Source organism: Mycobacterium sp. 050128, from assembly GCF_036409155.1.
Taxonomy (GTDB): domain Bacteria; phylum Actinomycetota; class Actinomycetes; order Mycobacteriales; family Mycobacteriaceae; genus Mycobacterium.
The window spans coordinates 2739981-3196463 of sequence record NZ_JAZGLW010000001.1 but is presented as its reverse complement, the minus strand read 5'-3'; the positions used below and the strand labels follow the sequence as shown (position 1 = coordinate 3196463).

The window sequence follows — 456483 nt, the reverse complement described above, 5'->3', positions numbered from 1 at the left end:
ACTGTAGGGACCGCCACGGTGTCGACCGCCGAATCACGCAGGCCCCGTTCGGATCACGGAGATCTGTCCGACCGAATCCTGGACGCGGCCGAGCGGCTGATCTTCCGGACCGGCGCCCGCAAATTGTCGCTGTCGAACGTGGCAACGCTGGCCGGAGTGTCGCGGCCCACCATCTACCGCTACTTCGTGTCCAAAGAAGACCTGATCGACGCGATGGGAAAGCGCGAACGCCGTCGGTTCAGCACGGCGATGGACGACGCGATGTCCGGAGTCGTCGGTGTCGCACGCTTGGCGGCGGCGGTCGACGTCGTCGCGGGGTTCCTCGAGGCTCAGCCCCCGGGGCGGCTGCTCGACCTCGAGCCGGGCTTCGCGCACGACCAGATGGCCGCGGCACTACCCATGATCACCGAAGGGCTGGTAGGGGTTTTGCAGCGCTGTGCCCGCGAGGGGGCGCTGGCCGCGGCGGTGGATCCCCGCGACCTTGCCGGCGCCATCGCACGGACTGCGTTGAGCCACTACATATTTCCCGAGACTGATCGCGCCGCGGCTCGTCGACAGATCCGGGCCGCCGCCGGTCTCGCCGGATACCCATGATGGCCAAGGTTGTCGGAGCTCAACGGCTATCCCGACTTTCTTTGTTCTTCATACATGTGGCGCACAATGACTCCATGTCCATATCTTCCTGGCTGGTCAGAATTACCGCCCCCGCAATGGTTGGTGCCGCCCTGGTTGCGAGCGCACCGATGGCGACTGCCGATCCCGTCAATGACGGATACCTTGCTCAACTGCGCGCCGCCGGCCTGTCCTGGCCGCCGGGACACGAGGCCTCCCTGATCGGGATGGCCCAGCTCATTTGTGACGATCTCGGTTGGGGCTGGACTGCAGACCAGATATCCCGGGACGTGCACGCCAACTTGGACCCGAGAGGCATCGCGGTCGGTGACGTGGCATCGATGGTCGGCATCGCGCACGCCACCTATTGCCCTAACCAGAGGTGTTGGGCGCCGCACTGCTGAGTGCTGCGACACGCATGTCGATTTCATAGGACTTTTCGGTACACCCGACCAATTTGTCTTTCAATTCGATATGCGTTCCAGAGCAGAGGGATCCTCCCTATTAGTTAGCAGATACGTTCTCGTCAGGTGGCCCGCGCGGCGGTAAATCCACGACATGAGGGCGGAAAAGATGAGGATCAACACATTCATCGCGGCAACTGCATTATTTGCTGGCGCGGCTACGTTGCCGGCACCCCCGGCCTCGGCCGAGCCATTGGCCGCGGCCGACGACACGAAATTGAACGGTGTCTACCGCTACGCCGACGAGGACGGCGACACCGGAACGTGGACCATCAACACCACGTGCAAGCAGGTCTGCGTCGCTCACGTGACGACCGCGCCGGGTTTCGGGTTCAATGCCCCGTTCATTGACGGCCTGTACAGCGTGACGCGCACCATCCCGGAGGCCGCCATCTGTTCGAACGACAACAGCTTGCATCCGGTCACCGTGCACCAATCATGGGACCCGTTGACGCTCACCGGCCTCGCCGTCTTCATGGACAGCACCGCGCCCTGCGGCCTCACCGACCCGCACGACACCTTTACCCTGACGAAAATCGGCTAGCGATTCAAAATCGTTCCACCGCAAGCCTTTTGGTCGCCAGCGCGGCGGCCGGTTGGACGCCGATCACACCTTGGAGCCCAGCCCCGCGATCAAATTGATCGTGACCGCCAGGACCACCGCGCCCAGCAGGTAGGACACCAGGGCTTGTCGCAATACCGTCGCCCGGATGGACGCCAGGTTGATCTCGGTGTCCGACACCTGGTACGTCATGCCGACGGTGAAGGCGACATACGCGAAGTCCTGAAACCGCGGCGGCTCCGGATCATGGAAGTCGATGCCGCCGGGAACGCCGGAATAGTAGAGCCGCGCGTAGTGCACGGTGAACAGCGTGTGCACCGCGAACCAGGACCCCGCCACGCTCAAGACGCCGACGATGGCCGCTTGGAGGGCCTCGGCGCCGGAGCGCGACCCGGCGGCCACCACATACCCGACGCCGCCCAGGCTTGCCACGCTTGCGGTCAGGATGATCGCGTCGGCGAGCCAGCGGGTCGGGTCCTCTCGCGTCGCCCACACGCGGGTTTGGTCAGCGTCCATTCCGCGCAGGATGAGCTGCGTCCACACCACATACACTCCGGCGGCGGTGATCCAGCCGACCAACGCATACCGCGACCCGAGGGCATCTCCCACCAGGAAAGCGACGACAACACCGAGCACCACGACAACGGCCATCCGAACCGCGACGGTGTCGCGGAGCAACTTCACCAGGGACGTCACAGTCCCGACCTAACCATCATCGGGTAGCGACGCTCCGGAGAAACTCCGAAAAAGACATGATTGCCGCCGGTCACTATTTCGCGAGTATTGGAAAGTTCCGGCATTTCATGTCGTAGCCTGGCCATTTGCTGAGAACCAGCGTCGCGCGTCGCCAATCGCCGCGCCGGCTTCGGTTCCGGACGGCCCGCAGCCACCGCGCCCAGCGAAGTATCCGTCACGAACATGGGAAGCCGGTTGGCGCCCGCGCAGCGACCAGCACGGCGCGAGTCTTTGCCCGCTTCGTCAATTCGCCGAGCAGACCCGCCTCGAGAACCGCATAATGATGCCGTTGCACCGCCCCTCCCAAACAAGGAGCCGACCATGATTTCTGCTCGCAAACTGTGCCTATTGACGGTCCCCGCAATTGCTGCCGCCGCGTTGACCGTCGGCACCGGAATTGCGGTCGCCGACGATGACGCCTACCTCGCACAGATCAAGAAGATCGGCCTCACCGGGGACCCCACCGGGTTGATCCAGCTCGGGCACTTGATCTGCGTCGACCGCGCCGCCGGCGAGACCCCAGATCAGCTGGCCCAAGTGGTGCAGAGCAAGAACCCGGGGATCAGCCTCAGCGACGCGACCGGCGTCGTGAGCGCCGCGGAATCCAACTACTGCCCGTAATAATGTGAGCGGGCCTCGGTCATTGCGGGACTGCTGAAAACGCCGCCACCGGCATCTCCACCGTTCCACGACACGGGCCGCTGGAGATGTCGGTGTGCCAGGTGCCACGCAGCGACCCGTCTGGTTGCGGCGTGTAGAACGCCCACGACTTCGCGGGTGCCCAGACCCTCGGAACCCCTTCGCCCATATAGCAATCCCACTGAAAATCGAAGTGCTCCACCCAGCGGGCGCCATCCCATATGTAGTGAGATGGCTGAGGCAACGTCGGGTTTTTCGGGACAGGCCCGTTCGTCGCGGTCGCGACACACCTGCCGGACGCGCACGACGTGACGAAGACGTAGTCAGCGCTGAAGGTCGATTCGGCTTGACCGGCCGCCACGCTGGTGCCGGTTTTGTTCACGGCGTACCTCACCAACGAGTACTTGCCATTCCAGACCGGTGTCGCTGCGTGCGCCGAGATCGCGGGAACGCCAAGAACCGCGACGATGCCGAGCACCACGGCCAGGTAACGCGAACACACCGTGCCCATGGTGCGGACTCGACGACGCGACGCGGTATCGGCACGGACACGATCCGGCGGTGATGCCTCAGTCCAGGCGAAACTTCGTGGCGCCGAACGGTTCCGACGTGCCCATCGCGAACACGGCCGACGGCTGCGCGCGATAGACATGCCAGGGCGCCGGACCCGCCGACGGCGCACTGTACTCGGCCGTGAGCGCATCGCCGTCGACCTGGGCGGGCCATCCGGAACGGACGAAAGCCCCTGCAGCGGCGGCTAATTCGTCACCATCGGTGATCTTTTCGGCAGTGCCCTCGAGGACGAGGTCGAACTGATCGGTGGCGACGCTGACCACACATCTGTGGTCGCGGGCCAGGTTACGAGACTTGCGGGTCGCGGATCCGGACGTGAAATACCAGCTGCCGTCGTGCGTGATCACCCCCACCGGCCGTACGTGCGGACTGCCGTCGGGATTGATGGTGGTGAGCCACGCCGTATGGCGTTGCGGACCGCCGCTACCCGGGGCCTGCGTCAGCTGGGCGTCCAGCACCGCCCGCACCCGGGCCCACTCAATCGTCGGCGCTCCGTACCCGTCGAGATTGTGCGCTCTGATCGTCATAAACGGGTTGACCGCTACCGGCACCGAAACTCATCGCCCGTGCAGCAGGAACAGCCCGTAGGCCGCCACGGACTGCGAGTCGGCGACCACTCCCGAGCGGATCATCTCCTCGACGTCTGCGCGGGAGAACCATGCGCTGCGCATGTCCTGCTCCTCGTGCTCGAGGGCTGCTTGCCCCTCGGAGATCCCCGTGGCCAGGAACACCCAGCCGCGCTGACTGGTCATACCGGGAGCGACGTCGAGCAGGCCGAGCGCCTCGAACGACGTCGCGCTCAACCCGGTTTCCTCGCGCAGCTCGCGCGCGGCCAGCTCGGCGGGCTCGGTGTCGGCCAGATCGGGCGCCGTGCCCTGCGGGAACTCCCAGCGGCGCGCGCCCACCGGATAGCGGAACTGCTCGACCAGCCGGAATCGGTGTCCGTCATAGGGCATCACCAGCGCATACGTCGGCTTGTCCACCACGGCGTAGATGCCGGGGCTGCCATCGGGGCGGCGGATGTCGTCCTCGCGGAAGACCAGCCACGGATTCCGATAGATCTCGCGCGATGCGATGCGTTCGATGAAAGGCACGTTGCAAGTATCACCAACCCGAAGCGACCGCCATGGCGAACAGGTAGCGTCCGAAGCCATGCCTTCCCGAGAAGCCATCACCGAGACCGTCAACAGCTACCTCGCACACGTCGCCGGCGGCGCCACCGACGAGATTGTGAACCTCTACTCCGCCGACGCCACCATCGAGGATCCCGCCGGATCGGAAGTCCGGCGCGGCCAGGACGCGGTACGCGAGTTCTACACGGCGTTCCAAGATGCCAAGAAAGACACCGAACTCGCCGAAATACGCGTCGGCGGCAACGAAGCGGCGTTCTACTGGCACCTGACGCTCGACGCCGGCGACACCCGCACCCGAATCTCGCCCATCTCGCTGATGACGTTCGACGACGACGCGAAGATCACGTCGATGCGCGCGTTCTGGGGGCCTTCCGACGTTCGTGTCCTTTAGCGCAAACCCATTACAGCCCAAGAAAATACGCACCCAGCGCCGGGCCGGCCGTCACCGTGGCGGGTGTTCTGCTGGCAGAAATCGGCACAGTAGCCGATAGTCATAGCAACGCGACGTTCCGGGAGGCGGGGTGAACATGCACGGCCACATCATCGTCGGCGGTGACGACGCGCTGGCGACGACGATCGCCGAGGAGCTGGAGAGCGCCGGCGCCACCGTCGTCAAGCTCATCGATGACACCGTCGCCGACACCAAGGACGACCTCGTCGAGGCCGGGATCGTGCGGGCAGCCGCCGTGGTCTGCGCCGGAGATGACGACGCGATAAATCTCGAAATCGCGTTATTGGCAAGGAAAGCCAACCCGAATGTGCGCGTGGTCGCCCGGTTGGCCAACGACGTACTGCGCGAAGCGGTCGCCGGCGACAACGGTCCGGGAGCGATCCTCGATGTGGCCGAGTTGGCGGCGCCGTCGGTCGTCGAGGCAGCTCTGGCGCACACCGCGCACCCGTTCGAGGCGGCCGGCATCAAGTTCCTCGTCGCGGGCGCGCAGGCCCCCTACGACGCGACGCTGCGCGAGATCTACGCCGACCTGGCCCCGGTCGCGGTGATTCACGGCGAGAACTCGCCCGCGCCAGGCTTGCTGGAGACCTGTCCGGGCCGCGACCTGAAGGTGCGCGCCGGCGACTGGACCGCGATGATCGGCACCGTCGAGGAACTGGCCGTCCGCGGCATCAAGGCCCCGCGGCCGAACACGACACGCATCCGTCGGCGCCGCGTGCGTCTGGCCATGGACATCGCGCGCGGGCTGCGCAACGACGTCAACCCGATGTTCATGCGGGCGGTGGCCGCGGTGCTGACCGTGCTGATCGGCTCGACGGTGTTGTTGCGCTATTGCTACCAACCCCAGGCGAAGATGACCTGGGTCGACGCGCTGTACTTCAGCACCGAGACGATCGCGACGGTCGGCTACGGCGACTTCAGCTTCCTCTCGCAACCCACCTGGCTGCGACTGTTCAGCATTGGTTTGATGTTCGGCGGCTTGATGACCACCGCGGTCCTCGTCGCGTTCATCGCCGACCTGCTGATCTCACAGCGCTTCGCCCATACGGCCGGCCGCCGGCGGGCGCGTCATCTGCGCAACCACATCGTCGTCGTCGGGATGGGCTCGTTCGGCAGCCGCGTCGTCGCCGACCTGACCGCCGCCGGGTACGAGGTCGCGGTGATCGAGATCGACGAGAACAACCGTTACCTGTCAACCGCCGCCGAACTCAAGGTGCCGGTGATCTTCGGGGACGCGACGCTGCGCCAGACGCTGGAAGCGGCCCGCGTCGACACCGCGCGCGCGATCGCGGTGCTGACCCCCGACGACATGACCAACATCGAGACCGGGATCGTGCTGCGCGAGATGTTGGGTCCGCGGGTGATGCCGAAGGTCATCCGGCCCGACGTTCCGATCGTGCTGCGGATCTTTGACCATGTACTGGGCAGCGCGGTGGCCGAGCGGTTCGGTTTTGACACCGTTCGTTCGACCGTCGCGCTGGCCGCGCCGTGGTTCGTCGGCGCCGCGATGGGCCTGCAGGTGCTGGGGACGTTTTCGGTCGGCCAGCGCTACTTCATGGTCGGCGGTATGCACGTGGCCGCGGGCAGCGAGCTCGACGGGCTGCGGATGTTCGAACTGTCCACGCAGACCCGCGTCATCGCGATTACCCGAGACGACGCCCCGGTCCAGCTGCACCCGCGGCGCGACGCGCGGCTGCGCGGCGGCGACACCGTCTACCTCGTGGGGCCCTACCGCGAGTTGGTGGAGACGCTGCAAAAGGGCCAACCCCCGCAGCCGGAGGTCGGCCGCGAGCGGCTACCGGCCTAGAGCCGCGGCCACGTCGGCGGCCCGGCGCACCTGGTCGAGGTCGGAACTGGTCGGAATCAGCTGAACCTCGTCGGTGCCGATCTGTTCGAACTTGCGCAGCAGTGCGCCCAGCTCGTCTTCGCTGCCGGCCCAGCCGGTCATCGGGGCCATGGCGTCGACGTACTCCGCCGGGATCCAATTCATGTAGCGGCGCAGGTGCCGATGCACCTGGGCGCGCGACTGCTCGGGCGTGCCGAAGGCGAACCAGAACGACGTCACCAGATGGGGCTTGGGCTTGCCGGCGCGCGCCCACGCTTCCCGCGTGACATCGAAGAGCTCATTTTGCTTGTCGACGTCCAGGTCCAGGGTGGTGCCGGCCAGCCCGTCGGCCCAGGCGGCCGCGCTGCGGATGGTCTTCGGCCCGATGCTGCCGACGAGCAGCCGCGGCCCACCGGGCGCAACGGGTGCGGGCCCGACCGGCAGCACCGACTCGGTGATCTTTTCGCCCGCCCATACCCGCTTCATCACCGCGACCCGCTCGGCCATGTCGCGCATGGTCTGCGACGCCGGGTCGGCGCCCACCGCGTGGTAGTCCTCCTGCCTGCCGCCCACACCGATGCCGACGGTCAACCGCCCGCCGGACAGCATGTCGCCGGTCGCCAGGCCCTTCGCCAACATCACCGGATCGTGCAGCTGCGGCACGATCACCGTCGTCATCAGCCGCACCCGCTTCGTCCAGGCCGCGAGCGCACCGAGCAGCGTGAGGCTGTCCGGGTTGTCGAACGCGATGCGCTCGCCCCAGCACAGCGACGAGAAGGGGCCCTCGTCGATCGCGCGCGCCCAGGTCTCGAGCACCGTGGCGTCCAAATCCGGCTCCATCACCGGCATCGTCATTGCTATCCGCACGACGCGATTCTGGCACGCCCTCAACATGTGGTCGCTCAAGTGGCAGCATGGGGTAAGTGTCCCTAGCCAGTACCTCTATCGCGCATGTTCGACTGACCGTCACCGATATCGAGCGATCACGGCAGTTCTACGAGAGCGTGTTCGACTGGCCGGTGCTGCTGGAGGTTCCCGAAAACGCCGACGAGGCAACCCGCAACCAGTTCTCCTTCTTGTACGGCGGCGTCATCTACGACCTCGGCGGCACGCTGCTCGGGCTGCGGCCGGTCGCGTCGGACCGCTTTCACGAAGACCGTTGCGGCCTTGACCACATCGCTTTCCGGCTCGCCAGTCTGGACGAATTAGACACCGCGGCAGCACATCTCGACGAAGTGGGGGTCGAGCACGAGCCGATCAAAGATATCGGGCCGGCCTACATTCTGGAATTCCGCGACCCGGACAACATCGCGCTGGAGCTGACCGCGCCCAAGTAGGTGAATACTGGAAAGAACTATGTCCATCAGTTTCAACCACACCATCGTCGCCGCACGCGACAAACACGAATCCGCGGAATTTCTCGCCGAGCTCTTCGACCTGCCGAGCCCGAAGTCATTCGGACACTTCATGGTCGTCACACTCGAGCACGGGGTGAGCCTCGATTACGCGGACGCCCCCGAGGGCGAGGAGATCCGGCGCCAGCACTACGCCTTCCTCGTCTCCGAGCCGGAGTTCGACACGATCTACGGCAAGATCCAATCGCGCGGCCTGCAGCATTGGGCCGATCCACGGCAAAGCCGGCCGGGCGAGATCAACCACAGCGACGGCGGGCGCGGGGTCTACTTCCTGGATCCCTCCGGGCACGCCATGGAGATCTTGACTCGGCCCTACGGATCGGGCGGCTGAGCCAACCGGGCTAGTCGGCGCGTGGAGCGCCATGCCGCAGGCTCTCCTGGCTGCGATAGTCGTCGGCGAGCTTCGCGACGTGCTTGGGCAGGGTGCCGGACGCCACGTCGGCCAGCGTTGTCTCCTCCAGGACCGAGCGCATGCTGGCGCGCAGCGCACGCCACACATCGGCCAGGGGTGCCGTCGGCCCCGAGTACGGCAGGTCACCCAGGCCGATGTCACGGACACTGGCCAGCGGCCCGTCGATGCAGCGCAGCACGTCGGCAATGCTGATCTCGTTACCCGGACGGGCCAGCTGGTAGCCGCCGTCGCGGCCGCGGTGGCTGCGCACTAAGCGATCGGTACGCAGGTTGGTGAGGATGTCGACCAGAAACTGCGGCGGTATGCCCTGCGCTTGCGCCAAATCGTCGGTCTTGACCAGCGTGCCGCCGTCCACGGTGGCGAGCTGAATCATCGCCCGCACCGCGTACTCCGCTTTTGCCGACATCCGCACGTTGAGGATTGTGCCACCATCGGCCCAATACGATGCGCACGCTTGGGTCCGCGGGCTAGGCGCGCAACTCCAGCATGTCGATGACGCGCTGGGCCATTTCCTCGAGCGAACAGTCCGGGATCAGCCGCAGATCCGGATTCTTGGGCCGCTGATACGGACTGTCGATACCGGTGAAATGCGTGATTTCGCCCGCGCGGGCTTTGGCGTACAGCCCCTTGGGATCACGCGCTTCACACTCCGAGAGCGGGGTATCGCAGAACACTTCGAAGAACTCAAATCCGGCGTCGTCGTGCACTTTACGAGCCATCTCGCGATGCTCGGCCAGCGGACTGATCGCGGGCACCAGCACGGTCTGGCCGGAATCGGCGAGCAGCGTCGCGACATGAGCCAGCCGGCGCAGGTTCTCCGCACGGTCGGCCATCGAAAAGCCCAGGTCGGCGTTCAGGCCGTGGCGCAGGTTGTCGCCGTCGAGAACATAAGCCGGAGTGCCTTTTTCGAGCAGCTTCTGCTCGACCAGCATCGCCACCGACGACTTACCCGCACCCGACAGGCCGGTGAGCCACACCGTCCGGCCGCGAGCTGCCCGATCTTCGGCGGTGACCAGCGACTTGTGCCGCACGGTGTTCGGGCTGGCCTTCTGCGCCGCGACGTCGCGCAACACCATGCCCGCCGCCACCGTGCCGTTGGTGTTCGGGTCGATCAGGATGAACGAACCTGTGCTCGCGTTGCGGGTGTACTCGTCGAGCAGCAATGGCACCTGCGTACGCAGCGTTATACGGCCAAGTTCGTTGAGCTTCAACGCCGTAGCGCTCTTGTCCCGATGCAGGGTGTTGACATCGAGCCGGTAGTCCAGCGCGGTGACCCGCGCGCGTGTGGTGCGGGTGGTGTGTTTGATGACGTAATCGCGGCCCGGCTCGAGCGCCGCACCGTCGGCCATCCAGCACACGGTCGCGTCGAATTCCTGCGTGACCCTGGGCTGATTGTTGGTGCGCGCGAGCATGTCGCCACGCGAAATGTCGATGTCGTCGGCCAGGCTCACCGAGACAGCCATCGGTGGAAATGCCTCTCCCACAGGACCATTCGGGCCTTCGATCGCGGTGATCCGGCTGGTCTTGCCGATCGGCAGCACCACCACCTCGTCACCGGGACGCATCACGCCGCTGGCCACCGTTCCGGCGTAGCTGCGGTGGTCGCGATGCTCGTGGGTCTGCGGCCGGATCACGTACTGGACCGGGAAGCGCACGTCGACCAGATTGCGGTCACCGGCGACGTACACCTCCTCCAGGTGCGAGAGCAACGCGGGACCCTCGTACCAGGGCGTCTTGTCCGATTTGGTCACCACGTTGTCGCCGTGTAGCGCCGACATCGGGATGGTCGCCACGTCCTGCACGTCCAAACGTGCGGCGAAGGCGTGGAACTCATCCTTGATCGCTTCGAATCTCTCTCTGTCCCAGTCGATCAGGTCCATCTTGTTGACCGCCAGCACGATGTGCTGGATGCCCAGCAGCGAGGCCAGGAAGGCGTGCCGACGGGACTGCTCGAGCAGGCCCTGCCGGGCGTCGACGAGCACGATCACCAATGCGGCGGTCGACGCACCGGTGACCATGTTGCGGGTGTACTGAATGTGGCCCGGGGTGTCGGCGATGATGAATTTGCGCCTGGGAGTGGCGAAGTAGCGGTAGGCGACGTCGATCGTGATGCCCTGTTCCCGCTCGGCCCGCAGGCCGTCGGTGACCAGCGCCAGATCGGTGTAGTCGTGGCCGCGCTCTTTCGAGGTCTTTTCGACCGCGGCCCACTGGTCTTCCATCACGGCCTTGGAGTCGTACAGCAGCCGCCCGATCAGGGTGGACTTGCCGTCGTCGACCGAGCCGGCAGTTGCGATGCGGAGCAGCGTCGTTGGTGCAGCCATCAGAAGTAGCCCTGCCGTTTCCGGTCTTCCATTCCAGCCTCCGAAATGCGGTCGTCCGCCCTGGTGGCGCCGCGTTCGGTCAGTCGGGACACCGCGGTCTCGGCGATGACCTCCGACACCGTCGCGGCCTCCGATTCGACGCACCCGGTGCAGGTGACATCGCCGACCGTGCGGAACCGCACCGTCTTCTCCACCACCTGCTCGTCGGCGCGCGGCTGCATGTGGCGATGGACGGCCAGCAGCATCCCGTCGCGCTCGAAAACCTTGCGCCGGTGGGCGTAATAGATCGGCGGCAGTTTCACTTTCTCGGCGCCGATGTAGGACCAGATGTCGAACTCGGTCCAGTTCGACAGCGGGAAGACGCGGATGTGCTCGCCCTTGTGGTGTCGGCCGTTGTAGAGGTTCCACAGCTCGGGGCGCTGCGCCTTGGGGTCCCACTGGCCGAATTCGTCGCGGAAGCTGAACACCCGCTCCTTGGCGCGAGCCTTCTCCTCGTCGCGCCGGGCCCCACCGAACGCGGCGTCGAACTTGTTCTCACGAATGGCACGCAGCAGCGTCACGGTCTGAATCGGGTTGCGCGACGGGATGGTCTCGACGACCCGGCCGGCGTCGATGTCTTCTTGCACCGACGCCACCACCAGGCGCACCCCGAACTCGTCGACGAGTTCGTCGCGGGTCGAGATCACTTCGTCGAAGTTGTGGCCGGTGTCGACATGCATGACCGGGAACGGCAGCCGCCCGGGGCGGAACGCCTTGAGCGCCAGGTAGAGCATCACGATGGAGTCCTTGCCACCGGAGAACAGCAGCACCGGCCGCTCGAACTCCGCGGCCACCTCGCGGATTATGTGGATGGCCTCCGCCTCCAACGAGCGCAGATGGCTCAATTCGTACTGACCGGCCGCGGGGCCCGCCGTCACACCACTGGTCATGGCTTCCTTGTCCCAACCGATTATCCGGAAAATCTTGGTAGAACTGACCATGTTTACGGTCATTGACGTTCATAGAACCAGCCCGGCCCGGCCGTGTCAATGTGCGGACCGCCCGCGTGGCGCATCGGCCGAGCACCGGACACATCGCGCCAGGTTGCGGCCGCGGCCCTGTCGCGGGGCTCGTGGGTGCGACAGCATGAACGAATGACCACCTCCTCCGCTCCCCCCAGCGGGCGCGACGTGATCGCGCAGTTTCTGCCCCAATCGCCGTTCGTCGCTAAGCTGGGCATCGTCGCCGACGAGCTCGGCGACGAGGAAGTACGGCTACGGCTGCCGTGGGATCCGTCCAACGTCACCCTCGGCGACATGGTGCACGGCGGTGCCATCGCCACGCTCGCCGATCTCACCGTGATGGCGGCGGCCTGGTGCGGTCGGGAAGCACCGCCGGAATTCCGCGGCGTCACTGTTTCGATGGCGCTGGACTTCATGGCGCCGGCCCGGGCAACCGACGTTATCGGAGTGGGCCGGGTACTGCGGCGGGGCCGATCGCTGACCAACTGCGAGGCCGAGATCGTCGATCCGGAGGGCCGGCTGATCGCCAAGGCCCTCGCTACCTACAAAGTCGGTTAGCCGCGCCCGACGCGCACTCGACGGGGCCGATGGTGGCTACAGGTCGTTGCCCGCGTAGGACTGGTTGAAGCTCTTGTTGGCCAGCGGGAAGTCGGGGACGATCGTGTCGGCCATCGCCACGGGCAGCGCGGGCCAGTTGAACCAGGACGGGTCGACGATTTTGGACCGGGTGATGCGGTTAGTCGCGTCGATTTCGACGCGGTGCACGATGGTTCCGCGCCAACCCTCGACTATGCCGACACCGCTACTGGGCGTGCCCACTGGCTCGGTGCCGACAGTGTATTCGATTGGGCCGCTGTGTGACTCGACAATGTGCCGGGCGAGGGTAGCAGCCGCGGCGAACTCGTCGCGCCGCACGGTGTAGCGGGCCAGGACATCGCCTGCCGTCGCGGCAATCTCGACCACGGGCAGATCGACGGTGGGGTGCTCGACCCGGGCGTCCGTGCGAAGGCCGCTGGCACGGGCGACGTACCCCAGACAGCCCAGGGCGGAAGCGTCTTCGCAGCGCAGAATCGCGGTGCCGGCGAATCGGTCGTAGGCGACCGCGTTCGTCAGTGTCAGCGACGCGACCTCGGCCACGTCCGCGGCGAGTCGGTGAAGTTCCTCGGTGTCGGGAAGGCCTTGCAGCACAACACCTCCCGGGCGAATGGCACCACGTAGCAGCCGGTGGCCGGTGACCGAGGCGTTGAGCCGCAGCAGTCTTTCCCGGATGCGTTGGGCGTGCGCGTTGGCGATGGAGTAGCCGATGTCGTTGGCCAGGGCGCCGAGATCGGCGGCGTGGTTATAGAGCCGCTCGAGTTCAACGATCAGCGCACGCAACCGGTGCACGTCGTCGGGTAGCTCGATGCCGAGGGCGTCTTCGACGGCGAGGCTGTGGGCCAGGGCGTGGGCGGCCGACGTATCGCCGCTGATGCGTTCGGCGAGATCGACTGCCCCATCGGCGGTACGGCCGTGGAACAACTTCTCGATGCCGCGGTGGACGAACCACAGCCGGACTTTCAACCGCACGACGGTCTCGCCCGCCACCGAGAAGCGGAAGTGGCCGGGTTCGATCAGGCCGGCATGGACCGGGCCGACCGGAATCTCGTACACCCCGGGTCCTTCGACGTTGAGGAACGGGAACGCGCCGGTGTCGGCGAACTCGGGCGGGGGCCCCGGGTCGGTGCGCATCGGATGCCAGTCGGGCCAGTGCGCGTGACTGACCAGCCGGCGAAGCTTGGGGTGACCGACGGGGCGGACTCCGTACAGATCCGCCATCTCGCGCTCGAATCGACTCGCCGGAAACGATACATAGGCCAACGATTGGACCACTGGATTGTGCACGGGAACAACGCATTCAAGCTCAACACGACGATCGGGGCTGCCGGCCAGGAACAGGTAGACGACACGCAGACTATCTCCATCGTCGTGTGCGGCGACCAAAGCCAGCCTGAAGGAATCGTCTAGCAGTTGTTCGGCCATTTCGGTGAGCCCGGGCTGAGACAACCTGTGCCGCAACCAGCTTCGGCTCACCGCGAGGCTCCGACGTTGGTGCCGGCGGCGACCGCGAAAAGGTCGGTGAGCGGGCCGGCCGTGACGCCAAGGGCGGCGGAGGCGGCGATGCCGAGGACCAAGACCGTTGCGGCCGTGGCCGGCACGGCAAGCGATGGCGCACCCACCGCGGGCGCACCGAGCAGTATTCGCCCGGCATTGCGGGCCAGAGCGGCGAAGGCGATCGCGATCAATAGGATCGCGACGCCCAGCACCCAGGCCAGCCGCGCGCCGGCCAGCGACCGCGCGATCGCCAGCTCGCTGGCGAACATCGCGAATGGTGGCAGACCCAGCAGCGCGATCAGGCCGATGGCGAACGACAGGCCGATCAGTCGTGACCGGTGCATGACGCCGGTGATATCGGCGATCGCCGTCGAGTTGTGCGCGGCCTGCAGCTGGCCACCCGCCAGGAACAACACCGTCTTGGCGATCCCGTGCGCGAGCACATGCAGCAGCAGTGCGGAGATCGCCAAGGTGGTGCCGGCGGCCGCTGCGATCGCGATCAGGCCCATGTTCTCCATCGAGGAGTACGCCAGCATGCGCTTGATATCGCCGGTGACGGTTAGCATCAGGGCGGCGACCAGCAGCGTCGTCAACCCGACCACCAGCAGTCCGGTGCGCAGAAATGCGGGCCCGGTGGCCGCGTCGATGATCGGCCGCAGTCGGATGAGCACGGAGAACGCGACCGACAACAGCACGCCACTCATCAGCGCGGACACCGGCGCGGGGGCTTGGCTGTGGGCGTCGGCCAGCCAGGTGTGGAACGGAAAGAGTCCGGCCTTGGCGCCGTAACCGATGAGCAATAGTCCCCCGGCCAGCCGCGCGACGGCGGGATTAAGGCCGCGGGCGTGCGCAGCTAGAACATCGAGGTTCAACGCGTGGGCGGCGGGCAACCCGGCGTAGCGTGCGGCGAAGTACAGCAGGACGGTTCCCAGGAACGCGACGGCGATACCGACCGAGCAGATCACGACGTACTTCCAGGTCGCTTCCAGCGCGGTGCGCGTGCGCCGATGCCCCACCAGGAAGGCAGTGATCACGGTGGTGGCCTCGATCGCCACCCACACCACGCCAATATTGTTGGCGCACACCGCAAGAACCATCGCCGCCAAGAACGCCGGTGTCAGTACCCCGAACAAGCGGGCGCCCCGCTCATCGGTGTGGGCACCCGCCAGCTCGCCGTCGATGTAGGAAACGCTCGCCCAGGTGGCCAGCGTGCCGACGATCCCGATGACGATGAGCATCGTCACCGTGAGCGCGTCGGTGCGCAGCAGCCCGCCGAGCGCGAACTGGGTACCGGATCCGACCCGAAATCCCATTGCGGCGCCGCACACCAGCACGGTGACAGCGGACAGGACAGTCAGTGCCGCGGTCACATGCCGCCATCCGCCGACCAGGGTGGCGATTGATGCGGCAAGTGGCGCAAGGATCGCGGTGAGGAGCAAGGTGGTCATCAGTCGTGCAGTTCCTGCAGCTTGTCCAGGTCGGCGTCGCCAAAGGTGTGTCGCAGCCGGCCGGTCAGCACGCCGATCACGATGACGGCCAAGAGCACATCCAATGAGGCTCCGAGTTCGACGATCAACGGCACTCCCGCTGTAAGCAGGAAGGCCGTCGCGGCAATCCCGTTGTCTAACATCAGGAATCCGACGGCTTGCGAGACCGCGTGCAGCCGGGTGGTCAACACGAACAGTGCGATCAGCACCACCGCGAACGCGGCGGGAACGGCGTTGGTGCTCGGACCCGGTGCCAGGTCCACCACCGGTTGAGTGATCGCAAAAGCGGCGATGGTCAGTCCGCCGGTGATCAGCAGCGAACTGGTGGTGTTGATCAGCGGGGTGGCCTCGCGTCGCGAGGCGACCTCGGCACCCACCACGCGGGCGAGCAACCACGGCAACACCACCACGCGCAGCACCAGTACGACGACGGCGACCGCGATCAGTGCGACATCGTGGTCGTGGATGCCGCGCAACGCCGGGATCGCGGTCAGTGCCAGGCCCTGCCAGGCCAGCAGATGCACGATGCCGGGCAAATCGCGGCGCCAGACGATCAAGACCGCCGCCAGTACGAGCCCGCCCGCGGCGAAGTCAACCAAGGTCGAGAAGTTCGCGTCGGTCATCGCCGGGCCCTCATGTGCGCACCGTGAAGAAGTTGGCGGCGGTGACCGCGAGCAAGGCCAGCAGGAACGAACCCGCCAACAGTTCGGGCACCCGGAACAATCGGAGCTTGGCGATGAACACCTCAAATGTCGCGAGCAACGCGGCCAGCACCGCCACCTTGATCGCGATTGCAGCCACGGCCGCCAGCACCTGAAGCGCGGTGGGCGCGGCGCCGGCAATCCCCCACGGCAAGAACAGGTTTGCCAGCAGCGCCAGCAGCACCGTGAGTCGCATCCCCGACGCCCACTCGACGAGCGCCAACCGAGGTCCGGCATACTCGAGCACCATCGCCTCGTGCACCATCGTCAATTCCAAATGGGTCGCTGGGTTGTCGACCGGCAGCCGCCCGGTCTCGGCGACGATGACGATCACCAGCGCGACAAAGGCGAGCACGGCGGTCAAGGACATGACATGGTCGGGATGCGCGATCGTATTTGTCACCAGCGCACCGAGATTGGACGATCCGGCCGGGATGGACAGCGCGAACACGGCCAGCAGGATCGTCGGCTCGACCAGGGCGGCGATGGTGATCTCGCGGCTTGCGCCCATACCGCCGAACGAGGTGCCGGTGTCGATGCCGGCAAGGGCGAGCGCCACAGTGCCCAGAAAAAGCAAGCCGACCACGGCGAACAAATCGGCGCTGGAGTCCAGGGGCGACCCTGTAGCGACGATCGGTGCGATCGCCGCGATCAAAAGCGTGGTCCCGGCGACGATCGCCGGCGCGGCAATGAACACGATCGTCGTTCCCGCCGGCGTGATTTGTTGCTTACCAAGCTGTTTGACCAGATCTCGCCATGGCTGCAACAATCCACCGCCTGCTCGGCCCTCCCAGCGGGCCCGCACTTGACGCGTCACCCCGACCACCAGCGGCGCACCGAGGGTGACCAGGCCGAGCTGAGCTGCACCCGCGACGTAGGACATCGTGTTCACTTGGCGGCCACCAGCACGATCAGCACGCCCAGCGCCCCGTAGGCCAAGTAGAGGTGCACGCTGCCGGTGTGGGCACGGCGCATCAGCCCGGCCGCGGCGGCGACGGCCGCGACTATCGGGGTGTACAAACGCTGTTCAACCGCGTCGGTGATCGCGGTCCGGTAGGTGATCCTGTCGGCCATGAACCGTGACTCGGCCGTGTGGGTGACCTCGATGTCGGTATCGGGGCGCAGCACCTCACCGAAGACTCGCTGCAGCGGCTCGGCGAACGACGTTGCCGTGTATTGCATGCGCTCGGTGAGATCGTCTGCGCCACAGGCCCATAACGGCAGCACGACGGGCGCGGGGCGGCGCCGGAAACGCAACCGGGCCAGCCCGGAGGCCACCAGCGCGGTGACGAGCACACTGGCGGCGATCACACCGGGTGCGATCGAACCGGGCACCCCTGGCAGTCGCACGACGGTGCCGAAGTCGGTGAACCCCCCGTGGGCGAACGGCAGCGTCGCGACGATCCGCCGCACTATCGGGGCGACGAGCCCCGGCGCGACCGCAAGGATCAGGCAGGCGCCCGCCGCGGTCGTCATGCCCGCACGCATGCTGGCCGGCGCCTCACGCGCGCCGGCGGCCTGGCTGGAGCGGGGACGGGCGAAGAACCCGATTCCGAACGCTTTGACCATCGCGGCCACACTCAGGCCGGTAGCCAGTGCGACCACGCCGACCGCCAGCGGAGTGGTCAGTGCCACCGTCGGATCGTGTCCGGGAGCGGCGTGGATCAGGGACTGGACCAGCAGCCACTCACCGACAAAACCGGCTCCGAGCGGGAGCCCACACGCGCCCAGCGCGGCCAACCCGAAGAACACGGTGGTGGCCGGCATTCGGCGGGCCAGTCCGCCGAGCAGGTCGAGATCTCGCACACCGGTGGCGACCAGGACCGATCCGGCCGACAGGAACCCGAGGCTCTTGAACGCCGCGTGCGCCATCAGATGCACTACCGCGGCGGCCGCGGCGATGGTCGCCGGACCGTAGGCACCGGTGTCCACGAAAAGCGCGGCTGCACCGAGTGCCAACGTGACCAGGCCCATGTTCTCAGTCGTCGAATATGCCAACAGCCGTTTGATGTCGGTCGCCACCGAGGCCTGCAGCACACCGTAGAGCGCGGAAACGGCGCCAACGGCCATCAGTGTCAGACCCCACCAGCGGGGACCCGGCCCGAGCAACTGCAGGTCGAAGCGAACGATGCCGTAGATGCCCAGGTTGACCATCGCCGCGCTCATCAACGCCGACACCGGACTGGGCGCCTCGGGATGGGCGCGCGGTAACCACGCGTGCAGCGGCACCAATCCCGCCTTCGACCCGAAGCCGACGAATGTCAGCACGAACACCACCGTGCGGACGCCGCCGGACACCCCCTTGAGGTCGGCGAGCCGGTCGGATGCGCCGGCTGCCGACAACACCATGAGCCCGACCAGGAGCGCGGCGAACCCGAGCTGGGTCATCACCGCGTACGACAACCCCGCCGCGCGGACCTGAGGGCGGGTGTCGTCGGACAGCACCAGCATCAGCGACGTGATCGCCATCAACTCCCACGCCAGCAGAAAGGTCGTCACCGACCCCGCGGCCGGCACCAGCGCCATCGTCGCGACGAACATCGGCAGCAGCGCAACGGTGGCATTGCTAAGCTGCTCACGACGCGCGTACCCGATCGCATAACAACCCACTGGCACCGCAACCGCGCCCGTGAGCGCCATGAAGAATCCGCCCAGCGGGTCAAGCTCGAGCCGTACGCCCGACAGCGGAAGAAGCCAGTCGACAGCTACCGCGCGTACCGATCCGAACATGCCGTGCAAGCCCAGCCATACCCCGACGATGCCCACACCAGACGTGAGAATCCCACCGACTACCGGACCAAAACTGTTGCGTGGCAATACCTTTGGTGTCCCCGTCGGGGCAAGGGTCGACGTGGCCGTCATTTCCCGGTCACCGACCGCAGGGCCGCTACGATTTCGGCGGGTGTCGGGGGGCATCCCGCAATCTCGATATCGACTCCCACCACGTCACTGACCGCACCAGCGACGCCATAGGCATCCTTGAACACCCCTTTGTTCAAGGCGCAATCTCCGCACGCGATCACCACCCGCGGGCGTGGCGTCGCCTCAAGGGTGTTGCGCAGCGGGTCGGCCATGTTGCGCGTCACCACCCCGGTCACCAGCAGCGCATCGGCATGCCGGGGCGAGGCGACCAGGCGTGCCCCGAACCGCTCGGCGTCGTACACCGGCCCGAACGCACCCGATATCTCCACCTCGCATCCGTTGCACGAACCCGCGTCGACATGCCGGATCTGCAGCGAACCTCGTACTCCCGCCGGTGGTTCTATTGCCGACGGCGGCGGCGCGCCCGCGGGCTCGACGACCCGGCCGACGTGAAGGATTTTGGCGAACCAACCCATGGCGCTAATTCGCCGAGCGGTCGGCGCGCAGATCCTCCAGCACCGCGACCCGGTCGGTAAGCACCCGGGCAAGTACCGTGCGAGCAACCTCGAGTAGCTCGGCGATATCGGGCGAGGCGATCGAATAGGTCACGACATTGCCATCGCGGTCGGCGACGACGACTCCTGCCCGACGCAACACCGCCAGCTGCTGGGACAGGTTCGACGCCTCCAGTCCGACGTCGGACACCAACAACTCCCCAACGGAGCGGTCCCGCTCCACCAGCAGCTCGAGAATCCTGATGCGCGCGGGGTGGCCAAGCGTCTTGAAGAAATCGGCTTTGAGCTTGTAGAGGGGCTTTGCTTCCACCCTTGCTCCTGAAGGCTTTGCTAATGCTGCAGTTCATCAATTGAAGAATTCATCATACGCATGAGCGCAGGCGCCGTTGAACGGTGGTCACCGCGCAGGACGAGCGGGCAGCCGCGTCGCCGGGTGCCTCAACTCCGGGCGAACCACTTCGCGCCACCGGCGCCCCCGCGAGCCAAGCCGGGTCGCGCTCCTGTCGCTAACCTGTCCCAATGCGATGCAGGCAGGCCCGCGGGACATGATCCGCTACCTCGCCCGGCGATTCCTCAACTACGTCGTCCTGCTCGCGCTGGCGTCTTTCCTGACCTTCCTGCTGACCTCGCAGACGTTTCATCCGCTCGACAGCTTTGTGCAGCGCCACCCGACGCCGCCGCCGGAGGCCATTCACGCCAAGGCCGTTTCGCTGGGCTTGGACAAACCGGTGGCCATCCGCTACGCGAAATGGGTTTCCGGTGTCGTCCACGGTGACTTCGGGGTGACGGTGAGCGGTCACCCCGTCTCCCAGGAACTGTGGCGCCGGGTCGGGGTGAGCCTGCGACTCGTGGTGACCGGTTCGGTGCTGGGCACGTTGATCGGCGTCATCGTGGGCGCCTGGGGCGCGGTCCGGCAGTACCGGCTCAGCGATCGGGTGATCACCGTGCTGTCCCTGATCATCTTGAGCATCCCGTCGTTCGTCCTGGCAAGCCTGCTGATTCTGGGCGCACTGCGGATCAACATGCTCGCCGGCGTGGGAATCTTTCAGTACACCGGGGAGACGTCGCCGCTCGCGCCCAATGGAACCGTCGACGCGGTCATCGAACGCTTGCAACACATCGTGCTGCCCACCCTGACCCTGGCCCTGGGCGCAATCGCGGGTTTCAGCCGCTACCAACGCAATGCGATGCTCGACGTGCTCGGCGAGGACTTCATCCGAACCGCGCGGGCGAAGGGTCTGACCCGTCGGCGGGCGCTGTTCAAACACGGGCTGCGCACCGCACTCATTCCGATGGCCACCCTGTTCGCCTACGGCGTGAGCGGGCTGGTTGTCGGCGCGGTGTTCGTCGAGAAGATCTTCGGCTGGCACGGCATGGGCGAATGGGTGGTGTCCGGAATCGCGACCCAGGACGCCAACGTCGTCGCGGCGATCACGCTTTTCTCCGGCGCGGCCGTCCTGCTGGCGGGGCTGTTGTCCGACGTCATCTACGCGGCACTCGATCCGAGGGTGCGGGTGTCATGACCCAACAGACCGATCACAGCGTTCCGGGGCGCTCCGGCGTCCACCCGGTCGCCACCTTTACCTCGCGCCGAAACCTGTTGATTCGACGGTTTTTCCGCAACAAGCCTGCGGCGGTGGCGCTGGTTCTGCTGGCGCTGGCATTCATCGGTTGCTACGCATTGCCGCCGCTGTTGCCCTACAGCTATACCGATCTCGATCTGCACTCGCTGCTGCAGCCGCCGTCGCCGCGACACTGGTTGGGCACCAACGCGCTGGGCCAGGACCTACTGGCAAGGACCCTGACCGGCATGCAGAAGTCGCTATTGATCGGTGTTTGTGTGGCGGTGATCTCGACCACCATCGCCGCCACCGTCGGATCGATCGCCGGCTATTTCGGCGGCTGGCGCGACCGCGCACTGATGTGGCTGGTGGACCTGCTGTTGGTGGTGCCCAGCTTCCTGCTCATTGCCATCGTCACGCCGCGCACCAAGCATTCAAACAGCGTTCTGTGGCTCATCGTGCTGCTTGCGGCGTTCGGCTGGATGGTCAGTTCACGGATGGTGCGCGGCCTGACTATGAGCCTGCGGGAACGCGAATTCGTCCGTGCGGCAAGGTATATGGGAGTGTCGAGCCGACGGGTGATCATGCATCACATCGTGCCGAACGTCGCCTCGATCCTGATCATCGACGCGACGCTCAACGTGGGTTTCGCGATCCTGGCCGAAACCGGGTTGAGCTTCTTGGGATTCGGTGTGCAGCCACCGGACGTATCGCTGGGTACTCTGATTGCCGAAGGCACTCCGTCGGCGACCACCTTCCCCTGGGTCTTCCTGGTCCCGGGCTCGGCGTTGATATTGATTGTGTTGTGCGCGAACCTCGCCGGTGACGGTCTGCGCGACGCGATCGATCCGGGCGCGAAGCGCCGCAGGAAGCACAAGCCAATCGCGCGGCCGCAATGACGGCACTGCTGGAGGTCACCGATCTCGGCGTCACCTTCGACACCGGTGATGCGCGGGTGCCCGCGGTGCGCGGTGCGACCTACCACATCGATCCGCGCGAAGTGCTCGCGATCGTCGGCGAATCGGGCTCGGGCAAAAGCACCGCCGCCATGGCAGTCGTCGGGCTGCTGCCCGAATACGCCGAGGTATCGGGTTCGGTCCGGTTGCACGGCCAGGAGTTGCTCGGGCTACCCGACCAGGCGATGTCACGGATCCGCGGCAAGACGATCGGCACGGTGTTCCAAGACCCGATGTCGGCTCTGACTCCCGTCTACACCGTCGGAGACCAGATCGCCGAAGCCATCCGGGTTCATCATCGTGACGTCAACCGGGCAACTGCGCGGACCCGGGCCGTAGAGCTGCTCGAGCTGGTGGGTATCGCCCAGCCAGATCGCCGGGCAAAAGCGTTCCCGCACGAGCTATCCGGCGGTGAGCGCCAGCGGGTGGTGATCGCGATCGCGATCGCCAACGATCCGGACCTGCTCATCTGTGACGAGCCGACCACCGCGCTGGACGTCACCGTGCAGGCTCAAATCCTCGATGTGCTGCGGACTGCCCGCGATGTCACCGGCGCGGCAGTGTTGATCATCACCCACGACCTGGGGGTGGTATCGGAGTTCGCCGACCGGGCAATGGTCATGTACGCCGGACGTGAGGTCGAGATCGCCGACGTCGACGATCTCTACCGGGACCGCCGCATGCCTTACACGGTCGGGCTGCTCGGTTCGGTGCCGCGGCTGGACGCCGCGCAGGGCACTCGGCTGGTTCCGATTCCCGGGGCGCCGCCCGACTTGGCCGCGCTTGTCCCCGATGCCTGTCCGTTCACGCCCCGCTGTCCGCTGGTCATCGACGAATGTCGTTCGGCCGAGCCAGCTCTGGTCACGGTGTCCGAAGGCCACCGGGCGGCCTGCGTCCGCACCGACGACGTCGCCGGCCGCACTGCCTCCGAGATCTTCGACGTGACAACTGCGCCGCCCGCCGTCGATACCGCGACAGACCAGGGCACAACCGTGCTGCGGGTCGCCGACCTCAGCAAGACCTACCCGCTCACCAAGGGCGTGGTATTTCGCCGGCGGGTGGGTGAGGTGCGAGCGCTCGCCGGCGTCAGCTTCACCCTGCAACAGGGCCGTACGCTGGCGATCGTCGGAGAGTCCGGTTCGGGCAAATCGACTACTCTGCAACAGATCTTGGAATTGAACGCGCCACAATCGGGTTCGATTGAGGTTCTCGGCGCCGACGTAGCCGGGTTGAACCCGGAGAGCCGACGCGCGCTGCGGCACGACATTCAGGTGGTGTTCCAAGATCCGGTGGCGTCGCTGGACCCCCGGCTCCCCGTTTCCGAAGTCATAGCCGAACCTTTGCAGGCCAATGGATTTCGGAAGGTGGACGCCGATGCACGCGTAGCCGAACTGCTCGACATCGTGGGTCTGCGTTACGAGGACGCCGCTCGCTACCCGGCCGAGTTCTCCGGTGGACAAAAGCAGCGCATCGGCATCGCGCGAGCGCTGGCGTTGCAGCCGAAGATATTGGCGCTCGACGAGCCGGTGTCGGCGCTCGACGTCTCGATCCAAGCTGGGATCATCAACCTGCTGCTCGACCTGCAGGAACGCTTCGGTCTGTCGTATCTGTTTGTCTCACATGATCTTTCCGTCGTCAAACATCTGGCGCACCAGGTGGTGGTGCTGTACCGAGGCGCCATCGTCGAGCAGGGTGATGGCGATGAGGTTTTCACCCACCCACAGCACGAATACACCCGGCGACTGCTGGCCGCCGTTCCACGGGCGCATCCCGATGCCGCAGCCGGTTAGCATCTTGCGCGTGACACACCTACCGAGAGCCCGCAGGCTCGCGGCGCTGGCGTTGGCGTTCATGGTGATGGTCACCGGCTGCTCGAGTGGCTACGAGGACCTGCCGGCGACCCGGGCGGCCCAGGTCGGCGCTACCAGCGACATGAATCCGCAGGACCCGGCAACGCTGCAAGACGGTGGCGACCTGCGACTACCGCTGACGGAGTTCCCGGACAACTTCAATCAGTTGAACATCGACGGCAATACGTCTGACACCGGTGCGGTGCTGGCGGCCACGCTGCCGGGGGCGTTCATGACCCAGGCGGACGGCAGGCTGGAGCTCAACGCCGACTACTTCACCGGTGCCGAGCTGACCGGCACCAATCCCCAAACCGTCACGTACACAATCAATCCCAAGGCAACGTGGAGCGACGGTACGCCGATCACGTGGGAAGACCTCAAGTCGGAGGTCGACGCGTGCAACGGCCGCGACAAGAAGTACTTGATCGCCAGCCGGGCCGGGTTCGAACGGGTGAAGTCGGTGACCAGAGGTGTGAACGACCGGCAGGCGGTGGTCACCTTCTCCGATCCGTACGCCGAATGGCGCGGAATGTTCGCCGGAGGGATACAGCCGCGCAGCATGACGGCCAACCCGGAGGTCTTCAACAAGGGCCAGCTCGAAGCTCCGGGCCCGTCGGCCGGTCCCTTCATCGTGTCCACGATCGACCGGACCGCGCAGCGCATCGTGCTGACCCGTAATCCTCGATGGTGGGGCCGCAAGCCGCGGCTGGATTCGATCACCTTCCTGGTGCTCGACGTCTCGGCCATCATCCCTGCCCTGCAGAACAAGGCGATCGATGCCGCCGGCATCACGACGCTCGACGATATGGTGACCGCCCAGCGCACACCCGGCATCGTGATCCGGCGCGCGCCGGCACCGACTTGGTTCCACTTCACGTTCAATGGCGCCGAGGGGTCGATCATGGCCGACGAGCGGCTGCGACTGGCGATCTGCCAGGGTATCGACCGCCAAGCCATCGTCGATGTCGTCCAGCACGGGCTGAGCGCCCATCCCGTGCCGCTGAACAACCACGTCTACGTGGCCGGACAGGTTGGCTACCAAGACAACAGCGCTCCCGGCGCTTACAACCCGGATAAGGCCCGACGCGACCTCGATGCCATGGGGTGGAAACTCAACGGCGCGGTGCGGGAGAAGGACGGCAAGCAGCTCGTCGTTCGCGACGTACTCTTCGACGCGGCATCCAACCGCCAGATTGCCATGGTTGCGCAGAACAGCCTGGCGCAGATCGGTGTGAAGCTGGTACTTGACCTCAAAGCCGGTAGCGGATTTTTCAGCCAGTACGTCGGCGTCGGCGATTTCGATATCGCCCAATTCGGTTGGGAAGGCAATGCTTTCCCGTTGTCGGCGCTTGCGCAGATTTACACCTCGGACGGTGACAGCAACTTCGGCAGGATCGGCAACGCCGCGATCGATGCGAAGATCACCGAGACGTTGTCGGAGCTGGACCAGAACAAGGCGCGTGCTCTCGCCAACCAGGTTGACCAGATGATCTGGCGGGAGGGCTTCAACCTGCCGCTGTTCCAGTCGCCCGGGAACCGAGCGGTACGAAAGGATTTGGCCAATTACGGCGCGGCCGGACTGGCCGATGTGGACTACACCGCGGTCGGGTTCATGCGGACCTGAGCCGCCGCCACGGCGGCGTCACCACCGGCAGCGCACCCTCCGCGATCGCGGCCACCTCGACGGCCTTCCACAGCAGGCGTATCGCGGGACGGGCCGGCAACGTGTCCAGCGCCGGTCCCCGGCCGGCGAGCTGGTCGACTTCGCCGCGGCACACCGCCTCGGCGATGATCAGTGCGGCGGGCTCACGAAAGTCCACGGCGCTGTGTGCCATCGTCGGCAACGCCAATAGCAGAGCATTCGGCACCAGCGATGCCACCTGCTCTGCCACCGCCCGCGGTGTCACCAGATCACGCCCGCCGGAGACCACGACAGTGGGCCAGGTGAACTTGGGCATCTGCGCCACCAGATCGTACGGCTCTGCCTCGAAAGCATCTGTGCCGTTGATGATTTCACGCAGCGCGACGGCCGGATCGAGCGGCAGGCCGTCGGGCTGGGCCCCGTAGTCGAGTTCGCGGAACGCGATGCGGCTCACCAGATCGATTTCATGACGGTACGCGACATTGAGACTCACGACGGCGGAGAAGCGAGACAGCATCCGCCACAACGTCATTCGGCCGCTGAGCAACAGGTCGAGTTCGCGATCCAGCAGCCCTGCCCCGCCGTAGGCGTAGATGGTGGCGGCAATCTCGCCCGCCGTCCCGGCCATTACCCCGGCGTCGATCAGCTTGCGGACCTTGGGGGCCAATGCGGCGGTTTCGGGGGTATCGCCGTCGAACAGCAGTCCGCGGACGGCGCGGCGGACGACCGCGATGTCGTGTCGTGACAGCAGGGGCGAATCCAGAATCATCGCGTGCACCCGGCCCGGATGGCGTACGCCGAAGCCCGCCGAGATATAGCTGCCGTACGAAGTGCCGTACATGACGGCGGAGTCCACGTGGGCGTCGTCGAGCACGGCGGCGATGTCGTCGACTACCTGGTCGACGGTGATCGCTTCCGGCGGCAGGTCCGTGCCGGAGTCGTCGTGCCGCGACATGCCGATCCCCCGGTGCTCGATCATGATGACGTCGAGACCGGCGAGCGCGGCGCGACGCCGTAGCCCCTTGTAGACCTGCAGCGACGCCACGCCCGGGCCGCCCGGGATGATGACCAGCGGGTGGGCGGACTTGCGGCCGGTGCGCACGTAGTACAGATCGAATTCGTCCGCGCTGCCTGGGGATATCGGCCTGCGCACCGGTCGCACGCCGGGCATTCCCGCAAGCCTTTCGTGCACTCGGCGCCGTTTCGCGTTCATGGTCATCGCCGCCCATTCTGCCGGGGTCACTCGCGATCAGCAGCGCGGCAGCGTTCCTGCGGGAAAGGGTCCGCTTAGGTTAGACGGTTCCTGACGTGGAAGAGGGCCAGGTCGACGCCCTGCTTCTTCCCGACGTCACCCTCCACTCGCAGCCGGGTGGAGACCCGTTCCAGCTCGTCGAGCAATCCTTCGACTTTGCCGCGTTGCACCCGTTCGCTGCGAGTGGCGCCGCCGAGGAGGGTGGTCAGCGACCGCCAACCCCGCTCAGTGGTTACTACGGTGATGATGTAGGCGGCGATCCCGGCCAGTATCGCGTACCTCATTGTGCGGCTTCTCGTGCGAGCCGCAGGTACCGGTGGAGCAGCGTATGAGAAGCGTCGAGACTCTTCCACGCCTCGAATAAATGTTCACTCTCGGGATGCCGACCAGCAAGATCGCGAGCCTGCGTGGCGGCCGGTGTGACCTTATCCAGCAGGCAGCGAACCTCAACCTCAACTTCAGTCACGTGTTTCCTCCCCCAGATGGTGCTCACTGACTCCCCGTACCCGATTCTTGAGGCCGAATCCAACATCCCAAGGGCCGACCGGGAAACTCTCAGGTAACTGACAGCGGAGCCACGTCGGCGATCAACCGGTGATCAGGTCGGTGGCCTTCTCCCCGATCAGCACCGCGACAGAGCCCGCCGAGCCAGTAGTTTCGGGGTGAGTGTCACGCGGGACGACCCCCCGGGTGCTACACAGTGAGGTCGATGCGGTGCGCACCTTTCACGCTGTCGTAACGATCGGGACTACATGTCAACACGATCAGTTGACCCTGCGCGCCGACGGTATCGAACACCGCGCCCATCTTGGCCAGCCGCTCGGGGTCGGTGAACCCAAGTGCGTCGTCGACGACGACTGGAACGGCGTCCTCCTTGGCGACCAGCGCGGCACCGGCCAACCGCGCCAGGATCCCGAGTTGCTCCTTGGCCCCGCCGGATAGGGAGTCGTACGGCACCGTGATGCCATCGAGTGTTCGGCTGCGGATACACAAGTCGGTATCGACGTCGACCTCGAAGCTGGGCCCGAACACCGGGCGGCCGAGTCGCTGCAATTCGGTGCGGTAGGGCTCGACGTAGCCCAGCCGGGTGGTGTCGCGATGGCGGGCCATCACCGAACGCAACAGCTGCGCGGCGCGGGCCCGGGCGCCGATCCGGGTGTGCTGATTGGCGGCATGCTCACGCTCGATCTCCGCGGCGTCGAGCTTGCCCTGGCGGCCCTCGCTGCCGAATACCGAGAGTTCGATGGTGAGCTCGCGCAACGAGCGGGCCGCATCTTCGTAGCTCGCCCCGAGCGACGTCGCCGCCTCGTTGGCCGCCGCCAATTCGGCTGTCACCGCATCGGGCGCCGCGGCGGCCAATTCTTCGGCAAGTTCGGCGGCCCGACGCTCCGCGGCTGCCGCAGCCTTCTGTCCGGCATCCGCCGAAGAAGCCAGGTCCTCGTCGGCCACCGAGATCCGCTCGGCCGCCAGCTGATCGGTCGCCCTAGCCAGTTCGGCTCGTTGGATTGTCACTTCGTTGAGCAAAAGTGTTGCCCGGGTTGAGCTTTCAGCGAGTTTTGCATCGACGGCCGCGGCGGTCCGGCGACTGGACTCGGACGCGGTTTCCGCGGCCAGGCGAGCGGCCTGCGCGGCGTCGAGTTCGGCGCGCGCAGAGCCGATATCGGTGGCGAACAGATCGGGCTCGGCCGGCTGGCCGGCGCGCAGCTGCGCCAGCCGCTCCCGGAGCACATCGATATCGTCGTCACCGCACAGTCCGGACAGTGTCGCGCTCAATTGGTCGTGGCTGCTCTGCAATTCGCGGCGGTGCTGGTCGGCCAGTCTCGCCGCGGCGAGATCGGCCACCTTGCCTTCGGCCAGCGCTTCCGTCAGCTGTTGTTGCGCCGCAGCATATTTCGCCTGTACGTCAAGCGCGGTCGCACCGGGAGTGATCCGCGCGGTGAGGACACCGGGAACCTCGACTTCGGTCGGGCCGGTGAGCGTCGTCGACCAGGCGTGCCCCGCCGACAGCGTGACGGGTTCTCCCCCGACCGCGAGTTGGATGTCGGCCACGGCGGTGAATTCGACCGCCGCCGAGATCAACGTCAGCTGGTCCCCCGCACGATCGACCGCCGCTGCTGCGCTTTCGATTCGGCGCAGCAGTTGCTCGGTGAGTACGACCTCGGAGAGCTCCGCACCGACCCGGTCACGGTCACGGTGGATGGCGTCGATCTTGGCCAGCCGGGTGCTCAACCGGTCGATCTCTTCGCGCTCGGCGAGCTGATCGACGGCGCGGCGGGCCGATTCGACGCGGCTCTGCAGATCGGCCAGAACCTGCGTGGCCTCTTGCAACGCGGTACCGGCCGCCTCGGCGTCGACCTGCGCGGCCGTCAGCGCATCGGCGGCTTGTTGGGCTTGCGCCTCGACGGCCGCGACCGCCGCGGTGCGCGTTTCGATCTCAGCGACCAGGCGCAACCGGCCGTTGTGCGCGGCGTCGGCTGCGGCGCTGTTCGCCGCGGCGGCGGCCGCGACCAGCTTGGCTTCCCGCGCTTGGCGGGTGAGTTCCGCGGCCTTGTCAGCGGCGGCCTGTGCGACGGCCAACCGCGGACCGGCCGCAAGCCGCAGTTGCGAGAGTTCGGCCACTTGTTCGGTCAGCACGGCGTGGCGGCGCACCCGGTCGTCGACTTCCGCGACCGCCGCCGTGCACTCCGCAACCACAGCGTCGGCGTCGGACAGTCGAGCGATGGCCGCGGCCCACTCGCCGGTGGGCCGTCCGGTGGGGGTGAAATAGCGCGCGTACTCGGCGTCGATCCGTTCGATCAGCAGCGGCTCGTTGCCGGATAGGGCGGCCTCGTCACCGGCCGCGACATCGAGTGCACGCGAAAGTGCATCGCAGCCGGAAAGATCCACCGCGGCCGTCGATGTGGACTGCAGCACGCGCTGGGCGTGCCACAGGTCGTTGTCCACCGTCTCGGCGAGCATGCTGCGGACCCTTTCATGGGCTTCGTCGCCGGTGAGCTGCTCGCGGCGCGGCTCCAAGACGGTCAACTCCGTCTCGGGCTTCTTGTGAAAGCGCTTGCGATAGATGAATCGGTAAGCGCCGCTGCTGATTTCGGCGGTCACCTCGGAGCCGACGTCGCTGTTGGTGGGCTTGACCTGCTTGACTTCCTTCTTCGTCGAGCGGTCCCTGGACTCCAGTAGCAGATCAAGCGCCTCGATCATCGAGGACTTGCCAATCTCGTTGGCACCGCTGACCACAACCACGCCGTGGTCGGGAAACTCGATCTCGCGGTGGCGGATTCCGCGATAATTCGTCAGGATCAACCGGTGTAACTTCATGCCGACCTCCGGTCGGCAGGCCGCACTTCTGTCGATCCGGTGAGGCGCAGCAACAGCGCCAGTGCGGCCTGGGCGTCGGTCGCGGAGTCGGTGTCGTCTCTGCGGGCCGTGGCCACCAGCTCTTCGACGGCCGCAGCGGCGAATCCGCCGATGCCGAGATCGGTGAACTCGCCGTCGGCGGGTATCACCGCGAGGTCGGTGTGGCGTTCCCACGTGCGCAAGTCGGCGAACAGCCGCGCGAATCTGTCCAGGCAGCCGTCCAACTCGGCGCGGTCGGTGACCGTCAACGAACCCGTCAGTGCCAGGCGCACCACGGTGCGGTCCTTGTCGGTCATCAGATCGAGATTCATGTCGAGGTCGGCGATGTCGCGGCTGCTGTCGACCTGACGGTGCAGGGTGACAAACCGCCAATGGCCCACGTGCCGCGGCGTCACCGATACCTCGTTGCTTTCGTCGATGTCGACTACCAGGACGTGTCCCGGATTCGATTCGACATCATCGAAATTCGTGACCTCCGGCGAGCCGGAGTACCAGACCCGGCCGGTCGCACCGACCTGCGTGAGGGAGTGCTTATCCCCCAGCGCCGCATAGTGGATCGCGCCGCGGGTCAACGCCTCTTCGAGCCCGGCCAGCCGGATCAGCGACGGCTTCTCGCGATCGGGGTCGAGCACGTCGACGCCGCCGTGGGCCACGAGCACCCGGGTGACGGGGCCCGCGTCGAGTCCCTCAAGGACTTCGGCGACCAGATCGGTGGTCGGGGCCTTGGACCGCCATGGCGCGGCGACGATCTCGAGGCCCGGCCTCACTTGATGCGTGCCCGCCCGATCAAGCACGATCACGTTGTCCGGGCATTCCCGGGTGAACAACGCGCTGGTGAATACCGACGACGCATCCAGCGGATCGTGATTGCCGGGCAACAGGTAGACCGGAATACCGATGGCGCGCATGGCTTCCAGCGATTGCCCGATCACCTTCGGGTCGAGCTGGTTGTGTTCGAAGACGTCACCCGCGACCACGACGAACTCGGCGCCCACCTCGGTCGCGAGGGCACCCAGGCCGGCCACCGCGTCGCGTCGCGCCGCGGAATACCGGGGCTGGGCGTCGCCGGCCAGGAAGTGGCGGGTCATGCCCAGCTGCCAGTCGGCGGTGTGCAGAAATCGCATCCCGGCTCCCCCTTTGGAAGTGACGTGGCTATCAAGGCACCGCGAGTCTAAGTGGGTTCACCGACAACTTCGGGGACGCTGACCGGCATGCCTTGGTCCGGGTGACTTTGTGCCCGCCTCGCAGCGGGCGGGCTGGCCGCGGCGACGCTGCCTCGTTCTGGGCCCGTGTGACTTTTTGCCTGCCTTTGAGGGGCAGTCGCCGTGCGTGCACACGGGCGAATTCTCTTGCGCCACTGTGGTTTCTGTAGTCACATGGTGGCGTTTTTTGTCGGTGGGTGGGTTTAGTTTCAGGGTATGAGTTCAGCGGTGGTCGTCGATGGGGACGTCGTCACGGCGGCCTTCGACGCGCTCGACACCGCCCTGGACGGCGTCCTGGGCCTGGATACCGAGATGCTGTGCACCCGCGAGCGGCTGGTGCTGCTGGGCCGCTACGAGAAGATACGACGGCGCCTACCCGCCGGCGAGCATCCCCTGATCAACCAACTCCAGCAGGAGGCCACCCCGGCGGAGTTGGGCGGCAAACTGTCCCACGCGATCGCGGACTGGACATTGATCAGCCGCGCCGAAGCCGGCAGGCGGGTGCGGGAGGCGGCTGATCTCGGTGAGCGCCGCGCCCTGACCGGTGAACCCTTAAAACCGGTGCTGGCCGCCACCGCCGAAGCCCAACGCGCCGGGCAGCTCGGGGTCGAGCATGTGGCGGTGATCCGCCGCTTCTACCACCAGCTGCCCGGGTGGGTCGATGTCGAGACCCGCACCCGCGCCGAAGCCGACCTGACCCGGCTGGCCACCCACTACCGGCCTGACCAGTTGACCGGGTTCGCCGAGCACCTCACCGACCTGCTCAACCCCGACGGCAACTTTTCCGACGACGACCGCGCCCGGCGGCGCGGGGTGACCCTGGGCAGCCAGCAACCCGACGGCATGTCAGCCCTACATGGCTGGATCACCCCCGAACTACGTGCCACCCTGGAAGCGGTGCTGGCCAAACTCGCCGCCCCCGGCATGTGCAACCCCGACGACCACACCCCCTGCGTCGACGGCACCCCCAGCCAAGACGCCATCGATCACGACCCCCGCTCAGCAGCCCAACGCCACCACGACGGCCTCAACGCCGCCCTGCGCGCGGTCCTGGCCTCCGGAGAGCTCGGTCAGCACAATGGGCTGCCCGCCGCCATCATCGTCTCCACCACCCTGGCCGAGTTGGAAGCCGCCACCGGCCACGGGATCACCGGCGGAGGCACCCGGCTGCCCATCAGCGACGTCATCCGCCTGGCCCGCCACGCCCACCACTACCTGGCCATCTTCGACAAGGGCAAAGCTGTTTCCCTGCATCACACCAAACGCCTCGCCTCACCCGGACAACGAATCGTGTTGTACGCCAAGGATCGCGGCTGTTCAGCGCCCGGATGCAACCTGCCCGGCTTCTACTGCGAAGTTCACCATGTCACCGACTACGCCCAGTGCCACACCACCGACGTCGACGACCTCACTTTCGCTTGCGGCCCCCACCACCGAATGCTGCGACCGACGGGCTGGACCACCAGAAAACGCGCCAACGGCGATACCGAATGGATCCCGCCCCCGCACCTTGATCGAGGCCAACCCCGCACCAACTCCTACCACCACCCCAACAAACTGCTACGCAATGACGACGACGACCCCGACCACGACGTAGCGTGAGCCGCGTGAACGGCGAGCGCACCCTGCTGCTGATGCGGCATGCGAAATCTGGATACCCACCCGGTGTCGGGGACCACGAGCGACCGTTGGCGCCCCGCGGCATTAGGGAAGCGGGACTGGGCGGTGACTGGCTGCGCGCCCATCAACCCAGCATCGACGCCGTGCTGTGCTCCACGGCCACCCGTGCCCGTGAGACGCTGGCCAACACCGGCATCGACGCTCCAGTGCAATACCGCGAGCGCCTCTACGACACCACCGCGGGCACGATGATCGACGAGATCAACAAGGTTCCCGACTCCGTCGACACCCTGCTGGTCGTCGGACACGAGCCGACAATGTCGTCGCTGGCGCTCGGCCTGGCGAGCGACGATGGCACGAATGAGGCTGCGGTGCAACGTATTTCAGAGAAATACGCGACATCAGGGATCGCGGTGCTCAAGGTCACCGGCGACTGGAAAGACCTGCAACGGGGCGGAGCCACGTTGATCGACTTCCACATCCCGCGCTGATGCCCGGGCCCGCGCCGACGAGCTAGGAGTTCGTCGAGAGCGTCAGCTCCATCAGCTTGAGGGCCTGGCCGCAGGCATCGATGCCGGGTGCTTGCGGGTTGACCCACCAGCCCACGACACCGGCGGCGTCGCTGGCCACGCCGCAGGCACCATTCGGGTCGTCCGGGCGCATCACGATGGAACTCACACCCGCGATCGTCCGGGTCTCCACCTTGTACTTGAGGAAGTCGGCGACCTTACGCTCTTCGCTCAGGCTGCCCTGCTCGAACCAGAACCGGGTGATGTCGATCAGGCCGGCCGGGTTGGCCGCCTGCCACCGGCAGATCGCGCCGACGAACGTGCTCTGAATGTCGAGCGGGTCGGCACCCACGGTCTTGGCCAGGATGTCGCTGGTCAGAACCTCACATTCCTTGAGCAGGTTCGGGTACTGCTGCTGGGAATTGTTGTTGCGCGGTACGCCGCCGGCGCCCGCCTTGACGGCGTTACCGCCGATCGACCTCGAGCAGCCGGTCAGGATCATCAGCGCGGTGGTCAAGATGACCACCGCCGTCCGGACACGTCTTGTCATCATTTCGAGTTCGCAATCGATTGACGAGTCAGTTCTTTGGCGATGTCACACGGCGGCGGGAAGGGCTTTTGACTAAAGCTGATCGACCATTCGATGAAGTCGTCCTGGAACTGAATGCCGACCTCGCACAGCGAGTCGCCCAGGTTCGGCTCATTACCGACAGCGATGAAGCCGCTGTGACCGTTGATGTTGATGTCGTCGACGCTGGCGCGCGACAGCTCCTCGGTCTTGCGCTCACGCCCGATCGGGCTGCCGCGGTACCAGGAGAAAGAGAAGTGCGGACCGAGGATGCCGCCGCCGGCCAGCCACTGGCAGCCCACGGAATTGCGCGCCGTGTTGATCAGCCCGCTGACTTTGGTCAGCTCGGCCACCTGCTGGTCGTTGATGCCTCCGCACTGCGGAAACATCGGTCCGTGGTGGCCCTCGGCGTTGCCCGGCGTCGACGAGGACGTCCCGCCCGGCTTGTTGTCGCCGGAACCCGAGCAGCCCGCAATCGCCGGGACAAAGATGGTGATCGCCGCAAGGGCTAGCGCCGTGAGGTTACGACGCACCGCTACCCTGCTTCTGCTCAGCCTGCTGGTCCACACGATGCACTGTAGCGGCAGCCCGGCGGGTCAACCACCGACGCGCCACCTGAGCAGGCATTTCGAAGTGTTTGCCGGAGGTGGCTCGCGCACCCAGCCGCCCGGCGGTGCTGCGCCCCACGACGCGCGCCGTATGCGACAGTTACCAAATGCTTCTGGCACTGCTGCGCCAGTACATCCGGCCGTACCGCCGGCTGGTGGCGGTGCTGCTGGTGCTCCAACTGATCAGCACGCTGGCGACGCTGTACCTGCCGACGGTCAACGCCGCGATCATCGATGACGGCGTCGCCAAGGGCGACACCGCGACGATCGTCCGGCTCGGCATGGTGATGCTGGCCGTCACCGGGCTGCAAGTGCTGTGCTCGGTCGGGGCCACCTATTTCGGCTCACGGACCGGGATGGGGTTTGGCCGCGACCTGCGCCTGGCGATGTTCGACCAGGTCACCACCTTCTCCGAGCCCGAGACTGCCCGATTCGGCGCGCCGACTTTGCTGACCCGCAGCACCAACGACGTCCGGCAGATCCAGTACCTGGTTCAGATGACGGGCACGGTACTGATCACCGCGCCGATCATGTGCATCGGCGGAATCTTCATGGCCATCCACCAAGAGGCCGCGCTGACCTGGCTGTTGCTGGTCAGCGTCCCGGTCCTGGCCGTGGCCAACTACTGGATCATGTCGCACATGCTGCCGCTGTTCCGCAGCATGCAGGCCCTGATCGACGGCATCAACCGGGTACTGCGCGACCAACTGTCCGGCGTGCGGGTTGTCCGGGCCTTCACCCGCGAAAGCTTTGAGCGCGAACGGTTTTCCCGCGCCAACACCGCGTTGTCGAATGCATCCCTGACCGCCGGCAACTGGCAAGCGCTGATGCTGCCGGTGACCACGCTGACCATCAACGTGTCCAGCGTCGCGCTGATCTGGTTCGGCGGGCTGCGCATCGATCACGGCCAGATGCAGGTCGGCTCGCTAACCGCGTTTCTTGCCTACTTCACGCAGATCCTGATGGCCGTGTTGATGGCGACGATGACGCTGGTGGTGCTGCCGCGAGCGTCGGTCTGCGCCGAGCGGATCACCGAGGTGCTGTCCACCCGTCCCGCCATCGCCAGCCCGCAACACCCCCGGCTTCCGAACGCGGGGATGATCAGCGGCGTTGTCCGCCTAGACGGTGCTACGTTCACCTATCCGGGCGCCGACCGCCCTGTGCTGCAAGATATCTCGTTGACCGCGTTACCCGGCACCACCACCGCGGTCGTCGGCAGCACCGGCTCGGGTAAGTCGACGCTGGTGTCGCTGATCTGTCGGCTCTACGACGCGACCGACGGCGCGGTCCTGCTCGACGGCCTCGACGTCCGCGACTACGACACCGAGCGGCTCTGGTCGGCGATCGGCCTGGTCCCGCAGCGCGGCTATCTCTTCTCCGGCACGATCGCGGCGAACCTCCGACTCGGAAAGGCCGACGCCACCGACGAGGAGATGTGGGAAGCATTGCGGGTCGCGGCGGCCGACGAATTCGTGCGGGAGCACGCCGACGGGCTGCGGATGCGCGTCGCCCAGGCCGGGATGAATTTCTCCGGCGGACAACGGCAACGGCTGGCGATCGCCCGGGCAGTCATCCGCCGCCCGGCCATCTACTTGTTCGACGACGCGTTCTCCGCGCTCGACGTGCACACCGACGCGCAGGTCCGGTCCGCACTGCGGGAGATCTCCGGCGACGCCACCATCATCGTTGTTACACAGCGCATTTCGACCGCGTCGCAGGCCGACCAGATCGTCGTCGTCGACGACGGGAAAATTGTCGGCTCGGGCACCCACGAGTCGCTGCTCGACGATTGCGCCACCTACGCGGAATTCGCCGACTCGCAGTCGGTCGGCGCCGGAGTAGGAGGAACGCAGTGACCACGGCGACGAACCGGGTCGCCCGGGAAACCGCTCCCCGCACGCGATCCCGCGACTTCTGGGGCACCGCGGCCCGGCTGGTGAAACGGCTTGCGCCCCAACGAACGCTGAGCATCGCGGTGATCGCTTTGGGCCTGACCGGCACGGTGATCGGCGTCATTGTTCCCCGAATCCTCGGTCACGCCACCGATTTGCTCTTCAACGGCGTGATCGGGCGTGGGCTGCCCGCGGGAATCAGCAAGGCACAGGCCATCGCCCAAGCGCGAGCGCGCGGTGACGGGATGTTCGCCGACCTGCTGTCGGGAATGAACGTGGTGCCCGGCCGCGGCGTGGACTTCGGCGCAGTGGCACACACGCTGGCAGTTGCCCTGGCCCTGTACGTCGTTGCCGCGCTCTTGATTTGGGCACAAGCCCGGCTGCTCAACCTCATCCTGCAGCGCACCATGGTCGCGCTGCGCCGCGAGGTCGAGGACAAGGTCCACCGACTGCCACTGTCCTACTTCGACGGACGGCTGCGCGGCGAGCTGCTGAGCCGGGTGACCAACGACATCGACAACGTTCAATCCTCGCTGTCGATGACGATCAGCCAGCTGCTGACGTCGATCCTGACCGTGGTCACCGTGCTGGTCATGATGCTGTCGATTTCACCGCTGTTGACGCTGATCACCGTGCTGACCGTGCCGCTGTCGCTGCTGGTGTCCCGGGCGATCGCACGTCGCTCACACCGGCTGTTCGTGGCGCAGTGGACCAGCATCGGAGCGCTCAACGCCCATATCGAGGAGACCTACAGCGGGTTCACGGTGGTCAAGACCTTCGGTCACCGGGATGCGGCGCGCGAGCAATTCCGCAGCCTCAACGACGACGTCTACCACGCCAGCTTCGGCTCCCAGTTCTTCTCCGGTTTGGTGGCGCCGGCGACGACGTTCATCGGCAACCTTGGCTACGTCGCGGTCGCGGTGATCGGCGGCCTGCAGGTGGCCACCGGGCACATCACCCTCGGCAACATCCAGGCGTTCATCCAATACGTCCGGCAGTTCAACACGCCGCTGAGCCAGGTGGCCGGGATGTACAACACCCTGCAATCCGGGGTGGCCAGCGCCGAGCGGGTGTTCGAGCTGCTCGACGAGCCCGAGGAAGCGCCGGATCCCACGCCGACGCCGCCCAACGGCCAGGCCCCGCAGCCGCGCGGACGTGTCGAGTTCCAGCACGTGAACTTTGCCTACCGCGCCGGCACGCCGGTGATCGAAGACCTGTCGATGACGGCCGAGCCGGGCAGCACCGTGGCGATCGTCGGACCGACCGGAGCGGGCAAGACCACGCTGGTGAACCTGCTGATGCGGTTCTACGACGTCGATTCTGGCCGCATCCTGGTCGACGGCGTCGACATCACCACGATGAGCAGGCAAGCCCTGCGATCGCGAATCGGCATGGTGCTGCAAGACACCTGGCTGTTCGACGGGACCATCGCGGAGAACATCGCCTATGGACGCCCCGGGGCCGGCGCGCACGAGGTGGTCGAAGCCGCCCGAGCGGCCTATGTCGACCGCTTTGTCCAGACCCTGCCGGCCGGCTACCAGACCCGGGTCACCGGCGACGGCGCCAACATCAGCGCCGGCGAGAAGCAGCTCATCACGATCGCCCGCGCATTCCTGGCCCGTCCACAGCTGCTGATCCTGGACGAGGCAACCAGCTCGGTGGACACCCGCACCGAGGCGCTTATTGCGCGTGCCATGCACGAGCTTCGTCGCGACCGAACGAGTTTCGTTATCGCACATCGTCTTTCGACGATCCGTGGTGCCGATCGCATCGTGGTGGTCGAGTCCGGGCGCGTCGTCGAACAGGGCAATCACGCCGAACTGATGGCCCGCCGCGGCGCCTATTACGCGATGACCAGGGCCTGAGTTGTCGGCCGCAGCGCGAACCTGAGACGTGACTGAAACGACGCCAAGAAGTTATAGAGGATCCATTTAGAAGTGCGGCTGACGCTAGTCCCATCAGCACCCCAACCGCACACCTGAAAAGGATCAGAACAATGTTCACTCGCCGTATCAACACCATCGCCAGCACCATCATCGGCGCCGCCGCCATCGGGATGGTCGCGGTCGGTACCGCCGGTACCGCCGGAGCCACCACCGCAGACGACGCGTTCCTCGCTCAGATGGACAAGCTCGGCATCTCCTTCAGCTCGCCGGCGGACGCCATCAAGGACGGCCACAAGGTCTGCCAGGAACTCGCCGCCGGGAAAACCGGGACCGACGTCGCCGCCGAGATCCTGCGGCAGACGGACCTGACCAGCCACCAGGCGGCCTACTTCGTCGTCGACGCGACCCACGCCTTCTGCCCGGCACTCGCCCCGCAGCTCACCTGATCGCACCCACCCACTGGATGGGGGGTCCCGGGTCACCCGGGATCCCCCATTCGCTGTTTACCGTCTCGGCCGGGGCCGACCAAGCCATTGAGAATCCTTTTAGGCGTGGGCGCAACGCTGTGTTCATCAGCAGCCAGACCGCCCACCCGAAAGGACCACAGCAATGTTCGCTCACCGTATCCGCACAATTGCCAGCACCGCGATCGGCGCCGCCGCCATCGGGATCGCTGCACTCGCCAGCGCCGGCGTTGCGGGCGCCACCACAGTCGACGATGCCTTCATCACGCAGATGAACAAGGTGGGCGTCACCTTCACCTCACCCGCGCAGGCTGTCAACAACGGCCAGAAGGTGTGCCAGGCGCTGGCCTCCGGCGAAAGCGGCGTCGACATCGCCAACGAGGTCGTCGGCCAGACGAACCTGACCAGCAGCCAGGCGGCCCACTTCGTCGTCAACGCGGCCACCGCGTACTGCCCGCAATTCGGCGGCGCGCTCAGCTGATCGCACCACCCGCTAGCGGGGGGATCTCGGTAACCGGGATCCCCCCATTCGCCATTTGCAGGCCGCCCCGGCGGGCGCTCTTGCGCGCCGGGACCGCGCCGCACTCGACGACACCGTCGCGTCCACAACACCGAAGCCACACTGGAAAACTCTGTCAATCACGGTAATTCACCCCCTCGGCTGCCCATGTCCGGCAGTCGGCCGACTCATGCAGCCGCGAGATCCGATGTAAACCTTCCGGCTGTTGATTTGCTGCGCGGCGGTTGCTATGCAGTAAGCAGCTGTGGCCAACACTTCAAGGAGATGTCGATGAAGCTCTCGCCTCACACCGTTACGGCCGCCGCTGCCGCCGCGCTCGCCCTCGTCCTCGCTGTCGGTGGCTGCTCGAGCAACTCGAGCACCGGCAAATCGCCCGGGACCACCGCCACCACCTCCAGCGGCGAGGCGGCCACCCTGCTCAAGCAGGCCTCCGACGCGATGACCAAGGTCACCGGGATGCATGTCAGCGTGGCGGTCCAGGGCGACGTGCCCAACCTGCGGGTGACCAAGCTCGACGGCGACATCTCCAACACCCCGCAGACGGTTGCCACCGGTAGCGCGACGCTGCTGGTCGGCAAATCCCCGCAGGACGCGAAATTCGTCTACGTCGACGGCCATCTTTACTCCGATCTCGGGCAGCCCGGCGTCTACACCGACTTCGGTAACGGCGCCTCGATCTACAACGTGTCGGTGCTGCTGGACCCCAGCAAGGGGTTGGCCAACCTGCTGTCGAAGCTGCAGGGTGGCGCGGTGGCCGGCACCGAGCAGGTCAACGGTGTCGCGACCACCAAGATCACCGGCAGCTCGTCGGCTGACGACGTCGCCACGCTGGCCGGCTCCAAGCTGACCGCCCAGAGCGTGACGACGGTGCCCACCACGGTCTGGATCGCCTCGGACGGCTCCTCACACCTGGTCCAGCTTCAGGTCCATCCCACCAACGACACCTCGGTGACGCTGACGATGTCCGACTGGGGCAAGACGGTCACCGCCACCAAGCCCGTTTAGGCGCAGCCGGCCAAAAGCGTGGAATCGCAACCCCTGGAAAACGTGGAAACCGCCGGACCGCCGGCATTCGGAAAGGAATCACCAATGAGGATGATTACTCGTCGTCGGCGGTTCACGGTGGCCGGCACGGCCGCTGCCGCCGCAATCAGCGTCGCGCTGGCTCCCGCGGTCGGTGCCGCCGATCAATACGGCGCGATTGCCTACTCCAGCAACGGTTCCTGGGGCCGCAGCTGGGACTACCCAACCCGGCCGGCCGCGGAGGCCACCGCGGTCAAAAACTGCGCCTACACGGACTGCAAGGTGCTCACCAGCTTCACCGATTGCGGCGCCGTCGCGACCAACGGCAAGGCATTCCAGGGCGGGGTCGGCTCCACCCTGGCCGCCGCGATGAAGGACGCGCTGACCAAACTCGGTGGCGGCTCCATCGACACGTGGGCCTGCAACTAGCCCTCCACACCGTCTGAGCACGGTCTTCATCGCTGCGCGTACGCCGTTCGGCGCGGCGCGAGGTCACTCCAAGAATTCGTGGAGATAACAAATAGGCCACAACCAGAGCCTTTTCTCAACCACCCCGCACTAGCGCGGGACGAGAAAGGGGACTCCCATGAAGACCGCAAAGACCGCCAAGACCGCAAAGACCGCCAAGATCGCCACGATCGCCAAGACCGCCACCCTGGCAGTCATCGCCGGTGCCGTCGCGCTGGGATTGGCCGGCCCCGCCGACGCGGCCGCGGGCACGATGTACGGCGATCCGGTAGCCGCCGCCAAGTACTGGCGCTACCAGAAATACGACGACTGCGTCCTGATGTCGAGCGCCGACGTGATCGGCCAGATCACCGGCAAGGAGCCCTCGGAGCGGGCCATCATCACGGTGGCGCAAGCCACGCCGAGCGTCGTGCACCCCGGCTCGATCTACACCACGCCGGCCAACACCAAAAACCCGAATTCCGGTATGGGCACCAGCTTTGCGGACATCCCGACATTGCTGGCGCTTTACAAGATCAACGCCACGATCACCAATAAGGAGCACGCCGCCAAAGACGGCATCCTCGGTGGCATCGAAGGACTCGAGGAGCAACTCGGCGAGGGCCACCAGGTCATCGTCAGCGTCAACGGAGAGCTCATCTGGGGCCAACCCGTCGAAAACAAGGACGACAACGGCAACCCCCGGGGCGACCACGCGGTGGTGGTCACCGGTATCGACACCGCCAACAACGTGGTGCACCTCAACGACAGCGGCACCAAGGACGGCCGCGACGAGCAGATCCCGATGGCGCTCTTCATGAAAGCCTGGGAGGCCGGCAAGCAGCTGATGGTATTCACCACCTAGCCGGACACCGACGTCAAACCGGCGGGCAGCCACCCGAAGCACACGCCTCGGGTCGGCTGCTCGCCTCATGCGTTTTCGAGGAATCCCAACCGGATTCGGGCGAGCGGTCGATGATCATGCTGGCAGGGAACGCATTTCAGCCGATGGCGAAGCCGAAGCCCGCGGCACACCAATCTCCACCGGTATTACCGAATTCCGGGGTGTTCGTATCACAATGTCAAGGAATGACACCGTATGGGCAGGTGACGCCGCGCAGGGAACCCGGAAGGGCTGGTTAGCGACGATGGTAGACAAAAGTCTCGAATTCGGCCTGCTCGGGCCGTTGGAGATGACTGTTGACGGCACCATGGTGCCGCTGGGCACACCCAAACAACGCGCGGTGCTGGCCATGCTGCTGATGAACCGGAACAGCCCGGTCGGCGTCGAACGGCTGATCAACGCCCTGTGGGAGGACGAGCCCCCGTCCGGTGCGCGGGCCAGCATCCACTCGTATGTGTCCAATCTGCGCAAACTGCTCACCGGCGCCGGTATCGATCCCCGGGCGGTGCTGGCCGCCGCGCCGCCGGGTTACCGGCTGGCCGTCGACGAAAACAGTTGCGATCTGGGACGGTTCATCACCGAGAAGACCGCGGGCGTGCAGGCGGCCGCGCTCAGCAGGTTCGAGCAGGCGAGCCAGCACCTGTCGACGGCGTTGGCGCAATGGCGGGGACCGGTGCTCGAGGACCTGCGCGACTTTCAGTTCGTCGACACCTTCGCCACCTCGCTCATGGAGGAAAAAATTCTCGTCCACACCGCGAAGGCAGAGGCCGAAATCGCTTGCGGACGTGGCGCCTCCGTGGTCAGCGACCTCGAAGTCCTGATCACCGAGCACCCCTATCGCGAGCCGCTGTGGGCCCAGTTGATCACCGCCTACTATCTGACCGACCGCCAATCCGACGCGCTGGCCGCGTACCGCCGGGTGAAGACGACACTCGCCGACGAGCTCGGGATCGACCCCGGCCCGACGTTGCGCGAGCTGAACGAGAAGATCCTGCGCCAGGAGCCGCTGGACGCCAAGAAATCGGCCAGGACCACGGCGGTCGGCACCATCACCCTGCTGGACCAGCGCACCAAGGTCCCCGCCGGCAAGCCCGCCGCCTACCTGCACGAGGCGTCGGGTCGCAGTTACCCACTGCGCATGGCAGAGACCCGGATCGGGCGTCTCAGTGACAACGACATCATCCTGGCCAGCGCCAATGTGAGCCGCCATCACGCCGTCATCGTCGACACCGGCACCAGCTACGTCATCAACGACCTGCGGTCGTCCAATGGCGTCCACGTTCAACACCAGCGCATCCGCTCGGCGGCCACGCTGAAGGACGGCGATCACGTCCGAATTTGCGACCACGAATTCACGTTCGAGATCCCTCGGGGCTACAACAGCGACGCGGCAGGCTGAATATTGTTGTTGCACAAGGCTCTTCGTAGTAAAAGTCAGCATGGTCAATCACCACAAGGCTTTTCGCCGGACCCCGTCGGTATCGGTGCGCGACCCGCCCGCGCGGGGATCTCGCGATTTGTCGCGCGTTGGAGTTCGCCACGGCCTACCGTGATGGTTGCTAGTCGCGGTGGTTACGAGCGAGGATCTGCGCGTACTTGTTGATATCGTCGGCGGGTCTGCGGTCGGTTTGGAGGATCAGCGATGAGCGAGGAGCAGAACTCGCGGGTCGGGACGATGTTCGGGCCCTACCGCCTCAAGCGGCTGCTGGGCCGTGGTGGGATGGGCGAGGTCTACGAAGCCGAGCACACCGTCAAAGAATGGACGGTCGCGGTCAAGGTAATGACCGCGGAGTTCAGCCGGGACCCCGTCTTTCGTGAGCGGATGCGGCGCGAGGCGCGCACCGCGGGCCGTTTGCAGGAACCGCACGTCGTACCCATCCACGACTACGGCGAAATCGACGGCCAGATGTTCATGGAGATGCACCTCATCGAGGGCATCGACCTGGACGACCTGCTCAAGCGATTCGGCCCCTTGACCCCACCGCGCGCGGTCGCGATCATCACTCAAATCGCCTCGGCCCTCGACGCGGCCCACGCGGCCGGCGTCATGCACCGCGACATCAAGCCGCCCAACATCCTGATCACCCGCGACGATTTCGCCTACCTGGTCGACTTCGGCATCGCCAGCGCCACCACCGACGAGAAGCTCACCCAGCTCGGCACCGCGGTGGGCACCTGGAAATACATGGCGCCCGAACGGTTTTCCAACGGCGAGGTAACTTACCGCGCCGACATTTACGCATTGGCCTGCGTACTGTACGAATGCCTGACGGGCACGCCGCCGTATCGCGCGGCCACCGCGGGCGAGCTGGTCCGGGCTCACACCACCGACGCCATCCCGCTGGCCAGCGCGGTGCGCGCGGGCATCCCCAAGTCCTTCGACGCGGTGATCGCGCGCGGCATGGCCAAAAAGCCCGAGGACCGCTACGCCAGCGCCGGTGATCTGGCGCTGGCCGCGCACGAGGCGCTCAGCAACCCCGATCAAGACCACGCCGACGACATCCTGCGCCGCAGCGTCGAGGCCACCCTGGCCGCCGAGATCAAGAGCGACCCGCCCCCGACCGCTCCCGCCACGGCAGCACCCCCGCTGAGCACGCCGCCGGCGCCGTATCCAGGCCGGAACTCCGGGCCGGTGCCGCCACACCACGCTCCCAGCCCGCGCCCCTGGGCGCCCGAGAGCGGCCAGGTCCCGACTCCGAGCCAGCACGCCTCCGGCGCGCAGTATTACCAAGGAACCAGCGGCAACTGGGGTCCAACGCCGCCGGGCGCACCCCCGCCAGCCGGCCCCACGGCCTGGGCGCTGGGACAGCAACCCCCGCCCAAGCCCAAACGCAACCCCTGGCCGATCGTCATCGGAGCGGTTGCCCTGGTCGTGGTCCTGGTGGTCGCGGCGATCGGCGTCTACATCGCCACGAAGGACGACGAAAACCCCGCGCCGCACCCCACCCCTCCCAGCACCACGACCCCGCCGAGGACCACGACGTCGACAACCACCACCACCACGACCACCCCGGCCGGCGACGTCGAAAGCCAGCTGCTCACCATGGTGCCCCCGGGCTACCCGAGCGGAGTGTGCACACCGGCCACTCCGAAACCCAACACCGTGTGGTCGGATGCGCTGGCGGTAGTCGACTGCGACCAGAACACCAACCCGGGCGGCCCGTCCAAAGCGCGCTACGCACTCTTCCCGAATCCGGGTGTCCTCAAAAATGCAACAGACGCCGACATCAAGCTCCTGACGCTGGCGACCTGTCCCGGAGAAACCAACAACCCGGAAACCTGGCAGCACCCGAATGACCCGAAGGTCGACGTCGGCGTGGTCGCCTGCGGCACCTACAACAACCACCCCAACATGGTGTGGAGCAACCAGGTCAAGCTGCTGCTGTGCGATGTCTTCGGCGACCCTCCGACCATCGAGGAGCTGCACACCTGGTGGACCAAATACGGTGGCTGACCCGCGGCAGCTAAAGATCAACCAGCCCAACGGCATTGCCAGCAAACCGCGCCCGAGGACGGAATAACGCGAGGACAACCCCTGGATCAGCTATACAAGTGGTGGACGTGAGGACCGTTCTCGAGGCGGCTAGCTAACACAGCGGAGGCAGTGCGTGGACGACAGGACCGACATGGTCGCCACCATTCCCGGGCTGGAGCTGCGGGCGGGTGGGCGTACCTGGCAGGCCACCGGTGGCCGGTCCTGGAGCATTGGCCGCGCGCACGAGGCCGACATCCAGCTGGAGAACCCGAGGGTGTCGCGCCAGCACGCGGTGCTGCAGCCGACGCCCGCGGGTTGGGTTCTGGTCAACCGCAGCAACAACGGAATGTTCGTCAACGGGCGGCGAGTCGAGAGCCTGCCGATAACCCAACCGATCACCGTCGTGCTGGGGTCGGCGTCGTCCGGGCAGGCGCTCGAGCTCTGCCCGGTCGCCCCGCCGCCTAGCCCCGCTCGGACGCAAACCGTTGCGCCGACGACGGGGTCGGTCGGCGAGACCACGGTGGCCCGGCCGCCGACCGCGGTCTACACGATGGATCAGGTAACGATCGGGATTGGCCGCGGAACCGACAACGACGTCGTGCTCGACGACTTGCTGGTCTCGCGCCACCATGCGGTGTTGCGCCGCTCCGGAAATCAGTGGGAGCTCGTAGATAGCAACAGCGCCAACGGAACCTACGTCAACGGCAACCGGATCGCACGCGCGATCATCGGGCCCCACGACATCGTCGGCATCGGCCATCGGCTGCTGCACCTGTCCGGCGACCAACTCGTCGAATACACCGACACCGGCGACGTGTCCTACGAGGCGTCGAACCTGCGGGTGGTCTCCAACAAGGGCAAGGTGTTGTTGGCCAACGTCAGTTTCGCGCTACCGCAACGCTGCTTCATGGCGGTGGTAGGGCCAAGCGGGGCAGGCAAATCCACGTTGTTGAGCGCGTTGACCGGATTCCGCCCGGCCGGTAGCGGCGAGGTCCGATACGACAATCGCGATCTCTACCAGAACTACGCCGAGCTGCGGCACCGGATCGGCTTCGTGCCGCAGGACGACATCCTGCATACTCAGTTGACTGTGCGACGAGCGCTGAATTACGCTGCGCAGCTTCGCTTTCCGCAGGACGTCTCCGCCCGGGAACGAAAGCAGCGCATCGACGAGGTGCTGAGTGAGCTCGGGCTGGCCGCGCATGCCAATCAACGGATCGACAGCTTGTCGGGCGGTCAGCGCAAGCGCACCAGCGTCGCGCTGGAACTGCTGACCAAGCCGTCCCTGCTGTTCCTCGACGAGCCCACCTCGGGCCTCGATCCGGGCTACGAGAAATCCGTCATGCAGACGCTGCGCGCCCTGGCCGACGACGGCCGATCCGTCGTGGTGGTCACCCACAACACCGCGCAGCTGAATCTGTGCGACCGGCTCCTCATCCTGGCGCCCGGCGGCCGGCTGGCGTACTTCGGTCCGCCGCGACAGGCTCTGAATTACTTCGGTTGCAACGACTTCGCCGATCTGTTCAACCTCCTCGAACACGACACCACGACCGACTGGACCGGACGCTATGTCGCATCGCCCATTCATGGAGCCCTGACCGGGCCGCACGCCACGCTGAGGGCCCCGGCACCGGCCGCCCGTCCCGCGAAGCCGCTCGCTCAGCAAAGTGCCGTCGCCCAGTTCGCCACGCTGTGCCGTAGGTATCTGGCGGTCATCGCCGCCGACCGCCAGTACGCGGTGACGCTTCTGGTCCTGCCGCTGCTGCTGAGTCTTTTCGCGCACGCCGTCCCCGGCGAGGCCGGGCTGTCGCTGACCAAGGCCATCGAGACGAAGTCCACCCAGCCCTCGCAATTGTTGGTGCTGCTGATCATCGGCGGCGCCCTGATGGGTTGCGCGGCCTCCATCCGCGAGATCGTCAAGGAACGGGCCATCTATCAACGCGAGCACGGCATCGGGTTGTCGCGCGGTGCCTATCTGGCCTCCAAGGTGGTGGTCCTGACCACGTTGACCACCCTGCAAGGGCTGATTCTGGGCTTCCTCGGGGTGGCCGGCCTGCCTCCGCCGGACCAGGCCGTCGTGCTGCCTTGGCCCAGAGTCGAAGTGGCGCTGGCGGTCGTCGCCGTCACCGTGGTCTCGATGCTGATCGGTCTGCTGATTTCGGCGATGATCGGCAACGCCGACCGCGGCATGCCGCTCCTGGTGCTCGTCGTCATGGCCGAACTCGTGCTGTGCGGCGGCATGTTTGGGGTGAAGGGCCGCATCCCGCTGGAGCAACTGGCGTGGCTATCGCCGTCGCGTTGGGCCTACGCGATGGCCGCCTCGACCATCGATCTCGACGATCTGCGCCGCACCGCGGCCGGCGACGAAGACCCGCTGTGGGAGTACGACCCCGGCATTTGGTGGATGGCCGTGGCTGCCTGCGCCATCCAGGCGATCGTGTTGATCGTCCTGATCGCGCTGCGCCTCAGACAGCTTGACCCCCAACGCAAAGCGGCCAAGTGAGGCTTGGTCTACCGGTGTTTGGCCACCAGTCCCGGTGGTGCTGAGCATCGACCTCCCCTTCCCTGTAACCCGCGTTAGCGCAACCCACATCTGGGGGCCGGGATCGAGCCGACGGCAGTCCGCCGGCGTTTGCCGTCGTCGAGGGCCACGCCTACCGTCATCGGTGCTTGCCGGGCGTTGCGACCGACGGGTCTGCGGGGATTTTGTTGATATGGTCGGCGGGTCTGCGGTTGGTTTGGAGGATCAGCGATGAGCGAGGGGCAGGCCTCACGGGAGGGCTCGACGTTTGGGCCCTACCACCTGAAACGGCTGCTGGGCCGGGGCGGGATGGGCGAGGTCTACGAGGCCGAGCACACCGTCAAAGAGTGGACGGTCGCGGTCAAGCTGATGTCGGACCAGTTCAGCTCGGACCCCGTCTTTCGCGAGCGGATGAAACGCGAGGCACGCACCGCGGGCCGTTTGCAGGAACCGCACGTCGTGCCGATCCACGACTACGGCGAGATCGACGGAAAAATGTTCATGGAGATGCGCCTCGTCGAGGGCACCGACCTGGACAGCCTGCTCAAACGGTACGGTCCGCTGACCCCGCCGCGCGCGGTCGCGATCATCACCCAGATCGCGTCGGCTCTGGATGCCGCCCACGCCGCCGGCGTCATGCACCGCGACGTGAAACCGCCCAACATCCTGGTCACCCGAGATGACTTCGCCTACCTGGTCGACTTCGGTATCGCCAGCGCCACCACCGACGAGAAGCTCACCCAGCTCGGCACCGCGGTCGGCACCTGGAAATACATGGCCCCGGAGCGATTCACCAACGACGAGGTGACCTACCGCGCCGACATCTACGCGTTGGCCTGTGTGCTGCACGAATGCCTGACCGGAGCCCCGCCGTACCGCGCCGACAGCGCCGGTGTGCTGGTCAAGGCCCACATGAGCGATCCGGTTCCGCTGCCCAGCGCGGTGCGCGCGGGCATCCCCAAGGCTTTCGACGCGGTGATCGCACGCGGGATGGCCAAGAAGCCCGAGGACCGCTACGCCAGCGCGGGCGATCTGGCGCTGGCCGCGCACGAGGCACTGAGCAACCCCGATCAAGACCAGGCGTCGGACATCCTGCGCCGCAGCCAGGAAGCGACGCTGCCCGGCAAGGAGAAGCTCGAGCAGCCACCGACGATCGCGGGCACCGTGGCCGCGCCGCCCGTGCAGCGGCCCACCACACCCCCGCCGCCGGCGCCGACGCCGTATCCGCGACCGAGTTCTACTCCGGTGCCACCGCACCACGCTCCGAGCCCGCGGCCCTGGGCTCCCGAGAGCGGGCCCGTCCCCGCCCAGGGTCCGCCCGTCTCAGGCCCGCAGTATTACCAAGGGAGCAGCGGCAACTGGGGCGGCCCGCCGTCGGGCGCCCACCCGCACACGCAGCCCGTCGGCCCCACCCAGTGGAACCTGGGCCAGCAGCCGCCCAGACCCAAGCGCAACCCGTGGCCGATCATCGCCGCGGCCGCCGTGGTGCTCGTGGTCGTGGTCAGCGCGGTGGCTATTTGGCTGATCATCCCCGATCCCAAGCCGCCACCGGAACCGATCGCGTCCACCCGGCTCAACTCGCTGCTGCTCAGCTCCTCGGATATCAACACCATCATGGGCGCGACGAACATCCAACCCGGCAAGCCCATTACGACGATGGGCACTTCGTCGATGACGGTGTCGATACCGGATTGTGAGGGCGCGCTCTACACGACTCAGGATCCGGTATACGCCGGCAGCGGTTGGACGGGTATCTACGGACTGGTGTCCGCCGAGCCCGGGGACAACAACGACCACTGGGTCAACCAGGCGGTGGTCGCGTTTCCGACGGCCGACAAGGCCAAGGCATTCCTGCAGAGCTCGCTGGACAAGTGGAAGAAGTGTGTCGGCCAGACGGTGACGGTGGACAATTCGGGCAAGACCTATCGGTGGACTTTCGCCCCCGTCCAAGGCAATTCGCCGAAGATATCCGTGCTGCAGACCCAGGAGGGGGCCGAGGGCTGGCAGTGCGAGCACGCGATGAGCGCGGCGAACAACGTGATCGTCGACGTCAACGCCTGCGGATACCACATCAACGATCAGTCCAGCCAGATCGCCGAAAAGATCGTCGACAAGGTGAACAACGCCTAGCAGCCCCAATACCTAAGTGGGACAGCGGTATTGGCCTAAGCGGGTAGGTCTGGTCCCTCGGCGCGCAGGTCGTCGACCGCCGACATCGCGTCACGTAGCTTGGCCAGCCATTCCTCGGTGTGTTCGCCGACGAGCTTGACCGACCACGCCAGCGCGTCGGCACGCGACCTGGCGACACCGGCGTCCACCAACGTGTCAAGCACCTGGCGTTCCGGTTGCTTCAAGCGCGTCATCACCGGAACTGCGATGTGGGTGAACAGGATTCGTTCGCCGCCGATCTCGAGGCCCCAGGAAACCTTGCGGCCGTAGCGATCCTGCGCCTCGTCGGCGATGCGCATCCGCTCGGAGCGGGTCTCCTCGCGGAAGCGGGAGGCCCGGCCCTCGGCGCGCGCCTCGCTCTCTTCCGCCGTGTCCGCGAGCTTGCCGATGACGGTGATCTCTTCGCGGTCGACGACGACCGTCGGGTCGCCGTCGAACCAGGCTTCGGGCAGGCGTCCGGCGAACCATTCCGCCGCGCCGGTGGCATCGGGTTGCTGGGCTTGCTGCCAGCCTCCGGGGCGGCCGTACCGCCTTGAACTGTGGGAGTGCGATTTCATAATTACATGATTACACCGTTACATATGTAATAGACAGTGGTTCGCTCGCGGCGAACGCCATCCGGCCGCGGAAGTCGGGTGGCTGCGGACCGGAAAACCGTTGATATGGCCCGCTCACAGGCGTATTTTTGAGGACGAAGCAGGCCCGGAAGCGGCCGAGTCAAAGCGCCGGCACAGGGGAAGGAGCCGGCCGCGTCGGACCGTGTCAGACGCCCCCCAGCGCCGCCCGGGCCTGCCTAAACGTTTAGGGGATTCAGTCGTTGTCGCGGGCGTCGCCGCGGCGCACCCGGAACAGCTTGACCTCGTTCTTGACGCCCTTGAGGCGGCGCGCGCCCGCGAAAGACGCGGAGAACTCCAGGGTTTCGCCGACGGCCTCCCACACCGAATCGGCGACCAGCACCGTGCCGGGCCGGGCCACGCCGGTGACCCGGCTCGCGACGTTGACCGGGCGGCCGAACCAGTCGCCGGCCCGGCTCACCGCCATCCCGGCGGCCACCCCCGCTCGCAGTCGGGGAAAGTCGTCGTCGGTATCGACGGTTTCGACAAGCTTCAGCACAACGTCGAGCAGCGGCGCGGGCTCGGGACTGACGAACATCACCGCGTCCCCGATCGTCTTGATGAACCGCACCGGGGGGGCCGTCGTGTCGCGGGCCAGCCCGGCCAGCCGGCTGGCGAGTTGACTCAGCTCCTCGGGCGAGACCACCTCGCCGAGCCGGGTGAACCCGACCAGGTCGGCGAACGCGACGGTGACCTCGCGGGCGCCGGGCAACGGCTTGCCCGCGGCCCGCTCGGCGGCGTTGATCGCCTCGGTCTCCATCATGTGGCGCAGCTGCATGAACAGCATCTGCTCGATCATCGGGCCGAGCTGCGGCCCAATCTGACTCACCAGTGCCTGGGACGCCTTGGCGATCTCCAGCTCGCTGGACCCCGGGCGCATGATCGCGGCCAGCGCGGCATAGCGCATGACCTCGGCTGCGTGGGACAGGCCTTCGGCGAGCACCCGAACCACCAGCACCACCTGGTCGGGGTTGAGCCCCAGCTCCACGAAGCGCTGAGCGTAGGCCGCCGCTTCGCCGTCGGCGCGCATGTGGACGGCCGCGTCCGGATCGTCCACCCGGGCCAGCCCGATCGCCCGCTGCACGCGCTGCAGCAGCGTCAGGTCGATGTTGTATTGGTCGCTGATCTCGCGCGCGGACACATAGGTGCCGTCGTCGCCGATCAGGCGACGGCTGGCCAGCAGCAGCGGCGGATTGGTGGCTCGAATCTCCTGGGTGGTGACGCCCTGTTCCAGTAGCCAGGCCACCAACTCGGCACGTTCCGTGCGCGCGTCGCCGTCGAGTCCGTCGAGCAGATCGTCAATGTTCGCATCGACCTCGTCGTCCACGTGGCCAACGTACAACGCCCACGGGCGATGATGGCAGTGATGACCCCGCCGCTGCTGCATGGTTTCCCGCCCGTCGTCGACGAGCGCGCCCGGATGCTGATCCTGGGCTCGTTTCCCAGTGCCCAGTCGCTGGTTGCACAGCAGTACTACGCCAATCCGCGAAATGCGTTCTGGCCCATCGCCGGTGAGCTTTTCGGATTCGACGCGGACGCGCCGTACGAATCCCGCCTGGCCGCGTTGCGATCCCACGCGGTGGCACTGTGGGATGTGCTGCGCAGCTGCCGCCGAGTCGGTAGCGCCGACTCCGCGATCGATCCGAAAAGCTTGGTGGTCAACGATTTTGCCGGGTTGTTCGCCAACTACCCGGGGATCAACCGGGTTTACTTCAACGGAGCCAAGGCGGCCGAGATGTACCGCAGGCTGGCGCAGCCCGACGAGCGGCTCGAGTTCCAGCGACTGCCGTCGAGCAGCCCGGCCCATGCCACGCGGCCGGGCGTCAAGCTGGCGGCGTGGCGAGAATTGCTCGCGCCGATCGGGAGCACGGCGCCGCCGGACGAACCGGGTCGGCGCCATTAAACCCGGTCATGACACCGGCGGTCGGCGGTGCGCCCACGGTCGCGCCGCTTCGATCTGCGCGGACAGCGACAGCAGCGTCGCCTCGTCGAACGGCCGGCCGACCAGCTGGACCGACAACGGCAGGCCGTCGCCGTCGAAGTCCCACGGCACCACCGCGGCGGGCTGACCGGTCGCATTCCACGGCGCGAAGTACGGCACCTGCTGAGCGACCAGCAGCAGCGTCGACACGGCGCCGCGGCGCCGATACGCACCGATGCGCGACGGACCGTTCGCGGTGCCAGGCGTGATCACGACGTCGACATCGTCGAAGATCGACTGAATCTTGGCGTTCATGCCTTCCTCGGCGGCCCGCACGGCTTCCATTCTGCGGTCCGAGAAGAACGACCCCATCCGCGCCAGCGTGCGGGTGCGGGCCTCGAGCCGTTCCGGATGAGCCTGCGCGTCGGCGTCGTCGCAGATGCCGCGCAGATAGCGCGGCAGGAAGTTCGCATAGAGCTGGGCCATCGGATAGTCGGGATCGGCGGTGATGACCTCGTGCCCGAGATCGCGAAGCAGCGCACCGGCCTGGTCGACCGCCGCCAGCTCTTCGCGCCCGACGCGCTGCGGGAATGTGGGGATTTTGGTGCTCAACGCAATTCGCAGTTTGCCGGGATCACGCGACGCGGCGGCGACGAACTCGCCCTCGGGTCCCGGGATCGTCGAGGTGGCATCGAGAAACAGCGCCGCATCGGCCACCGAGCGTGCGATCGGGCCGTTGACGGAGAGGCCGTACCAGGCGTTGTCGTGCGGTTCCAGCGAGACGCGATCGCGCTGCGGCTTCAGACCGAACAAGCCACACCAGGACGACGGGACCCGAATCGAGCCGCCGCCATCGGATCCCAACGCCATCGGGGCCAGCCCGGCGGCGACCGCGGCGCCGCTACCGCCGCTGCTACCGCCCGGGCTGCGCCCGAGGTTCCACGGGTTGCGGGTCGCGCCGAACGTCAGCGACTCGGTGAACGGAAAGATCATCAGCTCGGGCACATTGGTCTTTCCGATGATGATCGCGCCGGCCGCGCGCAACCGACGGACCGCTTCCGCGTCGGAGGTCGCCGGCGGACCGTGGCCGCCGCTGCCGCACGCCGTCACCTCGCCGGCGACATCGACGTCGTCCTTGATCGCGACCGGCACGCCCAGCAGCGGCAGCCGCTCGCCGGCATCGAGGAGCTCCTGGGCGGCATAGGCGTCCTCGCGGGCGCTGTCGGCCAGCACCACGCGGTAACAGCGCAGGTCGCTGTCCAGACGAGCGATCCGTTCCAGGTAGACCTCGAGCAGGTCGACAGCGCTGACTTCACCGTCGGCGAGCATCCGAGCCAGTGCGCCCGCACCGGCGAATGCGACATCGCGAGCGTCCACTGCGGCAGCGTAACTCCCGGGTCGAGGCAGCCAGTACCGTGGCCACATGTCCTGCGTGTTCTGTGCGATCGTCGCCGGGGAAGCTCCGGCCATCCGGGTCTACGAAGACGACGACTACCTGGCGATCCTCGACATCCGCCCGTTCACGCGCGGCCATACCCTGGTGATCCCGAAGCAGCACAGCGTCGATTTGACCGATACCCCGCCGCAGACGCTGGCCGAGATGATCACCATCGGTCAGCGGATCGCGCGCGCCGCCAGGGCCACCGAATTGGCCGACGCGACGAACATCGGGATCAACGACGGCAGCGCGGCCTTCCAGACGGTGTTCCACATCCACCTGCACGTGCTGCCCCGCCGCAACGGCGACAAGCTCTCGGTGGCCAAAGGGATGCTGCTGCGCCGGGACCCGGACCGGGAAGCCACCGGGCAGATCCTGCGCGACGCGCTGGCACGCATCGACGCCAGTCAGTAGAACTGAATTCATGAGCAACCTCACCACGCTAGAGCGGCTGTTTCTCGCCCCGCTGCTGCGTATTCACGACTCGCTATACCGGAAGACCGACGGCCGGATCGGCCACCACGTACCCGGGATGCCGGACAGCCTGCTGCTGCACACGGTCGGCGCCAAGACCGGTCAGCAGCGCTCCTCCACCCTGACCTACGCCAAGGACGGCGACTCGTACCTGGTCGTCGCGTCCTACGGCGGTAGCGACAGCGCCCCCGGCTGGTATCACAACCTGCGCAAACGTCCGGAGTGCGAGATCAACCTCGGCTCCAAACGATTCGGAGTCACCGCACGCAGCATCGGTCCGGACGACCCCGACTACGCGCGGCTGTGGAAGATCGTCAACAAGAACAACGCCAACCGCTACGACGGCTACCAGAGCCGGACGTCGCGGCCGATCCCGATCGTCGCGCTGACGCCTGCCTAGCGGTACCAAGCTGCAGAAAAGCACGAGGTAACGCACCTGGGACGTTTATTCTGCCCTAGCAGTGGTGAAGCCTTCATGCGTTCACCGCCGGGGGACAGATCGGCTGGAGCAGCAATGAAGCGCTGGACGGGGATCCCGTGGCAGCGATTCGGGCTGTCCGCACGCGTGGGTCGGGTCGTCGTTGCCGGATACGGCGTCGCCGGGGTGATGATCATCGTCGCCTCCATCCGGGACTGGGAAGGCGTTTACGCGACTCGACCGGTCGACGAAATAGCGTTGGCGGTGAGTCTGCTTTTCGGTGCGGCGTGTGGCCTGCGCGCGGCGCGCTTCGCCGACGGGCGCCGCAAATTCGGCTGGCTGGCCATGGTGACGGCCCAGTTGGGGTGGGCGGTCGGCGAACTCATCTGGGCGTTCTACGACGTGCGCCCACAACTCGAGCACGCCGCGCATCCGGCCGCGGCCGAGATTGTGTTGCTGTTGTGGCCATTCGGCGCCATGACGGCTCTGGTGCTGTTGTCCAACCTCTCTCCACACAGTTCGCGACGCGTGGTGCTCGACGGGCTGATCCTGGTTACCTCGCTGCTCGTCGTGTCGTGGGTATTCGTCCTGGAAAAGCAGCTGCGCGACACCACGGGCTCGCGGACCGCGACGGTCGCGCAGGTGGTCAACGACGGCATCCTCTTGACGACCGCGATCCTGATGCTGTCGCGGGGTCGCCCCGGCGAGCGACCGAGCCGCAGCCTGGTGGCCTGCGGAGTCGCGACGATCAGCGTTGCCGACATCACGATGGTGTTCGACACCGGGATAGGCAGCTACCACGTCAGTGATCTGGGTGACCTGGGCCGAGTGGCCGGCTTGTGCATGATCGCGCTGGCCGCGTTGGCCAGTGTGAATGAATCCTCCCCCGCCGAAGCGAAGCGCAGCGAGGTGTTGTCGCGCGCCCTGCTGTGGTTGCCGTACCTGCCGCTGTCGCTGGCCACCGTCGTCGGATTTGGCGCAATAGTCCGTGCGCAACACGGAGTGTTGACCGCCCTGCTGGGAATTCTCGTGGGCGCGGTGCTCGTTCGGCAATTCATTGCGCTCACCGAGAACCAGGACCTGTTGGCCGAAGTCGCGCGGGAAGCGTTTCGGGACAGCCTGACCGGTCTGGCGAATCGGGCTCATTTCCTGCATCGACTGGAAGACGCCATCGCCGCCCGGCAAAGCGACAGCGCGCCGATCGCGGTGTTATGCCTCGATCTCGACAACTTCAAAGCGGTCAACGACGGCTTGGGACACCCCGCCGGCGACGAACTTCTTATCCGGGTGGCCGGACGGCTCACCGCCGCGCTGCACGAAGACGGCTTCATTGCCCGCCTCGGCGGTGACGAATTCGCGGTGCTGCTCGAGAGTTCAGTCGAGGAGACGGACGCGGCCGCGCACGATGTGCTCGAGGCGTTCAGCGCGCCGATCGTGATCGACGGCGTTCCCGTCGCGGTTCGACCGAGCATCGGGTTCACGGTGGCCACCGCCGCATCGACGTGCACCGTCGATCAGCTCCTCCGGCACGCCGACCTGGCCATGTATACCGCCAAACGCGAGGGCGGCCAATGCGTCCGTAGCTTTGTGCCCGATATTCCGTTCTCCTATACGTTCCCGCGGTCGACCGACTCGCCGGTGTCGGACTTGCCGGCCAAACTTGTGGAATGGCTGCCTATTTCGGCGGCCGCCTCGGGCTACCCGGCCACCGCGGGGGCATCCGGCTCGCCACGCGGCGCGCGGAACGCGCCAAAATCCGCCAAGACGACACCAGACCCAGCGCAGGATTCGGACGACGACCTCCGATGGCCACCGAATCCGATCCGGATTGCATTGGCGCTGTTGGCAATTGGCGTGATTATTTTCACCGCGACGAGTATTTCCGGCCTCAATGCCAAAGACGTATCAGTCGCCAACTCGCTGTATGCTGGGTTGAACCTGTTGGCGGCCGGGCTGATTGCCGTACGCGCTTTCCGCGTCGCCGCCGATCGATTGGCCTGGTCGCTGATCGCGGCCGGCATGGCGTGTTCGGCCATCGGTGACGTCGTCTATGCCCTGCGGGTGCCCGACGGACACTCCCCCTCGGTGGCCGACCCGGAGTACCTCGCGTTCTATCCGCTTGTCTATGTCGGGCTGCTGCTGCTGATGCGGGCACGCATGCTCTCGATACCGCTACCGATCCGGCTCGATCCCCTGGTGTGCGGTTTGGCCATGGCCGCGCTGGCCGTGTCGCTGCGGGCAGGAGCCTTGGACGCGGCCGCGACTCGCGCACCCCAAACCGTGCTGGTTGACCTGCTCTATCCGTGGGGCGATCTGGTGCTGTTGACGCTGGCCGCGAGCATGTTGCCAATAGTCGGCTGGCGCAACGAATTCCGCTGGGTTCTACTTAGTGCGGGCTTGATCGGGTTTGCCCTCGCAGACGCGGTCTATCTCTTCGAGACCGCAGCGGGCTCGTATCGGGTCGGCACCACACTCGACGCCGTCTGGCCCGCATCGTCGCTACTGCTGGCACTGGCGAGCTGGGCGCCCGGGTCATCGGTGACAACCGCGATGAAACGCGGACTTCGCACCTACGCCGTGCCGGTAGCGTGCGCGCTGGTGGCGCTGGTGGTTACCGTCTGGGATCAAAACTCGCGATTCGCCGCGGCTCTGGCCGGGTTAAGTCTGATCACGGTCGCCGTGCGATTCTCGTTGACCTTCCGTGATGTCAGCATGAAGGCCGACAGTTATCAGCACGCTATGACCGACGAATTGACCACGCTGCCCAACCGGCGGTCACTTGCGACGGCCCTGACCGCGTTGCCCGGCGTTGCGTTTGCGGCGTCGGACTCGATACCCAGGACACCGTCACAGACCGCACTGTTGTTGGTGAATATCTACGGGCTTCGCGAGATCAACGACTCAATCGATCGCCATCTCAGCGATGAGCTGTTGTGCCACATCGCGAATCGGCTTGCGAACAGCCTCCGACGTGAGGACCTGCTAGCCCGAGTGGGTGACGACGAATTCGCGATCCTGCTGACCAAGGGGGCAAACCTCGCCGGCGCACGCGCCCAGGCGGGCCTGGTGCTCGAGGCCCTGCGTGAACCATTCGAGCTGGGTCCGATCACTCTGGGAGTGGACGCATGTGTCGCTATTGCGTTGTGCCCCGAGCATTGTGAGCTTCCGCAAGAATTGCTCAGTCGCGCCGAGGCGGCTGTGCCGAACGCCAAATCCGCCCTGAGCAGGATCGCCTTCTATGAGGCGACGTTGGATGTATATCGCGAAAACGAGCCCAACCTCATCGAGGAGTTGCGCACCGCGCTACTAGAGGGCGACGAGCCGACGTTGTACTACCAGCCCAAGATCAACGCAGACGGCAGTGTGCACAGCGTTGAGGCGCTGCTGCGGTGGAACCACCCCAGCCGCGGAATGTTGCAGCCCGAGGAGTTTCTGCCCGCCGCGGAACGCGCCGGGCTGATGCGCAAGGTGGCAAATCGGGCACTCGCGCTCGCCCTCAAACAGATCGGACCCTGGCGCGACGAGGGCGTCGCCTCAGCCGTCGCGGTGAACCTGGCGACGTCGAATCTGCTTGACCTAGAACTGGTCGGCACGATCGGATGGCTACTGCAGACTCACAACTTGCCCGCGGAAGCCCTGATCGTCGAGATCACCGAAGGCGCCCTGGTCGACTCGGTGCGATCCCGCGATACGGTGGCCGAACTGCAGCGCCTCGGCGTTCGCATCTCGCTGGACGACTACGGCACCGGGTGGTCGTCGCTGGCCCGCTTGCAGGATGTCACGGTCGATGAGCTGAAACTCGACCGAATATTCGTCTCGCGGTTGGCTCAGGACGCTCGATCGGTCGCCATCGTGCGGTCCACGGTGGCGCTGGCGGACAGTTTGGGCGCCGACCTGGTGGCCGAGGGAGTCGAAGACGAGGTCACGTTGAGCGCACTGCAGCGATTCGGCTGCACCATCACCCAGGGGTTCGTGCACACTCCGCCATTGCCACCGGCCGAGCTCGAGGAGTGGATCAGCAGCCATGTGCCGCAACAAAATCCGAAAGCGTCCGAGCAGGCCGGCGTGGCGGACTGAGCGCTAGAACAATTCCTTAGCCAGCAGCTCCAGCGTCGCTACCCGCCCCGGTGCAGTGGCGGGGTCGGTGCCGCGGTGGGCCGACGCGACCGGGTTCACCATCACCTCGTCGACCCCGAACTGCTCGGCCAGCGCGCGCAACTGGCCGGCAGCCTCGGCCGCCGTACCGAGGACGGCGCGCTCTAGCCCGCTGTCGACGATGTGCTGTTGGGCCGCCGTCAGTTCCGCCACTTGGGCTTCCTCCACCAGCGGGACCGGGCCCAGCGGCTGCCCGGTTCGCAGCCGTGCCATCATCTGCAAGTTGGGCAGCATCAATGCCGTTGCCTCGTCCCGTGTTTCGGCCACCGCGGCGTTCACCGTCAGGAACGTCACGGGCTCGGCGGTCAACGTGCTCGGCACAAATCGCGTGCGGTAGACCTCGAGCGCCTCTTCGGTTCCGTTGCCGGAGAAGTGATGTGCGAATACATAGGGCAGCCCCTTGGCCGCCGCCAAATGCGCCGAGTACATCGACGAGCCCAGCAGCCATAGCCGTGGTTCGCTCGCTGCGGCGGGCGTGGCCTTGAGGCGGTAATCGCCCGAGCGCAGCGGAACCAGCACCCCGCGCGCACTCATCAATGCCGCCACGTCGTCGAGGTATTCGGGGAAGTTCTCGATATCGCGATCGTCGCGGGCGCCACGCAATGCGTAGGACGTCACCGGGTCGGAGCCGGGCGCCCGGCCGATGCCCAGGTCGATTCGGCCCGGGGCGGCGGCTTCCAAGAGGGCGAACTGCTCGGCGACGGCCAGCGGCGCGTGGTTGGGCAGCATGACCCCCCCGGATCCCAGTCGCACGCGCGACGTCTGCGCGGCCAGATAGGCGAGCAGCACCGGCGGGCTGGTCGCGCCCACCGAGGGCATGTTGTGGTGTTCGGCGACCCAGTAGCGGGTAAAGCCCAGCTGGTCGGCGGTCTGCGCCAGCGCCACGGTGGCCGCCAGCGCGTCGCCGGTCGACTGGTCGGTGCGGACCGGGACGAGATCGAGGACAGATAGACGCACGGTGACCTCAACGCATTCGGCGCGGTGTTCGTTCCCGGTCAGTAGTTGCTCGGCGTTATCGAATTCACGACCGCCTCGAACTGCTCCTGCGATATCGGGGCACCACCGGGAATGTTGTCGGTGGCCAGAAATTGGGTGCGTTCGGTGTAGCCGTGAAAGCGCTTGAAGTAGTTGGTAAAGCCGACCCCGTGGTCGACCCAGTTGCCTTGGGTGACTCGCTTGAGCTCGCCGGCCAGGATGTAGGCGCCGAGCAGCGCGACACTGGTCCCCTGGCCCGACAGCGGCGAGCAACAGTAGGCGGCGTCGCCCACCAGCGCCACCCGGCCGATCGACCAGTGATCCATCACGATCTGCGCCATCTCGTCGAAGTAGAAGTCCGGCGCGTCGCGCATGAACTTCAGCAGTTGCGGGCGCACCCAGCCGTCGCCGGACATCCGCTGCTCCACCTCGGCGAATTGGGCTTCGATGTCGCGGTAGTCGATACGCAACTCGGTGTCCATGAAGCCCAACATGGCGCGCGCCTCGGTGTTGTTGCGGGCGCTGTAGACCCCGGCCATCGTGGCGTCCCCGTAATGCCACATCTGCCAGAAGTCCAGATCCAGGAAGTTGGGCACGGTGAAGATCGCGGCGTGTGTCCCCAGCCGCTTGATGAACCGCTCCTCGGGGCCGAAAACCAGTCGGCGCACGTTGGAGTGCAGGCCGTCGGCGCCGATCAGCAGGTCGAAGCTGCGCGCGGGCGAACGTTCAAAGGTCACATCGACGGCGGTGCCGCGGTTCACCACCGTGGCGACGCTGTCGTTGAAGAGGTATTCGGTCGCGGGCAGGGTTGCCTGGTAAAGCAACTCGACCAAGTCGTCGCGCAGCAGCTCGATGTCGGGGTTGTCGATCGGACCGCCGGTGGGCGTCGATTCGGTGTCGCGGGACAGCTCGTTGCCGTCGCGGTCGACGACCGAAGAGCCGCGAATGCCCGTCTTGCGGTCCGCGGCGGCGGCCAGCAGACCCATGCGGTCCAGCACCGTCAGCGCCGGACCCCGCACATCGATCGCCTGCCCGCCCGGGCGCAGCCCTTGGTGCGTCTCCACGACCGTCACCGAATAGCCATGCTGTCCAAGCCAATACGCCAACGTTGTACCGGCGACGCTGGCCCCGGAAATCAATACCTCGGTCACTTAATCCCTGCCAGCTTCTTGGCTTCAATAAAGATGTCGTCAAGCATTGCCGGAGTGAGCCTACCGGTGAACATGTTTTGCTGGCTGGGGTGGTAGCACCCCAGCAGTCGCACGCCCGACGGCAACTCCGCGACCGCGCCATGGCCGAACCGCGGCTTGGGCGTTCCTCGCAACGCGGTAGCGCCCGGCAGCCGCAGCGCGATCTGCCAGCCGAACCCGCCCAAGGCCACGACTGTGCGGACATGCTCGGACACCAACCGCCATTCGGCTTCCAGCCAGGGCCAGCAGGTGTCCCGCTCGAGCGGGGTCGGGGCGTTGGCCGGCGGCGCACAGCGCACCGGCGCGGAGATCCGAATCTGCTTGGTCTGCAACCCGTCTGCGGCATCCACGCTGATCGGCTGGTTCACCAGTCCGGCCCGGTACAGGGCGGCGTACAGCTGGTCGCCGGACCGGTCGCCGGTGAACATCCGCCCGGTCCGGTTGGCGCCGTGCGCGGCCGGCGCCAACCCGACGATGAAGATTCGCGGCCGCTGCGATCCCCAGCCCGGCACCGGCCGCCCCCAATACGGCTGGTCGGCAAATGCCCGCCGTTTGGCCACCGCAACATCCTCACGCCAGGTGACCAGCCGCGGGCAGGCGCGACAAACGCTGACCGCGGCGTCCAATTCCGGAATCGAGCCGACCGCACCGGCCAGCGCCCGAACCCGCGCCGCGTCGGCGGCCTGCGGCGTGAGCGGTGTGGCCGGATCGCCGGGCCATCCGGAGCCGGGCTCGACCGGCGAATCGAATGCCAATCCGGTATTCGGATGAACAAGCACATGAACATCCTGCATTCAGCCGCTAGTGACCACGAAATTCGGTGGCTCCCGCGAAAGCTTTGCGGTTAGATTCTCCCGGCGATATTTATGACACATTCCAGCCGCGGTCCGGCAATTCTGATCCTGTTCGCCACGCTGGTGGCGACCGCGGGTACCGGCATTTCATTGGTCGCTTTCCCCTGGCTGGCGTTGCAGCACCGGGGCAGCGCCGGCGACGCGTCGATCGTCGCCGCAGCCATGACGCTGCCGCTGGTGGGATCCACGCTGGTCGCCGGCACCGCGGTCGACTTCTTCGGGCGCCGCCTTGTTTCGTTGGTGTCCGATTCGCTGTCCGGCACGGCAGTGGCGGCGGTGCCGCTGATCGCCTGGGTATTCGGCGCCAACGCGATCAACGTCGCCGAGCTGGCCGCGCTGGCATTCTTTTCGGCCGCTTTCGACCCGGCCGGGACGACGGCACGCCAGTCGATGCTGCCCGAGGCCGCCGCCCGCGCCGGCTGGTCGCTGGACCGCACCAACAGCGTTTACGAAGCGATTCTCAACCTCGCGTACATCGTGGGCCCGGGTATCGGCGGTTTGATGATCGCCACGGTCGGCGGCGTCAACACCATGTGGATCACCGCGGGTTGTTTTGGGTTGTCGTTCATCGCAATTGGCGCGCTGCGACTCGAGGGCACCGGCAAGCCGCACCACACGGCCCGCCCCGACGGGCTGGTGTCCGGGGTCGCCGAGGGCCTGCGATTTGTCTGGAACCTGCGGGTGCTGCGGACGCTCGGCTTGATCGACCTGGTGGTCACCGCGCTGTATCTGCCGATGGAAAGCGTGCTGTTTCCCAAATACTTCAGCGACCGTCAGCAACCCGCGCAGCTGGGCTGGGCGTTGGCGGCGCTCGGGGTCGGCGGTGTCGTGGGCGCGCTCGGCTATGCCGTGCTGTCGAAATACGTGCGACGGCGCACGGCCTTGCTGATCGCGACCCTGACCTTCGGTGCCGCGTCGGTCGGCATCGCGTTCCTACCGCCGTTGCCGGTGATCCTGGTGCTGTGCGCGGTGACCGGCTTGGTCTACGGGCCCATTCAGCCGATCTACAACTACGTGATGCAGACCCGGGCCCCGCACCAGCTGCGCGGCCGAGTGGTCGGGGTGATGACGGGGTTGATGTACGCCGCGGGCCCGTTGGGCTTGCTGGTGGCCGGTCCCCTGGCCGATACCGCCGGGCTGCGGGTGACGTTTTTGACGTTGGCGGTGCCCATCATTGTTGTCGGCCTGATCGCGTGCGCGCTGCCGTCGCTGCGCGAACTCGATCGCGCGCCGGAGTTTGCTGAGGATTCCGCGCCGTAAAATCGGCACGTGAGCGCCACAGTCAATGCAGACATGCTGGCCGGCCTGATCGCCGACCTGCCGGACGGGATGGTGGTCACCGACCCGACCATCACCGACGGCTACCGACACGACCGCGCCTTCGACCCGTCGGCGGGCACACCGCTGGCCGTGGTCCGGCCGCGCTGCACCGAAGACGTGCAGAAGGTGCTGCGCTGGGCCACCGCCCACCGGGTGCCCGTCGTGCCCCGGGGGGCCGGCACCGGCTTATCGGGCGGGGCGACGGCGCTGGCCGACGGGATCGTGTTGTCGACGGAGAAGATGCGCGACATCATCGTCGACCCGGTCACCCGGACCGCGGTATGCCAGCCCGGCCTGCTCAACGCCGAGGTGAAGAAGGCCGTCGCCGGATACGGCCTGTGGTACCCGCCGGACCCGTCGTCGTACGAAATCTGCAGCATCGGCGGCAATATCGCCACCAACGCCGGAGGCTTGTGCTGTGTGAAGTATGGCGTCACCACCGATTACGTGCTGGGCATGCAAGTGGTGCTGGCCGACGGCACCGCGGTGCGGCTGGGCGGTCCTCGGCTGAAGGACGTGGCGGGGCTTTCGCTGACCAAGCTGTTCGTCGGCAGCGAAGGCACGCTGGGCGTCGTGACGGAGGTGACGCTGCGGCTGCTGCCCGCGCAGAACACGTCGAGCGTCGTGGTGGCCAGCTTCGCCTCGGTCGAGTCGGCTGTCGACGCGGTGCTGGGGGTCGCGTCACGGCTGCGGCCCGCAATGCTGGAGTTCATGGATTCGGTGGCGATCAACGCCGTCGAGGACATCCTGCGCATGGACCTCGATCGCGGGGCCGCCGCGATGCTGGTGGCCGGCTCCGATGAACGCGGCCGCGCCAGCGGTGAGGACGCCGAACTGATCGCGGCGATATTCGCCGAAAATAATGCAACGGACGTTTTCACCACCGATGACCCGGACGAGGGCGAGGCGTTCGTCGCCGCGCGCCGGTTCTGCATCCCGGCCGTCGAGGCCAAGGGATCGCTGCTGCTCGAAGACGTCGGGGTGCCGCTTCCGGCGCTGGGCAAGCTGGTGACCGGGATTGCGCGCATCGCCGCGGAACGCGACCTGATGATCTCGGTGATCGCCCACGCCGGCGACGGCAACACGCATCCGCTGATCGTGTACGACCCTGCGGATCCCGCGATGGCGAAGCGCGCCCAGGTCGCGTTCGGCGAAATCATGGATCTGGCCGTCGGATTGGGCGGCACGATCACCGGCGAGCACGGGGTGGGCCGGCTGAAGCGGCCCTGGCTGGACGGCTACCTCGGGCCGGAGGTGATGGCGCTGAACCACCGCATCAAGCAGGCACTGGACCCGTTAGGCATCCTCAACCCCGGCGCGGCGATCTAGTGCTTGTTCCGCCCGAGTGCGCGGCCGGGCTTGCACTCGGCTACAGGTTCTCATTCCCAGTGTCATATGCCGCCGGCTCAAACTGCGGCGATACCACGCGTCTGACCTGTTTTCTATCTCGTCTCACATCGCTGCGGGGCAAGGTTTGCCTCACGAATCACCGCTATTCAGCACGCAGTCGCGTGGGGCCTATATGACATCGACATGACACGGCAGATGGGCGTATGACACCGGGTTTGGGACCCTACAACTGCTGTAGGTTCACACGCTGCGTGGCGGTTGGAGACGTCTCTAGCTGCGGGTTTGCAGAATTCTCATCGAAATGGCGGGGAGGGGTTTTCTTATCTTTGTGGCGGATCCTAGAACCAGACGGTTCCACTGGTTGCCGAAAATAGCCTCAGTAGTAGGTACCGGGCGCGGCTACGCCGGCTGGCGGTTGGTAACCAGCGGCTGACTTCCGCAGCTGCCATATCAGCTCAGGACACAGCAAGTCGACCGCATATGAGACCAAGTAATTAGCCGCAAACTCGTCGTTGGGGGTGACGTCACCCTTGACGTCACCCATAACCTGCGCGTAGGCATCGCCGCGGCCGACCTTCTCGCAGATCCCGTGACCGTAGGCAAGCGCGTCGTTGTTCGGAAAGCCGTAATGCCGCCGTACCACCACGTTGTAGACATACTCGACCTCAGGCGCCGGTACGGCGCGCGCCGCCGGTGCCAGAGTCAGCGCGACTCCGCTGACGGCAGTTGCGGCGACGACCACCGCGATGAGCATGTTCGTACTCTTCATGGCTGGCAACTCGAACAAACGACGGCAACCCTGTGTCGACCTGCTGATGCGACCGGGCTTCGCGCGGCTATCGGCATACACCGAGACGTTAAACTATATAACGGATAAGATCTAGAAATTCCCGCGATCTCCGCGGCGCCGACCGAAGACAGCGGACGTGAGTGAGTGAGTAGGTCTCCGACGGTTGCGTGTGCACAAAATTCAAGTTGACCCACTGTGCCGACGCGCCAGGTGTGATTTCCGAAGTTGGTCGCGAACGACCTTGCCTGCGCTGTTCAGCGGCAGTTCGGCGACCGCGTACCAGTACCGCGGAATCTTGAAGCCGGCGAGCGTGACGCGCGTGAAGGAAGCCAGTTGCTCGGGCTGTGGCGGATGAGCCGGGTCCGACGGAACTATGAACGCGGCCAAGGTTTCTCCGAGTCGCGGATCCGGCACGCCCACTACCCCGACCGCGGCGACGGCGGGGTGGGCACTGAGCACATTCTCGACTTCAACGGGATATATGTTCTCCCCGCCGCGAACCACCATGTCGTGCCGACGACCACAGAGACGGAGATATCCGTGGGCATCCAGCACGCCCAGATCCCCCGTGTGCAACCAGCCGTCGGCGTCCTGAACGGGAAGGTGCGCTGCGGCGGCGAGCACTTCACCGATTCCTGCCCGGTCCGGCTGATCGATCTGCAGCCGAAGACCGCTCACCGGTCGGCCGACGGTGGATAGAACGCCGGGGTTGTTGACTGCGGCCAATCGATGATCGTCTGGGCCCAAGCTAGTGATTGGGCTGCCCTCGGTCTGGCCGTAAAGGCTGACCATCGCGACGTCCGGAACGACGTCGAGTACGCGTCGCAACGTCTCGACGGTGATCGGCGATGCACCATAGATCAAAGTCTTCAGCGGAAGCGCACCGAGAAGTCCTTCGCTGAGCAGCATTTCGATCATCGTCGGCACAAGTAGACAATGGGTGGCGTTGAGTGGCTTCAAGTTTCGCCACCAGTCGAACGAGAATCTGGTGGTGGGGATAACCGCGGCACCGGCGGTGAGAGCCACCAAGACGTTGCCCAGCCCGCCGATGTGATGTAGCGGTGAGCCGGTCGCGTAACGGTCGTCGGGCCCGATGCCGATCAAGTGCCGCAGCAACTCCGCGCGGGCGTCCAGCACTCGCTCGGTGAGCGGAACTCGCTTGGGAACTCCGGTCGTCCCCGCGGTGTGCAGGTAGATCGCTGTGGGACCGGGCGCCGGATGCAGCGAACGACTCGACACCGGCAAGCAGGGTATTGTCGCCGCCGCTATCCCGACGCTGTCGGCGACCTGGCGAGCCGTCTCAGCGAACGCGGCCTCGGTGAGCAGGACCGACGAGCCGCTCCGACGCACCATCTCGGCCAGCTCCGCTGGAGTCTGTCGCGGCCCGAGTAGAGCCAGCGGTCTGTTGGCTGCCACACCACCTAACAGAAGTGCCAGCGCGCGTGCGTTTGTGGTGAGCAACGCGGGTATCGACTGACCTGCCGGCACGTCGAGGTCGACGAGCAGGTCCGCGGCCGCCACGGCTTGTCCGATCAGTTCGCGGCCACTGACCGAACCCTCATCGCCGATGACCGCGGAACGTTCACTGCGCTCGTGGACGGCGCAAATCCGCTCGAGCCACGTCATAGCAGCGGCCGAACCGAACTGGTGGAAAAGGAAATACTCAACGCCCTCCTCGCCGTTTTCCCAAAACGATAAATAGTTTACTGTTTACGTGGATTAACGCGAAGGAGGGCACGGGCGACGTGCGGATCATCGTCACGGGCGGAAACAGTGGCGTCGGGAAAGCGACCGCGCACGCAATGGCCGCTGCCGGCCACGAAGTGATCATCGCGTGCCGAACCCCGGCAAAGGCGTACGAGGCCGCGGCGTCGATGCCCGGTGACGTCGAGGTGCGCGAGCTGGACTTGGCCGACCTCACCAGCGTGCGCAAGTTCGCCGATACCGTCGACCACGTCGACGTATTGGTGAACAACGCCGGCGTGCTGGGCTTGCCGCTGACGCGAACAGCGGACGGCTTCGAGGCTCACATGGGCACCAACCACCTTGGCCACTTCGCGTTGACCTGCCTGCTCGGCGACCGGATCCGCGACCGTGTCGTGGCAGTGGCCAGCACCAACTACAACACCGCCCGAATGCACTTCGACGACCTCAACTACCACCATCGCCGTTACAACCCGTGGTCGGCCTACGGAGAATCCAAACTGGCGAACCTGCTCTTCGTGCGGGAATTGGTCGCCCGCGGCAAGACCGCCTACGCCTCCGATCCCGGCATGACGGACACCGGGATCACTCGCAACGGCTCGGGTGCACTGCGGTGGGCCGGCCGAGTGCTCTCGCCGCGCATCGCACAGAGCCCGGCTGACGGTGCCCGGTCGACCATTCAGGCGATCACCACAACCTTGCCCAACGGCACCTACATCGCGCCGCGCGGCTTGATGCACCAGTGGGGCACACCGAAGCCGACCACGCTCAAAGACAAGGCGCGCGATGCGGACAGCGCGCGACGACTCTGGGAGATCTCGGCAGAATTGACCGGTTGCCAGTGGCAAGATGGGCGTTCATGACCGTCGAGCGTCTGCTGCCGACACCCGAAGCACGCGAACTGGTTCGCCTCGCGGCCGATGTCGCCGACAAGGTGCTCGATCCGATCGTCGACGTGCACGAGAAGAACGAGACCTACCCCGAAGGAGTCTTCGCGACGCTGGGTGAGACCGGTCTGCTGACACTGCCGCACCCGCAGGAATGGGGCGGTGGCGGACAACCCTACGAGGTATACCTGCAGGTTCTCGAGGAATTGGCCGCCCGGTGGGCGGCAGTTGCCGTAGCCGTCAGCGTCCACGTACTGGCCTGCCATCCGTTGATCTCTTTCGGCACCGACGAGCAACAACAGCAGTGGCTGCCGACCATGCTGAGTGGTCACACGATCGGCGCCTACAGCTTGTCCGAGCCGCAGGCCGGTTCCGACGCCGCCGCCCTGACCTGCAAGGCTGCGGCAGTCGATGGCGGTTACCGCGTCAGCGGCGCGAAGGCCTGGATCACCCACGGCGGCATCGCAGATTTCTACAGCCTCTTCGCCCGCACTGGCGAAGGGGCACAAGGTATTTCATGCTTCCTGGTAGACAAGGACACCGACGGACTGACGTTCGGCAGACCCGAGGAGAAGATGGGCTTGCATGCCGTTCCGACCACCACAGCGCACTACGACAATGCGTTCGTGGCTGCCCAACGCCGAATCGGCGCCCAGGGCCAGGGCCTCCAGATCGCCTTCAGCGCACTCGATTCCGGACGTCTCGGCATCGCCGCGGTCGCCGTCGGGCTTGCGCAGGCGGCACTCGACGAGGCGATTTCCTATGCGCAGCAACGGACGACCTTCGGCCGCAAGATCATCGATCATCAAGGTCTGGCGTTCCTGCTGGCCGATATGGCCGCCGCGGTCGAATCCGCGCGCGCCACATACCTGGACGCCGCCCGCCGCCGCGACGCGGGCCTCCCCTACTCGCGCAACGCTTCAGTGGCGAAGCTCATTGCCACCGACGCCGCAATGAAGGTCACCACCGACGCCGTCCAGGTTTTCGGCGGTTACGGCTACACGAGGGACTATCGCGTCGAGCGCTACATGCGCGAAGCCAAGATCACGCAGATCTTCGAGGGCACCAACCAGATTCAGCGACTGGTCATCGGCAGATCATTGGCCGGATCATGACAGCCGAGATCGGTTCACCGAACGGCGCCTACCAACGTCCACAGTTCCGATTGGCGCCCAGCCCTACCGCGGAGTCGCGTGCATTCTGGACCGGTGGTCGCAATGGCCAGTTACTGATCACCCGCTGCCACGGCTGCGGCCACTTCTTTCACCCGCCGGGCCCAGCCTGCTGGCGTTGCCGAAGTACTGACGTTGCACCCGAACCCGTCTCCGGGCAGGCCACCGTCGCGGCGTTTACGGTCAACCGCCAGAACTGGATTCCGGGTTTCGAACCGCCCTATATCGTCGCGATGGTCGAACTTGCCGAGGATCCCGACGTCCGCCTCATTACCAATGTGGTCGACGTCGCCCCGGACGAGATCAGCGTCGGTATGCGGGTAGAAGCCTTCTTCGAAGACTGGACCGCGCTGTCGGGTGCCGAGGATAGCCGGATGTGGTTGCCGCTATTCCGTCCCGCCAAGGCGACCTAGGTAGAGGCGCGAAACCTCCTCATTCCCATGGCCTTGGTGATAACATGACAGCCAACTGTCATAATTGAATCTCAACGATGAGGATTGCGATGACCGGCCAAGCTCTGCACGTCACGCTTCAGTCCGCAGACGACATCAAGCCCGAGGTTCTGACGTCGCTATTACGCCGACACGATCCCGACACGACGGTTACCGGCGTCACGATTGGACACACCTGGCAGGGCACCACATCGCACCTGCATCTCGATGTGACGTACGCCGATCCACACACCCGACTTCCGAAGCGCCTCTTCATCAAAACGCAACTCAGGACAGTGCACGACCTGCCGGAGGCGTTCGACCAATCGCTTTCCGAAGGCGGAGGCGGGACGGTCCTTTACGACGACGAGACACGGTTCTACCGAGACCTCCGTCCAGATCTGAACGTCGAGACGATGACGACCTTCTTCGCCGACCACCTCGACGGCCCGTCGCAGTTTCTGATCCTCGGAGAGGACATCACCTTGCGCGGCGCGCAGGTCCCTGATGCGGTGACGGGCCTCAGCGTCGAGCAGGCCGACGCGCTGCTCGCAACGTTGAGCCAACTGCACGCTCCGTTCTGGGGCAGCCAACGGCTGGCTGAGGGCGGCGACCTGTCCTGGTTACAGGATTCCGTCACCGGCGGATTCGCACACTTTCTGCGCGACAACGGGTTCGCGATAATCCGCGCCCTCATTGACGCCCCGTACAAGACGGCGCTTCTTGATGCCGCCGGCACCGACATGAATGGTATGGAAGCCGCCTTCTGGAGACTCCAGGAGCGGGTGGCCCGCGACCCGATCACCGTGCTGCACGGCGACCCGCACCTACGCAACACCTATGCGCTGCCCGACGGCCGAATGGGTTTGCTTGACTGGCAACTGATTCGGCGCGGCTCGTGGTCCCACGACGTCGGCTATGCGTTGATCGCCGCACTGCCTCCTGAGCTTCGACGGGCCCATGAGCGCGAGCTGCTGGACAACTATCGCGGCCGGCTGGTCGACGCCGGCGTCACCTCGCTGACCGACCGCGAGTCGATGTGGACCGCGTATCGAGAGAGCCCCGCTTGGGGTTTCTGCATGTGGGCGATCGCGCCCGACCAGATGTATTCGGTCGAGGTCGTCGGCGCGGTGCTCGGCCGCTTCGCCGAGGCCTACTCGGACCTGGGCACCGGCACGTTGCTGAGCTGACTCCGTGCGGCAACAGCCGTCTAGGTCATGTTCATGCCGGCGTCGAGCATTAGCGTTGTGCCGGTGTAGTACCGGCCACTGTCGGCGACCAGGAACAGTACTGTTTCCGAGACGTCGGCCGGTTCGATCACCGTGACCGGCAGGGCATTTGTCATCGCCTTGGCGAGATGCTCGTTCTGGGCGATCACCTCGAACAGCGCCGGGTTCTCCACGATCATGGCGGTATTGACACCGGTCGGTGCGATCGCCATGACACGAATGTTCTTGGCCGCCATGCGCTGTGCGTAGGCCCGTACCAGTCCGGTCACACCGATTTTCGCCGCGGCGTACGCGTCCGCGCCGCCGCTGCCGTCCGTCAGCGCCTTCAGACCAGCCATCGAGCTGGTGGCGACAATGGCACCGCCGCGATCGGACTTCATCATGTGGGCGCTCGCGATCTGCAGGGTGTTCCACACACCGGTGAGCAGCACGCCGATGCCGAGTTCCCACGCCGCCTCGGGATCGGGCTCGTCGACCCGGTTCAGTACGATCCCCGCGTTCGCCACCACCGTATCGATGTAGCCGAATTCTGCGACGCCATCGTCGAAAGCGGCCTGAAGTGTTTTACGGTCGCGGACATCAGCCTGCCGGGCAATCATCCGCTGACCGGTCTTCTCCACCAAATTGACGGTCTCGTCGAGGTCTTCCGGCGTGGCCATCGCATACAGCACGCCGTCGAGTTGGCGACAAATGTCGACACCAACAATATCGGCGCCCTCCTCGGCCAACCGGACAGCGTGTGACCGCCCCTGGCCCTTGCCGGCTCCGGTGATGAAGGCGACGCGACCGTCCATTCTGCCCATCTGTTGCTCCCAGCCTTACTTGATGACGAATTCTGGTATGCGGTAGCCGCTTTCGCCGAGGTCGACGATGCGCATCCGCACCGGCTGTCCAATCCGGACATCGGCGGGATCGGCATCGATGACCGCGTTGATCCGCAATCCCGGCTGCTCGGCCAGTTCGACGAGCCCGACGACATAGGGGGGCACGCGGCCGGGCACGAGGGCCTGGCGGATCACGATGTAGCTGAAGATCGTGCCATCGCCGCTGACCTCCTCGAAGTGCACAGGGCCACCGGTGTACCGGCTGCGCTCCAACGGCGGATGAATCCACTTCCCGGTGTCGTCGCAGCGGCACAGCATCAACTTGCCGTCCTTCAGGCCCTGCCAGTACGGTGCCGAATCGGGGTCGGGCACCGGAACCGGTGCCGCCAGTGCAGGATTCGTCACGGGTGCTCCTTGCTGTAGACATTCGCGCCGCCGAAGGGCCCGCCGCCCGCGGTGACCAGGGCCAGCTTGGCGTCCTTGACCTGACGTACACCCGCCGCATGGCGCAACTGCAGCGCAGCCTCGTAGTGATGATTGAGACCATGGATGTATCCCTCGGACAGCAACCCACCGTGCGGGTTGACCACCACGTCGCCGCCGTAGGTGGCGCGTCCGGTCGAAAAGAACTTGCCCACTTCGCCTTTCTCGCAGAAGCCGAAGCCCTCCATGGTGGCCATCACCGTGTAGGTGAAGCAGTCGTACATGCAGGCCACGTCCATATCCGACGGACTCAGTCCCGTCTTCTCCCAGATCTTGGGACCTGCTGTGCGCGAGTACATCTCGGTGGGATCGTCCCACTCGCTCCAGCCGGCACCGCCCTGCGAATTCGACGATCCGACCAACCACATCGGCGGCTGCTTGGTGTTACGAGCGATATCCTCACCGACGATCAGCACGGCTACCGCGCCGTCGACCTCCGACGTGCAGTCCAGTACCCGGAACGGCTCGTTGATCCAGCGCGCCGCAAGATAGTCATCCATAGTGAGCGGTTCGCGTCGCAGAGCGTGCTCGTTGGGCCCCGCGTGATTGCGCTGAATGATCGCGATATGCCCCAGATCCTCGCTGGTCGAACCGTACTCGTGCTGATGACGGCGAGCCCACATCGCGAACCACTGCGGCGGCACCATGAATCCGGACGCTGTATCGAACTGATCGTGGTGCTGTACCTGCATCGGTCCCTCGACATGGCCGAACCGGTAGCCCGAGCGGCCGTTGAGCGACCGGTACACCAGCACGGCCTTGCACATACCGGCCTCGATGACAGCGGCGGCGGTGGCGATTTGGTCAGCCACGAGATTGCCGCCGCCATACATGGCGTTGGCCCAGGCCAGTTCGTCGATACCCAGCGCCCACCCAACGTAGATCGGCTGCTCGGAGTCGTTGGCCATGAAAGTGCAGATACCGTCGATATCGGTCGGCGTGAGGCCCGCATCGGCGATAGCATCACGGCAAGCAGCCACGGCCATCCCGCGGGTGGTGCGGCCGGAGTTACGGGAGTACTCGGTACGCCCGATCCCGACGACGGCACAGGTCATGCGACGCTCCGATCTACTTAGGAGCCGGATCGCGCGGCAGGCCCAGAATGCGCTCGGCGATCAAGTTTCTGACGATTTCCGACGTGCCGCCGGCGATCGTCAGGCAACGGCTGAACAGATAGTCGTGCACGACGTTGGGCTCTTCACCGACCAGGATTGCCGGGCCGGCAATACGCAGTGCCAGTTCGGCCACGCGCTGGGCGTGCTCGACCCCGAAGAGCTTGGCGATGTTGCCTTCGATTCCAGGCCCGGAGTCAAAGACGGCCCGCGCCGCCTGCCGCAGGTTCAGCGTGGCCAGGGTGTAAGCCTCGATCAGCAGTTCACCGACGTCGCGTGCCGAGCCGGTGTCGTCGGGCCGGTGCCGGGCCAATAGACCGATCAATGCGTCGGCGGTCATAGTGACCGAGCCACCGCCGATCGATACCCGCTCGTTGCCGAAGGCCGCCATCGCCACGGTCCACCCGTCGTTCACACCGCCGACCACATCACGATCGGGGACGAAGACGTCGTCGAAGAAGACCTCGTTGAACAGTGTCTCGCCGGTGATCTCGGTGAGTGGTCGTATTCGTACCGCCGGATCGGCGAGATCAATGATCATCGCCGTAATGCCTTTGTGCTTGCGCACGTTCGGATCGGTGCGCACGGTGGCCAGCCCACGCTGACAATTCACCGCGTCACTGGTCCACACTTTCTGTCCGGTGACCACCCAGCCGTCGTCGACTCTTCTTGCTTTGGTGGCTACTGCCGCCGCATCCGAGCCGGCGCCGGGCTCGCTGAATAGCTGGCACCACCGCAGCTCACCCTCGAGGCTAGGCCAGATCAATCGGTCGACCTGTTCGGCGCTTCCGTGCTGCAGCAGCGTCGGCACCACCCATTCGCCGAGCCCGAGGCTGGGTTTGTCCAACCCGTCCAGGGCATCCTCGATGATCAACTGCTCGACGCTGTTCGCGGCCCGTCCGTACGGCGCCGGCCAGTGTGGTTGCAGGTATCCGCTGCGCGCCCAAAGCCTTTGGTGATCGTCGGCGTCGGACGCCTCTAGTTCGGCGCGGAATTCCAGCGCGGCCTGGCGATATTGTTCGGCGCCCTCGGGCAGGTCCACCGACTGGCGCCGGCGCACACCATCGCGTTGCAGCGCGATCACCTTGTCCCGCAGTGCATCCCGATCGCCGGCGAGCGCCTGCAGCACGGTGGCCCGCCTGATGTAGAGGTGGGCATCGTGCTCCCAGGTATAGCCGATGCCGCCGTGCACCTGCACGTTCTGCAGCGCCACCCGCTGATATGCCGTCAACGCGTGTCCGGCGGCCATCGTCGCCGCCAGTTCGGCCTCGACGCCGACAGCGCGCGCGGCATCCCATGTTGCGGCGGTGGCAAGCTCGGTATCGACCAGCATGTTCGCGCAGTGATGTTTGACCGCCTGAAACGAGCCGATAGGTCTGCCGAATTGCTCGCGTGTGGCTGCGTAGGTCGTCGCCATCTCGGTGCACGCGCCCAGCCCGCCAACGGCTTCGGCCGCGGCCAGCAGCCGAAGAATGCGTGTCGCTGTCCCGGCAGCGCCTGGGAAGATCTCACAAACCGGCGCGGAGCTCAGGTTGACCACGATCACCGGTGCGAACAGCTGATCCACTGAGCCAATGGTTCGGATGCTGACCCCGTCACCGGCCTGCACCAGGACGAGGTCGTCGCCGGATGCAAGCAAGAAAAGGTCGGCGGCCGCCTCGGCCAGGGCGGGCACCGCAGCGGCTGAGACCATCGAATCGCGAAGGACGACAGCGCTGTTCGTGCCGATACCCGCGACCACGTCACCGGATACCAGCCGCGGCAACCACCGTTCACGCTGCTCGTCGGTCCCTACCTCGGCGATCACCGCGGACACCGCGACCGTGGGCAGGAAGGGTCCGCCCAGCGCGGCGCGACCGAGCTGCTCCAGCACAACCGTCAGTTCAGGCAGTCCGTAACCCTGACCGTCGAACCGTTCGTCGAGATGCAGGCCAAGCCATCCGGTAGAGACCATTTCCTTCCAGAGTCCGTCGGTGGACCACCACCGATCAGTCTTGTCGCGGTCGAGCAGAACACGGCGCGCACCCGCGGTGCCCGCGCGCCCGGCTACCATCGCGGCCGCGACTTCGGCGAGCGCGCGGTGGTCCTCCGTTATCGCCAATGGCATTGGCAACTCTCCATTCTCGTCACCACGGGTTACCGAAACCCTCACGGTAGGTCACCGACGTCGCCGGGCGGCGGCGCGGTGGTGAAAGCTTGAGCGCGGGCACGCCCACGTAGACCGCGGCCATCGGTATCAGGTTCTGCGGCAGCTGCAGCAGTTCCCGCACCCGATCGACACCAAAGGTGGTCAGACCGGTGGTCAGACACGAGCCATATCCCAGGTCGGCGGCGGCAAGCAGCATGTTCTGCACGGCAGGGTAGATCGACGACGGTGCATAGATCTCCGGCACGCGATCCGTGTCGGCGCACACCACTATGACAACCGGTGCCGCGGCGAAGCCGCCTTTGCTAAAACCGAATTCGAGGTCGGCGACCAGCACCTTGTCTTCGACGCTTTGCCTGACGAAGTCGCCGCCGCCGGCATTCCACGTCTCCGTCCACCACGCGGCCAGCAGCGCGCGGTTGCTGTCATCGCGGACCACGATGAACGTCCAAGGCTGGGTATTCTCCGCGCTCGGCGCGTGCACCGCGGCTGCCAGTATCTGCTCGACGTCGGAATCGGGCACCTTGCCGTCCGGATCGAAGCGCCGACACGCGCGCTGGGCGTGAATGCGGGCGAGCAACTCGCCCACTAGCGCTCCGCCAGCACGCGTTCGCCCCGCGGTGCCCACCCGGTAAGGGACACCGTGGTCAGATCTAGCCACTCCCCCAACGAAAGTGTGCCGGCTACGACGCGCTTCAGGAACTCCGCCATCACGACCTCGGGCTCGTTGTCCAGCTCGTAGATCACCATGTAGCGATGCGTCGGCGGCGGCAACTGAGCCGGCAGGTCGGGGTCGTCGGGAACCTTCAGCTCGGTAATGTCATACCGTTGCGCCGCAACGACTCCGGGAACTTCGAGAACCTCTGGCACGTGCTGAGCGTCATACCACTTGTTGAAGGCATCATCTTCGCCCTCGATCGGATTGGTGAGCGCAATGAACAGGTTCGGATCCACGCAACACGCCTTTCGCAACAGCCAGGGGTCACAGTCACATTATGACAGTCCACTGCCATAGTCAATGCCAGGCGCATCCGTCTTGACGTGTGACAGTAGACTGCCATAATGAGACCGTCGCGATCGGCGTGCCCCCGGAACCTCCTGTCAGCGCTCCGCCACCCGGCCATGAAATCGGAAGGCGCCAAATGAGATTCACCGTGTACCTACCCAACTGCATGCACGTCGCGGCGATCACGCAGCCCTGGGAACACCAGCTCACCGGTTCCCACATCGCGCGCGTTGCCCAACATGCCGAGCAGCTGGGCTATTCGATGGTGTTCCTGCCCGAACACTTTCTCACCCCGAGTGGTCACGTCGCGTTGTCCGGCGACCACTACTTCGACGCCACCACCGCCCAAGCCTTCGTCGCGGGCGCCACCTCGACGATCACCATCGGGTCGATGGTGATCATCCTGCCGCTGCACAATCCGATCGTCGCCGCGAAGCAGATCGCGACATTCGATTGGCTCAGTGGCGGTCGCGCCCAGACTACCGTCGGCGTCGGCTGGCTCAAGGAGGAGTACGACGCGATCGGCGTCCCCTTCAACAAGCGGGGCCGCATGACCGACGAGTATCTCGAGGCGATGTTCGAGTTGTGGCACAGCGATTCGCCAAGCTTCGACGGCGATTTCGTTAAGTTCGACGACATCGCGTTCGGGCCCAAGCCGATCTCGCAGCCCCACCCGACGATATGGATGGGCGGAGACGCCGATGCGGTGCTGCGCCGCGCGGCCCGGTTCGGCGACGGCTGGGCGCCATGGCTGACCAAACCCGAGGAACTGCCGGCCAAAATGGACTACCTGCGCTCGCAACCCGGGTTCGACGACCGGCCGTTCTCGCTGTTCTACAGCCTGGCGGTGCTCTCCATCGGTCAAGAGCACGCGATTGTCGACGACCCGAATGCACAATTCGGCCAAAACGCCCAACAGGTCATCGACAACTGCAACATGCTGGCCGAACGCGGCGTCACCGACACCTGGGTCAACCCGCCTGCGCTGGACGGTTTCAATGCCTACCTCGACCACATGCAGTGGGTGGCCGAGGAAATCATCCCGAAAGTCGGGTGAGACTCGCGCAACCGTCAGAACGACTGATCCCGCGACGGCGGTTTGATGTTCAGCGGTACCGATTGCAGCGACATCGTCCCGGTAGGCCACGGCATTTTCGGCGGCTTGTCTTGAGCCAGAGTGTATTCGGGTATGCGGGAGTGCCACTCCTCGAGGATGAGTCGAAGTTCGAGGCGCGCCAGATGTGAACCCAGACAACGATGCGGCCCGCGCCCGAAGGCGAAGTGCACGACCTTGCTGTCCAGATGGACCTCGTCGGCGTCGGAGTACCGCCGCGGATCACGGTCGGCGCTTCCATAACTGAGCATGACCGTGGTGCCTTTGGGCACGACCCTGCCCGCGACTTCGATCTCCTCGGTGGTGACGCGGGGCGCGAACGGGACGGGTCCGTCGACGCGCAAAATGTCCTCGATGAATGCCGGGATGAGGGTGAAGTCGTTCGCGACACGGCGGCGCAGCTCGGCGTCGGCCGCCAGCCTGGCCAACGAGAATCCGACGGCAGAAGTGACGGTGTCCAGCCCGGCCAGCACGAACATGAAGCACAGGCCGAGGATTTCGTTGTCCGACATTCCCCCCTCGTCGGTGTCTTGGATCAATTGGGTGAGCATGTCGCTGCCTGTTGAATCGGCGCGCCGCTCGGCGATGTGCTCGCTCAGATAGGTGAACAACTCGAGCGCGTGCGCCATCACCTCCGGGGTGGCTTCGGAGCTGCTCGGATCGGTGAACTGCAGAATCGCGTCTTTCCAGCGCACCAACCGGTCGCGGTCGGCCATGGGCAGTCCGAATAGCGTCAGAAAAACCTGGGACGGAAACGGTGTGGCGAGGTCATTCACCACGTCGCACTCGCCCCTCGCGACGATGGCGTGGATCAATTCTCCAGCCTGCCTGCGCAATTCGGGCTCACGCTCGGCCATCTTCTTGGGGCTGAAGAACGGATCGAGCAGTCGGCGGAACCGGGTGTGATCCGGCGGATCGATCGCGATCGGTATCAGCGGGACGGGGCTCCCAAGGCGGTCGAAAGCTTGTGCCGACGAGAAGATCTCGGGTCTTTTGGCCGCAAACTCCACGGCCTCTGCGCTAGTGAGCACGATCTCTTCGCCAGAACTCACCGCTTCGCCCGCCTCCCGCAGTTCCCGCCACGCGCGCGTGCGGTCTTCGGCGAAGGGCAGGTCGTTGATATTCAGCGTTGCGGTGACGCCGAGCTCGGTCATAGAGACGGAAACCCCTCTTCCCGCGCCGGCCGGCGCTTAAGTATCACTCTGACAGTTGACTGTCATATATTGGGAAGTATCGTTGGTATCACGACGAGTGTCAACGATGTGTCGGCACCCGTGGTCGTTGTACTGTCGGGACACCCAGACGTAGGAGGAGGTTGGCGGATGGCCCGGGGCGACCGATCACCGCGGGATGAGCATGCGAACCGGATCCGTAGTGCTCTGCTGAATGCGGCCCTGGACCTGTTCAGCACCAACGGGTACGACGAGACCACCACAGACCAGATCGCCGAGAGTGTCGGGGTTTCGCCGAGGACGTTCTTCCGCTACTTCCCAACCAAGGAGTCGGTGCTCTTCTTCGGCGAGTACGACTTCATCGACGCAGTCAGCGGGGTCTACCTGGCCCAACCGGACAAGGTCTCGGATTTCGAGGCCCTGGCGAATTCATTCGCATTGCTTGCGCCAGGCCTCAAACGCATCCGTAAAAGGATCGCGCAGTACCACGAGGCGGTCGCATCGTCGCTCGTCTTGCTGGGCCGCGAACGGCGAAACCACGAGGCCAACGCGGAGACCGTCGCCAAGGTGATCGCCGAACGACGCCGATTGCCGGCGCCCAACAGCGAATGCCGGCTGTTAGCGGCAGTCGGCATGCTGCTCGTCGAGCGCGCCCTCAACCAATGGTTGTCGGCGCCGGGCCGGTCGCTCGACGACCTGATCCGTCAGGAGTTCGCCGCCCTGCCCGCGGTCCTGAAGTAGCGCCACCTAGCGATCATCGAAGCGGGTGCCATCCGGACAGTGTCGGGGCGTGTCCGGTCCGCAGTACTGCGTGCGCAAGTAGCTGGGGTAGTTCTGGGTCGGCCCGGCGTAGAAGCCGGCAAGGTTCACCGGTAGGTCGTACACGCCGATCGCCACCACGTGTAGAAAGCCGGTCACGGCCAGCACCCTGAGCACCCCTCGGACCCAAGGGCCGGCCCACCGCAGAGTTTCCACACCCGCCTCCACCCGGATCTGGCCGTCACCGTTGCAGAAAAACATGAGCGCACCGCTCGAACTGAGCACCAGCGACCACAGGACGGGGCCGTAAAGCGGTATCTGAACAGTCCGCCCGGCCCACAGCGTGACGCTGGGAATCGATGCCGGATAGCCGAGCAGGCCATGGCGCACCGCAAAGATCTCGAGTGGAAACTCGATGACATATACCGCGAGCCAACCGGCGCAGAAGGTGCGGACGGGTCCCAGAGCCGGCCACCGTTGGCGGGCGCGACCCATGGCCCAGCGGGCGAGCGTCCCCATGGCCAGGGGCATCCAGATGTAGATCATTCCGATCATGAGCACCGGTTCGGCCATCAATCGGCCGTCGGGGCTCAACCAGCCGGGAATGTTCTGCGTCCAGTTGCCGAAGTTGACCAGTCCGGCGTTATAGAACAGAACTGGCTGAAACCAGTTGATCAGCGGATCGTGCCACCAGGCGATCGCCGATCCGATCACGATCGCTGCTTCGACGCAGAGTTGGCGCTCGCGCAGGCTCTTGCGGACCACGTAAACGATCGCGACCAGAGCTAGTAGCGGGCAAGCGATTTGGAAGGCGGTCATTGCCCACCGGGTGGCTCCGGGGATCGGGTCGGGTCCGGGATTTACCGGAGTCGCGTTGCCGGAACCAATCCACGAGATGTAGACGTAGGCGGCGATGACGATGCACACCGCGCCGAGGCTCGACCAGAACAGCACTGGCCGAAGGGTCTTGATCCGCCCGGGCTCGACTGGCAACGGCTCGGTATGCCGAGGCGACTTCAGATCCGTCACTGTGCAGCTCCTTTGACACGACCTATCCCAAGATGACAGTTCACTGTCATAGTGTCAACGTCCGAATCGGATTGCGCTCGCAACCTCGCGAAGGCGTCGATCAGCCTCTTTCGCGTGGCATTCGAGCCGTCATTCAGCGGCGCCCTCATCGCGGATTCAGGTGACAAACGTTATATAGCGAACTAGGTTAGACATGTTGAAAGAAGGTGCTGGAGTCCGTTCCATCACTTGCCCATTGAAAGGCAACGATGCTTTTCGCCACGTCGCAATTGGCGCCACCAGCAACCCTCAATCCATCTGGGGTCTGGTTCTTCAACTGGGTGATACCGATCGCCGGCAGCATCTTCATGGTTCTGGCGGTAGCCGATGTCATCCGGCGACGCCGCCTGACCTGGGGCTTCCTCTTCCTGTTCAACAGCCTTGCGGTGTACTGGATGGAGACCGTCGGGGACTGGGGCCAGATGTTGTTCTACAGTCCGGCGTTTGCGCAACACCATCTGCTCGAGTGGCTACCGATCAAGACTCCCAACGATCCCTTGTTCATGCCGTTCGCCTACGCGGTGTATTGGGGAGTACACGCGATCCTGGTGTTGTGGCTGAGCCAATGGGTGTCCGCGCGGTTTGGTTGGAGCATGCTCAAATCAATGCTGGTGCTTGCGATTCCCGTCAACTATGTCTGGGACTTCGCCGTCGAAGGCACCGCCACGGCAATGGGATGGTGGACCTACGATCCCGGCATCGGGCCAGTTCTGGAGTGGGGCAACGGTGGTCGCATCACGTTGCTCTGGACCATCGGCATCATGTGCGTATGGCCCAACCTGATCGCCTACTGGGCCGGTAAGCCACCGATTCGCGGGCTCAACCATTTCGAGCGTTTTTGCCGCTTGGATCGTTTCACCGTCCCACGGACCGCGTTGCATTCGCCTGGCGACACCGAAAGTGGGGGCGGGACCGCCGTCGCCACCAAGCGACTGGTCTTGACCAAGCAGCAAGAATTCGACGACGGCCTCAACTACGAGGTGGCGATTCCGCGATGGCGATTCGAACTTATGCGACTGGGCGCCTGGTTCATCGTCTTCCAGATCACCTTCTTTGTTTTTCTGATTGTTCCGCTCGTGGTGTTGCGCACGGTCACCGGCGCCGACAGCCCGTACATTCCGTGATCCGAAAGGAGTCGTGGTGGCATCCGACCGTGTGACAAAGCTGCCCGCCGAATTCTTTCTTCCTCCGCAGACCGATGCCGGTCTGCGGAAAGAAACCGTCCGTCTTATCGCGGCATGCGTGGCGTTTATCGTCATCCTGGGCGTCATCGCGGCGCTCACGCAGGGCGTCGTGCTGAAGGTGTGAAGCGGGGGCTTTCGCCGTGGCAGCCGAACTCATCTAACATGAGTGTCACTTCTACCGGAGGTGATGAATGACGCCGGATCGACTGGTCGTCTGCGCGAGCCACAGCCCGGGTAAGGAACGCGATGTCGAACACGCCTTCGGTCGCCGGTTCCGCTCGGCACTGACGTCGGCGGCCGAGCGCGCGCAAGTGTTCGATCCCGACGTGGTTGTCGTGTTCGGCGGTGACCACCGTCGCGCGTTTCGCCACGTGGTGCCGGCCTTCGGGGTTGCGCTGTCCGCGTCAATTCTGGCCGAGGGCGGCCATCCGGCCGGTGACCTGGACGTCCCGTCCGCGCTGGCACGCGGATTGTGTGAACACTTGCTGTCGGCGGGATTCGATGTCGCCGCATGCCGTGACATCGGGCTGGATCACGCGTTCGCTCAACCTGTTCGGGACCTTCTCGGGGAGTTGGCGGTCAAGCCGGTCATCCCGGTGCCGGTGAACTGTGCCACGGCTCCGCTGCCGACGGGCCGTCGGGTCGCAGAATTCGGCGCGGAAGTTGGCCGGTTCCTCGACGGGATCGCTAAGCGGGTGCTGGTGATCGGCACCGGCGGGTTGTCACACTCCCCGCCGAGTCTGGAGGTCGACACCTACGACCTCAGCGACGAAGACCGGGCACGGATCATCGCCGAGGGCATGGCGGACGCGCGTACCAAGATCCGTCCCGATTGGGACGCCGAAGTGTTGGATGCCATGTCGAATTGGGATGTCGCCGCGCTGATTCGACTCGTCGACACCGCCCACGTCCGTGCGGGCGCGGGCGCCAACGAGGTCAGGACCTGGCTTGCCGCTGGCGCCGCGGGCGGTGGCCGGCCGGTGACTCCGATGGTCTATGAGCCTGTGCCGGAATGGATCACCGGGATGGCCGTAGCTACGTCAGCGTGACCGAGGCGCCATGCGCGGGTCGCGGTTGCGCGGCCTGGGTTCGGGAGAAGCGCGGCGCGGGCGCCGGTTGACGGATCCCGTCGACGTCGACGAATACGTTGCGGGCCCGCATATGCGGATCGTCGATCGCCTCGGTCGCGGTCAGAACCGGCGTAACACACGCGTCGCTATCCGAGAAGACCCGCGCCCAGTGGTCCCGAGTTTCCTCCCGGAATTTGTCCGACAGGGCATCCCGCATCGCGGGCCAGCCGGCACGCTCCCGTTGCGGGCCCAGAGTGTCCGGGTCGATCTCCAGCAGACGCAGCAACTCGGCGAAGAAGGCCGGTTCCAGCGCACCCACGGCGACGTAGCCACCGTCCGCGCATTCGTAGGTGCGGTAGAACGGCGCCGATCCATCAAAGATGTTGTCACCCCGCCCGCCTGACCACCGGCCGTCGCCGAGCATCGCCCACAGCACGTGGCCTAGCAGCGGGACGCCGTTGACTATCGCCGCATCGATCACCTGACCCCGCCCCGAGGCGTGCCGCTCGAGCAAGGCGGCAAGCACGCCCACGACCGCGAATAGCGAGCCACCACCGTAGTCGCCGAGCAGATTCAGAGGTGGTGCCGGGGGACGATCGGGGTCACCCATGGCATGAAGCAGTCCGGTGAGGCCGATGTAGTTGATGTCGTGGCCGGCCTGGTGGGCCCGGGGACCGGTCTGTCCCCACCCGGTGATGCGGGTGTAGACCAATCCCGGGTTGCGACCGCAACATTCGGCGGGTCCGATGCCGAGGCGTTCGGTGACGCCGGGGCGGAAACCCTCGATGAGAACGTCTGCCTCGTCGATGAAGCGACGCACGGCGTCGAGGTCGGCAGGGTCTTTGAGATCGGCGACGACAGTTCGCCGCCCGCGCAGCTGAGCGCCCCCACCGTCGCTCCCGGGTCGCTGGATCCGCGTCACGTCAGCACCGAGGTCCGCGAGCAGCATCGCGGCGTGCGGCCCGGGCCCCATGCCCGCGAGTTCGACCACTTTGACGCCGCTCAGGGGACCCGTCGGTGACTGCGGGAAGCTGACTGCCACCTGGCTAGCCTAGCCGTATCTGACACTTCGTACATTACTTGTTTTGCTTGCTGAAGGGCATTCGAGTTGAATACCGGCAACTGTTATCCTCCTTCTGACATCTGCGTCATCTCAGCCCCGGGGGTACGACATGGCGAACGCTCCGTTGGCGGGCATCACGGTGGTGAGCCTCGAGCAGGCGGTCGCAGCGCCATATGCGACCCGGCAGCTCGCCGATCTTGGCGCCCGGGTGGTGAAGGTCGAGCGCCCGCAGGGGGGTGACTTCGCCCGCGGCTATGACCGCTCGGTGCACGGCGAGTCGAGCTACTTCGTCTGGCTGAATCGCGGCAAAGAGTCGTTGACCGTGGACTTCAAGCAACCCGAGGGCAGACGCATCGTCGACCGTCTGCTCGACGGCGCCGACGTGCTGGTGCAGAACCTGGCGCCGGGGGCGGCGGCCCGGATGGGATTGGATGCCGAATCGGTGGCCTGCACGCACCCGCGGACCATTACGGCGACCATCAGCGGCTACGGTCAGGACGGCCCTTGGAGCGACCGCAAGGCGTATGACCTGTTGGTACAAGCCGAGGCTGGACTGTTGTCGGTGACCGGCTCGCCGGCCGAGGTGGCGCGCACCGGTGTGTCGATCGCCGATATCGCCGCGGGCATGTTCACCTTCTCCGGAATCCTCACCGCGCTCTACACTCGCGCCACGACCGGGGCGGTCCATCCGGTGTCGGTGTCGTTGTTCGATGCGCTGGTCGAGTGGATGTCCCAGCCGCTCTACTACGGCCGCTATGGCGGAGCGGCACCGCCACGCACAGGTGCGCGGCATCCGACAATCGCCCCCTATGGCCCATTCACCGCGGGCGACGGCGGAACCGTCCTGCTCGCCGTGCAGAACCCAACCGAATGGCAACGGTTCTGCCAGAACGTTTTGGACAGAACTGATCTCGTCACCGACCCGCGGTTCGCCACGAATCCCGATCGGGTGGCCAACCGCGACGAGTTGGAGGCGGTCATCGCCGCCGCGGCCGCGCGGCTGAGCGCCGAGGAATTAGAGGAGCGGCTGCAAGTCGCAGGCGTGGCACACGCCCGGATGAACGACGTCGGACAGTTGTGGCTGCATCCGGTGCTCGTCGGCCGGGACCGGTGGCAGGAAATTCAGACATCGGGCGGTCCGGCGGCCGCATTGCCGCCGCCCGCTGCCTTGGCCGGCGTCGACCCGGTGCTGGGTGACGTGCCCGCGCTGGGTGAGCACAGCCGAAAAATATTGTGCGAGTTGGGATATTCGATGAAGGCGATCGATGGGCTTGTCGCCGAAGGTGTTACGACGGTATAGGCGGGGAGCCCGTTTTACCTCTTGCGTCCGAAGAACCCGCGGCGGATGCAGGTGATCAACACGTCGATGAGTTCGTCGTCGTCGATGGGCTCGGGCAGATCGAGGGCCGCCTGCGGCACGCGGGTGACCAGCGCGCGCAGGATCAGCGCCGAGATCACCGGATCGAATTGGTACCGCTCCGAGCCGCGGATCAGCATCCTGGCCGCACCGATGTCCATCTGCACCTGTCCGTTCTCGCCGATGCTGACGATGGTGGGATCGTCGGTGGCGCCTTCGGCCCAGGCCTCGATGCAGCCCGAATACCTGTCGTAGAACTCGACGTAGGTGCCCAGCCAATGCCGCAGCGTCGACTTCTTGCCCACCGGATCGACCTCGGCGATCCGGTCGGCGAATGCCATTCCGGCGCTGTAGATTTCGGCGGCCACGGCAGCCAGCAGATCTTGCTTGTCGTTGAAGTACTTGTAGAACGTACCGCGCGCCACGCTGGCCGACTCGACGATGTCGTCGACACTGGTGCTGCGGTAGCCGCGCGCACGGAATTGAGCGGCGCCGGCATCGGCCAGAGCATTCACCGTGGTGACGGCGCGCCTACTGAGTGTCGCGGTGCGATCGCTGACGGACAGCCCCGCAACGTCTGGCGCGGGCGGCACTTCGAGCGCGTCCACATCGGCCGCCGGGTCTGCGCTGGCGTGCAGACCCAACGACGTCAACACCGACGGCGGGGTGTCAGGGAACAACATCAGCTGCAGGAACACCGACAGCGTGTCAACCGCGTCCTTGGCGCTGCGACCGTAGGCGCGGTCGGTATGCACGAACAAATTGATGCGATGCACCAGCGCGGTCATCGTCATGGCCGCGACCTCCGGGTCCAGCCCCGTCAGCCCGGAGGCCGCGAGCCGCTCGGCGATGCGATGGTTGTAACCGCGCACAAACCGGGTGATTTCGGGCCGCACCTTGGTATCCGACGAGGCGATCGCGGTCCACTGCACGAACATGGTGGAGTACTTGTCGAATACCCAGCTCCATTCGCCCAGCCACCAGTTCAGATTGTCGAAACCGACCTCGTCGGGCCCGAGCGCGCCGATGCGGCGCGCCACCCGGAACAACGCGCCGCCGCATTCATTGAGCAGCTCCAGGAAGATCTCGTCCTTGCCCTTGAAGTACTGGTACAAGGTGGCCCGGGACACCCCCGCTGCCTTGGCGATCGCGTCGACCGACGTGTCGAAGTACCCCAGCCGGCCGAACAGCTCCAGCGAGACCTCGGCGATCCGGCCTCGGGTGCTGGCACCGCGAGCGCCCACAGCGGGGCTGGACGGACCGTAACTGGCCCTGCGGACGATCGAGGCTTCGGACATGGCGGTTTTCAGCTTATGGCCGTCGCGGGCTTCCCGCGGTGCGCCCAGGGGCGTTTCGCGGGACCAGGAACTCCGCGGTTCCGGTGATCGCCACCCCGCCCGTCTGCCGGGTGGCGGATAACTCCACGCTCACCCGGTCGGCGTCGGCTTCTGCCGACACCGCGGTCACCGTGCCGGAACAGGTCAGCACGTCGCCGGGCCAGACCTGCTCGCGGAAGCGGACACCGAAGCGCCGCACGCAGCCCGCGCCCAGCCAGTCGGTGGCGAACCCGGCCAGCAACGCCGCAGAGAACATGCCCTGCGCGAATACCGAAGGGTAGCCCGCGGAGTGCGCGAGGTGATCGTCGTAATGCATGGGGTTGAAGTCACCGGACGCCCCGGCGTAGCGAACGAACATCTGCCGCGTCAGTGGCCCGAATTCACGGGCGGGAGCCTGCGCGCCGACACTCACCGAGGTGGTGGTCACCGTCATTGCTTCGCCGCCGTTTCGATGAAGGTGGCTTTGGCCTCGGCGACGAGTGCTCCCTGCTCGTTGCGGTATTCGGTCACCACAGTCGCGAAACGCATTGTGCCCCCGCGCTTGCCGGGTTTCGAATAGCGGTCGACGATCCGCTCCTGCGCGATCAGCACGTCGCCGGCGGCGGGCGGAGCGGCATGGAAGGTGTATTCCTGCTCTCCGTGCAGCAAGCGCTTGCGCTCGAAACCCACGTCGACCCTGGCACCGGCCGGCGCCCAGCGCCCGCCGGTGGTCAGAAACGTCGGCGGGATGATTGCTTCCGGACCGCGATAGGCCGGATCGTCACACAACATGGCTTCGGCGAACTCGGCGATCTTGCCGCGCTCCACGGTCAGCTCCCATGGCCGTCCAGCGCAGTCGTCCGAAAGACTGTCAGGCGAAGCGTTCATAGTGACCAATAGTGTCAGAAAAAATGCAGAACCGGAACCAGATGGTCGCTTCACAGCCAATGAACCGCTTGTCCAAAGATGACATAGCTGCCAGAATCGGTGGCCATGGTCGAGTTGGCGGCGAGCTATGTCGCAGGCAAATGGGTGTCGGAAGCGCACGCCGGGACGCTGGATGTGATGTCGCCGAGCACTGGCGAGCTGCTCGGCACAGTGGGTCTTGCCGGCCGGGCGGAAGTGGATTCCGCGGTCGCGGCCGCCCGCGGTGCCCTGCCGGCCTGGGGGCGGGTGCCCGCCGCCGATCGGGGCGCGGCGCTGGGCCGACTCGCCGACGCGCTGAACGCCCGCAAAAGCGAACTGGCTGACCTGACCACTGCGGAGATCGGCTCGCCGCGATCCTGGAGCACGTTCGGTCAGGTCATCACCGCGGTCGGGGTGCTGCGCGCCTACGCGGCGATCACGCCGGACTATCCCTTCTCGTCGCGGCGGGCTTCCATGACGGGCGGCACGGTCGAAGTGCGTCAACTACCCGTCGGTGTGGTCGGCGCCATCGTGCCCTGGAACACGCCGCTATTCATCGCCGCGTTGAAGCTCGGTCCGGCGTTGGCCGCGGGGTGCACGGTAGTGCTCAAGCCATCGCCCGACGCTCCACTCGAATTCGGCGTGCTGATGGAGGCGATCGAGGAAGCCGGCCTGCCCGACGGCGTGGTCAACGTCGTCAACGGCGGCGCCGAGACCGGCGAGCTGCTGACCGATCATCCAGGCGTCGACAAGATCAGCTTCACCGGATCGACGGCCGTCGGCGCGCGGATCGCGGCATCGTGCGGCTCCCGCATCCGCCGCTGCAGCACCGAGCTGGGTGGGAAGTCCGCCGCCATCGTGCTGCGCGACGCGCCGCTCGAGACGACGGTGCCCGGCTTGGTCGCCGGCGTGATGGGCAACAACGGTCAGCTGTGTGCCGCGCTGACGCGTATCTTGTTGCCGCGCAGCCGGTATGACGAGTTCGTGACCGCGCTGACCGCCGCGGTCGCCGGTCTGGTCGTCGGAGATCCCGCCGACCGGGCCACCGACATCGGTCCGCTGATCAACGAGGCCGCGCGCGACAGGGTCGAGGGGTTCCTGTATCGCGCGCGGCACGACGGCGCTACCGTGCTGGTCGGCGGCGAACGGCCCGACCGCCCAGGGTGGTACGTCTCGCCCGCACTGGTCGAGGCCACCAATGACATGGAGATCGCCCGCGAGGAGGTCTTCGGTCCGGTCGCGGTCGTCATCGCCTACGACGACACCGGCGACGCCGATGGAGCCGAGGCAGTGGCCATCGCCAACGACTCCCGCTATGGCCTGGTCGGGGCGGTGTGGTCCGCCGACGAGGAAAGGGCGGCCGCAGTGGCGGCCCAACTGCTCGTCGGTTCGGTGGCCGTCAACTCGACCGCAGTGCTCGATTTCGCCAGCCCGTTCGGTGGATTCAAGCAGTCCGGCATCGGCCGCGAAGGCGGCCCCGAGGGCATCGCCGGGTTTGTCGAACATCAAGCCATCATTCGTTGACCCGGAAGGGATTCCAGTGCTCACCCAGGCAGCGGTCCTATTCGAACGCAACACGCCATGGTCCGTCGAGACCATCGAACTCGATGCGCCGAAGGCGACCGAGGTACTGATCGAACTACACGCTTCGGGCATGTGCCACTCCGATGACCACCTCGTCACCGGCGACATGCCGATCCGGCTGCCCTGCATCGGCGGCCACGAAGGTGCGGGTGTGGTCAAGTCCGTCGGTGAACATGTGTCGTGGCTGTCGCCGGGTGACCATGTCGTGTTCAGCTTCATTCCGTCGTGCGGCCGGTGTCCCTCATGCTCGACAGGGCATCAGAGCCTGTGTGACCTCGGCGCAAAGATTTACTCGGGCATGCAGATTCACGATGGAACCGCCCGCCACCATCTCGGTGGCGAAGACCTCGCGCTGGCCTGCGGCATCGGTTCTTTTGCGTACCACACCGTGGTCCACGAGGCAAGTTGCGTGAAGATCCCAGACCACTATCGCCTCGACCTGGCCTGCCTTCTTGGCTGCGGCTTCATTACCGGGTGGGGATCCTCGGTGTACGCCGCCGAGGTCCGGCCGGGCGACACGGTCGCCGTGGCCGGCGTCGGAGGCATCGGCGCCGCGGCGGTACAGGGTGCCCGGCTCGCGGGTGCCCGCACGATCACGGTCATCGACCCGTCGGAGTACAAGCGGGCCGAAGCCGTGAAGATGGGAGCCACGCATACCGCGGCGGACTGGGACGAGGCCAAAGATGTTGTCGCCGAGGCTACTTGGAACCGCGGCGTGGACAAGTTCATCTGCGCCATGGGAGTCGGTGATGGCCAACTGGTCGCCAAGGCACTGGCCATGACGGCCAAGCGGGGCCGGCTGGTGGTCACCAACATCCACCCGATGCTGGAGCGCGAGATCCGGGCCAACCTGATGGACCTCACCCTGACAGAAAAGCAGATCATCGGAACCCTCTATGGCTCGGGCAATCCGCGTGCAGACATCCCGAAGATCCTCGAGCTGTACAGTGCCGGCCAGGTCGACCTCGAATCGATGGTGACCCGCACCTACCCGTTGGAGAAGGTCAACGACGGCTACGCCGACATGCACGCCGGCGCCAATATCCGCGGCGTGCTGCTCTATCCGCCCGCCGAGGGACTTCTCGCCGGAGAAGGTCGTGACTAGTCGACGTCTCGCGGGCAAGGTGGCGCTCGTGACCGGCGCGGCCAGGGGTCGCGGTCGAAGCCACGCGCTGCGTTTGGCCTGGGAAGGCGCAGACGTCATGTTGGTGGATCTGTGCGACAACATTCCGTCGTGCGAGTATCCACTCGCGACGAGCGAAGACCTCGACCGCACCGCTTCCATGATCGAGAAGCTCGAGCGAAGAGCGGCGGTGTATCGGTGCGATGTCTGCGATCGCACCGAAATGGAGATCGCCGTCGACACCGCGGTGCGGCAACTCGGCGCGCTCGATGTCGTCGTCGCCAACGCCGCCATTGCCCCGACTCGGCCGGACGCCCCGATCGCGGCCTTCATAGACACCTTCGACGTCGACTTCATCGGCGTGGTCAATACTTTCAGCGCCGCGATGCCGCGGTTGGTCGAAGGATCGTCCCTCATCGCTTCTGGTCCCAGACTCTCCCCGCACGCACCTCATCTCGATCGACCGCAGGGACACGGTGAGGCAGCATACGAGCTCGCTCAGTCGATGGTCTCGCAGTACGTGAAGACGCTGGCCAAACAATTGGCGCCACAAGGCATCCGGGTGAACACCGTCAGCGGCGCGGAGGATCGCGGCGACGTGCGGCGTGCCGGACGGTTGCATCGGCCCGTCATGCTCGACGTAGATTGCAGAGGGAATCAGGCTGGTGCGGCGTCGCTTTCGACGATGTTATGGCCAGCTGCGGCCTGGGCTGACACCGACGCATCCGCTGCGGTGGCGTTCCTGGCAGCGGACGAATCGCGAGCGATAACCGGCCGGCACGTCACGGTCGACGCCGGCTCGTCCCTCAACTAGCTCCGACGACGAGCACGACACCCGAGCGGCTCAGGTCGACGCCGTCCAGTTGGTGGTCGACGAGGTGAATGGCACTCCTAGTTTGGCAAGTATCCACGGCGGCAAGCGTTTTGGCATCGGCAAGGCCACAGATCGGGCGCCGCGCGCCTCGAGCAACGCTTCGTAGGCGGTGGTGTCGCCACCGAACGGTTGTCCCTCACCGGCGATGAACCCGTATAGTTCGCATCCCTGCGGGCCTGCCTCCCAGGGTCCGAACACGTCCCCCCACTCGAGCATGATGTGCGTACCGGCGCGGGCGACTACGTCTCCGCAACGGATCTCGCCGGCCAGAATGAAGTTGCTGTGATCGCCGGTGTGACCGTGCTGCGGGGAGATGGCGCCCGGGTCCCATTTGTTCCAGAACGCGAAGTAACGAGGAGACAGCTCGATCCACTTCTCCCAGATCGACGCCGTGCGACCATCAGCGAACTCGTAACGCAGCATTTCCTCTGCCGGTACATCGTCGAGATGCTTGATCGACGGTCCACCTCTCATTGGGCAGTTCCCTTCTTTTGCCGCTGAGATTGGCTACTTGAAGTGCGCCTCAAACCAGCACCTGCTCCCAGCCGCCGCCTTCGGATGAGCGGTGCGCGGCGTCGATCACCGCGAGCGACAACAACCCGTCCTCGAAGGTGGCCGCGCCGCTCGGGCCGCCGTCGAAGGCGGGCAGCCAGTCCTGCAGCATCAGCGCCATCGCCCTGCTGGCGTGACCCGCCAGGCCGCCGGGCAACCGCTCGGGGTGCGCGGGCTCGCGTTCGTCTACCGTCAGAGGACTCAATCCCGCGTCGGTCGCTGCGCCGAGGCTGTATGCCGCGGAACGTAAGTCGCCGTCGCCGATGATGGTGCCGTCGGAACCGAACAATTCGAGGCGATAGTGGTCGGCGTGGGCGCCCATCACAGAAAGACTCAAAATGACGGTCACCCCGGACTCCATGCGCATCAGCAGCGCCGCGGTGTCGTCGGCGGTGACGGATAGGGTCCCTCCGTCGGGCAGTTCACGGACCGGGTCGCTGGTGCGGACTTCGGCGCACACCGATACCGGGCGGCCCAGCAGGCTGCACAAGAAGTCCAGATCGTGCACGAGCATGCCGGCCAGATAGCCGCCGCCCTGCTCGCGGTCGTACATCCAATGGGCCTGCAGCGGATGACTCGGATGCCAGTAGGACGCGCTGCGACTTACCCGCGCGAGGTACGGCGAACCGAGGAAGCCCGAGCGCGCCCGGTCCGCGACGGCCAACCAGTCGGGGTTCCAACGGTTCTCGAAGCAACAGGCAGTGGGCAGCTCGGCATCCGCCGCTGCGCGCACCATGTCGCGGGCAGCCGGCAGGTCACCGGCCAGTGGCTTCTCGCACAGCACGGGCTTGCCGGCCGCCAGCGCGGCGATCGTCATCTCATGGTGCAGCACAGTGGGCGTCGCGACCGAGATGACGTCCAGATCGTCGCGGGTCACGAACGACCGCCAATCGGTGGAGGTCTGTTCGATGCCCAGCTTGGTCGCCACCCGTTCCAGCCGATCAGGTGTGCGGGCACAGAGCGCGACGGGATCGAAGCCCTTCGCCGCCCGGAAACCGGGCACCTGCACATGCGCGCCCCAACCGACGCCGATGATGCCGACCCGTAAGGTCATGTGCTCTCCTCCGCTCCTCCGACTGCAGTGACACTAATGTTAGATAACTCGCGCCTGCTGTGAACAACTATCGTGTCATTGCCCCGTTTGGTACAGCACCCCGGCATTGCCTATAAGTGACATGGGTGCCAGAATCGGGTGCTGTGAGCGCAATCGACACCGACGAGCAGCAGTTCGCGCCGCTGATCGACTTGCGGTGGTGGCAGGAGCGTCCAGCTGATCGCAGCGAGCTCTACCGGCGCCTTCGCGAGGCCGGCGGCCCGGTGTTCGTCCGCACCAACCGACCCGACTCACCACGGCCCCGCGGATTCTGGGCGGTCGGCTCCCACCGCGACGTCGTCGACATCAGCCGCCGGCCCGGCGACTTCAGCTCCGGCCAAGGCACGCAGATCTTCGACCAGACCGCCGAGATGCGCGAATACCGCGGCTCGATCATCGACATGGACGATCCCGAACACATGCGGCTGCGCAAGATCGTCTCGCGCGGCTTCACTCCCCGCATACTTGCCGAGCTGCGTGGCCTGGCTCAAGAGACCACCGCCGAAATCCTCGAGGAGATGCCGCGTTCGGGTAGGTGCGACTTCGTCTCCTCGTTCGCCACCCTTCTTCCACTGCGCATCATCGACAACATGCTGGGCGTCCCGCGAGAACATGAACAATTCATCGTGCGGGCGACGAACGTCGTGCTGGGCGCCTCCGACCCCGAGTATGTACCCGACCAGACCATCGCAGGCATCGAAGCAGCCGTCACCGACACCAGCGAGCAACTCATCGAGCTGCTCAAGCAGATCGCCGAGGACCGCATCGCCCATCCCCGCGACGACGTGATCAGCAAGCTGGTCACCTCAGACGAGGAGAACCTGACCCCCCAGGAGTTGGCGAAGTTCTTCATCTTGCTGATCGGCGCCGGCAACGAGACGACGCGCAATGCGCTGACCCACGGGCTGCTCATTCTCAGCGCCGACCCCGAGCAGCGTGACCGGCTACTGGCGAACTACGACGAGATGGCGCCCACCGCGGTCGAGGAAATCTTGCGGTACGCCAGCCCGGTGATCCACATGCGCCGCACGGTAACCCGCGACGGCGTGACGCTGACCGACGCGCAGGGCAAAGTCACCCACACCTTCAACGCCGGCGACAAGGTCGTGGTCTGGTATCCCGCCGCCAACCGCGACCCCGCGGTGTTCGACCAGCCGGAGCGCTTCGACATCGCTCGCAAACCCAACAATCACATCGCATTCGGTGGCCCAGGACCGCACTTTTGCCTGGGCGCACACCTGGCCCGCCTGGAGCTGAACGTGGCGTTCGAGATGCTCTATGCGCGCTACCCGGACATCACCGCGGCGGGCGAACCGGTCATGCTGAGATCGAACTTCGTCAACGGCGTCAAACACCTCGAGGCCACCTACACACCATGAACGCGCAGGCAGCGATCCTCTCCGACGTCGCGGGCGGCGTCATGACGATCACCTTGAACCGGCCCGACGCGGCCAACGCAGTACGCCCCGACGACCGTGACGCGCTCATCGGGTTACTGGCTGCCGCCGACGCCGACGAGAAGGTACGCGTGGTGGTGCTGCGCGCCAACGGCAAGCACTTCTGCAGCGGAGCCGACGTGGGATCGCTGGCCGAACGGCGCGCGACGGGCGAGAAGCGAGTGCTGGAGCCGACGAAGCGCATCATGAACGGGGCCCAGAAGTTGGTGGCCAGCGTGCTGGACTGCAACAAACCGGTGATCGCCGCGGTGCACGGTGCGGCGACCGGCCTGGGGGCGCACGTCGTGTACGCCTCCGACCTGGTGATCGCCACCGAAAACGCTTACTTTGCAGAGTCTTTCGTCAAGCGCGGCCTGGTGGTCGACGGTGGCGGCTGCTACCTTCTGCCGCGCCGCATCGGCATGCAGAAGGCCAAGGAGATGGCGTTCTTTGGCGAAAAGCTCTCGGCAGCAGAAGCATTCACGCTGGGGTTGGTGAACCGGGTGGTCAGCGCCGCCGACTTCGATGCCACGGTCGCCGACTTCGCCAGCCGGCTCGCCGGAGCGCCGACGTCCGCGATCGCGTTCACCAAACGGCTGCTCAACGACTCCCCCGACACCGATCGGTCCGGTGCGTTCGTCGCCGAGGCGATGGCGCAGGAGATCCAATCGTATTCACACGACGCAGGCGAAGGTGTGCAGGCGTTCATGGAAAAACGGCCGACCGAATTCACCGGGTGGTAAAGGTGGCCCGCGCTGATATACCAACGATCGACGCGGCCAGCGCTCCCTACTGGGAGGCGGCCCGACAAGGTCGATTGCTGATCGCCGAATGCGCGGCATGCGGCCAGGTCCATCACTATCCCCGCCCGTTCTGCCCACACTGCTGGAGCGAGGACGTGCATCCCGTCCAGGCCGGCGGGAACGGGACGCTCTACACGTATTCGACTGTCCACGTGAATGATCTGGCGCCGTTCAAGGAGCGACTGCCGTATGTGGCCGCGATCGTCGAGTTGGCCGAGGGCCCGCGGCTGATGACGACGATCGAAGGCGCGGACCCTGAAGACCTTCGAGTCGGCATACCGGTCACCGCCGTCTTCCGCCCGGTGGATGCCGACGATCCCGACAGCCCCTATCTGACGGTCTTCACACCCAGCGAGGAGAACCCATGACCGGACTACTCGACGGCAAGGTCGCCCTGGTGACCGGGGCGGGGCACGGCATCGGCCGCGGCCACGCACTCGAGCTGGCCAAGCACGGCGCCACCGTGATCGTCAACGACCTGGGCACCAGCTTGTCCGGCGAGGGCACCGGCAAGGTGGCCGACGAGGTGGTGGCGATTATCGAAAGCCGCGACGGCACGGCTGTTTCCGACTTCAGCGACGTCGGCGACGAGGAGCAGGTCGACCTCGCCGTCGAGCGCGCCTACTCGCAGCTGGGGCGCCTTGACATCGTCGTCAACAATGCGGGAATCGTTCGCGACAAGGCAATCTGGAACATGACCGCCGACGACTTCGACCTGGTGATGCGGGTACACGTCCGCGGTAGCTGGCTCACCAGCCGCGCGGTCGCCCGCAAGTGGCGCGCGGAATCCAAGGAATCCGGCGGAAAGGTTTACGGCCGCATCATCAATACCACCTCAGGCGCCGGACTGCACGGCCACTTCGGGCAGACCAATTACAGCGCCGCGAAGGCCGCGATCGTCGGTCTGACCCAGACCCTGAGCCTGGAGTTGGCGTCGATCGGCGCCACGGTGAATGCGATCAGCCCGGGTGGACGCACCCGGATGTCGGCATCGATGCCCGGCGCGCAGGCGCCGATCGAGCCCGACGAGCGCGCCGAGGACGAGTTCGACCCCAAAGACCCCTCACTGGGCTCGCCGGTGGTGGCCTGGTTGGCCAGCCCGGAGGCCGGTCACGTCAGCGGGCAGGTCATCCGCGCGATGGGCGAACATCTCCAACTTCTCAAGGGCTGGCATCCGGTCGCGTCTGTCTCCAACGGCCAGACACGCTGGGACGCAGAGAAACTCGGCGCGATCATGGCTACCGACGTATTCGGCACCCGCAACACCGGCCTTCGACTCGGCGGCTGAGCGCGATGGCAGACATCGCGGAAGTCGAGCGGGAGTTCCGGCGGTATTTCATGACCGGGCCGGTACTTGAGGACTGGAACGCGTGGGCACACCTATTCACCGACGACGCGACGTACTTCGACCACTTCTACGGAACGTTCACCGGCCCGGCCGAAATCACCAAGTTCCTCGAGGGGACGATGGGCGCCGCACCGCAGGTCTACAGCCCGCTGGTCTGGTACGTCGTCGACGACACGCGGGTGGCATACAAGGTGCTCAATCGCGCCGATAATCCGCAGCCGGGCGGCCAGCCCATCGACTTTCCCTCGTACCAATTCGTCGAGTACGCCGGCGGCGGCCAATGGTGCTCCGAGGAGGACGTCTGGCTGCTGCCCGAGATGAAGCAGTTCGCGAAGCGCTACGCGGCCGCCGAAGCCGCACACCCGCAAACATTGCAGCAGAAGCTCCGTCGCGAGGACTGGGGGCCCTGGGTGGACTGGGCACGCCCGGAACCCGGACACGACGCGGCCCCGTCGTGGCTGGACAAGCCCGGCTTCACACCGTTCGCCGGCGTTGCGGACATCGACTTCGGGGTGCGGTCACATTGACCGCTGCCTGAAGGCAGCGCCGTCTTGCCTATGCTCGGCGGTCGCCGAACCTGCGTCCAGGCGCAATGGCCCCTCCTGGACGACGACACCCAACAGACCCAGCTCCACACCCGCCTCGGCCGCTGCTTCGCCGCAGGCCGCAATGTCCTTACGTAGAAACGGACCCGCTAATTCGGCAAACCGGTCCATCCCGCCGATGCGTTGGGCCTGCTCGGCCGCATGGCTCCTTGCGCTGCACACCTGCAGCGTGGACAGCAAGACGCTCGGCTCGATGCCTAACTGAGTACCCAGTTGCGTTGCCGCACTGAGAACTTGAGCGTTCGCGGCGAACACCAGGTTGTTGATCAACTTGAGTGCCAACGCGCTACCCAGTGCACCGGTCGCCACCACCGGGTCGGCATAGGCGGCCAGGATCGGCGTTACCGTGGCGACGGCATCACTCGCGCCACCGATCAGCACGGTCAGCGTGCCCGCATCGACGTTCTCGACGGTGCCACTGACCGGCGCATCGAGGATGACCGGTGCCGAAGCAGAACTATCCCGCAGGGCCTCAAGGGTGGACAGTGTGCCCGTGGTGTGCGAGACGAAAACGGCACCCGGCTTCGCGTTGGCAATGAAACCACCCGCGCCGAGCCCGGTTTCGCGTAGCTGTGCATCGGAGAACAGGCACGAGATGAGGACGTCGCTGCTGCGCGCCAAGTCAGCGACCGAACCTGCTACCGCCGCGCCGTTCGCCTCTAGTCGGCGGCGAACCTCCTCGCGGCGGGCATACACCACGACCTCGTGGGCGGCGCCGAGCAGCCGCTCGACCATCGGTTCGCCGAGTTGTCCGGCGCCGAGGAATCCGACCGTGTTGGGCACTGCGCTCTCCTAAGCGTCGACGGCCGAGTCGACGGCGAGTGGGACGGGCACGACCGTCGGCAACCACCTTGCGATGCGGTCCCATAGCTGGGTGCGGTGACTCGCGAAGTTATGGCAATGCCCCGAATTCGGAACGAGGTAAAGCGTCACGTCCGAGGAACCAATGTAGTTGGCGGGTTCTGAATGGGGGTTCGGCGAAACATCCAGCGCCGCACCGAACCCGAGGAAGACGGGCACATCCACTTGACCCGCGTAGCGCTCGACTATTCCCGGGGTGGTGACTTCGGCGGCCGCCCGCAGGGGAGTCCGGCTCTGCACGGCAGTGTCCGCGTCGATCACGTCCTGTGGAACTTCGCCTGCGTAGAACAGGTCGGCGAGGTAGGCGCGAGGCGCGTAGAAGTGGGCATCGGTCGGCTTAACCCCTGCCAGCTGGCTGGACGCCTCTATGGTCTGCTCGATTCGCTGCTCGAGTTCGGCCGCGTCGGGGGTGTCCTGGTACACATTGGTGATCTGCACCCCGTAGCCCAGCAGCACGACAGCGTCGTAGGGGCGCGTAGTCGCCTGCACCATCGTCGTCAAGCACGCGCCCATCGAGTGGCCGACGCCAACCAGCGGCGCACTAATCGGGGGCAGGTCCTTGTGTAACTCGCCGCGACGCAGGCGTTCTCGAACCTGGCGTGCGACTTCGGCATCGCCCTTTGCGAGCAATTCCAACCCTACGGGGCCCAACTCCTTGGGGTCCGCGCTCTCGCCGATTGCGAGGTGGTCGACTGCGATGACGACGAATCCACGTTGGGCCAGGTGCTCGGCGAAGCTGTACCCGGGATAGCCGTCAATGTCGATGTGCCAGTAGTGCTTGTCGTAGGTACCCCCGGCCAGGCAAAGCAGCACGCCGCGCGCGTCGGCGGGCAGCTCGGGCAGAAACAGCCATGCGGCCTGTGTCAGCTGTTGATCGGATCCAACGGTCCGGGTTACGTCGAACGTCAAAGAATTTCGCATGTTCCAACCCGCGCCACACGCACCCAGTCAGCTATCCGACGTCACGCCACATTCCGTACTGCTGCGAGGCACACTCACATCAGCGCCAGGTCAGGTTCAATGAATCAACGCCGAACACCTGACCGCCGTGCTCGATCGGCTGCCCGGAGACCCCGTAGTCCGGAATGCGCTTGTGCCACTCCTCTAGCACCACCGCCAGCTCCTGTCGGGCCAGGTGCGAACCCAGGCACCGGTGCGGGCCACCGCCGAAGGACAGGTGACGTGTGACGCCGCGGTCGAAGTCGACCGTGCGGGCGTTGTTATAGGCCGATTCATCCCGGCCTGCGAATGCCAGAGAGAACGACGCCATGTCGCCCGCCTTGACCGGACAGCCGTGGAAGTCCATGTCTTGGGTCGCCTTTCGTGCGGTCTGCACGATCGGATAAACCCGAAGCAGTTCCTCCACCGCACGCGGAATGAGCTTGGGTTCGGCGACGATCCGGGCGCGGTCGGCCGGGTGGGTGGCCAGATGCAGCATCGCGTACGACAGCTGGTTGGAGACCGTGTCGAGCCCGGCCATGAACAGCAGCAACAAGCAGTTGAGCAGCTCCAGGTCGTTAATCGGTTCGCCGTCGATGGTCCAGTCGATGGCCTTGCTGACAATGTCGTCGGCATCCGGGTCGCGGTTCTCGCGTCGCTGTTGAATCAGGCTCGAGAAGTAGCCCATCACATGCGTCATGCCTTCGAGTCGCGCCGCGTTGACTTCGTCGCCCACCCCGCTCTGATGCAGGATCATGTCCTCCCAGGCCAGGAACTTGTCGAGATCGTCGACGGGCATGCCCATGATGGTCAGGAAGACCGTCGACGGAAAAACCCGCGAGATCCGCGCCACGAAGTCGCACCCGCCCTCGCCGGCGACCCCGTCGACGAGTTCCGCGGCCAGCTTCTGCTGCGCATCGCGCAAGCCCTTGACCCGGCCAGGTGAGAAGTACTCGGCCAGCACATGCCGCCATTTCGCGTGGTCGGGCGGGTCGATCATGATCGGGATCCACTGGTACGGCGGCTCCGGCTCGGTCGGCACGATGACGCTGCTGGACCAGAGCTCCGGGTGCTGGAGTCCGTCCAGGATCACGGAGTTCTCGGTGAACACCCAATAGTCCATGCCAGCCTCCGTGTTACGGAAGACCGGCCCGGCCTCGTCCTGGCACTCGTCGAGCAGGCGGAAATGGGTCAGCGCAGGCGAGTCCGGGGTGTTCATATCGATACTCTTCACGGGACATGTTGCCGTGGGCTGGTTCTGGATCATGACATCCTTCCGTACCGCCGAGAGCGAGCACGAATTCCAGGCACGCTCGGCTCGCATACTACGACAGTCCACTGTCAATCTGGCGGAAAGCTAAGCACAGATCGACAGAGACACATCGAACTAGGTTAACTATGTAAAGAGACGGACGCAATACTCCTCGACATCCGCCCGGACTGTCAACGGACGGCGAAGCCGGCGTCGAGTGGCCAGGCGGTGCCGGTGATGAACTTCGCCTCTTCGGACACCAGGAACGCCACCGCGTTGGCGATGTCCTCGGGCATCAGGATCTGGATCGGCAGCGCGTTCTGCATCGCCGCGACCGCGGTGTCGTTGGCCTCCAGCAGCTTGCCCATGGTCTCGTTCATTACCATTCCGGTGGCGACACCGGTGGGATGGATGGTGTTGACGCGGATGGAGTACTGCGCGAACTCGTTCGCCCACACCTGCATCAGTCCGACTAGCCCGCGCTTGGCCGCGGTGTATGCCTGGCCGCCAGCCCGATCCGTGCCGGTGCCCTTGAGTCCCGCACTCGACGACGTCAGCACGATCGATCCGCCGCGGCCTCCGTCGATCAGGGCAGGGACTGCGGCCTCCACCGTGTTCCACACGCCGACGAGGTTGACGTCGATGATGTCGCGAAAGGTCTGCCGGCGATCGCCACCAGGACCCAGCCGAATGACACCGGCATTCGCGATCACGATGTCGAGGCGGCCGAACTCGGCGAGTCCGTCGGCCACTACCTGTTCGACGGCGTCGGCGTCGCGGACGTCGGCCTGACGGGCGACGACGCGCCTGCCCTCCTTCTCGACGAGCTTGACCGTCTCGTCGAGGTCCTCGGGGCTGGCGTTGGGGTAGTCGATGGAGTCGATATCGCGGCAGATGTCGAGCGCGACGATGTCCGCGCCGTCCGCCGCGAGCCGGACCGCATGCGCGCGACCCTGGCCTCGGGCGGCTCCGGTGATGAAGGCGACTTTGCCATTCAGATTTCCCACGGGTTCGGCTCCTCTTGTGTCAGTCGGCAATGCTGCCGGTGTGAATCCTCGCTTGCCGCAAGCCTTCCTGGGGGTCGTCGACCTCGATGTCCCAGTCGCCGCACGAGCACGTGCAACGGAAGTGACCATTGACGGGCAAGATGGCCTGACCGTCACAGGATCCGCCGGTGTTGGCGATGCTGGTCAGAAACTCCAGCGGCTTCTCGTGCAGAGCGCTGTCGTCAGGCACGGCGTTACTCTTCGCCCTGAGCGCCAACGCGGAAGACGGGCAGCAGCCAGCCGTCGGCGATCGGTGAGAAGTCAACGTGGACGGGCATTCCGATCGTGACGTCGGCGGGTGCAATGTCGACGACGTTCGAGACAAGTCGCGCACCGGGCGCGTCGGGCAGGTCGAGGACCGCCGGCACCAACACGAGATCCGGCATGCCGGGGAAACCATGCACTACGGCGAAACTGTAAACGACGGCATCACCGCTGAGGTCCACCCAATTTACTTGTTTAGATTGACAATTGGGGCAGAACGGCGTCGGGGGCAGCCGGAAGGTCCGGCAGTCGCCGCACTGCGGCGCCACCAGCCGCCGCTCCTTCGCGGCCTGCCAGAACGGCTCGGTGTCCTTATTGACCGCGATCCGGACGTGCTCGCCGGGGATCACCGTGGCCAACGTGGCGGCGGCGGCGGTACTCATGCGGCGCACCCCAGGATCAGCCCGCTCACGGGCAGGCTCGCCGGCCCCCCGGTGACCAAGGCGAGTTCGGCGTCGGCGACCTGGTTGATGGCGGTTCCGCGCATCTGCTCAACCCCTTCCATGATGTGGGTCATGCCGATGATGTAAGCCTCGGAGAGCTGACCGCCGTGGGTATTGACCGGGATCGAGCCGCCGTCATACCGGATCGCTCCGCTTTCGACGAACGCGCCACCCTCCCCCTTGCCGCAGAACCCGTAGTCCTCGAGCTGCATGAGCACCATCGGGCTGAAGTGGTCGTAGAGCAGCGCGACGTCGATGTCGGCGGCGCCGATACCGGCCTGCTCGTAAAGCCGCTTGGCGATGGGCGCATTGCCCGAGGAGGCGAAGTATTCGTCGGGCATGCCCATCCAGGCGAAGGCCCTGCCCCAGTCACGCACGCCACCGTGAGCCGCGGCGACCACCGGCACCGGTGGCTGCTGCAGATCCTTGGCCCGGTCCATACTGGTGGTGATCACCGCGACGGCACCGTCGGTCTCCTGGCAGAAGTCGTAGAGGCACAACGGTTCTGCGATCATCCGCGCATTGAAATAGTCATCCAACGTCAGCGGTTGGCGGTGCATGGCCTTCGGTCTGTTGATCGCGTTGGCCCGCGTCGAGAGGGCGATCTCGGCGAACGCCTCGCGGCGGGTGCCGTAGAGGTGCATGTGCCGACGAGCCATCACCGACATCAGCTGGCCGGGACCGAACAGTCCGGACGGTTGCAGGAACGAGTTGATCGGATCGGGTTCCAGCGCCGAGAACACCGAGCCCAGGCGTTGTTTGGATTGCTGCAGCGCCATCACCGTGACCACCACCGAGGCGTCCCCGGCGACGATGGCGGCCCGCGCCAGCCCGATCGCGCCCGCGGAGCCACCCCCACCGGAGGTCAGTGCGGCGGTGAACCGAACCTCGGGAATGCCAAGCGTTTCCACGAAGTCGGCGGTGTCCATCTTCTCGGTGTAGCCCGCGCTGGCTCCCGAATAGTAGGCGAACCCGTCAACATCGGTGACGGGCAGACCCGCGTCCTCGCACGCCGCCAGGATCGCCTCACCGGCCAGCTCGGTGATCGACTTCGGCAACGACCCGCCGCGCTTGTAGTAGGGCGTGGCACCGACGCCCACAATGGCGACGTCGCGTAGTCCTGTTGTATTGGGCACGCGCTCAGACGTATTCGGCTGGTATGGGCGGGACATCGGGGAACAGTTCATAGAACGTGCCCTGGGTGATCCGCAGCCGGGTCTCGTCGCTGACGCCGTCGAACAGCCCCTTCAGGGTGTCTTGGGTGTGACCGAAGGTGCCCTCCATATGCGGGTAGTCGCTGCCAAACATCACGTTCTGGTAGCCCATGTGCTCGAACGCCGCGACCGCGGTCTCGTCGTGCTGGAATGAGGCATACACCTGCGTGTAGAGGATCTCCTTGGGGCTGCGAGTCAGTTTGGGCCGCACCGCCATATGATGTTGGCGATATCCCTCGACCATTCGGTCACCGAGGAACGGCACCCAGGTCGCTCCGCCTTCGGAGATCAGCACCCGAAGGTCAGGGTGGCGGTCCAAAGCGCCGGAGGCGACCATCTTCATCGCCGCCCGTTGACCTGAGAACGTGGTCTCGGCGTAGTTCATCACCGCTCCGCCCGGCCCCCGGTAGACCTGGCCCGCTCCGCCCGATGCACCGCCCACCGTCATGTCGACCGGGTCGGTGCCGATATGGAATGCGATCACCATGCCGGCTTCTTCGGCCGCCGCCCAGAACGGTTCCCACTCCTTGCGGTGCCAGTCCGGGGCGCTCGGATGGGGCGTCGTCGGCAAGAACACCGCCTTGAAGCCTTTGCCTGCCGCCCAATGCAGTTCCTCGACGGCATCCTCCACGACCAGAGTCGACACCTGGGCGGTCACCACATAACGCGGCGACACCGCGCAAATCTCCTCGAGCGCCCACTCGTTGCTGGCGCGCATGCACGCCTTGAGCAATTCGGGGGTGCGGAAAGTCGAGGCCCACATGCCGAGCGACGGGAAAATGACCTCGCCCCAGACGCCTTCCTTGTCCAAGTCCCCAAGCCGTGCCTTCGCATCGCGGATGCCCTGCGGCTTCATGCTCTCCTCGATGAAGGCGGTCATCGCCGACGACGGCAGCTTGCGCCGGAAGATCTGTCCGTCGACCGAGACCGTCTCGTACTCGCCGTCGGGATCCTTCTCGGCGTGCGGCGTCAGGTCGGCGAGCGCCTTGGGTAAACGGGACTGCCACAGGTCGTCGGGTTCCAGGAAGTGCGAATCACCCGAATTCGTCCAGATCATGCTCATTGGTCCTCCACGGATCCGTCGCTCATTCGAATGATGCCAGCCACCCAGGCGCAAGTCCAGCATTTCTAATGACTAGACATTACTATTTTGCTGAAGGGGTGACGACGGTAAAACTGAGGCGGACTAGAGGAGGCCCATGCCGGAGCTGGGAGCGGAGTCGCCCCCGAGCGAGCGGAGGCGGAACGCCTCGGGCGAATCGACTCGGGTGATGTTGATGGAGGTCGCCGAGCGGCTGTTCGCCACGCGCGGCATCGAAGCGGTGACACTGAAGGAGATTCAGCAAGCGGCCGGGCAGTCCAACACCTCGGTGATCCGCTACCACTTCGGCTCCCGCGAGGGCCTGATCCGTGCGCTGATCGCGTACCGCCAGGCCTCACTTGGGGCCGATCGTCAGGAAATGCTCGCGACCATGCGCGAGCAGGGCAAGGAAGCGGACCCCCGAGCCGTGGTTTGGCTGCTGGTGCGGCCGCTGGCCAACAGCATCGCCGCGGGTGAGATGTTCGCGCCTTTCCTCGCCCGGCTCATGGAGGATCCGCGGGCGCGCAGCGATTACTGGCCGGATCACGTCGACGATGAATGGACCCAGGAGAAGCTGGAAGAGCTGGTCGACGCCGCGCTGCAGGATCTGCCCGAGCGGATCCGGCGCGGCCGGACCTTCCAGCTGTACGTCAGCCTGATCAATGTCCTTGCTGCGGCAGCTCGTTCGGGCCACGGGCTCAGCGAGGCGCAGCTGCATAATTACGTGGACACCTGGGTCGGAATGTTAACGGCGCCGGTGTCGTACGAAACTCGCGCGCTGATGGCCGAAAACGACGTCTGAGCCGTCAGCTGCCGCCGACGATCTCCTTGGCTCTCAGGTCAGCGATCGCCGCCTCGTCCAGTCCGATCTCGCGCAGGACCCTATCGGTGTGCTGTCCGATGGTGCATCCCGCGTCGGCCTGTGTCCGTGATCGCGAGAACCGGCACAGCGGGGCGAGCCGCCGGTGCTCCTCGAAGATCGGGCTGTAGGCGTCCACGGCATAGCCCGCCTCGTAGTACGGGTCGGTCTGCAGCACCAACTCGGAATTGGCCTCCATCACCTCGACGCACCCAACGTCTTGAGCGGACAGTTCCTCTTCCCACTCCAGTTTGGTCTTGGTCGCGAAAACCGTTGTCAGTGCGGCGATTAGCTCCTCGTCGTACTGTGAGCGGGATTCGGCGTCGGCAAAGCGCTCGTCGGCATGCAAGTCGACGTACGGCGACATCGCTTTAGCCAGTGCCGGCCATTCGCGCGGCAAGGGAGCAGCGAGGAAGACATAGCCGTCGGCCGCTCGGTACATCCGATACAGAGCGTTCATGCCGAAAAACTGTTCGTCGGCGGGCGTCTCGGCGGGTCGGGACGCATAGCACGCGTTGTAGGCGATCATTGCCTGCTGCACGGTGCCGAGCATCGTTGTCACCACGTTAGTCAGCGTCTTCCCACGGCGCTTGGCGTACAAAGCGACCAGGAGCGCCGAACCGACACCATGCGCCGCGATGCCGTCGGATTGCACCGCGGGGACGGCTCCGCCCGCGTGGAGTTTGACAGCCCGCCGGTGCAAGTCATCCAGATCGGCGGGAGGCTCACCCGTGTCGTGGCTGTCGACGAGCGCCAGGCCCGACGCCGCACCGACCGACGGTGCGTAGGCCGCGCGATGGGCGAACGGTCCGTCGACCCCGTAACCCGAGGTCGTCACGAACGCCAAGTCCGGATTGACCGCCCGCAGCGAGGCCTCATCGATCTTCGCCCGCTCCGCAGCCTTCCCGCGGAAGCACTGCAGTACGATGTCGGACCGCTTGGCTAGTTCGTAGACCAGCTCGAGGCCCTCGGGCTTGGTGAAGTCGATCGCGACGCTTTCCTTGCCCTGCAACACCTTTGCGCCGCCCGCCTCGGGGAACGCGACCAGGCTGCGGATGTTGTCGCCGTCGAGCGGTTCGACCTTGATGACACGGGCACCCAGGTCGGCCAGCAGGGTCGCGCCGTATGGTCCGGCGAACATACTGCCGAACTCCAGCACCGTCACACCCTGCAGCGGCGGATCGTCGTGGTCTGCCTGCGGGGCGGCCGGAGAGGCGCCGCCCACTTGGTCGAAGGTGACCGAGTCGTTGTGCTCGCCGACTCGTGGGGCCGGCCGAAGCCGGGTCAGCGGTTTGCCGTCGGCATGAATGAGGGTCGACGGCTGTCGTACGGCTCCCAGGTCGGGGTCGATGACGGTGGCGGCGCGCCCTTCGTGCGCGGTCTGCGGATGGTTCAGCGAGTCCTCGGGACTCCGGAACAGTTCCCCACTCAGGTCGGGGTTTCCCGCCATGGCCTGCTGCCATTCGGCGAGCGTGCGGGCACCGACCCGTTCGATCATCATGTCCCACCACTGCATGCGAAGTTCGGGGGTCGGCAACATGGGAAAGCCCTGCCACTTCGGGTCGGCGAGCTCCCCCAGCAGGTCCAGCTCGGCCAGCCAGGCGCCGATCAACTTCGGCGATACCTGTGCGAACTGCAGCCATCGCCCGTCCTTGGTCGCGCACACCAGCAACGCGTAAATGAGGTAGGCCTGGGGCCGGCCCCGATCGTCGTATGCGGCATCCATCGGTTCGAAGGCGCCCGGATACCGTTGCAGCACCATCTCGTAGAACCAGTTGTAGGGATCCATCGATCCCATGCCCGTTACCAAGTTGGTCTCGACCGTTTGGCCCAGCCCGCTGCTGTCTCGCTCGAGGAGCGCGGCCAGCACACCCTGAACGGCGGCGTGGGCGGCTCCCCACGAGGCGTAGGTGAACGTGGTGAACGCCGGGCCGGGACGTGGCGCGAGTCCGCGCTTCTCGTGCATGACGCCCGTCTTGGCCATCACCAGCGCTTCCCAGCCCTTGTAGTTGCGGAACGGGCCCGACGAGCCCCAGCCGGTGATCGTCGCCACGACGAGTCGTGGGTAGGCCTTCGACACCGCGTCGTGAGCAAGGCCAATGCGCTCGGCGGTGGTCGGCCGCATGGTGCTCACCATGACGTCGGCACGCCGCAACAGGGCACGCAGCCGCTCGAGGTCCGCGTCGTCGTGCAGGTTCAATGTCACGCTGCGCTTGCCACGCAGCAGCGCTGGCCAGCCAGCGAGATCACGTAGCGGACTGCCGTCGGGCGGCTCGACCATGATCACCTCGGCGCCGCAGTCGGCGAGAAACTGCGTCGCCTGCGCGCCGGGCAGCGTCGTCGACAGATCGACCACCACGAGGCCGGCCAGCGGCCCGTCCGACGCGACTTCCGGCATGTTCGCTCCCTAGCGCCTGCGGGCGGATCTCATGAAGACGTGAAGTGACGCACGCCACGTCAGCATCGCAGCGATCAATATTAATGTCAATGTATTAGTCTTGCGGGATGACGGAGACCCACGAAGCGGAGTCACGGGGCGGGTTCCCGCCGATGCGTACCTGGCAGGAGCCGACGGTACGGAGCCCGGGCGGGGGCGCCGAATACGGCGACATGATCGCGGCGCTGCGCGATTTCCTTGACCACGTGGCCGCGGCGGCGCCGGACGCGGCGACGATAGTCGCGCTAACGCAGGACTTGCGGCGATGGGCCGACCGCTTGGCCCAATCCGCAGTCACCGAGCGACGGCAGATCTTCGCCCGTCGGCTCGATCTGCCAGGACGCGGACAAACTATGTCCCCCAACTTCATTCCGACCGCGGGCGACCAGGAGAAAGTCGAGGGGTCGGTAACGTTCGGCCGATACTTCCTAGGCGGCGGAGGGGCCGTCCACGGCGGTGCCATCCCACTGCTATTCGATGAAGTGCTCGGGCGGCTCGCCAGTAGCGGCGAGCGTGCTCCTGCGCGGACCGCGTATTTGCACACCGACTTCCGGTCCATCACACCAGTCGGCGAGGAACTGACGGTGCGGGCGTGGTTCGTCAGCGAGCGGGGGCGCAAACGGGTGCTCCGCGCTCAACTCACCCACGGTGACACGCTGTGCGCCGAAGCCGAGGGCCTATTTATCGAGCTGCGCCCGGATCAGCCGTGAGTCAACGCTCGACTTCTCACCTTGTCGGTTGCCGGCGTTGAATATCTTTGTCATGCAAGGTGATCAGTTCGTGCAGGGCGAGCCGGTCCGGCTTGAGCATCGCCGTCAGCGGTAACTCGTCGACGATCAGCAATTCGTCGGGAGCCTTGTAATCGGCCAGTTCGGCCACCACGTGAGTTCGCAACTCGGCCAGCGTCGGCGGCGCGGCGGCGTCCGCCGGCACCACGCACGCAACGCCGATCTCTCCGATCACCGGGGCCGAGCGCCCCACTACGGCAGCATGTTTCACACCGGGGTGTCCGGTGAGCGTCCGCTCCACCTCGCCGGGATGGACGTTGTAGCCACCCCGGATGTACATGTCACCGCGGCGCCCAACCAGGGTGATATTGCCGTCGGCGCCGAGGGTGCCGACGTCGCCAGTGCGCAGCCAGCCATCGCGCAACACCTCTGCGGTGAGTTCCGGGTTACGCCAATAGCCGCTCATCACGCAGGGGCCGCTCACCTCGAGTACACCGTCCGATCCGATGCGCACGTCCATTCCCGCGGCAGGCCGCCCCACGGTGCGGAACTGAACCTCGGGGGCGTCGTCCGGTTCGGTGCCGCAGATGGTCGGACACTCGGTCATCGCATACCGCGCCACCAGCGGAACCCCGATATCCTCGGCGACCCGCCGTACCAGTTCGGGTGGCGCCGGCGCTGTGGCCACCACCCCGATCCGCAAGTGCGGCAACGCCTTCGAGCTCACTCCATCGACATCGAGCAGCTTGGCCCACTGGGTCGGGACCGCACCCGCCACGGTGACGCGCTCGTCTCGAAGGACGTCGAACATGCCCCTTGCCGACCACGGTGTCGGTGGTACCACCAGCGTGCTGCCCCACACCAATTGATCCCAGAGCTTGAACATGTAGCCGGCGTGCGAAAACGGCGTCGACGTGAGTCGCCTGTCGTAGGGCGCGCTCATCACGCCTGATGCTGCCGCGCCCGCGGCCAGTCGGTCGGCATCGAAGGCCGCGCCCTTCGGCGTCCCCGTCGTGCCGCTGGTGAAGATCAACGCAACCAGGTTCCGCCGGTTGAGCTGCACGGCAGGTGGTGCCGATCGCGACCTGTCGCTGCACAGCGCATCCCGCGACAGCAGCCGGTGCCCGGTATCGGGTAGCGCGCCGAGACGGTCGTCGGCGACGATCAACGCTGGATCAGCCTGCTGCAGAATCGATTCGATCTCTCGTCGACCGAGCCGGGGGTTCAGGCCGGCGGTGATGGCGCCGATCATCGCCGCGGCGGCGTAACACGTCGCATAGTCGATGCCCGACGGCAGCCACAGCGTGACGACGTCACCCTTGCCGACGCCGACGTCGGCGAACTGCGCTGCCACACCACGGGCCCGGCCGATCCAGTCCGCGAACGTGATTCGGGCGCCGGGCTCGACGTAGGCCTCACGGTCGCCGTGCGCCCTAGCAGCGCGCTCCAGCATCGACCGTGTGTCGCTGACATCAGAATTCAACGGTGCGTGAGCCACCTACGGTTCCTCGGCGCCGAGAATCATCGTGCCGCTGGAGCAGAACCAGCCGCCGGTGCCGCTGACACAGGCGATCTTGGCATCGGACACTTGGCGCGGGCCGCATTCCCCGCGTAGCTGACGGGCCGCCTCGACCAGCAGGAACAAGCCCCGCTGACCCGGGTGGCACGCCGACAGACCGCCGCCGTCGGTGTTGGTGGGAAGTTCGCCGCCCAACCGCAACGAACCCTTCTCGACGAATCCGCCGCCCTCACCCTTCGGGCAGAAGCCGAGGTCTTCGAGGGTGAGCAGCAACATGTAGGTGAACGCGTCGTAGATTTCGGCGACGTCGACGTCGGACGGAGAGACACCGGCGCGAGCGAAGGCCAGCGGCCCGCTCACCGCGGCCGGGCCGATGGTGAGGTCGTCCCACTGAGAGGTGAGCATGTGCGAGGTCGTTTCCCCCGAGCCGAGCACCCACACCGGCTTACTACGAAGATCCTTTGCGCGTTCCGCGCTGACAAGCACGGCGGCCGCACCACCGTCGCTGCGAATGCAGCAGTGCAGCTTGGTGAATGGATCCGCGATCATCGGTCCGCCGAGCACGTCGTCGATGCTGATCGGGTCGCGGTAGTAGGCCTCGGGGTTGTCGGCCGCGTTGAACCGCGCGGACACAGCGACCTCGGCAAGCTGCTCGATCGTGGTGCCGTAGGTGTACATGTGCCGGCGCGCCGCCATGGCGTACTTGGAGATCAGGGTGTGGCCGTAGGGCGCCTCCCACTGCAGCGGACCGCGCGCGCCCCAATTGATGTTGGCCCCCCGCAACCCTTTTCGGATATCCGAGCGCGCGGTCGAGCCGTAGGTCAGCAGCACCACGTCGGCGTGCCCGGCGGCGATCGCGTCGGCCGCGTGGGCTGCCATCACCTCCCACGACGCTCCCCCGACGGCGGTGGAGTCGATCCAGCGGGGCCGCAGCCCCAGATACTCGCCCACGTCGACCGGGGGCAGCGTGCCCTGACCGGTAGAGGCCAACCCGTCGACGTCGGCGGGCGTCAGCCCGGCATCCGCCAGGGCGCGGCGACTGGCCTGGGCGATCAGGTCGTACGGCCCCTTATCGTCGACCCGGCCGACGTCGGACAAGGCAACGCCCGCGATAGCGACAGAGCCGCTCATTGGGCGCGGTCCTGGGCCAGCAGTTCGGCCAGCACGTCGGTAGGCTCACCGAACAAGTGCCGAAACACGTGCGCGCGCTTCAGATACAGGTGCATGTCGTTCTCGAACGTGTAGCCCATCCCGCCGAACACGTGGATGCCTGCGGCGGCATTGTCGACCGCCGCCGAGCCGGCCACCGTGACGGCCGACAACACCTGCAGCAGTGCGTCGGTGCGGCCACCCGCCAACGCGATCGCAGCGAAGAATGTCTGCGCCTGAGCGGCCTCGGCGGCGATCTCCATGTTGACGCAGGCGTGCTTGATCGCCTGATGCACGCCGATCGGTTTGCCGAACTGCACCCGGGTCTTGGCGTGTTCGGTCGCCAACGCTGCCGCGGCCGCCGCCAAGCCGGTGAGATAGCCCGCCGCAAGCACCATGGCGCGGGCCCAGATCCATTCGTCCGGCAACCAATGCACGGGTTCAGCGGATTCTACTGTGGCCGAGGATATCCGGGTGCCCGGGTCGGCGGCGGTCACTGCGGCCAGCGGGCCGAAGGAGTCGATGTCGACGAGCGCGGCACCGCTGCGTACCACCAGCAGGGCGTGCGAGGCACCCGCCGGTTCGAACAGTTCGAAGGTGCCTTTGAGGGGTCGCGCGGGGCGCACGTCGCCGTCGCCGCGCAGTACCGCGAGGGCCACCGACGCCGCCCCGGAACCGATCCGCTGCGCCAGCGCGTCGTCGCCACAGCGGGCGGCCACCCGTGCGCCCAACGTGCATGCCAGGAAGGGCCCCGGCGCGAGCCGCTTTCCGAGCTCGACGAACAGCAGTGCCTCGTCATCGAGAGGCCGGCCCGACCCTCCGGACTCCTCGTCAAGTCCCAGCGTGAGCAGGCCCAATTCGGCACATTCGCGCCACAGCGCCTCGGGAACCGGCGCTTGTGCGTGGCGATTAGCGCGGATCCGTTCCACGGGCATCCGATCGGCGAGGAATTCACCGGCCGCCGTGACGATTTCGAGCTGATCAACTCCGGGTAGTAGATCCACCGTTTGGTCCTCTCATCGCGGCAGTCCCAGCACCCGCTCGCCGACGATATTGCGCTGAATCTCCGACGTTCCGCCGCCGATGGCTTGGGAGAAGCTGTAGTAGTAGTAACCGACCCAGCCGTCGACATCCCAGCGCGACGAATACCGGACCGAGGCGGGACCGACAATATCCATCGCCAATTTGCCGATCTCCTTGGCTAATTCGGCGTACATCAGCTTGACGATCGATCCCCGCGGGCCCGGCGTCTCGGTCTTCATGGCCTCGCAAATGTTGGTGTAGGTGAGCGCCCGCAGCGACGCCACCGAGGCGCGGGCCCGCGCCAGCCGTCGCGCGATGTCGTCGTCGGCGATGGCGGGCCTGCGGCCATCCGGCCCGACGTGGTCGCGGGCATAGTCGATGAGGTCCTCGATGATCTTCGACAGCCGCACCTGGTTGGCGGTGAACGCGGTGCCGCGTTCGAAGGACAGCGTCGCCATCGCGACCGACCAGCCTTCCCCGACATCGCCGACCACATTGCTCAGCGGAATGCGCACATCGTCGTAGAACACTTCGCAGAATTCTGAGCCGCCTTCGATGGTCTCGATCGGGCGGACGTCGATGCCCGGGGTATTCATGTCACAGATCACCCAGGTGATGCCCTTGTGCTTGCCGCCGGTGTTGTCCGTGCGCACCAGCAGTTCCTGGTAGTCCGCGACGGTGGCGAAGCTGGTCCACAGCTTCTGTCCCGACACCACCAGGTCCTCACCGTCGATCACCGCCTTGGTGCGCAAGGCTGCCAGATCCGATCCAGCATCGGGCTCTGAGAAGCCCTGACACCAAATCACTTCGCCGCCAAGAATTTTTGGGAGGTGGAAGGACTTCTGTTCGTCGGTGGCCCTGGTGATCAGGGTGGGCCCGGCGTGCGAGTTACCCACGAAGCACGCGTCGATGCCGGGGAACCCCCGCGCGGCGTACTCCTCATACCAGATCAACTGCTGAAGCAGCGTCAGCCCTTTACCGCCGTACTCGGTGGGCCAGGCGATGCCGGCCCAGCCGCCTTCGGCCTGAGTGCGCTGCCAGGCAAGGTCGTATTCGCGGATACCCGCGTCGTCGCGGGGGCGCGACTCGGTCGGCTTGTTCTCGTCGAGCCACGTGCGGACCTGGTTGCGAAACTCCAGCTGGTCAGGCGTGAAGTCGAGGTCCATGATCCGGAATTCTAGGTGACACGATAGTCAGAAACAATGCGGTAGTCATCGTCGGCGATACTTCGCGGCCAGCTCTTCGGTACCCCGGGCCAGCAGAGCGACGTCCGCTCCGACGAGCACGAAGCTCGCACCGGCCGTCATGTAACGGCGCGCCAGCGGCTCGCTGAACGCATTAACCCCGGCGCGCTTGCCGTGTTCCACGATGGTCGCTAGCGCGGTCTCTATGGTGTTCACAATGTCCGGATGCTCGGGCTGCCCAAGTTTGCCCATCGACGCTGCCAGGTCGGCCGGTCCGATGAAGACCGCGTCCACTCCGTCGACGTCGACGATCTCCTCGAGCTGAGCCAGACCTGCCACACTCTCCACCTGGACGGTCAACGACACGGCCGTGTCAGCGGTGACAAGATAGTCAGAAATGCGGTTCCAACGGGACGCTCGGGCCAACGCGCTGCCGACGCCGCGGATGCCGTTAGGCGGATACCGCGTGGCGGAAACCGCCGCGACCGCCTCACCGGGGCCATCGATCATCGGGACGATGATGTTCTGGGCCCCGATGTCGAGCAACTGCTTGATGAACACCGGGTCAGCCGAGGGCGGACGCACCAGCACGTCGACATCGGGGTAGCCGGCCAACACCTGCAGTTGTTCGAGCGTGGTGCGCACATCGTTGGGCGCATGTTCCTGATCCAACAGCAGCCAGTCGATTCCGGACCCTGCACAGATTTCGGTGACGTAACCGCTGCCCGAGGCCACCCACATGCCGATGCGCGGGTCGCCGTCCCCGATGCGCTGTGTCCACCGATTTGTCACGACGCCTCCGATTCAAACGTCACCGAGACCGTGCCCAGGGGGCCGTAGTCGGCGACGAAGCTGTCCCCCGGTTCGGCGAACACCGGCTTGGTGAACGATCCGGACAGGATGACCTCCCCGCGCTTGAGCGAAACCCCATGCGGAGCAAGACGATTAGCCAACCAGGCCACGCCGTTGCCGGGATGGTTGAGCACCGCGGCGGCCACCCCCGACTCCTCGATCGTGCCGTTGCGCAACAGCAGGGCCGCCACCCAGCGCAGGTCGACGTCCAGTGGGCGGAACACCCGCCCACCCAGGACCAGACCCGCGTCCGCGGCGTTGTCGGCGATGGTGTCGACGATGGTGCGCAGATGGCCGGTCTCGGGGTCCGACATCTGCACCCTGGCATCGAGGATCTCGAGTGCAGGGGTGACGAACTCGGTGGCCCGCAACACGTCGAACAATGTGACGCCCGGACCGCACAGCTGCTCGCCCAGCACGAACGCCAGCTCGACCTCGACGCGTGGACGGATGTAACGACCCACCGGAACGCGGCCGCCATCCTCGATGAACATGTCGTCGAACAGCGCGCCGTAATCCGGTTCGTCGATCGATACCGCGCGCTGCATCACCTTCGACGTCAGGCCGATCTTGCGGCCCTTGACTTTTCGCCCGTCGGCGACCTTCAGCGCGACGAGTGCCCGCTGCACCGCGTACGCGTCCTCGATGGTCATGGCGGGATAATCGAGCGACAACTGCCGGATCGGTGTGCGGGTCTTCTCGGCCTCATACAGCCGCCGCGCTATGTCCGCGAGGTCGTCCTCGGCGGGTCTGCTCATCTCGTGAGGAACTCGATCGCCGCGGCGTTGAACGCCTCGGGATCCTCGAAATGCGGCCAGTGCCGCACCGAGGGCATCTCGAACACCTCCGAGTTCGGGATCAGGTCGGCGATGGTGCGGGCGGTGTCCTGGTATACACCGTGATCCTTACCCGAGGCCACGATCATCACCGGGGCGGTGATGCCGCGCCACTTGTCGTCGGGAATCAGGTTGCGGTGGCGCACTTTCTCGTCCTGCAGGATCAGCAGCCGGTCAATGGTGTTGCGGGTGTCCTCGCGCCGATAGATAGCCTGGCGTAGGCCGATGAGATCAGGCAGCCGATTGGCTTCGTCGGCGATCAGGTGGGCGAAAACGGCGTGCAACGATTCCCACGTCGGCTCGTTGACCGCCTTGGTTCGCTCCGCCCGGATGCGCGCCATATTCGACGCCGACGCCTCCCGGCCGGCCGGCGACATCAGGATCACCTTGTCCACCCGGTCAGGGTGGCCCACGGACATCGCGGAAGCCACGAACGCCCCCAGCGACATGGCAATGAAATTGGCCGACGCCATGCCGAAGTGGTCCATCACCCCCAATACGTGCTCGACGTAAACCGCGATCTCGTAGTCGTAGTCCGGCTTGGCGGAGAACCCGTTGCCTACCATGTCGATCGCCACGCAGTGGAAGTGCTGCGACAGTGCGGCGAGGTTGGGCGCGAACGTCTCCCAGTGCCCGCCGGTGCCGTGCAGCAGGATGGCGTGCGGCTTGTCCGGGTCGCCCGCCTCGGCGTAACGAGTTCGGACGGGCACTCCGTTGACTCCGATGTCGACAAACCCCTGCCGGAACTCGAGCTCCTTGAGATACATCCAGATGCTGCGGTAGTTCTCGGTGTCGACTCGGCTCACGTCGACCGCCGGTGCTTGTAGTTGGCTCATCCCACCTTCTCGCATCACCATATCTGACATCAATGTCATCTCGTGCCGATGTCGCCCCACGCGTTCACCATCGTCGCACAAGCTCTATGTTCCCATGTGGAGAACGGCTCACGCCAGTCCATCTACGTGTGGGACGCAAAGCATCGTGGCGTGCTGCTCCATTGATTCTGACACTTGTATGCGGTAATACTGGGCAGGTGAACACTCCGGCCGGACGCCGCGTCCTCGCCGACCTGGTCAACGAGTTCGCGGCCGTGCGGTTGTCGTTAGACGTCAACGGCAACGGCCCCCGCCTGCTCGTCGAGGATCTCGAGGGCGGTGAGCAGGTCTTCTTGTGTCCGTTGGAGCTGGCCAGCTTCACGTTGGCCACCCCCGAAGACCGCGAGGAGTGGGTGCGGGTGGGCAACTACCGCGGCGAACGCCGGCCAACGGAGCGGCCGTGAGCACGGCCGATGCCGACCTGGTCGGCCTGGGCATGACCGCGATGTCACTGCGGCCGGGCTCGACACCGCTCGAGCTCGCCGTCAAGGCGAGCGACGCCGCGCTGTCCGACGCCGGACTCGGATGCGCTGATGTCGACGGGATCCTGGTCGGGTCATCACAAGGCGTTCGACCCGACCGGTTGGGCGTCGGCTTCGCCGCCGCGGCGGGCTTTTCGGACCTGCGCCTGCTCGAACATGTCGAGATCAAAGGTGCCACGACGATCGCCATGATCCAGCGCGCCCGCCACGCGATCGTCACCGGTGAGGCGGCAACCGTGCTGTGCGTATTCGCCGACGCACCCTTGGTCGCCGGCCGCGGCGCAGGGTCGACCTATGCACACAGTGGCGGCAACGTCGGGGTTCGCGGGCTGGAGCGGGCCTCAGGGCTGCTCGGCTCCGTGCCGACGTATGCGCTGCTGACCCAACGCTGGCTGCACGTCTCCGGCACCAGTCCGGAGGCACTGCGCTCGGTGGCCGTCACGGCAAGGGGTTGGGCGCGCGGCAATCCCGACGCGGTCAACCGGGAACCGCTGGACGACGCCGACTATGACGCTTCTCCGATGATCGCCGAACCGCTTCGGCTGTTGGACTGCGCTCGACCGGTGAACGGCGCGGTCGCCGTCGTGCTCACCGGGCGGCCCTCGATTGGCGCGAGCCGTGTGCGGGTTCGCGGCGCCGGGCGAGAACACCCGGTGCGGCGCCGACGCGCGGGCGCCGAGTCGTGGTTCGGCGGCGGTGGCCGCGCGGTGCAGGATGCACTCGACCAGGCCGGCATGGTCCGGTCGGACCTGCACGTCGCCGAACTCTACGACCCGTTCTCGATTGTGACCCTGGCGCTGCTCGACGAATACCGGCTCACCGGTGACATTCCCGCGGGCGCATTCGTGCGCGACGGCCACACCGGGCCGGGCGGTTCGCTACCGACCAACACCGGCGGTGGCCAGCTGTCCGGGTTTTATCTGCAGGGCATGACACCGTTGGCGGAGGCCGTGATTCAGCTACGCGGCACCGGTGGGGAACGGCAGGTTCCCGGGGCCACGGTGGCACTGGTCGGCGGTATCGGCGGCCGGATGGACCACCACGCCGCGTTAGTGCTGGAGCGCGCCGCATGACCGCCACTGCGGTCGAGGACTGGCTGTTGGACAGCGCGCTGGCCCCGACATCCGATGGCGACTTGCTGGCGCCGTTGTACCGGGCGGCTGCACGCAAGGAGCTCGCGATGCCATTCTGCGCGGCGTGCGCTCTACCACTCGAGCTCGACCAACAGGTCTGCGACGGCTGCGGGCACGGCGAACACGATTGGCGCACAGTCGATCCGAGTGGAACCGTACACACCGCGACGCTCATGCACCGGCGCGAGCCCGGCCTGGTACACGGTACGGCGCCCTACCCCATCGTCGACGTGGAGCTGTCGAGTGGGCACCGGATGGTGATGACCACCGTGCAACCCGCGGACACCGCACCGACCATCGGCACCGCGGTCCGCATCGGTTTCCGCCGCCTCGGCAATGTCGCCATCCCGGCCATCGACATCCTGGAGTACCAGTGACTACGATCGAATCTTTGTCTGCGACAAGTGACTTCGACGTCACCAGCGTTATACGCAGCGACCGCGTGCACGGCAGCGTGTACACCTCCGCCGAGATCTTCCGCCGTGAAATGGACACCATCTTCAAGACCGGATGGGTCTACGTCGCGCACGAGAGCGAGGTCAGCGAGCCGGGCGACTACCTCACCCGGATGATCGGCCATGACCCGGTCGTCGTGGCGCGCGGCAAGGACGGCGTGGTGCGGGTGGTGCTCAACCGCTGCACCCACCGGGCGAACAAGCTCTGCAACGCCGAAAAAGGCAACGCCAACTCGTTCCGGTGCCCATATCACGGCTGGACGTTCAGCAATACCGGTGCACTGCAGGGTGTTCCCATGCGTGAAGGTTACGGTGAGGCGTTCAACCAGGTGCGGTCCGAACTGGGTCTCGCCCAGGCGCCCCGGGTGGACAGCTACGGTGGATTCGTCTTCGCGTCATTGGCGCCCGAGGGCATCTCGCTGTCCGAGCATCTCGGCAAGGCGACGCACGCCATCGACCGCCTGTTGAATCTGTCCCCCGCCCGCACGATCGACTTGCGGGCCAACTGGATGAAGCACCTGCACCACGCCAACTGGAAAATGGTGGTGGAGAACAACGTCGACGGCTACCACGCACTGTTCACCCATGCCTCGGTGTACGACGCGATTAAGCCCGCCAAGGTGTCGCACGTCCCGACCAAGGTCGACGTGCTGGTCCGCGACCTCGGCAACGGCCATTCGGAGATCGACTACAGCGACGAATACCGAAAGCTCGATGAGGAATTCGTCTGGTATGGCCGGATCCCGCGGGCCAAGCTCACCGACTATGTCGACGCACTCGAGGGTGCGTACGGTCCCGAGCAGGCGCACGACGCACTGGTAGTCGGTCCCCCGCACACGTTGATATGGCCCAACCTTTTCCTCGCCGAGATGAACGTCATGTTCGTCGAGCCGCAGGCACCCGACCGCACCGTCGCCTACACCACCGCGGTCCTGATACCCGGTCAGGATGCGTTGAACGAGCGCACGCTGCGTCGTTCGGAGGGGGCGATGGGTCCGGCGGGGTTCCTGATCGCCGACGACGGGGAGATCGGCATGCGCAACCAGGCCGGCCTGGCCGCCGAACTGCCCGAGTGGCTGATGCTGGCCCGCGGCCTAGAAAGCGACATCGACGATACGACTGGAATCATCAACCGAGACAAGAGCGCCGAGACGCCTCAGCGCGGTTTCTACTCGCACTGGGCCTCGGTCGTCGGTGGGAGGGCCGGCGCATGACCGTCAACTCCGAGACCCAGGCCCGTCCCGCGCTGCGTCCCCTGCCGGACCCCGAGATCCTGTCGTTTCTGTATCTGGAAGCGCGCCTGGCCGACGAGGGCCGCTACTCGGAGTGGGAGGCGCTGTGGGCCGATGACGACGACACGGTCGAGTATCGCGTCCCGATGCACCCCGACGACGACCCGCGAACCACGCTGGCCTACATCAATGACAATCGGCGACGGATCAAGAGTCGGGTGGCCCAGCTCAACACCGGCAACCGGCACTCGCAGACCCCGCCTTCGGTGATGCGGCGCGTGGTCTCCAACAGCGAGGTGGTGGACACCGGTGCCGACACCGTCACGGTCGAGTCCAACTTCGCGTTGTTCGAATACCGTCTGCGTCAACGCTTCTGGGCCGGCCGCGTTCTCCACACGATTCGGTTGTCGCCGAATGGCCCTCGGCTGATTCGCAAGATCGTGCACCTGATCGACGCAAGCGGTCCGGTCGAGACACTCGCTTTCCTGATTTGAAGGGCCCCCTGATCTGATGCTCATCGGTGACATCGCAACCAACAACGCCCGCCGCTACCCCCACAAGCGTGCGCTGGTCGACGCCGACCGGTCGCTCACCTGGTCGCAGGTCGATGAACGAGCCGGCAGGCTCGCCAGCTTCCTGATCGGCCGGGGACTGGTGCCCGGTGACCGGGTGATGGTGATCGCCCGCAACTGCATCGAATGGCCGGAGATCTCGTTCGGCCTGGCCAAAGCCGGGCTGATCACGGTCCCGGTGAACATCCGACTGGCTCCCGACGAGGTGGCCCACGTCCGCGACGACTCGAGCGCGCGGGCGGTGATCATCCACGCCGACCACCTGGACAAGTTCCTCGGCGAATTGACCGACCTGGCATTGATATTGGGTGTGGGTACGCGATCAGCCCTCGGTACGGGTGAGTTGGTCACCGACTACGAGACGGCGCTGGCGCAATCACAGCCCGGCACCGGGCGTCGTGACGTCACACCGGACGACGTCGCCGTCATCCTGTACACGAGTGGCACCACCGGTCGCGCCAAAGGTGTGATGCACACTCATCGCGGCCTGCTCTACCAGGCGGCCGACACGAACCTGGTCACCGAGGCCAACCGCTCCGACGTGATGCTCGCGACGACGCCGTTCTTTACTGCAGGCGGCATGGTCCGCACGGTGTCTTGGCTCTATCTCGGTCAGACCATGGTGATCCATCAGAGATTCGACCCGCAGGCGGTGATCGACGACATCGAACGCAGTGCGATCACGTTCACGACCTTCATCCCGACGATGCTGCACCGGACGCTGGCGATCCTCGAAGACGGCCCACCGCGGGATATGTCGAGCCTGCGGCGCATCTCCTACGGCTCGGCCCCCGTGCCGCCGGGCCTGGCACGTAAGGCGATGGACCTGCTCGGCTGCGACCTGCAACAGCGCTACGGGCTCACCGAATGCGGCGGCCAGGCAACGATTCTCACCCCGCAGGATCATCGCGACATCGTTGCCGGCAAGACCTCGATCGCTACCTCATGCGGGCGGGAAACCCCGATGTGCGTGATCCGCGTGATCGACGTCGACGGCAAAGACGCCCGGACCGGCGATGTCGGTGAAATCGTGATCAGCAGCCCCGCCAATGCGATCGGCTACTGGAACCGGCCCGAGCAGACCGCCGAGACGTTCCGGCCCGACGGGTTGCGTAGCGGCGATCTGGGCTACCTTGACGAGGAGGGTTACCTACATATCACCGGCCGCAAAACCGATCTCATCATCTCCGGTGGGTTCAACGTCTACCCAGCGGAGATCGAGCGAGTGCTCGGCCAGCACCAGGACGTGGACATGGTGGCGGTGGTCGGGGTGCCTGACCCCGAGTGGGGTGAAACGCCGGTCGCCGCGGTGATTCCCAAACACCACGTCAGCGATCAGGCCGCGTTGAGCGCCGAACTCGCCGCGCTGTGCCGCGCGGAACTGGCCGGTTACAAGCAGCCGCGCCGGTTCGTGTTCTGGCGCGAGTTCCCATTGGGCCCCGCGGGCAAGATCCTCAAGCGCGAGATAGCTAACCAGGTGAACCACGTCAGCGAGTCGGATGCGAAGATGCCGGTATCCACCGGACCGACCGAGGAGCGAACGTGATCGAGCAGACCGACCTGGCCACCATTGAATTCCGGGTGACCGACCACGTCGCCACCGTGGCGCTCAACCGGCCCGAGAAGCTCAACAGCTTCACCGAACAGATGGCCGCCGAACTCGCTACAGTCTGGGCCCGAGTCCGCGACGACGAGGACATCCGCGTCGCGGTGCTGTGCGCCAACGGCGAGCGGGCGTTCTGCACCGGAATCGACGTGACCGAGGGCACCTGGTGGAAGCACCAACCGATCTTCAACCAGGAGGATCCGGGCCAATTACTGGGACCCAAGGCACACAAGGTGTGGAAGCCGGTGATCGCGGCACTGCACGGCATCGTGGCCGGCGGTGCCATGTATTTCGTCAACGAGTGCGACTTCTCGATCTGCAGCGAGACGGCCACGTTCTTCGACCCGCATGCCAATGCGGGCATCGTCTCGGCACTGGAGCCGATGGGCATGCTGGCCCTCGGCGTGCCGTACGGCGAGGTGATGCGCTGGGCACTGCTCGGCAGCGAGGAGCGGATGTCGGCGCAGACCGCTCTGCGGATCGGGCTCGTGACCGAGGTGGTACCGAACGATCAACTACGCGTCCGCGCCTTCGAACTGGCCTCCGAAATCGCCGCGCGCAGACCCAATGGCGTTCAGGGCACCGTCCGCGCGATGTGGGAGGCCCGCGATCTGACCCCCAGTGTCGCCGCCCGGCACGGCAAGTTCTTCACCGACCTTGGCAACGCCGGGGCCACCCCGGACTCGTTGAACAACAAGAAGAAACCGCGCATTCGATGAGGACGTATGACTGACACCGCGACGGAGACGTTGGTCCACTTCGACCTCTTGATCGGGGGCGAATCATCGCCCGCCGCATCGGGATTGACCTACGACAGCGTAGATCCCTTCACCGGTATGCCCTGGGCACGCGTGCCCGACGGCGGGGTTGCCGATGTGGACCGCGCGGTAGCGGCCGCTCGTGCCGCGCTGAATGGACCGTGGGGTGCGCTCACTGCGACCGCCCGTGGCAAGCTGCTGGGGCGACTCGGTGAGATCATCGCGCGCGAGGCCGAGCAGCTGGCCGAACTCGAGGTGCGCGACGGCGGCAAGCTGGTACGCGAAATGGTCGGCCAGATGCGGTCTTTGCCAGACTACTACCGCTACTACGGCGGGCTGGCAGACAAGCTGCAGGGCGACGTCATACCGGTCGACAAACCCAACTACCTCGTCTACACGCGCCATGAACCCGTCGGTGTGGTCGGCGCGATCACGCCCTGGAACTCACCGCTGCTCCTGTTGACCTGGAAACTCGCCGCCGGCCTGGCTGCGGGATGCACGTTCGTCGTCAAGCCGAGCGATCACACCCCGACGTCGACCCTCGCGTTCGCAAAGCTGTTCGGCGAGGCGGGTTTTCCGCCGGGCGTGATCAACGTCGTCACCGGCTGGGGCCCGGAGACGGGTGCGGCGCTCGCGTCGCACCCGGGTGTCGACAAGATCGCGTTCACCGGATCGACGGCAACCGGCATTGAGGTCGGCAAGGCCGCGATCGAGAACATGACCCGGTTCTCACTCGAACTCGGCGGCAAGTCGGCGCAGGTGGTGTTCGCCGATGCCGACCTCGACGCGGCGGCCAACGGGGTGATCGCCGGCGTTTTCGCCGCGACGGGCCAGACGTGTCTGGCCGGTTCACGCCTTCTCGTCGAACACAGCGTCGCCGATGCTCTGGTGGACAAGATCGTCGCACGGGCGGCGACCATCAAGCTGGGAGACCCGAAGGACCCGACGACCGAAATGGGTCCGGTGTCCAACCAGCCGCAGTACGAAAAGGTGCTGTCGCACTTCGCTTCGGCACGTGAGCAGGGAGCAACGATCGCCTACGGTGGCGAGCCTGCCAGCGACCTCGGTGGCTACTTCGTCAAGCCGACGGTGCTGACCGGTGTCGACCCCTCGATGCGGGCCGTCGCTGAGGAGATCTTCGGACCTGTACTGACGGTGATGACCTTCACCGAGGAGGACGAGGCCGTCGCCGAGGCCAACAGCACCGAGTTCGGATTGGCCGCCGCGGTGTGGACCAAGGACGTCCACCGCGCGCACCGGGTGGCTGCCAAGCTGCGGGCCGGCACGGTGTGGGTCAATGCCTACCGCGTTGTCGCGCCGCACGTTCCGTTCGGTGGCATGGGCTACAGCGGCATCGGGCGAGAGAACGGCATCGACGCCGTGAAGGACTTCACCGAGACCAAAGCGGTGTGGGTGGAGCTGTCCGGGGAGACGCGCGACCCGTTCACGCTCGGCTGAATCGACAAAAGGGAAAGACATGACGCTAGATATCGCGGCCGCCGACAAGGTGCTGGCCGGACTGCGGCCATTTCCGGTGGCAGTCACCACGATTGACGATGGAGTCGCTAACGGGCTGATGTCGCTGTCAGCCGGCTCAGCCAGCATCGTGCCCGAACTGCCCCGCGCTACGGTCAGCCTGACCAAATACAACAAGACCCACGACATGCTGATCAACTCCGGCGTCTTCGTGATGCATATGCTGTCGGCCGGACCGGACGAGATCGACAAGTCAATGGAGATCCTGATGACCCTCGGCGGCAGTTCGGGCCGTGACGGCGACAAGATGTCGACCTTGCGCACCAAGCCCGGCGTCACGGGTGCGCCGATCCTGCTTGACGCACACAGCTACGTCGAGTGCCGCATCACCGGGTCGTTGGACAACGACGAGAACACCATCTTCGTCGGAGACGTCGTGGCCGCGGAGGTGTTCAGCTCGGCGCAACGGCTGCGGATCGGTGAAGCATGGGGCAAGCTGCCACCCGAGTGGATAGAGCAGTACGAGGCGAACCACAAGCCCCAACTGCAGAGCGCACGCGACCTGCGGGCGGCAGCAGCGGCGCGGGTCTGATGGCCGAAGAGCCTTCTGGCGCATGGCAGCTGCCCGAAGAGCTGGTGATGCTGCGCGATACGGTGCGGCGGTTCATGGCTGCGCAGGTGCATCCGCTCGAAGAGAAGCTAGACCACGACGCGGTCGGGTTACCTCGCGAACTACTCGTGCAGTTGCAGGCGAAAGCCAGGGAGCTCGGGCTGTGGGCGCTGCAGACGCCGGCGGGCTACGGCGGCGCCGGGCTCAGCGTGCTTGGGCAAGTCGTGGTCGCCGAAGAAGCCGCGAAATGCCGTATGGGAGCGTTCTTTCCAGCGCTCGGCGCCTTCGGCGGCAACCCGCCTAACGTCATGTTCAAGGCGTCTGCGGAGCAGTTCGACAGATACGCCAAGCCCATCATCGACGGCACCATGTCCAAGGCGTACACCGCAATCACCGAGGCTTCCGGCGGGTCGGATCCGGCCCGGGCGATCAAACTCAAGGCGGTGCGTGACGGCGACGGCTACCTGCTCAACGGTTCGAAGATGTGGATCTCGCACGCCCCCGATGCCGACTGGGGAGTGATCTATGCCCGGACCGGCGAAGGGCGCCAGGGCATCTCGGCCTTCATTCTCGAGAAGAACACCCCCGGAGTAACGTTCAGCCGCATCCCGGTGATGGCGTCCTTCGCCCCTTACGAGCTGCACTTCGACAATGTTCGGGTCCCAGCCGAGCAGCTGATCGGTAGTGAGGGACAGGGCTTTTCGTTGGCCACCGAGTTCCTGGTGCACGGCCGTATCGTGTATGGGGCCGGGCCGATCGGCATCGCGCAGAGCGCACTGGACATGACCTGCCAGTGGGCCAAGGATCGAGACGTCTTCGGCGGCAGACTCGCTGACAAGCAGGGGGTCAAGTGGATGCTTGCGGACAGCGAGGTCGACCTGCGGGCCGCCCGGCTGCTGGTCTACCAAGCCGCGTGGAACGCCGACCTCGGACGCGACGTCCGGGTAGACGCCTCGGCGGCCAAGATGTTCGCCACCGAGGCCGCGTACCGAGTTCTGGACCGCTGCATCCAAATTCACGGTGCACTGGGAATCTCCACCGAACTGCCGCTGGAACGATGGTTTCGCGACCTGCGGGTCAAGCGACTGGGTGAAGGCGCCACCGAGGTCCAGCGCGAAGTCATCGCGCGATCACTGGTGAAATAGTGGCAGCGACAATGGAGCCGAAAGGGGCCGAGTGCGGTACAACCTGATGTTCCCGATGCGGGCCGTCAAGCACTGGAACCGGTGGTGCGAGGGCGTAGCCATCGGTGAGATCGCACGACTGGTGGAAGATGCTGGCTTCGATGCGTTCTCGATGTCCGAACACCCGTACCCCGACCGGGAGTGGCTGGCCCGCGGCGGCCACCACGCCTTCGACCCATTCGTGTCGCTGAGCTTCGCCGCGGCCGCCACCACCCGCATCCGATTGATGACCTACATTCTGGTGTCGGGTTATCGCAACCCGTATCTGACGGCCAAAGCGGCTGCGAGCTTCGATCTGCTCTCCGGGGGTCGGTTCACACTGGGCACGGGAGCCGGCTACCTCAAGACCGAATTCCAGGCGCTGGGCGCCGATTTCGACCGGCGCGGCGCGCTGCTCGACGAGGCAATCGCCGCCTGGAGGGCGACCTGGGCGGGGGTCGACCACGACGGGCCGGAGTTCGGGGTGAGCGGACATGTCGCGCTGCCGCCGCCGCTGACGACGGGTGGTCCGCCGATCTGGATCGGCGGCAACGGCGCGGCCGCGCAGCGCCGGGTCATCGAGGTCGCGGACGGCTGGATGCCTATGGCCGCGTCCGGCGAGATGGCCGCGATTACCCGCGCCCGGCCCCTGGAAGACATCGAGACGCTTGGCGAGTGGGTCGCGAAAGTGAACAAGCACCGCGCGGAGTCCGGCCGCGACGCTGCCGACGTCGCCTTCGTCCCGTTCGAAGCACACCTGCTGGCCAGCGGCGACTGCACCGGATTTTGTGCCGCGGTGCGCCCCCGGCTGGACGCCTACGCCGAGGCGGGCGTCACGTGGATCACCATCGAGCCGGCCAGCAGAAGCTTCACCGACTTCCGTACCGACATCGACGTGCTGAGCTCCCAGTTAATCGACCGATGAGGGACCGACCATGACTCTGCCCGACCTGGTGCTCGTCCACGGCGGCGAGCACGCCGGCGACTGTTGGGATCTCGTTGTCGCCGAAATACACCGTGAAGAACCGGGATTGCGCACTCTCGCCGTGGATCTGCCCGGGCACGGCAACAACCCAGGTGACCTCGCGACCGTGACGATCTCCGAGTGGGTGGACTCCGTCGTCGCCGACATCGAGGAAGCGCGTCTGGGTGACGTCGTGGTCGTGGGCCACTCGATGGCGGGGGTAACGGTTCCCGGCGTCGTCGCTAAGCTCGGTCCCTCCCGGGTCCGAGAGATGATCCTCGCGACGGCATTCGTACCGCCTCAGGGTTCGTCCATCGCGGACACACTCGGCGGCCCGCTAGCGGTCTTCGCTCGGCGCGCCGCCCGTATCGGCAGACCCATGAAGATTCCAACGCCGGCGGCACGCTGGGCGTTCTGCAACGGCATGACCCCCGCGCAGCGCCGATTGGCGATGTCGAAGTTGCATGCTGAGTCAGCGCGCATACCCGGTGAGCCGGTGGACCGTAGCGGACTGCCCGCCGACGTCCCACGCACCTGGATACTGACCACCCGCGACCGGGCCCTGTCCGTGGCATCACAGCACGCAAGCATCGCCGCCCTGGGCGGGGTGGACACCGTCATCCCGGTTGACGCCTGCCACGAGTTGATGTTCAGCGATCCGGAACGTTTGGCGCAGATACTGATCGAGCGATGCCGGTTACGGGGGTAAGGATCACGTGGAGGACTCATCAGCGAAGCCGGCCCGCTCCGCGCCGACCTGCTTCTTCGTCGCCGACGGAAACGCTTACGTACCAACCCGATTGACGCGGGGGCCCTGGGGTCCGTCGATCAGCGGTAACTACGTCGGCGGGTTGCTGGGGCGCGCGGTCGAGCAAGAAGTCGACGACATCGACATGCAGCCCGCCCGGCTGACGGTGGATCTGCTGCGGCCGGTGGCGGTGCAACCCGTGCAGATGCACTCGTCGGTGGTGCGCGACGGCCGGCGACTTCGCGTGGTCGACGCGGTCATGACTCAGAACGACGTGGTGGTCGCTCGCGCCAGTGCGTTGTTCCTTCGCCGCAGCGAACATGCCGTGGACACGGTGTGGACGTCGCCGATCAGCATGCCCTCAGTACCGGCGGAGCCCGACGTGTTGGCTGACGATGTCCCCATGGTGCTGCATTCGTTCGGCCGGGACCCGGTCGCGGGCAGTCCGGGTGTCGGGGTCACCGAGTGGCGACACCATGGGCAGAAGTTCGTCTGGCTTCGGGAGACCAAGCTGCTTGTCGACGACGAGCCACTGTCGCCATTCACTCGCGCCGTCATGGCCGCGGATGTCACGAGTTCGTTAACCCATTGGGGCACTGAAGGTTTGCAATTCATCAACGCTGACTACACCGTCACGCTAAGCCGCTTGCCGCAAGGTGTCTACATCGGATTGGCGTCTGTAACGCACTACAGCCACGCCGGGGTCGCTACCGGCGTGGCGACGCTCTTCGACGACAAAGGACCAATCGGCAGCGGTATGGCAACGGCATTGGCGAACCCGGGATTCACGCCACCACCGTCGATAGTGTCGGGCTGACCAACGCTCAGGTGATGGCGCCCTCGATCTTCAGTTCGATCAAGTCGTCGTCGTTCATGCCGAGCTCCCGCAGCACCTCATCGGTGTGCTCGGCGAACATCGGCGCCCGGGTCAGGTGGGCCGCCGCCTCATCGAACTTCACCGGGTTCGCCACCAGCCGTTGCTGATTGCCCTGGGCATCCCGAAGGTCGGCGATGCGCCCATTGGCGATCAACGACTCGTCGTGGGCGACCTCCCAGGCGTCCTGCACCGGAGACCACTGGCCCTTGAGAAGGCTCAGCAGTCGCGTGCATTCGTCGAAGGTCCGCGATCCGATCGCGTCGGCGAGCAACGCGGCGGCGTCATCGGCTTTGGCCGCCAACGATTCGAGCGAGGCGAATCGCTCGTCCGCGGCGGCTGCGTCGAGTCCGAACAGTCGGCACACCGGAGTCCAGTACCTGCTGGGCTGGAGCATCGCAAGCTGGATGAAGCGGCCGTCCGAGCATCGGTAGGCGCCGGTAAGCGGGTTGCCCGGGGCTTGCATGCGCTGGTCGATCTTCGGCAGCGGACATCCGTAGAGCATCGCGAGGTTGACGCTGGACTGGTTGGCCCATGCCCCGACCGCGAGCAGCGAAACGTCGACGACCGACGTTTGCCCAGTCGATTGCCGACCGTACAGTGCGGCCGCGACCGCGCCCGCGATGGTGATGCCGCCCATGTTGTCGCCGAACGCGCCCGCCGGCATGCCCGTCGGCACTTCGGATTCCGTCGGCGTGACTCCATCGGCGTTGCCGGCGCGCGCCCAGAACGCCGTCGCGTCGTGCGCGCCCATCTCACGGTCGGGCCCCTCGCTCCCGAATCCACTGCCCGCGACGTAGACGATCGACGGATTGATACGCCGTACCTCGTCCAGGTCGATCCGTAATTTCGCCCGCGCCTGCGGCAGCAAGCTGGTCAGGAAGACGTCGCTGCGCCGGACGAGTTCCTCGAACACTGGCCGAGTCTGTTTCAACGCCAGAGATAGTCCGACACTGCGCTTACCGCGGTTGGGGGCCTCGACCGTGGGAGAGAACGACACTCCCGGTGTGGTGGCGGAGTGGCCGGCGACGGTGACGAGTCCCCGTTGCGCATCTCCTGTTACCGGGTTCTCGATCTTGATGACGTCGGCACCCCAGTCGGCGAGGACCGCGCCGGCGGACGGCACGAAGGTGAATTGCGCGACCTCGAGGACGCGCACACCGGTCATCGGTTTCTGCATCCGCTCACCTCTGTCCCGCTGGCCGCACCGCCTTAGTGCCAACATAGGTTACTAGGTAAGCAATGTCGAGGTCTACTATCAGGCCAAGATGTTCCAGAAGTGTTCGACCGCAGACGGTAACCGACCGCATTTGGTGTTTAGACACGACTCAACACGGAGGTCCCTATGACTGTGCCGCTGCCCCCCGGTGAGCTGTTCGATTTGAGCGGCCAGGTCGCCGTCGTGACGGGAGCATCCAGCGGGCTCGGCGACCGGTTCGTCCGGGTCCTGCATGCTGCGGGCGCCGCGGTCGTCGCCGTGGCTCGGCGATCGGACCGGCTCGCCAGGCGCTATCTGCACACCGGGTGCCCGATGCGGCGAATGGGCGAACCCGACGAGCTCGACGGAGCGCTGCTCTTTCTCGCATCGCGCGCCTCACATACATGACCGGCCAGGTGTTGACGGTGGACGACGGCTGGACAGCGCACTGACGATGCGGGAAACGTGTTCAGCCCCCGGTGAAATGCTGGGCACGCAGTTCGGCCTTGCGTACCTTGCCCAGCGACGTGCGTGGCAGGGCATCGACGACGACGAGCCGTTCGGGTACCTTCTGCATCGCCAGCCCTGCGTCGGCGAAGTGACCCCGTAGCGCATCGACGTCAAGTCGCTCATTGGGTTTGAGCACAACCACGGCCGCGACGACCTCCCCGAACCGGGCGTCGGGCGCCGCGACTACCGCGCACTCGTACACCGCGGGATGTGCGGACAGCACGTCCTCGACCTGAGCCGATGAAATCGTCTCGCCGCCCCGGATGATGACGTCCTTGATTCGGTCCGTGATGATCAGCCGGCCGTCGGCGTCCAGGCGGCCCAGATCCCCGGTACGGAACCACCCGTCGTCGGTGAAGGCCTCGTCGTCGAGCTGCGCGTCGCGATAGCCAACAAACTGTTCCGGACCGCGCACCACCACTTCCCCATCGGTGTCCGCTGGCGCGTCGGAACCGTCGGCAGCGAGGATGCGCACCACCGAACCTGGCATCGGCTTACCGTCCGTGCGCAGGCGGGCCCAGCGCGGCTCGTCGGTGTGCACCCCGCTGACGGTCGGGTGCTCAGTCGAGCCGTAGGAGCGGAACGTCGCGATTCCCGCCGCGGCGGCTCGCGCACCGAGTTCCTCGGTCACTGGCGCCGCACCGACGAGGAACTCCCGCAATGTGGCGAGTTCACCGTTGGCACAATCGAGTTCGAGGATGCCCTGCAGATGAGTCGGGACACCAGCGGTCGAGGTGACCCGGAAGTCGCGAATGACCTCGACCGCGCGTCGCGGATCCCATTTCTCCAAGAAAACCGTCCGCGATCCGGACATCAAGGCGCGCAACATACTTCCCACTCCGGCGATGTGGCCGGGCGGAAAGCTGACCAGCGAAACGTCATCGGGTTCACCGGCGATGAGCGCCGGCATCGTCGACTGTTCGGCGAGCACGGTGTTGTGCGTGTGCTGGACGCCTTTGGGCGCCGAGGTGGTGCCCGACGTGTACATCAGCAGGCATACGTCGTCGGACGTGACGTCGGGACGCACATATCCCTCGGACCGCACGTCCGACCACACCAACCAACCCTCTCCAGGCTCGCCGCCCACCATCACGACATGGCGCAACACTGACCCCAACTCTGTCGCAATGGATTTCGCGGCGGTGATCAGCACCGAAGCTCGGGACTGCTTGACAATGAAACCGACCTCGCCCAGCCCATAGATGTGCACGATCGGCACCAACACCGCGCCACTCAACAGCACCGCCTGATACGCGATCGCGCATTCCACCCGGTTGGTCAGCTGCACCGCCACCGCGTCCCCCGGCCGGACACCGAGGCGCGCAAGACCGGCCGCGAACGTCACCGCAGCGTCGTGGACATCGGCGACTGTCACGCTGAGCACCGAGTCCGCCGAAACGAAGTCGACCGGGGTCGAAACGCGATCACACGCACCCGCTTCGAACGCGTCGATGCACGTCCGCGACGAGAACCAACCTTCCCGATACCACACGTCGCGCAACGCGGCGTAGTCGAAGGACATCGGGGCTAGCTACTCGGGCCGGTTGCGGATTGCCTCGGCGACTTTTCCTGGCGCATCGATCATCACGAACGTGGAGCAGTCTGGGATCTCGATCAACGTGGCATGCGGGAACGCATCGCGTAGGCGACGGGCGTGGTCGAGTGGGAACAGCTGGTCCTCGGTGCCCCACGCCAAGGTGACGGGTCTGTCGAATGCCTCGATCGCCGGCGCGGCGCGCAGTGTGAGAGCCGGGTCCAGCGAGGCAGTCACCGTGACGGCGTCGCGGCGGGCCGCAGCGCTGGTGGCGAAGGCTCCGAAGATCTCCCGCTGCCGCTCCCGGGTCGGAGGGTGCTTGGACACGGCCTTGAGGAAGAAGGCCTGTCCCGGTGCGCTGGCCAGCATGCGTACAACGGCACCACCCAGCGCGGTACTGAAACGGCACAGCTTGACGATCTGCGCGAACGAGCCGGGCGGAAAGTGTTCGTAGCTATCGCAATTGGTCAGCACCAGTCGCGCGATCCGGGATGTGTCCAGCGCTGGATCACCCAACGACGCCAGCACCAGGCCGCCACCGGTGTCGTTGGCCACCACGGTGACATCGGTCAGGTCGAGGGCTTCCATGAAGTGGACGATGCGCCGGGCGGCCGCTTCGGCGCCGAGGTCGGCGCCGTCGGTGGCCGTGCGGTGGGCTCCCAGCGGCCAGGTGGGGGTGATGCATCGAAGGCCCTCCCCCAGTTCAGCCACGACGTCGTTCCACAGGGCGCCCGTCACGTAGACACCGTGCACGAATAGGATCGTCGGACCCGTTCCAGCGTCGCTGTATTCGATGTCCAGGCCGTCGACTCGTACCTTCTTGGTCGTCACGTCGGTTCTCCTTGCATCAATGTCCGCCAAAGTCGGGGCGCCGTCGTTCCCGGAAGGCGCGTGCACCTTCCCTGAAATCAGCGGTGGCGATTAACGCCAACTGTCCCTCGGCTTCGATCGCTTGCACCGGCTCGAGTGCGCCCAGCGTCGCTTCGGCCAGTGCGCGCTTGGTCCAGCCGAACGCTAACGTCGGACCGCCGGAGACCGACCGCAGCACGTGGGCCAGCACGGACTGGTAGTCGTCTTCGCCAGTCAAATAGGAGATCATCCCCCACTCGAATGCCGTTGCCGCGGAAACTTTCTCAGCGGTCATTGCCATGCGCGCCGTACGTGCTCGCCCGATCAACCCCGGCAGCAGTGCGGACGCACCGCCGTCCGGCATCAGCCCGACCTTGGTGAAAGCCAACTGAAAGTACGCCGAGGGTGCGGCAACCACCAGATCACAGGCCAGCGCGAGTGGGCAGCCGAAGCCCACTGCAGCGCCGCTGACGCCGGCGACCACGGGCTTGGGTAGCCCGACGATCGCCCGCACGACCCGGTTGGCGGCTTCGGCGGCGCCTGCGGTATCACCACCGGTGAGGTCGCCACCGGAACAGAACGCTCGGCCGGCGCCGGTGAGCAGCACCGCGCGGACTGAGCCGTCCGGCTCGGCGCCGCGAATGTGCGCCGACAACTCATCGAGCATCGGTGTGTCGACGGCGTTGAGCTTTTCCGGCCGGTCCAGCCGGATCCGCAGCAGTGGGCCGTCGCGCTCGACCGAGATGCCATTCACGACAACGGGTTCACAAGCCGAGATCGCGGCCGATGATGTCTTTCATGATCTCGGTGGTGCCGCCGAAGATCGTCATGATGCGGTTGTCCATGTAGTCGCGCGCAACCCGGTATTCCGTCATGTAGCCGTAGCCGCCGTGCAACTGTACGCAGCCATCGATGACCTTCTTGGCGGTCTCGGTGCACCACCACTTGGCTTTCGACGCCTCGACCGCCGTCAGTTCCCCGTCGACCACCGCCTGCAGGCACCGGTCGATGTACTGCTCGCCGATCTCGAGCTCGGTGTCCATTTCGGCCAGCAGGAACCGGTTGTGCTGGAAGCTACCGATCGACTGGCCGAAAGCCTTGCGGTCCTTGGCATATTGCAACGTCTGCCGCCAGGTCTCACGTGCTCCGGCGATCGCTGAGATAGCGATGGACAACCGCTCGGACGGGAGATTAGCCATCAGGTGATAGAAACCGCGTCCCTCCTTGCCCAAAAGATTCGCCGACGGCACCCGCACGTTCTCGAAGGCCAGCTCGGCGGTGTCCTGGTAATGCAACCCCATCTTGTCGAGCTTGCGCCCGCGGCTGAAGCCCTGCATGCCCGCCTCGACTACCAGCAGCGTGAATCCCTTGTGGCCGGCTTCGGGGTCGGTGCGGCAGACCACCACCACGAGGTCGCAATTGATGCCGGACGAGATGAACGTCTTGGCGCCGTTGATGATCCAGTCGTCACCGTCACGGACGGCCGAGGTGCGGATGCCGGCCAGGTCGCTGCCCGCGCCGGGCTCGGTCATCGCGACGGCGACGATCAGTTCGCCGCTGATGATGCCCGGCAGCCAGCGCTGCTTCTGTTCGTCGTTGGCCAGCGACGAGAAGTACGGGCCCACAACGTCGTTCTGCAGGCTCAGCGACGGCGACGGCCCGCCGTAGCGGGCGATCTCCTCGTCGATGACGGCGTTGAAGCGGAAGTCGTCGACGCCACCGCCGCCGTACTGCTCGGGCATATTGAACCCAATCAGGCCGTATTTACCTGCCGCGATGAACGCCGAGCGGTCGACGATGCGGTCGCTCTCCCACTTCTCGGCGTTGGGCACCAGCTCACGATCGATGAACTGCCGTACCGTCTCGCGGAATGCTTCGTGCTCCGGCTCCAAGACGAGTCTCTTCATGTGCTGATCTCACTCTCCATATAGTCGTCGCATCTCTTCACCGACTCTGCCCGACACTCGCGAAACGACCTGCGCGCCCCGCCTTCGTAGATCGGCGTCCGGGATCGGCAGCACCACAGCACCGGATGTCTTCGACGGCAGCAACACCTTCGCCGTGCCCCGCGTGGTGGTTTCGTCCCGCTGGCTGGTGGCAAAGACGTCCAATGACACTGGGTCATCGGCCCCGTCACCCTTCGCGGTGACCGTGCCGGTGCACCGGTGCACGTCGCCGTGGTAGTTGAAGCCCCGCAGCTGCAAGTCCATCTCGGCCAGCCAACCATCGTCGCCGATCCAGTTCGTCAGCAGGTGGCTCACCCATGCGGCGCGCATCTGACCATAGTCGTACGGCGCCGGAATCCCCAGTGCCTGAGCGCGTTTGGCATCCCAATGCAGTCGTTGCACGACGTCGGGGACGCCATATTCATCGGGCTGGTAGAAGGCGGGCATCCGCTTGCGCAACTGGTGGGCGAATTTCAGCGGGCCCACGCCGTAGCCGCCCCAACCCCACCCCATGTGCATCGAGATGATGTCCACGACGGTCAACGGGCCCTTGATGATTCCGGGAAGTTTGTCGCCGACCGAGACGTCCTCCCACCACCGGGGATCAGCGCCTCGCCGTGTTTCGGCCTCGTACTCTTCCTCGACTTGGGCGAATTCCTCGGGAGTCCAGTGCTTGCGCTGGATGTCTTTGAGCTTGCCGGATTTCTTCGAGCCGTGCCGCTCGGCGTTGATGTAGGACTCGTCACGGGTCGCGATCGGGTTGCCGTCGATGTCGACGTAGAGATACCGGTAAGTTTCCTTCACTGAACGCCCGCCGGAGAATTCGCTGTCCTTCACCTGGACGTCCAGCGTGTAGTTCTCCGCCAGTACCGGCCGACCCGCGTAGATCGGGCGGTACCACGTCCACTTAACCCCCGAGTAGTACTTACCGGTCCCGCGAAACAGACCGCGGAACAACTTCTTTCGTTCCGGATCGGTGAACTTCGGCGTCTGATCCAGGCCCGTCGCGATCGGGAAGGTTGGCGACGCGACCTGTCCGTGCCAGCGCGTCGACGGTCCGTACGTCGGATCGTGGAACAACGGGTTGTCGTCGCCGCAGCCGAACGCGAAGTGCGTGATGGCGTCGGCCGACGGCAGCTTGTTCCATGCTTTGTCGCGCAGGTGGACGGGAATTCCGATCTGTGCCTTGGCGCGTTCGATGTCCTCGTCGGTGATGCGGCCCTCTTCGGCGGCCAAATCATCCCCCGTCGCTTCGCTCGCCCCCGCGTCGGCACCGGGCTTTTGGGTGGTGGTCATCGGTCCTCCTAGAACTTCAGCATGGCGCCGGCGTCGACTTTGAACTGCAGACCCGTGACATACCGGGACTCGTCCGAGGCCAGGAAACAGACCGCGTTCGAGATGTCGGCGGCTTCGACGAAAGGGGTAGGCATCGCCTGCATGGCGGGGAACGCCAGCAGGGCGTCGTCCCGGCTCGGCGCCTCGAGGTCCGGCCGGAACTGTCGGTACATCGGTGCACTGTTGAGCATCGATGTGTTGACATTCGTAGGATGAATGACGTTGGCGCGGATCGATTGTGGCGCCAGTTGCGCGGCAAGCTGCAGAGTGTAGGAATCCACCAGCTGCTTGGCGTAGCTGTAGCCTGCGCCGCCCGGGCCCTGCGGGCCGCCCGCCCCGGGGGGCTGTGCGGCCGCGATGAGGCCGGCGACCGATCCGGTGGTGATGATCGACGCTCCCGACTTCAGATACGGTAGCGCGGCGTGGACCGTGTTGACGACGCCGACGAAGTCCACGTCGAAGGCATCGGCGAAGGCCTGAACCGGCAGGTGAGCGCCCAGGGGACAGATGCCCGCGTTGGCGACGACCACATCGAGTTTGCCGAATTCGGCGACCGCGTTGGCTAGTTCGCGGCTTAGCGTCGCTCGGTCACGGACGTCGACCTCGGCGGTGTACGCCTTGCGACCGGTCTTCTCCACCTCCAGACCGGCTTCCTCGAGGTCCCGCGACGTTGCCAGCGCGTACTCGTTGGTGTCGATGTCCTGACAGATGTCGAAGAGGATGACGTCCGCACCCTCCTCGGCCAGCTTGACGGCGTGGCTGCGGCCCTGACCACGGGCGCCGCCGGTGATCAGAACGACTTTTCCTGCGACGCGTCCCACACTGTCCGCCATGCTCAACGTGCCTTCCATTCAGGGAGACGCTTTTCAGCGAAGGCCCGTGGGCCCTCCTTGGCGTCTTCGGATTTCAACAGCTCGGTGAATTCGCGAGTCGTGCGATCCCACTTGGGTTCCTCCGCGCCGATGATCCCGTTGTCTGCACCGTAGGCGACTCGCTTGCTGGCTTGGACCGACAACGGCGCGTTGCAGGTGATCCGCGCGGCGAGTGCCAGGGCGGCTTCCACGACGGTACCGTCCGGTACGACCTGATTGATCAGGCCCCACCGCTCCGCGTCGGCCGCGGACATCGGCTCACCCGTCAACACCAGCTCCAACGCGACCTTGCGAGGTAGCTGTTCGACGATCCGGAACACGCCGCCCGCCCCGGCGATCAGGCCGCGCTTGACCTCGGGCAGCCCGAAACTTGCGGTCTCGCAGGCGATCACCAGATCACTGGCCAGAGCGAGCTCGGAGCCGCCGCCGAGTGCGGTGCCGTTCACCGCGGCAATCGTGGGTTTGTCGATGAAGTGGTGCACGTAGCCGGCGAATCCCCATTCGGGGTGCTCGGCGTGGTAGAGGTTCTCACCCCGCGAGATGGCCTTGAGATCGGCTCCGGCACAGAATGACTTGTCGCCGGCACCGGTGATCACGACGGCCCACACCTCGGGATCGTGCTGCGCCTCCTCGAGCGCGTCGCCGACGGCCGTGCTCACCGCCCCGTTGACGGCGTTGCGCGCGTCAGGCCGATTGATGGTGATCAACAAGACGTTGCCGCGCCGCTCCACGCTGGCCGCCGAGGTCGCCACGTCGGTCACGGTTTCGGTCATTACGGTTCCTTCCATGTCAATCTGGTTGCCTGATAGGCGTTTCAGCCTGCACCGGCTGGTTGGACAGTGCTCGTGCCGAGCTCGTCGAACATCGTGAGCAGCCTGCGCCGGTCGACTTTGAGCGCCGCTCCGCGCGGCAACTCGTCGACTACGAAGATGCGAGCGGGCACCTCATAGGGCGTCAGCGTCGCCCGGCAGTGCTCGCGTAGTTCCTCGCCTTGGATGGCCGCCCCGGGACGCAATTCGACTGCGGCAACAGGAATCTGGCCCAACCGCTGATCGGGCATGGGCGCGATGGCGGCATCTGCGACGGCCGGGTGCGCACGCAGCGCCCGCACGACGGTCTCTGGTGACACCTTGAAACCGCCCCGCACGATCACGTCGTCCGCGCGACCGTCGATGTAGAGGAAACCGTGTTCGTCGAGACGCGCCAGGTCACTGGTGGTGACCCAGTCACCGGCAGCGCCGGCCTGCGGCGTGGCTACCTGCAGCCTGCCACTCTCATTGGCGCCAAGGACCGCGCCGTCCTCGCCTACGACTCGCAACCGTACGCCGGGAAAGGCACGCCCGACGCTGCCCTTCTTCTCGGCCCATCGCGCGTGGAAGTCCTTGACGGTCCACCCGGCCACCGCGCCGGAGAACTCGGTCGCGCCGTAGACGACGAGGATCGGGATGCCATACCGCTCGAAGAACGCATCGACCAATTGCGGGTCTACCGCGGCTGTCCCCGCATTGATCGCGCGGATGCTCGCCAAATCCTCCCGTGGGATCTCGGAGTCGAGCACCGATCGCATGGCCGCTGGGGGCAGTCCTGCCACCGCGGGCCGATACTGCTTCACCACGGCGTGCCAGCCCGGCACCGTGAACCGATCGAGCATCGCGATCGGGCGTGCCGCGACCAGCGACTGCAACAACGACCACAGCCCGCCGATGTGCACGATGGGCAATGTCACCAGCCCCACGGTGCCCGACAGCGGAGGGTTGAGCTTGGCATCGGCGCGGTCGTTGTGCTTCAACGCCGACGCGATCGAGGCCTCCAGTTGCGCGCGGGTCAGGGGGATGCGCTTGGGAGCGCCCGTCGTGCCCGAGGTCAGCATCTCGATGGCGATCGCCGCGTCGCCGCCGACGGCCTGCTTCGTTCCCCTTGCCTGGAGAGCGAGTTCACCATCGTCGAGACACCAACCGGTCGCCCCGAGATCAGTGACGGCACGGCGGAATACGTCCTCGGACCACAACGCGGACGGCGCAAGCACAAAGGAGACGTCCGTCGCTGCGAGATCGTCACTCAGCCGGTCCGGCGGCTGCAGCGGACTGATGGTCACCAGCGTGCGCCTCCCGCGGAAGATCGCGATCAGCGCCGCGACGGACTCCATCCGATTGGAGAGCACGACGGCTACGCGACCAGCCGTGCCACATCCCGCGGCTGTCAACTCTCGGTCGATCTGCTCGGTCAGCGACCGAACGGAACCCCACGACGTCCAGCGTCCATCGCACTCCAGCATGCGGTCATGGTCGTTGGCGTCCCAGAGCCGTCCTAGTGCGTCGTGGATGCTCGTCATCGTCACTTTCCGAATCGGCCCTCGCAGCGAAAGCCCGTCATATGAACCTAGAGGACATGGTTTACTAGGTCAACTTAGTAGGAGGGCCTTCGATGGACTTTGGCTTGACCGATGAACAGGACCAACTCGCCGCGGCGGAGCGGGCCTGGCTTACCAAGAACGACCCCATCGCCAGGGTCCGCGAAGCGCTGGATTCGGCTGCGGTCACGGTCGGTTCCGCGGTCGTCGCGCACGCGGCAGAATCGGGTCTTCTGGAGCTGCTCACTCCCGAAATAGGCGGCACGCATGTGGATCTCGCCATCGTGACCGAGGAACATGGATACGCGGGGAGCTCGCTGCCGGTCGCGGATCTGAACATTGCGGCGTGGCTGCTCGACCGCGTCGACTCCCCCACCGAAGACGGCGAGCTGACCGGCGTGGCGCTTGGTCCTGACGCCGCTCTGAATGGCGATGCGCTGCGACTGACAGGCATCACCCGTCCGGTGCCGATGGCCGCCGACATGGACTCTATCGCGGTGGCAGGGCGGGTGGGAGATGGCGAATACGTGGCGGTCCTCAATGCCCCAACGTTGTCGGTGATGTCGACGCTCGACCTGAGCCGCTCGTGGGCGCGACTGGACCTCGACGCGACGATCGCGGAATGGAAGCCGCTGCCACCCGGCACGCTGGCGTTGCTGCGCGACGCTCTGGCGGTGCACCGGGCGTTCGACGCGTTGGGCGCGGCAGCCCGGCTGCTCGATATGACGGTGTCTTACGCCGGCCAGCGGGAACAGTTCGGCGCGCCGATCGGCTCGTTTCAGGCCGTCAAGCATCACTGCGCCGACATGGCCGTCGCGGTGGAGGCCGGCCGGGCCACGTTGTGGGCCGGGGCTCTCGCGCTGGACACCGCACCGGTCGGTGCGCGGTCCCGGGCCGCGTCCGCGGCGGCGGCGTACGCCAAGTCCGCAGCCGCGAAGGTGGCCGGAACAGCGCTGCAGGTGCACGGCGGCATCGGATTCACCTGGGAACACGATCTTCATCTCTTCCTGCGCCGGATCAAAGTCGACGAGGCATTCAACGGGAGCGTCGCAGAACACCGCGCGGCACTGCTGAGCGGCTGACATTCAGCGCCGATCCCGCGGCAGTGCCAAGCCCCGCTCTGCGATCAGGTTGCGCATGATCTCCGAAGTGCCGCCTGCGATCGTGTAAGCCCGGGCGTACAGCCACTCGTCCTGCCAACGGCCGCCGTCGAGCACGCCCGGGTCCCCCTCCACCAACATGCCGGCCTCGCCGCCGAGTTCGACTGCGAAGCTGGCCATCTCGAGATTCAGCTCGCTGAACATCAACTTGGCCATCGCGCCGTCGTGCATGCGTTCGGTGCCACGCAGCCACCGCGTGAGGTTGGCGTAGGTCAGCGCCGACAGCGCCTCCACCTCCGCGCTGAACTCGCCGATGCGATCACGGACCCGATCGCTGTCGATCGCTGGACGACCGTCGAGGTGGACCTGCGAGGCGAGTGTGACCAGTCTGTCGATCGCCAACCTCAATTTGACGACCGCGGCGCCCACGCTGGTGCGTTCGTGCCCCAGTGTGGCGTTCGCGATGGCCCAGCCCTGCCCGGGTTCTCCGATCATCGCCTCGGCAGGTACATCGACGGAATCGAAGAAAACTTCGTTGAAGTCCGAAGTGCCGGTCAACTCGCGCAATGGCCGAACCGTGACGCCGGGGCTCGACATGTCGAGGATGAACGCACTGATGCCTTTGTGCTTAGGGGCGTCAGAATCGGTGCGCGCCAACAGATATCCGTAGTCGGCCCAGTGCCCGTCGGTGGTCCACACCTTCTGCCCGTTGACGGTGTAGGTATCACCGTCGAGCACGGCCCGGGTGCGCAGCGACGCCAGGTCGCTTCCCGCGCCCGGTTCGCTGAACAACTGGCACCACAGCTGTCGGCCCGCGCGGATCTCGGGCAAGTGCCTGCGCCGCTGCTCATCGGTGCCGTAGTGGATCAGCGCATGCGACGCCAGCGCGTTGCCGCTCGGCACGCCCGGTACCGCGGCCCGGGCCAATTCCTCGCTCACCACGATGGCGTGTTCAGCCGAGCGATCGTCGCGACCGCCGAACTCCACCGGCCAGTCCGCGCCGACGTAACCGGCTTCGAACAGGCGCGCCGTCCACTCCTGAAGTGCCTTGAGTTCGGCTTCGTTCTCAGCGCTGCGCACGCCCGCTCGTGCTGGGATGGGCGGTGCATGCTCGGCAATGAAGGCCCGTACTTCGGCGCGGAAGGCCTCCATTTCGGCACCCAGTCCGTATTCCACGTTGCCGTCTTCCTGTTCGATGTGACGTATTAGCGGCTCAGCGCCAGCAGTTCGCCGGCAGCCCGGTCTCGCAGCGCGTCGGCACGGCCGACCAACACGGCGTTGGCCTTGGCGCGGCGCAGCAGCAGATGACTGGGGTGTTCCCAGGTGAACCCGATGCCGCCGTGGATCTGCAGCGCACCCTCGGTGGCCATCACCCCGGCGTCGAGCGCGGCCGCGGCGGCCAAATCCGCGGTGTACCCGGACTTCTCGAGGTCAACTTCGGCGGCCGCGAGTACTTGGCTGCGGGCGCCTTCGAGGGCGAGCAACATGTCCGCACATCGGTGCGACACCGCCTGAAAGCTGCCGATGGCGCGGCCGAACTGTTGCCGTTCGCCTGCCCACTGAACGGCCATCGCCAGCGCGCGCGAAGCAACTCCAACGGAGTCGGCCGCCACGGCCAACACCGCCTGACGCCGCGCCGTGCTCAGCGCTCGGGCCACGTCGTTTCCGTCGGAGAGCACCTCGCCCGCGGCCTTGGTCAACGTCACCGAGCCGATGGTCGCGGTCATATCGAGCGGTTGCTGAGCCGTCACGTCGACGCCTTCTGCCGTGGCATCGACCGACACGAGAACTTCGCCGACGCCGTCGGCGGCGCGAGCCAGTACCACCAGAACCTCGGCGTTCGGCGCTCCCGCCACGATCGGGAGCACACCGGAAAGACCCGCACCATCCCACTCGGGTAAATCGGGACCGCTGGTCACCCAGCCACTGTCGATGACGGGCACGGCGAATGCGGCCGGCGCGCCGGCGGTGATCCGCTGCACCAAGGCCTTTGCACCACAGTGCAACGCGACGCCGAGCGCGATGACCGTCGGAACGAGCGGCGCAGGCGCCAACGCCTTCGCCGCCTCCTCGATGGCGGCGTACAGCAGACGCGGCCGGGCGCCCGCACCACCCAAGGATTCGTCGACCGCAAGACCCGGCAGGCCGAATTCGACGAGGGCCGACCATACTTCGGGCTCGGCCGCATCGGTGGGACGCCCGCGGTCGAGCAATGCCGCCTCGTCCACCGTGGCCCGCAGTGTCGCCGCCAACACCTCGCGCAGCTCGCGTTCATCCTCCTCGGGTGCGGCCAGCGGCGCGCCAGGCGTAACGGCGGCTGCGCGGCTGCCCTCGCCGCGGTGCGACGGCAGCCCGAGCACGCCCTCAGCGATGGTATTGCGCTGAATCTCCGCGGTACCCGCACCGATCGTGGTCGCCCGGCTCATCAGGTAGCCGAACGTCCAGCGCCCGTTGTCGACGGCGTTGGGTGCGCGGCTGCCCAGCGCCGCATAGGGCCCCGCCGCACGCAGGGCGAGCGCGTGCATGTGCTGTTCGAACTCCGACTTCACCAGTCGGTTCACCGAGGCCACCCCGCCGGGATCCTCGCCGCGCAGCACTGCGGCCAATGCGCGGGCGCTGTTGGCCGCGATGGTGCGAACCCCCGATTCCAGCCGCGCGACGTCCTGGCGAACCAGCGGTTCCTCATCGAGCCCTTGGGAGACAACGAGATCGATCACCCGGTCGACCGTGCGGCGGTATTTGAACTCGTCGGCCAGGAAAGCGGTGGCCCGCTCATGGCCCAACGACGTGCGCATGATCGACCAGCCCGCGCCCTCGTCGCCGACCACGTTCTCGACCGGCACCGCCACGTCGTCGAAGAAGACCTCGGCGAAGTGCGCCGCGCCGCTGATGTCGCGCAGCGGACGCACCGTGATCCCGGGACTCTTCATCGGGATCAGCAAATAGGTGATGCCGTCGGATGGTTTGTCCCCCGAACCCGTTCGAACCAGCGCGAACATCCAGTCGGCGCGGTCGGCCATCGTGGTCCACACCTTCTGACCCGTCACCCGGTACACATCACCGTCGCGGACCGCGCGCGTGGATAGCGACGACAGGTCACTGCCCGCACCGGGTTCGGAAAACCCTTGACACCAGAACTCGTCCGCGCGCAGCAGTGGTGTCAGGAATCGGTCTTTCTGCTCCTTGGTGCCATGCGCGATCAGCGTCGGGGCGAGGATGAACGACAGCGGACACGGATGTGGCGGCGCGCCCGCATCCGTGGTCATGCGGTAGTAGTCCAGCTGATCGGCCAGCGATAGGTCCAGTCCGCCGACCTCGCGCGGCCACCCCGGGGCGGCCAGCCCGTGATCGACGAGTTCGGCGTGCCAGGCACGAGCCACCTCGATGCGGTCAGGCTTGTCGCCCGACCGCGCGGCATCGGCCTGGCGACGACGGAACTCGGCCAGGAGCAGCTCGAGCCGGCCGCGCCAATCAGCTGTCTGCATGACACTCCACAAAGTCAACTTGGTTAACTATGTCTGAGTGTGCCGGTTAGCGTGGCCGATTGGCAAGCACGCCGATCAGCCGTCTTCAAGGATGAGTGCGAGTTCGGGGCATGCGGCAACCCCGTCCTTCGTGGCCTGCTCGTCTTCCGGCCGCACCTCGCGCTCCTCGAGGATGCAGTAGCCGGAGTCGTCGATCGGGAACAACTCCGGGTCGACGGCGTAACACTGGGCGTGACCCACGCACTTCGACCGCTCGAGCCTAATCTTCATATGACCTCCTTCGTTCGACCGCGGCGGCGCACGGCTCGCCCAAGCAGCCAGCATAAGACTAAAGCTTTAGCTATTTCGAGATACCTAGAGCCCGCATCGCTTCTGACATTGACGTCATAAGCCATAGCCTCGAGTAACCCCTGCTTTTGGTGCGTTTTGCGATGCAGAGTCTCGCTTGGTTCACTTGATCTGACGGTCTTGTTCGATAGGAGCTTTAATGACATTCGCGCTCAACGACGAAGAGACCATGCTGGTCGAAACGGTACAAACCTTTATCGACCGCGACGTCAGGCCCACGGTCCGCGAAGTCGAGCACGCGAATGAGTACCCGGAAGCGTGGATCGAGCAGATGAAACGCATTGGGATTTTCGGGCTGGCGGTGCCAGAGGAATACGGCGGTTCGCCGGTGTCGATGCCTTGCTACGTAGCAGTCACCGAGGAACTGGCCCGTGGCTGGATGAGCCTGGCCGGCGCGATGGGCGGGCACACCGTGGTCGCGAAGCTGATCTCGTTGTACGGCACCGAGCAGCAGAAACAGAAATACCTGCCACGCATGGCGAGCGGGGAGATGCGTGCCACGATGGCGCTCACCGAGCCCGGTGGCGGCTCAGATCTGCAGGCGATGACGACCACCGCCCGAGCCGAGGGTAGCGACCTGGTGATCAACGGTGCGAAGACCTGGATCAGCAACGCTCGCAAGTCCGGCCTGATCGCACTGCTGTGCAAGACCGATCCAAAGGCCGTGCCACGCCATAAGGGCATTTCGATCGTCCTCGTCGAACACGGTCAGGGTCTCACCGTCTCCCGCGACCTGCCCAAGCTGGGCTACAAGGGTGTGGAGAGTTGCGAGCTGTCGTTCGACGATTGCCGCGTACCGGCCTCGGCGATCCTCGGAGACGAACCCGGCAGAGGATTCGCGCAGATGATGAAAGGCCTTGAAACGGGCCGCATTCAGGTGGCATCGCGGGCGTTGGGGGTGGCGAGCGCAGCACTGGAGGACGCGCTGAAATATGCGCAGGAGCGGCAGAGCTTCGGGCAGCCGATCTGGAAGCACCAGTCCGTGGGCAACTACCTGGCTGACATGGCCACGAAACTCACCGCGGCACGCCAACTCACCCGCTACGCCGCGGAGAAATACGACAGCGGCGAGCGATGCGACATGGAGGCCGGGATGGCCAAGCTCTTCGCGTCGGAGGCTGCCATGGAAATCGCGCTCAACGCAGTCCGAATCCACGGTGGCTACGGCTATTCCACCGAATACGACGTCGAGCGCTACTTCCGCGACGCACCTCTGATGATCGTCGGCGAAGGCACCAACGAGATACAGCGCAACGTCATTGCCGCACAGCTGGTCTCGCGGGGCCAACTCTAGACGCCGGCGAGTTGCCGATCGTCCGCTTTCACCCGGGGGAAGTTGAGCATCCGGCGGGCGTTCTCCTCGACGATCAGCTTGCACTCGTCGTCGGGCACGTCTGCGAGTACCTCGGCGGCGCGCTTGCGTGAGTTCGGCCAGTTGGAATCGCTGTGCGGGAAGTCGATCTCGAGCATGATCCGGTCGATGCCGATCGCATGCCGGTTCGTCAGGCCGTGCTCGTCGTCGATGAAGCAGCCCCAGAAGTGCTTGCGGAACAAATCCGACGGACGGGTGTCGAAGTCGATCTTCTGGTAGTAGCGATGCCGCTCCCACACGTAGTCGGTCCGCTCGAGGATGTAAGGCACCCACCCGATGCCGCCCTCAGCGAGCGAGATCTGGAGATCCGGGAACTGCTGCAGCTTGCCGGAGAACAGCAGGTCGACCGTGGACCACATCAGGTTCGTGGAGAACAGTGCCGTCGCGACCGCGAAAGGTGCGTCGGGCACCGCCATTTGACCCGGGACCGGCTTGATCGTGGAGAACGAGAAGCCCGGCACGAAAGAACCGGACCCGAAGTGCAGCGACACCGGCATCTTGGCGTCCGAGCAGACCTGCCACAAGCCGTCCCAGTGATCGGAGTGGAACGACGGCAGACCCAGCGGCACCGGACTGTCCGGGAACGAGATCGTGCGCGCACCCTTGGCGGCGACGCGCTCCGCCTCGGCCACACATTCGTCGATATCCCAGGTCGGCAGGATCGCGAGCGGGATGTAGCGCTCGGGCGCCACCGAGCACCACTCGTCGATATAGAAGTCGTTCCACGCCTTGGTGCACAGCAGCGCCAGGTCTTTGTCCTCGGCACGCTGGAACGTACCGCCGCCGAAACCGGGAAACGACGGGAAGCACAACGCCGACTGCACACCATCGAGGTCCATGTCGGCGACCCGGGCAACCGGGTCGTAGCAGCCGGGAATCATGTCCTCGTAGCGGACGGGATCCATGCCCCACTCCTCGGGCGGTTTGCCGGCGACCGCATTCAGGCCGATGGTCGGGAAGACCTGCCCGTCGTAGTGCCACAGGTGCATGCCGTTTTCCTCGACGATCCGCGGGCCCTGTTCGAGGTATTTCTGCGGCAACCGGTCCTGCCACACCCGTGGGTGCTCGACCAAGTGGTCGTCAACGGACACGATCTGGTGGTCATCCTGAAGCGGCATGATGCTCCTTCGCATCTGGCGAGCTGTCGTACGTTTTCTGACGCACCGTCTTGTTTTCTGACGGTTCGTCTCACAGACTATATGACGCACGCCACATTCGTCTAGCAGTTGAGAGGCGCGACATGGAATCCACGGACCGACCCGCCGACGGCACGGGCCGCGACAAGGTCGATGAAGACGACCACGACCTGTTGACCTTCGGCGAAGCGGGTGAACGGCTTCGCATTGAGATCGCCGCGGCCGCACGGGAGGTACAACGTCTCACGGGATCCGGGCCGATCGAGGAGCTCGAGAAAGCCCAGGCCCGCCTCGATGCGCTGCGGTCGGCGGCTTCCCGCAACAGCGCGCAACCCATCAACGACACCAACTTCGAGAAGTTCTTCGGCTATCCGGGCAAGGCCAAGCGCAACCTGCCCGGAGCGCCGTAGGCCCGATGACCACGCAGTCGGCGCGGGATACTTTCCCTATGGCCCGCACTCCCGACAAGCTACGGCGCCCCGGCTACGCGCCCGCCGCCAATGCCGGTGTGGGGCGCCGCGGCCTGCATACCCGCGACCGCATACTCGAGTGCGCCGCGAAGGTGTTCCTAGCCAACGGGTTTCACGCCACATCGCTTGACGCCATCGCGAAGGCGGCCCGCGCCTCCCGCGCGACCGTCTATCAATACTTCGCCGGCAAGGAGGAGATCTTCGGCGAACTGAGCGCGGTGGCCGGGCGCGACGTGGTCGCACACGGCGAAAACCTCGGCGGACTTGGCCCGACGGTCAGTGGGGTGGAGGCGCTGCATCGTTGGCTGGTCGAATGGGCGGACATCTACGACACGCACGCCGCGGTGTTCGCCGAATTTCCGGGCATCGGAACGGCCACGGGATTGGCCGTCATCGATGCCAGCGCGGCCGCCGACCAGTTCCATCAGACGGTGACCGATCGGCTGCGGCGGACGCGCCTGCGCGACCTGGAAGCCGACGATGCGGCCGCAGCACTGGGACGGATCCCGCACATGGTTCATCTCTACCGGTACCGGACCATGTTCCCGTTGCCCGCTCCCGCCACCGTCACGTGGTCGTTGACCGTTGCGCTGCAGCTGATGCTGTTCCCGGAGACCCCGGCAGACGTGCTTCACGCGGTAGCGCCCCAGGTAACAAACGTGTCCGGGCGAACCCCGGAGCCCGCCCTCGATAGTGCCGCGGCGACACCGGCGGCCCTCGAGGCGTCGGGCTCTCCGATTGCGCAGGACGTCCTGTCGGTCAGCTCGGCATTGTTCGCCGAACGCGGCTACTACGCCGTCGGCATGGAGGAGATCGCGGCCGCCGCCGATGTCAGCCGCGCGACCTTGTACCGGTACTTCAGCACCAAGGACAAGATCCTGGCCGAACTGACCCGCCGAGCGGTCGCCGAGATCGAGAAGCACGCCGCGGCCCTGCCGGTTATGGCCGCCGGTTCGCTGACCCAGTGGATGCTTGGCTACGTCCGATTCCATCGCAACTACCGCGGCGTGATCCGGGCGTGGTTCGACGGAACCGTGGCCGAACAGCTCTCCGATGCGGATGTCGATCACGGCATTGGTGCGATTCACCAAGCGGTTGCTGCGCTGCTGTCCGCCGTCGACCTGCCCGTGGGCATCGACGCCGACGTGGCGGGGGCGGTGTTCGCGGCGATCCTCGGCCGGATGTCCGAGCCGACGGGCGCGAGCGCGTCGGACAGCGAGGAGCGGGCGGCGGAGTTGATGGTCAAACTGTTGCGCCGTTCGCTCCTGCGCTCTTGAGGTCGGCGCGCAGTCGCTTCTTGTCCACCTTGCCGCTGGGCAGTACGGGAAGATCGGCGACCAGCACCAGTCGACGCGGCACCTTGTAGCGCGCCAGCCGCTGCCGCACGCCCTCTTGCACCGTTGCCAGGGTCGGCGACGCGCCGCTGTGCGGCACCACGATTGCGCAGACCGCTTCGCCCCACTGATCGTCGGGAACCCCGACGACCGCGCAGGCGGCCACTCCGTCCACCGCACAGACCGCGTCCTCGACCTCGGGCGAATAGATGTTCTCCCCGCCGCTGATGATCACGTCCTTCTTGCGGTCCATCAGATAGAGCAGCCCGCGGTCGTCCAGCCGACCCATGTCGCCGGTGCGGCACCACCCGTCCTGCAGCGTCGCCTGCGTGGCCACCGCGTCCTGCCAGTAGCCGCGGAACATCGAGTCGGACCGCACCACGATCTCACCTGCCCGCCCCACGGGCACGGCACCACCGTTCGCATCGACCACACGTACCCGGGTGTCGGGAAATGGGAAGCCAACCGAGCTCAGCCGCTCGGCGGTGCCGGGTTCGTCGAGGATGTGTAGTTCGCGGGGCAGCCCAGAGACGATGACTTCGGTCTGCCCGTAGAGGTTGAGGAAACCCGCGTGGGGCAGCAGGGCGAGCGCCCGCCGCAGGATGGACGCGGTCATCGGTGCGGCCGAATAGACCACCGTGCGAACCGATTCCACCTCCGAGCCGTCGCCCACCACATCGAGGAGTGCCTTGAGCATGACGGGCGCCAGGTGCAGCACAGTGATCCGCTGGTCGGCGATCAACCGCACCGCGTCGGCCGCGTCGAACTGTTGCTGCAACACCACCGTTCCGCCGCGAGCGTGCAGTCCACCGATGATCCCGAGCGCCCCGAAATGGAACATCGGCATGTTGATCAGCCCGCGATCGGTGCTGCCGCAACGCATCTCGTTGTTCATGGTGAACATGACCCGGCGCATCTCGCGCTGCCCGAGGATGCAGCACTTGGACGCACCGGTCGTGCCGCTGGTGAACAACAGGTACGCGATATCGTCGGGCCGGGCCACGAACTCGGGCTCCCCACTGGGGTCTTTTCCAAGGCCTTGCTGCACGAATCGCTCGTAGCCCGTGCTCCCCGGCGCAGCCTGTCCGCCGATGACCACTACCTTCGGCGGTGACGGCATCCCCGCGACGAGGTCGGCGATCACCGGCACGAATTCCTTGGCGCAGAACACGATCGACGGGGCGACGCGGCGCAGCGCATCATCCATCTCCGATGGCGAAAGCCGGAAGTTGATGGTGGCCATGATGATGCCGCTGAGCTGAGCGGCCGCGTTCAGCTCGCCGAACTCGAGGCTGTTGCGGCTCAACACCGCAATGCGATTCTGGCGCCGCACCCCGGCCGCGGCCATGGCCGACACCAATCGGACTGCCCGGTCCCGTAACTGCGCGTGGGTGACGGTGCGGTGGCCGTGCCGGTAGGCGACGACGTCGGGAAAGCGGACCGCGTTGTCTGTGACGATGTCGCCGAGCGTCATGTCGTCGACCGCAGTCATTGGTTTACCGACTGCTCAGTAGCATCGACCCGGCCACCGGTCCGCCGCCCACACCGACGGCCACCACCTCGGGAGTGCGGGGTGCCTGCCGATCGCCGCCCTCGCCCCACATCTGCACACATGCCTCGTGCAGGAAGCCCATCCCGTGCAGCCGGCCGCCGGAGAGTTGGCCGCCGCTGGTGTTGATCGGCAGCGCGCCGTCCAGCGCAATCCGCGAACCGTCGTCGAGGAATTCGCCGACCTTGCCGTGCTCGCAGAAGCCCATCGCTTCCAGCCACATCACGGTCAAAAAGGTGAATCCATCGTAGAGCTGGGCCATGTCGACGTCGGCGGGGGTCAGCGTGGTGTGCTCCCACAGCGTGGCTGCCGAGTCGTGGGCGGCCATCGTGGTGATGTCCGATCGCTGATCCCAGGTCGCCCGTTCGAACATGCCGGGTCCGACGGATTCCACCGTCAGCGGGTGCCGCGGCAGGCCGTTGGCGGCGTCGCGGCGCGACACGATCACGGCGGTGGCACCGTCGCAGGGCACGTCGCAGTCATACAGGCACAGCGGCTCGGAGATCATCCGCGCACCGAGGTAGTCGTCCATCGTCATCGGTTCGCGGTAGATCGCATCGGGGTTGAGTCCGGCGTTGGTGCGGGCGTTGATCGCGATGCGGCCCAGATGCTCCCGGGTCAGGCCGAAGTCGTACATGTAGCGCTGGGTGGGCATCGCCAGCCAGTTGGCCGCCGACAACGCGCCGAAAGGCGCCGTCCACTCCAAGTGCGGGGGCAACGCGCCGCCGCCGAACAGCACCGAGGCCCGGCCACCGCCGGCTTGCTGCGCGGCGGTGGATTCCCACACCGACCGATAGACCACCACATGGTTGGCCAGCCCGAGACTGACCGCCATGCACGCCTCGATCACCGGCCCGATCTGCCCCGCGGTCTCCATCGCCGAGACATACCAGCGAGAGCGCAGCCCGAGCGCGTTGCGGACCTCCTGGACGGCGGCGCCGGAGAATCCCGCATCCGGCACACCCGGTCCCGGATAGCTGGCGATGCCGTCGACATCGTCGACGCTGAGGCCGGCGTCGGCGATCGCCCGCAGCACAGCCTCGAGGGTGAGGTCCAATCCGGTCCGCCCCAGCCGCCGGCCGACCTGGGACTTACCCGCCCCGGTGAGAACGGCCTTCCCGTCGAACGGACCGCCGGTCACCAGACGAACCTAGCGATCAGTTCGGCCACCGCGGCCGGTTTGTCGACGCCGTCGATCTCGACGGTGTGACGCACGGTGAGGTTCACCGTGTCGTCGGCGACCTTGGCGGCGTCCGCGAGCTCGGATCGCACCCGGATGCGGCTGCCCGCGGTGACCGCGGACAGGAACCGCACCTTGTTCAGGCCGTAATTGATGCCCATTTTGGCATTCTCGACGCGGTAGTTGTCCTTACTCACACCGGGGATGAGCGAGAGCGTCAGGAAGCCGTGCGCGATCGTTGCGCCGTAAGGGCTTTCGGCCCTGGCCTTCTCGACGTCGACGTGGATCCACTGGTGATCCATGGTGACGTCGGCGAAAGCGTCGATCCGGCTCTGGTCGATGTCAACCCACCGGCTGACGCCGAGTTCCTGGCCAATCGTCGCAAGCGCATCGTCCACGGACTTGATCACCTTCACCGGCTGCTCCCACTGTCACCATGACCACATATATCGATATCTATTTAACGGTATAGACTGGGCTCGCCCGTCGGGCAAGCAGCCCGTCAACTCTGACGATCTTGGGAGACACATGGCCACCACCCCGTCCCGCGCAGCGATCGTGGCCGCTGCCCGCACACCGATCGGAACGGCGCGCAAGGGCACGCTGGCCAACGTGCCGGCGATCGAACTGGCCAAGCCGGTCGTCGCGGCGGTGGTGGATCGGTCCGGTCTGGACGCTGCCGAGTTCGACGACCTGGTCCTGGCCGAGAGCATGCAAGGCGGTGGCGACAGCGCCCGCTACGTCGCGGTGGACCTCGGGTTGACCAATGTTCCCGGGCTGGCCGTCAACCGCCAGTGCGCATCCAGCCTGTCAGCGATCGCTGTGGGCGCAGGCCAGATCGCGGCGGGCATGAGCCGCGCCACCTTGGCCGGCGGCACGGAATCGTTGTCCACCGGACCGATATTGCAGAAGCGCAAGCCCTTCACTACCGGCAAGTCCCCAGAGGACTACGAACAGTGGATTCCGTTGTCACATCCGCCGACGGCGGACGCTCCCGCCCTGGACATGTCCATCACCGTCGCGCACAACTGCGCCGTGCAGTACGGCATCTCCCGCGAGGCGCAGGACGAGTGGGCGCTGCGCAGCCACCAGCGCGCGGTCAAGGCGATCGATGCGGGCTCATTCATCGAAGAGATCGTGCCGATCCAGGTGCCGCAGGCCGATGGCACCACGATCACCTTCGCCGAAGACGAGCATCCCCGACGCGGCAGTTCGATGGAGTCGCTGGCGGCCCTGAAGGTGTTGCATCCCGAGATCGACGGCTTCACCGTAACCGCCGGCAACTCCTCGGGCATCAACGATGCCGCCGCCGCCGTGGCACTCGCCGCGCCGGACGCCACGAATAACGCACTGGCGCATATCCTTTCGTGGAGCGCCGTCGGAGTGGCGCCGAACCGCACCGGCAGCGGCCCCATCACCGCCATCCCCAAGGCGCTCGAGTTGGCCGGCCGCAAGCTCGAGGATGTCGCGCTGTTCGAGATCAACGAGGCGTTCGCCGCGCAGGCGGTGGCCTGTGCGCGCGAACTCGGGCTCGACGAGGAGATCGTCAATGTCTACGGCTCGGGCATCAGCCTGGGCCACCCGATCGCGGCGACCGGTGCCCGCATGGTCACCTCGGCGATCTACGAATTGCGCAGGCGCGGTGGAGGTATCGGCGTGCTGTCGATGTGCGCCGGCGGGGGTATGGGTGCCGCGATGGTCATCGAGGTGGCCTGAGATGACCGCACCGATCACCGAGGGACTGTTTCGGGTCGACGGGGGCCGCGCGGTGCTGTTCGCGTCGCGCAGGCGTTCGACGGGCGCGGTGAAGTTCCCGGCCGAGCGGCCCGAGCTCTTCGACGGCGATTCCGAAATCCAACACGACATCGAGCCGATCGAATTGTCCACCGAGGGAACGCTGTACACCTACACGACTCAGGAGTTTCCGCCGCCGTTGCCGTACAAGGGCAATCGGGATCCGAAGGTGTTCCAGCCGTACGTGGTGGGATTCGTCGAGTTGGCCGAGGGGGTACTGGTGGAGACGCTGATCGTCGACGCAATCCCGGCCGAACTGCGGATCGGCCAACCCTTGGTGTCGACCACCACCACGCTGGAAACCGCCGACGGCCGGTCACTGGAAACCTTCGCGTTCCGACCGGCCGAGGAGAGCTAGAGTCTATCGGCGTGACGGACCTGGGCTCCCCGCCCTTCGGGCTTCATCCACTGCACGGCGTGCACGAGCCCACGACCGGCAATCCGCCGCGTCGTCCGCGATCCGCGCGCCGGACCGCGTCGATCGACATGACCCGCGACCAGGGCTCGCTGGACCCCGTCTATCTGAGTGGGCGGGCGCGCGACCTGTGGACCGCGGCCGATGGAACGGTGACTGAAGTCGGCTCCGCGACGCTCGCGGCCACCATCGAGCTGGTCGCCCGCGTTGTCCGCCACGTCGAGGTGGCGCCGGCCGTCGCCGCGATGTCCCGGCTGACGGGAGCGCCCGCGATGAGCGGGTTTCGCGCGGTGGCCGACAAGGTGGCTCCCGAGCTGCGGCAAGCCCGCGATCTGCGCTACACGCTGCTCGATGACGTTCCGGTCGCGACGCTGATATCCGGCCATGCGCTGTCGGCGTCCAACCTGCTCGGCGACGTCGCGAAGTCCGGGTACTACCTGCCGGTCGCCGACCAGTGTGCGGGTTTCGCGACCGGGGGTCTGCTCATGACGTCGTTCGAGGCGGGCGATCCGGTGATCGTCACCGGCCCAGCGGCTCCCGACCTCGATCACGGTGACGACCCCTGGGCCTGGCACGAAGTGGCAGCCTTGCCGCGCCACGCCATGCGCCGTAGACGGCGCGTCGATGTCTTTGAAGAGAGCGCTCGGCGAGTCGGCATCGACGCGATGTTCCGCGACACCTACGTGCGCGGTGACGGGGTCGAGACGATCATCCACGAGTACACCCTGGACGCCGTCGTCGACACCGCGACCGGCGTCATCGCCGAATCGCGGGCCACACCGCGGGTGCTGCCCTGGCAGGAATGCCCGGGCGCCGTCGCCAGCGCTGAACGAATCACCGGAATGACGTTGCAAGAACTGCACTTTCGTGTGCGTCGAGAACTGTCCGGCACCAATACGTGCACCCACCTCAACGACCTGCTGCGCAGCGTCGCCGACGCCGAGTCGTTGATACGCCTCGTAACAGCAGCCTGAGCGCGTCAGCGCGGGCCGGGCGTCGCGTCCCCCAGCTCGTCGGGTTGAGCGGGAGGTGTAGCGGCCTTCGACTTGGTCGCGCCGTCAACCTTGTCGATGTCATCGAGGGACGCCTCGTCGGTAATGGGTTGGCTGGTATCGAATCCTGACGTGAGCTACTGATTAACCAGAATGCCGGCGCTCAATCCTCTGGGCGTTGGCGAACGAGAACGTCAGCATGCGGCTTACTGTCAGCGTGGCAACGTCCTTCGCCGCGGGGGGCCACAGCACTGTTCCCTGCGAGATCACCCCGCGAATGTCCCGATAGGCGGTGAAGACGTCGGCGACCACGCAGGCGGGCGTCTCGGCGCGTTGCGTGACATCGCCATTCGCTCCGTCAACGGTGACATCGATTGTGGCGGAGTCGAAGTCGACCACCCGCGCCGGCAGGGCCAGCAACTGGCCGTCGGCGTCGACGACACAGATCGCGCCAGACGGCCCTTGCGCCAAGAACTCGGCTAGTTCGTCCTCGGCCATCGTAACCGGGCCGCTGTTGCGCGGACTAGCCATGTCGACCAGGGAGTTCGGCGGCGCGGAGCTCGGTAAGAGTCAGGCCGATGAAGCACCGCTTGCCACTGAGAAGGCGGTCGCGGACCTTCGTCACGACCGACTCCGGCACGCGTGGATCCGGTGAACTGTCGCCGATCAGTTCGTCGACCTCGGCGGCGGACGGTCGGTAGACGGACGCGTGGCCACAAACGGAGACCCAACCCTCGTTGTCGCCGATCAAGCAGGCGACCTCGGGAGCCGAGCGCAGATGTTGGACCTTGGCGCTCTTGGCATAGGTGGCGAAGTATAGGCAGCGGGTGGCGGAGCGATAGGTGACCGAACGCATGGCATAGCCGATCGGACGTCGGGCGCCGTCGCGGCAGAAGAGAAACACGCGGTGGTGGGCAGCGATGAATTCCACGACGTCCGGCACGTCGAGCGACAGCGGGGTCACGACGCCAAAGGCGTTGCCATCGCAACGATCATGTCCGCGACCACAGCGATCATCTCGTCGCGGTCGACCGCCACAGTCTGGCGGTGGACCGTGTGCCAGGCGCGATCCAGCAAGCCCATGACCGCTACGCCGATGACGTCCGGCGAGTGTGTGCCGTTGCCCGCGGCGATCGCCTGACCAAGCTTCCACGACGCCCGAGTCACCATGCGGTTGCGGGAGTTTCGGAAATCGTCGTCGTCGGGCGCCGAGTGCGCCGACGCGAGTACGAATGCACCGTGGTGATCCATGTAGTCGAAGTAGTGACCGACCCAGGCCCGGATGTCGGCCGGACCGAGCGGTTCGTCGGCTTCCGCCCATTCCGCGATGACGGCGAGGGCCTCGCGGTACGCGTTCTTGCCGAGGACGTTGAAGATCTCGCGCTTGTCCTTGAAGTAGGTGTAGAAACCGGCGCGCGAGATGCCGCATGCCTCGGTGATCGCGTTGATCGGCGTGCCCGCGTAGCCGCGTTCCAGAAAGAGACGACCGCTCGCATTCAGGATTGCCGAGCGGGTCCGCTCACCGCGGGTGACATCCACTTCCCGTTCGGCGGCCGAAGCCGAGGTCACCGTCATGCGGCGACTTTATATGACAGCCTCGTCAACCGCAATCAATACAGTTCAGAGGTAATTACTTGGGCAGATCCGCCCAGACTTGACACAAATGTCAAGTTACGCGAAGCTCGTAGCCAAGCCCAAAGTCGAGCAGCGAGAGGCACCACGATGACGCAGTTCACCGACGCACCGATCTTCGATGCCGATCAGCACATGTACGAGACGCCGGATGCGCTGACGCGGTACCTGCCGAAGGAATTCCACCCGAAGGTGCAGTTCGTCCAGATCGGCAGGCACACCCGCATCGCGATCCTGAACAAGATCACCGACTACATGCCGAACCCGACGTTCGAACGGGTTGCGGCCCCCGGCGCGCACGAGAAGTTCTACTCGGGGCAGAACCCGGAGGGCCTGTCGATGCGAGAGATGTCCGGTCGTGGCATCGACACCCCGCCGGGCGCGCGCAACCCCGAGGACCGAATCGCCGAACTCGACCGCCAGGGCGTCGACTCGTGCCTGAACTACCCCACGCTGGCCAATCTGGTCGAGCACTCGGCCGCCGAGGATCCCGATCTCACGGTGGCGATCATCCATGCCCTCAACCAGTGGATGCTCGAGCACTGGGGCTTCAGCCACGCCAACCGGATCTACTCCACGCCGGTGCTCACCCTCGGACTCGTGGACGAAGCGCGTCGCGAGCTCGAATACATCCTGGACAACGGCGCGAAGGTCGCGCTGATCAAGCCCGCGCCGGTGAACGGCTACAAGGGGTGGCGCTCCCCCGCGCTGCCCGAGTTCGACCCGTTCTGGCGCGACGTGGAGGACGCGGGGCTGCCAATTGTGTTGCACGCCAGCCAACCTCCCTTGCAGGAATACATCGACAAGTGGGAACCGCCGTCGACCAGCAGCGCGTTCGAGATGTCGGCATTCAAGTGGACCGCGCTGGGCCACCGCGAGATCGCCGACATGTTGACCAGCCTGATCTGCCATGGCACCCTGACCCGTTTCCCGAAGTTGCGGATAGCCAGCGTGGAGAACGGCAGCGCATGGATCAAGCCGCTGTTTGACGACCTGCAGTCGACTTACAGCAAGATGCCGCAGAACTTTCCCGAGCATCCGCACGAGGTGTTCCGCCGCAACGTCTGGGTGAGCCCGTTCTGGGAGGGCTCGGTCGCCGACGTCGTGCAGACCGTCGGGTGGGACAAGGTGATGTTCGGTTCCGACTGGCCGCATCCCGAAGGCCTGGCCGAACCGAAGCGTTATTGGCAATACGCCGAGGGCATGGACGTCCGGCGCACCTACGACTTCATGGGCGACAACGCCCGTCGCTTCATGGGCCTGCCGATCGCCAACCCCGACCCGGAGGCAGTCAAGCCGCCGGCACTGGCCAACGCCTGAGGCGCTCCAGCTGTGCCTACTGCACTTAGTAAGCACATCTAACTTTTCGGGTACGCTCGGGATAGCCGCATTCGCCGAGACCCACGAAAGGGATCCCGATGGCCAGAACTGACAATGACACGTGGGATATCAACGAGAGCGTCGGCGCCACCGCGTTGGGGGTTGCCAGCGGACGGGCGGCGGAGACCAAAAGCGCCGACCCGCTGATTAGTGATCCCTACGCAAAGCTGTTCCTCGAGGCCGCCGGCGACGGCATCTGGCAGGTTTACCTGGACGACGAGTTGCCGGCCGAATTGGTCGCTGCCGATCCACAATTCGAGGACCGGATGCAGGCCATGCTGGGCTACACAGCTTGCCGGACAAAGTTTTTCGACGAGTACTTTCTGACGGCGGCCCGCGACGGCATCCGCCAGTTCGTGATCCTGGCGGCCGGCCTGGACTCACGAGCCTGGCGGCTTGGGTGGCCGGACGGGTGTGTGGTCTACGAGATCGATCAACCCAGGGTGCTGGAATTCAAGACCGGCACGCTGGCGTCGCACGCGGTCGATCCGGTCGCGTCCCACATCAGCGTCGGCATCGATCTTCGTTTGGACTGGCCAAAGGCGCTGGCGCAGGCCGGGTTTGACGCGTCGATTCCTACGGCGTGGTCGGCGGAGGGGCTGCTGCCTTATCTGACGGCCGAGGCCCAGGATCTGCTGTTCGACCGGATCCAGTCGCTCGGCGCTCCCGGGAGCCGGGTCGCTGTCGAAGCTTTCACCAACGAGTTCTTCAGCGCGGAAAGTTTCGCGCGTCGCGAGGAGCAGACGGAACGCTATCGGCAGGCCGCAATCAAGCTGGGCGGCAAAGACATCACCGAGTCCGGCAACTTGCTTTACGAAGAAGAACGAACCGAAGTCGTCGATTGGCTGCACGCGCACGGCTGGACCGTCACGGCCGCGACGAGCGCGGAGGACCTGATGGCCGCCAACAACCGGGCCGTCCCGGTGGGCCTCGACGCCGCGGTCCCGGAAAGCGTCTTCGTGGAAGGCCGGCTGCGCTGACCCCAGCGGCGCCCGATAGCGTCTCGAGGCGGCGGCCACTCGCTTGTCAGTCGCTGGCGGGCAGCGGCTTGGCTTCCTTGAGCACCAGCGGGATCGCACCGACGCTGAGTGAGCCCGCGCCGGCCTTGGTGACCAGCACCTCGGCGCCACCGTCGTCGACGTAGCGCTTGCCCATCGTGCTGCCGTCGGCGAAGGCCGGGTCGGGTATGGCGTCGGCGGGCCGCTCGGCATCCAGAGGCAGCATCGGCCGGCCCCCGCAACGCAGATCGTCGAGGCTGTCGGCCGCCTTGACGACGATGATCTGAGTGTCGCAGACCTGGCTCCGCAGCCGTGTTCCGTTCTTGATCATGTTGCCTTTCCTTAGTTTTCGGTGATCACGTCCCGCAGGCTTTCGACGATCTCACGGCGAAGCAGCTTTCCCGTTGCATTAGTCGGTAGCTCGTCACGAAAGACGACCCGGTCGGGGGTGCGCGATCCCCGCAGGGCGTTGCGGACGTACTCACGAAGGTGGGCCGGATCCGGATCGGTGCCGGCAGCCGGAACGACCACGGCGACGATGGCCTGCCCCCACTCGGCATCCTCCACACCGACGACAGCGACCTCGTGCACATCGGGATGCTCGACGAGCACGTCTTCCAACTCGGCGGGCGCAATGTTCTCACCGCCCCGAATGATGGTGTCATCGGCACGACCGGTGATGAACAGATAACCGGCCTCGTCGAGCGTCGCGATGTCCCTGGTGGGGAACCAGCCCTCGGCGTCGAGCACCGAGCCGATTCCAGTGTATTTGCCGGAAACCTGCTCGCCGCGGACGAAGAGCTCACCCGTTTCACCCGGGCCGAGGACGGCGCCGTTCTCGTCACGGATCTGCACCTCGATCCCGGGCACCGGCTGTCCGACCGAACCTAGTCGCTTGGCGCGCAACTCGTCTGGATTGCCGTGTGCATCGCGGTGGTCGTCGGGGGTGAGTACCGCGATCGTCGAACTGGTTTCGGTAAGACCGTAGGCATTGACGAATCCGACGTGCGGCATCAAGTCGAGTGCCTTGCGCACCAACGGAAGTGCGACCTTCGATCCACCGTAGGCCAGGTTGCGCAGTGTCGGCAGTTCGACGGGCTCCCGTTCGAGCGCGGTGACAATGCGGTCCATCATGGTAGGCACCACGGTCGCGGTCGTCACCTTCTCCTCGGCGACAAGCCGCACCCATTCGCGAGCGTCGAAGTTGGCCAGGTACACCATCTTGCGGCCCGCATACAAGTTCGACATCGCAGCGTTGACCCCGGCGATGTGATATGGAGGCACGCAGATCAAGGCTGCATCCGTGTCCTCGGCCGAACCGAACTCGACGGTGCCGGTGATGTAGCTGGTGAGGTTGCCGTGGGACAGCTCGACCGCCTTCGGCTTGGAGGTGGTCCCCGACGTGAACAACACGATCGCGATGTCGTCCGGATCGGCAAACTCTGCTGCCGCACCGGTGGTGCGCGCCGCGGCCAAGAAGTCTTCGGAGGACATCACGCGCTTACCGGCATCTCCGACCAAACCGCGGTAACGGTCGTCGACGATCACCAGCGGATGGGGTAGCCGACCGATCAGCTCCCGTACACCCTCGGCGCTCAATCGGTAGTTGATCGGGGTGTACGGAACCGCTGCGCGAGCCGCGGCGAAAATCAGCAGCGGCTGCAAGAGCCCGCCCGACCCGACGTAAGCGACGTGCTCGACCCCGGCGGCGGCGATCACACCCGCTCCCCCGTCGGCCAACCCACTGAGCTCGCCGGTGGTCAACCGATCGGCGCCGTCGACCAACGCCAGCCGGTCGGGGTCGCCCGAAGCCGCCATCTCCAACAACAACGAAATGCTCAACGCCTCAGCCTTCATTCACGACTACGCAGATTCTAGGGCCCTTTTTAGAATCAGCTATATAGTTATAGGCTTAGTGGCGCCCACGTCAACGCATGCTCCCCGGGGCTCCACGTTGCCGCCTGCCGGAAGGAACACGATGAGCAGCACGCCCGACATCGCCATCATCGGCGTTGGACTTCACCCGTTCGGTCGATACGAGGACCGGTCGGCGCTGGAGATGGGCGCCGTGGCAATCAGCAGGGCACTGCGCGATGCCGGAGTGCAGTGGTCGGACGTGGGCAGTCTGTATGCGGGCAGCCTCGAGGTGGCCAATCCCGAGGCGGTGACGGGGTTGGCCGGGATGACCGGCCTGCCGGCGCGCGCCACGTTGAGCGGCTGCGCGACCGGTAACTCGCTGTTGACCCTGGCCGCGCGAGACGTCCAGCTCGGCGAAGCCGATATTGCGGTAGGCGTGGGGCTGGACAAGCATCCGCGCGGCGCGTTCGGCGCCGACCCGTCGGTGTCCGGGCTGCCCCAGTGGTACGGCGATCAGGGCATGTTCCTGACCACGCATTACTTCGGCACCAAGATCATGCGATACATGCACGACCACGGCATCACCGAGGAGACCCTGGCCCGGGTGGCGGCCAAGAACCTCGAAAATGGGGCGCTGGCGCCACACGCGTGGCGCCGCAAGCCGATGAGCGTCGACGCGATCCTGAACTCTCCGATCGTGAATGCTCCACTGCGCCAATACATGTACTGCAACCCGAACGAGGGCGCCGCCGCCGTGGTGGTGTGCCGAGCCGATAAAGCCAAGCAGTACACCGACATTCCGATCTACCTGCGCTCGACCGCGTTGCGCAGTCGCCGCGAAGGCGCCTACGAGCTCCTACGTACCTCGATCGAGCTGCCCATCGTGCCCGGCACCACCGCGGAGGCCGCCCGCGCCGCCTACGAGTTGGCCGGGATAGGCCCCGAGGACGTCGACGTCGCGCAACTGCAAGACACCGACTCCGGGTCCGAGATCATCCACATGGCCGAGACGGGTCTGTGCAAGGACGGCGAACAGGAGGCACTGCTCGCCGACGGCGCCACCAAGATCGGCGGTCGGCTGCCTATTAACACCGACGGTGGCCTGCTGGCCAACGGCGAACCGGTCGGCGCATCCGGTCTTCGCCAGGTCTACGAGCTCGTCCATCAATTGCGCGGTATCGCCGGTGACCGTCAGGTGCCGAACGATCCGCACGTCGGACTGGCCCAGTTGTATGGGGCACCCGGAACCGCAGCCGTCGCCATCTTGTCGAAGTAGCCGCCATCCCGAAGGGAGTACTGCCGATGACCGACACCCAGGCGGAATCGCGCCCGCGCGCCGAGGTCGACCTCGACCACCACTCACCCGAGTTCCGCGAGGACCCCTACAGCCGGTTCCGCGAGATGCGCGAATCAGGCTGTCCAGTAGCACATTCCGATCACTACGACGGATTCTGGGCGCTGGTCGACTACGCATCGGTCTTCGAAGCGGCCCGCGACGACGCCCTGTTCAACTCCTTTCCCTCGGTGGGTGTGCCGGCCAGTGAGCTGCCGTTGCCGATCCTGCCGATCGAGTCGGATCCACCAGAAACCCAGGAGTTGCGCGAGGTCACCCTCAAGCGCTTTTCCCCGGGATCGGCGGAGCGGTTCCGCGAATCGGCCATCGAGATGACCAACGAGGCGATCGATGCCTTCATCGAGCGCGGCGAGTGCGACCTGGTCGGTGAGCTGACGACGCCGCTGCCGGCCCGGCTGATCCTGCGCCTGTTGAACTTCGACGAGTCGCGTTTCATGGACTGGGTCGGCTGGGTGCACACCACCGTGCACGACCGTGCCCACGATCCGGAGAAGGCCGCAATCGCCGGCATGGAGATGTTCGGCGAGATCGGCAAGCACTTGCAGCAGCGGCGCGCCGAAGGGCTCGGCGATGACCTGTTCAGTGACATCCTGCGCGGGACGCTGAACGGCGAACCGCTGGACGACGGTCAGATCACCATGTACACGGTGCTGATGATGCTCGGCGGCATGGACACCACCAGTGGATTCACCGGCAATGTGCTATTGCGGCTGTGCAAGGACGACGATTTACGGGCCAAATTCAAAGCCGATCCGAGCCTGGTGAAGAAGTCCACCGACGAGCTGCTGCGCCTGTATACGCCGACACTCGGTCTGGCACGCACCGTCTCGCGCGACGCCGACTTCCACGGCCAGCGGCTGTGCCAGGGCGACCGGGCGATCCTGATGTGGGCAGCGGCCAACCGAGACCCCGCGATGTTCGAGAACCCTGACGAACTCGACCTCGATCGCCCAAATGCCAAGAAGCACATGGCGTTCGGTGTGGGCATGCACCGCTGCCTGGGTTCGCATTATGCCAAGCTGATGTTCGACGTGATGATCACCCAGGTGCTCAAGCGGCTACCCGACTTCGAGTTGGCCGGTGATCCGAAACTGTTCGAGGACGCGGGCGAGGTGTACGCCGTGCGCGAACTGCCGGTCCGTTTCACGCCCGGGCCGCGGGTGGGTTGACGGCCGGCCGGGACGGGAGAACACGGTGACGGCTGGCACCATCGCCGGGCTGCTGGATGAGTGCGCCGCCAGCCGACCGGGTCGTCCGCTGCTGCGCGACGTCGACGGCGAGACGCTCACCATCTCGCAGGTAGCCGCGCTCGCGTCGGCCGCCGCGGGATGGTTGGCAGATGCCGGCGTGCGCCCCGGCATGACGGTCGCCTGGCAGCTGCCCTCACACGTCAACGCCGCGGTGGTGATGCTGGCGCTGGCCCGCATGCCCGTTACGCAGGCCCCGGTATTGCACCTCTATCGGTGCCGCGAGGTTTGCGCGGCGGTCGACGTCGCACGCGCGGACATCCTGGTGGTCGACGAGTCGACGGCCGCCAATGCTGCACCTGGGCTACCGACAATCACGGTCCCTGCCGACTTGGTGCGCCGGCTCCAGACGTCGCCGCCCGCAGGCGCCGAGTACGAAGCTCCCCACCGCGCAGCGGAGCCGCGCTGGGTGTACTTCACGTCGGGCACCACTGGGCGCCCGAAAGCCGTGCGCCACACCGACGGCACGTTGCTCAGCGCGGCCCGTGGCTTTGTCGCTCATCTCGGTATGGGCAGTCATCCGCGGGAAGTCGGCACCATCGCGTTCCCCATCGCCCATATCGGCGGCATGGTCTACCTCGCCACCGCTCTGTTCGGCGACTTTCCGGTGGTGCTCATCCCCAAGGTTTCCGCGGCCGACCTGCCCCGGGTGCTCGCCGAGCACCAGGTGACGGTGACTGGAGCGAGCACCGCGTTCTACCAGATGCTGCTGGCCGCCCAAATGGCCGCGCCGACAACCGAATTGCTAATGCCGTCGCTGCGGATGCTGATCGGTGGGGGTGCCGCGTGTCCGCCCGAGGTGCACAGACAGGTGCGTGAACACCTACGCGTTCCGGTCGTGCATGCCTACGGAATGACCGAGGCGCCGATGATCTGCGTCAGCGAGGCCACCGACACCGACGAACAACTGGCGAACAGCGCGGGCCGGCCCATCCCCGGATCACAGGTACGGATCGCAGCGAGCGGCGAGATCGAGCTGCGCGGCGACAACCTGACACCGGGATATTTGCAGCGCGACCAGTGGGCCGACGCGCTCACCGCGGACGGTTGGTTCCGCAGCGGCGACCGGGGCCACCTTCGCCCGGACGGCCGCATCGTGGTCACCGGTCGCACCAAGGATCTGATCATTCGCAAGGGCGAGAACGTCGCCCCTGACGAGATCGAAAACGAACTGCTGGCCCACCCCCTGGTCGACGAAATCGCCGTGCTCGGCCAGCCCGACGAACTGCGCGGCGAGCTGGTGTGCGCGGTCGTGCGTCGTTCGCCACGCCATCGCGACGTCACCCTCGACGAGCTCTGCACGTTCCTCGACCAACGCGGACTGATGAAGCAGAAGTGGCCCGAGCGGCTCGTCCTCGTCGACGAGTTCCCGCTGACGGGGCTGGGCAAGGTCGCCAAGTCCGAGCTGGCCCGGCAGATCGCAGGAGGAACCCGATGACGGCGTTGTCCGCTGATGAACGTCAGGAACTCGCGCATTCGGTGCGCTCCGCCTGTGAGCGACTGGCATCCGAGGAACGAGTGCGCACGGTCGCATACGGCGAGGGCGACCGCGACGGCGGAGCCGGACATTCCGGGTTCGACACGGTGCTGTGGGACGTGCTGTGCAACCAGGTGGGGATCGCCGCCATCGCGCTGCCCGAACACCTGGGCGGCGCCGGTTACGGCGCGTCCGCGCTGGGCGTGGTCGCCCACGAACTCGGTCGCGCGCTGGCCCCAGTGCCGTTCGTCAGCTCCACGGTGCTGGCCACCGGCCTGCTGCTCGACTTGACCGAGCGCGACCCGGATGCCGACAAGCGACTTACCGGCCTCATCGAAGGTCGCCGGACCGCCGCCACCGCCCTGACCGGCGACGGCGGGTTGTGGCGACGGTCCGCGGTGACGCTGAGCGCCACCCGCGCCGGGGACGATTGGAACCTCGACGGCACGGTGCGCCACGTGCTGGGCGGCTCCGTTGCCGACGACCTCGTCGTGGTCGCCATCGATGAAGATGGCGAGCCGGCGGTGTTCCTGCTCGACCCGACTATCGACAGCGTCGTCGCGGAGGCCGAACGTGTGCTCGACCACACCAGACCGATGGCCACCATCACCCTGAGCTCGGCGCCGGCGCTGCGGCTGTCCGGCGACGGACCCCTTGGCGACGTCGTCGACCGCAACGTCGCCATCGCGCTGGCGGTGCTGTCGGCCGAACAGGTCGGCGCCTGCGAGCGGGTGCTCGAGATCGCCACCGAGTATGCCCGCACGCGTGAGCAGTTCGGACGGCAGATCGGCAGCTTTCAGGCCATCAAGCACAAGTGCGCCGACATGCTGGTCGATCTCGAGTGGGCGCGCTCGGCCTCACAGGCCGCCCTGGAGGCTCTCGACGATCCGGACTCCGCGGCCGCCGGGGAAGCGGGCTGGCGGGCGAGCATGGCCAAGGCGGTCTGCTCAGAGGCGCTGCGCAACGCGACCAAGGCAAACGTCCAGATTCACGGCGGCATCGGCTTTACCTGGGAGCATTCCGCACACCTGTACTTCCGGCGCGCCCGCACGGACGAGGTGATTCTTGGCACCCCGGGCCAGCACTGGGACCGGCTATCGACGCCGGACCCGTCGACTCAGCTGCCGGCTTCGCCGGAAGTCACGACAGAGCTCAACGACGTCGACGCCCTACGCGCGGAGATCCGCTCGTTTCTGCACAGCGCACCGAGGCCGGCCGGTCTGCGGAACTACGGGCCCACGCCCACCGCGGATGATGTTGGGCCCGGCCGGATCTGGCACCGCTACCTGGCCGACCACGGCTACGCGTGTCTGCACTGGCCGCGCGAGTTCGGCGGTGCCGCAGCGACGGTGGCCTACCAGGCTGTGTTCGCCGAGGAGTGCGCGCGCGCCGGCGTGCCCCGCCAGCTCAACATCACCGGCGCCGACCTGGTCGGTCCGGTGCTGATCAAGTTCGGCAGCCAGGAACAGAAGGACCGCTACCTGGAGCCGATCCGGTTGGGCGACGACGTCTGGTGTCAGTTGTTCTCCGAACCCGGCGCCGGATCCGACCTCGCCGGCGTTCGCACCCGGGCCGAACGCACCACGTCCGGTTGGCGGATCGATGGCCAGAAGGTGTGGAGTTCGGCAGCCGCCTCGGCCCGATTCGGGCTGCTCCTCGCCCGCACGGGTCCAGAAAAGCACCGTGACTTGTCGATGTTCGTTGTGCCCATGGATATCTCGGGGGTAACGGTCCGCCCGCTGACGCAGATGGACGGTGAGAGCAAGTTCAACGAGGTCTTCTTCGACGGCGCCGAACTCGACGACGACGCCCTGATCGGTGACGTCGGTCAGGGCTGGACCGTGGCGATGGTCACGCTGGGGCGTGAGCGCCTGACATTGGGTTCGCAAGCGGTCTCGATGTTCCGCCTACACGAACGCATGGTCGACGCTGCCCGGGACCGCGGCCTGCTCGACCCGGTGCTGTCGCAGTCGATGACCCGACTGTGGGCCCGAATGTGGTTGCTGCGCTATACCTGGCAGCGCGCCATCGACTCCGGCGACCTCACGTCGCCGGCCTTCTCGGTGCTGAAGTTGATGACCTCGGAAACCGATCAGGACCTCGGGGACATGGCCACCGAAGTGCTGGGCACCGACGCGTGCACCGACCCCGCGGACGACGGGCTGGTGCATCACATGCTGGTCGGGCGGGCGCAGACGATCCTGGGCGGCACCAGCGAGATTCAACGCAACATCCTCGGTGAGCGGGTGCTCGGGCTTCCCAAAGAGCCTCGATGACAACGGGTTTGACCGCTGTGACCAGGTCCGGCTTCACCGCCGCGCTGCGCGCTGCGGTGCGCCCCGGAGCGACGGTTGCCCTCGGCGACGGAGTGGGCGCACTGCGCTGCCTCGACGACGGCGGGTCGGTTGGCGCGGCGCTGAGCGCCGCCGCCGGCGAGGTCGGCTCGGTGCGCCTGGTACTGGGCTGGCTGCCCGCCCCGATCGACGGCCTCGACGCAGACGCGTTCGCCGAAGTCGTTGCGTTGATGCCCGGTTGGGGCGTGCGCGACCTGTTGCGCAGCTCGAAGGTGCGATTCCTGCCGACGCGGCTGGCCGCGATTCCCGCGCTGCTGACCGACGTGTTGCGGCCTCAGGTGCTGCTCACCCGGCTGGTACGGCGAGATGGCTCGCTGCAGTTCGGCACCGAGGTATCCTGGCAACGCGCGGTAATGGGCACCGGCGCAAGGACTCTCGCGGTCATCGACACCTCGGCTCCCGCGGCGGATGCCGGGCCCGCACTCGATCCGTCGAGCGTGGAGGTGCTCGGCACGGTCGCGAGCGGACCGGTGCGAACACCGCAGCGCGATCCCGAGCCGATTCACGACGCCCTGGCCGACGCGGTACTGCGGCTGATCCCGAACGGCGCGCGAATCCAATACGGCCCAGGGCAACTCGGTACCGCCCTACTGCGGCGCGCACAGGTGCCGTTGCATATCGACACCGGGTTACTCACCGACGCCGTCGTCGACCTCGACAAGCGCGGCCTGCTGGCGGGCACCCCGTCGGCGACGTATCTCCTGGGCAGCGACGCGCTCTACGACTGGGCTGACGGGCGCCGGATCCTGCGCGGCCTCGACTACAGCCACGACCTCACCCGGCTGTCGCGTGGGTCACCGCTGGTCGCAGTGAACACCGCCATCGAGATCGACCCATACGGGCAGATCAACGTCGAAGGCTTGGGCGACAAGGTAGTCGGTGGCATCGGCGGCCACCCTGACTATTGCGCCGCGGCGAGGATGAGCCGCGGCGGTCTGTCGATCATCGCCGTTCCGACTCAGGTGAACGGACGCTCACCGCTCGTCGAGCAGCTCAGCCGTCCCGCCTCCACGCCCGCCCATGACGTGGACGTTATCGTCACCGAGTCCGGATACGTCGACCTGCGCTCAGCAGACTGGTCGCAACGCCGGCAACTGATCACCGAATTGTTCTCGAAGTGAAGGGGATAACGAGCAATGCCTGAAGGTCCGCTGACCGGCAAGGTCGTTTTGGTGACGGGCGGCGGCCGGGGAATCGGCCGAGCCCACGGCCTCGAGTTGGCCAAGCAGGGCGCAGCCGTCGTCGTGAACGATCCAGGCGTCGGCCGGGACGGCTCTAGCGGTGACGGGGAAGGGCCCGCGGCGGACGTCGTCGCCGAGATCGAGGCGTCCGGCGGCAAGGCCGTCGCCCACACGGGTTCGGTGTCGGCGTGGGACGACGTCGCCGACATGATCTCCACCGCCGTCGACACTTTCGGTTGCCTGACCGGCGTGGTGAACAATGCGGGCATCCTGCGTGATTCCATGGTGGCCGCCTCCAGCGAGGCCGATTGGGACGCCGTCATCGCCGTACATCTCAAAGGCACCTTCGCGGTCACCCGACATGCCTGCGAATACTGGCGTGCTCAGTTCAAGGCAGGCAACCCGATCGATGCCCACATCGTCAACACGGTTTCCGGCGCGGGGTTGTGGGGCAATGTCGGGCAGAGTGCCTATGGCGCGGCCAAGGCCGCGATCGCCAACCTGACGGTCGTTACCGCGATGGAGGCGCAGCGTTACGGTGTTGCGGTCAACGCGATTTCCCCGCTGGCGAGGTCGCGGATGACGGCCGAGGTGTTCGGAGGCCGTGCCGACGACCCCGCGCTGGATCCCGCCCGTAGCTCCGCCGTGGTCGCCTGGCTGCAGTCCGCGCAGTCGTCCTGGCTGACCGGGCAGATCCTGCGCATCAACGGCGACAAGCTGACCCGCATCGAGGGCTTTACCGAAGCGCCGGGCGCTTACCACGCCAAAGATGGTGCAGGTCTGGTCTTTTCAGAGATCGGGCAGGCTGTCAGCTGGCTTTATGGGACCTCGCCCCGCGGATTGGCCGGGCCGCTGCCGACGGCCTGATTACGGCGCCCCGCCATCGGCGTAGATAGTCTGCCCGGTGACGAACGCGCAGATATCCGACAGCAGGAAGGCGATCAGCGCGCCGATCTCGTCCGGCTGGCCGGGGCGACCGAGCGCGGCGTCGAACCCGAAGTCCTCCACCAGCGCCCGCTCGAGGGCCTCGTCGTAGGGATAGCCCTTGCTTTCGGCGACATATCCCCGGATGGCATGCAGCGCATCGGTTTCCACTGCACCGGGGGCAACGCTGTTCGCCCGGATACCCGATTTTCCGTGCGTGCGCGCGATGCCGCGGGTGAACGTCGCAACTGCCGCCTTGAGGCTCGCATACGGCAGTCGCGGTTCGTGCGGTGAGCGTGCCGAGTACGCGGCGGTGGTCACGATGGCACCCCCATTGACCGCGAGGTGCGGCAGTGCGGCTTGCACGCTGCGGGTGGTCGCCAGCAGGACGTCGTGAAACGCGGTGTCCCAGGCGTTGTCGTCGGCGTCGATGGGCATCATCCCGGCGGTGCCCATCGTGATGGCGATGCCGTCGAGTTGGCCGAGTATCCGGACCGCTTCGTCGACGGCGGCCACCGCGGCGCCGGGTTGGCTCACGTCGAAAGCCAAGCTCTGCGCCGATCCCGCGCCAGCGGCGACGACTTCTTCCACCGCGTTCTTGCCCCGGTCGGCGTCACGACCGACCAGCACGACGGACGCACCCTCGCGAGCCAGCGCGCGTGCTGCCGCCAGACCCATGCCGGCTGTGCCACCGACGACGACGTAGCCCTTCCCCGTCATCTGCAGATCCATCGGTCATCCACTCATCGTGTGAAGAAGCTCAGCGGCCGCTCGACGAATTCGAATACCACTCCGTCGGGTGAGCGCAGGAAGGAGATGTACAGCCCCTCGATCTTCGTCCCCGGCAACGGGCACCACACCGGATCACCCATCACCTCGACGGAATCCGGGACCAAAGACATTGCGGTCTCGGTGTTTTCCACCCGCAGCGCGCACCGGTACAACCCCTGACGATTTCCGCCCCACGGCACCGGATCCGCGTCACGGGTGTCGGGATGTTCCACGACGGTCAGGGTGAACTGATGTGCGTCCTCGGCGAGTGCATAACGCGACAGTGCGCACTTGACGGGAGTGGGTGACCCGCCCGGAGCGAGTTGGTCGCCGGCCACCTCGACGTGTGAGGGCGCCTGCACCTGAGTGAAGCCGATCGCGGTGAGGAACTCCCCGGTGGCCACCGCGTCGATGGCGGCGACTCGGATGCCGGCGAACACCGCGCCCGGCTTGTCGCTCGGTGCTTCGGCGAGCTCGATGACCGCGCCGTCAGGATCAAGTGCGAGAACCGACTTGGCGCCTGAGATCAGCCCGTCGACCGGCCCGCCCACGGTGATGCCGGCTGCGCGCAACGCTGCGACGGTTGCCTCGAGATCGGCCACGGTCAGCAGCGTCGACCGGATGCCGGGGCGCGTCGGGTCGCTGTTCGGGTCGGCCTTCAGCGCCGGGCTGTGAAACTCGATGGCCTCCAAAGCACAGCCGGCGCGGGCGCCTCGTGAATCGTAGAGAAACGAAGTCTCACAGAAGGTTTCGTCGCCGTCGATGCCAAGGATGCTGCCGTCGGTCGGAACTTTGGGATCGGTGCGCATTCGCGCCGAGAGCCCCAGCTGCCTGACATAGAGGCCTTCGGTGGCCTCCAGCGAGGAACAATTGAGGTTGACGTGCAGGAAGCGCTGCGCAAGTTCCTCGGAACCCACTACAGCACAACCGAATTGATCTTGAACTCGATGATTTCGTCCTCACTGAACCCGAGTTCGGCGAGTAGCGCGTCGGTGTGCTCACCGTGGCCCGGCGCACACGTGAGGTCCAGAGGTGTCTCGTCGAACTGCACCGGGCTGGCCGCCAGCGCGAACTTGTTGTCGTTGGCATCGGCGACCTTGGGCAGGTACCCGTTGGCGATCACCTGCGGATCGCTGTGCACCTCGTGCGCGGTGCGCATGACGTCCCAGACGCCGTCGAAACCGGCGAATGCCTTCTCCCAGTGTGAAAGATCCTGGGACTCAAAGGCGCTGCGCAACTCACCAATGCACTCCTTGCGGTTGCCGAACCGCATGGCCGCGTTGGCGAACCGCTCGTCGGCGATCAGGTCGGTGCGGCCCAGCCGGGTGCAGAAGTCCGCCCAGAAGCGGTCGGCTTGCAGCAGCACGAAGGCGATGAACCGGTTGTCGCGGGTCTTATAGATGCTGGCCACCGGGTTGGGCATCTCGTCCAGGTTGAACTTCGGGATGTCCTGACCGGTGACACCTGATCCGACGATGTCCGGGCCCAACTGCCAGATCGCGGCGTTGAGCAGCGACACATCGACGACCGACGGTTCGCCAGTGCGCTCGCGCTTCACCAGGGCCGCGGCGATTCCGCCTGCGATCGCCAGCCCGCCGTAGGAGTCGCCGAACGCCGGTCGCTGAATCGGCGGGTAGGTGCCGTCGCCGGCCGAATACGCATCCCCGATGCCTCCGCGCGCCCAATAGGCGGCCAGGTCGAAGCCGCCCTGCGAGGCGAGGTCGCCACGGGTGCCGTAGCCGTGGCCGCGGGCATAGATGATCTTGGGGTTGCGCGCCCGCACCTGCTCGACGTCGATCCCCATCCGCTGGCGCGAATCCGGCAGCAGATTCGTGACAAAGACGTCGGCGGTTTCGAGCAGCTTCATCAGCAGCTCGAGCCCGTCCGGGGTCGAGGTGTCCAGCCCAATGCTGCGCTTGCCGCGGTTGGGCTGCTCGATGAAGTGGTTCACTCCCCCTGCGCCGGTGACGATCCCGGAGCTGATCAGGCCCCGCTGCGGGTCGCCGGTCTCGGGGTGCTCGATCTTGATGACGTCGGCGCCCCAGTCGGCGAGCACGGCGCCGGCGGCCGGAACGAACGTCCACGCCGCCAGCTCAACGACGCGTATTCCGCTGAGGATGTCGGTCACAGGGGGTATCCGATCGTCTTGGTCTGTAGATGCTGCTCGAAGCCCTCGATGCCGTTCTGTCTGCCGATGCCGCTCATCTTGTATCCGCCGAAGGGCGCGTCGGCGCCGTAGTACATGCCGCTGTTGATCATCAGTGAGCCGGTGCGGATGCGGCGGGCGACGGCCATGGCCCGCTCGTTGGAGCCCATGATGCCGCCTGCCAGGCCGTAGGTGGAGTTGTTGGCCAGCTCGACGGCGCCGTCGTCACCGCCGTCGTAAGGGGTGATGGACAAGACCGGCCCGAACACTTCCTCCTGGAAGATCGTGTGGTCCGGAGCGACGTCGGCGACGACGGTCGGTGCCACGAAATATCCGCGGTCTAGGCCGTCGGGGACCCCGCCGCCGGTGGTGACTCGGCCTCCTTCACGCTTGGCTATCTCGATGTGGTTCAGCACCCGGGCCTGTTGCTTGGCCGAAACCAGCGGCCCGCAGAAGGTATTCGGGTCCGCGGGATCGCCGACGGCTAGTGAGCCGAATGTCGCGGAGGCGACCTCGACGGCCTGGTCGTAATGCGAGTGCGGCACCAGCATCCGCGTGGCCAGCGCGCACCCCTGCCCGGAGTGCATCAGGGCGCCTAGACAGCCGGGCAGCGCCGTGCCCATGTCGGCGTCATCGAGCACCAGGTACGCCGACTTGCCACCGAGCTCGAGCATGTTGCGCTTCATGGTGTCGGCCGAGAGCCGCTGGATGAGTTTGCCGACCGCTGTCGATCCGGTGAAGGAGACCATGTCAATCCGCGGGTCGGTGGCAAGCACCTGGGCGATGTCGTTGTCCGATGCCGGAACGATGTTGACCACACCGGCCGGGATGTCGGTCTTCTCGGCGATGATCCGGCCCCACCGCAGCGCGCTCCACGGCGTCTCCATGGCCGGCTTGAGCACCATCGTGTTCCCGGTGGCCAGGATCTGGCCGACCTTGTTGCTGATGATCTCGAACGGAAAGTTCCACGGCGTGATGGCGCCGACGACACCCATCGGCTCCTTGACCACCACGCGGTTGTAGGGCACGCCCATCTTGGCGTCCTGGTCCAACATCCGCTCCCACTGGAAGGTCGAGATCAGCTGCGCCGGCCACCGGATGGCGTCGGCCAGCGGCCATCCCATCTGCGCGATGTGGGTCATCCCCACCGTCGCGCCGACCTCGGCGATCAACTCGGCGCGGATGTCTTCCTTCTCTTCCTGCAGCGCCTCGTGCAATTGCATCAGGCAGCGCTGACGGAACTCGCGGTTGGTGGACCAGTCGGTGCTGTCGAAGGCGCGCCGGGCAGCGGCAATGGCCTCCTCCATGTCTTCGGCGCCGGCGTCGGTGGCGAGCCCGAGCACTTCCTCGTTGGCCGGATTGATGTTGTCGACGGTCTTACCGGTCGACGAATCCCGCAGCCGACCGTCGATAAAAAGCCTGGTCTCGGGATTGAAATGGACAGTTGCGGCGGCGACCGGTGAAGCCGTCATTGGCACTCCCTCACGCAGAATTATCGGCGTGGGCTAGTGTACCTTGTTATAGATAACTGTTTAGCGGATTCAGCCCCGGCTGGCGAACGCGATTACCAACGGAAGGGCAGCCAGTTGTCCGCCCCTGTCGATAGCGCCCTGCGTAGCGGTCGCCACCCTGAATATTTGTCCAGCGTCGCGGCCTACCGCGAGGACTTCCGCCGCTACCTGCGCGATTTGGAGACGGCCGAGGACTGGCGCGCCGCCGCGTACACCAGCGCCGAGGACGGACTTGCGCACGACGCACAGGTGATGGCCAGGCTGTACGCCGACGGCTGGAACCGGTACGGCTGGCCGGAGGCCGCGGGTGGATTGGGCGGCAACGAGATTCACCGTGCGGTGTACTACGAGGAACTCGGCCACGCGATGCTGCCCATTCCGGCCCAACACTGGACGCTGGAGACGCTCGGGCCCGCGCTGTTGAAGTTCGCGCCCGGGCTTGCCGCGGCGTACCTCCCGGGATATCTCAGTGGCGCCGAGTGGTGGGGCCAGAGTTTCTCCGAACCCGAGTCGGGCAGCGACCTGGCCAGCCTGCGTACCCGCGCGGTCGACGACGGGGCCGGGGGATTCGTCGTCAACGGCCAGAAGATCTGGACCAGCCAAGGGCCCACCGCCACGCGCCTGTTGGCATTGGTCCGCACCGGAACCCCCGAGAGCCGGCACCGCGGGCTGACGATGATCATGGTCGACGCCGACGCACCGGGCGTCACCATTCGTCCGATCGCGCTGGCCAGCGGGCGCCGCGAACTGGCCGAGGTGTTCTTCGACGACGTCCGGGTCGACGGTGAGCGGGTCGTCGGCGAGGTCGACGGCGGCTGGGCCGTGGCGATGCACCTCATGCAGTACGAACGCGGCATGTACGGCTACGCGGTGCTGAACAAGGTGCTCACCGAATTGGGTCGATTGCGTGAGCACATGGTGACCACCGGCGCTACCGACGCGCAACGCCAGCGCTTCGCCAGGGTGTACGTCGACGTGTCGGCCGCCCAGGCGCGCACCGCCACCACCGTGCGCCGATTGGCCGCGGGCGACGCGGTCGGTGCCGATAGCAGCATCGACAAGCTGCTGTTCGGCCGCGCCGAGAAGGAGGTCAACGACCTCATCCTGGAAATCGAGCGGGCGCACCTGATCGGCGGCGCGGGCCGCGGCGGCGCGGAACTGGACACCGCGCGGGCCGAGTGGTGGTACTCGCGGGCCGCCACCGTGATGGGTGGCACCGCCGAAGTGCAGCGCGGCATCATCGCCGACCACCTGCTCGGGCTGCCCAAGGAGAGACGATGAGGAACGCGCCGGCGACCGACGAGTCGTGGCGGATGGTCGAAGAGGCGGTGTTTCGCCTCTTCGAGGAGCTGGCGGGCAAGAACGCCGGTGAGCACCTGGCGATCGGTGCGCGGCTGGCCGAGTTGGGCTGGTCGGAGATCGAGGTCGAGTACCCCGTCGAGGCGGGCGCGCTGTTGTTCCGCGCGCAAGGCAGATCGCTGGCCCTGACGGACTGCTTGGACCGCATCATGTTGGCCGAGCTGGCCGCAGTGCTCGACGGTCCCGCCGATCACGTGCTGCTGCCCGACCTGTCCACCGGTTGCGTGGCGGGTTCCGATGCTGACCGGGTCTCGGGCATCGTCCTCGGGCCGCTGGAGGGCCGGATCGTGGTCCCGGTATCCGGACCGGAGAACACCGTGTCGGTGGGCGTGGTCGACGCAGCGCGGCTCGACGGCCAGCGCTTGGACACCTTCGACGGGTCGACGCATTGGACCCGGGTGAGCGGATCGCTCGACGTCTCGCTGGTCGAGGCCTCCACCGAATGGAAGCGAGCCGTCGCCGCGGCCCGTCGGGGTCTGGCCACCGAACTGGTCGCACTTGCCGAGCAGGCGCTGCGCATCGCGGTCGAGCACGTCAGCGTGCGCGTCCAGTTCGGTGCACCGATCGGGTCATTTCAGTCGCCGCGGCATGCACTGGCCGAAGCCTCGGCGGTGCTCGCGGGCGCGCAGGCGCTGCTGGGCGAGTCGTGGCGAGACGGCGGCGAACTGCTGGCCATGGCCGCCAAGGCCGCCGCGGGCCGGGCGCACCGCGCCGTCAGCGACGTGGCACTGCAGGTGTGCGGGGCAATCGGACTGACCGCCGAGCAGGACCTGCACCGCTACGTCACTCGCGGATTCCAGGTCGACGCGCTCTGCGGGTCGCACGATCAGCTCGAAGGGCTACTCGCCGAGCGGCTCTTCGAGGACTCCGACGAGGGCTGGGCACCCGGCCGCGCGCTGCCCGCCGTCGTCACGTGGGCCGAGTAGAAGGAAGCGTATGCGCCGCAACATCTTCGACGAGATTCACGACGAGTTCCGCGCCACCGCTAGGAGCTTCTTCGAACGCGAATGCGTGCCGAACGTCGAGAAATGGGAACGCGACGGCAAGGTGAGCCGCGAGGCCTGGCTGGCCGCGGGCGAACACGGATTGATCGGTTGGGAGTTCGACGAAAAGTACGGCGGACTCGGCGTCAAGGACTTCCGGTTCAACCAGATCATCTCGGAGGAGATGTTCCTGACCGGCTCGGTCGGCATCGGCCTCGGCGTGCAGAACGACATCCTGGTGCCGTACCTCAACGATCTGACCACCGAGGAGCAGAAGGAACGCTGGCTGCCGAAGTTCGTCGCCGGCGAGTACATCGGTTCCATCGCGATGTCCGAACCCGCGGCCGGATCCGACCTGGCCGGCATCAAGACCACCGCCCGCGACGAGGGCGACCACTGGGTGGTCAACGGCCAGAAGACGTTCATCAGCAACGGGCTGCTGTCCAAGCTGGTGCTGACGGCTGTGAAGACCGATCCTGCCGCCCGGCACAAGGGCATCAGCCTGCTGATGATCGAGGACGGGATGGAAGGTTTCACCCGTGGCCGCAAGCTCGACAAAATCGGCCAATACTCCGCGGACACTGCCGAATTGTTCTTCGAGGATGTCAAGGTACCCAAGGAGAACCTGGTGGGAGAGCTCAACCGCGGCTTCTACCATCTGGTCTCCAACCTGCCCAGCGAGCGGGTCGGCGTGGCCTGCTACGCGCTGCCGGCCGCCCGCCGCGCGCTCGACCTGACCAAGGCCTACGCGCTGGAGCGCACCGCGTTCGGCCAGCCCATCGGCAAGTTTCAGGTCAATAGGCACTTCCTCGCCGAAATGCAGACCAAACTCGACGCCGCACAAACTTATCTCGATCAATGCGTGCTCTCGGTCAACGACGGCACGTTGACAGATCAAGATGCCGCAGGCTTGAAATGGTGGACCTCCGAAGTCCAGTGGGAGATCATCGACCGATGCCTGCAGCTGCACGGCGGCTACGGCTATATCAACGAGTACGAAGTGGCCAGGCTCTGGCGGGACTCGCGGGTGCAGCGGCTCTATGCGGGCACCACCGAGATCATGAAGGACCTCATGGGACGGGCGATGGGGTATTAAGTGACGTTGCTAACTGACGGTCACCAATTCCGGGCTCAACCGGCTAGTTCCGCTAACCTGCTAAATGGTTAGTTGATTCGCATAATCGCATAGCGGCGGAGGTTGCAATGGAGGTCACCAGTCTTCGAGAACCGAAGATGGCCGATCGGGTGGCCACGGTGCTGCGGCGGATGTTCATCCGCGGCGAGATCACCGAAGGCACCATGCTGCCGCCGGAATCGGAGCTGATGGAGCGTTTCGGCGTGTCCCGGCCGACGCTGCGGGAGGCGTTCCGCGTACTCGAATCGGAGTCGCTGATTCAGGTTCAGCGTGGAGTACGCGGGGGAGCCCGCGTCACCCGCCCCCGGCGCGAAACACTCGCCCGCTACGCCGGCCTGATCCTCGAATACGAAGGCGTCACGGTGAAGGACGTCTACGACGCCCGGGTGACGCTCGAGGTTCCGATGGTCGAGCAGTTGGCCAAGGACCGCAACCCCAAGGTGATCGCCGAACTCGAGCAGATCGTCGAGCGCGAATCGCAACTGAATCCCGGCAGCGAAGCCGTCGACCAGCTCACCGACTTCCACGCCGCAATCGCGCGGCTGTCGGGCAACAGCACCCTGCAAATCGTGAGCGACATGCTGCATCACATCATCGAGAAGGCCAACCGGTCGCTGCAGCCCACCAAGGGCACGCGCGCCGAGCAGGCGGTCCGCCGCTCGGCGAAGACCCACCGGATGGTGCTGGACATGATCAAGGACGGCGACGCCGACAAAGCCGGCGAGCTCTGGAAGCGCCATCTGAAGAAGGCAGAGGAGTTCGTCCTGACCGGGGCCGAATTGTCCACTGTCGTAGATCTTCTCGAATGACCGGTGTCGACGAACAGGTAAACCAGCACGATCTCGAGACACCCGACTCGATACAGGTCCGGTTCGGTATCGACTACGTCGAATCACACCCGGCCAAGGCCACCGCCGTGCTGTCGATGCCCATGCACCGATTCCGCAATCCGTACACCGGTGCTCCCACCGTGGGCCCCTTGGCGATTCTCGTCGACGCCGCCGCCGGGATCGTCAACCACTACCGCAGGCGGCCTGGCCAATGGACGGTGTCCAGTGAGCTGTCGATGGACTTGAGTCCTGACATCGGCGACCTCGACGGTCCCGTCGTGGCCGGCGCGCACTCGCCCGGTCCGCTGGGTGCCACGTCGCTGGGGGTCTGCACGCTCACCTATCGCGGATCCGTGATCGGCACCGGCACGGTGCGGTCGTTCTTCATCGACGCCGATGACGTTGTCCCCCGGTATCGTTCGGAGACGCTACGGCGATCGGCCGACACCACGTTCGCCGACCTGATGGCGGTGCACGTTGCGGACAATGGTCCGACGGCGGTGCTGGCGCAGCGGGTCGACCACAACCTGAACAACGACATCGACATCGTGCACGGCGGCGTGGCAGCGGCCGGCCTGGAGCTGGCGGCGTCCGCGGCGATGAACCGGGACCAGGCCGACGGTCTGCTGCAGACCGGGTCGTTACGGGTGAACTTCCTGCGCCCGTTTTTCGCCGGCGGCGACTCCCGCTACGAGGGGACGCCGTTGCGGGTGGGCCGCAACACCGGCGTGGGCGATGCGCAGGCCATCGGCGACGACGGCAAGGTGGCGATCACCGCGCGAGTGACCGCCTACCGCTGAGGTCGGTCGACGTTCACACGACGACCACGCGGACCTGCGCGACGTTGGCGATCCGGCACGAGCTTGCGGCTGGGTCGCCATCCCGGTGGGAGTGGACCCGGCCGGTCACGAAGTACTCGCCGGGCCGATCGAACGCGTGCTTGGTGAACAGGGTTACGGAGGCTGCCGATCCGTCGATGCCCTCGTGGCTGAACGGGAAGGAGCCGGTGCCGTCGAAGTCCCAGTCGGCGGAGATGATCGTGCCGGCGCCTGGAGGCACCGTCGCCCGGAGCTCCAGCTCCACCGCTTCACCCACCGCCGCCTCGGCTCGGTCAGTGCCGTTGACGGTGACCGCGATGACCGCTTGGATGCCTCGGCGCTGCGCAGCGTCCGGGGACAGGATCACCGTGTTCTCGACGTAGTCGAAGGCGGTATCGACCGGATCGACGCCGTCCTCCACCCACGCGATCAGGTCGGCCAGCGACTGCTCGATGTACGGCAGGTAGTCGATGAGCCAGGTGTTGCTGGCCCGGTTGGGCAGCGACGGCACCATCATCGAGGGGGTGTGCTCGGCGTTCTCGATCCACCGCAGCCGGAAACGCTCCTTCGCGCCCGCCTGCCCCTGCGCCCGCAGCACGGCCTCGCGGTAAATGAGTCCCTGCGAGGGCCACAGCGAGGAGTCCTTGGTGTGGTGGACCCAGATGAGCTTGCCGCGGTAGAGCCCGGAGTAACCAACGCCCATGAGGGCCGACTGCCGCGGCACGGGGTGCTGCGGAAACACCGGATGACCGTCGACCCGCAAGGCGTCGAACTGTGGGTCGCTCATCAGGTGGTGCCGGGCGAAGTAGTGGAAGGCCAGAAAGTCACGGTTGTCGACCTGCACCTCGTCGCCGGGTTGCACGTCGGTGAACCGGAGCAGGTTGGCCTCGCCCGCACCGTCGCAGTAAAGGACGTCGTCGGCGTGGGCTCCGCAGTAGAGCCGCCGCCCGGCCGCCGCCCCCGTCAGCATGGTGACGCTCGTGCCGAGCCGGTAGCCCGTCTGCCCGAGGCCCTCTAGCTCGACCACCATGGGTAGCGAGGGGTCGGCCCCGAGGCTGGAGAACACCATGATCAAGAGCCGGAAGTTCTGGTGGCGGGGCTCGAGGAAGCGCGGATCCCCCAGGACGTCGGTGCCCGTGAGCACCTTGGCCACGGTGGCTCGAGTGTTCAGGATGTCGCGCTCGACGAGGTCCGGCTGGTCGAAACCGACGTAGCCGGGCTTGGTCCAGAAATCGTCGAAGTAGCCGGGGTCCTGCTCGAGCAGCGATGTGGCCATCGAGGTCCAGAGCCACATTTGGCCGAGGGGTTTGCCAATCATGTACTCGTCGCCGCGCGGGAAACCCTGCCGGTACAGGCTGGCCAGTTCCTCGCGCTGGTGGGTGGTCAACCCGACGAAGGGGTCTCCGTGCCCGCCGGGAGCCATGGCGGCGGCGATCTCGTCCGTCTTGTCGCCGAGCAGGCGCTGGCAGTTGAACATCGTGGCGAACGACATCACCTGGGCGCCCTCGATCTTCTCCGTGTTGCCGTGCTCCACGATCGGCCCGCCGCCGGCGAACGGCAGCGCGCCGTCCCACACGTCGGGCGCGTTTTCGAGGCACAGCGGTGACCGCCGTCCACCGCCCGAACCTCCCCAGACATAGGTGTGGTGAGGTGGCTCGCCGTAGACCTGCGCGGCGACGAATTTGGCCAGTCGTGCCGTCTCCGCACTGGCGCGGTATCCGTAGAGCGTCGGGTCGTCGCCGCCCCGGGGGTCGAGGTCGTCACCGATGTGGCCTTGATTCGACTCCACCATGCAGCCGCCGAGGCGCGCGCACATCCGTAGGCCGCCAAGGAAGTCGGCCATGAGGTCGTTGCCGAAGGCGTTCTCGTGGCCGCCGTGAGCGCCCTCGAGCGGCTGGAGGATCCGTCCGCGGTAATGGCCGTCGGTCGGGAACCAGAACGCCCAGCGAGTAGCGGTGTCCGCGAACCCACCGTGGACGTAGCGATGCGTGATCGGTTCCGAGCGCGCTTCGTCGACGTCCACGTACGGCGTACCGAAGAACCCGTCCGTCGGCACGTACCCGGCCACGTCGATGGTGCCGCTTCCGACCTGCGAACGCTGACCGGTCTCGGTCATCGATGCCTCCCTACGTTTGTGTCGCCACCGCCTCGTTGCCCATCGGACACAAAGTTGCGGGTATCTGCCAACTTTTGCACCCTCTGACAGACTCTGTCTAGAGTTGTTCCGTGCTGAGTAAACCCGCCGCGCTCGTCGAGGAAGGGGTCTGGGATCGTCGCCGTCGCCTTGTCGCGGGCGAGATCGAGCAGGTTGCGCTCCGGTTGTTCGCGGAACAGGGTTACGACAACGTCACGACGGACGACATCGCCCGGGCATGCAATATCTCCGCACGAACGTTCTTCCGTTACTTCGCCGCGAAACGCGATGTGCTGCTGGCTGTCCCGCGCCGTAGCCTGGTCGTCCTGTGCGATGCGGTGGACCACCGCCCCGCAAGCGAGGACCTGCTCAGCTCCTGGCGCGCGGCCGCCATCGGTGTCCTCGGTGGCGACGAGGTTGATCTCGCCCTGATCGAACAGCTCAAGGCGCTCGTCCGTGACAGCCCCGATCTCATCGACACGATCAACGGCGACGCCGAGCTCACTGAGCGGTTTGTGCGGACCAACGCCGCGCGGCTCGGTGTCGACCCGGCGACCGACCTGCGTCCGATCATCGTCGCGGGAGCAGTGCGCAACGCGCTCATCGCGGCATTGGACCAGTGGTCCTCCGGTCGTGCCGACGACCTCGCGCAATCCTTCGGCGAGGCCTTCGACATCCTGGCTCGCCTCGACGCGATCGGCGGTCGACCCGCCGCCAAGACTTCACGTTCGCGCAGTCGGCCCGGGTAGCCACATCGAATACCGCTCGAACGCCGTTGTGCTGCGGTGCTTTACGAGCCCGCTACTTCTTCGAACGCGCCCGAAACGCGGCCACCCGCTCCTTGAACTCCGGAGTTGTGAACGAGGTGTATTCCTCGGCCAGCGCGTACTCCAGCACGCCGAGGGCGGCCCGGGACAGGTGCATGTTCATCGCGACCTTGCTGGCGCGCAGTGCCTGCGGCGGCAGACCGGCCAGCCGCTCCCCGATCGCGAGCGCCTCGTCGAGCACGGCGTCATCGGGGGCCACCTTGGTGACCAGGTTCAGCTTGTCCGCAATGGCAGGGGTGATCCGATCACCCAGCAGCACATACTCTTTGGCTTTCATCAGGCCGATCAGCAGCGGGAGCATCGCGGCACCGCCGTCGCCTGCTACCAAGCCGACCGCGACGTGCGGGTCGGCCAGGTAGCTGTTCTCCCCCATCACCAGGAAGTCGCTCAACAAAGCGATCGAGCAACCGAGCCCGACAGCCGGGCCGTTGACGGCCGACACCAGCGGCTTGGGGAAATTGATCACCTCGAGAAACACTGTGCGGGCCTCGGTGATCTGAAACTGACGGGCCACCGGGTCCTCGATGAGGCGCCCGAACATCACCATGTCGCCGCCCGCTGAAAATGCTTTTCCGACACCGGTGGTCACCACCGCGCGCACCTCGTCGTCGGCGGCCAATACCCGCCAGATCGTCGCGAATGCGTGGTGCACCTCCTCGTTGACGGCGTTGAACGCCTCCGGCCGGTTGATGCTGATCACGTGCACGTTGCCGGTCTTTTGCACCAGCAGCCACGGCGCGAACTCTTCGTAGCCGGGTAGGGTGGCGATCTCGGAAGTGGTCATCTGATGGTCCTATCAGTTCTTCTGGTTGGAAAGCACGGTGACCGCTGAGACCGCGGTCGGGCCGCCGATGTTGTGCGCCAACGCGATTCGTGCGCCGTCGACCTGATTCTCGGCTTCACCGCGAAGCTGGTTGAACAGTTCGTAGCACTGCGCCACGCCGGTGGCGCCCGGCGGATGCCCCTTGGCCTTCAATCCGCCGCTCGGGTTGATCGGAATCGATCCGCCCACATAGTGTTCGCGGCCCTCCACCAACTTGTAGGCCTCGAAGCGGTGGGCGAACCCCAGATCCTCGTAGCTGATCAGCTCGACGCCGGTGAAGCAGTCGTGGACCTCGGCGACGTCGATATCGCGGGGCGTCACCCCGGCCATCGCCATCGCGGCCTTGGCGGCACGCACCGTCGGCGGAAACGTCGTCATGTCCGTCTTATGCTGGTGCATCACCCGGTCCATCCCCAGCCCCACGCCGCGAACCCAGACGGGACGGTCGGTGTAGCGGTCGACGACATCCTCGGCGGCCAAGATGACTGCGGCCGCGCCGTCGCTCTGCGGGGTGCAGTCGTAGAGCCCGAAGGGTTCGACCACGATCGGCGCGGCCAGCGCCTGCTCGACGGTGATCTCATAGCGCAGTTGAGCTTTCGGGTTCTTGACGGCGTGGAAATGGTTCTTCACCGCCACCATCGCCATGTGCTCCTTGGTCGCCGGCGACTCGTGCAGATATCGCATCACGTGCAGCGCGAAGTTGGCCGGCGCAACCAGCCCCAGCGGGTAGTCCCACGCATTGTCGCGGGTCATCGCCGCCCAGTCCCAGAACGTGGTGTTCGAGGAGGTTTCACGGACCTTGTCGGCCCCGACCACGAGCACCACATCGTAGAGGCCGGCGGCGATGGCCAGCGTGCCGTTGCGGATCGCGTCATTACCGGTGGCGCAGGCGTTTTCGACGCGCGTCACCGGAATGTCCGTCAGGTCGAGGGTGTCGGCCAAAATGCCGGACGGGAACCCGTCGGTGGTCGACAGCTCGCCGAACCACGCCGCCTCGATCTCCGACTTCTGAATACCCTTGTCGACCTTGGCAACCGCATCGGCGTAGGCCATCGGAATCAGATCCTTGACGCCCAGCTCGAAGTGTTCGGCGAAGGGCGTCATCCCCGCACCGACAATCGCGACATTTCTCATGCAACCGCTCCTTGCAGCGTCCGTCCGGGCCAGAATGCGTAACCGTAATCGGGAATCCCCGCGCGAATGGCGATCCTGCGCAACACTACGGAGCCGGGCTGACCGATCGTCGTCTCGCCCGCGGGCACACCGGTGACTTTCAGCAGCACCCGCACCGGGCTGTCGTCGAGCTGAACGACGGCCAGGGAGTACGGGCTGGGCAAGTCGGGCACCGGAATCCGCACCGTGGTGTGGGTGTAAACGGTGCCGGTTCGCGGCAGCGACTCGAGCCGATATTCGGAGGCCAACCGTCCGGCATTGTCGACTCGCAGCCGCGGTGGGAACTGGGGCGCGGCATCAATCCCCGGGCTCTCGTCGAAAACTGCTGCCTCCCAACGGATTTTGGGCTCAAAGGCGCGCGCGTAAGCGGGCAGCGAGATCGGGATGCCGATGCCGTCGGCAACGCGCGTCTTGGGTAGCTCCCGCGCCGGGAACTCGTCGCGGGCGATCCGGGTGTTGGTGCCCGTTACCGCGAGGTCGGCCGCGCTGATGCTGGACTGCTCGACGGCGAGCAACAGGCCCGAGGTGCCGGCCTCGATCGCATCAGCCAGCAGTCGGATGATCGCCGCGGCAGAGACAGTGGGATCGCCGACAGCCAGCGAAGTGTCGAAGTCGCCGGCGATGTGCGCCAGCGGAACGCCTGCCACGGCGGCGAGCGCCGGGTTTCCGGTCAGGCCCAGCCGGGTCAGGGTGGAGCGCACCCCCACCTCGCGTTGCAGCCGGGGATCGACGTAGGTATGACGAGCGCCGTCCGCACCCCGGGCCGTCAGCGGCAGACTTCGCGTCTGGCGTGCCGCCGGGGTCAGCGTGACGCCGCCGTCGCCCGTGAGCACCGCACCGGCCCCCACCGCGAGATCGTTGTCGTCGGCGGCGATCACCAAGGTGCCGTCGCCTGCGCCGCTGATTTGATCCAGTACCGCGGGCGCACCGCCGAGCGCCTCGGCCACGGGGGTGTCAGCCGGCAAAGACAACGCAGCCAACAGCACCCCGCCGTTGCCGCCTTCCAGCAGCGGAAAGTCACGTGACACCAGCACCACGCGTCGCGCCGTGGCGTCGGGGTCGGCCGCGCGACCGGCGGCTACGGCCATGGTCAGCGCGTCCTCGTCCGGGCCCTTGACCCGCCGGTCGCGCACAGTCCAGGGTGGCAAATAGGTGCCGACCGAAAAAACCCGAGTCATGGATCCCCGCTTTTGTGGATGAGCGCCCGTTACATCGCGCAACTAACTAGCTATATAGTTATAGCATTCGACCGCACAGCCTAGCGACGGACGGAAGGGTCAACGAAACGTGGGCAATCCCCATCCTCGCAGTCTGGAGGGTCGCGTGGTGCTGGTAACCGGTGCCAGCCGCGGCATCGGCGCCGCCATCGCCGAGCGGATCGCCGAAGACGGTGCCGCCGTGGCTTTGCTGGCCAAAACTGAGACGCCGAATCCCAAGATCGCGGGCACCCTTGGGGAGACCGCGGACGCCGTGCAACGCGCGGGCGGCCGGGCGCTCCCGTTGACCTGCGATGTGCGCGACGTGGTTGCGGTCGCATCAGCCGTCAACGCGGTCACCGAGGCGTTCGGCGGCATCGACGTCGTCATCAACAACGCCGGAGCCCTGGATCTGCGGCCGACCGCGCAGCTACCGCCCAAGAGCCTGCGCCGGCTGCTCGAGGTCAATGTCGAAGGGCCGTTCGCGGTTGTGCAGGCCGCACTTCCACACTTGCGCCGGTCCGACAACGCGCACGTGGTCAATGTCGCTCCCCCGCTGAACATGGACCCCAAATGGGTCGGCGCTCATGTCGGGCACACGGTGGGCAAGTACGCCCAGAGCCTGCTTACCTTGGGATGGGCCGAGGAGTTCGCGTCGGTGCCGATCGCGGTGAATTCGCTGTGGCCGGCCACCACGATCGCCAGTACGGGAATGATGGTCGCGATGGGCGAGGCAACGGTGCGGGCGCAGGCCCGCAGCCCGCAGATCATGGCCGAGGCGGTGCACGCGCTGGTCACCCGTCCCGCCGCGGCGTGCACCGGCCACTTCTACACCGACGAGGAGATCCTTCGCGAGGAGGGCCGCGCCGACCTCTCGGAATACCTACTGGCCGCGAGCGAGGATGACCTGACGCCCAACTTCTACCTGCTGTCGGCCCCAGCGCCTACGGTTTAGGAAGCGGCAGTGGTGAATTCATTCGATGCGTTGAGCGCCCGTGAGCCTGAGTTGGTCAAGCTGCGCCATGCCGTGCGCGACTTCTTGGAGTCCGACCGCGCTGAATTCGGCTGGCAGCCCGGCGTCGACTCGTGGCTGGCAGGCTGGGACGAAGACTTTTCCGCACGGCTGGGCGCGGCCGGTTTCATTGGCCTCACCATTCCGCACCGGTACGGTGGCCATGGGCTGGGGCATCTGCACCGTTACGTGGTGACCGAGGAGCTGATCGCGCAGGGTGCGCCCGTGGCGGCGCACTGGACAGCCGACCGCCAAGTCGCACCGGGACTGTTGACCTACGGCTCGGAAGAGCAGCGCGAACGGCTGCTGCCCAAAATCGTTGCAGGAAAGCTCTATTCATCGATCGGCATGAGTGAGCATGATGCCGGCTCCGATCTTGCCGCTGTAAAAACCAAGGCCGTTCGTACCGAAGGCGGCTGGTTGCTCTCTGGTAGCAAAGTGTGGACCAGCGGGGCCCACCTGGCACACCAGATCGTCGTGCTGGCCCGCAGCAGCCCGCCGGATCCCGAGCACCGGCATGCGGGCTTCAGTCAATTCCTGGTGCAGCGCAATGCCGACGGCGTCCGCGTCGAGCCCATCATCTTGATGTCGGGGGCGCACCACTTCAACGAGGTGCTGTTCGACCAGGTCTTCGTTCCCGATGCCGACGTGCTCGGCGAAGTCGGCAACGGCTGGCACCAGGTCACGGCCGAGCTGTCGTTCGAACGCAGCGGACCCGAACGGATCCTGTCCACCGGTCCCCTGCTGTTCGCCGCCATCCGCGCACTCGCTCGCGGGCCGGCGCCCGACGACCGCACCGCCGCAGACATCGGCGACCTGATGGCGCGGTTGATCTCATTGCGGCAGCTGTCGTTGTCGGTGGCCCGCACCCTCACCGACGGCGGCGACGCGGCGAATCAGGCGGCGCTGGTCAAGGACCTCGGCACCCGTTTCGAAGCCGAATCCGTGGGCTTGATCGCAGATCTGCTCGAGGCGGTAACGCCGGACGCCGAATTGACGCCAATGCTGAACACCGCGTGGCTGCACAAGCCCATGTTCACCCTGCGCGGCGGTACCAACGAGGTACTGCGCGGCGTGATCGCCCGCGGAATGGGACTGCGATGAGCGCGCTGGCCGGCGGGGTATTCGCGGTCACCGACTCTCACGACGGCGACACACAGCTGCGCCAACTGGTCGACGACCTTGGGCAGCGGTCTTACGAGGCCGCTTTGGGCCATCGTGGCATCCCCGACCAGTTCGACGCCGAGCTCTGGCGCCACCTCGAGGAAACCGGGCTGGCCAGGCTGACGAGCACACCGGATATGGGGGCCGGCCCGCACGAGCTGGCCATCGCGCTGTATGGCGTGGCCCGCCACGCCGGTGCGGTGCCGTTGGCCGAAACCGACGCGCTTGCCGGCTGGCTCGGCCGCGAGGTCGGGATCGAGCTACCCAGCGGCCCGCTGACGGTTGCGGTCGCCGACGCCGCCGTCGAGGGCGACCGGGTCACCGGCACCGCGGACGCGGTGCCGTGGGCGCGAGCGTGCGCCGCCGCCCTGTTGGCCGTCACCACGCCCTCCGGACTCCGGGTCGGTGTCATCGACGTGGTCCCCGGCGAGCTGCGAGCTGATCACAACCTCGCAGGCGAACCCCGCGATTCGCTGGTGTTCGACGTGCCGGCCGACCAGTTGTACGACGTCGATCCGGCACTCGGCGCCGAGCTGGCTAGGCGCGGCGCATGGTCACGCTGTGTGCAGACCGTCGGGGTGTTGGACGCCGCCGCGGCGCTATCGGTGCAGCACACCCGGCAGCGTGTCCAGTTCGGCCGTCCGCTCAGCGCCTTCCAATCTGTGCAGCAGTCACTGGCCGGCATGGCCGGAGAGATCGAAAGAGCCCGTGCCGCTGCGGAATTAGCGGTTGCCGCCGCTTCCGAGCATGGCTTCGACTCCCACCACACCGACTACGCCGTCACCGTCGCAAAGGTCGCGGTCGGCCGGGCCGTCGGGCCGGTCACCAGCGTCGCTCATCAGCTGCACGGCGCGATCGGCGTGACCAGTGAACACCCCTTGTGGCTGTTCACCCAGCGCGCTCAGAGCTGGACCGGGGATTATGGCACGACCGCAAGCTACGCGCGACGGCTTGGCCGGCTGGTCCTGGCCGCGCAGGACCCGTGGAGTTTGGTGACGGGTGATCTGGCTCAACTGGAAAACAACTGTAGGTAAGGAGATCTGGTGACTGTTCAGCGATTCGAGGGTGCGTCGGCAATTGTCAGCGGTGGTGCGGGCGGCCTGGGCGAGGCGACGGTCCGTCGGCTCCATGCCGACGGACTCGGCGTGGTGATCGCCGATCTCGCCGCCGACAAGGGCAAGGCGCTGGCCGATGAGCTGGGCAGTCGGGCGCTGTTCGTGAGCACCGACGTGACGAGTGAGGACAGCGTTCTCGGCGCGATCGAGCAGGCCAACCAGCTCGGCCAGCTGCGCTACGCGGTGGTCGCCCACGGTGGTTTCGGTGTGGCGCAACGGATCGTGCAACGCGACGGCAGCCCCGCCGACTTTGGCGGCTTTACCAAGACGATCGATCTTTATCTCAACGGCACCTACAACATGGCCCGACTCGTGGCCGCCGCCGTGGCCACCGCCGAACCCCGCGAAGATGGCGAGCGGGGCGCCATCGTCATGACGGCCTCGATTGCGGGCTACGAAGGTCAGATCGGCCAAACCGCCTATGCCGCAGCAAAAGCCGGTGTCATCGGGCTGACCATCGCCGCGGCCCGCGACCTGAGTTCGGCCGGCATCCGAGTCAACACCATCGCGCCGGGCACCATGAAGACGCCGATCATGGAGTCGGTCGGCGAGGAGGCCATCGCCAAGTTCGCCGCCAACATCCCATTCCCGAAGCGACTGGGTTCCCCGGACGAGTTCGCCGACGCCGCAACGTTTCTGCTGTCCAACGGTTACGTCAACGGCGAGGTGATGCGCCTCGACGGCGCACAGCGCTTCACTCCGAAGTAACCCACACGGGCGGACGGGCCGGCCTCGTCCCAGCGTAACGACGCGTTACAACCGGCCCTCCACCCGAAGTTTCGGGTGCACCCAGTCCGGCGAGTTCTTCTGCTTAAACGCGCGGAAACCCTCGCGTGCCTCGGGGCCAAACATGCTGGCCTGCATCCCGATCCGGTCGTACAATCCCAGGTAGTTGTCCAGGCTGGCCTTCACCACGCCCCGTGCGGCCGGGGCGGTTCGACAACATTGGGCGAGAAGTTCTTTGGCGACGTCGATCAGGTCGTCGTGCGGAACCACCCTGGCCACCATGCCCCAGTCGAGGGCCTCCTGCGCGGTGAGCGTCCGGCCGGTGAACATCAGGTCCTTGGTGCGGACCGGCCCGATCAGGCGCGCCAATACCTGGCTGTAGTAGGTGTCGGCAATGCCTCGGAACAACTCGGGCACCCGGAACGTGGCCCGATCGCTGACCACGGCGAGATCGCTGCACATGGCGATCTGCAGACCGCCACCCTGGGCCAGGCCGTTGACCGCCGCTACAACCGGTTTCGGGGACTGCCGCAAGGCGTCAAACGGCGTCACGTCCATTCCCATGGTTGCGGCGAAGTCCATCCAATTGTCCTCGGCGGACTGACCCAGGTCACCTCCCGGCGCGAAGACGTCGCCGGTGCCGGTGATGAGCAGGCCTGCGAGGTCGGGATCGGCATTGACGCGACTCACCGCGTAACGGATCCCGAAGTACATCGCAGGCGTCATCGCATTCCGCGCCTCGGGGCGGTCCAGGGTGCAGATCGCAAAGGCACCTTCACGTTCGAACCTAAGGTAGGGGCTCCCCAACCAATCACCGTCGGGTGGGCGAGGACCGCCATTGGGGCTGTCGGACATGTGGGATCCCTTCCAAGGCTTGGAGTGTTCCGTCGTCCACCAAATTAGCCAAATAGTTGTACGATTCCAACGCCCCGGCGTAACGTGGCGCACGTCACTGCGTCGCGCCCCACCATCTCGCGGAGCGCCGTCGGTCGCGAGCTATTGGAGGCTTAACACATGGGTTCACTGGAAGGCAGGGTTGTCTTCATCACCGGAGCTGCCCGCGGGCAGGGCCGTTCGCACGCGGTGATGTGCGCCGAACAAGGTGCCGACATCATCGGCGTCGACATCTGCGAGAACCTCGACATCGTGCCGTATGCGCTTGGCACCGAAGAGGATCTCGAGGAGACGGCGCGCCTGGTGGAGAAAACCGGCAGGAGGATGCTCACCCGCAAGGGCGACGTCCGAGACCTGGCTGCGCTGCAGGAGGCGTTCGATGCGGGCGTCGCTGAGTTCGGCCACGTCGACACGGTGCTCGCCAATGCCGGGGTCGTGCTGACCAACGCCGACGAGCGCGACGCGTCAGAGGCGCTGAGGCTAGGGCTCGACATCATGCTCATCGGCGTGTGGAACGCCTTCCAAGTCGCGATCCCTCATATGAAGGAACGTGGCGAGGGCGGCAATCTGGTCGCGACGAGTTCGATGATCGCCCTCCTGGACCTCACCGACGGCCGCGGCGGCAGCGACGCCTACCTGATGTCCAAGGTCGCCATCGTCGGCCTGGTCCGCGCGTACGCGGCCATGCTTGCCCCCGACAGGATTCGGGTCAATGCGGTGGCGCCGACAAATTGCGCGACCCCGATGATCACTGACAACCCGGCGCTGTTCAAAGTGATCGAGGACAACCCTCGCATGGTCAACGCAGTGCAGACCGCGCTGCCGGACTTGCCGCTGATCGAGCCGCGCGACGTCAGCAACACGATCCTTTTCTTGATCAGCGACGCGGGCCGTTCGTTCACCGGAAGCATGCTGAAGGTGGACGCCGGCATGGACGTGCGGCGAGGCTAGTCACAGCGGATGCGTTACGAAATCGACGGCCGATCGGCGCTGATCGTCGGAGGCAGCAAGGGAATCGGCTTCGAGGTCGCCAAACTGCTTGCCGCAGAAGGTGCGCGGGTGGCGATACTGGCGCGCACCAAGTCCGACGTTGACGCCGCGGTCGAGACGATCCGCAACGAGGGTGGCACCGCGATCGGCGCCACCGCCGACGTCAGCAACGCCGAGCAACTCGGCGACGCGGTGCGGGAGGTGACCGCCCAGCACGGGCCACCGCTGATTGTCGTCGGCCAAGCCAAATACCAGCGGCCCGGCGATTTCGCCGACATCACCGACGTGAACGTTTATCGCGAGTCTTTCGACATGCACACGATGAGCCAGATCCTGCTCTTGCGAGCGGTTCTGCCGGCAATGCGGGAGGCGGGCTGGGGCCGATTCGTGCACATCGGGTCGGCGACCGCCAAGGAGCCGGCGGGCAACATCCACCACGCGGTGGCCAACACCAGTCGGCCGTCGACGATCGGCCTGCTTAAGACGGTCTCCGACGAGTACGCGCAGTACGGCATCTCCGTCAACACCGTCGCACCCGGCTGGATCGAGACGCAGAATGCGCTCGACTACCTGCGGGACCATCTCGGCACGAGCTCTGAACAGGACCGGCGCGAGTTCATGCTTCGGGAGGCCCGGGTGCCGGCGGCGCGGATGGGTAAACCGGCCGAGATCGCCTCTCTCATCACCTATCTGTGCTCCGATGCGGCCGGTTACATCACCGGCAACTGGATCGAAGTCGACGGCGGCCTACACCGGTCGGCGTTCTAGCCCTACGGAGACTATGTGGAAACCCTTGGCGCACCTCGACTCTCCTTCGCCAGCCTGCCGATGACGGCCGACCGCGGGGTGGGATGGAAGGTTCTTCGTGACGCGGGGCGGGTGGTGTGCGTCGACGGGATCTTCTATCTGACCCACCGCGACGATGTGCTGGCCGCGCTGCGTGATCCGGAATTGTTCTCTTCGAAGAAGGCCTTTGACGTGCTCGGCAGCCCGCTGCCGTTGGTGCCGATCTCGTTCGATCCGCCAGAGCACACCCGGTTCCGCAAGATCCTGCAGCCCTTCTTCAGCCCGCACACGCTGAAAGAGATGCTGCCCTCGCTGCAGCAGCAAGCGATTGAGATTGTCGAACGGGTAGCCGCTCAAGATGAATGCGAAGTGGTGGCCGACATTGCGATCCCCTACCCCTCACAGGTGTTTCTAACCTTGTTCGGGCTGCCGCTGGAGGATCGCGACAAGCTCGTCGCGTGGAAAACATCGGTCATCGCCATCTCGGAAGCGCCGTCACTCGAGGATGCCGACCTGACACCGGCGCTCGAATTGGTCACCTACCTCGCCGAGGCGATCAACGCCCGGCGGGCTGACCCCGGGCCAGACATCTTGTCCCAATTGCTGTACGGCGAGGAGCCGCTCGACGACGCTGAGATCATGGGCCTGAGCTTCCTTTTCGTCCTTGCCGGGCTGGACACCGTCACCGCGGCCATGAGTTCGGCCCTGCTGGAGCTCGCCCGCAAACCGGAGCTACGGGCGGCCCTCCGCAACGATCCCGACCAGATCGACGTGTTCGTCGAGGAAATCGTCCGGCTCGAGCCGCCGGCGCCGATGCTGCCCCGGGTGACCACCAGAGAGGTCACCATCGGGGATGTCACGCTGCCCGCCGACACCATGGTGCGGTTGTGTGTCGCCGCGATCAATCGTGACGACAGCGACGAGATCTCGACCAACGACGTGGTAATGGACGGAAAGGTGCACCGGCACTGGGGCTTCGGCGGCGGACCGCACCGCTGCCTGGGGTCGCACCTGGCCCGCTTGGAGCTGCGGTTGATCGTGGGCGAATGGTTGCGTCGCATTCCCGAGTTTTCGGTGAAAGACGGTGAGGAACCGCAGATTGTGTTCCCCGCAAGCACATTTTCACTCGCGCGAGTACCGCTGAAGCTCGGCTGATGGCTCCGACACCATGGGACCCCGAGACCACGGCCGTTGTCTGTGTGGAATGTCAGAACGGCGTACTGGGTCCAGAATCCGTCCTGCCGGCGTTGGCCGCCGATAGTTGTGAACTTGTCTCCAGCGTGGCCCGGCTGCTCGATTCCGCCCGCGAGTTCGGCGCGCGGGTCGTGCATGCGACCTACGAGGGTAACCTCGGCGGGCGGCCGACCGGGACGGCGCGCATCTGGCGGGCACTGGGCCCGGCAACCGCACATTGGGCTCCCGGAACCGCCTCCACCGCAGTACTTCCCGAGCTGCTGGCATCCACAGATCTGGTGTTACCACGCCATCACGGCCTGTTCCCCACGCTCGATTCCGAATTACTGCCCGTGCTCAAGGGCTTGGGTGTGAGCACCATTGTCCTTGCCGGCGTCTCGCTGAACCTGGCCATCACCCACACTGCCGGGCACGTTACGCAGGCCGGTTTCGACCTCGTCGTCCCGCGCGACGCTGTCGGTGGAACCCCCAAGGACTACGCAGAACAGGTGCTGGACAACACTATTGCCGTGTTGGGTCGGCTGACCACCGTCGATAAGCTCATCGACGAATGGACATCGGGCGGTCAGGTCTGACCGTTGACCGTTCGCCACAACATCTCGGTGGCGGCGACGAGCACCGCTTGGCGCGTCATCGACGGGATTTCATTGTGGCGAACCATCAGCCACGAGCGTTCGAGCATCGCCATAATCACCAGCCCGCTAGCCACCGGGTCGAGGTCGGGTGGTGTCGGCGCCATCTTCGCGATGCCCTCACCGAGCGCGGCGGCGGTTCGACGGTGCGAGCGGGCGACTGCGGCCCGGAATTTACGATCGGGAGGCATGTCCTCCGTGGAGCGGATGACGAACGCACCGTTGCGATCCAGGTAGTCGAAGTAGCGGGCAACCCAGGACTCGACATCCTCCCGACTGGGCGGGCTCCCCTGCTCCATGAAACCCTCGACAACCGCCAGCGCTTCGCGGTAGGTATCGGTGCCGAGCTCGATGAAGAGCTCGGTCTTGTCGGAGAAGTAATAGTAGAAGTTCGCCCGGGTGACAGGTGCAAGGTCGGTGATGTCTGAGATGGTGGCGCCCGAAAAGCCCTTGCGCGCGAACGCCGTCCGCGCGGCATCCAGGATCGACTCTCGGGTGCGGTCGGATTTGCGTGTCGGACGCCGGGGCGAGCCCTCAGACGCCATGTGTGACCGGTTCGGCCGGGGCCTGGGGTTCGGGATAGAACCCGTTCGCCCACCGACGCAGCGCGCGAAAGCCGGCCGCCTCCGAGGTCGCCAGGCCCGGCGGTTCGAGGTATTCCTGGTGCTCCCAGATCCGGATGTCGTCGGGCAGGGCGAGTTTCGCCGCGGCCAGGCGCGCCTCGAAATCATCCGAGCCTTCTGACGGTTCCTCGCTGATCCAGTACCCGGCGAAGATGTCGGACCTGGTGTCGTCGACCGGTGTCGCGCAGATCGAGATGACCCGAATTCCGTCGCGGACGTGTTCGCCGTTGTAGCTGAGACCGATTCCCGACCAATAGATCTCGATCGTGTTCATTGTGTCGCCGTCACGGTCCAGGCCGTTGCTCCACCTACGACCGAAGCCAACCTTGGCCGACCAGGTCGAGCTGTCTGTGCTTTCACGCAGCACCACGGGACTGATCGGGGTGCGATGGACGAACTGGAAGTGGTGAGGATCGACGGCGTTCTCGGCGATCACCTGAGGATGCACCTTTACCCGCTCATACCGCGTCCGGCAATCGGCGCCAAAGGGGTGGAACCGCCGCGAGCGGACATGATCTCCGAGCACCGCGAATGCGTCCGGCGCAACCCACAGCGGCTCCCGGCCTGCGCTGTCGTGCCAGATCAAGATCGAGTCGTTGAGCTCCGCGACCGGGTAGGAACGTACTCGGCGGGCCTTGTTGGGCCGGTCCTGGTACGGGATGCGGACATTGCGTCCGGCGCCGTTCCACACCCAGCCGTGAAACGGGCACTGGATGCCGTCTTCGACGACGCACCCACCGTGGGCCAGGCTGGCGCCAAGATGCTGGCAGTGCGCGTCAAGCACCTTCACCACCCCGTCCAGCTGCCGGAAGGCGACCAGGTCCCGGCCGAAGTAGTGCAGCGGGACCACCTCGGCGACGGCGATGTCGGCACTCCAGGCCACCTGAAACCAACCGGTGGGCAGCATGCTCGGCAGGGTTTGCATTGATCCGAACCCCTCCCCACGCGGGACACTTGAACAGCCGTGTCTCGAGGCTACTGATTTTTGACACTTTTGTCTAAAAGAGTCCGCCGGCCGGAGAATTCCCCCGCGGCACCCCATCAGCACGTACAATCACTTGTCTTACTAGGTTAATGATGTGCTGTGGACGAAGGTGAGGACGCATGGACTGGGGTCTGCCGTGGCCCGGGCCCGCGCTGGCAACTCAGGCGGAGACCGCCGGCGCGCAGGCGTTTTGTGCTGGTGAGTTCGCCGACCTCAACGCGTACATCACAGCGACCGAGATGGCCCTCGGCACCTCGCGGGCCCACATCGGCCCGGGAATCGCCTATGCATTCGCCCGGTCCCCATTTGTGCATGCCGCGGCCGTGCGGCATCTCTGGACACTCGCGCCGGGCAGGATCTTCTTGGGACTCGGGTCGGGCACCTCGCGAATGAACAAGGACTGGTTCGGTGTCGACGCCACCCACCCGGCAGCCAGGATGGCCGAATTGATCGAGGCGATCAGGGCGTTCCTGAACGCCGAGAACGGTGAACGCGTTCGATACGAGGGCCGGTTCTACACGATCGACGCCGACATCCGGGCACCCGTGCTCGGCCGCTTGGAGGTACCCATCTTGATCGGCGCCTTCAACAGGATCATGGTGCAGACGGTAGGTCGCAGCGCCGACGGCGTGCTGGGGCACGGCCTGTTCACCGATCGCTGGTGGACGGAACTCGTCGAGCCCGAACTGGCCCGCGGCGCCGAATCACGTGGGCGTGACGCGGCCGAGCTACGCCGCTGGGGCTGGCTGATCACCGCGATCGACAACGACGACCCGGCCCGGGCCGTCCGGGACGCGCGGCTGCAGATCGCCTTCTACTTCACCGTGAAGACCTACGACTCACTCGCCGAACTGCACGGCTGGACAGACGAGGTCGCCCGGATCCGGTCGGCCTTCCGCAGCGGCCATCCGGAAACGATGGCCGACCATGTCCCCGACGATATGCTGTGGTCGATCGCGATCTGCGGCAACGACACACAGGCACGCGAAATGCTGGCGGCTCGCAAACGACTGCCCGACTTAGCATTTGCGTCGCCGCCCAGCTTCCTGGTCGGACGCCGACGACGTGCCGGCTATGGTGCGGCCGCTACGCGCGTTCTTTCGCAACTGCAGTGACGCCAGCCACGGATGCACCGGATGGGCGCCCTACATGGTGTACTGAGTACTACATGTCGAGTTCAGGAGGTCGCGATGGCCAAGCGGGAACCGCTCGCGCCGATGACCACGTCACAGCTTAACGGCGCGGTGCGGTCGCCGAAGACGGCCGAGATCGTGGCGGACACGTTGCGGCGGATGATCGTCGAGGGACAGCTCAAGGACGGCGACTTCCTTCCCTACGAGGCCGAACTCATGGATCACTTCCAGGTCAGCCGGCCATCGCTGCGAGAAGCGGTGCGAGTCTTGGAATCCGACCGTCTCGTTGAGGTGCGGCGCGGCTCACGTACCGGCGCGCGGGTTCGCGTCCCGGGCCCCGAGATCGTCGCGCGTCCGGCGGGCTTCCTGCTCGAGATGGCGGGAACGACGCTCGCGGACGTGATGACGGCACGGATGGGCATTGAACCGTACGCGGCCCGGCTGCTCGCAGAGAATGGCACCGCAGCGGCCCACCGCGAGTTGCGCGAACTCATTGAAGAGATTCCTGCTGCATGGGAGACCGGCACACTGGCGGCAGCCTCGACCGCATTGCATCGTCGGCTAGTCGAACTGTCGGGCAACGCGACGCTGACCGTGATCGTCGGCATGCTGCACGAAATCTTCGAAAAGCACATGACCGCAGCATTTCTCAGCGTTCAGAACGTCGTGCCCAAGGCTAAGTACACCAAGCTCATGCGGTCCTACACCCGACTCGCCGACTTGGTGGCCGCTCGGGACGGCGCTGAGGCCGAGGCGCATTGGCGGCGACACATGGAGAACGCCAGCGCTGAGCTGCTCAAGGGCTACGAAAAGACGAAGGTCCGAGACATCATGCACTGAGTGGGCCGCGTGCCCACCCTCACTTGAAGGACGTCTGATGCGTAAACCGCTCACCGGAGTTCGCGTGCTGGAGGTCGCCCAGTTCACCTTTGTTCCTGCGGCCGGCGCGGTGCTCGCCGACTGGGGCGCCGACGTGGTGAAGATCGAGCATCCTGTCACCGGCGACGCCCAGCGCGGCTTGGTCAAGGTCTTGGGCGCCGCAGCAACCGTACCCGGATCGTCGTTCGCGCCGATCATGGAGGCGCCCAACCGCGGAAAGCGCAGTGTTGGTCTGGCCCTGGACAATTCGGAGGCGCGTCCGCTGCTCGACGAACTGATCCGGCGGAGCGACGTATTCCTGACGAACTACCTGCCGTCGACGCGGAAGAAGCTGTCGATCGACCTCGACGACGTCCGCCGAATCAACCCCGCCATCATCTATGTCGTCGGCAGCGGCTTCGGACTGAAAGGGCCCGACCGGGAGGCCGGGGCCTATGACGCGACGGCGTTCTGGGCCCGTGGTGGCAGCGCCGACGGCCTCACGTCGCCCGATGCCACTCACAGCCCGTTCATGCCCGCCGGGGCTTACGGGGACAACATCGGCGGCATCACCATCGCCGGCGCCGTGGCGGCGGCACTCTACGGCAGACAGGCCACCGGGGAACCGTCCGTGCTCGACGTCTCGCTCTTGGCGGTGGGCGCTTGGACAACCCAGTTCAACGTGAACATGGCAATGCTGATGGGCGGCCCGCTGCCGAAGGTAGAACGCCGAACCCAGGCCCCGGGCAACCCGCTTACCGGCGCTTATCGGACGTCGGACGGAAGGTTCGTCCAGTTGTCAATGTTGCAGCCGACGCGGTACTGGCCGGAGTTCTGCCGGCTGATGGATCTGCACGACGTCGCTGAAGATCCCCGGTTCACAACGCTCGAGGCGATGGCCGAACACAGCGAAATCGCTCAACAAATCGTTGCGGACGCGATCGGCAGATTGAGTTTCGCTGAATGCCAAGCCGTGCTGCGCAGGGGCAGAGGGCAGTGGGCCCCGGTTCAGGACGCCTGGGAAATCGCCAATGACGAAGCACTGACCGCCAACGGTCGCATCGCCGAAATCGTCGATGCCGAAGGTCATCCGCAGAAGTTGGTTTCCAGCCCGGTGCAGTTCGACGACGATCCAGCCAGCCTGACCAGAGCACCGCAATTCGCGGAGCACACGGACGCGATACTGCGCGAACTGGGCGTCGATGACGATCGCCTCATCGAACTCAAGATCGCCGGGGCGATCACGTGACCTCGGCGCCATGAGAAAACGTCAAGATTTCCCAGTGCGCCTTGCCGGCCTTAGATCGGGTCGAACGATGAGATCAGCCAGCGGTTGCCAACCTTGTCCATAGTCACTCGGACGGTGGATGCGGTGTCGGTGGGCGCATCGTTGCCCACGGTAACCGTCTGGTCGACGTACACGAGTGCGACCGCGTGATTTGGTGTTGCCGACACTGAGGCGGCACCAGGAACGGTGGCAATCGCCGCGATGTGGTCCTTCTTGGCGCCGGGTATCACCACGTCGCGGACCAGGTCTGAATAGGAATCCCTGAACTTACCGGTCAACCGGTCGCGGGCGGCTCCGAGATCCTTGTCGACGCTGTCAGGCTGGTAGGACAATATCGCAACGGTAGATTCTTTGGCCGCTGCGACCGACTCGATGCCGGCGGACCCCGAGCTGCGGACCCAGTTGTCTTGCCACTTGAGGTAGCCGGCGCCCACCGCTATCAGCAACGCCAGTATGGGCAGCACCCCGAAGACCAATACCCGGGACCATGCAATACTGCGCGGTTGTGTCGGGGGCGCAACGTCTTTCGCGTCCTCGGCTTCAGTGCCCTCGCCCTCGGAGGACGCCTCCTGTGCCTCGTCTTTTGTTCCGTTCGTGTCTTGCGCGTCACCGGTCGCCTCGAGTTGGTTCGGTGCGCCTTCGGCCGGTTCGGTCGTCTCCTCGACGGCGATGGCGCTGGCTTGCTCAGTGGCGGAATCGATGTCAACCGGCACAGCGGTGGTGCCCTTTCTGGCTCGTGGACTCAGTAATCGGTGCTTGCCGAGCTGGAAGTTACTCATAGCACGAAGGCGACGTTGGAGACTTTCGCGTCGTTTCCGAGCTTTTGCACGGTGATTCGCATTCTCCAATGCCGCAGATCCTGTTCTGCTGCACCAACATTCGACGTCTTTACCGACACAGCGACCAGCACTTGGGCTTCGTTGGCCGACTGCGACTCCACACCCGCCTCGATGATTGTTCCTACCGACTTCGACTGTGCCTTCTTGACGACGTCGATGAAGGGTTTCGATCGATTGGAGAAGTCGTCGTAGAAAGTGCCTGTCGCGGAGTCCAGGATGCGCTGTATGTCAGCATCGACGTGCTGCCAGTCGATCGTCGTCAAGTTCAGCGCCCCTTGCCGCGCGACCTGGATCAGGACCTCGCGCTGTTGATGGGCCTGGTGTGACTGATAAATCCTAAAACCGAACCAACCACCCAGAGCGCCCAGTGAGACTATTGCGACCACCCCCCACACCGCGGCCAGCCGTACGGATGACATCCGCTTCTTCAGCGGCGCAGCCTCTTCCGAGGCATCGTCGACTTCGTCATCGACCGCCGCGTCGTCGTCATTGGCTTCCTCGACCAGTCCTTCCGCGGCGGGCTCCAAATCGGGGCCCGCGTCGGCCTCCTGCCCTTTCGGGGTGGCGAGGTTGGTCGAACCCGGCGAACCCTGGTCGGTGTCACCGGACAATGCGGGGGTTGTTTCCGTCCGTCCCATATCGCTCAATTCCTCTTGGGAGGCAGCATCATGCTCTGCCATGTTTGCTCCTTCGTAGTTCCGTGGGCCAGGTCAGCTTGGCTGTACATACGCCCGTCCGGTCCCACGTACATACCGGTTGCCGGGTCGTATTGGACGGCGGCGATCGGGGGTGGTGCCGGACCCGGCGGCGATGGTGGTGCGGACTTCCCGGGTGGCTCATCACCTGGGCGCAGCTGAGGCACATCCTGGCCGCTGTACGTCGCGTTCGGATCGCCCTTCCAGGCAAAGCCGTCGTTCAGGGGGACGTAGGTCTCGTCGCTTTCGCACATCTTGACCGTCGGCGCGCGCTTGCCGGGTCGAGTCTCACACGGCAGATTGCGCGCCCCGCGCACGTTGATCATCGAGTCTTGCGGTATCCGGCAGTAAAGGTCGCCTTTAGGCGGATCTGGGTAGTCCTCGAAGCTGGCGGCCCGCTGCTGCTGGACAGGTAGGAATCCCGTGACGCAGGGCGGCGGCCAGTTGAGGTTCAAGTTGAAGCTGAGGTAGCCGCCCAAGTAAGGCTGTTTGGTATTCCTATTGGGCACGCCGGTCGCTTGGACGTCGGCGGCTCCCTGCGGCAGCTCCACCAAGACGGCTTCCAGGTTGTCGCGGTAGGTGACTCCCACCTGCCCAACGCTGACCAGATTCGCCAGCACGATCGGCAACGTGGGGTTCAACCGGTCGAACAGTTGTTGGGCCTCCGCGGCCGCGGGGCCGCCTTTGTGGAGCACGCCCGCGACCGCGGAGTCGTTGTCTCGAAGCTGCGAGGTAATGGCTGCCAGGTGGGCCGCCCACGCCTGCACCGCGTCCGATGACTGGGACTGGCTGTCCAAGACGGGCTTGGACTCGTCGATCAAAGCGACCAGCGAGTCAAGGTTCTTGCGAGCGTCGATCGCCAGATTGGTCGTCCCTTTGACCAGCCGGGACAGTTCGGGGCCGAGCCCGCCGACGGCGACATAGGATTCGTCGACCACCGTTTTGAGGTTGTCGCGCGGGATCGCGGTCAACCCGCGATTGGTTGCCTGCAGCAGCGAGTTCAGGTTGGGCGGGACGTAAGTGCGGTCCACAGGGATCACGTCGCCGTTTCGCAGCGCCGGCCCGTCCCCCGCGCGCGGCAGCAGTTCGACATATTGCTCGCCGACCGCGGAAACGCTGTGTACCTGGGCGGTGAGGTCGGCGGGGATGTGGACATCGGAATCCATCTGCAGCACCGCCTCGGCGCCACTATTCGTTAAGCGCACGTCTCGTACCCGACCCACCTCGACTCCTCGGTAGGTGACGTTGCCCCCCGGGTAAAGGCCGCCTCCGTCGGGCAGCTGCACCGTGACCGTGTAACGGTCGACCCCGAAGAACGCGGTCGGCACGTCCATGTAGTCGAAGAACATGACGGCGCCGGCGACCACGCTGACAACCGCGAACACCAGCAGCTGGATTTTGATTCGCCTAGTGAGCATGTTGTCAGCGCCCCTGATCGAAGTGATACGGGACAACCAGGGGGTTGCCGGGGTTGTACGGACCGCCCGCGGTGCATGGGCTGGGCATCTGGCCGATGGTGCGGCCCCACTGCAACTCAAGCTCGGTCAGATTGCACTCGAACCGGGTACCGGTGAAGAACGAAGCGTCCAGCCGGCTCAGCGTCAGGTCGATGACCGCCGTCAGGTTGGCATAGTCGCCGCGCATCCATTTGCTGAGTGTGCCCGTGGGGAACGGGAAGGTTCCGTAGAAATCCAGCGCACGGGTCAGCGCCGGCCCGGCATCCGCCAGTGACTGCAGCACCGGGCCCAGGTCCTTGAGCTCTTTGACCAGATTTTCCTTGGTCTTGTTGACCGAGTCAGCGGCTAGCGCGCCGAATCTGCTCAGGTCACCGAGAGCGTTGGCCAGCGCGTTTCGCTCGTCTTTCAACACGGTCAAGGCGTTCGGGATGGTCTTTAACGCCTTGTCGATCACCGGTTTCTGGTCGGCGAATTGACCAACGAGGTTGTTGAGGCTCTCGGTTGCGGCGATGATGTCACCTTTTTGGTCATCGAGGTAGCCGACGAACTTGTCGAGCTGCCCAAGCAGGCTTCGCAGATCTGCCTCACGGCCGGTGAAGGCGGTACTCAAAGACTTCGTGATGTCCTGGATCTGCCCCAGGCCCCCGCCGTTGAGCACCAGCGAAACCGCGGCCAGCGTCCGTTCGGTAGACGGATAGGTGTCGGACGACAACAGCGGGATCAACGATCCGTTTTTGAGCTTGCCTTCGGGCGCGACCCCGGTGGGGGGCGCTAGTTCGACGTGCACCGAACCCAGCAAGCTGGTCTGCCCGACCGTGGCGGTCGCGTTGGCCGGCAGGTCGACGTCACCGCTGATCGTCATGGTGACCAGTGCGTGCCAACCCTGAAGCTCGATGTTGCTCACCGTGCCGACGGTGACGTCATTGACCCGGACTCGAGAATTCCGTTCCAGATTTTGGACGTCGGGCATCTGCGCTTGGATCGTGTACGACCCGTGGCCACTCCCGCTGGTTCCCGGCAACGGAAACGAATTCGCGCCGCGGAACCCGCAACCCGAAAGCGCGGTCGCAACAAGCACCCCCACCAGCCCCATGGCTGCGCGAGACCAGCGCCGTGATCGACTCACTGTCCACCTCCCGAAGGCACCATCAGTCCGCGCAGGCCGTCGGCCGGATTGGTCGACACCGGTGCGACGGCCGCCGGCGGGGACGGCGGAACATCCGGCGGGCCGTTGGGCTGAGGTGGCGGAGCGCCGGGGGCGGGCACCGCCGGCTGGGGGGGAACATAGTCGGGCCGCAGCCAGTCCTCGCTGTAGGTAATTTCGTTGGGACGGGCTGTGGTTCCAACGAAGAGATTCTCGCCTAGCGGCGGGAAGTTGTATTGACGGTTCTTGAAGATCGGTGCCAGATATTGCACGCAGAGCTTCGCGGACTCTTTGGCGCCGCGGCGCGAGGCCGCCTGAATCGCGGCGCACAGGAACTGGATTGGGTTGGCGAATTGGTTCACTCCCAACGCTCCGGTCAGCGCGCCCTGCGCCGGTTGGTAGATGTTCAGGAAGTTCTGGAATGCGGTCGGGGCCACATGCAGAATTTGCTTGACATCGTCGAGGCTTGCGTTCAGCGCCTGGGACACCGAAGCCAGCCTGTCGGAGGTGGTACCCAGCGTCTCGCGGTTGTCGGCCACAAAGTTTCGGACGTCGTCGGCCACGTCGTCGAGGTCGCGAACCGCGTTTCCGACCTCGTTGGGGTCGTTGGCTAACAGGTTGGTCACCGCGGCCAGATTCTGGTTCAGTTGTCGCAACAGATCGCTGCTGTCACGCAGCGCTGAGACCAGAATCGACAGGTTCTTCAAGGTGCTGAACAGGTCGCTGCTGTGGTCACCGATCGCCGAAATCGCCTGTGACAACTTGATGAGGGTGTCTCGGATATCCGGGCCCTGACCGCGCAAATTGTCGGCGGCGGTATTGATGAATGCCCCCAGGGTGCTGGTGCCGCCCGGCTTGGTGGGCTGCAGACTCTGCGTCAGCTTCTCGAGCTGCTGGCGCAAGTCGTCGTATTCCACCGGAACCGCGGTTCGTTCCTGTGGGATCACCGCCCCGGCCGCCATCACCGCCCCGCCGGTGTAGGCGGGCGTCAACTGGATGGATCGCGGCGTCACGAGCGACGGTGACAGGATCACGGCTTTGGCGTCGGCGGGCACTCGGTATTTCGCGTCGTACCAGAAGGTGATCTTGACGCGGCTCGGCTGCGGTTCGATCTTCTCGACCTTGCCGACGCGCACACCGAGAATCACGACGTCGTCGCCGTTGTAAAGGCCGGTGCTATCCGCGAAATATCCGGTGACAGTGGTACGTCCGCTGCCACCAGCGGTCCGCACCACCGTGGCGATCCCGCCTACCAGCAGCACCGCCAGTGCGACAGCCAAGCCGATCTTGACGTTACGTGAATTCACCGTCCGCCACCTTCACCTGGCTGGTCTGGGGGCGCGATCGCGGGCGCCGGCGGCCCTGGCGGCGGGCCGCCAGGTGGCGGGGCCGGTGGTGGCTCCCTGTACGGGTAGCAGCCAGGACCGGGCAGGGCCACACCCGGCACACCGCACGGATGATCGCCGGGGTTACCGGTGATGGCGTCCGGGATGGTCATGCGCGGTTCCCCGCCCTGGCCGGTCCGCGGGAACGGTATCGGTAGCGGCGGCGTCGCCGGCTGGCCGACCTCCGGATCGGCGCGCTGCGTGGGCAGGAGCACGTTCGGATCCAGACCAAGATCGGAGAATGCCGCATCGATGAACGGCTGCACGAACTGACCGGGCAGCAGGTTGGCAACATAGGCTTCGTAGAACGGCGCGGACGACACCGTTTCACCCAGCCGCAACGAGAAGCTGTTCAGCCCGCTGAGCGCCTTCTGCACGCGTTCTTTGCGGTTGTCGACAATGCTCAATACCTCGTTGAGCTTGTCCAGCGCCGGCTTGAGGGTGTTGCGGTTCTCGGCGACGAAGCCCTTCACCTGCTGGGCGACCGCGGAGAGATTGTTGGAGATCTGGTCCAACGAGCTGCTTTGGCTTTTCAGTTGCACCAACAGCGCATTGGTCTTGGCGACCAGGTTCACGATCTCGTCGCTGCGCTCGCCCAACACCTTCGTCGCTTTATTAGCGTTACCCAACAGGTCTCGCAGCTGGCTATCCCGTTCGTCTAGTGACTTCGAGAACCGAGCCAAGCCCTGCACCGCGGCCCTGAGATCGGGCGGAGTATCCGAGAATGTGTCGGCCAGCACGGCGAGCGAGTTGGACAGCTGATCGGTCTTCAACCCGCTGATGGTGGTGGTCAGATCTCCCAGCGCGTCGGGCAATTGGTAGGCCGGCCTGGTCCGATCGAGGGGTATCGGGCCACTCAGCTGCCCGTCTCCTCGCGGGGTGACGGCAAGGAGCTTTGTGCCGAGCACTGTCTTCAGTTTGATTGCCGCCTCGGTGCGGTCACCGAGGTGGACGCCGCCGTCGACGTGGAACTTGACCAGCACCCGCGGTCCGTCCAGCTCGACACTCGAGACTTGACCGACCCGGAAACCCGACACCTGAACGGCGCTACCAGGCACCAGGCCGCCGGCCTCGGCGAAATATGCGGAGTAGGTCCGACCGGTCTGGAAGAACGGCAGCTTGTCGTAGTTCAACGCTAGCAACATGACAGCAAAGGTGATGCCGAGGCCAATGGCGCCGATGGTGAGCGGGTTGCGTTCCGAGAAGGTTTTCATCGCGGCGTGCACCTTCCGGTGGCCTGGCCGGCGACCTTGATATACACGGGTTGGCCGCCTTTGCCATTGACCTTCAGAATGGCGTCACACAGGTAGAAGCTGAACCAGTCGCCGGTCAGGCCCTGCCTGTTGAGGATTTTGAACGCGTCAGGCCAGTTGTTGAGGTAGTTGTCGAAGAATTCACGATCGGCCAACACGGTGCCGGCGGTCCGGTCCGTCTCCCCCACAACCTTTTTCAGCGGCGGGCGCGCCTGCGCCAGCAGGTCGGCGATCGACCCGGCGGCGGCGTTGGCGTATGCCACCCCGTTGCTGATGTCCTGTTTACGGGCTTCGAGGCCCGTCACGAGTTCGGATAGCGAGTCGACGGCCTTGGCGAACTGCTTGCTCTGGCCACCGAGTGAACCGAGCAGAGTGTTCAGGTTGGTGATGACCTGGCCGATCAGTTGATCGCGGTCGGCCAGCGTGTTGGTCAGGGCCGCGGCTTGGGTGAGAAACGAGCCGATCGTGCCGCCCTGACCCTGGAAAGCCGCGATCAGTTGACCGGTCAGCTTGTTGACCTGGTCGGGGTCCAAAGCGCGGAACAAGGGCCGGAACCCACCGATCAACGCATCGAGGTCGAGCGCCGGCTCGGTGCGGCTCAGCGGAATGGTCGCGCCCGGAAACAGTCTCTTTACCGCCCCGGCACCCTCTTCGAGTGCCATGTATCTGCCCCCGATGAGGTCGGCGAAGCGGATGGCGGCCCTCGCGCCTTCGGTCAGCACCACGGAGTCGGCGACAGTGAACTCGACGAGCACGGTGGAATCCGGCTGAATGGAGATGTTCTTGACCTTGCCAACCTCGACACCGGCGATGCGGACGAAGTTGCCGCCCTCTAGCCCGGACACATTCGCGAACACAGCCTTATAGGTCTTCTCCGATTCAAAGCGGAGCTGGCCGAAGACGGCGACCAACGCGAACGCGCCCAACAAGCACACGACCAAGTAGATGGCGAGACGCCACGTGGCGCCTACCAAATTCTCTCGCATATCTGCCTTCCTCTGTGGCTTCTGCTACCGGTCGCCTTCGGCCGTCAAGGCGCAGGCGCAGCCGGTGGTAGCGGTCCGCACGGCTGGTTGAGGAGTCCGCACGTTGCTTGAACCCCGGACGGCACTGAGGGCACGAACGGTTCGGAGCCTGCCGGCGCAGGGCCGGTTTCTCGTGGCCTGCCCGGCGGAGGGGCCGGCGGCAGGCCGGGATACAGCGGGGTTCCGTCCGAGGCGTAGAGCTGCGCACCGTAGGGCGGTGCCCCTGGATACGGGATAGGGCCCGGCGCCGGGTCCGACGGATGGCGGATGCTGGGCGGTTGAGGCGTCCCCCTGGTGACGGGGAAGTAGTTGGTGTAGCCGGGGAAGCCGATGCCGGGGTTGGGTCGCACATCCATTCCGGTGCCCCATCCGGAATCGGTGACCAGGTAGCGCTGCGGCCAATTCTTAGCGACGTCGGGCAGAGATCCGCATCCCGGCTCGCCGCCTGGGCCGCCCTTGATGTCGTTGACCGGTAGGTTTTGTGGGTACCGGTATGCGTCCTTGCCGAGCAGCAACCCGACGTCCAAGATCTCGGAGTATCCGTTCGAGCCCCCTGAAGAAGCTACGGCGCCGAAATCGAGGGCGTTTTTCCCACCGACCAGCGTGCAGGTCAGTTCCGGGTTGTACTTCATCAACAGGCGCGTGGTGGACTCGAGCAAGTTGATGCCGTGCACGAGGTTGTCCCTATTCGGGCCGATCAGATTGACACCGCCGCGGGCAAGGCCGCTGACGTTGAGCAGCAAAGAGTCCAGTTGTTTTGCGCTATCGGTGACCGTGACGCTCGTCGTGCTGGCGGCGTCCAGCACACGCACGATGTTTGCGGCGGCCGCGCTGTAGGTGTCGCTGAACCCTTGGAGGGCGCGGTAGTCGGCACGGATCGTCTCGCTGCGCGGATTGATAGCCAGCAGAACCTGGTTGAGGTCGGTGGTGGCCTCACCGATCGCTTCACCATTGCCGCGGAATCCTTCGGCCAGCGCGGTGAGGACCGCATTCAGTTTGGGGACGTCAACCTGATTGAGCAGCGCAACGAGGTTCTGGAACACGGTGTTCACTTCGACGCTCACATTGCGCGACTTCACCACCGCTCCCGCCGCCAGCCGTTGTGCGGTTGGGTGGGCGGGGGTAAGCAGGTCCACGTATTTGGCCCCGAAGGCAGTTGGCGCGGTGATCTCGGCGGTGACGTTAGCGGGGATGTAGTTGAGCTGCTCCGGGTACAGCTCCAGCTGCAGTTTCACCGGATCCCCTGACTGGATTGACGCGACCCTGCCGACCTGGACGCCGCGCAGCTTGACTTTGGCTCCGGGTTCCATGACCAGCCCCGCCCGGTCAGACGTCAGCGTCACCCGCGCATAGGGCCTGAAATCCCTGTTGAACGCACCCACCGTCAGCACGACCAGCGCGCAGATGGAGGTCAGAAGAATGAAGGTCCAGATCGCCGGGTGCAGACCGGCCTCGCGCCGTTTGCTCTTCATCGCCGCTACCCGGATAGGTGGAAGTCGCCGGACACACCGTAGGCAGCCAGTGCCACCGCCAACGTCACCGCGACCGCCACGATCAGTGACGTGCGCACGGCACGACCGACCGCTTCACCAACGCCGGCCGGGCCGCCGGAGGCGTTGAAGCCGTAGTACGTGTGCACCAGCATGATCGTTACGGCGGAGGCGATGACTTGCAGCAACGACCAGATGAGGTCGGTGGGCTGCAGGTAAGTATTGAAGTAGTGGTCATACACGCCGGGCGGTTGGTCGTAGACGAAGATGACAAGCCCTCGTGTAGCCATAAACCCGGCCAGCGCAGCCACGCACCACAGCGGAACGACGACGATGACGCCCGCCACTATCCGGGTCGAGACCAGGTAGGTGATCGTTTGGACACCCATCACCTCGAGCGCGTCGATCTCCTCGTTGATCCGCATGGCGCCCAGTTGCGCTGTGGCGCCGGCGCCGATTGTGGCCGCCAAGCCGATATCGGCGATCAGTGGCGAGCTGATACGCGTGTTGATGTAAGCGGAGGCGAAACCGCTCAACGCCTGCACCCCGACATCGGATAGCGATCGGTAGAGCTGGATGCCAACGAGTCCACCGGTTGACATCGTCAAGGTGGCGACGATGACCACGGTGCCCCCGATGATGGCCAACGCCCCGACGCCCAGACTCATGTTGGCGATCAGGCGCAGCGTCTCCGCTTTGTACCGGACGCAGGCCTCCCACACGAAGCCAAGGGCTTTGACGTAGAACGCGGTCTGGCTTCCGAGGCGGTTCCATCCGTCGACAAAACCGCGGACTCGATTCGTCAGCTGCGGCAGCCGGCGCGCCGCCGGGATCGCGGTCACAACGTCGCCTGGGCGGTAATCGCGGTCAGCACCACGTTGATCACGAACAACGCCATGAACGTGTACACCACGGTCTCGTTCACCGCGTTGCCGACGCCTTGCGGACCGCCGCCCACGGTGATGCCTTTGTAGCACGCAATGAGGCCCGCGATGAGACCGAACAGCATCGCCTTGGCGAAAGCGATGAGCACGTCGGTCAGCCCGACGAGCAGCGTGAGGCTGGCCGTGTACGAGCCGGGATTGATGTGCTGAAAGTAGACGGAGAATAAGTATTCGGTCACCAGGCCGACGATGGTGATGATGGCGTTCAACACCAGCCCGTTGAGCCCCAATGCCAGCACCCTGGGCACCAGAAGCCGTTGCACCGGGTTGATTCCCATCACTCGCATGGCGTCGACTTCTTCGCGGATGGTGCGAGCGCCCAGGTCGGCACACATGGCGGTCGCGCCAGTACCGGCGACTACCAACACCGCCGTGATGGGCCCGAGGTAAACCACGGCGGCTAGCGCAGAGCCGGTTCCCGAGGCGTCGGCGGCGCCGATTTCGACGAGCAGGACGTTAATGATGAAGACGGCGAGTGCGTTGAACGGGATCGCTAAGAAGACGGCCGGGGCGGCCGACACCCGAGCCACGAACCACGCCTGATGGATGAACTCACGCCAGGCAAAGGGCGGACGGACCATCTGCGCCGCGATGTCGAGCGACAGCGCGAAGAAGCTGCCGACCTCGCGCAGCGGCTTGGTTGCGGAATCAGCCCACGGGCGAGTCCCCGTGAACGCCTCGACCCACGCCGGTGCGCCACTAGCGGCCCGAATGGGCTCTGTGTCCGTCTCCACCACTAGTGCACCCGTTGGTGTCTAAACTCAGCCCGCATTAAAACGATGAATCCTCCCCGGCAACGGAAAGACAACCCGCTGCCTACTAATGTGTGGCCCACAGCACAGCGGGACGCTACACCATGACATTGTCACACGGCAACAAGGAAGCGCCTACTACTAACGACGCAACCCAATGGACGTCTGGGCAAGTATCCCGATTTGCTGTGCGGTCCGACAATTCTGGCTTCGATGTCGCAATCTCGTCGCCCTGAGCGAGCTCGCGGCCAGCCGCGGCGGACCTCGCTTGGGAACGCCTCCCACCCCAATACCGTGCACGTATCGACCGGTATCAACCTGCCGGCCAGGCAGAAAACTGCGGAGGGTCACTACTTTCCGGATCCATTTCAGTACGACTGAGGTGTCGGCAGCATGTTTGCTGGGAGCCTTAACAGTATTTCAACTATTAAACTGGCATTAATGTCGGTATTGAATAGCGCCATTGTGAGCCGATTATGTCCGACCGACGTCGGGCTAGTTTAATAACCGACGTGCAATAAGTATGTTTCGCGAAGACATTGGTCAAAATTGGGTTGTACTTGTTGCGCAGAGCGGCAGATTAAGAAATCCAGAGATCCAACGTAAATCAGACCGAATGGGTGATGACGTATGCCTACAGTGCCATCCCGACGTCCCGGTTCCGGCGGGCGGAGTCCAGCACGGACCCAGCAGCCGCTAGATCGCGCCGAAGGCGCGACGACGCGGTGAACAGCGGTTATGCGCCGGGCACAAGTCCGACTACCGGGCATCCGTCCGTCGGGCCGCAAACGCCAACCTCATACCGGGCGCTCTGGACAACTGCCGCCCCTTTACGCCCGGGCGGTTAATCCCCGCCGCGGTGAGGCAGCCGGCCGGCCTTATTGCGTCGAGCCCGGCGGTGATTCCGCGAACAGGAAAGATGCCCGCCGGTAGTTCGCCTAGTAAATTATCTATCTATATATCGGATTTGATAATTATCGTTTTGGGATGCATTGCCGCAAAATCTCCTGGGCGCTGAACCGCGGTGGGTCACCACGCGATGCTCGATGATTGCTACTGGTTAACTGGCGGATATAACGTCGCTGGTATCCACGCGACCTGCTCGTGCCAGAGCTGAGGAGCACGGAGCGGCGGCGCCTTCAACAGGCGTCAGCGTGGCGGTGCCGCGGTCGAGTCTGGGAGCCGCACCGTCCGCCACGGACTCCAACTGCCGACTGGCAGCTGGCCGTGTCAATGACACGCCAACTCCATGCCGCGAAGACCGTAGTGTGCTGTTGTGGACCCTGATGCCGGAGTAACTCGCGCGAAATCGGGGGCCGCCGACTCACCTGCGGACGAGGACGAGGCGCGCGAACGCTTGTTGACCGCGGCCGATGCCTGCTACGCCGAGAAGGGGCCGGTGCGTACCCGCATGGGTGATATCGCCCGGCGCGCGGGTGTGCACCGGTCGACGGTGTACTACCACTTCCCGAGTAAGGACGCTCTGTTGGCGGCCTCCTTTGTGCGAGTCCTGGGCGCCACGTTGCAAGCCGTCGAGCAATGCTGGCAGACTGACGAACCTTTTCTGGCTCAGCTCGTCGCAGCGTGTCTGCGGGGGATCGAAATCGCGCGCAGCTCAACGATACTGCGCTCACTAGTCGAAGACCGCCAGGCCCTTGGCGCCGCCTACCATGCCGCCGAAGGCTCGGAGTTATGGAAAGCCAGACTCGCCGACGCGCTCGTGCGGCGCCTCGAGACTGCTGCCGCCGCCGGCGAGATTCGCCGCGATCTTCGGGCCGACACCCTCGCGCGCTGGATTGTCCGTATTAGCTTCAGCCTTATCGCCGAACCCGCCACGCCTGAAGACGGTGGTGACGAGGGCGTGTTGCGCAATCTTCTCGTCGCGTCGCTACGGGTTCGCCAATAGCCACGTCGGCTACGTCGACTCACAACGGTGGCGGCCGGCCGTCAACGCCTGCCACGACCCTTGCCGTCCGACGTCACCAGGATGACGACGTTATCGTGTTGCATCACCACGCCGAAAGGCGTGATACAACAGTAAGATCCACGAAGCTTGCGCGGTCGACCGATGACCGGCATCGCCGACGTCTTAGGCGAGCACGTCCGGGATCGACCCCGACCTAACGGTGTTCTTAAGCCAATGCATTGCAATATCCGGCGACCACGGCACAAAGTTCGGGTACCGTTGATTCGACCAAGCCAAAAGCTCGCCGGGTGATACGCGCAGCGCGGGATCGGCACAGGTGGCCAAATGAGGCGAGGTGCGCTCGTGCACAAGCGGTTCCAGAACACATCCGCAGCTGTTGTTGTAGCAACAAGCATCAGCGCATGCTCGTCGTCACCAGGCGCAACTGCACCTCAGCCGGGAACGCTGCCCGCCGGAACCGCGCAGGTGATGATCAACGATCAGGCCCTTCCGATGACCCATGCGGTGACATGCATGCCGGCTGGACCGTTAACAATGATCACTACCGGTGACACCGCCGCAGGCACGAACGCCATTGTCTCCAACCAAAATTCGCTCACTGCCAAGGCAGTCAACATCACCGATCTGGGCGGATTCACCGGCAGTTACACGCACGACCTCGACGGCAAAGCCGAAGTCACCATGAATGGTTACACGTATACCATCCGTGGGAGCGCCGAAGGCTTCGACACCAAGAACCCGAGCATGCGGGCCGCCGGCACATTCACGATAAAGGTCGCGTGTTAGGACTCCCAGCTAACTCCTCAGATCTGGGCATCAACGGCGGCCGGCCCCCACGCTATTCCGGAGGGTGGGCCGGCGGTGGGTACACGCCCCTCAGGATCCAGGGCAACCAGTTGAGACCGAATTCGAGTTCGTCGCTCGCGTCATAGTCCGGGCTGGGGTCGAGCGGAATGTTCTGCCCCTCGGTGCTCGCGGGCGCTGCCCCCCCGACCCCTTGGGGCTGCCCGTAAACCGCCACCACAACAGTGCGATCCGGACTGTTTTCCGACCACACCCCCATTTGGCTGTGGGCGCAGTTGGACATGATGTTGAAATAGGCTGGGTCGTGGTACCACCGGTTGATCAAGTCGTTACCGCTGATTGCGATTGATTGATTGATCGCCACCGTTTCGGCCACCGGACCATGGAAGCCGGCCGCATCGGCACGGTCTTGTGGCGTGGACCCGTCTGAGCCGATATCACCGGCGAGCGCGCGGCTTTTCAGCAGATCCTCGGTGTGCCGCTGCGCAGCGCGTTGCAGCTGTTGACTGATCCTAACGTCGTTGGTGCAGCCCGCTTGATGCTGCACGGTGAAGACGTTGGCGACGACCCCGTCGTTGAGTCGCTTATTGTTCGGGATGAGCGTGTTGTTGTCGCCATCCGCATGCGCGACTGGACTTCCCAGGAGGACAGCGGCGGCAACCACCGAGGCAGGCACGGGCAGTGGCCGATAGTGCATGTCCGAACTCCTCCTTGTTAGCCGCGAGGTGGCAGTGCGGGGCGGCGTACTTCGTGCGAGCAGAGCACAGCCTCGGCGGGGACCGCGCACTCGGATTTGGCATCGCCAAAACGGCGGCCCGGTGCCGTCCCTACAGCCGATATCATTGCGGCGCAAGACGAGCCCAGCATGGACGTAGGCTACCCACGGCGCAGCTGTGACGTCCAGTGATTTATTAAAATAGTTAGATGTTATCTAGCGGCACCTGGCCGCGATTGACCCAGCTGCTTTGGTAGTCAAGCCGTCGGCAGCGGAGTTTCGACCGCACTGGCCAACCCCGGCTTCACACCGTCCCACACCCTGACGATTACGTCCGGGTTAGCCGAATAGCCTGCAGCGGCGAGGTTGGTGACGACCTATCTTGCGGGCATCGACGCGGTCGGCGCATCGGTCGCGATCGGCGCCAGACTGGCGGGCGCCGCGGACGACCTAACTCCGGGGTGACGTCGTCAACCGGACTCCTGGGCCTTGGCGTCCATCAGCCACGCTGGTGCGCTCCGGCAGGGGCGGCTGGCGGCCGCGGACAAGTTGGCCGGGGCGAGCTTCGTTGGGCACGTCATGCTTATGTTGGAGTGTGAAGCTGCTGGGACGTTGGCAAAGTGGTTGCCCATCAAGGGCTCGCCTATTTCATGGTCGGGATGCTGAACTCGGCACCGTCCTTGATGCCCGATGGCCAGCGCTGGGTGACGGTCTTGACCTTTGTGTAGAACTGGATCGACGCGGGCCCGTGTTGGTTGAGATCGCCGAAGCCGGACCGCTTCCAACCGCCAAAGGTGTGATAGGCCACCGGAACCGGGATCGGCACGTTGACACCGACCATGCCGAAAATATCGAACTCTCGGTGTACGAGGCTTGGGTGAAGCGAGAGGCACCCGCGTCGGACTCGCTGCGCGGCTGGGCGAGTCTCGCCCAGACCCTATGGCACTTACCGGCTTCGGGTCGTAGCGCCAAGGGGTAGTTCGGACAACCAGGATCTTCTGCTCGGCGGTGGATCGATGGGCGAGCTCGCGCCCGACGAGGCCCAGCACGGTGGTTTTCCCACTCCCCAGCTGCCAGACAGCCCGATCGCGACCGGGTCCAAGGTCACATCGAGCAGCGCGTCCGTGACGGTGTGAGCGACCGCGTCAAATGACAACAGATCATCTTCGGCAGGATCATCGGACCACAGGGATAGAGCAGCCGGGATGCTCATAACCGTGAAGGCTCCTTGCTGGTGTTGTGTCGCACCGATGCGGATTGGAGAATCGTCTGGCTACCCGCCCGAGGAGCGGGATGTGCCTCTCCTACTGTGTGGGATAAACGCTGCGGCAAATGGCTTGAAAAGCCTACGCCGCCATTCGCGTGAGGGTATGCGATTGGTCTAGACCGTCGTCGGCACCATGGGCAACGGCGAGCGTCACAGGAGTAACGGAAATGACTGGCTAGCTGCTGTGCATTCGTACTGCTGTGTCAACAAGATGGCAACCCCAGAGCGGGTCCACGAAGCGGTATCCACGGAGCTTTCACGCCGGTTGTTGCACTGGCCCACATAATTCCAGCCGAGTGCAACCCGGCGCTCGACGTTCAGGCCCAATCACCCTCACGTGCAACAGCTCTCACGACTCGCCAACGAGCGGAATCATGCGACACGTGGGCACAATCTCCAATCCGACGAGTTACGACCGACGCGTTCATGGATAACCGCTGATATCCATGAGCTGCACCGTCGTGAGATATGTCACCATGCCGTCTCCGCTCGACGGAACCATCAACGCCCTTGGTACACAAAGAACTTCACCATTCCGGCGGCTTAAGGCCGAGAGTGGTTGGGCACCGTCAAAGTGACGCTAACGCTTAGAGCCACTAACCAGATTCTCATCTTTATGGCGGATCCGCCATTTCGACGTCACGAAGATGAGAATTCCGCCATGTTGGATGAGAACCTACAATTGCGGCTGGCCGCACATTCGACGACCAGCCGATGGTTGACATATACCGCGTGATGTCGTACGAATAAGACATGACTGCGGTTATGTCTCACAATCCGCCGGTCGCGTTCCAGCTCGCGAGCGCCGACACCTGGCCGAATCCCTGGCCGATGTACGGCGCGCTGCGCGACCACGACCCGGTGCATCACGTGGTGCCCCCGAAGCATCCCGAGCAGGACTACTACGTGTTGTCCCGGCACGCCGACGTCTGGTCGGCAGCCCGCGACCACGAGACGTTCTCCTCTGCGCAGGGCCTGACCGTCAACTACGACGACCTGGAACTGATTGGCCTGAAAGACAATCCGCCGTTTGTGATGCAGGATCCCCCGCTGCACACCGAATTTCGCAAACTGGTGGCACGCGGCTTCACCCCGCGGCAGGTCGAGGCGGTGGAGCCGAAGGTCCGCGAGTTCGTCGTCGAGCGCATCGAGAAGCTGCGCGAAAGTGGCGGCGGCGATATCGTGACCGAGCTGTTCAAACCGCTGCCGTCAATGGTGGTCGCGCACTATCTCGGTGTGCCCGAGGAAGATTGGGCACAGTTCGATGGCTGGACCCAGGCCATCGTCGCCGCCAACACCGCCGCTGGCGGCATCTCCGAAGCACTGGGAACCGTCGGTGACGCGGTCGGGTCGATGATGGCGTACTTCACCGGACTGGTCGAGCGACGGCGGACCGAGCCCGAGGATGACACCATTTCTCACCTGGTCGCCGCCGGGGTCGGTGCCGACGGTGACATCACCGGGACACTGTCGATCCTGGCGTTCACCTTCACGATGGTCACCGGCGGCAACGACACCGTGACGGGGATGCTCGGTGGCTCAATGCCATTACTGCACGAACATCCCGATCAGCGTCGGCTGCTGATCGACAACCCGGATCGCATCCCCGACGCGGTCGAGGAGCTGCTGCGGTTGACCTCACCCGCACAGGGCCTGGCGCGCACCGTCACCCGCGACGTCACCATTGGCGACACCACCATCCCGGCCGGTCGCAGGGTGCTGCTGCTGTATGGGTCGGCCAACCGCGACGAACGCCAATACGGCCCGGACGCCGGTGAACTCGACGTCGCCCGCTGCCCGCGCAACATCCTGACGTTCAGCCACGGTGCCCACCACTGCCTTGGTGCGGCCGCGGCGCGGATGCAGTCCCGGGTGGCGCTGCGCGAGCTGCTGGCCCGCTGCCCGGATTTCGAGGTCGACGAGTCCGCCATCGTATGGGCCGGCGGCAGTTACGTCCGGCGTCCGTTGTCGGTGCCGATCACGTTGGGGTCGTGATGGCCGGCTCCACGCCAGGCAATGACTGGCTTGCCTTGCGCCGCAACGAAGTAGCGGCCGACCGGATACTCGATGCGGCTGAGGAGCTCTACACTGAGCGCGACCAGGATTCCATCGGCATGAACGAAATAGCCAGGGCCGCGGGCTGTTCGCGCGCAACGTTGTACCGGTACTTCGAGAATCGCGAAGCGCTGCGGACCGCCTACGTGCACCGGGAGACACGCCGGCTCGGCCGAGAGATCAACGCGCAGATCGGTGGCATCGACGATCCGCGCGAACGGCTGATCGCCGGTATCACCGCCACATTGCGAATGGTGCGCGAAAGCCGGGCATTGGCATCCTGGTTCGCCATCACCCGCCCACCGCTCGGGGGCGAGCTGGCCGGGCAATCCGAAGTAATTACCGCCCTGGCAACGGCATTCGTCAACTCCCTTGGTCCCGAAGACCCCGACGCCGTGCAACGCCGGGCTCGTTGGATGGTGCGAGTGCTCACGTCATTGTTGATGTACCCGGGCGACGACGAAGCCGACGAGAAGACCATGATCGAGGAATTCGTCGTGCCTATTGTCAGCCCGGTCAGCACACGCGGCTAGGACCGGTCAGGCCGCGCCCGGGGAAGTCAGCTGGGCACGCGGGTGAATCGGTGCAGCAGCCAGGCCAGCGGGATCGTCACCACCAGCGTCGCGACGAACAGGTACAGCATCGGCCCGGTGTAGACGTGGGCCCGGACGATGTAGACCATGGTGAATTCCATTGTGACCAGGTGAATCAGGAAGATCTCGTAGGAAATCTCACCGAGCCACACCATCGGCCGGCTGGCGAGTAAGCGCGAGTACAGTCCCTCGTCGCCCAGGGCCAGCGGTGCCACTGCGAGCGCGGCGATCACCGCGTAGAAGACGGTCTTGACCACCGCCTCCCACGCCGACGCCGGCGAGGTGGTGGGCGCACCCCCGATCGGCGTGGCCACGATGAAGTAGCAGATGACCGCCAGCGGTATCGCGGCGAACGCGAAGCACCGCACCCCCATCGCCTGCAACACCGTCAGCAACATGCCGCCCAGAAACCAGGCCAGGTAGGTGGGCAGCCAGAGCCGGGCGCCGTCGGGAAACCAGTGATCGACGTGTACCAGGGCCACCCAGGCCGGGCTGAGCGACGCCATCGCCAGCAAGGAGCCCACGAGCAGCCGCGGGCGCCAGGTTCGCCGGCAGATGACCACCAGCAGCAGGTACGCCAAGAACGGCAGCAGGACGTAGAAGGACGCCTCCACCGCCAGGCTCCACATTTGGGTCAGGCCCTGATGCAGGTACTTACCGAGGTAGCCGTCGGTGTAGATCTGCGTCAACGTCAGGTTGCGGACCAATCCGAGCCAGGAATGCCCGGGGTTCGGTCCGGCTTCGCGAAAGTGGTATAGCACATAGGCGATCAGCACCGTGACGACGTAGGCCGGCATGATGCGCCGAACCCGGTGCCGCGCATACCGACTCACCGAGGGTGGCGGCCCGCCGCTGACAGCCGACTTCACCCAGGGACGGAACAGCAGAAAGCCGGACAGCACGAAGAAGATCGGCACGCCGATCTCCATCCGGGCACCGACCAGTCCCCAATAGCCGTGCGTGTACTTGCCGGTGGTGTAGGCGGCGTGGGTGCCGACGACCAGGATCGCGGCGACCGCGCGGATACCGGTCAGGGAGGCGACCCGGTCGACGCGTGAGACCTGCTCGAGTCCGCCTTGGGTGTCCCGTTCGTCGGACAGGGTCATCCAGCGTCTTTTCTGCGCGGCTTGGGCCCACCGCGCCGGGGCTTGTCCGAGGACTTGCCGGACGAGCGGTCCGGCTTCAGGTCGATCAGCACACCCGAGATGCGGGTTTTTTCAAGCTTTTTCAACGTCGCATGGGAAAGCTTTGGCGGCAGCTCCACCAGCGAGAAGTCCGGTCCGATCGCGATGTGGCCGAAATCGCTGCGGTTCAGTCCGCCCTCGTTGGCGATAGCGCCGACGATGGCCCCCGGCCCGATCTTGTGACGCTTGCCCACGGCAATTCGATAGGTCGCGAAATCCCTTGTCTGCCTTGGCTTGTCCGTGCGATCCCGATGCTCGGTGTTGCGTTCGGGCCGCTCACGTCGCTGCGGCGGCGGTTCGGGCGACATCAGGAACGCCTCACCATCGCGCGACTGCAGGGCCAGCGCCGCGGCGATGTCGGCCATCGGGACGTCGTGCTCGCGCTCATAGTCCTCGACCAGCCTGCGGAACAACTCGATTCCCGAACCGCCGAGCGTATCGGTAATGGAATCGGCGAATTTCGCCACCCGCTGCGCGTTGACATCCTCGACGCTGGGCAATTCGACCTCGGTTAACGTTTGCCTGGTCGCCTTTTCGATCGCCTTGAGCATGTGGCGCTCGCGCGGGGAGACGAACAGCAGCGCGTTTCCCGAACGTCCGGCTCGGCCGGTGCGTCCGATCCGGTGGACGTAGGACTCGGTGTCGTGCGGGATGTCGTAGTTGAGCACATGAGAGATGCGCTCGACGTCGAGCCCGCGCGCGGCCACATCGGTGGCCACCAGAATGTCGATTCTTCCATCCTTGAGCGCGGCGATCGTCCGCTCGCGCTGCGCCTGAGCGATGTCGCCGTTGATGGCGGCCGCGGAAAACCCTCGGGCACGCAGCTTTTCGGCGACCTCCTCGGTGGCCTGCTTGGTGCGCACGAAGACGATCATCGCCTCGAACGGCTCGACTTCCAGCACTCGGGTCAGCGCGTCCATCTTGCGCGGTCCGGCCACCTGGATGTAGCGCTGCGAAATGTTTTCCGCGGTAGTGGTTTTCGATTTGGTCGTTACTTCCAGCGGATCGTGCAGGTACTTGCTGGTGAGCTTGCGGATGGCCGGCGGCATGGTCGCCGAAAACAGCGCCACCTGTTTGTATTCCGGAGTTTCGGAGAGGATGCGGTCGACCTCTTCGGCGAAGCCCATGGTGAGCATCTCGTCGGCCTCGTCGAGCACCAGGTAGTCCACGTGCGACAGGTCGAGCGTCCCACGCTCGAGGTGGTCGATGACCCGGCCCGGGGTGCCGACCACCACCTGTGCACCGCGTCTCAGACCGGACAGTTGCACGGTGTAGGACGACCCCCCGTAGATCGGCAGCACGTTGATCTGCTTCAAGTGGGCCCCGTACCGGCTGAATGCCTCGGCGACCTGCAACGCCAGCTCGCGAGTGGGCGCCAGCACCAGGGCCTGAGTCGCCTTGTTGTTGACGTCGATCTTGGACAGGATCGGGATCGCGAACGCCGCCGTCTTGCCGGTGCCGGTCTGCGCCAGCCCGACGACGTCGGAGCCCGCCAGCAGGGCCGGGATCGTCGCCGCCTGAATCGCGGTCGGCGATTCGTAACCGACGTCGGCGATGGCCCGCATGACCGAGGGGTGAATCTGCAGGTCGGCAAAGGTAGTAGCGGCCGGTTCAGGCGAGCCGTCGGGGACTGTCATCGTGCAAGAAGTTTAGTGGTCGAAGCGAAACAGAGCGCGACTGGCGTGGCGGTGTTCATCGAGCGACCGCGGCATGCCTGTCACACCGGGGTACGCGGTGCCGGTACGGTTGCGCGATGTGTGGTGCCTACCGTGCCGTGTCCAGCCACTGACCATCGGCGTCCTGCTCGCCGCGATGTTGACCGGCTGCGGTTCTGGAGATTCGACAGTCGCCAAGACACCGCAAGCCACCACGGCGACCGCGTCCATCACCGCACCCGCCACGCCCAAACCGACCGAAATCGTGTCGCCCGGTTCTAGCGCGCCGGCCGACCCGTGCGCGGTCAATCTGGCCTCGCCCACGATCGCGAAAGTGGTCTCCGACTTGCCCCGCGATCCACGCAGCCAACAGGCCTGGAACCCGGAGCCATTGGCCGGTAACTACAACCAGTGCGCCCAGCTTTCCGCGGTGATCATCAAGGCCAATACCAACGCCGTCAATGCGACGACCCGGGCGGTGCTGTTTCACCTCGGCCAGTTCATCCCGCAGGGAGTGCCGGACACCTACGGGTTCAACGGCATCGACGCGGCGCAAACCACCGGCGACACGGTGGCATTGACCTACCCCAGCGGTATCAGCGGCCTGAACACCAACGTTCGATTCCATTGGAACGGCAACACCGTCGAGCTGATCGGCAACGTCCCCGCGCACTGACCCGGCACACCTTCGCAGAACCGCCGCGCTGTCGGCCGCCTCACCTACAGTGGCTGCTGTGTTCGTCACCGACGACAGCATCGTGTACAGCGCCTCAGACCTGGCCGCGGCCGCCCGATGCGAGTACGCGCTGCTCCGGAATTTCGACGCGAAGCTGGGCTGGGGTCCCCCTGTCGACGTCGAGGACGAACTGCTGGCTCGCACCGCGGCCCTCGGTGACGACCACGAGCGACGCGAACTCGACCGGCTGCGCACGGAGTTCGCGGACGGCGTCGCGGTCATCGGCCGTCCGGCCCACACGCTGGCCGGTCTGACCGCCGCCGCCGAGGCGACCCGGCGCGCGATCGCCAACCACGCTCCGGTGGTGTACCAGGCCGCGATGTTCGACGGCCGCTTCGTAGGGTTCGCCGACTTCCTGGTTGCCGACGCTGCGCAGTATCGGCTCATCGACACCAAGCTGGCTCGCTCACCCAAGGTCACCGCGTTGCTCCAGCTGGCGGCCTACGCCGACGCGCTGACCGGGATGGGCGTGTCGGTCGCGGACGAGGCCGAGCTGCGGCTGGGCGACGGCTCGGTCGTGCGGTATCGAGTCTGCGATCTGATCCCCGTCTTTCGATCCCAGCGCGCACTGTTGCAGCGATTGCTCGACGAGCACCACACCGCCGGAGCCCCGGTGCGCTGGGAAGACGAGGGCGTGCGGGCATGTTTTCGCTGTCCGATGTGCGCCGAGCAGGTGCAAGCACGCGACGATCTGCTGCTGGTGGCGGGCATGCGAGTCAGCCAACGGGACAAGCTGATTGACGCCGGCATCAACACGGTCGCCGACTTGGCCCAACACCGCGGTCCGGTGCCCGACCTGTCGCCCAGCGCGGTGACCAAGCTGACCACCCAGGCAAAACTGCAAGTACGGCAACGCGATACCGGCGTTGCGCAGTTCGACGTCGTCGATCCGAAGCCGCTGACGCTGTTGCCGGAGCCCGACCCCGGCGATCTGTTCTTCGACTTCGAGGGCGATCCGCTGTGGACCGCCGACGGCCACGACTGGGGCCTGGAGTACCTGTTCGGTGTCTTGGACGCCGCGGGGAAATTCAGTCCGCTGTGGGCGCATAACCGGCTCGAGGAGCGCAAGGCCCTGGTCGATTTTCTGGCGATGGTGAAAAAACGCCGCAAGCGCCGCCCCAACATGCACATCTACCACTACGCGCCGTACGAGAAGACCGCCTTGTTGCGGCTTGCCGGACGCTACGGCGTCGGCGAGGACGAGGTCGACGACCTGTTGCGCAGCGGGACGTTGGTCGACCTTTATCCGTTGGTGCGCAAGAGTATTCAGTCCGGTGCCGAGTCGTTCAGCCTCAAAGCCCTGGAGCCCTTGTACATGGGGACACAGCTGCGCTCGGGGGAGGTCACCACGGCCGCCGATTCGATCACCTCCTACGCCAAGTCCTGCGAACTGCGCGACAACGGCCGCGCCGACGAAGCCGAAACCGTGCTCAAAGAGATCGAGGACTACAACCACTACGACTGCCGGTCGACGCAGGAACTGCGCAACTGGCTGTTGGTGCGCGCTTGGGAATCCGGCGTCACACCGGTTGGCGCCCAACCGGTTTCCGGTGGCGACACCGTCGACGACCATGATCAGCTGGCGACCGCATTGTCGGCGTTCACCGGGGACGCCGCCGTCGGCGACCGCACCCCGGAGCAGATCGCCGTCGCGTTGGTGAGCGCGGCGCGCGGCTACCACCGCCGTGAGGACAAACCGTTCTGGTGGGCGCATTTCGACCGGCTGAACTTCCCGGTCGACGAATGGGCGGACAATACCGACGTGTTCGTCGCCGACGAGGCGTCCGTCAGTGTGGACTGGCACACGCCGCCGCGGGCCCGCAAGCCGCAGCGACGGGTGGCGCTGCGCGGTGAACTCGCCCGCGGTGACCTGATGAGGGACGTCTTCGCGCTCTACGAGGCGCCGGCGCCGCCGAGCATGAGCGACAATCCGGACCGGCGGGCGGCCGGACGGGCCACCGTCGTCGAGGTCGACGATCCGGCGGTACCCACCGAAGTCGTCATCCTGGAACGAATAGGCAGTGACGGCACCGCCTTTCAGCAACTCCCCTTTGCGCTGACGCCCGGGCCGCCGCTTCCCACGACGGCGCTGCGCGAGTCGATCGAAGCCACCGCCGTCGCGATAGCCGCCGGGCTGCCGCAACTACCCGGCACCGCGATGATCGATGTGCTGTTGCGCCGCGCACCCCGCACGAGAAGCGGCGCCGCGCTGCCGCGCAGCACCGACACCATCGCCGACATCACCGCGGCAGCGCTGGATCTCGAGTCGTCGTACCTGGCGGTTCATGGCCCACCGGGGACCGGAAAGACCTACACCGGCGCCCAGGTGATCGCCCGCTTGGTCACCGAACACGGCTGGCGCGTCGGTGTGGTCGCACAATCGCACGCCACGGTGGAGAACCTGCTCGACGCCGTGATCGATGCCGGGCTGGAGCCGAGCCGGGTCGCGAAGAAAAAGTACGACCACCACTCGCCGCGCTGGCAGCAGATCGACGGCAGCGAGTACGCCGCATTCATCTCGGCCAGCACCGGATGCGTGATCGGCGGTACGGCTTGGGATTTCGCCAACGCGAATCGGGTGTTGCCGGGCAGCCTGGATCTGCTCGTCATCGACGAGGCGGGCCAGTTCTGCCTGGCCAACACGATCGCCGTGGCGCCGGCGGCGAGCAACCTGCTGCTGCTCGGGGACCCGCAGCAGCTGCCGCAGGTCAGTCAGGGCACTCATCCCGAACCCGTCGACACCTCGGCCCTCGATTGGCTCGTCGACGGTCACCGCACGTTGCCAGACGAGCGCGGCTACTTCCTGGACCTCTCCTACCGGATGCATCCGGCGGTCTGCGCCGCGGTCTCCGAGCTGTCGTATGAAGGCAGACTGCATTCGGTCACCGAGCGCACCGCCGCCCGCAGCCTCGACGGCTGTCAGCCCGGCGTACGCGTGCTTTCCGTTCGCCACCAAGGTAATTCAATCGAAAGCCCCGAGGAAGCCGACACGATCGTCGCTGAGATCCGGCGGCTGCTCGGATCGCCGTGGACCGACGAGCACGGCACCCGGGGATTGGCCGCCTCGGATGTGCTGGTGCTGGCGCCCTACAACGCTCAGGTGTCACTGGTGCGCCAGCGGTTGACGTCCGCGGGTCTGGACGCGGTGCGGGTCGGAACCGTCGACAAGTTCCAGGGCGGGCAGGCGCCGGTGGTCTTCATCTCGATGACGGCATCGTCGGTCGACGAAGTTCCACGCGGAATCTCGTTCCTGCTCAACAGGAATCGGCTCAATGTCGCGGTCAGCCGCGCGCAGTACACGGCGGTGATCGTGCGTTCTGAGCTGCTGACCGAGTACCTGCCCACCACTCCGGCCGGCCTGCTGGAGTTGGGCGGCTTCTTGGCGCTGACGGCGAACGCCTGAGGACGCCCGGTCGGGCCTACCCGCCCGGGGAAGGCCGGCCGCGGCCGGTGGGGTCGTCGTCCGGGCCGTAGCGCTGGCCTCGCGCCGCCCGCGTGGAGCCGTTCACCCGGCGACCCGGCGACGGCGCGCTGCGATCGCTGCGGGTGGCCGGACCGTGCCAGTGCGGCGGCAGCTCGACGATAGGCCGAAAACGCTTTTCGCGGTCAGCACGAGAGCCGTTGTGCGCGAAACCAATCGGTTCTGGTCGCGACGGCGGGTCGTCACGACGTCGGCGGCGCGATTCGACCGGGTCACTGTGCCGTTCCCCGGCCGGTGCGATCGCCGCGCCGGGCGCAGGCGCGCTGGGCGTCGGCTCTTCGCTCTGCTCGCGGCGCAGGATGACTTCGACATAGTCGTCATCGTCATCGTCATCGCGACCGTCATCGTCGGACGGCGCACCACCGATGCCCGCGCGGGACATCATCGAGGACGCGAAGCCGACCAGGAACAGCGCCGCGCAGATCCCGAACAGCGAGATGAACGCGGGCAAAAGCACCGACTGCGACATCGCGGCCGAGAACGGCTCGCGCACGAACTCGGGCAATTGCAGCGGAATAGCACCGGCCCCCGCGTCTTGATCGGACACGTCGGGCGGCATCTCGGCATCGATCCGCCATGTCATGAACGCGGCCATCGCGGCGCTGCCAAGCACCGCCCCGAGCTGGCGGACGGAGTTGTACACAGCGGATCCGGTGCCGGCCAGCTCCGGCGCCAGATTGCGGGTGGCGGTGGCCGTCAGCGGCGACCACACAAACGCCATCCCGACACCAACTGCGGTGAACGGCAACGCCAGCCGCCAGATCGGCGTGTCCGGGGCCATCTCGAACGACAGCCAGGTCAGCGCGATCGCCAGCACCGAAAAGCCGAAACCGAGCACGGGCCGCGGGTGGTATCGATCGACGATCCGGCCGACGAACGGCGCGAGCACACCGTTGGCGATCGCCATCGGCGCGATCAGCAGGGCCGAACGCGTCGGCGACAACCCGCACACCGTCTGCGAATAGAAGGTCACCGGCAACATCAACGCCGTCGCGGCGAACGAGGTGATGCCCACCCCGACGCTGCACAGGCTGAAATCACGGTCGGCGAACACGTCCAGCGGGATCAGCGGCTCCCGGGTGTTCACCGACTGCCAGTAGACGAACGCCGACACGAACCCGACGCCGGCCACGATCGTCGCCCAGATCCACGGCTGCCAATGGGCGGACTGGCCCTGTTGCAGACCGAACACGATCAGGAACATGCCCACCCCGGACAAGCCGACGCCGACCAGGTCGAACCGGTGCGCCTGGGTGGGCAGATCCGGAACCAGCCATACCGCCAGCGCCACCCCCGCGATGCCGATCGGGACGTTGACGAAGAAGATCCAAGCCCAGCCCAGCCCGTCCACCAGCACACCACCGGCCAACGGACCGACCAGGCTGGCGACGCCGGCGGTGGCGCCCCAGACGCTGACCGCCACCCCGCGCCGCTGCGGCGGGAAGATCCGGGTGATCGTCGACAAGGTCTGCGGGGTGAGCACCCCGGCGCCGATCCCCTGCACGACCCGCGCGGCGATCAGCATGCCGGCGCTGCCGGCCAGCCCGCACCACATCGAGGCGGCGGTGAACACCACCAGACCGATCAGGTACAGGTTCTTCGTACCAAACCGGTCACCAAGGCGACCGGCCACCAGCAACACCACCGCATACCCGAGCAGGTAGGCGCTCGTCACCCAGACCACGGCGTCGTACCCGATGTGCAAGTCGGCCATGATGGTCGGGTTGGCGATCGCGACGATGGTCGAGTCGACCATGATCATGAAGAACCCGATCATCATCGCCCAGAGTGCGTGCCACGGGTTTCCGCTCCTCAGCGGGCCCGATGGGGGCAGGAACTTCCGGTCGGTGGCCATATCGGCACGACTCGGCCCCGCGCGCCGGGTTTCCCCGGACGACCCGGACGTGGCCGTAGTCATGCACTCACCTCGCTTCAGCGCCCGACGGCCGGCTTACCGCCGTGAGCAGGTGTGATACCGCCCGCACGCAACGATTCCCCCAGCCGCAGCCGGCAAACGGCTCGAGCTGTGTCCAGCCTGCATTATTCCGCGACGGGCGACCGGCCGCCGTCCGCGGTCGGATTGACGCGCACGCAATGCGGCTGGCCCCGCGTTCAGCAAACTCGCGTTAGCCTGAAGGGACGCCATTGGCAGGAGAGGCACTATGAGCGCGCGACGCAATAGGTCAGGGCTTTGGTCCCTGAAACGGTCCGAGGAACCACCTGAGAACGTGCCGTCCGGACGGTCCGGTCGCCCTAGGGCTTCTACGCGCGCATTGGCGCAGGTCATCGAGCGTAGTTCGCGGATCCAGGGCCCGGCCGCGGAGGCCCTGGTGGCCCGGCTGCGACGGGCACACCCCGGCGCGAGCCCCGCCGAGATCGTCACCAAGCTGGAGAACCGCTACCTGGCCGCCTTGATGGCCAGCGGCGCGGCGGTCGGTTCGGCGGCGACCTTTCCCGGGATCGGGACGTTGGCGGCGCTGTCGGCGGGTGCCGGCGAAACCGTTTTCTTCCTCGAAGCGACCGCGATCTTCGTGCTGTCGACCGCACAGGTCTACGGCATCCCCGCCGATCACTACGAGCGGCGTCGCGCGCTGGTGCTGGCCGTCCTGGCCGGCGACGACAGCAAGCGCGCCATCGGCGAGCTGATCGGTCCGGCGCGCACCAACGGCGGGTGGCTGGCCGAGGGCATGGCCTCGCTGCCGCTGTCGAGTTTGGGGCGGCTCAACGCTCGAATGCTCAAATACTTCGTGAAGCGGTACGCGCTGCGACGCGGCGCCTTGATGTTCGGAAAGATGCTGCCCGTCGGCATCGGCGCCGCGATCGGTGGCGCCGGCAATCGGATCGTGGGCAAGAAGATCGTCAGCAATGCCCGCCAGGCGTTCGGCGCCCCGCCGGCCCGCTGGCCGAATCCCTTGCACGTATTGCCGACGGCGCGCGAGGTGAGCCAGTAGCCGTCCGGGCCCCGGTTCGGTGGTCTCGCTGGCGAATCACCGGCGAAGGGTTAGCCTTTATGGGGCGGAAACATAGTAGTCCGCCGCGGGTGTGAGGTACCTCGTCAACCAAAGGTGCGCAGAATCGCAGGCGCCGGGCAATAGCGCTTAGTGAGCCTGCAAGACATAAGAATTGAGGCGAACAGCGGCCGTGAGCAACAGCAGTTCACCATTCGGGCAAAACGAATGGCTGGTCGAGGAGATGTACCGCAAGTTCCGCGACGACCCCTCTTCAGTGGATCCAAGCTGGCACGAGTTCCTGGTGGACTACAACCCGGAGTCCCCCGCCGCAGCCGCCCAGGACGCGCCGAGCCCCGCTGACGCGCAGCCCGCCGCGACACCCAAGCCGGTTGCCGTTGCCGAGCCGCCGGCCGCCGCCGCTCAGCCCGCCGCCACCGCGGCTCAACCCGCCGCGACCGCTGCTCAGCCCGCCGCCACCGCTTCGACCGGCAACGGCGCCGCGACCCCGGCGCCCGCCCCGCCTGCTCCCAGGCCCGCCCCGCCCCCGCCGGCCGAGGGCGACGAGGTGCAGGTGCTGCGCGGCGCCGCCGCGGCCGTCGTCAAGAACATGTCCGCATCGCTGGACGTGCCCACGGCGACCAGCGTCCGCGCCGTCCCGGCGAAGCTGATGATCGACAACCGGATCGTCATCAACAACCAACTCAAGCGCACTCGCGGCGGCAAGATCTCCTTCACCCACCTGCTGGGCTACGCGCTGGTGCAGGCCGTCAAGAAGTTCCCCAATATGAACCGGCACTACGCCGAGGTCGACGGTAAGCCCAACGCGGTCACCCCCGCGCACACCAACCTCGGTCTGGCCATCGACCTGCAGGGCAAGGACGGCAAGCGTTCGCTCGTGGTGGCCGGCATCAGGGGCTGCGAAACCATGCGCTTCGCAGAGTTCGTCTCCGCCTACGAAGACATCGTGCGTCGCGCCCGCGACGGCAAGCTGACCGCCGAAGATTTTGCCGGAGTGACGATTTCGCTGACCAACCCGGGCACCATCGGCACCGTGCACTCGGTGCCGCGACTGATGGCGGGCCAGGGCGCGATCATCGGTGTGGGCGCGATGGAATACCCCGCCGAATTCCAGGGCGCCAGCGAGGAGCGCATCGCCGAACTCGGTATCGGCAAGCTGATCACCCTCACCTCAACCTACGACCACCGCATCATCCAGGGTGCGGAATCGGGTGACTTCCTGCGCACCATCCACGAGATGCTGCTCTCAGATGTGTTCTGGGACGACATCTTCCGTGAGCTGGGCAACCCGTACCTACCGGTGCGATGGAGCACCGACAACCCGGATTCGATCGTCGACAAGAACGCCCGGGTGATGGAATTGATTGCGGCCTACCGCAATCGCGGGCATCTGATGGCCGACATCGACCCACTGCGGTTGGACACCGGCCGATTCCGCAGCCACCCCGATCTGGAGATCCTCAATCACGGCCTGACACTGTGGGATCTCGACCGGGTGTTCAAGGTCAACGGCTTCGCCGGTTGCGAGTACAAGAAGCTGCGCGACGTGCTGGGCCTGCTGCGCGATGCCTACTGCCGCCACATCGGCGTGGAATACACCCACATCCTCGAGCCCGAGCAGCAGAAGTGGCTGGAAGAGCGGATCGAGACCAAGCACGTCAAACCGACGGTGGCCGAACAGAAATACATTCTCAGTAAGCTCAACGCCGCCGAGGCGTTCGAGACCTTTCTGCAGACCAAATACGTTGGGCAGAAACGGTTCTCGCTGGAAGGCGCCGAGAGCCAGATCCCGCTGATGGACGCGGTGCTCGACCAGTGCGCCGAGCACGGCCTGGACGAAGTGGCCATCGCGATGCCCCACCGCGGCCGCCTCAACGTGCTGGCCAATATCGTGGGCAAGCCCTACTCGCAGATCTTTTCCGAGTTCGAGGGTAACTTGAACCCGTCGCAGGCGCACGGATCCGGCGACGTCAAGTACCACCTCGGCGCCACCGGCGTCTACCTACAGATGTTCGGCGACAACGACATTCAGGTATCGCTGACGGCTAACCCGTCACACCTGGAAGCCGTCGACCCGGTGCTGGAGGGATTGGTCCGGGCCAAGCAGGACCTGCTGGACAAGGGTGACAGCGAGGACGGTTTCTCGGTGATGCCGCTGATGCTGCACGGAGACGCCGCGTTCGCCGGCCAGGGCGTGGTCGCCGAGACGCTGAACCTGGCACTGCTGCCCGGCTACCGGGTCGGCGGCACCATCCACGTGATCGTCAACAACCAGATCGGCTTCACCACCGCGCCGGAGTTCTCCAGGTCCAGCGAGTACTGCACCGACGTGGCGAAAATGATTGGCGCGCCGATCTTCCACGTCAACGGCGACGACCCGGAAGCGTGCGTGTGGGTGGCGCGGCTGGCCGTCGACTTCCGCCAGAAGTTCCGCAAGGACGTCGTCATCGACATGCTGTGCTACCGCCGCCGCGGGCACAACGAGGGCGATGACCCGTCGATGACCAACCCGTACATGTACGACGTCGTCGACACCAAGCGCGGGGCCCGCAAGAGCTACACCGAAGCCCTGATCGGCCGCGGCGATATCTCGATGAAGGAAGCCGAGGACGCCCTGCGCGACTACCAGGGCCAGCTGGAGCAGGTCTTCAACGAGGTCCGCGAGGTGGAAAAGACCGGCGTGCAACCGAGCGAATCGGTGGAGGCCGACCAGCTGGTGCCCGCCGGCCTGGCCACCGCGGTGGACAAATCGCTGCTGGCCCGCATCGGTGACGCGTTTTTGGCCGTGCCGGAGGGATTCACCGTGCACCCGCGCGTGCGACCGGTGCTGGAGAAGCGCCGCGAGATGGCCTACGAGGGCAAGATCGACTGGGCCTTCGGCGAGCTACTTGCGCTGGGATCCCTTGTCGCCGAGGGCAAGCTGATCCGGCTGTCCGGTCAGGACACCCGTCGCGGCACCTTCTCCCAGCGGCATTCGGTGATCATCGATCGACACAACTGCGCGGAGTTCACCCCGCTGCAACTGCTGGCGACCAATAAGGATGGCACCCCGACCGGCGGCAAGTTCCTGGTCTACGACTCCCCGCTGTCCGAGTACGCCGCGGTGGGTTTCGAATACGGCTACACCGTGGGCAACCCGGACGCGCTGGTGTTGTGGGAGGGGCAGTTCGGCGACTTCGTCAACGGCGCGCAGTCGATCATCGACGAGTTCATCAGTTCCGGTGAGGCCAAGTGGGGCCAGTTGTCCAACGTGGTGTTGCTGCTGCCGCACGGCCATGAGGGGCAAGGCCCCGACCACACCTCCGGCCGCATCGAGCGCTTCCTGCAGCTGTGGGCCGAGGGTTCGATGACGATCGCGATGCCGTCGACGCCGTCGAACTACTTCCACCTGCTGCGCCGGCACGCACTGGACGGAATTCAGCGCCCGCTGATCGTCTTCACCCCGAAGTCGATGCTGCGCAACAAGGCGGCCGTCAGCGACATCCGGGACTTCACCGAGATCAAGTTCCGCTCGGTGCTCGAGGAACCCACCTACGAAGAGGGGATCGGCGATCGCAGCAAGGTCCGTCGGATCCTGCTGACCAGCGGCAAGCTCTACTACGAGCTGGCGGCACGCAAGGCCAAGGACAACCGCGACGACATCGCGATAGTGCGGATCGAGCAGCTCGCGCCGCTTCCGAAGCGGCGGCTGGGCCACACGCTGGACCGCTACCCCGACGCCAGCGAGTACTTCTGGGTGCAGGAAGAGCCGGCCAACCAGGGTGCATGGCCGCGGTTCGGCCTGGAGCTGCCCGAGCTACTGCCGGACAAACTCACCGGGATCAAGCGCATCTCGCGCCGGGCGATGTCGGCGCCGTCCTCGGGATCGTCCAAGGTGCACGCGGTCGAGCAACAGGAGATACTCGACACCGCTTTCGGCTGAGAATCCTCAGTCTCCGACTGCACCTGCGCAGACACCGGTTAACCTGACGCATGGGGCGGACTTGGGAAAGGGTGTACATGCAGAAGTTCGCCGGCAAGGTCGCCGTCGTGACCGGGGCGGGTTCGGGCATCGGTCAGGCGCTGGCCGTCGAGCTCGGCCGCGCGGGTGCGAGCCTTGCGATCAGTGACGTCAACACCGACGGACTGGCGCAGACCGAAGAACAGCTGAAGGCGATCGGCGCGCCGGTCAAGGCCGACCGGCTCGACGTCACCGAGCGTGAGGCCTTCCTGGCCTACGCCGACGAGGTCAAGGACCACTTCGGCAAGGTCAACCAGATCTACAACAACGCCGGGCTCACCCACATCGGCACCCTCGAGGTCACCGACTTCAAGGACATCGAACGGGTGATGGACGTCGACTTCTGGGGTGTCGTCAACGGCACCAAAGCCTTTCTCCCCCATGTGATCGCGTCCGGGGACGGCCACGTCATCAACATCTCCAGCGTGCTCGGGGTGATGGCGCTGCCCGGTCAGGTCGCCTACGTCTCGGCCAAGTTCGCCGTGCGCGGCTTCACCGAGGCGCTGCGCCAGGAGATGGCGGTGGCCGGCCACCCGGTCGGGGTGACCGTGGTACACCCGGGCGGCGTCAAGACCTCGTTCGGCACCAACGCCGTCGTCGCCGAGGGCATGGGCATCGACCACGACGAGATGCTGGAAAACTTCGATCAGCAGGTGGCCAAGACCACGCCGCAGCAGGCCGCTCAAGCCATCATGGCCGCGGTGGGCAAGAACAAGGCCCGGGTGCTGATCGGCACCGATGCGAAATCCGCGGACCTGCTGGTGCGCGTGGCCGGTACGCGATACCACGAACTGCTGTTCGGTGGGCCTGGCCCGCTGGGCCGGCTGACTACCTTCGGGCGCCGGCTGCTGGCGCGCAAGAGCTGACAATCAACGACCCGTTGTTACCCGGGACCGCTGGTACCGGTAATCTCGGGGCAATTGTGGACACGAGGGAGGGTGCACATGCAGGGCTTCGCCGGCAAGGTCGCGGTGGTCACGGGCGCGGGATCGGGTATCGGTCAGGCGCTGGCCGTCGAGCTCGCCCGCTCGGGCGCCAGCCTGGCGATCAGTGACGTCAACACCGAAGGACTGGCGCAGACCGAAGAACAGCTGAAGGCGATCGGCGCCCCGGTCAAGACCGACCGGCTCGACGTGACCGAACGCGAGGCCTTCCTGGCCTACGCCGACGCGATCAACGAACACTTCGGCAAGGTCAACCAGATCTACAACAACGCCGGCATCGCTTTCACCGGCGACATCGAGGTCAGCCAGTTCAAGGACATCGAACGGGTGATGGACGTCGACTTCTGGGGAGTTGTCAACGGCACCAAGGCTTTTCTGCCTCACCTGATCGCGTCCGGGGACGGCCACGTGGTCAACATCTCCAGCGTGTTCGGGCTGTTCTCGGTGCCCAGCCAGGCCGCCTACAACGCGGCTAAGTTCGCGGTGCGGGGCTTCACCGAGGCGCTGCGCCAGGAGATGTGGGTGGCCGGGCATCCGGTGAAGGTGACCACGGTGCACCCGGGCGGCATCAAGACCGGGATCGCGCGCAACGCCACCGCCGCCGAAGGAATCGACGCGGCCGCCCTGGCCAAGGTATTCGACAAGCGGATGGCCAGCACCAGCCCGGAGCAAGCCGCGAAGATCATCCTGGAGGGCGTTCGCAAGAACAAGCCCCGGGTACTGGTCGGCACGGACGCCAAGGTGCTCGATGCCCTGGTGCGGCTGACCGGCCCCGGATATCAGCGGCTGTTCGGGCCCGTCACGCACCGGTTCCTGCCGAGCGGCAAGCGGTAGATCCTCAGCGCCCCAACGGGTGTTCGGCGAGCCAGCCGCCGGCGACCGCCAACGCATCGGCACCGCCGGCGACTTGGCGGCGCATGTCGGCCAGCGCCGCGGTGTCGAGCACGCCCGCCACTTCGTTGATCGCCAGCACCTGCCGATCGGTCAGCGCATTGCGGCGGTACAACGGCACCACGTTCTCCGCCCGGATCAGCGCCGGTTTGCCGTCGGCCAGTGGCACCAAATCGCCCGGAATGGCGGGGTCGGCGGTGGTGGACCACCCCGCGGTCAGCTGCCCGGCCAGGATCGCCGCGAACATCGTTGTGCCATCCGGAAATTCACGAGGAGCGGGCAGCCGGCAGCTGCCGATCGCCGACGGCGCCTGATGGCCGGCCACGATCCCGATAACCAGCCCGTCGCAGTGCTTGAGCAGCGCGGAAAGATCCGCGCTGCGGTCCTGCCCACCCCAGGCCTTGGCGGTCGGTTGGGTCACCAGCAGCACGGGTTTGTCCTCGGCGGCGGTGGTGTAGTCGCCCGCGGCGATGCCCTCGGGCAGCGCCGACACCATTGCGCGGTAGACCTGCGCGTCGGAGGTCGCGATGGCCCCGGGCTGCAGGATCTGCAGCGTCTGACCGGTGAAGACGGGCGTGACGGTGAAGGCGCCGGAGTCCAGTCGCGCCATCGGATCGTCGGCGGTCTGGACTTCCGCGGCGAAACCGTAGGACCGCAGTGCCGCGAGGTAAACGCCGGCCAGCAGCCTCGACGTCGGATCGTTGCGGGAACCGACCACCAGAGCGGACGCATCGCGGTGATCGCCGGGACCAGCCGAACAGCCGGCGCAGAGCGAGGCGGCCAGCACGGCGGCCATCAGCAGCGCCGCGAGCTTGCCGATTCTCACGCCTAGGAGTCTGCCGCCCGCGCCACGGCTTGCGCCACCGCCTCGCCGACACCCGGGTCCAGCGGGCTCGGCACGATCCGGTCGGGCGAGAGGTCGTCGCTCACGACGGAGAAGATCGCCTCGGCCGCGGCCACCATCATCTTTTCGGTGATCCGCCGCGCCCCGGCGTCCAGCGCGCCGCGGAAAACCCCGGGGAACGCCAGCACGTTGTTGATCTGGTTCGGAAAGTCGCTGCGGCCGGTGGCCACCACGGCGGCGTACTTGGCTGCGATGTCGGGATGGATCTCCGGGTCGGGATTCGACAGCGCGAACACGACGCAATCGGACGCCATCGTGGCGATGAGCTCCTCGGGCACCACACCGGCCGACACCCCCAGAAACACGTCGGCTTCCTTGAGCGCTTCCACCATCCCGCCGGCCAGACCGCGGGGATTACTGCTGCGCGCCAGGTCGGTCTTCACGACGTTCATGTCGTCGCGGCCGGTGTGCAGGATGCCGCGCGAGTCGAGCACGGTGATGTCCGAAACGCCCATGGCCAGAAGGAGTTTCGAGCAGGCGATGCCCGCTGCCCCGGCACCCGAGACCACCACCCGCATCGAGCCCATGTCGCGGCCGAGCGACTTGGCGGCGCCCATCAGCGCGGCCAGCACGACGATCGCGGTGCCGTGCTGGTCGTCGTGCATGACCGGACAGTCCAGCGCCTCGATGGCCCGTCGTTCGATCTCGAAGCAGCGCGGCGCCGAGATGTCCTCGAGGTTGACCGCACCGAACGTCGGCCGCAGCCGCACCAGGGTTTCGACGATCTCGTCGGGATCCTTGGTGTCCAGCACGATCGGGATCGCGTCCAGACCGGCGAACTGCTTGAACAGCGCGCTCTTGCCCTCCATCACGGGCAGCGCCGCCGCCGGTCCGATGTCGCCGAGACCGAGAACCGCGCTGCCGTCGCTGACGACGGCCACCAGCCGGTTCGCCCACGTGTAGCGATCGGCCAGGGTGTGGTCGGCGGCGATGGCCCTACTCACCTGGGCGACGCCCGGCGTGTAGGCGATCGACAGGGCGCGCTGCGTGTCCAGCGGGGCCTTCATCTCGACCGAAAGCTTGCCACCTACGTGGGCGTCGAAGATCTCGTCGTCCCCGATGGCGATCTGTGACGGCACGATTTCGGACACGCGCTCAGGGTACTGACTACCCATTAGTAGCCCTAATCGAATGGGTAGTCAGATCAGCTTCAGCTCGGTGACCGCCGCGCGCTCGTCGACCAGCTCGGCGGTGGTCTTGTCGATGCGGCCGCGGGAGAACTCGTCGATCTCCAGCCCCTGCACGATGGACCAGTTGCCGTCCTTGGTGGTTACCGGGAACGACGACACGATGCCCTCGGGCACGCCGTAGGAGCCGTCGGAGAAGACCGCCATCGACACCCAGTCACCGTCCGGGCTGCCCAGCAGCCAGGAGCGGGCGGCGTCCACGGTGGCCGAGGCGGCCGACGCGGCCGAGGAGGCGCCGCGCGCGTCGATGATCGCCGCACCACGCTTGGCGACCGTCGGGATGAAGTCGTTCTCGATCCAGTTCTGGTCGCCGACGACCTCGGCGGCGTTCTTCCCGCCGACCTCGGCGTGGAAGATGTCCGGGTACTGGGTGGCCGAGTGGTTGCCCCAGATGGTCACCTTCTTGATGTCGGTGACCGCGGCACCGGTCTTCTTGGCCAGCTGCGAGATCGCCCGGTTGTGGTCGAGGCGGGTCAGCGCGGAGAACCGCTCCTTGGGAATGTCGGGGGCGTTGCTGAGCGCGATCAGCGCGTTGGTATTGGCCGGGTTACCGGTCACGCCGATGCGGATGTCGTCGGCGGCAACCGAGTTCAGCGCCTTGCCCTGCGCGGTGAAGATCGCGCCGTTGGCTTCCAGCAGGTCGCTGCGCTCCATGCCCGGGCCGCGCGGCCGCGCGCCGACCAGCAGCGCCAGGTTCACGCCGTCGAAGATCTTGTTGGCGTCCGCGCCGATCTCGACGCCGGACAGCAACGGGAACGCGCAGTCGTCGAGTTCCATCACGACGCCCTCGAGTGCCTTGAGCGCGGGCTCGATCTCGAGCAGCCGCAGTTCGATCGGGCGGTCGGGCCCCAGCAGGGAGCCGCTGGCCAGGCGGAACAACAGGCTGTAGCCGATCTGGCCGGCGGCACCGGTGACGGCGACCTTCAGAGGAGTTGCGCTCACGTCGTTGGCTCCTTATGGAGAAAGTTCGGTCGTTTGGCTTCGGGTCGAAACTAGCGCACCCTTGCTTGCCGGAAATCTCCGGTCCGACGCCACGGAGAATTCGCCGCGGCCCGTCGGGCAACCGATCCCGCGGCGTGCCTTGTCATTCGGTGTTTTACCAGGACGCGTAGCATGGAGCACCGCTCTGCCAGACCTGTGCTGCGTTAGGAGGTTGAGGTGTTCGAGGGTTTCGACGCATTGCCGGAAGCGCTTCGCACGATCGCGCACGAGCCGCGTCCGGAACCCGAGGCTCCACCTAGCCCGGCGCGCGATGCCCTGGTCGACTGCGCGGTCTACGTCGGAGGGCACCGGCTGCCCGGCAAGTTCACCTACACGGCCGCCTGCAGCAAGGTGCACCAGATCGAGATGCTGGGACATGAGGCATTCGTCTGGGTTGGCTTGTACGAGCCGGACGAGACCCAGATGAAGGAAGTGGCCGACGTTTTCGGGTTGCACGCTCTGGCCGTCGAAGACGCGGTCTGCGCCCACCAGCGGCCCAAGCTGGAACGCTACGACGACACACTGGTGCTGGTGCTCAAGACGGTCCAGTACGTTCCGCACGAGTCGGTGGCGCTGGCACGCGAGATCGTGCAAAGCGGCGAGGTGATGGTCTTCGTCGGCAAGGATTTCGTGGTCACGGTCCGCCACGGCGAACACAGCGGACTGGCCGACGTGCGCAAGGCAATGGAAGCCGACGGCGAACAGCTGCGGCTGGGCCCGTTCGCGGTGATGCACGCGATCGCCGACCACGTCGTGGATCACTATCTCGAGGTGACCCGATTGATGGAAGGCGACATCGACAGCATCGAGGAGGTGGCGTTCGCCCCCGGCCGCAAGCTCGACATCGAACCGATCTACATGCTCAAGCGTGAGGTCGTCGAGCTTCGCCGTTGCGTCAACCCACTGTCCGCGGCGTTCCACCGAATCCAGGTGGAGAACAAGGACCTGATCTCCAAAGAGGTGCGGCGCTATCTGCGCGACGTCGGTGATCACCACTCCGAGGCCGCCGACCAGATCGCCAGCTACGACGACATGCTCAACTCGCTGGTGCAGGCCGCGCTGGCCCGGGTCGGCATGCAGCAGAACAACGACATGCGCAAGATGGCGGCCTGGGCCGGTATTTTGGCGGTGCCCACCATGGTCGCCGCCATCTACGGCATGAACTTCCACTTCATGCCCGAGCTCGACTGGACGTATGGCTACCCGGGGATCATGGCGTTGATGACGTTGGCCTGCCTGGTCCTGTACTTCCAATTCCGGCGTAACAACTGGCTTTAGCTCAATTTGGTTGTGCCGCACGCCGATTCGGATCCAGCACGTCGACACCGTCGCTCTGCCACGCCTGCCGCATGGCCTCGGCGCCCTTGAGCCGCACCCACGCCGCCTCGGTCGCGGTGATCGGCGTCGCCGCGAGAAACGTCACCGGGTCGCGCGGCGGCTCCAGCGGTAGATCCGCAATGTCGCTGCGGCCCAACAGAACAGCCGTGAAGGGAACCCGCCGCGACGGCAACGCCCACAGCGGCGAACCGAGATCGATCAGCGCATCGGCGACGAGCACCACGCCGTCGACGGCCGGCGAGGCCGCCAGTAACGCCAGGCTGCGGGCAATTCCAGTGGCCGGCCCCGGATCTCGCAGACAGAGCACGATCTCGGCGCGCGGGCCGCGCTGCGGGTCGACAACGATTTCGGTGGGATCGCCCATCGGGTGACGCGAGCATCCCAGCGACACGTACTGCACCAAGCCGTCTTTCGCGCGGAACCGCAGCACTTCGGTCGGCTCGGCACCCAGAAACGTCACGCTCGCCGAATCGGGCTCACCCCACTGCCCCGCCTTGGCGAAGTGGTCGCGCAGGTGAGCCCGTACCTGGTCCAGGATCTGGGTCACGTGCTGGGCACGGTCAGGTTCGCACCGGAATCGGCGTCGAACACGGCGAGTTTCGCGGTGTCGAAGGCCAATTCGATCGACTGGCCGATGACGGCCTTAGACTCGGCGGGAACCCTTGCCACGAACTGGTTTTCGACGACCTTGGACTCGGCGGCCAGCTCGTCGAGCTGCACCGAATGCACGTCGCATCCGGTGGTGGTGAAGTACACGTACTTGTCGGCCCCCAGCGATTCGACCAGATCGACCTTCACCTCGAAGGTCATCGCCGTGATGCGCTGGTAGCCGTCGATCAACGCGGCGTCCAGCAGGTGCTCGGGCCGCACCCCGACGATGACGCCGCCAGGTTTGGGGTCCGGTTTCGGGTGCCGGGCAATCACATCCTGGACTTCCGGAGCCAGCATCACGTCACCGAAGGGCAGGGTCAGCCCGGACGACGTCAGCGTGGCGGGGAAGAAGTTCATCGGCGGCGAGCCGATGAAGCCCGCGACGAACAGATTCGCGGGGCGCTCGTAGAGCTCCCCGGGCGTGCCGACCTGCTGGGCGACCCCGCCGTGCATCACCACCACGCGATCTCCCAACGTCATCGCCTCGGTCTGGTCGTGGGTGACGTAGACGGTGGTGGTGCCCAGCCGGCGCTGCAGCCGGGCGATCTCGCCGCGCATCTGCACCCGCAGCTTGGCGTCGAGGTTGGACAACGGCTCGTCCATCAAGAAGGCCTTCGGCTGGCGCACGATGGCTCGGCCCATCGCGACGCGCTGCCGTTGCCCACCCGACAACTGGGAGGGCTTGCGATCCAGAAGTTCGCTCAGGTCAAGGGTTTTCGCTGTTTCCTCGACCTTCTGCGCGATGTCGGCCTTCTTCATCTTCGCCAGGGTCAGCGGGAAGGCGATGTTTTGGCGAACCGTCATGTGCGGATACAGCGCATAGGACTGGAACACCATCGCGATGTCGCGGTCCTTCGGCGCCTTCTCGTTGACGCGTTCGCCGCCGATGCGCAGCTCGCCCGACGAGATATCCTCAAGACCGGCAATCATATTCAACGTGGTGGTTTTTCCACAGCCCGACGGCCCGACCAGGATCAGGAACTCGCCGTCGGCGATGGTGAGGTTCAGGTCGACCACCGCGGTGTGCCCATCGGGGTAACTCTTGTTGACGTGCTCCAGCACAATCTCGGCCATCGCGTTATCCCTTCACGGCGCCTGAGGTCAACCCGGCGACAATCCGTCGTTGGAAGATTAGAACAAACACGATGATCGGCACCGTAATCACGATGGCACCGGCCGCGATTGATCCGGTTGGTTCCTCGAATTGGGAGCTGCCGGGAAAGTTCGCGATCGCCACCGGCGCGGTGATCGCCGCCTTGGTGGCGGTCAGCGACAGCGCCAGCAGCAGGTCGTTCCAGGCGAAGATGAACACCAGAATCGCGGCGGTGACCAGCCCGGGCGCGGCCAGCGGGACGATGATCTTGCGGAAGGTCTGCCCCGGCGTGGCACCGTCCATCTTGGCCGCCTTCTCCAGATCCCAGGGGATCTCGCGGAAGAAGGCCGACAAGGTGTAGATGGAAAGCGGTAACGCGAAGGTGATGTAGGGCAGAATCAGCCCGGGCCAGGTGTCGAAAAGCCCCGTCCAGCGTTCGATTTCGAACAGCGGCGTGACCAACGAGATGGCCGGGAACATCGTGATCAGCAAGGTGGAGCCGACCAGCAGCCGCTTGCCGGGAAAGTTCAGCCGGGCGATCGCGTAGGCCGCCATCGCACCCAGCAGTACCGCGATCGCGGTCGCGATCAACGCGATTCCGATCGAGTTGATCAGCGCCGAGATGAAGACGTCGCCGCGAAAGATTCCGCGATAGTTTTCCAGCGTCACCGACGACGGGATCAGCTTGCCGTCCCGCACAGTTGACGTCGGCTTCAGGGACAGGCTGAGAATCCAGAGCACCGGCACCAGCGCGTACACCACGACCACCGTATTGATCACGACCCACATCGCGGTGCGCCGCGCTCGCGCCGACTCAGCGCCCATCGACCTCACCACCCGGGGCTGATGCGAGTTGGTGGGCGCCGAACACCTTGATGAAGATCAGCGCGATGACGCCCACACAGAAGAAGATCAGCACGCTGATCGCCGAGCCGAGGCCGACGTCGAAACCCTCAAACAGGTTGTCGTAGCCCAGGATCGACACCGAACCGGTGTTGTTGTTGCCCTCGGTCAGCACATAGATGTTGTCGAAAATACGAAAGGCGTCCAGGGTCCGGAACAGCAGCGCGACCACCACCGCCGGCTTGATGATCGGCAGCATGATCCTGGTCAGCCGCAGCCAGGCGCCGGCGCCGTCGACCTGCCCGGCCTTCACCAAATCCTCTGGCACCAGCGCCAGCCCGGCCAGCAGCAGCAGCGACATGAACGGCGTCGTCTTCCAGACCTCGGCGATCACGACGATGCCCAGCGACGGGATCTGCTGGGTCAGCGGCGCGCTGCCATGCGGCAGCAGGTCGGCCAGATAGCCGGTGCCCGGCGTCCAGGCGTAGTACCAGCTGTAGGCCGCGACCACGGTCACGATGCCGTACGGCACCAGCACCGCGGTGCGAACCACACCCCTGCCGATCAGGGTGTGATGCATCACCAAGGCAAGCGCCAGGCCGAGCACGAACTCGAGCGACACCGACACCACCGTGATGGCCAGCGTCACCGCCAGCGCCGTCCACCAATACCGGTCGGTCAGGATCGTCTGGTAATTGCCCAATCCGATGAACCTGGTGTCGTTCGGGGTGGCCAGATTGTTGTGCTGCAGGCTCAGCCAGACCGCGTAACCGATCGGATAGGCCGTCACCGCCAGCATCAGCGTCGCCGCGGGCGCAACGAGGATGAAGGCCAATCGCTGCTCGGGCGGGCGATTCCAGAGTCGGGGCACACCTTTCACGGCAACAGCCCCTTACCGTCGATCGCCTTGCGTACCTGGATGGCGAGCTCGTCGGCGGTGCGCTCCGGGTCGATCTCGGTGATCGGGCTCAGCGCCGCCGCCAGCCGAATGGACACCGCTTGGTAGGCCGGCGTCGCGGGTCGCACCGCGGCGTCGGTCAACTGCTGGCGAATGATTGTGTACATCGGGTATTTGGCCTGGAATTGCGGGTCGGTGTACACCGATGTCCGCACCGCCGGCAGGCCGCCGCCGATCGAGATGTACTTCTGGTTCTGCAGGTTGCGCAGGCACCGGATGGCCTCGAAGGCCTCGGCCTTGTGCCGGGTGGTGCTGGCCACCGCCAGGTTCAGCCCGCCGATCGTCACCTTGGCCGGCCGGCCCGGCGCCACGCCGGGGTAGGGCGCGAAGCCGAACACCTTTTGGCTGGCCCGATACGCGATCTGGAATTGCTCATCGTTGGGCACGAAAGTGCCGAACTGGTTGATGCTGCCGGCCAGCGCGGGATCCCGGTTGAGCGGAAGGAAGTTCACGCCACCCTTGACCGCGTTCTCCAGCATCGACGCCATGACGTAGGGCCAGTTGACTTCCAGCGCGGTGTTGCCCTGTTCGAGCGCCAGCCGCGCCGTGCTTGAGTCGGTGCGGTTGATCGACGGGTCGGCTCCCGGCGCGGTGCTCACCGCCTTGAGGATGCGCAGGGCGCCGACGGTGGCGGCCCGGTGTTCCGCAGTGTCGGTCAGGGTGACGTGCCGGCCGTCGTCGGAGAGTACCTGACCGCCGCCGCTGACCAGCAGCGTGTTGAACCACACCACCAGGCCCTCGTCCTGGTGGGCCTGCACGGCGATCCAGCTGGGCAACCCGGCGGCGTGCAATCGGGTCGCCTCGGCGACCATGCCGTTCCAATCCTGCGGTGGTTGATGCACCAAATCTGTTCTGTACCACAATAATTGGGTGTTCGTCGTGATGGGCGCGGCGTACAGCTTGTGTTTCCAGCCAGCCGTCGCGAGCGGGCCCGGCAACGTGTCTTCGGTCGCGTCGGCCTCGGCCCGACCGGCCGGGTCGTCGGACAGCGGCAGCACCCAGCCCGCTTCGGCGAACTCCGCGGTCCAAATCACGTCCAGCGACATCACGTCCATCGTGCGGTCATGACCGGCCAGCCGACGGGCGTATTGCAACCGTTGCGCGCCAGGGGCTCTGGGGAGACTGATGTGCGAGACGGTGTACCGGCCGCCGGCCTCCTGGCTGCAGCGCCGCGCGACTTCGTCAAACGTCGCGCCGTCGGCGGCCGGGGTGTAGAAGGTGACCACCAGGCCGCCGTGGCCGGACCCGCAGGCGGGCAGCACCGACACGGTCAGTATCGCCAGCACGATTGCGCTTAATCGGCGCACCCGCCCGTGGCGACTCACCCGCAAGTTATCCGACCGTCAAATCGCCAGTCGCGCAAGCAAATCCCGGGCCCGCTCGGCATTCTGCGGATCGCAGAGTACGTCGTAGCGGCCGGCAACCAATTGCATCGTCGAGCTGAAATCCCGCGTGCCACGGGCCATTGAGTACGGAACAGCGGAAGTGATCAAACCGAAGAACACCCCGGCAACCAAGCCGGTCGCCAGCGCGCCCCACGGGTTGGGGCTGAAGAAGCCGAGCACCAACCCGATGAACAGCCCGAGCCAGGCCCCGCTGAGCACACCACCACCGAGCACCTTGGGCCACGAAAGGCGGCCGGTGACCCGCTCGACCTGCATCAGGTCGACGCCGACGATGGTCACCTGCTGCACCGGGAACTGCTGCTCGGACAGGTAGTCGACGGCGCGCTGCGCTTCGGCATAGGTGGGATAGGAGCCCACCGGCCAGCCCTTGGGCGGAGTCGGCAACTGCGGCACACTGCGCCGGCCCGCGGCCGCGCCAGTGGGCGTTGCACCAGGGACTTGGCCAGGCTGGAAAGGACTAGTCATTGCAGCTCATTCTCCTACGCCGGGGCCGTAGTTTCACCTCGGCCCTCACACCCTATCGAGGCAGCCTGCAAGCTAGGTTGAACACCATGACAGCTCCCGGGGGTGCCAGCGGAGAAGATGCCGCCCATCCGCACGCGGCGGGCGGGCAGCGTCCTGACCAACCGGGATGGGCAGCCCCCTGGAATCCCCCGGGCGCACCTCCACCAGCGGACTATCCGGCCCCGCCCTATCCCCCGCTCGAATACCCGCACTTCACCCCGCCGTTCGGCTACCAGCAGCCGCCCGGCGCACCGTCCTACCCACCGGGACCTGCGCAATTCGGCGGCCCGCCACCCGGGTACGGTCCCGCGCCGTATCCCGGCGGTTATTACCCGGCACCGGATTATCCGGGCGATTACTGGTCGCACGAGGCCATCCCGTCCGGTACGAACGGGATGGCGATCGCGGCGCTGATCACATCGTTCACCGGCTTGTTCTGCTGCGTCGGCGGGATCGTGGCGATCGTGCTGGGCACCATCGCGATCGACCAGATCAAGCGGACCCGCCAAGACGGTTACGGCATGGCCGTCGCCGGCATCGTGATCGGCATCGCGACCCTGGTCGTGGCTCTGATCGTGATGATTTTTGCGGTGCATTCCCATTAACAGGGCTCGCCAGAGCCGGTTCGCTGCCATCGCGCGACTGGCTGCCTAGGCTCTCTCCCATGGCATCGGTCAACAGGGTGTATGTGGCGCGGCTGGCGCGGATGTTGGTGTTGGGGCCGATGGGCGAAAACTTCGGCCGCATCCGCGATGTCGTGATCAGCATCAGCATCGTCCGCCAGCAACCGCGCGTGCTCGGCCTGGTCGTGGATCTGGCCACCCGCCGCAGCATCTTCATCCCGATGCTGCGCGTCGCCGCGATCGAACCCCACGCCGTGACCCTGAACACCGGCAGCGTGTCCCTGCGCCACTTCGAGCAGCGTCCGGGCGAGGTGCTGGCGATCGGTCAGATCCTCGACACCCCCGTCACGGTCAACGACCCCGAACTGCCGGAATTGGTCGGGCGCGACGTCGTGATCACCGATTTGGGCATTGAGCAGTCCCGGACCCGCGACTGGCTGGTGACCAGAATCGCGGTGCGAAGCCAGCGTCGGCTCGGTCGGCGTGGACCGGCACACGTCGTCGACTGGCAAAGCGTGCACGGCTTGACACCGTCGGCGTTGGCGATGCCGGGTCAGGCGGTGGCGCAGCTGCTCAACCAGTTCGAGGGACGCCGCGCGGTCGACGTGGCCGACGCCATCCGCGGGCTGCCGGCCAAACGGCGCACCGAGGTGTTCAAGGCCCTCACCGACGAGCGGTTGGCCGACATCCTGCAGGAGTTGCCCGAGTCGGAGCAGGCCGACGCGCTGTCGCACCTGGGCACCGAACGCGCGGCCGACGTCCTCGAGGAGATGGACCCCGACGACGCCGCCGACCTGCTCGGCGAGCTGAATCCGACGGATGCCGAGCTGCTGCTGGCCCGGATGGACCCCGACGAATCCGCCCCGGTGCGAAGGCTTTTGAAACACTCGCCCGACACCGCCGGTGGGTTGATGACGTCTGATCCGGTGGTGCTGACCGCCGACACGACGGTGGCCGAGGCGCTGGCCCTAGTCCGCGATCCCGACCTCACCCCCGCGCTGTCGTCGATGGTGTTCGTGACGCGCCCACCGACCGCCACGCCCACCGGGAAGTACCTGGGCTGCGTCCCGCTGCAGAAGCTGCTTCGCGAACCGCCGAGCGACCTGGTCGGCGGAATCGTCGACAGTGATCTGCTCACCCTGGCTCCGGAGACCACACTGGCGTCCGTCACCCGCTACCTCGCCGCCTACAACCTGGTGTGCGGGCCCGTGGTCGACGACCAGAGCCACCTGCTGGGCGCGGTCACCGTCGACGACCTGCTCGATCACCTGCTGCCGCACGATTGGCGCGCGCAAGCCCAAGAGCTGACCGCGGCCGTCCGCGGCGCCGAAGCAACCGAGGGGGCCTCGTGAGCAAGTCGGCGCCGGTACGGCGGCTCTACACCCCGCGGACGTCGCGCGGCCTGTCCCTGCGCTTGGATCCCGAGGCGGTGGGGCAGAGCACCGAGGCCATCGCGCGCTTCTTCGGCACCGGCCGCTACCTGCTGATCCAGACCGTCATCGTGATCGTGTGGATCGCGATCAACCTGGTCGCGGTGAGTTGGCGCTTCGACCCGTACCCGTTCATCCTGCTGAACCTGGCCTTCTCCACCCAGGCCGCCTACGCCGCACCGCTGATCCTGCTGGCCCAGAACCGTCAGGAGAACCGGGACCGGGTCACCCTCGACGAGGATCGTCGCCGCGCCGCCCAGACCAAAGCCGACACCGAATATTTGTCGCGCGAGCTGGCCGCCCTGCGGCTGGCGATCGGGGAGGTTGTGACCCGCGAATTCCTGCGTGACGAGCTGGAGGAACTACGCGCCCTGCTGACCAGACCGGACGTGCAGATCCCGGCCGAGGAGCCCCCGACCCGCCGGTGATCACCTGGTCCGGGCCAGGTACGGACCACTAAGAGATCCCCCTGAATACCGAATCCACCATTGCGCCACTCCCGTCACAAGAGTTATGTATGGTGATCTAGTTCACGAGGCTAAGAACAGGTTTCCGGCAGCTCACAAGGTCTCCGGCGACCCACATACTTAGGACGGTGGAGTGCGCATAGGGGGTCGCTTGGGTGCCCACCCGGCCGTCGCGGCGGTGCGGAAGTCGAGGCTTCCGGTTACCCGGGCACAGGCCTTCAGCGTGGCGGTGATCAGCCCGTTGGTGTTCGCGGGTGCCGTCGGCGCCACGCCTGAGCCGTTTCACGGACACGCGAAGAGCCCCATCCCGTCGGTGCATGCCGTCATCGCCCCGGTCGCCGCGGTCTCCCCGACCGTCCCCGATCTGTCCGGACCGGTTCTCATCGCCATCGACCGCGCGCCGACGGCCTTCCACGTCGCGGCGGGCGCCTCCTCGGCACCGCCGCCGCCCAGAGTGGTGAATGCGCCTGGTGCGCTGGGCATTCCGATGATGGCGCTGACCGCATACCGCAACGCCGAACAGAAGATGTCGGTGTCCGACCCGGCCTGCGGCGTCAGCTGGAATCTGCTGGCCGGCATCGGACGCATCGAATCCGGGCATGCCGGCGGCGGCGCCGTCGACGCCCGCGGCACCGCGGTCACCCCGATCTACGGCCCCTCGCTGGACGGCACGCTGCCCGGCAACGAGGTGATCGTCTCCAGCAACGTCGGCAACCGCGTCACCTACGCCCGCGCGATGGGACCCATGCAGTTCCTGCCCGGCACCTGGGCACGATATGCCGCCGACGGCGACGGCGACGGCATCGCCGACCCGCAGAACCTGTTCGACTCGACGCTGACGGCCGCGCACTACCTGTGCAGTGGCGGGCTGAACCTGCGCGACCCGGCCCAGGTGATGGCCGCGATTCTGCGCTACAACAACTCGACGGCCTACGCCCAGAACGTGCTGGGCTGGGCCGCGGCATACGCCACCGGCGTCGTCCCGGTCGACCTGCCGCCGATCACCGGGCCGCCGCCCCCGCTCGGCAACGCGCACGACGAGCACCCCGAGGGCCTCGGGCCCGGCCTTCCGATCAACATGATCGGCCTGCCGCAGGACGACCCGATGGCGCGGATGCCGCTGATCGACCTGACCGGCCAGCAGCAGCAGGTCACGCCGTCGTCGCCGATGTTCCCCTGGATGACGCCGCCGCCCAATACGTCGCCGATTCAGGGGCACATGCCCGGGTGCACGGTGATCTGCATCAGCTCGCAAACCCCGCCGCCGGGCGGCCCGCAGTTGGGACCGCAGCCGTTTGCACCGCTGGCCCCGCCGCCGCCACCGAACGCCGCCCCGCCGTGGGCGCCGCAGGCCCCGCCGGCGCCGCAGCCGTTCGCACCGGCAGCGCCGGCGCCCGCCCCGGCCGCCCCGGCTCCGGCCGCGGCCGTTCCGGCCGGCTGACGCCTGCCAGCCGGTCAAGAGCCGAGCCCGCCTACACTCGGCGGTGATGTCCCGTCATGACTCCCCTGGTACCCAAGCCGACCTGACCGCGGCTATCCGCACCGCGCTGGGCAAGGTGATCGACCCCGAATTGCGGCGTCCCATCACCGAACTCGGGATGGTCAAGAGCATCGACGTCCAGTCCGACGGCGGCGTGCATGTCGAGATCTACCTGACCACCGCCGCCTGCCCGAAGAAGACCGAGATCAGCGATCGCGTCGGCCAGGCCGTCGCCGACGTCCCGGGCACCGGGGCGGTGAAAGTCAGCCTCGACGTGATGAACGACGAGCAGCGCACCGAGCTGCGCAAGCAGTTGCGCGGTGACGCCCGCGAGCCCGTCATCCCCTTCGCCCAGCCCAGCTCGCTGACCCGGGTCTATGCGGTCGCCTCCGGCAAGGGCGGGGTCGGGAAGTCAAGCGTGACGGTCAACCTGGCCGCCGCGATGGCCGCCCGCGGCCTGTCGGTCGGCGTGCTGGACGCCGACATCCACGGCCACTCCATCCCCCGGATGATGGGCACTACCGACCGGCCCACCCAGGTCGAGTCGATGATCCTGCCGCCGATCGCCCACGAGGTGAAGGTCATCTCGATCGCCCAGTTCACCGAGGGCAACACACCGGTGGTGTGGCGCGGGCCGATGCTGCACCGGGCCTTGCAGCAGTTCCTGGCCGACGTCTATTGGGGCGACCTGGACGTGCTGCTGCTCGACCTGCCGCCCGGCACCGGCGACATCGCCATCTCGGTGGCTCAGCTGATCCCCAACGCGGAAATCCTGGTCGTCACCACGCCGCAGCTGGCCGCGGCCGAAGTCGCCGAGCGGGCCGGCAGCATCGCGCTGCAGACCCGCCAGCGCATCGTCGGCGTGGTGGAGAACATGTCGGGGCTGGTGCTGCCGGACGGCTCCACCATGCAGGTGTTCGGCGAGGGCGGCGGCGAGCAGGTGGCCGAGCGGCTGTCCCGCGCGGTGGGCGCCGACGTGCCGCTGCTGGGTCAGATCCCGCTGGACCCCGCGCTGGTCGCCGCCGGCGATTCCGGTGTGCCGATCGTGCTGAGCGCGCCCGATTCGCCGGTGGGCAAGGAGCTGCGCGGCGTCGCCGACAAGCTGTCGTCGCGCAAGCGCGGCCTGGCAGGCGTGTCGCTGGGGCTAGACCCGACGCGGCGTTAGGTCGCGTCGGTGTCGAACGGCGCCGGGCCGTGCTGCCCGACGCCGAACGTCGGACTGCCGTTTGCCCCCGCCGCGGGCCCCTCGGCCGACTGCTGCGGCGACGTGCCGTTGACGGGCCGCTCGAAATTGCCGGTGAACAACGAATCGTCGCCGTCCAGCAGGTGTTTGGTCAGCGCCGCGCGCGGCGTCATGCCGCGCAGCTTCTGTAGCTCGCTCAGCGGGCCGCGCAGGTCGTCGAACTCGGGCCCGATGTCCTCACGCAGCTGACTGGTGACGCCGGACAGGTAGTCGCGGGCCTGACGCAACGCGGTCGACGCCCAGCGAATCGCGCCCGGAAGCCGTTCCGGGCCAAGGATTACCAGCCCGACCACGACGAGGACGAGCATCTCCCCCCAGCCGACGTTGGCGAACATCAGCCGCTGTCGGCGTCGGGTTTGACGGTCAGGGTGACGTTGCGGCCATCGCGGACCACCTCGACCGGGGAGTCTTGCCCGATGGTCAGCTGGCGCACGGCGACCACGAACTCGTCGGCGTCGGCGACTTTGCGGCTACCGACCTTAACGATCACGTCGTTTTCCAGGATGCCGCCCTTTTGCGCGGGGCTGCCCGCCTTGACGTTGGCGACCTGGGCACCCGCGGCGATCGAGTTGCTCACCGACCGGGTGCTGACGCCCAGCGTCGGGTGCACGATTTTTCCGTCTTTGATCAGCGTCTGCGCCACCGACTTGACCTCGTTGACCGGGATCGCGAAGCCGAGGCCACTTGCGCTGTCGGACAACGACTTTCCGGCAGTGTCGATACCGATCACTTGAGAGTCCATGTCGATCAACGGACCACCGGAGTTGCCGTGGTTGATCGACGCGTCCGTCTGCAGGGCGTCGATGACGGTGTCGGTGTCAGATCCCTCGCCCGACAGCGGGACGGGGCGGTGCAGGGCGCTGATGATGCCGTGCGTCACGGTGCTGCGCAGGCCGAGCGGTGCACCGGCGGCCAGGACCTCGTCGCCGACGCGCACCTTGTCGGAGTCGCCGAGCCGCGCCACGCTCAGATTGTCGACGTTGTCGACCTTGAGCACGGCGAGGTCGGTCTTGGGGTCGCGACCGACCAGGTTGGCCGGCACTTCCTTACCGTCGTTGAACACCACGGTCGTCTTGAACTGGCTGGGGTTGTTGGCGGCCTCGGAGATCACGTGGTTGTTCGTGACGATGTAGCCGCGGCCGTCGATGACGACGCCGGAGCCCTGCATGCCTTCTTGTTCGCTCTTCGACTCGATGGTCACCACCGAGTTGGCGGTCGCGGCCGCTACTTTGGCGAAGCGGCCCGCCGGTTCTTCGGTGTTGTTGTTGGTCGACAGCGTCACCTTGGAGGTGGTGAAGGCCTCGACGACCTCGGCCGTCTTGTTGCCGATCAGGCCGCCGACAGCGCCGATCGCCAGCGCGATGACGAACAGAATGGCCAGGGCAAGGTAGGACACCTTCTTGCCGAACAGGACGTCGCGCACGCCCAGCTTGCCGGCGTATCCCGACGGCGTGTCCGCCGTGGTCTGGGCGACGGCCGGGGTCCCCAACGCCGCCGCGGCGCCCGGGTCCCGCCACGGATCGTCCGCCTCGTCCTCGCCGAAACCGTTCTGCTCGGCGGCCAGCGCGCTGGCGTCGATCGGGTGGCGCTGCAATGTCTCGGAGCCGCCGACGGGCTTGCTGAACGCTTCCTCCAGCACCGGGTCGCGGCGTTGATCGTGCGGGCTGAACTCGCCCTGGTCCCGGTACTTCGACGGGCGCACGCGCTCCGCGACGAAGGATCCCTGTAGACCATCCGGGCGACCGAAGGCCTGACGCGCCGCAGGGTCGACCGGTGGCCGGGAAATGGGGCGCGGCGCCAGGCGGTTGGCTCCGTTGTCGCCGCCGTCTTGCCCCTGATGGGAGCCTTGGTCGGAGGTCATGAATCCTCTACTTGAATGCTCGAAACGGGCCTCGCACGCCGGCCCCTTCCAGGGCGAGCACCAGGCACAGAATTGTCCGTGTCCACCCTAGTATCCCCGGTTGCTGAACGGTCGGCATGAACCCACGAGCTGGGACAACCCTGGTGCTACCGGCGCTTACGCTGGTCGCGCACATTGCGATCGGCGAAACGGTCGGTCGCCTGGGCTGGCGTGTCGTCGGGCGGGTAATGCGGAATCTCCGAGAGCATTCCCAGCAGGGTGCTCGGGATGCGGATCGGGTGTGAATCGCGCAGCGCAGCACGCGCCCGGCTCTGATCGTCGACGTCGGACGCGCATTGCGGGCACAGCGAAAGGTGATGGGCCGCCCGCAGGTGCGCGTTCATCCGCAGCTCGCCGTCGACAAACGCGGCGATCGCTTCGACAGACAGATGCTCGGTGGAGCCGAATTGCCGTGGCGCGCCGACCGGCGCGTCGCTCTGGGAGGCGAACTGTGCGGGGAGCCAGGCGAACGCGCGGCGGAACACATGTCCCCGGTCGGCCATCACCAGCTCCTTTCGCTGCCACGTACCCCTCGAATGTAGCGCGACAAGGTGGCCTGCACCGCTATGCATCTTGCGAAATCGCATGACTATCGGCCCGCGGACCGTGTTTGTGAACCGGTCCCAGCCATTTCTAGGCTGATTGGGCGTGGGTTTCCGGCTCGGAATGCGCGGCTAGGTAGTCGCGCAAAGCCTGACGTCCGCGGTGAATCCGGCTGCGGACGGTACCCAGCTTGACGCCCAGGGTGGCGCCGATCTCCTCGTAGGACAGGCCTTCGATGTCGCACAGCACCACCGCGGCGCGAAACTCCGGCGGCAGCGAGTCCAGCGCGGCCTGCAGGTCGGGTCCCAGGCGCGCGTCGTGGTAGATCTGCTCCGGGTTCGGCTCGTCGGCCGGGACCCGGTCGTAGTCCTCCGGCAACGCTTCCATCCGGATGCGGGCGCGTCGGCGCACCATGTCAAGGAACAAGTTCGTGGTGATGCGGTGCAGCCAGCCCTCGAAGGTTCCGGGCTGATAGTTCTGCACCGACCGGAACACCCGGATGAATGTCTCCTGGGTCAGGTCCTCGGCATCTTGCTGGTTGCCCGAAAGCCGGTAAGCCAGCCGGTACACCCGGTCGGCGTGCTGACGCACCAACTCGTCCCACGACGGCATCGTCGTCTTGTCCCCGGTCGCGTCGAACACTGCGGTGCCCTGCAAGCCGTCCGCCGGTGCGACCCATTCGTCGTCCGGGAGTTCCTGGGCGTGCGACATGGTGTTCGGGCTTAAGAGAGTGGTGTTGATCGAATCCTCCGAATAAGTTGCCCTGCCGACAAGCGGCAGTTCGTCATCGGCGGCAACACGTAGTTGCCAATCTGTATTCCCCGCCCAACGTCCTCCACGTTCCATACCGTCACCGTCGCCTACCGGCGTATGCGCGGCATAGGAGCAATCTGAGGTTTGGCTGAGAAACCTGATCGTTACCTGCCATACGCAGGGCATACCCGAAGCCAAGTGACTTACGCCGCCCCGGCATCGCCGGGCGTGTCGGAAACGGTTCGACTCGCCGCGCGCCTGACGGACTGCACGACCACATGGAATACGCTGCGGGCATGGACGGCACCGACGAAGAAACCCCCGGCCAGGCGGCTCCGAGTCGGGCCGAATCGCTCTCCGCGCACGCGGAAGCGTCGATATCCGAGGACGCGATCCTGGCCGCCGCCCGCGAACGCTCCGTCGACATCGGCGCCGGGGCGGTGACGCCCGCGGTGGGCGCGCTGCTGAGCCTGCTGACCAAGCTCAGTGGCGGCAAAGCCGTCGCTGAGGTGGGCACCGGCGCCGGGGTCAGCGGGCTCTGGTTGCTGTCGGGGATGAGCGACGACGGCGTGCTGACCACGATCGATATCGAGCCCGAGTATTCGCGGCTGGCCAAGCAGGCCTTTTCCGAAGCCGGCATCGGCCCGTCGCGCACCAGGCTGATCAGCGGTCGCGCCCAAGAGGTGCTCACCCGGCTCGCCGACGAGTCCTATGACCTGGTGTTCGTCGACGCCGACCCGATCGATCAGCCCGATTACGTCGTCGAAGGCGTGCGGCTGCTGCGATCCGGCGGGATCATCGTCGTGCACGGCTCGGCGCTGGGCGGGCGGGCCGGTGATCCCGCGGCGCGCGACGCCGAAGTGGTCGCGGTCCGGGAGGCGGCCCGTCTGATCGCCGAGGACGAGCGGCTGACGCCCGCGCTGGTGCCGCTAGGTGACGGCGTGCTGGCCGCGGTCCGCGACTGACGCGCTACCTCCTTCGCCTGTCGCCCTTCGCCCTTCGCCCGTCGCCCTTCGGACGTCGCCCTTCGCCCTTCGTCCGCCCTTCGGACGTCGCCCGTCGCCCTTCGGACCAATAGGCGACCTTCACGAGCGATATCGCCGGCGATATCGCATATCCGGATCGGGTGGTGGCCTCCACCGCGATGCTGGTGTGGCCCATGTGACCGCACACGAGCCGGCGTCGGGGCTGATTTCTTTTACGCATCCCTTACGGGGCGCCCCCTTGACCGTCGACTGAACACGCGTTTAGTGTACTGAACATGCGTTCAGTCGACCTGACCGCCGCCGCCCGGATTCGCGATGCGGCGATCGAGCAATTCGGCCAACACGGCTTCGGTGTCGGGCTGCGCAGCATCGCCGAGGCCGCGGGGGTGAGCGCTGCACTGGTCATTCATCACTTCGGCTCGAAGGAAGGTCTACGCAAGGCCTGCGAGGACTACATCGCCGAAGAGATCTACAACAGCAAGTCAGAGGCGCTGCGATCCAACGACCCGGCAACCTGGTTCGCGCAGATGGCCGAGATCGAGGCCTACGCACCGCTGATGGCTTACCTGGTGCGCAGCATGCAAACCGGTGGCGAGCTGGCGAACATGCTGTGGCGCAGGATGATCGACAACACATACGACTACATGGAAGAGGGTGTGCGCGCCGGCACGATCAAACCCAGCCGCGATCCCCACGCCAGGGCCCGATATCTCGGCATCACCGGCGGCGGTGGGTTTCTGCTCTACCTCCAAATGCACGAGACCCCAACAGATCTGCGGGCCGTCCTGCGTGACTACGCCCGAGAGATGGTGCTGCCCGCCCTGGAGATTTACACCGAAGGCCTGATGACGGACCGCACTATGTATGACGCATTTCTGGCCGCCGATGATCAAGGAGAATCCCATGGCAGTTGATAGCGTCGCGCCCATCGAAATCCGCGACCTCACCAAGAACTTCGGTGCGGTACGGGCACTGGACGGCCTCGACCTGACGGTGCGCCAAGGTGAAGTACACGGTTTTCTCGGCCCCAACGGCGCCGGCAAGTCCACCACCATCCGCATCCTGCTGGGACTGGTGAAGGCCGACGGCGGAACCGTGCGACTGCTCGGCGGCGACCCGTGGACCGATGCCGTCGAACTACATCGTCAAATCGCTTATGTGCCAGGTGACGTCACGCTCTGGCCATCGCTGACCGGCGGCGAAACCATCGATCTGCTGGCCCGCATGCGCGGCGGCATCGACGACGCCCGACGCTGGGAGCTGATCGAGCGCTTCGACCTCGACCCGACCAAGAAGTCGCGCACCTACTCCAAGGGCAACCGCCAGAAGGTCTCCCTGATATCGGCCTTCTCGTCGCGGGCCAGCCTGCTGCTGTTGGACGAGCCCAGCAGCGGCCTGGACCCGTTGATGGAGAACATCTTTCAACGGTGCGTCGCCGAGGCGCGCGACCGTGGCGTAACGGTCTTGCTGTCCAGCCACATCCTGGCCGAAACCGAAGCGCTGTGTCAGACGGTGACCATCATCCGGGCCGGCCGGACCATCGAGAGCGGTTCGCTGGACTCGATGCGGCATCTCAGCCGTACCTCCATCAAGGCCGAAATGATCGGTAGCCCTGGCGATCTCAGCCGAATAAAGGGCGTTGAGGATGTCAGCTTCGAGGGGAACACGTTGCGCGCACAGGTCGACAGCGAAAGCCTCGGGGAACTCATCCGGGTGCTTGGCGACGCCGGTGTGCGCAGCCTGGTCAGCCAGCCACCGACGCTCGAGGAGCTCTTCCTGCGCCACTACAACACCGGACGCAGCGAAAAGAAGGTCTCGGCATAATGAGCACTGTAGCACTACAGCGTCCGGAACACGCTGCCCCGCAACGTGGTTCAGAATTCACCGGCACACTGGGCATGCTACGCCTGTATCTGCGCCGCGACCGGATCTCGCTGCCCCTGTGGATGCTGCTGCTGTCGTTGCCGTTGGCAACGGTCTACATCGGAAGCATCGAGAAGGTCTATCCCAGCCAAGCCGCCCGCGCCGGGTTCGCGGCGACCGTCATGGCCAGCCCGGCACAGCGCGCCCTCTACGGGCAGGTCTACAACGACAGCCTTGGCGCTGTGGGCATTTGGAAAGCCGGGATGTTCCATGTGCTGATCGCGGTCGCGGTCATTCTGACGGTGATCCGGCACACCCGGGCGGACGAGGAAAGCGGCCGCACCGAGCTGGTGGACTCGACCGGGGTGGGACGATACGCCAGCCTGACCGCGGCGCTGATCCTGTCGTTCGGCGCCTCGATCGCCACCGGCGCGATCGGCGCGGCGGGATTGCTGTCCACCAACGTCCCGCCCGGCGGATCGCTGGCATTCGGCGCAGCGCTGGCCGGCTCCGGCGTGGTGTTCACGGCGGTGGCCGCGGTGACGGCGCAGCTGTCGGCGAGTGCGCGATTCGCCCGCGGTGCCGCCTTTGCGGTGCTGGGAGCCGCATTCACGCTGCGCGCCATCGGCGACGCCGGCTCCGGCACGTTGTCCTGGTTTTCACCGCTGGGCTGGTCGTTACAGGTGCGGCCGTACGCGGGCGATCACGGGTGGGTGTTGCTGCTGCATCTGGTCACCGCGATCGTGCTGACCGCCGTGGCGTATCGCCTGCTGGCCGGGCGCGACGTCGGCGCGGGACTCATCGCCGAACGAGCCGGCCCGGCCACCGCCGCACCATGGCTGAGCAACGTCTTCGGGCTGACCTGGCGGCTGGACCGCGGCGCGCTGCTGCTGTGGACGGTGGGCCTGTGTCTGTTCGGCCTGGTGATGGGCAGCGTCGCGCACGGCATCGGCGATGAGATCGGCGGCGGCGTGGCACGCGACATCGTCGCGAGGATGGGCGGCACCTCCGCGCTGGAGCAGGCTTTCATCGCGGTGGCGTTCAACATGATGGGCATGGTGGCCTCCGCCTTCGCCGTCTCGCTCACTTTGCGACCGCACCAGGAAGAGGCCGGCCTGCGCGCCGAGACGACGCTGGCCGGTGCGGTGTCCCGAGCTCGTTGGCTGGCAAGCCATTTAGTGGCAGCCCTGCTGGGGTCAGCGGCGGCGATGCTGGTCGCCGGCGCGGCGGGCGGACTGCTTTACGGCGTCGCGGCCGGCGACATCGGCGCCAAGATGGCCGTCGTGATCGGCACCGCGGCCGTGCAGTTGCCGGCCGTTTGGCTGGCGTCGGCCGTGGCCATCGTAATCTTCGGTGTGGCACCACGATTCACGCCGGTGGCGTGGGGCGTATTGATCGCGTTCATCGCCCTGTACCTGATCGGCTCGCTGGCCGGCTTCCCGCAGTGGGTCCTTGATCTCGAGCCCTTCGCACACGTGCCACGGGTCGGCAGCGACTTCACCGCCGTGGCGCTACTGTGGCTGCTGGTCATCGACGCGACGCTGATCACGTTGGGAGTCATGGCCTTTCGCCGACGAGATTTACGCAGTTAGGCGTCATGAAAACCGGGATTCGCCTGGCGGCATCGTCGGTGCTGGGAACAGCCGCTTTGGGGGCGATCCTGTTCGCGCCCGCCGGAACACTGGACTATTGGCAGGCTTGGGTATTCATCGCTGTGTTCACGACTGCCACGCTAGTCCCCAGCATCTATTTGGCCCGAACCAATCCGGCTGCCCTGCAGCGACGCATGCACGCCGGGCCACGCGCGGAGACCAGACCGGCCCAGAAAATCATCATCGTCGCATCGTTTCTCACCCTCTTCGCGACGATGGCGTTCAGCGCGCTCGACCATCGGTTCGCCTGGTCGCCGGTGCCCGCATGGCTCTGCGTACTCGGCGATGTGCTGGTGGTGGCCGGGCTGGGGGTCGCCCAGCTGGTGATCGTCCAAAACAGTTATGCCGCAGCTACTATCACCGTTGAAGCGGGACAGACATTGACCACCGACGGCCTCTATGGATTCGTGCGGCATCCGATGTATGCCGGGGACACGGTCATGATGATCGGTATGCCCCTGGCGCTCGGCTCCTATTGGGGGCTGTTGTTCGTCGTCCTGGGCGCCGCGACGCTGGTGCTGCGCATTCGGGACGAGGAAAGAATGCTCACCGGGGAAATGCCCGGATACCCCGAATATGCGCAACGGGTGCGCTATCGACTGCTGCCGTACGTGTGGTAGCGGCCGGCAAGCTCTAGGGTGTCGGTGTGGCGCGAAATTCGGCACCGGCGCTCGACCGACCGTGGCGACGGCCCGGAGCCCTCCGTTATGCACTGGTACGGCTCCGTAGCATCGTCAAACCCCCGATCACCGTTACCGATCCTCCGAGTGACCTCGTCGTCGAACGCGACGTCGAGGTGCCGACCCGCGACGGGACGGTGTTGCGGATCAACGTGCACCGAAGCGGGGGCGAAGCCCGGCCGGTCATCCTGAGCATCCACCCGTACGGCAAGGACAACCTCCCGCGGCGGCGGTTCGGGAGGTGGACGTTCTCGGTGCAATACCGCGTGTTGCGCCAGCCACGACCGGTGACCTTCTCAGCGCTGACCGGTTGGGAGGCGCCGGACCCCGCCTGGTGGGTTCCGCACGGTTTCGTGGTGGTCAACGCCGACTCGCGCGGCTGCGGCCACTCCGATGGCACCGGCAAGCTGCTGTCGCGCCAAGAGGCCGAAGACACCTACGACCTGGTGCAGTGGCTGGCCGGCCAGCCGTGGTGCGACGGGCGCGTTGTCATGCTCGGGGTGTCGTACCTGGCCATCAGCCAATACGCGGTGGCCGCCCTGCGGCCCCCGGCGCTGCGGGCGATCTGCCCGTGGGAGGGCTTCACCGACGCGTACCGCGACCTGATGTTCCCCGGCGGCGTGCGCGAATTGGGGTTCATCAAGATGTGGTCGCGCAACTTGCGTCGCGACACGCGACAGGCCTACGACATGGAGCAGATGCAGGACGATCACCCGCTGCGCGACGACACGTGGCGCGCGGTGGTGCCGGACCTGTCGGCGATCGAGGTCCCCATGCTGGTCTGCGGCAGCTTCTCGGACAACAACCTGCATAGCCGCGGTTCGATCCGGGCGTTCACGCGCGGCGGGTCCGCTCACGCCCGCCTCTACACACACCGGGGCGGCAAGTGGGCGACGTTCTACTCCGAGGCGGCGCGGGCCGAACAACTCGACTTCTTCCGGGACGTGCTCGACGGCGCGGTCGGCACCCGCAGTGTCCGCCTCGAGGTGCACGAGGACCGCGACACCGTCGCCGCGGTGCGCGAGGAGGCGGACTGGCCGCTGCCCCGAACTCGTTGGCGGCCTCTATATTTGGGTGGGCATCTGGGCGGGCCGGGTCTGCTGATGCCCGACCGGCCGGCAGCCCAAGGGTGCGTCGAATTCGAAACACTTTCCCGTGCAGCGGCATTCAGCTGGACGATCCCCGCCGATATCGAGCTGACCGGTCCGATGGCCGCTCGCCTGTGGGTGGAGCTGGACGGCTGCGACGACGCCAACCTTTTCGTCGGCGTGGAGAAGTGGCGCGGCGGCCGGTTCGTCGCGTTCGAGGGGTCCTACGGCTACGGCCGCGACCGGGTGACCACCGGGTGGCAGCGGGTCTCGCTGCGGGCGCTGGACCCCCAACTTTCGCGTCCGTGGGAGCCCGTCGCGACCTGCGCGGAGCCACAGCCCGTTGCCGCCGGCGAGGTAGTCGCCGTCGATGTCGCGCTGGGCCCGTCGGCGACGCAGTTTCGCGCCGGCGAGGAGCTTCGGCTGGTCGTCGCCGGGCGGTGGCTGTGCCCGACCAACCCGCTGGTCGGTCAGATGCCCGCCGCCTACGCGAACTCGCCGCGGGGTCGCATCACGGTGCACTGGGGTCCGGACCGTGACGCCCACCTGTTGGTTCCGGAGATCCCCAGAGAGCGGGAAGGCTAGACCCAGACGCCCTTGCCGACCGCGACCACGCCGCCGGCGCTGATCGCGAAGCGCTCCCGGTCCTTCTCCAGATCCACCCCGACCATTTCGCCGGGCCCGATCACGACGTTCTTGTCCAGGATCGCGTGGCGCACCACCGCGCCACGACCCACCCGGGCGCCCGGCATGATCACGCTGCCCTCGACGATCGCGCCGTCGTCGACCACCACGTTCGACGACAACACCGAGTTGCGCACCGAGGCCGCCGAGATGATGCTGCCCGCACCGACGACCGACTCCTGGGCGGAGCCGCCGTTGACGAACTTCGCCGGCGCCAGGTTCTCCGTGGCGCCGCGAATCGGCCAGCGCCGGTTGTACAGATTGAACACGGGGTGCACCGACACCAGATCCATGTGCGCGTCGTAGAACGCGTCCAGCGTCCCGACGTCACGCCAGTAGGCCCGGTCCCGGTCGGTGGCGCCGGGGACCTCGTTGTCGTTGAAGTCGTAGACCGCGGCCATCCCGTCGTCCACCAGGCGGGGAATGATGTTGCCACCCATGTCGTGATCGGATTGGTCGTCGTCGGCGTCGGCGCGAATCGCGTCGACGAGCACCTTGGTGGTGAAGATGTAGTTGCCCATCGAGGCGAACGTCGTCTCCGGGTCATCGTGGGTGCCCGGCGGTTCCAGCGGCTTCTCGACGAAACTGCGGATCCGGCCAGAGTCGTCGGAGTCGATGCAACCGAAGGCCGAGGCCTCGGTGCGCGGCACCCGGATGCCGGCGACGGTCGCGCCGGCCCCGCTGTTGATGTGGAAGTGGACCATCTGCTCGGGGTCCATCCGGTACACGTGGTCGGCGCCGAAAACCACTATGTAGTCCGGGTCTTCGTCATAGATCAGGTTCAGGGATTGGTAGATCGCGTCGGCGGAGCCGGTGTACCAGCGCGGGCCCAGGCGCTGCTGGGCCGGCACCGGGGTGATGTACTCCCCGGCCAGACCGGACAACCGCCAGTTCTGCGAAATGTGACGGTCAAGTGAATGCGACTTGTATTGCGTGAGAACGCAGATCCGCAAGTATCGCGCATTGACGAGGTTGGACAGCACGAAGTCGATCAGACGATAAGCGCCGCCGAAGGGAACTGCGGGCTTGGCCCGGTCTGCGGTCAGCGGATACAGCCGCTTGCCCTCACCGCCGGCCAGGACGATGCCCAGCACGTGTGGTGCTTCCCTCATGACTCCAAACCTATCGGCCGTCGCGAACCGCTGCCAGGGGTAATCCCGCTGGCCGCCGTTGCGACGGGCTGTCCGTCAAGGCATTTGGCAAACTTGACCGCCGCTCACCGTAATCGATTGTGCCGCCCGGCGCGCGGCGGCGGCGCCGGGGGAATTCACCAGCCGGTTTTCCGTCCGACTCGCGAGCGGCGTGACAGGCGAACTACGGTGCGGTGTATGCGGGTGGCAATGATGACGCGGGAGTACCCACCAGACGTCTACGGGGGAGCCGGCGTACACGTCACCGAGCTCGTCGCCCAACTGCGCCGACTGTGCACGGTCGACGTGCACTGCATGGGCGCACCGCGCCCCGGCGCCGTCGCGCACGAGCCCGATCGGCGCTTGCGCGGGGCCAACGCCGCGCTGTCCACGCTGTCGACGGATCTGGTGATGGCAAACGCCGCAGCCGAGGCCACGGTGGTGCATTCGCATACCTGGTACACCGGCATGGCCGGGCACCTCACCGCGATGCTCTACGACATCCCCCACATCCTGACGGCGCACTCGCTGGAACCGCTGCGGCCGTGGAAGGCCGAACAGCTCGGCGGCGGCTACCGGATCTCGTCGTGGGTGGAGCGCACCGCGGTGCTGGCGGCCGATGCCGTGATCGCGGTGAGTTCCGGCATGCGCGAGGACGTGCTGCGGGTCTACCCGGCGCTGGATCCCAGCCAGGTGCACGTGGTCCGCAATGGCGTCGACAGCGACGTGTGGCATCCGGCCGGACCGGCGGAAACCGGGTCGGTGCTGGCCGAGCTCGGCGTCGATCCGAACCGGCCGATGGTGGCGTTCGTCGGGCGGATCACCCGGCAGAAGGGCGTCGGCCATTTGGTCGCTGCCGCGCACCAATTCAGCCCGGACGTGCAACTGGTGCTGTGCGCCGGCGCTCCCGACACCCCGGAGATCGCGGACGAAGTACGCACCGCGGTAGACGAGCTCGCCCGCGTCCGCACGGGCGTGTTCTGGATCCAGGAAATGCTTCCCGTCGCGGAGTTACGCGAAATACTCTCGGCGGCGACAGTTTTCGTGTGCTCATCGGTGTACGAGCCGTTGGGCATCGTCAATCTGGAGGCGATGGCCTGTGCGACCGCGGTGGTGGCCTCCGACGTCGGCGGAATTCCGGAGGTGGTCGTCGACGGAGTCACCGGTTCGCTGGTGCATTACGACGCCGACGATGCAAGCGGTTACCGGACGGGATTGGCAAAAGCGGTCAATGAACTCGTCGCGGACCCGGCGAAGGCCGAGCGCTACGGACGCGCCGGACGCCGGCGATGCATCGAGGAATTCTCCTGGGCACACGTCGCAGAGCAGACGCTAGAGATCTACCGAAAGGTGTGTTCTTAGCTGCCCCGACGCCCGGGGGACTTAGCTGGTGACGCCTTTGAGTTCGTCGCCCAGGGCAGCGGCCTCGTCGGGCGTCAACTCGACGACGAGACGGCCACCACCTTCAAGTGGTACCCGCATTACGATGCCGCGCCCCTCCTTAGTCGCTTCCAGAGGACCGTCTCCGGTCCGGGGCTTCATCGCCGCCATCGAGTGCTCCCTCCAGATTCGAGTGGACCCGTCCTCGCGAGCCTGGTCGGCGGCGAGCTAGTCCCGCCAGCGGATTTCCAGCCATACCCGACTTTGAACTGCCAAATCACCCCCCCATTGTTCCCTATTCCGGTCACTAAATGCACAAGACCCGTCGGTAGGGCCGTCCGCGGGGTCTCGAGCGTGGTTTGCCGGGCCTATCGCCCGAGCCCTCATCGTGGTGCGGGAACCCAGCAATTACGGACGTGGTCGTCGACCATCCCGGTCGCCTGCATCAGCGCGTACGCGGTGGTGGGGCCCACGAACCGGAATCCACGGCGTTTGAGTTCCTTCGCCATGGCCTTGGATTCGTCGGTAGCGGAAGGGATCTCGGATTCGGAGGCGGGACGCGGCCGCGACGGCGGCGCGAACGACCACAGCAGGTCGGACAGGTCTTCCCCCGATCCCAATTCGGCCACCGCGCGCGCGTTGGCAATCGTCGCATCGATCTTGGCCCGGTTGCGGACGATGCCGGCGTCGGCCATCAACCGCTGCACATCGGCCTCGGTAAAGCACGCCACCTTTTCGATCTCGAACCCGGCGAAGGCACGGCGGAAATTCTCCCGTTTGCGCAGGATCGTCAACCAGGACAGGCCGCTCTGAAAGGCCTCCAGGCTCATCCGCTCGAACAGAGCCACCCGGCCGCGCAGCGGGCGGCCCCACTCCTCGTCGTGGTAGTCGCGGTACATGTCGAAGTCGGGCCCGGGCCGGCCCACCGCCCAGCTGCAGCGAATCCGCCCGTCATCGGTCACGCCGGATCCTGCCCGGGGGTGTCCTCGCCGTTGGCCGCGTCGACGGCCTCGTTGCCCGCCGCTGTCCCGGCCGTGCTGACCGCCGCCAGCTGACCCCGCAGCGCCTCGAGCTCGCGGGCCAGCCGATCCAGCACCCAGTCGACCTCGCTGGTCTTGTATCCCCGCAGCACCTGGGTGAACTTGACCGCGTCGACGTCGGTGCCGGTGACTCCGTACGCGGGCAACACCGTCGCCGTCGTCCCCCGCGGCAGGGGCGGCAACTGCTCACCACGCCCGAACAGCAGGCTAGCCGCGCCGAACAGCACGATCGCCACCAGCAACAACACCACGATGTAGAGCAAGACCAACGCCACGGAATCGATAGTGCCCTATGCCGCCGACAGGATGGCGAGCGTGGGCCCTATTGAGGCCTGACCCCGTTCATCGGCGGCCGGTCGGCCAGCGATACCGGCCGGGTGTGCTGGGTGTAGCCCTCGCCGTCGGCGAAGAACTGCGTCAGCCCGACCCCGGAGTCGGGGATGCCGCAGCGCGACAGCAGGGTCGCGATGACCTGACGGCTCATCGCGCCCAGCTCGGCCAGCGGCCGGTTGCGGTGGGCCCGCACACCCAGATTGACCTGGGCGATCGCGTCCAGGCCCAACCGGTCGAAGGTGTCGACCAGCAGGCCGATCTCCACGCCGTAGCCCGGGGCGAACGGCAGCGAGGTCAGCAGTTCACGGCTGGCCGCGTATTCGCCGCCGAGGGGCTGCAGCACGCAGCCCAGCTCCGGTCGCAGCGCCGCCAGCAGGGGCCGGGCCACCAGCTCGGTGACCCGCCCGCCGCCGGTGGCCGCGTCGCCGCCGGTACCACCCGCCTCGCTGACGCTCAGCGGTCGCCGGTAGAAGCTTTTGACCAGATGAATGCCGTCGCCGATCAGCAAGGGTCCCAGCAGCCACGGCACGAACATGGGGTGCGGGTTGATCAGGTCGGAGTCGACGAACACCACGATGTCGCCGCTGGTCGCGGCCAGCGAGCGCCACAACGCCTCACCCTTGCCCGGCCGGGTCGCGACCTCCGGCAAGGCCTGTTCGCGGCTGACGACGCGGGCGCCGGCCGCAATGGCGCGGATCTCCGTCTCGTCGGTGGAGCCGGAGTCCAGCACGATCAGCTCGTCGACCAGCCCTCCATCATCTCGGACCAGCGGCGAGATGCTGCCGACGACCGAGGCGATGGTTTGTTCCTCGTCGAGGGCCGGCAGCACCACCGAGACGGTTCGCCCGCCCTTGGCCTCTTCCAGCTGCTTGATCGTCCAGGTGGGACGGCTCCAGCTGCGATGCGACAGCCACCGCCGCGCCGCGGCGGCCCCACTGCCGGTCAGCTCCCCGGCGACCAGGTCGGATGCCGTCATGCCAGTCCTCTCACGGTGCGCGCCGGCGGCCGGATGCCCTGGATGGAGGCGACCATTTCCAGCACCCGTCGCGTCTCGGCGACCTGATGCACCCGAAATACGCGTACGCCGGCGGCCGCTGCCAGCGCGGTAGCTGCCAGTGTCCCCTCAAGCCGTTCGGTCAGTTCCACACCCAGAGTCTCCCCGACAAAGTCCTTGTTGCTCAAAGCCATGAGCACGGGCCATCCGGTATTAACAAGTTCGCTCACGTGGCGCAACAGGACCAACCCGTGGAAGGTGTTCTTGCCCATGTCGTGCGTCGGGTCGATCAGTACCCGGTCGGGTGCCACTCCGGCGGCGACCGCGCGCTCGGCGGCGCCGGTGACCTGACGGATCACGTCGTCGACCACGCCGCGCGTGGTGGTGCCGAAGCTCACCCGGAACGGACGGGTGCGCGGCCGGGCGCCGCCCGTGTGCGAACACACCAGGCCCACGCCGAGCTCCGCGGCGACCTCCGGCAGGGCCGGGTCGACGCCGGCCCAGGTGTCGTTGATCAGGTCCGCGCCGGCCGCGCAGGCCAGTCGGGCGACCTCGGAACGCCAGGTGTCGACGCTGATCAGCTGGTCCGGGTAGGCGCCCCGCAACCATTCGATGAACGGCACCAGCCGGGCGATCTCCATGTCCGCGTCGACGTTCTCGCCCGGGCCCGCCTTGACCCCGCCCACGTCGATGAGGTCGGCGCCGTCGACGACGGCCCGGTGGACGGCGGCCCGGGCCGCTTCGTCGCTGAAGGTCGCACCCTTGTCGAAGAACGAGTCCGGTGTGCGGTTGATGATCGCCATGACCAGCGCGCGATCTCCGGCAACGGGTCGACCGCACAGAGTTGACTGCACACGTCCATAGTGCCTGGTCCGTCGGCGGCAGGCCGCCCCGGATCGGACGTCACACCAGGCACACCGGAATCGGCGCGACCAGGCCTAGCAGGCAACCCTCCCGAGACTGCACCCAGGGCTATCCGACGTCGCCGAAACACGCGCTGTGCGCAGACTCGACGCCGTCGACGCAGACGTGACGACGGTGCGGCCCCCCAAGGCCTTAGCCTTGCGGTCGCTTACCGGCTCGAACTGATTGGCCGGTGCGCTCCCCCAAGGGCCTTAGCCTTGCGGTCGCTTACCGGCTCGAACTGATTGGCCGGTGCGCTCCCCCAAGGGCCTTAGCCTTGCGGTCGCTTACCGGCCGCGACCTCGTCCGGGTATTCGTCGTAGAACGGCACATAGCCCTCGTCGCGGCCGGCCAGCACATAGAGCGGATCCGCCACGTCTGGCCCGTAGGCCTGCTCGCGCAACTCCACCTTGCGGCTCTTGAACGTCGTGGTGTGCTCGAGCGTCTTGACCACCCGGACGAACAGCGGCAGCGCGTAGGGCGGCAGCTGCCCGTACACCGCACTGGCCAGCGCCTTGCCGTCGAACTCCGCGCCCTCGCGCAACTGGACCGCGGCCATTCCGGCACGTCCCCCGGTGTTCGGCACTTCGACGCCGAAGACGGTGCACTCCTCGACGGCCTTGTCCGACGCCACCGCCGCTTCGACCTGCGTGGTGGCGACGTTCTCGCCCTTCCAGCGGAAGGTGTCGCCGAGCCGGTCGACGAACGCGGCGTGCCGCATGCCCTGCGGGCTCATCACGTCGCCGGAGTTGAAGTAGCAGTCGCCGTCGCGGAAAGCGTTGCGCACCAACTTCTTTTCGCTCGACGCCTTGTCGGTGTAGCCGTCGAACGGCTGCAGCCGGTTGATCGGGCTGAGCAGTAGACCGGGTTGACCGGCCGGCACCCTGCGTACCCGGCCGTTCTCGTCGCGCAACGGGTCCCCGGTGTCGGGGTCGTATTCGACATACACCAGCGGCATCGGCGCGATGCCCGTGGAACCGGGCACGTTGAAGATGTTGATGAACGCCGTATTGCCTTCGCTGGAAGCGTAGAACTCACACACCCGCGAGATGCCGAACCGTTGGGTGAAATCCTTCCAGATCTCCGGGCGCAATCCGTTGCCGGCGATCAGGCGCACCTTGTGTTTGCGGTCGGTGTCCTTCGGCGGCTGATTGAGCAGATAACGGCAGATCTCACCGATGTAGATGAACGCGGTGGCCTCACACGCGATGGCCTCGTCCCAGAACCGGGAGGCCGAGAACGACTTCCCCAGCGCCAGCGTCGCCCCGGAGTTGATCGCCGACGACAGCGCCACCGTCAGCGCGTTGTTGTGGTACAAGGGCAGGCAGCTGTACAGGGTGTCGGAGCCCTTCAGCCGCAACCCCAGTCCGCCGAACGCCGCCAGGGCCTTGAGCCAGCGCAGATGCGTCATCACGCTGGCCTTGGGGAACCCGGTGGTGCCCGACGTGAAGATGTAGAAGGCGGTGTCGCGAGCCTGCACGGCCCCCACCGAATCCGGGTTGGTGGCCGCCGCGCCGACCGCAAAGCGCTCCAGGTCTTCGATCGTCAGCGTGTTGGCGGTGCCCGCGGAACCGGACTCGGCGACGGCGCTGACCAGGTCGGTCTCCGCGATCAGCACCTTGGCGTCGAGCAATCCAAGGCTGTGCGCGAGCACCTCACCACGCTGGTGGTAGTTGAGCATTCCGGCGACGGCCCCGCACTTGACGGTGGCCAGCATCGCCAGCACCGTATTGGGCGAATTGCGCAGCATGATCCCGACGACGTCGCCGTGGCCGACCCCGCGCGCGGCCAGCACCGCGGCATACCGATTGGCGGCCGCGTTGGCCTCGCGGTAGGTCAGCTGCTGGTCACCGAAGCGCAGGAAGACCTTGTCGCCGTAGCGGGCGGCACGGTCCTGGAACACGCTACCGATCGACCGGTGCGAGCCCGGCTGGGCCAACAGCCCGGTCGCCGCGCCGCGAGCGACCACCCGCATATCGGCCAGTACGCCCGGTAGTCCCGACGCGATGTCGGTCAGGCCGATCCGGCTGCGTGCTCCCCCGGCGTGATCGGACACGTGCTCCCTCGATTCCCCTTGACGCAGCCGACCTCAGACAGGGGCGCACGCCTCGATTGCGTCATTCACCTTATCGACCAGCACCAGCGTGTCCATCGCTGCCTGCGAGATGTACCCGCGGTCGACCAAGCCGTTCAGCCAGACCCATAAGCCCTCGTAGTGTCCCCAGGTGTCCAGCAGCACCACGGGTTTGTCGTGCATACCCAAAGAGCCCGTCGTCCACGCCTCGAACAGCTCGTCGAGCGTGCCGATACCGCCGGGAAGCGCGATGAACGCGTTGGCGCGGTCCTCCATGATCCGCTTCCGGTCGCGCATGTTGTCGGTGATGATCAGCTCGCCGGCGTTCGCGTCGGCAAGTTCGCGGCGCACCAGCTCGCGCGGGATGATGCCGACCGTGTTGCCGCCGCGGGCGCGCGCCGCACTGGCCACCGCGCCCATCGCCGAAACGTTGCCGCCGCCCCACACCAGGGTCCAGCCGCGGTCGGCGATCGCTTCGCCGAGTTCGCTGGCCAGATCAAGCAATTCGCGGTGTGTGGGGCCGGATGCGCAGTAGACGCAGACTGCCCATTCGCTCGAGGATTCGCCGTCGGGGCGCATAGTCGCCAAGGTAGACCAAAGCCCTTCGAGCCGTGCGCATACGGGGCTTTCGCGCTGGCTAGTCACCGGCTGGACACCGCGCCGCAATAAAATCCGGCGATGCCGATTCGATGGAACGTCCCGCAGCACGCGTCCACGTTGGAACGACTGAACTCCGCTCTGGGTGACGGGGCGCGGCGCGGTGCGGTGGTGCTCGGTCCCGACGGTGTCGGCAAGTCGACCCTGGCGCGGTTGGCCGCCGAGAACTTCGCCAGCGGCAACCCGAGCACTTTCATCCGCTGGGTCACCGGCACCCCGACCGAGCGCGTGGTCCCGTTCGGCGCCTTCGGCCATATCGTGGACTTCTCCAGTTTCGGGGCCGACATCGGGAAGCCGGCCGCGTTGCTGCGGGCGGCCCGGGCATCGTTGAGCCGCGACCGGCACGGCGATCTGCTGCTGATCGTCGACGACGCTCACAACCTGGACATCCTGTCGGCCACCCTCGTCTACCAGTTGGCGCTGGGCGGCACCGGCCGGATGATCGTCACCGCCCGCGCGGACGCCGCACCGGAGGTGATCGCCGCGCTGTGGACCGACGGCCTGCTGGAGCGCATCGATGTCGACGCGCCCGGAGAGGCCACCAGCACGGCCGAGGTCGACACCTTCATCGCCGAGTTGCCCGCGGCCGCGCGGGCGGTGCTCGACTATCTCGCCGTCGAGGAGCCGCTGTCGCTGGCCGATCTCACCGCGCTGGCCGGCGACGGCGCGGTCACCGTGGCGCAGGAGTGGGGCGCGGCCGAAACCCGGGTGCGCGACGAGCACGCCGTGGAGGCACCTCCCGCTCGCGGGGGAGATCCGGTCGTCTACACCGCCCACCCCCTGTTCTCCGAACGGGTGCGGGCCGCGTTGGGCGCCGATGGTGCCCGGCGGCGGCGCACCCAGTTGGTCGAGCTGCAGTCCCTGCATCCGTCGGATCACCTCAGCGACCGGCTGCGGCTGGCGTCCCTGGCGCTGGACAGCGATGCCCCGCAGCCGGTGGCCGAGGTCGTCGACGCCGCACAGCAGGCGCTGCGGCTCGGCGATCTGACGCTGGGCGAGCGATTCGCCCGCGCCGCGCTGGCGCGCTGCGAGGATGGCCAGGCACTGGCCGCGCGGCTGCCGCTGGCGAATTCGCTGGCGTTTCAGGGCCGGGGCCGAGAGGCAGAGGAACTGCTGGCCGCCGTCGACTCCGCCGCGTTGTCAGAAGACGAACTGATGGCCTGGACCCTGCTGCGGGCGGCCAACCAGTTCTTCATGCTCAGCGAGCCGGAGCGGGCCACCGCGTTCCTGCTGACCATCCGCAATCGGGTCGACGACGTCGCTGGACGCCTCACCCTCGACGCGCTCAGCGCCACCTTCGCGATGAATGCGGGCAACGTCGAGGGTGCCGTCGAGATCGCGCACCGGGTGCTGGACTCACCGGCCGCCGACGACCAGGCGGTGGCCTGGGCGGCCAGCGCGGCCACGCTGTGTTCGGCGCGCCAAGGCCGGTTCGCCGACGTCGAGCCGCTGGCGCAGCGGGCGCGCAACGCCGAGCACCCCGGACTGCTGCGGTTCACGGTCGGCCTGGGCGAGACGACAACCCTGCTGATGGCGGGCCGGGTCGAAACGGCGACCGAACTGGCGCAGCAATTCACCGATTTCGCCGAATTGCAGCAGCCCGGCCGCGCGATCGGCGAGGTGCTGCTCGCGCACATGCTGATCGCCGCCGGCCGATTCGCCGATGCCGCCGCGCTGTTGGGCCCGGCGGCCGCGGCCCTGGAACGCACCGGCTACTCGTGGGGGCCGCTGTCGCTGATGCTGCTGGCCACCGCGCTGGCCCAACAGGGCGACATCGCTGCCGCGGCAAAAGCCTTGAGCAGAGCGGAATCTCGGCATGGCACCAAGTCGGCTCTGTTCAGCCCCGAGCTGGGCGTGGCCCGGGCCTGGCGGCTGGCCGCCGCGCGCGACTCGCACGGGGCGATTTCGGCGGCCCGCGACGCGGCCCGGATGGCCGAACGGCGCGGGCAGTCGGCGGTGGCGCTTCGCGTCTGGCACGAGGCCGTCCGCCTCGGCGACATCCGCGCGGTGGATCCGCTGGCCCGGCTGTGCGACGAGGTCGACTGCGTGGCGGGACAGCTCGCGCTGGCGCATGCCAAGGCGCTGGCGACCAACGACGGCGACGCGCTGCGCGCGGTGGCCGGGGAGCTGACGGCGGTCGGTCTGCACGCCGCGGCCGCCAATGCGGCCGCGCAGGCCCAGCAGTGCGCTTAGCCGCCCAGGTATCCCCGCAGCATGTCCACGGCGGCGGTGATCGCGGCGACGGGTACCCGCTCGTCGCGGGTGTGCGCCAGGTTGGGGTCGCCGGGCCCGAAGTTGACCGCCGGGATGCCCAGGGCGGCGAATCGGGACACGTCCGTCCAGCCGTACTTGGCGCGCACCTGCCCACCGGCGGCCTCGACCAGCGCCTTGGCGGCCGGCCGCGACAACCCGGGTAGCGCTCCCGCCGCGCCGTCGGTCTGCTCGATCCGCACGTCGATTCCGTCCAGCACGTCGTGCACGTGTTGCAGCGCCTCGGTGAGCGACCGGTCGGGGGCGAAGCGGTAATTGACGGTGACCGAGGCGGCGTCGGGAATCACGTTGCCGGCGACGCCGCCGTCGACCCGCACCGCCGAGAGGCCTTCGCGGTATTGGCAGCCGTCGATGTCGACCGTCCGAGCCTGGTACGAGGCCAACCGGTCCAGCACCGTACCGAGTTTGTGAATTGCGTTGTCGCCCAACCATGACCGCGCCGAGTGCGCGCGAGTTCCGGTGGCGCTGACCACAACTCGCAGCGTCCCCTGGCAGCCGGCCTCGATGTAGCCGCCGGTGGGCTCGCCCAGGATCGCGACGTCGGCGGCCAACCAGTCCGGCAGCTCGCGCTCGATGCGGCCCAAACCGTTTGCAGCCGCGTCGATTTCCTCGCAGTCGTAGAGCACCAGCGTCAGATCGTGTGCCGGTTCGGCCACCGTGGCGGCCAGATGCAGAAAGACGGCGTCGCCGGATTTCATGTCCGAAGTGCCACAGCCGTGCAGCACATCGCCTTCGGCGCCGGTGCAGCGATGGCTGGGCAGGTTGTCGGCAACCGGGACGGTGTCGAGATGGCCGGCCAGCAGCACCCGCGACGGCAGGTTTCGCTGGGTGCGCGCCAGCACCGCGTTGCCGCTGCGGACGATCTCGAAGCCGGTGGTCTGGGCGCGCAGCGCGGCCTCCACCTCGTCGGCGATGCGTGCTTCGTCTCGCGACTCGCTGGGGATGTCGACCAGCGCCGCGGTCAACTCGATCGGATCGGAATGCAAGTCCAGCACGCAACCAGGCTATCCGTCTGCTCGGCGCGGCAAGTAACCTGACCGCCGTGACTGGAGCTGCAGGTATCGGGCTGGCGACGCTGGCTTCCGACGGATCGATCCTCGACACGTGGTTTCCCGCACCGGAACTGACGGAGTCGGACACCAGCGGCACGTCGCGCCTCGCGCTGTCCGATGTTCCGCCGGAGCTGGCCGCACTGGTCGGACGCGACGACGACCGCAACACCGAAACCGTGGCCGTGCGCACGGTTATCGGCTCACTCGACGAGGTGGCCGCCGACGCCTACGACGCCTACCTGCGGCTGCATCTGCTGTCGCACCGCCTGGTCGCGCCGCATGGGCTGAACGCCGGCGGCTTGTTCGGGGTGTTGACCAATGTGGTGTGGACTAACCACGGACCCTGCGCGATCGAGGGTTTCGAGACGGTCCGCGCGCGGCTGCGCCGCAAGGGGCAGGTGACCGTCTACGGCGTCGACAAGTTCCCGAGGATGGTCGACTACGTGATGCCCACCGGGGTCCGCATCGCCGACGCCGACCGGGTGCGCCTGGGCGCGCACCTCGCATCCGGCACCACGGTGATGCACGAAGGTTTCGTCAACTACAACGCCGGCACGCTGGGCACGTCGATGGTCGAAGGCCGCATCTCGGCCGGCGTGGTGGTGGGCGACGGCTCCGACATCGGCGGCGGCGCCTCGATCATGGGCACACTGTCCGGCGGTGGCACCGAAGTCATTTCGATCGGCAAGAGGTGTCTGCTCGGCGCCAACGCGGGCCTGGGCATCTCGCTGGGCGACGACTGCGTCATCGAAGCCGGCCTGTATGTCACGGCCGGCACCAAAGTCATTACGCCCGAGGCCAAAACGATGAAGGCACTCGAGCTGTCGGGCGGCAACAACCTGTTGTTCCGCCGCAATTCGGTCAGCGGTGCCGTGGAAGTGGTGGCCCGCGGCGGTCAGGGCATTGCGCTGAACGAGGACCTGCACGCCAACTGAGCTACAGCGACGTCCCGTGCATTTCGGGCAGCAGATAGGCCGAGACCAGGCTGGTCAACGCGAGGGCAGCCAGCATCACCCCGATCGACCAGCCGCCGTAGGTCGCCAGCAGCGTCCCGGCGATCAGCGGCGGAAGCGCTCCACCGAAGACGCCGGCCAGGTTGATCGCCAGTGCCGAGCCGCTATAGCGGTAACGGGTCGCGAAGAGTTCGGGGATAAAGGCTCCGATGGGTCCGCTGCCGATCCCGGAGATCGCGAAGGTGCCGACAATCGCAACCGCATACAAGGCCTTATCGCCGGTGTCGATCAGGGGGATCACCACGAACGCCCACGGCACACAGGCCGCCCAGCCCACCAACATGATCCGGCGCCGGCCGAATCGATCGCTCAGAATCGCCGACGCGATTACCGACGCGATGCTCACCAGACCGCTCAGCACGCCGATCGACCAGATGAAGCCGCGCGTGTAACCCAGGTGCGTGTGCGCATACATCGTGAAATACGTGTTGCCCATGTAGCAGAACGCCATCGTGCACAGCACGCTGCCGGCGGCCAACACGATCTCCCGGCCCTGCAGGCGAAACACCTCGGCCAGCGGCGCTTTCGGCACCAGGTCGCGTGACTTTTCCTCGGCGAACACCGGAGTCTCGTCGATGTTGAGCCGCACGTACAACGCCAGTGCGATCAACACCGAGCTGATCAGGAACGGTATCCGCCATCCCCACTGCAGAAACTCGGGGCTGTATTCGCCGATCGTGACGTTCACGCCGAGGAAGGTCAGGCTGCTCAGCACTCCGGCGACACCGCCGCCCAGCAGGGTGAACATGCCGTACAAACCACGTCGACCGCCCGGGGCGTATTCGGCGCTCAACAACGCCGACCCGGCCCATTCGCCGCCCACCGCAAAACCCTGCAGCAGCCGCAGCCCCATCAGGATCAACGGCGCCGCCATCCCGATGGACGCGGTGCTGGGAACCAGGCCGACACTCACGGTGGCCACGGCCATGATCAGCAACGTGGAGATCAGCGTCTTCTTGCGGCCCAGCCGGTCGCCGAAGTACCCGAAGACGGCCGCGCCGATGGGTCGCGACAAAAATGCCGTGGCGAACGTTCCCATCGAGGCGATCATCGCCATGCCGGGTGTGAGGTTCGGAAAGAACACGGCGGGAAACACCAGCGCCGCCGCGGTGCCGTAGATCAGGAAGTCGTAGAACTCGATTGCCGAGCCGACCAGACACGAGATCGCGACCCGCGCCATCGGGGTGGCGCGCGGCTGGTCCGCGATCGTCGTCGCAGCACCCGCCGCGCGGATCGACTCACCCATGGCCCGTCCTCACCTGTCCCTTTGGTGTGTTTGCCTGCATACCAGAACCGGCTCTACGTCTCATCCCTCGGACAGCAACTGCTTCTTGACGACCTTGCCCATCGCGTTGCGCGGCAACGCGTCCACGAACCGCACCTCGCGCGGGCGTTTGTGTATCGAAAGGTCTTGGGCGACAAAGTTAATCAGTTCGTCGGCGTTGAGATCGGAAGCGCCGACCACGAACGCGACGATGCGCTGGCCCAGGTCGTCGTCGGGCATTCCGACAACGGCCGCCTCCTGCACGCCGGGGTGCCCCAATAGCGATGTCTCGATTTCGCCTGCGCCAATGCGATATCCCCCCGATTTGATCAGGTCAACCGATTCGCGGCCGACGATGCGGTGCATTCCCTCGCCGTCGATGACCGCGACATCGCCGGTGGAGTACCAACCGTCGGCATCGAAAACCTCCGCGGTGGCCTCCGGCCGATTCAGGTACCCGTCGAACAGGGTCGGGCCCCGAACCGCAAGCTTGCCAACCGTTTCCCCGTCGTGCGGGACGGGGTCGCCGGCGTCGTCGAGCAGTCTGGTCTCGACGCCACTCAGCGGCAGCCCGACCCAGCCCGGGCGGCGTTCACCGTCGGCGCGCGTCGACACCGTGATCAACGACTCCGAGGCGCCGTAGCGTTCGATGGGCCGGTGCCCGGTCAGCTGTTCCAGCCGGTCGAACACCGGTATCGGAAGCGCCGCGCTACCGGACACCAGCAGCCGTGCCGATCGCAATGTCTCGGCCGCCGTCTGATCGGCCGCCACCCGCGACCACACCGTCGGCACCGCGAAGTACAGGGTGCCACCGGACTCCGTGTGGGCCTTCGCATAGCCGGCCGGTGTCGGTTTTCCGGTGTGTACGAAGCGATTTCCCATCCGCAGCGACCCGAGCAGACCCAGCACCAAGCCGTGGATGTGAAACAGCGGCAAGCCGTGCACCAGTACATCGTCGGGAGTCCACTGCCAGGCCTGCGCCAGCGCATCCAGGTCGGCGGCGATGGCGCGGCGGCTCACCACGACGCCCTTGGGCGCTCCCGTGGTGCCGGAGGTGTAGATGACCATTGCGGTGGCCTCGGGCGCCGGCTCGGGATAGCGATGCCAGGAGCGCGCGTGCAGTCGTACCGGGATGTGCGGCAGCCCTTCGGGCTCGTCAGGCTCGGGTCCCAACCAGGCCTGCGCGCCGGAGTCGGTCAGCATGTGCTTGCGTTCGGCCGCGCCGACATCGGAGGGCACCGGGACGAACGGGACGCCGGCGATCAGGCAGCCGGTGACCGCCAGCACGGTCGACACGCTCGGGGTGGCCAGGACCGCGACCCGGTCCGCCCCGGCGACGCGTTCGGCCACCGACGTGGCACCGCCGACCAGGTCGCTGCGACTCAATACGGCGCCGTCGATCTTGACCGCGTCGGGGATGTCGGTGGCGGTCACGGCAGCGGGATTCAGCGAGGCGAGCAGCACCTCAGCAGGCTACCGAGACTTGTCGGCTATGCGCCGTCAGGCCTGCTCGTCCCATATTTTCATCAGCGTGGCCAGGATCTCTTCGCCGCGGCCCAGCCCGGCCAGATGACTTTCGCCGGGCAGCACGAACAATTCGCAGTCCGCCAGCTTGGACGCCACGTGCTGGCCGTGGGCAAAGGGCACGATGTGGTCGCTGTCGCCGTGCCACCACCGGACCGGGACCTTGACCTCGTCGAGCCGGAACCCCCAGTCCCGGACGAACAGGATGACGTCGTTGAACGGGGCCGCGAGCTGTTTGCGGCTGCCGTTGAGCAAATCGTCCAGGAACATGGCGCCGAACTCGGGCCGGGTGAGCAGCCGCCGGTCGGCTTCCGGCGATATCGCGGCATACAGATACAGCGCGGTGTTCGCGACCGGACGGATGGCCCGGACCATCAGGCTGGCGCCGATCCGCAGCGGGTCGCCGCCCAGCCGCAACAACGGCGCCACCCGCTTGCCCAGGTTCATCAGACCGCTGCTGATCCCTTCGTCGCCGACGAACGGCGCGACGCCCCCGAGCACCCCGGCCGCCACGACGCGATCGGGCAGCACCGCGGCACAGGCGAGTGCGTACGGGCCCCCGCCGGACAGGCCGATGACGGCCATCTTGTCGATACCGAGGGTGTCGGCGATCGTGCCCAGGTCATCGGCGAACGCCCGGATGTTCTCGTAGCGGTGCGGCGTCGACGAGCCGATCCCCGGCCGATCCAGCCCGATCAGCCGGATGCCGTGTTCTTCGGCGTAGACGCGGGCCTCGGTCGGAATTTGCCGGCGGGCACCCGGGGTGCCGTGCAGCCAGAACACCGCCCGGCCCAGGGGGTCACCGAATTCGGCGAACCCGATTTGGCGGTCGTCGCCGACGGCGACGTTTCCTTCGAGCTTCGGACGGGCGATCTCGATGACCATGTCAGCAGCTTGGCATGTGACAAGCCGTTTACGAAAGGCTCACGCCGGTGTCGCATCGCCTTCGGTAGGGTGCTGCTCGACCGGGTCAGGGAGGCTTTGCCATGCAGAGTTCGTTTCCGTTGCACTCCCCCGACTTCTACGCGGGCGATCCCTACCCCTGCTACCAAGAGCTACGCGCGACGGCACCGGTGTGCTGGAACGACGTCGCCAAGTTCTGGGCGCTGCTGCGCTACGACGACATCCGCTTCGTGTCGACGAACCCGGCGCTGTTCACCTCCACCCACGGCATCAACATTCCCGCGCCGGGCATGCCGAATCCCGTGCAGGAAAGCAGCCTCATCTTCACCGACCCGCCGCGGCACCGGCAGCTGCGCAAGCTGATCAACGCCGGATTCACCCGCCGCCAAGGCGCGCTGCTGGAACCGGCGATCCGCGAGATCGTGGGCGGGTTGCTGGACGGCATCGAGCCGGGCTCGGTACACGACTTCGTCGATACCATTGCCGCTCCCCTGCCGGCGCGCGTGATCGCCGAACTACTCGGTGTTCCGCGCGAGGACCGCGAGCAATTCCGGGCCTGGACGGATACGGTGATCGCCACCGCCGGCGCCAACCACGATCTCGACGCCTTCGAGACCGCGGGCCGGCTCTATCACTGCATCCGCCAGCTGGTCGCGGCCAGCCGCACCGCCGGTGGCGACGACGTGTTGGCGGTGCTGGCCGGCGCGCGGGCCGACGGGCTTGGGCTCAGTGACGAAGAGCTGCTTGACTTTTCGTTCCTGCTGCTGGCCTCCGGAATCGAAACCACCCGCAGCCTGCTCGCGCTCGGCACGCTGGCGCTGATCGCGCACCCCGACCAACGCCGGCTACTCGTCGACGATCCGACGTTGGTCCCCGGGGGCGTCGAGGAGATGTTGCGCTGGACCAGCCCCGTGACGCACATGGCCCGCACCGCCACGGCCGACGCCGAGATTCGCGGTCAGCGGATCGCCGAGGGTGAATTAGTGGTGATGCTGTACGGGTCGGCCAACCGTGACGAGGACGTATTCGGTTCCGACGCCGAAGAATTCAAGGTGACCCGGAGTCCGAACCCGCACATCGCCTTCGGCTCCGGTGAACATGCTTGTGTCGGTGCGCAATTGGCCCGTCTCACGGCGACGGTGTTTTTCGGCGAGCTGCTGGGCCGCTTTCCCGATCTGGAGCTGGGCGGCGAGGTGGACCGGATGCCGGCCACCATGTTGCCGTTGGTGACCCGCATGCCGGTGCGGTTCGGCGGCTAGGCGCCGCGCACCCGCTCGCCGATCACCCGCTGATCGCGCAGCGCGGCCACCTCGTCGTCGGACAGACCGAGACCACGCAGGATCTCGTTGTTGTGCTGCCCCAGTGTCGGCGGCGCGCCGCGGTGGTGGCGGTCTGGGCCGGGACTGATGCGAAACGGCCAGCCGGGATAGCGGTGCGGGCCGGTGATCGGATGTTCGAACTCTTCGTAGAAGCCACGCGCGTCGAGCTGGGCGCCGATGAACTCGGGGTCATACATCTGCTCGCCGGTGATCACCTGCTCAACCGGAATGCCCTGCTTTACAAGACTTTTGATGATGTCAGCGGGCTGTTGCGCGCGGGTCCAGGCGGCAACCAGCTCGTCGAAGACGTCGTGGTCGATCGTCTCGTCGCCGGGCAGCGATATCGCAACCCACGCACCGTCGGCGGCGGTCGGATAGACGCCCTGCAGGTAGCCGCGCTGACGGTTGCCTTGCCGGGACGAGACGACCCCGTTCATCGAGTACTCGATCACCGGCTCGGCGGTCACGGCCGCGGCGACCTCGATTTGGGCGACTTCGATCAGCTGCCCTGCGCCGGTCCGGCTGCGGTGTTCGAGCGCGGCGAGCAGCGCGACTGCTGCGTGCACCCCGACGATCGGGTCGGCCGGGCCCTGCGGATTGCAGGGCGGCCCGTCGGGATAGCCGGTGATCGCCGACATGCCGGCGGTCTGCTCGAAGTTCAGGGCCCAGCCGACGTAGTCGCGCCACGGGCCGGCCAATCCGTAGCCGGGCATCCGTATCATGATCACGTCGGGGTTCAGCGCGGTCAGCGCGTCGTAATCCAGTCCGAAGTTCTCCACCACGCGCGGCGAGAAATTCTCCACCACGACATCGGCCGCAGCGGCGAGCCGGCGGGCGATCTCGAGGCCACGCCGCGAAGTCAGGTCTAGCGTCAGGTCGCGCTTGTTGAGGTTGGTGCCCTGCCAGATGGGACTGCGCTCGTACCAATCGTCGCCCTCGTAGGCGAACGCCCCCGAGTAGCGGTGGCCGTCGGGCCGCTGGATCGATTCGACCTTGACGACGTCGGCGCCGAACGCGCCGAGGTAGCAGGTCAGATACGCGCCCGCCCAAAACGTGGTCAGATCCAGCACCCGCAATCCGGCGAACGGCACCTCGCCTGCTGCCGGCGACAGCGGTTGGCCCGCGGTGGACCACGGGGCGGGCCTTGCCCCCAGGCGTGGCGGCGGGCCTGGTTGCGGCACAGGCGTTTTCGAGAACCGGTAGGGCGGCCCGGGGCGTCGATGCGAACCGGATTCGACGAAGAATCCGCGCTTGGCGTACTGCGGGCACTCCAGTACGCTGGCGCCGTCGTTGACCGGGGCGGCCGGAATCCGCAGCGCCTGGCCCAGTTCGACGATCTCGGCTACCGTCTGCGCAGCAAGCATCGGCTCGGCCTTGGCGAAGAATTCGTCGCGTTCGGGACCGCCCAGCATGATCGCGATCTGCTGCTCGCCGTACTCGGGCAGCCCGAGCATCGCGCACACGTCGAGCCAGTGCTGGCCCGTCAGGCAGTTGATGCCCACCCAGCCGTCGGCGGCCCGCACCACTCCCAGCATCGGTGCCGAGCGCATATTCGCCGGCAGCCCAAGTCGTTTCATCCGCTGCGCCATCAGCATCGGATAGGGCAGCGTCGACAGCAACGCCTCGACCTGCGACACGTCCACCTCGCGGATCCGGCCGACGGACCGCATGCGCAGCGCGGTCAGCGCTCCCAGTGCCCCGTAGGACCCCGCGACATATTCGGAGATCCGGCCACCGACCTGCACCGGTGGGCGGTCGGGATCCCGGCTACTGATCCAGCCCGATGCCGCCTGCAAGGTCAGCGGCGTCATCGGCCGGTCCCGCATCGGTCCCGACTGGCCGCAGTGAGAAATACGCAGCACCACCAGGTTCGGGTTGAGCTGTTGCAGGGTATCGATGCCGAGGCCCCAGCCGTCCAGCGTTGCGGGTGCGAAGTTCTCCACCAGCAGATGCGCGCCGGCGATCAGTTCGCGGGCGGCCGCAACGCTTTTCGGCTCATCGAGATCAAGGGTGGCACCGCTCTTGCCCGCATTGAGGTATCCGAACAAGCCGCCGCATGCCGAGTCGGCATCTCCGAACGGGCCCCAGCGGCGCAGCGGATCCCCGGCGGGCGGCTCGATCTTGGTGACCTCGGCGCCGAGGTCTACGAAAAGCTTTGCGGCGTAAGGACCTGCGATCTGGTTGGCGATTTCGACGACGTGGAGCCCGGTGAGGGGTCCCGTCACGCGGGAACCCCGATGGCCATCTGTTCCATGTATTGATGGACGCCGATGAGGCCACCGCCCTCGCGGCCCAGTCCGCTCAGTTTGAAGCCGCCGAACGGCGCGCCACCCGGGCTGCAGCCGTTGACGGCGACCTGCCCGGTCCGGATGCGACGCGCGACGCGGGCAGCGCGATCCACGTCGGCACCCCACACCGCGCCGGAGAGCCCGTACTGCGAGTTGTTCGCGATCGCGATCGCATCCTCCTCGTCGCGGTAGCGCAGCACCGTCATCACCGGACCGAACACTTCCTCTTGCGCGATAGTCGAATTCGGCTCGACACCGGTCAGGATCGTGGGCTCGAAGTAGAAACCGGAGTGCAGGCCGGGCGGACGACGCCCGCCGGTCACCACTTTGGCCCCCTCGCTGCGCGCGCCGGCCACGTGCGCCTCGACCCGATCCCGTTGCGCGGCGCTGATCAGCGGACCCATCTGCACGTCGGGATCGGTGGGGTCGCCGACCTTGACCGCCCCCGCCAATGCGGCCAGCCGATCGACCACCTCGTCGTGCAGCGAATCGGGAAGCAGCAGCCGGCTGTGCAGGATGCAGGCCTGCCCGGCGTGCAGCGAGCAGCCGTCGAACAGCATCTGCTGCAGCATCTCGTCGGTGATCTCGGTGTCGTCGAGAACGATGCTCGCCGACTTGCCACCGAGCTCGAGCAGAAGCCTCTTCATCGTGTCCCCGGCGGCGGACATCACCTGGCGGCCGACGACCGAACTGCCGGTGAAGCTGACCATGTCGATTCGCGGATCGGTGGTCAGCAGCTTGGCGGCCTCGACGCCCGACGGCGTGACCACGTTGACGACACCCGGTGGTATGTCGGTGTATTCGTCGATGATCCGCGCGAGGGCAAGTCCGGCCAAGGGCGTCAGCGGTGACGGCTTGAGCACGACCGTGTTTCCCGCGGCAAGGGCATGGTTGAGCTTCATCACGTTGAGGCAGTGCGGGAAGTTCCACGGCGTCAGCACGGAGACCACGCCCAGCGGCTGATGGCGCAGCACCGTGGTTCCCGCGCCCATCCCGCTGACCTCTTGGTCGGTCAGCTGGGTGGCGAGCTGGGCGGCGTACATGGACATGAACCCGGCGCCGTCGATCTGCATCATCCGCTCGTTGGCGATGCAGCCCCACTCCACTTGCGAGAGCGCGAAGAAGTCGTCGGCGTGTTTCATCAGCGCATCGCCGAGCTGACTGAGACACCCGGCGCGCTGCTCGGCGCTCATCGTGCCCCACGGTCCGCTGTCGAAGGCACGCCGCGCGGCCGCGATCGCGTCGCCGACCTGTGCGACGCTCGCGTCGGGTGCGTTCGCGATCACCTGCTCACTGGCCGGGGAGATGTCCTCGTAGCGACCGTCGGCCGGCTCGACCCAGTTACCGTCGATATACAGCTGGTAGGTGTCGACAAGCGTTTTCGGAGTTTGTAGCTCGGTCATCTGCGTCCTCACCCGACGGTCGGTCATCTAAACACCTGGTGTACACCCATGCACCTGTGACGTCAATCACCAATTGCGTGAATTCCGGGGTATTACACCGCGTTGCGCACGTATTGACAGCGTCGGGCAGGCCAGAGTAGACACAACGTCGCAGGACACATTGCGACAATCTGTCGGATAGTGATCCCGCTGGTTCTAGGAGGCCCGGCCGTGCAGACCACTGTCCCACTGCATTCACCCGACTTCTACGCGGGCGATCCCTATCCGGCGTACCGGGAGCTGCGCGCGACGGCACCGGTGTGCTGGAACGACGTCACCAACTTCTGGGCGCTGCTGAAATACGAGGACATCCGCTTTGTGTCGAGCAACCCGGCCCTGTTCACCTCCACCAAAGGCATCAGCATCCCCGACCCGCAGATTCCCGACCCGGTGCAGCTGGGCGGCCTCATCTTCACCGACCCGCCGCGCCACCGGCAGATGCGCAAGTTGATCAACTCGGGATTCAGCCGGCGCCGGGTTTCGGTGCTCGAGGGAAAGATCCGTGAGATCGTGGCGGGCATCCTCGACGGCGTTGAGCCGGGTTCGGTCCACGAGTTCGCCGAACAGATTGCCGCACCGCTGCCCACCCGGATGATCGCCGAGCTCATCGGCGCCCCGCCCGACGACTGGGAGCAGTTCCGGGCCTGGTCGGATGCGGCCACCGGCACGGCCGATCCGGAGATCGAGCTCGACCCGATGGTGGCGGCCGGGCAACTCTACGAGTACTTCCAGCAGCTGATCGCCGCCAGGCGCATACAACCGCGCGACGACTTGCTGTCGGTGTTGGCCGGCGCCGAGATCGACGAGCAACGGCTCACCGACGAAGACCTGCTCAACTTCGCGTTCCTGCTACTGGTGGCCGGAAACGAGACCACCCGGAATTTGATCGCGCTGGGCACGCTGGCGCTGATCACGCATCCCGACCAGCACCGCCTGCTGGTCGAGGACCGGACGCTGATCCCGCTGGCCGTCGAAGAGATGTTGCGGTGGAACAGCCCGGTGGTCCATATGGCCCGCACCGCCACGGCCGACGTCGAGATTCGCGGTCAGCAGATCCGCGCCGGCGAGGTGGTGGTGATGCTGTACGGCTCGGCGAACCGGGACGAGGACATATTCGGTTCCGACTCAGAGGAATTCAAAGTGACCCGGCATCCGAACCCGCACATCGCGTTCGGGTGCGGTGAGCATTCCTGCATCGGCGCGCAATTGGCGCGCCTGGAGGCAACCGTGATGTTCGACGAGCTGCTGCGGCGCTTCCCTACGATCGAGCTGGCGGGTGAGGTCGATCGAATGCGGGCCACGATGGTGCCCGGGGTGAAGCGCATGCCGGTGCGACTCGGGATGAGCGGCTGAGCAATGCACCTCGAGTACACACCGGAGCAGGAAAAGCTGCGCGCCGAGTTCCGCGCCACACTGGAAGAGGTGATGACGCCCGAGCGCACCGACGCGATCAAGGACCGCGTCGAGGGCGGTCCGGAGGTGCGGGAGTGCGTGCGCGCCCTGGCCGAGGCGAACCTGCTCGGCGTGGGCTGGCCCAAAGAGTATGGCGGACGCGGCTTCTCGGCGATCGAGCAATTCATCTTCTCCGAGGAGGCGCGCCGGGTCGACGCTCCGATCCCGCTGGTGACGCTTAACACGGTCGGACCGACCCTGATGCAGTGCGGTACCGAGGAACAGAAACAGAAGTTCCTGCCGTCAATTCTCGACGGCAGCGTCGAATTCGCGATCGGCTATTCCGAGCCGGGAGCCGGCAGCGACCTGGCGTCGGTATGCACGACCGCGGTGCGCGACGGTGACGAGTACGTGATCAACGGACAGAAGATGTTCACCAGCGGCGCCGCGTACGCCGACTACATCTGGCTGGCGGCGCGCACCGATCCGAATGCCAAGAAACACAAAGGGATTTCCATCCTCATCGTGCCCACCTCGTCACCCGGATTCTCCTGGCAGCCGCTGCCGACCATGCCCGGTGTCTCCACCTTCTACACGTTCTACGACAACGTGCGGGTCCCGGCGAGCGCGCTGGTCGGCGGCGAGAACCAGGGCTGGCAACTGATCACCACGCAGCTGAATTTCGAACGCGCGGCCCTGGGTAACCTCGGCGCACTCGAGCCGCTCTTCGAGAAGACCCTGGACTGGGCCCGCACCACGCAGCTCGACGACGGGCAGGTGATCGACCAGCCGTGGGTTCGGCAGACACTGGCCCGGGTCGAGGCGCAGGTTGCCGCGTACAAACTGGTGAACGTGCGGGTGAACGCGGCGATGACGAAGGGCGTGCTCAACATGGGCGAGGCCTCGGCTGCCAAGGTGTTCGGCACCGAACTCACCCAGCAGGTCGCCCGCCAACTGCTGGAGGTGCTCGACCACAACGGAGTACGCACGGGCAACGACGCGCCACTACGCGGGGCGCTGGAGTCCGCGTACCGGTTCGCGGTCATCAACACGTTCGGCGGCGGGGCCAACGAAATTCAGCGTGACATCATCGCCATGGCGGGATTGGGCATGCCTCGAGCACCACGTGACCTGCGGGCGCCCCAACCTGCTCAGGAACAGTCAGGAGGATCCAGCAAGTGACCAACCACGATCCCGAGTTCCTCGCCAAGTTGCGGGGGCTCGTGAACAAGCCGACCGGGGGGAGCGGAAAGCCCACGGTGGCACCGGATCCGGTGAATCAGCCGATGATCCGGCATTGGGCGTACGCGCTGGACGACATGAACCCGGTGTACCTCGATCCGGAGTTCGCGGCAGCCTCGCGGTTCGGCGGCATCGTGTCGCCGCCGGTCATGCTGCAGACCTGGACGATGCCGTCGCCCAAGCTGGAGGGGATCGGCGAGCGCGGCGGGGCACCGATGGAGATCACGAACAACCCCACGGCGTTCCTGGACGAAGCCGGATACAGCAGCACGGTCGCGACCAACTCGGAATTCGAGATCGAACGCTATCCCCGGCTGGGCGACGTGATCAGCGCGACGTCGGTGTTCGAGGAAGTCTCCGACGAGAAGAAGACCGCGAAAGGGTCCGGCTTCTTCCTGACCTGGGTGATCACGTATTCCGATCAAAACGGCGAAGTGCTGGGCCGGCAACGATTCCGGGTACTGCGTTTCAAGCCGGAGAACTCATGAGCACCCGCCTGGCACCGGCGATCAGTCCGGACACCGAGTTCTTCTGGAACGGGCTGCGCGAGCACAAGCTGCTGATCCAGCGCTGCAAGGGATGCGCAACGCTGCGCAATCCGGCACGGCCCATGTGCCCCCACTGCCGTTCGCTGGAGTGGGAGGCCATCGAATCGTCGGGCCGCGGCACCGTCTACAGCTACGTGATGCCGCACGAACCCAAGTTTCCCTTCTTCGAGTACCCCTACATCGTGGTGCTGGTGGAGCTCGCCGAGGGCGTGCGGCTGGTATCGAATCTCTGTGACATCGACCCGGCGGACGTCACCGTCGGAATGCCGGTCGAGGTCTTCTACCGGTCCTTCGACGGTCCCGGTTCGGAAGGTCTTGTGCTGCACCAGTTCCGGCCGAGCAGCTAGGTAACGCCCGATGGATTTCACCTTCACCGAAGAACAAGAGACCGTCCGCAAGGTGGCCCGCGACCTGTTTGTCCGCCGCGCCACCCCGGAGCGACTGACCGAGCTCGAAGCCGGCGAGACCCGCTTCGACCCCTTGCTCTGGCAAGAACTCGCGGCCGTCGACCTGCTGGGCACCGCGTTGCCGGAGTCGTTGGGAGGTAACGGCGGCGGCTTCGTGGAACTCGGCGTGTTGCTGGCCGAGGTCGGGTGGAGCGTGGCCCCGGTGCCGGCCTACGCGACCCTGGTGCTGGGCGCGGACCCGATCGCCCGCCACGGTAGTCGCGAGCAACAACAGCGGTTCCTGCCCGGCGTCATCGCCGGAACTCGCATCCTCACCGCCGGGCTGGCCGAACCCGGCCGTTCCGACCCGCTCAGGCCTGTCACCAAAGCCGTTCGCGACGGCCAGAACTGGCGCCTGGACGGGGCCAAGGAACTGGTGCCGGCGGCCCAGCTTGCCGACACCGTGTTGGTGCCCGCCACCACCGACGACGGGCGGGTGAGCCTGTTCCTGCTGCCCAGCGACGCCCCGGGCGTCGAGATTCGACCGGTAGCCACCACCAGCCGAGAACCGCATGCAGACGTATTCCTCTGCGGTGCGACAGTTTCCGATGCTGACCGGCTGGAGGGCACAATCGAATCGCTGCACACCCGGGCGCTGATCGGGCTGTGTGCGATCCAGCTTGGCGTCACCGAGCGGGCTCTGCGGATCGCCGCTGAATACACCAGTGGCCGTGAACAATTCGGACGACCGATCGGCAGCTTCCAGGCCGTGCAGCAGCGACTGGCCGACGCCTTCATCGACGTCGAAGCGATCCGCTGGACCACCTGGCATGCGGCCTGGCTGATCGCGAACGGACGCCCCTTGAAAGCGGCGCGCCGGGCGGCCCGCATCGCGAAATTCTGGGCCGCCGACGCCGGTGCTCGCGTTGCGTCGGCCGCCCAGCAGGTTCATGGCGGCATCGGGATCGACATCACCTATCCCCTGCACCGTTATTTCCTCTGGGCCAAGCACAACGAACTCACTCTTGGTCCCGCCACCGCGCAGCTGGCCGGTATCGGCAGCACCTATTGAGAAGGAAACCGATGACGACGACCGCAAACCGCACCACGACCTTGAAGTGGGCCGACATCAACGTCGGGGACGAGGTCAGCCCGCTCGAAATCCCGATCACCACAACGATGATCGTGGCCGGCGCGATCGCCTCGCGTGACTTCATGCCGGTACATCACGACGTGGAATACGCGAAGAAACAGGGCTCGCCCAACCTGTTCATGAACATCCTGACCACCAACGGATATTGCGTGCGTTTTCTGACGGATTGGGCCGGCCCCGAAGCGATGGTCAAAAATCTCTCGATCCGCCTTGGCGTGCCGTGCTTCCCGGACGATCCGCTGCGCTTCACCGGCACCGTGACCGGCAAAACCGAAGGGACGGACGGAGAGAACTTCGTCGAGGTGACCTTCCGGGGGTCCAACAGCCTGGGCGATCATGTCTCGGGGACGGCGATCCTCAGCCTGCTCGACGGAGCTTTCACAAAGGCCCAAGCATGAGTCGCCTGCCCGGAAGTTGCGCGATCGTCGGCATCGGCCAGACCGAGTTCTCCAAGGAATCCGGGCGCAGTGAACTGCAATTGGCATGCGAGGCGGTCAGCGCCGCACTCGACGATGCGGGGCTGTCGCTTAGCGACGTCGACGGCATGGTCACCTTCACGATGGACTCCAGCGACGAGATCGACATCGCCCGCAACGTGGGCATCGGCGATCTCAGCTTCTTCTCCCGCGTGCATCACGGCGGCGGCGCGGCGGCCGGCACCGTCGTGCATGCGGCGATGGCTGTCGCGACCGGGGTCGCCGATGTGGTGGTGTGCTGGCGGGCCTTCAACGAACGTTCCGGGTTCCGGTTCGGCGGCAGCGGGCGCAACATGTCGGAGACACCGCTGTTCATGGCGCACTACGCGCCCTTCGGATTGCTCACTCCCGCGGCGTGGGTCGCGATGCACGCCCAGCGTTACATGTCGACCTACGGCGTCACCAACGAAGACTTCGGCCGCATCGCCGTCGTCGACCGCAAACACGCCGCGACCAACCCCGACGCGTGGTTCTACCAGCGCCCGATCACGTTGGAAGACCACCAGCAGTCGCGCTGGATCGTCGAACCCGTACTGCGACTGCTGGATTGCTGTCAGGAGAGCGACGGCGGTGTCGCGCTGGTGGTGACCAGTGCCGAACGGGCGCGTGACCTGAAGCAGCCGCCGGCGATCATCACGGCCGCCGCACAGGGCGCGGCCGCCAATGGGGAGATGATGACCAGCTACTACCGCGACGACATCACCGGGCTCCCGGAGATGGGTGTGGTCGCCGACCGGCTGTGGCGCGATTCGGGCCTCAAACCCCAAGACATTCAAACCGCCTTCATTTACGACCATTTCACGCCGTTCGTGTTCACCCAGCTCGAGGAACTCGGCTTCTGCGGGCGCGGCGAAGCCAAAGACTTCGCCACCGTGGAGCGACTGTCGCTGGGCGGGGAATTCCCGATCAACACCAATGGCGGGTTGCTCGGCGAGGCCTACATCCACGGGATGAACGGCATTACCGAGGGCGTGCGGCAGGTCCGCGGAACGTCACACAACCAGGTCGACAACGTCGAACACGTGTTGGTCACCTCCGGGACCGGTGTGCCGACCAGTGGCTTGATTCTCGCGCCGGCCGGGTAAGCGCGGGTCGTAGAGGGGAGGGCACCCATGCCGAAACTCGCATTGTTGACCGCAGTCGGGGGGCCGATCGAGCTTGCCGAGTTTCCGTTGTCCGCACCGGCGCCGGGAACCGCCGCGCTCAAACTGCGGATGGCCGGGATCTGCGGATCCGACCTGCACATCTATCGCGGCGAGCTGCCATTGCCGTGTCCGTATGCGATGGGCCACGAAATGGTCGGCGAGATCGCCGAGCTCGGCGAGGGGCTGCGCACCGACGCGACCGGCAAACCTCTTGCCGTCGGCGATCGCGTTGTGGCGCCCTACTTTTGGTTCTGCGGTGAATGTCACGCCTGTGCGCGCGGCCGGTGGCACGCCTGCCAGAACCTGATGGCCGGCGAATACCGAACCCACGAGCAGGCGCCACACTTCGTCGGGGCCTACGGTGAGTACTACTACACCAGCCGACGACAACCGCTGTACAAGGTTCCCGAGGACATTGCTGACGAGGCCGTCGCGCCGCTCAATTGCGCACTGGCACAGGTGTTGTTCGCGCTACGCGACGTGCGGATGGGCGATAGCGTCGTGATCCAGGGCGCGGGCGGGCTGGGCATCAACGCCGCAGCCGTCGCGCGTACCGCAGGTGCCGCCGAGGTCATCGTCATCGACAAGATTGCCGCACGCCTCGATGTGGCAGCCGATTTCGGTGCCACGCACTGCATCGACGCGAGCGGCATCTCGACCGCAGAAGTCGCCGAACGGGTGCGGGCACGCACCGACGGCATCGGAGCCGATTGGGTGCTCGAGGTAGTCGGGGTGCCGGGTGTCATTCCCGACGGTGTCTCATTCCTCAACAACAGCGGCACGCTGCTCGAGGTCGGCAATGTCGGAATGGGGCGGACCTTCGAACTCGACCCGAGCGCGCTGGTCTACGGCAACAAGTCGATCCGCGGCGTGATGCTCTACGACCCGGTCACCTTGGCGATCGGCTTGTCCTTCCTGCAGCACAGCAGTTTCCCTTTCGGCCGGCTGATGCCGGATCCGTTTCACCTGAGCGACATCAACGATGCGTTTGCCTCGGCGGATGCCGGCCTGGTGCCCCGGGGGGCGTTGGTCCCATGACTGCCCAGGCTTCCACCGTGACCGATACCCGCGAGCTCATCATCGAGTCGGCGTTCTCCTGTTTCGGCAAGCAGGGTCTGCAAAAGGCCACGATCGTCGATATCGCCAAGCGAGCCGGGGTGTCGCGCAGCACCATCTACGAGTACTTCAGCGACAAGGCTTCGATCGTGGAGGCGTGCGCCGAGCACGCGTCGCAGCGGTTCTATCTCGAGATGACCAAGGCGATGGACCGGGGCAGTACCCTTGAGGAAAAGCTATGTTCGGCGGCAGTTTTCGTGACCCAGGCACGGCGGGTCATCGCATCGGAGAAGTACTTCGACGAAGATGCGATCAGCCTGCTGTTGACCAAGGACGCCGCAGTGTTGCTGCGCGAATGCGTGGACTTCCTCTCGCCCTATCTGTCCGCGGCCAAGCTGACCGGTGAGGTCCGCAAGGACCTCGACATCGAAGCGGCCGGCGAATGGTTCGCGCGAATCCTGTTCTCGTTGTTCAGCACGTCGTCGCCGATCCGGGATATGAACGACCCAGACGTCGTCACCGAATTCGTCTGCGCGCACGTGGTACGCGGGTTCGCCAATGAGCGGGCGCCGAGTGTGCGCCGGCGGCTTTGAGTGTGCGTATAGGGCGGCGACACGCCAGGCCGGCCCACCCCGAGCGCACACTCAACGGCGTTCCTGCTAGGACGTCGGACCCTAACCGCGCCGACCGGCCTTCATCCAGGCTCAACACATGACTTTCGGCCCTCGCGACAGCGGCGCTCGTCATACACACTGCACATCATGACCAAGGGCTGACCCCTGGATGGCGTAAGCCTGCCACGGGCACTGTTAGCACGATTCAGGAGTACACGATCATGAGCACTCACTACGAGGCACGCCCTGCCGCAGGCGAATACAGCGCCGAAGACGACAACCAACTGCAACCAGAAGACAGCCTCATCGACCGCGGTGTGGACGACATTCTCGACGAGGGCTATTCGCCGCCCGAGCAACCATATGGGCCCGGTGCATTTGGCCCGGCTGAAACCATGGATCAGATGCTCAGCGAGGAAGAACCGGATCCGGCGTCGCGACTCAATGTGCTGCTCGATGAGGCGGAGCGACAACGCTCCGACGAATCAGAGCGCGAAGCCGAATTTGCCCGGCGACGCGAGGTCGGTCGAGTCCGAGCGGGCCGGCTTATGGCGCCGGACCAGGGATCTGGCGAAGACGCCGAGGCAGAGTTGGTCGCCGAGGACGTCGGTATCTGTGGCGGCGCCGCCTCTGCCGAAGAAGCCGCGGTTCACATCATCGACGACGAGATCGATGGCATCGAAGACGAGGATTAGCGAACCCGGCAGGTTGCGGAGGGCTGTTTCACCATGAAAATGTGGATCCAACTTGAGGGCCACGACGAAGACGACGAGTATCCCGACGACGCCACTTACGAAGTACTCACCGGCGGCGTCCTAAAGGTCAGCAGCGGCAACGACATTCACCTTTACGGTCCGGCCTACTGGCAAGAGGTCACGATCGACACCCGCCCCGCCGCTGCGCATGACGAGCAAGCCGAACGGCTCGACGACGAGCTCAAATGGCAATGAGGCACGTTCGGAGTCAAATCCCGGTATCGGCGGTGGTACCGGTCGACGGTGTGGCAGGGCCGAAGGCGTCCTGGAATAGGTAGGCGCTGGCAAGACTGCGATACGGCCGCCACGGCTCTGCGAGGCGGACCACTTCGTCTTGGCTGGGTAGGTGGTCGAGCCGATAGGACCGCTGGATGGCCTTGCGCAGGGCGAGGTCTCCGGGCAGCACCACGTCGGGGCGCGCGAACGCGATGATCAGAAAGCCGTGCACAGTCCAGGGGCCGATACCCGGGATGGCGGTCAGGCGCGTCTCGATCTCGGCATCGGACAGTCCGCGCAGGTCTCTGTCGCTGAGAGTGCCGTCGGCGAACTGGGCGGCGACGGTTCGCAGCGTGCTGATCTTGCGTCGCGACAGCCCGGTCTTGCGGAGCTGATCGGGGTCGATGGCCAGCAGCTCGGCGGGGGTGGGGAGGTGTCCGTTGAAGCGGTCCTGGAAGCGGTCGAGGATGTGGCGGGTGGCTGCGACGGATAGCTGTTGGCCGATGACCTGGAAGATCAACGTTGCGAACGCGTCCAAAGGCGGGAGGTCCGCCAGCCACGCGCGGGGGTCGAAGTCGGGGTGCTTGTCGATGATGTGAGCCAGCACGGGATCGGCATGGCGCAGATGGGTGCGGGCGGGGTCGGACCGCTCGTCGACGACCGGGCTCATGGCCGTGACGCTACGCCTGCGCGGCCCGGTCTCTCAGTGGCCGCGCTGGGCCAGCGCCCGCAGGAAGAACGTCAGGTTGGCGGGGCGTTCGGCGAGCCGGCGCATGAAGTAGCCGTACCACTGGTTTCCGAAGGGCACGTAGACCCGGACCTGATGGCCGGCCTCGGCGAGCCGGCGCTGTTCGTCGTCGCGGATTCCGTACAGCATCTGGTATTCGAACTCGTCTGTGCCACGGCCTGATTCGCCGACCATCGCCGGCACCGCCGCGATGATCGCGGGGTCGTGCGAGGCCACCATCGGATACCCCGAGCCGGCCATCAGCACCCGCAGACAGGCCAGATAGGAGTCGGTGACCTCGTCGCGGCCCCGGTAGGCCACCGCCGCCGGCTCGTCGTAGGCGCCCTTGCACAGCCGGATCCGGGCCCCGGAAGCGGCGAACTCCCGGCAGTCGCCCAGCGTGCGCTTCAGGTACGCCTGCAAAACCGTGCCCAGCCAGGGAAATTCGGTTCGCAGCTCGCGCACGATGGACAGCGTCGAATCCGTCGTGGTGTGGTCCTCGGCGTCCACCGTCACCCACACTCCGGCCCGCCGCGCGGCGTCGCAGATCGACCAGGCGTTCTCCCGTGCGACCTTTTCTCCGTCGCGCTCCAGTGACTGCCCCAGCGCCGACAGCTTGACCGAGACCTCCAGCGGCCGGATTCCGTCACCCGGGGAATCGAGGCGGCCCAACCGCTCGATCAGGTCGAGGTAGACCCGCACGGCCGCGTCCGCGCCGTCGGCGGTCACGACGTCCTCGCCCAGATAGTCGATGCTGACCAGACGGTTCGAATCGCGAAGCGCGGCAACGCTATTCAGTGCTGAATCGATCGTCTCGCCGGGTACGAAGCGGTGCACCACCTTACGGGTGACCGGCAGCCCTTCGGCGGCCCGCCGCAATCCCGGACGCCGGCTGGCGGCCAGGATCGCCGGCCGCAGCGTGGTGGCGAACACGCCGGCCATTAGTCGGACCCCATGTGCGGGTACGTGTATTGCGTGGCCGGGACGAACGTCTCCTTGATGGTGCGTGCCGACGTCCAGCGCAGCAGGTTCAGCACCGAGCCCGCCTTGTCGTTGGTCCCCGAGCCACGTGATCCGCCGAACGGCTGGCGCCCGACGACGGCCCCGGTCGGCTTGTCGTTGACGTAGAAGTTGCCGGCCGCGAAACGCAACCGATCCTGTGCGGTGAGCACCGCCTGGCGGTCGTCGGCGATCACCGCACCGGTCAGCGCGTAGCGGGATCCCGTGTCGATCACGTCGAGGATGCGCTCGTAGGAATCGTCGGGGTAGACGTGGACGGAAAGCAGCGGGCCGAAGTACTCGGTCGAGAACGCCTCGTCGGTGGGGTCGTCGGACAGCAGCACGGTCGGGCGGACGAAATAGCCGACGCTGTCGTCGTATTCGCCACCGACCGCGATCGTGACACCGGCCGCGCCCTTGGCCCGCTCGATGGCGTTGACGTTCTTGACAAAGGACCGCCGGTCGATCAGCGCGCCGCCGTAGTTGGTCAGGTCCGTGATGTCGCCGTAGCTCAGCCCGGCCGTCGCTCCCAGGAAATCGTCGCCCATCCGCTGCCATACCGAGTGCGGGATGAATGCCCGCGAAGCCGCCGAGCACTTCTGGCCCTGATAGTCGAACGCCCCGCGAATCAACGCCGTGCACAACACCTCCGGGCGTGCCGAGGTGTGTGCGACGACGAAGTCCTTACCACCGGTCTCACCGACGAGTCGCGGATAGCTTTGGTAGCGGCTGATATTGGTGCCCACCTGCTGCCACAGCTGCTGAAAAGTTGCCGTCGACCCGGTGAAGTGAATTCCGGCCAGCCGCGGATCGGCCAGTGCCACATCGGAAACCGCGAAGCCGTCGCCGGTGACCAGGTTGATCACCCCGGGCGGCAATCCGGCGGCCTCGAGCAGCTGCATGGTCAGGTACGCAGACAGCGTCTGGGTGATCGACGGCTTCCACACCACGGTGTTGCCCATCAGCGCGGGCGCGGTCGGCAGGTTGCCCGCGATCGAGGTGAAGTTGAACGGCGTTATCGCGTAGACGAATCCGTCCAGCGGGCGGTACTCGCTGCGGTTCCATTCTCCCGGCCCGCTGAGAGGCTGTTGGGCCAGGATCTGACGGGCGAAGGCCACGTTGAACCGCCAGAAGTCGATCTGCTCGCACGGCGAATCGATCTCGGCCTGGTAGGCGGACTTGGACTGGCCGAGCATCGTCGCGGCGGCGATCTTCTCCCGCCACGGGCCCGCCAGCAGGTCGGCAGCGCGCAGGAACACCGCGGCGCGCTCGTCGAAAGGCAGGGCTGCCCAGTCATGCTTCGCGGCCATCGCGGCCTCGATGGCCGCCGTCGCGTCGGCATGCCCGGCGTTGGTCAGGGTGCCCAGCGTGGCGTCGTGCCGGTGCGGTTGAACGACGTCGATGCGTTCACCGTCGCCCATTTTGTGTACGCCGGCGATGACGTGCGGGAGTTCCATCGGGTGGTCGGCCAGCGCGGCTAGTTCGGCATGCAGGCGGGCGCGTTCGGGCGAGTGTGGGGCGTAGTCGTGGACCGGCTCGTTGACCGGTGTCGGCACCTGAGTGATCGCATCCATGTGCCCAGGATCCTCGGCGCAACCCGTCATCCTGTTAGCCGATCAGATAAGATATGCCGCCTACCGTAGTAAAATCGGACAATATGCGGGTGCCGGGGGTCGGACTGGGCCAGCTGTTGCTGGCCCTGGATGCGACGCTGGTCAGCCTGGTCGACGCTCCGCGTGGCCTGGACCTGCCGGTGGGATCGGCGGCGCTGATCGATTCCGACGACGTCCGGCTGGGCCTGGCGGCGGCTGCGAGCTCCGCCGATGTGTTCTTCCTCCTGGGTGTCGCCCTGAAGGAAGAAGACGAGGCGCTGCGCTGGATCGACAAGCAGGCGCGGGAGCGCTCCCCGGTGGCGATCTTCGCCAAGGAGCCGTCGGCCGCGCTGGTGAGCAAGGCCGTCGCGGTCGGTTCGGCGGTGGTGGCCGTCGAACCGCAGGCCCGCTGGGAGCGGCTCTACCAATTGGTCAACCACGTCCTGGAACACCACGGCGACCGCACCGACCCGACGGAAGACTCCGGCACCGATCTGTTCGGCCTGGCGCAGTCGCTGGCCGATCGCATCCACGGCATGGTCAGCATCGAAAACGCGCAGTCGCATGTGCTTGCCTACTCGGCCTCCAACGACGAGGCCGACGAGCTGCGCCGGCTTTCCATCCTGGGCCGGGCCGGGCCGCCGGAGCACCTGAAGTGGATCAGCCAGTGGGGAATCTTCGACGCGCTGCGGTCCAGCGGCGAGGTGGTTCGCGTCGACGAGCGCCCGGAGTTGGGCCTGCGTCCGCGGTTGGCGATCGGGATCTACCAGCCGCCGGCCGGGCCGCGGCGACCGCCGGTGTTCGCCGGCACCATCTGGGTGCAACAGGGGTCGGCTCCACTGGCCGACGACGCCGAGGAGATCCTGCGCGGCGCGGCAGTGTTGGCCGCCCGCATCATGTTTCGGCTGGCGGCCAGGCCGTCAACGCATGCGCGACGGGTCCAACAGCTGCTCGGCCTGACCGAAGCCGACCCGGCCGACGTGGCGGCGATCGCCCGCGAGCTGGGCCTGGCCGCCGACGGCACCGCGGCCGTGATCGCCTGGGACGCCACCGACACCGGATCCCGTCACCCGCGGCTGACCGACGTTTTGGCGTTGAGCGCCAGCGCTTTTCGGCGTGATGCTCAAATCGCCTCGCAAGGCTCACGAATGTACGTACTGCTGCCCGAGACGTCGACATCCCGGTCGGTGACGTCGTGGGTCCGCGGCACGATCAGCGCGTTGCGCGCCGAACTCGGCGTCGAGCTGCGGGCCGCCATCGCCGCGCCGGTCGCCGGCCTGGCCGGGGTCGCCGCGGCGCGCAGCGAGGTCGACCGAGTGCTCGATAGCGCTGAGCGACACCCGGTTTCGATTGGGCAGGTGACGTCGCTGGCCGAAGCACGCACCACCGTCCTGCTCGACGAGATCGTCACGACGATCGGAAGCGACCCGCGGTTGGTCGATCCACGGATACGCGACCTGCGGGCGCGGGATCCCGTGCTGGCCGAGACGCTGCGGGTCTACCTGGACAGCTTCGGCGACATCGCCACGGCCGCATACTGGTTGCAGGTGCACCCGAACACGGTTCGCTATCGGGTACGCCGGATCGAAAAGCTGCTGGCGACGTCGCTGGGCGATCCCGAAGTGCGGCTGCTATTTTCGCTTGGGCTTCGGGTGCTGGAGCGTTCGAGCGGCTAGCGCCGAGGGTTGGCGGCTGCGGGGCTGGGGTTGGCGGCTGGGGTGGCGGCTGGCGGCGCGGCGGCGTTATCCACAGTCCGGGATCTATCCACACCGCGCGACCGTGCCGAGCCATTTAGTCGGCGGACGTCCCTATATTCGAAACTATGTTCGATACCGATCGCGCGGTGGTGGCCAGGATCGCCGAATTCGCCCGGGCCGAAGCGGCGGCCGCGGCGCACAAACTGCAGGCGATCGCCGAATTGGTCCGCCTGCGTGCCGACGGTCCGGTGGATCGCGCCAGCTGGTCATGCGACAACTGGGATGCGATCGCAGCGGAAGTTGCTGCTGCACAAGGTATTAGCCACGGCACGGCATCCGGACAGATGTATCTCGCAGTGGCGTTGCGTGACCGTCTGCCCCGGGTGGCGGCCCTGTTCGCCGAAGGCGTCCTCAGCGCGCGGCTGGCCACGGCGTTGGTTTGGCGTACCGACTTGATCACCGACCCGAGAACTCTGCAGATCGTCGACGCGGCACTCGCCAGTGAGGCGGCGCGGTTCGGGCCACTTTCGGTCACCAAGAGCAGCCAGGCGATCGACGCCATCGTCGACCGCCACGATCCCGCGGCGGTGCGCCGTACCCGGGCCGCCGCCCGCGGGCGCGATGTGGTGATCAGCCCCGCCGACAGTAATTCCGGCACCGCGGCGCTGTGGGGCTCCCTGTTCGCAACCGACGCAGCCCTGTTGGACCGGCGGTTGAGTCAGATGGCGCACCAGGTGTGCGACAGTGACCCACGCACGCTCGCGCAACGTCGCGCTGATGCGCTGGGCGCGCTGGCCGCCGGTTCCGACCTACTGGCGTGCACATGCGGAGCACCCGAATGCCCAGCCGCCCTCGACACCGACCCACGCGCCAGCGCCGTGATGATCCATGTCATCGCCGGGGAAGCCGCCCTCGATGCCGTGGCGGATCCGTGCATCTCGGGCGAGCTAACCAGCCGCCCGCTCACTGCGGATACACCGCTGCGCGTTGCGCTGGCCCCGGACCCCGAACCACCCGCGCCGGCCTGGACGCCCGCCGGCCATATCCGCGGCGGTGGCATCGTCCCGGCGCCGCAGATCGCGGAACTCATCCGCAACGGCGCCAAGGTGCGGCCGGTAGTCCATCCCGCCGAGGCCCGTCCCGATGCGGGCTACCACCCATCGGCGGGGTTGGAGCGTTTCGTCCGGTGCCGGGATTTGACCTGTCGCTTCCCCGGCTGCGATCGTCCGGCGGAATGTTGCGATCTGGACCATACGGTCCCCTACCCGCTAGGGCCGACGCATCCGTCGAACCTCAAGTGTCTGTGCCGAAAACACCACCTACTGAAGACTTTCTGGACCAGCTGGCATGACGAGCAACGGCCCGATGGAACGGTCGTCTGGACGACACCGAGCGGACACACCTACATCACTCGTCCGGGCAGTCGCCTGCTGTTTCCCACGCTGTGCCTGCCCACCGGTGAATTGCCCACCGCTCCAAGGAGTGACCATCCGCCGGGTGTTCGTGGTGTCCTCATGCCGAAGCGTCGCCGAACCCGAGAACAAGACCGCGTGTACCGCATCAACGCCGAACGCTCGCTGAATGTCGCGCACAGTTAATCCTCTGAACACCAAGTGCGCCTGCAGCTTTCGCGGCGGGCACGGCGTGCGCAGCGGCACCGGGGCTTGACCGGCGCATTCCGAAATGCGAAGGTCCAACCAGCGATAACGCCAAGCCGAGCACGGGAGGTTAGATGAGCGGTTCGAGTGCCCGAGGCCGGAAAGCGAAAATGTTTGTGGCCCTGGCGGTTATTGCCATGGCTTCGGCGGGAGTGCCGGCCAACGCAACGCCCGGTGCGCCGGTCTTGCTCGACAAGTTCCGCTCCGATCTGCCCACTGGTCCCGACGATCCCCGATGCCTGCAGTATCCCGGGTTCGCCGCGTGTCAGGGCGGCCCGTACTGGGTGGGGCCACCGGCACCATCGCCGCCGCCGGGACCGCCCACCGGTCCCCTCGATCCCCAATGCGCCATGAATCCCGCGGATGCGGCGTGTATGGGAAGCCCGTTCCTTCCGCCGTCTCCGGCGGCACCACCGCCGCTGCCGCCGGTGGTCGCGCCGCCGGCCGAACCGATCGCACCCCCGCCGATCGCACCCCCGCCGCGGATGGAACCGATTGCCCCTCCGCCGGAAATTTCGGGACACATCTAGTTCGGCCGAACCACCCGCCAGAATCGTGCTCACCAGCAAACTTGACGAGGGTCGCGCGAATTCGATGCCGGGTTATGCTCAGCGTGAACGTAATTCTGCGTGTTGCAGGGGATTTGCATCCGGCTAGGCTTTGCTGGTGGCAGAAAATCCGTCGTCGTATCTGGTGCTGGCCTCCCAGCGCAGTGGCAGCACGCTGCTCGTCGAATCGCTGCGGGCGACCGGCGTGGCGGGCGAGCCCCAGGAGTTCTTCCAATATCTGCCGACGACCAGCCAGGCGCCTCAGCCGCGGGAGTGGTTCGCCGGCATCGACGACGAGTCGATTCTGCGCCTGCTCGATCCGCTCGACGAGGGGAAGCCGGACCTCGCTCCCCCGGAAATCTGGCGCGACTACATCCGCACCGTCGGCAGGACGCCGAACGGTGTGTGGGGCGGCAAGCTGATGTGGAACCAGACGCCGCTGCTGCTGGAGCGCGCCGACGGCCTACCCAATCGGTCGGGCGACGGACTGCTCGCCGCGATCCGCGATGTCGTCGGCGAGGACCCGCTGCTGGTGTATGTCTATCGGCCCGATGTGGTGTCGCAGGCGGTGTCGTTCTGGCGTGCGGTGCAGACCCGGGTCTGGCGCGGCCGGCCCGATCCGGTCCGCGATGCGCGCGCCACCTACCACGCCGGAGCCATCGCGCACGTCATCACGATGCTGCGGGCCCAGGAGCAGGGTTGGCGGAATTGGTTCGCCGAAGAAGACGTCAAGCCGATGGAGATCCCGTATCCGGTGTTGTGGCGCAATCTGACTCAAGTCGTAGGCAACGTTCTCGCAGAGTTGGGGCTGGATCCCAACCTGGCGCCCGAGCCGGTACTCGAGCGCCAAGCCGACAAACGTTCCGATGAATGGGTAGATCGCTACCGGGTCGACGCCGAACGAGAGGGGCTACCGACATGACCACCACGACCGACACCCGCGTCGACGAATTGCGACTGCTGGAAGCAGAAGCGGTGCACATCATCCGTGAGGTCGTCGCCGAGCTGGAGCGCCCCGTCCTGCTGTTCTCCGCCGGCAAGGACTCGATCGTGTTGCTTCGCTTGGCAGAGAAGGCTTTCCGGCCGCTGCCGCTGCCATTTCCGGTACTGCACGTCGACACCGGACACAATTTTCCCGAGGTCATCGAATTCCGGGACCGCAGGGTCTGCGGCGTTGGACACAAGCTGATCGTCGCGTCGGTGCAGGAGTCCATCGACAATGGCCGGGTCCCCGACCCCGGTCCCGTCGCCTCGCGCAACCGGGCCCAGACGCGCACGCTGCTCGACGCGCTGGAGGCCGGTGAGTTCGACGCGGCCTTCGGCGGTGCGCGCCGCGACGAGGAACGCGCCCGCGCCAAGGAACGGATCCTGAGCTTCCGCGACGAGTTCGGTCAGTGGGATCCCCGCGCACAGCGACCGGAACCCTGGTCGCTGTACAACGGCCGGATCAAGAAGGGCGAGCAAGTACGGGTGTTTCCGCTGAGCAACTGGACCGAGATCGACGTCTGGCGCTACATCGAGCTGGAAGACCTTGAGATACCGTCGATTTACTACGCGCACGAACGCGAGGTGTTCGAGCGCGACGGCATCCTGCTGGCGGTCTCGGAATACGCCAGTCCGCAAAACGGCGAAACCGCTGCAACGGAATGGGTGCGCTACCGCACCGTCGGCGACCTGACCATCACCGGGGCGGTGCGCTCGCGGGCGACCGACATCGCCCGGGTGATCACTGAAATCTCGGCCGCGACAGTGTCCGAGCGCGGCGAGACGCGAGCCGACGACCGTACGTCGGCCGCCGCGATGGAAGACCGCAAGCGAGAGGGCTACTTCTGATGACGGCTACCGAGAAGGCGACCGAAAAAGCCGCCCAAAAGACCCTGCCGCGCAAGGGCATCACGCGTCAGCTGCTGCGCATCGCCACCGCGGGTTCGGTCGACGACGGCAAGAGCACGCTGATCGGGCGACTGCTGCACGACACCGACAGCCTGCCGCTGGACCACCTGGAGGCGGTGACGGACGAGGAGGGCATCGCCGATCTCGCCGCGCTGTCGGACGGTCTGCGGGCCGAACGCGAGCAGGGCATCACGATCGACGTCGCCTACCGGTTCTTCTCCACCGCCACCCGCAGCTACATCCTGGCCGACACCCCGGGCCACGAGCGCTACACCCGCAACATGTTCACCGGCGCCTCCAACGCCCACGTGGCGATCCTGCTGGTCGACGCGCGCGCCGGGGTGCTGCGCCAGACCCGCAGGCACGCCCGGATCGCAAAGCTGTTGGGCATCAAGCACTTTGTGGCGACGGTCAACAAGATCGACCTGATCGACTTCGACGAGTCCGGGTTTACCAAGGTGGAAGACGAGCTGCGGCAGTTGGCGGCACGCCTGGGCGAGGTGGACATCACGGTGATTCCGATCGCGGCCAAGCACGGCGACAACGTCGTGCACCGTTCCGGGAACACACCGTGGTACGGCGGCCCCACCCTGCTGGAGTACCTGGAGGGCATCGAACTGGCCGCGCCGAACGCCGAACCGTCGCGGCTGCGCTTGCCGGTGCAATGGGTTTCGCGGCCCACCGCCGACGTGCGGCGCCGCTATACGGGACGGTTGGCGGCGGGAACGCTGTCCGTCGGCGACCCCGTGATATCGCTGCCCGCCGGCACCCGTTCGACAGTGACCGCCCTGGACACCCTCGACGAGGAGCGCACCACAGGTGTTGCGCCGCTGTCGGTTTCGATCGAGCTGGCCGACGACATCGACGTGGGCCGCGGGGATGTCCTGGTCAGTGGGGCCGACGACGCGGTGCTGCCGGTGCCGGCCCGCGAACTGGACGCGACGGTGTGCTGGTTCGTCGACACCCCGCTGCGGGCCGGTGACCGGCTGGCCCTCAAGCAGACTTCCAAGACCGTGCGGGCCACCGTACAGGAACTGCACTCGAAGCTGGATCCCGAGACACTGGACGAGCTCGACCAACCAGTTGAGCTGGCGCTCAACGACATCGGCACCGTGACCCTGCGAACCAGCTCGGTCGTCATCGCCGACAGCTACACCGACAATCGTGACAGCGGCGCGTTCATCCTGATCGACGAGACCACGAATGACACGGTCGGCGCCGGCACCATCATCGAGGCGCGAGAGGTCAAGCCGGGCACCCACCCGCGCACCGACATTCGCTGGCATCCCTCGGCGCTGGACCGCGCCCACCGGTGGCACGCCACCGGACAGGCCGGGGCGACGATCTGGTTCACCGGTCTGCCCGCATCCGGCAAGTCCACCGTCGCGGTCGCCGTCGAGCGTGCGCTCGTCGAATCCGGCCGGGTGGCCTATCTGCTCGACGGCGACAACCTGCGGCACGGCCTCTCGGACGATTTGGGCTTCTCCCCCGGCGATCGCACCGAAAACATCAGGCGTGTCGGGCATTTGACTCGGCTGCTGGCCGACGCGGGCGTGGTCGCCCTGGCGTCGCTGGTGTCACCGCTGAAGTCGGACCGGGAGACTGCCCGGGCGCTCAACGACGCCGCCAAGCTGCCGTTCATCGAGGTGCACGTCGCCACCTCGCTGGCCGAATGCGAAAGACGGGACCCCAAGGGACTTTACGCGCGGGCCCGCAAGGGCGAGCTCAAGGGTTTGACCGGTGTCGATGCGCCGTACGAAGCGCCGGAAAGCCCCGACCTGGTGCTCGACACATCCGGGGCCGACATCGACGAGCTCGCCGCCCAAGTCATCGCGTTGCTCGACGAACGCAGCCCGCAGCGGCCCGCCACCTAGATTCAGCGCGAGCTAATCACTTGGTCCGCGACGCCGGGCCCGGCAATATGCGGGCGTGAGTGATTGGCGCGAGCGGGTCGGCTCGATATCGGTGGACTGGTGGGCGACGCTGGTCGCCGGTGTGATCGTGGCGTTGGCAGTGGCCAATGCGCTCCCGAAGATTCCGTGGTGATCGCGTGAGTACCACTCGGCTCGAACCGGAAGAAACGCTGGACGAACCGACGTTTACCAGCAGGCAGCCGCTGGACTACGTACCGGGGATCTTGCTGCTGATCGGCGTTGGCCTGCTGGGCAAATACGCTCAGATCTGGTGGAACACACTGGCCAAACACGAACACTGGCGGCTGCCCGACGTCGAATACGTGTTGTGGGCCATCGTGATTGGGCTGCTGATCACCAACACCATCGGCCTGCACCGGATATTTCGTCCGGGCGTGCAGACCTACGAGTTCTGGCTCAAGGTCGGGATCGTGGTGCTGGGGGCGCGTTTCGTGCTCGGCGACATCGCCAAGCTCGGCGCGATCAGCCTGGTGCAGATTCTGGTGGACATGACGATCGCGGGAACGGTCATCATCGTCGTGGCGCGGGCCTTCGGGCTGTCGGGCAAGCTGGGCTCGCTGCTGGCGATCGGCACATCGATTTGCGGCGTGTCGGCGATTATCGCGGCCAAGGGCGCGATCCGGGCCCGCAACTCCGACGTCAGCTATGCCATCGCGGCGATCCTGGCGCTGGGCGCGGTGTCGCTGTTCGTGTTGCCGCCACTGGGACACGCGATCGGGCTTACCGACCACGAATTCGGTCTGTGGGCAGGCCTTTCCGTGGACAACACCGCCGAAACCACCGCCACCGGCTACCTGTTCTCCGACCACGCCGGAAAGATCGCGGTGCTGGTGAAGTCGACCCGCAACGCGCTGATCGGCTTTGTCGTCCTCGGTTTCGCCCTGTACTGGTCCGCGCGCGGACAGGCCGACGAGATCGCTCCCGGCGCAACGGCCAAGGCGGCATTCATCTGGCAGAAGTTCCCGAAATTCGTGCTCGGCTTCCTGGCGGTGTCGGCGATCGCCACCGCGGGCTGGTTGACGAAAGGGCAAACCACGAACCTGGCGAACGTGTCGAAGTGGGCGTTTCTGCTGACCTTCGCCGGTGTCGGGCTCAACACCGATTTCCGTCAAATCGCGCGTACCGGATGGCGTCCGCTGCTCGTGGCTGTGATAGGACTCACAGTCGTCGCGACGGTGTCGCTGGGCATCGTGCTGCTGACATCGCGCGTATTGCATTGGGGCGTAAGCACCTAGCGAGGCACGTAACGAGGGCGCCTGGCGAGGCGCAACACGCCGGTCTGCGGGGCAGACGGTAACGTAATGATCATGCAGCACTCGTCCGTCGTTGCTCTGCTACGCGAACGCGCTGGTTTACCGGGTTGTATTCGCACCACGTTGGACGCCCAGGCAGCCGAATCCTGACATGTGGATCACCCTCCTGGTCATGGCCTTCGCGATGAGCGTTGAGCCGTTCCGGATAGGCATGACGGTGCTGATGCTGAACCGACCCAGGCCGATGCTGCAGCTTTTCGCCTTTCTCTGCGGGGGCTTCGCGATGGGCATGACGGTCGGCTTGTCCGTCGTATTCGGACTTCAGCGCAGACTGCTGAGTTCTCCGCACGTAAGTTTGCCGAAACTTCAGATTCTGATTGGCGGTTCGGCACTGCTTGTTGCGGTCGTGCTGAGTGCTCAGGTCATGTTGAGGGAGAAAGTCGGCCGCTTCAAACGCCCACCCGCCGACGAGCCGGACTTGCACGAGCATCACGGCTTGGGGCGGTTTTCCAGGCGGCTACTGCACGGGCGTTCGCTGTGGGTGGCGGGGATGGCCGGTCTGGGAATCGCGTTGCCGTCCGTGGATTATCTCGCGGCGCTGGCCGCCATCGTGGCCTCCGGCACAGCGGCCATGACCCAGTTCAGCGCGCTGCTGATGTTCCATGTCGTGGCGTTCGCACTCGTGGAGATCCCGCTGCTGGCCTATCTGCTGGCGCCGGATCAGACGCGCGCCTGGATGGTGTCGCTACAAATCTGGATCCGCTCGCGGCGACGCGTCGAGGTTGCCAGCGTGCTGGCCGCAGCCGGGTGTGTCCTGGTCTTCATCGGCCTGCGAAGCCTTTAATACGACTCCGAAACCCCCAGTGCGCGATCCAGAGCTCGGTTGTCGGTGCCGGTAGCCGCTGGACCTACTCGGCGCTCATACATTTCGGCGAGGAACTGTTCGACTGCCACCGCGGCGTGCGCCGCGCGGGCCGAGCCGAAAATGTCGAACGCGTGCTGCGCCCAAGGCAACTCGGCGTAGACCACCGGCTGCTTGCTGACCTCGCCCAGGCGTGCCACGAAACTGCGGGCCTGTTCGACCGGAACCAGTGAGTCGTTGGTGCCGTGCAGCACGAAAAACGGTGGGGCGTCCGGGCGAACGTGAGCGATCGGCGACGCCGCGCGAAAGGGCTCGGCGATGTCCCCGCGGCTGACCTTGAAAACGTTCTTGGCCACCATCGCCGCCATCATCGGGTGTATCGCGGTACCGGTCGCGTTGAAGTCGTAGACGCCGTAAAACGGCACCGCCACGTCCACCCGGGTGTCGGCGTCTTCAAAGCCCGGCTGAAACCGCGGATCGTTGGGGGTCAGTGCGGCCAGCGAGGTCAGGTGCCCGCCGGCCGAACCTCCGGTGAGCGCAATCCAGTCCGGGTCGCCGCCGTAGGAGGCGATGTGCTCTTTCGTCCATGCGATCGCGCGCTTGACGTCGACGATGTGGTCGGGCCAGGTGGAGCGCGGGCTGAGCCGGTAGTTGATCGCGACGCAGATCCAGCCCAATTCGGCCAGATGGCTCATCAGCGGATGTGCTTGTCCGCGTTTGTTTCCCACCATCCAGGCACCGCCGGGAATCTGCAGCAACACCGGTGCCCGCCCGTCGCGGTCGAGGTCGGGCCGGCGCCAGATGTCGAGATGGTTGCGGGACCCGGCCTCCCCGTAGCTGATGTCGCCGTCGTGCGCGTAGTCACGGTAGATCCGCAGCATGCGTGCGGGGCCGGGCCGCTTCGCGGTCGCACCGCCGGGCGCCGGGCGTTTCCATAGATCGCCCGACTCGGTCCGGCGCTCGGTTCCCAGTCCGGCGTCCAGTGCGGCCGCCAGCGGTTCGTTGGCCTTGTGCCCGAAGTGACGCAACACCAGCAGGCCCGCCGCGGACACCGCCCACACCAGCCAGCTGATTCGCCGCGCCCGCGGGGGCAGCCGGTGTGACAGCGCTGCCAGCGTGGTGAATTGGACCCCGAGCATTGGCAGCGGCAGCTCGGAGGCGAACACGCCGTAGGCGAATGCGAATACCGAGCCGTATCCGCCCTTGCTCAACGGCCGATAACCGTTGGCGGTGAATACGAGGCTCACAAGGGACGCCAATGCGGCGCGCAGTCGCTTCACTGCAGTCCTTTCCGTGCAACGGCCGGCTGTGCCCGTCACCACGTTAATACTCAGCTTGTGCCGGTTTGTGCGGCCCCGGGCCGGCCGGCCTGCGCGGGGTCTTCCACGATGTGGTACATCGGGTCGACCAACGACATCGGCCGGTTACCGCTCTGCTTGGGCTTGCCGGTGATGCGCAACAGCTGGCCGGGCTGAATGTCGGCTCCCCCCCGCCCGGTCGGGAAGACCACGGTGATCTCGCCGCTGTGGTCGCCGACCACGATCGACCGGATGGTGCGCCGGCCCTTGCTGGTGTCCTCGACCTCGCTGACCCGCCCTTCGAAAGTGGCGCGGCGCCCCGGGATCAGGCTCGCCACGGTGATCACCGAGCGCGACGGATCGGGATGTTCGTAGGCGTCGACGTTCTCGTCCTCGCCGCGGGTCACCCGGTCGCCGAACTTTTCGAATTCGCGCGCGATTCGCTGCTCGAATCGTTGCGGGTATGCCTCCTCGATTCGCGACTGGACATCGTAGGGAACGATGGTCGCCGCGGCATCGGGGATCATGCTGACCGCCCGGGCGATCTTGTCGGCGGTGCGGTCGTGCAGCAGCCGGCCCACCAACGGGTTATACGTGCGGCGCGGCAGCAGCGCCGTCACGTTGGTATTCGGCTGCTCGTCACGCGCCTTTGCGATGAACAGTTGTGCGGCGCGGATGACCCGCCGATCCGGGCAATCCACGACGCGCAGCCGGGTGTCGAGTTCGAAGTGATCCCAGCGCTTTCGGATCTGCGCGGCATAGGCGGCGTCGATCATGATGTGCACCGCGATCATTTCGTCGGAGCGTAATCCCTTGCCGTATCGCAGCGCTTCGATCACCGCAAGGTCGACCGAGTTCACGAACACAAACACCTTGTGCCGCGCGTACTTCACCAAATCGGGCCGGTCGGTGCGGAACATCTCGAGAATTGCGGCCTCCGCACGATATTCCTGATTCAGCCGCATCAGGGCGAACACCAGCAGGGGGAACACGACGACGACCAGCCACGCGCCCTCGGTGAACTTCGCCACCGCGAAAATGGCGACCACGACCGTCGATAGGATTCCCGCGGAAAGGTTGATGGCCAACCGGGTTCGCCAACCGGGCTCACGATGCGTCAGATGGTGCTTGGTCATGCCGTAGCCGGCCATCGAAAATCCGGTGAACACACCGATCGCGTAGAACGGCACCAGCGCGTTGACCGAACCGCCGGTCGCCACCAGCAACACCACCGACAGCGCGGTCAGCGCGATGATGCCATTCGAAAACACCAGGCGGTGACCGCGTTTCATCAGCTGCCGGGGCAGGAAGCGATCCTCGGCGACGAAACTCGCCAGCGCCGGAAAGCCGTTGAAACTGGTGTTCGCACCGGTGAACAGAATCGCGGCAGTCGCCGTCTGAACCAGGATGTAGAGGATGTTGCCGACCACCCCACCGCCGAACACGGCGCGGGCGATCTGCGACAGCACCGAGGGGTATTCACTCTCGTACGGCGTCGCGTGCGTGGCGAACGCGAGATAGGCGACACCGGCCAGCAAGAATCCCAGGATGCTCGCCATCGCGGTGAGCACCCGACGTGCGTTGCGGCCCTGCGGCTTTCGAAAGAGGTCAACGGTGTTGGAGATGGCCTCGACACCGGTCAGCGACGAACCACCGTTGGCGAAGGAGCGCAGCAGGGTCAGGATCGTCGCGCCCATCACCAAGCCGTCGGCCTTGTGCACCGGCACCGTTCCCGGCATCTGCGAGGGGTCGTAGACGGGCAGATCGCCCATCAGTACCCGGGCGACTCCGACCACGATCGTCAGGCCGACCATGAGGATGAAGAAGTAGGTGGCGAACGCGAACTGCCATCCCGCTTCCTTCAATCCGCGCAGGTTCAGGAAGCAGATGAGCAGCACCACGCCGACGGTGATCTGCAGGCTGTGCGGCCCCAGGGCGGGGATGGCCGACACCACCGCCACCGTTCCGGCCGCGGCCTGCACCGCGACCGTCACGACGTAGTCGATCAACAGCGCGGCGGCGGCGACCTGAGCCACCCGCGGCCCGAAGTTCTCCCGCGCCACGATGTAGGAGCCGCCGGCGCGGGTGTAGGCCATCACGACCTGCCGGTAGGAGGCGGTCACCAACACCAGGATCAACAGGATGACGCCGGTGATGGGAAGCAGCAAGGCGAACGCCGCGAGGCCCGCCGCCGGCAGCAGTTCGATCAGGATCTGCTCGGGGCCATAGGCGGTCGACGAGATCGCGTCGGGTGAAAGCGCGCCCAGCGCAACCGGATTCGGCAGTTTCTCGCCTGCGAGCTCCTCGGTAATCAGCGGCTTTCCGAGAAACAGGCGCTTGGCGACGTCCTGGACCGACAGCGGGAGGCGCAGTTTGCTAGCCGAAGTTGTCACGACAACATTCCTTACCCGAGATCCAGCGGTTGGCTATTGCCTTCGATGCATTCTGCCGGTTCGCCGGATTGGCGGCAGACGGACGCGGAGATTTCGCGCAATCAGCGCGCGGACGATGCGGTGAGCCGCTGGACCGCGGCCTCGATGCGCTCGTCGGTGGCGGTCAGCGCGACACGCACGTGTCGCCCGCCGCTCGGGCCGTAGAACTCGCCGGGCGCCACCAGGATGCCGCGGCCGGCCAACCACCCCACGCTGTCGCGAGAGGGCTCACCACGGGTTGCCCACAGATACAGCCCGGCTTCGGAATCGTCGATCGCGAAGCCCGCGGCGCGCAGCGCCGGTGCGAGGGCGGCGCGGCGGCGGGCGTAGCACTCGCGCTGCACCTTCTCGTGGTCGTCGTCGTCCAGCGCGGCCACCATCGCGGACTGCACCGGTGTCGGCACGATCATTCCGGCGTGCTTGCGCACCGCCAGTAGCTCGGCGACCAGGCCGGGATCGCCGGCGACAAAACCGGCCCGGTACCCGGCCAGCGAGGAGCTCTTGGACAGCGAATGCACCGCCAGCAGGCCGGTGTGGTCGCCGTCGCACACCGCGGGATGCAACACCGACAGCGGCTCGGCGTCCCAGCCCAGGCCCAGGTAGCACTCGTCGGACGCCACCACGACCCGGCGTTCCCGCGCCCACCCGACGACCTTGCGCAGATGATCGAGGCCCAGCACGCGTCCGGTCGGGTTGCTCGGCGAATTCAGATAGACCAGCGCCGGCGACTGCGGGCCGAGTTGGGTCAGCGAATCCGCGCGGATCACCTGCGCCCCGGCCAACCGGGCGCCGACGTCATAGGTCGGATAGGCGAGTTCGGGAACCACGACCACATCCGCGCGGCCAAGCCCGAGCAGCGTCGGCAGCCAGGCGATGAGTTCCTTGGTGCCGATCACGGGCAACACGGCGTTCTCGGCGAGCCCGGTGACGCCGAAGCGGCGGCCGAGGGCCGTGACCACGGATTCACGCAGCTTGGCAGTGCCCGCGGTGGCGGGATATCCGGGCGAGGCGCTGGCGGCCGCCAGCGCTTCCTGGATTACCGGCGCGACCGGGTCTACCGGGGTTCCGATGGACAGGTCGACCACGCCGTCGGGATGAGCCCCGGCCAGCGCTTTCGCTTCTGCCAGGGTGTCCCAGGGAAACTCCGGCAGAGATGCCGACAAGGCAGGTCGGCCCCCCCTGGGCTCCTGCGCCACTGCGCCCCCTTAGTCTCCTTCGCCCTGCGGCGGCAGATCTTTGACCGCTTGCGGGTCATTCTCGGTCATGCCGACCTTGGCCGCGCCCCCGGGCGAGCCCAACTCGACAAAGAAGTCGGCGTTGATCTGGGTGTACTGGCTCCACTGCTCGGGCACGTCGTCTTCGTAATAGATGGCTTCAACAGGACAAACCGGCTCGCAGGCCCCGCAGTCGACGCATTCGTCGGGATGGATGAAGAGCATCCGTGCGCCCTCGTAAATGCAGTCGACGGGGCATTCTTCGATGCACGCCTTGTCTTTGATGTCGACGCAGGGTTGGGCGATCGTGTACGTCACGGACGTCTCCTCAACGTTTTCTCTTTTGACTGCTCAGTGTGGGCTGCTGTTTGCCTCGCTGCGGCGCTTGCCGGCCGCGTAAGCAAAGCTTCGGTTACTGATACTAGACGTTGCACATACACGTCAACCACTAGGCACGCTACGACGATCGCCAAGTTTCATACGGTCAGTCTCGCAGCCGCGCAGCTCGCCGCACCGACCATTCGAACGTGTCGACGCCACCGCCAACAAGCGATCGGCCAGACGATTTCGTTCGTGTGACGAACGTCACCCCGGCGTTGATCTGCAGACAGTTACATTCCGGGCGGGGCCGACGAATAACCGTGAAACGAAAGAACGTCCGCAACGGCTGGTAGCCTCGTCCGAGACGGCAGCCGCTAGGGCAGATCACTTAGCCGTCGTTGGCTTTCAGAGATCCGGGGAAGGTGTCCAAGCATGATGACGCTGTCGTTAAGCAAACTGGCAGCCGCGGTTGGTGGTGCGGCAGTGGCGCTCAGCGCCGCGGCGGGGGTTGCTTCGGCAGACCCCATGGATCCGATCATCAACACGACCTGCAACTACGGGCAGGTGATGGCCGCACTCAACGCGAACGACCCGGCCACTGCCCAGGAGTTGAACGCTTCGCCGTTCGCGCAGAACTACATCCGGCAGTTCCTGGCCTCCCCGCCGCCGAAGCGCCAGCAGATGGCTGCCCAGATCCAGGCGATGCCCGCGGCCGCGAAGTACTTCAACACGATCCAGCAGGTTGCGGTCGTCTGTAACAACTACTGAGCCGAAGTCGGCTCAGTAACCGCTGAGCAGTAGTCGCAGTCGGCCCAGGGCTTCCGGGCCGACGCGGCTGCAGATCCGCGACGGATCGGCGGGGCGACGTCCCCACAGCAGCAATACGCGTGCGGCGGCATCGGTTTCCAGCGTGGCCGGCCCCTCGGGCTCGGCCAATGCAATCGTGGTGTGGCCGGTCCGGGCATCGACCAGGACGTCGTCGGTGTCCACGACTCGCAACCGCGCCTCGATCCGCTCTCCCGCTCCTAGCTGCTTGACCCCCTTGGCCAGCAGCGGTCGACCCACCGCGAGGACGCTGTGCGTCGTCATCCACGGCTCGGCCAACCGCGCCTGCGCTGCGTGGTCGTCGCCGGTGATGTCCCAGCCGTGCAGGACCAGCTCTTCGCGCATGTGCTCGGCGAACCAGGGCACCTTCATCGTGCGTCCGGTCCAGGCGACATCGGTGTCCGCGTCAACCTCGTCGGCCGCGGCGGCGACGTCGTTCAGGGCGGCCATCCGATTTAGCAGCGCGTCCCACAGGTCCGCGTCGTCGAGGTCGCGCAGTGGGCCCTCGCGCTCCTCGAACCCGCGGGTGCCGACGGGTTCGCCTTCCAGGTGCGCGCCCAGCACCCGGGCGAGTTCCTCGGCGTTGCCGGCTTGATGGATGACGATGTCGCGCACGGTCCACGCTTCACACCAGGTACCGGTATCGGGTCGACGCTGCCGCACCGCATCGACGAAGGGCTGCCATTCCGGGAATCGGTCTTGGTCGATAGTGGGGTCGATGACTCGCTTCACGGCCTCCGGTATACCCGGGGGCACCGACAGCTACGCGGCGAGCGGGCTGTAGTCGGTGGTGCGCTGGCGCGCCGGGCGGCCGATGCCGTGGGCGATCGCGGTCAGTTCGGCCACCGTCTTCGCCGAGCCGTATTCGGAGCCGGCCATCCGCGAGATGGTCTCCTCCATCAGCGTGCCGCCCAGGTCGTTGGCACCGCCGTTGAGCATTACCTGGGTGTGCTGGGTGCCGAGCTTGACCCAGCTGGTCTGAATCTGGGAAATGCGGCCGTGCAACATGATTCGCGCCAGCGCGTGTACCGCCCGGTTGTCGCGGTGGGTCGGCCCCGGGCGGGCCGCACCGGCCAGATACAACGGCGAGCTCTGGTGCACGAACGGCAGCGGCACGAATTCGGTGAAACCGCCGGTGCGGTCCTGGATTTCGCGCAGCACGTTGAGGTGGCCGACCCAGTGCCGGGGACTGTCGACGTGGCCGTACATCATCGTCGACGACGACCGCAGGCCTACCTCGTGCGCGGTGCTGACGATGTCGATCCACATCGAGGTGGGCAGCTTGCCCTTGGTGAGCACCCAGCGCACCTCGTCGTCGAGGATCTCGGCGGCGGTGCCGGGGATGGTGCCCAGCCCGGCCTCGCGCAGGCTGATCAGCCACTCGCGCACGCTCAAGCCGCTCTTGGTCACGCCGTTGGCGATCTCCATCGGAGAGAACGCGTGCACGTGCATCGACGGAACCCGGGCCTTGACGGCGCGCACCAGGTCGGCGTAGCCGGTGACCGGCAGCTCGGGGTCGATCCCACCCTGCATGCACACCTCGGTGGCGCCTTCGACGTGCGCCTCCCAGGCGCGGTCGGCAACCTCGGCCGCGGATAGTGAATACGCGTCGGCGTCGCCCTTGCGCTGCGCGAAAGCACAGAACCGGCAACCGGTGTAGCAGATATTGGTGAAGTTGATGTTGCGGTTCACCACGAACGTCACGTCGTCGCCGACGGTGTCGCGTCGCAACGAATCCGCCAGCGCGGCAACGGCTTCCATTGCCGGGCCGTCGGCGGTGGCCAGCGCCAGATACTCGTCGTCGGAGCAGCCGGCAGGGTCGCGCTCGGCGGAGCGCAGCGCGGACAGCACGTCGGTGTCGATGCGCTCGGGGGCGTTGGTGTCCCTGGCGGCAAGCTCGTGCACGTGCGCGCGGATCGACTCCCAGTCGCCGAACGCACTGTCGAGATCGCTGCGGGCCTCGCTGTTGCGCCCCTGGGTGTCGATCGAGGCATTGAGATCGACCCGCCCGGTGGATTGCGCGTCGTCGGGTTCCTGCCACGGCATGCCGGTGGGGTTGACGTCGCGAGCCAGGCCGGTCGCCGGATCAGCCAGTGCCGCAACGTGACCCTGCACTCGCGGGTCGATCCAGGCGGCGCCCGCTTGGACGTATTTGGGTTGCGCGGTCAACCGCTGCACCAGGTCGAATCCCGCTTCGGCGGTCACGGCGGCCAGCTCATCCAGGGCGGGCCAGGGCCGTTCCGGGTTGACGTGGTCGGGTGTCAGCGGTGAAACCCCGCCCCAATCGTCGACTCCCGCGGCGACCAGCGCCAGGCATTCCTGGCGGGACACCAGATTCGGCGGCGCCTGGATCCGCATGCCGGGCCCGAGTACCAGGCGCGCCACGGCGATCGTCGCCAGGTAGTCGTCGATCCCGGCATCGGGAACAGCGGCCATCGCGGTGTGTTGCTTGGCCCGGAAATTCTGCACGATCACTTCTTGGACATGACCGAATTCCTTGTGCGACTTGCGAATCGCGTGCAGGGTATCGGCGCGTTCGGCCAGCGTCTCCCCGATGCCGACCAGCAGACCGGTGGTGAACGGAATCGACAACCGACCCGCATCGGTCAGCGTCCGCAGCCGCACCGCCGGGTCTTTGTCCGGGCTGCCGTAGTGCGCGAGCCCTTTCGTTTCGAAGAGCCGCCGCGACGTCGTCTCGAGCATCATGCCCATCGACGGCGCCACCGGCTTCAGCAACGACATCTCCGACCAGCTCATCACGCCCGGATTCAGGTGCGGCAGCAGCCCGGTCTCCTCCAGCACCCGGATCGCCATCGCGCGCACGTACGACAGGGTCGAGTTGTAACCGCGCTCGTCGAGCCAGTCGCGGGCCTGCGGCCAGCGGTCCTCAGGCCGGTCACCGAGGGTGAATAGTGCTTCCTTACAACCGAGTTCGGCGCCACGCCGGGCGATGTCGAGGATCTCGTCGGGCTCCAGATACATGCCGCTGCCCTGGGCGCGAAGCTTGCCCGGCACGGTGACGAACGTGCAGTAGTGACAGGTGTCCCGGCACAGATGAGTGACGGGGATGAACACCTTGCGCGAATACGTGATCGGCAGCCGACCGTCGGGGCCACGTCGGCCCGCCGACTGCAGACCCGCGTCGCGCACCCGCGCCGCGCTGGCGCACAAGTCGGCGAGGTCGGCACCGCGGGCGGTCATCGCCACGGCGGCCTCGTCGACGTTGAGCGCCACACCGTCGCGCGCCCGGCGCAACACCCGCCGCAATGCAGACGCGCTGACCTTCGGTAAAACGACCGGATTAGGCAGAGCGGTGGGCTCCTCGCCCGGAGGCCTCGGTGTCAGTGGCACCTTGGTGTAACTTCCCCACGATCGAATTTCATCCGCGTGTCCCAACAATCTGAATTTTCGGCAACCTTAGCGGGTGCCATACGCGCAACATTAGCGCCAGGCCGGTACGCGTCAGCTGTAGTGGTGGCCGCGCCGCCACAGCACCAGCACCGGCGGTGTCACCCCCAGCACGATCAGCAACAGTGCGCCGTAAGCCATCAGCCCGCTACCTCCCAGGATTATGTCGTCGGCGGGACCGCCCATGCTGATCACCGCCACCGTCAGCAGCCATGTCCACAGCGGCAGCGCCGCCGAGCGCGCCGAACGGGTCCAGCGGCCGGCGGCCCAGACCAGGGCGGCGTTGACCAGACCACTGATCAGTCCGCTGATCGGAAACGGAATCGTGCCGATATAGCAAGGCAGCAGCAGCGCCCCGGCTAGTGCGGATAAGACCCCATCGACGGCCAACAGGGCCAACACCACGACGCGAATAGCGGGGTCCGTCGCGCCGGAATCCTCGATGGTCGCGGCGCGTGGCTTGGTTTCGGTCAGGTCGGGACGCTGTCGATATTGGACAGAACGGAGCCGATAACCCACTGCAAGCTGTCCAGCCGGTCCTGCCAGTGCTGCAGGTTAGGGTCCAGGTCGGGGTCCATGCGAATTCCTTCCGTGGCTGCCTGTCTGGCAGCCTACCGCGTCGCGGATCCGTCGAGGTTGAGTCCAGCGAGCAGATCGGTCTCCCAGCCACGCTCGTCGCGGTCCCCGGCGGTACCGGTGACCAGGACGTAGTGCTCCTCGCCGAGGATCGGCAGCGCCATGTTGTTCGACAGGGCACAGGCCCGTCCGGTCGGACCGACGACCACCTGCGTGGCGTGCGCGGCGAGTGCTGCGACCTTGGCGGCCAACGCATCCGGCGGCGTCGCCACGACGGCGCCGATCGCGTCGTCGGAGTATCCGAAGTCGAATTCCTCTTGGGGCGGTTTCACCCAGCCGGGCAGGAAATCGTCGGGACCCAGGGCGTCCCAGCCGGCCAGGAACGCATTGACGGCCAGCACCGTCCAGTAGAACTTCGGCACGTCCCAGGGCTCGCCGGGGTAATCGTCGCCGGCGGCCGCCGCGACCGCGGCCGTCGTGACGGTGTGGGCCCGGATGTGGTCGGGATGCCCGTATCCACCATTGGGGTCATAGGTGACGACGACGTGCGGGCGCAGCCGGCGAATGATCTCGACCAGCGCCCCGACGGCCTCGCGTTCGTCGGCGTCGATGAAGCGCTCGCGGCGCCGCTTCTCGGTGCCCGCCATGCCGGAGTCGCGCCAGCGTCCCGCGCCGCCGAGATAGATAGGTGCACCGATACCAAGTGCCTGCAATGCCGCGGTGAGTTCGCCGATTCGGTAGCCGCCGAGTTGGTCGGCACGATCGAACGCGAGCCCGGCCCAGCGTTCCCCGATGACCTCGCCCTCCTCGCCCAGCGTGCAGGTCACGACACTCACCTCGGCGCCGCGCGCGGCGTAGTACGCGATCGTGGCACCGTTGCCCAAGCTCTCGTCGTCGGGATGGGCGTGGACGAACAACAGCCGCGCAGTCTCAGGCATGGACGCACCCTACCCGCCGCCGAGCCGGCAATTTCGGTCGTCGTGTTGCGCCAGGGCACCCCAAATAGGAACGCCGACGGCTACTATCGAGAAATGCCGCAAGCCACCGAGACAGCGCCGACGGGCATCCGCAGCCGCCGCCGCGGTGAGGTGCTCGAACGTGCGCTCTATGAGGCCACGCTGGCGGAGTTGGCGCAGGTCGGATACGGCGGGCTGACGATGGAAGGCATCGCCGCCCGCGCCCAGACCGGCAAGGCCGCGCTGTACCGGCGCTGGTGCAGCAAGCACGATCTGGTGCACGCCGCGCTGGTGTTCGCGCTGCCGCCGGTGCCCGAACCTCGCTCCGGCCGATCACCCAGGGACGCCCTGCTGACGCTGTTCACCTCGCATCGCGACGTCCTGGCCGGCAAGACGGCTTTTCCCGGCCTGGACACCATCCATCAGCTGTTGCACGAACCCGAGATGCGCGCCATCTTCGCCGACGCGGTGGTGTGCCCGCGGCTGCAGATTGTCGAATCGATCCTGCAAACCGCGATCGACGCCGGCGAACTCGACCCGGCCACGGTCACTCCGCTGACCGCGCGCGTCGGACCGGCTCTGATCAACCATCACTTCCTGCTGACCGGCGTGCCGCCGAACCGGCGCGAGCTGGCGCTGATCGTCGACACCGTGATCCCGCCCCGGGCATCGGCGTCACCGACTAGTCCCTAGGGCCCGGTTTTCACCCATTGCCCGGCGTCGCCGACGATCCCGACCGGCACGGCTCCGGAGAGGCTGACGTTCTGCACGCTCGGGCCCGCCCCGACGATCGTGGTGTCCTGCAGGATCGGCAACACCGTCGACATGTTCCACAGCCGCGGCTCGACCGCGGTGATCACGTCGTTGATGCCCTTGGTGCCGTCGAGGGCGGCGTCGATGTTGGACTGGATGCTGCGATCGCAGATCCCGGTCAGGTTCGACGGCGCCTGCACCAGCGCGCCGGGATCGGGTGGACGACTCGGCGCAGTCGGCGCGGTGCTGGCCGGCGACGCCGGTGAGGTCGAGGCGACGGGTGTGGTCGTGGGCGGGGTGGTCGCGGTCGGTACCGCCGTCGACTCCAAGGCGGGGCAGCCGTAGCGCGACGCCAGCAGCGTCGCCAGGTTTCCACCGGCCTGGTGCCAGCCGACGATCGCGTCCACCTGGTTGTTGTTCAGCGCGTCGCGATACAGCGTCACCGGATCCAGCGCCGACACCGATGCGGCGATGCCGACGTTGCGCAATTGGTCGGCGGCGGTGTTGGCCACCGCCACCGAGGTCGGGTCGTTGGCCGCCACCCCGATCACCAGCGACAGCTGCTTGCCGTCCTTGCTGATCCGGCCGCGGGTCACCTCCGGCGGCCCGGTGGTCGGCGACGGGGTGGTCTCGGGCGCCGGCACGCTGTTCTCCACCTGGTACCCCGCCGCCGAAAACAACGCCAGCGCAGCCTGTTTGGTCATCGCGGGCGGTGCGGTCGGTACATAGCCGGGGTCGCTGGGCGCCCGGATCTGCGCCTGGTCCAGCGAGATGGTGTTGTCGCTGCCGGCGCCCACGGCGGCAAGCAGATCGACGTCGAGCAATCCCAGAATCCCTTTGCGGACCTGGGTATCGGCCAGCTTGGGCTGGTTGGCGCGCAGCGTGAGCTGCATGACGCGCGGGGTCATGATCCGGGCGGTCCGCACGTCGGGAATGGCCGACAGCTGAGCGAAGGACGCGGAGCCGCCATGCACCTGGGCCACCTGGGTGTCGCCATTGCGCACCGAATCCGCCAGCGCCGCAGGCGCTCCCGCCCGCCGGAACTGGATCAGCGCGGGTTTGGCGGGCGGCCCCCAATAGCGGTCGTTGCGGGCGATCAGGATCTCGTCGCGCTGCGGGTCGATGTTCTCCACCCGGAACTGCCCGCCGGTGACCGTCAGCGACCGGACCAGTCCCGCGGCGAAACCGCCCGGCACGTCCTTGACGATGTGCGCCGGCAGCAGATCGTTGAACAGTTCCTTCCACGCGGGGTACGGCTGCGCGAAGGTGACGACGGCCTGCTTACCGCCCTCGAGCGACTGCACACCGGTGATCAGGTCATAGCCGGCCGGGTCCACCACCCCCGGTTGGGTGACCATTTGATGCCACAGGTACCAGAAGTCGTCGGCGCCGATCGGCGCGTTGTCGGTCCACTGCGCCTCGGGCCGGATCTTGTAGGCGACCGTGAACGGGTTCTGGTTCGTCACCTCGGCGGACACCAGCAGGGTCGGATCCAGCTCCCACCGCGAACCCGTGGGGGTGTTGGGGTCGGGCACCGGCCGGAATGCGCTCGGCAACACCAGCGCGCTGATCGCCGCATTGACCGGAGACAGATCGGAGAGCAGATGCGGGTTGAATCCGGCGCCGATCGAGTCGATGCCCATGATGATCTGGGTGACCCGCTGCGGGGGCGGCGGTGTGTTGTGCGGCGTATCGGTGCTTTGCGGCGCCGGCGGCGGGCTGACGGTGCAGGCCGCCAGGGTCAGGCCCATCAGTGCGAGCAGCACGGCGCCGATCAGCAAAACGTGGCGGGCCCGGTGCAGCACGAGCATCAGGGTATCGACCGCCTGCCCGGCGGCTTCTCGACTCCTTCGGGCGAAGGGCAACAACAACCTAGCCCCGAGCCTTCGCCCGCGCCTTGCTGCGCGCCCGCGAGGTGGCGTCCAGCTCGACCTTGCGCACCCGCACGATCTCCGGAGTCACCTCGACGCACTCGTCGGCCGCGCAGAACTCCATGGCCTGCTCCAGGTCGAGTTCCAACGGACGGGCCAGCGTCTCGATGACGTCGGCGGTCGACGACCGCATGTTGGTCAGCTTCTTTTCCCGCGTGATGTTGATGTCGAGATCCTCTGCGCGCGGGTTGATTCCGACGACCATCCCCTCGTAGGTGTCCTGCCCGGGCTCGACGAAGAACTGGCCGCGGTCGGCGAGCTGAATCATGGCGAACGGTGTGATGACGCCGGACCGGTCCGACACCAGCGAGCCGGTGTGGCGGGCCCGGATCTCCCCCGCCCAGGGCCGGTAGCCGTCGAAGACCGCGTTGGCGATGCCGGTGCCGCGGGTGAGGGTGAGGAAGTCGGTGCGGAAGCCGATCAGGCCGCGGCTGGGCACGATGAAGTCCATCCGGACCCAGCCCGCCGCGTGGTTCGTCATCTCCTCCATGCGGCCCTTGCGGCCGGCCATCAGCTGGGTGATGGCGCCGACGAATTCCTCGGGGCAGTCGATCGTCATCGCCTCGAACGGCTCATGCAGCTGCCCGTCGATGGTCTGCGTGACCACCTGCGGCTTGCCGACCGTCAGCTCGAAGCCCTCCCGGCGCATCTGCTCGACCAGCACCGCCAGCGCCAGCTCGCCGCGGCCCTGCACCTCCCACGCGTCGGGACGGTCGATGTCGACCACTTTGATGGAGACGTTGCCGACGAGTTCGGCGTCCAAGCGCGACTTCACCATGCGCGCGGTCAGCTTGTGCCCCTTCACCTTTCCGGCCAGCGGCGAGGTATTGGTGCCGATCGTCACCGAGATGGCGGGCTCGTCGACCGTGATGCGCGGCAGCGCGTGCGCGTGCTCGGGATCGGCCAGGGTGTCGCCGATCATGATCTCGGGCAACCCGGCCACGGCCACGATGTCGCCGGCGATCGCCTCGTCGGTGGGCGTGCGTTCCACCCCCTCGGTTACCAGCAGTTCGGTGATCTTGGCGTTGGTGATGACGGGATGCCCGTCCACCTCGCGCATCCACGCGACCTGCTGGCCCTTACGGATCCGTCCCTTGTAGATGCGGATCAGCGCAAGCCGTCCGAGGAAGGCCGACGCGTCGAGGTTGGTCACCAGCGCCTGTAGCGGCGCCTCGGGGTCACCCTGCGGCGGCGGGATGTGCTCGAGCAGAACGTCGAACAGCGGATCGAGGTTGGCGCCCTCGGGGTTCTGGCCGTTGGCCGGTTCCGTCGTGCTGGCGATGCCCGCGCGGCCGGAGGCGTAGAGGGTGGGCAGGCCGAGCGCGTCCTCGGCGGCCTTTTGCGCCTCCTCGTCGAGGTCGGAGGCGACGTCGAGCAGCAGGTCATGGCTTTCCGAGACGACCTCGGCTATCCGGGCGTCCGGCCGGTCGGTCTTGTTGACGACGAGGATCACCGGCAGGTGAGCGGCCAGCGCCTTGCGCAGCACGAACCGGGTCTGCGGCAACGGTCCCTCGGACGCGTCGACCAGCAGCAGCACGCCGTCGACCATCGATAGGCCGCGTTCGACCTCACCGCCGAAGTCGGCGTGTCCCGGGGTGTCGATGACGTTGATCACCGTCGTCGATCCGTCCGCATGCTTGCGATGCACGGCCGTGTTCTTGGCCAGGATCGTGATGCCCTTTTCCTTCTCCAGGTCCCCCGAGTCCATGAGGCGCTCGACCGTGTCGTCGCCGCGATGCGTCAGGGCGCCGGACTGCCGGAGCATCGCATCGACGAGGGTGGTCTTGCCGTGGTCGACGTGGGCGACGATGGCGACGTTGCGGAATGGCACGTCGGTGATTCTGGCAGCGGTGACCCATCAATGGCGAACCGAGCAGCTCATCCGGTGTGCATCCGGGGCGGTGAAATGGGCGAAATCCCGCCCTGGGCGCGCCCTCAAAGTCGAGATGTGACTGTCGACGCGGGACCTGGCGCCAGGCCCCTACCAGCCGCGACGGCGTGGTGCCGCGTCGACCAATTCGCTGGCCAGGTCCGGTAGCCACCCGCGATCGGCGGGCACCCAGTCGACCTCGGGCAATTCGGCCGCCGTGACCCAGCGCAGCGCCCGGTGGTCATGCGGGTGCGGTTCGCCACCGACCAGACGCACCAGGTAGGCCCGCAGCGTCGTCGTGCCGTTCAGCGAAATGTCGTCGCCAAGCCGGTTACCCACCACGACGTCGGCAACCTCGAGGCCGAGTTCCTCGGCCAGTTCGCGGGCCAAAGCTTGCGGCTCGGTCTCGCCGGGCGCGACCTTGCCACCGGGAAGTTCCCAGCGACCGGCCAATTCCGGTGGCCGGACGCGTTGAGCCACCAGTAGCTCGGAGCCACGGATGACGGCTCCGGCGACGACGATCTGGTTCGGCATCGGCACCTCAGCCCGCCACTGCGCCCCGCACCGCTTCGACGAATGCACGCAGGTCGGTTTCCCGGTTCTCCGGGGCCAGCGGCCAGTAGATCAGCCTTAAGTCCGTGACGCCGGCTTTCGCCTGTGCCGCCGCGTCCGCCGCGGCGGCAGCCAGGTCGGGTTGGCCATCCGCGCTGGCCTTGACCCGAAGCGAGCCGGTGACGCCGAAGCCATCCGGGTCACCGCCGACACCTTCGACCGCCGCGCGCATCCGCCCTATTCCGTCGGCGAGGTCGCGGGCGTCCTGACCCCAAGGGATCCAATACTTTCCGAACCGCGCGAGCCGGCGGGCGACGGCACGGTTGACCGTCCCACTCACCCAGATCGGCACGCCGCCCGGCTGCAACGGCTTGGGCATCTGGTGGATCCGATCGAAGGTCAACTCCGGCGACGCGTAGCTGAACTCGTTCTCCCGCCACAACCGCGTGCACACCTCGAGCGTCTGGTCCAGGATCGCCCCGCGCCTGTCGAAATCCACTCCGGCCACGTCGTATTCCTCGCGCTGCCAGCCGACGCCCACCCCGAGATCAACGCGGCCGCCCGAAAGAACATCCAGTGTCGCAACGGTTTTCGCGAGAACGGCGGCGGGGCGCAGCGCAGCGAGCAGGATGTTGGTGCCCAACCGGATGCGTTCGGTGCGGGCCGCGAGGTAGGTCAGCACCGTGAGCGGCTCCAGCCAGGGTCCGTCCGGCCCGGTGGGCTGGCGACCGCCGGTCGTTCCACCCACGCCGGGATCCGCGTAGGCGTCCATGTTCATGCCGAACGCGATGTGCTCGGAGACCAGCACGCGATCGAACCCGGCGCTCTCCAGCACGCGCGCCCACTCAGTGAGGTGCTCCCAGTTCGCCGGCTCCTCGGCGGAGAAGGAGGGGATTCCCATCGACAGCTGGATCGAGGCCATTGCGACAAGTTACCGATCGACGCCGGCCGCCCGCCGATCGCATCGACTGTTGGGCAATCAGCTATGCGGCGCGGGTCGTCGTCTCACCCGCGTGATCGGTGACGATCATCCGCGGTCGATGCTCAAATATGTTGGACCACAACAAATCACGCCTTGGCGCGATACAAGTCGTTCAGGTCAGCCGTGATCAGTTTGGCGACCTCGCCGGCCCTCTCCAGGGTTTTGTACGGGCCGCCGATCTCGATGCAGACGCTCCATCCGCCGTCCGCATCGGCGATGACTTTGACGGCGTCGGGTCGTTCCAGGTACTCGCGGTGCAGAGCAATGAAATTCTCGGGCTTCATGCGGTCAGGGTAGGGCAGATCGGGACATATCAGCGTGCCGTTCACGCTCGCGTACAGCAAAGTTCGCGTAGCAGACGGTTGCCTACCCGATGAGAACGGGCATTCGCCACGAACTCATATGCGGTGCAATCCCATTCACTTACGTAGCGTGAATTGGTTGACGTCGATGTAGCCGTCCCGGAATGCGTCCGCGCACCCGGTCAGGTACCGCATATAGCGCTGATACACCTCTTCGGATTGGATCCTGACCGCGTCGTCATGGCGGTCGGCCAATGCGACGGCCCAATGATCCAGCGTCCGGGCGTAGTGCAGTCGCAGCGACTGGCGGCGGGCCAGGTTGAATCCCATCTTCGAGGCGTGGAACTCCACCATTTCGATCGCGGGCAACTGGCCCCCCGGGAAGATCTCGCGGGCGATGAAGTCGTTGAAGCTGGTCTGCTCCTCGGTCATCGGCAGGCCGCGTTCGACGATCTGCTGCGCGGTCAGCATCGTGATCGTGTGCAGCAGCATCACCCCGTCGCCGGGCAGGGTGCGATAGGCCATCGCGAAGAAATCGTCGTAGCGGTCGTAACCGAAGTGCTCGAACGCACCGATGGAGACGATTCGGTCGGCGGAATCGTCGAATTGTTCCCAGCCTCGCAACAGCACCCGCCTGCTGCGTGGGGTGTTCATCGCGTCGAACGATTTCTGCACATGGGCGGCTTGGTGTTCGGACAACGTCAGACCGATGACGTTCACGTCGTACTTTTCGATGGCACGGCGCGACGTGGCTCCCCAGCCGCAGCCGACGTCCAACAGCGTCATGCCGGGTCGCAGGCCCAGCTTGCCCAGCGAAAGGTCCATCTTGCGGATCTGGGCCTCTTCCAGGGTGATGGGCCGCCGGCGATCGAAGTAGGCGCAGCTGTACGTCATCGTGGGATCGAGGAACAGCCGGAAGAAGTCATCCGACAAGTCGTAATGAGCCTGGACGTCCTCGAAGTGCGGCGTCAGATTATCTGTCATGGCGGCCACGTGCCTCCCTGAACTCCGGGGCCTTTACTTCTTCACGGTGTGTCCGCTGACCTCGTTCACCCCGATTCCCCCAAAACGCCGGAGTCAAACGTTTGGGGCCATGGCGTAACGTGGCAGCCGGCAAGGTTTTTCGTTTAGAAAGGTTTGCTGGCCATGGCCGTGTTAACGGATGAACAAGTGGATGCCGCACTGCCCGACCTCGACGGTTGGGAACGTGCTGACGGTGCGCTGCGCCGCTCCATCAAGTTTGGAAGCTTCCTGGACGGCATCGACGCGGTGCGCCGGGTCGGCGAGCACGCCGAAAGTAAAGACCATCACCCGGATATCGATATCCGTTGGCGGACAGTGACTTTCGCACTTGTCACCCACTCCGAGGGCGGGATCACTCGCAACGACGTCGAGATGGCGCGCGATATCAACGGGATTGTCGGGGGCTAGCCCAGCGACGACGACGCCCGCGGTTGCGACTGCTGAGCCGCCGCCGAGCGGGCCGCGCGTTTGCCGGAGGTGGCGATGACAACCAGGGTTGCCACCGCGGCCACCGTGTACGCCAGCCCGGCCCACGCGAAGTACCAGGGTCGGCTGATCTGCCAGATGTTCGGCTGAGCGAACAACAGCAACCACGGCACGCCGACGATGGTCAGCGCCAGCCAGCCCCAGCCCGCGACCCGCATTGCGGGTCGTTCGCGCCATGGTCCCTGAATCAGCCACATCATCAGCGGCACCAGCCACACCCAGTGATGGGTCCACGAAATGGGTGACATCAGTAGCGCGAACAGCTCGACCACCAGCAACTTGCCGAGCCGATCCGAGCAATCCACGGCGCGCCACGCCAGGATGGCCAGTACCGCCGTCACGGCGATGGCGAGCAAGACCAGCGGACCGAAGCCGGCGTCGTGACCCAGGATCCGGGAAATGCCGCCGCGCCACGACTGGTTGATCGACGTCGCGATGGGCCCGACCCGGTGGGCGTCGCCGAGCAGCTCGGTGAAGTAGTAGCGAGTCTGATCGCCGGCGATCAACACCGACAGCGCGATGGTCCCGAAGAACACGACGGCCGAGAACGCGGCCGCCGCGAATCGCCGGACGCCGACCAGATAAACCCCGGCGATCGCCGGGGTCAATTTGATCCCCGCCGCCACGCCAACCAATAGTCCGGATAGCCACCAGCGCGTCGTGTAGATCGCCCAGAGCACCGCGAGCATCAGAAAGACATTGATCTGCCCGTAGTCGAAGTTGTTGCGCAGCGGCTCAATCCAGATCGTGATCGCCGTCCACGCCATCGCGACCCGTCGGCCGCCGCCGGGCGGCACGCCGAGTAGCCGCTGGCTGATTCGAACCGAGGCGTACAGCGCGGCCATCATCGCGACCAGCCACAGGAACCCCGCCAGGCCAAACGGCACCAGATGCAACGGATAGAACACGATCGCCGCGAACGGCGGATACGTGAACGGCAACGGGAAGTCCGGCGTGTGCTCGCTGTAGACGAAGTCGTACAGGGTGCCCGGGTGGTCGAGCGCGGCCGCGCCGCCGAGATATACGTGCAGGTCGACGAAGTTCGTGCCGTTGCGCGTCAGGTACGTCAAGGCGAGTCGTGCGGCGACGCTCACGACCAGTAGCAGCGGCGCGGCGCAGCTGATCACACTCGCCAGCCGCCGTGAGATGGGTGCCGCCGGGGCGGCCACGTTGGTGTCTACCCGCCTGACTTTAGCGACCGTGGCTCGCGCTGCGGTGTTGTCCGTCGTCACCGCCGCCACCCGCCGGGCCGCGAACTTTGCCGACGATCGGCAGTTCGGGGGCGTCCCCACAACCGTCCGGTCACCGCCGTCACTCGTATCGATAACGATCAAATAAATGCCACACGTGTCACTTGAGTCCCACCAGCATCAAAGTAGCTTCGGCTCAGTCACCTGTTGTCGATCCCTTGGGGGAGCAATGCCAAGCATCTGGACTTACGCGAAAGCCGCCGCCGTTGTCGTCGGTTCGTCTGCCGCCCTACTCACGGGCGGTATCGCCCACGCCGACCCCGTGCCGGCGGTTCCCGACCCCATGCAGAACATCCCGCAGCAGTTGATCGCTTCGGCGGCCAACGCTCCGCAGATTCTGCAGAACCTCGCGACCGCTCTCGGTGCGCAGCCGCCGCAGGCTCCGCCCCAGCCCGGTATCACCTTCCCGGGCCTGAGCTCGGCCGCACAGGCGCCCTCGGCGTCCGCCCCGGCGGGTATCCCGTCGATTCCGGGACTCACCCCGGCGACCGCCCCCACGGCGGCCAGCCCGACGGTTCCCGGCCTCAGCTCGATTCCTGGATTGGGACAGTCCACGCCGGCGGCTCCCGCCGCGCCGGCGAGTTCCGGTATCCCCGGGCTGGGCTCGATCCCGGGCCTGACGTCACCGACGGCGCCTGCCGCCGCACCGGCGTCAGCACCTCAGGTGGCGAATGTGAACATGCCGGCGCTGCCCGGCCTGCCGCTGAACGTGCCGCCGAAACTGTCGCTTCCGGGCGACCTGACGTCGCTCGCCACGGGCGCCGTCCCGGGGACGCCGGCCGCACCGGCCGCCGCGGCCGCACCGGCTGCTACCCCGCTGTCGCCGCTGCTCTCGGCCATCCCCTGAGCAGTTCATTAAACAGCTAATCCACTACAAGACCGGAGGGCATCGTGGCGAGCAATAGGATTCTGTCCAAAGGTTTGGCCGCGGTCGTGACGGCATCGGCTGCCGCGTTCGGGTTCTGCCCGAACGCAGCAGCCGATCCGGCGGCACCGCAGCCGACACCCCAACAAGGCGCGACCCAGGGACTGCCCGGCCTGCCCGCGCTGTCGCAGCTGAGCCCGATCATTCAGCAGGCCGCGACCGACCCCGGCCAAGCCACCCAACTGCTGATGGCCGCGGCACAGGCGTTCACCCATAACCCGTCGGCGCCCGGCGAATCGAAGAACGTGGCCGCGTCGGTGAATCAATTCGTTCAGGAGCCGGGCGCCCCGGTTCCCGGTGCGCCGGCTCCGGCGCCCATCGCCGCCCCGTCCGAGCATGTGCCCGGTGCCGGGATCGTGCCGGGCGCCCAGGCGCATCTGCCGACGGGCATCGACCCGGTCCACGCCGCGGGCCCGGCCCCGGCGGCAGCTCCCCCGGCGGGCACGCCGCACGCTCCGGTACCGGGCGCCGCTCCGGGTCCGGCTCCCGCGGCCGCACCCGCACCAGTCGCGGCACCGGCCCCCGCACCGGCCCCCTCGGCCGCACCCGCGCCCAGCCCGGCACCCGCGCCGGCCCCGGCGGCGGCCCCGGATTTCGGTCCGAACGCCCCGGTTACGCAGGACTTCATGTATCCCTCGATCGGCAGCAACTGCCTGGCCGACGGCAGTAACGCGATCGCGACCGCGCTGTCGGTGGCGGGACCGGCCACGATTCCGTTGCCCGGCCCGCAACCCGGCCAGACCGCTTACGTCTTCACCGCGGTCGGCACGCCCGGACCCGCCGAGGTGCAGAAGCTGCCGCTGAACGTGACCTGGGTGAACCTGACCACCGGCAAGTCGGGCACCGTGACACTGAAGCCACGCACCGACATCAACCCGGAAGGGCCGACGACGCTGACCGGAATTGCCGACACCGGTTCGGGCAGCATCATGTCGACGATCTTCGGTCAGGTCACGACCAAAGAAAAGCAGTGCCAGTTCCTGCCCACCATCGGCTCGACCGTGGTGCCCTGAAGCCAACCCCTAGCGCGCGGGGTTGGCTAGTACGCCATGAACAGAATGGCGTCGCGGTCGTACTCCAGGCCCGGATGAACGCTGGACAGGTGAGCCTGGGTCAGCTCGACCAGCTCGTCCTCATCCTTGCCGACGATGGCTTCTCCGCACGGACACGTCAGGTGTGTCTTCACGTTGCCGCCCTTCCCTTCTGATGACCTACTACTTAGCCGCCTTGGCTGCTGCTTTCATCTGCTTCTTGTAGGCCCGCACTTCGCCCATCGATTCGGCGTCGACGATGTCGGCGACGGAGATGTGCGTGCCGGCCTTGCCGAACTGGCCGGCCGCCGCGCGCCAGCCTTTCGGCGTGACGCCGTACTGCTTGCCCAGCAGCGCCAGAAAGATCTGGGCCTTCACCTCACCGAAACCGGGCAGCCCCTTGATGCGCCGCAGCAGCTCGTCGCCGTCCGGGTCGCCGGCGGTCCACAAGCCCGCGGCATCGCCGTCGTAGCGGTCCACGACGATCTGCGCCAGGGTCTGGATGCGCTTGGCCATTGATCCCGGAAACCGGTGTATCGCAGGCCTTTCCGAGCACAGTGCGGCGAACTTGTCCGGGTCGTAGTCGGCGATCTCGGTGGCCCCGAAGCTGCCCATCCGGTCGGCGATCTTCTTCGGTCCCGCGAAGGCGGTCTCGAACGGCACCTGCTGATCGAGCACCATCCCGATGAGCAGGGCCAGCGGGTCGCTGGACAGCAGCGCGTCGGCGTCAGGATCCTGAGCGAGCCAAAGTTTCACAGTCAACGACCAACCTTTCGCTGAACACCCTAGGACCGATGACCTATGTGTTCGACAGACTACCCACCAGAAAGGCGCTGACGACCAGCGCATTACCACCGAGCTATCGTGGCGAGGTGGTGGATGAAGCCAAGTTGGCACTGATGGTTGCCCGCGACGAACTGCATCAGCTCGTAAACGCCTATTGCCGGGCCGTCGACCGCGCCGACTATGACGCGCTGCGGGACCTCTACCACCCGGACGCGACCGATTCGCACGGCTCGTTCTCGTCGGGCGGCGTCGAGCCGTTCATCGCACAGCTACAAGCGGCGCAGCCGTATGTGCGTGTCTCCCAACACAACATCACCACCACCAACTTCGTGGTGGACGGCGACGGGGCCCGCGGCGAGATCTACTGCCTGGTGTTTCACACCTTTGCCGGTCCCGAACACGACATCGACGTGATCATCGGCGGCCGGTACCTGGACACCTACATCCGCCACGACGGCCGCTGGAAGTTTCTCCAGCGCACCATCGTCGCGGACTGGGCCTACCAGAACGACCCGTCCCAACTGGACTTCGGCCATCCCAGCACCCGCGGCAGCATGCGCGGCAAACCGGGCCAGGCCGACCCGTCGACGGGACTATTCGCCCCGCCTCGAGGCTGAACTAAAAGCTCTGTCCGCCAACAACTCTGGGCAGATTAGCCGCCGCTTTTGCGACGGAATTCCCGACGGCCGCCGCCCGCTGCGCCGTGCGCCCGGGCCTGCTTGCCGCCATTGTCTTTGTGGTCGGATCCGCCCGCGGACTTGGCCAACTTGCGCTCCAGGGCTTCGCGAAACTTGCGCTTGTTGTCGTCCTCGTCCGGCGCGGGCGCGGCGTCTTTTCCGGAAGTCGTTTCGGCCATATCGGCAGCCTAGCCCGACTACCGCTTGCCCGGAGGCATCCCGTACAGGTGCGAGATCGGCAGCGTGAGCAGCACCCGCCGATCGGTGACCATCGCGTGCCGGTACTCATCCCAATCAGGATGCTCACCGGCGATATTGCGATACAACGAAATCAACGCTTCGACGGTGTCGTCCTCGGGCGCGGCGGCCGGGGGCGTGAGTTCGGCGGTGCCCTCGGCCACCGCGTAGGACCAACCGTCGTCGGAGTCGACCAGGATCGAGGCCCGCGGATCACGGCGCAAATTGCGGGTCTTGGCCCGCGGCTCGGTGATCGACACCCGGATTACCAACTCACGCGGGTCGAAGTGGTAACTCACGTTCGACAGTTGCGGGCGCCCGTCGCCTTTGATCGTGGCCAGCACCCCGAGTGAGTTCCCCGCTATCAGTGCCAGCAATTTGTCGTCGAAGACTTGGCGTCCCATCCCCAAAGACTACGTCGCTCTGGTGCAATCGGATCATGACCAAGTACGCGGTGCTGCTGCGTGGCGTCAACGTCGGCGGCGTCAACCTGAAAATGGCCGACGTCGCGGCGGCCCTGACCGACGCGGGATTCGCTGCCGTGCACACCATCCTGGCCACCGGCAACGTGCTGCTGGAGTCGTCGGCCAAGGCACCAGGGGTGCGCAAGAAAGCCGAGGCGGCGTTGCGCGAAAGGTTCGGCTACGACGCGTGGGTCCTCGTCTACGACCTCGACGCGGTGCGCGCCGTCGTCGAGGCGTACCCGTACCAGCCGGAGATCGACGGATATCAGTCCTACGTCACGTTCGTAGCCGACGCCGCGGTGCTCGACGAGCTCGCGAAGTTGGCCCACGACGCCGGCCCCGACGAGAAGATCAGCCGCGGTGACGGCGTCATCTACTGGCAGGTGCCCAAGGGCAGCACCCTGGACAGCACGATCGGCAAGACGATGGGCAAGCCCCGGTACAAGTCGTCGACCACTACCCGCAATATGCGCACGCTGGCCAAACTGTTGCGGTGATGATGCCGGCGCCGAAGATCGGTAAGGTTTGCCCCGATGACCTCTGCCCAAGAGCCCGCTAAAGGGAAGGTCTGCCTGGACGGCGTGTCCGAGACCGCCCTGCTGACGCTGAATGCGCGAGCGCAGGAGGCACGCCGTCCCGATCCCCTGCTCGTCGATCCGTTGGCGGTGGCGCTGGTCGATTCGATCGACTACGACTTCGCGAAGTTCGGGCGGCCGCGCCAGGACATCGCGCTGCGCGCACGGCTGTTCGACACCCAGGCCCAGTCCTATCTGGCCGCACACCCGGCAGCCACGGTGGTGGCGCTGGCCGAGGGCCTGCAAACCAGCTTCTGGCGGTTGGACGCTGCAATTCCGGATGCCCAATTCCGTTGGCTTACCGTCGATCTTCCCGACATCATCGAAATTCGGGCCCGGCTGCTGCCGACCTCCCCGCGGGTGGCGGTGTGCGCCCAGTCGGCCCTGGACTACAGCTGGATGGATTCGGTCGACGTCGAAGACGGCGTGTTCATCACCGCCGAGGGGCTACTGATGTATCTGGAACCCGAGCCGGCGATGGGGCTGATTACCCAGTGCGCCAAGAGATTTCGCGGCGGCAAGATGGTCTTCGACCTACCGCCGGCCTGGGTCTCCAGAGTGAGCCGGCGCGGGATGCGAACCTCGCGACGCTACAAGGGGCCGCCGTTGCCTTTCAGCCTGTCGGTCGCCCAGCTCGCCGACCTGGTGAACACCGTGCCGGGAGTCCGCGCGGTGCAGGATTTGCGGCTGCCGCCGGGGCGCGGTCGCGCGTTCAACGCCGCCGTGCAGATGATCTATCGCGCGCGCATGTTACAAGCGCTGCGGCCGTGCTTGACGCTGCTGGAATTCGGCTAGCCCTCGTCGGGCACGGCCTCGATGTAACGCAGCGCGTCGGCCTTGCCCAGCCCGAGTCCGTGAGCGACATGGACGTACTCACGGGCCGCGGCCGCCATCGCCGCGTCGGTCGGATCGTAGCGGGCGATGAAAGTGCCGAAGCGCCCACGAGTTTCGACAATGGCCGCGGTCTCGAGCTCACGGTAGGCGCGCGCGACCGTGTTGACGGCCACTCCGAGTTGGCCGGCCAGCTCGCGCACGGTCGGCAAGCGGCTGCCGGGCGCCAAGGCGCCTTCCCGCACGCCGTCGATGACCTGCGTCCGGAGCTGGTCGAACAGCGGCCGGCCGCCTTTGAGGTCGACCCGTAGCCATTCGCCCAGCTCCACGTATCCAGTATTACCCCAACCACCGCTATGTTGGTGGCTATGCGAGTGACGGTGCTCAGCGGCGCAGGGATCTCCGCGGAGAGCGGAGTGCCGACATTTCGCGACGACAAGAACGGATTGTGGGCCCGCTTCGACCCCTACGAGCTGTCCAGCACTCAGGGCTGGCTCAACAACCCCGAGCGGGTGTGGGGCTGGTATCTGTGGCGGCACTACCTGGTGGGCACCGTCGAACCCAACGACGGGCACCGGGCCATCGCCGCCTGGCAGGACTACGCCGAGGTCAGCGTCGTCACCCAGAACGTCGACGACCTGCACGAGCGCGCGGGCAGCAGTCCGGTCCACCACCTGCACGGCAGCCTCTTCGAATTCCGTTGCGCGAGTTGCGATCTGCCCTATCGCGACACCCTGCCCGAGATGCCCGAACCGGCGCTCGAGGTGCAGCCGCCACTGTGCCCCCGGTGCGGCGGGCTGATCCGGCCCGACATCGTCTGGTTCGGCGAGCAGCTGCCCGAGGGCCCGTGGAGCCAGGCCGTCGAGGCGACCCAGACGGCCGACGTGATGGTGGTCGTCGGAACCTCGGCGATCGTCTACCCAGCCGCCGGCCTCGCCGATCTCGCCCTCTCGCGCGGCGTCACCGTGATCGAGGTCAATCCCGAGCCCACCCCGCTGTCGGGCAGTGTCACGCTCAGCATCCGCGAGTCGGCGAGTCAGGCACTGCCGGGGCTGCTGCAAAAACTGCCGGCCCTGCTGCGGTAGATCTCGCCGAGACTGCGCACAGATCGCGCTTCCTCCACACAATTGCGCGCTGAGCGCAGTCTCGATGTGTCTCTGTCCGAGTGATCCACGAGCCTGCGCTCATGACGAGGGTTGCACCGTTTGTTGGCAGCGAGGCGGTCAAAGCCGGAACGCTGCGAAAGCATCAGCTGCGCTCCCGATTCCGCGCGGTGTTTCCCGACGTGTATGTGCGACGCGATCAACAACTGACGCTGCGTGACAGAGCGGTGGCGGCCTGGCTGTGGTCGCATCGGCGGGGGGTGCTTGGAGGGCTGACCGCGGCCGCATGGCATGGCTGTAAATGGGTGGACGAACACCTACCCATCGAATTGATTTGGTCGAACGCGCGGCCGCCACGCGGCGTGCGGACCTACGACATGCGGCTTCGTGAAGAGGAGGTCAGGGTCGTCGCGGGTATTCCGGTGACGACGCCGGAGCGCACCGCCTTCGACATTGGTCGCCGCACGGCGACGGGTATGTCGATTGCATATTTGGACGCCCTCATGCGAGCGACGGGCACCCAGGTAAACGAGGTCCTCCAAATTGCCGACCAGCATCGTGGCGCACGCGACCTGAGGCGGCTGCAACCAGTGCTCGAACTAGTCGATCCCGGTTCGCAGTCGCCGAAAGAGACGTGGCTGCGGCTCCTACTCATCCGGGCGGGCTTGCCGCGACCCGCGACCCAGATCCCCGTGCTGGTGGCCGCAAAAAGTGGAACGCAGGTGTACTACCTCGACATGGGATGGGAGGAGGTCATGGTCGCCGTCGAGTACGACGGCGAGCAGCATCGGCTCGACCGCTGGCAGTACACGAAAGACATTCGTCGCAGTGAGGCATTGGAGCGGCTCGGCTGGATCGTCATCCGGGTGACCGCATCGGATCGTCCTACCGACATCATCGGGCGAGTCCGGGACGCGTTGGCGTTTCGCGAAGGCGTCGAGTCTGCGCACAGATCGCGATCCGCTCGAAATCGCACGCCCTGAACGCAGTCTCGGCGTAACTAAGAGGGCCGTCGCGCGCGTCCCAGCAACAGCTCCGATACCGGCATCGGCGACCAGGCGGGCAGCGTCCACTCCCGCCGGGAGCTGTCCACCTCGAACCCGGCCTCGACGATCGCGCGCTCGGTATCGCGATGGGTGTGGCAGTTACCCAGGAACCGCGGCCACACCGTCCGGTCGGCGAACCGCTGCAGCCGACCGCGGATACCGGAGCTGGCCACGTGCTCGAGATAGCGCAACTCCCCGCCCGGCCGCAGTAATTCGTACAGCCGCCGCAGCACCATCGCGGGATCGCGCACCGAGCACAGCACCAGCGAGCACACCACCGCGTCGAACGGCGCTCCGCCGCGGAACTCCTCCACGGTCTCGTTGGTCAAAACCACCGGAACGGACGCGGCCGCGGCGGCCACCCGCGCCCGGGCCAACAGGCGCGGCTCGGGTTCCATCGCGACCACCTGCGCGACGGACGCGGGGTAGTTCGGGAAGTTCGTTCCGATACCCGCACCGACTTCGAGCACCCGGCCCGACAAGCCCGCCAGGTTCTCCCGGCGCAGAGCGCGGACCGCCGCCGTCTCGTGAGCGGCGGCGACCGGCCACACCCGCGCGAAGAACGGGTTCTCGAATGTTGCTGGCGCTGTTGTAGTCATCCCCCACCTATTCGATTCGGAACGGGCCTCAGCATAAAGCCAACCGGCGCGGGTAATTGGCGGTCCCCGGCTTGGCTATCGGCGCTGCCCCCCGGCATCAGCCAAGCTCAACCGATTTTAGTCACCGGCTCGGCGACCGGGTAGCCGTTGTGCTCCACCGAGATCGCGATCGGCTCGATCGGCGCGGCCGGTTCGGCCGGTCCCTCGCTGATGCCGAACCGCTGGTGCAGCCACATCAACGGCTTGGGCGCCCACCAGTTCCAGCGGCCCATCACGTGCATGAACGCCGGAACCAGGACCATCCGCACCAGCGTCGCGTCGACGAACACGGCCAGGGTCAGGCCCAGACCGAACATCCGCATGAACGACACGTGCGCGGCGATCAACGCGGCGAACGACATCGACATCACCAGCGCGGCGGCGGTGATCACCCGGCCGGTGCGCGCGACGCCGTGCGCCACCGCCTCGTCGTTGGCGGCGTGCGCCTCTTTGGCCGTCGACGCCATCGGCCGGTACTGCAGCCAGTACTCGCGGATCCGCGAGATCAGGAACACCTCGTAGTCCATCGACAAGCCGAACGCGATGCAGAACAACAGCACCGGCATGTTCGCCACCAGCGTGCCGCTCGGCGTCGTTCCCAGCGCGCCGAGATGGCCCTCCTGGAAAATCCACACCAGCGCGCCGAACGCCGCGGTCAGCGACAGCACGTTGCACATCAGCGCCTTCAGCGGCAACAGCACGCTGCCGGTCAGCAGGAACAGCAAGATAAAGGTGATCACGGCCATCACGCCCAGCACCAACGGAAGCCGGTCCGTCACCGCGTCGACGCTGTCGCGGTTGACCTGCGCGACGCCGGCCATCTCGACGGAACGTCCGGCGGGCCCGGGCACCTGGTGCAACCGCTTGAGCTGGGCGTCGGAGGCCGGCGAGAACAGTGGCTCCGTGCTGCTGACCGTCAACAACGCACTGCCGTCGGACAGCCCGGTGGCCCCCGCGGGCGGCCCCACCTGGTTTCCGCCGACGAACGTTCCACTTGGCGCCGCTACCCCGGAGACCCCGGGCACCCGCGACAGCCCCGCGGCGTAAGCGTCGAGATCCGCCGGGCTAACCCCGCGCGCGTCGGGAATGACGATGGGCACCGACGTCGCGGAATCGTGCGCGAAGTTGGTGCGCAGCTGGTCACCGACCTGATGCGCCGACGCGGATCGCGGCAGCACCCGGTCGTCGGGGAAGCCCCATGTCACCCGGAGGAACGGCAGACCAAGTAGCAGCAGCACCGAGGCGACGGCCACCCCGATCGGCAGCCAGCGGCGCATCACGAACTTGCTCGACCGGTACCAGAACATCTCCTCGACCGGCTTGTGCACGGGCTCGGGGCGGCGCAGCACGCGGCGCACCAGCTTGCGCGCGTCCAGCGAGTCCAGCCGCGGGCCCAGCAGCACGATCGCGGCCGGGGTGATCACGATCGACGCGGTCGCGACGAACGCGACTGTCGCGACCCCGGCGTAGGCGAACGATTTCAAGAAGTACATCGGGAACAGCGCCGTCGCCGACATCGACAAGGCCACGGTGACCGCGGAGAACAGCACCGTGCGCCCGGAGGTGGCCATCGTTCGGACCAGCGCCTGGTGCGGGTCGCTGCCCTCGGCCAGCTCGTCGCGATAGCGGCTGACGATCAGCAGCGTGTAGTCGATGGCCAGCGCCAGCCCCAGGGCAGTGCTCAGGTTCAGCGCGAAGATCGACACCTCGGTGGTGAAGGTGATAAGTCGCAACACCGTCATCGAGCCGACGACGGCCAGCGCGCCCAGCGCCATCGGCAGCGCCGCCGCCAGCAGCCCGCCGAACACCCAGATCAGCACCAGGAAGCTGAGCGGGAGCGCGATAATCTCCATGACCAGGAGATCTTCCTGGTTCTGTTTGTTGATCTGGGCGTACTCCATGGCCGCCCCGCCGGCCCGGACGGTGACCCCGTCACGATCGTGTATGAGCTGATCCGACAGGGTTTGGGCGTTGTTCTGCACATTGTTCTCGCCGCCCTTGAGGTTGACCACGATCAACCCGGACTTGCCGTCCTTGCTGATCAGTTCGGCTGAGGCTGATTGGGCCTGCGGCGGGCCCGTCCACGGGGAGGTCGCGTTGTAGACCAGCGGCGAGCGCTGCAGCTCGTTGACGAGATCGGTGCCCACCGTGCGGGCCTTATCGCTGTTGGCGCCCGCGGGTGCGGTGACCAGGATCAGCATTTGCTGACCGCTTTGCCCGAACTTCTCGGTGAGCACCGAGATGGCGCGTGCGGACTCCGAGTCCGGGTCCTGGAAACCGCCGGGAGCCAGGCTCTTGGCGACCGGGAGGCCGAAGATCGCGGCGGCGATGAACACCAGCACTCCGACCGCGATGATCCGGCGCGGCGCGGCGATGGCCAGCCCAGCGATCCTTGGCAGCATCTATGCTTCCTCCCCCGGTGGCAGTCCCGCGGGCGCACACCATATTCGCGGTAACCTAGCCGCGGTACGAGACAGGTGTCAAACAACTCCTTAACGAGCTACGGGGTACGAGCGCGATTGGTTCGAACCGGTTTCAAACCCGCGAACAGTAAGAGTCCGGCTAGAAAAATGGGCGCTAATTAAGCCGCTCACGGGCCAAATCCGGCTCTAGACCGCCGACAACCCTACTGGCGAGTAAATTGCCACCATTTTCCGAATCGTGACTCAAAGATTCCTTAATGGTTGCTCTTAGGCTCAGTGTCATGTGGATCGACGAAGCAAGCGCGGACGTCATCAAGGTTGACTTCGAGGCTCTCTACCACGGCGACGTGTTGGTGGAAGGCGAGACCTCCGAGCAGTTTGACGACTGGCAACCGCTGCCCAACGCGAGCTGACCATCATGAGCTTGCTGGCACGGCTACTCATGGCCGAACCTTCGGTCTCTCGTTGGTTCCGTCGATCCCACTGATCTTGTTGCCAACAAAAACCCCCGCCGTGGCGGGGGTTTTTGTGTATGCGCCTTAACCGAGCCTCAGCGCGGGGCCATCCGGATGGCGCCGTCCAGGCGGATGACCTCACCGTTGAGCATCGGGTTCTCCACGATGTGCACCGCCAGCGCGCCGTACTCGTCCGGGTCACCCAGCCGCGCCGGGTGCGGCACCTGCTTGCCCAGTGATTTCTGCGCCTCCTCGGGCAGCGAACCCAGCAGCGGGGTCTTGAACAACCCCGGCGCGATGGTCATCACGCGGATGAGCTCGCGCGACAGGTCGCGGGCGATCGGCAGCGTCATGCCGACCACGCCGCCCTTGGACGCGGAGTAGGCGGCCTGGCCGATCTGGCCATCGAACGCCGCGACCGAGGCGGTGTTGATGATGACGCCGCGCTCGGGACTTGTTTCGGGACCGACCGGCTCGGTCTTGGCGATGCGCTCGGCGGCCAGCCGCAGCACGTTGAAGGTGCCGATCAAGTTGACCTCGACGACCTTCTTGAAGGCCTGCAGCGGGAACGGCCCGTCCTTGCCCAGCGTCTTGATCGCGTTGCCGATGCCCGCACAGTTGACGTTGATACGCAGCGAGCCCAGCGACTCGGCGACGTCGAGCGCCTTGCTCACGCCCTCCTCATCGGTGACGTCGGTCGCGACGAACTTCGCGCGGTCGCCGAGTTCGGCCACGACCTCCTCACCCCTGAGGTCGATCACGACCACCTGCCCGCCGGCATCCAGCAGCCGCTTGGTGGTGGCCAGGCCCAGACCTGAGGCACCGCCGGTGACGACGGCGACGGCGTCCTTGATCTCCATACGAGTCCTTTCATGATCCTGCCGACCAACTTGTTGGTTGGGGACTATACCCAGGCGTTGAGGACGTCCTCGACGTCGGCCACCGGCGTCGCGGGGCGCGGTGTCTGCGGAGCGGTGCGAGAGAACCGCGGCGCCGGCAGCGGCTGCAGACCACCGTCGACTTCGTAGAAGGTGCTGCGCTCGGTGATGTGCGGCTCGGACTGCACCTCGCCGAACGCCAGGATCGGCGTCACGCACGCGTCGGAGTCGGCGAACACCTTGGCCCAGTGGTCGCGGTCCTGGCTGGCGAACTTTTCGGTCAGGATCGCCCGCAATTCGGGCCAGCGCCCGACGTCGTTCTGCCCGGGGATGTCGGCGCCGTCGAGGCCCAGGCCGGTCAGCATGGCGGCGTAGAACTGCGGCTCGATGGCGCCGACCGCGACGTAGCGCCCGTCGGCGCAGGTGTAGGTGTCGTAGTAGGGCGCGCCGCCGTCGAGCAGGTTGGTGCCGCGCGCGTCGGTCCACATCCCGGCGGCGCGCATCTGCCACATCATCTGAACCAGCACGCTGGAGCCGTCCACCATCGCGGCGTCGACGACCTGTCCCTTGCCGGAGCTCTGCCGCTCCCAGAGCGCGGACAGGATGCCGAGCAACAGGAACATCGAACCGCCGCCGAAGTCGCCGACCAGGTTCAGCGGCGGCACCGGCCGTTCGTTGGCCCGGCCGATCGAGTGCAGGATGCCGTTCAGCGAGATGTAGTTGATGTCATGACCGGCCTGCTGGCTGCGCGGGCCGGTCTGGCCCCAGCCGGTCATGCGGGCGTAGACCAGCCGCTCGTTGACCTTGGCGCAGTCCTCGGGTCCCAGGCCGAGTCGCTCGGTGACGCCCGGACGGTAACCCTCGATCAGGACGTCGGCCTTGGCGATCAGCCGCAGGACGGTTGCGCGCCCCTCGTCGGACTTGAGGTCTGCGGTCACCACCCGACGGTTGCGCATCATGGCGTCCTTCGCGACGCCACCGGGGCCGGACGACGGGCGATCGATGCGCACCACGTCGGCGCCAAGATCTCCCAGAATCATCGCGGCGTGGGGGCCCGGCCCGATGCCGGCCAGCTCCACTACCCTGAGTCCGTTCAGGGGCCCACCCAGCGGTCCCGCCATGGTCCACCGACCTTTCGTCTGCTCCGACGCGTGTCAACCCGGTCGTTGGCATCTTCGCAGCCGCGCCCGACGGCCGCGCACCCCGGTCGCCTGCCCGGTCGTTATCGTTAGCCCATGTCTGAATCCGTGCTCGATAAGCAGTCGTCCGTCGAAGGCCTTGCCGTCACGTTGTCCGACGGCGTGCTGTCGGTGACCATCGACCGGCCCGCCAGCCTCAACTCGCTGACGACTCCGGTGATCTCCGGGCTTGCCGACACAATGGAACACGCGGCGACCGACCCGCAGGTCAAGGTGGTTCGGCTGGGCGGGGCGGGTCGCGGCTTCTGCTCTGGAGCAGGCATCAGCGCCGACGACATGTCCGGCAGCGGCGGTCTTCCGCCGGACGAAATCGTCCTGGAAGTCAACCGGTTGATCCGGGCCATCACCGCGCTGCCGCACCCGGTGGTCGCCGTCGTGCAGGGGCCCGCCGCGGGCGTCGGCGTGTCCATCGCTCTGGCGTGCGACATCGTATTGGCTTCTGACAAAGCATTTTTCATGCTCGCGTTCACCAAGATCGGGCTGATGCCCGACGGCGGGGCGTCGGCGTTGGTCGCCGCGGCGATCGGCCGGATTCGCGCGATGCGGATGGCACTGCTGGCCGAGCGGTTGCCGGCCACCGAGGCGTTCGCCGCGGGACTGGTCAGCGCGGTCTATCCGGCCGAGGATTTCGAAGCCGAAGTGGACAAGGTGATTGCGACGTTGCTGGGCGGCCCGGTGGTGGCGTACGCCAAGACGAAGGATTCGGTCAACGCGGCCACGCTGACCGAGCTGGATGCCGCGCTCGAGCGTGAGTACCGCGGGCAGGCGATCTTGCTGCGGTCGGACGACTTACGCGAGGGTGCAACGGCATTCCAGCAGCGCCGCACCCCGAACTTCACCGACCGCTAGCACGCTTAACGGCCGCCGAAACGGCAATCCGCTCTTGCGTCAGATCCGACTACTCTGACGTGCGGGAAGGGGAACAATGCGCTGTCTGGTGACGGGGGCGACCGGCTACATCGGTGCCCGACTGGTGCCGCGTCTGCTCGACGAGGGCCATGGCGTGCGCGCGCTGGCCCGCGACCCGGGCAAGTTGGCGGACGTGCCGTGGCGGGAGCGGGTCGAGGTGGCCCGCGGCGACCTCGGCGACGTCGATTCGCTGATCGAGGCGTTCGACGGGATGGACGTCGTGTACTACCTGGTGCATTCGATGGGCACGTCGAAGGACTTCACCGCCGAGGAAAACCGCGCCGTCCGTAACGTCGTGACGGCCGCTCAACGTACCGGGGTGCGACGGGTGGTGTATCTGAGCGGGTTGCATCCGGAAAACCGGAAGCTCTCGCCCCATCTCGAGTCGCGCAAGGCGGTGGGCGAGGCCCTGATCGACTCCGGCATTGAGACGGTGGTGCTGCAGGCCGGAGTGGTCGTCGGGTCGGGTTCGGCGTCGTTCGAGATGATCCGGCACCTCACCGACCGGTTGCCGGTGATGACCACGCCGAAATGGGTGCACAACAGAATTCAGCCGATCGCGGTGCGTGATGTGCTCTACTACCTGGTCGCCGCGGCGACGGCGCGGGTGCCATCGTCGCGAACCTGGGATATCGGCGGCCCCGACGTGCTGGAGTACGGCGACATGATGCGCGTCTACGCCGAGGTCGCGGGGCTGCACCGGCGCTACTTGATCGTGCTGCCGTTCTTGACGCCCACGATTGCCAGCCTGTGGATTGGGACCGTGACGCCGATTCCGCCCGGTTTGGCGCGCCCGCTGATCGAATCGCTGGAATGCGACGCGGTGATGGGCAACTCCGACATCGACACCATCATCGAGGCCCCGCCCGGTGGCCTTATCGGCTACCGCCGCGCCGTCGAATTGGCACTCGCCCACCCGACGCCGGGCCCGCCCGCGGTCTCCTGGGCCTCATTGCGGTCGGAGCCGGCCGCGTTGCTGCCGAGCGACCCGGACTGGGCCGGCGAGATTGTCCACACCGACGTGCGGGTGGCCGACACCACCGCGGGACCCGACGACGTCTGGAAGGCGGCCGAAACGGCGGCGAACAGCAGCAAGCGTTGGTGCGTGACGGAGCGCGAGCCCGGCACCAAACTGCTGCTGCTCTCCCGGAGGCGCTCACCCGGAAAGGCGTGGCTGGAAATGACGGTCACGCCGCAAGACGGCGGCGGCACGAAGTACACGCAACGGGCGACCTTTTTGCCGAGCGGCATCGTGGGGCGTTTGTACTGGCTTTTGGTGCGACCCCGGCGGGCCCTCGAGCTGGCCGCGCTGGAACACGCCGTCGTCGGCTCGCCCGGATAGCTCAGACGCCGAACAACGGCGGCAGGGCGAGCACCATGATCAGACCCCACACAAAGTGAGTCAGCAACGGTGCCAGCACCCCGCCGCTGGCCCGGCGCTCCAGCGCACACACTGTCCCGAGGATGACCGCGGCGAAACCTAGCATCGGGTTGCCGCTGGCCAAGGTCACGCACAAGTACAACAGCGTCGAAATCGCCACGGGCGCACGTCGACCCAGCGCGGTGTACAGCGCGCCCCGGAAGAACATTTCCTCGGCTACGCCGTTGACGACGGTGATCGCCACGATCGGGAGGAAAGTCCCGTGACTCGCAAACTGCAGCACCCGGATGATCAAGGCCGATACCGCCGGAATCTCCCGGGCGATCAGTCCGCCCAGTACGAAGATGCCGCCCAGTAGCAGCCCGATGGCCGTGCCGCTGATCACCGGGCGCTGGTTGCGGCCGCGCCAGCAGATGCCGCCCAGATGCAGCGGCCCGGAGAGGAACGCACCCACGATCCACACGGCGGCCAACGCCAGGGTCAGCCAGTAGAAGCTCGACTCGCCTGGGGTACGCCTCAGTGAAACGCCGAGCACCCCAGCCCCGATCACCAGCGTCAGCGCGACGACAACGCGGCGTCGCCGCACCATCGACGGTGGTTCATGGTGCGGCACAGCGACATTGGTGACGGTGCGACGCAGCTCGGAGAACACGCTGGTGCGGTACGGGCTGGTGGCCTGGCTCATGCCGGACGAACCTTCGGGGTAAGGGTGAGCATGATGTCGAGGCCGGTTCGCAGCGCTCCGGCGACCGGGCCGGGAACCAGGTTGACCAGCTTCAGGGTGGGCCGCGCGATGGGCGGGGTGATCGCCCTCGCGAGCCGCCGGATGCGCAGGGCATCGCCACCGGCCCACGCCGGATCGGTGTCGGCGAGGTCGTGGGGATCGGCCAGGGCGTTGACGGGCCGGGGCGCCCGCCTGGTCAGGCCCCGCAATGCCAGCTCGATGGCATCCTCGACACCCAGCAGTCCGCCGGGCGGGTCGGGCACCCGACTGCGCAGGTCGCTGGCGGAGGCCACCATCGGGTGGTCCAGCGACTCGACCAGGTCGCCGGCTAGTCCGTGCGGTACCGGCAGCGCGAACCCCGTGATCAGCGACGCCAGCGCCGGGTTGACCCACGGCACCCACACCGACGCATGCCACCGGCCCGCGATGCGGGCATACGTCGTGAGCAGATCGCGATACGACGTCGTGTCGAGCCCGTGGATGTCGTAGGCCCCGGCCGGGACCAGGTCGGGATCCGCCGCGGCCACCAGGTAGTGCAGCACGTCGCGGATCGAGATCGGGTCGATCGGGTTCTCCAGCCACTCCGGGATCGGAACGAAGGGAAACCGGTCACCGACGTAGCGCATCATCTCGAACGATGTCGAGCCGGCGCCGATGATGATCGCCGCGCCGAGCCACACGAGTTCCGGACCGTCGGGGACCGTGAGGGCCTCGGCAACCTCGGCCCGGCTGGCCAGATGATCAGACAGTTCGCCGTCGGCCGGGACGAAACCGCCCAGATAGACGATGCGCCGGACCCGCGCATCGCGGGCGGCGGCCGCGACGTTGGCGGCCGAGGCCCGGTCCGCGTCGCGAAAGTCGGGCTGACCGATCGCGTGCACCAGGTAATAGACCACGTCAACCGGGCCCGCGGCGTCCATTGCCGCCTGCGCCGACACGGGATCCGAGGCATCAAGCCGGATCGGCACGACGTCGTCGAACCAACCGAACCGCTTGAGCCGCTTCGGGTTTCGAGTGGCGGCGAGCACCTGGTGTTGGTCCGCAAGCAGCGCTGCGACCAGTCGCGATCCCACATAGCCCGTCGCGCCGGTGACCAGAATCCGCATATCCCTGACCCTATCCCGGACGGGGCGCGGCTAAACCCGATCTACCCGGCCGCGTGGGCGCACGGCGGCCAGGTCCCCGCGGCTTTCAGGAATGACCAGTGGTCATCATCACAACTATGAAAGCTGAACAATGCAACCTACGGCACCGTAGCCCCATGCATGAACAACATTACGGGGGCCAGTTCGGGATGCATCGGACTGGAAAAATCGACCAACAACACAGATCCATCAATCGCGGCAGTTGCGGTGAAGTTCCCAGAAAACCGGTACACCCAGGACGAAGCCATCGGCGCGCTGACCGACTTCGCCGGCCCGGACTTTCAGCGGTTCGCGCTCAGCAGTGGGGTTGAGCACCGCAACACCGCCTTGCCGCTGTCGCGCTACCGCGAGCTGACCGGTTTCACCGAGGCCAACGCCGCCTACCTCGAAGTCGCTCTCGACCTGGCCGAGCAGGCGCTGCGCGCGGCGCTGGACGAGGCGGGGGTCGAGCCGTCACAGGTGGACGTCGTCTTTTCGACCACAGTGACCGGACTGGCCGTACCGACGGTCGAGGCACGACTTGCCGCACGAGTCGGCTTGCGCCAGGACGTCAAGCGCATTCCGCTGTTCGGCCTGGGCTGCGTGGCGGGTGCGGCCGGGACCGCCCGCATGCACGATTACCTGCGCGCCTTCCCCGATCAGGTCGCCGCGCTGCTCGCCGTCGAACTGTGCTCACTGACCATTCAGCGCGAGGACCATTCGATCGCCAATCTGGTCGCCACCAGCCTGTTTGGTGACGGCGCCGGCGCCGTCATCGCCAAGGGCGCCAACTACGCGGGCCGGCCCTCGGGTCCTCGGGTGCTGGCCACCCGGAGCAGGCTCTACCCCGACACCGAAGATGTCATGGGCTGGAACATCGGCAGCGACGGCTTCCGGATCGTGCTGTCGGCCGACGTCGCGAACGTCACCGAGAAATACCTGGGTGACGACGTCCGCGGCTTCCTCGCCGACCACGGGCTGACACCGCAGGATGTGTCGCGCTGGGTCTGTCACCCCGGTGGCCCGAGAGTGATCGAGGCTGTGGAGGAAGTGCTGGACCTGCCCGGGGACGCCCTTGATCACACCCGAAACTCGTTGCGCAAGAATGGAAACCTGTCTTCGGTCTCGGTCCTGGATGTGCTCAGGGCGAACGTGGCCGATCCGCCACCGGCCGGCTCGCTTGGCCTCATGATCGCGATGGGCCCGGCGTTCTGCTCCGAGCTCGTTCTGCTGGCCTGGTAGCGGCGGACACGGGATAGTGGTGGCATGTACTACCTGCTGATCCTCGCGGTCGGGCTCGAACGCATTGTCGAGCTGGTGCTGTCCAACCGGAACGCGCAATGGTCTTTCACCTAGGGCGCCAAGGAATTTGGCAAGCCGCATTACGTCGTGATGGTCATCATCCACACCGCCCTGCTGGTCGGCTGCCTCGTCGAGCCGTGGGCACTGCATCGGCCCTTCATCCCGTGGCTGGGCTGGCCGATGCTGGCCATCGCGGCGGCCAGTCAGGTGCTGCGCTGGTGGTGCATCACGACGTTGGGCAAGCGGTGGAACACCCGGGTGATCGTGTTACCGGAGGCGCCCCTGGTGCGGCGGGGGCCCTACCGGTGGCTGCACCACCCGAACTATGTTGCGGTGGTGGCCGAAGGGTTCGCATTGCCGCTGGTGCACACCGCATGGCTGACGGCGGCCACGTTCACCGTCGCCAACGCGATTCTGCTCAGTGTGCGTATCCGGGTGGAGAATTCCGCGTTGGGTTACACATGAGCACACGCGCCGTCGACGATGCCGGGCGAAGCGATGAGGAGGAGCGGCGCTCATGACCTATGACGCCGACCTGCTGATCGTCGGAGGCGGCCCCGGCGGCCTCGCGACGGCCTTGCAGGCGCGCCGGCACGGGCTTTCGGTCATCGTGGCCGAGCCGCGTGAGGACCCGATCGACAAGGCGTGCGGCGAGGGGCTGATGCCCGGTGGCCTCGCCGAGCTGACGTCGCTGGGTGTCGACCCGGTCGGGATGCCGTTTCGCGGGATCGCCTATGTCAGCGAACAGCGCCGCGCCGAGGCGCTGTTCGGCACCGGTCCGGGCCGCGGCGTGCGACGCACCACGCTGCACGCCACCCTGCAGGCACGGGCCAAAGAGCAAGACACCGAATGGATCCGGACCAAGGTGACCAGCGTCGAGCAGGATGCGCACGGGGTCACCGCGGCCGGTGTTCGGGCGAAATTTCTGGTCGGCGCCGACGGTCTGCACTCGACGGTGCGACGCTGTGTCGGCATCAAGGCGACGGCCGGAAAGCCGCGACGCTACGGCGTGCGTTGGCATTTCACGGTGCCGCCCTGGTCGGAGTTCATCGAGGTGTATTGGTCCCGGTTGGGTGAGGCCTACGTGACGCCAGTGGAACCGGATCTGGTCGGCGTGGCGATCCTGTCGCAGGGACGGCCCGACTTGGGCTGGTTCCCGCGACTGGCCTGGCACCTCGAGGGAGCCAGCCGCGGGCACGCGCGCGGCTGCGGCCCGTTGCGCCAGGTGGTCTCGCGCCGCGTCGCGGGCCGGGTGCTGCTGGTCGGCGATGCGGCCGGCTACGAGGACGCGCTGACCGGCGAGGGCGTCAGCCTGGCCGTCAAACAGGCGGCGGCCGCGGTCGACGCCATCGTCGACGAGACGCCGGCGGCGTATGAGGCGTCGTGGCACCGTGTTACCCGCAACTACCGCTACCTCACCCGGGCGGTGGTGCTGGCCAGCACGCCGCGCGCGACGCGGCGAGCCATCGTGCCGGCCTGTGAACGCCTACCCGGGTTGTTCCGCTTCGGCGTCAACATTCTGGCGAGCTAGCGCGCCTTCCAGACCGGCTCCCGCTTCTCGGCGAACGCCAACGGGCCTTCCTTGGCGTCCTCGGACCGGATCAGGGTGCGCATCTCGTTCACGGTGCGCTCCCAGCCCACCTCGTCGGCGGTGATGACGCCCTCGTCGACCCCGGCTGCGATGCGCTTGCTGGCCTGCACCGACAGCGGCGCGTTCACGGCGATACGCGCCGCCATCGCCAGTGCCGCGTCGAGCACCGAGCCGTCCTTGACGACCTGGTTGACCAGGCCCCATTCCCAGGCGTCGGACGCGGTCATCGGCTCGCCCGTCAACAGCAGCTCCATCGCCACCTTGCGGGGCAGCTGATCGACGATGCGGAAGACGCCACCGGCGGCGGCGATCAGTCCCCGTTTGACTTCGGGCAGACCGAATTTCGCCAGCTCGTGGGCGACGACCAGGTCGCTGGCCAGTGCCAGCTCGGTGCCGCCGCCCAGCGCGGTGCCGTTGACCGCCGCGATCGTGGGCTTGTCGATGAAGTGTTGCACGTAACCGGCGAAGCCCCAGTCGGCGTGATCGGGGTGATACAGGTTCTCCCGGCGAGCGATCGCCTTGAGATCGGCTCCGGCGCAAAACGATTTGTCCCCGGCACCGGTAAGCACCACGGCCCGCACCTCGGGGTCGTGCTGCGCTTCCTCCAGCGCATCCCCGACTCCGATGCTGACCGCGGCGTTGATCGCGTTGCGCGCCTCCGGCCGGTTGATGGTAATGACCATCACGGTGCCGCGGCGCTCAACCAGCACTGCCGGCGCCGCGCCGTCAGCGTCCGTCACAGCAGTTCCACAATGGTGGCGTTGGCCTGGCCACCACCCTCACACATCGTCTGCAGGCCGTAGCGAATTCCCTTGTCGCGCATGTGGTAGAGCAGCGTTGTCATGATCCGCGCGCCGGAGCCACCGAGCGGGTGGCCGAGTGCGATCGCGCCGCCGTTCGGGTTGAGCTTCTTCTCGTCGGCGCCGATGTCCTTCAGCCACGCCAGCGGAACCGGTGCGAACGCCTCGTTGACTTCGTAGGCGCCGATGTCGTCGATCGAGAGGCCGGATCGCTTCAGCACCTTCTGGGTAGCCGGGATCGGCGCGGTCAGCATGATGACCGGGTCGGCTCCGGCCAGAGTGGCGGTGTGCACCTTGGCAATTGGGGTCAGGCCCAGGTCCTTGGCCTTCTCCGCGGACATGAACAACAGTGCGGCCGCGCCGTCGGAGATCTGCGAGGAGTTCCCGGCGTGGATCACTCCGTCCTCCTTGAACGCCGGTTTCAGCGAGGCCATCTTCTCCATCGGGGTGCCGCGCCGGATGCCTTCATCCTTGAGCACGACGTTGCCGTCGGCGTCCTTGATGCCGACGATCTGATCGTCGAATGCGCCGGAATCCTGTGCGGCAGCGGCCTTTTCGTGCGAGTCGAGGGAGAACTGGTCCAGCGCGGTGCGGTCGAATCCCCACTGCTCGGCGATCATCTCCGCACCCAGGCCCTGGTTGGGGATCTGGCCGTCATAGCGGGAGATGAAGTTCTCCGGGTAGGGCCGTCCGCCATTGGCCAGCGATGCGCCCATCGGCGTGCGCGACATCGACTCCACGCCACCGGCGACGACGACGTCGTAGTGCCCGGCGACCACACCGGCCGCGGCGAAGTGGATGGACTGCTGACTCGATCCGCACTGGCGGTCGACGGTCACGCCCGGGACGGTCTCCGGCCATCCGGCGGTCAGCAATGCGGTGCGGCCGATGTCGAGGGCCTGCTCGCCGGCCTGCATCACGCAACCCCAGATCACGTCGTCGACGATTTCGGGGTCGATGCCGGCCCTGGTGGCCAGTCCGTTGAGCACCTGCGCCGACAGCTCGGCGGGGTGCACCCCGGAAAGTCCTCCGTTGCGCTTGCCGATGGGCGAACGCACGGCCTCGACGATGACGGCTTCAGGCATGGTTGGGTCTCCTTTGACTACGGTCTTGCCTCGATTGTCAACCAAGGGGTTGGGCGGCCTGGTAGCGGGGTGGTCTGGACATGCGTCTCGTTGATGCACTGGCAATGAGTGCGCACGTGCGGTGACCACACGCCGGCCGGCTCCGCCCTGAGCGCACCCGCGGGGCCCTCAGCGCACGTGCGAGACCGGCCGGCCGTCGACTTAGCAGCTGAACAAATCGCCGCCGTGGCCGCTATCAGCCAGGCGTTCGCTACCCGAGGCGAATCAGACGGCGGGGTACGCCACCGACTTGATCTCGGTGTACTGGTCGAAGCCGGCGACGCCGTTCTGGCGACCGATGCCACTCTCCTTGTACCCACCGAACGGCGTGTCGGCCGCGTAGCCAGCACCGCCGTTGACGCCCATGAAGCCGGCCTTGATCCGGCGGGTCACCGACAGCGCGTGCTCGAGCGAACCCGCGAACACGTTGCCGGCCAACCCGTACACGCTGTCGTTGGCGATCCGGATCGCGTCCTCCTCGTCGTCGAACGGGATGACCGAGAGCACTGGGCCGAAGATCTCCTCCTGCGCGATCGTCATCTTGTTGTCGACGTTGGTGAAAAGCGTTGGGCGGACGAAGTATCCCTTGTCGAAGCCGGTCTCCGCGCCAGGGCCACCGACCAGCGCCGTCGCACCCTCGTCGACGCCCTTCTGGATGTAGCCGTTCACCCGCTCGTACTGGCGGTGCGAGATCACCGGCCCGCACAGGGTGGCGGGGTCCTGCGGGTCGCCGCACGTGACGTTCTCGTAGATGTTCTTGAGGATCTCGACGCCTTCCTCATAGCGGGACCGCGGCAACAGCATCCGGGTCGGGTTGGCGCAACCCTGCCCGGCGTGCATGCACGGTGCGATGCCGACCATGCACGCCGTCGCGAAGTCGGCGTCCTCCAGCACGATGGTGGCCGACTTGCCGCCGAGCTCCAGGAACAGCCGCTTCATGGTGGCGGCGCCCTTCTCCATGATCCGCTTGCCGACCACCGTCGAGCCGGTGAACGAAATCAGGTCGACCTTGGGCGACAGCGTCAGTTCCTCGCCCACGAAGTGATCCGAGGCGGTGACCACGTTGACGACACCGGCTGGGATGTCGGTCTTTTCGGCGATCAGCCGGCCCAGCCGGTTCGCGTTGAACGGGGTGTTCGGCGCCGGCTTGAGCACCACGGTGTTGCCGCTGCCCAGCGCCTGGCCGAGCTTGTTCAGGGTGACCTCGAACGGGAAGTTCCACGGCACGATCGCGCCGACCACGCCGACCGGCTCGCGCCACACCTTGATGGTGGTGTTCGCGCCGGTGAGGCTGATAACCCGGTCCCCGAGGTCGGTCTCCCAGGCGTACGAGTCGATCAGGCGGGCGGGGTACTTCAGTCCGTCTGCCAGCGGGGCATCCAGCTGAGGCCCGAAGGTGATGGCGCGGGGCGCGCCGACCTCGAGGATCAGCTCCTCGCGCAGCTCGTCGATCTCGGACTCGATCGCCTCGTGCAGCTGCAGCAGGCAGCGCTTGCGCAGTTCCTTGTTGGTCGACCAGTCGGTCTCGTCGAAGGCGCGGCGGGCCGCGTCGATAGCCCGGTGCATGTCCTCCTTCGACGCGTCGGACACCTCGCCGAGCGATTCCTCGGTCGCGGGGTTGATGTTGGGGAAGGTGCCGGCCTGGCCTTCGACGAGCTTGCCGTCGATCATCATCTTCGGCTCGAACCGGACCTTTACAGTGTCAGCCATTTTTGTTCAGCTCTCTTCAGACTCGTGATCTTGTGACTCGTCCCTGCGGAGAGCCTTACTGGAAACTAGCCGATTGGCAACATACTGCCTGCGGTCAGGGCCCTGACGTGCCATTACCGCACGCTTATCGGACGCCGTGACCGCGCTATTTCTGCGCGTCGAACAGCACCGGGACCGAGGTGGGCGACCGGAAGACCTGTCCGCGGATGTGTGGGTCGTCCCCGTCGGGGTCCAGCCGCAGATTCGGCAGCCGGTCCAACAAAAGGTTGATCGCGGTCCGCATTTCCAGGCGCGCCAGGTGCATGCCGAGGCAGACATGTACGCCGTGTCCCCAGCCCAGATTCGCCTTGGCCTGTCGGTGAATGTTGAACGTGTTCGGATCGTCGTAGCGGTCCTCTTGCCGGTTCGCCGAACCCAGCATCGGCATCACCGTCGCCCCGGCCGGGATCGCCACCCCGCCGAGTTCGGTGTCGCGCGTCGCGACCCGGGTGATGGTCAGCAGAGGCGATTCCCACCGCACCCCCTCCTCGATGGCCTGCGGCAGCAGCGAGCGGTCGGCGCGGATGGCGGCCAACTGCGCGGGATCCGACAGCAGCGCCAACAGCAGGCTGCCCAACGACCGGTAGGTCGTCTCGACGCCGGCGGGCAGCAGCAGCCGCAGGAAGGAGAAGATCTCTTCGTCCGCGAGCTTTTCCCCGTCGATCTCGGCCGCGGCGAGCGCGCTGATCAAGTCGCCCTTCGGCTCGGCCCGCCGGGCCTCGAGTATCGGCGCGAAGTATTCGCACAGCGCGGCCGAGGCCGCCAGCCCGCGCTCGGGGTTCATCAGCCAACTCAGCAGCGAAATCGACCACCGCTGGAACTGTGGGTAGTCCTCTTCCGGCAAGCCCAACAAGCCCGCGATGATCTGGCTCGGATAGTCGAACGTGAACTCCTTGACCAGATCTGCCTTGCCGTTGGGGGCGAACTTGTCGATCAGGCTGTTCGCCACCCGGCCGACCAACTCGTCCTGCCAACGCGCCAATGACTTCTGCGAGAACGCCTTTGACACCAGCGAACGCAGCCGGCCGTGGATCGGCTCGTCCATGCCGAGCATCACGCCCTCACCGAGAACGGGGCCGAACGCGGCGATCACGGCCGACGACGAGAATGTCTCGTTGTCTCGCAACATCTGCTGGATGTCCTCGTGGCGATACACGATGAACATCGGCAGCGACTCCTCATGGGGCAGCGCTCCCGAGGTCTCGAGTCGCTGCACCGGTTCCTCGCGACGCAGCCGCGCCAGTTCGGTGTACGGGTCACGCACATCACCGGAGATCGCGTCGTCGAAGGCGCCGAAGTCCGCCAAGTCGTCGAAAAGCTGTTCCATAATTACCCCTCATTTCCCTTGCGGCGCTTGGCCGCTAGTGATGCCAAGCGCTGCAGCACCGGCTGTGGAAGTACCCGTGCCACGAGCACCATCGCCTTTTGGCTCGTCGTCAACGGCCATGCCCCGCCCCGCATCGACCCCTGTTTGGGGATGCCCAGCACGGTCCGAGACAGGTGGTGCATGCCCGACGACGGCAGAATCCGATTGAAGGCCAGCAGCATTGACGCGTCCGGCCCGACACCTCGGCGGCGAAACGGCGCCTCGTCGGCCAGCGCCTTGACCAGACCGTCGGTGAACCGCTCCGGAGGCCGGGCCATCTTCATCGCAAATCGTCCGCGGCTGTTCATCGTGTTGTGCAGACGCGCGTACGGGCCCTCGAAGTTGCGGTCATCGATGGTGCCGGCGTCGGTGATGATGTCGGTGTCGTAGGTGCCCGACACCAGGGTGGTGACACCCAGACCGAAAGGCGCGATCTCGCACGCCATGGATTCGCCCCAGCGCTCCATCGCTGCCTTGGCCGCCGAGTACGGCGCGGTGGCCGGCTGACCCCGTACCCCGGCCGTGCTGGCGACCAGCACGATGCGGCCCTCGCCGGCCGCGCGCATGGACGGCAGCAACGCCTTGGTGAGCTCGACCGGACCCAGGACGCTGGTGGCGAACATCTGCTGCCACAGCGCCATATCGGTCTCCTCCACCATCCCGGCGGCGGAGATCCCGGCGTTATGCACCAGCGCGTAGGGGGTGCCGACGGCCTCTTCGATCGCCTTGGCGGCCAAGGGAATCGACGCGAAGTCGGTGAGATCGAGCTGCACCCCGATCAGCCGGTCATCGTCAGGCGGCGGCAACCCTTGGTCCTGAATGGCCTGCCGCAGCAGCGGCATCCCCTGTTCGGGTGTGCGCATCGCCGCGACCACGCGCCACCCCTCGCGATAGAGGCGCACGGCTGAGGCGAATCCGAGTCCGCGGGATGCGCCGGTGATGACGACCGAGCGTGGCTCAGCCATTCTTGCTCACGGTCGCGCAGGGGCCCTGGCCCGGCGGCGGCGCTTCGACGTGCGGCCGGCCATGCGGCTCGCCGCTCGCCCAGGTCGACCAGATGCCGACCGAATAGGGGCCCTGCGCGCCGGCCTTCTCGTAATAGCCTTGCGGGTCATATACTTTCGCCTCCGGATACGGCCATGGGCAAGCGACCGAGGTCGCCGCGTGGCTGACCTTAATGACCCAGAACCAGGCGCCGTAGGCGAAGTAGGAGACGTTGATGATGGCGAACATCACCAGGAAGGTGCCCAGCACCGGGCGGCTCGGGAAGATCTTCGCCTTGGCGGCCAACTTCTCGGCCACCGATTTACCGGTGTCATCGCGATAGCAGAGAATCGCCGCGGGCACCATCACGAAGGTCACCGAGAACGACTCCCAGATCAGCGGGAATTGGAAGGTGGTGCCGGTGAACACCGATCCCCACGGAATCACCTGGGAGTAGATGTACATGCCGGCGTGCACGAGCTGGATTTCCAGCCACGCGTCGAAGATGAAACCGATCACGCACGTCAGCAGGCCCAAGCTCCACAACGGGTGACGCGAGACGAATGCCGTCGGCCCGTACTTGGCCTGCAGCTTGCGCAGGATCCAGATCGCCGGAAAGTACGGCCCGAAATAGAAAGTGACATAGCCGAATACGACGAACGGCTCGACCGTCGGCGACAGCGACACCAGCGGCCAGGACTCCGGCCAGTGGATGAGGTCGGGGTTGTAGACCGCGAACGGCGACCAGTTCATGATCGGGTCCTGCCACACGATCAGCGTGGTGCACAGGAACATCAGCATGACCGGACTGCCCGGATTGCGGCGCCAGCCCCGGATGAACACCACCAGCAGCACCAGCAGCATGACGATCGTGGAGATGTGCAGGAAGGTGATGTAGTCCAACCCGAAGAGGAACTTCACCGGCCGCGGCCGGCCCTGCACGTTTGGGTTGGCAACCCGCGGGTCAAGGGCCACACGGCAATTCGCGATGAAGAAGAGCACGAAGGCCGCCAGCGCCGCACCGGCGATCCAGCCGCCCCAGCCGCGCTTGTTGGTGCCCGACGCGGCGGGCTCGCCGTCCGCCCTCAACGGTGCGGATTGTTCTGTGGACATCAGTCTTCCTCTCCGAAGCGATCCACCAGATGCGAGTTGATACCGTCGGCGTCGAGCGTCCGAGCCACCAGGTAGCCGGCGCCCATCCAGGCGCGGCGGGTCCATTTGCCGAACGACACTCGAGTCCCCGGTGCGCCCGACGCGGCGGGCATCATCTTGACCCGCTCGAGGGCCTCCTTGACGCCACGGGGGCTGAGCGGATGGGCGTCGGTAAACGCGCGCACAAGTGTCGCGGCGACGTCACGGTTCACCACGGTGACGCAGAACTCGGGGCGACTGCCGTTGTACTTCTTTGCGTAGGTGTCGAGGAATTCCTGGCCGATCCGGTTCGCCTCGTCGTACTGGTCGACACCGGTCCAGCCCATAAACGCGTTCCACATGATCGGGTTGACCCATGCGTTCTGCCACGCGGTGGTGGTGAAGCGGGGTGGGTCCCAACCGAGGGCTTCGAGCGCCGGGTTGATGAAGACGATGCCGAATCCGAATCCCAGGTGCACGATCGCCTCGGCTTTTGCCTCATGCAGCGTCTGGACCGCCGCGTTGATGTCCTGAGCCGTCTGGGCGATGGAGACTTCGGCCACGATGCGAATGCCTTTGCGCCGGCACGCACTTCGCAGGTTCTTCAAGTAGCTCTCACCGATCAGGCTCTGCTCGAAGAGCACACCGATCTCGCAGAGTCCGCGTTTGGCGATGAGGTCGGCCAAAAAGATCGGCTCATCGGTCATCGATCCCTGCGGGAAGGAGAACGTCCACTCGCCCAACCAGTCGTCGGTGCCGGTCACGCTGATGGCCGGCACCTTGAACCGTTCCTCGATCACCTCACGCAACGGCACGCAGTTGTCGGTGATGTTCGGACCGAAGACGACGAGGCAGCCCTCGTCGACCAGTTCGCCATACGCATCGATCACCGCCTTGACCGAACCCTTGGGCAGACCCTCCACCTCGCGATAGATCATCTGCACCGGACGGTCCATCAGGCCTTGGGCGACCGCCTCTTCGAAGATGAGGTCGAAAGTCTGGGTGAAAGAGGCGAACAGCTCCTCGGGGAAGCCCGGCGGCAGCCTGAAGTCCATCAAGTAGCCGACCTTGATCGGCTCGGCGCTGCTTTCGTAGGACATCTGACCTCCCGGGTGGCCCGTTCACTCGCAACGATCCATTACTGGCTGACCTAATATTTGTTCAGACGGTAGCGGGGGCGATCTGCGCGGTCAATCATCTATGCCCCTGCGCCCAGGTAGACCTCGACCATCTCCCCCAGCGCCCGGCCCACGGCGACGTCGTCGGTGAGCGGTCCGGCGATCGCGGCCCGCGCCGCTTGTTGCATGTTCAGGCCCTCGGTGACGAGCCGGCCCGCCGCGATCAGCACGCGGGTCGAGGCGACCTCGCGCAGCCCGCCGGTCTCCAGCCGGCGGATGGCTTGCCCGAAACGCACCAGCTCCGCGGCGGTGGCACCGTCCACACCCGCTTCGTGCGCGACGATGCCTTCTTCGACATCGGCTGCAGGGAAACCGAATTCGATCGCGACCATGCGCTGGCGGGTGGAATCCTTGAGGTCCTTGAGCACGCTTTGATAGCCGGGGTTGTAGGACACCACCAGGCCGAATCCGGGTGCCGCGTCCAGGGTGATGCCGAGCCGCTCGATCGGCAGCTGTCGCCGGTGGTCGGCGAGCGGATGCAGCACCACGGTGGTGTCCTGCCGGGCTTCCACGACTTCGTCCAGGTAACAGATCGCGCCCTCGCGCACCGCGCGGGTCAGCGGGCCGTCCACCCACACCGTCTCGTCGCCACGCAGCAGATACCTCCCGACCAGGTCCGCCGTGGTCAGGTCGTCGTGGCACGACACGGTGATCAGCGGCCGACCCAGGTCGTGGGCCATCGCCTCGACGAAGCGGGTCTTGCCGCAACCCGTCGGCCCCTTCAACAGCAGCGCCAAACCCTGGCGGTAGGCGGCCTTGAAGATCGCCTCTTCGCCGCCGACCGCCTGGTAATAGGGCCGCGCCCGAGCGGCGCCGGCCTCCGGGTCGGGATCCGCACCGTTGCGGCAGGCAATCCCGGACTCGTTGGTCATAACGCCCTCCTACCAATTCCTCGGAGCCTATCCGGAACAGATGTTTGTTTCAATCAGCGTGCATTCTCGGTCTCAGTCGCTCACCCGCCGGCGCACCTCCGCGGAGCGCAACGCGGATCGGAACAGCGGTCCGATCACCCCGGCGAGCTGATCCGGGCGCCCGATCGTGGCATGTGCGGTGCTACCGAACACCCGGCGCAGCGACGCCACGTCGGTCCCAGCGCCGATGGTCAGGCACACGCAGCCAGTTCCCCGCCGGCGGGCCTCGCTTAGCGCGCGGCGCGCGTCCGCGGCGCCGTATGCCCGCTCATACCCGTGGTCGTAGGCAAGGCCGTCGGACAGCACCACCAGCAGCCGCCGAGACGTACCGCCGCGCGCCTCCAGCACCGACGAGCCGTGCCGGATGGCCGCGCCCAGGCGAGAGTAGGCGCCGGGTTCCAGGCTGTTGAGCCGCCTGATGATGTGGGCGTCGAGATGGTCGTCGAATCGCTTGACGGGCACCATGGTTACCGACGTGCGCCCCTGCGAGTAATAGGCGTAGAGGCAGACCCGGTCACCGAGGTCATGCAGCGCGACAGTCAGGTTGGCCACCGCCGTTCGCTGTTGTTCGTGCACCGTGCGCCCGACCGTTCCGGGCTCGGCCGCCGACCCCGACACGTCGAGTAGCAGCAAGACCGACAGGTCACGCCGGCGCCGCAGGCTGTCCAGGTACACCGACTCGTCGGGCACCGATCCGGCCCGCACCTCGACGCGGGCCTCGACGGCGGCGTCGATGTCGATGTCGTCCCCCTGTGGTTGGCGGTGCCGACGGTGCAGACCCATACCGAGTCGCGATAGCGGCCGACGCACCCCGAGGGCGTCGTCGATCGCCGGTGTCGCCGAGGCTTTGATCTGCGGCGCGACCTCCCGCACGGTGCACCAGTCGGGCCGATACCGCTTGCGGGAGACATCCCATTCCGGATACCGCACACCGTCCGCTGTGACTCCGGAGTCGTCGACATCCTCGCTCGCGGTCGAGGCCAGCGAGGATACGGCGTGCCCACCGCGTTTTGCGGAGTTCGTGCGATGCGTCGGGGCGTCCGCGCCGGGTGGCCCGCCGCCGCTGCCGGTCTTGCGGGTGGACGACAGCATCTTTTTCAGCCACTTGCCGATGAAGCCGCCGCCGCCGACCGGGCTGGTGAACAGGTCGGGATCGTCGGAGTCGTCGACCTCGCCATCATCAAGTTGCTCCAGCTCGCGCCGGCCGTCGCTGCGCGGGACATGCGCGGTGGCTGCCTGGTCGTCGTGTTTGGTGACGCGGGCGCACGCGGCCATCAGCTTGGCCGCACGGATCACGCCGAACACGGACGGCGGATCGCCAATCGACGCCCGCCCCGCCGCAAGCTCCAGCGACGCGGCGGGCGAGTCGCTGCGACTCGCGATGTCGCGGTCGCCCAATGACGCCAAAACCGTTGGTAGCAAATGCGCATTGGCCACCAGCGCGCGATGGCTCTCGACTGCGAGGTAGCGCTTGGCCACCCGGGGGTGGCGAAGCAACGACCGCACCACGTCGGGCTGCAGGCTGCCGGCCGCGACCATCGACGCCTGGACGGCAATGGCTTCCAGTGTGGCGCGGGCAGAAGCGCCGGCGTCGACGTGAATCGTCTGCCCATCCGTCCACGCCGGCTCACCGGACGGGAGCCCGGCGACCGCAACGGCCCGGCCCGCCCACGCGGAGGCGAGCATGCCCAGGGCCTGCAACCGCTCGGCACCAGCGTCGTCCCCCACACAACCTCCGACTTGTCGACCAAATATCTGTTCCACCGTAAAGTCCGGCTTCCCGGCAGTCAATGAACCGGCAGCGGTCAACGACCTCGGCGGCAGGATGCGGTGAGAGCACCGATGCAAAAGTCGACGAGGATAGAAATTGTTGACCAAAAAAATGCTCCACCGTAAAGTCCGGCTAAGTCGCAGTTAGCCACGACCAAAGTCAAGGAACAGTGGACTTCTCCTATCCGGCGGAATTAGAACAGTTCCGCATCGAGTTGCGCGACTGGCTGTCCGCGAACCTCACCGATGAACTGATCGCCGCCCGGCGGCCCGCGGGACGCGACGATGCGTCCTTCGAGATGCTGCGCGGGTGGAGCCGCACGATGTCCGACGCGGGCTGGGCCGCCGTCTCCTGGCCCCGCGAATACGGCGGTCGCGGAGCGACGGTTCTCGAGCAGCTGATCTACACCGAGGAGACCACTCGCGCGCGGGCCCCGATGCCGCTCAACGTCATTGGGATGAACAACATCGCCCCCGCGATCATGCAGTACGGTACCGAAGACCAGAAGAAGACGCTGCTGCCCAGGATGATGCGCGCCGACGACATTTGGTGCCAGGGCATGTCGGAACCCGAATCCGGCTCCGATCTCGCCTCGCTGCGCACTCGCGCGGTCCGGGACGGCGACGACTTCGTCGTCAACGGCCAGAAGATCTGGACCTCGCTCGGTCATCGCGCGCACTGGTGCCAGCTTTACGTGCGCACCGATCCCGACGCCCCGAAGCACAAGGGGATCTCCTGCCTGATCGTCGACATGTCGCTGCCCGGCATCGAGGTGCGTCCGCTCGTCACGCTCAACGGCGACACCGATTTCGCCGAGGTGTTCTTTCACGACGTGCGAGTGCCGGCCGACGCGTTGCTCGGACCGCTCGACGGCGGCTGGCAGGTGGCCACCACCACCCTCAGCCACGAGCGGGCCGGCGCCGCACGGCTCTACGCCGAAATGCAGGTGCGGCTGGAAGAACTCGTCGACGACATCGCCGCGCACAGCAACGCACTCGAAGACCCGGTGACGCTGCGGCGCCTCGGCGAAATCGCGGTCCGCATCAAGTATCTCGAGGTGCTCTGCCAGCGATCGATCTCGGCGACGCTGCACGGTGGCTCGGAAATAACGGCGTTCGGATCGGCCAGCCTCGCCAAGTCCGTGTGGGGTGAGATCGGACAGGACATGGCCGCACTGGCCTTCGACGTGCTGGGCACCCGCGGCGACAACGCCGCATGGGCGAACTATCGCCTCACCTCACGCTCGTTGACCATCGCCGGCGGTACCACACAGATCAACAAGAACATCACCGCGCAACGCGTGCTCGGATTGCCACGCAAATGAACCTCGAACTCACCGACGAACAGGTCGCGCTGCGCGACACCACCCGGCGCTTTCTTTCTGAAAAGGCACCGATTTCGGGCCACGTGCGCCAGCTGCTCGACGATCCGGCCGGTGTCGACGACGCGGTCTGGCGTGGCCTGGCCGACCTTGGCACCACCGGGCTGTTGGTGCCCGAGGCACTTGGCGGCGCCGGGATGACGATGGTCGAGGTCGGCGTGGTGGCCGAAGAGCTCGGCGCTGCCCTGCACCCGGGACCTTGGCTGTCCACCGCGGTGGCCGCACCGCGCACGTTGACCCGGCTCTGCGATAGCGACAGTGCTGCAACAATTTTGGCCGGAATCGCCGACGGAACGACCATCGCCACCGTCAGCTTCCTGGACTTCGGGAACGTCGCGGTCGACGCCTCCGGTAACGACGTGGTCCTGCGCGGCGAACTGGGCGAAGTAGCCGATGCCGCGGCGGCCGACGTGCTGCTGGTGCTGGCCGAAGATGCAAACGGCACCGCGCTTTTCGCGGTAAACACCGACACTTCGGCGGTTTCCGTGGCGCTCGAGCGCGGTATCGATGCGACCCGCAAGCAGTTTCGCGTCCAGCTCGACGGCGCGCCCGGGCAACGACTGGCCACGGCTACACCGACTGATGTTGCCGCGGTGATCGACGACCTGCTGATCGCCACCGCCGCCGACGCGCTCGGCGCCGCCCGCGCGGTGCTGGATCTCGCCGTCGAATACGCAAAAGTCAGAAAGCAATTCGGTCAGGTCATCGGGTCCTTTCAGGCGGTCCAGCACTTGTGCGTCGACATGTACGAGACGGTCGAACTGGCCCGCAGCGGTGTGGTCCACGCGCTGTGGGCCGCCGACGCCCTCGGATCCGACGAACGCCATCTCGCCGCCCTTCGGGCAAAGGCATTCGCCGGGCGACTGGCGACCGTCGGCGACACCGCCATCCAGGTGTTCGGCGGAATCGGCTACACCTGGGAGCACGATGCGCATCTCTACCTCAAACGCCTGCTGAGCTGGAGCGCACTTCTCGGCGGACCCGACCGCTACCTCACCGAACTCGGTGCGCGCCTTGCCAATAGGGGTCACTGATGGACATCGACTACCTGCTGACCGCCACCCGCTCCGCGCGCAAGACGCTTGACCTCGTCACGCCGGTGGACCTCGAGGACATTCGCGAATGCCTGCGCATCGGCCTGCAGGCCGCCAACGGCTCGAACTCGCAGGCCTGGCGCTGGCTGGTGGTCGCCGATCCGAAGAAGCGCGAAAAGATCGCCGAGCTGTACCGCGACGCGTACCTTCAGCGGGTCGGCGGTCAGCTGCTCGCCGACCTGCTGCCGGGCGGCACGCCGGAGAGCCGGCTGATGTCGTCAACGGAGTGGCTGGTCGAGAACATGGCGAAGGTTCCGCTGTTGGTAATCCCAAGCTATGAGCCCTACTTGCCGCGTATCGACGGCGACGAATCGTTTCACCTGGCCACCCTGTACGGGTCGATCTTCCCCGCGGTGTGGAATTTTCAGCTGGCCCTGCACACTCGCGGCTACGGCACCTGCGTCACGACCCTGCACCTGCACCACGAGCAGGAGGTGGCCGAACTGCTCGGGATTCCGCCGACCTTCGTCCAGGGCGCCCTACTGCCGGTGGGCCGGCTGCGAGCCGGACACACCTTCTCCCCCGCACGGCGGCGACCTCTCGACGAAGTGGTCGCGGTGGACAGTTGGGACGGTCCCGGGCTCTAGGGCCTTAGAATGGCTGTCACCGCTGTTAGCAGCGCATTTGAGCCGGTTTCCGGACGGGCAATCTGATAGCCTTTAACAAAGATTTGGTTCGGCAGGAGGACGAATGCGCAGCTGGGCCCGGTCGCAGTCCTCTCGAGCTGCGCACCGTTAGCCATGGCCAAAGCCGAAACCTTGGCCAAGGGAAAGCGGGCGGGCACCAATGCCCTGGATCAGGCCGACGATTCCGGGACGCGCCGCACCGAGATCCTGCAGACCGCGGCGTCTTTGATCGCATCTTCGGGATTGCGAACCTCGTTGCAGGAGATCGCCGACGCGGCGGGGATTCTGCCCGGCAGCCTCTATCACCATTTCGAATCCAAAGAAGCGATCCTCATCGAGCTGATCCGCCGCTATCAGGATGATCTGCACCGCATCGGGGAAAGGGCCCAGGCGAGACTGGACGACGCCGATTCGCGACCGCCCGCCGAGAAAATCATCGAGCTGGGATCGGCGGTCGCCAACTGCGCCGTGCACCATCGCGCCGCCCTGCAGATGTCGTTCTACGAGGGACCGAGCTCGGACCCCGAATTGATGAACCTGACCCGCAATCAGTCCGTCGCGGTGCAAGAGGCGATGGTGCAAACGCTGCGCGCCGGCCGGTGGACCGGCTACATCAAGCCCGAAATCGATCTGCCCACGCTGGCCGACCGCATCTGCCAGACCATGCTGCAGGTCGGGCTTGACGTCATGCGGCACAACTCTCCACCCGACCAGGTGGCGGAGCTGCTGTGCCGAATCATCTTGCAGGGCTTGGCCGCCCGGCCACCCACTGATGCGGCATTGGATCGGTCGAATGCGTTTTCGGCGGCCAGTGCCGTCATCGAATCGTGGGCCGATGACAGCGACGCCGACCCCAGCGACAAGGCCGCCCACGTCCGCGCCGTGGCACGAACCGAATTCGGCCGCAAAGGCTATGAAGCGACCACGATCCGCGACATCGCGTCGGCGGCGGGGCTGGGCACCGGCACCGTGTATCGGGTGATCGGCTCCAAGGACGAACTGCTCGACTCGATCATGCAATCGTTCGGACAGAAGGTTGAGGCCGGGTGGGTCGCCGTATTCCGCTCGGAGTCCACCCCCATCGAGAAGCTGGACGCACTGAGCTGGATCAACGTCAATGCGCTGGACCGCTTCTCCGACGAATTCCGCATTCAGCTCGCGTGGATGCGGCAATCGCCGCCGACCGCCAATCCGGGCTGGTCGTACCCCACCCGCCTGCGGCAGATGAAATCGCTGCTCTCCGAAGGCATCCGCTCGGGCGAGATTCGCCTCGACGCTCCCTCCACCGCGATGCTGGCACGCTGCGTCATCAGCTTGCAGTGGATACCGGAGAACATTCTGCGCGCGATCGGAAAGCGGCCCGCGCTGGTGCACATCCGTGACACCGTCTTGCGCGGCGCCGCGGTGCGCGGCAAGTAAGTAACACCGTCTAATTCAATCTGGACCCGGTATTGAGCCAAATAACTGTTACCCATACAGTTGAGCAGTTAGAACCGCGTTAGCATTATCCGAGAAGGGGATTTCCATGACCATTGTCGATCGGTTGCGCTACGACGGCAAACGCGCGCTCGTTGTCGGTGGTGCGACTGGCATGGGCGCCGCAGCGGCCAAATCGGCGGCCGAGCTTGGTGCCGAAGTCATCGTGCTGGACTACGCGCCCGTGGATTACGACGTTGCCCAGGCGGTACAGGTCGACCTGCGCGATCCCGTCTCGATTGACTCCGCTCTCGACCAGATCACCGGTCCCATCCACGCGGTGTTCTCCGCGGCCGGCGTCGCCGACGGCACGATCGACCTGATGAAGATCAACTTCATCGGCCACCGCCATCTGATCGACCGCCTGTTGGAGCGCAACCAGCTTCCCAACGGCTCGGCCATCTGCTTCATCTCCTCGGTCGCCGGCATGGGCTGGGAGAACGACCTGGACCTGATGCTGGAATTCCTCGAGACGCCGGACTTCGCGGCGGCCGAGGCGTGGTGTCAGGCGCACGAGGCCGACGGAATCAACCACTACGGGACCAGCAAGAAGGTGATCAACACCTACGTGGCCACCCAGGGCTACCCGCTGGCGAAGAAGGGCATTCGCATCAACGCGATCTGCCCCGGGCCGACCGACACCCCGCTGGCCCAGGCCAACGCGGACCTGTGGCTGTCCTTCGCCCAGGACTACCGCGACGAGACCGGCTCCAAGGTGCACACCCCGGAGCAGATGGGCGACGTGATGGCGTTCCTCAACAGCGAGGCCGCCTGCGGCGTCAGCGGCATCACCGTGCTGGTGGACTCCGGACACACGATGGCCTCGATAACCGGTGCCTATGCGCCGGGCAAGCCGATCATGGACATCATCATGGGCAAGATCAAGCTCTAGGGGTGATCGCGAGCGCGGCGTAGCCGGGCGAAGTCGGGTCGCCACCATCGGACCCGGCGTCGGTACCGTCGATGGCATGGCACGAGTCATCGTCTTCGGCGGACACGGCAAGGTGGCACTGCAGCTGGCTCGCATCCTGAGCGAACGAGGCGAGCGAGTGACCTCCGTCTTCCGCAATCCCGACCACTCCGACGATGTCGCCGCCACCGGCGCCGAACCGGTGGTTGCCGACATCGAGCAGCTCGACACCAACGCACTGGCCGAGCTGCTGCCCGGACACGACGCGGTCGTCTTCTCGGCCGGCGCGGGCGGCGGCAATCCGGCCCGCACCTATGCCGTCGACCGGGACGCCGCGATCCGGGTGATCGATGCCGCCGCCCAGGCGGGCGTCAAGCGGTTCGTGATGGTGTCCTACTTCGGTGCGGGTCCGGACCATGGTGTGCCGCAAGACGATCCGTTCTTCGCTTACGCGGAGGCCAAGGCTGCCGCGGACGCCCATCTGCGAGCCAGCGCACTGGACTGGACGGTGCTCGGGCCCGGCCGGCTCACGCTGGAACCGCCGACCGGCAAGATCGTCATCGGCGCGGGCAAAGAGGTATCCCGCGCTGACGTCGCACTCGTGGTGGCCGCCGCGCTGGCGGACGACTCGAGCATCCGGCGGACCATCGAATTCAACAACGGCGACATCCCGATCCCAGAAGCCCTGGCGGGCTGATTAGACTGCGTCACGCAGCTGGTCTGCTTGCGCCGCAACCGCGGCGCGGGCATCGAGCGAGGCAACGTTAGTAACGCTTCGTGAGAGGGAACCCGGTGGGAATCCGGGACTGTCCCGCAACGGTATGCAGGAACGAACGCCGTCAATAGGCACTGGTCGCAAGACTGGGAAGCGACGGCCACTAGGAGCACCACCCGGTGCGCGCCTGCGAGTCCGGAGACCTGCCAGTTGTGCCGGGCGCACCCGTGCCCGGCGGCTCATCGCCTCGTGGAATGGGCGTTTGGCTGCAGCCGTTGGCGGTAAGTACCTGCAAGAAATGGGTGCTCACCGCGGCAGGATCGGCTGCACGTCCGCCGGCGGTGACCACCACGCCGATTGAAGGACGAATATCGTGACCTCCCAACCATTCACCGCAACTGTCGTCGGCTCTCCGCGCATCGGCCCGAAACGCGAACTCAAGCGCGCGACCGAGGGCTACTGGAAAGGCCGGACCAGCCGGGCCGAACTCGAAAAGCTCGCCGCCACCCTGCGCCGCGACACCTGGACGAGCCTGGCCGACGCCGGCCTGGACTCGGTGCCGGTGAACACCTTCTCGTACTACGACCAGGTACTCGACACCGCGGTCATGCTGGGCGCGTTGCCGGCCCGGGCCGCACAGGTTTCCGACGACCTGGATCGCTACTTCGCCGCCGCGCGCGGCAACGCCGATGTCGCGCCGCTGGAGATGACCAAGTGGTTCGACACCAACTACCACTACATCGTTCCCGAGATCGAGCCCGCGACGAAGTTCACACTGAACGCGAACAAGGCGCTCTCCGAGCTGAAAGAGGCGCTCGAGCAAGGGATTCCAGCGCGCCCGGTCGTCATCGGTCCGATCACCTTCCTGCTGCTGAGCAAGGGCGTTAACGGTGGCGGCGCGCCGATCGAGCGGCTGCAGGAACTGGTGGGAATCTACGCCGAGCTGCTGAGCCTGCTCGCCGACAACGGCGCCGAGTGGGTACAGATCGACGAGCCCGCGCTCGTTACCGACATCTCCCCCGACGCGCCCGCACTGGCCGAGGCGGTCTACTCCGCGCTGGGCAAGGTGAGCAACCGGCCCGCGATCTACGTCGCGACCTACTTCGGTGACCCCGGCGACTCGCTGAGGGCGCTGGCCCGCACGCCCGTCGAGGCGATCGGCGTCGACCTGGTTTACGGCGCCCGCGAGGCGACAGCCTCGATCGTTGGAGCGCCCGAGCTCGCGAACAAGATCCTGGTGGCCGGTGTCGTTGACGGGCGCAACATTTGGCGCACCGATCTCGAGGCGGCGCTGGGCAAGCTGACGACGCTGCTGGGTTCGGCGGCCCACGTAGCGGTCTCGACGTCCTGCTCCACCCTGCACGTGCCGTACTCGCTGGAGCCCGAGACCGGCCTGGACGACGCGCTGCGCAGTTGGCTGGCGTTCGGGCAGGAGAAGGTGGCCGAGGTGGTGACGCTGTCCCGGGCGCTGCACGAGGGCCGCGACGCGGTCGCCCAAGAGATCGCCGCCTCCAACGCCGCGGTGGCCTCCCGCAAAAAGGATCCGCGGCTGCACAACGATCAGCTCCGATCTCGGATCGACGAGATCGTCGCCACCGGTACGCACCGAGGTGACGCGGCACAACGGCGGACCAGCCAGGAGGCGCGGCTGCACCTGCCGCCGCTGCCGACCACGACAATCGGGTCGTTTCCGCAGACCGTCGTGATCCGCAAGGCCCGCGCGGCGCTGGTCGCCGGCGAGATCGACGAGGCCGAGTACGACAGGCGGATGAAACAGGAGATTTCCGACGTCATCAAGCTGCAGGAGCAGCTCGGCCTCGACGTGCTGGTGCACGGTGAGCCCGAGCGCAACGACATGGTGCAGTACTTCGCCGAGCAGCTGGACGGCTTCTTCGCCACCAAGAACGGCTGGGTGCAGTCCTACGGCAGCCGCTGCGTGCGGCCGCCGGTGCTCTTCGGCGACGTCATCCGCCGCCAGCCGATGACGGTGGAATGGGCGAAATACGCGCAGTCTCTGACCGACAAGCCGGTCAAGGGCATGCTGACCGGCCCGGTGACGATCCTGGCATGGTCGTTCGTCCGCGACGACCAGCCGCTGGCGGACACCGCCAACCAGGTGGCACTGGCGATCCGCGACGAGACGGTGGATCTGGAGTCCGCCGGCATCGCCGTCATCCAGGTCGACGAGCCGGCGCTGCGCGAGCTGCTGCCGCTGCGACGGGCCGATCAGGAGGACTACTTGCGTTGGGCCGTCCGGTCTTTCCGGTTGGCGACCTCCGGCGTCGCCGACTCGACCCAGATCCACACGCACCTGTGCTACTCGGAGTTCGGCGAGGTGATCGGCGCGATCGCCGATCTGGATGCCGACGTGACGTCGATCGAGGCGGCACGGTCGCACATGGAGGTGCTGGACGACCTGAACGCGGTCGGCTTCGCCAACAGCGTCGGCCCGGGCGTCTACGACATCCACTCGCCGCGGGTGCCGAGCACGGGCGAGATGGCCGAGTCGCTGCGAGCCGCGCTGCAGGCCCTGCCTGCGGAGCGGCTGTGGGTCAACCCCGACTGCGGGCTCAAGACACGCAACACCGACGAGGTGACCGCGTCGCTGCAGAACATGGTCGCCGCCGCGCAGGAAGTGCGCGCGGGGGTCTGACGGTCGACAGGCCCGAGCGTCACGCCGGCGTGGCGCTCGGGCTTCGGCGTCACTCTGGCGTGACGGTCGGCGGGGCCTCGGGCTCGAGCTCCTCGCGAGCCTCGGCCTCGACCGGCACTTCGGCCTCGGACTCGGGGGCAGCGGACTCGGACAGCACCTGGACCGGCACATCGTCGGCCCAGGGCTGCCGGGTGACCATGTCCGCGACTTTGACTATGCCGCGCTCGAATTCACCCGTCGCGGCGTCCACCAACCGGTAAGACTGCGTCTGCTTATGGATCGGCTGGGCGTCGAGTAGCACGACCCGCACCTCACCGGGCAGGAAGCCGCAGCGCTGCTGCATCGCGGCGATCAGCTGCTCGTTGTGCATATGGCCGTCGCCGAAATTCCATCCGACGGCGGTGCTGCAGATCCGCTCCCCGTCGGTGATCACATAGTCGTCTTCGTTCTGACCGGCCATCGCCCGATGCGCCAGCGTGAACAACGCCCGGCCGTGAGTGTTCATGGCGCGGAAGGCATATCCCAGATACATCGGGATCTGTGCACGCTCCTTGCCGTACACCTTCTCCAGCTGGGCCGCGGGCATGCTGGCGATCGAAACGATGTTGTGGTTGATCTTCTTGTCCGCCGAGGCCTTGATGCACCAGAGCGTGGTGTCCCAGTTACCGGCGTAATAGCGCATGCCGGGCAGGAACGAGATCTTGCGCGGAAACAGATTGCCCGCGATCACGATTGAGGCGATGAACGCGATGAAAATCCCGACCAGCACCGGGTTTTTCAAGTCGGTAAGTCCGGTATGGGTGTGGCCGACGAACAGCGCGAAGACACCGAAGATCATGAACACGTTCCATTCCAGCGGCACCCCCATGGGGATGGCCGACAGGATGCCGAAGTGGAAGATCACCATGATCGCGGCGGGAACCGCGGTCCACCAGCCGCCGTGCCCGACGAATAACGCGATGGGCACGCACATTTCGACGAAGGTGCTCACGTGGGCGAAAACCCGTGACAACCGTCCGGGCCGCAGATCGTCGGGGAACTTCTCGAAGAACATCCGCTTGATGAACCGGGGCCGGAACACCGGGTTGTTGGACATCATCGTTGACATCACGAACGGAAAGTGCTTGTTCAGCTTGGATGTGGCGGCGCCGATCCAGATCACCATGAACACCAGCTTGGCGGCGACGATCATGTCGACTCCGCCGAACAGGAACGTCACCGACAGCGTCGCGTACACCTCACCGCGGGCGGCCAGGAAGATCACCTTGTCGCGCAATCCCAGGATCCCGAGAAGCACCAGGATCAGCGCGATCCGCCAGGTGGGTATCAACCCGACCTGGGTGCCCAATTCCCGCACCGGGCCGGTGCCATCGGCAAACAGGGCCAGGAAGGTCACCAGTAAGAACAGTCCGTATAGCGCGTTGTCGACCAAGGTGCGGGCGGTGCCCTTGGTCCCCGGGACGCGGTTGGGCCATGGGGGCAGCCGGATGGTGTCGGGCCGCAGCCAATACAGGATCGACCCCAGCGGCGGGTTGAAGCGGTTGTTCAGCGGCCCAAAGCCGCAGCCCAGCCCGACCACCTCGAAGAGCATCGTGTACAGCACGACCTTCTCGAACACGATCGGCTCGGCGTACCACGACATGACGTCAGTGACGGCCAACCCGCGAGTGGTCGGCACCGCCAACAACCAAGCGAACAGGATGTAAAGCAAGATCTTGCCGACGTAAAACAGATGCAGAACGACCGGCGTTCCGAAACCGACCTCGGCCCAATGTCGGGCCATCGGGCGGATCTTCTCGCTGCGGGACAGCTTGCTCCACTCGTCGATGTCGACCTGCGGCAGTTCGGGTTGGAGAAATCCCATGGTTCCACACCCTAGAACCTGCTCTAGCCGACCGTGTTGCGGATCGCGGATGACACCCTTTGCCCGCAGGTTCTCCGGCGGTTAGCGTGATGTCCTGGCACCTGCTTAGGAGATGTCCATCATGAGCAGAATTCGGTTCCTGATATCGGCCGCCGTGTTCGCAAGCCTTGCGGTCGCCGGCGCCGGCACGGCGTACGGCCAGGCGCCCGCAGCGGGTGATTCCTGCACGGTGTTGCACTCCACCACGCAGGACGCCAACGGCCGGACGATGTGGTGCAACCCGACCATGACCGGCACCCACAGCCTGGTCTGGCAGTACGGCGGGCCAGCCGACTAGGTGCTCAACTGCGGGCCAGTGCCCGCTGGTCGCGTCCCGAGTAGGCGCTCAACGGCCGGATCAAGGAGTTCGACGCGGCCTGCTCCATGATGTGAGCGGTCCAGCCGGTGATTCTGCTCATCACGAAGATCGGCGTGAAGCAGGCGATGTCGAATCCCATCAGGTAGTAGGCCGGGCCGGTCGGGAAATCGAGATTCGGTTTGATACCAGTGGCGTCGAACATCTCGGCTTCCAGGATGTTGTACATGTCCAGCCAGCGATGCCCGTCGCGCGCCGCCGCGATGCGGCTCAGTGCGTGCTTCATCGTCGGTACCCGCGAGTCACCGTTCTTGTAGACCCGGTGCCCGAATCCCATGACCTTCTCTTTGCGGGCGAGCTTGCCGCGCAACCACTCTCGGGCATTGCCTGGCTCGCCGATCTCGATCATGTCGTGCATTACCGCCTCGTTGGCGCCGCCGTGCAGCGCGCCCTTGAGCGCACCGATGGCCCCGGTGACCGCGCTGTAGATGTCCGACTGCGTCGAGGTCACCACCCGCGCGGCGAACGTCGAGGCGTTGAAACCGTGTTCGGCGTAAAGGATCATCGACTGCTCGAATGCCCGCACGACCGCGGGTTCGGGCACCTCGCCGAAGCACATCTGCAGAAAGTTCTCGGTGTAGCCCAGCCCCCAGTGTGGTGGGATCGGCGCCAACCCGCGCCGGCGCCGCATGTCCACCGCGACAATGGTCGGCAACACCGCGAGCATGCGCAGCGCTTTGGCCCGGTTCGCCGAGTCGTCGTCCTCCTCGGGGTCCTCGGCGCCCAGAAAGCTGATGGCGGTGCGCACCACATCCATCGGATGACAGTTGTCGGGCAGCTTGGTCAGCAGCGACAGCATCGACCGATCGAGCCGGCGGCTGGCGCGCTCGCGCTGGCTGAACAGCGCCAGCTCTGCGTCGGTTGGCAACTCGCCGCGCCAGAGCAGGAATGCGACTTGCTCGAAACTGCAGTGCGCGGCCAGATCCTGCACCGGATATCCGCGGTAGGTCAGCGAATTGGTCTCCGGCACCACTTTCGAGATGGCGGTGGTATCAACGACCACGCCGGCGAGGCCCTTCTTGATGTCAGCGGTCGGCACGGTCATGACTGCTTCCCTTCAAGCGTGAAATTGTAAGTGTCGGTGTCGAACTCGTTGTAGTCCTGGTAGCGCAGCAGCGAGTACAGCCGGCCGCGGTGTTGCATGCGATCCAGCAGATCGAATTGCGTTCCTGATGACTCGATTTCGCGCAGGCCCGCTTCGACCGCGAACATCGCCAACCGCAATGTGGTAACCGGGTAAATGACGACGTTGTAGCCGATGTCGGCCAGCTGGCGCGCGCTCAGCAACGGCGACTTGCCGAATTCGGTCATGTTGGCCAGCAACGGAACATCGACGGCGGCGCGGATCGCCTCGAACTCCGCCACTTCGGTCAGCGCTTCGGTGAAGATCATGTCGGCGCCGGCCTCGGCGTAGGCACGAGCACGGTCGATCGCGGCCGGCAGACCCTCAATGCCGGCGGCGTCCGTGCGTGCGCAGATGACGAAGTTAGGGTCGCGCCGCGCGGATACCGCTGCGCGCAAACGCTTTGTCATGTCCTCGGCTGGGACGACGGCCTTGCCGTCCAAATGGCCGCAACGCTTGGGGTTGACCTGATCCTCGAGGTGGCATCCGGCCAGTCCGGCGTCCTCCAGGACCGCCACCGTGCGCGCGGCGTTCAGCGGCGCGCCGAACCCGGTGTCCGCGTCGATCAGCGTGGGCAGGTCAGTGGCGGCGGCTATCTGCGCGCCTCGCACCGCGACTTCGGTCAGCGTCGTCAGGCCGATGTCCGGCAACCCGAGATCGGCCGCCAGCGCGGCACCGGACACGTAGACGCCTTCGAAGCCCGCCTCGGCGACCGCCTTGGCCACCAGCGGCGAGAAGGCACCCGGAAGCCGCTGCAGCCGGCCACTTTCCAGGCCCGCCCGCAACGCGACGCGCTTGTCGGCGGCACTGGACGAGGAGCCCATCATCGGAAGATCCCCGACGGAACCACCGGCGCCTTGTCCAGCGTCCGCGGATCGACCACCACATTCAGCGCTCCCAACGCGCCGCCCTTAAGATCGGCTACGGCGTCGACAGCGGACAAGAACCGTTGCTGCTCAGCGGGTTCCACGACATCGTCCGCGAGTTCGGTGAACTTGCGGACATACTGCTCGCGCGCGAACGGCCGGGCACCCAGCGGATGGGCATCGGCCACGGCCAATTCATCGGAGATCACCTCGCCGCTCTTCAGCGTCACCTCTGCGCGCGCCCCAAAAGCCTTCTCGGCCGGATCGTTCGAGTGATAGCGACGAGTCCACTGCGGATCCTCGACGGTGCAGATCTTGTGCCACAACTCGACGGTGTCGGCCCGGTGCGCCCGCTCGGGAGCATACGAGCGCTCGTGGTGCCAGCTGCCGTCCTGCAGCGCAACCGCGAAGATGTAGGGCAGCGAGTGATCCAGCGTCTCGCGAGAGGCGTTCGGGTCGAACTTCTGTGGATCGCCCGAGCCGGTCCCGATCACGTGATGGGTGTGGTGGCTGGTGTGCAACACGATCGTCGCAACCTGATCGAGGTCGCCGACCCGGTCACGCAGCCGGCGCGCCAGGTCGATCGGTGCCTGGCTCTGGTATTCCGCCGAGTGCTCCTTGGTGTAGCTGTCCAGGATCGCGCGCTTGGGTTCACCCGGCTCCGGCAACGGCACCTGGTAGGTGTGGTCGGGACCGCCCAGCAGCCAGGCGATTACCCCGTCCTCGCCTTCCCAGATGGGCGCCGGGGCGCCTTCGCCACGCATCGCGCGGTCGACCGCCTCGATGGCGATCTTTCCGGCGAACGCCGGCGCGAACGCTTTCCAGCTGGAAATCAGGCCCTTGCGGGATTGACGGGTGGCCGTGGTCAGGTGCAGCGCTTGTCCGACCGCCTGATAGATGGTCTCGGTGTCCAGTCGCAGCATCGTCCCGATGCCCGCTGCCACCGACGGACCCAAATGTGCGACGTGGTCGATCTTGTGCTCGTGCAGGCAGATCCCCTTGACCAGATCGATCTGGATCTCGTAGGCGGTGGCCAGACCGCGAATCAGGTCGGCGCCGCGCACGTCGAGCTGCTGGGCGACGGCAACCAGCGGCGGAATGTTGTCGCCGGGATGCGAGTAGTCCGCGGCCAAGAACGTGTCGTGGAAGTCCAGCTCGCGCACCGCGACGCCGTTGGCCCAGGCCGCCCACTCGGTCGAATAGCTGCCCGGAACGCCGAAGACTCGGGCCCCACGCTGCACCGGATGCGCCAGCGCCTGTGCCCGCGCGGTGGTCACCGGCCGGCGGATCACCGAGGCGGCGCTGACGGCGGCGTTGTCGATGATGCGGTTGCGCACCATCTCCGCGGTCTCCGGAGCCACGGCGACCGGGTCTGCCGCTACCTCGGCAATCTTGAAAGCGAGGTGCTCGCGGCGGGGGAAGTGGTCGGCGCTACGCCGGGTTCGCACGTCATGGATGCGCATAAATCGCACAGTACGCAGCCGGGTAACCGCGGTAAATCCCCTAAAAGAGCGTAATTTTGTGTCCCGATCCCGGTGATTTTGCGAATTTTGCGAAAGGCAGTGGGCGTACCCTGTTGCAGGTGGCGAAGACGTTCGCGGGTGCGCGGCTGCGCCGGCTGCGCGAAGAGCAGGGGCTGACTCAGGTCGCGCTGGCGCGTGCCCTTGGATTGTCGACCAGCTACGTCAACCAGCTGGAAAATGACCAACGCCCGATCACGGTCCCGGTGCTGCTGACTCTTACCGAGCGATTCGACTTGCCGAATCAGTACTTCGCGCCCGAGTCCGATGCCCGACTGGTCGCGGATCTGCGCGAGATCTTCGCCGAGGGACCCGCGACGGCCAGCCAAATCGAGGAGCTCGTCGCCCGCATGCCAGAGGTCGGCCAGGCGCTGGTCAATCTGCAGCGGCGTCTGCACGACGCCACGTCCGACCTGGAAGCGCTGCACAGCCGGGCCAACGCCGATACATCCGCGGGACCCTCGCAGCCGATGCCCTTCGAAGAAGTCCGGGACTTCTTCTACGACCGAAAGAACTACATCGGGGATCTCGACGTCGCGGCCGAGCAGCTGTTCGACCAAAACCATTTGCAGACAGGCGGACTCGACAGCCAGCTGGCGGAGTTCGTTCGCGACCAGCTCGGCGTGACCGTGGTCATCGACGATGGTCAGGTCTTGAATCCCAACTCGAAACGCCTGTTTCGCGCCGAGTCGAAGACCGTGTATCTGGCCCGGTGGCTGCATCCGGGCCAACGCGCCTTCCAGTTGGCAACCCAGATCGCATTGCTCACCCAGGCCGAGCTGATCGCACAACTCATCGACGGCGACGACCAGCTCAGCGATGATGCGCGGGGCGTGGCACGCATCGGGCTGGCCAACTACTTCGCCGGCGCGCTGTTGTTGCCCTACCGGCGATTCCTCGAGGCCGCCGAGGCCATGCGCTACGACATCGACCAGCTGGCAAGACGTTTCGAGGTGGGGTTCGAAACCATCTGTCACCGACTGTCCACGCTGCAACGCCCGAGCGCCCGCGGTGTCCCGTTCATCTTCGTCCGGACCGACAGCGCGGGAAACATCTCGAAACGCCAGTCCGCCACGGCTTTTCACTTCTCCCGCGTCGGCGGCAACTGCCCCCTCTGGGTGGTTCACCACGCATTTTCCCGTCCCGGCCAGTTCATGACTCAGATCGCACAAATGCCCGATGGGCGCACCTATTTCTGGCTCGCCAGGACTACGTCCGCGGAACCCAGCCGCTATCTCGGCCCCGACAAGACCTTCGCGATCGGGCTCGGTTGCGATGTGGCCCACGCCGAGAAACTGATCTACTCCGTCGGCATCGACCTCACCGGCCTCACCGGCGCCGGGGCGATAGTGCCGATCGGCGCGGGGTGCAAGATCTGCGACCGGGCCGCCTGCCCGCAACGCGCCTTCCCCTACCTCGGCCACCCGGTGCACGTCGACCCACACTCCAGCACCGATCTGCCCTATCCGCCGATAATCCCGTGCTGAGCGGCCCCCAAAACTGCGATCGGCCAACGCTTTTGCATAGGCGTAAAAGACCCTCAGCGACGGCGGCCCGAATCGGTACATGAATTCCGCGCGAACGGACTGCTGTCGTGTTGCGATCGGTGTAGTTTGCTGCTCAGCGGGGCAACGGCAACCGAGGAGCGGTCATGGCGGACGTCGATTATTGCGTGGTCGGAGCGGGTTTCGCGGGTTTGACGGCCGCGTTGCGGCTGAAGCAAGCCGGGCACTCGGTGGCCTTGCTGGAGGCCCGCGACCGCGTCGGTGGTCGCACCTTCACCGTGACCCGCGACGACGGCGTATGGGTCGACCGCGGCGGCGCTTGGATCGGGCCGGGGCAGGACCGCATCTACGCGCTGATGAACGAGTTCGGCGTGCCGGAGTACAAGCAGCACAACGACGGCGACGCCATCATGATCGTCGACGGCAAAAAGCACCGCTACGGCGGCACCATCCCGTGGAGCATGAGCCCATGGGCGATCGCCAACCTCGGAATCGGCCTGGCCTCCATAGACGAGATGTGCAAGGCGATTCCGCGCGAGGCCCCCTGGGAAGCGAAGAAGGCGCAGGAGTGGGACCGCATCACCATCGGCGAATGGATCCACAAGAACACCGCGTCCAAGCAGGCCCGCGAGATGCTGGACATGGCGCTGGGCGGCACCTACACCTCGGCCGCGTCCGAGACGTCGCTGTTGTGGTGTTTGACGCAGATGGGGTCCTCCAACGGGGGCGCCACCTTTGTGATCTCCGGCAAGGGCGGCGCCCAAGACGCCCGTCCGGTGGGCGGTATGGGCGCCCTGCACCGCCCGATGGTGGCGGAACTCGGTGACGCACTGCATCTTTCGCGACCCGTCCACCAGATCGCCCAGGACGCCGACGGCGTAACCGTCACCGCGCAAGGCCTGACCGTGCGGGCCAAGCGCGCCATCGTGGCAATACCGCTGGCAATCGCCAGCTCGATCGTCTACGAGCCGCTACTGCCGGTGGACCGGGCGATGCTGCACCAGCGCATGCCCAGTGGCGCGGTCATCAAGATCTCGATGATCTACGACGAGCCGTTCTGGCGGGCCGATGGGTTGTCCGGCCAGACGTCGTCGCCGGGTTCCCCGGCCACCCTGACCATCGACGCCTGCACCGATACCGCGGACCCTGGCATCCTGTGCGTGATCACCGAGGGCCCCGCGGCACGCCGGCTGACCAAGCTCGAGGAGGCCGAGCGCAAGGCCGCCGTCATCGACGAAGTCGTCGACCGGTTCGGCTCTAAGGCCCGCTCGCCGCTGGAATTCCACGAGCAGAACTGGACCACGGAGCGGTATTCCGGCGGTGGGATGATCAGCCACGCCCTCACCGGCGTCCTCACCGAATACGGGTACACCCTGCGCCCACCGTGTGGTCGCATCCACTGGGCCGGAACCGAGAGTTCGGCCGTCATGTGCGGGTGGATCGACGGAGCGATTCGTTCCGGGGAGCGCGCCGCGACCGAGGTGGCCGCGGCCGAAACCGCCGCGGTCGGCTAGCCTCAGCACGCCTACCTGGACATCCCCGGCGTGCCCGCTCGACAGAGCAGTGCCACAATGGGCCGAATATCGGCATCACGGGGGCGTGACCAGGAGAGTTGACGGGATGGGTGTAAACGTCCCAGGCCCTTTGGGTCGTCGATCCGCTCAGCGATATCGGCTGCGGCTACATGCCAGCGCCGGCAGCGGCTTCTACGCCAGGGAGCAAGTTCGGCTGCTCCGAATCTACTTGGGCGGCACAACTTTTCTTTACACCTATGGCGCGACGTTCACCCTCTTTCCCATTCACAAGGGCCTGACCTACGCGAACCCTACCGGGGGCATCATCGCGATCGTCCTCGGCATCGCCGCACTTGTCTGGTTGGGCGTGCGTCCCGACCGACCCGCGCCGGCGACCGCCGTTGCGATCGCGGCCACCCCGATCGTGATGGCCTTCCACATCGCGATCCTCGCCGAGTTCGTCTGCCTGATCGCGCCGATCTTCCTGGCCATGTACCTGCGCGCCTTCCACTCGCCGCGCCGCGGGGCGATTCTGGTCGCCGTGCTGACCGGGGCATGCGTCCTGGCTCTTGCGGTCGCACCGACGCCCAAGCTGGGGATCGACTACTTCATCTTCGTGATCGCCATCGTCGGTGCCGCCGAATCGTTCGGGTTGCTGATGCGAGCCCTGGTCGCCGCGGCGTGCACCGATCCCCTGACGCGTCTGCTCAACCGGGCGGGCTGGGAGATCGCCACCGCCGACCTGCTGGACCGCTCCCGTTCGGCGGCGATCACCATCACCGTCATGGTGCTCGACATCGACAACTTCAAGACGATCAATGACACCCACGGGCACCTGGCCGGCGACGAGCATCTGATCAGCCGGGCGGAATGCTGGCGAAAACTCGCGCCCGCCAATGCCGTTCTGGCCAGGCTCGGCGGCGACGAATTCGCGGTGTGTATCGCCGACGACGCGAACCTGGCACCGGGCAGTTCGGCTCGGTTTATCGACGACGTCCGCCTGCACACCCCGGGCACCAGCATCGGCACCGCATCGCACAGCGCTGCGGGCGCCGACATCGCCGCGCTGTACGCAATCGCCGACGCGGCACTCTACGACGCCAAGCGCAAGAAGCTTCCGGGCGCGCTGGGGATCTAGCCGGCTCGCTTGGCCGGCGGGCGGTAGAAGATCAGCAACTGGCCGATGGCGCCGGCCAGGCCGAGCACCACCGAGATCAGCAGGCCGTTCCAACCGATCAGCGGGTCGTTGATCCCGAAAATCGCCCAGTCCAGGCTGAGCCGGCCGGGGCCCAGCGTGGCGACCGCGATCGCGCTGATCGCCAGGACCAGGTTGTACTCCCAGCCCTCCTTGACGATGAAGAACCCGTTGTGGCGATGGACGGTCCAGGCCGCGACCAGCATCAGCGACACGAAGCCCGCCGCCGGGATCGGTGTGAGCAGCCCGGCCGCCAGGCCCAGCCCGGCGGCCATTTCGGTGCTGGCGGCCACGGTGGCGTGGAACTTGCCCGGCTTCATACCGATGCTCTCGAACCAGCGCGCGGTGCCCGGTATGCGGCCGCCGCCGAAGAACTTGTTGTAGCCATGCGCGGCCAATGTCACGCCCAGCACCAGCCGCAGGATCAGTAATCCGACGTCATAGGGAGTCATACGTGCAAACCTAGATCATCGGCCGGATCGGATAACAGCAGCGGTGAGCGGCTGTGGCCGGCGATCAGTGTGGGAACATAGCGGGCGTTCCCGCGTATGCCGAAACCAGAGCCAGGAGGGGGTGCACCACGGCGCGTATCGCACGAGGCAACAGCACTCCCGAGAGCATCGGGCATGCCGCCACCTCCACCGACCACACCGTGGTGTTGCTGAACGGCGACGCGGACCATCCGCGGCAGATCCTGGGCAACAAGGGCCACGGCATCGAGGTCATGCGTCGGCACGGCCTGCCGGTGCCCCCCGCGTTCTGCATCACCACCGAGGTGGGCCTGCGGTATCTGGCCGAGCCCGCGACGACGCTGGACGCGATCTGGGACGACGTGCTGAGCCGGATGAAGTGGCTGGAGACCGAAACCTCCCGCACGTTCGGCCGCGGTCCGCGGCCGCTGCTGGTCAGCGTGCGCTCGGGCGCCACCCTGTCGATGCCCGGCATGATGGACACGATCCTGAACGTCGGCCTCAACGACGAGGTGACGAAGGCGCTAGCCGCATCGGGGGCCGAGAAGTTCGCCCAAGACACCCGGTTGCGGTTCACCGATATGTATCAGCGCATCGTCGGCGGAGAATCGCAATCCGTTCCGTCCGACCCGTACGCGCAGCTGCGCGCGGGCATCGAGGCGGTGTTCGCGTCGTGGAATTCGCCGCGCGCGGTCGCCTACCGCGACCACTACGGCCTCAACGATCGCGGCGGTACCGCGGTGGTGGTACAGGCCATGGTGTTCGGCAACCTGGGCGCCAATTCCGGTGCCGGAGCGTTCTTCTCACGCGACCCGATCACCGGCGCCAACGAACCGTTCGGCGAATGGCTGCCCGGCGGCCAGGGCGACGACGTCGTATCGGGGTTGGTCGACGTCGAGCCGATCACCGCGCTGCGCGACGAGCAGCCGGCGGTCTACGACGAGCTGATGGACGTCGCCCGCACCCTGGAGCGGCTCGGGTCCGACGTGCAGGAGATCGAGTTCACCGTCGAAGAGGGCAAACTCTGGCTGCTGCAGACCCGGGCGGCCGAGCGCTCGGCGCAGGCCGCGGTGCGACTGGCGCTGCAGCTGCATCACGAGGGACTCATCGACGCCACCGAGACATTGCGCCGAGTGACCCCGGCGCACGTCGAAGCCCTGCTGCTGCCCGCGCTCCAACCGGAAATACGTTTGGCTGCACCACTTTTGGCCAAAGGCCTGCCCGCGTGCCCGGGCGTGGTGTCGGGCAAGGCCTACACGCAGGTCGACGAAGCGCTCGAGGCCGCCGATCGGGGCGAGCAGGTGATCCTGGTGCGCGACCACACCCGGCCCGAAGATGTGATGGGCATGCTGGCCGCCCATGGCATCGTCACCGAGATCGGCGGGGCCGCCAGCCACGCGGCAGTGGTCAGCCGCGAGCTCGGCCGGGTGGCCGTGGTGGGCTGCGGCAACGGAGTGGCGGCAACGCTGGCCGGCAAGCAGATCACCGTCGACGGCTACGAAGGCGAAGTGCGCGAAGGCAATCTGGCCCCGACCTCATGGTCGCAGACCGATACGCCCGAACTACGCGAACTCGCCGACCTGGCACGACGGATCAGCCCACTGCGCGCGCACACCAGCGGCGACCATCCCCGGCTGGATGACACCTCCGACGCCGCGGTGCGTGCTGCCCTGGACAGCGGTCGTACCGACGTGCTTTCGGCCTCCCCACTGATCGTCATGCTGGCCGCGCTGCGATTGTCGAGCCAGGACGCGCCGTGACCGAACTGGCCGTGCTGCAAGCGGTCCGGCTCAAGGGGCGCGTCAGTCCGGCCGATCTGAGCGCGACGCTGAACCAAGACGTCGACGATGTCGCCGAACGGCTGACCGCATCGGGCTTGCTCGTCGGCACAGCGACGTTGCGGATCAGCCCCAGCGGCCGCGACCGTCTGGACGCGCTGCTCGCGCAGGAGCGCGAAGGTATTGACGAGGCCGCGATGACCGCCGCTTACGACGACTTCCGAAGCGTGAACGCGGATTTCAAGGCCCTGGTCACCGATTGGCAGGTCAAAGGCGGCCCCGCCGGAGAACCGAACGCGCACGACGACGTCGAGTACGACGCGGCGGTGTTGGCCCGCCTGGACGGCGTGCACGCCCGGGTGCTGCCGATCATCGAGGCGGCCGCGGCCCAGATACCGCGGTTGAATGCGTATTCGGTGAAACTGGTTGCGGCACTGGACAAAGTCAAGTCCGGCGACATCACCTGGCTGACCCGGCCGCTGATCGACTCGTATCACACGGTGTGGTTCGAATGGCATGAGGAGCTGATCGGCGCCGCCGGGCTGACCCGCGAGGAAGCCGCGAGATCCGGTGATGCGCAGTAACCTCGCTACAACGCGGCGTCCAGCAATTCCAGGTAGGCGTCGACGTCGGCGAGGACCGACTCCGCCGTGTGGACGCTGATGGCAATGGTCTCGCCGATGCCGTGCACTCCGTGCGTCAGACCCATCGACGGGGACAGTCCCGGATAGCCGGCCGTCAGCACCACCCGCGCGTTCCCGAACCGCAGATCGGCGGGCCCGCGGTTGACGCTGGATACCACGGTGTTGCCCAGCACCTGCGCGGACCGGGCGTCGGAGTCGAATCGTGAGACGCCCCAACGCAGTAGCGGGGCAGGCACCGCCGCGAATGCCCGGTCGCCGGCCCGGGTCGCGGGATGTTCGAATCGGCGCCGGCCGTTGGCCAGGTCGGTGGCGATCCGATCCAGCCGCGCATCCAGCTCCAGCCGCGGATAGAGTCCAACGACGACGTTGCCGAAGTGGTTATTCGCTTGCGGCACACCGGGTTTAGCCATCGGGATTTCCGCGCCCAGCGAATCTGTCGAGTCGGGAAGCAACCGCGACAACGCGGTCGAAACGGCGCCGAGCACCGCGACGGTGACGCTGGGACCACGTAGCTGCGAGCGATGGCGCACCAGTGTGCGCATCGAACGAACACCGTCGGGGCGGGCATTGGTGGCAAGCGGCGGGCGAGTCCCGGCCCCCGGTACCAGTAGCCCCGCCCGGGTATCGCGGACCAGCCCGCGATGGCTCCACGCCGCTTGGGCGGCTCGCCACGCGAAGATGCCCGGCCACCTCCGTTGCACCTCGGGCACCGGGGCCTGCCGGCCGAACAGCCAGCCCGCCAGCGCCGCACCGCGAACGCCATCGGCCAGCGCGTGCGGCGCCTGCAGCACCGCCACCGCCCCCGGGCCGTCGGCACCCGGGATGCCGCGCACCGGCGTGAACACGTGCAGCCGCCAGGGCATCCGGCGAAGGTCCAGCTGGCTGTCGGCCCAGCCGGCAACCTCCGACAGGCAGGCCTGCCAGCTGTGATCGGCCAGGTTGTGGCGCACCACCTGCTCGGGCGTCACCGTCGTGGGAACCCACCGCGGATACGTCGGCGAACACCCATCCTCGACCCGCAACCTCAGCTCGGGGCACGCCCGAGCCCGACGCCGAACCTCGTCGAGAGCACCATCCAGGTCGGCGGGTTCGCCGTCGAATGCGTAGAGCAGGAACTCGTCGTTGGGGACTTTGGCCGACATCCAGTAGAACTGCGCATCGACGGCCGCCATTCGGCGCGCGGCCATGGGCTCAGCCGGGTGAGCCGATGAACGCCAGCACCCGCTCGGCGATTTTCTCGGGCTGTTCGAGCTGCAGGAAATGCCCAGCGTGATCGATGATCGCCACATCGCTGCCGGCGGGCAGCACCTTTTGGGTCCAGTGCGCAAAAGCCGGAGTCATGCAACCGTCGTCGCGGCCATGCAGGTACAGCGACGGCAGGATCGGCGCCTCGGTCCACCGCTGGTTCAGTTCGGCGTACCGCTGCGGCGGCCGGGTGTTGCGAAGCGTGGCGCGGTAGGTCCCCAGCGCCGCCCGCCAGCTTTCCGGTGTTCCGATCGCGGCATCGACGTGGCGCAGGTCCTCCTCGGCACCGCGATAACCCGGAGACCACCGCCGCCACAACCGCGGCACCACCCAGGACGCGGAACGCTCAGGCAGGAAAGGCAATTGGAAGTAGAACATGTACCAGCTGCGCAGCAGCTGACGAGGAATCTGGCGGGCCAGCCGGCCGCGCTCGCTCACCTGGCCGCGGAAGGCGGCCGAGACCGGCACCGACATGATCACGGCCTTGGTGAACGGGCTGTTGGGCATCGCGGCCAGTCCGGTGGCCGCCAGTGCGCCCCAGTCGTGTCCGATCACCACGTCGCGGTCGGTGCCGCCGGCGGCCTCACGCACCCGCAGCGCGTCGTCCATGATCGCGCCGACGTGATAGCTGCCGTCGTCAGGAATGGACGACGGCGCGTATCCCCGCATGAACGGTGCGACGACCCGCCAGCCGGCCGCGGCAAGGAGCGGGGCCATCTTGCGCCAGCCGTAGGCGGTGTCGGGGAAGCCGTGCAGACACAAGGCGATCGGGGCATCGGCTGGTCCCCAGGTGAGCGCCTTGAGGTCCGCGGGAGGGCCCGGCACGTCGATCCACCGCGGCTCGGTCATCTCGGGTAGTCCGCCATGTTCACTCCTGTTCGGCGCGCGTCCGCACGGACCAACCTAACGCGTGCGAGTCCGGACCGCACCGACCGGAGCCGAAGAATGTCTAAAGCTGCACGGCATCAAGGGTTTTCACTTCGACACTTGCGCGGCCGCCCGCTCGAGGTCGGCGACGATGATCTTGCGCATCCCGTACATCGCCTGGGTCGCGGCCGTCGCACGGGCCGGATCGGGATGGCTCACCAGCTCGTAAAGCCGGTTCGGCACGACCTGCCAACTCAGACCGAAGCGGTCCTTGCACCAGCCGCACTGAGATTCCTCGCCACCGTCGGTCAACCGGTCCCAGTAGTAGTCGACCTCGTCCTGGTCCTTGCACTCGATAGTGAAGGACACCGCCTCGCTGAACGTGAAGTGCGGACCTCCGTTGATCCCGATGAACCGGGTGCCGTCCAGCACAAAGGTGCCCGACAGCACCGAGCCGGGCTCGCCGGGTCCGGCGTCGGTGCTCCGGTTGAATTCCTCGATTCGCGAGTTCGGGAAAACCGAGATGTAGAACGTCGCCGCCTCCTCCATGTTGTGGTCGAACCACAGCGAGGGCGTGATCGATGGCATGGGCGTCTCCTCCGGTGTCGGGCTACGGGCGTCGGTCGTCGGTCGGATAGACCCCACCAATCGGCAGAAATCATCGGAGGACTATGTAACGTCAGATCGATGAGCACCGTGAGCAGCAGTTCCCAGACGGTCGAGTTCGCAGGTGCGGGCGGTATCGGTCTCGTCGCCGACGAATGGAACCGTGACGCCGCGATCGCGGGCCGACCGTCGATCCTGATGCTGCACGGCGGCGGCCAGAACCGATTTTCCTGGAAGAACACCGGCCAGGTGCTGGCCGACGAGGGCTATCACGTGGTCGCGCTGGACAGCCGCGGGCACGGCGACAGCGACCGGGCGCCGGGCGCGGACTACGCGATCGAAACCCTGATGGCGGACGTCTTGCACGTCCTCGACGCCATCGGCCACCCCGTGGTGCTGATCGGCGCCAGCATGGGTGGACTGACCGGCATCCTGGTCGCCGACAGCGCGGGACCGGAGAAGGTGACCGGATTGGTGCTGGTCGACGTGGTGCCGCGATACGAGAAGACCGGAAGCGCCCGCATCCGGGATTTCATGCTGACCAACCTGCATGGCTTCGGCTCGCTCGAAGAGGCCGCCGACGCCGTCGCCGCCTATTTGCCGTACCGGGAAAAACCACGCAGCCCCGAAGGCCTGAAGAAGAACCTGCGGCTGCGTGACGGACGCTGGTACTGGCATTGGGATCCGGCGTTCATGACCGCACCCGGGGACGACCCGGAGCTGCGCACCGAGCACTTCGAGCAGGCCGCGGCCGATCTCAAGATTCCGGTCCTGTTGATCCGCGGCAAGCTCTCCGACGTCGTCAGCCCCGAAGGCGTCAAGCACTTCCTGGCGACGGTTCCGCGTGCGGAGTTCGTCGAGTTGTCCGACGCCGGGCACACCGCGGCCGGCGACGACAACGACGCCTTCAGCGACGTAGTGGTGGAGTTCGTCAAGCGGCTGACCGGTTAGTCAGCCGCCCTCGCGGTCGCCGCGTCAGCCGCCCACTCCCGGTTTCTCCGCGTGCCCGCCGAACTGCTTGCGCATCGCCGACAGCGCCTTGTTGGCGAAGTCGTCGAGGCTGCGTGACGCGAAGCGGGACTGCAACGCGGTGGTGAGCACCGGTGCGGGCACGCCCTCGTCGATCGCCGCGATCGCCGTCCAGCGGCCCTCTCCGGAATCGGAGACCCGTCCGGAAAACTCCGACAGCGTGGGCGATTCGTGCAACGCGATCGCGGTCAGATCCAACAGCCAGGAGCCGACGACGCTGCCCCGGCGCCACACCTCGGCGATGTCGGCAATGTCGAAGTCGTATTGGTAGCACTCGGGATTGGACAGCGGCGCGGTTTCGGCATCGCCCTTTTCGATACGCGTGCCGATGTCGGCGTTGCGGAGAATGTTGAGGCCCTCGGCGAGCGAGGCCATCATCCCGTACTCGATGCCGTTGTGCACCATCTTCACGAAGTGCCCGGCCCCCGACGGACCACAGTGCAGGTAGCCCTTCTCCGGTTGCGCGACCTCGCCGTCGCGGCCGGGCGTGCGGGGTGCCGCATCGACCCCGGGCGCGATGGTCTTGAAGAGCGGCTCGGCGTGCTCGAAGGCGTAGTCGTCACCGCCGATCATCAGGCAGTAACCACGCTCCCGGCCCCAGACTCCACCGCTGGTTCCGCAATCGATGAGGTGAATCCCCTTCTCGGCCAATAGCTTTGAGTGCTTGAGGTCGTCGCGGTAGTAGGAGTTACCACCGTCGATCACGATATCCCCGGACTCGAGAGTGTCGGCCAGCTCCTCGATCACCGACGTGGTGATGCTGCCGGCGGGCACCATGACCCAGACGACCCGTGGGGCGGTCATTTTCTCGGCCAGCTCGGCAACCGAGAACGCCGCGGTCATCCCCTTCTCGTTGGCCAGCGTCTTGACGACCTCCTTGTCGTAGTCGTAGACGACGCCCTCGTGGCCGCCGTCGACGACACGACGGATGATGTTGGCGCCCATCCGGCCCAGGCCGATCATTCCGAGCTGCATTTTCTGGTCTCCTTACTGTCCCGACTGCGTTTTTGGAGGGAACCACGGGTCTTGCCAATGGTGGTGACCGCGGACTAGCGCCTGCGCGGCCTCGGGCCCCCAGGACCCGGGCTCATAGGGATGGGTTTCGCCCGGCTTGTCGAGCAGCGGCTGGACGATGCGCCACGTCTGTTCAATGCTGTCTTCCCTCGCGAAAAGCGTGCGATCGCCGGTCAGCGCGGCGTGCAGCAACAGTTCGTAGGGTCCCTCGGCTTCACCCAGGTCGGTGGCGAACAACGAGTCCAGGTGGACGTCGTGCCATTCGTCGCGAACCTGGGCGGACAGCTGCATCCGCATCCCCGGCTCGGGATCGATGCGCAGCACGATCTGATTGGGCTCGGCCGCCCTGCGGTGCGGCAGGAAGGCCAGCTGCGGAACGCGGCGCAGAAACAACCGCACCTCGGTGACCTTTTCCGGCAGCGACTTGCCGGCCCGCAGGAAGATCGGCACTCCGGACCAGCGCCAGTTGTCTATCTCGGTCCGCAGCGCGATGTAGGTCTCGGTCTGCGAATCCTTTGCCACCCCAGCGACATCGGTGTAGCCGTGGTACTGACCGCGTACGCAATGTTCGGGATCCAGCGCCGGGATCGCGCGGAACACCTCGGACTTCTTGTCGTTGAGGTCATCGGCGGTGCCGCCCACCGGCGGCTCCATCGCCACCATCGCCAGGACCTGCAGCAGATGGTTCTGCACCACGTCGCGCAGCGTGCCGACCGCGTCGTAGAACCTGCCCCGGTCCTCGACGCCGAAGTTCTCGGCCATCGTGATGTGAATCTCCGACACGCTCTGGCGATCCCATAGCGCGGCCAGCGCCTGATTGGCGAACCGGAGGCATTCGAGTTCGACCACGGGCTGCTTGCCCAAGAAGTGGTCCACCCGCAGGATCTGGTCTTCCTCCAGCACCGCGCGCAATCGCTCGTTGAGTTCGCGCGCTGACTCCAGGTCATGGCCGAAGGGCTTTTCCACCGCGACGCGTGCGCGCGCCACCAGGCCCTCTCGGGCGAGATTCTCGACGATCGGCGCGAACAACGCGGGCGGCATCTCGAGGTAGTACAGCGGGCAATAGTCAGTACCGATCATCTCGGCCAGCCGGTGGTAGAGATCGCGGTCGGTGACGTCGCCGTGGATGTAGTCCAACCGATTCGCCAGTCGATCGAACACCTCGTCGTCGATCTTCTCCCCGGCGTCATTGATCGCCCCGCGAGCCCGCGCGACGAGCTCCTCGACACTGATGTCGTCGCTCGCCACACCCAGGATCGGGCAGTCGAGTAGGTTGCGGCGCTCGAGCCGATACAGCGCCCTGAACGTCATCTTGCGGGCCAGATCACCGGTAATGCCAAAGATCACCAGCAGGTTGGACGAATCACCACCGTCGTCGGCCAAGATCGAACCTCCCAAAAGCCACCGGATCGGTTCACTTGAGATTCACTACCCGGGGGTGATCGCACTCAACCCTAGACACTGGGGATAGGGCCGACAACCGGAAGCCATCGCGCGCTTTGCAAGGATGCGTTACGTGGGTGATGCACTGCATATCGCGGTCTACGTCCTGGCCGGACTTGCCGTGGTCGAAGCCTGCGGACTCGGTGTGATGTGGAGGTTGCTTGTTCGTAGCCGTGAGGAGGCCGAGGAGTTACGGCAACGTGCCGACGCCCGTAATTGGCTGATATCCGGTGGTCGCGAGGCCGTCAAGACGGTGTGGAACACCGCCACCGTGATGCGCAAGGAGGGCTTTGGCGCGGCGGTGCGCAGCAACATCGAAGACCTCGCCGACTGGGCCGAGGTCGAGCGGCCCGATCTCGCCCGGGTCACTCCCGACGGGCGGGTGGTGATTCTGTTCTCCGACATCGAGGAGTCCACCGCCATCAACGAGCGGATCGGCGACCGCGCCTGGGTCAGGCTGATCAGCTCGCATGACAAGCTCGTCTCCGGGTTGGTGAAGCGCCACTTCGGCCATGTGGTCAAGAGCCAGGGCGACGGCTTCATGATCGCCTTCGCCCGCGCCGAACAGGCGGTGCGGTGTGGCATCGAGCTTCAGCACGAGCTGCACCGGGACGCAAAACGCAAGCGGCACGAGGAGATTCGGGTGCGGATCGGCATCCACATGGGCCGCTCGGTACGTCGCGGCGATGATCTGTTCGGGCGCAACGTCGCAATGGCGGCGCGGGTCGCGGCTCAAGCCGTCGGTGGCGAAATCCTGGTGAGCCAGCCGGTGCGAGACGCGCTGCGCGACTGTGACGACATCTGGTTCGACGAGGGCCGCGACGTCGAGTTGAAAGGTTTTTCTGGCAATTATCGATTGTTCGCCGTGGAGTCCTCGCGCTGAATATCGGACTCGGCCAGCCGCTGGTGCAGCCGGGAGCGGATCTCGTCGGGGGTGTAAGCCCGGCGTTTGCGTTGATCGCGCACCACCAGCGCGCCCCCGGCGACGACACCGGCAACGCCGGCCAGGCCGACCCACTTCCAAATGCTGCGCATAGTTGACACGCTATTACCGCCATGGACACCCTTCGCGACAAGGTCGCCGTCATCACCGGAGCGGCCAGCGGCATCGGTCGCGCCATCGCCTACACCTTGGCCGACCGGGGCGCCCGCATCGTGGCGGTCGACCGCGACGACGAAGGCATCCAGCTCCTCGCCGAGGAGCGGGGGCCCGCGGTTGCGCCGCATCGCGCCGACGTGTCGGATCCCGAGGCATTCGAAGGCATTCGGGATGCGACGCTGCAGCAGTTCGGCCGGGTCGACATCGTGGTCAACAACGTCGGTGTCCTGACAAACGGCCTGCCACAAGACATTCCCGCTGCCGAATGGCTACGCATCCTCGACATCAACCTGATGTCGGTGGTCCGCAGCAACGCCGCATTCCTGCCGCTGCTGCTGGATCAGGGCAGCGGGCATCTGGTCAACACCGCGTCGTTCGCCGGACTCTTCACCTACTCCTACGACCGAATGCCGTACGCGGCGAGTAAAGCCGCGATCGTACAGATCAGCGAGGGGCTGGCAATCTACCTGCGGCCCAAGAACATTGGCGTCACTCTGCTGTGCCCGGGGCCAGTTCTGACGAATATCGCGGCCGACGTGCCGAGCTTCGGCAGCGGCGCGCCACTGCGCATTCCCGGCGAGCAGTTCGACTTGCTCGACCCGGCGACCGTCGGAGAGTTGGTCGCCGACGCGATCCTGCACAACCGATTCTTCGTGCCCACTCATCCGCAAGTGGTCGAGGAGTTGCGCCGACGCCTCGCGGACTGGGATGGCTACATCGACTACCAGATCTCTCGCGAGCCCCTATGAAAGGTGATGACCGATGACTGATGCACGCGCTGCGGGACTGGAAGTGTTCAAGGAGATGCTGCCGGGCCTGATCCCGGACGACGCCACCAGCCTGCGTGACGACGGCGTTGCCGGCGAACTCCTCGAGCTGGGTCTCGATCATGTCTTCGGATCGCTATGGACGCGGCCAGGATTGGATCGCCGCTCGCGCAGCCTGGTCACCCTGGGCGCGCTGATCGCGCTGCGAGCCTCGGAGGAACTGAAGGCGCATTTCCCGATCGCCGTGCGCAACGGGCTGACCATCGAGGAAATCGGCGAGGTCATCTATCACATGACCGGCTACGCGGGTTATCCGGCGGCCGCCAGTGCGCGCGCTGTCGCGCGTGACGTGCTGGAGAACTCCTAAGCCATGCTCACCCTGGACCAGGCGCTGAACGAGACCCGAACCGGCGACCTCTGGTTGTTCCGCGGCGGTTCGCGACCCGACCGTGCCATTCAGACCCTGACGAACAGTCCGGTGAACCACGTCGGCATGACCGTGGCCATCGACGACCTGCCGCCGCTGATCTGGCATGCCGAACTCGGCGACAAGCTCGCCGACATGTGGACCGGGACCAACCATCGCGGCGTGCAGCTCAACGATCTGCACCAGGCCGTCCTGCAGTGGAACGAGCGCTACCACCAACGTTGCTGGCTGCGACAGCTGACGCCGCATCCCACCCGCGAACAAGAGGACAAGCTGCTGCGGGTGATCGCGCGGATGGACGGCACCGCGTTTCCGACCACAGCGCGCCTGACCGGCCGCTGGTTTCGTGGCCGGCTACCCACCGTTTACGACTGGACGAAGGGAATCCCCTTCGTAGACAAAAAAGTTCGGGACTCGACGCAGCGACGCAAGGAACGTCAGCGCATGGGCCTGGAAACGGCGTACTGCGCCGAGACGGTGGCGATCACGTACGAGGAAATGGGATTGCTCAACACCCAGAAGTACTCGAATTACTTTGACCCGGGCTCGTTCTGGAGTGGCGACACACTTCCGCTGGCGACGGGGTATGCGCTGGGCGAAGAAATCGAAGTGGCCGTCGGCTAGTCGACCGACATCTCCCCCATCTCCGACCACCCTGTCGCGTCGATCGTCTGATTGATGATCTTGGGCGTGGACTTCAGGGCCTGTGGGAGCTCTTGCATCGCCTGCTTGAAGTGTTCGCTGTTGACGTGGACGCCGCCGGCGTCACCGTCGCGGAATGCCTCGACCAAGACGTACTCTGCCGGGTTCTCCAAGCTGCGCGACCACTCGAACCACAGGTTGCCCGCTTCGGCGCGGGTGGCCGCGGTGAAGGAGGCGACCAGGTCCGGCCAGCGGTCGGTCCAGTCGGGCTTGGTTTCGAACTTGACGACGATGAAGATCATTGCGGTCCCCGCTCCCGCTCGCAGCTCTCAATGCGCCTGCCTGCCCGACCCCGACGGGCAGCGCCAGGATATACGGGCGGCGGCGTGTGCTGTCAGGGGCAGTGTATTCCGGCTCCGTGCGACCGCGGCGTCACGCAATAGCAAAGTCCGCCTAGATGTCTTAATCGACTTCTAGGCGGACTTTGCATTGGTTCTGCGCTAATCGCATTTGCGGCGACACTCGGTCGGATGTGACGTGGCCCACAACGATGTGGTTTTATCGACTACTTCACTGATGGTTACTTATGCCAATCGCGCAGTGCGATCAGTGTGATCCACGTCGCAGTTAATTCCGCGAAATACGATAACGCGCGCAAATTCCGATTCTTTATGAACTTGGAATTCCCGGATCGCCGGGCGGAGGCAAATCCGGGGCCGGCGGAGGCGGCATATCGGGCGCGACGGCACCGACCAAAACGGGCGGCGCGTCGGGCGGTGGCGGCGGTGCGTCCGGCGGCGCAGGCGGCATACCGGGCAGCCCCATGGGAGCGCCGTCACCGTCCGCGGGCATCGGCAGGAACATGTGTTGGGTGAATCCGGGCTGGTAAGCGCCGGCACCACCGACGTGCACCCCGCCACGCTCGCCGCTGGACACCGGCGTGCCGTCCGGCAGGGTCACTGCCGTGTGGCCACCGTTCCAGCCGACAACCAACGCGTTGGGAGCCGTTCCATATTGAAAGCCCCGCGCCAATAGCGCGGCTTCTTCATTTCCTGTATTAAATCGGTTTCCGTAAACCGGCCTGTCGGTCGCAGCATTGACAACCCACGAGACCAGCCCCGAACAATCGGTACCAGCGGGAGAGTCTCCACCCACAATATAGGGCGTCCCGGATACCTGATTGATCAGCGACATCAACGATGCAAGAACAATCATGCGGAGGGACACTAGCAACAAGCTAGTTAGCAAGCCAAAATTTGTGGCGCGCGTCACGTGTCAATTAAATAATGGCCTACGCCGCACGTACAGCAAATAAGTCACGAGAATGCGTAGTTCGCGAAACGGGTTTACCGCGCTCGCGACTTTGTTCGCTTTCGACCGTCGCCCGGTCGACATCGGCCTGCTCGCGTCGCGCGCGGGCGAAGTCCGCGTGGTCCTAGGCTGGCTTGAGGCGGAAAACCGGAATCCGTCGCCCAGCGGCCTTGACGCGGTAGTCGGCGTAGTTGACGCAAACGTGCTCGGCAAGCGCGTACAGCCGCTCGTAGTCGTCGGGATCGGTGACCTCCACCGCCACGAAGTGCTCGTCGCCGAGTCGGCATTCGGGATGGGCCTTCAGGTTGTGGTACCACTGCGGATTCTTGGGCTGCCCCAGGTACGAGGCGACCAAGATCGCGTCGGGCCCGTCATGAAAGTAGGCGAGTTGATGCTCGCGCGGCCGGCCCGATTTGGCGCCCGTGCTGATCAAGGGTGCCGATGAAAGTCCGCCCAGGATGGAGGGGTAGCGCCCGCCCGTGACGCGGTACAGCCACGGGTCGATGTGCCAGAACAGATGTCGCGCCATGAAGCCACCGGTTCGCGAGCGTCCGAAGCGTTCCAACATCCGATACCAGCGGCCGTACTCCACGGTCGGGTCGACATAGCGCAGCGCCATTGGGGCGACTCTACTCATCGGCCTGGCAGGGTTCTGCTCGCCTGCCGCATCACTGCCGGCACCGTGCTCGCCAGATCCGCCCGACTCTTGGCGAAGCCACGAATCGCGCGATAGAAAGACCACATCTGTTGCAGCGTAGGGACTTTCGGCACCCAGCCAGCTCCCTTGGGTTCGTCTGTGACGAGAACGTCGCGCGTGAGCAAGAAATCGCGATGAAAGCGGTCGATCTCTTTCTTGCCGCGGGCCCACAGCGCAATGTGATTGATACCGACCGCCTGCTCGGCGTGCCTCAGTTTTCCTCCAGTGCGGGCCGGCTGGATACCAATGTAGCTGTGCGGGTTGATATTACGCGTCATGTAGTAAATCGACCGGTACTCCATGTGCAACGACGAGAAACTGCTGCAGCCAAGCCAGCCGAACAATGCGTCGTAGAACGCGACGGAGTGCTGGGCGCCGCTGTTCTGCTAGACCGGCGTCCATATCCCGTTGTTGAAGAATCCCCACACACCGGTGGTCGGGTTCCACATCAAATGCGCCTGCGGGGCCCAGGCCGGCGGCGGCGGGGCCGGCGGCGCCCACGGCGGCGGAGGTCCCCAGGAGCCCCAGCCCGCCGGTGCCGGACCTTGCCAGTCGTGGCACTGATTCCAGTCCCAGTGATAGTTGGTGCCCCAGGCCGGATCCCATTGCTGACCAGGGCACCAGTGGTTGGTCGGCGTGGGAGCTGGGGTAGCCCGGGCCACCCCAGCGGCGAGGCCCAACGCGGACAACGCCATCGCCCCAGCGACCGCCAGTCGAACCCACGGACCGGTGCGCCTTACCGTTGCCATCTCCTAAGAATGGTCGGCGCGCGCCGTCTCCGCCAGACCTCGAACGGGAATTCGGCCGGGATACTGCTGCGCGGCGGTCTTACCGCCACCCATCGTCACGGCCACCCATCGGCACGGCCAGCGCGCTGACCGTCCGAGCGGAAACGACGGCCGCGTAGCCTGTGCCGATGGATGCGGCGCTAGACGAAGGTCCGTTCTTCCACGGGACAAAAGCTGAACTCAGGGTCGGCGACCTGCTCACGGCGGGCTTTCGTTCCAACTACCGACCGGAAATCACCATGAACCACGTCTATTTCACCGCCCTGCGCGACGGTGCCGGGTTGGCGGCCGAGCTCGCGGCCGGCGACGGCACGCCGCGCGTGTATCTCGTCGAACCGACCGGTGCGTTCGAGGACGATCCGAACGTCACCGACAAGAAGTTCCCCGGCAATCCGACCCGCTCCTATCGCACCCGCGAACCGCTGCGGGTCATCGCAGAAGTCGACGACTGGATACGGCTGTCACCGGAAGCACTTCAGGCGTGGCGCGACCGATTGGCCGCGCTGCGCGCCGACGAGCGCGGCGAGATCATCAACTGAGCCGGTTGAGAGTCACATCCCGAATTTTTGGCGGGCCTCGTCGGTGACGGGAGTAAACAGGTTGACCAGGTTTCCGTCGGGGTCGCGGAACAACAGCGCACGATTGCCCCACGGCATCGTCGTCGGCTCGGTCACGACCTCGCTCAACTGCCCGCGAAGGCGCGCAAACTCGGCGTCCACATCCTCGACGAGGAACTCCAGGATCGCGCTGCGGTTGGCTGCCGCCTCAGCAGAGCCGACTCCGAATAGCGGCACGGTCTTGTCACTTCCGATGGCCAGCGTCGCGACTTCGGCCGCAATCTCGGCGAACAGTTCGTTACCCCAGACCGCGGCGGTTCCGGTGACCATCTCGTAGAAAGCGACGAGCCGATTGACGTCCGCCGTGATGAGGCGAGTCGAAATGAACTTCATGAGGAGTCCTTGGCTACTCGGGTAGCGCGGCCTGCCGACCGCGCCTTCGCACCAGACGCTAGCCAGCCCCTCCGACACCACCGATCCGGCGTGCGGCGATCTTGCCGTGGTCTTAGACGAAGTGTCGACGCGCTCGGTCAGCCCGATATTTCCGTTGCTCACGATATTTCCGTTGCCCGCGATTTTCCAAAATTTCATTTCAGCCGATTCCGTCCGCTCGACGCAGCATTCGACAGCGGGGAATCTCGTGGTAACCGCGCTAGCCGCCCAGCGCAATCCCGACTAGCCATTCCATTGGTTCACCTGCCGTACTGGCTCCTTATTCCCATAAGGTGGACATCCTGCTCTCGCCATCTTTCGGGGAGTCGCAGGTACCGCACTGCATCCCGGTTCCGTTGCCGTAGCACTCGCTGAAGCATTCCGCCTGGCCAAAGCCGATGATCAGCAGGAACGCCGCAATCGTGGTCGCAATCAGTGTTGCAATAGTGTTCATTAGTGACTTCCTTAAAACTTTATTACTAAATATTTCGCTGCGGGAATACCCGCAAACAAAGAGCGCATCGAATCAACAAAGACTCAACGAATACCATGGCTGTGCATTTAGGCATATTACGTAAGCGCAATCGCCTCACGAACGCGCAGTAAAATGCTTAAGTAGCCGAAAATGTTAGAATCAAGTCGCCCAACGATTTCTGGGCCGAAATAATGGCTTCTAGAGCACATTGACTTGTAATTTCTGAGTCTACCACTAATTTGCCGATAGTGATATAGCGCACATCGGGATAAAAAGTTGTCGGCGTCCAGGGAATGTCGGCCGCTTGCCACTTGCGTCTGCACCTGCCCGCAGGGCAGCCACAACCTGTCCCGAGGCCAACCGCGAAAGTGGTTGAACCTGAGCGCGATTGGATAGGGCCCTGCGCCTCGCTGCTGCCGCTCAGACGTTGAACGGAACTCCACGACGTCGCCGTCGGCCAGGCGAGGTCAGCGTGACGGTCAATTATTCAGTCTGTCCGCGGCTTCACGAGCCAGTGCACCGGCACGCCGGTAAGCGGCCAAAAACATGACGGCGATGCCCAGCTGTAGAGCCAGGGTCGGCACCATGTGAACCGGTCGAACCAGTCCGCTGGCCATTGCGTAGCCGCCAGCAGCGGCCAGTCCCAGAACGACCGGGCACACCGTGAGCAACAGGATCCCGCGCCGTGCGACCGGTTTGCGGTCGGCCCACACCAACAGCGCGGCCCAGCCAGCCATCAAAGCCGCACCCAGGCCGGCGACGTATCGGTAATCAGCGCCGGGCGCAAACGAATTCACGCCGAGCATCGCCGCAGCCACACCGGGCACCAACAGCGGTATTACCATTGCGGCATCCACCACCGCCCCAGTCCAATACGCAAAGTGCAGAAGAGCGTAGCTTCCAGGAACAGACCGAACGCGGCTCATGGACGTACCTCCGATTCGGAGTGACGCTATTTCCACTTGAGGTAGTGGTCAAGCCGCCTGACGCAGCCGTCCATCTCCTGCTGGTAGCTCCGCTGTTAGGCCTTGCTCTTGGACGTAGAGGTTGTTCCAAACCGGAATTCCACGACGTCGCCGTCGGCCATCACGTAGTCCTTGCCTTCCATCCGGACCTTGCCGGCCGCCTTGGCGGCCGCCATCGACCCGGCCTCGATCAAGTCGTCATAGGACACGATTTCGGCCTTGATGAAGCCCTTCTCGAAGTCGGTGTGGATCACCCCCGCCGCCTTGGGCGCGGTATCGCCCTGATGAATCACCCACGCGCGTGCCTCTTTTGGGCCTGCCGTCAGGTAGGTCTGCAGCTTCAGAGTGTGAAACCCGGCCCGCGCCAACGCATCTAGTCCGCGCTCGGTCTGCCCGATGGACTCCAGCAGCTCGGCGGCCGACTCGTCATCGAGCTCCTGGAGTTCGGCCTCGATCTTCGCGTCGAGGAACACCGCGTCGGCGGGTGCGACCATCGCGCGCAGCTCGGCCTTTCGGTCCTCGTCGGTGAGCACCGACTCGTCGGCGTTGAACACGTACAGAAATGGCTTGGTCGTCATCAGGTTCAGCTCGCGCAGCGGTGACACGTCGACACCGGCCGCAAACAGCGTCTTGCCCGAGTCCAGCAGGGCCTCGGCAGCGACGGCCGCCTCGTGTACGGGCTTGCGCTCCTTGTTGTTGCGGGCTTCCTTCTCCAGGCGCGGGACGGCTTTCTCCAATGTCTGCATGTCGGCGAGGATCAGCTCGGTCTCGATCACCTCGATGTCGGAGCTCGGGTCGACCTTGCCGTCGACGTGCACGACGTCGTCGTCGGCGAACACCCGCACCACCTGGCAGATCGCGTCACACTCGCGGATGTTGGCCAGGAACTTGTTGCCCAGCCCGGCGCCCTCGGAGGCACCCTTCACGATTCCGGCGATGTCGACGAACGTCACAGGCGCCGGCACGATCTTCTCGGAACCGAACAGCTCGGCCAGCTTGTCCAGGCGCGGGTCGGGCAGCGCCACGACGCCCTCGTTCGGTTCGATCGTCGCGAACGGGTAGTTCGCCGCTACCACGTTGTTGCGGGTCAGCGCATTAAACAGGGTCGACTTGCCCACGTTGGGCAGGCCCACGATTCCCAGGCTCAGGCTCACGGGGAACCAAGTTTAGGGCTCCGCGCAGCGCTCGGGTGCCGCGGCTCATTTCGCGCGCGCCGCCGTGGCACGCCCGGCATCCCTAACAAGGTATTTACGGGGGTTTTCGTACATTGCCGGTACGGTCTACATGTGTCAGCGCAGCGGGGAACCTCGGCAGTAGAAGCTGCCCATCGCTCGATCTACCCCGGCATCGCAGGGGTGCCGTCGTGGATAGCCCTGCTCATCGCCGTTACCGCGACTGCCATTGGGTATGGCATCGACTCCGGCTCCGGTCACAAGGAGCTGACCGGCATCTTCGCTTGCCTCTATATAGCGGGCTGCGTGCTGGCGGTGCTGGCCGTACGCCAGGAAGGTCTGTTCACCGCGGTCATCCAGCCGCCGCTGATCCTTTTCTGCGCGGTGCCGGGCGCCTACTGGCTGTTCCACGGCGGCAAAATCGGCAGCGTCAAAGACCTGCTGATCAACTGCGGCTATCCGCTCATCGAGCGCTTCCCCTTGATGCTCGGCGCCGCCGGCGGTGTGTTGCTGATCGGCCTGATCAGGTGGTATCTGGGGATGTCGCAGCGACCGACCGCGAGTGACGCGGCTGAGGACACCGCGACCGCCGGCGTTGCGGAGAAGTCGCCCTTCCTGCGGGCCGTCAGCACGAAACTGAACTCACTGCTGGGCGTCGGGTCATCGGATGACGACGCCGACGCAGAAGAGCCCATCGACGCACAGCGCCGCTCCACCAAAGCCTCGACCAGAACCAGCCGCACGGAGCGCAGCGGCCGGTCCTCGGCAAGTTCCGCCCGAAGCCGGTCCCGGCACGCCCGCCCGTCGCCGGAGGAGGAGCACGACCCTGCGGCCGAGCGGCCACGGCGGCGGCGCCAGACCCCGCCGCGCGACTACGACCCCGCCGACCCGCCGCCCCGGTCCGCGCGGCGCCGTCCGCGACCGCAGGGCGATCTCGACCAGCGCGGCCAATCGCAGCGGGAAGGCCGTCGGGACCCGCGCAGCCGCCGCAATCCCTACGAGCGCCCGGCGCCGCGCGGCAGTCGATACGAGGACTACGACCGCTACGATCCGTCGGAGCCATTGCGCCGCTACCAGTCCTATGAGCCGTACGAGTCCTATCAGCCCGCCTCGGAGTCCCGGCGCGAGCACGCCGCGGCGAGCGGGACGAACGGCACCGACCCGTCGCACCACCCGATTTCGCAGGTGCGCTACCGCGGATCGGGCAAATCCGACGAGCGCCGCGGTGAGCCGCGCGGGGACCGCCGCGGTCGGTCTCGGACAAATGGCCGGCCGGCGGAGCGTCCCCCGGCCGAATCCTGGGAGTACGACGCCTAACCCGTGCCGTGAGCGGGAAGGGTCAGAGCAACGACCGGATTTCCCGCGGCAGCGCGAACACCAGCGTCTCCTGCGCCGTGGTCACCGGTTGCACCACGTCGAAGCCGGCCTCGGCCAGCCGCTCCAGCACGCCGCGCACCAGCACCTCGGGAACCGACGCGCCGGAGGTGACCCCGACCGTGGTGACCCCCTGCAGCCAGGCCGGGTCGATGTCGTCGGCCCAGTCGACCAGGTAAGCAGCCATAGCGCCGCCGCCCAGCGCCACTTCCACCAGGCGCACCGAGTTCGACGAATTGCGGGATCCGACGACGATCACCAGCTCGCACTCGGGCGCCATCGCCTTGACCGCGACCTGGCGGTTCTGGGTCGCGTAACAAATGTCGTCGCTGGGCGGATCCTGCAGCTTCGGGAAGCGTTGCCGCAGCCGCTCAACGATCTCCATGGTTTCGTCGACCGACAGCGTGGTCTGCGAGAGCCACACCACCTTGTTCTCGTCGCGGATCGTCACGTCGTCCACGGAGGCGACCCCGTCGACCAGCTGCACGTGGTCGGGCGCCTCCCCGGCGGTGCCGATGACCTCCTCGTGGCCCTCATGGCCAATCAGCAGGATGTCGTAGTCGTTGCGGGCGAAGCGCCGGGCCTCGTTGTGCACCTTGGTGACCAAGGGGCAGGTGGCGTCGATGGTGTGCAGGTTACGTTCGGCGGCCGCGGCGTGCACGGTCGGCGCGACGCCGTGGGCGGAGAACACCACGATGGCGCCCTCGGGGACCTCATCGGTCTCCTCGACGAACACCGCGCCGGCCTTTTCCAGGGTGTCGACCACGTGCCGGTTGTGCACGATCTCGTGGCGCACATAGACCGGCGCACCATGCTTCTGCAGTGCGCGCTCCACCGTTTCGACCGCCCGGTCCACACCCGCGCAGTAGCCACGAGGCTCGGCCAGCAGCACTCGCTTACGGGCCGGATCGTTGGCTACAGAGCTGGATGCGCCGGGAATTCCCATGTCGACAGTCGGCGCCATGTGCTCCAGGGTACGTTCCGCCGACACGGGGTCGCCAGCTAGCGGCGCTGGGCTTGGCGTTAGCCGCTGCTTAGGGCAATCTTGGACCCATGGCTTCTGCACCGTACGGGGTTCGGCTATTGGTCGGCGCGGCGACGGTCGCCGTCGAAGAGACCATCAGACTGCCGAAGACCATCCTGATGTATCCGATGACGTTGGCCAGTGAGGTCGCCCACATCGTGATGCGGTTCCAGCAGAATCTCGCGGAGCTGGTGATCAAGGGCGACTCGACCCTGGAATCCATTTTCCCGCCCAAAGACGAAAAGCCGGAATGGGCAACGTTCGACGAGGACACCGAAGTCGCCTTGGACACCTCGGACGGGGGTTTCGCCGAATTGCCGGATGGCGCCGGCGGCGATCGCCGCGCCGAGGGGCGCTTCGCGCTGTACTCCGTGGCCGACGCGCACGAAGACGCCAGCGCACTGCTCAATCCCACCGGGCAATCGAAGAAGCCAACGGCCAACCCGGCGGTTCCGGAGCCGTCGGTGGCAGCCGAACTCGACTATCAGACGCTGACACTGGCCCAGCTGCGCGCCCGAGTGCAGTCGCTGACCGTCGACGACCTCGAAGCCCTGCTGGCCTACGAGCAGGCCACCAAGGCCCGAGCACCGTTTCAGACGTTGCTGGCCAACAGGATCACCCGCGCGTCCGCGAAGTGACCCGAGCGGCGAATTCGGACGCGAACTCGGCCGAGAACCCGTTCCCGGTTCGTGCCGTCGCGATCCGCGTTGCGGGCTGGATCGACAGGCTCGGAACCGTATGGGTAGAAGGGCAATTGGCCCAGATCAACATTCGGGCCGATTCCAAGACCGTGTTCATGGTGCTGCGTGACCCGGCCGCCGACATGTCGCTGAGCGTGACGTGTCCGCGCGACCTGGTGCTGGGCGCGCCGGTGAAATTGGTCGAGGGCACCCAGGTGGTGGTCTGCGGAAAACCGTCGTTCTACACCGGGCGTGGCACGTTCTCGTTGCGGCTGTCCGAGATTCGCGCCGTCGGCGTCGGCGAACTACTGGCCCGCATCGAACGGCTGCGCCGGCTGCTGGACGCCGAGGGCCTCTTCGACCCCAGGCTTAAACGCCCAATCCCCTTCCTGCCGAACATGATTGGGTTGATCACAGGCCGAGCCAGTGCCGCCGAGCGCGACGTGACGACGGTGGCCGGCGCCCGCTGGCCCGCGGTGCGTTTCGCGGTGCGCAATACCGCGGTGCAGGGGCCTAACGCGGTCGCCCAGATCGTCGAGGCGCTCTTCGAACTCGATCGGCACCTCGAAGTGGACGTGATCGTGCTGGCCCGCGGCGGCGGCAGCGTCGAGGACCTGCTGCCGTTCTCCGACGAGACGCTGTGCCGCGCGATCGCGGCCTGCCGCACCCCGGTGATCAGCGCCGTCGGCCACGAGCCCGACAACCCGCTATGCGACCTGGTTGCCGATCTGCGCGCGGCCACCCCGACCGATGCGGCCAAAAGGGTAGTCCCGGACACCGCCGCGGAGCAGCGCGGAATTCAGGACCTGCGCCGGCGCAGCGCCCAGGCACTGCGCAATTGGGTGTCTCGCGAACAGCGGGCGCTGGCTCAACTGCGCAGCCGCCCGGTGCTGGCCGAGCCGCTGGCGGCGTTGACGGCGCGCACCGAGGAGATCCACCGCGCCCGTTCGGCCGTACGCCGCGACATCACCCGGTTGGTCGCCGCCGAATCCGATCGCGTCGGCCACCTGGCCGCGCGGCTGGCCACGCTGGGCCCGGCGGCGACCCTGGCCCGCGGGTACGCGGTGGTGCAGGCCGTTCCGGTGGACGGCGCCCCCGGCGCCATGCACGTGCTGCGCTCGGTCGACGAAGCGCCGGCCGGCACCCGGCTGCGGGTGCGCGTTTCCGACGGCGCCGTAGCGGCGGTGAGTGAGGGGCTGACCGATGGTCAATGACAAAGACGGCGGCGCGGACAAAGCAGAGGCCGAATCGGTTACGCCCATTAGTCAACTGGACTATGAATCCTGCCGCGACGAGCTGATCGAAGTCGTGCGCCTTCTCGAGCAGGGCGGGCTGGACCTCGATGCGTCGCTGCAGCTGTGGGAAAGAGGCGAAAAACTGGCAAAACGCTGCGAAGAGCACTTAGCTGGCGCCCGCAAGCGAGTGGAGGATGCACTGGCGGCGGGGCAGGGCGACGACGCTTAGATCGAACCGTCTATGCAAAGCGAATCGTGTCATTTTTTCGGAACTGTAACGTGTTTCAGTTATCCTGTCCGGCATGGGTGATCCATCACTGACAACCGAACTCGGCCGCGTCCTGGTCACCGGCGGCTCCGGGTTTGTCGGCGCCAACCTGGTGACCACCTTGCTCGACCGCGGATACTCGGTACGTTCCTTCGACCGCGCGCCCTCGCCGCTGCCCCCGCACTCGCGCCTGGAAGTGCTGCAGGACGACATCACCGACAAGGATGTCTGCGCGCAGGCGGTCGACGGCATCGACACGGTTTTCCACACCGCGGCCATCATCGAGCTGATGGGCGGCGCGTCGGTGACCGACGAATACCGTCAGCGCAGCTTTGCGATCAACGTCGGCGGCACCCAGAACCTGGTGGACGCCGGGCATGCCGCGGGCGTGCAGCGGTTCGTCTACACGTCGTCCAACAGCGTCGTGATGGGCGGCCAGCCCATCGTCGGCGGCGACGAAACCCTGCCCTACACCACGCGATTCAACGACCTCTACACCGAGACCAAGGTCGTCGCCGAGCGATTCGTGTTGTCCCAGAACGGCGTTGACGGCATGCTTACCTGCGCGATCCGTCCCAGTGGCATTTGGGGCCGCGGCGACCAGACGATGTTCCGCAAGCTGTTCGAGAGCGTGATCGCCGGCCACGTCAAGGTGCTGATCGGCCGCAAGTCAGCCCGGCTGGATAACTCTTACGTGCACAACCTGATTCACGGCTTCATCCTGGCCGCCCAGCATCTGGTGCCCGGTGGCACCGCGCCCGGTCAGGCCTACTTCATCAACGACGACGACCCGATCAACATGTTCGAGTTCGCCCGGCCGGTAGTGGAGGCATGCGGCCAGCCCTGGCCGCGAATTCGGGTCAACGGCCCCATCGTCCGGGCTGCGATGACCGGCTGGCAGCGGATGCACTTCCGGTTCGGAATCCCCGCGCCACTACTGGAACCGTTGGCCGTCGAGCGGCTGTACCTGGACAACTTCTTCTCGGTCGCCAAGGCATCCCGCGACCTCGGCTATCAGCCGCTGTTCACAACCGAGAAGGCGTTGGACGACTGCCTGTCCTACTACGTGGACATGTTCGGTCAGATGAAGACGCAGGCCGAGGCGGCCAAAGCCGGCGCCAAGCGATAGCGCGTACTCCGCCCAAAAACACCGCCTGGGGCTAAGGTTCAGCTCAACGGCGACGCGGAGGGCGGCGGGTTGGCATGAACACCGAATTCACGCTCACTCAGAAACGTGCCCTCGCGGTGCTCACCCTGGTCGCGCTGCTGTTCGGTGCCTACTTCCTGCGCGACTTTTTCGTGCTGATCGTGGTGGCCGCGGTGGGCGCGTATTTGTTCACGCCACTGTTCAATTGGTTCAACAAGCGTCTCGGCACCGGCCTGTCGGCGACCTTCACGTTGTTGTCGGCGCTGGCGATGGTCATCGTGCCGGTCGGCCTATTCATCGTGTTGGCCGTCGTCCAGATCTCCCGGATGATCGACAGCATTTCCGGGTGGGTCAAGACCACCGACCTCAGCGGGCTCGGCGACAAAGTCCTGCACATCGTCAACGACCTGGCGGCCCGAGTTCCGTTCCTGCACATCACCATTAATGCGGAGATGCTGCGAAAGGCGATGGTCACCGGCGCGCAAAATGTCGGTCAGTGGCTGTTGCACACCTTACAGGGCGCTGCGGGAAGCGCCTTCGGAGCCATCACATACGGGATCATCTTTTTATACCTGTTTCTCGCGTTGCTGGTGCACCGAGAGAGGTTGCGCACGTTGATCGGTCAACTCAACCCGCTGGGCGAGGAAGTCACGGACCTATACCTGAAGAAGACCGGTGCGATGGTGCGCGGCACCGTGTTCGGCCAGTTCGTCATCGCGTTGTGCCAAGGTGTCGCGGGCGCGGGGTCGATCTACCTCGCCGGATTTCACCACGGATTCTTCATTTTCGCGATCCTGCTGACGGCGCTGTCGATCATCCCGTTGGGCGGCGGCATCGTGACGATTCCGTTCGGTATCGGAATGATCTTCTACGGCAACATCTTCGGCGGCGCATTCGTGATTCTGTGGCATCTGCTGGTGGTCACCAACATCGACAACTTCTTGCGCCCCATCCTGGTGCCGCGCGATGCGCGGTTGAATTCGGCGCTGATGCTGCTGTCGGTGTTCGCCGGTATCGCCATGTTCGGGCCCTGGGGCATCGTCATCGGACCGGTGCTGATGATCCTGATCGTGACGACACTCGACGTCTACCTGGCGGTCTACCAGGGCGTCGAGCTGGTGAACCCCGACGACGACGCACCCGCGCGCCGCAGCTGGCTGCCACGTCGGAAGGCCGAACAGCCAGCGGTTAAGTCAGCCGCTCAGTGAGGAATTCGACGACTCGCTTGCGGGCCTCGTAAGCCGGCTGGCCGTCGATCTCACGGACCTCGTCGGTGAGCACCGAGTGCGCCATCTTGGCGAAACCGTGTTCGTTGCCCGGGCGCGAATCGATCTCGATCACCTCGAACGCGTCGCCGAGTCGCTCCTTGAGCGCGGTGAAGCGGCCCCGCGGAGACATCCAGTCCTCGCTGAATCGCAAGCCGATGGCGCACAAACCGTCGTTGGCGGCGCGCTCTGCGATCCTGGTCAGCTCGGATTCGCTGAGCCCGGTATCGCTACGACGAGTCGGGCCCAGCGGCAACGGTACCGACGGCTGACTCAGCACCGGCGCCAGCACACTGTCATCGACCGCGGCAGCCAGCGCGAAGCCGCCGGTGAAACACTGGCCGATCACCCCGACGCCTTTGCTTCCGGTGGACTCTTTGAGGTCACGGGCCAGTGCGCGCAGGAACAACGACACCGGCCGCTGCTTGTTCGTTGCAAAAGCGGCGAATTCCTTTGCCACACATGCCCGTGCGACGACCGTGGCGGTATAGCCCACCGTCTTGGCCTTGCCGGGCACTCCGAACAACGATGGAATCGCGACCGTGAAACCGTTGTCCACCAAGTGATTACCCAAGCCCAGTACACCGGGATGGGCCCCCGGTATCTCGGGAATCACCATCACCCCGGGGCCGCTGCCCTTGCGGTAGACGTCATGGGTGTAGCCGCCACCGGTGAACGGTGCGGCCACCCATCCGGACAAATCCGCTTCGGGTGCCCTCATGCGGGTCGCTCCTATCGGCTGGTCGGCAGGGGCGACTGCGACTGCGTCGCCGCCGCCAGCGTACGGAACTGATCGGGGTTTGCGGCACCCGTGATCGCGATCTGGGTGGTTCCACCCGGGCCGGTCAGCTTGGTGGTCCAGACCGGCTCGGCGTCGGCGCCGCTGTCACCGGAACCGCGATAGACGATCCAGTTCGTTCCCCCGACGTCGACCGTTCCGGTCGGATACGCCGACGGATGGATCGAGGCGATCAGCTTGTCCTCATCGGCGTTGCTCTGCGTCAGGCTCAGATACATTCCCGTCGGGCCGATGTATCCCACCGTCGAGGTGGCCGCGCCCAGGCGCTGACCATTGGACATGCGCCCATTCTCGATGCCGCCGCGGCCACCGGAGTTGGGCTGCCAGCCCTCGGGCAGCTGCGGCATTCGGATCGGAAAGCCCAGCGTCTGAGCATCCGCGCGCAGGGCCGTCGCCGCATCGTACGACGGAATTGCGCCCTTGTTCGGCCCGGTCGGCTGGAACGAACACATCCCGACCATGCCGGCCAGCAGGATGCATCCGATCACCAGCGGCGCCAGCGACCAGAACATGTCGCGGCCGTCCTGCAGCAACCGGGGTTTGGCGGGCCGGGCCGCCGGTGCCGGCTCACCGGCCTGGTCGGCGTTGGGCTGTTCCTCGGTCACCCCGCCAGTATCCCAGCCCGCCGCTGGCAGCCACAGCCCAGATCCAGCGGACCGATCAGCTTCTGGGAGAATCAGCAACCATGACAGCATCGGGCGGATCCGGTTCGTCTTCGACCGCGACTGCGGGCTCTGACCCGCAGGTACGGGCACGCCGCGAGGCCCCGGACCGCAACCTGGCCCTGGAACTGGTCCGGGTCACCGAGGCCGGCGCGATGGCCGCCGGCCGCTGGGTCGGCCGTGGCGACAAGGAGGGCGGCGACGGTGCGGCCGTCGACGCGATCCGTGAACTGGTCAACTCGGTGTCCATGCGCGGGGTGGTCGTGATCGGAGAAGGCGAAAAAGACGAGGCGCCGATGCTCTACAACGGCGAGGAGGTCGGTAACGGCGACGGCCCGGACTGCGACTTCGCCGTGGACCCCGTGGATGGCACCACGCTGATGAGCAAGGGCATGCCCAACGCCATCTCGGTGCTGGCGGTGGCCGATCGCGGCGCGATGTTCGACCCGTCGGCAGTGTTCTACATGAACAAGATCGCCGTCGGGCCCGAGGCCGCGCACGTGCTGGACATCACCGCGCCGATCGCCGACAACATCCGCGCGGTCGCCAAGGTCAAGGACCTGTCGGTGCGCGACATGACGGTGTGCATCCTGGATCGGCCGCGCCACGGTCAGCTCATCGAAGATGTCCGCGCCACCGGTGCCCGTATCCGGCTGATCACCGACGGTGACGTCGCCGGCGCCATCTCGGCGAGCCGGCCCAATTCGGGCACCGACTTGCTGGCCGGCATCGGCGGCACCCCCGAGGGCATCATCGCCGCGGCGGCGATCCGCTGCATGGGCGGGGCCATCCAGGCGCAACTGGCACCTCGCGACGACACCGAACGCCGCAAGGCACTCGACGCCGGCTACGACCTGGACCAGATCCTGACCACCGAGGATCTGGTGTCCGGCGACAACGTCTTCTTCTGCGCCACCGGGGTCACCGACGGCGATCTGCTCAAGGGCGTCCGGTACTACCCGGGCGGCTGCACGACCCAGTCGATCGTGATGCGGTCGAAGTCGGGCACCGTCCGGATGATCGAGGCCTACCACCGGCTCTCGAAGCTCAACGAATACTCCGCGATCGACTTCACCGGCGACAGCAACGCTGCCTATCCCCTGCCGTAACCGCGCCAGCACACCCCAACGAAGAGGAACTCATTCATGGCCGAAAGCGCCGAATATCGCATCGAACACGACACCATGGGCGAGGTACGTGTACCCGCAAAGGCGTTGTGGCGAGCGCAAACCCAGCGCGCTGTGGAGAACTTTCCGATTTCCGGCCGGGGCCTCGAGCGCGCGCAGATCCGGGCGCTGGGGCTGCTGAAGGGCGCTTGCGCGCGGGTGAACGCCGACCTCGGGCTGCTGGCGCCGGAGAAGGCCGACGCGATCATCGCCGCGGCGGCCGAGATCGCCGACGGTAAACACGACGACCAGTTCCCGATCGACGTCTTCCAGACCGGCTCGGGCACCAGCTCCAACATGAACACCAACGAGGTGATCGCGTCCATCGCGGCGGCCAACGGCGTTACGGTGCACCCCAACGACGACGTCAACATGTCGCAGTCGTCCAACGACACCTTCCCGACCGCCACCCACATCGCGGCGACCGAAGCCGCGGTGCGCCATCTGATCCCGGCGCTCGAGGTCCTGCACGACGCGCTCGCGACCAAGGCCGGCGAATGGCACAGCGTGGTCAAGTCCGGCCGCACCCACCTGATGGACGCCGTCCCGGTCACACTCGGCCAGGAATTCAGCGGCTACGCCCGACAGATCGAGGCGGGGATCGAGCGGGTGCGCGCCACGCTGCCGCGCCTCGGTGAGCTGGCCATCGGCGGAACCGCGGTGGGCACCGGCCTCAACGCTCCCGACGGCTTCGGCGCCAAGGTGGTCGAGGCGCTGGTCGCGTCGACTGGGCTGTCCGAATTGCGCACGGCAGCAAACTCGTTCGAGGCTCAGGCGGCGCGTGACGGCCTGGTGGAGGCGTCCGGTGCACTGCGCACCATTGCCGTGTCACTGACCAAGATCGCCAACGACATCCGCTGGATGGGGTCCGGGCCGCTGACCGGTTTGGCCGAGATCGCGCTGCCGGACCTGCAGCCGGGTAGCTCGATCATGCCGGGCAAGGTCAATCCGGTTCTGCCAGAGGCGGTTACGCAGGTGGCCGCCCAGGTGATCGGCAACGACGCCGCCGTCGCGGTGGGCGGCTTGTCGGGCGCGTTCGAACTCAACGTCTACATCCCGATGATGGCCCGCAACATCTTGGAATCCTTCAAGCTGCTGAGCAACGTGTCAAAGTTGTTCGCCGAGCGCTGCATCGTCGGCCTGAAGGCCAATGAAGAGCACCTGCGCGAGTTGGCCGAGTCGTCGCCGTCGATCGTGACCCCCTTGAACTCGGCCATCGGTTACGAGGAAGCCGCCGCCGTGGCCAAGCAAGCGCTCAAAGAGCGCAAGACGATCCGTCAGACCGTGATCGACCGCGGCCTGATTGGCGACAAGTTGTCGATCGAGGAACTGGACCGCCGGCTAGACGTGCTGGCGATGGCCAAGGTCAAACCGGCGAAATAAAAGTGGGGGTGGTTCTGCTATGACGGTTCCTCCAGGCGGCCCGTACGGACAAGATCCGTACGGCGCGAATCCGTATGGGCAGGGCCCTTATTGGGGTGGCCCACCGCAAGGGGGCCCGCCTCCGGGCGGCCCTCCCCCGTACCCGCCCGGCGGTCCCTACTCGGGGCCGCAGAGCGGTGCCTACCCTTACCCGCCGACGGGTCCGTTCACCAATCCCCAAGGCGGGATGGATCCTTCGTATCCGGGCCAGCCCTACGGTCAGACCGGGGGACAGCAGTATCCCCCCGGCTGGCCGCCCGGCTCCTACCCACCGGGACCGCCGCCGAACGGACCTCGGTCGAACATGCCATGGCTGATCGTCGCCGGCATCGCGGTGCTGGGTGTCATCGCGCTGGTGGTGATCCTCGTCGTCAGTCTGAACAACGAGCCCAAGGGGCCCAAAGCCAATCCGTCGACGACGACGGCCGCGCCGACGTCGCAGCAGCCGGGTGGTTCGGGTCAGACCGCAAGCGATTGCACGCCGAATGTGTCCGGTGGCGATAAGCCCGCGGGCGGTGCGCCGATCAAGGCGGGCAAGTTGTCGTTTCCGGCCAGCGCGGCACCCGGATGGGTGCCGTTTTCGGATGACCAGACTCCGAATCTCATTGGCGCAGTAGGGCTGGCGCAGGAGGTGCCGGGCGCCAGCCAATGGGTGATGCAGGCCGAGGTCGCGATCAGCAACTTCGTTCCCAGCATGGACGTCAGCACGCAGGCCGCGAAGTTGATGAATTGCGTGGCCGAAGGCCCGGGCTATTCGAACGCCTCACCCACGCTGGGTCCGATCAACAAGTCGTCGATCACGGTTGAGGGAATCAAGGCAGCCCGGGTGGACGCCGATGTCACGATCGCCGACCCCGCCCGCAAGGTGAAGGGCGACTCCGTGGTCATCATCGCGGTCGACACCAAGCCGGTCACCATCTTCCTGGGCGCAACGCCCATCGGCGATTCAGCCTCGGCGGGACTGCTCAGCCAGGTGATCGGATCGCTGAAGGTCTCGAAGTAAGGCGGTTTCAGGCGGGGCCCGCGGGCGCCGACACGTGGGTGGCTTCGGAGCGGCCGCGAAGCACGGTGGAATAGCACTGCGCCCAGTGACCCCGTTCGGTCTCGTCGGCCCGGTCGATGGCCGCCGCCGAGCACAGGATGCGCCGATCCGAGGTCTTGGCCAGATCCGCCAGGCGTGCGGCCTCGTTGACCGCATCTCCGATCACGGTGTATTCATACCGGTTTTCGGCGCCGATGTTGCCGGCGAAGACCCGGCCCGCCGACACCCCGATACCGAAATCGACGGGGAGGCGGCGCAGTTGGGTACCCAGCGTGCGCGCCGTAGCCAGTGCCGCCGATGACGGCTCGCCCGTGCGCAGGGGTACCCCGAAGATCGCCAGCGCGGCATCGCCCGCGAATTTGTTGATCAGGCCGCCGTGTTCGTCGACGGCGCCGACCACGATGCGGAAAAAGTCGTTGAGCACGTCGGCAACCTCTTGGGGCGGATGGCTTTCCGCGAGCTGAGTCGAACCCACCAGATCGATGAACAGCACCGCCGCCTCGGCCACATCGCCCGACAGCGACGCACCCTCTTCGATCGCGCGCTGGGCGACGTCGGCCCCGACGTGACGCCCGAACAGGTCGCGTAGCCGGTCACGCTCGGCGAGACCGGCCACCATACGGTTGAATCCCGTTTGCAGGCGCCCGATTTGGGATCGCTCGTACGCGCCGACGGTGGTGTCGATGTTGCCGCGCTCGACCTGAGCCATCGCGTCGACGACTTCGCCGATCGGATCCGAAATCGATCGCGACGTCAGGATCATCGTGGGCAGCCCGAGCAGCAGCGCGGCCAGCGACACCACCAGGATCGGCACGTCCAGCGACGCGGACTTCTGAATCAGCCAACCGTAGGTGCGCAGCACCACCAGGGTGGCGACGATGCCGATGGGAAGTGCGCTGACCAGAAACCAGAGTATGACCAGTCGCGCGAACACACCGGGCACCGCCAGCCGAGGCTCGAGCCCCCGGGTCGCCGCGCCCATGACGGGGCGCAGGGTGCGTTGCGCGAGCAGCATTCCCGTGCCCGCGGCGGCCGGGGCACCCAGCGCCACGCCGAGCACCATCGGCAACAGCAGGGCGGCGCCGCCGTCGAGATTGACCAGGAGCAGGATCGCGCCGGCCAGACCCCAGGCCACCATCAGGATCGCGGTTTGGCGGCCGGCGAGTTTCATCGCGGCTTCGCGCTGCGCAACGGTGGGTTCTGCGCCGGCCGCATACCACCGCAGCGTCGGGGCAAGGCTGACCATGCCGGCCACCGCCACACCGACGGTCCCCGCCGCAACCAGCACCACGATCGTCGGCGTGTTCCTTTGCGCGAAATCGACGTCGGTGTTGAGGAATGTGTGGCCGCGCAGCGGAATCAGGATGGCGGCAACGTCGATGACGGCGATGACGTAGGACAGGGCAAGGTCGATCGCGTATTCGATGGACAGCCTGCGAGCTGACTTGCGCTGCGCCGGCCCGGATGTCGCCGCCTGATCGCGCGATCGCCGACCTCGCAGCCAGTCTGCTGCTTTGCTCACCCTCTCAAGGTAGTCGCGCGGCGCTCACGCACCGTTATTTGGCCCACCCGAGTTCTGGCCGGGGATGTCGGTGATCGGGAAATTCGGCATCGGCCTGGGCGACGGCGTGTTGGGCAGCGTCGGGATGTCGGCGGGCGGGATGTCGTGAAGTTCGTTGGCGGGCGGCCCGTTTTCGCGGCTGCCGTAGCTGCTGCCCGGCGCCCGCGAACCAAGCAGTTCGCTGACCGTCACCAGGCGGTAGCCGTTGGCCTTGAGCACCGGAATGAACTGATACACCAGGTCGACGGTGCTCGAGTAGGTGTCGTGGAACAGCACTACCGAGCCGGGCTTGATGTAGGTCATCAGCATGTACCGCGTCGCGGCGGTGTTCGAATCGTTTGCCCAATCGAAAGGGATGACATCCCACAGGATTTCGGCCAACCCATAGCGGGCGGCGGTCTGGCGCACATCGGGGGTGGACAGCCCGCCGGCCGGACGATACAGCGTCGGGGTCCGCCCGGTCGCGCCGCTGATCGCGTCGTTGGCCTTGGCGAACTGCGGCGCGACGTCTTCGGGCGGGATCGTCGTCATGTTGGGGTGTTCCCAGGTGTGGTTGCCGATTTCCATGCCGGCGTCGGCGATGCGCCGGGCGCCGGCCGGGTTGGCGGCCACCTTGTTGCCGATCAGGAAGAAGGTGGCCTTGGCGTCTGGGATGCCACTGTCCTTCAGGACTTGCAGCAGCCGCTCGTCGAACGGACTTGGCCCGTCGTCGAAGGTCAGCGCGACACACTTGACCACCGAGCAGCTCAGATTGTCGGCGCGCGTCACGTGCCCGGTCAGGCCACCGATCACCAGTACCGCACCGGCAGCCACGACACCGAACACGGTCCGCCAATAGCGCCAGGCCTGGCTGTCGGGTCGTTTCGGCACCTTGGCAGCCTACTCGCCCTCGAGTGCGCAACCTGGGCGTCGAGTGTGCGTCCAGGGCGATTAAACGGCTGAAATCCCGCCGCCGGCGCGCACTCGACGCCCAGACGGCGGCCGCCTCACTGCGGCCCGGCGATCTCCTCGAGCATCTCGGTGACCAGCGCGGCGATCGGCGAGCGCTCGCTGCGCAGCAGGGTGATGTGCGCAAACAGCGGGTGACCCTTGAGCTTCTCGATCACGGCCGCGACACCGTCATGGCGGCCCACCCGCAGGTTGTCGCGCTGGGCGATGTCGTGGGTGAGTACCACTCGCGATCCGGTGCCCAGCCTGGACAGCACGGTCAGCAAGACGTTGCGCTCCAACGACTGCGCCTCGTCGACGATCACGAACGAGTCGTGCAGCGAGCGCCCGCGAATGTGGGTCAGCGGCAACACCTCGAGCATGCCGCGCGACAGCACCTCCTCGAGCACGGCCGGACTGGCCAGACCTTCCAGGGTGTCGAACACGGCCTGCGCCCAGGGGCCCATCTTCTCGCTCTCGCTGCCGGGCAGGTAGCCCAGCTCCTGGCCGCCGACGGCGTACAGCGGACGGAACACCACGACTTTGCGCTGGGTCCGCCGTTCCAGCACCGCCTCGAGACCGGCACACAGGGCCAACGCCGACTTGCCGGTTCCGGCCTTGCCGCCCAGCGACACGATGCCTACCGACTCGTCGAGCAGCAGGTCGAGCGCGACGCGCTGCTCAGCGGAGCGGCCGCGCAGCCCGAACACCTCGCGGTCACCGCGAACCAGCTGGACGCGTTTGGCCGCCGTCACCCGGCCCAGCGCGTGCGAGCTGCCGCCCAGCAGCCGAATTCCGGTGTGGCATGGGAGGTCTCGCGCTTCCACCAGATCGATCTCGCCGTCGGCGAAGAGTGCGTCGATGTCCTCGGTCGCGGTCTCGATCTCCTGCATCCCCGACCAGCCGGAGGCCACCACGTCTTGCGCGTGGTACTCGTCGGCGGCCAGGCCCACGGCGGCGGCCTTGACGCGCAGCGGAATGTCCTTGCTGACCAACGTAACCCGCTTGCCTTCGGCGGCGAGGTTGGCCGCGCAGCTCAGGATCCGGGAGTCGTTGCTCTCGGTCCGGAAACCGGCCGGCAGCACGCTCGGATCGGTGTGATTGAGCTCGACGTGCAGCGTACCGCCTTGTGTCCCAACGGGAATGGGCTGATCGAGGCGCCCATGCTCCAGTCGCAGATCGTCGAACAATCGCAGCGACTGTCGAGCAAACCATCCCAGCTCATGGTGGTGGCGTTTAGCCTCCAGTTCGCTGATCACCACAAGCGGGACCACCACCTCGTGTTCGGCGAACCGACTACATGCCCACGGGTCGGACAGCAGCACGGAAGTGTCGATCACGTAGGTCCGGATTTCGGTCACGTAGCGCTCCTCGAGCGGGATAAGCCCGCGCGGACCCGCACAGGCATGTCGGCGGGAACTGCGACACCAGGACCGGGGCCGGTCCTTCCGTTGTGTTGACGGGAGGTGCCGCCCTGGCAGCTGAGCAAGACGCTGACCATCGAGAATGACGCTACTCTCGTCGCCGCTTTGCAGCAGCGCAGGCGCGCCGACGCCGGGATGTGATGAGGACCGCGAACCGCGGGACGCTCGCGACGGCGGGCTTAGCCGCCGACGAACTGCCGCAGTTTGGGCTCGTCAGCGACGCCCCACTCGGTGATGCGGTCGGCGATCGCCTGGCGCAGCTCGGCGGGTCCGAAAATTCCGGCGGCGGCGACATTGCGCACCTTGTCCGCGTATCCGCGGATGTCGCCACCGACGACCTGCAGTTCGGCCGCGCGCTTGGCAATCGCGTCGATCGTCTCGTCGCGGGTGTAGGTCAGGCAGTGCGCGACGAGATTGGAGAAGAACAGCTCGTGGCGCACCTCGTCGCGGTGGATCCGGTCGATCAGCCCGGCCAAGATCGGCTCCTCGAGCTGGGCGGCCAGGTTGCGGGTGAAGACCGCGTAGGTGCGCTCGGTGAGCGCCATGTACACCAGGGTCTCCACCTGTGTGTACTTCTCGGCGCGGTAGCCCTGCATCAGGTACTCGACGCGGGCCTCTTCGTTGGCGGTGGGGTCGACCTCGCGGGTCACCACCAGGTACTCGCGCAGCGCGATGGCGTGCAGGTGCTCCTCGGCGGTCCAGCGACCCAGCCAGCGGCCCCACCAGTCCTCGAGAATGAAGTGCTCGACGAGCTCGCGGTGATGAGCGGCCAGGTCGTCCTTGAGCAGCAGCAGGATCTCGCAGGCGTCGGTGAATTTCCTGGGCAGCGTCATGCTGGACGGGTCCCAGTCGCGTCCGCCGAGGAAGGCGAAGTTCTCGCCCCGGTCGAACGGCACGTAGTCGTGAGCGAACCAAATGTCGTCGGTGGACAGGTGGCGGTCCATTTCGGCCTCGACGACCGGCTCGAGTTCCAGGGTCAGCGCATTAGCGACAGGTTTCTGTGCCATGCGGTTACTGTAACCGATAGACACAGGTTCAATAAAACCTGCCGGGCCGTGTCGCGGCCGACTAGCGAAAACCTAGACCGTAAGGCCCGGGTACAGCGGATTGGCGGCCAGCAATTCGGCGGCGGCCGCGCTGACCCGTTCGGCGGTGCCGTCAGCCAGTGAGTACTTGGCCTTGGAGCTGCCTTCCGGTGCCGTATTGCCCAGCACATCGATCATCAGCTCGGCCACCCGGTCGAATTCGTCGGGACCGAAGCCGCGGGTGGTCAGCGCCGGGCTGCCGAGCCGGATCCCGCTGGTGTACCAGGCGCCGTTCGGGTCGGCCGGGATGGCGTTGCGGTTGGTCACCACGCCGGCGTCTAGCAGGGCCGACTCGGCTTGGCGTCCGGTCAGGCCGAACGAGGTGACGTCGAGCAGCACGATGTGGTTGTCGGTGCCCCCGGTGACCAGCCGGGCGTCGCGCTTGAGGAAGCCGTCCGCCAGGGCCTGGGCGTTGTCGGCGATCCGCTGCGCGTAGGCCTGGAAAGAGGGTTGCCGCGCCTCGGCCAGCGCGACGGCCTTGGCCGCCATCACGTGCGACAGCGGCCCGCCCAGCACCATCGGGCAGCCCTTGTCCACGGCGTCGGCGTATTCGGGTTGGCAAAGGATGAGGCCGCCGCGGGGACCGCGCAGCGACTTGTGTGTCGTCGTGGTCGTGACGTGGGCGTGCGGGACCGGATCCTCGTCGCCGGTGAACACCTTGCCCGCGACCAGGCCGGCGAAATGCGCCATGTCCACCATCAGGGTGGCGCCGACCTCGTCGGCGATCTCACGCATCGTCGCGAAATTGATCCGGCGCGGGTAGGCCGAGTAGCCGGCCACCAGGATCAGCGGCTTGAACTCGCGCGCGGCGGCCGCGACGGCGCCGTAGTCGATGAACCCGGTGTCGGGGTCGGTGCCGTAACTGCGCTGGTGGAACATCTTGCCGGAGATATTGGGCCGAAAGCCGTGCGTGAGATGCCCACCGGCATCCAGCGACATGCCCAGCAGCCGCTGGTTGCCCAACTTGGCGCGCAGCTTCTCCCACTCCGTCTCGGACAAGTCGTTGACGTGCTTGACGCCGTCGTCGGCCAGGCCCGGCGCCTCGACCCGGGTAGCCAAGATCGCCCAGTACGCAACGAGGTTGGCGTCGATGCCCGAGTGTGGCTGCACATAGGCATGCGGCGCACCGAACAGCTCACGGGCGTGCTCGGCGGCCACGCTCTCCACGGTGTCGACGTTCTGACAACCCGCGTAGAACCGGTGCCCGATGGTGCCCTCGGCGTACTTGTCCGACAGCCAGGTTCCCATGGTCAGCAGCACCGCGGGCGACGCGTAATTCTCGCTGGCGATCAGCTTCAGCGAATCACGTTGGTCAGCGAGCTCTTTGCGCGTCGCCGCGGCGATGCGAGGTTCGACGGACTCGATCACCTGCAGTGCGGCGCGGTAGGCGGCGGTCGCGGTGTCGGCGTATTCGGCGCCCGGTGACGTGGTGGAGATGGCGGTGTGGGTCGAGTCGGCTGACATGCGAACGAGACTAGTCGGCCGGCAACGCCCGCGTGGTCAGCGGTTGGCACAGCAGCCGTCCGATCCGTGATCCCCGCCTTTTGCCAGCCCAGCCGTCTGGCACGTGATCGTCCCTGCCACACTGGCACTATGCCCCGGCTGAGCGAGCCGAGCCCATATGTGGAGTTCGACCGAAAGCAGTGGCGCGCGTTGCGTATGTCGACGCCGCTGGCCCTCACTGAAGAGGAGCTTGTCGGTCTGCGTGGTCTCGGCGAGCAGATCGACATCCTCGAGGTCGAAGAGGTGTATCTGCCGCTGGCCCGGCTCATCCACCTTCAGGTCGCGGCACGGCAGCGATTGTTCGCTGCCACTGCGGAATTCCTCGGTGAGCCGCAGCAGAACCCGGACCGGCCGGTGCCGTTCATCATCGGCGTGGCCGGCAGTGTGGCGGTCGGGAAGTCGACGACCGCCCGTGTGCTGCAGGCGTTGCTGGCGCGCTGGGATCACCACCCGCGCGTCGACCTGGTGACCACCGACGGCTTCCTCTACCCGAATGCCGAGCTGGAGCGGCGAAACCTGATGCACCGCAAGGGCTTTCCAGAGAGCTACAACCGCCGGGCGCTGATGCGGTTCGTCACCTCGGTCAAATCGGGCTCCGACTACGCGTGTGCGCCGGTGTATTCACACCTGCGCTACGACATCATCTCCGGGGCTAAACACGTGGTCCGCCATCCGGACATCCTGATCCTGGAAGGCCTCAACGTCTTGCAAACCGGTCCGACCCTGATGGTGTCGGACCTCTTCGACTTCTCGCTCTACGTGGACGCCCGGATCGAAGACATCGAACAGTGGTACGTATCGCGGTTCTTGGCGATGCGCAGCACGGCCTTCGCCGACCCGGCATCGCACTTCCACCACTACTCGGGCCTCAACGACACCAAGGCGGTCGCCGCCGCCCGCGAAATCTGGCGGTCGATCAACCGGCCCAATCTGGTCGAGAACATCCTGCCCACCCGTCCGCGCGCAACCCTGGTGCTGCGCAAGGACGCCGACCACTCCATCAACCGGTTACGGCTGCGCAAGCTCTGACGCCCCGCATCGGCGGGACGGGGTGCTTACGCGGGCAATCGACGCACCCCCAGGTATTGCAGCCACGCAAAGGCCGCGGCGTAGGCGCCGGTGGCCAGCGTCGCGGCCACCCCGGTCGCGGTCATCGGCACTGCTTCGACGGCCACGATGCTGCCAAGCGCGACCACGACGTTCGCGCTGACGACACCGACGCCGGCTCCGCGCAGGTCCGGCAAGCCCGTGAGGCCGTACACCACCAGGGCGTAGATCACGAACAGGGCACCGATGCCGTATTCCAGGTTGGAGCTCAGGTCTGCGATGAAGGCGATGGCGAGACCGCACAGCCCCGTCAAAGTGGCATCTGCACGCATCGCGAAACGCAACAACGAGTCGGTCGCGTCGTACAGGTGTCTGGTCGATATGCCGGTTACAGCGGACATTGGTTACTCCTCGCGATGGCGGTTTCTGTCGAACTGGTTTGAGCGTCCCGCCGGAGCACTGCCATATCGACGCGTGGCACTGCCAACTCCTGCCACGGAAGAAATGACCAGGGATTACCGCCAGGTATTCCCGTATTCGGCGGCGAATGTGGATTTAGACGGCGACTGCTTCGACGATGCTCAGCGGTGCGGCCGTCTCGACCACCCGCGTCAGCCGGAAACCGGCGCGGCTCAGCAGCCGGCCATATTGGTCGGCGGTGCGCTCGCGGGCGCCGGCCGCGATGTGCATCTCCAAATCCAGCCAGTTGCCCGGGAATTCACGGTCGTGCCGCGGAATGACGAATTCCAGGATCAAGACACGCTTTCCGGCCCCGGCGGCTTTGCGGACGTTGCTGAGAATCTGTACGGCCTCGTCGTCGGGCCAGTCGTGGATGATGTGTTTGAGCAGGTAGGCGTCGCCACCGTCGGCCACCGCGTCGAAGAAGGAACCTTCGACCAGCTTGACCCGGTCCGCCACGCCGTGTTCCTCGAGTAGTGCCGGAGCGCCCGAAACCACGTGCGGCTGGTCGAACAGAATGCCCCGCGCCTGCGGGGTCGCCTGCAGGATCGCGGCCAGCAGCCGGCCGTGTCCACCGGCAACGTCGACGATCGTCTCGTAACGACTGAAGTCGTAGCTCGTGACGACCGGCAGGATTTCGAGGTTGGTGAGCTCGGTCATGGCGTCGTTGAAGATCGCATCGAGTTCGGGCTCCCCGACGATGTACTCGAAGGCGGGCTTGCCGCGCAGTTCCGGGACGACGGCCCGGCCGGTGCGAATCGAGTCCGTGATGTGGCTCCAGTGCTCCCGTGCCTGAGGCGATCCCACGAAGCGGGCGAATGCGCGCAACGACCCGTCACTGTCGGTGCGCAGCGTGTCCGCGAGCGGGGTGAGGTCGTATCGTCCGTCGCGGCGACGACGGAAAATGCCGCGCGAGATCAACGCCCGCAGCAGACGACTGACGGTGTCGGCATCCGCATCGACCGCTTCGGCCAACTCGTCGACGTTCAACGGTCCCTTGGCCAGCGCGTCGGCGATGCCGAGATCGGCCGCAGCGGTAATCGCCTGCGCGGCCCACGCATTCGTGATCATTTCCAGCATCGCGGCCTGCGGCACCACCATGCGCTGGTGCAGCTGACCGACATGATGCCGGACGAATTCAAGAGCCCGCGCGAATTGGGCGGGCGGAAGGGTCGGCGAAAACATAAGTCCCCCTAGTAGATTCGGAATGGTATGGGCGGCCCGGCGGCCGCACTTACCCGTATTCGTTGCCAGTCCACCCGAAGATGGGACGCGTCGCCATTACAACCAGCGTTGTCATCCGAGAAACGCAGCAGGCGGGACAGATAAGGGGGAAACGACGGCGTCGAGCTATTCGCTGGGGACGGCGACGCGCCCGCGAAGATCAACGGCGATGAGCCGGGCCGCGGCGTTTTGCCAGTTATGCAGCGAACGCTGCGGGACCTCAGTGACGAACCATTGCCAGGCCTGTCGCGCGATCGGATCCAGGCCCGAGGCGGTGGCGTTCTGCGCATAGGCCCGCACCCCGACGACATACGGGAAGTACAGCGAGTTGTAGTACCGCCACTCTTCGGTGGTCCCGAAATCGCCGCCGTCACGCGGCTTCAACCGCGAAATGCCGTCGGCGAGCAAGGCCTTGAGCTCGTTGGCGCGCTCGACCGGATGGTCGGGGGCGCCGCGGGCGGCCAATCGCTCGTCGATCACCGGCAGCGCCGTCAGCGGGCTCGCGACCAGCTTGCTCAGGTCGCCGTAGTGACCCAGCGCGCGCCGGGTGAGCCGGACGAACGTGACGTCGTCGACGTCCGCGAGCGGATGCTCCTGGCGCAGCGGCAGCGCCGCCCCGGTATGCCGCAGCGCAGCCCGATCTGCCCGCAGCGCAGGCGATTTCGAGAACGCCAGCCGGTCGAGCACCCCGGCCAGCGGATCCGCGAGCACCTGCACGGTGATCGCGACGGCCACGCTGGTGAACAGCAGCACGGTCAGCGCGGTCCGCGCGGCGGGGTCGTCGCGGGTCACCGCCAACCCGATCAGCGCCTGGCCGCCGAACAGCGCCGCCACCGCCACCGAACCCGCGAACGAGCGCAGCATGTCGGCGCGCAACGCCTGGCCCTCGTCGAACGCGTCCCACAGGGCGACGGCGATCCCGAGCCCGAGGACGTCGCAGCTCGTCGACGCGAGCGCAACCCAGCTGGGCACCAGGCCCAGGGGAATGATCAGGATGGCGTTGCCCAGCGCGAAGAACAGGGTCGCGGTGATGGCGAGCCCCACGGCCGGCCGCGGCCGTCGCGGGCGGCGCAGCGCGACGGCCATTGCGCCCAGAGTCGACACCGAGATCACCGCGAACATCAGCCAGTGCCCCGGCCGCAGCGGCCCGTCGACGCTGCCGGCCAGCATCGCCCCGAGCAGGGTCAGCGCGGCGACCCCGGCCACCAGCAGCAGCTCGCGGGTACGCGCCCGCCAGCCGTCGGTGGGTCGGGACAGCTCGACGAGCACCGCGAACCAGGCCACGCCGGGAACGATCGCCAGGTAGATCTCGACTCGGCTGAGCAGCGGCGCGTACGCGGGGCTGGCCGTCCGCACCGCGTCCAGGCCCACGACGAGCGCGAATCCGCAAAGCCCGATCGCCGCCAACACCAGGACGGGTTTGCGCGGATCACGGGCCGCCAGATACAGGCCCAGCCAGGCGCTCAGCGTGAACACCACCGCCGACAGCGCAGCCATCTACCCAGTGTGGCATGCGGACGACCTGCGGCTTAAGACCCTTGGGCTACTTGCCGTACCGGCGATTGCGCAGGCTGTAGTCGCGCAGCGCACGCAAGAAGTCGACGCGACGAAACGCCGGCCAGTGCGTTTCGCAGAACCACATCTCCGAATAGGCGCTCTGCCAGAGCAGAAATCCCGACAGCCGCTGCTCGCCCGAGGTGCGGATCACCAGATCGGGGTCGGGCTGCCCGGACGTGTAGAGGTTCTCGGAGATGGCGTCGACGGTCACCGCCTCGACGAGTTCCTCGGCGGTGGCACCGTTGGCGAGTTCCTTGCTCAACAACGCGCGCACCGCGCCGACGATCTCCTGCCGGCCGCCGTAGCCGACCGCGACGTTGACGTGAAACGGCGCGAGGCTGGGCGTGGACTCGACCGCGCCGCGCAACCGGCGGGCCGGCTCGTCACCGAGCAGTTCCAGGTCGCCGACCGTGCGCACGCTCCACCGGTTGGCCGGCGCGCAGATCTCCTCGACGACATCGGTGATGACCTCGATCAGCCCGGCCAGCTCTTCGGGATCGCGTTGCAGGTTCTCGGTGGACAGCAGATAGACCGTGGCCATCTCGACGCCGGCTTCCTGGCACCATCGCAGCATCTCGGCGATCTTGGCAGCGCCCATCCGGTAGCCGAAGCTGACGTCCTCGTATCCCGCGTCGCGCGCCCATCGCCGGTTGCCGTCGCACAGCACGGCGATGTGCCGCGGAAGCTCGGATTTCGAGCCGGCCAGCTCCTGCTTCAGCCGCAGCTCGTACACCCGATACAACGGCTCTTTGAGCCGCGGCGGAATGATCTCCACGAGGATCCACCCTACTGTGAGCGGCAACCAATTCCGGAGTGGATTCCCGGCGAACTCCGCGCAAGTCGAAGATCATCCTCCTGCCGCGAACGCTAACGTTGACTGATATGAGCACCGAGACCAGCACGGCCGCCCAGCCGGAGCCCGAATCGCAGGGACTCGCGGCCCACGCCGCGCAGCACCTCGTCGACGGCGTCGCCCGGGTACTGACCAAGCCCCGGTTCCGCGGCTGGATCCATGTCTATTCGGCCGGCACCGCCGTCTTCGCGGGCGCCTCGCTGGTCGCGGTGTCGTGGGCGGTGGGCTCCACCCGCGCCGGCCTGGCGACCCTGCTATACACCTTCGCCACCATCATCATGTTCACCGTCAGCGCCACGTATCACCGCGTGCACTGGAAGTCCGCGACCGCCCGCAAGTGGATGAAGCGGGCCGACCACTCGATGATCTTCGTCTTCATCGCCGGCAGCTACACCCCGTTCGCCCTGCTGGCCATGTCCCCCCGCGACGGGCACGTGGTGCTGTGGATCGTGTGGGGCGGCGCGGCGGCGGGGGTCCTGCTGAAGATGCTGTGGCCGTCGGCGCCCCGCTGGGTTGGAGTGCCGCTCTACATCCTGCTGGGCTGGGTGGCCGTTTGGTACACGGGCGAGATCCTGCACAACGCCGGGGTGGCCGCGATGGTGCTGCTGTTCGTCGGCGGCGCGCTGTACAGCATCGGTGGCATTCTTTACGCGTTGCGCTGGCCCGACCCGTGGCCGTCGACGTTCGGCTACCACGAGTTCTTCCACGCCTGCACCGCGGTAGCGGCGATCTGCCACTACATCGCGATGTGGTTCGTGGTGTTCTGATTCGGCGCTAGCGCGCGGGTACGCCCAGGGCGGCGGCGAGGTCGGTCGTCCGAGTCACCGGCAGATCGCAGAGACGGCCGCGGCACACGTAGGCGGCGTCGGCGCCCCGCACCCGGTCCCGGCCGACCAGCAGCGCCGACGAGTCCATCTTTCCGCCCATCACGATCGCCCCGCCGGGTGCGAGCCGGCGGGCGTCGGTCAGCAGCGGCGACCGCGGCGAGTGGCAGGCGATCGCGATCTGCAGCGGGCCCCGGATCGCGGCTTCGGCCACGGAGATCCAATGCCCGGCCGACCGCGGGGCCTTGGCCAGCAGTACCGAATGGGCGGCCAACGCCTCGGTCGCCGCTCGCAGGTAGCGCGGCGCGTCGACACTGCCGACCAGATGCGCCGCGGTCAGCAGCGCCTCGGTGATCGTCGACGCGCCCGACGGGGTCGCCCCGTCCAGCGGGTCGGCGGGCCGCAGCATCAGCTGCTCGGCATCGTCGGCGGTGTCATACCAGCGCCCGGGTCGCTGCGGATCGGCGAAATGCGCGAGGGCGGTGTCGAGCAACTCGCACGCCGCCGTCAGCCAAACGTCCTCGACGGTCAGCTGATACAGCGCCAGCAGCCCGGTGGCCAGCGTCGCGTGGTCCTCCAGGATGGCGGCGCTCTCGCCGACCACCCCACCGAGGCTGGCCCGCCGCAGCCGGCCGCCGACCACGTGCAGGTCCAGCAACGCCGTCGCGCACCGCCGAGCCGCGCGGGCCAACTCGGGTTCTTCCAGCGCCACGCTGGCCTCGGCCAGCGCGGTGATCGCCAGCCCGTTCCACGACGTGACCACCTTGTCGTCGCGTCCCGGCTGGGTTCGGGTGTGCCGGGCGGCCAGCAGCGCGGCCCGCACACGTTCGACGCGTTGCGGATCGTCGGGATCGCCGGGCAACTGCAGCACCGACGTCCCGTGTTCGAACGTCCCGGACTCGGTGACCGCGAAAACCTCAGCGGCCCAAGGGCCGTCGTCGGGCCCAAGCACCTCGGCCAACTGCTGCGGCGTCCAGACGTACGTCGAACCCTCGCGGCCGTCGGCGTCGGCGTCCAGCGACGAGGTGAACATGTCGCCGTCGGCCAATTCGTCGAGCATGAATTGCGCGGTCTGCGCCGTGACCCGGCGGGACAACGGATCTCCGCTGCGCCGGGCCCAGTGCGCGTAGGCGCGCAACAGCAGCGCGTTGTCGTACAGCATCTTCTCGAAATGCGGTACTACCCAAGCGTTGTCGACGCTGTAGCGGGCAAATCCACCGGCCAGTTGGTCGTAGATGCCGCCGCGCGCCATCGCATTGCCGGTGCGTTCGACGGCCTGCAGCGCTGCCGCCGATCCGGTGCGCTCGTAATTGCGCAGCAGCGCTTCGAGAACCGCCGACGGCGGGAACTTCGGCGCGCCGCCGAACCCGCCGTGCGCGGTGTCCTGGTCGGCCAGCAGCGCGGCGACCGCGTGATCACACAGTGCCGGGTCGACGTCCGGTCCACCGTCCGGCAGCCCGACGAGGGCCCCAGACATCTTGCGCAACTCGCCGGCGATGTGGTCGGATGCCTCCTCGACCTCGCCGCGGCGTTGCTGCCAGGTTTCGGTGACGGCCGAGAGAAGTTGCAGGAATCCGTCTTTCGGGTAGTAGGTGCCGCAGAAGAAGGGGCGCCCGTCCGGGGTCAGGAAACACGTCATCGGCCAGCCGCCGTGCCCGGTGAGCGCGACGGTCGCGTTCATGTAGACCGCATCGATGTCCGGCCGTTCCTCGCGGTCGACCTTGACGCAGACGAAGTCCGCGTTCATCGCCGCGGCGACCTCGTTGTCCTCGAACGATTCGTGGGCCATCACATGACACCAGTGACACGCGGCGTAGCCGATCGAAAGCAGTATCGGCACATCGCGTTCGGCAGCGTCTTCCATCGCCTCGGGAGTCCATTGCTGCCAGTGCACCGGGTTGTCGGCGTGTTGACGCAAATAGGGGCTGGTGGCCAGCCCGAGCGTGTTGGTGGACGACGAGTCAGCCGGGCTCATCGCCGGGTCCTGACACCGATCCGTTCGCCCGCCCGGGGGCCTCGTCACGGGGTGGCCCGACGGTGTCGGTGCCCTCGTCCGCCGCCTGATCGGGCTCGGGATGCTTGGGGTCGAACGACTCGGGCACCTTCTTCAGTTGCTTGTTCATCGAACGCAGCAGAAACAAGGTGGCGATCAACAACAGCACGACGACCAGCAACCCGATCGGACTGGCCTTGCCGAAATCGGGCCCGGTGTGCTGCGGTGTCCCGTCAGCGATCACCGTGAGCAAGAGGTGTCTCACGCGTGGTTCTCGATTCCGGTGAACAGGTCGTCCTCGGGCAAAAGGACGGGCACGCGGGAGCGCGCCAACTCGAATTCCTCAGTCGGCCACAGTCGCTGCTGCCAGGCGATCGGGGCGGCGAAGAAGTCTGCCTTCGGGTCGATTTGGGTGGCATGCGCGCGCAGCGCATCGTCGCGTTGGCTGAAATATTCCGAGCACTCCACCCGTGTGGTCACCCGGGTCTCGAACGGATCGTGCTCGGGTTTCCAGTGCTCGAGCCACTTCTGGAACAGGGGTTCGCGACCCTGCTTGATCGCCTCGTCGTGCAGCAGCTGCATCCGCTGGCGCAGGAAGCCGTGGACGTAATACAGCTTGGACACCGCCCAGGGCTCGCCGGCGTCCGGGAAACGGGCATAATCGCCGGCCGCTTCGTAGGCGCCGACCGAAACCTGATGGCAGGCAATGTGATCCGGATGCGGGTAGCCGCCGTTCTCGTCGTACGTGGTGATCACGTGCGGGCGGAACTCGCGGACGACGCGCACCAGCGCCTCGACGGACTCCTCCAACGGCACCAACGCGAAGCAGCCGTCGGGCAGCGGCGGCGGCGGATCACCCTTGGGCAGACCGGAATCGACGAAGCCGAGCCAGGTGTGCTCGACGCCGAGGATTTCGGCAGCCTTCGCCATCTCGTCGCGGCGAATCTCGGAGATGTGCTCTTGCACGTCGGGCAGGTCCATCGCCGGGTTGAGGATCTCGCCGCGCTCGCCACCGGTCAACGTCACGACCAGCACGCGGTGACCCTCGTCGGCATATCGGGCGAGTGTGGCCGCACCCTTGCTGGATTCGTCGTCGGGGTGGGCGTGCACCGCCATCAACCGCAGTTCGCTCACGTGTCCCCTTGTCGGTCCGCTGGTCTCCCCTCGAGCCTATAAGGACCCTATAATTCCAGTTTCGCCATGTTGCACGCTGTCGGTCGTCCTCCGGCAGCACATAAGCCCACACGTGAAACAGTTATGACCCAGACTTCCATTCCGCGCCCCGAGGCCCGCTACGGACGCTCGCGCCTGTCTCGGGTCTCGCGACGCCGGGTGGCGATCGCGCTGGGTGTGCTGGTTCTGGCGGCCGGCATCGGCATCGCGATCGTCGGCTACCAACGGCTGGGAACCAGCGCTGTCTCGGGTTCGCTGGCCGGTTACCAGGTGGTCGACAACGAAACGGCGTCAGTCACGATCAGCGTGACGCGATCTGATCCGTCGCGGCCGGTGGACTGCATCGTGCGGGTCCGCGGAAAGGACGGCAGCGAGACGGGCCGACGCGAGGTCCTGGTCGGGCCATCCGCGCAGGCCACGGTACAAGTCACGACGACGGTGAAATCCGCACAACCACCGGTGATGGCGGACATTTACGGATGCGGCACCGACGTGCCCGGCTACCTGCGCGCAGCCTGACTGCTCACAAAGGTGAAGCTCAAATGACGTCATCGGCTGTTTCCACAGTGGTAACATGGATGAATGCACGGTTCCTCCAGGGACCGTGTATTGCTGCATTAGCGGCCGTGAGCCCAACGGCACGGCGGCAAGGGGCGGGACACAGACACTCCCTTTACCGGAGTTTAGAAACTCACGCGGTTACGCGGAGAAATACGACGAGGAGCACGACAAGATGACGGACACTCAGGTGACCTGGCTGACCCAGGAATCACATGACCGGCTGAAGGCTGAGCTCGATCAGCTGATCGCGAATCGTCCCGTCATCGCCGCGGAAATCAACGACCGCCGCGAGGAAGGCGACCTGCGGGAGAACGGCGGCTACCACGCCGCACGCGAGGAGCAGGGCCAGCAGGAGGCGCGCATTCGCCAGCTCCAGGACCTGCTCAACAACGCCAAGGTCGGCGAGGCGCCCAAGCAGTCCGGCATCGCGCTGCCCGGTTCGGTGGTCAAGGTCTACTACGACGGCGACAAGTCCGACACCGAGACCTTCTTGATCGCCACCCGCCAGGAGGGCGTCAAGGACGGCAAGCTCGAGGTGTACTCACCCAAGTCACCCTTGGGTGAGGCCCTGATCGACGCCAAGGTCGGCGAGACGCGCACCTACACCGTGCCCAACGGCAACACCGTCAAGGTCACGCTGGTGAGTGCCGAGCCGTATCACGACTAGTTCCGCTGCGAACTAGCCGAGGGCTTGTTCGAGGTCGGCCAGCAGGTCGCTGACGTCCTCGATACCCACCGACAGCCGAACCAGGTCATCGGGAACTTCCAATTGCGAACCGGCCGTTGAGGCGTGCGTCATCGCGCTCGGGTGCTCGATCAGCGACTCGACCCCACCCAGTGATTCGGCCAAGATGAAAACTTCGGTTGCGGCACAGAGCTTTTCGGCCGCCGCCCGGCCGCCGCGCATGCGCACCGACACCATGCCGCCGAAGCCTGACATCTGCCGCGCGGCGACGTCGTGCCCGGGATGGGTGGGCAGGCCTGGATAGAGCACCGCGTTCACCGACGGGTGCCCGGCGAGGAATTCCGCTACGGCCAAAGCGTTTTCGCTGTGCCGCTGCATCCGAAGCACCAACGTCTTGAGGCCGCGCATCGTCAGGTAGGCGTCGAACGGGCCCGGCACCGCGCCGGCCCCGTTCTGCAGAAAGCCGAAGGCGTCATCGAGCGCCTTGTCGTTGGTGACCAATGCGCCACCCACCACATCGGAGTGCCCACCGATGTACTTGGTCGTCGAATGCAGCACTACGTCGGCGCCCAGCGTCAACGCCTGCTGCAACGCGGGCGAGGCAAAGGTGCTGTCCACCAACACTTTTGCCGAATGCCGCGTGCCGATTTCAGCGATGGCCGCGATATCGGCGATGGACAGCAACGGATTCGTCGGTGTTTCCACCCAGATCAGCCGGGTCCGCGGTGTGATCGCGGCCGCCACGGCGTCCAGGTCGGACAGCGCCGCCGGCGTGTATCCGACGTTCCACTGCGTGAAGACCTTGTCGATCAGGCGGAAGGTGCCACCGTAGGCGTCATTTGGGATGACCAGATGATCGCCGGGCCGCAGCATGGCGCGCAGGGCACAGTCGGTGGCGGCCATGCCGGAGCTGAACGCGCGTCCGAAGGCGCCGCCTTCGACGGCCGCCAGCGAGGCTTCCAGCGCGGCGCGGGTCGGGTTTCCGGTGCGCGCATATTCGAACCCGCCGCGCAGACCGCCGACGCCGTCCTGGGCGAACGTGCTGCTGGCGTAGATCGGGGCGTTCACTGCCCCGGTCGCAGGATCCGGGCGGTAGCCGGCGTGGATGGCTTTGGTGGCCAGTCCCTTGATTGCGTGGTGTCCGCTTCGGTTTTCGCTCATCGCCATTCAGCCTAATGAGCGCCGGGCTTTACGCCGAGCGCGATGAATTGGCCGATGCGCGGCCTCCAACAGCCGATGGCCTCGGCCTGACGCGTCAGACCGGCAGGACCACCGTCGTCAGGATCTTGTCGGCGATGGTCTGCCGTTTGGCGTCCCACAGCGGAAACAGGAATCCGACGAAGCAGATCACGGCGTCGACGAAGTGGGCGAGGTCGCGCACGACGGACATCCCGAAGCCGATCGGCGCCCCGGTGGTCTCGCTGACCACCTTGATCTTCATCGCGGTCTTGCCGAGGCTCGAGCCGGTGGTGCCCTGGCGGTAGCCCCGGTTCCAGAGCCAGTACGCCAAGCCGGCCAGCGTCGCCAACCACTGCGCGAGCTGCCCGATCATCGAGGGCTGGCTCACGCAGTATTGGCTGACGTCGTACTGCGTGATGTCGGTGACGCAGGACGACTGCTGGGTGGCGTACATGATCCCGGTGCCGATGCCCTGCACGATCGCGTACGGCAGGTAGTCGATCAGCAGCGCCAGCACTCGGGTGATCCACGGTGTGTAGGAGTCCGTCGGCAGCGCACGGACCGCCGGTCCGGGCGGCGGCGGGGCGTATCCACCACCAGACGGCGGAGGGGGTGGCGGGTAACCGCCCTCGGGCGGCGGGGGCGGCGGCGGGTAGGAACCACCCTGAGCGGAGGGAGCGGGTTCATACCCGCCAGAGGCCGGTTCATAGCCACCGGGTGGTTCAGGCGGCGAAAAGGGCGGCGGCTGATCGGTCATGGTGCAACCTTCCACTGCGGGTTAGCTGAACTAGCCGCATTACAGTACCTGAGAAGCCGCCTCTCGCGGAGGCTCCGGACACGCGTCGTTAACGCCGCCCCGCCTGCACACGAGGCCCATCCGACAGGAAGCCCAATAGGTCGTATCGGGTGATGACCCCGACGGGTTTGCCTTCCTCGACGACCATCAGCGCATCCCAGTCGCGCAGCGCCTTTCCGGCGGCGCTGACCAGCTCGCCGGCACCGATGATCGGCAACGGCGGGCTCATGTGCTGGGAGACGGCGTCGGCCAATTTGGCGCGGCCCTCGAACACGGCCGAAAGCAGTTCGCGCTCCGAGACGCTGCCGGCGACCTCACCGGCCATCACCGGGGGCTCGGCGCCGACCACCGGCATCTGGGACACGCCATATTCGCGCAGGATGCCGATGGCGTCGCGCACCGTCTCGGTCGGGTGGGTGTGGACCAAGTCCGGCAGCGCACCCGACTTTCCGCGCAACACGTCGCCGACCGTGGGCTGTTCGGTCGAGCCGTCGAGGCGGGTACGCAGGAAGCCGTACGACGACATCCACGCGTCGTTGAAGATCTTCGACATGTAGCCGCGGCCGCCGTCCGGAAGCAGCACGACGACGAGCGCGTCGGGCCCGGCTTCCTCGGCCACCTTCGCCGCGGCCACCACGGCCATCCCGCACGAGCCGCCGACCAGCATGGCTTCTTCCCGGGCCAGCCGCCTGGTCATGTCGAACGAGTCGGAGTCGGATACGGCGATGATCTGGTCGGGCACCGTCGGGTCATACGCCGCGGGCCAGAAATCCTCGCCGACGCCTTCCACCAGATAGGGCCGGCCCGTGCCGCCCGAATACACCGACCCCTCGGGGTCCGCGCCGATGATGCGTACCGGTCCTTCCGGTCGGCCGCTCGACACCTCCTTGAGGTAGCGGCCCGCGCCGGTGATCGTCCCGCCGGTACCGATGCCGGCGACGAAATGCGTGACCTTGCCGTCGGTGTCTGCCCAGACCTCGGGACCGGTGGTCGCGTAGTGGCTGGCCGGGCCCTGCGGGTTGGCGTATTGGTCGGGCTTCCAGGCGCCGTCGATCTCGCGGACCAGCCGGTCGGAGACGCTGTAGTAGCTGTCCGGGTGCTCCGGCGGCACCGCCGTCGGGCACACCACGACCTCCGCGCCGTACGCGATCAGCACGTTGCGCTTGTCCTCGCTGACCTTGTCGGGGCAGACGAAGACGCACTTGTAGCCGCGGTGCTGGGCCACCAGTGCCAGCCCGACACCGGTATTGCCCGAGGTCGGTTCGACGATCGTGCCGCCCGGCTTGAGCAGACCGGCGGACTCCGCGGCGTCGATCATCTTGACCGCGATGCGGTCCTTGGAACTACCGCCGGGGTTGAGGTATTCGACCTTTGCCGCAACCGTGCCAGCACCGGCGGGGATGACGGAGTTCAGGCGAACCAGTGGCGTGCCGCCGATGATGTCACTGATGTGCTGCGCAATTCGCATGCGCTTATCGTCTCAGGCGATTTCTGGCCGCGCACACCCGCTCTCGGTGCAATAGGGTCCGGGCCGCCGTGCAGCATCGAACGACTAGCCGGTGGCTTCGCGGATGTACTCCCCGATTTGGCGCAGCGAACGCACGGCCTCGGGCACCAGCGGCGCCGCCAGCTGGAAGTCGTGAACCTGGCCGGGCCAGACCCGTACCTCGGCCGGCACCCCAACGGCCGCAAGCCTGCTCGCCGCTAACCGCGCGTCGTGCAGCAGCACCTCGGATCCCGACACGTGGATCAGCGTGCGCGGAAGTCCGGGCTTGATGTGGTCGAGGGGTTCGTAGATCTGCTCGGCCTTGCCGTCGACGATGTTCTTCTCCGCCGCGCTAGCAACCAATTCGACGAGCGCGTCGAATGCCTTCGCCCCGAACATCGCGTCGGTTTTGATATTGGGATGCGTTTGCTTGTATTCCTTTGCCAGCTGCAGCAGTGGCGAGATCGCCACCAACGCCGCGGGCTCCTCCCCTTCGTCCTGCAGCCGTTGCGCCAGCGTCAGCGCGAGATACCCGCCCGCGGAGTCGCCGGCGAGAACGATCTGATCCGGCTGGTAGCCGCGCCGCCGAAGCCAGCGGTACGCGTCGTGACAGTCCTGCACCGCCATCCCGATCGAATGCTTGGGCAACAGCCGGTAGTTGACCACCAGGACGGGCGTGTCAGCAAACTTCGAGATCGATTCGACCACCCGGCCGTGAGAGTTTGCTCCGCAGGTCAGGAATGCACCGCCGTGGAAGTAGAGCACCACCCGCCGGGTGCCGTCCGCGGGCAGCACGCCCGGAGCGCGGACCAGTTGCGCCGACGCGTTTGGCAACTTCACGGTGTTTCGCACGGTGGCCGTTACCGGCAGCAACGCCTTGGCCGCAAAATCGATCAAACCCCACGGCCAGGGCAACGTGGGCGCGTAGCTGCCGGCCGACAGAATCGGCCGGATTGTCACGCGTGAGGCCAGCGTGGCTACTCGCCCCTGGACGCTGGGACCGGATTCGACGACCTCGACCGGTGCGCCGTCGCTGATAGCGAATTTGCGCGCCTCGGCCCTGCGTGACTTCAGCAGGTCACGAAGGTGGCCGGCATTCCGGGGTGCACCGGAAACCTTGCTAGGTGCGGTCATGCTCGACACTCCTACGCCTTTGTAGTGCGATACAGCATGTGACGAGCAAGCCAAGCGCCCAGTTCAAAATCGCGCGCCGAGTCGTTCAGCCAACCCGTTAAACTTAGCTTCGCAGGCATTTCTTAAAGGAACGTTTGAAGAGTCTGATTTGATACCACATCTGATTCACAACGTGACCGCTTTGTTTGTCGGCCGTCCGCGCAAACACGACAGCCGATCTAAAATGATCCCGTGACCGTGAGGGTGCCACGTCTTTCGACAATCGCCCTGGCCACGGCGGGCGCAGTCGCCTCGACAGGTACGGCCTATCTGGGCGCGCGGAACCTGCTGGTCGGCCAGGCGACGCACGCGCGCACGGTGATCCCCCGGGCCTGGGACATCCCGCCCCGCGCCGACGGCGTCTACAGCCCCGGCGGCGGGCCGGTGGAACGGTGGCAGCGTGGCATGTCCGCGGACATGCACGTGATGATCTTCGGCGACTCGACCGCCACCGGGTACGGCTGCGCGAGCGCCGAAGAAGTGCCGGGTGTGCTGATCGCGCGCGGCCTCGCCGAGCAGACCGGCAAGCGAATTCGGTTGAGCACCAAGGCCATTGTCGGCGCGACCTCAAAGGGCGTCAGCGGGCAGGTCGATGCGATGTTCGTCGCCGGGTCACCGCCGGATGCGGCCGTGATGATGATCGGCGCCAACGACGTCACCGCCCTGAACGGGATCAGCCAGTCCGCCCGACGGCTGGGCCGCACGGTGCGCAAGCTGGGTTCGCGTGGCGCGGTGGTGATCGTCGGTACCTGCCCGGATCTTGGCGTGATCTCCGCGATCCCCCAGCCGCTGCGATCGTTGGCGCACGCGCGGACCCGACAGCTCGCCCGCGCGCAGACCGCGGCGGTGCGAGCCGCCGGCGGGGTGCCGGTGCCGCTGGCGCACCTGCTGGCTCCCCAATTCCGGGCGACGCCCGAGCTGATGTTCTCCGCCGACGGCTTCCACCCCTCGCCGACCGCGTACGCCCTGGCCGCCGCGCAGCTTTTGGTGGCGCTCTGCGATGCGCTGGGCGAAGAGATCGAGGGCCCGGTGCTCAACCTGGCCGCGCGCGCCGAGACACCCATGGTCAGCGGTGGTCACACCCCGCTGAGCGCCATGTCGCGGCTGTGGCGGCGCCCGTCGCCGAGCGAGGCCGCCCCGTCGTCGAACTGACGAATCGGCACCGATAGATTTGCCTCTAGCCCGTCGGGGTGGGTGTGCCACCCGTATTGTCACGCGAGCGAAGCATCTTGGAGGGAACTGTCATGCCCGAAGCCGTCATCGTCTCCGCCGCCCGCTCGCCGATCGGGCGGGCCATGAAGGGGTCGCTGGTCAGCATGCGGCCCGACGACCTGGCCGCCCAGATGGTGCGGGCCGCGCTGGACAAGGTCCCCGCGCTCAACCCGCATCAGATCGACGACCTGATCCTGGGCTGCGGCCAACCCGGCGGTGAGGCCGGATTCAACCTGGCGCGCGTGGTTGCCGTCGAACTGGGCTACGACTTCCTGCCCGGCACCACCGTCAACCGGTATTGCTCGTCGTCCCTGCAGACCAGCCGGATGGCGTTCCACGCGATCAAGGCCGGCGAGGGTGACGTGTTCATCTCCGCGGGTGTGGAGACGGTGTCCCGCTTCGCCAAGGGCAGCTCTGACTCGTGGCCGGACACCAAGAACGCGCTGTTCAGCGAGGCGCAGGAGCGCTCCGCGGCCGCGGCCAACGGCGCCGACGAGTGGCACGACCCGCGCGCCGACAACAACCTGCCCGACGTCTACATCGCGATGGGGCAGACGGCGGAGAACGTCGCACTGCTCACCGGCGTGAGCCGCGAGGACCAGGACCACTGGGGCGTGCGCAGCCAGAACCGCGCCGAGGAAGCCATCAAGAGCGGGTTCTTCGAGCGGGAGATCTCGCCGGTGACACTGCCCGACGGCACCACGGTGAGCACCGACGACGGTCCGCGGCCGGGCACCACCTACGAGAAGATCAGCGAGCTCAAGCCGGTCTTCCGGCCCAACGGCACCGTGACAGCGGGCAACGCTTGTCCGCTGAACGACGGCGCGGCGGCGCTGGTGATCATGAGCGACACCAAGGCCAAGGAGCTGGGCCTGACCCCGCTGGCCCGCATCGTGTCCACCGGCGTCAGCGGCCTCTCGCCGGAAATCATGGGGCTGGGCCCGATCGAGGCGTCCAAGAAGGCGCTGACCCGGGCCGGCATGTCGATCAAAGACATCGACCTCTACGAGATCAACGAGGCCTTCGCGGTCCAGGTGCTGGGCTCGGCCCGGGAGCTGGGCATGGACGAGGACAAGCTGAATGTCTCCGGTGGCGCGATCGCGCTGGGGCACCCGTTCGGCATGACCGGCGCCCGGATCGCCGCCACGCTGATCAACAACCTGCAGACCTACGACAAGACGTTCGGCCTAGAGACCATGTGCGTTGGCGGTGGCCAGGGCATGGCGATGGTGATCGAGCGGCTCAGCTAGCTCTTTTCGACCGTTGAGTGTGCGTCCTGGGCGGCGACACGCCGGGTTACCCCGCCCTGGCCGCACACTCGATGCGGCGGGGCGGCTAGCCCGGGGCGGCTAGCGGATGCGGCGGGGCGGCTAGCGGATGCGGCGGGGCGGCTAGCGGATGCGGCGGGGCGGCTAGCGGATGCGGCGGGGCGGCTAGCGGATGCGGCGGGGCAGGAACTTCCCGTACGAAAAAGCCGGCCCGCCCGAAGGCAAACCGGCTTTTTGCGTGAGAGAAGCTAATCGTTCTGCAGATAACTGAGCAGACGCAGGATCTCCAGGTACAGCCAGACCAGCGTCACGGTCAGGCCGAGCGCGATGCCCCACGCCGCCTTCTCGGGAGCTCCCGCGCGGATCATCTGGTCGGCCGCGTCGAAGTCGATCAGGAAGCTGAACGCGGCGATGCCGATCACGACCAGCGAGAACAGGATCGCCAGCGGTCCACCGCTGCGCAGACCCAGACCCGCTCCGCCGCCGACACCGAACATGCCGAGCACCAGGTTGCCGATCATCAGGGCCAGCGCACCGAACATCGCGCCGACCACCCAGCGGGTGAATTTCGGGGTCACCCGGATGGCGCCGGTCTTGTAGACGACGAGCATCCCGAAGAACACCCCGAAGGTACCCAGGACCGCCTCACCGATCAGCGCGCCCGCGTTGACGTGCGACACCTGGAAGTTGGCGAAGACAAACGAGACCGCGCCGAGGAATAGGCCCTCGAGGACGGCGTAGCTGAGCACGATCCCCGGGTTGTCCTGCTTGCGGCCGAACGTCGCGATCATCACGAGCGCGAAACCGCCCAGCGCGCCGATCAGGGTCAACGGCATCGCCAGGGCGAAGTTGTTGGTCACCAGGAAGTAGGAGACGATCGCCGAGACAGTCAGCACGCCGAGCGTGATGCCGGTCTTGGTGACGACGTCGTCGATGGTCACCGGGCGGGTGGCCTTGGCCTCCTGGTACGGAGCCGTGTAGGGGTCAGCTTGGTAGTACCCCTGCTGCATCTGGGCCGCGCCAGTGCCGAATTGCGCATATCCGCCACTCTGCTTGGGCAGCGAACGAAATACCGGGTTGCTGGTCTCCCGCACCGTCGGATCCTCTCTTAAGACTGTGGCTTCGAGCCGTGCGAACACTTGCTCAACGATCAGTCGCCTTCCCAAGTTCCCAACGGAACCGGTGTGTTCAGGGTATATCCGGGCTGGGTGGACTGTCGCCGCTCAAACATAATCCTTACCCGCGGGCATCGCGTCGGTTGTCACGATCTAGATTGCTGGTCAAGGCCCAGAAGTCATCGCGGCGACACCCTGGGCACAGATTGCGACCCGCAACAGCCCGCAAACAGACTGAGAGGCGACGGCGTGACCGAAGGCGCGACCGAGGGTTCCGACGAGATTTTGGCCCGTGTCGACAATGGCGTCGGCCTGATCACGCTCAACCGCCCCAAGGCAATCAACTCGCTGAACCAGACGATGGTCGACGTGTTGAGCCCCCTGCTGGCGCGCTGGGAACACGACGATGCGGTGCGCGCTGTGGTGCTGTCCGGGGCCGGCGAGCGCGGGTTGTGCGCCGGTGGCGACGTGGTCGCGGTCTACCACAGCGCCCGCAAGGATGGCGTCGAGGTACGGAAATTCTGGCGCGACGAGTATCTGCTCAACGGTCAGATCGGCCGGTTCGCCAAGCCGTACGTGTCGTTGATGGACGGCATCGTGATGGGCGGCGGGGTCGGCGTCAGCGCGCACGGCAGCGTTCGCGTGGTCACCGAAACGTCAAAGGTGGCAATGCCGGAGGTGGGCATCGGCTTCATCCCCGACGTCGGCGGGGCGTTTCTGCTGTCCCGGGCGCCCGGAGCCCTCGGCCTGTACGCCGCGCTGACCGGCGCACCGTTTTCCGGAGCCGACGCGATCGCGCTGGGCTTCGCCGACCACTACGTCCCCCACGACCGACTCGAAGCGCTGCGCCAAGCAATCGTCGACGACAGCATCGAGAGCGCACTGGCCGCGCACGCCGTAGAGCCGCCACCGAGTGATCTTGTCGCGCAACGATATTGGATCGACGAATGCTTTGCCGGTGACACCGTCGAGGACATCATCGCGGCGCTGCGCCGTCACGACGCCGGGCCGGCGCGCGACGCCGCCGACCTGATCGGCACCCGATCCCCCATCGCGGTGTCGGTGACGCTGGAGGCGGTGCGCCGGGCCGCGAAGACGGAAACGCTGGAAGATGTTCTGGTCCAGGACTATCGGGTGTCGTCGGCCTCGGCCCGCTCGCACGATCTGGTGGAAGGCATTCGGGCGCAGATCATCGACAAGGATCGCAATCCGAAGTGGTCGCCGCCGAACTTCGCCGCGGTCTCCGCGGCCGACATCGAGGCGTATTTCGCGCCGGTCGACGACGACTTGAGCTTCTAGAAAGGCGATTTGGATGAGCGAAGACACCCCAGCAAGCTACGAAACCATCCTGGTCGAGCGCGACGAGCGGGTCGGGACGATCACGCTGAACCGGCCGCAGGCGCTCAACGCGCTCAACAGCCAGGTGATGAACGAAGTCACCAGCGCCGCAACAGAATTCGACAACGATCCGGGCATCGGCGCCATCATCATCACCGGTGCGGGCGGCAAGGCCTTCGCCGCGGGCGCCGACATCAAGGAGATGGCCGGGCTGAGCTTCGCCGACGCGTTCGGCTCCGACTTCTTTGCCACCTGGGGCAAGCTGTCCGCCGTGCGCACCCCGACCATCGCCGCGGTGGCCGGATACGCGCTCGGCGGCGGCTGCGAGTTGGCGATGATGTGCGACCTGCTGATCGCGGCCGACAACGCGAAATTCGGCCAGCCCGAGATCAAACTCGGTGTGCTGCCGGGCATGGGCGGTTCGCAGCGTCTCACCCGCGCCATCGGCAAGGCCAAGGCGATGGACCTGATCCTGACCGGTCGCACCATCGGCGCCGAAGAAGCCGAACGCAGCGGCCTGGTGTCGCGAGTGGTGCCGGCCGGCGACCTGCTGAGCGAGGCCAAGGCCGTCGCCACCACGATTTCGCAGATGTCGCTTTCGGCGTCGCGGATGGCCAAAGAAGCCGTCAACCGTGCCTTCGAGTCCACCCTGGCCGAGGGACTTCTCTACGAACGCCGGCTGTTCCATTCCGCCTTCGCGACCGAAGACCAGTCCGAGGGGATGGCGGCATTCGTCGAGAAACGGGACCCTCACTTCACGCATCGCTAAGATGCTCTCGTGAGCGAGTCAGGTTCTGCGACCCGCGCCGACGACGAATCAACCGCCGGCGCAGACAAACTCGCGGGGCCGCCAGACGCCGCGGCTGCGGGCGTCGCCACCGAACCCGAAACCGGGCCGGAAAGCACCGACGAGCTGACGGACATCGCGACCAAGCCGTTTTGGGTGCGCCACTACACCTTTACCGGCACCGCGGTCGGTCTCATCTTCATCTGGTTCTCGCTGACGCCATCGCTGCTGCCCCGCGGCGCGATTTTCCAGGCGTTGGTCAGCGGCTTCTCCGGCGCCATCGGTTATGGGCTGGGCGTCTTTTCGGTCTGGCTGGTGCGCTACCTGCGCACCACGAACTACAGCCCGCCGCCGCCGCGGTGGGCGTGGAAGGTGCTGATCCCGGTCGCCGTGGTGGGCCAGGTGCTGATGGCGATCTGGTTCCACGTATGGCAGGACGACGTACGCGATCTGATGGGTATCGCGCATCTGCAGTGGTACGACTACCCGATCGCCGCGATCCTGTCCATCATCGTGCTGTTCACCGTCGTCGAAATCGGCCAGGCCATCCGGGTTCTGGTCAGTTTCCTGGTGCAAAAACTGGACCGGATCGCACCGTTTCGGCTGTCGGTGACCATTGTGGTGGTCCTGCTCGTGACGTTGACGATCACCCTGCTCAACGGCGTCGTGCTCAAGTTCGCGATGCGCACCATGAACAACACATTCGCGTCGGCCAACAACGAGATGAATCCCGCGGTCGGGCCGCCGAAAAGTTCACTGCGCTCTGGCGGTCCGCAGTCGCTGGTGTCGTGGGAATCGCTGGGCCACCAGGGCCGCATCTTCGTCAGCGGCAGCCCGACAACCGAACAGCTGAGCAGTTTCAACGGAGCCCCGGCCACCGAACCGATCCGCGCCTACGCCGGCCTGAATTCCGCCGATGGCATCACCGCGACCGCTGAGCTGGCGGCACGCGAACTGCAACGCGAGGGCGGCCTACAGCGCGAGATCGTCGCGGTCGCAACGACTACCGGCACCGGCTGGATCAACGAAGCCGAAGCCTCGGCACTGGAATACATGTACAACGGCAACTCGGCGATAGTCAGCATGCAGTACTCGTTCCTGCCGAGCTGGCTGTCGTTTCTGGTGGACAAGGAGAACGCGCGGCACGCCGGCCAGGCACTGTTCGAGGCCGTCGACAGACTGATCCGGCAGCTGCCCGAGGGACACCGCCCCAAGCTCGTGGTGTTCGGTGAGAGCCTGGGCTCGTTCGGCGGTGAGGCGCCGTTCATGAGCCTCAACAACGTCCTGGCCCGCACCGACGGCGCGCTGTTCAGCGGCCCGACGTTCAACAACACCATCTGGACGGACCTGACCGCCACCCGCGACGCCGGCTCGCCGGAGTGGTTGCCCATCTACAACGACGGCCACAACGTCCGATTCGTCGCTCGCCCAGGCAATCTGGACCGCCCCAAGGATCCGTGGGGCGCACCGCGGGTGGTGTATTTGCAGCACGCGTCCGACCCGATCGCCTGGTGGACGCCGGATCTGCTGTTCAGCAAACCGGACTGGCTACGCGAGGGGCGCGGCTATGACGTGCTGCCGCAAACACGGTGGATCCCGGTGGTGACCTTCCTGCAGGTGTCGGCGGATATGGCCGTCGCCGTGGACGTGCCCGACGGCCACGGCCATCGCTACGTCGCCGACGTCGCCAACGGCTGGGCCGCGGTGTTGTCACCGCCCGGGTGGACGCCGGAGAAGACCCAGCGGCTGCGACCGCTGTTGCACGCCAACGATTAGAGCCAGCGGCGGGCGGGTGCCCCGGCGTTCGCCAGCACGTCCGGATTGACCGGATCGCCGGCCAATTCGGCGAGCACACCGGCGCCGGCCAGCGCGTGATAGCCACCGACGACGTCGGTGGCCCGGTGCAGGCCGATGTCGAGCAGCGCGGCCGCCGCCAGGCTGGAGGTGTAGCCCTCCGAACACACAATCACCCACTCGACGTCGTCGCCGACGGCTTCGGGCAGGCGGGCATCACTGGTCGGGTCGCAACGCCATTCCAGGACATTGCGTTCGATCACCAGGGCACCGGGAATCTCGCCCTCGCGGAATCGCTGCGCCTGCGGCCGGATGTCGACGAGCACCGCCCCACGCCGCAGAGCATCGGGCACCTCGGCGGCTCCAAGCCGCCGAAAACGGCGCCGGGCGGATCTCAATACCACGTCGATACGGCTCATTGCGTCCCCTCCGGTTGGTCGGTCAGTTCGGTGCGCCGGCGGCGCAGCCTGCTGTTCTCGGTGACCTCGTAGTACGACATCGCGCTCAGCGGCGGCGAGTACGCGTGCACGCTCAGCGTCGGTGCAGCCGGTCGCTGGATTCCGGTGACGGCCCCCGGCAGCGAGCGCGCGACAGGCCTGGGCGCCCACACCACGTCGTGCACCCAGCCCAGCGGAAAGCCGGCCTGATCACCGGCGTCGAGCCGACGGCGCCGTAAACTCGTTCCGTCCCAACGGAATTCGTTGAGCGATCCGGAGACCACAGTCAGCGCACCCAGTGACCCACCGTGGTCGTGCAGTTCGGTGGGGTGGCCGGGAACCCAGCTGATCAGCCAGACGTCGATTTCGTCGTCGCCGTGGATGCGGGTGAACCAGCGCTGCGAATCCGGGACGCCGCCGTCGGGCAGCAGGTGGTCGCAACGGCCGCTGAGCACATCGTCGGCGGCTTGATCGGTGGCGTGCAGCAGGTCGGGAACCCGCAGCCGCGTGGGCCCCGCGGACGGCGTCGCGACGGTCGGTGGACGCAACGCAACGGAACTGGCGACAGACACAGACATGGGGAGAACTCCACAAGCGATGGGATTGGGCAAGGGCGGCGCGTTAAGGCCGACAACACTCGCAAAATCCGAAGCGCTCCATCACGGCCGCCAGTGTTGCATAGATTGAGGCGGTGTGGTCGTGCACTCACCGCCCCCGGCGCTGGGGCGCACCCGTTGTGGCGGCCGGTTTGATCGCTGCGCTTTCGGTCACCGGGTGCTCGTCGGGCGGTACGCCCGCGGGCAAGGTCACGTCCTCGGCGCCGCCGTCGTCGCCCCGCCCGCAGGGCCCGGCTTCGGTGCCGCCGGGGGCGGTCGGCCTGTCCCCCGCCGGGGTGACAACCAAGGTCGATGTCCCCGCGGAGTCGACCGAAGAGGAGTACTACCAGGCCTGTCATGCCGCAAAAGTGTGGATGGACGCGCGGCCCAAGACCGGGGAATCCCAGTTCGAGCCCTATTTGGCGATGCTGCAGACCTCCCCGACAGCCACCGCGGGCAGCTGGAACACCAGGTGGGTGGACCTGATGCCGGCCCGGCAGGCGGCGGTGATCACCGCCGCGCGGGCGGCCGCCGACGACGAATGCGACTAGCGCCCCGCGGCCGCGGTTCGAACTCCTGCGCAATTGCGATCACGGATGAAAAAAGTGCCGCCCCGACCCGGCGAGGGTCGCTTGCGGCACGCAAGATGTAGGGGTGTCTGGCGAAGCCGTCGAGCGTCGATCCTCACGTCCCCGGGTCGCCGTGGCACTCGGGAGCGGTGGCGCCCGGGGTTACGCCCACATCGGGGTGATCGAGGCGCTGCAGGAGCGCGGCTTCGAGATCGTGGGGATCACCGGCTCGTCGATGGGCGCGATGATCGGCGGTCTGCAGGCCGCCGGGCGGCTCGACGATTTCGCCGACTGGGCGAAGTCGCTGACGCAACGCACCATCCTGCGACTGCTCGACCCGTCGATCAGCGCGGCGGGGGTGATGCGGGCAGAGAAGATCCTGGAGGCGGTGCGCGACATCCTCGGCCCGGTCACGATCGAGGAACTGCCGATCCCCTACACGGCGGTGGCGACCGATCTGCTGGCCGGCAAGTCGGTGTGGTTTCAGCACGGTCCGCTCGACGAGGCGATCCGGGCCTCGATCGCGATTCCAGGGGTGATCCCGCCCCACGAAGTCGGCGGCCGCCTGCTCGCCGACGGCGGCATCCTCGATCCGCTGCCGATGGCCCCGCTCGCGGCCGTGAATGCCGACCTGACGATCGCCGTGGGCGTCAGCGGCAGCGAGGTGATCGCGAAACGAGAACCCGAGCCCGGCGCCACCGTCGAGTTGCTGAATCGCATGGTGCGCAGCACGACTGCGCTGCTCGACACCTCGGCGGTGCGCTCGCTGCTCGACCGGCCCACCGCGCGAGCGGTCTTGAGCCGGTTCGGGGCGGACACCTGGACGGAGGACTCGGGCGAGGGCGACGGCGACGAACTCGTGGAGGCGTCCGGGGTTCCGAAGCTGGGCAGCTTCGAGGTGATGTACCGGGCCTTCGATATCGCCCAGTCGGCGCTCACCCGCCACATGCTGTCGGCCTACCCACCCGATCTGTTGATCGAGGTGCCGCGTTCGACGTGCCGGAGCCTGGATTTTCACCGGGCCGCTGAGGTGATAGACGTCGGCCGGTCGCTGGCCGACCAGGCCCTGGATTCACTCGAGCCCGCTTCTGTGGATCCCGCTCCGCCGGCCATCGAGGACTGATCATCCCGGAAGCCGTTGGGGCGGTTGGGATCTCCTCGGCTCCACCGAGACGTAGAATCCTAGCGTCCCGCCGCCGCGACGCGGGGCATTTGAACGACTCCTCGGAGCTTTCAGGTCTGCGACCGGCACTGTTAAAAGTCAATTACAACGCGATTCACAGGTTATTCAACACGAGCCCAGTAACCTGGGCGCGCGGGCACCCTGACCTCTTGTCAAGATCAAATCCCAAGGAGCGCAGTGACTCTCACAGCCGGCATCCCCGAGGCTGCAACAATCGCCGAGGCAACGGACCCCGCGACACTGGACGGCAGCATGCAGGACTTCCGTGAATTGGCCGGCGACGACCTCGTCGCGCGCGTCGACGGGTTCTACCGGTGGCAGGACTGCCGGCGCGAACACGGCCTATGGCCGTTCGGCCGGGCCACCCAGGCCGGACCCAGGCGCCATGCCACCGTGCACGACGACGCCGGCAGAACCATGTCGGGGGTGAATTTCGCTTCGCAGGACTACCTTTCGCTCTCCGGTCACCCCGAGATCAAGGCCGCGGCGCGGGCCGCGATCGACGACTACGGAGTCCACAGTGCCGGTTCCCCGGCTCTGGTGGGCAACACGTCGGTGTCGCTCGCGCTGGAGCGCAAGATTGCGGATTTCGTCGACGCCGAGTACGTCAGCCTGTTCTCCACCGGTTGGGCAGCCGGCTACGGCGTGGTCAAGGGCCTGGTGCGGTCCGGCGATCACATCGTCATGGACCGGCTCGCCCACGCCTGTCTGCAGGAGGGTGCGGCCGCGGCGACGCGCAATGTGCATCTGTTCAAGCACAACGACACCGCCGACGCCCGCGCGAAGCTGGAAGCGATTCGCGCCCAAGACCGTGACCACGGCATCATGATCGTGACCGAGGCGTTGTTCTCGATGAATTCTGACACCCCCGACATCGCCGAATTACAAGCGCTGGCACGCCAATTCGGGGCGACACTGATGGTCGACGTAGCACACGATCTGGGCTCGATCGGCCCCGACGGGCGCGGCCACATCGGCTTGCAGGCCATGCTGGGCAAGGTCGACCTCGTGATGGGATCGTTCTCCAAAACCTTTGCCTCCAACGGTGGATTCGTCGCCACCAAGCATCGCCGAGTGACCGAGTACCTGCGCTTCTACGCCTCACCGAACACCTTCTCCAACGCCCTGTCGCCGATCCAGGCGGCCATCGTGCTCAAGGCCTTCGACATCGTCGACAGCGCACAAGGCGCGGAGCTACGGCACCGGTGCATGACCAATGTCTTGCAATTGCGGGCGCGGCTGGCCGACGTGGGCTTCGAGGTCTACGGCGACCCGTCGCCGATCGTCTGCGTCAAGATGGGTAGCGAGCGGATAGCCCGACTGGTCAGCCGGCAGTTGCATCGAAACGGGTTGGTAGCCAATCTCGTCGAGTTCCCGGCCGTGGCCAGAGGCCAGGCGCGTTTCCGGATGCAGGTGATGGCCAACCACAGCGAAAGCGATATCGCCAGCGCGGTCGACAAGATCGCCGACGGTTACCGGATCGCCTGCCGCGAGCTGGCGGATCTAGACGCCGTCTCGATGTTGGAGGGCGGCTAGATCAGACGTTCAAGAACCGGGCGACGGCGTGGGCTTCGCGGCGGCCCTGTTCCCGGCCCGCCACGGCCGAGCTGACGCGACTGCGCGGGTCTAAGACATTGGGCCCGAACGCTTTCAACGAGTCGGCGTCGGCGAATACCCCGAATGCGCTGCCGCCGAACGCCGCGATCTCGGCGGCCGGCCCGTCGCCGAACGGCGATGGTGCGTCGGCCGCGGCGGGCACCAACACCACGGCCGCGTCGCAGTCGCGGGCGACGTCGAGGTTCACCGTGCTGGCCACCCCACCGTCCATGTATCGCCGGCCCGCGATCGTCACCGGCGGCCACGCGCCCGGCACCGCGCAACTGGCTGCGACGGCATCGACCAGCTCCACTTGCGATTCGGAGTCGAAGACCACCAATTCGCCGGTGGCAGTGTCGATCGCGGTGATGCGCAGCGCGCGGGGTGGCCAGTCGTGCGACGGCAGACGTTGCGCAATCACCTGGCGGCGCAACGGCTCCGGGACGGTCTTGGTGCTCAGGGCCACGGCCCCGATCCGCTGCATCTGCTGACGGGTCCTGCCCTGCGAGTCGTCGTACGGCTCACCAAGGGCGGTCAGGAACAACTCGGTGATGGTCTCGAGGTCGACGCCGGAATCGATTTCGCTTGACGTCTCGGCGATTTGCCGATCGAACAGCGTCTCCAGCGTGCTGCCGCTGCCGATCTGCGCGGCGACAGCCGAACCCGCCGACGTTCCGACCAGCACGTCCGAATCCAGCAGCAGCCGCGCCGCCGCCGGTGACTTGTCGGCAATGCCCTGCAACATTCCTGTCTCCCAGGCGATCCCGGCTATTCCCCCGCCGGCCAACACCAGCGCGCGTCTGGACGTCATGTCACAGCTTCCTGGTGTTGGGCAGAGCGTGCTGCGCGTCTTCGACCGGCACGCTCAGATCCTCCCTGCGCAGCAGGTGCTTGGGCGGGTCCGGCAGGATCATCGTCCGGTGGATCTGCAGGGAACCGTCGACGTGCAGTAGCTCGCCGGGGTGCAGCAGACGCCAGCGCGGGTCGTTGTCCATCGGTTCGGTGGCCAGCACCACCGACGGCTGCGTGCACAGCAGGTCGGACTGCGCGTGAATTCGCATGGTACGCAAGTCAAACTCCGAGTCGGGGGTGGCGGCGGGCTCGTCGCGCCGGTCCAGCAGGCAGAGCTGGTGAGTTGCCGGGTAGCGCATCGCCCACATGTCCGTGGCGGTGCACAGCAGCACGTTGACCGCATAGATCGGCACGTTGTCCGCAAGCCAGGTCATCGCCTCGGTGATGCCGGTGGAGACGTCGCCGCCCGCCGCGCGGATCGATGCGGTCATCAACGCGAACACCCGCTCCGAATCGGTTTGCCCCAGCACCAAGTCGTCGGCGCCGACCTCGCGCAGCCGCTCGTCGAGGATCTCCAGTCCCTCGAGCACGCCGTTGTGCGCGAAGATCCGGCCGTCCTGCAGAAACGGGTGGGTGTTGCGGACATCGAGCGATCCGGTCGTCGCGTAGCGCACGTGGGCGATGAACGTCGTACCGGTCAAGCGGTGGGCTTCGGTGGCGAAGTCGCTGTCCTGCCACGCCGCTATCGGCTCCTTGTACAGCCGCGGTTCGCCGTTCGCTTCGAAGACACCCAGGCCGGTGCCATCCGGATTCCGCCTGCTCTGCTCGGAAAGACTGTCCGGCGCGTCGAGCAGCCAGAAGGTCGCGGTGCAGGCGTGCGTCCCGGCGTGCAGGCCAAAGAGTCGACACATGGCTCGACGGTACCGAATACGGTTGCGGCCTCAGCGCGTCAGCATCCCCGACAGGTCACGCAGGGCTTGGCGCGCGTAGCCCTTCCACATCGTGCCGAACACGGGCAGCGCCAACGCGGTCAGCACCGAGCGCGGGTGAATGTCCCAGCGCCAGGTGACCTCGGTGCCGCCGGCGGTCGGGGTGAAGGTCCACTCGCCCAGTACGTGGTCGACCAGCAGAGCCATCGGGCCGGTGACGTCGCCGAGCCGGTAACCGAACGATCGCGGCGGGTCGACGCTGGTGAGTTCCTCGCGCGTGCTGCCACCGCCGGCCATCACCACGGTGCGGGTCTGGCCCGCGGCATCCCACGCACCGGTCTGGTCGCGCACTTCTTTGATCGGCGGGAACAGCCCATGCCGGCGGCTGAAGATCTCCGTGAGCGGCACCGGCAGCGTGCGGTGGAACGCCTGCTCGACCGGAACCGGTATCACCAGCGATTCGGAGAAGACACGCGAATGTGCCATGGAGTTAACCCCTTTCGGCTGCCGGCGCGCAGGCGTGTCTGCCCGCGGCGCCGGGCTTCAGTCGTGCGCCTCGGTGACCTTGTATCCGCTGTCTGCGTGCCGGGCCCGGATGGCCTTCTTGTCGTACTTGCCCACGCTGGTACGCGGAATCTCGTCGGCGAAGGCCCACCGCTCGGGCAGCCACCAGCGAGCGACCTTGTCGGACAGAAACTTTCGCAATTCGGCGGCGCCGACCGAGGCGCCCTCATTGAGGACGACGACGGCGAGCGGGCGTTCCTGCCAGCGCTCGTCGGGAACTCCGACGACGGCGGCCTCGAGTACGTCCGGGTGACCGATCAGGCAGTTCTCCAACTCGACCGAGGAGATCCACTCTCCGCCGGACTTGATCACGTCCTTGGCGCGGTCGGTGAGGGTGATGAAGCCTTCCTCATCGATGCGGCCGACGTCGCCGGTGCGCAACCACCCGGAGTCGAATCTGGCCGCGTCCCGCCCGAGGTAGTAGGAGCCGGTGATCCACGGGCCACGGACTTCGACCTCACCCACGGCCTGGCCGTCATCGGGTAGCACCGTGCCGTCGTCGGAGACGATGCGCATCTCCACACCGCAGATCGGTCGGCCCTGGGTCGCACGGATGGCCCAGTGCCGTTCCTCCGGGGTGTCGATCGGCGGCCAGGCCAGCGTGGCCAGCGGCGACGTTTCGGTCATGCCCCACAACTGCCGGATCTGGACGTTGTACTTGTCTTCGAAGGTGTGCATCATCGACACCGGAACGGCCGAGCCACCGCAGGCCACCAGCCGCAGCGACGAGATGTCGTGGTCGGGGTCCTTCTCCAGGTGATGCATCACGTCGTTCCAGATGGTCGGCACCGCGCCGGCCAGGGTGGGCCGCAGCTTCTCGATCATGTCGATCACCGACGGGGCGTGCAGATGCCGATCGGGCAGCACCAAATCGGCGCCCGCCATCAGGGCCGCGTACGGCAGCCCCCATGCGTTGGCGTGGAACATCGGCACGATGGGCAGCACCCGGTCGCAGGCCCCCACCCCGATCCCGTTGGTGCTGCACGCGGCCATCGTGTGCAGAAAGCTCGAACGATGGCTGTAGACAACACCTTTGGGGTTTCCGGTGGTGCCACTGGTGTAGCACATCGCGGCCGCCGATTTCTCGTCGAGGTCCGGCCAGTCGAATTCGGTCGGCTCGCCCTCGATCAACTCCGCATAGCGCAGCACCGTCTTGCCCTGCTCCTGCAGCTCTGCGATGTCGCCGTCGCCGACGGCGATCACGGTGTGCACGGTTTCGAGTTCGCGCAGTATCGGGGCGAGCAGTTTGGCCAATGACAGGTCCACCAGCACGACCTGGTCCTCGGCTTCGTTGGCGACGTAGGCGATCTGCTCGGGGAAGAGCCGAATGTTGAGCGTGTGCAGCACGGCGCCCATTGACGGGGCTGCGAGGTATGCGGTGAGGTGCTCGGCGTTGTTCCACATGAACGTCGCGACGCGCTGGTCTCCGGTCACGCCCAGGCCGCGCAACGCGTGTGCCAGTTGGGCGGCGTGGCGCCCCAGCTCGCGGTAGCTGGTGTGCCGGTAGCCGCCGTCACCCGTCGCCGTGGTGACCGTCCGGGAACCGTGGACGCCGCAGCCGTGCCGCATGATCGCGGTGATTGTCAGCGGGAAGTCCTGCATCGTGCTGTCCATCGATCTACCGCCTTACCGTCTCGGCGCGGCACCGCCTCATGGTCGGTCGGGCGAATGGTATCGCCGCGCCACACCATGGGAAACCGCATTCCCCGACAAAGCGTGTTGTACCGCGCCGGGACGGGGCAGAAACTCAGGCGAGCACGGGTTCGTGCGGCACTTCGTGCGGCAGGAGGTCGGGCACCAGCCAGCCGGTCGTCGACAGCTCGGGCACGGCCGCGGCACTCTCGATGGCCAACGGCGTTGCCGACGCGATCGGCGAGACGCTCACCGCGCCGGAGTAGCCGGCGATGTAGAGACGGTTGCCGTCCGGGCTTTCCACCGCGCAGGACGGCTGCATCCCCGCTCCGAGGGTCGCGATCACGTCGTGGGTCAGCGTGCACAGCGCGGTGACGTTGTCGTCGCTGACCAGGTAGATGCGGTCTCCGTCAGCGGACAGCGTCATGCCGGTGAGAATTCCGCCGATCTCGCCGACCTTGCGCGTGTTGGTGATCTTGTTGGTCCGGGTGTCGATCACGTCGACGACGACGCCCACCTCGGGAGCCCAACTCGCTACGTAGGCGAGCGCTCCGTTGGGGCTCAGCGCGATGTCCCGGACGGGCAAGCCGATCTCGACGGTGCCGATCACCCGCAACCGGGTGGGCGCGCCGGTGTCGCGCGCCTCGCGCCGGCCGGTGCGGGCCTCGGGCTGCGCTTTGGTGCCGATCACGACAAGCCGGCCGCCGGCGGGTCCGTTGACGCCCACGTACACCCGTGATCCGTCGGCGCTGACGTGCACGCATTCCGTGGTGGCGGCGTCCGCGACCGTGATCGTCCGGACCTTGCCGGTCTCGGTGTCCAGGGCGGCCAGGTCGGCAACACCGTTGCCGTTGCGGCTGGCGTACACCTTTCGCCCGGCGGCATCGACCGCCAGATCGCTCACGCTCAGCGCTAGCGGATGCGATGCGACCACCTCGTTCGTGGACACGTCGATGACCTGAATCGAGTCATAAGCCGCCGACGCCGTGCTGACGTATGCCCGGCCCGTTCCCGAGCCCCCCATCGCGATGGCGAGCGGCTCGTTGACGCCGTCGATCATGTCGACGACCCGAAAAGTGTCGGTGTCGATGACCGAGATGCTGTCGGATCCATAGTGGGTGGCCACCAATCGGCTGCCGTCGCGGCTGATCGCGATGCCGCTGATCGGGCCGTTGCGGACGGCGATCTCGACGGCCACCGGGGCCATCGGCGCCGCATCCATCTCGACGATCTCGCGGGCGGCCTCCCGGCCGTTGGTTTCGCTCACGTTCGCACCGCCTTCGCTATCGAGGTCGGCCATCCGCGTGCACCGGTGGCCGCGATTCGTGAAGCGGCACCGGCGGCTGATGGATAACCGCATTTCAGCGCTGGAAAAATGCGCTGTCCTGCACACATTTTACTGGCCGAATTTCGGCCAAAAACCATTGAAATCGGCACTATCGGCTAAATCACCGTGCGGCCTCAGGCTCCGCTCAGGTGATAGTTACCGAGTATATACACGGCCACCTGCCAGCGAACAACTCCGAGATAGTCTACATGCTGGTATATGCATATCAGCTAACGCGACAGCCGGCGTTGGAAAAATACCTGGGTAAGAATTTATTAGGTTCACCGGCGGAAAGAGGGAAATGTCACATTTGCCGGGCTGGGTATGTCGCAGTTCTATTAACTGAACTTCGTCTTCGGCCTGGCCAGGCTGACCCCGTCGACGGCGATGTCCAGCTTCTCGTTGTAGAAGGCCACCAGTCCCGCGATCTGGCCGATCGCCGGCAGCGGGAAGTGATACGTCCACGCGAGGTCCGCGTGCACGGTGTCGCCGACGCGCACCGACCAGTAGCCGGACGTCACCCCTTTGTAAGGGCACTGCGTCTGAGTCGGGCTGGGCTCCAGATGCGCGAAGGAGACATCGGTGGGATCGATGTAATACCTTGTCGGCAAACCGGTTTCGAAGACCAGTACCGGCGATCGGGTGTCGGCCAGCACGACGCCGTCGCACTGCACCCGGATGTGGCGGTGCGAGCGCAGCGCGTCGACCCGCGTGTACGGATTGCGCGGGTGGACATAGATGGGCTCGTCTTCTTCGAACCAGCGCAACGCATCCCATTCAAAACGCACGGTGCCCGCCACTGGACTGTCGGCCTCGGCGTCGAACACCCGCGCGGCCGACGGGTGCGTCTGGCCGGCCCCGACCAGGGCATGCATTCGCGACGGCCCGAATTGCACCTTCTGCGCGTGGTTCTCGTCGAGCAAGAACTCGGCGCGCACATCGGCTAACGGCACGTAATAGGCTGGGTAGTAAGGGATTTCCCACACGTAGCGGGCCGCGGTGGTGTCGAAGACCAGCTCGTCGCCCAGGAAGCCGCGGACCCGCCGCGGTACCGGCTCGATCCTTCCTCGGACGGCGGCCGTCTGGGGATAGTCAGGCTCGGTCATGGCTCTCCTACTGGTCCTTGGATGCGAGGCCGGCCGGCGCATTCGCGATCGCCTTGTGGATGGCGTCGGCCAACGCCAGCGCGCTTTCCGCGGTGAGTTCCAGCGCGACCCGCGCCGACGGACCGAGCTGCGGGTTGATCACGTCGATGTTGACCGTGTGGCCGTAGGGCGCGTGGACGGGGTGATCGACGTAGACGGTCGCGCGGTCGGCGCCGAACCATCCCGACGCGCCCTTGCCACTGCCATCGATCTCGACGTGCTCGGTCAGATATGTGCACATAGCTTGGCGGACCTAACCTTTCAGATGCGTGGCGAAGAACTCGTCAATGCGGCGCCAGCCGTCGACGGCCGCCTCGGGGCGATACGCGGGCCGGTCGACGGAGAAGAACGAGTGGCCCGCACCCTCGTAAGAGTGGAACTCGTGTGGCTTGCCCAGCTTGGTCAGCTCGGCGTCCAGCGTGGCCACCGCGGCCGGGGCCGGGAACTTGTCGTCGATTCCGAACAGGCCCAGCAGCGGGCAGCCCAGGTTCGGCGCCAGGTGCAGGATCGGTTGCATGGCCTTGGGTATGCCGTCGGGCCGATCCTCGACAACGAAGGCGCCGTAGCAGTCCACGGCCGCGTCCAACTCCAGCGAGCACGCCGCCAGGTAGGCGTGCCGCCCTCCCGAGCAGTGCCCGATCACACCGAACTTCCCGTTCGCGCCGGGCAGCGACCGCAGGTGCTCGATAGCGCCCGCCACATCACCGACCAGCCGCTCGTCGGGCACGCCGCCGGCCGCGCGTACCGTCGCGGCCGCGTCGTCGGGAGCCGCGCCGGGCGCCTCGCGGGAGTACAGATTCGGCGCCACGGTGTGGTAGCCACTGACGGCCAGCCGGCGAACGAACTCCTTGGTTTCCCGGTCGTATCCGGGCATGTGATGGATCCAGACGACGCCGCCGCGTGATCCTTCAGCGAGCGGCTCGGAAACTGGAGAAGCGCGATAGGCCTCGATCTCATCGCCAACGTGGCCCGTGATGGTGATCGTCTCCGCGCGAATGGCATCCGGGCTGACCGAGTTCATCGAGATGCTCCTTGCTGGGCCGCAATCGAGTGCGCAGCGGGTGCGGCTCGTCCTGGTGCCGACGGGGCGGTGCGCCCGCCTGGAAACCAACGTAATCGAAGTCCGGCCAGGGGGCTCAGCCCACCTTGATGGGCACCGTCTCCGCCTCCATCGTGGGCGGCAGCTTCCTCATGTCGATCGTCAGAATCTCGCCGCTGTCCTGGGCGCCATTGGGCGCGATCTTGGGCTTGAGCGCAAACGGGACAGTGGTGGAAGCCAGGCCGTCCAGCCCGAAATCACTGTCGTTGGCAATCATCAACGTCTTTCCGCCGTCGGGCGTGATGATGCCTTCGATCTTGGCGTGTCCGAAGAAGTTTCCGGCGGCCGACAACGAGCGCAGCAGATCGGTGAGATCAAGTTTGAGCTTCTTGCCGGCCACTGAGATCCCGGCGGCGCTGAGTTTGTCGGTGGCCGCCTCGACCCCGGCGATCCCGACAAAGGTTTCGATCGCAACGTTGTTGATCAGCAGCCCGCCGCGGTCGGCCTGATAGGTCGCGCCGGACACCTTCGCCCGGGGGCCGACATCGGTGGCTCCGGAGATGTCGGCCAGGTAGATCTTCTTGTTGCCGTTGGGCTGTGGCTCGCCGTCAAGCTCGTCGACCAGAAACGTGGTGTTGCTGACCGCGGTGATTTCCGAGACCGCGACCTTGGTCTGCTGCGGGTTGGCCAGCGGGTAGAGATACTCGTGTACGTCGCTGTGGTTGGAGAGTCTGATCGTCACGATGCGCGTCATCGGGACCGACGCCGCCGGGCCGACCAGTCCCGGTGTCTGCAAGCCCGACTGCATGATGCCGACCAGCGTGGTGCCGTCGGGGGTCAGCGTCAGGCCCTCCAGGCCCTGGTTCGGGCTGCGCAGCGACAACTCCTTGGGCAGCGTTCCGTCGAACGGCGAAAGACGTTCCAGCTCTTTGCCATTGGCGTCGAAATGGACGATGAACGGGCCGTATTCGTCGGAAACCCAGAACGTACCGTCGGACAACGCGACCAAGCCTTCGCCGTCCAGGCCGTGATCCGAGGGCGGCAACGGCGCGCCGTTGATGTCGACCATCGACTCGCCGGCGGCGGCCTGCGGGTAGGCCAGCCCCACCAAGGGCGCCCCGTCGTGGCCCGACAGCGTGATGATCTTCTCGACCGACGCCACACCGTCGGCGAGCTTGAGCTTGGCGATCTGTGGGTGGAAATCGGGTATCGGAAAGACGATTTCGTTCGGCGTACGCCCGGCAACGTTGGGGCCGCGATCGGTCAGGCCGTAGATCTCGTTGGAGCTACCCGGCACCGGGGCGATTGCCGAACCATGCGCATTGGCCTGGACGGCGACGCCACCGATGGTGGCGAGCGGCGGCAGATTCTCGGCGTAGAGCTTGACGCTGGGCGTGGAGGTGAGGTGGAGCTGGTCGGTGCCGGTGAACCCGGCGTCCGGGGTGTAGATCATCGCGCCGTTGGGGCCGTAGGTGATGGTGCCGTGTTCGGGCTTGGCATACGCGACCGGCGTATCCCCATCGGTGGCGGCCAGCATCTGCTCCGGGGTGATGGTCAGCGCCTTGCCGGCGGGTGTGCTCAAGTCCGGCTTAGCGCCCGACCCGGAATGGCCTGACGAGCAGGCCGCCACCACGACGAGCACGGTGGCGGCAGCGACGGGCCAGATCCTCTTGAATGCCATGCAATCGACCTAACAAGTGGAAGTTGTCTCGCTGATGAATGTCACGCGAGCAGACGTCGCGCCCTACCCCTTCTTATCGCGCACTTTGTAGGACGACGGCCACGACTTGCGCGACTCGTCGCCGGTCAGCGGAGTTCCCATCCCCCCGACCTTCACGTTGTATGCCTCCTTGCCCGGGCCGACCTCGCGATTCGCGTGTTCCTGGGCGAGGTAATACAGCTCATCGATGGTCGCTTCGTCGTACGCGACGAACGAGGTTTGCCGGGCGAGGTCCTCGACCCCGACCAGCATCCGCTCCGGGACGTACCGTGACGCGAGCGCTGCGACACCCAGCAACGAATACGGGATGACCCAGTAGCAGATGAACAGCAGCGGGGTCTTGGTGTCCAGGATCGTGGCCGCTTGCCCCCCGAACTCCTCGAGCACCGGCGGGATCGCGGATGACACCGTCATACCGGCGAACGCGGCGATCCAGATCCAGGACAAGACATCGGTGATCCGGTCAAACAACTCGGTCTTGACCACGTCAGGGGGTTGCTCGGCGGCGGCGAACTCGCGCACGAACGACTTGCCGACCAGCTGCCCGATCAGGGCCACCAGGAAGATCCCGCCGCTACTGAGTGGCTGTATCCATCGATGCATGAACGTCTCGCTGAGCGTGAACGTCAGAACCGTCAGGACGGCGAACGTGGCTACCGCGCCGATCTCCAGGGTGCCGCTCGACTTACCGAGTGCGCGCCCGATCGCGAACGCGGCGATCGCGATCACCAGCGCGACCACCACCGCGGTCTTGAAAGGGACGTTGCCGACCAAAACCCAGTAGATAAGCCACGGCGCAAATCCAAAGAGCATGCCCACGGTGGGCCAGTGTATGAGTTGCCCGCTCCTCCACCGGCGAGCACCGCCGCATCGGGGCCGTCAGGCATCCTGCGGCGACCGGGCAAACCCATTACATTGCGTCTTTAGTGAATGACGATCCGCGCAACGACGTGGTCTCCCGGCAATACGATCGGTGGCAGTACCCGCCCCCCATTGACGACCTCGAGGCCTACTCGAAGAACAACTGGGAGTGGTTCGACCCGTTGTGGGCGCACCGGGTGTTGTGGCCGGACCGCGGCTATCGGCCCGACCTGGACATTCTGATCGCGGGGTGCGGAGCGAACCAGGCGTCGGTATTCGCCTTCACCAATCGTGCGGCCACGGTCGTGGCGATCGACGTCAGCCAATCGGCGCTGGATCATCAGCGGTACCTCGCGGACAAGCACGGCCTGGACAACCTGGAATTGCACCTGTTGCCGATCGAAGAGGTGTCGACGCTGGGCCGCGACTTCGACCTGATCGTGTCCACCGGCGTTCTGCATCACATGGCCGATCCGCTGACCGGCATGACGGCGCTGGCGGGTTGCCTGCGACGCGAGGGCGCGATGGGGGTCATGCTCTACGCCAAATACGGACGGACCGGGGTCGAACTGCTGGAGTCGGTCTTTCGCGACTTGGGCCTTTCCCAGGACGACGCATCGGTTCAGGCGGTCAAGGACATCATCGCGACGCTGCCCGCGGACCATCCCGTCCGGAGTTACCTGGCGGTGGCCCGCGATCTGCAGACCGACGGCGCGCTCGTCGATACGTTCCTGCACGGTCGCCAGCGCAGCTACACCGTCGACGAGTGTCGTGACCTGGTCGCCTCGGCCGGGCTCACCTTTCAGGGGTGGTTCCACAAGTCGCCGTACTATCCACACGAAATGTTTACTCCGGCAAGCAAATTCGTGGAGTACCTGACGAAATTGCCCGAAACGGAACTGTGGTCGGTAATGGAGCGGCTGCAGACGGCGAACGCGACACATTTCTTCATGGCGTGTCGTCCGGACCGTCCGAAAGAGCACTACACGATCGACTTCACGACGGATGCGGCTCTGGACTACGTGCCGATGTCGCGTACCGCGTGCCTGCTGTCGGAAGCCGACCTGCTCGGCCCCGGCTATCGGCTGCGGCTCGGCCCGGCTCAGCTGCCCTTCGCACAACTCGTCGACGGCCGCCGCAGCATCCGGGAGATCGCCGCCGCAGTTGCGCGGCGCGGTGGCGGCAGCATCGGCGACGCGGCGGACTTCGCGCTCAAGCTTTTTCAGGAGCTGTGGCGTCTGGACTTCCTGTCGATGGCCATCCATCCGAGCGAGCATGGAGCGTAATAAGTTGCGCGCGGCCGTATCTCGCACCCAGGGTTAGGAGCGAAAGCCGCGAAACCCGTTGTCGAGACATAATGTCAGGACGAAGTTAGGATTCTGGTCCTGCACGGTTCACATCAAGGGGGTCGACGAATGAAGAACACGGCATGGTTGGCGGGCCCAATCGCCGCCGTGGCGACCGGCCTTGTCGCCATCGCCGCTGCCCCGATCGCGAGCGCCGACGGGGCGGATGACACCTACCTGCGCACGCTGCAGCAGCGTGGGCTCTCCTGGCCCGGCGGCCAGGACCCGATGATGATCAACGCCGGCCACGCGGTGTGTCAGGACTTTGACGCCGGGGACACGATGGCCCAGACCGTCGATGACGTGAAGAAAGCGCTGGGAGTGAGCAACATGGGTGCCGGCAGCATCGTCGGTGCGGCGGTTGCGGCTTACTGCCCGGAGAACCGCAGCAAAATGTAGAGCTGACCTCGGGATCGGGCGCGCGGTAATTGCCGCCGGCCGCCCGCCGATGTCATTCGTAGTGCAGGGTTACCCCCGATGGGCACCCCTTTTGACGTGCCCCCAGTCGGACTCGAACCGACACTGGGCGGATTTTAAGTCCGCTGCCTCTGCCAATTGGGCTATGGGGGCCCCGGCGGCGAATCTAGCGCGCGCGACCCGATTGCGGGACACCGCGTCTCCCCCGAATTTGGCCGAATTCAGCACGTGCGTCCCGGCCCTGCCTCGCGTAAGATCCGCGCGCCGCGCGACTTCCAGCTACTCGGCACCCGGCCACAGATGACACGGCTATGTCAGCCGGCAGGACCTTGTTAAAACTGCTTGCGTCAGCGTTAAAACGCCGTAAACGCCCGTCACCCGCGCCCTTTCGGTCGCGAACTTGGTGACTGGGGGAAATAGCCTTACGCCAGTACACAGGGGCTTGTACACCACCACTCAGGGTTGACCCAGTGCTTTTTGGGTCGACATGGTTTCGAACACTAGAGGAGCAATGGATGTCATTCCTGACAACAGTGACTGAAGAGTTGCTTGCCGCGCAGGGGCAGCTGGAAGCGATCAACGCCAACCTGGCGGCGCAGAATGTCGGCGCCGCGGCCGCGACCACGGTTGTTGCTCCGGCCGGCGCCGATGCGGTGTCGCTGCAGCAGGCGGCGATCTTCTCCGCGTTCGGCACCACGTACCAGACGACCGCCACCGACGCTCAGACCCAGCTGGAGACGTATACGACCAACCTGGGCACCAGCTCCGGCAGCTACAGCGACACCGAGGCCAGCAACGCGGCATCGGCCCTCCTTCAGTCGGCCGACCCGTCGCAATTGAGCCTGCTCGCGGATCCGGTTTCGCAGGTTCAGGCGGCCGGTCCCGGCAGCACCGGCCTCGACATTCTGCAGTACCTCCTGGGTGGCACCGGTAACTTCACCAACTCAGCGATGCTCGGCGGCATGTTCGGCCTGTCCAGCAACGGTGCCAACATCTTGAACATCGGTGCCGGCAACTGGGCCTCGGCCGCATCGAACCTCGTCGGTATGGCCGGTGGTGGTCTGCTTCCCGCCGGTAGCGACACGATCGGCGACGCCGCCGCGGCGGCGGGCGCCGCGGACCTCGCCGCCTCGACCTCCCCGATGCCAGCAGGCATGGGTGGTGGCGCGATGCCGGTAGTCGCCGGCATCGGCCAGGGCACCCTGGTCGGCAACCTGGCGGTGCCGCCGAGTTGGGTCGGCGGTCAGGTCACTCCCGTGGTCGGCACCACCGCCACACCACTGCACACCGTGGGCTGGACCTCCGCCGCGCCAGCGGCCGGCACGGGCACGCCGATCGCCGGCATGCCCGGCATGGTCACCGGCGCGGGACGCGCCTCCAGCGGCTTCGGTGCGCCGCGCTACGGCGTCAAGCCGATCGTCATGCCGAAATCGACTGCCGTCTAGCAGCTTTCACGGTTAACCACCTAGCGAATTCTTCGAACAGGAGCGGATACAAAAATGGTTATGGACTTTGCAGCACTACCCCCGGAGATCACCTCGACGCTCGTGTGGAGCGGCCCGGGCTCGGCGCCGCTGATGGCCGCCGCAACCGCGTACGCCAACCTGGCCGCCGAGGTGGGGACCACGGCAACCTCGTGGGAGTCGATCATCTCGCTGCTGACCACCGAGGCGTGGACGGGTGGCGGGTCGGCAGCGGCAGCGACCGCGGCGCAGCCGATCGTGACCTACCTGACCGACACGGCGACGGCGCTCGAGCAGGCGAGCTCCGCTGCGGCATCGTCGGCGGCGGCTTTCGAGGCCGCTCACGCGGGGGTGGTCAACCCGGCGCTGGTCTTCACCAACCGCGCGGAATTCACCGCCGCACTCGCCGGGCTCCCCTTCACCCTTCCGCAGGTGACGGAATTGGAGATGGAGTACTCGGAGATGTGGGTCCAAGACGCCACCGCGATGAGCGCGTACCAGGCAGCCAGTGACGCGGCCGCCGGGATGCTGCAGCCGGTGACACCGCTGGCCTCCACCGTCGACCCGGGCGTGCAAGCCGCCGACGCCCCGGTCCAGGCGGCGGCTGCGGCGCCCCAGGCGCTGGCCGCACTCGATTTGAGCTCGCTGACCCAGGCGCTGCAACTCCCGTTTACCAGCAACAACCTGCTGCAGTCGATCGACGGCTTCCTCGGCACGCCTTCTGTGCTGAACGCCATCAACGGCGCGGTCAACACCGCGGCCTGGTTCACCATGATCACCATCCCGACCGCGGTGTCGCTGGGCCACGTGCTGGCCGGCGCCGCGGTGCCGGCGGCCGCGGTCAGCGACGTGGTGCCGGCCGGTGCGGGCGGCGTCATCGAGGGCTCCGTGGTCAGCTCGGTGACACCGGCGGGTGGCTTGGGCAGCGCAGCGTCGGCGAGCCTCGGCGGGGCGCAGACCGTCAGCCGTCTCTCGGTGCCGGCCAGTTGGGCCGCAAACGCTGCCCCGGCGACGGAGTTGGCCGCCGCGACCGCCCCGATCGAGGGTTCGGGCTGGACGGCCGCCACCGAGGAAGCTTCGGTCATGGGCGCGCCCGGAATGCCCGGCATGGTGGCCGGGGCCAAGGGCGCCGGCGCCTTCGGCTCGGGTCCGCGGTACGGCTTCAAGCCGATCGTCATGCCCAAGCAGGTTGTCGTGTGACGGCCAAAATCAGGGGTCACATGTAACTCGCTCGAGGCTGGCAGTTAACCGCTACGCCGTAATCTATCCGCTGCGCGGCTACCACCGCGCCAAGACTTCCACCTACCGAAGGCATCACCCGAAAAAAAGGAGAAAGGCAACATGGCAACACGTTTTATGACCGACCCGCACGCGATGCGTGCGATGGCGGGCCGTTTTGAGATGCACGCGCAGACGGTGTCGGATGAGGCGCGCAAGATGTGGGCGTCGTCGATGAACATCGCCGGTGCGGGCTGGAGCGGTCAGGCCCAGGCCACGTCGTACGACACGATGGGTCAGATGAACCAGGCGTTCAACAACATTGTCAACATGCTCCACGGTGTGCGTGACGGACTGATCCGCGACGCTAACAACTACGAGACGCAAGAGCAGGCCTCGCAGCAGGCCCTCGGCCACTAGCCGCGAAAACCACTGGATCCCAAAACTTTTCATTCAGGAGGATAGACAATGTCGATCAATTACCAGTTCGGAGACGTGGACGCGCACGGTGCGTTGATCCGCGCGCAGGCCGCTTCGTTGGAGGCCGAGCACCAGGCCATCGTTCGCGATGTGCTGGCGGCCGGTGACTTCTGGGGTGGCGCCGGTTCGGTGGCGTGCCAGGAGTTCATCACCCAGTTGGGTCGCAACTTCCAGGTGATCTACGAGCAGGCCAACCAGCACGGGCAGAAGGTGCAGACCGCGGGCAACAACATGGCCAGCACCGACAGCGCCGTCGGGTCCAGCTGGGCCTGACACCCTTCGCTTCACCCGGGGCCGCACACCAATCGGTGTGCGGCCCCGGTGCATGTGCGGCACCCTCTTCGAAGGACTGACCCCAGCGCCCCGCTCCGTGTGCTTTGCCACCGGGTTAGACGGCCCGTGTGATCGCGTCAACGAAATTCGTTGGGGCACAGCGTCGTCTGACGCGACGTCCGCGCCGCACTCGATTCGGGACTTCGTAAGATTTGAGAAGTCTATGAACTCCGTGACAAGCGCTTATGCGCTTTGCGAGAATTCAAGGACATGACCGCCGTAACGTCCGGGTACACGGGTAGCCAGCGCCCGCGTCAAGCCATCCTTGGACAGCTGCCGAGGATCTATCGTGCTGACGGTTCACCGATCCGGGTTTTGCTGGTGGACGACGAGCCGGCACTCACCAACCTCGTCAAGATGGCCCTGCACTACGAGGGCTGGGTGGTGGAGATCGCCCACAACGGACGTGAAGCACTGGCCAAGTTCGACCGGGTGACGCCGGATGTGCTCGTCCTCGACATCATGCTTCCGGACATGGATGGCCTGCGCATTCTGCAGCGGATCCGCGAATCCGACGTCTACACCCCCACGCTGTTCTTGACCGCGCGCGATTCGGTCATGGACCGGGTTACCGGCCTCACCGCGGGCGCCGACGACTACATGACCAAGCCGTTCAGCCTCGAGGAACTGGTCGCACGTCTACGCGGGTTGCTGCGCCGGTCGAGCCAGCTGTCCCCGCCGGCCGCCGAAGCGCTCAAGGTCGGCGATCTTCGGCTGGACACCGCCAGCCGCGAAGTCACCCGCGACGGCACGCCGATATCGCTGTCGTCGACCGAGTTCGAATTGCTGCGCTTCCTGATGCGCAATCCGCGCCGCGCGCTGAGCCGCACCGAAATCCTGGACCGCGTCTGGAACTACGACTTCGCGGGGCGCACCAGCATCGTCGACCTCTACATCTCGTATCTGCGAAAGAAGATCGACTCCGGCCGCGAGCCGATGATCCACACCGTGCGAGGTGTTGGATACATGCTGCGACCCCTGGAATGACGGGCCAGCGCAATACCCCTTTCTGGTTGCCCCGGTCGCTGCGCCGCCAATTACTGATAGGTGTATTAGCCGTTGTCACAGTGGTTTTGGTGTCTGTCGGCGTGGTCTCGGTGCTCAGCCTGCGCGGCTACGTCACCGCGATCAGCGACGCCGACGTCGCCGAGTCGCTCGATGCGCTGAGCAACTCCTACACCCGATACCGAAACGGCGAGCACACCTCGGCGCACCGCCGCACTCCGCCGGTGGACCAGGCGATGCTGGAATTCACCGGACAAACACCGGGCAACCTGATCGCCGTGGTGCACAACGGCACCGTGATCGGCTCGGCGGTGTTTTCCGAGGATGAGCCAAAACCCGCCCCGCCCGACGTGATTCACGCGATCGAATCGCTGTCCTGGACCGACTCGCCGCCCAGGACCGTACGGCTCGGCAGCCTGGGCGCCTACCGCGTCGATAGCCGGCGCGAGGGATCCGATCTGCTGATCGTTGGGATGTCGGTGAAGCTGGCCGACCAGATCATGGCCCGCAAATACATCACCACCAGCCTGCTGATCGCGGCCGCCCTGGTGATCACCGCCGGGCTCACCATCTGGGTGGTCGGCTACACACTTCGTCCGCTGCGCCGGGTCGCGGCGACCGCCGCGGAAGTCGCCGCAATGCCGCTCACCGGCGACGACCACCGGATCAGCGTGCGGGTCCGACAGGAAGACACCGATCCCGACAACGAGGTCGGCATCGTCGGGCACACACTGAACCGGTTGCTGGACAACGTGGATAGCGCGCTGGCGCATCGCGTCGACTCCGACCTGCGGATGCGGCAATTCCTCACCGACGCCAGCCACGAGCTGAGAACGCCGCTGGCGGCGATTCAGGGCTACGCGGAGCTGACCCGCCAGGACAGTTCGGCGCTACCGCCGACCACCGAGTACGCGCTGGCGCGCATCGAGTCCGAGGCACAGCGGATGTCCCTGCTCGTCGAGGAGCTGCTGCTGCTCTCACGCCTGGGCGAGGGTGAGGACCTGCAGAGCGAAGACGTGGACCTTGCCGAACTGGTCGTCAACGCGGTGAACGACGCCGCGGTCGCGGCGCCGACGCACACCTGGCTCAAAGACCTGCCCGAGGGCCCGGTCTGGGTGCGCGGCGACCATGCCCGGCTGCATCAAGCCGTCAGCAATCTGCACAGCAACGCCCGCCTGCACACGCCGCCCGGCGTCACGGTCACCACCGCAATCACCTGCCACCGCGGCGATTCCGGCGCACCCCATGCCGAGCTCACCGTTGCCGATAACGGTCCCGGCATCGACGCGGATCTGCTCCCCCGGCTCTTCGAGCGATTCGTCCGCGCGAACACCTCCCGATCCGACGGGTCGGGCATCGGACTGGGCCTGGCCATCGTGAGTTCGATCGTTAAAGCCCATCACGGCTCGGTCAGTGCCGAATCCGCCCACGGCCGAACGGTCTTCCGGGTGCGGCTGCCGATGATCGACGGTCCGAGCGCTTAGCCCGCGGCGGGATCGCACCTCAGACTTGGATCGCTGCGAGACGCTCGTAGGCTTCCCGCCAAATCCCCTCATGCTCGCCCGACGAGATCGCACCCGCCTTGAGCAACCGGTCGGCGCGGGTCAACATGGTCGCCAAGCTCAGACCTTCGACGTACCTACCTAGTTCGCCATCGTCGGCGGCTTGGGGCATCAGGGCGATCGACACAGACCTGACCTGCACGCGAGTGGGCCCGGCCGTCAGGAAAAGCAGAGCGCCGATGGTTATGTAGCAGGCGACGGCGAACGCCAGCACGGTGTCGGGCGAGGCCGCCACCTCGCCGAGCACCACCATCGCGATCAACCCGAGGGCAGCGCCACTTATCGGCCATCCCCGCCATAGCCGCGCCAATTGCCGATCGGCGACGCTGCTTCCGGGCGGATAGACGACCAACTGAAAGCGTTGCACCCCATATCGTCCGACCGTGGCGACAAATGATCCCCACGGGTGGGCGCCGTCAAGCAGTTGCGACCACCGTCCCCGCGCCGAAGGTTGCACGCGGGTCGGCGGGGCCATGGCGGGTTGAGCGACTCGGTCGCGCGTGTCGTGCATGAAGCCAGATTTACGCCTTCGACCCAAAGCCCGCTTTGGTCCAAACAGCATCCATACGACGGCTGTCCAAACCTTTACGGAACTTTTTCAACCGGTGAACCCGGCCCGCACTGCCCACGGGAACTTGCGCTTATCGGGGCTGGTCAGTTAGATAACCGCCGTGATAGAACGCTTTGGTGCGCGTTCGCCAGCGGCTGTGCTGATGTGATGCTGAGCCCCCGTCTGGTATGGCCGGAGTGGCGTCGAGAAGAACTGCGCACCAATTTGTGGTTGGTTCCGGCGATCGTGATTCTCGGGGCGCTCGGTCTTTTCGCCCTGACGCTGTGGTTGGACCGGGCCACGTATCAGGGTGAAATCCGGCCGCCGGGATGGGTGATCAGCGGCACCGCCGACGCAGCGCGTCAGATATTGACCTCTATTGCGGCCTCGGTGATCACCGTCGTCGGCATCGTTTTTTCAATCACCATCGTGACCTTGACGCTCGCGTCGACGCAGTTCGGTCCGCGGATGTTACGAAACTTCATCCGCGACCGCGGCACCCAGCTCACGCTGGGCGCATTCGTGGCGACGTTCGTGTATTGCATTGTGACGCTGGTGTCGATCGGACCCGGAGATCACGGCGACTTCGTGCCCCACATCTCGATTACGACTGCTTTCGGCCTGGTTCTCATCGATGTCATGGTCCTGATCTACTTCATTCACCACATCGCCACCCAAATCCAGCTGCCCCAGGTGATTGCCGGCATCGCCAGAGATCTGGCCCGAGCCGTGGCGGTACAGAGTGAAGACCAACCGGAATTCGCGACCCGAGACCCTGCGCTAGGTCCTACGCTCGACGAGCTACTCACCAGAATTGAAACCGCCGGCACCGTCATACCCACTCCCAAAAGCGGTTACCTGCAATTCATCCGGCATCAGACGCTGGTCCGCGTCGCCGCCCAGGCCGACGCGGTGATCCGGCTGCCTTATCGCCCGGGGCACTTTTTGGTCGAAGGCCGCGAGCTGGCCAGCGTGTGGCCCGAGACCGCCGCCGAGCGGGTGGCCGACTACCTGGCGCGGGCTCAGGCAACCGGACCGCATCGCACCCTGACACAGGATGTCGCCTTCGGCGTCGACCAGCTCGTCGAAATCGCGATTCGAGCACTATCTCCGGCCGTCAACGACACCTTCACCGCACTCACATGCATCGACTGGCTCGGCGACTGCCTGTGCAAAATTGCCCCGATATGGGCGCCAACTCAAGTTCATCGCGACCGCCGCGGAGTCATTCGTGTCATCTCCGATCAAGTCAGCTACGAGCGGCTGGTGCAACGATCGTTCGAGAAGATCCGGCAGGCCGGCCGCGGCATGCCGGCGGTGATGGTCCGTCAGCTCGATGCGTTAACGACGATCATGGAGCAAACGACCGACCCGCAGCGCGCCCAAGTCCTGACCGATCAGGCGGCCATGATTCAGCGTTCGAACGTGGAATCGGTTTCCGAACAGTCTGACCGCGCTGACGTCGAACGCCGTTACGTCGCGTTGCTCGCCCTTCACGAAAAACTTTGTCGCGACTCGTGATTGGTTACGGTGAACCCGACCGCGCGGTTCGGTATGACGGCTGTCGAGCGGAGAGAGGTTCACCGAGCTCGAGGGGAAGCGATCACACGCCGGAACAGAGCCTCCGGTTCGAACATACTGGCGTAAAGAAACCGCAAAGGTGCACTGCGGCGCCGTTAGGAAAGCATCAACCAAAGGCCCTATCGGACTGGTCCCGATTAACTTCAAGCTGACCTTGCCTCCGAGGACTGCGGTGTGGCTGACTCGATGGGGTCCTTTCGTATGCACGCGTTCGGCGCGGAACGGAGACAAGATGGGCGTGTTGGCATTCGTCGTGCTCACGGTGGCGGTGTTCGCCGTGCTAGGCCTGGTGCAGAAGTTGGTCGAGCGGCTGTGAACTACGAAAACGTCGTCGGTCTAGTACTTTCCATCGTTCTCGCTCTGTTTCTCGGATGCGCCCTGCTGTTCCCGGAGAGGTTCTAGTGAGCACAACGACCGCGGGAATCATCTTTCTCATCGCACTCGTCGCGGCCCTGGTTGCGGTGCATGTGCCGTTGGGCGACTACATGTATCGGGTCTACTCAGCGGAGAAGGACTCCTCCGTCGAGCGGGTGATCTACCGGCTGATCGGCGTCGACTCACGCTCCGAGCAGACCTGGGGCGCCTACGCCCGAAGCGTCTTGGCATTCTCGTCGATCAGCATCCTCTTCTTGTTCGTGTTCCAGCTCGTGCAGGACAAATTGCCTTTGCACCTACATGATCCGGCTACCAAGATGACGCCGGCGCTGGCCTGGAACACCGCCGTCAGCTTCGTCACCAACACCAACTGGCAGGCCTACTCCGGCGAATCAACACAGGGCCATCTGGTGCAAATGGCGGGACTGGCGGTGCAGAACTTCGTCTCGGCCGCCGTGGGCATTGCAGTAGCGGTTGCGCTGGTGCGCGGCTTCGCCCGTAGGCGCACCGGTGATCTGGGAAACTTCTGGGTCGACCTGGTCCGCGGCACGCTGCGCATCCTGCTCCCGATCGCGGTCATCGCGGCGATCGTCTTGATCGCGGGCGGGGCGATCCAGAACTTCCACCTCAACGACCAGGTTGTCAACACACTTGCCGGTACCCCACAGACCATCACCGGCGGTCCGGTCGCCAGCCAGGAAGCCATCAAGGAACTCGGCACCAACGGCGGCGGCTTCTACAACGCGAACTCCTCGCACCCGTTCGAGAACCCCACGGCGTGGACCAACTGGTTCGAGATCTTCCTGCTGCTGGTGATCAGCTTCTCGCTGCCACGCACTTTCGGGCGCATGGTGGGCAGCACGAAACAGGGCTACGCGATCGCCTCGGTCATGGCGTCGCTGTACGCGATCAGCGTGACCTTCATGATGTGGTTTCAGCTGCAGCACCACGGCACGGCGCCGACTTCGATCGGTGCGGCGATGGAAGGCATCGAACAGCGCTTCGGCGTCGCCAATTCGGCGGTGTTCGCGAGCTCCACGACGCTCACGTCAACCGGTGCCGTCGACTCGTTTCACGACTCCTACACCAGCCTCGGCGGGATGATCACGATGTTCGACATGCAGCTCGGCGAGGTCGCCCCCGGTGGCACCGGCTCCGGCCTGTACGGCATGCTGATCCTCGCGGTAATCACCGTCTTCGTCGCCGGGCTGATGGTCGGGCGCACTCCGGAATACCTCGGCAAGAAGATCAACCCGCGCGAAATCAAACTCGCCGCAAGCTATTTCCTGGTCACGCCGCTGATCGTGTTGACCGGCACGGCGATTGCGATGGCGCTGCCGGGCGAGCGGGCCGCAATGCTGAACACCGGCCCGCACGGGCTCTCGGAGGTGTTGTACGCGTTCACCTCTGCGGCGAATAACAACGGCTCGGCATTCGCCGGGATCAGCGTCAACACCGACTGGTGGAACACCGCGCTGGGACTGGCGATGGTCTTTGGCAGGTTCCTGCCGATCGTGCTGGTGCTCGCGCTGGCCGGCTCGCTGGCCAAGCAGGGTATGACGCCGGAATCGGCGGGAACGCTTCCCACCCACCGGCCACAGTTCGTCGGCATGGTCGCCGGCGTCA

General features: G+C 66.3%; 431 protein-coding genes, 1 tRNA gene, 6 pseudogenes and 1 riboswitch (2 of these 439 running past the window's edge). Of the genes and pseudogenes, 212 read left to right on the top strand and 226 right to left on the bottom strand.

Annotated features, from left to right (window positions below; all coding sequences use genetic code 11):
* The 4 genes from SKC41_RS15450 to SKC41_RS15435 all read left to right on the top strand — a co-directional run.
* On the top strand, positions 1–7 hold the 3' end of the coding sequence (locus SKC41_RS15450; protein WP_330978373.1) for an NAD-dependent epimerase/dehydratase family protein. Its footprint begins 983 nt before the window's first position; the window shows 7 of its 990 coding nt (coding positions 984–990); the start codon falls outside the window, past its left edge; its stop codon occupies positions 5–7.
* Between the two features lie 11 nt (positions 8–18).
* Complete coding sequence (locus tag SKC41_RS15445; protein WP_330978372.1) at positions 19–594, top strand: TetR/AcrR family transcriptional regulator; 576 nt, start codon at positions 19–21, stop codon at positions 592–594.
* Between the two features lie 74 nt (positions 595–668).
* A complete protein-coding gene (locus SKC41_RS15440) occupies positions 669–1016 on the top strand; it encodes a DUF732 domain-containing protein (protein ID WP_442931620.1) in 348 nt (115 codons plus the stop codon).
* A gap of 169 nt (positions 1017–1185) precedes the next feature.
* Positions 1186–1620: a hypothetical protein gene (locus tag SKC41_RS15435; RefSeq protein ID WP_330978371.1), complete on the top strand. Its 435-nt coding sequence runs from the start codon at positions 1186–1188 to the stop codon at positions 1618–1620.
* A 63-nt stretch (positions 1621–1683) separates the two neighbouring features.
* On the opposite strand, the gene SKC41_RS15430 is transcribed toward SKC41_RS15435, so the two are convergent.
* Positions 1684–2289 (bottom strand): DUF1345 domain-containing protein, encoded by a 606-nt coding sequence (locus SKC41_RS15430; RefSeq protein WP_330978912.1) that lies wholly within the window; start codon positions 2287–2289, stop codon positions 1684–1686.
* A gap of 405 nt (positions 2290–2694) precedes the next feature.
* Between SKC41_RS15430 and SKC41_RS15425 the strand changes: the two genes are divergently transcribed.
* Positions 2695–2994, top strand: a complete 300-nt coding sequence (locus SKC41_RS15425) for a DUF732 domain-containing protein (protein WP_239720763.1) — start codon at positions 2695–2697, stop codon at positions 2992–2994.
* 19 nt (positions 2995–3013) lie between these two features.
* Here the strand turns inward: SKC41_RS15425 and SKC41_RS15420 are convergent, their stop codons facing one another.
* Genes SKC41_RS15420 through SKC41_RS15410 form a run of 3 tightly spaced genes read right to left on the bottom strand, consistent with a single transcriptional unit; the run spans position 3014 to position 4739 of the window.
* Positions 3014–3523: a hypothetical protein gene (locus SKC41_RS15420; RefSeq protein WP_330978370.1), complete on the bottom strand. Its 510-nt coding sequence runs from the start codon at positions 3521–3523 to the stop codon at positions 3014–3016.
* A gap of 58 nt (positions 3524–3581) precedes the next feature.
* Entirely contained in the window at positions 3582–4136 is a 555-nt protein-coding gene (locus tag SKC41_RS15415; protein WP_330978369.1) for a pyridoxamine 5'-phosphate oxidase family protein, read from the bottom strand.
* Positions 4137–4142: 6 nt separating this feature from the next.
* On the bottom strand, positions 4143–4739 hold the full coding sequence (locus SKC41_RS15410) for an NUDIX domain-containing protein (protein WP_442931618.1): 597 nt from the start codon (positions 4737–4739) through the stop codon (positions 4143–4145).
* Here SKC41_RS15410 and SKC41_RS15405 point away from each other — a divergent pair.
* Positions 4738–5109, top strand: a complete 372-nt coding sequence (locus tag SKC41_RS15405; protein ID WP_330978367.1) for a nuclear transport factor 2 family protein — start codon at positions 4738–4740, stop codon at positions 5107–5109. The genes SKC41_RS15410 and SKC41_RS15405 overlap by 2 nt on opposite strands.
* 136 nt (positions 5110–5245) lie before the next feature.
* The gene (locus SKC41_RS15400; RefSeq protein WP_330978911.1) at positions 5246–6976 is read left to right on the top strand and encodes an NAD-binding protein; all 1731 of its coding nucleotides are present in this window, start codon (positions 5246–5248) and stop codon (positions 6974–6976) included.
* Here the strand turns inward: SKC41_RS15400 and SKC41_RS15395 are convergent.
* Positions 6965–7849 carry an LLM class flavin-dependent oxidoreductase gene (locus SKC41_RS15395; protein WP_330978910.1) on the bottom strand — a complete coding sequence of 295 codons (885 nt, stop codon included), beginning with the start codon at positions 7847–7849 and terminating at the stop codon, positions 6965–6967. The two genes, SKC41_RS15400 and SKC41_RS15395, sit on opposite strands and share 12 nt — an antisense overlap.
* A 68-nt stretch (positions 7850–7917) precedes the next feature.
* Here SKC41_RS15395 and SKC41_RS15390 point away from each other — a divergent pair, with 68 nt between their 5' ends.
* Together SKC41_RS15390 and SKC41_RS15385 are read left to right on the top strand one after the other, a co-directional pair.
* Entirely contained in the window at positions 7918–8331 is a 414-nt protein-coding gene (locus tag SKC41_RS15390; protein WP_330978366.1) for a VOC family protein, read from the top strand.
* A 19-nt stretch (positions 8332–8350) separates the two neighbouring features.
* Positions 8351–8740 carry a VOC family protein gene (locus SKC41_RS15385; RefSeq protein ID WP_330978365.1) on the top strand — a complete coding sequence of 130 codons (390 nt, stop codon included), beginning with the start codon at positions 8351–8353 and terminating at the stop codon, positions 8738–8740.
* Between the two features lie 10 nt (positions 8741–8750).
* On the opposite strand, the gene SKC41_RS15380 is transcribed toward SKC41_RS15385, so the two are convergent.
* The 3 genes from SKC41_RS15380 to cysD (SKC41_RS15370) are packed head-to-tail and all read right to left on the bottom strand — an operon-like array spanning position 8751 to position 12122.
* Entirely contained in the window at positions 8751–9233 is a 483-nt protein-coding gene (locus SKC41_RS15380) for an Rrf2 family transcriptional regulator (RefSeq protein ID WP_330978364.1), read from the bottom strand.
* A 55-nt stretch (positions 9234–9288) separates the two neighbouring features.
* Complete coding sequence (gene cysC, locus SKC41_RS15375; RefSeq protein WP_330978363.1) at positions 9289–11142, bottom strand: adenylyl-sulfate kinase; 1854 nt, start codon at positions 11140–11142, stop codon at positions 9289–9291.
* On the bottom strand, positions 11142–12122 hold the full coding sequence (gene cysD, locus SKC41_RS15370) for a sulfate adenylyltransferase subunit CysD (RefSeq protein ID WP_330978362.1): 981 nt from the start codon (positions 12120–12122) through the stop codon (positions 11142–11144). Before cysD (SKC41_RS15370) ends, cysC (SKC41_RS15375) begins: the two co-directional genes overlap by 1 nt.
* A 189-nt stretch (positions 12123–12311) precedes the next feature.
* Between cysD (SKC41_RS15370) and SKC41_RS15365 the strand changes: the two genes are divergently transcribed.
* On the top strand, positions 12312–12701 hold the full coding sequence (locus SKC41_RS15365; protein WP_330978909.1) for a PaaI family thioesterase: 390 nt from the start codon (positions 12312–12314) through the stop codon (positions 12699–12701).
* A 36-nt stretch (positions 12702–12737) separates the two neighbouring features.
* Here SKC41_RS15365 and SKC41_RS15360 read toward each other — a convergent pair whose 3' ends face one another.
* From SKC41_RS15360 to SKC41_RS15330, 7 genes are read right to left on the bottom strand one after another with little or no spacing between them, the layout of a single operon-like run.
* The gene (locus SKC41_RS15360; RefSeq protein WP_330978908.1) at positions 12738–14162 is read right to left on the bottom strand and encodes a hydrogenase large subunit; all 1425 of its coding nucleotides are present in this window, start codon (positions 14160–14162) and stop codon (positions 12738–12740) included.
* A gap of 47 nt (positions 14163–14209) precedes the next feature.
* The gene (locus SKC41_RS15355) at positions 14210–15682 is read right to left on the bottom strand and encodes a proton-conducting transporter transmembrane domain-containing protein (protein WP_330978361.1); all 1473 of its coding nucleotides are present in this window, start codon (positions 15680–15682) and stop codon (positions 14210–14212) included.
* Positions 15682–16344 (bottom strand): hypothetical protein, encoded by a 663-nt coding sequence (locus SKC41_RS15350; protein ID WP_330978360.1) that lies wholly within the window; start codon positions 16342–16344, stop codon positions 15682–15684. Before SKC41_RS15350 ends, SKC41_RS15355 begins: the two co-directional genes overlap by 1 nt.
* Before the next feature lie 10 nt (positions 16345–16354).
* The gene (locus SKC41_RS15345) at positions 16355–17305 is read right to left on the bottom strand and encodes a respiratory chain complex I subunit 1 family protein (RefSeq protein WP_330978359.1); all 951 of its coding nucleotides are present in this window, start codon (positions 17303–17305) and stop codon (positions 16355–16357) included.
* A gap of 5 nt (positions 17306–17310) precedes the next feature.
* A complete protein-coding gene (locus SKC41_RS15340; RefSeq protein WP_330978358.1) occupies positions 17311–19284 on the bottom strand; it encodes a proton-conducting transporter transmembrane domain-containing protein in 1974 nt (657 codons plus the stop codon).
* On the bottom strand, positions 19281–19760 hold the full coding sequence (locus SKC41_RS15335) for an NADH-quinone oxidoreductase subunit B family protein (RefSeq protein WP_330978357.1): 480 nt from the start codon (positions 19758–19760) through the stop codon (positions 19281–19283). The genes SKC41_RS15340 and SKC41_RS15335 overlap by 4 nt, the downstream gene beginning before the upstream one ends.
* Positions 19761–19764: 4 nt before the next feature.
* Complete coding sequence (locus SKC41_RS15330) at positions 19765–20109, bottom strand: lsr2/espR transcriptional regulator (protein WP_330978356.1); 345 nt, start codon at positions 20107–20109, stop codon at positions 19765–19767.
* 235 nt (positions 20110–20344) lie between these two features.
* On the opposite strand from SKC41_RS15330, the gene SKC41_RS15325 reads away from it, so the two are divergent.
* From SKC41_RS15325 to SKC41_RS15310, 4 genes are all read left to right on the top strand, one after another.
* Positions 20345–21322: an ABC transporter permease gene (locus SKC41_RS15325; RefSeq protein WP_330978907.1), complete on the top strand. Its 978-nt coding sequence runs from the start codon at positions 20345–20347 to the stop codon at positions 21320–21322.
* A complete protein-coding gene (locus SKC41_RS15320; protein ID WP_330978355.1) occupies positions 21319–22260 on the top strand; it encodes an ABC transporter permease in 942 nt (313 codons plus the stop codon). Before SKC41_RS15325 ends, SKC41_RS15320 begins: the two co-directional genes overlap by 4 nt.
* Complete coding sequence (locus tag SKC41_RS15315; protein ID WP_330978354.1) at positions 22257–24107, top strand: ABC transporter ATP-binding protein; 1851 nt, start codon at positions 22257–22259, stop codon at positions 24105–24107. Before SKC41_RS15320 ends, SKC41_RS15315 begins: the two co-directional genes overlap by 4 nt.
* 61 nt (positions 24108–24168) lie before the next feature.
* Positions 24169–25791: an ABC transporter family substrate-binding protein gene (locus tag SKC41_RS15310; RefSeq protein ID WP_330978906.1), complete on the top strand. Its 1623-nt coding sequence runs from the start codon at positions 24169–24171 to the stop codon at positions 25789–25791.
* Here the strand turns inward: SKC41_RS15310 and SKC41_RS15305 are convergent.
* From SKC41_RS15305 to SKC41_RS15285, 5 genes are all read right to left on the bottom strand, one after another.
* A complete protein-coding gene (locus SKC41_RS15305) occupies positions 25778–27028 on the bottom strand; it encodes an alpha/beta hydrolase (RefSeq protein ID WP_330978353.1) in 1251 nt (416 codons plus the stop codon). The genes SKC41_RS15310 and SKC41_RS15305 overlap by 14 nt on opposite strands.
* Before the next feature lie 68 nt (positions 27029–27096).
* A complete protein-coding gene (locus tag SKC41_RS15300) occupies positions 27097–27345 on the bottom strand; it encodes a hypothetical protein (RefSeq protein ID WP_330978352.1) in 249 nt (82 codons plus the stop codon).
* A complete protein-coding gene (locus SKC41_RS15295; RefSeq protein ID WP_330978351.1) occupies positions 27342–27527 on the bottom strand; it encodes a hypothetical protein in 186 nt (61 codons plus the stop codon). Before SKC41_RS15295 ends, SKC41_RS15300 begins: the two co-directional genes overlap by 4 nt.
* Before the next feature lie 227 nt (positions 27528–27754).
* Entirely contained in the window at positions 27755–30376 is a 2622-nt protein-coding gene (locus SKC41_RS15290) for an AAA family ATPase (RefSeq protein WP_330978350.1), read from the bottom strand.
* The gene (locus SKC41_RS15285; RefSeq protein WP_330978349.1) at positions 30373–31539 is read right to left on the bottom strand and encodes a metallophosphoesterase family protein; all 1167 of its coding nucleotides are present in this window, start codon (positions 31537–31539) and stop codon (positions 30373–30375) included. The genes SKC41_RS15290 and SKC41_RS15285 overlap by 4 nt, the downstream gene beginning before the upstream one ends.
* Before the next feature lie 294 nt (positions 31540–31833).
* Between SKC41_RS15285 and SKC41_RS15280 the strand changes: the two genes are divergently transcribed.
* Together SKC41_RS15280 and SKC41_RS15275 are read left to right on the top strand one after the other, a co-directional pair.
* Positions 31834–33219: an HNH endonuclease signature motif containing protein gene (locus tag SKC41_RS15280; protein ID WP_330978348.1), complete on the top strand. Its 1386-nt coding sequence runs from the start codon at positions 31834–31836 to the stop codon at positions 33217–33219.
* Between the two features lie 5 nt (positions 33220–33224).
* The gene (locus SKC41_RS15275; protein ID WP_330978347.1) at positions 33225–33728 is read left to right on the top strand and encodes a SixA phosphatase family protein; all 504 of its coding nucleotides are present in this window, start codon (positions 33225–33227) and stop codon (positions 33726–33728) included.
* A gap of 22 nt (positions 33729–33750) precedes the next feature.
* Here SKC41_RS15275 and SKC41_RS15270 read toward each other — a convergent pair whose 3' ends face one another.
* Together SKC41_RS15270 and SKC41_RS15265 are read right to left on the bottom strand one after the other, a co-directional pair.
* Entirely contained in the window at positions 33751–34296 is a 546-nt protein-coding gene (locus SKC41_RS15270) for a DUF3558 domain-containing protein (protein WP_330978346.1), read from the bottom strand.
* The gene (locus SKC41_RS15265) at positions 34296–34847 is read right to left on the bottom strand and encodes a DUF3558 domain-containing protein (protein WP_330978345.1); all 552 of its coding nucleotides are present in this window, start codon (positions 34845–34847) and stop codon (positions 34296–34298) included. Before SKC41_RS15265 ends, SKC41_RS15270 begins: the two co-directional genes overlap by 1 nt.
* A 182-nt stretch (positions 34848–35029) precedes the next feature.
* Here SKC41_RS15265 and SKC41_RS15260 point away from each other — a divergent pair, with 182 nt between their 5' ends.
* From SKC41_RS15260 to SKC41_RS15210, 11 genes are all read left to right on the top strand, one after another.
* Positions 35030–36778, top strand: a complete 1749-nt coding sequence (locus SKC41_RS15260; protein ID WP_330978344.1) for an ABC transporter ATP-binding protein — start codon at positions 35030–35032, stop codon at positions 36776–36778.
* Positions 36775–38679 (top strand): ABC transporter ATP-binding protein, encoded by a 1905-nt coding sequence (locus SKC41_RS15255; protein WP_330978343.1) that lies wholly within the window; start codon positions 36775–36777, stop codon positions 38677–38679. The genes SKC41_RS15260 and SKC41_RS15255 overlap by 4 nt, the downstream gene beginning before the upstream one ends.
* A gap of 131 nt (positions 38680–38810) precedes the next feature.
* Positions 38811–39146 (top strand): DUF732 domain-containing protein, encoded by a 336-nt coding sequence (locus SKC41_RS15250; RefSeq protein ID WP_330978342.1) that lies wholly within the window; start codon positions 38811–38813, stop codon positions 39144–39146.
* Between the two features lie 163 nt (positions 39147–39309).
* The gene (locus tag SKC41_RS15245) at positions 39310–39645 is read left to right on the top strand and encodes a DUF732 domain-containing protein (protein ID WP_330978341.1); all 336 of its coding nucleotides are present in this window, start codon (positions 39310–39312) and stop codon (positions 39643–39645) included.
* A 309-nt stretch (positions 39646–39954) separates the two neighbouring features.
* The gene (locus SKC41_RS15240) at positions 39955–40689 is read left to right on the top strand and encodes an LppX_LprAFG lipoprotein (protein ID WP_330978340.1); all 735 of its coding nucleotides are present in this window, start codon (positions 39955–39957) and stop codon (positions 40687–40689) included.
* Between the two features lie 90 nt (positions 40690–40779).
* Complete coding sequence (locus SKC41_RS15235) at positions 40780–41136, top strand: DUF4189 domain-containing protein (RefSeq protein WP_330978905.1); 357 nt, start codon at positions 40780–40782, stop codon at positions 41134–41136.
* A gap of 157 nt (positions 41137–41293) precedes the next feature.
* Positions 41294–42019, top strand: coding sequence for a C39 family peptidase (locus tag SKC41_RS15230; RefSeq protein WP_330978339.1), 726 nt, complete (start codon positions 41294–41296; stop codon positions 42017–42019).
* A 283-nt stretch (positions 42020–42302) separates the two neighbouring features.
* Complete coding sequence (locus tag SKC41_RS15225; protein WP_330978338.1) at positions 42303–43457, top strand: BTAD domain-containing putative transcriptional regulator; 1155 nt, start codon at positions 42303–42305, stop codon at positions 43455–43457.
* 243 nt (positions 43458–43700) lie between these two features.
* Positions 43701–45512: a serine/threonine-protein kinase gene (locus SKC41_RS15220; protein WP_330978337.1), complete on the top strand. Its 1812-nt coding sequence runs from the start codon at positions 43701–43703 to the stop codon at positions 45510–45512.
* Positions 45513–45684: 172 nt separating this feature from the next.
* Positions 45685–48036: an FHA domain-containing protein gene (locus SKC41_RS15215; protein ID WP_330978904.1), complete on the top strand. Its 2352-nt coding sequence runs from the start codon at positions 45685–45687 to the stop codon at positions 48034–48036.
* A gap of 249 nt (positions 48037–48285) precedes the next feature.
* On the top strand, positions 48286–50184 hold the full coding sequence (locus SKC41_RS15210) for a serine/threonine-protein kinase PknH/PknJ (protein WP_330978336.1): 1899 nt from the start codon (positions 48286–48288) through the stop codon (positions 50182–50184).
* Between the two features lie 35 nt (positions 50185–50219).
* Here the strand turns inward: SKC41_RS15210 and SKC41_RS15205 are convergent, their stop codons facing one another.
* Together SKC41_RS15205 and SKC41_RS15200 are read right to left on the bottom strand one after the other, a co-directional pair.
* The gene (locus SKC41_RS15205; protein ID WP_330978335.1) at positions 50220–50780 is read right to left on the bottom strand and encodes a hypothetical protein; all 561 of its coding nucleotides are present in this window, start codon (positions 50778–50780) and stop codon (positions 50220–50222) included.
* 253 nt (positions 50781–51033) lie between these two features.
* On the bottom strand, positions 51034–52224 hold the full coding sequence (locus SKC41_RS15200) for an adenylate/guanylate cyclase domain-containing protein (RefSeq protein WP_330978334.1): 1191 nt from the start codon (positions 52222–52224) through the stop codon (positions 51034–51036).
* Between SKC41_RS15200 and SKC41_RS15195 the strand changes: the two genes are divergently transcribed.
* Positions 52204–52740, top strand: coding sequence for a DNA-deoxyinosine glycosylase (locus tag SKC41_RS15195; protein WP_330978333.1), 537 nt, complete (start codon positions 52204–52206; stop codon positions 52738–52740). The genes SKC41_RS15200 and SKC41_RS15195 overlap by 21 nt on opposite strands.
* Before the next feature lie 6 nt (positions 52741–52746).
* On the opposite strand, the gene SKC41_RS15190 is transcribed toward SKC41_RS15195, so the two are convergent.
* Positions 52747–54135 carry an amidase gene (locus SKC41_RS15190; protein WP_330978332.1) on the bottom strand — a complete coding sequence of 463 codons (1389 nt, stop codon included), beginning with the start codon at positions 54133–54135 and terminating at the stop codon, positions 52747–52749.
* A gap of 46 nt (positions 54136–54181) precedes the next feature.
* Here SKC41_RS15190 and SKC41_RS15185 point away from each other — a divergent pair, with 46 nt between their 5' ends.
* The 3 genes from SKC41_RS15185 (at position 54182) to SKC41_RS15175 (ending at position 59165) form a co-directional block, all read left to right on the top strand.
* Positions 54182–54610: an HIT family protein gene (locus SKC41_RS15185; protein ID WP_330978331.1), complete on the top strand. Its 429-nt coding sequence runs from the start codon at positions 54182–54184 to the stop codon at positions 54608–54610.
* Positions 54611–54620: 10 nt separating this feature from the next.
* The gene (locus SKC41_RS15180; protein ID WP_330978330.1) at positions 54621–55070 is read left to right on the top strand and encodes a nitroreductase family deazaflavin-dependent oxidoreductase; all 450 of its coding nucleotides are present in this window, start codon (positions 54621–54623) and stop codon (positions 55068–55070) included.
* Positions 55071–55184: 114 nt separating this feature from the next.
* A complete protein-coding gene (locus tag SKC41_RS15175; RefSeq protein ID WP_330978329.1) occupies positions 55185–59165 on the top strand; it encodes a bifunctional diguanylate cyclase/phosphodiesterase in 3981 nt (1326 codons plus the stop codon).
* A 3-nt stretch (positions 59166–59168) separates the two neighbouring features.
* On the opposite strand, the gene SKC41_RS15170 is transcribed toward SKC41_RS15175, so the two are convergent.
* Genes SKC41_RS15170 through SKC41_RS15160 form a run of 3 tightly spaced genes read right to left on the bottom strand, consistent with a single transcriptional unit; the run spans position 59169 to position 62202 of the window.
* The gene (locus SKC41_RS15170; RefSeq protein WP_330978328.1) at positions 59169–60200 is read right to left on the bottom strand and encodes an LLM class flavin-dependent oxidoreductase; all 1032 of its coding nucleotides are present in this window, start codon (positions 60198–60200) and stop codon (positions 59169–59171) included.
* Positions 60201–60238: 38 nt separating this feature from the next.
* Positions 60239–61369 carry an FAD-binding protein gene (locus SKC41_RS15165; protein WP_330978327.1) on the bottom strand — a complete coding sequence of 377 codons (1131 nt, stop codon included), beginning with the start codon at positions 61367–61369 and terminating at the stop codon, positions 60239–60241.
* On the bottom strand, positions 61366–62202 hold the full coding sequence (locus tag SKC41_RS15160) for a uracil-DNA glycosylase (protein ID WP_330978326.1): 837 nt from the start codon (positions 62200–62202) through the stop codon (positions 61366–61368). Before SKC41_RS15160 ends, SKC41_RS15165 begins: the two co-directional genes overlap by 4 nt.
* Before the next feature lie 72 nt (positions 62203–62274).
* Here SKC41_RS15160 and SKC41_RS15155 point away from each other — a divergent pair, with 72 nt between their 5' ends.
* Both SKC41_RS15155 and SKC41_RS15150 read left to right on the top strand, forming a co-directional pair.
* Positions 62275–63522, top strand: a complete 1248-nt coding sequence (locus SKC41_RS15155; protein WP_330978325.1) for an MFS transporter — start codon at positions 62275–62277, stop codon at positions 63520–63522.
* A 33-nt stretch (positions 63523–63555) separates the two neighbouring features.
* Positions 63556–64911, top strand: a complete 1356-nt coding sequence (locus tag SKC41_RS15150; RefSeq protein WP_330978903.1) for an FAD-binding oxidoreductase — start codon at positions 63556–63558, stop codon at positions 64909–64911.
* Positions 64912–65308: 397 nt separating this feature from the next.
* Here SKC41_RS15150 and SKC41_RS15145 read toward each other — a convergent pair whose 3' ends face one another.
* On the bottom strand, positions 65309–65701 hold the full coding sequence (locus tag SKC41_RS15145; protein WP_330978324.1) for a DUF732 domain-containing protein: 393 nt from the start codon (positions 65699–65701) through the stop codon (positions 65309–65311).
* A 201-nt stretch (positions 65702–65902) separates the two neighbouring features.
* The gene (locus SKC41_RS15140) at positions 65903–67348 is read right to left on the bottom strand and encodes a class I adenylate-forming enzyme family protein (protein WP_330978323.1); all 1446 of its coding nucleotides are present in this window, start codon (positions 67346–67348) and stop codon (positions 65903–65905) included.
* 119 nt (positions 67349–67467) lie between these two features.
* Here SKC41_RS15140 and SKC41_RS15135 point away from each other — a divergent pair, with 119 nt between their 5' ends.
* The 4 genes from SKC41_RS15135 (at position 67468) to SKC41_RS15120 (ending at position 71106) form a co-directional block, all read left to right on the top strand.
* Positions 67468–68289, top strand: coding sequence for an SDR family NAD(P)-dependent oxidoreductase (locus tag SKC41_RS15135; protein ID WP_330978322.1), 822 nt, complete (start codon positions 67468–67470; stop codon positions 68287–68289).
* Entirely contained in the window at positions 68286–69428 is a 1143-nt protein-coding gene (locus SKC41_RS15130; protein ID WP_330978321.1) for an acyl-CoA dehydrogenase family protein, read from the top strand. The genes SKC41_RS15135 and SKC41_RS15130 overlap by 4 nt, the downstream gene beginning before the upstream one ends.
* Entirely contained in the window at positions 69425–69898 is a 474-nt protein-coding gene (locus tag SKC41_RS15125; protein WP_330978320.1) for a Zn-ribbon domain-containing OB-fold protein, read from the top strand. Before SKC41_RS15130 ends, SKC41_RS15125 begins: the two co-directional genes overlap by 4 nt.
* Positions 69899–69987: 89 nt before the next feature.
* Positions 69988–71106: a phosphotransferase gene (locus SKC41_RS15120; RefSeq protein ID WP_330978319.1), complete on the top strand. Its 1119-nt coding sequence runs from the start codon at positions 69988–69990 to the stop codon at positions 71104–71106.
* A gap of 20 nt (positions 71107–71126) precedes the next feature.
* On the opposite strand, the gene SKC41_RS15115 is transcribed toward SKC41_RS15120, so the two are convergent.
* The 6 genes from SKC41_RS15115 to SKC41_RS15090 are packed head-to-tail and all read right to left on the bottom strand — an operon-like array spanning position 71127 to position 76664.
* Positions 71127–71948: a mycofactocin-coupled SDR family oxidoreductase gene (locus SKC41_RS15115; protein WP_330978318.1), complete on the bottom strand. Its 822-nt coding sequence runs from the start codon at positions 71946–71948 to the stop codon at positions 71127–71129.
* 15 nt (positions 71949–71963) lie between these two features.
* Entirely contained in the window at positions 71964–72374 is a 411-nt protein-coding gene (locus SKC41_RS15110) for a Zn-ribbon domain-containing OB-fold protein (protein ID WP_330978317.1), read from the bottom strand.
* Positions 72371–73507, bottom strand: a complete 1137-nt coding sequence (locus SKC41_RS15105; RefSeq protein ID WP_330978316.1) for a thiolase C-terminal domain-containing protein — start codon at positions 73505–73507, stop codon at positions 72371–72373. The genes SKC41_RS15110 and SKC41_RS15105 overlap by 4 nt, the downstream gene beginning before the upstream one ends.
* 13 nt (positions 73508–73520) lie before the next feature.
* On the bottom strand, positions 73521–75671 hold the full coding sequence (locus tag SKC41_RS15100) for an acyl-CoA dehydrogenase (protein ID WP_330978315.1): 2151 nt from the start codon (positions 75669–75671) through the stop codon (positions 73521–73523).
* Positions 75672–75690: 19 nt separating this feature from the next.
* Entirely contained in the window at positions 75691–76299 is a 609-nt protein-coding gene (locus tag SKC41_RS15095) for a nitroreductase family protein (protein ID WP_330978314.1), read from the bottom strand.
* On the bottom strand, positions 76299–76664 hold the full coding sequence (locus SKC41_RS15090) for a hypothetical protein (protein ID WP_330978313.1): 366 nt from the start codon (positions 76662–76664) through the stop codon (positions 76299–76301). The genes SKC41_RS15095 and SKC41_RS15090 overlap by 1 nt, the downstream gene beginning before the upstream one ends.
* Positions 76665–76852: 188 nt before the next feature.
* Between SKC41_RS15090 and SKC41_RS15085 the strand changes: the two genes are divergently transcribed.
* Positions 76853–77773, top strand: coding sequence for a TIGR03619 family F420-dependent LLM class oxidoreductase (locus SKC41_RS15085; RefSeq protein WP_330978312.1), 921 nt, complete (start codon positions 76853–76855; stop codon positions 77771–77773).
* 14 nt (positions 77774–77787) lie between these two features.
* Here the strand turns inward: SKC41_RS15085 and SKC41_RS15080 are convergent, their stop codons facing one another.
* Positions 77788–78984, bottom strand: a complete 1197-nt coding sequence (locus tag SKC41_RS15080) for a cytochrome P450 (RefSeq protein WP_330978311.1) — start codon at positions 78982–78984, stop codon at positions 77788–77790.
* Between the two features lie 168 nt (positions 78985–79152).
* On the opposite strand from SKC41_RS15080, the gene SKC41_RS15075 reads away from it, so the two are divergent.
* Positions 79153–79743 carry a TetR family transcriptional regulator gene (locus SKC41_RS15075; protein ID WP_330978310.1) on the top strand — a complete coding sequence of 197 codons (591 nt, stop codon included), beginning with the start codon at positions 79153–79155 and terminating at the stop codon, positions 79741–79743.
* 6 nt (positions 79744–79749) lie between these two features.
* On the opposite strand, the gene SKC41_RS15070 is transcribed toward SKC41_RS15075, so the two are convergent.
* A complete protein-coding gene (locus SKC41_RS15070) occupies positions 79750–80790 on the bottom strand; it encodes a spirocyclase AveC family protein (RefSeq protein WP_330978309.1) in 1041 nt (346 codons plus the stop codon).
* A gap of 248 nt (positions 80791–81038) precedes the next feature.
* On the opposite strand from SKC41_RS15070, the gene SKC41_RS15065 reads away from it, so the two are divergent.
* From SKC41_RS15065 to SKC41_RS15055, 3 genes are all read left to right on the top strand, one after another.
* Positions 81039–81953: a spirocyclase AveC family protein gene (locus SKC41_RS15065; RefSeq protein ID WP_330978308.1), complete on the top strand. Its 915-nt coding sequence runs from the start codon at positions 81039–81041 to the stop codon at positions 81951–81953.
* 16 nt (positions 81954–81969) lie between these two features.
* On the top strand, positions 81970–82137 hold the full coding sequence (locus SKC41_RS15060; protein WP_330978307.1) for a DUF7156 family protein: 168 nt from the start codon (positions 81970–81972) through the stop codon (positions 82135–82137).
* A 67-nt stretch (positions 82138–82204) separates the two neighbouring features.
* Positions 82205–83062, top strand: a complete 858-nt coding sequence (locus SKC41_RS15055; protein ID WP_330978306.1) for a 3-carboxyethylcatechol 2,3-dioxygenase — start codon at positions 82205–82207, stop codon at positions 83060–83062.
* On the opposite strand, the gene SKC41_RS15050 is transcribed toward SKC41_RS15055, so the two are convergent.
* Positions 83049–84056 (bottom strand): CaiB/BaiF CoA transferase family protein, encoded by a 1008-nt coding sequence (locus SKC41_RS15050; RefSeq protein ID WP_330978902.1) that lies wholly within the window; start codon positions 84054–84056, stop codon positions 83049–83051. The genes SKC41_RS15055 and SKC41_RS15050 overlap by 14 nt on opposite strands.
* 199 nt (positions 84057–84255) lie before the next feature.
* Between SKC41_RS15050 and SKC41_RS15045 the strand changes: the two genes are divergently transcribed.
* Positions 84256–85446 (top strand): CaiB/BaiF CoA transferase family protein, encoded by a 1191-nt coding sequence (locus tag SKC41_RS15045; RefSeq protein WP_330978305.1) that lies wholly within the window; start codon positions 84256–84258, stop codon positions 85444–85446.
* Positions 85447–85460: 14 nt separating this feature from the next.
* On the opposite strand, the gene SKC41_RS15040 is transcribed toward SKC41_RS15045, so the two are convergent.
* Genes SKC41_RS15040 through SKC41_RS15030 form a run of 3 tightly spaced genes read right to left on the bottom strand, consistent with a single transcriptional unit; the run spans position 85461 to position 87707 of the window.
* Positions 85461–86801 (bottom strand): TetR/AcrR family transcriptional regulator, encoded by a 1341-nt coding sequence (locus SKC41_RS15040; protein WP_330978304.1) that lies wholly within the window; start codon positions 86799–86801, stop codon positions 85461–85463.
* A 13-nt stretch (positions 86802–86814) separates the two neighbouring features.
* Positions 86815–87273: a MaoC/PaaZ C-terminal domain-containing protein gene (locus tag SKC41_RS15035; RefSeq protein ID WP_330978303.1), complete on the bottom strand. Its 459-nt coding sequence runs from the start codon at positions 87271–87273 to the stop codon at positions 86815–86817.
* Positions 87270–87707 (bottom strand): FAS1-like dehydratase domain-containing protein, encoded by a 438-nt coding sequence (locus SKC41_RS15030; protein ID WP_330978302.1) that lies wholly within the window; start codon positions 87705–87707, stop codon positions 87270–87272. The genes SKC41_RS15035 and SKC41_RS15030 overlap by 4 nt, the downstream gene beginning before the upstream one ends.
* A gap of 105 nt (positions 87708–87812) precedes the next feature.
* Between SKC41_RS15030 and SKC41_RS15025 the strand changes: the two genes are divergently transcribed.
* The 3 genes from SKC41_RS15025 to SKC41_RS15015 are packed head-to-tail and all read left to right on the top strand — an operon-like array spanning position 87813 to position 91246.
* Entirely contained in the window at positions 87813–89249 is a 1437-nt protein-coding gene (locus SKC41_RS15025) for an aldehyde dehydrogenase (RefSeq protein WP_330978301.1), read from the top strand.
* Positions 89250–89265: 16 nt separating this feature from the next.
* The gene (locus tag SKC41_RS15020) at positions 89266–90414 is read left to right on the top strand and encodes an NDMA-dependent alcohol dehydrogenase (RefSeq protein WP_330978300.1); all 1149 of its coding nucleotides are present in this window, start codon (positions 89266–89268) and stop codon (positions 90412–90414) included.
* Positions 90407–91246 (top strand): SDR family oxidoreductase, encoded by an 840-nt coding sequence (locus SKC41_RS15015; protein ID WP_330978299.1) that lies wholly within the window; start codon positions 90407–90409, stop codon positions 91244–91246. Before SKC41_RS15020 ends, SKC41_RS15015 begins: the two co-directional genes overlap by 8 nt.
* A gap of 30 nt (positions 91247–91276) precedes the next feature.
* Here the strand turns inward: SKC41_RS15015 and SKC41_RS15010 are convergent, their stop codons facing one another.
* Both SKC41_RS15010 and SKC41_RS15005 read right to left on the bottom strand, forming a co-directional pair.
* Positions 91277–91780: a hypothetical protein gene (locus SKC41_RS15010; RefSeq protein ID WP_330978298.1), complete on the bottom strand. Its 504-nt coding sequence runs from the start codon at positions 91778–91780 to the stop codon at positions 91277–91279.
* A 49-nt stretch (positions 91781–91829) separates the two neighbouring features.
* Positions 91830–92912 carry a Gfo/Idh/MocA family protein gene (locus tag SKC41_RS15005; RefSeq protein WP_330978297.1) on the bottom strand — a complete coding sequence of 361 codons (1083 nt, stop codon included), beginning with the start codon at positions 92910–92912 and terminating at the stop codon, positions 91830–91832.
* Positions 92913–93055: 143 nt separating this feature from the next.
* Between SKC41_RS15005 and SKC41_RS15000 the strand changes: the two genes are divergently transcribed.
* From SKC41_RS15000 to SKC41_RS14980, 5 genes are read left to right on the top strand one after another with little or no spacing between them, the layout of a single operon-like run.
* Positions 93056–94330, top strand: coding sequence for a cytochrome P450 (locus tag SKC41_RS15000; RefSeq protein ID WP_330978296.1), 1275 nt, complete (start codon positions 93056–93058; stop codon positions 94328–94330).
* Positions 94327–95130, top strand: coding sequence for an enoyl-CoA hydratase/isomerase family protein (locus SKC41_RS14995; protein ID WP_330978295.1), 804 nt, complete (start codon positions 94327–94329; stop codon positions 95128–95130). Before SKC41_RS15000 ends, SKC41_RS14995 begins: the two co-directional genes overlap by 4 nt.
* The gene (locus tag SKC41_RS14990; RefSeq protein WP_330978294.1) at positions 95124–95558 is read left to right on the top strand and encodes a Zn-ribbon domain-containing OB-fold protein; all 435 of its coding nucleotides are present in this window, start codon (positions 95124–95126) and stop codon (positions 95556–95558) included. The genes SKC41_RS14995 and SKC41_RS14990 overlap by 7 nt, the downstream gene beginning before the upstream one ends.
* Complete coding sequence (locus SKC41_RS14985) at positions 95555–96478, top strand: SDR family NAD(P)-dependent oxidoreductase (protein WP_330978293.1); 924 nt, start codon at positions 95555–95557, stop codon at positions 96476–96478. The genes SKC41_RS14990 and SKC41_RS14985 overlap by 4 nt, the downstream gene beginning before the upstream one ends.
* Before the next feature lie 5 nt (positions 96479–96483).
* Positions 96484–97065 (top strand): nuclear transport factor 2 family protein, encoded by a 582-nt coding sequence (locus tag SKC41_RS14980; RefSeq protein WP_330978292.1) that lies wholly within the window; start codon positions 96484–96486, stop codon positions 97063–97065.
* Here SKC41_RS14980 and SKC41_RS14975 read toward each other — a convergent pair.
* The 8 genes from SKC41_RS14975 to SKC41_RS14940 all read right to left on the bottom strand — a co-directional run bounded on the left by SKC41_RS14975 (position 97057) and on the right by SKC41_RS14940 (position 104225).
* The gene (locus SKC41_RS14975; protein ID WP_330978291.1) at positions 97057–97926 is read right to left on the bottom strand and encodes an NAD(P)-dependent oxidoreductase; all 870 of its coding nucleotides are present in this window, start codon (positions 97924–97926) and stop codon (positions 97057–97059) included. The genes SKC41_RS14980 and SKC41_RS14975 overlap by 9 nt on opposite strands.
* Before the next feature lie 9 nt (positions 97927–97935).
* On the bottom strand, positions 97936–98925 hold the full coding sequence (locus SKC41_RS14970; RefSeq protein WP_330978290.1) for an alpha/beta hydrolase: 990 nt from the start codon (positions 98923–98925) through the stop codon (positions 97936–97938).
* 79 nt (positions 98926–99004) lie between these two features.
* On the bottom strand, positions 99005–100162 hold the full coding sequence (locus SKC41_RS14965; protein ID WP_330978289.1) for a cytochrome P450: 1158 nt from the start codon (positions 100160–100162) through the stop codon (positions 99005–99007).
* Positions 100163–100386: 224 nt separating this feature from the next.
* Positions 100387–101202, bottom strand: a complete 816-nt coding sequence (locus SKC41_RS14960) for a mycofactocin-coupled SDR family oxidoreductase (protein WP_330978288.1) — start codon at positions 101200–101202, stop codon at positions 100387–100389.
* A 19-nt stretch (positions 101203–101221) separates the two neighbouring features.
* The gene (locus SKC41_RS14955) at positions 101222–101431 is read right to left on the bottom strand and encodes a hypothetical protein (protein ID WP_330978287.1); all 210 of its coding nucleotides are present in this window, start codon (positions 101429–101431) and stop codon (positions 101222–101224) included.
* Between the two features lie 4 nt (positions 101432–101435).
* Positions 101436–101888, bottom strand: a complete 453-nt coding sequence (locus SKC41_RS14950) for a Zn-ribbon domain-containing OB-fold protein (protein ID WP_330978286.1) — start codon at positions 101886–101888, stop codon at positions 101436–101438.
* Positions 101885–103048, bottom strand: a complete 1164-nt coding sequence (locus SKC41_RS14945) for a thiolase C-terminal domain-containing protein (protein WP_442931688.1) — start codon at positions 103046–103048, stop codon at positions 101885–101887. Before SKC41_RS14945 ends, SKC41_RS14950 begins: the two co-directional genes overlap by 4 nt.
* A 40-nt stretch (positions 103049–103088) precedes the next feature.
* On the bottom strand, positions 103089–104225 hold the full coding sequence (locus SKC41_RS14940) for an amidohydrolase family protein (RefSeq protein WP_330978284.1): 1137 nt from the start codon (positions 104223–104225) through the stop codon (positions 103089–103091).
* 136 nt (positions 104226–104361) lie between these two features.
* Here SKC41_RS14940 and SKC41_RS14935 point away from each other — a divergent pair, with 136 nt between their 5' ends.
* Complete coding sequence (locus SKC41_RS14935; RefSeq protein WP_330978283.1) at positions 104362–105045, top strand: TetR/AcrR family transcriptional regulator; 684 nt, start codon at positions 104362–104364, stop codon at positions 105043–105045.
* Between the two features lie 4 nt (positions 105046–105049).
* Here the strand turns inward: SKC41_RS14935 and SKC41_RS14930 are convergent, their stop codons facing one another.
* Complete coding sequence (locus SKC41_RS14930) at positions 105050–107500, bottom strand: CaiB/BaiF CoA-transferase family protein (RefSeq protein ID WP_330978282.1); 2451 nt, start codon at positions 107498–107500, stop codon at positions 105050–105052.
* 212 nt (positions 107501–107712) lie between these two features.
* Here SKC41_RS14930 and SKC41_RS14925 point away from each other — a divergent pair, with 212 nt between their 5' ends.
* Entirely contained in the window at positions 107713–108249 is a 537-nt protein-coding gene (locus SKC41_RS14925) for a PaaI family thioesterase (RefSeq protein WP_330978901.1), read from the top strand.
* 16 nt (positions 108250–108265) lie between these two features.
* On the opposite strand, the gene SKC41_RS14920 is transcribed toward SKC41_RS14925, so the two are convergent.
* The 7 genes from SKC41_RS14920 to SKC41_RS14890 are packed head-to-tail and all read right to left on the bottom strand — an operon-like array spanning position 108266 to position 115666.
* Positions 108266–109765, bottom strand: a complete 1500-nt coding sequence (locus SKC41_RS14920) for a class I adenylate-forming enzyme family protein (RefSeq protein WP_330978281.1) — start codon at positions 109763–109765, stop codon at positions 108266–108268.
* The gene (locus SKC41_RS14915; RefSeq protein ID WP_330978280.1) at positions 109766–110917 is read right to left on the bottom strand and encodes an acetyl-CoA acetyltransferase; all 1152 of its coding nucleotides are present in this window, start codon (positions 110915–110917) and stop codon (positions 109766–109768) included.
* Positions 110914–111939, bottom strand: a complete 1026-nt coding sequence (locus SKC41_RS14910) for an acyl-CoA dehydrogenase family protein (protein WP_330978279.1) — start codon at positions 111937–111939, stop codon at positions 110914–110916. The genes SKC41_RS14915 and SKC41_RS14910 overlap by 4 nt, the downstream gene beginning before the upstream one ends.
* 12 nt (positions 111940–111951) lie before the next feature.
* The gene (locus SKC41_RS14905; RefSeq protein ID WP_330978278.1) at positions 111952–113124 is read right to left on the bottom strand and encodes an acyl-CoA dehydrogenase family protein; all 1173 of its coding nucleotides are present in this window, start codon (positions 113122–113124) and stop codon (positions 111952–111954) included.
* A gap of 45 nt (positions 113125–113169) precedes the next feature.
* Positions 113170–113934 carry an aldolase/citrate lyase family protein gene (locus SKC41_RS14900; RefSeq protein ID WP_330978277.1) on the bottom strand — a complete coding sequence of 255 codons (765 nt, stop codon included), beginning with the start codon at positions 113932–113934 and terminating at the stop codon, positions 113170–113172.
* Entirely contained in the window at positions 113931–114752 is an 822-nt protein-coding gene (gene hpaH, locus SKC41_RS14895) for a 2-oxo-hept-4-ene-1,7-dioate hydratase (protein ID WP_330978276.1), read from the bottom strand. Before hpaH ends, SKC41_RS14900 begins: the two co-directional genes overlap by 4 nt.
* Positions 114749–115666, bottom strand: coding sequence for an alpha/beta fold hydrolase (locus SKC41_RS14890; protein WP_330978275.1), 918 nt, complete (start codon positions 115664–115666; stop codon positions 114749–114751). The genes hpaH and SKC41_RS14890 overlap by 4 nt, the downstream gene beginning before the upstream one ends.
* A 197-nt stretch (positions 115667–115863) precedes the next feature.
* Here SKC41_RS14890 and SKC41_RS14885 point away from each other — a divergent pair, with 197 nt between their 5' ends.
* From SKC41_RS14885 to SKC41_RS14825, 13 genes are read left to right on the top strand one after another with little or no spacing between them, the layout of a single operon-like run.
* Entirely contained in the window at positions 115864–116109 is a 246-nt protein-coding gene (locus SKC41_RS14885) for a hypothetical protein (protein ID WP_023860688.1), read from the top strand.
* 32 nt (positions 116110–116141) lie between these two features.
* The gene (locus SKC41_RS14880; protein WP_330978900.1) at positions 116142–117260 is read left to right on the top strand and encodes a thiolase family protein; all 1119 of its coding nucleotides are present in this window, start codon (positions 116142–116144) and stop codon (positions 117258–117260) included.
* The gene (locus tag SKC41_RS14875; protein ID WP_330978274.1) at positions 117257–117697 is read left to right on the top strand and encodes a Zn-ribbon domain-containing OB-fold protein; all 441 of its coding nucleotides are present in this window, start codon (positions 117257–117259) and stop codon (positions 117695–117697) included. Before SKC41_RS14880 ends, SKC41_RS14875 begins: the two co-directional genes overlap by 4 nt.
* Complete coding sequence (locus SKC41_RS14870) at positions 117694–118989, top strand: aromatic ring-hydroxylating oxygenase subunit alpha (RefSeq protein WP_330978273.1); 1296 nt, start codon at positions 117694–117696, stop codon at positions 118987–118989. The genes SKC41_RS14875 and SKC41_RS14870 overlap by 4 nt, the downstream gene beginning before the upstream one ends.
* On the top strand, positions 118986–119501 hold the full coding sequence (locus tag SKC41_RS14865; RefSeq protein WP_330978272.1) for an aromatic-ring-hydroxylating dioxygenase subunit beta: 516 nt from the start codon (positions 118986–118988) through the stop codon (positions 119499–119501). The genes SKC41_RS14870 and SKC41_RS14865 overlap by 4 nt, the downstream gene beginning before the upstream one ends.
* 16 nt (positions 119502–119517) lie before the next feature.
* A complete protein-coding gene (locus tag SKC41_RS14860; RefSeq protein WP_330978271.1) occupies positions 119518–121125 on the top strand; it encodes a class I adenylate-forming enzyme family protein in 1608 nt (535 codons plus the stop codon).
* The gene (locus tag SKC41_RS14855) at positions 121122–121904 is read left to right on the top strand and encodes an enoyl-CoA hydratase/isomerase family protein (RefSeq protein ID WP_330978270.1); all 783 of its coding nucleotides are present in this window, start codon (positions 121122–121124) and stop codon (positions 121902–121904) included. The genes SKC41_RS14860 and SKC41_RS14855 overlap by 4 nt, the downstream gene beginning before the upstream one ends.
* Before the next feature lie 6 nt (positions 121905–121910).
* Positions 121911–123401 carry an aldehyde dehydrogenase gene (locus tag SKC41_RS14850; protein WP_330978269.1) on the top strand — a complete coding sequence of 497 codons (1491 nt, stop codon included), beginning with the start codon at positions 121911–121913 and terminating at the stop codon, positions 123399–123401.
* A 19-nt stretch (positions 123402–123420) separates the two neighbouring features.
* Positions 123421–124011 carry a flavin reductase family protein gene (locus tag SKC41_RS14845; RefSeq protein ID WP_330978268.1) on the top strand — a complete coding sequence of 197 codons (591 nt, stop codon included), beginning with the start codon at positions 123421–123423 and terminating at the stop codon, positions 124009–124011.
* Complete coding sequence (locus SKC41_RS14840; protein ID WP_330978267.1) at positions 124011–125174, top strand: acyl-CoA dehydrogenase family protein; 1164 nt, start codon at positions 124011–124013, stop codon at positions 125172–125174. The genes SKC41_RS14845 and SKC41_RS14840 overlap by 1 nt, the downstream gene beginning before the upstream one ends.
* Positions 125175–125205: 31 nt before the next feature.
* On the top strand, positions 125206–126117 hold the full coding sequence (locus tag SKC41_RS14835) for an LLM class F420-dependent oxidoreductase (RefSeq protein ID WP_442931615.1): 912 nt from the start codon (positions 125206–125208) through the stop codon (positions 126115–126117).
* A gap of 10 nt (positions 126118–126127) precedes the next feature.
* A complete protein-coding gene (locus SKC41_RS14830; RefSeq protein ID WP_330978266.1) occupies positions 126128–126865 on the top strand; it encodes an alpha/beta fold hydrolase in 738 nt (245 codons plus the stop codon).
* A 7-nt stretch (positions 126866–126872) separates the two neighbouring features.
* Entirely contained in the window at positions 126873–127721 is an 849-nt protein-coding gene (locus tag SKC41_RS14825) for a thioesterase family protein (RefSeq protein WP_330978265.1), read from the top strand.
* 7 nt (positions 127722–127728) lie between these two features.
* Here the strand turns inward: SKC41_RS14825 and SKC41_RS14820 are convergent, their stop codons facing one another.
* Complete coding sequence (locus tag SKC41_RS14820; protein ID WP_330978264.1) at positions 127729–128958, bottom strand: CaiB/BaiF CoA transferase family protein; 1230 nt, start codon at positions 128956–128958, stop codon at positions 127729–127731.
* Positions 128959–129123: 165 nt separating this feature from the next.
* Here SKC41_RS14820 and SKC41_RS14815 point away from each other — a divergent pair.
* Positions 129124–129282 (top strand): annotated as a pseudogene (locus tag SKC41_RS14815) (SDR family NAD(P)-dependent oxidoreductase); the annotation flags it as partial.
* A 163-nt stretch (positions 129283–129445) separates the two neighbouring features.
* Here the strand turns inward: SKC41_RS14815 and SKC41_RS14810 are convergent.
* Genes SKC41_RS14810 through SKC41_RS14775 form a run of 8 tightly spaced genes read right to left on the bottom strand, consistent with a single transcriptional unit; the run spans position 129446 to position 138354 of the window.
* Positions 129446–131008 carry a class I adenylate-forming enzyme family protein gene (locus SKC41_RS14810; protein ID WP_330978263.1) on the bottom strand — a complete coding sequence of 521 codons (1563 nt, stop codon included), beginning with the start codon at positions 131006–131008 and terminating at the stop codon, positions 129446–129448.
* A gap of 9 nt (positions 131009–131017) precedes the next feature.
* Entirely contained in the window at positions 131018–131821 is an 804-nt protein-coding gene (locus SKC41_RS14805) for an alpha/beta fold hydrolase (protein WP_330978898.1), read from the bottom strand.
* A gap of 46 nt (positions 131822–131867) precedes the next feature.
* On the bottom strand, positions 131868–132623 hold the full coding sequence (locus SKC41_RS14800) for an enoyl-CoA hydratase (protein WP_330978262.1): 756 nt from the start codon (positions 132621–132623) through the stop codon (positions 131868–131870).
* A 10-nt stretch (positions 132624–132633) separates the two neighbouring features.
* A complete protein-coding gene (locus tag SKC41_RS14795) occupies positions 132634–133776 on the bottom strand; it encodes an acyl-CoA dehydrogenase family protein (protein ID WP_330978261.1) in 1143 nt (380 codons plus the stop codon).
* A gap of 9 nt (positions 133777–133785) precedes the next feature.
* Positions 133786–135111, bottom strand: a complete 1326-nt coding sequence (locus tag SKC41_RS14790) for an FAS1-like dehydratase domain-containing protein (RefSeq protein WP_330978260.1) — start codon at positions 135109–135111, stop codon at positions 133786–133788.
* Between the two features lie 8 nt (positions 135112–135119).
* The gene (locus SKC41_RS14785) at positions 135120–135971 is read right to left on the bottom strand and encodes a mycofactocin-coupled SDR family oxidoreductase (protein ID WP_330978897.1); all 852 of its coding nucleotides are present in this window, start codon (positions 135969–135971) and stop codon (positions 135120–135122) included.
* A 14-nt stretch (positions 135972–135985) separates the two neighbouring features.
* Complete coding sequence (locus SKC41_RS14780) at positions 135986–136795, bottom strand: crotonase/enoyl-CoA hydratase family protein (protein WP_330978259.1); 810 nt, start codon at positions 136793–136795, stop codon at positions 135986–135988.
* A gap of 41 nt (positions 136796–136836) precedes the next feature.
* Positions 136837–138354, bottom strand: a complete 1518-nt coding sequence (locus SKC41_RS14775) for a class I adenylate-forming enzyme family protein (protein WP_330978258.1) — start codon at positions 138352–138354, stop codon at positions 136837–136839.
* Positions 138355–138446: 92 nt separating this feature from the next.
* On the opposite strand from SKC41_RS14775, the gene SKC41_RS14770 reads away from it, so the two are divergent.
* Positions 138447–139454, top strand: a complete 1008-nt coding sequence (locus tag SKC41_RS14770) for an acyl-CoA dehydrogenase family protein (RefSeq protein WP_330978257.1) — start codon at positions 138447–138449, stop codon at positions 139452–139454.
* A 3-nt stretch (positions 139455–139457) separates the two neighbouring features.
* Here the strand turns inward: SKC41_RS14770 and SKC41_RS14765 are convergent, their stop codons facing one another.
* The 3 genes from SKC41_RS14765 to SKC41_RS14755 form a co-directional block, all read right to left on the bottom strand.
* Complete coding sequence (locus SKC41_RS14765) at positions 139458–140648, bottom strand: acyl-CoA dehydrogenase family protein (protein ID WP_330978256.1); 1191 nt, start codon at positions 140646–140648, stop codon at positions 139458–139460.
* 29 nt (positions 140649–140677) lie between these two features.
* Positions 140678–142957, bottom strand: a complete 2280-nt coding sequence (locus tag SKC41_RS14760; RefSeq protein ID WP_330978255.1) for an acyl-CoA dehydrogenase family protein — start codon at positions 142955–142957, stop codon at positions 140678–140680.
* Between the two features lie 75 nt (positions 142958–143032).
* Positions 143033–143227, bottom strand: a complete 195-nt coding sequence (locus tag SKC41_RS14755; RefSeq protein WP_330978254.1) for a ferredoxin — start codon at positions 143225–143227, stop codon at positions 143033–143035.
* A 217-nt stretch (positions 143228–143444) separates the two neighbouring features.
* Between SKC41_RS14755 and SKC41_RS14750 the strand changes: the two genes are divergently transcribed.
* Positions 143445–144599 carry an acyl-CoA dehydrogenase family protein gene (locus SKC41_RS14750; RefSeq protein WP_330978253.1) on the top strand — a complete coding sequence of 385 codons (1155 nt, stop codon included), beginning with the start codon at positions 143445–143447 and terminating at the stop codon, positions 144597–144599.
* Here SKC41_RS14750 and SKC41_RS14745 read toward each other — a convergent pair.
* Positions 144596–145795, bottom strand: coding sequence for an amidohydrolase family protein (locus SKC41_RS14745; protein WP_330978252.1), 1200 nt, complete (start codon positions 145793–145795; stop codon positions 144596–144598). The genes SKC41_RS14750 and SKC41_RS14745 overlap by 4 nt on opposite strands.
* A 122-nt stretch (positions 145796–145917) precedes the next feature.
* Here SKC41_RS14745 and SKC41_RS14740 point away from each other — a divergent pair, with 122 nt between their 5' ends.
* Entirely contained in the window at positions 145918–146223 is a 306-nt protein-coding gene (locus tag SKC41_RS14740; RefSeq protein WP_330978251.1) for an acyl-CoA synthetase, read from the top strand.
* A 38-nt stretch (positions 146224–146261) separates the two neighbouring features.
* Positions 146262–147560: a TetR/AcrR family transcriptional regulator gene (locus tag SKC41_RS14735; protein ID WP_330978250.1), complete on the top strand. Its 1299-nt coding sequence runs from the start codon at positions 146262–146264 to the stop codon at positions 147558–147560.
* Here the strand turns inward: SKC41_RS14735 and SKC41_RS14730 are convergent.
* Genes SKC41_RS14730 through SKC41_RS14720 form a run of 3 tightly spaced genes read right to left on the bottom strand, consistent with a single transcriptional unit; the run spans position 147526 to position 150762 of the window.
* Positions 147526–149109: a class I adenylate-forming enzyme family protein gene (locus tag SKC41_RS14730; protein WP_330978249.1), complete on the bottom strand. Its 1584-nt coding sequence runs from the start codon at positions 149107–149109 to the stop codon at positions 147526–147528. The two genes, SKC41_RS14735 and SKC41_RS14730, sit on opposite strands and share 35 nt — an antisense overlap.
* A 4-nt stretch (positions 149110–149113) precedes the next feature.
* A complete protein-coding gene (locus SKC41_RS14725) occupies positions 149114–150307 on the bottom strand; it encodes a thiolase family protein (protein WP_330978248.1) in 1194 nt (397 codons plus the stop codon).
* Positions 150304–150762, bottom strand: coding sequence for a MaoC family dehydratase (locus SKC41_RS14720; RefSeq protein ID WP_330978247.1), 459 nt, complete (start codon positions 150760–150762; stop codon positions 150304–150306). The genes SKC41_RS14725 and SKC41_RS14720 overlap by 4 nt, the downstream gene beginning before the upstream one ends.
* Before the next feature lie 112 nt (positions 150763–150874).
* Between SKC41_RS14720 and SKC41_RS14715 the strand changes: the two genes are divergently transcribed.
* The 3 genes from SKC41_RS14715 to SKC41_RS14705 are packed head-to-tail and all read left to right on the top strand — an operon-like array spanning position 150875 to position 153529.
* The gene (locus tag SKC41_RS14715) at positions 150875–152062 is read left to right on the top strand and encodes a thiolase family protein (protein ID WP_330978246.1); all 1188 of its coding nucleotides are present in this window, start codon (positions 150875–150877) and stop codon (positions 152060–152062) included.
* Between the two features lies 1 nt (position 152063).
* On the top strand, positions 152064–152498 hold the full coding sequence (locus tag SKC41_RS14710; protein WP_330978245.1) for a Zn-ribbon domain-containing OB-fold protein: 435 nt from the start codon (positions 152064–152066) through the stop codon (positions 152496–152498).
* 11 nt (positions 152499–152509) lie between these two features.
* Positions 152510–153529, top strand: coding sequence for a DUF2889 domain-containing protein (locus SKC41_RS14705; RefSeq protein ID WP_330978244.1), 1020 nt, complete (start codon positions 152510–152512; stop codon positions 153527–153529).
* Positions 153530–153691: 162 nt separating this feature from the next.
* On the opposite strand, the gene SKC41_RS14700 is transcribed toward SKC41_RS14705, so the two are convergent.
* From SKC41_RS14700 to SKC41_RS14690, 3 genes are read right to left on the bottom strand one after another with little or no spacing between them, the layout of a single operon-like run.
* Positions 153692–154078, bottom strand: a complete 387-nt coding sequence (locus SKC41_RS14700) for a hypothetical protein (RefSeq protein ID WP_330978243.1) — start codon at positions 154076–154078, stop codon at positions 153692–153694.
* Positions 154071–154511 carry a pyridoxamine 5'-phosphate oxidase family protein gene (locus SKC41_RS14695; RefSeq protein WP_330978242.1) on the bottom strand — a complete coding sequence of 147 codons (441 nt, stop codon included), beginning with the start codon at positions 154509–154511 and terminating at the stop codon, positions 154071–154073. Before SKC41_RS14695 ends, SKC41_RS14700 begins: the two co-directional genes overlap by 8 nt.
* Positions 154508–155122, bottom strand: coding sequence for a TetR/AcrR family transcriptional regulator (locus tag SKC41_RS14690; RefSeq protein ID WP_330978241.1), 615 nt, complete (start codon positions 155120–155122; stop codon positions 154508–154510). The genes SKC41_RS14695 and SKC41_RS14690 overlap by 4 nt, the downstream gene beginning before the upstream one ends.
* 147 nt (positions 155123–155269) lie before the next feature.
* Here SKC41_RS14690 and SKC41_RS14685 point away from each other — a divergent pair, with 147 nt between their 5' ends.
* Positions 155270–156499: an amidohydrolase family protein gene (locus SKC41_RS14685; RefSeq protein WP_330978240.1), complete on the top strand. Its 1230-nt coding sequence runs from the start codon at positions 155270–155272 to the stop codon at positions 156497–156499.
* 98 nt (positions 156500–156597) lie between these two features.
* Positions 156598–157539, top strand: a complete 942-nt coding sequence (locus SKC41_RS14680; RefSeq protein WP_330978239.1) for a class I SAM-dependent methyltransferase — start codon at positions 156598–156600, stop codon at positions 157537–157539.
* 46 nt (positions 157540–157585) lie between these two features.
* Here the strand turns inward: SKC41_RS14680 and SKC41_RS14675 are convergent, their stop codons facing one another.
* Together SKC41_RS14675 and SKC41_RS14670 are read right to left on the bottom strand one after the other, a co-directional pair.
* The gene (locus tag SKC41_RS14675; protein ID WP_330978238.1) at positions 157586–157888 is read right to left on the bottom strand and encodes a hypothetical protein; all 303 of its coding nucleotides are present in this window, start codon (positions 157886–157888) and stop codon (positions 157586–157588) included.
* A gap of 11 nt (positions 157889–157899) precedes the next feature.
* Positions 157900–159399 carry a class I adenylate-forming enzyme family protein gene (locus tag SKC41_RS14670; protein WP_330978237.1) on the bottom strand — a complete coding sequence of 500 codons (1500 nt, stop codon included), beginning with the start codon at positions 159397–159399 and terminating at the stop codon, positions 157900–157902.
* Between the two features lie 136 nt (positions 159400–159535).
* On the opposite strand from SKC41_RS14670, the gene SKC41_RS14665 reads away from it, so the two are divergent.
* From SKC41_RS14665 to SKC41_RS14635, 7 genes and pseudogenes are all read left to right on the top strand, one after another.
* Positions 159536–160690 (top strand): thiolase family protein, encoded by a 1155-nt coding sequence (locus SKC41_RS14665; protein ID WP_330978236.1) that lies wholly within the window; start codon positions 159536–159538, stop codon positions 160688–160690.
* Positions 160691–160716: 26 nt separating this feature from the next.
* On the top strand, positions 160717–161937 hold the full coding sequence (locus SKC41_RS14660) for a cytochrome P450 (protein ID WP_330978235.1): 1221 nt from the start codon (positions 160717–160719) through the stop codon (positions 161935–161937).
* A 25-nt stretch (positions 161938–161962) separates the two neighbouring features.
* Positions 161963–163453, top strand: coding sequence for a class I adenylate-forming enzyme family protein (locus SKC41_RS14655; protein WP_330978234.1), 1491 nt, complete (start codon positions 161963–161965; stop codon positions 163451–163453).
* Positions 163450–164556: pseudogene (locus tag SKC41_RS14650) on the top strand (acyl-CoA dehydrogenase family protein); the annotation flags it as partial. The gene SKC41_RS14655 and the pseudogene SKC41_RS14650, both read left to right, overlap by 4 nt.
* 57 nt (positions 164557–164613) lie before the next feature.
* Positions 164614–165768 (top strand): acyl-CoA dehydrogenase family protein, encoded by a 1155-nt coding sequence (locus SKC41_RS14645; RefSeq protein ID WP_330978896.1) that lies wholly within the window; start codon positions 164614–164616, stop codon positions 165766–165768.
* Entirely contained in the window at positions 165765–166967 is a 1203-nt protein-coding gene (locus SKC41_RS14640) for an acetyl-CoA hydrolase/transferase C-terminal domain-containing protein (protein ID WP_330978233.1), read from the top strand. The genes SKC41_RS14645 and SKC41_RS14640 overlap by 4 nt, the downstream gene beginning before the upstream one ends.
* 15 nt (positions 166968–166982) lie before the next feature.
* Entirely contained in the window at positions 166983–167894 is a 912-nt protein-coding gene (locus SKC41_RS14635) for an SDR family NAD(P)-dependent oxidoreductase (RefSeq protein ID WP_330978232.1), read from the top strand.
* Here the strand turns inward: SKC41_RS14635 and SKC41_RS14630 are convergent, their stop codons facing one another.
* Genes SKC41_RS14630 through SKC41_RS14615 form a run of 4 tightly spaced genes read right to left on the bottom strand, consistent with a single transcriptional unit; the run spans position 167895 to position 172340 of the window.
* Positions 167895–168671, bottom strand: a complete 777-nt coding sequence (locus SKC41_RS14630) for an SDR family NAD(P)-dependent oxidoreductase (protein ID WP_330978895.1) — start codon at positions 168669–168671, stop codon at positions 167895–167897. It lies immediately after the preceding gene.
* Between the two features lie 23 nt (positions 168672–168694).
* Positions 168695–169639: a VOC family protein gene (locus SKC41_RS14625; protein WP_330978231.1), complete on the bottom strand. Its 945-nt coding sequence runs from the start codon at positions 169637–169639 to the stop codon at positions 168695–168697.
* Positions 169639–170850, bottom strand: coding sequence for a CaiB/BaiF CoA transferase family protein (locus SKC41_RS14620; protein ID WP_330978230.1), 1212 nt, complete (start codon positions 170848–170850; stop codon positions 169639–169641). Before SKC41_RS14620 ends, SKC41_RS14625 begins: the two co-directional genes overlap by 1 nt.
* A complete protein-coding gene (locus SKC41_RS14615; protein ID WP_330978229.1) occupies positions 170847–172340 on the bottom strand; it encodes an aldehyde dehydrogenase family protein in 1494 nt (497 codons plus the stop codon). Before SKC41_RS14615 ends, SKC41_RS14620 begins: the two co-directional genes overlap by 4 nt.
* A gap of 114 nt (positions 172341–172454) precedes the next feature.
* On the opposite strand from SKC41_RS14615, the gene SKC41_RS14610 reads away from it, so the two are divergent.
* The 5 genes from SKC41_RS14610 (at position 172455) to SKC41_RS14590 (ending at position 177486) form a co-directional block, all read left to right on the top strand.
* Positions 172455–173660, top strand: coding sequence for an acyl-CoA dehydrogenase family protein (locus tag SKC41_RS14610; RefSeq protein ID WP_330978228.1), 1206 nt, complete (start codon positions 172455–172457; stop codon positions 173658–173660).
* Complete coding sequence (locus tag SKC41_RS14605; protein ID WP_330978227.1) at positions 173657–174664, top strand: acyl-CoA dehydrogenase family protein; 1008 nt, start codon at positions 173657–173659, stop codon at positions 174662–174664. Before SKC41_RS14610 ends, SKC41_RS14605 begins: the two co-directional genes overlap by 4 nt.
* Before the next feature lie 10 nt (positions 174665–174674).
* Positions 174675–175817 (top strand): acyl-CoA dehydrogenase family protein, encoded by a 1143-nt coding sequence (locus SKC41_RS14600; protein WP_330978226.1) that lies wholly within the window; start codon positions 174675–174677, stop codon positions 175815–175817.
* Between the two features lie 107 nt (positions 175818–175924).
* Complete coding sequence (locus tag SKC41_RS14595; RefSeq protein ID WP_330978225.1) at positions 175925–176665, top strand: FadR/GntR family transcriptional regulator; 741 nt, start codon at positions 175925–175927, stop codon at positions 176663–176665.
* Complete coding sequence (locus SKC41_RS14590; RefSeq protein ID WP_330978224.1) at positions 176662–177486, top strand: PaaI family thioesterase; 825 nt, start codon at positions 176662–176664, stop codon at positions 177484–177486. Before SKC41_RS14595 ends, SKC41_RS14590 begins: the two co-directional genes overlap by 4 nt.
* A gap of 13 nt (positions 177487–177499) precedes the next feature.
* On the opposite strand, the gene SKC41_RS14585 is transcribed toward SKC41_RS14590, so the two are convergent.
* Positions 177500–179620 (bottom strand): tannase/feruloyl esterase family alpha/beta hydrolase, encoded by a 2121-nt coding sequence (locus SKC41_RS14585; protein WP_330978223.1) that lies wholly within the window; start codon positions 179618–179620, stop codon positions 177500–177502.
* Positions 179621–179730: 110 nt separating this feature from the next.
* Here SKC41_RS14585 and SKC41_RS14580 point away from each other — a divergent pair, with 110 nt between their 5' ends.
* A complete protein-coding gene (locus SKC41_RS14580; RefSeq protein WP_330978222.1) occupies positions 179731–180387 on the top strand; it encodes a TetR family transcriptional regulator in 657 nt (218 codons plus the stop codon).
* A 52-nt stretch (positions 180388–180439) separates the two neighbouring features.
* Here the strand turns inward: SKC41_RS14580 and SKC41_RS14575 are convergent, their stop codons facing one another.
* Genes SKC41_RS14575 through SKC41_RS14565 form a run of 3 tightly spaced genes read right to left on the bottom strand, consistent with a single transcriptional unit; the run spans position 180440 to position 183639 of the window.
* Positions 180440–181249 (bottom strand): enoyl-CoA hydratase/isomerase family protein, encoded by an 810-nt coding sequence (locus tag SKC41_RS14575; protein ID WP_330978221.1) that lies wholly within the window; start codon positions 181247–181249, stop codon positions 180440–180442.
* A gap of 12 nt (positions 181250–181261) precedes the next feature.
* Complete coding sequence (locus tag SKC41_RS14570) at positions 181262–182422, bottom strand: thiolase C-terminal domain-containing protein (RefSeq protein ID WP_330978220.1); 1161 nt, start codon at positions 182420–182422, stop codon at positions 181262–181264.
* Positions 182419–183639 (bottom strand): Zn-ribbon domain-containing OB-fold protein, encoded by a 1221-nt coding sequence (locus SKC41_RS14565; RefSeq protein WP_330978219.1) that lies wholly within the window; start codon positions 183637–183639, stop codon positions 182419–182421. Before SKC41_RS14565 ends, SKC41_RS14570 begins: the two co-directional genes overlap by 4 nt.
* 133 nt (positions 183640–183772) lie before the next feature.
* Between SKC41_RS14565 and SKC41_RS14560 the strand changes: the two genes are divergently transcribed.
* From SKC41_RS14560 to SKC41_RS14545, 4 genes are read left to right on the top strand one after another with little or no spacing between them, the layout of a single operon-like run.
* Positions 183773–184612 (top strand): SDR family oxidoreductase, encoded by an 840-nt coding sequence (locus tag SKC41_RS14560; protein WP_442931687.1) that lies wholly within the window; start codon positions 183773–183775, stop codon positions 184610–184612.
* A 9-nt stretch (positions 184613–184621) separates the two neighbouring features.
* On the top strand, positions 184622–185773 hold the full coding sequence (locus SKC41_RS14555; protein WP_330978217.1) for an acyl-CoA dehydrogenase family protein: 1152 nt from the start codon (positions 184622–184624) through the stop codon (positions 185771–185773).
* Positions 185770–186867, top strand: a complete 1098-nt coding sequence (locus tag SKC41_RS14550) for an acyl-CoA dehydrogenase family protein (protein ID WP_330978216.1) — start codon at positions 185770–185772, stop codon at positions 186865–186867. Before SKC41_RS14555 ends, SKC41_RS14550 begins: the two co-directional genes overlap by 4 nt.
* A 9-nt stretch (positions 186868–186876) precedes the next feature.
* Positions 186877–187656 carry an SDR family oxidoreductase gene (locus SKC41_RS14545; protein WP_330978215.1) on the top strand — a complete coding sequence of 260 codons (780 nt, stop codon included), beginning with the start codon at positions 186877–186879 and terminating at the stop codon, positions 187654–187656.
* Positions 187657–187701: 45 nt separating this feature from the next.
* Here the strand turns inward: SKC41_RS14545 and SKC41_RS14540 are convergent, their stop codons facing one another.
* Positions 187702–188529 (bottom strand): enoyl-CoA hydratase/isomerase family protein, encoded by an 828-nt coding sequence (locus SKC41_RS14540; RefSeq protein WP_330978214.1) that lies wholly within the window; start codon positions 188527–188529, stop codon positions 187702–187704.
* 159 nt (positions 188530–188688) lie between these two features.
* On the opposite strand from SKC41_RS14540, the gene SKC41_RS14535 reads away from it, so the two are divergent.
* Genes SKC41_RS14535 through SKC41_RS14520 form a run of 4 tightly spaced genes read left to right on the top strand, consistent with a single transcriptional unit; the run spans position 188689 to position 192113 of the window.
* A complete protein-coding gene (locus SKC41_RS14535) occupies positions 188689–189519 on the top strand; it encodes a mycofactocin-coupled SDR family oxidoreductase (RefSeq protein ID WP_330978213.1) in 831 nt (276 codons plus the stop codon).
* Positions 189520–189528: 9 nt separating this feature from the next.
* Positions 189529–190326, top strand: coding sequence for an SDR family oxidoreductase (locus SKC41_RS14530; RefSeq protein ID WP_330978212.1), 798 nt, complete (start codon positions 189529–189531; stop codon positions 190324–190326).
* A 60-nt stretch (positions 190327–190386) separates the two neighbouring features.
* On the top strand, positions 190387–191499 hold the full coding sequence (locus tag SKC41_RS14525; protein ID WP_330978894.1) for a cytochrome P450: 1113 nt from the start codon (positions 190387–190389) through the stop codon (positions 191497–191499).
* Positions 191499–192113 carry an isochorismatase family protein gene (locus SKC41_RS14520; protein ID WP_330978211.1) on the top strand — a complete coding sequence of 205 codons (615 nt, stop codon included), beginning with the start codon at positions 191499–191501 and terminating at the stop codon, positions 192111–192113. Before SKC41_RS14525 ends, SKC41_RS14520 begins: the two co-directional genes overlap by 1 nt.
* On the opposite strand, the gene SKC41_RS14515 is transcribed toward SKC41_RS14520, so the two are convergent.
* Both SKC41_RS14515 and SKC41_RS14510 read right to left on the bottom strand, forming a co-directional pair.
* On the bottom strand, positions 192104–192715 hold the full coding sequence (locus SKC41_RS14515) for a TetR/AcrR family transcriptional regulator (protein WP_330978210.1): 612 nt from the start codon (positions 192713–192715) through the stop codon (positions 192104–192106). The genes SKC41_RS14520 and SKC41_RS14515 overlap by 10 nt on opposite strands.
* Positions 192705–193718, bottom strand: a complete 1014-nt coding sequence (locus SKC41_RS14510) for a Rieske 2Fe-2S domain-containing protein (protein WP_330978209.1) — start codon at positions 193716–193718, stop codon at positions 192705–192707. The genes SKC41_RS14515 and SKC41_RS14510 overlap by 11 nt, the downstream gene beginning before the upstream one ends.
* Before the next feature lie 179 nt (positions 193719–193897).
* Here SKC41_RS14510 and SKC41_RS14505 point away from each other — a divergent pair, with 179 nt between their 5' ends.
* The 3 genes from SKC41_RS14505 (at position 193898) to SKC41_RS14495 (ending at position 197018) form a co-directional block, all read left to right on the top strand.
* A complete protein-coding gene (locus SKC41_RS14505) occupies positions 193898–194893 on the top strand; it encodes an LLM class flavin-dependent oxidoreductase (RefSeq protein WP_330978208.1) in 996 nt (331 codons plus the stop codon).
* Between the two features lie 75 nt (positions 194894–194968).
* Positions 194969–195751, top strand: a complete 783-nt coding sequence (locus tag SKC41_RS14500) for a FadR/GntR family transcriptional regulator (RefSeq protein ID WP_330978207.1) — start codon at positions 194969–194971, stop codon at positions 195749–195751.
* 37 nt (positions 195752–195788) lie between these two features.
* Entirely contained in the window at positions 195789–197018 is a 1230-nt protein-coding gene (locus SKC41_RS14495) for a CaiB/BaiF CoA transferase family protein (RefSeq protein ID WP_330978206.1), read from the top strand.
* Positions 197019–197068: 50 nt separating this feature from the next.
* Here SKC41_RS14495 and SKC41_RS14490 read toward each other — a convergent pair whose 3' ends face one another.
* From SKC41_RS14490 to SKC41_RS14445, 10 genes are read right to left on the bottom strand one after another with little or no spacing between them, the layout of a single operon-like run.
* Positions 197069–197836 (bottom strand): hypothetical protein, encoded by a 768-nt coding sequence (locus SKC41_RS14490; RefSeq protein ID WP_330978205.1) that lies wholly within the window; start codon positions 197834–197836, stop codon positions 197069–197071.
* Complete coding sequence (locus SKC41_RS14485; RefSeq protein WP_330978204.1) at positions 197833–198576, bottom strand: Mce protein; 744 nt, start codon at positions 198574–198576, stop codon at positions 197833–197835. Before SKC41_RS14485 ends, SKC41_RS14490 begins: the two co-directional genes overlap by 4 nt.
* Positions 198540–200009, bottom strand: coding sequence for an MlaD family protein (locus SKC41_RS14480; RefSeq protein ID WP_330978203.1), 1470 nt, complete (start codon positions 200007–200009; stop codon positions 198540–198542). The genes SKC41_RS14485 and SKC41_RS14480 overlap by 37 nt, the downstream gene beginning before the upstream one ends.
* A 4-nt stretch (positions 200010–200013) precedes the next feature.
* The gene (locus SKC41_RS14475) at positions 200014–201141 is read right to left on the bottom strand and encodes a virulence factor Mce family protein (RefSeq protein WP_330978893.1); all 1128 of its coding nucleotides are present in this window, start codon (positions 201139–201141) and stop codon (positions 200014–200016) included.
* Positions 201142–201170: 29 nt separating this feature from the next.
* On the bottom strand, positions 201171–202499 hold the full coding sequence (locus SKC41_RS14470; protein ID WP_330978202.1) for a virulence factor Mce family protein: 1329 nt from the start codon (positions 202497–202499) through the stop codon (positions 201171–201173).
* Positions 202496–203791, bottom strand: a complete 1296-nt coding sequence (locus SKC41_RS14465; RefSeq protein ID WP_330978201.1) for an MCE family protein — start codon at positions 203789–203791, stop codon at positions 202496–202498. Before SKC41_RS14465 ends, SKC41_RS14470 begins: the two co-directional genes overlap by 4 nt.
* Positions 203788–204816: an MCE family protein gene (locus tag SKC41_RS14460; protein ID WP_330978200.1), complete on the bottom strand. Its 1029-nt coding sequence runs from the start codon at positions 204814–204816 to the stop codon at positions 203788–203790. Before SKC41_RS14460 ends, SKC41_RS14465 begins: the two co-directional genes overlap by 4 nt.
* A gap of 44 nt (positions 204817–204860) precedes the next feature.
* On the bottom strand, positions 204861–206327 hold the full coding sequence (locus tag SKC41_RS14455; RefSeq protein WP_330978199.1) for an MCE family protein: 1467 nt from the start codon (positions 206325–206327) through the stop codon (positions 204861–204863).
* 5 nt (positions 206328–206332) lie between these two features.
* Positions 206333–207187 carry an ABC transporter permease gene (locus tag SKC41_RS14450; protein WP_330978198.1) on the bottom strand — a complete coding sequence of 285 codons (855 nt, stop codon included), beginning with the start codon at positions 207185–207187 and terminating at the stop codon, positions 206333–206335.
* Positions 207184–207921 carry an MlaE family ABC transporter permease gene (locus SKC41_RS14445; RefSeq protein WP_330978892.1) on the bottom strand — a complete coding sequence of 246 codons (738 nt, stop codon included), beginning with the start codon at positions 207919–207921 and terminating at the stop codon, positions 207184–207186. The genes SKC41_RS14450 and SKC41_RS14445 overlap by 4 nt, the downstream gene beginning before the upstream one ends.
* 1396 nt (positions 207922–209317) lie before the next feature.
* On the opposite strand from SKC41_RS14445, the gene SKC41_RS14440 reads away from it, so the two are divergent.
* Together SKC41_RS14440 and SKC41_RS14435 are read left to right on the top strand one after the other, a co-directional pair.
* The gene (locus SKC41_RS14440; RefSeq protein ID WP_330978197.1) at positions 209318–209947 is read left to right on the top strand and encodes a TetR/AcrR family transcriptional regulator; all 630 of its coding nucleotides are present in this window, start codon (positions 209318–209320) and stop codon (positions 209945–209947) included.
* Positions 209948–210310: 363 nt separating this feature from the next.
* Positions 210311–210754, top strand: coding sequence for a lipoprotein LpqH (locus SKC41_RS14435; protein ID WP_330978196.1), 444 nt, complete (start codon positions 210311–210313; stop codon positions 210752–210754).
* Between the two features lie 52 nt (positions 210755–210806).
* Here SKC41_RS14435 and SKC41_RS14430 read toward each other — a convergent pair whose 3' ends face one another.
* Together SKC41_RS14430 and SKC41_RS14425 are read right to left on the bottom strand one after the other, a co-directional pair.
* Entirely contained in the window at positions 210807–211469 is a 663-nt protein-coding gene (locus tag SKC41_RS14430) for a CAP domain-containing protein (RefSeq protein ID WP_330978195.1), read from the bottom strand.
* A 661-nt stretch (positions 211470–212130) separates the two neighbouring features.
* Positions 212131–212331, bottom strand: a pseudogene (locus SKC41_RS14425) (aldehyde dehydrogenase family protein); the annotation flags it as partial.
* A 1176-nt stretch (positions 212332–213507) separates the two neighbouring features.
* On the opposite strand from SKC41_RS14425, the gene SKC41_RS14420 reads away from it, so the two are divergent.
* Positions 213508–214749 carry a cytochrome P450 gene (locus SKC41_RS14420; protein WP_330978194.1) on the top strand — a complete coding sequence of 414 codons (1242 nt, stop codon included), beginning with the start codon at positions 213508–213510 and terminating at the stop codon, positions 214747–214749.
* Entirely contained in the window at positions 214749–215342 is a 594-nt protein-coding gene (locus tag SKC41_RS14415; protein WP_330978891.1) for a TetR/AcrR family transcriptional regulator, read from the top strand. The genes SKC41_RS14420 and SKC41_RS14415 overlap by 1 nt, the downstream gene beginning before the upstream one ends.
* A gap of 26 nt (positions 215343–215368) precedes the next feature.
* Here the strand turns inward: SKC41_RS14415 and SKC41_RS14410 are convergent, their stop codons facing one another.
* Positions 215369–216508: an acyltransferase family protein gene (locus SKC41_RS14410; protein ID WP_330978193.1), complete on the bottom strand. Its 1140-nt coding sequence runs from the start codon at positions 216506–216508 to the stop codon at positions 215369–215371.
* A complete protein-coding gene (locus SKC41_RS14405; RefSeq protein ID WP_330978192.1) occupies positions 216505–218223 on the bottom strand; it encodes a DEAD/DEAH box helicase in 1719 nt (572 codons plus the stop codon). Before SKC41_RS14405 ends, SKC41_RS14410 begins: the two co-directional genes overlap by 4 nt.
* Positions 218224–218332: 109 nt before the next feature.
* Here SKC41_RS14405 and SKC41_RS14400 point away from each other — a divergent pair, with 109 nt between their 5' ends.
* A complete protein-coding gene (locus SKC41_RS14400; RefSeq protein ID WP_442931686.1) occupies positions 218333–218917 on the top strand; it encodes an LppP/LprE family lipoprotein in 585 nt (194 codons plus the stop codon).
* 58 nt (positions 218918–218975) lie between these two features.
* Positions 218976–222380 (top strand): TM0106 family RecB-like putative nuclease, encoded by a 3405-nt coding sequence (locus SKC41_RS14395; protein ID WP_330978191.1) that lies wholly within the window; start codon positions 218976–218978, stop codon positions 222378–222380.
* Positions 222381–222396: 16 nt separating this feature from the next.
* Here the strand turns inward: SKC41_RS14395 and SKC41_RS14390 are convergent, their stop codons facing one another.
* Positions 222397–224376, bottom strand: coding sequence for an MFS transporter (locus tag SKC41_RS14390; protein ID WP_330978190.1), 1980 nt, complete (start codon positions 224374–224376; stop codon positions 222397–222399).
* A 244-nt stretch (positions 224377–224620) separates the two neighbouring features.
* On the opposite strand from SKC41_RS14390, the gene SKC41_RS14385 reads away from it, so the two are divergent.
* The 4 genes from SKC41_RS14385 to SKC41_RS14370 all read left to right on the top strand — a co-directional run bounded on the left by SKC41_RS14385 (position 224621) and on the right by SKC41_RS14370 (position 231205).
* A complete protein-coding gene (locus SKC41_RS14385; RefSeq protein WP_330978189.1) occupies positions 224621–225409 on the top strand; it encodes a hypothetical protein in 789 nt (262 codons plus the stop codon).
* A gap of 190 nt (positions 225410–225599) precedes the next feature.
* Entirely contained in the window at positions 225600–229349 is a 3750-nt protein-coding gene (locus SKC41_RS14380) for a multifunctional oxoglutarate decarboxylase/oxoglutarate dehydrogenase thiamine pyrophosphate-binding subunit/dihydrolipoyllysine-residue succinyltransferase subunit (protein WP_330978188.1), read from the top strand.
* A 77-nt stretch (positions 229350–229426) separates the two neighbouring features.
* Complete coding sequence (locus tag SKC41_RS14375; RefSeq protein ID WP_330978187.1) at positions 229427–230293, top strand: SDR family NAD(P)-dependent oxidoreductase; 867 nt, start codon at positions 229427–229429, stop codon at positions 230291–230293.
* Between the two features lie 78 nt (positions 230294–230371).
* Positions 230372–231205: an SDR family NAD(P)-dependent oxidoreductase gene (locus tag SKC41_RS14370; RefSeq protein WP_330978186.1), complete on the top strand. Its 834-nt coding sequence runs from the start codon at positions 230372–230374 to the stop codon at positions 231203–231205.
* 4 nt (positions 231206–231209) lie between these two features.
* Here SKC41_RS14370 and SKC41_RS14365 read toward each other — a convergent pair whose 3' ends face one another.
* From SKC41_RS14365 to SKC41_RS14355, 3 genes are read right to left on the bottom strand one after another with little or no spacing between them, the layout of a single operon-like run.
* A complete protein-coding gene (locus SKC41_RS14365; protein WP_330978185.1) occupies positions 231210–232088 on the bottom strand; it encodes a glycine betaine ABC transporter substrate-binding protein in 879 nt (292 codons plus the stop codon).
* Between the two features lie 2 nt (positions 232089–232090).
* The gene (locus SKC41_RS14360) at positions 232091–233281 is read right to left on the bottom strand and encodes an NAD(P)-dependent malic enzyme (RefSeq protein ID WP_330978184.1); all 1191 of its coding nucleotides are present in this window, start codon (positions 233279–233281) and stop codon (positions 232091–232093) included.
* Between the two features lie 24 nt (positions 233282–233305).
* Positions 233306–234295: a malate dehydrogenase gene (locus SKC41_RS14355; RefSeq protein ID WP_090605374.1), complete on the bottom strand. Its 990-nt coding sequence runs from the start codon at positions 234293–234295 to the stop codon at positions 233306–233308.
* A gap of 216 nt (positions 234296–234511) precedes the next feature.
* On the opposite strand from SKC41_RS14355, the gene corA reads away from it, so the two are divergent.
* Positions 234512–235612 carry a magnesium/cobalt transporter CorA gene (corA, locus tag SKC41_RS14350; protein ID WP_330978183.1) on the top strand — a complete coding sequence of 367 codons (1101 nt, stop codon included), beginning with the start codon at positions 234512–234514 and terminating at the stop codon, positions 235610–235612.
* Between the two features lies 1 nt (position 235613).
* Here corA and SKC41_RS14345 read toward each other — a convergent pair whose 3' ends face one another.
* Genes SKC41_RS14345 through SKC41_RS14320 form a run of 6 tightly spaced genes read right to left on the bottom strand, consistent with a single transcriptional unit; the run spans position 235614 to position 241088 of the window.
* Positions 235614–236219 carry a suppressor of fused domain protein gene (locus SKC41_RS14345; protein WP_330978182.1) on the bottom strand — a complete coding sequence of 202 codons (606 nt, stop codon included), beginning with the start codon at positions 236217–236219 and terminating at the stop codon, positions 235614–235616.
* Complete coding sequence (locus tag SKC41_RS14340; RefSeq protein WP_330978181.1) at positions 236216–237397, bottom strand: ABC transporter ATP-binding protein; 1182 nt, start codon at positions 237395–237397, stop codon at positions 236216–236218. The genes SKC41_RS14345 and SKC41_RS14340 overlap by 4 nt, the downstream gene beginning before the upstream one ends.
* Before the next feature lie 4 nt (positions 237398–237401).
* Positions 237402–238241 carry a carbohydrate ABC transporter permease gene (locus SKC41_RS14335; RefSeq protein ID WP_442931614.1) on the bottom strand — a complete coding sequence of 280 codons (840 nt, stop codon included), beginning with the start codon at positions 238239–238241 and terminating at the stop codon, positions 237402–237404.
* Positions 238231–239139: a carbohydrate ABC transporter permease gene (locus SKC41_RS14330; RefSeq protein WP_330978180.1), complete on the bottom strand. Its 909-nt coding sequence runs from the start codon at positions 239137–239139 to the stop codon at positions 238231–238233. Before SKC41_RS14330 ends, SKC41_RS14335 begins: the two co-directional genes overlap by 11 nt.
* Positions 239136–240542, bottom strand: coding sequence for an extracellular solute-binding protein (locus SKC41_RS14325; RefSeq protein WP_330978179.1), 1407 nt, complete (start codon positions 240540–240542; stop codon positions 239136–239138). Before SKC41_RS14325 ends, SKC41_RS14330 begins: the two co-directional genes overlap by 4 nt.
* Positions 240543–240560: 18 nt before the next feature.
* Positions 240561–241088, bottom strand: coding sequence for a general stress protein (locus SKC41_RS14320; protein WP_330978178.1), 528 nt, complete (start codon positions 241086–241088; stop codon positions 240561–240563).
* A gap of 86 nt (positions 241089–241174) precedes the next feature.
* On the opposite strand from SKC41_RS14320, the gene SKC41_RS14315 reads away from it, so the two are divergent.
* The 5 genes and pseudogenes from SKC41_RS14315 (at position 241175) to SKC41_RS14295 (ending at position 246292) form a co-directional block, all read left to right on the top strand.
* Positions 241175–241732 (top strand): DUF4190 domain-containing protein, encoded by a 558-nt coding sequence (locus SKC41_RS14315; RefSeq protein WP_330978177.1) that lies wholly within the window; start codon positions 241175–241177, stop codon positions 241730–241732.
* A 59-nt stretch (positions 241733–241791) separates the two neighbouring features.
* Positions 241792–243100, top strand: a pseudogene (locus tag SKC41_RS14310) (magnesium transporter MgtE N-terminal domain-containing protein); the annotation flags it as partial.
* Positions 243099–243608, top strand: a complete 510-nt coding sequence (locus SKC41_RS14305) for a DUF1003 domain-containing protein (RefSeq protein ID WP_330978888.1) — start codon at positions 243099–243101, stop codon at positions 243606–243608. The pseudogene SKC41_RS14310 and the gene SKC41_RS14305, both read left to right, overlap by 2 nt.
* A gap of 172 nt (positions 243609–243780) precedes the next feature.
* Positions 243781–245088 carry a lytic transglycosylase domain-containing protein gene (locus SKC41_RS14300; protein ID WP_330978176.1) on the top strand — a complete coding sequence of 436 codons (1308 nt, stop codon included), beginning with the start codon at positions 243781–243783 and terminating at the stop codon, positions 245086–245088.
* A 46-nt stretch (positions 245089–245134) separates the two neighbouring features.
* Positions 245135–246292, top strand: a complete 1158-nt coding sequence (locus SKC41_RS14295) for an Mrp/NBP35 family ATP-binding protein (RefSeq protein WP_330978175.1) — start codon at positions 245135–245137, stop codon at positions 246290–246292.
* On the opposite strand, the gene tatB is transcribed toward SKC41_RS14295, so the two are convergent.
* From tatB to sigE, 4 genes are all read right to left on the bottom strand, one after another.
* On the bottom strand, positions 246289–246705 hold the full coding sequence (gene tatB, locus SKC41_RS14290) for a Sec-independent protein translocase protein TatB (RefSeq protein WP_330978174.1): 417 nt from the start codon (positions 246703–246705) through the stop codon (positions 246289–246291). The two genes, SKC41_RS14295 and tatB, sit on opposite strands and share 4 nt — an antisense overlap.
* Positions 246705–248231: a serine protease HtrA gene (htrA, locus tag SKC41_RS14285; protein ID WP_330978173.1), complete on the bottom strand. Its 1527-nt coding sequence runs from the start codon at positions 248229–248231 to the stop codon at positions 246705–246707. Before htrA ends, tatB begins: the two co-directional genes overlap by 1 nt.
* A 146-nt stretch (positions 248232–248377) precedes the next feature.
* Positions 248378–248773: an anti-sigma E factor RseA gene (gene rseA / locus SKC41_RS14280; protein ID WP_330978172.1), complete on the bottom strand. Its 396-nt coding sequence runs from the start codon at positions 248771–248773 to the stop codon at positions 248378–248380.
* A 130-nt stretch (positions 248774–248903) separates the two neighbouring features.
* A complete protein-coding gene (gene sigE / locus SKC41_RS14275; protein ID WP_330978171.1) occupies positions 248904–249659 on the bottom strand; it encodes an RNA polymerase sigma factor SigE in 756 nt (251 codons plus the stop codon).
* 203 nt (positions 249660–249862) lie between these two features.
* On the opposite strand from sigE, the gene SKC41_RS14270 reads away from it, so the two are divergent.
* The 6 genes from SKC41_RS14270 (at position 249863) to SKC41_RS14245 (ending at position 256420) form a co-directional block, all read left to right on the top strand.
* Positions 249863–250531 carry an O-methyltransferase gene (locus SKC41_RS14270; RefSeq protein WP_330978170.1) on the top strand — a complete coding sequence of 223 codons (669 nt, stop codon included), beginning with the start codon at positions 249863–249865 and terminating at the stop codon, positions 250529–250531.
* Between the two features lie 296 nt (positions 250532–250827).
* Entirely contained in the window at positions 250828–251466 is a 639-nt protein-coding gene (locus SKC41_RS14265; protein ID WP_330978169.1) for a TetR/AcrR family transcriptional regulator, read from the top strand.
* Positions 251456–252376 (top strand): ABC transporter ATP-binding protein, encoded by a 921-nt coding sequence (locus SKC41_RS14260; protein WP_330978168.1) that lies wholly within the window; start codon positions 251456–251458, stop codon positions 252374–252376. Before SKC41_RS14265 ends, SKC41_RS14260 begins: the two co-directional genes overlap by 11 nt.
* Entirely contained in the window at positions 252376–254007 is a 1632-nt protein-coding gene (locus SKC41_RS14255) for an ABC transporter permease (RefSeq protein WP_330978167.1), read from the top strand. The genes SKC41_RS14260 and SKC41_RS14255 overlap by 1 nt, the downstream gene beginning before the upstream one ends.
* A gap of 5 nt (positions 254008–254012) precedes the next feature.
* On the top strand, positions 254013–254687 hold the full coding sequence (locus SKC41_RS14250; protein WP_330978166.1) for a methyltransferase family protein: 675 nt from the start codon (positions 254013–254015) through the stop codon (positions 254685–254687).
* A 26-nt stretch (positions 254688–254713) separates the two neighbouring features.
* Entirely contained in the window at positions 254714–256420 is a 1707-nt protein-coding gene (locus SKC41_RS14245; RefSeq protein WP_330978165.1) for a CocE/NonD family hydrolase, read from the top strand.
* On the opposite strand, the gene glgC is transcribed toward SKC41_RS14245, so the two are convergent.
* Positions 256417–257631, bottom strand: a complete 1215-nt coding sequence (gene glgC, locus SKC41_RS14240; RefSeq protein ID WP_090605428.1) for a glucose-1-phosphate adenylyltransferase — start codon at positions 257629–257631, stop codon at positions 256417–256419. The genes SKC41_RS14245 and glgC overlap by 4 nt on opposite strands.
* A 216-nt stretch (positions 257632–257847) precedes the next feature.
* Here glgC and glgA point away from each other — a divergent pair, with 216 nt between their 5' ends.
* A complete protein-coding gene (glgA, locus tag SKC41_RS14235) occupies positions 257848–259011 on the top strand; it encodes a glycogen synthase (RefSeq protein WP_330978164.1) in 1164 nt (387 codons plus the stop codon).
* 21 nt (positions 259012–259032) lie between these two features.
* Here the strand turns inward: glgA and SKC41_RS14230 are convergent, their stop codons facing one another.
* The 7 genes from SKC41_RS14230 to SKC41_RS14200 all read right to left on the bottom strand — a co-directional run bounded on the left by SKC41_RS14230 (position 259033) and on the right by SKC41_RS14200 (position 264952).
* On the bottom strand, positions 259033–259200 hold the full coding sequence (locus tag SKC41_RS14230) for a DUF3117 domain-containing protein (protein WP_003406247.1): 168 nt from the start codon (positions 259198–259200) through the stop codon (positions 259033–259035).
* Between the two features lie 212 nt (positions 259201–259412).
* The gene (locus tag SKC41_RS14225; protein ID WP_442931685.1) at positions 259413–259928 is read right to left on the bottom strand and encodes a DNA-3-methyladenine glycosylase I; all 516 of its coding nucleotides are present in this window, start codon (positions 259926–259928) and stop codon (positions 259413–259415) included.
* Positions 259929–259987: 59 nt separating this feature from the next.
* Entirely contained in the window at positions 259988–260344 is a 357-nt protein-coding gene (locus SKC41_RS14220; protein ID WP_330978162.1) for a DivIVA domain-containing protein, read from the bottom strand.
* Between the two features lie 47 nt (positions 260345–260391).
* On the bottom strand, positions 260392–261378 hold the full coding sequence (locus tag SKC41_RS14215) for a glucosyl-3-phosphoglycerate synthase (protein ID WP_330978161.1): 987 nt from the start codon (positions 261376–261378) through the stop codon (positions 260392–260394).
* Entirely contained in the window at positions 261375–262199 is an 825-nt protein-coding gene (gene folP / locus SKC41_RS14210; protein ID WP_330978887.1) for a dihydropteroate synthase, read from the bottom strand. The genes SKC41_RS14215 and folP overlap by 4 nt, the downstream gene beginning before the upstream one ends.
* A gap of 371 nt (positions 262200–262570) precedes the next feature.
* Complete coding sequence (gene fadD6 / locus SKC41_RS14205; RefSeq protein WP_330978160.1) at positions 262571–264355, bottom strand: long-chain-acyl-CoA synthetase FadD6; 1785 nt, start codon at positions 264353–264355, stop codon at positions 262571–262573.
* A 33-nt stretch (positions 264356–264388) separates the two neighbouring features.
* Positions 264389–264952 carry a TIGR00730 family Rossman fold protein gene (locus SKC41_RS14200; protein WP_330978159.1) on the bottom strand — a complete coding sequence of 188 codons (564 nt, stop codon included), beginning with the start codon at positions 264950–264952 and terminating at the stop codon, positions 264389–264391.
* Between the two features lie 99 nt (positions 264953–265051).
* Between SKC41_RS14200 and SKC41_RS14195 the strand changes: the two genes are divergently transcribed.
* Positions 265052–267223 carry an AAA family ATPase gene (locus tag SKC41_RS14195; protein WP_330978158.1) on the top strand — a complete coding sequence of 724 codons (2172 nt, stop codon included), beginning with the start codon at positions 265052–265054 and terminating at the stop codon, positions 267221–267223.
* On the opposite strand, the gene dapE is transcribed toward SKC41_RS14195, so the two are convergent.
* On the bottom strand, positions 267220–268296 hold the full coding sequence (dapE, locus tag SKC41_RS14190; protein WP_330978157.1) for a succinyl-diaminopimelate desuccinylase: 1077 nt from the start codon (positions 268294–268296) through the stop codon (positions 267220–267222). The genes SKC41_RS14195 and dapE overlap by 4 nt on opposite strands.
* A gap of 38 nt (positions 268297–268334) precedes the next feature.
* Between dapE and dapD the strand changes: the two genes are divergently transcribed.
* Positions 268335–269288, top strand: a complete 954-nt coding sequence (dapD, locus tag SKC41_RS14185) for a 2,3,4,5-tetrahydropyridine-2,6-dicarboxylate N-succinyltransferase (protein WP_330978886.1) — start codon at positions 268335–268337, stop codon at positions 269286–269288.
* Position 269289: 1 nt separating this feature from the next.
* Here dapD and SKC41_RS14180 read toward each other — a convergent pair whose 3' ends face one another.
* The 3 genes from SKC41_RS14180 to SKC41_RS14170 all read right to left on the bottom strand — a co-directional run bounded on the left by SKC41_RS14180 (position 269290) and on the right by SKC41_RS14170 (position 273039).
* Positions 269290–270546, bottom strand: a complete 1257-nt coding sequence (locus tag SKC41_RS14180) for an MFS transporter (protein WP_330978885.1) — start codon at positions 270544–270546, stop codon at positions 269290–269292.
* Positions 270547–270672: 126 nt separating this feature from the next.
* On the bottom strand, positions 270673–272094 hold the full coding sequence (locus tag SKC41_RS14175; protein WP_330978156.1) for an acyl-CoA synthetase: 1422 nt from the start codon (positions 272092–272094) through the stop codon (positions 270673–270675).
* 36 nt (positions 272095–272130) lie between these two features.
* The gene (locus SKC41_RS14170) at positions 272131–273039 is read right to left on the bottom strand and encodes an alpha/beta fold hydrolase (RefSeq protein ID WP_330978155.1); all 909 of its coding nucleotides are present in this window, start codon (positions 273037–273039) and stop codon (positions 272131–272133) included.
* A gap of 101 nt (positions 273040–273140) precedes the next feature.
* On the opposite strand from SKC41_RS14170, the gene SKC41_RS14165 reads away from it, so the two are divergent.
* Complete coding sequence (locus SKC41_RS14165; protein ID WP_330978154.1) at positions 273141–274316, top strand: cytochrome P450; 1176 nt, start codon at positions 273141–273143, stop codon at positions 274314–274316.
* Here SKC41_RS14165 and SKC41_RS14160 read toward each other — a convergent pair.
* Both SKC41_RS14160 and SKC41_RS14155 read right to left on the bottom strand, forming a co-directional pair.
* Positions 274313–276601, bottom strand: coding sequence for a CaiB/BaiF CoA transferase family protein (locus SKC41_RS14160; protein WP_330978153.1), 2289 nt, complete (start codon positions 276599–276601; stop codon positions 274313–274315). The genes SKC41_RS14165 and SKC41_RS14160 overlap by 4 nt on opposite strands.
* Positions 276598–278067 carry an aldehyde dehydrogenase family protein gene (locus tag SKC41_RS14155; protein ID WP_330978152.1) on the bottom strand — a complete coding sequence of 490 codons (1470 nt, stop codon included), beginning with the start codon at positions 278065–278067 and terminating at the stop codon, positions 276598–276600. The genes SKC41_RS14160 and SKC41_RS14155 overlap by 4 nt, the downstream gene beginning before the upstream one ends.
* 210 nt (positions 278068–278277) lie before the next feature.
* Between SKC41_RS14155 and SKC41_RS14150 the strand changes: the two genes are divergently transcribed.
* The 11 genes from SKC41_RS14150 to SKC41_RS14100 all read left to right on the top strand — a co-directional run bounded on the left by SKC41_RS14150 (position 278278) and on the right by SKC41_RS14100 (position 287068).
* Entirely contained in the window at positions 278278–279459 is a 1182-nt protein-coding gene (locus tag SKC41_RS14150) for a cytochrome P450 (RefSeq protein ID WP_330978151.1), read from the top strand.
* Between the two features lie 3 nt (positions 279460–279462).
* Positions 279463–280680, top strand: a complete 1218-nt coding sequence (locus tag SKC41_RS14145; protein WP_330978150.1) for an acyl-CoA dehydrogenase family protein — start codon at positions 279463–279465, stop codon at positions 280678–280680.
* On the top strand, positions 280677–281228 hold the full coding sequence (locus tag SKC41_RS14140) for a MaoC family dehydratase (RefSeq protein ID WP_330978149.1): 552 nt from the start codon (positions 280677–280679) through the stop codon (positions 281226–281228). The genes SKC41_RS14145 and SKC41_RS14140 overlap by 4 nt, the downstream gene beginning before the upstream one ends.
* Positions 281225–281635: a Zn-ribbon domain-containing OB-fold protein gene (locus SKC41_RS14135; RefSeq protein WP_330978148.1), complete on the top strand. Its 411-nt coding sequence runs from the start codon at positions 281225–281227 to the stop codon at positions 281633–281635. The genes SKC41_RS14140 and SKC41_RS14135 overlap by 4 nt, the downstream gene beginning before the upstream one ends.
* 10 nt (positions 281636–281645) lie before the next feature.
* On the top strand, positions 281646–282746 hold the full coding sequence (locus SKC41_RS14130; RefSeq protein WP_330978147.1) for an acyl-CoA dehydrogenase family protein: 1101 nt from the start codon (positions 281646–281648) through the stop codon (positions 282744–282746).
* An 11-nt stretch (positions 282747–282757) separates the two neighbouring features.
* Positions 282758–283225 carry a MaoC family dehydratase gene (locus SKC41_RS14125; RefSeq protein WP_330978146.1) on the top strand — a complete coding sequence of 156 codons (468 nt, stop codon included), beginning with the start codon at positions 282758–282760 and terminating at the stop codon, positions 283223–283225.
* The gene (locus tag SKC41_RS14120; RefSeq protein WP_330978145.1) at positions 283222–284388 is read left to right on the top strand and encodes a lipid-transfer protein; all 1167 of its coding nucleotides are present in this window, start codon (positions 283222–283224) and stop codon (positions 284386–284388) included. Before SKC41_RS14125 ends, SKC41_RS14120 begins: the two co-directional genes overlap by 4 nt.
* 27 nt (positions 284389–284415) lie before the next feature.
* Positions 284416–285486, top strand: a complete 1071-nt coding sequence (locus tag SKC41_RS14115; RefSeq protein WP_330978144.1) for a zinc-binding dehydrogenase — start codon at positions 284416–284418, stop codon at positions 285484–285486.
* Positions 285483–286097, top strand: a complete 615-nt coding sequence (locus SKC41_RS14110) for a TetR/AcrR family transcriptional regulator (RefSeq protein ID WP_330978143.1) — start codon at positions 285483–285485, stop codon at positions 286095–286097. The genes SKC41_RS14115 and SKC41_RS14110 overlap by 4 nt, the downstream gene beginning before the upstream one ends.
* Before the next feature lie 242 nt (positions 286098–286339).
* The gene (locus tag SKC41_RS14105; RefSeq protein ID WP_330978142.1) at positions 286340–286813 is read left to right on the top strand and encodes a DUF5709 domain-containing protein; all 474 of its coding nucleotides are present in this window, start codon (positions 286340–286342) and stop codon (positions 286811–286813) included.
* A gap of 33 nt (positions 286814–286846) precedes the next feature.
* The gene (locus tag SKC41_RS14100; protein ID WP_330978141.1) at positions 286847–287068 is read left to right on the top strand and encodes a hypothetical protein; all 222 of its coding nucleotides are present in this window, start codon (positions 286847–286849) and stop codon (positions 287066–287068) included.
* Positions 287069–287081: 13 nt separating this feature from the next.
* Here the strand turns inward: SKC41_RS14100 and SKC41_RS14095 are convergent, their stop codons facing one another.
* From SKC41_RS14095 to pruA, 3 genes are read right to left on the bottom strand one after another with little or no spacing between them, the layout of a single operon-like run.
* Positions 287082–287759 (bottom strand): DNA-3-methyladenine glycosylase family protein, encoded by a 678-nt coding sequence (locus tag SKC41_RS14095; protein ID WP_330978140.1) that lies wholly within the window; start codon positions 287757–287759, stop codon positions 287082–287084.
* Between the two features lie 33 nt (positions 287760–287792).
* A complete protein-coding gene (locus tag SKC41_RS14090) occupies positions 287793–288758 on the bottom strand; it encodes a proline dehydrogenase family protein (RefSeq protein WP_330978139.1) in 966 nt (321 codons plus the stop codon).
* Complete coding sequence (pruA, locus tag SKC41_RS14085; RefSeq protein ID WP_330978138.1) at positions 288758–290389, bottom strand: L-glutamate gamma-semialdehyde dehydrogenase; 1632 nt, start codon at positions 290387–290389, stop codon at positions 288758–288760. Before pruA ends, SKC41_RS14090 begins: the two co-directional genes overlap by 1 nt.
* An 83-nt stretch (positions 290390–290472) precedes the next feature.
* Between pruA and SKC41_RS14080 the strand changes: the two genes are divergently transcribed.
* The 8 genes from SKC41_RS14080 (at position 290473) to SKC41_RS14045 (ending at position 300234) form a co-directional block, all read left to right on the top strand.
* Complete coding sequence (locus tag SKC41_RS14080) at positions 290473–292083, top strand: PucR family transcriptional regulator (protein WP_330978137.1); 1611 nt, start codon at positions 290473–290475, stop codon at positions 292081–292083.
* 146 nt (positions 292084–292229) lie between these two features.
* On the top strand, positions 292230–293702 hold the full coding sequence (locus SKC41_RS14075; RefSeq protein WP_330978136.1) for an HNH endonuclease signature motif containing protein: 1473 nt from the start codon (positions 292230–292232) through the stop codon (positions 293700–293702).
* A gap of 197 nt (positions 293703–293899) precedes the next feature.
* Positions 293900–294292 carry a hypothetical protein gene (locus SKC41_RS14070; RefSeq protein WP_330978135.1) on the top strand — a complete coding sequence of 131 codons (393 nt, stop codon included), beginning with the start codon at positions 293900–293902 and terminating at the stop codon, positions 294290–294292.
* Positions 294293–294428: 136 nt separating this feature from the next.
* A complete protein-coding gene (gene stf0, locus SKC41_RS14065; protein WP_090609536.1) occupies positions 294429–295232 on the top strand; it encodes a trehalose 2-sulfotransferase in 804 nt (267 codons plus the stop codon).
* Entirely contained in the window at positions 295229–296143 is a 915-nt protein-coding gene (gene cysD / locus SKC41_RS14060; RefSeq protein WP_330978134.1) for a sulfate adenylyltransferase subunit CysD, read from the top strand. The genes stf0 and cysD (SKC41_RS14060) overlap by 4 nt, the downstream gene beginning before the upstream one ends.
* Positions 296143–298077: an adenylyl-sulfate kinase gene (gene cysC / locus SKC41_RS14055; RefSeq protein ID WP_330978133.1), complete on the top strand. Its 1935-nt coding sequence runs from the start codon at positions 296143–296145 to the stop codon at positions 298075–298077. Before cysD (SKC41_RS14060) ends, cysC (SKC41_RS14055) begins: the two co-directional genes overlap by 1 nt.
* Positions 298078–298223: 146 nt before the next feature.
* The gene (locus tag SKC41_RS14050) at positions 298224–299372 is read left to right on the top strand and encodes a YeiH family protein (protein ID WP_330978132.1); all 1149 of its coding nucleotides are present in this window, start codon (positions 298224–298226) and stop codon (positions 299370–299372) included.
* Positions 299373–299541: 169 nt separating this feature from the next.
* Positions 299542–300234, top strand: a complete 693-nt coding sequence (locus SKC41_RS14045) for a GAP family protein (protein WP_330978131.1) — start codon at positions 299542–299544, stop codon at positions 300232–300234.
* On the opposite strand, the gene SKC41_RS14040 is transcribed toward SKC41_RS14045, so the two are convergent.
* The 4 genes from SKC41_RS14040 to fdxA form a co-directional block, all read right to left on the bottom strand.
* A complete protein-coding gene (locus SKC41_RS14040) occupies positions 300231–301532 on the bottom strand; it encodes an alpha/beta hydrolase (protein WP_330978130.1) in 1302 nt (433 codons plus the stop codon). The genes SKC41_RS14045 and SKC41_RS14040 overlap by 4 nt on opposite strands.
* 50 nt (positions 301533–301582) lie before the next feature.
* Positions 301583–303943 (bottom strand): amino acid permease, encoded by a 2361-nt coding sequence (locus tag SKC41_RS14035; RefSeq protein WP_330978129.1) that lies wholly within the window; start codon positions 303941–303943, stop codon positions 301583–301585.
* 101 nt (positions 303944–304044) lie between these two features.
* Positions 304045–305145: a succinyldiaminopimelate transaminase gene (gene dapC, locus SKC41_RS14030; RefSeq protein ID WP_330978128.1), complete on the bottom strand. Its 1101-nt coding sequence runs from the start codon at positions 305143–305145 to the stop codon at positions 304045–304047.
* A gap of 42 nt (positions 305146–305187) precedes the next feature.
* Positions 305188–305514 (bottom strand): ferredoxin, encoded by a 327-nt coding sequence (gene fdxA, locus SKC41_RS14025; protein ID WP_025735298.1) that lies wholly within the window; start codon positions 305512–305514, stop codon positions 305188–305190.
* Positions 305515–305952: 438 nt separating this feature from the next.
* Here fdxA and SKC41_RS14020 point away from each other — a divergent pair, with 438 nt between their 5' ends.
* Positions 305953–306285 (top strand): hemophore-related protein, encoded by a 333-nt coding sequence (locus SKC41_RS14020; RefSeq protein WP_090609537.1) that lies wholly within the window; start codon positions 305953–305955, stop codon positions 306283–306285.
* Between the two features lie 12 nt (positions 306286–306297).
* Here the strand turns inward: SKC41_RS14020 and SKC41_RS14015 are convergent, their stop codons facing one another.
* From SKC41_RS14015 to mshB, 4 genes are all read right to left on the bottom strand, one after another.
* Positions 306298–307050: a maleylpyruvate isomerase N-terminal domain-containing protein gene (locus tag SKC41_RS14015; RefSeq protein WP_442931684.1), complete on the bottom strand. Its 753-nt coding sequence runs from the start codon at positions 307048–307050 to the stop codon at positions 306298–306300.
* Positions 307051–307104: 54 nt separating this feature from the next.
* The gene (locus SKC41_RS14010; RefSeq protein WP_442931683.1) at positions 307105–309687 is read right to left on the bottom strand and encodes a bifunctional FO biosynthesis protein CofGH; all 2583 of its coding nucleotides are present in this window, start codon (positions 309685–309687) and stop codon (positions 307105–307107) included.
* A gap of 117 nt (positions 309688–309804) precedes the next feature.
* Positions 309805–310269 carry a hypothetical protein gene (locus SKC41_RS14005; RefSeq protein ID WP_330978126.1) on the bottom strand — a complete coding sequence of 155 codons (465 nt, stop codon included), beginning with the start codon at positions 310267–310269 and terminating at the stop codon, positions 309805–309807.
* A 92-nt stretch (positions 310270–310361) separates the two neighbouring features.
* The gene (mshB, locus tag SKC41_RS14000) at positions 310362–311264 is read right to left on the bottom strand and encodes an N-acetyl-1-D-myo-inositol-2-amino-2-deoxy-alpha-D-glucopyranoside deacetylase (RefSeq protein WP_330978125.1); all 903 of its coding nucleotides are present in this window, start codon (positions 311262–311264) and stop codon (positions 310362–310364) included.
* 93 nt (positions 311265–311357) lie between these two features.
* Here mshB and SKC41_RS13995 point away from each other — a divergent pair, with 93 nt between their 5' ends.
* Entirely contained in the window at positions 311358–311975 is a 618-nt protein-coding gene (locus SKC41_RS13995; RefSeq protein WP_330978124.1) for a TetR/AcrR family transcriptional regulator, read from the top strand.
* Here SKC41_RS13995 and SKC41_RS13990 read toward each other — a convergent pair.
* From SKC41_RS13990 to SKC41_RS13965, 6 genes are all read right to left on the bottom strand, one after another.
* The gene (locus tag SKC41_RS13990) at positions 311972–313786 is read right to left on the bottom strand and encodes an ABC transporter family substrate-binding protein (protein ID WP_442931682.1); all 1815 of its coding nucleotides are present in this window, start codon (positions 313784–313786) and stop codon (positions 311972–311974) included. The genes SKC41_RS13995 and SKC41_RS13990 overlap by 4 nt on opposite strands.
* Before the next feature lie 121 nt (positions 313787–313907).
* Entirely contained in the window at positions 313908–315797 is a 1890-nt protein-coding gene (typA, locus tag SKC41_RS13985; RefSeq protein ID WP_330978122.1) for a translational GTPase TypA, read from the bottom strand.
* 150 nt (positions 315798–315947) lie between these two features.
* Positions 315948–316370 (bottom strand): (deoxy)nucleoside triphosphate pyrophosphohydrolase, encoded by a 423-nt coding sequence (locus tag SKC41_RS13980; protein WP_330978121.1) that lies wholly within the window; start codon positions 316368–316370, stop codon positions 315948–315950.
* A gap of 7 nt (positions 316371–316377) precedes the next feature.
* Positions 316378–317310 (bottom strand): TIGR03619 family F420-dependent LLM class oxidoreductase, encoded by a 933-nt coding sequence (locus SKC41_RS13975; protein WP_330978120.1) that lies wholly within the window; start codon positions 317308–317310, stop codon positions 316378–316380.
* Between the two features lie 146 nt (positions 317311–317456).
* A complete protein-coding gene (locus SKC41_RS13970) occupies positions 317457–317654 on the bottom strand; it encodes a hypothetical protein (protein ID WP_330978119.1) in 198 nt (65 codons plus the stop codon).
* A gap of 135 nt (positions 317655–317789) precedes the next feature.
* The gene (locus tag SKC41_RS13965) at positions 317790–318656 is read right to left on the bottom strand and encodes a cyclopropane mycolic acid synthase family methyltransferase (protein ID WP_330978118.1); all 867 of its coding nucleotides are present in this window, start codon (positions 318654–318656) and stop codon (positions 317790–317792) included.
* Between the two features lie 162 nt (positions 318657–318818).
* Between SKC41_RS13965 and SKC41_RS13960 the strand changes: the two genes are divergently transcribed.
* On the top strand, positions 318819–319103 hold the full coding sequence (locus tag SKC41_RS13960) for a 4a-hydroxytetrahydrobiopterin dehydratase (protein WP_330978117.1): 285 nt from the start codon (positions 318819–318821) through the stop codon (positions 319101–319103).
* Here the strand turns inward: SKC41_RS13960 and SKC41_RS13955 are convergent.
* A complete protein-coding gene (locus SKC41_RS13955) occupies positions 319100–320413 on the bottom strand; it encodes a mannosyltransferase (RefSeq protein WP_330978116.1) in 1314 nt (437 codons plus the stop codon). The two genes, SKC41_RS13960 and SKC41_RS13955, sit on opposite strands and share 4 nt — an antisense overlap.
* Before the next feature lie 187 nt (positions 320414–320600).
* Between SKC41_RS13955 and SKC41_RS13950 the strand changes: the two genes are divergently transcribed.
* Both SKC41_RS13950 and SKC41_RS13945 read left to right on the top strand, forming a co-directional pair.
* Positions 320601–321278, top strand: coding sequence for a hypothetical protein (locus tag SKC41_RS13950; RefSeq protein ID WP_330978115.1), 678 nt, complete (start codon positions 320601–320603; stop codon positions 321276–321278).
* A 44-nt stretch (positions 321279–321322) separates the two neighbouring features.
* On the top strand, positions 321323–322369 hold the full coding sequence (locus SKC41_RS13945) for an Rv1157c family protein (RefSeq protein WP_330978114.1): 1047 nt from the start codon (positions 321323–321325) through the stop codon (positions 322367–322369).
* Between the two features lie 26 nt (positions 322370–322395).
* Here SKC41_RS13945 and SKC41_RS13940 read toward each other — a convergent pair whose 3' ends face one another.
* Entirely contained in the window at positions 322396–322542 is a 147-nt protein-coding gene (locus tag SKC41_RS13940; RefSeq protein WP_084163488.1) for a DUF1059 domain-containing protein, read from the bottom strand.
* Positions 322543–322570: 28 nt separating this feature from the next.
* Positions 322571–323143 (bottom strand): HhH-GPD-type base excision DNA repair protein, encoded by a 573-nt coding sequence (locus tag SKC41_RS13935; protein ID WP_330978883.1) that lies wholly within the window; start codon positions 323141–323143, stop codon positions 322571–322573.
* Between the two features lie 143 nt (positions 323144–323286).
* On the opposite strand from SKC41_RS13935, the gene SKC41_RS13930 reads away from it, so the two are divergent.
* Positions 323287–323790: a nuclear transport factor 2 family protein gene (locus SKC41_RS13930; RefSeq protein WP_330978882.1), complete on the top strand. Its 504-nt coding sequence runs from the start codon at positions 323287–323289 to the stop codon at positions 323788–323790.
* A gap of 35 nt (positions 323791–323825) precedes the next feature.
* Here the strand turns inward: SKC41_RS13930 and SKC41_RS13925 are convergent, their stop codons facing one another.
* Together SKC41_RS13925 and SKC41_RS13920 are read right to left on the bottom strand one after the other, a co-directional pair.
* Entirely contained in the window at positions 323826–324029 is a 204-nt protein-coding gene (locus SKC41_RS13925; RefSeq protein WP_330978113.1) for a DUF5302 domain-containing protein, read from the bottom strand.
* Positions 324030–324047: 18 nt separating this feature from the next.
* Positions 324048–324491 carry a PPOX class F420-dependent oxidoreductase gene (locus SKC41_RS13920; protein WP_330978112.1) on the bottom strand — a complete coding sequence of 148 codons (444 nt, stop codon included), beginning with the start codon at positions 324489–324491 and terminating at the stop codon, positions 324048–324050.
* 35 nt (positions 324492–324526) lie between these two features.
* Between SKC41_RS13920 and SKC41_RS13915 the strand changes: the two genes are divergently transcribed.
* Positions 324527–325048: a DUF1697 domain-containing protein gene (locus SKC41_RS13915; protein WP_330978111.1), complete on the top strand. Its 522-nt coding sequence runs from the start codon at positions 324527–324529 to the stop codon at positions 325046–325048.
* A gap of 36 nt (positions 325049–325084) precedes the next feature.
* The gene (locus SKC41_RS13910) at positions 325085–325921 is read left to right on the top strand and encodes a class I SAM-dependent methyltransferase (protein ID WP_330978110.1); all 837 of its coding nucleotides are present in this window, start codon (positions 325085–325087) and stop codon (positions 325919–325921) included.
* On the opposite strand, the gene SKC41_RS13905 is transcribed toward SKC41_RS13910, so the two are convergent.
* Complete coding sequence (locus SKC41_RS13905) at positions 325918–326286, bottom strand: GntR family transcriptional regulator (RefSeq protein ID WP_330978109.1); 369 nt, start codon at positions 326284–326286, stop codon at positions 325918–325920. The two genes, SKC41_RS13910 and SKC41_RS13905, sit on opposite strands and share 4 nt — an antisense overlap.
* 39 nt (positions 326287–326325) lie before the next feature.
* Here SKC41_RS13905 and SKC41_RS13900 point away from each other — a divergent pair, with 39 nt between their 5' ends.
* Complete coding sequence (locus SKC41_RS13900) at positions 326326–327042, top strand: SIR2 family NAD-dependent protein deacylase (RefSeq protein ID WP_442931612.1); 717 nt, start codon at positions 326326–326328, stop codon at positions 327040–327042.
* Positions 327043–327143: 101 nt separating this feature from the next.
* Positions 327144–328043, top strand: coding sequence for a DUF559 domain-containing protein (locus tag SKC41_RS13895; RefSeq protein WP_330978107.1), 900 nt, complete (start codon positions 327144–327146; stop codon positions 328041–328043).
* Positions 328044–328060: 17 nt separating this feature from the next.
* Here the strand turns inward: SKC41_RS13895 and SKC41_RS13890 are convergent, their stop codons facing one another.
* On the bottom strand, positions 328061–328705 hold the full coding sequence (locus tag SKC41_RS13890; protein ID WP_330978106.1) for a class I SAM-dependent methyltransferase: 645 nt from the start codon (positions 328703–328705) through the stop codon (positions 328061–328063).
* Between the two features lie 107 nt (positions 328706–328812).
* The gene (locus SKC41_RS13885; RefSeq protein ID WP_330978105.1) at positions 328813–331146 is read right to left on the bottom strand and encodes an MMPL family transporter; all 2334 of its coding nucleotides are present in this window, start codon (positions 331144–331146) and stop codon (positions 328813–328815) included.
* Between the two features lie 302 nt (positions 331147–331448).
* Here SKC41_RS13885 and SKC41_RS13880 point away from each other — a divergent pair, with 302 nt between their 5' ends.
* Positions 331449–331580 carry a hypothetical protein gene (locus SKC41_RS13880; RefSeq protein WP_090605576.1) on the top strand — a complete coding sequence of 44 codons (132 nt, stop codon included), beginning with the start codon at positions 331449–331451 and terminating at the stop codon, positions 331578–331580.
* A gap of 137 nt (positions 331581–331717) precedes the next feature.
* Here SKC41_RS13880 and SKC41_RS13875 read toward each other — a convergent pair whose 3' ends face one another.
* Positions 331718–332482: a 3-hydroxyacyl-CoA dehydrogenase gene (locus SKC41_RS13875; protein WP_330978104.1), complete on the bottom strand. Its 765-nt coding sequence runs from the start codon at positions 332480–332482 to the stop codon at positions 331718–331720.
* Between the two features lie 44 nt (positions 332483–332526).
* Positions 332527–333609 carry a CaiB/BaiF CoA transferase family protein gene (locus SKC41_RS13870; RefSeq protein WP_330978881.1) on the bottom strand — a complete coding sequence of 361 codons (1083 nt, stop codon included), beginning with the start codon at positions 333607–333609 and terminating at the stop codon, positions 332527–332529.
* A 126-nt stretch (positions 333610–333735) separates the two neighbouring features.
* Between SKC41_RS13870 and SKC41_RS13865 the strand changes: the two genes are divergently transcribed.
* Positions 333736–334548 (top strand): enoyl-CoA hydratase, encoded by an 813-nt coding sequence (locus SKC41_RS13865; RefSeq protein WP_330978103.1) that lies wholly within the window; start codon positions 333736–333738, stop codon positions 334546–334548.
* A gap of 76 nt (positions 334549–334624) precedes the next feature.
* Entirely contained in the window at positions 334625–335950 is a 1326-nt protein-coding gene (locus tag SKC41_RS13860) for a DUF2867 domain-containing protein (RefSeq protein WP_330978102.1), read from the top strand.
* A gap of 1 nt (position 335951) precedes the next feature.
* Here the strand turns inward: SKC41_RS13860 and SKC41_RS13855 are convergent, their stop codons facing one another.
* Positions 335952–336674, bottom strand: a complete 723-nt coding sequence (locus SKC41_RS13855; protein WP_330978101.1) for a CPBP family intramembrane glutamic endopeptidase — start codon at positions 336672–336674, stop codon at positions 335952–335954.
* Positions 336671–337819: an NAD(P)H-binding protein gene (locus tag SKC41_RS13850; RefSeq protein ID WP_330978100.1), complete on the bottom strand. Its 1149-nt coding sequence runs from the start codon at positions 337817–337819 to the stop codon at positions 336671–336673. Before SKC41_RS13850 ends, SKC41_RS13855 begins: the two co-directional genes overlap by 4 nt.
* Positions 337820–337978: 159 nt before the next feature.
* Here SKC41_RS13850 and SKC41_RS13845 point away from each other — a divergent pair, with 159 nt between their 5' ends.
* The 3 genes and pseudogenes from SKC41_RS13845 to SKC41_RS13835 all read left to right on the top strand — a co-directional run bounded on the left by SKC41_RS13845 (position 337979) and on the right by SKC41_RS13835 (position 340670).
* Positions 337979–339079, top strand: a complete 1101-nt coding sequence (locus SKC41_RS13845; protein WP_330978099.1) for a type III polyketide synthase — start codon at positions 337979–337981, stop codon at positions 339077–339079.
* 24 nt (positions 339080–339103) lie between these two features.
* Positions 339104–339604: pseudogene (locus SKC41_RS13840) on the top strand (isoprenylcysteine carboxyl methyltransferase family protein).
* A gap of 52 nt (positions 339605–339656) precedes the next feature.
* Complete coding sequence (locus tag SKC41_RS13835) at positions 339657–340670, top strand: NAD(P)/FAD-dependent oxidoreductase (protein ID WP_330978098.1); 1014 nt, start codon at positions 339657–339659, stop codon at positions 340668–340670.
* Here the strand turns inward: SKC41_RS13835 and SKC41_RS13830 are convergent.
* The 9 genes from SKC41_RS13830 to SKC41_RS13790 all read right to left on the bottom strand — a co-directional run bounded on the left by SKC41_RS13830 (position 340667) and on the right by SKC41_RS13790 (position 351701).
* Positions 340667–341470, bottom strand: coding sequence for a crotonase/enoyl-CoA hydratase family protein (locus tag SKC41_RS13830; RefSeq protein WP_330978097.1), 804 nt, complete (start codon positions 341468–341470; stop codon positions 340667–340669). The genes SKC41_RS13835 and SKC41_RS13830 overlap by 4 nt on opposite strands.
* Positions 341467–342615, bottom strand: coding sequence for a thiolase family protein (locus tag SKC41_RS13825; protein WP_096289731.1), 1149 nt, complete (start codon positions 342613–342615; stop codon positions 341467–341469). The genes SKC41_RS13830 and SKC41_RS13825 overlap by 4 nt, the downstream gene beginning before the upstream one ends.
* A gap of 264 nt (positions 342616–342879) precedes the next feature.
* Positions 342880–344364 (bottom strand): aldehyde dehydrogenase family protein, encoded by a 1485-nt coding sequence (locus tag SKC41_RS13820; protein ID WP_330978096.1) that lies wholly within the window; start codon positions 344362–344364, stop codon positions 342880–342882.
* Positions 344365–344509: 145 nt separating this feature from the next.
* Positions 344510–345730, bottom strand: a complete 1221-nt coding sequence (locus SKC41_RS13815) for a cytochrome P450 (protein WP_330978095.1) — start codon at positions 345728–345730, stop codon at positions 344510–344512.
* Positions 345731–345732: 2 nt separating this feature from the next.
* A complete protein-coding gene (locus SKC41_RS13810) occupies positions 345733–346734 on the bottom strand; it encodes an SDR family oxidoreductase (RefSeq protein ID WP_330978094.1) in 1002 nt (333 codons plus the stop codon).
* Positions 346727–347866: a spirocyclase AveC family protein gene (locus tag SKC41_RS13805; RefSeq protein ID WP_330978093.1), complete on the bottom strand. Its 1140-nt coding sequence runs from the start codon at positions 347864–347866 to the stop codon at positions 346727–346729. Before SKC41_RS13805 ends, SKC41_RS13810 begins: the two co-directional genes overlap by 8 nt.
* Positions 347866–348984 (bottom strand): ABC transporter substrate-binding protein, encoded by a 1119-nt coding sequence (locus SKC41_RS13800; protein WP_330978092.1) that lies wholly within the window; start codon positions 348982–348984, stop codon positions 347866–347868. The genes SKC41_RS13805 and SKC41_RS13800 overlap by 1 nt, the downstream gene beginning before the upstream one ends.
* A 98-nt stretch (positions 348985–349082) precedes the next feature.
* Entirely contained in the window at positions 349083–349934 is an 852-nt protein-coding gene (locus SKC41_RS13795; RefSeq protein WP_330978091.1) for a CbbQ/NirQ/NorQ/GpvN family protein, read from the bottom strand.
* Between the two features lie 72 nt (positions 349935–350006).
* Complete coding sequence (locus SKC41_RS13790; protein WP_330978090.1) at positions 350007–351701, bottom strand: nitric oxide reductase activation protein NorD; 1695 nt, start codon at positions 351699–351701, stop codon at positions 350007–350009.
* 212 nt (positions 351702–351913) lie between these two features.
* Between SKC41_RS13790 and SKC41_RS13785 the strand changes: the two genes are divergently transcribed.
* The 7 genes from SKC41_RS13785 (at position 351914) to metE (ending at position 360599) form a co-directional block, all read left to right on the top strand.
* Positions 351914–353068, top strand: a complete 1155-nt coding sequence (locus SKC41_RS13785; protein ID WP_330978089.1) for an acyl-CoA dehydrogenase family protein — start codon at positions 351914–351916, stop codon at positions 353066–353068.
* Positions 353065–354159 carry an acyl-CoA dehydrogenase family protein gene (locus SKC41_RS13780; RefSeq protein WP_330978088.1) on the top strand — a complete coding sequence of 365 codons (1095 nt, stop codon included), beginning with the start codon at positions 353065–353067 and terminating at the stop codon, positions 354157–354159. Before SKC41_RS13785 ends, SKC41_RS13780 begins: the two co-directional genes overlap by 4 nt.
* Positions 354159–354806 carry a nitroreductase family protein gene (locus SKC41_RS13775; protein WP_330978087.1) on the top strand — a complete coding sequence of 216 codons (648 nt, stop codon included), beginning with the start codon at positions 354159–354161 and terminating at the stop codon, positions 354804–354806. The genes SKC41_RS13780 and SKC41_RS13775 overlap by 1 nt, the downstream gene beginning before the upstream one ends.
* Positions 354807–354959: 153 nt before the next feature.
* Positions 354960–356264, top strand: coding sequence for a TetR/AcrR family transcriptional regulator (locus SKC41_RS13770; protein WP_330978086.1), 1305 nt, complete (start codon positions 354960–354962; stop codon positions 356262–356264).
* A 106-nt stretch (positions 356265–356370) separates the two neighbouring features.
* The gene (locus tag SKC41_RS13765; RefSeq protein ID WP_330978085.1) at positions 356371–357213 is read left to right on the top strand and encodes an SDR family oxidoreductase; all 843 of its coding nucleotides are present in this window, start codon (positions 356371–356373) and stop codon (positions 357211–357213) included.
* Positions 357214–357289: 76 nt separating this feature from the next.
* Entirely contained in the window at positions 357290–357928 is a 639-nt protein-coding gene (locus SKC41_RS13760; protein ID WP_330978084.1) for an SDR family oxidoreductase, read from the top strand.
* Between the two features lie 51 nt (positions 357929–357979).
* Positions 357980–358171, top strand: a riboswitch (cobalamin riboswitch).
* Between the two features lie 148 nt (positions 358172–358319).
* Positions 358320–360599, top strand: a complete 2280-nt coding sequence (gene metE, locus SKC41_RS13755; protein ID WP_330978083.1) for a 5-methyltetrahydropteroyltriglutamate--homocysteine S-methyltransferase — start codon at positions 358320–358322, stop codon at positions 360597–360599.
* Positions 360600–360750: 151 nt separating this feature from the next.
* Here metE and SKC41_RS13750 read toward each other — a convergent pair.
* Positions 360751–362463: pseudogene (locus tag SKC41_RS13750) on the bottom strand (DUF3556 domain-containing protein); the annotation flags it as partial.
* A 121-nt stretch (positions 362464–362584) separates the two neighbouring features.
* On the opposite strand from SKC41_RS13750, the gene SKC41_RS13745 reads away from it, so the two are divergent.
* Entirely contained in the window at positions 362585–362800 is a 216-nt protein-coding gene (locus SKC41_RS13745; protein WP_330978082.1) for a hypothetical protein, read from the top strand.
* A 4-nt stretch (positions 362801–362804) separates the two neighbouring features.
* On the opposite strand, the gene SKC41_RS13740 is transcribed toward SKC41_RS13745, so the two are convergent.
* The 3 genes from SKC41_RS13740 to prpD are packed head-to-tail and all read right to left on the bottom strand — an operon-like array spanning position 362805 to position 366330.
* Positions 362805–363923, bottom strand: coding sequence for a bifunctional 2-methylcitrate synthase/citrate synthase (locus SKC41_RS13740; protein ID WP_330978081.1), 1119 nt, complete (start codon positions 363921–363923; stop codon positions 362805–362807).
* Positions 363920–364828: a methylisocitrate lyase gene (prpB, locus tag SKC41_RS13735; RefSeq protein ID WP_330978080.1), complete on the bottom strand. Its 909-nt coding sequence runs from the start codon at positions 364826–364828 to the stop codon at positions 363920–363922. The genes SKC41_RS13740 and prpB overlap by 4 nt, the downstream gene beginning before the upstream one ends.
* Positions 364825–366330: a 2-methylcitrate dehydratase PrpD gene (prpD, locus tag SKC41_RS13730; protein ID WP_330978079.1), complete on the bottom strand. Its 1506-nt coding sequence runs from the start codon at positions 366328–366330 to the stop codon at positions 364825–364827. The genes prpB and prpD overlap by 4 nt, the downstream gene beginning before the upstream one ends.
* Positions 366331–366440: 110 nt before the next feature.
* Between prpD and SKC41_RS13725 the strand changes: the two genes are divergently transcribed.
* From SKC41_RS13725 to SKC41_RS13715, 3 genes are all read left to right on the top strand, one after another.
* Positions 366441–367874, top strand: coding sequence for a short-chain fatty acyl-CoA regulator family protein (locus SKC41_RS13725; RefSeq protein ID WP_330978880.1), 1434 nt, complete (start codon positions 366441–366443; stop codon positions 367872–367874).
* Positions 367875–368038: 164 nt separating this feature from the next.
* Positions 368039–369406 carry a flavin monoamine oxidase family protein gene (locus SKC41_RS13720; RefSeq protein ID WP_330978078.1) on the top strand — a complete coding sequence of 456 codons (1368 nt, stop codon included), beginning with the start codon at positions 368039–368041 and terminating at the stop codon, positions 369404–369406.
* Positions 369407–369566: 160 nt separating this feature from the next.
* Positions 369567–370544 carry a GGDEF domain-containing protein gene (locus tag SKC41_RS13715; protein WP_330978879.1) on the top strand — a complete coding sequence of 326 codons (978 nt, stop codon included), beginning with the start codon at positions 369567–369569 and terminating at the stop codon, positions 370542–370544.
* On the opposite strand, the gene SKC41_RS13710 is transcribed toward SKC41_RS13715, so the two are convergent.
* Complete coding sequence (locus SKC41_RS13710) at positions 370541–371053, bottom strand: DoxX family protein (RefSeq protein WP_330978077.1); 513 nt, start codon at positions 371051–371053, stop codon at positions 370541–370543. The two genes, SKC41_RS13715 and SKC41_RS13710, sit on opposite strands and share 4 nt — an antisense overlap.
* A 167-nt stretch (positions 371054–371220) precedes the next feature.
* Here SKC41_RS13710 and SKC41_RS13705 point away from each other — a divergent pair, with 167 nt between their 5' ends.
* Both SKC41_RS13705 and SKC41_RS13700 read left to right on the top strand, forming a co-directional pair.
* Positions 371221–372831, top strand: coding sequence for a pyruvate, phosphate dikinase (locus SKC41_RS13705; RefSeq protein ID WP_330978878.1), 1611 nt, complete (start codon positions 371221–371223; stop codon positions 372829–372831).
* Positions 372828–373433: a MarR family transcriptional regulator gene (locus SKC41_RS13700; RefSeq protein ID WP_330978076.1), complete on the top strand. Its 606-nt coding sequence runs from the start codon at positions 372828–372830 to the stop codon at positions 373431–373433. Before SKC41_RS13705 ends, SKC41_RS13700 begins: the two co-directional genes overlap by 4 nt.
* Before the next feature lie 5 nt (positions 373434–373438).
* Here SKC41_RS13700 and SKC41_RS13695 read toward each other — a convergent pair whose 3' ends face one another.
* From SKC41_RS13695 to SKC41_RS13685, 3 genes are all read right to left on the bottom strand, one after another.
* Complete coding sequence (locus SKC41_RS13695; RefSeq protein ID WP_330978075.1) at positions 373439–374680, bottom strand: WS/DGAT domain-containing protein; 1242 nt, start codon at positions 374678–374680, stop codon at positions 373439–373441.
* 4 nt (positions 374681–374684) lie between these two features.
* Positions 374685–375587: an alpha/beta fold hydrolase gene (locus SKC41_RS13690; protein WP_330978074.1), complete on the bottom strand. Its 903-nt coding sequence runs from the start codon at positions 375585–375587 to the stop codon at positions 374685–374687.
* 126 nt (positions 375588–375713) lie between these two features.
* Positions 375714–376193, bottom strand: coding sequence for a VOC family protein (locus SKC41_RS13685; protein WP_330978073.1), 480 nt, complete (start codon positions 376191–376193; stop codon positions 375714–375716).
* Positions 376194–376292: 99 nt separating this feature from the next.
* On the opposite strand from SKC41_RS13685, the gene SKC41_RS13680 reads away from it, so the two are divergent.
* Positions 376293–377162, top strand: a complete 870-nt coding sequence (locus tag SKC41_RS13680) for an alpha/beta fold hydrolase (protein ID WP_330978072.1) — start codon at positions 376293–376295, stop codon at positions 377160–377162.
* A gap of 24 nt (positions 377163–377186) precedes the next feature.
* Here the strand turns inward: SKC41_RS13680 and gnd are convergent, their stop codons facing one another.
* Together gnd and SKC41_RS13670 are read right to left on the bottom strand one after the other, a co-directional pair.
* Positions 377187–378215 (bottom strand): phosphogluconate dehydrogenase (NAD(+)-dependent, decarboxylating), encoded by a 1029-nt coding sequence (gene gnd, locus SKC41_RS13675; RefSeq protein WP_330978071.1) that lies wholly within the window; start codon positions 378213–378215, stop codon positions 377187–377189.
* A 12-nt stretch (positions 378216–378227) separates the two neighbouring features.
* On the bottom strand, positions 378228–379637 hold the full coding sequence (locus SKC41_RS13670; RefSeq protein ID WP_330978070.1) for a glucose-6-phosphate dehydrogenase: 1410 nt from the start codon (positions 379635–379637) through the stop codon (positions 378228–378230).
* A gap of 124 nt (positions 379638–379761) precedes the next feature.
* On the opposite strand from SKC41_RS13670, the gene SKC41_RS13665 reads away from it, so the two are divergent.
* Positions 379762–380580, top strand: a complete 819-nt coding sequence (locus SKC41_RS13665; protein WP_330978069.1) for an adenylate/guanylate cyclase domain-containing protein — start codon at positions 379762–379764, stop codon at positions 380578–380580.
* Here SKC41_RS13665 and SKC41_RS13660 read toward each other — a convergent pair.
* The gene (locus tag SKC41_RS13660) at positions 380547–380732 is read right to left on the bottom strand and encodes a hypothetical protein (RefSeq protein ID WP_090605676.1); all 186 of its coding nucleotides are present in this window, start codon (positions 380730–380732) and stop codon (positions 380547–380549) included. The genes SKC41_RS13665 and SKC41_RS13660 overlap by 34 nt on opposite strands.
* 21 nt (positions 380733–380753) lie before the next feature.
* On the opposite strand from SKC41_RS13660, the gene SKC41_RS13655 reads away from it, so the two are divergent.
* From SKC41_RS13655 to SKC41_RS13645, 3 genes are read left to right on the top strand one after another with little or no spacing between them, the layout of a single operon-like run.
* Entirely contained in the window at positions 380754–381545 is a 792-nt protein-coding gene (locus SKC41_RS13655; protein WP_330978068.1) for an SDR family oxidoreductase, read from the top strand.
* 13 nt (positions 381546–381558) lie between these two features.
* The gene (locus tag SKC41_RS13650) at positions 381559–381930 is read left to right on the top strand and encodes a carboxymuconolactone decarboxylase family protein (RefSeq protein ID WP_330978067.1); all 372 of its coding nucleotides are present in this window, start codon (positions 381559–381561) and stop codon (positions 381928–381930) included.
* A 3-nt stretch (positions 381931–381933) separates the two neighbouring features.
* Positions 381934–382614, top strand: coding sequence for a guanylate cyclase (locus SKC41_RS13645; protein WP_330978066.1), 681 nt, complete (start codon positions 381934–381936; stop codon positions 382612–382614).
* Here SKC41_RS13645 and SKC41_RS13640 read toward each other — a convergent pair.
* The 5 genes from SKC41_RS13640 to SKC41_RS13620 form a co-directional block, all read right to left on the bottom strand.
* A complete protein-coding gene (locus SKC41_RS13640) occupies positions 382611–382934 on the bottom strand; it encodes a putative quinol monooxygenase (protein WP_330978065.1) in 324 nt (107 codons plus the stop codon). The genes SKC41_RS13645 and SKC41_RS13640 overlap by 4 nt on opposite strands.
* A gap of 367 nt (positions 382935–383301) precedes the next feature.
* Positions 383302–383904: a peptidoglycan endopeptidase gene (locus SKC41_RS13635; RefSeq protein ID WP_442931609.1), complete on the bottom strand. Its 603-nt coding sequence runs from the start codon at positions 383902–383904 to the stop codon at positions 383302–383304.
* 163 nt (positions 383905–384067) lie between these two features.
* Positions 384068–384562: a nitroreductase/quinone reductase family protein gene (locus SKC41_RS13630; RefSeq protein ID WP_330978063.1), complete on the bottom strand. Its 495-nt coding sequence runs from the start codon at positions 384560–384562 to the stop codon at positions 384068–384070.
* 14 nt (positions 384563–384576) lie between these two features.
* Positions 384577–384984, bottom strand: coding sequence for a hypothetical protein (locus tag SKC41_RS13625; RefSeq protein ID WP_330978062.1), 408 nt, complete (start codon positions 384982–384984; stop codon positions 384577–384579).
* Positions 384985–385026: 42 nt separating this feature from the next.
* Positions 385027–385389, bottom strand: coding sequence for a hypothetical protein (locus SKC41_RS13620; protein ID WP_330978061.1), 363 nt, complete (start codon positions 385387–385389; stop codon positions 385027–385029).
* Between the two features lie 167 nt (positions 385390–385556).
* On the opposite strand from SKC41_RS13620, the gene arr reads away from it, so the two are divergent.
* Entirely contained in the window at positions 385557–385967 is a 411-nt protein-coding gene (arr, locus tag SKC41_RS13615) for an NAD(+)--rifampin ADP-ribosyltransferase (RefSeq protein ID WP_330978060.1), read from the top strand.
* Positions 385968–385979: 12 nt separating this feature from the next.
* Here the strand turns inward: arr and SKC41_RS13610 are convergent, their stop codons facing one another.
* The 4 genes from SKC41_RS13610 to ychF form a co-directional block, all read right to left on the bottom strand.
* Positions 385980–386378 (bottom strand): VOC family protein, encoded by a 399-nt coding sequence (locus SKC41_RS13610; protein ID WP_330978877.1) that lies wholly within the window; start codon positions 386376–386378, stop codon positions 385980–385982.
* 319 nt (positions 386379–386697) lie between these two features.
* A complete protein-coding gene (locus tag SKC41_RS13605) occupies positions 386698–386871 on the bottom strand; it encodes a hypothetical protein (RefSeq protein WP_330978059.1) in 174 nt (57 codons plus the stop codon).
* A 500-nt stretch (positions 386872–387371) separates the two neighbouring features.
* A complete protein-coding gene (locus SKC41_RS13600; protein WP_330978058.1) occupies positions 387372–387737 on the bottom strand; it encodes a hypothetical protein in 366 nt (121 codons plus the stop codon).
* Positions 387738–387913: 176 nt separating this feature from the next.
* Positions 387914–389011: a redox-regulated ATPase YchF gene (gene ychF, locus SKC41_RS13595; RefSeq protein ID WP_330978057.1), complete on the bottom strand. Its 1098-nt coding sequence runs from the start codon at positions 389009–389011 to the stop codon at positions 387914–387916.
* A gap of 132 nt (positions 389012–389143) precedes the next feature.
* Here ychF and SKC41_RS13590 point away from each other — a divergent pair, with 132 nt between their 5' ends.
* Positions 389144–390346, top strand: a complete 1203-nt coding sequence (locus tag SKC41_RS13590; protein WP_330978056.1) for a DUF6542 domain-containing protein — start codon at positions 389144–389146, stop codon at positions 390344–390346.
* Between the two features lie 22 nt (positions 390347–390368).
* Here the strand turns inward: SKC41_RS13590 and SKC41_RS13585 are convergent, their stop codons facing one another.
* Positions 390369–391367: a 4-hydroxy-3-methylbut-2-enyl diphosphate reductase gene (locus SKC41_RS13585; RefSeq protein ID WP_330978055.1), complete on the bottom strand. Its 999-nt coding sequence runs from the start codon at positions 391365–391367 to the stop codon at positions 390369–390371.
* Between the two features lie 89 nt (positions 391368–391456).
* Here SKC41_RS13585 and SKC41_RS13580 point away from each other — a divergent pair, with 89 nt between their 5' ends.
* The 5 genes from SKC41_RS13580 (at position 391457) to SKC41_RS13560 (ending at position 395965) form a co-directional block, all read left to right on the top strand.
* Entirely contained in the window at positions 391457–392065 is a 609-nt protein-coding gene (locus SKC41_RS13580; RefSeq protein WP_330978054.1) for a lipid droplet-associated protein, read from the top strand.
* The gene (gene xseA / locus SKC41_RS13575; RefSeq protein ID WP_330978053.1) at positions 392062–393321 is read left to right on the top strand and encodes an exodeoxyribonuclease VII large subunit; all 1260 of its coding nucleotides are present in this window, start codon (positions 392062–392064) and stop codon (positions 393319–393321) included. Before SKC41_RS13580 ends, xseA begins: the two co-directional genes overlap by 4 nt.
* Entirely contained in the window at positions 393311–393571 is a 261-nt protein-coding gene (locus SKC41_RS13570) for an exodeoxyribonuclease VII small subunit (protein ID WP_330978052.1), read from the top strand. The genes xseA and SKC41_RS13570 overlap by 11 nt, the downstream gene beginning before the upstream one ends.
* Positions 393572–393632: 61 nt before the next feature.
* Complete coding sequence (locus SKC41_RS13565) at positions 393633–394739, top strand: 3-beta-hydroxysteroid dehydrogenase (RefSeq protein ID WP_330978876.1); 1107 nt, start codon at positions 393633–393635, stop codon at positions 394737–394739.
* A 74-nt stretch (positions 394740–394813) separates the two neighbouring features.
* Positions 394814–395965 carry an AI-2E family transporter gene (locus SKC41_RS13560; RefSeq protein ID WP_330978051.1) on the top strand — a complete coding sequence of 384 codons (1152 nt, stop codon included), beginning with the start codon at positions 394814–394816 and terminating at the stop codon, positions 395963–395965.
* Here SKC41_RS13560 and SKC41_RS13555 read toward each other — a convergent pair.
* Both SKC41_RS13555 and SKC41_RS13550 read right to left on the bottom strand, forming a co-directional pair.
* Positions 395946–396743, bottom strand: coding sequence for a dienelactone hydrolase family protein (locus tag SKC41_RS13555; protein WP_330978050.1), 798 nt, complete (start codon positions 396741–396743; stop codon positions 395946–395948). The genes SKC41_RS13560 and SKC41_RS13555 overlap by 20 nt on opposite strands.
* Positions 396744–396754: 11 nt before the next feature.
* Positions 396755–397426 carry a DUF4245 domain-containing protein gene (locus SKC41_RS13550; protein WP_330978049.1) on the bottom strand — a complete coding sequence of 224 codons (672 nt, stop codon included), beginning with the start codon at positions 397424–397426 and terminating at the stop codon, positions 396755–396757.
* A gap of 80 nt (positions 397427–397506) precedes the next feature.
* On the opposite strand from SKC41_RS13550, the gene glpX reads away from it, so the two are divergent.
* The 3 genes from glpX to SKC41_RS13535 are packed head-to-tail and all read left to right on the top strand — an operon-like array spanning position 397507 to position 401074.
* On the top strand, positions 397507–398592 hold the full coding sequence (glpX, locus tag SKC41_RS13545) for a class II fructose-bisphosphatase (protein WP_330978048.1): 1086 nt from the start codon (positions 397507–397509) through the stop codon (positions 398590–398592).
* A gap of 36 nt (positions 398593–398628) precedes the next feature.
* A complete protein-coding gene (locus SKC41_RS13540; protein ID WP_330978047.1) occupies positions 398629–400032 on the top strand; it encodes a class II fumarate hydratase in 1404 nt (467 codons plus the stop codon).
* Positions 400033–400051: 19 nt separating this feature from the next.
* Positions 400052–401074, top strand: a complete 1023-nt coding sequence (locus SKC41_RS13535) for a hypothetical protein (RefSeq protein ID WP_330978046.1) — start codon at positions 400052–400054, stop codon at positions 401072–401074.
* 7 nt (positions 401075–401081) lie between these two features.
* On the opposite strand, the gene SKC41_RS13530 is transcribed toward SKC41_RS13535, so the two are convergent.
* The 5 genes from SKC41_RS13530 to SKC41_RS13510 form a co-directional block, all read right to left on the bottom strand.
* Positions 401082–402545 carry an adenylate/guanylate cyclase domain-containing protein gene (locus SKC41_RS13530; protein ID WP_330978875.1) on the bottom strand — a complete coding sequence of 488 codons (1464 nt, stop codon included), beginning with the start codon at positions 402543–402545 and terminating at the stop codon, positions 401082–401084.
* Positions 402546–402659: 114 nt separating this feature from the next.
* Positions 402660–403544 carry a polysaccharide deacetylase family protein gene (locus SKC41_RS13525; protein WP_330978045.1) on the bottom strand — a complete coding sequence of 295 codons (885 nt, stop codon included), beginning with the start codon at positions 403542–403544 and terminating at the stop codon, positions 402660–402662.
* Between the two features lie 116 nt (positions 403545–403660).
* A complete protein-coding gene (locus SKC41_RS13520; RefSeq protein WP_330978044.1) occupies positions 403661–404962 on the bottom strand; it encodes a PhoH family protein in 1302 nt (433 codons plus the stop codon).
* Between the two features lie 242 nt (positions 404963–405204).
* Positions 405205–406032: an acyl-ACP desaturase gene (locus tag SKC41_RS13515; RefSeq protein WP_330978043.1), complete on the bottom strand. Its 828-nt coding sequence runs from the start codon at positions 406030–406032 to the stop codon at positions 405205–405207.
* 72 nt (positions 406033–406104) lie between these two features.
* Positions 406105–407574, bottom strand: a complete 1470-nt coding sequence (locus tag SKC41_RS13510) for a glycine hydroxymethyltransferase (RefSeq protein ID WP_330978042.1) — start codon at positions 407572–407574, stop codon at positions 406105–406107.
* A gap of 129 nt (positions 407575–407703) precedes the next feature.
* Here SKC41_RS13510 and coaA point away from each other — a divergent pair, with 129 nt between their 5' ends.
* Positions 407704–408642, top strand: a complete 939-nt coding sequence (coaA, locus tag SKC41_RS13505) for a type I pantothenate kinase (RefSeq protein WP_330978041.1) — start codon at positions 407704–407706, stop codon at positions 408640–408642.
* Positions 408643–408668: 26 nt separating this feature from the next.
* On the opposite strand, the gene SKC41_RS13500 is transcribed toward coaA, so the two are convergent.
* The 4 genes from SKC41_RS13500 to SKC41_RS13485 all read right to left on the bottom strand — a co-directional run bounded on the left by SKC41_RS13500 (position 408669) and on the right by SKC41_RS13485 (position 412675).
* Entirely contained in the window at positions 408669–409061 is a 393-nt protein-coding gene (locus SKC41_RS13500; protein WP_330978040.1) for a hypothetical protein, read from the bottom strand.
* Between the two features lie 154 nt (positions 409062–409215).
* Entirely contained in the window at positions 409216–410304 is a 1089-nt protein-coding gene (locus tag SKC41_RS13495) for a methyltransferase (protein WP_330978039.1), read from the bottom strand.
* A gap of 165 nt (positions 410305–410469) precedes the next feature.
* Complete coding sequence (locus SKC41_RS13490) at positions 410470–411840, bottom strand: hypothetical protein (protein ID WP_330978038.1); 1371 nt, start codon at positions 411838–411840, stop codon at positions 410470–410472.
* A 46-nt stretch (positions 411841–411886) separates the two neighbouring features.
* Positions 411887–412675 carry a (2Z,6E)-farnesyl diphosphate synthase gene (locus SKC41_RS13485; protein ID WP_090605751.1) on the bottom strand — a complete coding sequence of 263 codons (789 nt, stop codon included), beginning with the start codon at positions 412673–412675 and terminating at the stop codon, positions 411887–411889.
* Positions 412676–412782: 107 nt separating this feature from the next.
* Here SKC41_RS13485 and trhA point away from each other — a divergent pair, with 107 nt between their 5' ends.
* On the top strand, positions 412783–413520 hold the full coding sequence (gene trhA, locus SKC41_RS13480; protein ID WP_330978037.1) for a PAQR family membrane homeostasis protein TrhA: 738 nt from the start codon (positions 412783–412785) through the stop codon (positions 413518–413520).
* A gap of 7 nt (positions 413521–413527) precedes the next feature.
* Here trhA and SKC41_RS13475 read toward each other — a convergent pair whose 3' ends face one another.
* Genes SKC41_RS13475 through mca form a run of 3 tightly spaced genes read right to left on the bottom strand, consistent with a single transcriptional unit; the run spans position 413528 to position 416704 of the window.
* Positions 413528–415552, bottom strand: coding sequence for a thioredoxin domain-containing protein (locus SKC41_RS13475; RefSeq protein ID WP_330978036.1), 2025 nt, complete (start codon positions 415550–415552; stop codon positions 413528–413530).
* Complete coding sequence (locus SKC41_RS13470) at positions 415539–415835, bottom strand: hypothetical protein (RefSeq protein ID WP_330978035.1); 297 nt, start codon at positions 415833–415835, stop codon at positions 415539–415541. The genes SKC41_RS13475 and SKC41_RS13470 overlap by 14 nt, the downstream gene beginning before the upstream one ends.
* Complete coding sequence (gene mca / locus SKC41_RS13465) at positions 415832–416704, bottom strand: mycothiol conjugate amidase Mca (RefSeq protein ID WP_330978034.1); 873 nt, start codon at positions 416702–416704, stop codon at positions 415832–415834. Before mca ends, SKC41_RS13470 begins: the two co-directional genes overlap by 4 nt.
* Positions 416705–416827: 123 nt before the next feature.
* Between mca and SKC41_RS13460 the strand changes: the two genes are divergently transcribed.
* Both SKC41_RS13460 and greA read left to right on the top strand, forming a co-directional pair.
* Positions 416828–417262, top strand: coding sequence for a DUF4307 domain-containing protein (locus SKC41_RS13460; RefSeq protein ID WP_330978033.1), 435 nt, complete (start codon positions 416828–416830; stop codon positions 417260–417262).
* 214 nt (positions 417263–417476) lie between these two features.
* Positions 417477–417971 carry a transcription elongation factor GreA gene (greA, locus tag SKC41_RS13455; RefSeq protein WP_330978032.1) on the top strand — a complete coding sequence of 165 codons (495 nt, stop codon included), beginning with the start codon at positions 417477–417479 and terminating at the stop codon, positions 417969–417971.
* A 12-nt stretch (positions 417972–417983) separates the two neighbouring features.
* Here greA and SKC41_RS13450 read toward each other — a convergent pair whose 3' ends face one another.
* From SKC41_RS13450 to SKC41_RS13435, 4 genes are all read right to left on the bottom strand, one after another.
* Positions 417984–419150 carry a cystathionine gamma-synthase gene (locus SKC41_RS13450; protein ID WP_330978031.1) on the bottom strand — a complete coding sequence of 389 codons (1167 nt, stop codon included), beginning with the start codon at positions 419148–419150 and terminating at the stop codon, positions 417984–417986.
* A gap of 94 nt (positions 419151–419244) precedes the next feature.
* On the bottom strand, positions 419245–419925 hold the full coding sequence (locus tag SKC41_RS13445) for an RDD family protein (RefSeq protein WP_330978030.1): 681 nt from the start codon (positions 419923–419925) through the stop codon (positions 419245–419247).
* Positions 419926–420013: 88 nt separating this feature from the next.
* Positions 420014–421432 (bottom strand): cystathionine beta-synthase, encoded by a 1419-nt coding sequence (locus SKC41_RS13440; protein ID WP_330978029.1) that lies wholly within the window; start codon positions 421430–421432, stop codon positions 420014–420016.
* Positions 421433–421516: 84 nt separating this feature from the next.
* Positions 421517–422584 carry an alpha/beta hydrolase gene (locus SKC41_RS13435; RefSeq protein WP_330978028.1) on the bottom strand — a complete coding sequence of 356 codons (1068 nt, stop codon included), beginning with the start codon at positions 422582–422584 and terminating at the stop codon, positions 421517–421519.
* Positions 422585–422827: 243 nt separating this feature from the next.
* Here SKC41_RS13435 and SKC41_RS13430 point away from each other — a divergent pair, with 243 nt between their 5' ends.
* Together SKC41_RS13430 and SKC41_RS13425 are read left to right on the top strand one after the other, a co-directional pair.
* Complete coding sequence (locus SKC41_RS13430; protein ID WP_330978874.1) at positions 422828–423775, top strand: SGNH/GDSL hydrolase family protein; 948 nt, start codon at positions 422828–422830, stop codon at positions 423773–423775.
* A gap of 92 nt (positions 423776–423867) precedes the next feature.
* Positions 423868–425085, top strand: a complete 1218-nt coding sequence (locus SKC41_RS13425) for an acetyl-CoA C-acetyltransferase (protein ID WP_330978027.1) — start codon at positions 423868–423870, stop codon at positions 425083–425085.
* Positions 425086–425351: 266 nt separating this feature from the next.
* On the opposite strand, the gene SKC41_RS13420 is transcribed toward SKC41_RS13425, so the two are convergent.
* Positions 425352–426197 carry a Bax inhibitor-1/YccA family protein gene (locus tag SKC41_RS13420; RefSeq protein ID WP_330978026.1) on the bottom strand — a complete coding sequence of 282 codons (846 nt, stop codon included), beginning with the start codon at positions 426195–426197 and terminating at the stop codon, positions 425352–425354.
* 270 nt (positions 426198–426467) lie between these two features.
* On the opposite strand from SKC41_RS13420, the gene SKC41_RS13415 reads away from it, so the two are divergent.
* The 3 genes from SKC41_RS13415 to SKC41_RS13405 are packed head-to-tail and all read left to right on the top strand — an operon-like array spanning position 426468 to position 430119.
* The gene (locus SKC41_RS13415) at positions 426468–427517 is read left to right on the top strand and encodes an enoyl-CoA hydratase/isomerase family protein (RefSeq protein ID WP_330978025.1); all 1050 of its coding nucleotides are present in this window, start codon (positions 426468–426470) and stop codon (positions 427515–427517) included.
* A gap of 13 nt (positions 427518–427530) precedes the next feature.
* Positions 427531–428325, top strand: coding sequence for an enoyl-CoA hydratase (locus SKC41_RS13410; RefSeq protein WP_330978024.1), 795 nt, complete (start codon positions 427531–427533; stop codon positions 428323–428325).
* Between the two features lie 9 nt (positions 428326–428334).
* On the top strand, positions 428335–430119 hold the full coding sequence (locus SKC41_RS13405) for an alpha/beta hydrolase (protein ID WP_330978023.1): 1785 nt from the start codon (positions 428335–428337) through the stop codon (positions 430117–430119).
* On the opposite strand, the gene SKC41_RS13400 is transcribed toward SKC41_RS13405, so the two are convergent.
* A complete protein-coding gene (locus SKC41_RS13400) occupies positions 430116–430556 on the bottom strand; it encodes a rhodanese-like domain-containing protein (RefSeq protein WP_330978022.1) in 441 nt (146 codons plus the stop codon). The genes SKC41_RS13405 and SKC41_RS13400 overlap by 4 nt on opposite strands.
* Positions 430553–431152, bottom strand: coding sequence for a cysteine dioxygenase (locus SKC41_RS13395; protein ID WP_330978021.1), 600 nt, complete (start codon positions 431150–431152; stop codon positions 430553–430555). Before SKC41_RS13395 ends, SKC41_RS13400 begins: the two co-directional genes overlap by 4 nt.
* A gap of 113 nt (positions 431153–431265) precedes the next feature.
* Between SKC41_RS13395 and SKC41_RS13390 the strand changes: the two genes are divergently transcribed.
* The 3 genes from SKC41_RS13390 to SKC41_RS13380 all read left to right on the top strand — a co-directional run bounded on the left by SKC41_RS13390 (position 431266) and on the right by SKC41_RS13380 (position 434458).
* On the top strand, positions 431266–431721 hold the full coding sequence (locus SKC41_RS13390; RefSeq protein ID WP_330978020.1) for a lipoprotein LpqV: 456 nt from the start codon (positions 431266–431268) through the stop codon (positions 431719–431721).
* Positions 431722–431824: 103 nt separating this feature from the next.
* Positions 431825–432862 carry a patatin-like phospholipase family protein gene (locus SKC41_RS13385; RefSeq protein ID WP_330978019.1) on the top strand — a complete coding sequence of 346 codons (1038 nt, stop codon included), beginning with the start codon at positions 431825–431827 and terminating at the stop codon, positions 432860–432862.
* Between the two features lie 237 nt (positions 432863–433099).
* A complete protein-coding gene (locus tag SKC41_RS13380; protein ID WP_330978018.1) occupies positions 433100–434458 on the top strand; it encodes an aminotransferase class I/II-fold pyridoxal phosphate-dependent enzyme in 1359 nt (452 codons plus the stop codon).
* A gap of 1 nt (position 434459) precedes the next feature.
* Here SKC41_RS13380 and SKC41_RS13375 read toward each other — a convergent pair whose 3' ends face one another.
* From SKC41_RS13375 to SKC41_RS13330, 10 genes are all read right to left on the bottom strand, one after another.
* Entirely contained in the window at positions 434460–435329 is an 870-nt protein-coding gene (locus tag SKC41_RS13375; protein ID WP_330978017.1) for a patatin-like phospholipase family protein, read from the bottom strand.
* A 1-nt stretch (position 435330) separates the two neighbouring features.
* Entirely contained in the window at positions 435331–436221 is an 891-nt protein-coding gene (locus tag SKC41_RS13370) for a class II glutamine amidotransferase (RefSeq protein WP_330978016.1), read from the bottom strand.
* Positions 436222–436251: 30 nt separating this feature from the next.
* A complete protein-coding gene (locus tag SKC41_RS13365) occupies positions 436252–436725 on the bottom strand; it encodes an SRPBCC family protein (protein WP_330978015.1) in 474 nt (157 codons plus the stop codon).
* Positions 436726–436782: 57 nt separating this feature from the next.
* Positions 436783–438417: a long-chain fatty acid--CoA ligase gene (locus tag SKC41_RS13360; RefSeq protein WP_330978014.1), complete on the bottom strand. Its 1635-nt coding sequence runs from the start codon at positions 438415–438417 to the stop codon at positions 436783–436785.
* A 133-nt stretch (positions 438418–438550) separates the two neighbouring features.
* Positions 438551–439702 carry a YncE family protein gene (locus SKC41_RS13355; protein ID WP_330978013.1) on the bottom strand — a complete coding sequence of 384 codons (1152 nt, stop codon included), beginning with the start codon at positions 439700–439702 and terminating at the stop codon, positions 438551–438553.
* 398 nt (positions 439703–440100) lie between these two features.
* On the bottom strand, positions 440101–440868 hold the full coding sequence (locus tag SKC41_RS13350) for a DUF427 domain-containing protein (RefSeq protein ID WP_330978012.1): 768 nt from the start codon (positions 440866–440868) through the stop codon (positions 440101–440103).
* Positions 440869–440875: 7 nt separating this feature from the next.
* Entirely contained in the window at positions 440876–441148 is a 273-nt protein-coding gene (locus SKC41_RS13345; protein ID WP_330978011.1) for a DUF6295 family protein, read from the bottom strand.
* 12 nt (positions 441149–441160) lie between these two features.
* Positions 441161–441928, bottom strand: coding sequence for a dienelactone hydrolase family protein (locus tag SKC41_RS13340; protein ID WP_330978010.1), 768 nt, complete (start codon positions 441926–441928; stop codon positions 441161–441163).
* Positions 441929–442043: 115 nt separating this feature from the next.
* Entirely contained in the window at positions 442044–443627 is a 1584-nt protein-coding gene (locus tag SKC41_RS13335; RefSeq protein ID WP_330978009.1) for an esterase-like activity of phytase family protein, read from the bottom strand.
* A gap of 63 nt (positions 443628–443690) precedes the next feature.
* On the bottom strand, positions 443691–444485 hold the full coding sequence (locus SKC41_RS13330; protein ID WP_330978008.1) for a hypothetical protein: 795 nt from the start codon (positions 444483–444485) through the stop codon (positions 443691–443693).
* Between the two features lie 107 nt (positions 444486–444592).
* On the opposite strand from SKC41_RS13330, the gene SKC41_RS13325 reads away from it, so the two are divergent.
* Together SKC41_RS13325 and SKC41_RS13320 are read left to right on the top strand one after the other, a co-directional pair.
* Positions 444593–445813 carry a class I SAM-dependent methyltransferase gene (locus tag SKC41_RS13325; RefSeq protein WP_330978007.1) on the top strand — a complete coding sequence of 407 codons (1221 nt, stop codon included), beginning with the start codon at positions 444593–444595 and terminating at the stop codon, positions 445811–445813.
* A 129-nt stretch (positions 445814–445942) separates the two neighbouring features.
* On the top strand, positions 445943–446272 hold the full coding sequence (locus tag SKC41_RS13320) for a DUF732 domain-containing protein (protein ID WP_330978006.1): 330 nt from the start codon (positions 445943–445945) through the stop codon (positions 446270–446272).
* A gap of 97 nt (positions 446273–446369) precedes the next feature.
* On the opposite strand, the gene SKC41_RS13315 is transcribed toward SKC41_RS13320, so the two are convergent.
* Positions 446370–446443: transfer RNA gene (locus tag SKC41_RS13315), tRNA-Leu, on the bottom strand.
* Positions 446444–446805: 362 nt separating this feature from the next.
* Between SKC41_RS13315 and SKC41_RS13310 the strand changes: the two genes are divergently transcribed.
* The 6 genes from SKC41_RS13310 (at position 446806) to SKC41_RS13285 (ending at position 452273) form a co-directional block, all read left to right on the top strand.
* On the top strand, positions 446806–447735 hold the full coding sequence (locus tag SKC41_RS13310) for a PE family protein (protein ID WP_330978005.1): 930 nt from the start codon (positions 446806–446808) through the stop codon (positions 447733–447735).
* A 54-nt stretch (positions 447736–447789) separates the two neighbouring features.
* Positions 447790–448953: a PPE family protein, SVP subgroup gene (locus SKC41_RS13305; RefSeq protein WP_330978004.1), complete on the top strand. Its 1164-nt coding sequence runs from the start codon at positions 447790–447792 to the stop codon at positions 448951–448953.
* Between the two features lie 141 nt (positions 448954–449094).
* Positions 449095–449391: a WXG100 family type VII secretion target gene (locus SKC41_RS13300; RefSeq protein WP_090602180.1), complete on the top strand. Its 297-nt coding sequence runs from the start codon at positions 449095–449097 to the stop codon at positions 449389–449391.
* Between the two features lie 48 nt (positions 449392–449439).
* Complete coding sequence (locus SKC41_RS13295) at positions 449440–449724, top strand: WXG100 family type VII secretion target (RefSeq protein ID WP_036469090.1); 285 nt, start codon at positions 449440–449442, stop codon at positions 449722–449724.
* A 270-nt stretch (positions 449725–449994) separates the two neighbouring features.
* The gene (locus SKC41_RS13290) at positions 449995–450771 is read left to right on the top strand and encodes a response regulator transcription factor (protein ID WP_330978003.1); all 777 of its coding nucleotides are present in this window, start codon (positions 449995–449997) and stop codon (positions 450769–450771) included.
* Positions 450768–452273 carry a sensor histidine kinase gene (locus SKC41_RS13285; protein WP_330978002.1) on the top strand — a complete coding sequence of 502 codons (1506 nt, stop codon included), beginning with the start codon at positions 450768–450770 and terminating at the stop codon, positions 452271–452273. The genes SKC41_RS13290 and SKC41_RS13285 overlap by 4 nt, the downstream gene beginning before the upstream one ends.
* 19 nt (positions 452274–452292) lie before the next feature.
* Here SKC41_RS13285 and SKC41_RS13280 read toward each other — a convergent pair whose 3' ends face one another.
* Positions 452293–452862 carry a DUF6611 family protein gene (locus SKC41_RS13280; RefSeq protein ID WP_330978001.1) on the bottom strand — a complete coding sequence of 190 codons (570 nt, stop codon included), beginning with the start codon at positions 452860–452862 and terminating at the stop codon, positions 452293–452295.
* A 207-nt stretch (positions 452863–453069) separates the two neighbouring features.
* On the opposite strand from SKC41_RS13280, the gene SKC41_RS13275 reads away from it, so the two are divergent.
* The 3 genes from SKC41_RS13275 to kdpA form a co-directional block, all read left to right on the top strand.
* Positions 453070–454422: a DUF2254 domain-containing protein gene (locus SKC41_RS13275; protein WP_330978000.1), complete on the top strand. Its 1353-nt coding sequence runs from the start codon at positions 453070–453072 to the stop codon at positions 454420–454422.
* 232 nt (positions 454423–454654) lie between these two features.
* Positions 454655–454798: a hypothetical protein gene (locus tag SKC41_RS13270; RefSeq protein ID WP_175364301.1), complete on the top strand. Its 144-nt coding sequence runs from the start codon at positions 454655–454657 to the stop codon at positions 454796–454798.
* 85 nt (positions 454799–454883) lie between these two features.
* Positions 454884–456483, top strand: partial view of a potassium-transporting ATPase subunit KdpA gene (kdpA, locus tag SKC41_RS13265; RefSeq protein ID WP_330977999.1) — the 5' portion only. Its footprint extends 71 nt past the window's final position; 1600 of the gene's 1671 nt are visible here — the first part of the coding sequence; its start codon is at positions 454884–454886; the stop codon falls past the right edge of the window.

Excerpts from the sequence above, each read along its gene's own strand:
- SKC41_RS15440 (WP_442931620.1), top strand. The coding sequence starts at position 669 with ATGTCCATATCTTCCTGGCTGGTCAGAATTACCGCCCCCGCAATGGTT.
- SKC41_RS15435 (WP_330978371.1), top strand. The coding sequence starts at position 1,186 with ATGAGGATCAACACATTCATCGCGGCAACTGCATTATTTGCTGGCGCG.
- SKC41_RS15430 (WP_330978912.1), bottom strand. The coding sequence starts at position 2,289 with ATGGCCGTTGTCGTGGTGCTCGGTGTTGTCGTCGCTTTCCTGGTGGGA.
- SKC41_RS15425 (WP_239720763.1), top strand. The coding sequence starts at position 2,695 with ATGATTTCTGCTCGCAAACTGTGCCTATTGACGGTCCCCGCAATTGCT.
- SKC41_RS15420 (WP_330978370.1), bottom strand. The coding sequence starts at position 3,523 with ATGGGCACGGTGTGTTCGCGTTACCTGGCCGTGGTGCTCGGCATCGTC.
- SKC41_RS15405 (WP_330978367.1), top strand. The coding sequence starts at position 4,738 with ATGCCTTCCCGAGAAGCCATCACCGAGACCGTCAACAGCTACCTCGCA.
- SKC41_RS15410 (WP_442931618.1), bottom strand. The coding sequence starts at position 4,739 with ATGGCTTCGGACGCTACCTGTTCGCCATGGCGGTCGCTTCGGGTTGGT.
- SKC41_RS15400 (WP_330978911.1), top strand. The coding sequence starts at position 5,246 with ATGCACGGCCACATCATCGTCGGCGGTGACGACGCGCTGGCGACGACG.
- SKC41_RS15395 (WP_330978910.1), bottom strand. The coding sequence starts at position 7,849 with ATGACGATGCCGGTGATGGAGCCGGATTTGGACGCCACGGTGCTCGAG.
- SKC41_RS15385 (WP_330978365.1), top strand. The coding sequence starts at position 8,351 with ATGTCCATCAGTTTCAACCACACCATCGTCGCCGCACGCGACAAACAC.
- cysC (WP_330978363.1), bottom strand. The coding sequence starts at position 11,142 with ATGGCTGCACCAACGACGCTGCTCCGCATCGCAACTGCCGGCTCGGTC.
- cysD (WP_330978362.1), bottom strand. The coding sequence starts at position 12,122 with ATGGTCAGTTCTACCAAGATTTTCCGGATAATCGGTTGGGACAAGGAA.
- SKC41_RS15360 (WP_330978908.1), bottom strand. The coding sequence starts at position 14,162 with ATGGCCGAACAACTGCTAGACGATTCCTTCAGGCTGGCTTTGGTCGCC.
- SKC41_RS15355 (WP_330978361.1), bottom strand. The coding sequence starts at position 15,682 with ATGACCACCTTGCTCCTCACCGCGATCCTTGCGCCACTTGCCGCATCA.
- SKC41_RS15350 (WP_330978360.1), bottom strand. The coding sequence starts at position 16,344 with ATGACCGACGCGAACTTCTCGACCTTGGTTGACTTCGCCGCGGGCGGG.
- SKC41_RS15345 (WP_330978359.1), bottom strand. The coding sequence starts at position 17,305 with ATGTCCTACGTCGCGGGTGCAGCTCAGCTCGGCCTGGTCACCCTCGGT.
- SKC41_RS15340 (WP_330978358.1), bottom strand. The coding sequence starts at position 19,284 with ATGACGGCCACGTCGACCCTTGCCCCGACGGGGACACCAAAGGTATTG.
- SKC41_RS15335 (WP_330978357.1), bottom strand. The coding sequence starts at position 19,760 with ATGGGTTGGTTCGCCAAAATCCTTCACGTCGGCCGGGTCGTCGAGCCC.
- SKC41_RS15325 (WP_330978907.1), top strand. The coding sequence starts at position 20,345 with ATGATCCGCTACCTCGCCCGGCGATTCCTCAACTACGTCGTCCTGCTC.
- SKC41_RS15320 (WP_330978355.1), top strand. The coding sequence starts at position 21,319 with ATGACCCAACAGACCGATCACAGCGTTCCGGGGCGCTCCGGCGTCCAC.
- SKC41_RS15315 (WP_330978354.1), top strand. The coding sequence starts at position 22,257 with ATGACGGCACTGCTGGAGGTCACCGATCTCGGCGTCACCTTCGACACC.
- SKC41_RS15310 (WP_330978906.1), top strand. The coding sequence starts at position 24,169 with ATGGTGATGGTCACCGGCTGCTCGAGTGGCTACGAGGACCTGCCGGCG.
- SKC41_RS15305 (WP_330978353.1), bottom strand. The coding sequence starts at position 27,028 with ATGACCATGAACGCGAAACGGCGCCGAGTGCACGAAAGGCTTGCGGGA.
- SKC41_RS15300 (WP_330978352.1), bottom strand. The coding sequence starts at position 27,345 with ATGAGGTACGCGATACTGGCCGGGATCGCCGCCTACATCATCACCGTA.
- SKC41_RS15290 (WP_330978350.1), bottom strand. The coding sequence starts at position 30,376 with ATGAAGTTACACCGGTTGATCCTGACGAATTATCGCGGAATCCGCCAC.
- SKC41_RS15285 (WP_330978349.1), bottom strand. The coding sequence starts at position 31,539 with ATGCGATTTCTGCACACCGCCGACTGGCAGCTGGGCATGACCCGCCAC.
- SKC41_RS15280 (WP_330978348.1), top strand. The coding sequence starts at position 31,834 with ATGAGTTCAGCGGTGGTCGTCGATGGGGACGTCGTCACGGCGGCCTTC.
- SKC41_RS15270 (WP_330978346.1), bottom strand. The coding sequence starts at position 34,296 with ATGACAAGACGTGTCCGGACGGCGGTGGTCATCTTGACCACCGCGCTG.
- SKC41_RS15260 (WP_330978344.1), top strand. The coding sequence starts at position 35,030 with ATGCTTCTGGCACTGCTGCGCCAGTACATCCGGCCGTACCGCCGGCTG.
- SKC41_RS15250 (WP_330978342.1), top strand. The coding sequence starts at position 38,811 with ATGTTCACTCGCCGTATCAACACCATCGCCAGCACCATCATCGGCGCC.
- SKC41_RS15245 (WP_330978341.1), top strand. The coding sequence starts at position 39,310 with ATGTTCGCTCACCGTATCCGCACAATTGCCAGCACCGCGATCGGCGCC.
- SKC41_RS15240 (WP_330978340.1), top strand. The coding sequence starts at position 39,955 with ATGAAGCTCTCGCCTCACACCGTTACGGCCGCCGCTGCCGCCGCGCTC.
- SKC41_RS15235 (WP_330978905.1), top strand. The coding sequence starts at position 40,780 with ATGATTACTCGTCGTCGGCGGTTCACGGTGGCCGGCACGGCCGCTGCC.
- SKC41_RS15230 (WP_330978339.1), top strand. The coding sequence starts at position 41,294 with ATGAAGACCGCAAAGACCGCCAAGACCGCAAAGACCGCCAAGATCGCC.
- SKC41_RS15225 (WP_330978338.1), top strand. The coding sequence starts at position 42,303 with ATGGTAGACAAAAGTCTCGAATTCGGCCTGCTCGGGCCGTTGGAGATG.
- SKC41_RS15220 (WP_330978337.1), top strand. The coding sequence starts at position 43,701 with ATGAGCGAGGAGCAGAACTCGCGGGTCGGGACGATGTTCGGGCCCTAC.
- SKC41_RS15215 (WP_330978904.1), top strand. The coding sequence starts at position 45,685 with ATGGTCGCCACCATTCCCGGGCTGGAGCTGCGGGCGGGTGGGCGTACC.
- SKC41_RS15210 (WP_330978336.1), top strand. The coding sequence starts at position 48,286 with ATGAGCGAGGGGCAGGCCTCACGGGAGGGCTCGACGTTTGGGCCCTAC.
- SKC41_RS15205 (WP_330978335.1), bottom strand. The coding sequence starts at position 50,780 with ATGAAATCGCACTCCCACAGTTCAAGGCGGTACGGCCGCCCCGGAGGC.
- SKC41_RS15195 (WP_330978333.1), top strand. The coding sequence starts at position 52,204 with ATGACCCCGCCGCTGCTGCATGGTTTCCCGCCCGTCGTCGACGAGCGC.
- SKC41_RS15200 (WP_330978334.1), bottom strand. The coding sequence starts at position 52,224 with ATGCAGCAGCGGCGGGGTCATCACTGCCATCATCGCCCGTGGGCGTTG.
- SKC41_RS15185 (WP_330978331.1), top strand. The coding sequence starts at position 54,182 with ATGTCCTGCGTGTTCTGTGCGATCGTCGCCGGGGAAGCTCCGGCCATC.
- SKC41_RS15180 (WP_330978330.1), top strand. The coding sequence starts at position 54,621 with ATGAGCAACCTCACCACGCTAGAGCGGCTGTTTCTCGCCCCGCTGCTG.
- SKC41_RS15175 (WP_330978329.1), top strand. The coding sequence starts at position 55,185 with ATGAAGCGCTGGACGGGGATCCCGTGGCAGCGATTCGGGCTGTCCGCA.
- SKC41_RS15160 (WP_330978326.1), bottom strand. The coding sequence starts at position 62,202 with ATGCAGGATGTTCATGTGCTTGTTCATCCGAATACCGGATTGGCATTC.
- SKC41_RS15155 (WP_330978325.1), top strand. The coding sequence starts at position 62,275 with ATGACACATTCCAGCCGCGGTCCGGCAATTCTGATCCTGTTCGCCACG.
- SKC41_RS15150 (WP_330978903.1), top strand. The coding sequence starts at position 63,556 with ATGCTGGCCGGCCTGATCGCCGACCTGCCGGACGGGATGGTGGTCACC.
- SKC41_RS15145 (WP_330978324.1), bottom strand. The coding sequence starts at position 65,701 with ATGAAGAGTACGAACATGCTCATCGCGGTGGTCGTCGCCGCAACTGCC.
- SKC41_RS15140 (WP_330978323.1), bottom strand. The coding sequence starts at position 67,348 with ATGACGTGGCTCGAGCGGATTTGCGCCGTCCACGAGCGCAGTGAACGT.
- SKC41_RS15130 (WP_330978321.1), top strand. The coding sequence starts at position 68,286 with ATGACCGTCGAGCGTCTGCTGCCGACACCCGAAGCACGCGAACTGGTT.
- SKC41_RS15125 (WP_330978320.1), top strand. The coding sequence starts at position 69,425 with ATGACAGCCGAGATCGGTTCACCGAACGGCGCCTACCAACGTCCACAG.
- SKC41_RS15120 (WP_330978319.1), top strand. The coding sequence starts at position 69,988 with ATGACCGGCCAAGCTCTGCACGTCACGCTTCAGTCCGCAGACGACATC.
- SKC41_RS15115 (WP_330978318.1), bottom strand. The coding sequence starts at position 71,948 with ATGGGCAGAATGGACGGTCGCGTCGCCTTCATCACCGGAGCCGGCAAG.
- SKC41_RS15105 (WP_330978316.1), bottom strand. The coding sequence starts at position 73,507 with ATGACCTGTGCCGTCGTCGGGATCGGGCGTACCGAGTACTCCCGTAAC.
- SKC41_RS15100 (WP_330978315.1), bottom strand. The coding sequence starts at position 75,671 with ATGCCATTGGCGATAACGGAGGACCACCGCGCGCTCGCCGAAGTCGCG.
- SKC41_RS15085 (WP_330978312.1), top strand. The coding sequence starts at position 76,853 with ATGAGATTCACCGTGTACCTACCCAACTGCATGCACGTCGCGGCGATC.
- SKC41_RS15080 (WP_330978311.1), bottom strand. The coding sequence starts at position 78,984 with ATGACCGAGCTCGGCGTCACCGCAACGCTGAATATCAACGACCTGCCC.
- SKC41_RS15075 (WP_330978310.1), top strand. The coding sequence starts at position 79,153 with ATGGCCCGGGGCGACCGATCACCGCGGGATGAGCATGCGAACCGGATC.
- SKC41_RS15065 (WP_330978308.1), top strand. The coding sequence starts at position 81,039 with ATGCTTTTCGCCACGTCGCAATTGGCGCCACCAGCAACCCTCAATCCA.
- SKC41_RS15055 (WP_330978306.1), top strand. The coding sequence starts at position 82,205 with ATGACGCCGGATCGACTGGTCGTCTGCGCGAGCCACAGCCCGGGTAAG.
- SKC41_RS15050 (WP_330978902.1), bottom strand. The coding sequence starts at position 84,056 with ATGGGGCCCGGGCCGCACGCCGCGATGCTGCTCGCGGACCTCGGTGCT.
- SKC41_RS15045 (WP_330978305.1), top strand. The coding sequence starts at position 84,256 with ATGGCGAACGCTCCGTTGGCGGGCATCACGGTGGTGAGCCTCGAGCAG.
- SKC41_RS15040 (WP_330978304.1), bottom strand. The coding sequence starts at position 86,801 with ATGTCCGAAGCCTCGATCGTCCGCAGGGCCAGTTACGGTCCGTCCAGC.
- SKC41_RS15035 (WP_330978303.1), bottom strand. The coding sequence starts at position 87,273 with ATGACGGTGACCACCACCTCGGTGAGTGTCGGCGCGCAGGCTCCCGCC.
- SKC41_RS15030 (WP_330978302.1), bottom strand. The coding sequence starts at position 87,707 with ATGAACGCTTCGCCTGACAGTCTTTCGGACGACTGCGCTGGACGGCCA.
- SKC41_RS15025 (WP_330978301.1), top strand. The coding sequence starts at position 87,813 with ATGGTCGAGTTGGCGGCGAGCTATGTCGCAGGCAAATGGGTGTCGGAA.
- SKC41_RS15010 (WP_330978298.1), bottom strand. The coding sequence starts at position 91,780 with ATGAGAGGTGGACCGTCGATCAAGCATCTCGACGATGTACCGGCAGAG.
- SKC41_RS15005 (WP_330978297.1), bottom strand. The coding sequence starts at position 92,912 with ATGACCTTACGGGTCGGCATCATCGGCGTCGGTTGGGGCGCGCATGTG.
- SKC41_RS14995 (WP_330978295.1), top strand. The coding sequence starts at position 94,327 with ATGAACGCGCAGGCAGCGATCCTCTCCGACGTCGCGGGCGGCGTCATG.
- SKC41_RS14985 (WP_330978293.1), top strand. The coding sequence starts at position 95,555 with ATGACCGGACTACTCGACGGCAAGGTCGCCCTGGTGACCGGGGCGGGG.
- SKC41_RS14980 (WP_330978292.1), top strand. The coding sequence starts at position 96,484 with ATGGCAGACATCGCGGAAGTCGAGCGGGAGTTCCGGCGGTATTTCATG.
- SKC41_RS14970 (WP_330978290.1), bottom strand. The coding sequence starts at position 98,925 with ATGCGAAATTCTTTGACGTTCGACGTAACCCGGACCGTTGGATCCGAT.
- SKC41_RS14965 (WP_330978289.1), bottom strand. The coding sequence starts at position 100,162 with ATGAACACCCCGGACTCGCCTGCGCTGACCCATTTCCGCCTGCTCGAC.
- SKC41_RS14950 (WP_330978286.1), bottom strand. The coding sequence starts at position 101,888 with ATGAGTACCGCCGCCGCCGCCACGTTGGCCACGGTGATCCCCGGCGAG.
- SKC41_RS14940 (WP_330978284.1), bottom strand. The coding sequence starts at position 104,225 with ATGAGCATGATCTGGACGAATTCGGGTGATTCGCACTTCCTGGAACCC.
- SKC41_RS14935 (WP_330978283.1), top strand. The coding sequence starts at position 104,362 with ATGCCGGAGCTGGGAGCGGAGTCGCCCCCGAGCGAGCGGAGGCGGAAC.
- SKC41_RS14930 (WP_330978282.1), bottom strand. The coding sequence starts at position 107,500 with ATGCCGGAAGTCGCGTCGGACGGGCCGCTGGCCGGCCTCGTGGTGGTC.
- SKC41_RS14925 (WP_330978901.1), top strand. The coding sequence starts at position 107,713 with ATGATCGCGGCGCTGCGCGATTTCCTTGACCACGTGGCCGCGGCGGCG.
- SKC41_RS14915 (WP_330978280.1), bottom strand. The coding sequence starts at position 110,917 with ATGAGCGGCTCTGTCGCTATCGCGGGCGTTGCCTTGTCCGACGTCGGC.
- SKC41_RS14905 (WP_330978278.1), bottom strand. The coding sequence starts at position 113,124 with ATGGACCTCGACTTCACGCCTGACCAGCTGGAGTTTCGCAACCAGGTC.
- hpaH (WP_330978276.1), bottom strand. The coding sequence starts at position 114,752 with ATGAGCAGACCCGCCGAGGACGACCTCGCGGACATAGCGCGGCGGCTG.
- SKC41_RS14890 (WP_330978275.1), bottom strand. The coding sequence starts at position 115,666 with ATGAGCCAACTACAAGCACCGGCGGTCGACGTGAGCCGAGTCGACACC.
- SKC41_RS14880 (WP_330978900.1), top strand. The coding sequence starts at position 116,142 with ATGACCGCGATGTCACTGCGGCCGGGCTCGACACCGCTCGAGCTCGCC.
- SKC41_RS14875 (WP_330978274.1), top strand. The coding sequence starts at position 117,257 with ATGACCGCCACTGCGGTCGAGGACTGGCTGTTGGACAGCGCGCTGGCC.
- SKC41_RS14865 (WP_330978272.1), top strand. The coding sequence starts at position 118,986 with ATGACCGTCAACTCCGAGACCCAGGCCCGTCCCGCGCTGCGTCCCCTG.
- SKC41_RS14860 (WP_330978271.1), top strand. The coding sequence starts at position 119,518 with ATGCTCATCGGTGACATCGCAACCAACAACGCCCGCCGCTACCCCCAC.
- SKC41_RS14850 (WP_330978269.1), top strand. The coding sequence starts at position 121,911 with ATGACTGACACCGCGACGGAGACGTTGGTCCACTTCGACCTCTTGATC.
- SKC41_RS14845 (WP_330978268.1), top strand. The coding sequence starts at position 123,421 with ATGACGCTAGATATCGCGGCCGCCGACAAGGTGCTGGCCGGACTGCGG.
- SKC41_RS14840 (WP_330978267.1), top strand. The coding sequence starts at position 124,011 with ATGGCCGAAGAGCCTTCTGGCGCATGGCAGCTGCCCGAAGAGCTGGTG.
- SKC41_RS14830 (WP_330978266.1), top strand. The coding sequence starts at position 126,128 with ATGACTCTGCCCGACCTGGTGCTCGTCCACGGCGGCGAGCACGCCGGC.
- SKC41_RS14820 (WP_330978264.1), bottom strand. The coding sequence starts at position 128,958 with ATGCAGAAACCGATGACCGGTGTGCGCGTCCTCGAGGTCGCGCAATTC.
- SKC41_RS14810 (WP_330978263.1), bottom strand. The coding sequence starts at position 131,008 with ATGTCCTTCGACTACGCCGCGTTGCGCGACGTGTGGTATCGGGAAGGT.
- SKC41_RS14795 (WP_330978261.1), bottom strand. The coding sequence starts at position 133,776 with ATGAAGAGACTCGTCTTGGAGCCGGAGCACGAAGCATTCCGCGAGACG.
- SKC41_RS14790 (WP_330978260.1), bottom strand. The coding sequence starts at position 135,111 with ATGACCACCACCCAAAAGCCCGGTGCCGACGCGGGGGCGAGCGAAGCG.
- SKC41_RS14780 (WP_330978259.1), bottom strand. The coding sequence starts at position 136,795 with ATGACCGAAACCGTGACCGACGTGGCGACCTCGGCGGCCAGCGTGGAG.
- SKC41_RS14775 (WP_330978258.1), bottom strand. The coding sequence starts at position 138,354 with ATGACGAGCATCCACGACGCACTAGGACGGCTCTGGGACGCCAACGAC.
- SKC41_RS14770 (WP_330978257.1), top strand. The coding sequence starts at position 138,447 with ATGGACTTTGGCTTGACCGATGAACAGGACCAACTCGCCGCGGCGGAG.
- SKC41_RS14760 (WP_330978255.1), bottom strand. The coding sequence starts at position 142,957 with ATGCAGACAGCTGATTGGCGCGGCCGGCTCGAGCTGCTCCTGGCCGAG.
- SKC41_RS14755 (WP_330978254.1), bottom strand. The coding sequence starts at position 143,227 with ATGAAGATTAGGCTCGAGCGGTCGAAGTGCGTGGGTCACGCCCAGTGT.
- SKC41_RS14750 (WP_330978253.1), top strand. The coding sequence starts at position 143,445 with ATGACATTCGCGCTCAACGACGAAGAGACCATGCTGGTCGAAACGGTA.
- SKC41_RS14745 (WP_330978252.1), bottom strand. The coding sequence starts at position 145,795 with ATGCCGCTTCAGGATGACCACCAGATCGTGTCCGTTGACGACCACTTG.
- SKC41_RS14740 (WP_330978251.1), top strand. The coding sequence starts at position 145,918 with ATGGAATCCACGGACCGACCCGCCGACGGCACGGGCCGCGACAAGGTC.
- SKC41_RS14735 (WP_330978250.1), top strand. The coding sequence starts at position 146,262 with ATGGCCCGCACTCCCGACAAGCTACGGCGCCCCGGCTACGCGCCCGCC.
- SKC41_RS14730 (WP_330978249.1), bottom strand. The coding sequence starts at position 149,109 with ATGACTGCGGTCGACGACATGACGCTCGGCGACATCGTCACAGACAAC.
- SKC41_RS14715 (WP_330978246.1), top strand. The coding sequence starts at position 150,875 with ATGGCCACCACCCCGTCCCGCGCAGCGATCGTGGCCGCTGCCCGCACA.
- SKC41_RS14710 (WP_330978245.1), top strand. The coding sequence starts at position 152,064 with ATGACCGCACCGATCACCGAGGGACTGTTTCGGGTCGACGGGGGCCGC.
- SKC41_RS14700 (WP_330978243.1), bottom strand. The coding sequence starts at position 154,078 with ATGGCTAGTCCGCGCAACAGCGGCCCGGTTACGATGGCCGAGGACGAA.
- SKC41_RS14690 (WP_330978241.1), bottom strand. The coding sequence starts at position 155,122 with ATGACGGTGACCTCGGCTTCGGCCGCCGAACGGGAAGTGGATGTCACC.
- SKC41_RS14685 (WP_330978240.1), top strand. The coding sequence starts at position 155,270 with ATGACGCAGTTCACCGACGCACCGATCTTCGATGCCGATCAGCACATG.
- SKC41_RS14680 (WP_330978239.1), top strand. The coding sequence starts at position 156,598 with ATGGCCAGAACTGACAATGACACGTGGGATATCAACGAGAGCGTCGGC.
- SKC41_RS14675 (WP_330978238.1), bottom strand. The coding sequence starts at position 157,888 with ATGATCAAGAACGGAACACGGCTGCGGAGCCAGGTCTGCGACACTCAG.
- SKC41_RS14665 (WP_330978236.1), top strand. The coding sequence starts at position 159,536 with ATGAGCAGCACGCCCGACATCGCCATCATCGGCGTTGGACTTCACCCG.
- SKC41_RS14660 (WP_330978235.1), top strand. The coding sequence starts at position 160,717 with ATGACCGACACCCAGGCGGAATCGCGCCCGCGCGCCGAGGTCGACCTC.
- SKC41_RS14640 (WP_330978233.1), top strand. The coding sequence starts at position 165,765 with ATGACAACGGGTTTGACCGCTGTGACCAGGTCCGGCTTCACCGCCGCG.
- SKC41_RS14635 (WP_330978232.1), top strand. The coding sequence starts at position 166,983 with ATGCCTGAAGGTCCGCTGACCGGCAAGGTCGTTTTGGTGACGGGCGGC.
- SKC41_RS14630 (WP_330978895.1), bottom strand. The coding sequence starts at position 168,671 with ATGACGGGGAAGGGCTACGTCGTCGTCGGTGGCACAGCCGGCATGGGT.
- SKC41_RS14615 (WP_330978229.1), bottom strand. The coding sequence starts at position 172,340 with ATGACGGCTTCACCGGTCGCCGCCGCAACTGTCCATTTCAATCCCGAG.
- SKC41_RS14605 (WP_330978227.1), top strand. The coding sequence starts at position 173,657 with ATGAGGAACGCGCCGGCGACCGACGAGTCGTGGCGGATGGTCGAAGAG.
- SKC41_RS14600 (WP_330978226.1), top strand. The coding sequence starts at position 174,675 with ATGCGCCGCAACATCTTCGACGAGATTCACGACGAGTTCCGCGCCACC.
- SKC41_RS14595 (WP_330978225.1), top strand. The coding sequence starts at position 175,925 with ATGGAGGTCACCAGTCTTCGAGAACCGAAGATGGCCGATCGGGTGGCC.
- SKC41_RS14590 (WP_330978224.1), top strand. The coding sequence starts at position 176,662 with ATGACCGGTGTCGACGAACAGGTAAACCAGCACGATCTCGAGACACCC.
- SKC41_RS14585 (WP_330978223.1), bottom strand. The coding sequence starts at position 179,620 with ATGACCGAGACCGGTCAGCGTTCGCAGGTCGGAAGCGGCACCATCGAC.
- SKC41_RS14575 (WP_330978221.1), bottom strand. The coding sequence starts at position 181,249 with ATGACCACTTCCGAGATCGCCACCCTACCCGGCTACGAAGAGTTCGCG.
- SKC41_RS14570 (WP_330978220.1), bottom strand. The coding sequence starts at position 182,422 with ATGAGAAATGTCGCGATTGTCGGTGCGGGGATGACGCCCTTCGCCGAA.
- SKC41_RS14565 (WP_330978219.1), bottom strand. The coding sequence starts at position 183,639 with ATGACTCGGGTTTTTTCGGTCGGCACCTATTTGCCACCCTGGACTGTG.
- SKC41_RS14550 (WP_330978216.1), top strand. The coding sequence starts at position 185,770 with ATGAGCGCGCTGGCCGGCGGGGTATTCGCGGTCACCGACTCTCACGAC.
- SKC41_RS14540 (WP_330978214.1), bottom strand. The coding sequence starts at position 188,529 with ATGTCCGACAGCCCCAATGGCGGTCCTCGCCCACCCGACGGTGATTGG.
- SKC41_RS14535 (WP_330978213.1), top strand. The coding sequence starts at position 188,689 with ATGGGTTCACTGGAAGGCAGGGTTGTCTTCATCACCGGAGCTGCCCGC.
- SKC41_RS14530 (WP_330978212.1), top strand. The coding sequence starts at position 189,529 with ATGCGTTACGAAATCGACGGCCGATCGGCGCTGATCGTCGGAGGCAGC.
- SKC41_RS14525 (WP_330978894.1), top strand. The coding sequence starts at position 190,387 with ATGACGGCCGACCGCGGGGTGGGATGGAAGGTTCTTCGTGACGCGGGG.
- SKC41_RS14520 (WP_330978211.1), top strand. The coding sequence starts at position 191,499 with ATGGCTCCGACACCATGGGACCCCGAGACCACGGCCGTTGTCTGTGTG.
- SKC41_RS14515 (WP_330978210.1), bottom strand. The coding sequence starts at position 192,715 with ATGGCGTCTGAGGGCTCGCCCCGGCGTCCGACACGCAAATCCGACCGC.
- SKC41_RS14510 (WP_330978209.1), bottom strand. The coding sequence starts at position 193,718 with ATGCAAACCCTGCCGAGCATGCTGCCCACCGGTTGGTTTCAGGTGGCC.
- SKC41_RS14505 (WP_330978208.1), top strand. The coding sequence starts at position 193,898 with ATGGACTGGGGTCTGCCGTGGCCCGGGCCCGCGCTGGCAACTCAGGCG.
- SKC41_RS14500 (WP_330978207.1), top strand. The coding sequence starts at position 194,969 with ATGGCCAAGCGGGAACCGCTCGCGCCGATGACCACGTCACAGCTTAAC.
- SKC41_RS14495 (WP_330978206.1), top strand. The coding sequence starts at position 195,789 with ATGCGTAAACCGCTCACCGGAGTTCGCGTGCTGGAGGTCGCCCAGTTC.
- SKC41_RS14490 (WP_330978205.1), bottom strand. The coding sequence starts at position 197,836 with ATGAGTAACTTCCAGCTCGGCAAGCACCGATTACTGAGTCCACGAGCC.
- SKC41_RS14485 (WP_330978204.1), bottom strand. The coding sequence starts at position 198,576 with ATGGCAGAGCATGATGCTGCCTCCCAAGAGGAATTGAGCGATATGGGA.
- SKC41_RS14480 (WP_330978203.1), bottom strand. The coding sequence starts at position 200,009 with ATGCTCACTAGGCGAATCAAAATCCAGCTGCTGGTGTTCGCGGTTGTC.
- SKC41_RS14475 (WP_330978893.1), bottom strand. The coding sequence starts at position 201,141 with ATGGGGCTGGTGGGGGTGCTTGTTGCGACCGCGCTTTCGGGTTGCGGG.
- SKC41_RS14465 (WP_330978201.1), bottom strand. The coding sequence starts at position 203,791 with ATGAAAACCTTCTCGGAACGCAACCCGCTCACCATCGGCGCCATTGGC.
- SKC41_RS14460 (WP_330978200.1), bottom strand. The coding sequence starts at position 204,816 with ATGCGAGAGAATTTGGTAGGCGCCACGTGGCGTCTCGCCATCTACTTG.
- SKC41_RS14455 (WP_330978199.1), bottom strand. The coding sequence starts at position 206,327 with ATGAAGAGCAAACGGCGCGAGGCCGGTCTGCACCCGGCGATCTGGACC.
- SKC41_RS14430 (WP_330978195.1), bottom strand. The coding sequence starts at position 211,469 with ATGCACTATCGGCCACTGCCCGTGCCTGCCTCGGTGGTTGCCGCCGCT.
- SKC41_RS14420 (WP_330978194.1), top strand. The coding sequence starts at position 213,508 with ATGACTGCGGTTATGTCTCACAATCCGCCGGTCGCGTTCCAGCTCGCG.
- SKC41_RS14415 (WP_330978891.1), top strand. The coding sequence starts at position 214,749 with ATGGCCGGCTCCACGCCAGGCAATGACTGGCTTGCCTTGCGCCGCAAC.
- SKC41_RS14410 (WP_330978193.1), bottom strand. The coding sequence starts at position 216,508 with ATGACCCTGTCCGACGAACGGGACACCCAAGGCGGACTCGAGCAGGTC.
- SKC41_RS14405 (WP_330978192.1), bottom strand. The coding sequence starts at position 218,223 with ATGACAGTCCCCGACGGCTCGCCTGAACCGGCCGCTACTACCTTTGCC.
- SKC41_RS14390 (WP_330978190.1), bottom strand. The coding sequence starts at position 224,376 with ATGACTACGGCCACGTCCGGGTCGTCCGGGGAAACCCGGCGCGCGGGG.
- SKC41_RS14385 (WP_330978189.1), top strand. The coding sequence starts at position 224,621 with ATGAGCGCGCGACGCAATAGGTCAGGGCTTTGGTCCCTGAAACGGTCC.
- SKC41_RS14375 (WP_330978187.1), top strand. The coding sequence starts at position 229,427 with ATGCAGAAGTTCGCCGGCAAGGTCGCCGTCGTGACCGGGGCGGGTTCG.
- SKC41_RS14370 (WP_330978186.1), top strand. The coding sequence starts at position 230,372 with ATGCAGGGCTTCGCCGGCAAGGTCGCGGTGGTCACGGGCGCGGGATCG.
- SKC41_RS14360 (WP_330978184.1), bottom strand. The coding sequence starts at position 233,281 with ATGGGTAGTCAGTACCCTGAGCGCGTGTCCGAAATCGTGCCGTCACAG.
- SKC41_RS14340 (WP_330978181.1), bottom strand. The coding sequence starts at position 237,397 with ATGGCCGAGATTGTGCTGGAGCACGTCAACAAGAGTTACCCCGATGGG.
- SKC41_RS14335 (WP_442931614.1), bottom strand. The coding sequence starts at position 238,241 with ATGGGCGCTGAGTCGGCGCGAGCGCGGCGCACCGCGATGTGGGTCGTG.
- SKC41_RS14320 (WP_330978178.1), bottom strand. The coding sequence starts at position 241,088 with ATGACTAGTCCTTTCCAGCCTGGCCAAGTCCCTGGTGCAACGCCCACT.
- SKC41_RS14315 (WP_330978177.1), top strand. The coding sequence starts at position 241,175 with ATGACAGCTCCCGGGGGTGCCAGCGGAGAAGATGCCGCCCATCCGCAC.
- SKC41_RS14295 (WP_330978175.1), top strand. The coding sequence starts at position 245,135 with ATGTCCCGTCATGACTCCCCTGGTACCCAAGCCGACCTGACCGCGGCT.
- tatB (WP_330978174.1), bottom strand. The coding sequence starts at position 246,705 with ATGTTCGCCAACGTCGGCTGGGGGGAGATGCTCGTCCTCGTCGTGGTC.
- htrA (WP_330978173.1), bottom strand. The coding sequence starts at position 248,231 with ATGACCTCCGACCAAGGCTCCCATCAGGGGCAAGACGGCGGCGACAAC.
- rseA (WP_330978172.1), bottom strand. The coding sequence starts at position 248,773 with ATGGCCGACCGGGGACATGTGTTCCGCCGCGCGTTCGCCTGGCTCCCC.
- sigE (WP_330978171.1), bottom strand. The coding sequence starts at position 249,659 with ATGGAACGTGGAGGACGTTGGGCGGGGAATACAGATTGGCAACTACGT.
- SKC41_RS14270 (WP_330978170.1), top strand. The coding sequence starts at position 249,863 with ATGGACGGCACCGACGAAGAAACCCCCGGCCAGGCGGCTCCGAGTCGG.
- SKC41_RS14265 (WP_330978169.1), top strand. The coding sequence starts at position 250,828 with ATGCGTTCAGTCGACCTGACCGCCGCCGCCCGGATTCGCGATGCGGCG.
- SKC41_RS14260 (WP_330978168.1), top strand. The coding sequence starts at position 251,456 with ATGGCAGTTGATAGCGTCGCGCCCATCGAAATCCGCGACCTCACCAAG.
- SKC41_RS14255 (WP_330978167.1), top strand. The coding sequence starts at position 252,376 with ATGAGCACTGTAGCACTACAGCGTCCGGAACACGCTGCCCCGCAACGT.
- SKC41_RS14250 (WP_330978166.1), top strand. The coding sequence starts at position 254,013 with ATGAAAACCGGGATTCGCCTGGCGGCATCGTCGGTGCTGGGAACAGCC.
- glgC (WP_090605428.1), bottom strand. The coding sequence starts at position 257,631 with ATGAGGGAAGCACCACACGTGCTGGGCATCGTCCTGGCCGGCGGTGAG.
- glgA (WP_330978164.1), top strand. The coding sequence starts at position 257,848 with ATGCGGGTGGCAATGATGACGCGGGAGTACCCACCAGACGTCTACGGG.
- SKC41_RS14230 (WP_003406247.1), bottom strand. The coding sequence starts at position 259,200 with ATGGCGGCGATGAAGCCCCGGACCGGAGACGGTCCTCTGGAAGCGACT.
- SKC41_RS14225 (WP_442931685.1), bottom strand. The coding sequence starts at position 259,928 with ATGTACCGCGACTACCACGACGAGGAGTGGGGCCGCCCGCTGCGCGGC.
- SKC41_RS14215 (WP_330978161.1), bottom strand. The coding sequence starts at position 261,378 with ATGACGGCATCCGACCTGGTCGCCGGGGAGCTGACCGGCAGTGGGGCC.
- folP (WP_330978887.1), bottom strand. The coding sequence starts at position 262,199 with ATGGCGATCATCAACCGCACACCGGACTCGTTCTTCGACAAGGGTGCG.
- SKC41_RS14200 (WP_330978159.1), bottom strand. The coding sequence starts at position 264,952 with ATGCGCCCCGACGGCGAATCCTCGAGCGAATGGGCAGTCTGCGTCTAC.
- SKC41_RS14195 (WP_330978158.1), top strand. The coding sequence starts at position 265,052 with ATGCCGATTCGATGGAACGTCCCGCAGCACGCGTCCACGTTGGAACGA.
- SKC41_RS14180 (WP_330978885.1), bottom strand. The coding sequence starts at position 270,546 with ATGGCGCGGGTCGCGATCTCGTGTCTGGTCGGCTCGGCAATCGAGTTC.
- SKC41_RS14170 (WP_330978155.1), bottom strand. The coding sequence starts at position 273,039 with ATGGTCATCGAGATCGCCCGTCCGAAGCTCGAAGGAAACGTCGCCGTC.
- SKC41_RS14165 (WP_330978154.1), top strand. The coding sequence starts at position 273,141 with ATGCAGAGTTCGTTTCCGTTGCACTCCCCCGACTTCTACGCGGGCGAT.
- SKC41_RS14155 (WP_330978152.1), bottom strand. The coding sequence starts at position 278,067 with ATGACCGAGCTACAAACTCCGAAAACGCTTGTCGACACCTACCAGCTG.
- SKC41_RS14145 (WP_330978150.1), top strand. The coding sequence starts at position 279,463 with ATGCACCTCGAGTACACACCGGAGCAGGAAAAGCTGCGCGCCGAGTTC.
- SKC41_RS14135 (WP_330978148.1), top strand. The coding sequence starts at position 281,225 with ATGAGCACCCGCCTGGCACCGGCGATCAGTCCGGACACCGAGTTCTTC.
- SKC41_RS14130 (WP_330978147.1), top strand. The coding sequence starts at position 281,646 with ATGGATTTCACCTTCACCGAAGAACAAGAGACCGTCCGCAAGGTGGCC.
- SKC41_RS14125 (WP_330978146.1), top strand. The coding sequence starts at position 282,758 with ATGACGACGACCGCAAACCGCACCACGACCTTGAAGTGGGCCGACATC.
- SKC41_RS14120 (WP_330978145.1), top strand. The coding sequence starts at position 283,222 with ATGAGTCGCCTGCCCGGAAGTTGCGCGATCGTCGGCATCGGCCAGACC.
- SKC41_RS14115 (WP_330978144.1), top strand. The coding sequence starts at position 284,416 with ATGCCGAAACTCGCATTGTTGACCGCAGTCGGGGGGCCGATCGAGCTT.
- SKC41_RS14110 (WP_330978143.1), top strand. The coding sequence starts at position 285,483 with ATGACTGCCCAGGCTTCCACCGTGACCGATACCCGCGAGCTCATCATC.
- SKC41_RS14105 (WP_330978142.1), top strand. The coding sequence starts at position 286,340 with ATGAGCACTCACTACGAGGCACGCCCTGCCGCAGGCGAATACAGCGCC.
- SKC41_RS14100 (WP_330978141.1), top strand. The coding sequence starts at position 286,847 with ATGAAAATGTGGATCCAACTTGAGGGCCACGACGAAGACGACGAGTAT.
- SKC41_RS14095 (WP_330978140.1), bottom strand. The coding sequence starts at position 287,759 with ATGAGCCCGGTCGTCGACGAGCGGTCCGACCCCGCCCGCACCCATCTG.
- SKC41_RS14090 (WP_330978139.1), bottom strand. The coding sequence starts at position 288,758 with ATGGCCGGCGTGTTCGCCACCACGCTGCGGCCGGCGATCCTGGCCGCC.
- pruA (WP_330978138.1), bottom strand. The coding sequence starts at position 290,389 with ATGGATGCGATCACTCAGGTGCCGACACCGGTCAACGAGCCGGTCCAC.
- SKC41_RS14080 (WP_330978137.1), top strand. The coding sequence starts at position 290,473 with ATGCGGGTGCCGGGGGTCGGACTGGGCCAGCTGTTGCTGGCCCTGGAT.
- SKC41_RS14075 (WP_330978136.1), top strand. The coding sequence starts at position 292,230 with ATGTTCGATACCGATCGCGCGGTGGTGGCCAGGATCGCCGAATTCGCC.
- SKC41_RS14070 (WP_330978135.1), top strand. The coding sequence starts at position 293,900 with ATGGCTTCGGCGGGAGTGCCGGCCAACGCAACGCCCGGTGCGCCGGTC.
- cysD (WP_330978134.1), top strand. The coding sequence starts at position 295,229 with ATGACCACCACGACCGACACCCGCGTCGACGAATTGCGACTGCTGGAA.
- cysC (WP_330978133.1), top strand. The coding sequence starts at position 296,143 with ATGACGGCTACCGAGAAGGCGACCGAAAAAGCCGCCCAAAAGACCCTG.
- SKC41_RS14050 (WP_330978132.1), top strand. The coding sequence starts at position 298,224 with ATGCGCTCCCGAAGATTCCGTGGTGATCGCGTGAGTACCACTCGGCTC.
- SKC41_RS14045 (WP_330978131.1), top strand. The coding sequence starts at position 299,542 with ATGTGGATCACCCTCCTGGTCATGGCCTTCGCGATGAGCGTTGAGCCG.
- SKC41_RS14020 (WP_090609537.1), top strand. The coding sequence starts at position 305,953 with ATGACGCTGTCGTTAAGCAAACTGGCAGCCGCGGTTGGTGGTGCGGCA.
- mshB (WP_330978125.1), bottom strand. The coding sequence starts at position 311,264 with ATGCCTGAGACTGCGCGGCTGTTGTTCGTCCACGCCCATCCCGACGAC.
- SKC41_RS13995 (WP_330978124.1), top strand. The coding sequence starts at position 311,358 with ATGCCGCAAGCCACCGAGACAGCGCCGACGGGCATCCGCAGCCGCCGC.
- SKC41_RS13990 (WP_442931682.1), bottom strand. The coding sequence starts at position 313,786 with ATGGGCCTGACCCTGGCGGCCTGCACCGTCAGCCCGCCGCCGGCGCCG.
- SKC41_RS13980 (WP_330978121.1), bottom strand. The coding sequence starts at position 316,370 with ATGCCGAACCAGATCGTCGTCGCCGGAGCCGTCATCCGTGGCTCCGAG.
- SKC41_RS13975 (WP_330978120.1), bottom strand. The coding sequence starts at position 317,310 with ATGGCCTCGATCCAGCTGTCGATGGGAATCCCCTCCTTCTCCGCCGAG.
- SKC41_RS13970 (WP_330978119.1), bottom strand. The coding sequence starts at position 317,654 with ATGAAGCCCGAGAATTTCATTGCTCTGCACCGCGAGTACCTGGAACGA.
- SKC41_RS13965 (WP_330978118.1), bottom strand. The coding sequence starts at position 318,656 with ATGACAGATAATCTGACGCCGCACTTCGAGGACGTCCAGGCTCATTAC.
- SKC41_RS13960 (WP_330978117.1), top strand. The coding sequence starts at position 318,819 with ATGGCCGTGTTAACGGATGAACAAGTGGATGCCGCACTGCCCGACCTC.
- SKC41_RS13950 (WP_330978115.1), top strand. The coding sequence starts at position 320,601 with ATGCCAAGCATCTGGACTTACGCGAAAGCCGCCGCCGTTGTCGTCGGT.
- SKC41_RS13930 (WP_330978882.1), top strand. The coding sequence starts at position 323,287 with ATGGTTGCCCGCGACGAACTGCATCAGCTCGTAAACGCCTATTGCCGG.
- SKC41_RS13925 (WP_330978113.1), bottom strand. The coding sequence starts at position 324,029 with ATGGCCGAAACGACTTCCGGAAAAGACGCCGCGCCCGCGCCGGACGAG.
- SKC41_RS13920 (WP_330978112.1), bottom strand. The coding sequence starts at position 324,491 with ATGGGACGCCAAGTCTTCGACGACAAATTGCTGGCACTGATAGCGGGG.
- SKC41_RS13915 (WP_330978111.1), top strand. The coding sequence starts at position 324,527 with ATGACCAAGTACGCGGTGCTGCTGCGTGGCGTCAACGTCGGCGGCGTC.
- SKC41_RS13910 (WP_330978110.1), top strand. The coding sequence starts at position 325,085 with ATGACCTCTGCCCAAGAGCCCGCTAAAGGGAAGGTCTGCCTGGACGGC.
- SKC41_RS13900 (WP_442931612.1), top strand. The coding sequence starts at position 326,326 with ATGCGAGTGACGGTGCTCAGCGGCGCAGGGATCTCCGCGGAGAGCGGA.
- SKC41_RS13895 (WP_330978107.1), top strand. The coding sequence starts at position 327,144 with ATGACGAGGGTTGCACCGTTTGTTGGCAGCGAGGCGGTCAAAGCCGGA.
- SKC41_RS13890 (WP_330978106.1), bottom strand. The coding sequence starts at position 328,705 with ATGACTACAACAGCGCCAGCAACATTCGAGAACCCGTTCTTCGCGCGG.
- SKC41_RS13885 (WP_330978105.1), bottom strand. The coding sequence starts at position 331,146 with ATGCTGCCAAGGATCGCTGGGCTGGCCATCGCCGCGCCGCGCCGGATC.
- SKC41_RS13880 (WP_090605576.1), top strand. The coding sequence starts at position 331,449 with ATGTGGATCGACGAAGCAAGCGCGGACGTCATCAAGGTTGACTTCGAG.
- SKC41_RS13875 (WP_330978104.1), bottom strand. The coding sequence starts at position 332,482 with ATGGAGATCAAGGACGCCGTCGCCGTCGTCACCGGCGGTGCCTCAGGT.
- SKC41_RS13865 (WP_330978103.1), top strand. The coding sequence starts at position 333,736 with ATGTCTGAATCCGTGCTCGATAAGCAGTCGTCCGTCGAAGGCCTTGCC.
- SKC41_RS13860 (WP_330978102.1), top strand. The coding sequence starts at position 334,625 with ATGCGCTGTCTGGTGACGGGGGCGACCGGCTACATCGGTGCCCGACTG.
- SKC41_RS13855 (WP_330978101.1), bottom strand. The coding sequence starts at position 336,674 with ATGAGCCAGGCCACCAGCCCGTACCGCACCAGCGTGTTCTCCGAGCTG.
- SKC41_RS13850 (WP_330978100.1), bottom strand. The coding sequence starts at position 337,819 with ATGCGGATTCTGGTCACCGGCGCGACGGGCTATGTGGGATCGCGACTG.
- SKC41_RS13845 (WP_330978099.1), top strand. The coding sequence starts at position 337,979 with ATGAACAACATTACGGGGGCCAGTTCGGGATGCATCGGACTGGAAAAA.
- SKC41_RS13835 (WP_330978098.1), top strand. The coding sequence starts at position 339,657 with ATGACCTATGACGCCGACCTGCTGATCGTCGGAGGCGGCCCCGGCGGC.
- SKC41_RS13825 (WP_096289731.1), bottom strand. The coding sequence starts at position 342,615 with ATGCCTGAAGCCGTCATCGTCGAGGCCGTGCGTTCGCCCATCGGCAAG.
- SKC41_RS13820 (WP_330978096.1), bottom strand. The coding sequence starts at position 344,364 with ATGGCTGACACTGTAAAGGTCCGGTTCGAGCCGAAGATGATGATCGAC.
- SKC41_RS13815 (WP_330978095.1), bottom strand. The coding sequence starts at position 345,730 with ATGGAACAGCTTTTCGACGACTTGGCGGACTTCGGCGCCTTCGACGAC.
- SKC41_RS13810 (WP_330978094.1), bottom strand. The coding sequence starts at position 346,734 with ATGGCTGAGCCACGCTCGGTCGTCATCACCGGCGCATCCCGCGGACTC.
- SKC41_RS13805 (WP_330978093.1), bottom strand. The coding sequence starts at position 347,866 with ATGTCCACAGAACAATCCGCACCGTTGAGGGCGGACGGCGAGCCCGCC.
- SKC41_RS13800 (WP_330978092.1), bottom strand. The coding sequence starts at position 348,984 with ATGTCCTACGAAAGCAGCGCCGAGCCGATCAAGGTCGGCTACTTGATG.
- SKC41_RS13795 (WP_330978091.1), bottom strand. The coding sequence starts at position 349,934 with ATGACCAACGAGTCCGGGATTGCCTGCCGCAACGGTGCGGATCCCGAC.
- SKC41_RS13780 (WP_330978088.1), top strand. The coding sequence starts at position 353,065 with ATGAACCTCGAACTCACCGACGAACAGGTCGCGCTGCGCGACACCACC.
- SKC41_RS13775 (WP_330978087.1), top strand. The coding sequence starts at position 354,159 with ATGGACATCGACTACCTGCTGACCGCCACCCGCTCCGCGCGCAAGACG.
- SKC41_RS13770 (WP_330978086.1), top strand. The coding sequence starts at position 354,960 with ATGGCCAAAGCCGAAACCTTGGCCAAGGGAAAGCGGGCGGGCACCAAT.
- SKC41_RS13765 (WP_330978085.1), top strand. The coding sequence starts at position 356,371 with ATGACCATTGTCGATCGGTTGCGCTACGACGGCAAACGCGCGCTCGTT.
- SKC41_RS13760 (WP_330978084.1), top strand. The coding sequence starts at position 357,290 with ATGGCACGAGTCATCGTCTTCGGCGGACACGGCAAGGTGGCACTGCAG.
- SKC41_RS13745 (WP_330978082.1), top strand. The coding sequence starts at position 362,585 with ATGAGCAGAATTCGGTTCCTGATATCGGCCGCCGTGTTCGCAAGCCTT.
- SKC41_RS13740 (WP_330978081.1), bottom strand. The coding sequence starts at position 363,923 with ATGACCGTGCCGACCGCTGACATCAAGAAGGGCCTCGCCGGCGTGGTC.
- prpB (WP_330978080.1), bottom strand. The coding sequence starts at position 364,828 with ATGATGGGCTCCTCGTCCAGTGCCGCCGACAAGCGCGTCGCGTTGCGG.
- prpD (WP_330978079.1), bottom strand. The coding sequence starts at position 366,330 with ATGCGCATCCATGACGTGCGAACCCGGCGTAGCGCCGACCACTTCCCC.
- SKC41_RS13720 (WP_330978078.1), top strand. The coding sequence starts at position 368,039 with ATGGCGGACGTCGATTATTGCGTGGTCGGAGCGGGTTTCGCGGGTTTG.
- SKC41_RS13710 (WP_330978077.1), bottom strand. The coding sequence starts at position 371,053 with ATGACTCCCTATGACGTCGGATTACTGATCCTGCGGCTGGTGCTGGGC.
- SKC41_RS13695 (WP_330978075.1), bottom strand. The coding sequence starts at position 374,680 with ATGGCCGCGCGCCGAATGGCGGCCGTCGATGCGCAGTTCTACTGGATG.
- SKC41_RS13690 (WP_330978074.1), bottom strand. The coding sequence starts at position 375,587 with ATGACCGAGCCGCGGTGGATCGACGTGCCGGGCCCTCCCGCGGACCTC.
- SKC41_RS13685 (WP_330978073.1), bottom strand. The coding sequence starts at position 376,193 with ATGCCATCGATCACGCCCTCGCTGTGGTTCGACCACAACATGGAGGAG.
- SKC41_RS13680 (WP_330978072.1), top strand. The coding sequence starts at position 376,293 with ATGAGCACCGTGAGCAGCAGTTCCCAGACGGTCGAGTTCGCAGGTGCG.
- gnd (WP_330978071.1), bottom strand. The coding sequence starts at position 378,215 with ATGCAGCTCGGAATGATCGGCCTGGGCCGGATGGGCGCCAACATCATC.
- SKC41_RS13665 (WP_330978069.1), top strand. The coding sequence starts at position 379,762 with ATGCGTTACGTGGGTGATGCACTGCATATCGCGGTCTACGTCCTGGCC.
- SKC41_RS13660 (WP_090605676.1), bottom strand. The coding sequence starts at position 380,732 with ATGCGCAGCATTTGGAAGTGGGTCGGCCTGGCCGGCGTTGCCGGTGTC.
- SKC41_RS13655 (WP_330978068.1), top strand. The coding sequence starts at position 380,754 with ATGGACACCCTTCGCGACAAGGTCGCCGTCATCACCGGAGCGGCCAGC.
- SKC41_RS13650 (WP_330978067.1), top strand. The coding sequence starts at position 381,559 with ATGACTGATGCACGCGCTGCGGGACTGGAAGTGTTCAAGGAGATGCTG.
- SKC41_RS13645 (WP_330978066.1), top strand. The coding sequence starts at position 381,934 with ATGCTCACCCTGGACCAGGCGCTGAACGAGACCCGAACCGGCGACCTC.
- SKC41_RS13640 (WP_330978065.1), bottom strand. The coding sequence starts at position 382,934 with ATGATCTTCATCGTCGTCAAGTTCGAAACCAAGCCCGACTGGACCGAC.
- SKC41_RS13630 (WP_330978063.1), bottom strand. The coding sequence starts at position 384,562 with ATGGCGCTGCGCTATGTCGACCCGACCGTGGAGTACGGCCGCTGGTAT.
- SKC41_RS13620 (WP_330978061.1), bottom strand. The coding sequence starts at position 385,389 with ATGGCAACGGTAAGGCGCACCGGTCCGTGGGTTCGACTGGCGGTCGCT.
- arr (WP_330978060.1), top strand. The coding sequence starts at position 385,557 with ATGGATGCGGCGCTAGACGAAGGTCCGTTCTTCCACGGGACAAAAGCT.
- SKC41_RS13610 (WP_330978877.1), bottom strand. The coding sequence starts at position 386,378 with ATGAAGTTCATTTCGACTCGCCTCATCACGGCGGACGTCAATCGGCTC.
- SKC41_RS13605 (WP_330978059.1), bottom strand. The coding sequence starts at position 386,871 with ATGAACACTATTGCAACACTGATTGCGACCACGATTGCGGCGTTCCTG.
- SKC41_RS13600 (WP_330978058.1), bottom strand. The coding sequence starts at position 387,737 with ATGGTAATACCGCTGTTGGTGCCCGGTGTGGCTGCGGCGATGCTCGGC.
- SKC41_RS13585 (WP_330978055.1), bottom strand. The coding sequence starts at position 391,367 with ATGGCGCCGACTGTCGACATGGGAATTCCCGGCGCATCCAGCTCTGTA.
- SKC41_RS13580 (WP_330978054.1), top strand. The coding sequence starts at position 391,457 with ATGGCTTCTGCACCGTACGGGGTTCGGCTATTGGTCGGCGCGGCGACG.
- SKC41_RS13570 (WP_330978052.1), top strand. The coding sequence starts at position 393,311 with ATGGTCAATGACAAAGACGGCGGCGCGGACAAAGCAGAGGCCGAATCG.
- SKC41_RS13560 (WP_330978051.1), top strand. The coding sequence starts at position 394,814 with ATGAACACCGAATTCACGCTCACTCAGAAACGTGCCCTCGCGGTGCTC.
- SKC41_RS13555 (WP_330978050.1), bottom strand. The coding sequence starts at position 396,743 with ATGAGGGCACCCGAAGCGGATTTGTCCGGATGGGTGGCCGCACCGTTC.
- glpX (WP_330978048.1), top strand. The coding sequence starts at position 397,507 with ATGACAGCATCGGGCGGATCCGGTTCGTCTTCGACCGCGACTGCGGGC.
- SKC41_RS13540 (WP_330978047.1), top strand. The coding sequence starts at position 398,629 with ATGGCCGAAAGCGCCGAATATCGCATCGAACACGACACCATGGGCGAG.
- SKC41_RS13535 (WP_330978046.1), top strand. The coding sequence starts at position 400,052 with ATGACGGTTCCTCCAGGCGGCCCGTACGGACAAGATCCGTACGGCGCG.
- SKC41_RS13515 (WP_330978043.1), bottom strand. The coding sequence starts at position 406,032 with ATGGCACAGAAACCTGTCGCTAATGCGCTGACCCTGGAACTCGAGCCG.
- SKC41_RS13510 (WP_330978042.1), bottom strand. The coding sequence starts at position 407,574 with ATGTCAGCCGACTCGACCCACACCGCCATCTCCACCACGTCACCGGGC.
- coaA (WP_330978041.1), top strand. The coding sequence starts at position 407,704 with ATGCCCCGGCTGAGCGAGCCGAGCCCATATGTGGAGTTCGACCGAAAG.
- SKC41_RS13500 (WP_330978040.1), bottom strand. The coding sequence starts at position 409,061 with ATGTCCGCTGTAACCGGCATATCGACCAGACACCTGTACGACGCGACC.
- SKC41_RS13495 (WP_330978039.1), bottom strand. The coding sequence starts at position 410,304 with ATGTTTTCGCCGACCCTTCCGCCCGCCCAATTCGCGCGGGCTCTTGAA.
- SKC41_RS13490 (WP_330978038.1), bottom strand. The coding sequence starts at position 411,840 with ATGGCTGCGCTGTCGGCGGTGGTGTTCACGCTGAGCGCCTGGCTGGGC.
- trhA (WP_330978037.1), top strand. The coding sequence starts at position 412,783 with ATGAGCACCGAGACCAGCACGGCCGCCCAGCCGGAGCCCGAATCGCAG.
- SKC41_RS13475 (WP_330978036.1), bottom strand. The coding sequence starts at position 415,552 with ATGAGCCCGGCTGACTCGTCGTCCACCAACACGCTCGGGCTGGCCACC.
- SKC41_RS13460 (WP_330978033.1), top strand. The coding sequence starts at position 416,828 with ATGACCCAGACTTCCATTCCGCGCCCCGAGGCCCGCTACGGACGCTCG.
- greA (WP_330978032.1), top strand. The coding sequence starts at position 417,477 with ATGACGGACACTCAGGTGACCTGGCTGACCCAGGAATCACATGACCGG.
- SKC41_RS13450 (WP_330978031.1), bottom strand. The coding sequence starts at position 419,150 with ATGAGCGAAAACCGAAGCGGACACCACGCAATCAAGGGACTGGCCACC.
- SKC41_RS13445 (WP_330978030.1), bottom strand. The coding sequence starts at position 419,925 with ATGACCGATCAGCCGCCGCCCTTTTCGCCGCCTGAACCACCCGGTGGC.
- SKC41_RS13440 (WP_330978029.1), bottom strand. The coding sequence starts at position 421,432 with ATGCGAATTGCGCAGCACATCAGTGACATCATCGGCGGCACGCCACTG.
- SKC41_RS13435 (WP_330978028.1), bottom strand. The coding sequence starts at position 422,584 with ATGACCGCACCTAGCAAGGTTTCCGGTGCACCCCGGAATGCCGGCCAC.
- SKC41_RS13425 (WP_330978027.1), top strand. The coding sequence starts at position 423,868 with ATGCCCGAAGCCGTCATCGTCTCCGCCGCCCGCTCGCCGATCGGGCGG.
- SKC41_RS13410 (WP_330978024.1), top strand. The coding sequence starts at position 427,531 with ATGAGCGAAGACACCCCAGCAAGCTACGAAACCATCCTGGTCGAGCGC.
- SKC41_RS13400 (WP_330978022.1), bottom strand. The coding sequence starts at position 430,556 with ATGAGCCGTATCGACGTGGTATTGAGATCCGCCCGGCGCCGTTTTCGG.
- SKC41_RS13395 (WP_330978021.1), bottom strand. The coding sequence starts at position 431,152 with ATGTCTGTGTCTGTCGCCAGTTCCGTTGCGTTGCGTCCACCGACCGTC.
- SKC41_RS13375 (WP_330978017.1), bottom strand. The coding sequence starts at position 435,329 with ATGACGTCCAGACGCGCGCTGGTGTTGGCCGGCGGGGGAATAGCCGGG.
- SKC41_RS13370 (WP_330978016.1), bottom strand. The coding sequence starts at position 436,221 with ATGTGTCGACTCTTTGGCCTGCACGCCGGGACGCACGCCTGCACCGCG.
- SKC41_RS13365 (WP_330978015.1), bottom strand. The coding sequence starts at position 436,725 with ATGGCACATTCGCGTGTCTTCTCCGAATCGCTGGTGATACCGGTTCCG.
- SKC41_RS13360 (WP_330978014.1), bottom strand. The coding sequence starts at position 438,417 with ATGGACAGCACGATGCAGGACTTCCCGCTGACAATCACCGCGATCATG.
- SKC41_RS13350 (WP_330978012.1), bottom strand. The coding sequence starts at position 440,868 with ATGACCGAGCCTGACTATCCCCAGACGGCCGCCGTCCGAGGAAGGATC.
- SKC41_RS13345 (WP_330978011.1), bottom strand. The coding sequence starts at position 441,148 with ATGTGCACATATCTGACCGAGCACGTCGAGATCGATGGCAGTGGCAAG.
- SKC41_RS13340 (WP_330978010.1), bottom strand. The coding sequence starts at position 441,928 with ATGAACTCGGTCAGCCCGGATGCCATTCGCGCGGAGACGATCACCATC.
- SKC41_RS13335 (WP_330978009.1), bottom strand. The coding sequence starts at position 443,627 with ATGGCATTCAAGAGGATCTGGCCCGTCGCTGCCGCCACCGTGCTCGTC.
- SKC41_RS13320 (WP_330978006.1), top strand. The coding sequence starts at position 445,943 with ATGAAGAACACGGCATGGTTGGCGGGCCCAATCGCCGCCGTGGCGACC.
- SKC41_RS13310 (WP_330978005.1), top strand. The coding sequence starts at position 446,806 with ATGTCATTCCTGACAACAGTGACTGAAGAGTTGCTTGCCGCGCAGGGG.
- SKC41_RS13305 (WP_330978004.1), top strand. The coding sequence starts at position 447,790 with ATGGTTATGGACTTTGCAGCACTACCCCCGGAGATCACCTCGACGCTC.
- SKC41_RS13300 (WP_090602180.1), top strand. The coding sequence starts at position 449,095 with ATGGCAACACGTTTTATGACCGACCCGCACGCGATGCGTGCGATGGCG.
- SKC41_RS13295 (WP_036469090.1), top strand. The coding sequence starts at position 449,440 with ATGTCGATCAATTACCAGTTCGGAGACGTGGACGCGCACGGTGCGTTG.
- SKC41_RS13290 (WP_330978003.1), top strand. The coding sequence starts at position 449,995 with ATGACCGCCGTAACGTCCGGGTACACGGGTAGCCAGCGCCCGCGTCAA.
- SKC41_RS13285 (WP_330978002.1), top strand. The coding sequence starts at position 450,768 with ATGACGGGCCAGCGCAATACCCCTTTCTGGTTGCCCCGGTCGCTGCGC.
- SKC41_RS13280 (WP_330978001.1), bottom strand. The coding sequence starts at position 452,862 with ATGCACGACACGCGCGACCGAGTCGCTCAACCCGCCATGGCCCCGCCG.
- SKC41_RS13275 (WP_330978000.1), top strand. The coding sequence starts at position 453,070 with ATGCTGAGCCCCCGTCTGGTATGGCCGGAGTGGCGTCGAGAAGAACTG.